The organism is Quadrisphaera sp. DSM 44207 (genome assembly GCF_900101335.1).
In the GTDB taxonomy this organism is placed as follows: Bacteria; Actinomycetota; Actinomycetes; order Actinomycetales; family Quadrisphaeraceae; genus DSM-44207.
The window spans coordinates 113474-572402 of record NZ_FNKA01000001.1 but is presented as its reverse complement, the minus strand read 5'-3'; the positions used below and the strand labels follow the sequence as shown (position 1 = coordinate 572402).

The window sequence follows — 458929 nt, the reverse complement described above, 5'->3', positions numbered from 1 at the left end:
CGTCGATCGTCGTCACCTCGCCGGTCCCGGCGTCGTAGTGGACGAAGAACCCGCCGCCGCCGATGCCGGCCGAGTACGGCTCGGTGACGCCGAGCGCGGCGGCGGTGGCCACGGCGGCGTCCGCGGCGTTGCCGCCGGCCTCCAGGACGTCGATGCCCACCTGGGTGGCGTACGGGTCGATGCTGCTGACGGCGCCCCCGCCGCCCGTCATCACCGGCACCTTCGGCGGCTCGGGCAGGCCGGCGCCGGAGCCGGCGCCGGAGCCAGCGGCGCCGCCGGAGCTGGCGCCGGAGCCGGGCGAGGGGGCGCCCGGTGCGGTGCCGCCAGCTGCTGCAGGGCCGGCGGAGCCCACGGCCAGGGCGCCGGCCAGGGACGTGGCGCACAGGGCCACGAGCGGGCGGGAGCGTCGGGTCATCGCGCACCTCCACCGGCGCACCCGCAGCGCCCGCCCCGCGCGGGCGAGGGTGCGCCGCGTCGCCCGGACGACGCTACGCCCGCGCCCGGGCCGCGTCGAGGTCCCGGCGGACTCGTCCGGGCACCTTGACGCGCCACCGCTGTTACGGACAGCGAGTGCAGGGAACCGGGACGTCATGACCCAGACGACCCAGGAGCCCGCGGCGGCCCTCGCGCAGGACGGCAGCTGGTACGCCGACCTGCACGTGCACTCCCGCTACGCCTACGCGACGTCCCGCAACCTCACGCTGCCGGTGCTCGACGCCACCGCGCGGGAGAAGGGCGTGCGCCTGATGGGCACCGGCGACGTCACCCACCCGCGGTGGCGGGAGGAGCTTCGCGAGCAGCTCGTGCCCGCCGAGCCGGGCCTCTACGCCCGCCGCGGCGCCGGGGACGGCGCGACGCGGTTCCTGCCCAGCGTGGAGGTCTCCTGCGTCTACCGGCAGGGCGGGCGCTCGCGGCGCGTCCACGTGCTCGTGATGCTGCCGTCCCTGGAGGCCGCCGAGGCCTTCGCGCAGGCGCTGGCCGAGCGCGGCGCGGACCTCGGCGTCGACGGCCGTCCGACGCTGGCCCTCAGCGCGCGGGCGGTGCTCGAGGTCGCCCTGGGCGTCGAGCCGACCGCCCTCGTGGTCCCCGCCCACGTGTGGACCCCGTGGTTCGGCGTCCTGGGGTCGAGGTCGGGGTTCGACTCCCTGCAGGAGTGCTTCGGGGACCTCACCCCGCACGTGCTCGCCGCCGAGACCGGCCTGTCGGCCGACCCGGCGATGTGCTGGCGCGTCAGCTCCCTGGACGGCGTGGCGCTGCTGTCCAGCTCCGACGCGCACGGGCCCCGCACGCTGGCCCGGGAGGCGACGCGGCTGCGCGGGGAGCTGTCCTACGACGGCCTCCGCGAGGCGCTGCGCACCGGCAGCCCGGCCCGCGCCGCCGAGCGGGCCGGCTCGCCGACGCAGCTGGTGGACACCGTCGAGTTCTTCCCGCAGGAGGGCAAGTACCACCTGGACGGGCACCGCGAGCACGGCGTGCGGATGACGCCGGCCGAGACGGCGCGCGCCGGCGGGCTGTGCCCGGTGTGCGGCAAGCGGGTCACCGTCGGGGTGCTCTCGCGGGTGGAGGACCTCGCCGACCGGCCCGCCGGCTCCCGGCCGCAGGGCGCGCCGGGCTTCGCCTCGCTGGTGCCGCTGGACGAGGTCGTCGCGGACGCGCTCGGCGTCCGGCCGGTCGCCAAGCGGGTGGCCGCGGTGCGGCAGCGGCTGCTCGCCGCGTGCGGCAGCGAGCTGGCGGTGCTGGTCGAGGCGCCGCTGGACGCCGTCGCCGCGCACGCCGGCCCGCTGGTGGCGGAGGCGCTGCGCCGGGTGCGCGCCGGCGAGGTGGACGTCGAGCCCGGCTACGACGGCGAGTTCGGCACGGTGCACGTGGTGCGGGCCGAGGAGCGCGCGGCCTGAGGGGGCGCCGCGGCCGGCCCGTGCTGTCCGGCCCCGCGCTGTCACGCTCGGCTGCTGTGTCGGTGCGGCGTGTTACACAGCGGGCGTGCCGGACCTCGTCGTCGTCGGGCCGCTCGGGAGCGACGGCCTGCTGAGCTGCCTGAGGCCCCGGGCGTGCCCGGAGCGCACCCTGATCGACCTGACCCGGATGGCGCACTGCGAGCCGCTGGGCCTCGTGGCCGTCGCCGCGCTGGCCGACGCGGCCGCGGCCGAGGGCCCCGTGGTGCTGCGCGCGCCGGTGGACCCCTCCGTCGCGCGCTACCTGGCGCGCATGCGGCTGGGGCGCGTGCTCGACGACGCGGGCGTCGAGCACGACCTGCCGGTGGTGCGCGAGCACCCGCTCGACGACGTCCTCGTCGAGCTGCGCCGCTTCGAGGGGCCGCGCGGCGCGGAGGAGGTGGCCGCGATGGTGCACCGGGCGGTCGAGGCCGTCGACCCGGTGGCCGCCGCCGCCCTGCACGACGGCGTCGTGGAGGCCGCCGACAACGTGCCGCGCCACGCCCGCCGCTGCCACGGGTACGTGGCGGCGCAGAAGCGCGACCAGGGGCGCTCGCTGCTGTTCGCGGTCGGCGACTCCGGCGTCGGGGTGCTGCAGACGCTGCGCCGCTGGGGGGCGCTCGACGCCGCGCAGGCCCTGGAGATGGCCGTGCGCGAGGGGGTCAGCGAGACGCCGGAGGAGACCGGGGGCACGGGGCTGTCGAGCGTCGTCAAGCACCTGTCGTCGCTCGGGGGGCACCTGCACCTGGTCTCCGGGGACGCCGCGCTGAGCGTGGCGAGCGGGCAGCGGCGCAGCGCGCGCGGGCCGGTGCCGTTCCCCGGCACGCTGCTGCAGGGGCTCGTGCGCCGCGCGGGGGACCTTCCTTGCCGTCGTCCGAGCGGGGTGGAAGACTCTTCCGCTGCGCGTCCTTGACAGCCCGGGGAGCGCACTGCTAACGGACGGAGCGACATGACGGAGATCGTCCTCCCGCGGCTGGCGGGGACCCGGGACGCTCTGCGCCAGCTGCTGCACGACCAGCGCGTGGGCGACGACCTCGGCGGCCGCCCGGCCGTCGTCTTCTGCCGCGACCTGGTGTCCGGCTCGCCGTCCTTCGCCGACGAGCTGGTGCGCGAGGTGCTCGAGGTGCGCGGGGCGCGCGAGCTGGTGCTCGTCGGCGCCCCCGACCTGTTCTGGGACCGCGTGGCCCAGGCGGCCACCCGGCGGGGCCGGGCGGGCGCGGTGCGGCGGATGTCGGCCGCGGAGGTCGTCGTCTAGCGCGCAGCGCCTCGGCGCGCTCACCCGTCAGGCGGCCTGCGCCGTGCGCAGCGCCCGTCACGGGGCCTGCGCCTCGCGCACGAGCCGGCGCATCAGCGCGGCCAGCTCGTCGCGGGCGGCCTCCTCGACCAGCGTGCCGGTGTCCTGGTCGCCGCTGGCGTAGGCGCGCCCGACGTGCAGGTACGCGCGCGCGGCCCGGGCCAGCTCCTCGTCGGCCGAGCGGTCGCAGGCGCCGACGAACTCGTTCTCCGCGGCGGCGAGGTCGCGGTCGGAGGGCCCGCGGCCCCAGGTGGCGATCGCGGCGTCCTGGTAGAGGCTGCGCAGCCGCGCCGCGGCGCCCATGGCCGCCCGGATCGCCTCCGCCGCGTCGTCCCCGCTGCGGGCGCGCCGAGCGCGGCGGAAGGACAGCAGCGCGCCGACCCAGCCGCAGACGCCGCCCGCCACGGCTCCGACCACGATCGTGATCAGGTCGCCCACGGCGGCACCGTAGCTCCGGGAACCGACAGCTCCGGGACCCGACAGCTCCGGGACGCGGCAGCGGGGGCGGCTCAGCCGGGGGGCCAGCAGAGCAGGACGTCCTCCGCGTCGACGACCACCTCGCCGCAGAGCGCGGCCCGCTGGGCGCCGGCCGCCTCGCGGCCCTGCGGCGTGCTGAGGTCCTGCTCGAGGTAGCGCGGGACGGCGGGGTCGGCCGGCTGCTCGTCGAGGGGGACCATGCGCACGCCGGCCAGCACGGCGATCTCGGTGGTCGGGCCCCAGTACCCCTGCAGCCGGTCGGCGCCGGTGGCCCGCACGGCGTCCGCGACGGCGCGCTGCGCCGCCAGCCCGCCCCGCTCGTCCTCGGGCAGGCCGGCCCGCGCGGCGACGTGCGCGAACGGGGCCACCACCAGGACCCCGGCCGCGAGGACGCCGACGACCCCGGACGCTCCCGCCACCGGCCGCTGCGGGGCCCCGGCGAGGTCGCGGAGGGCGACGAGGGCGAAGCCGACGAGGACGGGCACGAGCGCGACGAGCACGAGGTAGGTGTGGCGGATCCACAGCGGGTTCGTGGTGCTCGACAGCCACCACGCCAGCCAGGTGGCCGACGTGAGCGCGGCGGCGAGCAGCTCGGCCTGGCGCGCCGGCGACGCCGCCCACCCCGGCGCCGGCCGGCGGGCGCGCCAGAGCAGCACGGCGGCGGGCGCGGCCAGCAGGAGCAGCAGCGCGGCCACCACCGCGCCGGGGGGCAGGGACCACACGTCGAGGAGCAGGTCGAGCTTGTCGGACGCCGGCACGGGCTCGTAGTCCTCGCCGAGGAAGGCGAGCAGGTCCCGCGTCCTGCGCGCGTAGCCGCCCGGGCCGAGGGAGGCCAGCTGCACCAGCTCGACGAGGACCGTCGGGGCGGCCGCGGCGGCGAAGAGGCGCCCGGCAGCGGCGAGCCGGGCGCGCGGCGGACCGCTGACGGCCCAGGCGGCCGCGAGCAGGAAGGCGGGCCCGGCGAGCAGGACGACCAGCTTGCACTGGATCGCCAGCCCGAGGCAGAGGCCGGCGAGCGCCGGGCCCCGGTGCAGCGCCAGGAGCGCGAGGACGGTCCAGGCCGCCGCGGGCACCTCGCCCACCACCTCGACGGGGCTGAGCACCGGGTCCTCGACGTCGGCGGTGCGCAGCAGCAGGGGCGCCGTGACGACGCCGAGCGCCACCCACCGCCCCGCCAGGCGGCGGCCGAGGGCGAGCAGGGCGGCGAGCAGGAGGGCGTAGTGCGCGGCGACCACGCCGCGGCCCGCGAGCACCGGGTCGACGCCCGCGGCCACCAGCGCCGCGATCGGCAGCAGCACCACCGGCCCCGTGGAGATCCGCACGTCGAAGGGGTCGAGGGCCCCGGTCGTGAACGCCGTCGTGAGGTTGCCGTCGCTGGCGTAGCCCCGGCCCGCCGCGAGGTTGACGGGCACCGTGAGGTTGTACGCCTCGTCGAACCAGAGGCGGGCGGTGAGCAGGTCGTGCACCGCGGGGGCGGCGTGAGCCGCCAGGACGACCGACAGCGCCGTCCACCACAGCGCGCCGCCGCGGGTGCGGCGCGCGTGCCGCTCCGGCACGTGGCGCCCGTCCCGCCCGTCCCTCGCGTGCCGGGCGGCGGCGTCCGTCAGCGCCCCGGTCCCGGTCACGTCACGGGTGCGAGGAGGTCGGGGGAGTCGTTGCGCACGCTGTTGACCGCGGGAGAGACCTCGTGGGTGACCAGGTGCGGCTCCGGGACGGCGTCGAGCAGCTGGCGCACGAGGTCCAGGTCGGTCAGCTGCGGGTCGAGCCAGTCGTCGAGCATCTCCGCCGGGACGACGAGCGGGGAGCGGTCGTGGATGCGCCCGGCGGCGTCCGTGGCCCGCGTCGTGATGATCGTCAGGGTCCACAGCCAGCGGTCGGGGTCGTCCTCCGCCTTGGTCGGGTCGGGCCACAGCTCGTAGAGGCCGCCGAAGGCCAGCAGGCCGTCGTCGGCGGCGTGCAGGAAGTGCGGCACCTTCGCGCCGTCCTCCCTCTTCTCCCACTCGTAGTAGCCGTCGGCCGGGACGACGAGGCGGCGCCGGGCCGCGGCCCGCTTGAACGCCGGCTTCTCCGTGATCGTCTCGACGCGGGCGTTGATCATGCGGTTGCCGATCCTCGGGTCCTTCGCCCACGCCGGCACGAGCCCCCAGCGCAGCGTGCGCAGCTGCCGGGACGGCGCGCCGCCGTCCTCCTCGCGCGGCGGGCGGGTCACGACGGCGCGCACCGGCTGGGTCGGCGCCTTGTTGTAGGAGGGGGGCAGCTCCTCGCCGACCGCGTCGTCGACCTCGAAGGCCTCGACGAGGTCGGCGTCCCGGCGCGAGCTGGCGTAGCGACCGCACATGCGAGCAGTCTGCGGCGCGGCGCGGCTCGCGCGCACGGCCGACCCGGCGCCCTGCCCGACGGGCTCGCTCGACGGCACCGGCCGCCCACAGGGCGCGCGCGCGTCCCGTCGTCCACAGCCGCGCGACGACGGGTGCGCGGCAGGGGCGGAGGGCTCGAGGATCCAGCGGGTGCACGTGCTGGACCACCTGCTCGCCCGGGCCGCGCGCCAGGACGCGGTGCTGACGTGGCGCGACGTGGCGGCGGCGGGCGCCTCGCGGGCGCTCGTGCGGCGCCACCTCCGCGCCGGTGCTTGGGAGCCGCTGCTGCGCGGGACCCACCTGGTGGACCCGACGCGCACCGGGCACCTCCTGCAGCGCTCCTGGGCGCGCTCGGCGGTGGCGGCCGTGCCCGGCGCGGTCGTCGGCCTGGGCAGCGCCGCCGCGCTGCACGACATCGCGGGTGTGCCCCGCACGGGGCTCGTCGACGTCGTCGTCGGCGGTTCCGTGGTGGCTGGCAGCAGGCGGCTGGCGGTGCACCGCCTGCAGCTGGCGGCGCAGGACGTCGTCGACGCGGGCGGCATCCCGGTCACCAGCGCGGTGCGCACGCTGGCCGACCTGGTGCCCCGGCTCCCGCGTCCGGACGCCCTCGCCGTCCTGGACTCCGCGCTGCGGTCCGGGTGCGTGGACGTGGGCGGCCTCGCCGAGGCCGCCCACCGAGCGGCCGGTCGACGGGGCTGCCGCGCCGTGCAGGACCTCTGGGGGCTGGCTGACGCGCGCGCCGAGTCGCCGCTGGAGAGCCGCGCGCGGCTGCGCTGCGTGGACGCGGGCCTGCCGCCGGACGAGCTGCAGCTCCCGGTGCGCGACGAGCACGGCCACCTGTCCTGCGCGCCGACATGCCGTTCCGCGCCCGGCGGCGCGGACGGACCGGGCTGCTGCTGCTGGAGGCCGACGGCCGCACCGTCCACGACGCTCCCGAGGCCCTCCACCGGGACCGGTGGCGCACCAACACGCTGGTCGCCCTCGGGCACGCCGTGGTGCGGTGCACGTGGCGGGACACCCTGAACGCCTGCGCGGTACCGCTGCTGGTGGAGCGGGCGCTGTGACGCCGCGGATCGGCCGGGGCGCTCGTCGAGCGTCGACCCGTAGACGCGACACGCCGCGCCGACGGTCCACAGGTCAGCGCTCGGCGAGCGGGTGACGGGCGGCTGGGGGCGTGCGAGGGGCGGGGGGCGCGGGGGAGCCGCGTAGGGTCGCGGCCGTGGGGCGGCCGGCGTGAGCGCGCTGGTCCTGCTCACCACCGCCGCCGTGCTGTGGGCGCCCGGAGCGCTGCTGGCCCGCGCGCACGGCGTGCCGGCCGGGTGGGCGCTCGTGCTCGGTCCCGTCCTCACCCTCGGGGTCGTGGGGGCCGGCTCGGTCGCCGTCCCGCGCCTGGGGGCCGCGTGGGGCCCGGGCGCCCTGCTCGCCACCACCGCCGTCCTGGCCGCGCCCGCGGTGGTCGCCGCGCTGGTGCGCCGCCGCCGCGCCTCCCCGGTGCCCGCACCAGCGTGGCGCGCCCGCCTGCACGCCCGCCTGCACGCCCGCCTGCACGCCCGCCCGGACCGGCAGGTGCTCGTCGCGGCGGCGGGGGTGCTGGCGGCGGCGGGGTACGTGGCCGTGCTCGCCGGGCGCGCCGGCGTCGACCTCGGCGCGGTGGACCAGCTGTGGGACGCCGTCTGGCACGCGAACCTGACCACCTGGGTCGCCGCCACGGGCAGCAGCGACCCCACCCGGGCGCCCGCGGAGCTGCTCGGCGCGGGGTGGCGCGAGGTGGGCAGCGCCTACCCGACCGGGCTGCACGCGCTGGCCGCCGTGGGAGTGGACCTGACGGGGGCCGGCGCGGTGCCCGTGCTGAACGCGCTGCTGCTCGTGGCGTACGGCGCGGTGCTGCCGCTGGCCGCCGCGGCCCTGGCCTGGACGGCGACGCGCGGCAGGGGCGCGGGCGCGGCGGTCGCCGCCGCGGTCTCGGTGCTGCCGACGGTCTTCCCCGTCGACCACTGGTGGCGCCCGGCGTGGGCGTACGGGGTGGCGCTCGCAACCGCCCTGCTCGCCGGTGCGCTCGCCGTGCGGGCGTTCGAGGGGCGCCTGCTGGGCGGCGAGGGCTGGGCCAGCGGCGGTGGCAGCGGCGGTGGTGGCGCGGGGCTGGGGGACGCCCGCAGCTGGGTGCTCGTCGTGCTCGCCCTGGTCGGGGTGGCCGCCGTCCAGCCGGCCGGGGTGGCCGTGGTCGCGCTGCTGGCGGGGGCCTGGGGCGCGGGGCGGGTGGTGCGGCCGCCGTGGCGGCAGGCGGTCCTGGGCGCCTGGCCGGTCGCGCTGGTCGCCGTGTTCGTGCTGGCGGCCCTCGACCGGGCGCGGCAGCGCTTCCCCGCGCTCCAGGCCATGGCCGCCTACGACTTCCGCACCGAGGACGGCGCGCTGCCCGCGCTCGGGCAGGTGCTGGGCCTGGTGCTGCAGGTCAGTCCCGGGCTGGGCTACGGCGTGCCGGTGCAGGCCCCGCAGGTCGGCCTGGCCGCGCTGCTCCTCGGGGCGCTCGTGCTGACCGCCGCGCACCGGGCCACCGCGTGGCTCGCGCTGGCGTGGCTGGTCGCGGTGCTGCTGGCGGTGGTCGCGGTCGCGCCCGTCGCGCTCCCGCTGCGGTCGGTGACGATGCTTTTCTACAACGAGCCGCACCGGCTCGTCGCGCTCGTCGCCGTCCTCGGCGCGGTGATGACGGGCGCCGCCGCGGCGCGCGTCGCCTCCCGGCTCGACTCCCGGGTCGCCTCCTGGGCCGCCGGGCGCCGCCGCGCCGTCCGGGCCGGGGCCGCCGGCCTCGCCGTGCTGGCCTGGGTCGCCCTGGCCGTCGGGGCGCAGGAGCGGGCCGTCGTCCGCCTCGCGGCCGGGTACGCCGACCGCACCGTGGGCCCCGACGAGCGCGCCGTGATGCAGCGCCTCGCCGGGCGCGGGCTGCCCGAGGGCGCCCGCGTGCTCAACGACCCCGTCGACGGCTCGCCGTGGATGTACGCCCTCGCCGGGGTGCGGCCCCTCTTCGTCCACCACAGCGCGGGGGACCCGACCCCCGAGGCCGCCGTCCTGCTCGAGCGCCTGGACGACGTCGACACCGACCCCGCCGTGCAGGAGGCGCTGCGCGCCCTGCGCGTGTGCTGGGTGTACGCGGGCACCACGCCGGTGCAGGCGTGGCGCGAGCGCGCGCCGGGCTTCGCCGACCTGGACGCCGCGCGCTCCCTGGAGCTCGTCGACCGCCAGGGCGGCGCCTCGGTGCACCGGGTGCTGGTGCCGGGGACCCCGTGCGCGCCCTGAGGCGCCGGCAGCCGGGAGGCCGGCGAGGGGGATCCCCGCGACAGCCCGCGGCGGCTGCCGGGCGCCGGTAGCGTCCCCGCCGGGGAGTGCACGGCGCCGCGTTCGGGCGACGCGGGGCTTCCGGAAGGGGCGGGGACGGCTGCGGTGACGGCGTGGACCGACGCGTTCGGCGTGTTCGCCGTCGCGCTCGCCGTCCTGCTGGGGCCCGGGCTGGCGCTCGGCGCGGCGCTGCGCCTGCGCGGCCTGCTGCTCCTCGGCAGCGCCGCCCCGCTGTCCGTCGCCGTGGTCGCCGTCAGCGCCGTCCTCGCCCCCGCGGTCGGCCTGCGCTGGAGCGCGACCGCGCCGCTGGCGCTCACGGCCCTGGTCGCGGCCGCAGTCGCGGCCGTGCTCGCGGTGGCCCGGCCCGCGCCGCCGCCGCGCCCGTCGCTGCCGCGGCACGCGCGGCCGACGGGCACGAGCACGGGCATCACGACCGGCATCACCACCGGCATCACCACCGGCATCACGACCGGCATCACGACGGGCCTCGCCGCGGTCGTCGCCGCACGAGGCAGCAGCAGCACCACGGGCAGCGTCACCGCGACCGGCAGCACGCCGGCGCTGCGGCGCGACTCCCGCCGGGCGGCCGCCCCCGCCCGGCGGGAGCGCTCGGCCCTGCTGGCGGGCCTGCTGGGAGCGGGCACGGGCGCGGTGCTGCTCGCGGTCGCGGTGCGCCGCGGCATCTGGTCCCCGGACCTGGTCTCGCAGGCCTACGACATCGTCTTCCACCTCAACGCGGTGCACCTGGCGCTGGAGACCGGGGACGCCTCCAGCCTGCACCTGGCCCGCCTCACCAGCCCCGACGCCCCCGCGCCCTACCCGGCCGCGTGGCACGGCGTGGTCACCCTCGTGGTGCAGCTGAGCGGCAGCGGCGTGGTGGTCGCCACCAACGTCGTCGCGCTCGCGGTCTCGGCGGTGGTCTGGCCGCTGTCGGTCGTCGCGCTCACCCGCTCGGTGCTCCCCGACGCGCCGGCCGCCGCCGCTGCCGCCGGCGTCCTGGCCGCCGCCTTCCCGTCCTTCCCCACGCTGCTGCTGGTCTGGGGCGTGGTCTACCCGGTGCTGCTGGCCACGGCGCTGCTGCCCGCCGTGCTCGCGGCGCTGCTGGCCGTGCTCGGGCGCGGACCGGCCGGGGAGCGCCCGCACCCGGGCGTCGCCGCCCTCGTCACCGGGGGCGGGCTGGTCGGCCTCGCGCTGGCGCACCCCAGCGCCCTGTTCGCGCTCGCGGCGCTGGCCGGCCCCCTGCTGGCGGCGGTGCTCGCGCGCGCGGTGCGGCGCGCCTGGCGGCGCCCGGCCGCCCGGCCCCGGCTGTGGGCGGCCGCGGCCGCGGCGTTGGTCGTCCTCGCCGCGGCGGGAGTGCTGGTCGCGCGCTCCTCCACCCTGGCGGCGGTCGGGGCGTACGTGTGGCCCGCGCGCGCCAGCGTGCCGCAGGCGGTGGGGGAGGCGCTGCTGGGCGCTCCGCCGGAGGGCCGCCCGGGCGGCGCGTGGGCGAGCCTGCTGGCGCTCGCGGGCGCGGTGCTGCTGCTGCGGGCGCGCCGCGAGCGGTGGCTGGTCGCGGCGTGGGCCGCGGCCGCGGGCCTGTACGTGCTCGCGCAGACCACGGACACCCACCTGCTCACCGGGCCCTGGTACAACGACGCCTACCGCCTGGCGCCCCTGGTCGCCGTCCCGGCGGTGGTCCTGGCCGCCGCCGGCCTGGCAGGGCTGCTGGAGCTGGCGGGCGCGCGGCTGGACGCGCTCGGACGGCGTCCGGGCCTGCGCTCGGCGGCGGCCTCGCCCGGGGTCGTCCTCCTGGTCGCCGTCGTGGCGCTGCTGGCGCCCGGCTCCGGGGCGGCCTCCACCCGCGAGGCGCTGACCGCCGGGTACGCCTCGGGCGACAGCAGCGTCAGCCCGCTGGTCAGCGCGCAGGAGCTCGCCCTGTACGCGCAGATGCGCGACGCCGTCCCGCCCGGCGCGGTCGTCGCCAACGACCCCTACGACGGCAGCGCCCTGATGATGGCGCTCGCGGACCGCCGGCCCCTGTTCACGCACTTCACGGGGACGTGGACCGACCAGCAGCGCCTCGTCGCGGCGCGCCTGCACGAGGTGGGCACCGACGCGGGCGTGTGCGCGGCCGTGCGCGAGCTCGGCGTCACGCACCTGGTGGTGGCGGGCCAGCGCTACTTCGAGTGGCTGCCGCGGGCCGCCTGGTTCGACGGCGTGCGCGCCGCGCCGGACTCCGGCGCCTTCGCGCCCGTGACGGCGGTCGGGGACGCGCGCCTGTACCGGCTCACCACCTGCGCCGGCCAGCCGGTCTAGGGCAGCGGCGGGTCAGCGGGCGCGCACGAGGCCCAGGCCCGTGCCGCCGGAGAAGCCGGGGAAGACGTCGCCCAGCGACCCGGCGCCGCAGCGCTTCTGCAGCACCTCCCCGACGATGCCGCGGAAGTCGGTGGTGCCGGCGAGCGCGCCGTCGTCCAGGGCCGTGGTCGACAGCCCGGGCCACCGGCCGTGCACGCGGCCGCCGACCACGCCGCCGCCCATCATGAGCACGAGGTTGCCGTGGCCGTGGTCCAGCCCGCCGGAGCCGTTCTCGCCCGCGCGGCGGCCGAACTCCGACAGCGTCAGCAGCGTCACCCCGCTCATGCGGGGGCCGAGGTCGGCGGCGAAGGCGGCCAGCGCCGACGCCAGCTCGGCCAGCTTGTCCCGCATCCACCCGCGGTCGTGGCGGCCGAGGTCGTTGTGCATGTCCCAGTCGCCGTAGTCGACCGCGGCGACCTGGACGCCGACGTCCGCCTTGACCAGGCGCGCCACGTCGCGCAGGCAGGTGCCCAGGTCGCCCGCGGGGTAGGCCGCCCCGGGCGCGGCGCTCGTCCCGGCGATGGTGCGCGCCGCCTCCAGCGCCCGGGCGCCCGCGGCGGCCACGGTGGGCGGACCCTCCCGGTGCAGCTCGGTCAGCGCCGTCGTCCAGCGCGCGTGCTCCGCGGCGCTCCAGGGCCCGGCGAGCGCGAAGCCGTCCAGCGACCCGACCGTCAGCTCCTGGGACGGCCCGACCAGGGACGCCGGCGTGGTGGGGCTGCCGAGCGAGACCGCGGCGAGGGGGGTCTCCGGGGCCCGGGTGCCCAGGGTGCGGTCGAGCCAGCCGGTGCGCAGGCCGCTGCCGGGCGCGGCCCGCTCCATCTCCTCCATCGCCTTGAAGTGGGAGCGGGTGGGGTCCGGCTGGCCCACCCCCTGCACGGCGCCGAGCGTGCCGGCGCGCCACAGCGGCAGCAGCGGCGCCAGCGCCGGGTGCAGGCCGAAGGTGGAGTCCAGGGGCAGCAGCGCGGACGCCGGGATCCCGATGGTGGGCCGCAGGCGGCGGTAGTCGGGGTCGCCGCCGGGCACGATCGCCGAGAGCCCGTCGAAGCCCCCGCGCAGGGAGAGCACCACGAGCACGTCGCCGGTGTAGCCGGGTGCGGCCAGGGCGACGCGGGTGTGCACCGCCTCGGTGGCCGCGAGCGTGAGGGCCGCGCCGCCGAGGGCCTTCAGGAGGGTGCGCCGGGTCAGGCCGCCGCCGGGGCCGCCGCCCGGGCCGCCGTCCGGGCAGGTGCAGGGCAGCGTGGTCGCAGGCACGGTCATCGCTCCATGTGTCCGGGGGCGTGCAGCACCGTCTGGACGACGGAGGGCAGGCGCCAGGTGATCCACTCGTCGTCCGCGCGCAGCGGGGTGACCGCCGAGCGCTCGCAGAAGGCCAGCAGCACCGAGCGCTCGCGCGCCGTGGCCGGGCGCCCCAGCAGGCGGGCGAGCAGGGCGTCGACGACCTCGCCGAACGTGTCGGGCAGCGGGCGGGGCAGCAGCACGGCCAGGTCACCGCGGCGCAGGTCCGCGGGCCACCAGCCGTTGACGACCTCGGTGGTCTTGTTCCAGCGGCGCATCGTGGCGCCGGCGGACTGCCAGGCGACGGCGACGTCGGGGTAGCCGTTGGGCGGGGCCCACGCCAGCGGCGCCATCCCGATGTCGCGGGCCTGCCAGTACAGGTAGTCCATGCCGCCGAGGCCGCTCGGGCCGGGGGTGGAGCCGATCGCGCGCACGGCGGCGACGAAGCCCTCCAGCGGGCGGCGGGTCTTGGTGCGCCGGGCCGCCCAGAACTCGGGGCTGGCGAAGAGCTGGCGCAGCACCGGGACGACGCGCGTGCCCTGCGCGAGGTAGGTGGCGGCCAGGCGCTCCACCAGCGCCGCCGGCGGGTCGTCGGCGACGAACCGCACGCACAGCTTGCGCGCGATGGTGGCGGCCGTGCGCGGGTGGTGCGCGAGGTGGCGCACCAGGTCGGCCTGCACGCGCTGGCCGTCCGCGGCGCTGTGCGCCCCGGTGCTCCACCCCATCACCGCGGCGGCGCCGGGGTCGTGGCGGCGCTCGTCGTAGCGGTACAGGCCCGTGGCGTCGTCGACCGCGGCGCCGGTGAGCACCCGGGCCGCCGCGCGCACCCCCTCCTCGCCGTAGCCGGCGTCGACGCCGACGGTGTGCAGCTCCAGCAGCTCGCGGGCGTAGTTCTCGTTGGGCGCGCCGCGGGTGTTCGTGGCGTTGTCCAGGTAGCGCAGCATCGCCGGGTGGCGGGCGGAGGCGAGCAGCATGGCGTCGAAGGAGCCGAGCGCGTGCGGGCGGATCACCGTCGCGTCGTAGTCGTGGCGGTTGTCCCACACGTCCGAGGCGGGGTTGGTGACGTTGAGGTGGTTGGACCAGAAGTCGCACACCACCTCCAGCAGCTGCCGGCGGCTCCAGGTGGCCCGCGCCAGGGTCGCCTGCCCCAGCTCCCACATCGAGTCGTAGTTGCCGAACGAGCCGCCGCCGCGCGTCTGCGGGATCGACCAGGACAGGCGGCCGAAGCGGCGCACCAGGGCGTCGCACGCGGCGTCGTCGATCGCGGCGGGCTCGAGCTGGGCGTCGAGCCATGCCTGCGGGTCGCGGCGCACCTCCTCGACCAGGGTCGGCGTCGCGCCCCAGGTCAGGCGCCGCACGAGGTGCTGGACGTCGTCCTGCGACAGCGGTGCGGGCAGCAGCGCACCGGGCACGTGCCGCCGCACGCGGTCGCGCAGGGCCAGCAGGGCCGGCGTCGGGCTCACGGTCGGTCCTCCCTCGCTCCGCGTGGCGCCATCGACGCTAGGTGATGACATGTGACGATCTGTGCATGTCAGCGGTGGACGGCGCGTCGCGAGCGCCTCGTGAGCTCCTCCTGAGCTCCTCGTGAGCCTCCTCGTGAGCGCCTCGTGAGCGGGCGGATCGGCGGCGGCGACCGCTACGCCACGGCGGCCCTCGTCGCGGAGGCGTTCGCCGCGGACCTGCCCGCCGGCGCCGTGCCCGGCGTCGTCGTGGCCAGCGGCGAGGACGCGGCCGGCGGCATCGACGCCCTGAGCGCGACGTTCCTCGCCGGCCACGTCGGCGCCCCGGTGCTGCTGACGGCGCGCGACCGCCTGCCCGCCCCGACCCGCGACGCCGCGGCGGCGCTGCTCGGCGGGAGCGGCGGCGGCTCGGGCGGCGGCTCGAGCGCCGGTGCGGGCGCCGGGGCGGGCGCGGGGCGCACGGTGCACGTCATGGGCGGGCCCGCCGTCGTCGCGGACGCCGTCCTGGACCACCTGCGCGAGCTGCTGCCCGGCGCGCAGGTGGTGCGCGTGCAGGGCGGTGACCGCTACGCCACCGCGGCCGCCGCGGCCCGCCTCGGCGCGGCCTCCATCGCTCCCCGCGCGCTGCTCGCGGGCTCGCCCGCCGCCCGCACCGCGCTCGTGGCCAGCGGCACCAACCCCGCCGACGGCCTGTCCGCGGGGCCGCTGGCCTACGCCGGGCGCGTGCCGCTGCTGCTGACCGCGCGCGACGCCCTGCCCGACGCCACCCGCTCGGCGCTGCGCGACCTCGGGATCGCCCAGGTGGTGGTGCTCGGCGGCAGCGCGGTGGTCTCCTCCCGCGTGCTCGACGCCCTGGCCGCCGACGGGCTCGAGGTCGTCGTCGCCGCGGGCGCCACCCGCTACGACACCGCCGCCGTGCTGCTGGCGCTGGCGAGCGCGCCGCAGGCCGGCGCCGGCGCCGCGACCGGGCCGGGCGGCGTCGCCGGCTTCGGGCTCGGCTTCGCCGACGCGGCGCAGGGCTACCTCGTCAACGGGGTGCGCTTCCCCGACGCCCTGGCCAGCGGGCCGCTCGCCGGCAGCCGGCAGCGCCCCCTGTACCTGACCGCGCCGAGCGGGCTGAGCGGTGAGACCGCCGGGGCGCTGGCCGCCACCGCGACGTCCTCGGTGACGGCCATCGGCCTCGCCGGCGCCGTGCCGGACGCCGTCCTCGAGGCCGCGGACGCCGCCGCGCGCGCCTGAGCCCGCCGCTGCCGCTCGCGCCGGCACGTGCGCGGCCGCGGGCGCGCCGCGGTGCTGACACCGCGGGCGAGCAGGCCGGGAGCCGAGCGGCGCCGGGGTCGCGGCGGGGGTCGCGGCGGAGCGCCCGCCGCGGCGCGGGCGGTCCCTCTACGGTGGGCGCCATGGGCGCGGCGTGCGAGCGGGTGGTGGCCGTGGTCGTCGCCTTCGACCGGCGCGAGCTGCTCGTGCGGGTCCTGCAGGCCCTCGCCGCGCAGACCCGCCCCCTCGACTGCGTCGTCGTCCTCGACAACGCCTCCTCCGACGGCTCCGCCGAGGCCGCGCGCCGGGCCGCGGCCGACCTCGCCGTGCCGGTCGACGTCGTCGCGCTGCCGCGCAACACCGGCGGCGCCGGCGGGTTCGCCGCCGGGCTGGCGCGCGCGATCACTGAGCACGCCGCCGACTGGGTGTGGCTGATGGACGACGACACCGTCCCCACCCCGACGGCGCTGGAGCAGCTGCTCGCCGCGCGCGACGCCCACCCCGGCGAGGTCGCCGTCCTGGCCAGCCGGGTGGTCTGGCACGACGGGCGCGAGCACCCGATGAACACCCCGCGCCGGCGCCCGCTGGCCCGCGCGGCGGCGAGGGCGGGCGCCGCGTCGGCCGGTGCCGTGCCCGTGCGCTCGGCGTCGTTCGTCTCCCTGCTCGTCGACGCCGAGGCCGTGCGCGCCGACGGCCTGCCGGTGGCCGACTACTTCATCTGGAACGACGACTTCGAGTTCACCACCCGGCTGCTGCGCGCCCGCACGGGCCTGCACTGCCCGGCCAGCGTCGTCGTCCACGAGACGCGGGTGTTCGGCGGCACCGACGTCGACCCCGGCCCCCGGTTCTACTTCGAGGTGCGCAACAAGGTCTGGCTCTTCACGCGCTCGGGGGGCCTGGCGCCGTGGGAGAAGGCGCTGTACGGCGGGTCGACGCTGCTGCGCTGGGCCCGCACCCTGGCCGGCTCCTCGCAGCCGCGGGTGCTGCTCGCCGGCCTGCGCCGCGGGCTGGCGGACGGCCTGCGCCGGCGCCCGCGCCCGACGTCGCAGGTGCTCGAGGGGCTCGGCGCCGTCAGCGCCGCCGTGGTCGCGGTCGAGGCGGGCGCCGGCCGGTGACGGAGTTCTCCCTGCTGCTGCCCGTGTACGCGGGAGATCGCGCGGCCTTCCTGGAGCGGGCCTTCACCTCCGCCGTCCGGGAGCAGACCCGGCGCCCCGCCGAGGTCGTCGTCGTGCGCGACGGGCCGGTGCCCGCGGAGCTCGCCGACCGCCTCGCCGACCTCGTGGCCGCCTCCCCGGTGCCGGTGACCGTGCTGCCGCTGGTGCGCAACCGGGGCCTCGCGCTGGCGCTGGAGGCCGGCCTCGCGGCGTGCCGGCACGACGTCGTGGCGCGCATGGACGCCGACGACGTCAGCGCCCCGCACCGCTTCGCGGTGCAGCTGCCGGTGGTCGAGGCCGGCGCGGACGTCGTCGGGTCGGCGCTGGTGGAGTTCGCGCACGACGAGACCGAGGTGCTCGCCGTGCGCACCCCGCCGCTGACCCACGAGGCGATCGCGGCCCGCGCCCGCTTCCACAGCCCCTTCAACCACCCGACGGTGGTCTACCGGCGCTCCGCGGTCGCGCGCGCCGGCGGCTACCGCGAGCTGCCGCTGCTCGAGGACTACTGGCTGTTCGCCCGCATGATCGCCAGCGGGGCCCGCACGGCGAACGTCGCCGAGCCGCTCGTGCGCTACCGCGTCGGGGCCGGCTCGTACGCGCGCCGCGGCGGGCTGCGCCTGCTGCGCTCGGAGGTGGCGCTGCAGCGGCACCTGCACGAGGAGGGCTTCACGACCGGGGCGCAGTTCGTGCGCAACCTCGTGGTGCGCGGCGGCTACCGGGCGGTGCCGGTGGGCCTGCGCCGCCTGGCCTACCGGGCGGTGTTCACCCGCGGGCCGCGACCCCGCCCGTAGGGCGGCCGGCGCGACCCCGCGGGTGCCGGCGCGACCCCGCGGGTGCCGGCGCGACCCCGCGGACGACGGCGACCCCGTCGACGACCGCGACCCCCTCGACGACGGCGGGGACGCCGCCGACGTCGGGGACGGCTGCCGCGGCGGCGTCGAGCCTGACAGCCCTCGGCAGGTTCGTGCCGCGTCCCCGCCGCGGCAGCTCCACGGGTCTTTTGTCCGGTTGACACCGAGTGTCCGTTTGATGACGGTGGGCTCTCCGACTCAGGACGCAGCCGCCGGGGGGACCGTGCTCGTGGACCAGTCGTCACTCTCACCCGCGCCACCGCGCCCTCTGACGCGAGGGACCGCGCCGCCCTCGGTGGTGCCGCAGCGCTCGGCGCCGCCGCAGCCGCCGCGCCCGTCGCAGCGCTCGCCGCTGCGCTCGCCGCCGCGTCCGGCGTCCCGCCCGGCGCGGCCGCAGCCCTCGGCTCAGCCGCTGCCCTCGGCACCGCCGCAGCCCTCGGCTCAGCCGCTGCCCTCGGCACCGCCGCAGCCGTCGCTCCCAGCGCCGGACGCCGCCGCGCCCCTCGTCCTCATCACGGGCGTGGCCCCGGTCTACGGCCACGGGCTGTGCTCGGCGCTGGCGCACAGCGGCATGCGCAGCGCCCTGGTTCCCGACCTGGAGGAGCTCGAGGCCGCCGCCGGCGACGGCGCGACGTGCCTGCTCGTCGTCCCCCAGGAGCTCGGGACCCGGGCGCTGGCGGCCCTCGACGGCCGGCGGCGCCGCGTCGAGCTGGTGCTGCTGCTGCGCGACGACCGGCCGAGCAGCTACCTGACGGGCCTGCGGGCGGGGGCCCGCAGCTTCGTGCACCCGAGGGCGCGCCTGCCCGAGGTCGTCGCCGTCCTGCGCGGCGCCGCCCGCGGGCTGACGCTGCTGCCGCCGGCCGTGGTGCGCTCCCTGTGCCGGCCGCTGCACACCCAGCCGGCCCCGCAGCTGTCCGAGCGCGAGCGCTCCTGGCTGCGCCAGATCGCCGCCGGCGTGACCGTCGCCGAGCTCGCCCAGCGCTCCTCCTACTCGGAGCGGGAGATGTACCGCCTCCTGGGCAGCGTCTACCGGCGCCTCGGCGCCAAGAACCGCACCGAGGCGCTGTTCACGGCCCAGCGCTCGGGCCTGCTCGCCGACCCCCGCTGAGCACCGCCGGCCGAGGCCCGCGCCGCCGCGGCGCGAGCGCCTCGGCCGCCGGGCTCTCGCACGCCGACGATGCGGTGTCACGCAGCGTTGATTCGACTTGACACCCCATGTGCCTGCGGTCACTGTCTCGAGAGGTGGTCATGGTTCAGGTGCTCGCGAGGCCGCGGCTGCCGTCAGACGTCGTCCAGCCCGAGGCGGTGCAGGTGGAGGTCCCCGAGGAGCGGTCCTCCTCACCGTCGCGGCGCGTCGTGCTGGCCGGGCTGCCCGAGCTGTACGGCCACGGCCTGCAGGAGGCCCTGAGCGCCGCCGGCGTCGGCCCCGTGCTCCTCCTGGACGGCCAGGACATGGCCGGCGCCCTGCCCGACGCCCTCGCCGACGCCCTGCCCGTGGACGGCGCCGCGCTCGTCGTCGTCCCGGACGAGCGCGCCGAGCCCGTCCTGGCCCTCGCCTCCCGGGACGGCGGCGCGCTCGCCGTCGTGGAGGTCACCGAGGAGGAGTCGCTGGAGACGTTCGTCACCGCGGTGCGCCGCGGCGCCGTGGGCGTGCTGCACACCGGCGCCGACCTCGACCTCGCGGTGGAGACCGTGCGCTCGGCCGCCGCGGGGCGCATCGTCCTGCCCGAGCACGTGGCCCGCGCCCTGTGCGAGCCGTCGCCGCTGGCCGCGGCCCCCCAGCTCGAGCCGCGCGAGCTGGGCTGGCTGCGCCAGCTGGGCCGGGGCGTCACCGTCGCGGTCCTCGCGCAGTACGCGGCGTACTCCGAGCGCGAGATGTACCGCCTGCTGTCCAAGACCTACGCCCGCCTCGGCGCCGCCAGCCGCACCGACGCCCTGCTGCGCGCGGAGCGGTGGGGCCTGCTCGATGAGTGAGCAACCCCCGGGCGGCGCGCCCGGGGCCCGCCTGCCGGACCCGCCCGACCTGCCGGACCTGTCGGACCTGCTGGACCCGCCGCAGCCGCCGGGGCCCTCGGGCGCGCCGTCCGGCCCGCGCTGCGGGCCCGACGGGGTGCCCCCGCTGGTGGACGCCGCGTGGCTGGCCGAGCACCACGACGAGGTGGTGCTGCTGCAGGTCGACGACGACTCGGCGTCCTACTACGACGTGCACCTGCCCGGCGCCCTGCCGGTGGCCACCTACGACGACCTGTACGAGCAGGTGCGGCGCGGTCCCATCACGCGCGAGCACTTCGAGGAGCTCATGCAGAGCCGGGGCGTCACGACGGACGACCACGTCGTCCTCTACTCGGCCACGGCCCACGAGGACCGCGACCACTCCACGTTCGCCTACTGGCTCATGCGCCTGTACCGCCACCCGCGCGTCAGCGTCCTGGACGGCGGCATGCTGGCGTGGGTGCGCGCCGGCCACCCGCTGCAGACGCGCGTGCCCACCGCCCGCCGCGTCGGCCGCTACACCAGCCCCGGCCGCGACCCGTGGGCGGCGGTGGGCCGCGACGAGCTGCTCGCCCGCTACGTCGGCTCCCGCGACGGCACCCTGCTCATCGACTGCCGCACCCCGGAGGAGTACCGCGGGCGCGCCCACCACCGCCTCGACGTCGCCGTCGAGCGGCACCGGGTCAGCGGCCGGATCCCCGGCGCCCGCAGCCTGCCGTCCGCGCTCCTGCTGCGCGACACCCGCTTCCGCAGCCGCGAGGAGCTGCACCAGCTCTTCGCCTCCCGCGGCGTCTCCGCCACGACGGACGTCGCGCTGTACTGCCGCACGCCCGAGCGCAGCGCGACGCTGTGGTTCGCCCTGGCCGGGCTGCTGGAGCACCCCCGCGTGCGCCACTACGTCGGCGGCTGGGCGGAGTACGGCGCCCTCCTCGACGTCCCCGTCACCCGCGACTGAGCCCGGCGCGCGCGGCAGGCCGCCGCGCGGGGTGCGGCGACGGGTCCTCGCTCCACGGCGGGTCCTCGCCCCACGCGCCCCCACGTCCTCGGCGCGCCCTCCTGCGCACCTCCGAGCACCCCGCGCACCTCTGCGAGCACCCCTGCGCGCACCCCTGCCAGCCACCTCGCCGACACCTCGCCGACACCCGCTGACCCGCCTCTGACCTGCCAGGACGCGTGTTCGCACGGTCAGGCCCCCGCCGCAGGCCCGGCAGCACCGCGACAGTGTCTGTGTCAGTCCTGTGACGCCCCGTCCGCAGGGCCGTGACGCACCCGTGCGAGGGGCCCTCCTCCCGGTTGACGGGCCCCCACGGCGCTGGCGAGCCTCGGGGTGCCGGACCCGGCAGGGGCCCGAACCCGGGGCCTGCGGCCGGCGACCACCCGGCTACGAGGAGGACCCCCCATGCGTCGAGGCAGCGCCGTCGGCAGCGCCGGCACCAGCGCCGGCACCAGCGGTGCCGGATCCCGCACCGGATCCCGCACCGTGATCGTCGCCCGGATCGCCCCGGGCGCCGAGCCCGACGTCGCCCGGGTCTTCGCCGAGTCGGACCGCACCGACCTGCCCCAGCAGCTCGGCGTCACCGAGCGCTCGCTGTACAGCCTCGGCGACGCCTACGTGCACCTGGTGGAGTTCGACCGCAGCGCCGAGGAGGCGATGGCGGTGGCGGTGGGCCTGCCCGGCTTCCGCGACGTCAGCGCCCAGCTCCAGCCGCACATCTCGCCGTACCTGGCGACGTGGCGCTCGCCGGCCGACGCGCAGGCGCGCTGCTTCTACACCTACCGTCCCGGCTCGGGGCCGGAGGTGCTCGCGTGAGCACGCTCTCGACGCGCACGACCACCGACAGCGAGTGGGTGCGCTGCACGGCCTGCGGCCGGCTGCTCTACGGCCGCCGCCTCTCGCGCGAGCTCGGCGTCTGCCACGAGTGCGGCCACCACGGCCGCCTCGGCGCGCGCGCCCGGATCGCGCAGCTCGCCGACCCGGGCAGCTTCGAGGAGCTGACCGTCGAGCCGCCCGCGGACGACCCGCTGGGCTTCACCGACTCCCAGGCCTACCCCGACCGGCTGCGCGCGGCGCGCGCCGCCACCGGCGAGGTCGAGGGCGCGGTCGTCGGGGCCGCGACGCTCGGCGGGCACCCGGCCGTCCTGGCCGTCATGGACTTCGACTTCCTCGGCGGCAGCATGGGCGCCGCCGTGGGCGAGGCGGTGGCCAGCGCCGTCGACCACGCGCTGGAGCGGCGCCTGCCCCTGGTCGTCGTCACCGCCTCCGGCGGCGCGCGCATGCAGGAGGGCGCGGTCTCCCTGCTGCAGATGGCCAAGACCAGCCAGGCGATGGCGGTGCTGCGCGAGGCCGGCCTGCTGTCGGTGTGCGTCCTGACGGACCCGACGTTCGGCGGCGTGACGGCGTCCTTCGCCACCCTCGGCGACGTCCTCGTCGCCGAGAGCGGGGCCCTCGTCGGCTTCGCCGGGCCCCGCGTCATCCGCCAGACCGTGCCGCAGCCGCTGCCCGAGCGGTTCCAGGTCGCCGAGTCCCTCCTCTCGCACGGGCTGGTCGACCGGGTGGAGACGCGCGACCAGCTGCGCCCCGTGCTCGTGCGCCTGCTGGCCCTGTCCGCGGCCGCCGCGGACCCCGCCGCCCGCGCCAAGGCCCAGGCCGCCGCGGCGGAGACCGGGCCGGAGACCGGGCCGGCGCCGCGCCGCGAGCCGGGCCCCGACGGGCGCGACCCGTGGGACGTCGTGCGCGAGGCCCGCCACCCGGGCCGGCCGACGGCGACGGACTACCTCGCGACGGCGTTCGACGACGTCGTGGAGCTGCACGGGGACCGCGCCCTCGCCGACGACCCGGCGATCGTGGGCGGCCTCGCCTCCATCGGGGGGCGCACGGTCGTCGTCGTGGGCCACCAGAAGGGCCACGACACCCGCGAGCTGGTCGCCCGCAACTTCGGGATGCCGCACCCGGAGGGCTACCGCAAGGCGCTGCGACTGTTCGCCCTGGCCGAGCGGCTCGGCGTGCCCGTCGTCACGCTCGTCGACACCCCCGGCGCCTACCCGGGCGTGGCGGCGGAGGAGCGCGGCCAGGCCGGCGCGATCGCGGAGCTCATCGCCCGCTCCGCGCGCCTGCGGGTGCCGGTCGTCAGCGTCGTCACGGGCGAGGGCGGCAGCGGCGGGGCCCTGGCCCTCGCCACCGCCGACCGCCTGCTGCTGCTGGAGAACGCGTTCTTCTCCGTCATCAGCCCCGAGGGGTGCGCGGCGATCCTGTGGCGCACCGCGGGCGCCGCCGCGGAGGCGGCGCGGGCGCTGCGCCTGACGGCGGGCGACCTCGTGCGCCTCGGCGTCGCGGACGGCGTCCTGGCCGAGCCCCCCGGCGGTGCCCACGCCGACCCGGTCACGGCGGCCGCGATCGTGCGCGCCGCCGTCCTGGAGGAGCTCGCGGCCCTGGAGGAGCTGGACCCGGACGAGCTCGTGCGCCGCCGCAGCGCCCGCCTGCGCGCCGTCGGCGCCGGCCCGGCGAGGTGGTCCGCGTGAGCGCCTCGCCCCAGCCCTCGCGCCTGCCGGCCGCCCGCACGGCCGACCCGCAGCCGGACGACCTCGCCGAGCTGTGCGAGCAGGCCGTCTCGCTCGCCCGCAGCCTGCGCGGCCCGCTGCGCCGCATCGCCGTCCGCCGCGGCGAGGCGGCCGTCGAGGTCGACTGGCACGAGCCGGCCGGCCCGCCCGCGGGCACCGCGCCGGCCGGTGCGCCGGCCGCGCCCGGCGCGGCGAGCGCGCCCGCCCTGGTGGCCGAGGACGCCGTGGCGGTCGACGAGGACGCGGACGGGCACGTGGTGCGCGCCCCGCTCGTCGGCACCTTCTACCGCTCGCCCTCGCCGGGGGCCGAGCCGTTCGTCTCCGTCGGCGACGTCGTCGCCGTCGGCCAGGCGCTCGGGATCGTCGAGGCCATGAAGCTGATGAACCCGATCCTCTCCGACGTCGAGGGCGAGGTCGTCGAGCTGCTCGTCGGCGACGCCCAGGCGGTGGAGTTCGAGCAGCCGCTGGTGCGGGTGCGTCCCGGGCCGCAGGTGCCTGGCGCCGCGACCCCGGCCGTCGGGGTGGGGTGAGGACGTGTTCTCCAAGGTGCTCATCGCCAACCGCGGCGAGATCGCGGTGCGGATCGCGCGCGCGTGCCGCGAGCTCGGGATCGAGGTCGTGGCCGTGCACTCCACGGCCGACCGCGACGCGCCGTTCGTGCGGCTCGCCGACGAGGCCGTGCAGATCGGCCCCGGCCCCTCGCGGCACAGCTACCTGAACATCCCCAACATCATCGAGGCGGCGCGCCAGACCGGCGCGGAGGCGATCCACCCCGGCTACGGGTTCCTCTCCGAGGACCCGGACTTCGCCGAGGTGTGCGCCGACGCGGGCATCGTCTTCATCGGCCCGCGCCCGGAGGTGATGAGCCGCCTGGGCAACAAGGCCACCGCCCGCTCCCTCATGGCGGCCGCGGGCCTGCCGCTGCTGCCCGGCGCGGTCGACCCCGTCCCCACCGTGGAGGAGGGCGCCGCGCTGGCCGACGAGATCGGCTACCCCGTGGTCGTCAAGGCGGTCGCGGGCGGCGGGGGGCGCGGCATCACCGTCGTGCGCGACGCCGCGTCGTTCGCGGAGGCCTACACGAGCACCCGCCGCACCGCGCACGCCGTCTTCCGCGACAGCAGCGTCTACGTCGAGCGCTACCTGGAGCGGGCCCGGCACGTGGAGGTCCAGGTGCTCGTGGACAACTACGGCAACGGCGTGCACCTGGGGGAGCGGGACTGCTCGGTGCAGCGGCGCCACCAGAAGCTCATCGAGGAGGCCCCCGCCACCTCGCTCGACCCCGACCAGCGGGCCGCGCTCGGCGCCGTCGCCCTCGAGGGCGCCCTGGCCGTGGACTACACGGGCGCGGGGACGTTCGAGTTCATCGTCGACCCCCAGGGGCGGGCCGCCTTCATGGAGGTCAACACCCGGATCCAGGTCGAGCACCCCGTCACGGAGGTCGTCACCGGCGTGGACCTCGTGCGCGAGCAGATCCGCATCGCCGCCGGCGAGCCCCTCGGGGTCAAGCAGGAGGACGTCGTGGTCACCGGCGCGGCCATCGAGTGCCGCATCAACGCCGAGGACCCGCGCCGGGCCTTCGCGCCCACGGCGGGCCTGCTCGACGTCGTCGAGCTGCCCGGCGGGCCCGGGGTGCGCGTGGACGCCGGGTACACGGCCGGCTCGCGCGTGACCCCCCACTACGACTCCCTGCTCGCCAAGGTGGTCGTCTGGGCGCCCGACCGCGAGCAGGCGCTGACCCGCATGCAGCGCGCCCTGGCGGAGCTGCGGATCGAGGGCCGCGGCGTGGCCACCACCCGCGAGCTGCACCAGGCGCTGCTGCGCTCGGAGGTCTTCCGCGCCGGGGAGCACCACACCGGCTTCCTCGACCAGCACCTGCCGGAGCTGACCGCGTGAGCCTCCCGACCCACCCCGCGAACCAGCACGACCCCACCGCAGACCAGCACGACCCCACCACCGAGGAGCACCCCATGGCCACCGCCCCGTTCACCGCGTCCGACCTGATGGACCTGCTGGTCCGCTCGGTCGGCCTGCCCTCCAGCGCCCGCACCGACGACACCTCCGCCACCCTCAGCGACCTCGGCCTGGACTCCCTCGCCGTGCTGCAGCTGCAGACCGAGCTGCAGCAGCGCTACGGCGTGGAGCCGGGGGAGTCCACCCGCGCCGAGGACGCCGTCGTCGGCGAGCTCGTCGCCTCCGTCAACGAGGCCGCCGCCAGCGGGGCGTCCGCGTGAGCGGCGCGGGGCACGTCGACAACACCGTCCTCATCGACGCCCCCCTGGACGTCGTGTGGGACATGACGAACGACGTGGAGTCCTGGCCGCAGCTGTTCACCGAGTACGCCACCGCCGAGGTGCTCGAGCGCTCCGGCAACACGGTGCGCTTCCGGCTGACCATGCACCCGGACGAGCAGGGCCGCGTGTGGTCCTGGGTCTCCGAGCGCACCGCGGACCCCGCCACCCGCGAGGTCGTCGCCCGCCGCGTGGAGACCGGCCCGTTCGACCACATGGACATCCGCTGGACCTACGAGGACACCGGGCGGGGCGTGGCCATGCGCTGGGTGCAGGACTTCGCGATGAAGCCCGACGCGCCCATCGACACGGAGGGCATGACGGCGCGCATCGACGCCAACACCGCCGTCCAGATGGCCGTGATCCGCGAGAAGGTCGAGGCCGCAGCGCGCGCCTCGGCCAGCCCCGCCGGCAGCCTCGCCGGCGGCACCGCCGAGAGCAGGAGCAGTTCGTGACCACGCACGTCGACCAGCCGAAGAGCACCACCGACCTGCCCGACGTGGGCTCGCCGCCGGACGTGGTGCAGCGCCACCAGGCGCAGGCGCCCGCCCCCGCCAGCATCCCCACCGTGGACGCGACGCAGGTGCCGGCCAACCGCCGGCGCGGCGGCGACGTGCGCACCGTGCTCGCGCCGTCGACCTGCGGGTCCACGACCGGGTTCATGGGCACCCTCACCCTGCAGCCGGGCGAGGCCGTCACGGAGCACTGGCACCCGTACTCGGAGGAGTTCCTCCTCTGCGTCAGCGGCGAGATCACCGTGCGCCTCGACGGCGAGCCGAGGACGCTGGCCGCCCAGCAGGGCGTGTGCATCCCGATCGGGGTGCGCCACCGCCTCGTCAACGACACCGAGCTGCCGGCGTTCGCCGTCTTCTCCCTCTCGCCGCTGGCCCCCCAGCCGCGGCTGGGCCACGTCGACACCGAGGCACTGCCGGGGGCCGCCTCGTGATCGGTGGTCGCCGCGCCGTCGTCACCGGCATCGGGGTCGTCGCCCCCGGGGGCCCCACCCGCGACGCGTTCTGGCAGATGCTCCTCGACGGGCGCACCGCGACCCGGCGGATCTCCTTCTTCGACGCCTCGGGCTTCCGCTCGCAGATCGCGGCCGAGGTCGACTTCGACCCCCGCGCCCGGGGGCTGACCCCCCAGGAGGTCGCGCGCACCGACCGCTTCGTGCAGTTCGCGATGGTGGCCGCGGACGAGGCCGTGGCCGACAGCGGCCTCGACCTGGACTCGGGCACCGGCGTGGACCACGACCGGCTGTCGATCAGCCTCGGCAGCGCGGTCGGCGCCACCATGCGCCTGGAGGACGAGTACGTGCGGGTCACCGACGGCGGCCGCAACTGGGTCGTGGACCCGGCCTACGGCAGCCGGTTCCTCTCCCAGGCGCTCGTGCCCAGCAGCGGCGCCGCCGAGCTCGCCGTCCGCTACAGGGCCCACGGCCCCGCCTCGGTGATGTCCACGGGCTGCACCTCGGGCATCGACGCGATCGGGTACGCCCTGCAGCTGATCGAGGACGGGGACGCCGACGTCGTCATCGCCGGCGCCAGCGACGCCCCGATCTCGCCGATCTCGGTGGCGTGCTTCGACGCCATCCGGGCCACGTCGGCGCGCAACGACAGCCCCGAGTCCGCCTCCCGGCCCTTCGACGCCACCCGCGACGGGTTCGTCATGGGCGAGGGCGGGGCCGTGATGGTGGTCGAGGAGTACGAGCACGCCCGCGCCCGGGGCGCGCACGTCTACGCCGAGGTCGCCGGCTTCGCGAACCGCTGCAACGCCTTCCACATGACGGGCCTGCGCCCCGACGGGGTGGAGATGAGCGCCGCCATCGACGAGGTCCTGCGCCAGGGCCGGCTGGACCCGGACGCCGTGGACTACGTCAACGCGCACGGCTCGGGCACCAAGCAGAACGACCGGCACGAGACCGCGGCGGTCAAGCGCAGCCTCGGCCAGCACGCGTACGAGACACCGATGAGCTCGATCAAGTCGATGGTCGGGCACTCGCTCGGCGCCATCGGCTCCATCGAGGTCGCCGCCTGCGCCCTCGCCGTCGAGCACGACGCCGTCCCGCCGACGGCGAACCTGGAGAACCGCGACCCGGAGTGCGACCTGGACTACGTGCCGAAGACCGCGCGGGACCACCGCACCGACGTCGCGCTGTCCGTCGGCAGCGGGTTCGGGGGCTTCCAGTCCGCGATCCTGCTCGTCGACCCCGAGCGGGGCTCCCGGTGAGCCGGGCCGGCGGCCGCGCGGTCGTCACCGGGCTCGGCGTCATCGCCCCCAGCGGGATCGGCACCCAGGAGCACTGGGCCACCGTGCGCGCCGGGCAGGTGCGCGTGCGGCCCGTGGAGGGGTGGGACACCACCACCTGCGGCGTCACCCTCGGCGGGCAGGTCGACGGCTTCAAGCCCGAGGACCACGTCGACGAGCGCCTGCTCGTGCAGACCGACCGCTGGACGTGGATGTCGCTGGCCGCCAGCCGGATGGCGCTCGCCGACGCGGCGTACGACCCGGCCGAGCACGACCCGTACGCGACGTCCGTGGCCCTGGCCGCGGGCTCGGGCGGCAACGAGTTCGGCCAGCGGGAGATGACGGGCCTGTACGGGCGCGGCCCGAAGGCCGTCACCACCTACCAGTCGATCGCGTGGTTCTACGCCGCCAGCACCGGCCAGGCGTCGATCTGGCACGGCACCAAGGGCCCGGCCAGCGTGCTGGTCAGCGAGGGCGCCGGCGGCCTGGACAGCATCGGCCACGCCCGGCGGGTGGTGCGCCGCGGCACGCCGACCGTGCTCGCCGGGGGCACCGAGGCCGGCCTGTCCCCGTACGCGCTCGCCTGCCAGGCGGTCGGGGGCCGGCTGACGCCCGGCACCACGGCGGCGGAGGGCTACCGGCCCTTCGACGTGCGCGCCGACGGCTACGCGCCCGGCGAGGGCGGCGCGGTGCTCGTGGTCGAGGACGCCGCCGCCGCGCTCGAGCGCGGCGCCCCGCAGGTGTACGGGGAGGTCGCCGGCTACGCGGCCACCCACGACGCGGAGTCGGTGACCGCGCCGGCCACGGACTCGCGCCAGCTCGCGCGGGCGATGGGCCGGGCCCTGGCCGACGCGGGGGTCACCCCCGACGACGTCGACCTGGTGATCGCGGACGCCGCGGGCGTGCCCGCGCTCGACGCCGTGGAGGTGCGGGCGCTGCAGGAGGTCTTCGGCGCCCGCACGACCCCGGTGCCCGTGGCCGCGCCCCAGGGCCTGGTCGGCCGGCTCAGCGTCGGCGGCTCGGCGCTGTCCGCGGCCACCGCGCTGCTGAGCATCCGCGACGGCGTGCTGCCCGCCGTCGGCAACCTGCACGAGCCGGTCCCGGCCGCCGGGCTCGAGCTCGTGCGCGAGGCCCGGGAGGGCCGCGTCGAGGTGGTGCTCGTCAACGCCCGCGGCCTGGGCGGCTTCAACAGCTCGATGGTGCTGCGCCGCTGGGTGCCCGAGGGGACCGCGTGAGCGGTGCCGGGGTGCGCACCGTCCTGAGGATGCGCGCGAAGGAGGGCTGCGAGCAGGCGTTCGAGGACGCCTGGCGCGGTGCCGCCGCGCAGATCAGCCGCGTGCGCGGCCAGGTGCGCCAGGAGCTGATGCGCGACGCGGCGGACCCGCGGTGGTTCGCGATCGTCAGCGACTGGACCGACCGGGCCAGCGTCGACGCGTTCGGGAGGTCCTCCGCCCGGGAGACCCTGACCGAGGCGCTGCGCGACCTGCGCGAGGACGCCGCCCGCTCGACGTTCACCGTGCTGGCCGCGGTGGACGCCGAGCGGCCCCCGCCGGTGCGCATCGACTTCTCCATGAGCGTGAAGCCGGGCGAGCAGGTGGCCTACGAGCGCGCGTACACCACGGTCGCCGAGCGGATCGGCGACGCGGCCGGGTACGTGCGCGAGGAGCTGCTGCGCGACGAGTCAGGCCTGCGCTACCACATCTTCGCGGAGTGGGAGTCCGAGGAGGACTTCCTGCAGTGGGTCGAGGACCCCGCGCACATGGCGGCGGGCGCGCCGCTGGTGCGGTGGCACTCGGTGGAGTTCCGCCGCGAGGTGCTCGAGATCCGCCGGCGCCCGGACGCCGACGAGGAGTTCCCGCCGCTGGCCTCGCCCGGCGGCGACGTCGAGGTGGACCGGGTGCGCGTCGACACCGCGGTGACCGTGCAGCCGGAGGAGCAGGACGCCTTCGAGCACGCCTACCTCGCCGCGGCGGCGCTGGCGCGCAGCGCCCCGGGCCACGGGTGCGAGGAGCTGCTGCGCGAGGCCGACGGGCTGCGCTACCACGTCGTCGCGGAGTGGGACTCCCTGCAGCGCTTCACCCACTGGGCGGCCGAGCCGGCGAACTGGGCCGCCGGGCCGCTGGGCCGGTGGCTGGCGCGCGGGGAGGAGCGGCGGGTCTTCGCGCTGCGCGCGCGCCCGCTGCCGCCCTCGGCGCAGCCGGCGCCCGAGGCGGCGTCGCAGGCGGCGTCGCAGCAGGCGCCGCAGCAGGCGCCGCAGCAGGCGCCCGATCCGGCGTCCGCCTCGCAGGAGCCGGCCGACGCCGTCCCGGAGGTGCTGGTCGCGGCGCCCGAGCCGGACCTGGAGGCGGTGGCGGGCGAGCCGGTCGTCGTCGATCCCGCGGCGATCGAGCCGGGGCTCGCCCCGGCGCCCCTAGAGCCGGTCGCGCCCGCGCGGCGCCCGGGAGGAGCCGGCGACCCGGAGGTGCTCGTCATCGGCGCCGGGCCGGCGGGCATGACCGCCGCCATCGAGCTGGCCCGCCGCGGCGTGCGCGTGCGCGTGGTCGACAAGCGCCCCGAGGCCTCCACCCAGGCCGACAAGGCGATCGGCATCCACTGCCGCACCATGGAGATCTGGGAGCAGCAGGGCATCGTCGCCGAGGCCATGGACGCCGGGGTGTGGCTGCACGGGCAGACCGTGTTCGTCAACGGGAAGCAGACCCACCAGGTCGACTGGGCGGGCCTGGACGAGCTGCCCTACGCCCACCTCGGCCTGCCGCAGTACGAGACCGAGCGGATCCTCGGCGCCAAGCTGGAGTCCCTCGGCGTGCGCGTCGAGCGCGGCGTCGAGCTCGTCGGCTTCACCCAGGACGACGAGGCCGTCACCAGCGTCCTGCGCTCCGCCGACGGGGAGGAGACGGTCCGCTCCCCGTACCTGCTCGGGTGCGACGGCGCGCACAGCGCGGTCCGCTCGGGCCTGGGCCTGCAGTTCGAGGGCGGGCTGTCGATGTTCCCGCAGCTGTTCATGCTCGGCGACGTCGACCTGGACTGGCAGATGCCGGCCGGGCACCTGCTGCGCTTCGTGCGCATCGAGGGCGACGACTTCACGGGCATGCTCGTCTGCGTCCCCCTCAAGGGCCGGGGCCGCTACCGGGTGGCGACCCTCGCCCCCGAGCGGCTGCAGAGGACCGTCGGCGCGGGCGTGGTCTCCGCCGGGTTCTGGAAGGAGTACGAGCCGCCGGGCCTGGCCGACATCCAGGAGGTCGTCACCGAGCTCGCGCCGCCCGGCACCACGGCGAGCAACCTGCGCTGGTCCTCGGTGTTCCGCATCAAGCACGGCATCGTCGACCGCTACCGCGTCGGGCGCGCCTTCGTCGCCGGGGACGCCGCGCACCTGCACCCCCCGGCCGGCGGGCAGGGCATGAACACCGGCATCCAGGACGCGTGGAACCTGGGCTGGAAGCTGGCCCTCGCCGTGCGGGGGCGCGCCGCCCCGGGCCTGCTGGACAGCTACGACGCCGAGCGCCGGCCCGCGGGCAGGGCGATCGTCGACCGCGCCGTCAACCTCGCCTTCACGGACGAGATGGACATGGAGGACGAGAAGGCGCAGTTCCTCCTCGAGATGCAGATGACGATGAACTACGCCGGCAGCCCGCTCGTCGGCGAGCGCCTCGAGGCGCCCCTGGGGGGCCCGGAGCCGGGCCACCGCGCCCCGGACGCCCTCGGCCTGCGCAGGTTCGGGGTGGCGCACCCGGTGCGGCTGTTCGAGGTGCTGGCCGGCCCGCGCACGGCCGTGCTGCTCTACGCCGACGCCACCGTCGGCGAGGAGGAGCTGCTGGGGTTCGAGAAGATCGCCGACGCGGTCCGCTCGCAGGCCCCCGGCCTGGTCGACGTGCACCTGGTCCTCAGCCCCGACGCCGCGGTGCCGCCGCTGCTGGACCTGCCCTCCCACCGGGACGCCGCGGAGGAGTACCGGGCCGCCTACGGCGTGCGCGGCGCCGCGGCGCACGTGGTGCGCCCCGACGGGCACGTGGGCTTCCGGTGCTCCCCGCCGTCCCCGGCGGCGCTGCGAGACCACCTCGCGGGCGTGCTCGCCTGACGCCGGTGCCGGCTGCAGCAGCGGCGGCGGCCGCCCCTCGCCGGGCGGCCGCCGCCGCTGCCCGCCCGGTCCTGACCACGGTCCGCGACCGGACGTATCGCCGCGGCCGCCGCGCGCGCCCCGCTAGGGTGGGCCGACCGCAACCGCAGGAGTGTCGTGAACGCTGATCTCATCGTCGTCGGTTCCGGGTTCTTCGGGCTCACCGTGGCACAGCGCTGCGCCGAGGAGCTGGGCCTGGACGTCCTCGTCATCGACCGGCGCCAGCACATCGGCGGCAACGCCTACAGCGAGGCCGAGCCGCAGACGGGCATCGAGGTGCACCGCTACGGCGCGCACCTGTTCCACACCAGCAACGAGCGGGTGTGGCAGTACGTGAACCGCTTCACGACGTTCACGGGCTACCAGCACAAGGTCTACTCGACCTACCGCGGCGAGGTGTTCCCGCTGCCGATCAACCTCGGCACGATCAACCAGTTCTTCCGCGCCGCGCACGGCCCCGCGGCCGCCAGGGCCCTGGTGGCGCAGCAGGCGGGGGAGATCGACACCGCCAGCGCGCGCAACCTCGAGGAGAAGGCGATCTCCCTGATCGGGCGCCCGCTGTACGAGGCGTTCATCAAGGACTACACCGCCAAGCAGTGGCAGACCGACCCGGAGGACCTGCCCGCCGAGGTCATCACCCGCCTGCCGGTGCGGTACACGTACGACAACCGCTACTTCAACGACGCCTACGAGGGCCTGCCCACCGACGGCTACACGGCCTGGCTGCAGCGCCTCGCCGACCACCCGCGGATCACCGTGCGCCTCGGCACCGACTTCTTCGACACCACCCAGCCGGTGAACAAGGGAGCCGTCGTCGGGCAGGTGCCGGTGGTCTACACCGGCCCCGTCGACCAGTACTTCGAGAACGTCGAGGGGCGGCTGACGTGGCGCACCCTGGACTTCGAGGAGGAGGTCCTCCCCGTCGGGGACTTCCAGGGCACGTCGGTGATGAACTACGCCGGGGACGAGCCGTACACCCGCATCCACGAGTTCCGGCACTTCCACCCCGAGCGCACCTGGTACCCGAGCGACAAGACCGTGATCATGCGCGAGTACTCGCGCTTCGCCGGGCCGGGCGACGAGCCCTACTACCCGGTGAACACGCCGGCGGACCGCGAGCGGCTGCTGGCCTACCGCGACCTGGCCAGGGGCGAGTCCGGCGTCCTGTTCGGCGGCCGCCTGGGCACCTACAAGTACCTGGACATGCACATGGCCATCGGCGCGGCGCTGTCGGTGGTGGACAACAAGCTGGCCCCGCACTTCGGCGCGGGCGAGCGGCTGGTCAGCGGAGGGGTGGACGCATGAGCGCGGTGGCCGCGCAGCAGCGCTCGGAAACGGCCGCGGCGTCGGTGCCGGTGCGCGAGCTGGCGCGGGTGGTGCTGCCCGTCGGCGGCGACGACGACGTCCTGCCCCTGTACGTCGAGGGCGAGCTGAGCGCGGGGGCGGCGGCCCCCGCGGCGCCCCCCGGCAGCGCCACGGCCGCCGCCCAGGCGGTGGACCAGGTCCTCGGGCGGCGCCGCTACCGGGTGCCGGCCGGCACCCGCTCCTCCTTCGGCACCTACTTCAACGCCTTCCCCGCCGGCTACTGGCGCCGGTGGACGGAGGTGGGCGCCGTGACGCTGCGGGTGCGCACCTCCGGCCCGGGCACGGTGGTGGTCTACCGCTCCAACGCCAAGGGCAACATCCAGCGCACGGCGGCGCTGCCCGTCACCGGCGAGGCCTCCAGCACCTTCGAGCTGACCCTGAAGCCCTTCAACGACGGCGGCTGGTACTGGTTCGACCTGGTCGCCGGCAACGACCACCTCGTGCTCGAGGAGGCGTCCTGGTCGGCCCCGAGCGAGCGGCCCCGCGGCACCGCCACGGTGGCGGTCACCACGTTCGACCGCCCGGACTACTGCGCGCGGCTGCTGGCGACCCTCGGGGAGGCCGAGGAGCTCGCCGGCGTCCTCGACGAGGTCGTCGTCGTCGACCAGGGGCGCAGGCTCGTCACGGAGGACGAGGGGTACCCGGCCGCCGCGGCCGCGCTGGGGCAGCGGCTGCGCGTGGTGCGCCAGGCCAACCTCGGCGGCTCCGGCGGCTTCTCGCGCGGCATGGTCGAGGCGGCCGCCGGCGGGCGCAGCCGGTACGTGCAGCTCCTGGACGACGACGTCATGGTCGAGCCCGAGGGCATCGCGCGGGCGGTGGCCTTCGCCGACCTGGCCCGCACGCCCACCATCGTGGGCGGCCACATGTTCAGCCTGTACCAGCGCACGCTGCTGCACGCCCTGGGCGAGCGGGTGCAGAAGTGGCGCTTCTGGTGGGGGCCGGTGGCCGCCACCGCGGAGGACCACGACCTCGCGCACGCCAACCTGCGCGGCACCCCGTGGCTGCACCGGCGCGTGGACGTCGACTACAACGGCTGGTGGATGTGCCTGATCCCCGTCGACGTCGTCCGGCGCATCGGGGCCTCGCTGCCGGTCTTCATCAAGTGGGACGACGCCGAGTACGGCCTGCGCGCCGCGCAGGTCGACGTGCCCACCGTCTCCCTGCCCGGCGTCGCCGTCTGGCACGTGCCGTGGACGGACAAGGACGACGCCGTGGACTGGCAGGCGTACTTCCACGCCCGCAACCGCGTCGTCGCGGCGCTGCTGCACTCGCCCTACCCGCGGGGCGGCAACGTGGTGCGCGAGAGCCTCAGCACCCAGGTCAAGCACCTGCTGTCGATGCAGTACTCGACCGCGGAGCTGCGCCTGCTGGCGCTGGAGGACGCGATGGCCGGCTGGGAGCGGCTGCACGAGGACCTGCCCACCAAGCTGGCGCAGGTGCGGGCCCTGCGCGCGCGGTTCCCCGACGCCACCACGGCCCCGGACGCCGCCAGCTACCCGCGCCCCAAGCGCCGCAGGCCCCCGCGCAAGGGCCGCGACATCGAGGTGCCCGAGGGCCGGGCCGGCATCCTCGCCTCGGCCGTCACGGGCGCGGTCAAGCAGCTGCGCCCGCTCGACGACCTGGCGCGGACGAACCCGCAGGCGGCGGTGCCGCACATGGACGCGCGGTGGTGGCTGCTGTCCCAGCTGGACAGCGCCCTGGTCTCCACCGCCGACGGCACCGGCGTCGCGTGGTACCGCCGCGACCCGCGCCGCTACGCCGACCTGATGCGCCGCAGCATCGCCGTGCACCAGCGGCTCCTGCGCGAGTGGCCGCACCTGGCGGCCGCCTACCGCGAGGGCGCCGGCGAGCTGACCTCGCTCGAGCGCTGGCGGGCCACGCTGGGCCTGGACGGGCGCGGCGACGGGCGCAGCGGCGGCGACGGGCGCAGCGGGGGCGGCGGGCCGCAGCAGGGGGTCGGCAGCCCATGACCGCGGTGGCCAGCGCCCCCGCGGTGGTCCCCGGCCACGGCGCGGGGCTGCTCGACGTCGTGCGCCGGCGCTACCTGCTGCAGCTGCTGGTGCGCAAGGAGCTGCGGGTGCGCTACCACGGCTCCGTCCTCGGCCTGGCGTGGTCCTACGTCAAGCCGGGCGTGCAGTACGTCGTCTACTTCCTCGCCCTGGGCGTGTTCCTGCGGCTGCGGGAGGTCATCCCCGACTTCGCGGTGTACCTGTTCTCCGGGATGATCGTCGTCAACCTCTTCTCCGAGGCCCTGGGCAACGCCACCCGCTCGGTGCTCAACAACGCCGACCTCGTCAAGAAGATCTACCTGCCGCGCGAGCTGTTCCCGGTCGCCAGCGTGTGGGTGGCGATCGTGCACTTCGTGCCCCAGCTGGTGGTGCTGCTCGTGGGGGCGGTCGTCGCCGGCTGGCGCCCGCAGGTGGTGCCGCTGCTCGCCGCGGTGGCCGGGTTCCTCGTCGTGCTGCTGCTGGCCACCGGCCTGGGGCTGCTGTGCGGGGCGGTCAACACCGTCTTCCGCGACCTGGAGAACCTCGTCGACCTGCTGCTCATGGTCGCCGTGTGGATCTCGCCGGTGCTCTACTCCTGGCAGCAGGTCGCCGCGACCCCCCTGGTGGCCGACAACCCGGTGCTGCTGACCATCTACCAGCTGAACCCCGTGACCGTGGCGGTGGAGCTGTTCCACTGGGCGTTCTGGCTGCCCGGCTCCGGGCTCGGCCCCGAGGTGCTGCCGCCGCACCTGCTGTGGCACACCGCCTGGGCGCTGGGCGTCGCGGTGCTCGTCCTCGCCCTCGGTCAGGCCGTCTTCCGGCGCCTCGAGGGCCGGTTCGCCCAGGAGCTGTGATGGGCGCGGGGGAGCGGCCGTGAGCGTCGCCATCGAGGTCGACGACGTGCGCATGCGCTTCCTGCTGCGCCACACCCGCTCCCTCAAGGAGCTCGCCGTCTACGCCGTGCGCGGGCGCGACCTGTCCAACAGCTTCATGGCCCTGGACGGCGTCTCCCTGCGCGTGGACGCCGGCGAGACCGTCGCCCTGCTGGGGTTCAACGGGTCGGGCAAGTCGACCCTGCTCAAGCTCATCTCCGGGGTGATGCGCCCCACGAGCGGCCAGGTGCGCGTGCGCGGGCGCATCGCCGGGCTGATCGAGGTGGGCGCGGGATTCCACCCCGACCTGACCGGGCGCGAGAACGTCTTCCTCAACGGCGCGATCCTCGGCATGGACGAGGCGACGATCCGGCGCCGCTTCGACGACATCGTCGCCTTCAGCGAGATCGAGCGCTTCATCGACACCGAGGTCAAGCACTACTCCTCGGGCATGTTCCTGCGCCTGGCCTTCGCCGTCGCCGCCCACACCGACCCCGAGATCTTCCTCATCGACGAGATCCTCGCGGTCGGCGACGAGCCGTTCCAGCGCAAGTGCCTGGAGCGGATCCGGGTGCTGCGCGACGAGGGGCGCACCCTCGTCATCGTCAGCCACGACCTCGACATGGTGCAGGCCCTCGTGGACCGCGGGGTCGTCCTGCAGTCCGGCCGGGCCGTCTTCGACGGCCCGGCGCACGCCGCCGTCGACCACCTGCGGCAGTCGGCATGACCGTCCCCAGCACGCACGCACCGGGAGCAGCAGTGGAGACCCAGCGGGAGCGCAAGCTCGTCAGCTACATCTTCCCCATCTACAACGAGGCCGGGAACATCCCGCTGCTGCACCGCACGCTCAGCGACCTGCTCGCCGCCCACCCCGAGTACGACTACGAGCTGATCTTCGTCAACGACGGCAGCCGCGACCGCTCCCTGGAGCTGCTGCACGAGCTGGCCGCCGCCGACGAGCGCGTGGTCGTCCTCGACCTCTCCCGCAACTTCGGGCACCAGCTCGCGGTCACCGCGGGCCTGGACGCCGCCCGCGGCGACGCGGTGATCATCATGGACAGCGACCTGCAGGACCCGCCGAGCGTCAGCTTCGAGCTGCTCGCCGCCTGGGAGGCCGGCAACGACGTCGTGTACGCGCAGCGGCGCAGCCGCAAGGACACCCTGTTCAAGCGGCTGACGGCCGACGTGTACTACCGCCTGCTGCACTCGGTCGCCGACATCGACATCCCCCGCAACACCGGGGACTTCCGGCTCATGGACCGCGCGGTCGTGGACCAGCTGGTCTCCATGCGCGAGCACAACCGGTTCCTGCGCGGCATGGTCAGCTTCGCCGGCTTCCGCCAGGTCGCCGTGCCCTTCGACCGCGACGAGCGGCACTCCGGCGTCACGGGCTACCCGCTCAAGAAGATGATCAAGTTCGCGGCGGACGGCATCATGAGCTTCTCCGCGGCCCCGCTGCAGCTCATCGCCCGCATCGGCTACCTGTTCGCGGCGCTGGCGTTCCTCGGCATCGTCTACGCGATCGTCATGAAGTTCTTCTTCCCCGAGGTGACGATCCCGGGGTGGACGTTCATCGTCATCAGCATCCTGCTCATCGGCGGGGTGCAGACGATCATGCTGGGGATCCTCGGGTCCTACATCGGCCGCATCTACACCGACGTGCAGGGCCGGCCCCTGTACATCGTGCGCGAGGTCGTCGGCCGCGGCGCGGGGCAGTGGCCGCGCACCGGCTCGGCGCCGGCCCGGCTGCAGGCCGGCGCCGAGCGCCCGGTCCAGCCGGGGGTCCAGCCAGGGGTCCAGCCGGGTATCCAGCAGGGAGTGCAGCAGGGGGCGCAGCCGGCGGGCCTGCGCCGATGACCGCCGTCCCCGCGCAGCTGGGAGGGCTGCTCCGCCAGCACCGGGAGCTCGTGCTCTACGGCCTCATCGGGGGCACCAGCGCCCTGCTCGACCTGGTCGTCTTCCTGGTGCTGGTCGGCACCACCTCGATCTCCGAGGTGCTGGCCACGTGCCTGTCCGTCAGCGTCGGCATCGTCACGAGCTTCACGCTGAACGCGCGCTTCAACTACCGCACGAGCTCGCACCTGGTGCAGCGCTTCGCCGCGTTCTACGCGGTGGGCTTCCTCGGCGTGGTGATGAGCGCCGCCATCCTCTTCCTGCTGCACGACAAGGCCGGCATGGCGCCCTGGGGCGCCAAGGTGATCTCCATCCCCGCCGTCGTCGTCACGCAGTTCCTCGTCAACCGCAAGGTCGCCTTCGGCGACGTCCTGCGCCACACCGGCCGCTTCTCCGGGGCCGAGGTGGCCGTGCTCGCCGTCGCGGGCGCCGGGATGCTCGCCAACAGCCTCATCGGGCTGACCTTCGCCGACGAGCACGACAACTTCATGGGCGGCGTCCTGCTCACCCGCGGCGAGCTGCCCTACCAGGACTACCACTCCCACCACATGCCGCTGGCGTACTACGCGGCCGGGGTGATCGCGTTCTTCACCGGCTCCGACTTCGTGCTCTTCCGGGCCGGCCTGGCGGTCGTGCTGTTCGGATGGCTGCTGGCGGTCCACGGCAACCTCAAGAAGGCGTTCGGGCGCTGGCCGTCCCTGCTGGCCGTGCTCCTCCTGGCCGGGCTGCAGCCGGTGTTCTGGACCCAGCACATGACGGCGGACACCCTGACCGCGTTCGCCGTGGCGCACTTCCTCGCCTGGCTCGCGGCCCTGCTGTGGCAGCGGGAGGACCCCCTGCCGCCCTTGGGCTGGGGGCAGCTGCTGCTGCGCGCGTCCCTGACGATGGTCCCGGTGCTCGGCACCCTGCCGACCGCGCCGCTGTCCGCGGCGATGATCGCCGTGCTCGTGGTCGTGGTGTGGGGCGGCACCTCCGGCGGGCGGCTGCGCCGCGCGGTCACGGCGCTCGTGCGCACCGGGCTGGCCTGCCTGCCGATCGCCGTCCTGACCATGGCGCCGACCGCGCTGACCGGCGGGCTGGGCGCCTTCTACGCCTCGGCGTTCACCTTCAACACCGAGTACTACGCCGACCACGTCGCCGACCTGCAGCCGACCCTGCGCGGCACGCTCGTGGCCGCGGCGCTGCAGCCGCTGCGGGGCCTGCTGACGTTCGAGTACGGCTTCGCGCAGCAGGACCGGCTCGGCTCCTTCGTCGACCTGGCCACCGTCCTGGTCGTCGTGCTGCTCGTGCTCGCGGCGTGGCGGGCGCGCGCGGCCGGCACCCGCTGGTTCGCCCTCGCGCTGGCCCTCGTGACCTACGCGGCGGCCAGCCGCAGCGGCTTCCGCGCCTTCACCTACTACCACGAGGCCGCGGTCGGCACCGCGTTCGTCATCGCCCTCGTGGCGCTGCTGTGGCTGTGCGCGCACCCGGCGGCGGTGGACGTCCAGCGCGGGCTGGTGCAGGCCCTCGCCGTGGTCGGAGTGCTCGTCACCGTGGTCGTCGCGGCCTTCGGGGTGCGGGTGGGCTTCCCGTCGTGGACGAGCATCGCCAACGCCCCCCGCGAGCACGTGCGGGCGCAGCTGGGGGCCGAGGACGAGCGCGTGGAGCTGTTCCGGGAGGTCACCGACGAGGTCGGCGGCACGTTCTGGGACGGGCCCTACGGCTTCTACAGCGCCGCGCAGCTGCCCGAGCGCCGGGCCTCCTACTACACGTTCTTCCTGCCCTGGCAGGCCGACTGCGGCCCCTGCTCGGCGAAGCTGGAGCGGGACCTGCAGCGCGCCGACCCGGTCGTCGTCCACTGGACCGGGGAGTTCCTCTCCGCCACCGACTACGCGCCCGCGGTCTCCGAGGTGCTCGCGCAGGGCTACTACCAGGTGGGCGACCCGCGCCTGGCCGACATCTACTTCTCGACCGACCATCGAGCGCGCATCGACGCGCTCCTGCAGAGGAACGGCTATGACGTCTGAGATGACACCCCCCCGGACCGAGTCCGCGCAGACCCCGCAGACCGCCGAGACCGCCCAGACCGCCCAGAGCGCACAGACCCCTCAGGCCGCGGTGCCCCGCAGCGCCGTCGTGGTCGGCGCCGGCTACACCGGGCTGGTGGCCGCGCTGCGCCTGGCCCAGGCCGGCTCGTCCGTGACGGTGCTCGAGCGCGGCGACGTCGTGGGCGGGCTCGCCAGCGACTTCACCGTCGAGGGCGCGTCCCTGGAGCGGGCGTACCACCACCTGTTCAAGACCGACGAGGACATCATCGCCCTGGCGGGCGAGCTGGGCGTCGGCGAGCAGCTGCGCTGGCACGACAGCTCGGTCGCGATCTACTACGAGGGGCGGCTGCACCCCTTCGCCACCCCGCTGGACCTGCTGCGCTTCTCCCCGCTCAAGCCGTGGAACCGGCTGCGGGCGGGCCTGGTGGTGCTGTATCTGCAGAAGACCCGCGCGTGGACGCGGTTCCAGCGGGTGACCGCCTACGCGTGGATGCGCCGCGCCGGCGGCGCGGAGGTCCTGAAGGTGATCTGGGAGCCGCTGCTGCGCGGGAAGTTCGACCAGTACTACGACGAGGTGGCGATGGCGTGGCTGTGGGCGCGCATCCACATCCGCGCCAACTCCAAGGCGCCCGGTGACTCGGGGGAGAAGCTCGGGTACTTCGACGGCGGCTTCCAGACGTTCACCGACGCGCTCGTGGACGCCGCGCAGGCGGCGGGCGTGAAGATCCGCACCGGGGTCGACATCGCCGCGATCACCGCCGCCCCCGGCGGCGGGGCGAGCGTGCGGATGGCCGACGGCACGGCCGAGCAGGCCGACGCCGTCGTCGCCACGGTGCCGTCGTCCGTCTTCGCCCGCCTCGCCGGGGAGGACCTGCGCGCGCTGCCCGGCGGCGCGGACTACGCCCGCCGGCTGGAGGCCATCGACTACCTCGGCGCGCGGCTGATGATCTTCTCCTCCGACCAGGACCTCAGCCCGTACTACTGGCACAACGTCAACGACGTGGACCTGCCCTTCCTGGTGTTCATCAACCACACCAAGCTCGTGGGCACCGCGCCCTACGGCGGCCGGCACGTGTACTACCTGGCGACGTACGTGCCGCACGAGCACGAGCTGTTCACCTGCACCGAGGACGAGCTCGCGGACCGCTGGTTCGAGGCGCTGCGCCAGGTGGTGCCGTCCTTCGACCGGGAGCGGGTGCGCGAGCGCCACACCTTCGCCTTCGCCAACGCCCAGCACATCGTCGACACCGAGTACGCGGAGAAGCGCCCGGAGCACCGCACGCCGCTGCCCGGCGTGCACCTGTGCAACTTCTCGCAGATCTACCCCGAGGACCGCGGCACCAACTACGCCGTGCGCGACGGGCAGCGGATCGCGGACGTCGTCCTGGGGCGCACCGCCGAGCGCTGAGGTCGGGCCCACAGGACGGAGGGCCGGTTCCCCGCGGGGGACCGGCCCTCCTGCGTCCGGCGGCGGGCGGGTGCTCAGGTGAGGAGGGTGCGCCCGTCGCGGGTGACGGTGATCCGCCCGGTCTGGAAGGCCTGGGTCCACCCCACCGCGGTGAGGAGCTCCTCGCCGGTGGGGTAGCCGAGCGCGCCGTCCTGGGCGCCGCCGGCGCGCCACGCGGCGTCGATCTGGCCCTTGACGCGGGAGGCGCCCGTGGCGGGGGACCAGGCGATCGTGCCGCGCTCGAACGCCTGGGTGCAGCCCCCGCCGGCCAGGCCGCACCGCTCGGGCGCGGTGGGGTACCCGAGGTAGCCCGCCTGCGCCCCGTCGGCCCTCCAGGAGGCGTCGATGCTGCCCTTGACGGAGCGGGCGCCGGTGGCGGGGGACCACGCGACGGTGCCGCGCTCGAAGCGCTGCGTGCACCCGCCGCCGGCCAGGCCGCACCGCTCGTTCGCGGTGGGGTGGCCGAGGTAGCCGGCGTGCGCGCCCTCACCGGTCCAGACGTCCTCGATGCTGCCCTTGACCCGGACGGCGCCGGTGGCCGGGGACCAGCTGGTGGCGCCGCGCTCGAACGCCTGGGAGCACCCGCCCCCGGGCAGGCCGCACCGCTCAGCGGCGGTCGGGTAGCCCAGGTAGCCGGCCTGCGCCCCGTCGCCCGTCCAGGAGGCGTTCATCTCGCCCTTGACGGAGCGGGCGCCGATGGCCGGCGTCCAGGCGATGGTGCCGCGCTGGAAGGCCTGGGTGCAGCCGCCGCCGGCCAGGCCGCACCGCTCCTCGGCGACGGGGTAGCCGAGGAAGCTCGTGGACTCGCCCTCCTGCGCCCACAGCGCGTCGATCTGGCCCTTGACGGCGTGCGCGCCCGTGGCGGGGGACCAGGCGATGGTGCCGCGGTCGAAGTCCTGCGCCCAGCCGCCCGCGGCGGTGGCCCGCCCGTACCCGGTGGGGTGGCCCAGGTAGCCCCCGGCGCCGCCCGAGGCCATCCACACCGCGCGGGCCTCGCCGCTGACCTCGACGTACCCGCTGGTGCGCACCAGCTCCGCGGCCCGGTCCCGCACCTGGCCGAGCTTGGCGTACCCGGCGTTCCCCGGGCACTCGGTGAGGCCGACGTCGCGGTGGCCGAGGACCGCGGGCACCGTGACCACCTGGCCCGCCGGGTAGCGGGCCGTGGTGGCGCTGCTGGCCGCCGCGGTCAGCCGCGCCGTGCCGCGCGGGTCGAAGTCGTTGAGGTAGGCCTTCCAGGCGACCACCTGGCTGACGGCCTCGAGCATCGCGGCCGGCGGCGCCTCGGTGGAGTAGTTCCCGATCATCGACACGCCGAAGGTGCCGGTGTTGAAGCCGCCGGCGTGCGCGCCGACCACGCCGCGCTCGATGCCGCCGGCGCGCCCCTCCCAGATCCGCCCGAAGCGGTCGACCAGGGCGTTGTAGCCCACGTCGCACCAGCCGCGGGCGGAGACGTGGTAGGCGTAGATGCTGCGCAGCATCGCCGGCACCTGCTCGCGGCTGTAGGCGTTGTTCGCGTCCGCGGTGTGGTGCACCACCGCCGCCTGCAGCTGCGAGGAGTAGCTGGGGGTGCAGGTGCGCAGGGACTCGTCGGCGCCCCACTGCGCCCGCGAGTGGACCACCGGCGCGCCGGCCGGGGCGGCCTCGGCCCGCGCCAGCGGGCCGGTGGTGCCGACCCCGTCCGCGGCGGAGGTCGCGGTGTCGACGACGGCCAGCGCCGCGCCGTCCGCGGCCCGCTCGGCCAGGCGCACCTGCACCTCGTCGGCGCCGCCGACCCACAGCGGCTCGGTGCCCGGCCGGGCCTGCGCGGCCTCCGGGGTGCCCGCGTCCGGGCCTCCCTCGTCGTCCACGGGCAGCGCCGTCCACGCCCCCCACGCGCCGTCCTCGTGCACGCGCACCCACGCCGTGGACGCCGCGGCGCCCTCCTCCCACGTCACGCCGAGCAGGTCCGCCCCCTCCTCGGGCACGACGGTGAACGTCGACGTGCCGCGTGCGGCGTCGCGGTCCTCGGTGACCTCCTGGCCCGGGTCGTCCGCCAGCGGGACGACGTCCACCCCGGTGGGCACCGGGTGCGGCTGCACGGCCACCGCCGGCAGGTCCACCACCGGCAGCGCGGTCAGGGCCAGCACGAGGCTGGCGACGGTCAGGGGACGGCGCACGGACATGCGACCTCCTGGGCTCGGCACCGGGGACCAGTGGGCATCGGCCCGGCCGGCGGGCGACTTGACCGGCGGCGCCGCTCGCGGGTCGGGCGGGGGTTAGGGGAGGGTGGTGCGGCCGTCGCGGGTGACGGTGATCCGCCCGCGCTGGAAGGCCTGGGTCCACCCGACGGCGGTGAGGGCCTCGTTCGCGGTGGGGTAGCCCAGCGTCCCGCCCTGGGCGCCTGCGCCGCGCCAGGCGGCGTCGATCTGGCCCTTGACGCGGGCGGCGCCGGTGGCGGGGGACCAGGCGATGGTGCCGCGGGAGAACGCCTGGGTGCAGCCCCCGCCGGCCAGCCCGCACCGCTCGTTCGCGGTGGGGTGGCCGAGGTAGCCGGCCTGCGCGCCGTCGGCGGTCCAGGAGGCGTTGATCTCGCCCTTGACCCGGGAGGCGCCGGTGGCGGGGGACCAGGCGATCGTGCCGCGGGAGAACGCCTGGGTGCAGCCTCCGCCGGCCAGGCCGCACCGCTCGTTCGCGGTGGGGTGGCCGAGGTAGCCGGCCTGCGCGCCGTCGCCGGTCCAGGAGGCGCTGATCTCGCCCTTGACCCGCGAGACGCCGGTGGTCGGGCTCCACGCGATCGTGCCGCGCGAGAAGGCCTGCGTGCAGCCGCTCCCCGCCGCGCCGCACCGCTCGTTCGCGGTGGGGTGGCCCAGGTATCCGGTCTCGGCGCCGTCCGCGGTCCAGGAGGCGTCGATCTCGCCCTTGACCGCCCGCGCCCCGGTGCCCGGGGTCCAGGCGATGGTGCCGCGGGTGAAGCGCTGCGTGCAGCCCCCGCCGGCCAGGCCGCACCGCTCGTTCGCGGTCGGGTACCCCAGGAACCCGGTCTCGGCGCCGTCGCCGGTCCACGTGGCGGCGATGTCGCCCTTGACGGGGCGCGCGCCGGTGGCCGGCGACCACGCGATCGTCCCGCGGGTGAAGCGCTGCGTGCAGCCCCCAGCGGCCAGGCCGCACCGCTCGTTCGCCACCGGGTGTCCGAGGAAGCCGTCCTGCGCGCCGTCGGCGCGCCAGGCGGCGTCGATCTCGCCCTTGACCACGCGCGTGCCGGTGGCGGGGGAGGAGACGACCGTGCCGCGCTCGAACGCCTGGCTGCACCCGCCGCCCGCCAGGCCGCAGCGCTCGGCCCCGGTGGGCAGGCCGAGGAAGCCGCCCGCGCCGCCGTCCGCCGTCCAGGCCGCGCGGACCTGCCCGGTGACGACCCGCGCGTCCGCGCCGGCGAGCCACGCGACGGTGCCGCCGGTGAACTCCTGCACGCAGCGCTGCGCGCTGGTGCACCGCTGGTCGGCCAGGGGCTCGCCGAGGTCGCCGGTCGCGCCGCCGGCGGCCCGCCACGCGGCGTGGACCGCGCCCTCGACGACGCGCGCCCCGGCGGCCGGGGACCACAGGACGGCGCCCGCGGCGAAGTCCTGGCGGCACCCGCCGCCCGCCGGGCCGCACTGCTCGGGGCCGGTCGGGACGCCGAGCGCGCCGGTCGCGCCGCCGCGGGCCCGCCAGGCCGCCTCGATGTCGCCCTTGACCAGGTGCGCGCCCGTGGCCGGGGACCACGCGGTCGACCCGCGCGCGAAGCGCTGGGAGCAGCCGGCCGCCGTGCACTCCTCCGCCGCGGTGGGCGCGCCGACGAACCCGTCGGGGCCGCCGTCGGCCATCCACGCCGCGAACATCTCGCCCAGCACCGAGTGCTGGGTGCTGCCGAACCAGTCGGTCATGATGCGCCAGAAGTTGCGGTTGCCGTAGGCCGAGCACGCGTCGCCGGTGCCGTACACGTTCGCCAGCGCCGCCGCGTTCGGCTGGTACGGGGTGTACCGGTACAGGCCGGCCGTGGCCTGGTTCTCGATGTGCACGGGCGCGCTGCCGCAGGCGCGGTCGGGGTGGAAGAGGATCTCGTTGCTGCGCCCCGGCCGGTAGGGGCTGGTGGCGGCGTGGGCGGCGTAGTTCTTGAACGCCCAGGCCGCGCGGTAGACCTGGTTGGAGAAGCCGTAGTACTCGGCGTTGCAGGGCTTGCCGTCCGGGCAGCCGTAGCCGGTGGCGCTGCGGTAGCTGATGGCGCTGGGGGCCGTCTTCGACACCAGCCCCGACTCCTTCTGCAGGAGCACCAGCAGCGCGCGGGGGTTGACGCCGCAGCTGCGCGCGACCGCGACGACCACCTGCGCGGCGCTCTGCTGCGCCGCGCCGGTGTAGCCGGCGCAGTTGGCGTCGGCGGCGCGGGAGGGGGTGTCCTCGCGGTAGTCCTTCAGGCAGGGCATCTCCCCGGCCCGGCAGGCGGACCCGCGGGCGTCGAGGAACGCCTGCACCTGGCGCTCGTCCATCGTCGAGGCGTCGAAGAACACGGCGTCGCTGACGATGTCGCCGGCGCGGAAGGCCCCGCCCGACACGGCGGCCTGCGCCGTGCCGGCGCCCGGCGCCACGACCGGGGCCAGCACGGGGGCGAGGGCCGCGACGACGGCGACGACGACGGCGACCACGACGGCCGGCAGGCTCCGTCGCGTCCGGGGCGCGGGGTGCGGACGGGGCATCAGGTCACCTCGAGGTTCGTGGACGTCGACACCGCGGGGCTGCCGGGGGAGGAGTAGGTCACCGTCAGCGCCCACGTGCCGCTCGCCCGTCCGGTCACCGGGAGGAGCAGCTGGCCGCAGACGGTCGTCGAGGCGTCCGGCACCGCCGCCGCCGACGCGGACAGCCGCGAGGAGCCGCGGAGGGCGCTCAGGGCGCAGCTGCCGCCGCTCTCCACGACGCCGGGGACGTACGCCGAGACCTCCAGCGCGCGCCGGTCGGGGTCCCAGCCGGAGTAGGTGACCACCGGGGCCGAGCCGGCGGGCGCGGACGGCTCCGGCGGGGGCGGCGCGTCGGCGGAGGCCCGCGGTGCCCGCGAGGCCGCGCTTGGTGCGGGGGGAGCCGCGGTGCTCCTCGGAGCGCGAGGGGTGCTGCGAGCGGTGCTGGGGCCGGCGGTGCTGGGGCTGGCGGTGCTCGCGCTGGTGGCGCTGGGGCTGGTGGCGCTGGGGCTGGTGGTCGGGCTGCCGGCCGGGTCCGCCGTGTCGGCGGTCGCGCCGGCGGTGCCGGTGGCCTCGCCGGCGGTCGGCGCGCCGCTCGCGCCCGCCGTGGCCCGGGAGGCGGCGTCCGAGGCGGCGTCTGCGGCGTCGTCGGAGCAGCCGCCCAGCGCGCCGGCGCCGGCGAGCACCGCCGCGGCGGCCCACCACGCGGCGCGGCGCGCAGCGGCGCCCCGGGCCGGGGTCTGAGCGGGCATGTCACCGAGAGTAGGCATCCGACTGCGCGAATCAGCGCAGTTCGGGAGATCCTCGCGTGTCGCGCGGCGGCCGCGCCCGGTGCGCGGGGCCGGCCGCGAGAGCGTCAGCCGCGGGCGGTGACCTGCTCCTGGGCGGCCACCCGCTCGGCGTCCGGAGCGCCCGCCCCGAGCACGACGACGGAGCCGTCCACCGCCAGCGGCGCGAGCAGGGCCCGCACGGGCTCGAAGCGCTCGGCGGGCACCAGCAGGCGCACGCGCGGCGGCCACGGCCCGGCGGCACCGGGCGCGCCGGCGAGGTGCTCGCGCAGGTCCGCCGGCTGCGCCAGGGGCGGCAGGGAGTCGGCGAAGGCCCCGACCTCGGCGTTGTAGTCCAGGACGCCGGGGGCGAGGGGGCCCTGCGCGGCGACCGAGCGCGCGAGCGCGGGCAGCGCGACGGCCACCTGCAGCGGGCCCGGCCCGTGCACGGACGCCGCAGCACCCGTGCTGACGAGCACGTCGGCGTCGTCCGGCGCGGCGGGCACGGGCCCGGCGCCGCTCGCGCCGGGGGCGGCCAGTACCGGCTCGGCGCCGACCGCCCACGCCGAGAGCACCCACACCGCGGTGCGCCAGTGCGGCGGCAGGGCCAGGTGCACCCGGGTGCCCGGGCCGGCGTCCAGCTCCTCCACGAGCAGGTTCGCCGTCTTGGCGACCCAGTTCTCCAGCACGCGGGCCGACAGCTCCACGCGCTCGCCGTCCGCGCCGTACCACGTCAGGCGGGGCCGCCCGAGGTCGCTGGCCCTCAGGGCGGCCAGCAGCTGAGGAACGGTGCGCGGCGCCTGCGGCGCGGACGGCGGGGTGCTCACGCGGCGTTCGGCTCGGGGGAGTCGGAGTACGGGTGGGCGGTGACGAAGTCGGTGATCGCCTCTCCGGAGACCGCGCCGCACAGCTGCAGCGAGCCCTCCTCGGCGCCCCAGTGGGCGAGCCCGATCGTCTTGCCCTCGGGCAGCTCGCCGCGCGAGGCGTCCCACGGGGCGGCGATGAACTTGCCGTTCGTCTCCCCCAGCGCGCGCGCCTCCTGCGCGATCTCCTGCAGCTGGGCGCGCTGGTCCTCCGGCAGGTCCTCGGTGTACCAGGCGATCGTGTAGCCGTGCTCGAGGTTGTGCACGAGCTGCTCGACCGGCGGGCGGTCCTCGGCCGTGTAGAACGGCGAGGCCGGGTAGGCCGGGGAGGCGTAGTGCTGTCCGAAGACGGCCGGCACGGTGCCGTAGTCGACGGTGGTCACGTCGGGGGACGACGTGCCCGGCCCCACGTGCTCGCTCACGCCCGTCGCCGGCTGGGTCTGCACCGGGTCGCACGCCGCCGCGGACGCCGGGAGCCCGACGAGCGCCGGGTCCTCCGCCCGCTGCTCGCGGACGATCACGACCGCGACGACGGCGACGAGGACGGCGACCAGCGCGGCCGCGCCACCGATGATCAGCGCGGTGCGGCGGCGCTCGCCGGCGCGCTGGGAGCGGCGCACCTGCTCCAGCCGCGCGGACCGGTCGTCCCCGGACGGCCTCGCGCCGGCCGGTCGCGCGCCGCCTCCGCCCGAGCCCTTCGCCGAGCCCTTCGCTGCGTTCCTCGTCGTGCTGCCCTTCGCCACGCTCCCACTGTACGGAGGCACCTGGGCGGACCCTGGGAGTCCCGTCCCGGGACGTCCTGTCCCGGGGAGTCCTGTGCCGCCGCGGCCCGGGCGTGGAGGATGGGCCCGTGCTGCCGGTCCCCCTTCCCCGGGACGGCGCCGGTGCCGGGGCGTGTCTCGAGCGGCGCTGGCGCCCCTCGCGCGACCTCGACCTCGACGCCACCTTCTCGATCCTGCGCCGCGGCGCGGGCGACCCGGCCGTGCGCCGCTGCCCGGACGGCTCGTGGTGGTGGGCCACGCGCACCCCGTGCGGGACGGCGCTGCTGCAGCTGCGCGCCTGCTCTGGCGCCGTGCTCGCCCGGGCGTGGGGCGAGGGGGCCGCGTGGCTGCTGGACGGCGTCCCTGAGCTGCTGGGGGAGGACCAGGACGACGACGGGTTCCGCCCCCGCCCCGAGCACCCGCGCCTCGTGGCGGCGTGGCGGGCGCGGCCGGGGGTGCGGGTGCTGCGCACGCGCGCGGTCTTCGAGGCGCTCGCGGGGGCGGCGGTCGAGCAGGTCGTCACCCTGCGGGAGGCCCGCTGCGCCTGGCGCGACCTGCTGCTGCGCTTCGGCGAGCCCGCTCCCGGCCTGCCCGCCCGCCCCGGCGGGCCCGCGGCCGGGATGCGCGTGCCGCCGTCCCCGCGCGACTGGGCCGCCATCCCGAGCTGGGAGTGGCTGCGCGCCGGCGTGGAGGAGCGGCGGCGCTCGGTGGTGCAGCTGGCCGCCCGGTCGGCGTCCGGGCTGGAGCGCACGGTGGCGATGGAGGCCGGGTGCGTCGAGCCCGCGCTGCGCACCCTGCCGGGGGTGGGGGTGTGGACGGCCGCGGAGGTGCGCCACCGCGCGCACGGGGACCCGGACGCGTTCAGCTTCGCCGACCTCCACGTCCCGAAGAACGTCTCCTGGGCGCTGACGGGCGAGGTGCTCGACGACGCTGGGTGCGCCGAGGTGATCGAGTGCTACCGCGGGCACCGCTACCGGGTGCAGCGGCTGCTCGAGCTGGCCGGCACCTCGCGGCCCCGCCGCGGCCCCCGGGCGCCGCTGCCCCGCCACACCCCGCGGGCGACGGGCATGCGCACCTGACGAGCCGCCGGCCACCCCCGCACCCGCTCCTGCACCCTCCCCCGCAGCAGCCGCACCCCCCAGCCGCTTTCGTGCGCCCACCTGCGCTCCGAGGGCCCCTCACACCGCAGTTGGGCGCACGAAAGCGCTCCGGAGGGGGATGGGGCGAGGTGCGTGGCCCCACCCGTCCGCCCCATCCCCCTCGTGATCTTGCACCTCTGGGTCGCCGTGGTCCTGGCATGCACGATCACCGCGGGGGCGGGGGAGAGGGCCTCTCGCTCGCCGTGACGGTGGCCGACGCGGCGCTGGGCGCGACGACGACGTCGGCGTCCAGGGCCTCGGCCCACAGGGCGGCGCGCACGCGCTCCACGAGCACGCCCACGCCGAACGGCTCCCCGCGCACGAGCACGCGCTCGCCGTCCGCCTCGGCGACGACGCCGGACGGCGCCCGGCCGGCGCGGGCGACGAGCAGCGCGCGCGCCACCCGCTCGGCCACCGGCCCGCCGGGCGCGATCGGCGCCGGGTCAACCCCGCCGGACGCCGCGGGCACCCCGACCGGCACCCCCAGCGCCGCCCGCACCGCCTCCACGTGCCCGTGCGCGAACCAGTCCGCGGGCCCGACCCGCACCAGCGCCGCTGCCCCGGGCCCGTCCTCGGGCGCCACCGCGGCCCCCAGGCCGCGCACGAGCGCCACCGGCAGCCCCGCGGCCTTGCCCTTGACGAGGTCGGCCAGGGCCGCGACCTCGTCCCCGACCGCGCGCACGGTCACCTCCAGGGGCCGGCCGGTGCGGTCGAGGCGCCCGCGCACGTCGTCCAGCAGCTCCAGCCCGGCGGCGCCGAGCGCGAAGTCGGTGACGCCGTCGCGCCACGGCCGCCCGCCGGTGTCGGAGACGACCACGGCGGGCCGGACGCCGGCCAGCTGCGCCACCCGCGCGCGCAGCGCCCGCGCCGAGGCGTCGGGGTCGGCGGGCAGCAGGAGCACCGTGCCCGGCTCGACGTCCGAGGCGTCGACGCCCGCGGCCGCCATCACGGGCCCGGAGCGCGACTGCACCACCTGCGTGGTGCGCCCGTCGGGCAGGCGCCGCTCGGCGACGACGCGCACGGTCTGCGACCGGACGGCGTCGCCGCGGTCGGACGCCGCGACCGAGCGCCCCTCGGCCTTGGCGACGACCTTGCTGGCGACGACGAGGACGTCGTCGTCGCGCAGGGCCAGGCCGGCGGCGGCGCAGGCGCGCACCACCAGGCCCGCCAGGTCGTCGCCGGCGCGCACCTCCGGCAGCCCGGGGACGGCGACCGCGGTCACCTCGTGCGGCGCCGTCACCGCCCCGCCCTCCGGTACCCGCCGTCCTCCAGGCCCGCGGCCGTCTCGAACCGGTTGCGCAGCGGGTCGGCGCCGGCGAGCGCGTACAGCAGGGGGAAGAGCAGCCCGAACCGGCGCCACTGCTCCTGGTGCACCCGCTCGTGGCGCAGGCGCTCGGGGGAGACGGCAGCGGGGGAGGAGCCGGTGACGTAGGTGTCGCCGTAGCAGGTGCCGCCGCGCGCGAAGGAGCGCCCGCGCGCCCCGGCGCACACCCGCAGCCCGTCGACGTCGGTGCACGTCGCGCCGTCCCAGCGGGCCACCCGCGCGGCGAGCAGGCCGACGAGGGCGCTGGTGGCGCGGTTGGCCCGCAGCACCAGGGCCAGCAGGGGCCTCACGCGCGCACCCGGCCGGCGTCCAGGGCGGTCGCGAGCGCCGCGCCGGCGAGGTCGGCCGCGGCGGCGACGTCGCGCATGAGCAGCGGGCGCGCCAGCACCGGCGCGCGCCCGCCCGGCACGGTCGTGCCGTGCAGCGCGCCGTCCGCGGCGTCGTCGACGAGCCAGGCGTCGAGCAGGTCCGCGTACAGGCCGCCGACGGCCGCGGCGGAGGTCTCCACGCCGATCGCCCGCAGGCACGCGTCGGCCATGCCCCGCACCACCGCGCCGCCGAGCACGGGCGAGACGCCCACCACGGGCGCGGAGCAGGAGCGCACCGCCTCGCGCACCCCCGGCACGCCGAGGACGGTGCCGATCGAGACCACGGGGTTGGACGGCGGCAGCAGCACGGCGTCCGCGCCGGCGAGCGCCTCGAGCACGCCGGGCGCGGGCGCGGCGGCCTGCGAGCCGACGGCCTCGAAGCGCACGGCCGGCACGCCCGCGCGCAGGCGCACCCACCACTCCTGGAAGTGCACCGTGCGCCCGTCGGCGAGGACGACGTGGGTCTCCACCGGGTCGTCGCTCATCGGCAGCAGCCGCACGCCGGGGCGCCACCGCTCGCACAGGCGCGCCGTGACCGCGCTGAGCGGCACCCCCTCGCGCAGCAGGCGCGTGCGCACCAGGTGGGTGGCGAGGTCGCGGTCGCCGAGGGTGAACCACTCCGGGCCCTCGCCGTAGCGCACGAGCTCCTCCGCGACCGTGGACCGCTCGTCGCGCTGCCCCCAGCCCCGCTCCTCGTCGACGCCGCTGCCGAGGGTGTACATCACCGTGTCGAGGTCGGGGCAGATCCGCAGCCCGTGCATCGTGACGTCGTCCGCGGTGTTGACGACGGCCACCACCTCGGCGGAGCGCAGCGCGGGGTCCTCCGCCGCCGCCAGGTGAGCCCTCAGGCCCCGCAGGAACCGGGCCCCGCCGACCCCGCCGGCCAGCACCACGACCCTCACGCGCGCATCACGGCGACCATCCTCGCCCATGCCCTCCGGACCTGCGCGGACCCGGCGGCGGGGGCGGCTCGCCCGGCCTGTCCGATTCTGCTCCGCGTGTCGCGGAAGGGGCCCGGAAAGAAGTCCGGGCAGTGTCTCCATTCCGGTTGACGGTGGGTAGTCGCACCCCTGTAATTCGGTGACGGCCCGAGGGTGATCAGTACCCCGTCGAGGCGCGTTCGAACCACCGGAAGGGGTACGCGACATGAGCACGGACACCGGTCAGCTCTCGGCCATCTCCCTGGGCATCCCGCGCCCCCGCACCGAGCCCGCCGAGCGCGGGACCGAGCAGGTCAGCTGGCAGGAGCGCGCGCTGTGCGCCCAGACGGACCCCGAGGCGTTCTTCCCCGAGAAGGGCGGTTCCACGCGCGAGGCCAAGCGCGTGTGCCTGTCCTGCGAAGTGCGCGTGGAGTGCCTGGAGTTCGCCCTCGAGAACGACGAGCGCTTCGGCATCTGGGGCGGTCTGAGCGAGCGCGAGCGCCGCCGCGTCAAGCGCCGGGCGGTCTGAGCTGGGGCCCCTGGACGTCGCGGGGCGGGCGCTCACCGGCGCCCCCGCGACCGCTCCGGCGCCGGCGCCCGGCGGCGGGCACCAGCAGGTCCCCCCGCTGCCGCGGCCCCGGCCGCCGCTGGGCGGCGCAGGACCGGCCCGCCGCCCCTCCCGGGTGCTGGCGGTGCTGGTCTCCTGCGAGGGCCAGCGGTGGCTGCCCGAGGTGCTGGCGGCCGTGGCGGCGCAGACCCGGCGCCCGGACGACGTCCGGGCCGTCGACGCCGCCTCCCGCGACGACACCGCGCTGCTGCTGCAGGAGCTGCTGCCCTCGGCGCCGCTGGCCGTGCAGCGGCGGGCGGGCTTCCTCGACGCCGTGCGCGCCGCGCTGGCCGCCGCGGACGCCGACCGCCTCGCGCACGACGCCGCCCGCGCCGAGGCCGCCGCCGCAGCCGCCGAGCCCTCCGAGGCGGCCCCGGCCCCGACCCCGACCCCGGCCCCGGACTGGGTGTGGCTGCTGCACGACGACGGCGCTCCCGCCCCCGACGCCCTGGAGCGCCTGCTCGCCGCGGTCGAGGTCGCGCCGTCCGTCGGGATCGCCGGCTGCAAGCTGCGCGAGTGGGACGACCCGGCCCTGCTGCAGGAGGCGGGCTTCAGCACCAGCCCCCTCGGGCGCCGCCTGACCGGCGTCGAGGCCGGGGACGCCGACCAGGGCCAGCGCGACGACCGCGACGACGTCCTGGCCGTCTCCACCGCCGGCATGCTCGTGCGCGCCGACCTGCTCGAGGCCCTCGGCGGCGACCCGGCCCTGCCGGTGCTGGGGGAGGACCTGGACCTGTGCCGGCGCGCCCGCCTCGCCGGGGCCCGCGTGATCGTCGTGCCCGGTGCCGTGGTGCGCCACGCCGACGCCACCCGCCGAGGCCAGCGGCCCACGCCCGCCTCCCGCGCCCCGCGCTGGACCGACCGGCGCCACCGCACCCACGGCCTCCTCGCGGGCGCGGCCCTGCCGCTGCTGCCCCTCGTCGCCCTGGCCGCCCTCGCCGGCGGCGTCCTGCGCGCCCTGGGCCGCATGGCCACCAAGCAGCCCGACCGCGCACCCGCGGAGCTGACCGCGGTGCTCGCCGCCCTGCTGCGCCCCGGGCGGCTGTGGACGGCGCGCCGCGCCGCCGCCCGCACCCGCCGCCTGCCGCGCCGCGCCCTGCGCCCCCTGCTCGCCGGGCGGCGCGAGGTGCTCGGGTGGCACCGCGACCGCGTCGCGCGCCGCACGTGGCTGCCCGGCGCGGGGGAGGCCCCGGACGCCGAGCCGCCGCCGGTGACCGAGGCCGCCGCGGCCGAGCGCCGCCGCGGGCAGCGCACGGCCCTGGCGGCGCTGCTCGCCGTGCTGACCGCCGCGAGCGCGCTCGGCCAGCACCGCCTGGTCGGCCGCGGGGACCTCGTCGGCGGCGCGCTCGCGCCCGCGCCGTCCCTGGGCGAGCTGTGGCGCGCGGCGCGCACGCCGTGGCAGCCGGCCGGGCTCGGCTCCTCCGCGGCCGCCGACCCGTGGCTGTCGGTGCTGTGGGCGCTGTCGGTGCCGGCCGGCGCCTCGCCCGGCCTCGCGGTGACCGCGCTCGTGCTGCTGGCCCCGCCCCTGGCCGGGCTCGGCGGCTGGGTCGCGGCCGGCGCCCTGACCCGCTCGGTGCCGCTGCGCGCGGCCGCGGGCCTGGCGTGGGCGGCCGCGCCGCCGCTGACCGCCGCCGTCGCCACCGGCCGGATCGCGGCCCTGGTCGCGCACCTGGCCCTGCCCTGGGCCGCCCTGGGCCTGGCGCGCGCGGCGACGTCCCGCTCCCGCCGCCGCGCCCTGCCGGCGGCCGCTGGCGCCGGGCTCGCCGCCTGCGCCGCCGTCGCCGGGGCGCCCGCGCTGCTGCTGGTCCTGCTCGCGCTGCCGCCCGCGCTCGTGCTCCTGCGCCGCTGGAGCAGCCCGCTGGCCTGGGCCCTGCTGGCCCCCGTGGCCGTTCTCGGCCCGCTGCTCGCACCGGCGCTGGCCGATCCGCGGGTGCTGCTGGCCGACCCCTCCTGGCCGGTGCCGACGGCGCCCGCGCCGTCCTGGCAGCTGCTGCTCGGGGCCCCGCAGGCGGTGGCCTCCCCCCTCGTGCTGCTGCCCGGCGCGCTGCTCGCCGCCGCCGCGCTCGCGGCCCTCGGCGCCCGCTCGCGGCCCTCGGCGCGCGCCGGCGCCGGCCGGGCCCCGGCGCCGGCGTCGCGGCTGGGCTGGGCGCTGGCCGCCGCGGGCCTGGCCGTCGCGCTGGTGGCCGGCCGCACGGCGGTGACGACCCTGGACCTGCCCGCCGGCACCGGCCAGGTGCCCGCCGTGACCGGCTGGGCCGGCGCCGGCACCAGCCTGCTGCTGCTCGGCCTCGGCGTCGTCGCGCTGGACGGCGCCGCGCGCCTCGCCGCGGCGCTCGCCGGCCCGGCGCCCGCGCTCGTGCGGGCCAGGGCCGCGCGCGGGCCGCGCACCGCCCTGGCCACCGGCACGGCCCTGGCGCTGCTGGCCCCGGCCCTCGCGCTCGGCGCGGCCGCGGCCGCGCAGCTGGCGGGCGAGCAGGACCTGCGCCGGGTGCAGCCGGCCGCCCCGACCGTCGCCCGCGACGCCGCGGCCTCCCCGGACGCCGTGCGCACCCTCGTGCTCGACCTCGCCGACGACGGCTCCGCCGCGGCGTCCCTGCAGCGCGGCGGCGCGTCGCTGGCCGACGCCTCGGCGGTGCGGGCGGCCTCCCGCGTCGAGGGGCCGCTGGCCCGGCCGTCGACCGGCGCCCCGGACGCCGCCGAGCAGGCGCTGCGCTCGGCCGCCGCCGTGCTCGTGGCCGGGCGCACCGACCCGCGCCCCCTGCTGGCCGACCTCGGCGTCGGGTTCGTCCTCGCCCGCACCTCCGCCACCGCTGCATCCACCTCGTCCGGGGCCCCGGCCGACGGCTCCAGCCCCCTGGACGCCGTGCCCGGCCTCGCGCGGGCCGGCGCGGCTCCGGCGGGCGTGCTGCACCGCGTCGTCCCGGCCAGCGGCGGCGGCGCCGACGCGCCCGACCGGCCGGCCCGCGCGCGCCTGCTCGCCGCCGACGGCACCGTCGTCACGGCCCTGCCGTCCTCCGGCGCGGACGTCGTCGCGCAGCTGCCGCCGGCCCCCGAGGGCGCCGGCGGGCGCACGGTCGTGCTCGCCGAGCGCGCGGACCCGGGCTGGCGCGCCACCCTCGACGGGCGCCCCCTGCGCTCGGTGCAGCACGCCGGCTGGGCGGCGGCCTTCGAGGTCCCCGCGCAGGGCGGCTCCCTGGAGGTCGTGCGCTCCGACCCCGAGGCGTCGGCGTGGACCGTCCTGCAGGGCCTCGTGCTCCTGCTGACCGGACTGCTGGCCGTGCCCGTGCCCGGCGCCCGACGGAGACCGACCCTATGACCGACCCCGTGACCGACCCGACTCCCGACCCCGGGCCGCAGGCCGTCCGGCGCCGTGCCCGCTGGGCCGGGCAGCTGCGCCGGCCCGGCGGGTGGCCCGGCGGCTGGCCCGGGCTGCGCCCGGCGCTGGCCGCGGCCGCGCCGCCGGCCGCCGTCCTGGCCGTGGTGGTGGCCGTCTGCGCCACCGGCACTCCCGCGCCGGCCGTGGCCGCCGGCACCGCCGGCGCGGGAGTGCGCGTGCCCGCGGCGGCGGGCTCCCTCGTGTGCCCGGGGCCGCCGACCGCGCTGTCCCCGCAGGCGCCCGGCGCCGTGGCCGGCCTGCCCGGCGCGCAGCCGGCGGTGCCCGCCGCGACCGTCGCGCGCGTGCTGCGCCTCGGCGCCGAGCAGCCGGACGACGGCCCGGCCTTAGCGCTCGAGCCGGCCGTCGAGCAGCAGGACGGGCAGCAGGACGGGCAGCAGGACGGGCGGGCCCCGGCCGCGGCGCCCGTGCTCGGGCAGGTGCGCGGTCAGCTGGTCGGCGCGGACGTGCGCGGCGCCGGCACGCTGCTGGCCACCGCCGCACCCGTGGCGGAGGGCACGGCCCTGGCCGCCGGGGTCACCGCCGCCGTGGCGCCGTCCGGGGACCTGCGCGGCCTCGCCGCCGCGCCCTGCGTCCCGCCCGCGTCCGAGCAGTGGCTGGTCGGGGGCAGCACCGAGGTCGGCTCCTCCGTGCGCCTGGTGCTCGCCAACCCCGGGCGCACCGCCGCCAGCGTCGACGTCACGGTGCTCACGCCCGACGGGGCGCAGCAGCCGGCGGGCCTGCAGGCGCTGGCGCTGGCCGCGGGGGAGCAGCGCTCGGTGCTGCTCGAGGGCGTCGTGCCCGGCGCCGGCCGCCTGGCCGTGCAGGTGCGCTCCAGCGGCGCGGGCGTGGCGGCGTGGGCGGTGCAGCAGGTGCTGCGGGGCCTGACCCCGGGCGGCACCGAGGTGCTCCTGCCCGCGGCGCCCGCCGCTCTGCGCGCCGTGGTGCCCGGCGTCGCGGTCGTCGCCGGCGGCGCGCCGCCGGCGCTGCGCCTGGCCAACCCCGGCACCGGGCCCGTGGTCGCCGAGTGGTCCCTGCGCGGCCCGGACGGCACCTCCACGCCCGCCGGCACCACCCCGGCCGTCACCGTCCCGCCCGGCTCGGTCGTCGACGTGCGCCTGGACGGCGCGCCCCCCGGCGACCACGCGCTGCTCGTCGACGCCGACGGGCCCGTGGTGGCCTCGGCGCTGCTGCGCTCGGCCCCGGGCGCGGACGGCGCGAGCGACCTGGCGTGGGCCTCCTCCGCCACCGCCGTCGACGCCCCCACGGCCCTGGCCGCGCCGCCCGGCGCGGGGGACGGCGACCCGCCATCGGGCGCGCTCGTCCTCGCCGCCGCATCGGACGACGCCGCGGACGACGCCGCGGACGGGTCGCAGGGCGGCGCCGCCGTGGACGTCCGGGTGCTCGACGCGGCCGGCACGGCGCTGGCGCCCCAGCGCCTGCAGGTGCCGGCCGGGCGGGCGGTGCGCGTGGACGTCGTGGACCTCCGGGGCGCCGGTGACCGGCTGCCCGTGGGGCTGCTGCTCACCCCGGTCGACGGGGCGCCCGCGGTGGTGGCCGCGCTGCGGCTGGACCTGCCCGGCCCCGGCGGCGGCGGGCTGCTCTCGGTGCTGCCGGTCACCGCGCCCGCGCCGGGCGCCGACCAGGTGGCGGTGCGGGTCTCCGGCACGCCCTGACGGGCCCGGTCCCGGTGCGCGCTCCAGGGGCGTCCCGGCGGTGCGCCTCAGCGGTCGTCGCCGGGGTAGCGGGGGTCGACCTGCTCCGGCTCCACGCCGAGCGCGGAGGCGACCTGCTCGACGACGACCTCGTGCACGAGGGCGGCCAGGTCCGGCTCGTCGGCGCCGCGCGTCTCCAGCGGCCGCCGGTAGACCACCACGCGCGGGCCCGCGCCGTCCGCGGCCGGCTCGAACCGGCCCAGGGGCACCTCGTCGCGCTCGGGGCGGACGGCGTCCGGCGGCGGCACGTCCTCGACGGCGAACTCGATCTGCGACAGCTGCTCGGCCCAGCGCCGCTCCAGCCGCTCGACGGAGCCGAGCACGACGTCGTCGAAGCGCTCGGCGCGCGTGCGGGCGCCCGGCACCCCGACCGGCAGCAGCGGACCCCGCAGGCCCCGGCCGTGGCGGTCGCGCCGGCGGGTGCGGGAGGCGCGCGGCGCCGAGGGTGCGGCCATGGCGGCCAGGCTAGTGGCGGGCCGGTCGCGGGCCGCGGCGCGCGCGGCGGATGCGCGGATCAGCGGACGGACCGCGCGGCGGAGGAGTAGCGTCTGGCCGTGGCTTCGAGGCGGTGCAGCAGAAGCGGGTGCGGGGCCCCGGCCATCGCGACCCTGACGTACGTCTACGCCGATTCCACGGCGGTCCTGGGTCCGCTGGCGACGGTGGCGGAGCCGCACAACTACGACCTGTGCCCCGCGCACGCCGAGCGGCTGACCGCGCCCCGCGGCTGGGAGGTCGTGCGGCTGCAGCAGGACGCCTACGAGCACCGGCACAGCCACGACGACCTGCTCGCGCTGGCGGACGCCGTGCGCGAGGCGGCGCGGCCCGCGCCGGAGCCCGTCGTCGCGCCGGCCGCCGCCGTGGGCGCCGAGGTCGGCCGCCGCGGCCACCTGCGGGTGCTGCGCGATCCCGGCCCGGACTGACCCGGCCCGGACTGACCCGGCCCGGACTGACCCGGCCCGGAGGGCGCCTCAGCCCTGCTTGCGGGAGTGGTCGAGCACGCTGTCGATGCTCAGCTCGTCGCCCGCGGCCTCCCAGCGGCGGTGCTCGCACCGGCGGCAGGAGGTGAAGCGCACCGGCGTCCCGTCGGTCAGGGTCATCGACAGCCGCACCAGCCGCTGCCCGCCGCACGCGGGGCACGCGTCCTCGCGGCGGTGCTCGCGCTGCGTGAGGGAGCCCAGCGGCTGCGCGGGGTCGGCCGCGCGCGGGCGGCGCGATCGCTGCGCCGGGACGGCGGCTGCGGCCGGCACCACGGCGGTGTCGGGCACGACGGTGGTGCCCGGCACGACGGCGGTGTCGGGCACGACGGTGGTGTCGGGCACGACGGTGGTGGCAGGAGCGGTGGGACCAGGAGCGGTGCGGGGAGCGGGACGGGGAGCGGCGGTGCGGGGCATGCGTGCCTCCAGGCGAGCGGCGGCGAGGGCGCCGCGGACGCCGTCCCATCGGCAGGGCCCCGCGCGGCGTTGAGGATGCGGCGCGTCGCGACATCCCGGACCGACCGGACGCACCGGACGCACCGGGCACGACCGGGTGTCAGCACCAGCACGGGCCCGGGCGCGCGCCGGTGCTGACACCGGCGGGTGAGCGGCTGGCTACGCTCGCGGCCATGCCGGAGGCGCCGCTGGACCTGTCGAGGATCGTCAAGGCCTACGACGTGCGCGGCCTGTCCCCGGAGCAGCTGGACCCCGTGGTGGCCCGCGCCCTCGGCGCCGCCGCCGCGGACGTCCTCGGCGTCGCCGGCGGCGGGGGCGCGATGGTGGTCGGCCACGACATGCGCCCGACCTCCCCGGGCCTCGTCGACGCCTTCGCGCGGGGCGTGACCGACCGCGGCGGCGACGTCCTCGTCATCGGCCTGTGCTCCACCGACGGGCTGTACTTCGCCAGCGGCTCCCTGGACGCGCCGGGCGCGATGTTCACCGCCAGCCACAACCCGGCCGCCTACAACGGCATCAAGCTGTGCCGCGAGGGCGCGAGGCCGGTGGGCCAGGAGTCCGGCCTGGCGCAGGTGCGCGACCTCGCGCAGGCCTACCTCGACCCCGCCGGGGACGGCGTGCCGCCGGCCCCGCGGCCGGGCGCGCGCACCGAGCGCGACCTGCTCGGGGAGTACGCCGCCCACCTGCGCTCCCTGGTCCCCCTCGGCGGGATCCGGCCGCTGCGCGTCGTCGTGGACGCCGGCAACGGCATGGCGGGCCTGACCGCGCCGGCCGTGCTCGGCACCGCGGCGGGGCTGCCCGCGCTGCCGCTGGACGTCGTCCCGCTGTACTTCGAGCTCGACGGCAGCTTCCCCAACCACGAGGCCAACCCGCTGGAGCCGGAGAACCTGCGCGACCTGCAGGCCGCCGTGCGCGAGCACGGCGCCGACCTCGGCCTCGCCTTCGACGGGGACGCCGACCGCTGCTTCGTCGTCGACGAGCGCGGGCAGGCGGTCAGCCCCAGCGCCGTCACCGCCCTCGTCGCGCTGCGCGAGCTGGCCCGCGAGGGCGGGCGGGGCACGGTGCTGCACAACCTCATCACCTCCCGCGCGGTGCCCGAGCTCGTCGAGCGCGCCGGCGGCACCCCGGTGCGCACCCGGGTCGGGCACTCCTTCATCAAGGCCGAGATGGCCCGCACGGGCGCCGTCTTCGGCGGGGAGCACTCCGCGCACTACTACTTCCGCGACTTCTGGGGCGCCGACACCGGCATGCTCGCGGCCCTGCACGTGCTCGCCGCGCTCGGCGAGCAGGAGCGCCCGCTCTCCCAGCTCCTGGCCGAGCACGACCCGTACGCCGCCAGCGGCGAGATCAACTCCCGCGTGGACGACGTCGCCGCGATCACGCGGTCGGTGGAGGAGGCGTGGACGGCGCGCGGCGGGCGGGTGGACGACCTCGACGGGCTCACGGTCTCCTCCCCGCCGGGGGAGGAGCCGTCGTGGTGGTTCAACCTGCGCCCGAGCAACACCGAGCCGCTGCTGCGCCTGAACGTCGAGGGCGCGGACGAGGCCACCATGGCCTCCGTGCGCGACGCCGTGCTCGCCCAGGTGCGCGGCGGCGCCGCGTGAGCGCGCAGGAGGCCGGCGCGGGGCTGCCCTGGCAGCAGCCGTGGCTGCGCGAGCTGCTGCGCTGCCCCGCCGACCGCGCGCGGCTGCTGGACGCGACGGGGCCCGAGGGGGGCCTGGAGCTGCGGTGCACCGACCCCGGCCACGCCGTCGCCTACCCGGTGCTGGACGGCGTGCCGGTGCTGCTCGCCGACGAGGCCCGGCCCGCGGCGGGGACGGGGGAGGACCGGTGATCGACGAGCAGCTCCTCGACGACCCCGACGCGCTGGCGGAGGCCGACCCCTCCGGCGTCCTGCGCGCCCTGGCCGGCGCGGGCGCGCAGGTGCGCCGCGCCGCCGACCTGGCCGCCGAGGCGGGGCTGCACCGCCTGGACGCCGGGGACCGCCCGCGCGCGGTGCTCGTCGCCGCCCGCGGCGGCGCCTCGGTGGTCGGCGACGCGGTCGCCGCCCTGACCGGCGCCGCCTCGCCGGTGCCGGTGCACGTGCGCACCGGCGACGTCCTGCCCGGCTGGATCGGGCCCCTCGACCTCGTCGTCGCCGTCTCGCTGTCGGGCTCCTCCTCACCGGCGACGACGCTGGTCGCCGAGGCGGGACGCCGCGGGGCGCGGGTGGTCACGGTCGGCGGCGCCGACTCCTCCCTCAGCCGGGTCAGCGCCCAGGTGCGCGGCGCGCACGTGCCGACCCCCGCGCCGGGCCGGGACGCCGTGGCGGTGCCCACCACGCGCACCGCGCTGTGGTCCCTGCTGACCCCGGTGCTCGTCGCGTGCGACCGCCTCGGGCTGCTCACCGCGCAGCCGGCCGACCTCGAGCGCCTCGCCGACGCCCTCGACGCCGAGGCCGCGACGGCGCGCCCGTCGTCGGAGACGTTCGTCAACCCCGCCAAGTCCCTCGCGGTCGAGCTGGCCGGCTCGGTGCCCGTGGTGCTCGGGGACGGCCCCGTCTCGGCGGTCGCCGCCGCGCGCGCGGCCACCGTGCTGGCCCGCACCGCCCGCGTGCCCGCGATGGCGGGGACGCTGCCGGACGACGCCGGTGACGTCGTGGCCACCTTCGGGGGCCCCTTCGCCTCCAGCCCGGACGACGTCTTCGCCGACCCCTTCCTCGACGAGGCCCCGGCGGGGCCGCGGCTGCGCCTGCTGCTGCTGCGCGAGCGCGCCGAGGCGGCCTCGCACGCGGTGCTGGCGCTGGCCGAGCGCTCCGGGGTGCGCGTCAGCGAGGTCGTCGCCGAGGAGGCGTCGGAGCTGGAGCGGCTGGGCCTGCTGGTGGCGCGCACCGACTTCGCCGCGACCTACCTGGCGCTGGGCTCCGGGATGGACCCGGCGATCAGCCCCCACGTGGCCGACCTGCGCGACGCCCTGGCCTGAGCCGCTGCGCCACCCGAGCGGCTCTGGAGGTGCTGAGTCCGCTCGGGAGGAGGAACCTCGTCGGACGGCGGTCCTCCTCGGACCGCCGTCGTGCCCCGACCCCCCGGAAGGACTGCTGTGAGCGGACTCGTCGCCCTCCTCGACGACGTGGCGGCGCTGACGCGCGCGGCCGCTGCCTCCGTCGACGACATCGGGGCCGCTGCCGCACGGGCGAGCGCGAAGGCCACCGGCGTCGTCGTCGACGACACCGCGGTGACCCCGCAGTACGTGCACGGCCTGGCCGCCCAGCGCGAGCTGCCGATCATCAAGCGCATCGCCAGGGGGTCGCTGCGCAACAAGCTGCTGGTCATCCTGCCCGTGGTGCTGCTGCTGAGCCAGTTCCTCCCGGTCCTGCTCACCCCGCTCCTCATGATCGGCGGCACGTACCTGTGCTACGAGGGCGCCCACAAGGTCTGGGCCCGCCTCAGCGGGCACCACGGCGCCTCCCACGCCGACGCGGCGACCCTGCTGGACGAGGACACCATCGTGCGCGGCGCCGTGCGCACCGACTTCATCCTCTCCGCGGAGATCATGGTCATCGCCCTCAACGAGGTGGTCGACCAGCCGTTCGCCTCCCGGGCGGTGATCCTCGCGATCGTGGCGGTCGGCATCACCGTCCTGGTCTACGGGGTGGTCGGGCTGATCGTGAAGATGGACGACGTCGGGCTGCACCTGGCGGCGAAGCCGAGCCCGGGCGTCGCCCGGGTCGGTCGCGGGCTGGTCAAGGGGATGCCGCGGCTGCTGACCGCGCTGACCGTGGTCGGGACCGCGGCGATGCTGTGGGTCGGCGGGCACATCCTCCTCGTGGGCAGCCACGACCTGGGCCTGGACGCCCTCTACGACGGCGTGCACCACCTGGAGGAGGCCGCGGCGGCGGCCACCGGGGCGCTCGGCGGCGTCGTCGGCTGGCTGGTGAACACCGCCGCGAGCGCCCTGCTCGGGCTCGTCGTCGGCGCGGTGGTCGTCCTGGTGATGACCCTCACCGTCCACCGCCGCGCCTCCCGCACCGCGGACGGGACCACCTCCCTGCGCGGCGGCGCGGGAACCGGCGGGTCCGCGGGGGCGGGCGCGCGGCCGGGCTCGGGCGCCCACCCCGCCGGCCGCGCGGACCGCCAGGTCCCCTGACCCGCGGCCCCGCCCTCGACACAGGTGGCGTGCAGCCGTGCGGGACGCTCCGGTGACCGCGTGCGGACTCCGTCCGGCGGCTACGCTGGGAGGTGTTCGGCGCCGGTGGTGACCACTGGCCCAGAGGGGCCGCGCCGGGCCGCAGCGCTCAGCCGCGCACCCGGGCCGGGTGCGCGCGCGGCGCTGCGCCCCCGTCAGCCCCGAGGAAGGCACTGCTGTGGACTACCAGGTCCGAGACCTGTCGCTGGCCGACGCCGGCCGCCACCAGATCCGCCTGGCCGAGCACGAGATGCCCGGCCTGATGGCGCTGCGCGAGGAGTACGGCGAGTCGAAGCCGCTCGCCGGCGCGCGCATCGCCGGCTCCCTGCACATGACGGTGCAGACCGCCGTGCTCATCGAGACCCTGGTCGCCCTCGGCGCGCAGGTGCGCTGGGCCAGCTGCAACATCTTCTCCACCCAGGACGAGGCCGCGGCCGCCGTCGTCGTCGGGCCGGAGGGCAGCGGCGGCACCCCCGAGGCGCCCGCCGGCGTGCCCGTCTTCGCCTGGAAGGGCGAGACCCTGGAGGAGTACTGGGAGTGCGCGGACCGGATCTTCCGCTGGCCGGGCGGCCCGGACGGCGCGACCGGGCCGAACATGATCCTCGACGACGGCGGCGACGCCACGCTGCTGGTGCACCAGGGCGCGGAGCACGAGGCCGCCGGCGGCGTCCCGGCCGCGTCCGAGGAGGACTCCGAGGAGCGCCGCGCCGTCCTGGACCTGCTGCGCCGCAGCCTCGAGCAGGACCCGCAGCGGTTCACGCGCCTGGCCGCCGGCATCCGCGGCGTGACCGAGGAGACCACCACCGGCGTGCACCGCCTGTACGAGATGCACCGCCACGGCGTGCTGCGGTTCCCGGCGATGAACGTCAACGACGCGGTGACGAAGTCGAAGTTCGACAACACCTACGGCGTGCGCCACTCCCTCATCGACGGCATCAACCGCGCCACCGACGTCCTCGTCGGCGGCAAGGTGGCCGTGGTCTGCGGCTTCGGGGACGTCGGCAAGGGCAGCGCGGACTCCCTGCGCGGCCAGGGCGCGCGCGTCGTCGTCACCGAGATCGACCCGATCAACGCCCTGCAGGCGGCGATGGAGGGCTACCAGGTCGCGCGCGTGGAGGACGTCGTGGCCACCGCCGACCTGTTCATCACCGCCACCGGCAACCGCGACATCATCACCGCCGAGCACATGGCCGCCATGAAGGACAAGGCCGTCGTCGGCAACGTCGGGCACTTCGACAACGAGATCGACATGGCCGGCCTGGCGAGGATCCCCGGCATCCGGCGCGTGGAGATCAAGCCGCAGGTGCACGAGTGGGTCTTCCCCGACGGGCACAGCATCATCGTGCTGTCCGAGGGCCGGCTGCTGAACCTCGGCAACGCCACCGGGCACCCCTCGTTCGTGATGTCCAACTCCTTCTCCGACCAGGTGCTGGCGCAGATCGAGCTGTTCACGAAGGCCGACGACTACCCGGTCGGCGTGCACGTGCTGCCCAAGGCCCTCGACGAGAAGGTCGCGCGGCTGCACCTGGACGCCCTCGGCGTGCGCCTGACCGACCTGACCAAGGAGCAGGCCGAGTACCTCGGCGTGGACGTCGCCGGCCCGTACAAGCCGGACCACTACCGCTACTGAGCCCCGACGGGCCCCGAGCGGGTCACAGGCCCTGCAGGCGCCGCAGGTCTTCGGCGACGGCGTCGCGCTGCTCGCGCTGGCGGCGCAGGCGCACCAGCTCGCGGTCGCGGCGCTCGGCCAGGACGGCGGCGAGCACCGCCTCCGGCGCGCTGCCCGCGGGCGGCGGCGGCGCCACGCGCGCGAGCACCGCGGCGGCCGCCTGCTCCAGCAGCCGGGCGCGCGACGCCGGGTGCAGGCCGTCGGCGCGCGCGAGCAGCTGGCGGGCGGAGACCGCGAGCGCGTCCGGCAGCCGCCCGATGTCGGCGGACGCCGCCCAGGCGGCCAGCTGCGGCGGCGCGAGCAGCGGCGCCTGCGCCTGCCGGGCCGCGCGCGTGCGCACGACGCGGGTGCCGGCGAGCAGGTCCCCGATCCGCTTGCCCTGCGGGTGCACGAGCGAGCAGATCACCGCGGCGCTGCCCCCGGCCAGCCAGATCTCCCCGAAGCCGACGAGGGCGCGCACGGCGGCGTGGCGCGCCCGCACCGGCCCGCCGTCGTCGCGCACCACGCGCAGCCCGAGCGCGGCCTTGCCGGGGGAGCGGCCGCGGCTGAGCGCCTCCCACGCGGCGGGCAGCACGACGAGGACGCCGACGGTCGCGGCGAGCGCCAGCGCCGAGAGCGCGGCCACGTCGAGCCCGGGCGCGGCGAGGCCGACGAGGAGCGCGAGCGCGGCGCCGACGGCCGCCAGCACCAGCACGTCGACCGCCAGCGCCAGCGCGCGCGGCAGGAAGGACGCCGGGCGCAGGTCGAGCAGCACGGCCTCGCCGGTGACGACCTCGCCCGGCAGCACCAGCGCGTCGTCCCCGCTCCTCACCGCGCCAGGCTAGTGTCCGGCGAGGGCGGCGACCGGGAGGACCGCGGTGGACGTGGAGGCCTTCGTCGCCGTGCACGGCGACGAGTGGGACGAGCTGGCGGCGCTGCTGCGCCGGCGCCGGCTGAGCAGCACCGAGGCCGACCGCCTGGTGCTGCTGTACCAGCGCGCCGCCACGCACCTGTCGCAGGTGCGCTCGGCCGCGCCCGACCCGGTGCTGCTCAGCCGCCTGAGCACCCTGGTCGCGGGCGCGCGCAACCGGCTCACCGGCGCCCGCGAGCCCCTGTGGCGCGACCTGGCCCGGTTCGCGGTCGTCTCCTTCCCGGCGGCGCTGTGGCGCCTCCGCTGGTGGACGGCGGCCGTCACCGCCTCCTTCCTGCTGGTCTCCTCGGCGACGGCCGCGTGGGTGGCGGGCGACCCGGCGGTCGTGGCGGCCATGGGCGCCCCGGAGGAGCTGCGCCGGTACGTCGACGAGGACTTCGCCGCCTACTACTCTGAGGACCCCGCCGGCTCCTTCGCCGCCCGGGTGTGGACCAACAACGCCTGGATCGCCGCCCAGTGCGTGGCCCTGGGCATCACGGGCGGATGGGTGGTGCTCGTCCTCGTCAACAACGCGCTCGCGGTGGGCACCGCGGCCGGGCTGATGCTCGCCTTCGACCGCGGGGGCGTCTTCTTCGGGCTCATCCTCCCGCACGGCCTGCTGGAGCTGACCGCCGTGTTCGTGGCCGCGGCCGCGGGGCTGAAGCTGTTCTGGGCCTGGGTCGAGCCGGGCCCGCGGCCGCGCTCGCGGGCCATCGCCGAGGAGGGCCGGGCCCTGGTCACCGTCGCCCTCGGGCTCGTCGTGGTCCTCGCCGTCTCGGGGGTGCTGGAGGGGTTCGTCACCCCCAGCCCCCTGCCCACCTGGGCGCGGGTCGGCATCGGCGCCGCGGCGCTGGGCGCCTTCCTCGCCTACGGCGGCGTGCTCGGGCGGCGCGCGGTCGCGGCCGGGGAGACCGGGGACCTGCGCCCGGAGCAGGCGGGCGACGTCCGGCCCGTGGCCGGCTGAGCGCCCGGCCCCCAGTTCCCGGCCCCCAGTTCCCGGCCCTCGACGTCCCGGCCCTCAAGGTCGCGGCCGTCCGTGACGAAGGACCCGTCAGGACGCACCGCTCATCTCGAGGAGTTGCCTGACATGTCGACCACCGCTGCCCGCGCCGCCACCGCGGCGGACGACACGACCGTGCGCGAGCACCAGGGGATCGCCGCCGCGATCGACCGGGCGCAGGCGGTGATCGAGTTCGACGTGACGGGCAAGATCCTGACCGCGAACAAGAACTTCTGCGACACGATGGGCTACTCCCTGGCCGAGGTCGTCGGCAAGCACCACCGCATGTTCTGCACCCCGGAGCTGGCCGCCTCGGCGGAGTACCGGCAGTTCTGGGAGGAGCTGGCGGCGGGGGAGTTCGTCACCGGCGAGTTCAAGCGCCTGGCCAAGGGCGGCAAGGAGGTGTGGCTGCAGGCCACGTACAACCCGATCCTGGACGTGGACGGGCGGCCGGTGAAGGTGGTGAAGTTCGCCTCCGACGTCACCGCCGCGAAGCTGGCCAACGCCGAGTTCGAGGGCAAGGTCGCCGCGATCGACCGGGCGCAGGCGGTGATCGAGTTCGACGTGACGGGCAAGATCCTGACCGCGAACAAGAACTTCTGCGACACGATGGGCTACTCCCTGGCCGAGGTCGTCGGCAAGCACCACCGCATGTTCTGCACCCCGGAGCTGGCCGCCTCGGCGGAGTACCGGCAGTTCTGGGAGGAGCTGGCGGCGGGGGAGTTCGTCACCGGCGAGTTCAAGCGCCTGGCCAAGGGCGGCAAGGAGGTGTGGCTGCAGGCCACGTACAACCCGATCCTGGACGTGGACGGGCGGCCGGTGAAGGTGGTGAAGTTCGCCTCCGACGTCACCGCCGCGAAGCTGGCCAACGCCGAGTTCGAGGGCAAGGTCGCCGCGATCGACCGGGCGCAGGCGGTGATCGAGTTCGACGTGACGGGCAAGATCCTGACCGCGAACAAGAACTTCTGCGACGCGATGGGCTACTCCCTGGCCGAGGTCGTCGGCAAGCACCACCGCATGTTCTGCACCCCGGAGCTGGTGGCCAGCTTCGAGTACAAGCACTTCTGGGAGCGCCTCGCCGAGGGGAACTTCGAGTCGGGCGAGTACAAGCGCTTGGCCAAGGGCGGTCGGGAGGTGTGGCTGCAGGCCACCTACAACCCGATCCTCGACCTCGAGGGGCGGCCGGTGAAGGTGGTGAAGTTCGCCTCCGACGTCACCGCCGCGAAGCTGGCCAACGCCGAGTTCCTCGGCAAGGTCGCCGCGATGGACCGCGCGCAGGCCGTCATCGAGTTCGACCTGACCGGCAAGATCCTCACCGCCAACGCCAACTTCCTCGCCGTCCTGGGCTACTCCCTGGCGGAGGTCGAGGGCAAGCACCACCGCATGTTCTGCGACCCCGCCTACACCCAGACCGACGCCTACACCGACTTCTGGGAGCGCCTCGGCGCCGGCGAGTTCGAGTCGGGCGAGTTCAAGCGGTTCGGCAAGGGCGGCAAGGAGGTCTGGATCCAGGCCACCTACAACCCGATCCTCGACGACTCGGGCAAGCCGTTCAAGATCGTCAAGTTCGCCTCCGACGTCACCGGCGAGAAGCTGCGCAACGCCGAGATCGAGGCGCGCGTGACCGCGGTCAGCCGCGCCCAGGCCGTCATCGAGTTCGACCTCGAGGGCGTCGTCCTCAGCGCCAACGAGAACTTCCTGCGCACCATGGGCTACTCGCTGCGGGAGATCGTCGGCCAGCACCACAGCCAGTTCTGCACCGAGGACTACACCCGCTCCGAGGAGTACCGGGACTTCTGGCTGCGCCTGTCCAAGGGCGAGCTGATCTCCGGCCGCTTCCACCGCAAGGGCAAGTTCGACCGCGACGTGCACATCCAGGCCACCTACAACCCGATCCTCGACCTGTCGGGGCGGCCCTTCAAGGTCGTCAAGTACGCCTACGACGTCACCGCGCAGGTGGACCGCGAGCGCCGCATCAACGAGGGCACGCGCGACATGACCGCCTCGGTGCGCAACCTCGCCGGCTCCATCGAGGACATCGCCGCCAACTCCACCCTGGCCACCGGCCTGGCGGAGGAGACCCAGGGCAACGCCGAGCAGGGCGTGGAGGCGCTGCGCGCCTCCCTCGAGGCCATCGCCCTGATCCAGCGCTCGTCGGTGTCCATCAGCGAGATCGTGCGCGTGATGGGGGAGATCGCGAACCAGACGAACCTGCTCGCCTTCAACGCCTCCATCGAGGCCGCCCGCGCCGGCGAGCACGGCGTCGGCTTCTCCATCGTCGCCGGCGAGGTGCGCAAGCTCGCCGAGCGCTCCTTCGAGGCGGCCCAGCAGATCGGCAAGCTGATCGAGGAGTCCGCCGAGCGCGTCAACCAGGGCTCCGAGGTCTCCAAGCGCGCCGAGAGTGCCTTCGAGCGCATCGTGGCCAGCGTCGAGCGCACCAGCGACGCGATCCGCACCATCTCCGAGTCCACCCGGGTGCAGCAGGACGCCTCGCGCGAGGTCGACCGCCTGATCGCCCAGCTGTCGGACGTCGGGACCCTCTGAGCGGCGCGGACGAGGAGCTGCTGCCGTGTCCGAGGACCTGCCCGAGGCCCTGCCCGGGGCCCTGTCCGGGGCCCTGCCCGGGGTGCTGCCCGACGCCGGTGAGGAGACCGTCTACGGCCTGCTGAGGCTGGCCGGCATGGACGTCGCGCTGCCGCTGGCGGCGCTGCGCGAGGTCGTGCCGTGCCCGGCCGTCCTCGCCGGCCTGCCGGTGGCCGCGCCGGGCCTGCTGGGGGCGATGGAGCTGCGCGACCTGGTGCTGCCCGTGGTCGACCTGCGCTCCCTCATCGACCTGCCCGCAGCGCGCGACGCCGACCAGGTCGTCGTCGTGGTCGCCTCCGGCGGCCAGCTGCTCGGTCTGCTCGTCGACGAGGTGGTCGAGGTGACCCGGCTGCGGGCCTCCGCGCTGCTGGCCATGACGACGGCGAGCGCGAGGGGCGCGGGCACGGTGCTCTCCCACACCTTCCGCGAGCCGGGAGCCGGCGGCGTGGTCAGCGTCCTGGACGCGGCCGTGCTGCTCTCCCTGCCCGGCGTGCCGACCGTGGAGGACGTCACCAGCGGAGCGACCGCCATCAGCGGGGCCGCCGACGGCGTCTCGCGGCGGGGGGCGGGCCGCACGGTCACGCTCGTGCAGTGCGGCCCCCACCGGCTCGCCCTCGACGTCGCCCGCGTGCACACCACGCTGCCCTCCTCGGCGGCGCGCCCGTCGGTGCTGGACGGCGCGCTGTGCCGCGGGGTGCTCGACTTCGCCGACCGGGAGGTGCCGGTCGTCGACCCGCTGGCCCTCCTGGGCTTCGAGCCCCTGGCGGCGGAGGACACCGGGGCCGGGCTCGTGCTCGACCTCGGGCACGGCTACGTCGTGCTCGCGCTGTCGGAGCTGCTGCAGCTCGTCGAGCTGCCGGTCGAGGACGTCCTGCCCGTGCCGGCGTTCGCCGTCCCGCGCGCCGAGCTGCTCGTGGGCATGGCCGACCTCGAGGGCACCGGCCCGTGCCTGGTCCTCGACGAGGACGCGCTGCTCTCGGCTCCCGAGCTCGTCGCGCTGGCGTCGGTGAACACCGCGGTGGGCGCCGAGCCGGTGGTGGCCACGACCGCCGCGACCGAGGTGGGCGGGGGCGCCGTCGTCAGCGGCGAGTCGTACCTGACGTACGCCGCCGGGGTGGACCTCGCCACGCCGCTGCAGCACGTCGCCGAGATCCTCCCGGTGCCCACGACGATCACCGACACGGGCGTCGGCGGCGCCGTGCGGGGCGTGGTCGTGCACCGGCGCGCCTCCGTGCCGGTGCTGTGCCTGGCGCAGATCCTCGGGCGCACCCCGGCGCCGGTCACGGCGGCGTCCTGCCTGCTGCTGGTCGCGGTGGACGGCGGCTCGGTCGCCTTCGCCGTCGACGGCCTGCGCGGCATCGACCCGCTGACGTGGTGCGACCCCGAGCAGGTGCCCGGCCCGACGCCGGCGGATCTGACCCGGGTGCTGCACACCTCGCGCCTGGTGCAGGTCGGCGAGCAGACCCGGCTGCTGCCCGACCTGGACCTGCGGGCCCTCGCCCGCGCCGTCCAGGGGCCGGTGCCCGGTGCGCATCCGGCGCCCGAGGGCACGGCGCCCGAGGGCACGGCGCCCGAGGAGCCGGTGCCGGCAGGCGCCCTCGTCTGAGTCCTCCGGCAGCGACGCGCGCCCCGGCCGGCGGCACCCGCCGCCGGCCGGGGCGCGCTCACGCGTGGTCGAGGTCCACGAGGGGGCCCTCGCCGGAGACCGGGTCGAGGGCGCACCACCGCGCGGTGCGGTCCTCCTCGCGGGGCCGCAGGTGCAGCAGCGCGCTCCAGAACCGCACCGCGCGGTCCAGGTCGGCGACGCCGAGGACGACGGACTGCACCACCACCACCCACCCACCCACCCCGGCACCGGCCACCGACAGCCCCGCCCGGCCCCTCGGGCACGTCGACGTCCCGCGCGAGGAGGTTGACGGCAGCACGGGCGAGGAGCCGGGTGCGTGACGCCCCGCATCGAGCGGCGGGTCGGGCTGGACGCCGTCCGCCGCAGGGGCGAGGGTGGGCGGGTGCTGCTGCGCCGGGTGATCGGGGAGTGCCTGCGCCGGGTCCGGCGCGAGCAGGGCAGGTCGCTGCGGGACGTCGCCGAGCAGGCCGGGGTGTCCATCGCCCACCTGTCGGAGGTCGAGCGCGGCCGCAAGGAGGCGTCGTCCGAGGTGCTGGCGGCGATCTGCCGCGCCCTCGGCGTGGACCTGCTCGACCTGCTGCGCTTGGCGCACCGGGAGCTGGCGCGCTCGCGCGGCCTGCGCCCGGTCGCTCCTGGCGCCGGCGGGCAGCTGGCGTCGCGGCGCAGCGCCGGCACCGCCGCGGTGCCCCGCGGGGACGTCGTCGCCCTCGCCGCCTGACGACCCCGCCGGCCCTGCCGGGCGTCTGCCGGGGGCAGAACCGGGCTGGCGCGGCCCCGCCGGGCACCACCGCCTTCCGCCCGCAGGTGGAGCAGGCGCTGCCGCAGCTGCTCGCCGCGCTGCCCACCTGAGCCGGCCCTGACCCGCTCAGAGCCGGCCGGCGGCCTTCAGGGCGAGGTAGGCGTCCGCCAGCCGCGGCGGCAGCAGCTCCGGCGGCGCGTCGACGACCTCCGCGCCGGAGCGCTCCATCCGCGCCACCAGCGCCGCCCGCTCCAGGCGCGCCCGCTCCGCGGCCGCGGCGGTCAGCACGGACGGCGCGTCCCCGCGCGAGGCCACCATCGCGTCCACGGCCGGGTCGGCGACGGAGCTGACGAGCACGGTGTGCGCGGCGAGCAGGGTCGGCAGCACCGGCAGGAGGCTCTCCTCCACCGCGGCCGCCTCCAGCGGGGTCAGCAGCACCAGCAGCCCGCGGTGCGGCATGCGCCGGCGCACCTCGGCGACCACCGCCGACCAGTCGGCCTCCACGAGCGAGGCCTCCAGGGGCGCCATCGCCTGCACCAGCGCGGCCAGCAGCCCCGGCGGTCGCACACCGGTCACCGACGCGCGCACCCGGCGGTCGGCGGCGAGCAGGTCCACGCGGTCACCGGCGGCCGAGGCCAGCGCCGCGAGCAGCAGCGCGGCGTCCATCGCGGCGTCCAGGCGGGGCGCGTCGCCGACCCTGCCCGCGGACGTGCGCGAGGTGTCGAGGACGACGAGCACCCGCCGGTCGCGCTCGGGCCGCCACGTGCGCACCACCACCGAGGAGGCGCGGGCGGTGGCGCGCCAGTCGATGGAGCGGACGTCGTCGCCGGGCACGTACTCGCGCAGGGAGTCGAACTCCGTGCCCTGCCCGCGCACCGACGCGCTCGCCGAGCCGTCGAGGGTGCGCAGGCGCGCCAGCCGGCCGGGCAGGTGGCGGCGGGAGGCGAACGGCGGCAGCACGCGCAGCGCCCCCGGCGCGGGCAGGCTCGCCTGGCGCGCGGCGACGCCCAGCGGGCCTCGTGAGCGCACGACCACGACCTCCACGCGCCGGTCCCCCCGGCGGGTGGGGCGCAGCGCCGTGCGCAGCCGGCGCCGCTCCCCGGGCGGCACGTCGAGGGCGGAGCGGGCGCCGTCCGCCCCGGCCGACGGCGGCCAGGCGTCGCGCAGCACCCCGCGCAGGCGCCGGGAGCCGGTGTTGGTGACGACGAGGACCCCCTCGACGGGCTCGCCCAGGCGCACGGACGCCGGCAGGTCGCGCTCGACCTCCAGGGCGCGCGGGGAGGCGGCCAGGGCGACGTCCAGCGCCACGACCGCGACGACGCCGAGCAGCCACAGCGCCGCGCTGCGCCACCCGGGCGCCAGCGCTACCACCGGCACCCCGAGCAGCACGAGCAGCACCGCCCGGCCCGTCAGCGCCACGAGGGCCCCCTCAGCGCGGCACGGGCACGGAGGCCAGCACGCCGTCCAGGACGGCGTCCACGCTCGTGCCGTCCAGCTCCGCCTCCGCGCGCAGCGCCACCCGGTGGCGCAGCACGGGGCGGGTGAAGGCCTTGACGTCGTCCGGGGTGGCGTAGTCGCGCCCCGACAGCCACGCCCACGCCCGGGCGGCCGCCAGCAGGGCGGTGGCGCCGCGCGGGGAGGCCCCCAGCTGCAGGGACGGCGCGGCCCGCGTCGCCCGGCAGACGTCGACGACGTAGCCGAGCACCTCCGGCGCCACAGCGACCGCGCTGACCGCCGCGGCGGCCGTGGCCAGCTCGCGCGCGCCGGCCACCGGCCGCACCCCGGCCGCCCGCAGGTCGCGCGGGTCGAAGCCGCTCGCGTGCCGGCGCAGCACCTCCACCTCGTCCTCGCGCCCGGGCAGCGGCAGGGCCAGCTTGAGCAGGAAGCGGTCCAGCTGCGCCTCGGGCAGCGGGTAGGTGCCCTCGTGCTCGACGGGGTTCTGGGTGGCGGCGACGAGGAACGGGGAGGGCAGCGGGCGCGGGGTGCCGTCCACGGTCACCTGGCGCTCCTCCATGGCCTCCAGCAGCGACGCCTGCGTCTTCGGCGGCGTGCGGTTGACCTCGTCGGCGAGGAGGAGGTTCGTGAACACCGGGCCCTCGCGGAAGGAGAACTGCGCCGTGCGCGCGTCGTAGACGAGCGAGCCGGTCACGTCGCCGGGCATGAGGTCGGGCGTGAACTGCACGCGCGTCGTGCGCAGGTCCAGCGCCGCCGACAGCGCCCGCACCAGCAGCGTCTTCGCCACGCCGGGCACGCCCTCGAGCAGCACGTGCCCCCCGCACAGCAGCGCCACGACGAGGCCGGTGACCACGCCGTCCTGACCGACGACGGCCTTGGCCACCTCGGCGCGCACGGCTGTCAGGGCCTCGCGCGCGGACTCCGCCTCGGTGGGCGGGGGCCCCGGCGCGGGGGCCAGGGCGGTGGGCGGGGGAGTGGTCATCGCAGCAGCCTCCCAGCGGAGCGGACGTCGTTCTCGAGGTCGTCGAGGTCGCCGGCGAGGGCGACCAGGGCGCGGTCCTCCCGCGGCGGCGGGCCGGCCAGCAGCGCCGCCACGGCCCTCGGGTCGCGTCCGCACGCCGCGGCCGCGGCGTGCGCCACCCGGTCGGCGGGGGTGCCCGCCGGCAGGCCCAGGCGCGCGCCGAGGCGGGCGGCGGCGGCCGCGCGCAGGGCGGTGCTCGCCGCCGCGCGGTCGCGCGCGGCGCGGTAGAGGGCGGCCCGGCCCTCGACGGCCTCCACGGAGCGCACGACGACGGGCAGCGGCTCGGCGACGAGCCGGCCCAGCCGGCGGGCGCGCCAGAGCACGGCCACGACGGCGGCGAGCAGCAGCTGCACGGCCACGGCGTCCACCCACGGCGGCAGCAGCGCCAGCGGGCCGGCCGCCGGATCCCCGGGCCGGGTGTCGAGGGGGTTGGCGACCAGCCACACCACGCGCGCGGAGGACCCGAGCGCGCGCAGCGCCAGGGCCGCGTGGCCGGCCTCGTCCAGGTGCTCGTTGGTCACGACCGCCGGCTGGCCGAGCACCCGCACCGCGCGCCCGCCCTCGTCGACCACCGCGTAGGAGCCGCCGAAGCACGTGGTGACGGCCGGGTCGCCCGCGACGGCGGCGCGCAGCGGCAGCCCTCCGGCCAGCGCCTCGCCCGCGGCGGCGGCGTCCGGGTCGGAGCAGCCCGCGGCCACGACCTCCTCCGCCAGCGGCTCCGCGGGCGGGTCGTCGTCCGCGCCGGCCAGCACCAGGTCGGGCGCGAGCACCTCCAGCGCCGGCTCGCCCGGGGCGAGCAGCACCAGGTCGGCCCCGGTGTCCTCCCCGAGCGCGGCGAGCTCCTCCCACCGCTCGGCGGACAGCACGTCGACGCCGCTGACGACGAGGGTCGCGCCACCCTCCGCGCCGCCCCCCGCGCCGCCCTCGTCGTCGGCTGCGGAGAGGGCCTGCGCGGCGGTGGCGACCCGCTCGACGCGCTGCACCGGCACGCCCTGCTCCCGGAGCACCTCGGCGACCGCGCGGGCGCCGCCGGGCGCGGCGCTGTCGGGGTCCAGCCCCCGCGAGGGGCGCTGCCCGGCCAGGACGACGCCGAGGGTGGGCAGGGCGAGGAGCAGCACGGCGAGCAGCACGGGCAGGCGCGCCCGGCGCCAGCGGCTCACGCCCGCTCCGAGCGCCCGGCCGGCGTCGCGCCCGGGAGCACCGGGCGCGCGACCGCGACCGCGTCGTCCAGGGCGCGCAGGCGCGCGTCGTCCTCGGCGCTGGCGGGCCGGCCGCCGTAGCTGACCGCCTCGAAGGCCCGCGCCCCCTGCGCCAGGGCGGCGGCGAGGTCCGGCAGCGCCCGCCCGGCCGCCGCCGCCGCCTCGGCGGCCGTGGTGCCGGGCGCGGCGTCGACGAGGTCCCGCTCGGCGAGCGCGGTCACCACCGCCCGGAAGCGCGCCCGCACCGCCTCCTGCCAGTCCCCGGCGCGCGCGGCGCGGTCGGCGGCGGCGCGGTGCTCGGCGGCGCTCAGGGCGCTCCCGCCGAGCACCCCCTCGAGGCGGCGGGGAGCTCGCCGGGAGACCCGCCCGGTCGCGCGCAGCGCGACGAGCACGAGCACCGCGAGCAGGAGCAGCAGGAGGACGACGGCCACGCGCTGGCCGACCCCGCTGCCCGCCGGGAGCTGCAGCTGCCCCAGCCGCTCCAGGACGGCCTCCACGAGGCGGGTCAGCAGCCCCGGCTGCGCCTCGCGGTAGGCGGCCTCGGCGAGCTCCTGGCGCGCCCACTCCCGGGCCTGCTCGGCGCTGGGCTGCACACCTGCGCTCACGCGCTGGTGGCGGCCCGTGCCAGCTCGACGTCCAGGCCCTCCAGCCGCATGCGCTGGTCGATGTAGAGCAGGGCCGTGATGGCGGCGGTCAGCGGGTACAGCACGGTCGAGGCCAGGACGGCGCCCACCGCCGGGGGGACGAGCGCGGCGAGGGCGGAGGCGGTGCTGCTCGGGTCCGCCACGGCACCGGCGAGCACGAGGCCGAGGACGCTGAAGGGCGCGACGATGAGCGTGGTGGTGATCATCATCACGACGTTGGCGAGCACCAGGACGCCGAGCACCCGCCAGAACCCGCGTCGCGTCAGCGCCCAGGAGCGGCGCATCCCGCCGAGGACGGGCTGGCCCTCCAGCACGACGGCGGGGGTCGTCAGGGCCAGGCGGGTGCCCGCGAACAGCGCCGCGGCCAGGGCGGCGAGGCCGCCGAGCACGAGGAGGACCACCCCGGTCGCCAGCAGGCCGTCGTCGGCGCCGGTGAACGCGGGCACCAGCAGCAGGATGCCGGGCAGCAGGCACACGAGCGCGACCGCGACGACCAGGAGCACGGTCAGCACCGCGGCGCCCAGCAGGGCGGGCAGGCGGGGGCGCACGCGCTGCCACAGCTCCCCGAACGGGATGCGCCGGCCCAGCACGGCCGTGCTGACCGCCACGGTGGCGACCCCGGCGAGCAGCGTGGTCGCGAGCAGCTCGGTCACGGCGGTGACCAGGGTGCTCACGGTCGTGGTCGTCAGCGCCCCGGACAGCTCCGCGACGGACTCCACGGACTCCGGGTCGACCGCCAGCGGCGCCAGCGACTGCGCGGAGAGGACCTCGAAGGCCGTCTGGATCGCGTACAGGACCGTGACGACGACCGCGGCCGCGCCGAGCATCGCGCCGGGGGCGGTGCGCACGGCCTGGAACGCGCCGTCGTAGACCTCCAGCGCGCTCAGCGGCCGCAGCGGCACGATGCCCGGCTTCAGCGGCAGGCCGACGTCGGTCCACCCCGGCGGCGCGCCCCACCCGGCGGCCTGCGCGCCGCCCGGGGTGCCCGGGGCTCCGGGGGTGCCGAGGGCGCCGGGGGGCTGCAGCGGCGGCCCGGCCGGGGGCTGGGCCGGGGGCGGCGGGGTGCCGGCCGGCTCGCCCGACGGGGCGGCCCAGCCGTGCGCGTCGCTCATCCCGGTGCCTCCAGGTCGCCCTCGGTCTCGCGGCCATCCTGCCACGCGGGCAGCGCTGCGCAGAGGAGTCACGGCGGGCGCGCCGGGGTGGGACGATGGCGGCCATGAGAGGACGCGTGCTCGTCGTGGACGACGACACCGCGCTGGCCGAGATGATCGGCATCGTCCTGCGCGGGGAGGGCCTGGACGTCGACTTCTGCGCCGACGGGTCCGCCGCCCTCGCCGCGTTCCGCGAGACCCGCCCGGACGTCGTCCTGCTCGACCTCATGCTGCCCGGCACCGACGGGATCGAGGTGTGCCGGCAGATCCGGGCCGAGTCCGGCGTGCCCGTGGTCATGCTCACCGCGCGCGCCGACACCGGCGACGTGGTGCTGGGCTTGGAGTCCGGCGCGGACGACTACGTGCCCAAGCCCTTCAAGCCCAAGGAGCTCGTCGCGCGGGTGCGGGCCCGGCTGCGGCGCACCGAGGCGCCCGAGCCCGAGGTGCTGCGCATCGGGCCGGTGACCATCGACGCCGCCGGGCACGAGGTGCGCCGCGGCGACGAGGTGGTGCAGCTGACGCCCCTGGAGTTCGACCTGCTCCTCGCCCTCGCCCGCCGCCCGTGGCAGGTGTTCACGCGCGAGGTGCTGCTGGAGCAGGTGTGGGGCTACCGGCACGCGGCCGACACGCGCCTGGTCAACGTGCACGTGCAGCGGCTGCGCTCGAAGGTCGAGCGCGACCCCGAGCACCCGGAGGTCGTGCTGACCGTGCGCGGGGTGGGCTACCGGGCCGGCGGGTCCGGCGCCGCGGCCGCGGGTCCCGGCGCCCGCGCTGAGGGCGTGCCGGCCGAGAGCGCTGCAGCCGGGAGCCCTGCAGCCGGGGGCGCTGCAGCCGGGGGCGCCGTGGCCGGGGGCGCCGCGGCCGACGGCGCCTGAGGGGCCGGCCCCGGTGGAGGCCGTGCGGGCCCTGCAGCGGCTGTGGCGCCGCTCCCTGCAGCTGCGCGTGGTGGCCGCGACCGTCGTCCTGGGCCTGCTGACGGTCACCACGGCGGGCGTCGTCCTGGCCGAGGAGATCGGCGACCGGCTCTTCGACAGCCGCCGCGCGCAGGTGCTGCAGGAGGCCGCCCGCGACGCCGCGGACGCCCAGGACCGCCTGGACGTCGCCGACGTGGACACCGCGGCGGAGGTGCGCGAGCGGGCGCTGCTGCTGATCAGCCAGCTCGAGGGCGTCGGGCCCGAGCGCGACCGCGTGGTGCTGCTGCTGCGCCCTCCGGACAACGACGACCCCGCGGCGATCGGGGACGTCTTCCGCGGCGGGCTCGTGCCGCCGTCGGCCGTGCCCGAGGACCTGCGCGCCGCGGTGCGCGCCTCCGCGGGACAGCAGTACCGGCCCGTGGACATCCCGGACGGCGCGGGCGGCACGGCCCCGGCGCTGGCCGTCGGGCAGATGATCGACGTGCCGATCGCCGGGCCCTACGAGCTGTACTTCGTCGTCGACCTCTCCCGCGAGCAGGCGACGCTGGAGGCCGTCCAGCGGGTCCTGCTCGCCGGCGCGGCGGTCCTCGTCCTCCTCGTCGGCGCGGTCGCCGCCGTGGTCGCCCGCCAGGTGGTCCAGCCCGTGCGCCAGGCCGCGGACGTCGCCGAGCGCCTGGCCTCGGGGGACCTCGACGAGCGGATGGCGCAGCGCGGGGAGGACGAGCTGGCGCGCCTGTCGCGCTCCTTCAACGCGATGGCCGACAGCCTGCAGCAGCAGATCCGCGACCTCGAGCAGCTCGGCACGCTGCAGCAGCGGTTCGTCTCCGACGTCTCGCACGAGCTGCGCACGCCGCTGACGACGATCCGGATGGCGGGGGAGGTGATCCACGAGGCCCGCGGCTCTTTCGACCCGGCGGTGGCGCGCTCGGCGGAGCTGCTCGCCACCCAGCTGGACCGCTTCGAGGCGCTGCTGGCTGACCTGCTGGAGATCAGCCGCTTCGACGCCGGCGCCGCGGCGCTGCACCTGGAGGTCGTCGACGTGCGCGCCGTCGTCGAGCGGGCCGCGGAGCTGGCCGCGCCGCTGGCCGAGCGCCGCGGCAGCCGCCTGCAGGTGCGCGGCCCGCTGGAGCCGTGCACCGCCGAGGTCGACCGCCGCCGCGTCGAGCGGATCCTGCGCAACCTCGTCGTCAACGCCGTCGAGCACGGCGAGGGCCGGCCCGTGCACGTGGAGACCGCGGTCAGCGCGGACGCCGTCGCGGTGCGGGTGCGCGACCACGGCGTCGGCCTCTCGCCCGCGGACGCCGCCCGCGTCTTCGACCGCTTCTGGCGCGCCGACCCCGCCCGGGCCCGCAGCACGGGCGGCACGGGCCTGGGCCTGGCGATCTCCCTGGAGGACGCGCACCTGCACGGGGGCCAGCTGCTGGCCTGCGGGGTCCCCGACGGCGGCGCGTCCTTCCTGCTCGTGCTGCCCCGGCGCGCGGGCGAGCCGGCGGGCGCCTCCCCGCTGGGGCTGCGCGAGCGGGCGGCGATCGAGCGTGCCTAGGCGGGCGCGCGCGCCGCGGGCCGCGCTGGCCGCGTTGGCCGCGCTGCTGGTCCTCGCGCTCGCCGGCTGCGCCTCGATGCCGACGTCCGGGCCGGTGCGCGCCGGCGCGGCGCCGGAGAGCGGGGAGGAGCGACGCTTCCGCGTCGAGCCGGTCGGCCCCGCGCCCGGCTCGGCGCCGCTGGACCTCGTGCGCGGCTTCCTGCTCGCCGGGGTGGGGGTCGAGGACGACTTCGCCACCGCCCGCCAGTACCTGTCCGCGGACCGCCGCGGCACCTGGCGCCCCGGGGCCCGCACCGTCGTGCACGCCGACGGGGGCCCGGAGCTGCGGGCGGAGCAGGCCGGCCAGCAGCTGGTCGAGGACGTCGCCCGCGCGCGGGGGGCCGCCGAGGGCGCCCCCGCCGGCGGCGCGCGGGCGGACGCCGGGCCGGTGACGGTGACGATCACCGTGCGGGTGAGCGGGACGGTCGACGACCGGGGCCGCTACGCCGCCGCGCCCCCGGGGGCCGTGGAGGAGGTGCGGATGCTCCTCGTGCGCGAGGAGGGGCAGTGGCGCATCGCCGAGGTCCCGGACCTGCTGCTGCTCGACGACGCCGCCTTCACGCTCTCCTTCCGCTCCTACCAGCTGTACTTCGCCGACCCCGCGCGCCGCTTCCTCGTGCCCGAGGTGCGCTGGCTGCCCGACCGGCAGGCGGCGGCCACCACGCTGGTCACCGAGCTGCTGCGCGGGCCCTCCCCGTGGCTGGCGCCGGGTGTCGTCACGGGCTTCCCGGCGGACCTGCCGACGGGCACCGGCACGGCCCGCAGCAGCGTCGTCGTCGCGGACGGCGAGGCCCGGGTGGACCTGCCCCAGCGCCTGCTGGACGCCGACCCCGACGACCGCGGGCTGCTGCAGCAGCAGCTGGCGGCCACGCTGGGGCAGCTGCCCGCCGTCAGCGCCGTGCGGGTCACCGTCGCGGGCGGCGAGCTGGGCGGCAGCAGGGGCCCGGTGCTGCACCGGGACCCGGCCGTGGACCCGGCGCCGGTGCTGCTGGCGCAGGGGGCGCTCGTGCGCCTGCGCGGCGGCGCGCTCGTGCCCGTCGCGGGCGTGCCGGCCCTGGGGGAGCTGGGCGCCAGCGACCCGGCCGTGCTCGACGACCGCTACGCGGTGCTCGCCGCCGGGCGCTCGCAGCTGCTGCTGCTCACCCAGGGCGCCGCAGGAGCGGTGCCCGAGCCCGTCGTGGCGCTCGCGGGCGCGGAGCTTACCGCGCCGTCCTTCGGGCCCGACGGCTGGGTGTGGTCCACCGCCGCGCAGTCCGGCGGCGCCGTGACCGCCGTCGGCCCCGACGGGCGGGTCGCGCAGGTGGGGGCGCCCTGGCTGGCCGGGCGGCGCGTGCTCTCCCTGCGCTCCTCCCGCGACGGCGCGCGCGTGCTCGTGGCGTCCGCGGGCGCGGAGGGGCCCGAGCGCGTGCGCGTCGACGTCGCCGCCGTGCAGCGGGACGCCGACGGCGCGCCGGCGCTGCTGTCGGTCGAGGCGGCCCCGCCCACGCCGTGGCTGACCACCGCGCTCGAGGCGGTGTGGGTCGACGAGGCGAGCGTCGCCGTCCTCGGCGCCCCGGCCCCCGCCGCGGTGGTCGCTGACGGCGCGCTCGCGGTGCAGGTGCTCACCGGCGGGCGGGCGGCCTCCCTCGGCGCGCCGGAGCAGGCGGGGGAGCCGGTCTCCCTGGCGGCCGGGTCCGGGCGGGCGAGCATCCTGCTCGCCGGCGCGGACGGCGCGCTGTGGCACCGGGCGGGCAGCCGGTGGGTGCCGGTGCCGGGTGCGGCCGGCGCGGACCCGGCCCACGCCGGCTGAGAGCGCCCGCCGTCGTCCGCCCCGTCGTCCGCCCCGTCGTCTGCCCCGTCGTCCGCGCCGTCGTCCGCCCACAGGGCGCGCCGTCGTCCCGCCGTCCACAGGCGCGGCGGGGGTCGGGGCGGGCGCGGGACGCGACGGCGAGGCTGGCGCGGTGATGCGACCCGACGCGCCGCCGAGCGCCTGGTCGGCCCTGCTGGCCGTGGTGCTGCCGGTGGCGTGCGCGGGGTGCGGTGCGCCGGACGTCGTCCTGTGCCGCGCCTGCCGGCGCCCGCTGCGCGCCGGGCCGGGAGAGGTGGCCCCGCGCGCCCGCCCACCGGCGCCGGGCTGCCCGCCGACGTGGGCGGCGGCGGCGTACGAGGGCCCGGTGCGCGAGGCGGTCGTGGCGTTCAAGGACGGCGGGCGCTCCGACGTGCTGCGCTGGCTCGGCCCGGCCCTGGCCCGCGCGGCGACGGCGGCGCTGGAGGCGGGTCCCGCGGGGGCGCCGTGGGTGCTCGTGCCCGTCCCCTCCGCCCGGGCGTCGGTGCGCCGGCGCGGGCGGGACGTCGTCGCGGACCTCGCCGGTGCCGCCGCCGCCCGGATGCGCGCCGACGGGCAGGACGTGCGCGTCGCGCCGCTGCTGCGCCCGGCGCGCGCCCTGCACGACCAGGCGGGCCTGGACGCCGCCGCGCGGGCGCTCAACCTCGCCGGGGCGCACGCGCTGCGACGGGGCCGCAGCGCGGCCGGGCTGCGCTGCGTGCTCGTCGACGACGTCGTGACCACCGGCGCGACGCTCGCGGAGGGCGCTCGCGCGCTGCGGGCCGCGGGGGCGGCGCAGGTGCACGCGGCGGTCGTGGCGGCCACGCCGCGGCGTGTTCCGCAGACCCGCCGGTGCAGCGGCGCGGACGGGTGGCCGCAGGTGGCTGCGCCCCTGGCGCGGGACTAGCGTCCCACCATGGCAGACCAGCGCGAGCGCCTGCCAGACCGAGGCCTCCTGCGGCCCGTGCGGCGGCGGGTCTGCGGACTCCGTCGCGGCCCTCGCCCGCTGCCCCGCGCACCCCGCCCCTCGCCGGCGAGGGGGTGGTCGCTCCCCACCTGACCGCTCTTCCGCGCCCCGGCCCGGGCGCGCGGACCGTCGTTGGAGCTGCACGGAGGTCGATCGTGGAGATCGTGGTCACTGCCCGTCACACCGAAGTCACGGGGCGATTCCGCCGTCATCTGGAGGAGAAGCTCACCAAGGTGGGGCAGCTCGCGCCGAAGGCGCACCGTCTGGAGGTCGGGATCACCCACGAGCTGAACCGGCGGCAGGCCCACAGCTGCGAGCGCATCGAGCTGACGCTGCGGGGCAAGGGTCCCGTCGTTCGCGCCGAGGCCTGCGCCGCTGACGCGTACAGCGCCCTGGACGAGGCCACGACGAAGCTGCTCGAGCGCCTGCGCCGCGCCGGGGACCGGCGCAAGGTCCACCACGGCCGCCGCACCCCGGACTCCGTGCACCAGGCCACCAGCGCCCTGGCCGCCGCCACGGCCGCCGACGGCACGGGAGCGGCGCAGGGCGTCGCCGCAGGGCCGGACGCCGCCGCCCGCGACGCCGCGACGGGCGACGCCGGCGACGCCGGCGACGCCGGCGACGCCGGCGACGAGACGGTGGCGGAGTACCCGCTCGGGGAGTCCCCGGTGGTCATCCGCGAGAAGGTGCACGTCGCGCGGCCCATGAGCCTCGACGACGCGCTCGCCGAGATGGAGCTCGTGGGGCACGACTTCTACCTGTTCACCGACGCGACCACGGGCTGCCCCAGCGTCGTCTACCGGCGCCGCGGCTGGAGCTACGGCGTCCTGCGCCTGGCCGGGGACGCCGACGAGGCGAGCGCGATCGCCCGGGCCACCGGGCAGCAGGACGCCGGCGAGCAGCCCGACGCGGGCGGGCAGCAGGACGCCGGCGAGCAGCCCGACGCGGGCGGGCAGCAGGACGCCGGCGGGCAGCAGGACGTCGGCGAGCGGCAGGACGTCGGCGAGCAGAGGCAGCCCGCGGCCGTCAGCTGAGGGCGCGGGCCCCCCGTCGCCCGGCCGGATCCGCGCTGCCGTGCGCCGCGGATCCGGCCGCAGCGCCGCCGCAGCGTCCGGGTGCTGGCAGCATGTTCCTGTGCGGTGGCGCTGCGTGACCACCGCGGGGCGTGGACGAGGCGTGGACGGGCGGTGCGCGTGAGCGGTGCGGAGTCGGGCCGGCTCGGTCCGGACCTCAGGTCGTCGGTCGGGGCCGCGGAGGCGACGGAGGTCGACCTGACCTCCGCGTACGAGCCCGGGGACCCGGTGCGCGTGCTCATCGCCGACGACCACCACCTGTGGCGCCGCGGGCTGGAGATGGTGCTCGGCACCGAGGACGACATGGAGGTCGTCGGCGAGGCCAGCGACGGGCTCGAGGCGGTGACGAAGGCCGCGGCGCTGCTGCCCGACGTCGTGCTGCTCGACGTGCGCATGCCCCGGCGCAGCGGCATCGAGGCGTGCCGGGAGATCAAGGCGGCCGCGCCGGCCACGAAGATCGTGCTGCTCACCTCCAGCGACGAGGAGAGCGACCTGTTCGACGCGGTGCGGGCGGGCGCCAACGGCTACCTGCTCAAGGACATCCCCACCGAGGAGATCGCGGACGGGCTGCGCGCCGTCATGGGCGGGCAGTCGCTGATCAGCCCGGCGATGGCCGGGGCCCTGCTGACCGAGTTCGCCTCGCTGTCCCGGCGCGCCGAGCAGCCCCGGCAGGCGCCCGCGCCGAAGCTGACCGAGCGCGAGGTGGAGGTGCTGCGCCTCGTCGCGCGCGGCAAGGGCAACCGCGAGATCGCCTCGGAGCTGTTCATCTCGGAGAACACCGTGAAGAACCACGTGCGCAACATCCTCGAGAAGCTGCAGCTGCACTCGCGCACGGAGGCCGCCCTGTACGCGGTCAAGGAGCGCATCCTCGACCTCTCCTGACCGGGGGCCGCACCCCGTGCCCCGTCGGTGTCAGCACCAGGGAGCGCCCGGGTGCGCGCTCGTGCTGACAGTCGCGCGGCACCCGGTCGGTGTCAGCACCAGGGCGCGCTCCGGTGCGCCGTGGTGCTGACAGCTGCGCGGCGCCCACCTGCCGCCCACAGGTGGTGCGGACCGCACCGCCGTCCCCAGGCCGTTCGCGTCGTGCCGACGCCGGGCCCTGGCGGCGCCCAGGCTGGCCGCGTGTCCGGTGCCGCCGACGTCCTCACCACCGTGCCAGGCCTGGCTCGGCTCGCGCAGCAGCAGGCCGGGGCGCTGCACCGGGCGCAGCTGCGCGCCCTGGGCGTGACGGGCGGCCACGTGCAGCACCAGGTCCGGGCGCAGCGGTGGCAGCTCGTCGGCCCCCTCGTCGTCGTCCTGCACACGGGTCCTCTCGACGCCGCGGCGCGCCGGTGGTCCGTGCTGCTGTCAGCCGGCGGCGGGGCGGCGCTGTGCGCGTGGACGGCGCTGCACGCCTGGGGTCTGACGGGCTGGGAGCGGCCGGGGGAGCATGTCGTGGTCGCGCGGGGCGCCTCGCCGCGCCGCCTGCCGTGGACGGTCGTGCACGAGTCGCGGCGGCACGCGCCGGGCGACGTCCGTTCCCGCGACGGTCTGGCCCTGCACGGCGTCGAGCGGGCCGCCCTGGACGCCGGCGCGTGGTCGCCGTCCGCGCGGACCGCGGGTGGGCTGCTCGCCGCCGTGGTCCAGCAGGGGCTGAGCACACCGGACCGGCTGCTCGAGGCGAGCGCCGGCGTGGGGCGCGTGCGGCACCTGCCGGTGATGCGCGCCGTCCTGCTCGACGTGCGCGGTGGCGCCCGGTCGATGGCCGAGGTGGACCTGGGCCGGCTGTGCCGGGACCACGACCTCCCCGAGCCCGCGCGCCAGTCGCGGCGTCGCGACGCCACCGGTCGCAACCGGTACCTGGACGCCGAGTGGCTGCTGCCCGGTCGACGGCGCGTGCTGCTCGAGGTGGACGGCCTCGGGCACGTCGACTCCGAGCGCTGGTACGACGACCTGCTGCGCGCCGCGGAGGTCTCGCGCCCCGGTGAGACCGTGCTGCGCCTGCCGGCCCTGGCGCTGCGCACGGACGTGCGGCGCGTGGCCGCTCTCCTGCGGGCCCACCTGTCGTCCCGTCCCTGACGCGTCAGCACCAGAGCGCGCTCGGGTGCGTGCTCGTGCTGACAGCCGCGCGGCGTCCCGCCCCTGTCAGCACCACGGCGCGCTCGGGTGCGCCGTGGTGCTGACACGCGCGCGGGGTGCGTGTGCTGTCGGCGGGGCGTGCCAGGGTGCATCGTCGTGGTGACAGGGGTGGTGCCGGGAGCGGACCCGGCCCGGGTGCGGCGCCCGGAGCGGATGACGGCCGCTCAGGCGCGGCGCACCGCGCTGGCGGCGCAGGGGTTCACCGACCCGCGCCCGAGCGGGCCGGTGACGATGCGGCACCTGCAGCGGGTGCTCGACCGGATCGGGCTGGTGCAGATCGACAGCGTCAACGTGCTCACCCGAAGCCACCACCTGCCGCTGTTCAGCCGCCTCGGCGCCTACGACCTGGGCCTGCTGCACCGGGCGGCCTCCCGGCACCCGCGGCGCCTGGTGGAGTACTGGGCGCACGAGGCCAGCTACGTGCCGCCGTCCACGCACCGGTTGCTGCGCTGGCGCATGCAGCGCTCCGCCACCGACGCCTGGGGCAGCATGCAGCGCGTCGCCCGCGAGCACCCGGGCGTGGTGGACGCGGTGCTGGCCGAGGTCGCCGCCCGCGGGGCGATGACCGCCCGGGAGGTCGAGCTGGCGCTCGCGCACGACGTGCCGCGCAGCCGCGAGGGCTGGGGGTGGAACTGGTCGGTGGTCAAGAGCGCCTGCGAGCACCTGTTCTGGTCCGGGCGCCTGAGCGCGGCCGGGCGGACGCCGCAGTTCGAGCGCCGCTACGACCTGCCCGAGCGGGTGCTGCCGCCCGAGGTGGCCGCCGCTCCCGACCCCGACCCGGCGGACGCCGTGCGCGAGCTCGTGCGGATCGCGGCGCGGGCGCACGGGGTGGCCACCGAGCGGGCCCTGCGCGACTACTTCCGGCTGCGCCCGGCCGACGCGCGCGCCGCCGTGGCCGACCTCGTCGACGCCGGCGAGCTGGTGCCCGTGCAGGTGCAGGGCTGGGCGCGGCCGGCCTACCTGCACGCGCAGGCGCCGTGGCCGCGCCGGGTGCACGCCCGCGCGCTGCTCTCCCCGTTCGACTCCCTGGTCTTCGAGCGCGCCCGCACCGAGGAGCTGTTCGGCTTCCGCTACCGGCTGGAGATCTACGTGCCCGAGCCGCAGCGCGTGCACGGCTACTACGTGCTGCCGTTCCTGCTCGGCGACGCGCTCGTCGCGCGCGTGGACCTCAAGGCCGACCGCGCCCGCGGCGTCCTCGTGGTGCGGGCCGCGCACGCCGAGCCGGGCGCGCCCGCCGGCACGGCCGAGGAGCTGCGCGCCGAGCTGGCGGCCGCGGCGGCGTGGCTGGGGCTGGAGCGGGTCGGGATCGGCGCCGCACCGCGCGGCGACCTCGTGCCGGCGCTCGCCGCGCGGTGCTCACCCCCGAGAGGGTGATCCCGCCGCGGCCGACCGGCCGGTCGCACGCTCGGCCGACCGCTCGGCCGACCGCTCGGCCGACCGCACGGCCGCCTGCGCGCCCACCTCCGACGCCAGCAGGTCGTAGCGCAGGAAGTCCACGCGGGTGCCGTCGCGCAGGAGCTCCGCCGCGCGGTCCACGCCGACCCGCGTGAAGGCGGCCTTCTCCGCGACCCGGCGGCTTGCGTCGTTGCCCCGCGCCACCCGCAGCACCAGCCGCTGCAGGCCCAGGCCGCCGTCCGCGATCGTCGTCAGCGCGTGCGCGCTCGCCAGCCGGGTCGCGGCCGTCATCACCCCGCGCCCGCGGGCGTCCGGGTGGCACCAGTACCCCACCTCCCCGGACGGCGAGCCCTCCTCGAGCCGGAAGATCCCGATCTCGGCCAGCAGCGGCCCGCCCGGCTCCGCGCGCACGGCCCAGTACACGCCCGCGCCCGTGGCGTGCTGCTCCTCGCGGCTGCTGACGTAGCCGGCGGCGTCGAGCACGGTGTACGGGGACGGCAGGCTCGGCAGCCACGCCTGCGTGGACGGCGCCGCGCACGCCTCGGCGATGCGCTCGACGTCCTCGGGCGCGTGCGGGCCCAGGTGCACGCCGCCGCCGGCGAGCGCGACGGGCTCCAGCCACCGCCGGCGCGGCCGCACCGGGTCGTCCCAGCGCAGGGAGCCGACCCATGCGTCGCGGCGCTCGCCGCGGCGGACCAGCAGGTCGCGCACGGTGCCCTCCACCGCCGACCCGCACGCCCACGCCACGCGCCGCCCCGCCCAGTTGCCGACCTCGGTGCGCCAGTGCACCGCCTGCAGGCCCAGCTCGACGAAGCACCACTCCAGCAGCAGGCGGACGGCGGAGGACGCCGCGCCGCGACCGCGCGCCTGCGGCAGCAGCGCCACCTCCAGCTCACCGCCCGCGGCGCCGTCGGCGAGCAGCTGCAGGGTGCCGGCGCAGCGCCCGGCCACCTCCACCGCCAGCACCAGCGGACCCCGGCCGGCCCAGCTCGCCCACTGCGCCGCGGCGGCGCGCACGTGCGCGGCGGCGTCCTCGGCCCGGGAGGGCTCCGGCGCGCCGGGCAGCCACCGCTGCACCAGCGGGTCGCGCCCGAGGTGCACCAGCGCAGCGGCGTCCGAGGAGCGCAGGGCGCGCACCAGCACGCCCTCGCCCTGGAGCTCCGGAGGCTGCACGCTCGCACCCTGCTCGACCCCTCCGCCGGGCGCCAGCCGGCGGCCGCAGCGGTCGCGGGAGCCGGCCGGGCGGCGCCTGCCGCCCTCGGCGAACGCCCCGGGAGGCCGTCGGGGCGCGTCTACCATGGACGGGCCGGCGCCGCGCGCACCCCGCGCGCCGCGCGCCGGCGCAAGCGCCCTGGTCGGCGTCGGAGCCGACGGGGATGGGCCACAGCGAGGGAGACGGACGTGCCTAGCGTGCTGGAGCGGCTGCTGCGCGCCGGTGAGGGCCGGGTGCTGCGCCGCCTGCAGGGCCTCAGCGACCAGGTCAACGCGCTGGAGGACGACTTCCTGCGCCTGTCCGACGCCGAGCTGCGCGAGGAGACCGACCGGTTCCGGGCCCGCCTGGCCGACGGGGAGTCCCTCGACGACCTGCTGCCGGAGGCCTTCGCCGCGGTGCGCGAGGCCGCGCGGCGCACCCTGGGCCAGCGCCACTTCGACGTCCAGCTCATGGGCGGCGCGGCGCTGCACCTGGGCAACATCGCCGAGATGAGGACCGGCGAGGGCAAGACCCTCGTCGCCACCGCCCCGGCCTACCTCAACGCCCTGACCGGCCGGGGCGTGCACGTGGTCACGGTCAACGACTTCCTCGCCACCTACCAGAGCGACCTGATGGGCCGCGTCTACCGCCACCTGGGCATGACCAGCGGCACCGTCACCGACGGGATGAGCCCGGACGAGCGCCGCCGCCAGTACGCCGCGGACATCACCTACGGCACCAACACGCAGTTCGGCTTCGACTACCTGCGCGACAACATGGCGTGGAGCTCCGCGGAGCTGGTCCAGCGCGGCCACCACTTCGCGATCGTCGACGAGGTCGACTCCATCCTCGTCGACGAGGCCCGCACCCCCCTGATCATCTCCGGGCCGGCCAGCGGCGACGCCTCGAAGTGGTACGGCGAGTTCGCGCGGATCGCCCGCAGGCTCGTGCGCGACGTCGACTACGAGGTCGACGAGAAGAAGCGCACCGTCGGCGTCCTGGAGTCGGGGATCGAGAAGGTCGAGGACCAGCTCGGCATCGACAACCTCTACGACTCGGTCAACACCCCGTACGTGGGCTACCTCAACAACGCCGTCAAGGCCAAGGAGCTGTTCCGCCGCGACAAGGACTACGTCGTGATGGACGGCGAGGTGCTCATCGTCGACGAGCACACCGGCCGCATCCTCGCCGGCCGCCGCTACAACGAGGGCATGCACCAGGCCATCGAGGCCAAGGAGGGCGTGCCGATCAAGGCGGAGAACCAGACGCTGGCCACGATCACGCTGCAGAACTACTTCCGCCTCTACGACAAGCTGTCCGGGATGACGGGCACCGCCTCCACCGAGGCGGCCGAGTTCCAGCAGATCTACTCCCTGGGCGTCGTGCCGATCCCGACGAACCGGCCGATGGCGCGCACCGACCAGCCGGACCTCGTCTACAAGACCGAGGCGGCCAAGTTCGACGCCGTCGTCGAGGACATCGCCGCCCGCCACGCCGCCGGCCAGCCGGTGCTCGTGGGCACCACCAGCGTGGCCAAGAGCGAGTACCTGTCCCAGCAGCTGCGCGCCCGCCGGGTGGGCCACGAGGTGCTCAACGCCAAGCAGCACGCCCGCGAGGCCGCCATCGTGGCCATGGCGGGGCGCAGGGGCGCCGTGACGGTGGCCACGAACATGGCCGGCCGCGGCACCGACATCATGCTCGGCGGCAACGCCGAGTTCATGGCCGTCGCCGAGCTGGCCGAGCGCGGGCTGGACCCGCAGGAGAACGCCGACGAGTACGACGCCGCGTGGCCCGAGGCGCTGCAGCGCGCGCAGGACGCCGTGGCCTCCGGGCACGACGAGGTCAAGGACCTCGGGGGCCTGTACGTGCTGGGCACCGAGCGGCACGAGTCGCGGCGCATCGACAACCAGCTGCGCGGCCGCTCCGGGCGCCAGGGCGACCCGGGGGAGTCGCGGTTCTACCTGTCGCTGACCGACGACCTGATGCGCCTGTTCAACTCCGGCATGGCCGAGTCCCTGCTCACCCGCGCGGGCATCCCGGACGACGTGCCGCTGGAGTCGAAGATGGTCTCGCGCGCCATCCAGAGCGCCCAGTCGCAGGTGGAGGCCCGCAACTTCGAGATCCGCAAGAACGTCCTGAAGTACGACGACGTCCTCAACCGCCAGCGCGAGGTCATCTACGCCAACCGGCGCCGCGTGCTGGAGGGGGAGGACCTGCACGAGCAGGTCGAGCACTTCATCGACGACGTGATCAGCGGCTACGTCACCGCGGCGACGTCCGAGGGGTTCGCCGAGGACTGGGACCTCGAGCAGCTGTGGACGGCCCTGAAGACCCTCTACCCGGTGCAGCTGACCGTCGAGGAGGTCCGCGAGGAGGCCGAGGCCCGCGGCGGCCTGACCGCGGCCATGCTCACCGAGGAGCTCGTCTCCGACGCCCACCAGCAGTTCCTCGCCCGCGAGCGGCAGCTGGGCGAGCGCGCGCTGCGCGAGCTCGAGCGCCGCGTGGTGCTCTCCGTGCTCGACCGCAAGTGGCGCGAGCACCTGTACGAGATGGACTACCTGCAGGAGGGGATCTCCCTGCGGGCCATGGCCCAGCGCGACCCGCTGGTGGAGTACCAGCGCGAGGGCTACCAGCTGTTCCAGGCCATGCTCGACGCCATCAAGGAGGAGTCGGTCGGCTACCTGTTCAACCTCGAGGTTCAGGTGGCCGCACCGGGTGCGCGCGCCGCGGCCGCGGCGCCCGGTGCGGGTGCCGCCGTCGGCGGCGCGAGCGGCGCGGACGGCGCGCAGCGCCCCGGCGCGGACGGCGCCCACGCCCGGGACGGGGCCGACGGCGCGGGCCGGGCGGCCGGGAGCGGTGCAGCCGGCGACGGCGCGCCCGAGGCCGCACCCGAGCCGGTGCTCGTCGCACCGGGCCTGGAGCAGGCCGCCGGGCGGCCGAGCCGCCTGCAGTACACCGCCCCGTCCGCGGACGGGGACGTGGAGGTGCGCGCCGAGGGCGGCCCGGCGCCCGTGCAGGGCGGCAACCGCCGCGAGCGGCGGGCGCAGGAGCGGCGGCAGCGGTAGGGCGCCGGGCCGCCCGCGCGGCGCCGCTCACGTGCTCACCCGACCTCCAGCGCCGTCACGCGCCAGCGCCCGTCCAGGCCCTCCAGCCGCAGGGCGACCGCCCGCACGCGCTCGCCGTCGCGCACGACGGCCGCGCCCTCGACGACCCCGTCGCGGGGCGAGCTCAGGTGCACGCGGCGCACGTGGGCCCGCGGGGCGGTGGTGCGCGCACCGCGCACGCGCGCGGTCAGGGCCGCGCGCCGCTGCAGCCCGGCGTAGACGTCCGCGGACAGCCACCGCAGCAGCTGCGCGGCCGGTCGCGCCCCCGAGAGCACCTCGACGGTCGCCTGCACCAGCCCGGGGACCAGCCCGCCCGGGTCCGGCAGCGCGGACGCCGGGGTGGGCTGCGGGCTGAAGAAGGGGTCCGGCCCCGAGGAGGGGCGCCCGGGCGGCGGTGCGGGCGCGCCGACGGTCGAGGGTCCGCCGCCGAGGGCGAGCACGCCCTGGCCGGCGGGCAGCTGCGCTCGGGGACGGCGGGGCGCGCCGAGCGGGTGCGGCTCCGCGACCGGGACGGGCAGCACGCGCAGCGGGCGGGGCGCGGGTGCCGGCGCGCTCATCGCGGTGCTCCCGGTGCGACGAGGCGCTGGCCCGGCAGGAGCAGGTCCGGGTCGTCCCCGATGACGTCCCGGTTGGCCGCCCACCACCGGGGCCACTCCGCGGCCACCTGGGCGTCCGGAGCGTCCGCGGGCAGCGACCGGCGGGCGACGTCCCACAGCGTGTCCCCGCGGCGGACGACGACCTCCGCCGGTGCCACGGACGCCTGCTCCGCCGCGCTGCGCGAGGGCCCGGCAAGACCCAGCGCCGGCGCTTGGGTGGCCTGTGCCGGGGTGGCCTGTGCTGGGGTGGCCGGTGCCGGCGGCTCCCAGGCGCGCCCCTCGGCGGGCCAGCCGACGGCCGGGGCGGCGGGGGCCGCCGTCGCGCCGGGCGCCGAGGCGACCGGAGCCGTGGTCGCGGTGCTGGTCGTCGCCAGGGCCGGGGCCGCCACACCGCCCAGCGCACCGGCGCCCACGGCGACGGCGGCGAGGCGCTGCACCAGCGCGGGCGCGCACCGGGCGGCCACGGCGTCCAGCACCGCCGAGGGCCGGCCGCGCAGGCGCCGGCGGGTGGCGAGCGCGGTGGCGACCGCGCCCGCGGACCACCACAGCAGCACGGCGGCGGTGGCGCCGGCGCTGGCGAGCACCAGCAGGTGCTCCAGGGACGCCGGCCCGGGAGCGGCGACGGCTGCGCCGGCGCGCACGGCGGCGGCGCCCGCCAGCGCGAGGGCTGCGGCGGCCCCGGTGGTCAGCGCCGCGCCGAGCAGGGCGCGGCGAGCGGGCCCCGGTGGGGGTCCGGTTCCAGGCATGCGGGCTCCTCCAGCACGATGGCGGCCACAGGTTTGATGCTGTTTGACCGTGTTTGATGTGCCTGAGTAGAGCAGAGCCAGCCCGGACGCCCGGGTCCTCCTGTGGACGACGCGGACCCGGCCACCCGGTCGGCGGACGGCGCCTACGGTGGGCGAGTGCGCTGGGACGCCCTGTTCGCCGACCTGGAGGCGCAGCTGGCCGCCGCCTCCGGCAGCCGCGCCGAGGACGCGGAGCTCGTGCGCGCCGAGGTCGCGCGCACGAGCCTGAGCGACCGCTGGCGCGCGCACGTGGGGTCGCACCTCAGGCTCGGGCTGCGCGACGGCACGGCCGTCGCCGGGGAGCTGCTCGACGCCGCCCCGACCTGGGTCCTGCTCCGGGACGGTGCCCGCCAGGTGCTGGTGCCGGCGGCGGCGCTGGGATGGGTCGAGGGCCTGTCCCCGGCCGTCGCGGCCCCGGCCGGTCAGGTGGAGCGGCGCCTCGGCCTGACGGCGGCCCTGCGCGCCCTGGCGCGCGACCGGGCTCCGGTGCAGCTGCGCCTCGACGGCACGTGCGTGACGGGCACCATCGACCGCGTCGGCGCGGACCACCTCGACCTCGCCGAGCACGCCCCCGACCAGGTGCGCCGGGCGGGGGCCGTCCGCCGGGTCGTGGCGATCCCCTCCGCCGCCGTGCTCGCGGTCACGTCCACGACGGGCGCCGGGCCGGTCCCGCTCTGACGCGGCCGGCGCCGTCCTCGACGCCGCCGCTCAGCCGCCGCTGCTCAGCCGCTGCCCCTGAGCCGTCGCCCCTCAGTCGAGGAGGCCGGTGGCTCCCTGGTCCTGCGAGCGCGGGCCGGCGTCCGGGCCCGTGCGGGCGTCGAGCATGGCGCGGGTCTCGGCGTACTTGCGCTGGATGTACTCCTCCAGCACCGCGGCCTCCACCCGCCACTGACCGCGACCGCCCACCTGGATCGCCGGCAGCTCCCCGCGCTTGACCAGCGCCATGGCCTGCACGGCGGAGACGTTGAGCACCTCGGCCACGTCGGCGAGGGTCAGGAAGCGCGGCGGCACGGGCGCAGTGTGGCACGCACGCGAGTGCCGGTGCCGCGCCGTCCACAGGGCCTGGTGAGGTCCTCGACACCTGCGGTGACCGCCCTGGCCCGACCGGCGGGCGCTCGTGCACCGAGGGCCCCGACGGCACCCGCCCGGTGCCAGCATGTCCGCGACCGGCGCCGGGCGGCTCCCGCGCGCCGCACCGCACCCCGCACCCGCAGCGAGGAGATCCGTGGACCCCAGCACGACCGTGGCGCCCCGCTTGGCGCTGCCCTCCTGGCGGGACCCGCGGCTGGTCGTCGGCGTCCTGCTGGTGCTCACCTCGGTGCTGCTCGGCAGCTGGGTGGTCTCCTCCGCCGACCGCACGCGCCCCGTGTGGGCGGCCGCCGGCACGCTCGCGCCCGGGGAGGCCGTCGAGCGCGGCGCCCTGACGGTCGTGCAGGCCCGCGTGGACGCCGGGATGGACGGTTACCTGACGGCGGACGAGGACCTGGCGCCGGACCTGGTGGCGCTGCGCACGGTGGCCGCGGGCGAGCTCGTGCCGCGCAGCGCCGTCGGCGCCGCCGCGGACCTGCGGCGCCGGCCGGTGGGCCTGCCCACCGACGAGGCCCTGCCGGTCGGGCTGGTCGCGGGCTCGCAGGTCGACGTGTGGGTGAGCATGCCGGTCGAGGTCGGCTCGCCCGAGCGCGAGGCGCCCCGGCAGCTGGCCTCCGCGGCCGAGGTCGCCGAGGTCACCACGGACGCCGGGGCCTTCGGCCCGTCGTCCGGGGCCACCGTGCAGGTGCTCCTGGCGGAGGACGAGCTGCGGGCGGCGCTGGAGGCCCTGGCCGCCGACGCCGACGTCGCCCTGGTGCTCGTGCCCGGCTCCACGCCGGTCGGCGGCTGAGCGCCGTGGCGGTCCCGCTCCTCGCGGCGGTCACCGGCGCCTGGGAGGCGCCGCTGGTCAGCGGGCTGGAGCGCTCCGCGGAGGTGGTCGTGGTGCGCCGGTGCGCCGACCTGGCCGAGCTGCTGGCCGCGGCCGGCGCCGGTCACGGCCGCGCGGCGCTGGTCTCCGCGGACCTCCCCCGCCTCGACCGGGAGGCGCTGCGGCGCCTGGGCGCCGCGGGCGTCGCCGTGGTCGGCGTCACCGCGGCGGCGGGCAGCGCGGAGGCCGCCGAGCGCTCGCGGGCGCTGCACGCCCTCGGCGTCCTCGCGCACGTCGCGGCCGACGCCCCTGCCGGGGAGGTCGCCGCCGCCGTCACCGCGGCCGTCGCCGCGCTCGGCGACCCCTCCGACCTCGAGGGCCAGGGGACGGGCGCCTCGCCCGCTCCCCGCGGCGCGGGGTGGCACGCCGGTGGCGCCGCGGGCCCGGGCGCCGCAGGTGCGGGCGCCGCGGGTCCGGACGCCGCGGGTCCGGGCGCCGCGGGTGCGGGTCCCGAGGCCCTCGACGCGGACGCGAGCGCCGAGGGCTCCAGCGCTGCGGGGCGCGTGGTCGTCGTCTGGGGCGCTCCGGGGGCGCCCGGGCGCACCACGGTCGCCACCGCGCTGGCCGCCGAGCTCGCCGAGCGCACCGGATCGGTGCTGCTCGTGGACGCCGACACCTGGTCCGCCAGCGTGGCGCAGGTCCTCGGCCTGCTCGACGAGTCCGCCGCGGTGGCCGCGGCCTGCCGCGCGGCGGCAGCCGGCGCGCTGACGCCGCAGGTGCTGCGCCGCCTGGCGCCGCAGGCGCTGCCGGGCCTGCGCGTCGTGACCGGCCTGCCCCGGTCCTCCCGCTGGCCCGAGCTGGGACCGGCCTCCCTCGAGGCCCTGTGGGACACCGGCCGTCGGGTCGCCGCCTGGACGGTCGTGGACGTCGGCGCTCCTCTGGAGCAGGACGAGGAGCTCTCCTTCGACACGTCGGCCCCGCGGCGCAACGCCGCCGCCCTCACCGCGCTCGAGGCGGCCGACACCGTCCTCGCCGTGGGGTCGGCCGACCCGGTGGGGCTGCAGCGGCTCGTGCGCTCCCTGCAGGACCTCGCCGAGGCCGTTCCGACGGCCCGCCCCCTCGTCGTCGTCACGCGCGTGAGGGCCTCCGCCGTGGGGCCCTCGCCGCGCCGTCGCGTGCTCGAGGCGCTCGCCCGCTACGCCGGCGTGCACGACCCGGTGCTCGTCCCCGACGACCGGCCCGCCTGCGACGCGGCCCTGCTCGCCGGCCGCACCCTGGCGGAGGCGGCGCCGTCCTCACCGGCCCGGGCCGCGATCGCCGCGCTCGCGGCCTCCCTGCTCGCCGACCGCGCCGCCGAGGAGGGCGGACCCGCCGGTGGGAACGCCGCCGGCGACGGCGCCGGGCGTGCTGGTGGGCGCGCTGGTGGGCGCGGTGGTGGGGACGGCGGGTCCGCGGACGGCTCGGCGCGGCGCCGCACCCCGCCGCGCCCCCGGGTCCGGCGCGGTGTCCGCCGGTGGGCCAGGATGCAGCGGTGACCGGCGGCGGCGAGCGGCCGCACCGGCGCGAGCACCGCTGAGGAGGGCGCATGCGGGTCTACCTGCCGGCGACGCTGAGGAGCCTCGCGCGGGCCGTGTCCAGCGGGAGCGTGGTCCCCGCCGACGACGCCGCCGGGGTTCCGCACGCGCACGCGGTGACCCCGGCGCTGCGCGAGTGGTACACCGAGGGCGACCTGGAGGAGCTGGAGCTGGCGGCCCTGCTGGAGGCGGCCGCGTCGTCGCTGCGGCTGCTGGCCCTGGAGCCCTCCGCGCCGCCGCGGCGCTTGGTGCTGGCCGCGGACGTCCCGGACCGCGGTGCCCGGCCCGCCGGTGACCCGCTGGAGCCGTCGCGCTCCGCCGTCCTGCTGGACGCGCCCGTGCCGCTGGCCGCGGTCGTCAGCGCCCACGTCGACGAGGAGGCGGCGGAGCCCGACGTGCGCGCCGCGGTCGACGCCCTGCCCGCGGCCGACGCCGGCGACGAGGACGCCGCCTTCCTCGTCGACAGCGCCGACGGGCACGACCTGCTCTGGTACGACGCCACCGAGCTGGCCGACCTCGTCGCGCAGCTGCTCCCGCCCGGAGGGCGCTGAGACGGCGCGACCGGGGGACGCTCCCGATGCGGCTATTGACACTAGCTTTTGAGCTATGCACCATAGCCGCATGGGAACGACCACGGACGCCACCACCACCCGCCACCTCGACCGGCCCGACGGCCGGATCGCCTACGAGGTCCACCCGGCGCGCGGGGCCGAGCGCGGCCTGGTGCTCGCCGTGCCCGGCATGGGCGACCTGCGCAGCACCTACCGGTTCCTCGCCCCGGCGCTGGCCGCCGCCGGGTACCGCGTCGTCGCCGCGGACCTGCGCGGCCACGGCGACAGCGACGCCACCTTCAGCGAGTACGGCGACGAGGCGACGGCGGGTGACGTCGTCGCGCTCCTGGAGGCCCTGCGCGAGGAGGGGCAGCCGGTGGCCGTGGTGGGCAGCAGCATGGCCGCCGGGTCCGCCGTCCTCGCCGCCGCGCAGCGCCCCGACCTGGTCGACGACCTCGTCCTGCTCGGCCCCTTCGTGCGGGATCCCCAGGCCTCGGCGCTCGCGCGGTGGGCCACCGCGTCGCTGGTGCGGGTCCTGATGGTCCCGGCCTGGGCGGCGGTGACCTGGCGGTCCTTCCTGCCGCGCCTGTACGCCGGAGCCCGGCCGGGAGACTTCGACGCCCACCGCGCCGCGATCGTCGCCTCGCTGCGCCGTCCCGGTCACGCCGCCGCCTTCTCCCGCACGACGCGGACCTCGCACGCACCCGCCGAGGCCGCCCTGCCCGCCGTGGGCGCCCGCGTCCTGGTGGTCGTGGGCGCTGCGGACCCGGACTTCCCCGACCCGCGGGCCGAGGCCTCCTGGATCGCCGGGCGCGTGTCCGGCCGGGTCGTGCTCGTCGACGACGCCGGGCACTACCCGCACGCCCAGCGGCCCGACGTGGTCGTGCCCGCGGTGCGGGACTTCCTCGCCGCCGGTCAGGAGGCTCGCCGTGCCTAGGGCGGGCCTCAGCCACGGCGCGGTGGTCGACGCCGCGGAGCGCCTGGCCGACGAGGTCGGCCTGAGCAACCTGACCCTCACCGCGCTGGCGCAGGACCTCGGGGTGCGCCAGCCCTCCCTGTACAAGCACGTCGAGGGCGTGGCCCACCTGCGCCGCAGCCTGGCCGTGCGGGCCAAGGCCGAGCTGGCCGGCGTCCTGGCCTCGGCGGCGACCGGCGTCGCGGGCGCCGAGGCGGTGCACGCGCTGGCCGCTGCCTACCGGGACTGGGGCCGCGCGCACCCCGGCCGCTACGCGGCGGCGCAGCGGGCACCGGCCCCGGACGACGAGGAGGACGCCGCGGCCAGCGCCGCGGTGGTCGCCGTGGTCGTGCGGGTGCTGGCCTCCCTGGGCGTGCCGGACGCCGACGCGGTGCACGCGACGCGCGCCCTGCGCGCGGCCCTGCACGGGTTCCTCGTGCTCGAGACCGAGGGCGCCTTCCGCCTGCCCGACGACGTCGACGTCAGCTTCCGCCGCACGGTCGACTGCCTGGTCCTCGGCCTGCGCCCGCACCCGGCCCCGTCGTGACCCCCGCGGCAGCGGTGACCCACGGCGAGGCGGCGGCGCTCGGGCTCCCCGGGCTCCTCCTGCGCGCCGAGGGCGCGGTGCTGGCGGCCTCTGCGCTGTGGGCCTTCGCGCACAGCGGCCTGCCGTGGTGGGTGGCGGCCGCGCTGCTCCTCGTGCCCGACCTCGCTGCGCTCGCCCTGCTGGCCGGGCCGCGGGCGGGCGCCGTGGCCTACGACGCCACCCACACCACCGTCCTGCCCGGCGTCCTGGTGCTGGCCTGGTCGGTCACCGGCTCCGGCGTCGTCCTCGGGCTGGGCGCGGTGTGGCTCCTGCACATCGGGACCGACCGCGCCCTCGGGTTCGGCTTGCGGTACCCGCACGACCCGGACCTGACCCACCTGGGCCGCGTCGGGCGCGCTGGACGCCGGGCGCCCGCCCGCGGGTGACCGCCGCAGCGCACCTGCACCGTCGTGGCGGTCGGCGGGGCGCCGGCTGCTCGCCGCCGGGCTCAGGCGCGCAGGCGGCGCGCCGCCAGCTGCTCCTGCTCGCGCAGCGCGGCGAGCAGCACCGGCTCGGCGGCCCTCTCGACCCGGCCGCCCAGGAGGGGGACCGACGCGCGCACCTCGCCGCGCACCTCCTCGCGGCTGCCCGCGCCGTCCGGTGCCAGGGCCAGCGCCGCCGCGGCCGTCACCGGCGCGCCGCGCACCGCCAGCCGCGTGCTGCCGGTGCGCCGCCCGGCGGCGTCCGGGGCCTGCCAGGAGTCCACCTGCTCGATCACCAGGTGCTCGCCGAGCAGGCGGCGCGCGGCGTCCGGCAGCTGCGCGGTCGGCACCGTGCGCTCGGTGGCGACCGTGAACGCCGCCCCGGCGGACCCGCTCACGTCCACCCGCCACGCCGTCGCGGCGCCGGAGCGGCACAGGTCCTCGACGAAGGAGCGGTCGGCGAGCAGGGCCGCCACGGCGGCCGGGGAGGCGGGGTAGCGCAGGACGGCCTCGAGGTGCACCCCGGGAGGCTACGTGGGGAGGCTACGTGCCGCCCCCGCGCACCGCTCCTCGCTGCCGCCGCGGCCGGCTCACCGAGGCCGCCCGGGGTGGTTAACCTGGCGAGCGTGCCGACGCTGAGCTCCCTGGTGCGCACCCTGGGAGCGCTCGCCCCGACGGACGAGGAGTGGCTGCACCTGCTGGTCGGTGACTGGCAGATGCTCTCGGACCTCTCCTTCGCCGACCTCGTGCTGTGGCTGCCCGAGCGCACCGGCGACGGCTTCGTGGCCATCGCCCACTGCCGGCCCAGCACGGGGGCGACCGTGCACGACGAGGACGTCGTCGGCACCCGCATCGCCCGCGGCCAGCGCGAGCACGTCGACCGCGCCCACGCCGAGGGCCGGATCTGCCGCGAGATGGACCCGGAGTGGCTCGACGGCGGCCCGGTGCGCGAGGAGACGGTGCCCGTGGTGCACGACGGCCGGGTGATCGCCGTGATGAGCCGCGACACCAACCTGTCCGCGCCGCGCACCCCGAGCGGCCTGGAGATGACGTACCTGCGCTGCGCCGACGCGCTGGCCCGGATGATCTCCGAGGGGGCGTTCCCGACCGTGGGCGCCCCCACCGGCATGCGCCGCGGCGCCCCGCGGGTCGGCGACGGGCTGATCCGCCTCGACGTCGAGGGCGTCGTCACCTACGCCAGCCCCAACGCGCGCTCGGACTACCGCCGGCTCGGCTTCGTCGGCGACCTCATCGGCCGCTCCCTCGCCGAGGTCACCGCCGGCGTCGTCGACACCTCGCACTCCGTGGACGAGTCCCTGCCCCTCGTCGTCACCGGCCGGGCGCCCTGGCGCACCGACGTGGAGTCGCGCGGTGCGTCCCTGTCGCTGCGCGCCGTGCCGCTCACGGAGGGCGGCGTGCGCGTGGGGGCGCTGATCCTGTGCCGCGACGTCACCGAGCTGCGCCGGCGCGAGCAGGAGCTGCTCACCAAGGACGCGACCATCCGGGAGATCCACCACCGGGTGAAGAACAACCTGCAGACCGTCTCGGCGCTGCTGCGCCTGCAGGCGCGCCGCATCGAGTCCGCGGAGGGCCGCGAGGCGCTGGAGGAGGCCATGCGGCGGGTGAGCACGATCGCCCTGGTGCACGAGACCCTCACCCGCGGCTTCGACGAGACCGTCGACTTCGACGACGTGCTCGACCGCGGCATGCTCCTCATCGCGAGCCTGGCCTCCAGCCAGGACGCCGCCACCACCCGACGGGAGGGCCGGTTCGGCACGGTCGGCGCGGACGACGCCACCGCCCTCGCCCTCGTGCTCACCGAGCTGATCACCAACGCGGTCGAGCACGGGCTGCGCGGCGGTGCCGGCACCGTCACGGTGCGCGCCGACCGGGACGGCTCGAAGCTGCGCGCCACGGTCGCGGACGACGGCGCCGGGCTGCCCCCGGACTTCAGCCCCGGCCGGGGCGGGCTCGGCACGCAGATCGTGCAGGCGCTCGTGCAGGGGGAGCTGCGCGGCACCATCACGTGGCGCTCCGGCGACGGCGGGGGGACGGAGGTCGTCGTCGAGGCGGACCTGCAGGAGCAGCGCGCCTGACCCTCCCGGACGCCCTCCCGGACGCCTCGCGAACACCCCGGGGGCCCGCTGCGCCGCGGGCACAGCGAAGGGCGGGGACGCCGGGTGGTCCCGGCGCCCCCGCCCTTCGGGTGCGGAGCAGGTGCTCTGCTGGGGTGCTGCGGTGCGCGCTCAGCTCGCGCGGCGGGCGCGGGCCGTGCGGCGCTTGAGGGCGCGGCGCTCGTCCTCGGACAGGCCGCCCCAGACGCCGGAGTCCTGGCCGTTCTCCAGGGCCCACTTCAGGCAGGTCTCGGTCACCGGGCACCGGCGACACACGGCCTTGGCCTCCTCGATCTGCAGGAGGGCGGGGCCGGTGTTGCCGATGGGGAAGAAGAGCTCGGGGTCCTCATCGAGACACGCTGCCTCGTGCCGCCAGTCCATCGGTGTCTCTCCTCAACGAATGCGGGGTCTCGTCCCGTTCGGCAGCTTTGTGAAGCCGTTCACGAGCCAGGACACGTCGAAGGGGCGCTAGTCCTAGCGCCCCCGCCGCGCACAAGGATCACAGATCCCGCTGCCCTGCACAAGGGTCTGCTGCGGGGGGTCGCCCTGCGCGGACCAGCTCGTGCGGCGCAGAGCTGCGCACGGGTGGTGCACCAGTCCAACGGTGGTGGGCGTCCCGGTGTTCCGCAATCCGACGGGTACGGTCCCCGGGTGAGCGGGATCACCCACCGGCGCGGTGCGAGCGGTCGCAGCGGCCGCGCGCTGCTCGCGGTGGTGGCCGCGGTGGCGCTCGAGGCGCTCCTGCTCCTGGGCGTGGTCGTCCTCTACGCCGTCGAGCTGCTGGGCGCCGGCGCCGTCGACGCGGCCGGCGCCACCGCGACCGCCGCGCTGGCGGGAGCGGCCGGGCTGGGCCTGGGCGCGTGCGCGCGCGGCCTGCTCGCCGGCCGGCGCTGGGCGCGCGCACCGGTGCTGACCTGGCAGCTGCTGCAGGCGGCCGTCGCCGTCCCGCTGCTCGCCGGCCCCTGGTGGTGGGCCGGCGCCGGGCTGCTGGTGCTCGCCGTCGTCGCCGGCGTCGGCCTGTTCGCGCCCTCGGTCGTGGCCGCCACCACCGCGCCGCAGCCCCCGCCGGTGCTCTGACCCGCCGGTGCTCTGACCCGCCGGGGCACCCGACCTCCCGCGCCGCCTCCGCGCGGCGGCGCCTCAGGTGGAGCCGGAGTCCTCGCCCAGCTCGGCGCGCAGCGCCGCCAGCGTGCGCGCGAGCAGGCGGGAGACGTGCATCTGCGAGATGCCGACCTCCTCGGCGATCTGCGACTGCGACATCCCGCGCACGAAGCGCAGCGCGATGATGCGCCGCTCCCGCGGGGGCAGGCGGGCCAGCAGGGGCCGCAGCGCGGCGCGGTCCTCCACGCCCCGCAGCGCCTCGTCGTCCGAGGCCAGCCACGGGCCCGCGCCCTCGGTCTCGGTGGGCTCCAGGGGCACGGTGGTGTACGCGCCGGCGGACTCCATGCCCTCCAGCACGGCGTCCTCGTCGACGCCGGCCCGCTCGGCCAGCTCGGAGACCGTCGGCGCCCGGCCCAGCTCCTGCGTCAGCTCCGCGCGCGCGTCGGCGAGCGTGCGCGAGAGCTCCTGCAGCCGCCGGGGCACGCGCACGGCCCAGCCGCGGTCGCGGAAGTGGCGGCGGATCTCCCCGAGCACCGTGGGCACGGCGAAGGCGGCGAACGGCGTGCCGCGCTCGGGGTCGTAGCGGTCGACGGCCTTGAGCAGGCCGATGGTGCCCACCTGCACGAGGTCGTCCAGGGGCTCCCCGCGGTCGGCGTAGCGGCGCGCGAGGTGGCGCACCAGCGGCAGGTGCGACTCCACGACCTCGCCCCGCAGCGCCGGACGGCGCGGGTCGTCCGGCGCCATCGCGGCCAGCTCCCGCAGCGCGTCGGTGCTGTCGGAGCGCGACTCCTCCGGGACCTCGCTCACCGCGGAGCCCCCCTCATGGCGTCCGCCGCGACCCGCCGTGCTCGAGCCGGATGGAGCGGCGCCCCTCGTCGTCCACCCCCGTGTGCAGGGAGCCGACGAGCGCCTCCAGCACGGCCCAGGCGAAGCTGGAGCGGCTCGGGAGGTCCTGCGCGGGCCCGCTGACCTGCACGCTGAGCCCGTCCGGGCCCAGGTCGAAGGTCGCCAGCAGGGTGTCGCCGGGCCGCGCGCGGGTGGCGCCGTCCTCACCGGCCTCCCCGAGGACCAGGGCGCACGCCTCGTCGACGGCGATCCGCAGGTCCTCGATCTCGTCGAGGGTCAGGTCCAGCCGGGCGGCCAGGCCGGCCGTCGCGGTGCGCAGGACGGCGAGGTAGGCGGGGTCGGCGGGCACCCGCAGCTCCACCCGGTCCGCCGGGGTGCTGGACCCGTCCGCTGCCGCCACGTCGCCGTCTCCTCCCGTTCCCGCCGAGGGCGTCGCCGCGCTCGCCCCGAGACCGCCGTCGTGCCCCGCCGTCATCGTGCCCCGTCCCGTGCGCCGGGGCGAGAGCGGCCCAGGTCCTCCAGCTCGCGCCCGTCCAGCCGCCACACCGTCCACGCGTCCTCCGGGCGCGCCCCGATCGCCCGGTACACCGCCTGGGCGGGGGCGTTCCAGTCCAGCACCCACCACTCCAGGCGGCGGTGGCCGCGCTCGAGGCACTCCGCCGCCAGGGCCGCCAGCAGCGCCCGGCCCAGCCCCGCCCCGCGGGCGGCGGGCCGCACGTAGAGGTCCTCCAGCCAGATGCCGTGCCGGCCCGTCCACGTCGAGTAGGTGACGTACCACACCGCCATGCCCACGACGGTCGGCGCGCCGTCCGGGCCGTCCACCTCGGCGACGTGGGCGTGCACCCGCGGGTCGGGACCGAACAGGGCCGCGCGCAGGTCCTGCGGGCTGGCCTGCACCGCGTCCGGCTCGCGCTCGAAGGCCGCCAGCTCCCGCACCATCGCGTCCACCGCCGCGACGTCGGCCTCCGTCGCCGGCCGCACCCGCCCTCCGCCTGCGCCGCTCATGCTCCTCCTCCGCCGGACACCTGCCGGGCACGGTAGGCGCCGTCCGCCGGGCGGCGGGCGGGGGTGTCCCGATCCCGCGGTGGAGCGGTCAGCCGCGGCACTGGTGCCCCTCCTCGCCCTGGCGGTGGTCCTGCTCGGACCACCGGCCGGCGCCGCCACCCCCTCCTGCGAGACCGCGTGGGGCTCCCTGCCCGAGCGCACCGCCCCCGTCGCCGCCGGCGAGCTGCACCGGGCCGTCGGGGAGCTGCACCGGGTGCGCACGGGCCGGCTCGCGTGCTTCGAACGCCTGGTGCTCGCCCTCCGGGGCGACGCGGGCGGCCACGTCGTCGAGCACGTCGTCGAGCACGTCGACCAGGTCCGCCAGGACGGCTCGGGGCTCCCCGTGCCGGTGCGCGTCCTCGTCCTCGACGGGCCCGGGGACGGCGCGCGGATCGTGGTGGCCGTCGTCCGCAGCTGGTGAGGTCCGCCGCGGGTGCGGCACCGCGGCACCGCCGTCCGGCAGTGCGAGCTGGACGGCGGTGACCGCTCCCCGGTGCACCGCCGTGGCCCGCCCCGGTGGCCCCGGCGGGGTGCGCGGCAGCCGCACCCCGAGCAGGTCGCCGTCCGCGAGACCGAGCGGGTGCAGCAGCAGCCCCGTGCGCCAGCGCCGTGCCTCCGGCACGACGCCCCGGAACTGCGCGGCCAGGTCCGCCGTCGTGCCGGCGAGCACGAGCGCGGCCCGGGCGGCCTCTCGCGAGGAGGCCAGCAGCTCCAGCAGCACCGGCTCCACCGCCGTGCCCGCCACCAGCTCCGCGTCGTCGACGAGCACGAGCACCCCGCCGACCACCCCGCCGACCACCCCGCCGGTCCCCGCGCTGGGTGCGACCGCGTCGCGCAGCGCGCGCTCCAGCCCCGCGGCGTCGGCGGCGCCCAGGACGACGCAGCCCGGCCGGCGCGCGAGCGCGCTCAGGGGCGAGGACCGCGGCGCGAGCGCCACCACGCGCCCGCCGCGCGCGGCCACCCGCTCGGCGAGCGCGCACAGCACGGACGAGCGCCCCGAGCCCGCAGGCCCCGCCACGACCGCCACGGGAGCGTTCCGCAGGTCCAGGCCCACCGGCCGCACCCGCTCGCCGCCCAGCCCGACCGGGACCGCGCCCGGCGCGAGCGCTCCCGGGTCCGCGCGCACCGCCTCCGCGAGCGCCGACGCCGTCAGCCGCGCCGGCACCACCGGCACGGCGGGCGGCAGGCAGGGGGCCGGCACGTGCGCCCAGCGGGTGCGCGCGCGGGCGACCACGTCGTGCAGCGCCCGGCGCTGCGCGGACGGCGAGGGGTCCGGGACCAGCAGCGCCACCTGCGCCTCGCGGGCGCCGTCAGCGCCCAGGCGCAGCGCGCGTCCCGGCGGCATCCGCTCCGGCACCTCCCGGGAGGCCGCGCCGGCCACGACGTAGTCGGCGGGGTCCGGCATGGCGAGCACGAGCCGCTGGGAGACCGCCGCCGCGAGCCGGCCCGTCAGCAGCGCCCGGTCCCCGGCGAGCACCGGCACCACCCCCACCGACGGCCCCTCGACCACGAGGCGGCGCAGTCCCTCCAGGATCGCCTCGGCGTCGGCGTCCAGCAGCGCCGCCTCGGCGGCCAGCCGGTCGGTGCCATCCACCAGCAGCACCACCCAGGGCGCCGCGGCGCTCCCCGGGCCGCACGCCTGACGGCGCGCCACCTCGGCGGCCAGCACCCGCACCAGCCGCGCGCAGCGCTCGCCGTCGTCGAGGCCGACCACCGCTCCGGCGTGGGGCAGGCCGGCCAGCTCCTCCAGCCCCGAGCCGGGTGCGGCCAGCGCGTGCAGGTGCACCCGCTCGGGAGAGTGCTGCGCCGCGCCGGCGGCCAGGGCGCGCAGCGTGCTCGTGCGCCCCGTGCGCGGACCGCCGGCGACCAGCAGCGGGCCCGCGGCCGGGCTCCAGACCAGCACCGGCTGCGCCTGCGCCGCGGGGTCGTCCAGGCGCCCCAGCGCGATCCGCGGCGACGCACCGGGCACCTCCGCACCGGGCACCTCGGTGCCGGGCACCTCGGTGCCGGGCACCTCCGCGCCGGGCACCTCCGCGCCGGGCACCTCGGTGCTGGCCGCGGTGTCCGGTGCCCGCTCGGGCAGCGGCGGCAGGTCGGCCAGGGCCAGCACGTCGGGCAGCGGCGGCAGCCACGGCGGCGCCGCGCGCGGCAGGTCCCGCCCGGCCGCGCTCACGGCCTCGACGATCCTCAGCAGGTCGCTCGGCCCCGCCGCGGCGCGCGGCGGCGCCGGCGCTGGGGCGCGCTGCGAGGCCGGCGCGCTGCGCACCGCCGTGACCGCGACGGTCTCGTCCTCCACCGGCGCGGTGCCGGACACGCGGGCGGTCTGGACCTCCACCAGCGGGCCGCCCCCGGTGCGCGCCACCGCGCGGCCGGGGTGCCGCGCGCTGATCCGCGCGGCGGCGCGGCTCTCCACGACGTCGACGGAGTCCGCCTCCTCGCGCACCCGCAGCGCGATGCGCAGGTTGGTGTTGGCGCGGATCTCCGCGCTGACCACCCCGGCCGGCCGCTGCGTCGCCAGCACCAGGTGCACGCCCAGCGAGCGGCCCACGGCCGCCAGGCGCACCAGCCCGCCCAGGAAGTCCGGCAGCTCCTCGGCGAGCACGCGGAACTCGTCGACCACCAGCACCAGGCGCGGCAGCGGCTCGTGCACCGCTCCGGCGTCGCGCAGGGCGCTGTACTGCTCGTGGTCGCGGCACCCGTGCTGCCGCAGCAGCCGCTCGCGGCGGCCGACCTCCGCCTCCAGGGACGCCAGGGCGCGGCGGGTCAGGTGCCGGTCGAGGTCCGTCACCAGGCCGACGGCGTGCGGCAGGTCGGCGACCTCGGCGAAGGCCGCCCCGCCCTTGTAGTCGACCAGCACCAGGGCCAGCTCCTCGGGCCGGTTGGCCGCGGCGAGGGAGGCGACGAGGCACTGCAGCAGCTCCGACTTGCCCGCTCCCGTCGTGCCGGCGACGAGCAGGTGGGGCCCGTCGCGGCGCAGGTCCACCACCCACGGCCCGCCGGCGCGGGCGCCGAGCACCACGCTCGTGCTGCGGGGCCCGCGCTGCCACCCGCGGCGCACGCCGGCGGCGTCGGTCGCGCCGGTGCCCAGGAGGTCGAGCAGGCGCACCTGGTCGGGCACGCCCGAGCCCTCCTGCTCCGGGGTCGCGTCGCGCAGCGGCGCCAGCGACCGCGCCACCCGCTCCGCCCACGCCGCCCCCACGAGGTCCGCGACCGCGCCGGTGCGCTCGCCCGCGCGCGAGCTCAGGACCAGGTCGTGCCCGTCCGGGCCCCTCAGCTCCACCGTGGCCGAGCACTCCAGCGGCAGGCGCGCGGCGTCGTCCTCCCAGCACACGACGACGATCCCCAGCGCCGGGCCCTCGGACAGCAGCCGGGCGACGCCGGGCACGGCGCGCAGGGACCGCGCACCGTCGAGCACGACCACCACGTTCGGCCCGAGCGCACCGGCGGCGCCCGGCGCTCGCGCAGCGGCGCGGGCGTCCAGCTCCCGCAGGAGCGCCGCCACGCGCCCGCGCACCTCCTCGGCCCCCGCGGCCACCGGCCCCTGCGCGTGCGGCAGCCACCGCAGCCAGCCCCACACCGGCTCCGGCGCCGCGCACAGCACCACCAGCCGCACCTCGCGCGGGGAGTGCAGCACCGCCACCTGCCCGAGCAGCCCGCGCAGCAGGCCCAGCCCGGCCCGGCGGGGCCCGCAGGCGCCCAGCACGCCCGTGCGCGCCAGTGGCACCACCACGGGCGCCCGGGCGTGCACGAGGCGCTCGCGCTCGTCGTCCTCGCCGTGCGCCGCCGGCGCGACGACCTCGACGCCCGAGGCGAGGGCACCCGTGCCCAGGCGCAGCGCCAGGTGGTCCCGGTCGCCCGGGGTCCGCTCCCACAGCCGCTCGCCCGGCCCGGTGGCCGTCGCCAGCAGGGCAGCGGGATCGGGGTGCCCGTGCTCCAGGTCGGCCAGCTCCTGCGCCACCAGGTCCGCCGCCCGAGCGCGCACCTGCCCGCTGCGCCGCTCGTGCTCGGCGCGCTCGCGGGCGTGCTCGCGGCGCGCGGTCCGCCGCTCCCCGAGCGCGGTGCCCAGGGTGAGCACCGGCCCTCCCAGCGCGAACAGCAGCGCGAACGGCGACCACAGCACCGCGACGGGCACCGCCACGACCAGCGGCAGCAGCATCGCCAGCAGGGACAGCCGCAGCGGCCCCGGCGGTCGCGGCGGCCGCGGCAGCCGCAGCACCACCGGCGCGGGGGAGGAGGTGCTGCGCGGCCGCCGGTTGACCGCGACGCCGCCGTCACCGGTCAGAGCGGTGGCCGCCCGCCGCACCGGTGCCCGCAGCACCAGCGCGCTGGAGCCCAGACCGATCCGCGCGCCCGCGCGCAGGACCCGCCCCGCACCGTCCGGCGTCCCGACCTCGTCGTCGACCGCAGCGCCGTCGACCGCGGTGCCGTTGGCCGACCCGGCGTCCCGCACCCGCACTCCGCCGTCGGTGACGTCGAGCTCCAGGTGCACCCGCGACACGCCGGGGTCCTGCACGCGCACGTGCGCCGCGCGCCCGCGCCCGACGCTCACCCGCCCCGGCACCAGGGGCACCACGGCTCCGGCGTCCGGGCCGCCGACCACGTGCAGCTGCAGCCGGTGCACCCGGTCCGCCGCAGGCCGTGCCGCGGCCCGCACCGCGCCGCGCGCGACGGCCGAGACCACCGCACCGCGCACCAGCGGGGGCCGGCCCACCACCGCGGCGCCGTCCACCACCTCCCCGCCCGCGAGCAGCACGGCGTCCGACGGCGCTCCCACCGCGGCCAGCAGCTGCTCGCGCACCCGGGCCAGCGGCGTTCCGGACGGCGCGCGCACCGCCACGTCGACCGCCGCACCGCCACGGGTGGCGCCCACGACGGTCAGCTCCACGACCACGCCCGCTCCTCTGCTCCAGCCGGAGCGGCAGCGTGGCACCGGCGCGCGTCCTCGCGCCGGGCGCCCACCCGCACCTGTGGACGACGCGCGCCACGCCCCGCGCCGGACGCGCTCCTGCGGGGGAGCGGCGCAGCCGTGCCGTAGGCTCCCGCGCAGCGCCGCACCGGTCCACGACCCCGGGCCTCACCCTCGCCGCTTCGAGCGGCCACTCGCCGAGAGGCGTCTGCCGGGGCGGCGCCCGCGTCCACGAGCGGCGCAGGCTGGGGCCTGCGCCGCTCGTGCCGTGAGCAGGCCGACCGGCCCTCAGCGCCCGCGGCCCGCCGCCTCGCGCACCCGCGCCCGCTTGGCCTCCAGCACCGCGCGGTGCTCCGGGCGCGCGGCGTCCAGCACGTCGTCGAGCATCGCCAGCAGGCGCGGCGGCACCTGCACCGAGTCGGCGCCGTGGTGCAGGACCTCGTCGACCGCCAGGTCCAGGTGGTCCGCGAAGCCCGCCCGCTCCACCACCACCCGCGCCGTCCCCTCCTCGTCGCGCACCACGGGTGAGGGGTCCGGTGCGCCCGCGAGGCGCCGCAGCAGGTCGTGCACCTCGTCCAGCGCCTGCACCGCCGTCGTCGGGTCGTTCACCCCCGGGGACAGCGCCCGCTCGGCGATGTCGACCAGCTGCCGCAGGCCGAACGCGACGTCCTGCTCCATGCTCCGCTCGCGGCCCAGGCCCACCGCGCCGCGCACGGCGTCCTCGTCCACTCCCTCCACCCCGGTGCCCGCGCTGGTGCTCCCGTGCACGGCGACCAGCGGCGCCCCGGTCGCGACGAACTCCCCGACGCGCGGCAGCACGTGCAGCACGCACCCCGCGCGCCGCGCGAGCCGGGCCAGCGCCGCCGCGTCGACCGCCGTCACCACCCCGTGCCCCGCGCTGCGGACCACGGCGTCCGCGGGCCCCAGCGGAGGAGCGGGCGCCGGCTCGCCGTCCTGCTCCTGCACCGCCGCGATCGTGGACCGGGTCTCGTCCCCGACGCTGCGCACGATCGTCGAGGCGCGGATCGACTGCGTGATGTGGTGGATGTACGCGATGAACAGCGCCACGCTGGCCAGCACGAGCAGGAACGCGCCCGTGACCGCCAGCCGCGGGACGAAGGCGCCGGCGCCCGCGTCGCCGCGCACCGAGCGCAGCACCACCAGCGCGTAGAGGAAGGTGGCGGTGAAGACCCCCAGCGTCAGCTGCGTGAGGCGGCTGCGCAGGTACGTGCGCAGCACCCGCGGGGAGAACTGGCTGCTCGCCAGCTGCAGCGCGACCACCGTGATCGAGAAGACCAGGCCCGTCACCGAGATCATCGCCGTGACGATCGAGGACAGCAGGCTCCGCGCTCCCGCGGGCCCGCCCTCGAAGAGGAAGAACAGGTCGTCGCCGACCAGCTCGTCGAGCTCCGGCAGCACCAGCGCCGCCGCGAGGGCGGTGGCGCAGCACGCCGCCGGCAGCAGCCAGAACCGCGACCGCACCCGCTCGCCGACGCGCCCGGGGGACGTCATGGCGGCAGTCTGGCGCGGCCCGACGGCGTGACGCACCGCCACCTGCGGCGACCTGTCGTCGCCACCTGACGCCGTACCGGTGGCGTCGTCCTCCGGTCGGTGCAGCGCCGTCCACAGTCCCGCAGCGGCGAGCGCCCGGAACCCCCTACCGTCCACCGCCGGTGGCCCGACCGCGGCGTCGAGGGCCGTGCTCGCGGAAGAGGGGGTGGCGTGGACGCGGTCGCGCTCGTCGAGGACGAGGTCCGTGAGCTGGTGCGCCGGCGCGCGCTCGACCCCGCCTCCGACGCGGACGCCGTGCGCCGCCTGGTCGAGGAGGTCGTCGCCGAGTACGACGACCGCTCCCTGGACGGGCTGCTGCCGCCGCTGGTGGACGCCCGGGCGGTGGTCAAGGAGGTCCTCGACGCCGTGGCCGGCTTCGGCCCGCTGCAGCGCTACCTGGACGACCCGGAGGTCGAGGAGCTGTGGGTCAACGAGCCGGGCAAGGTGTTCGTGGCCCGGGGCGGTCGGGCGGAGCTGACGACGACGATCCTGGGCGAGTCCCAGGTGCGCGACCTGGTGGAGCGGATGCTGAAGGCCTCCGGGCGCCGGGTGGACCTGTCCAGCCCGTTCGTGGACGCCACGCTGCCGGACGGCTCGCGCCTGCACGTGGTGATCCCGGACATCACCCGCCGGCACTGGGCGGTGAACGTGCGCAAGTTCGTCGTGCGCGCCACCCGCCTGGAGGACCTGGTCGCCCTGGGCACCCTGACGGGCGCGTGCGCGGCCTTCCTGGACGCCGCGGTGGCGGCGGGCCTGAACGTCGTGGTCTCCGGAGGCACCCAGGCGGGCAAGACGACCATGCTCAACTGCCTGGCCGCCTCCGTGCCCGCGAGGGAGCGGGTGATCACGTGCGAGGAGGTCTTCGAGCTCAAGCTGCCGCTGCGGGACGTGGTCGCGATGCAGTGCCGCCAGCCGAGCCTGGAGGGCACCGGGGAGATCCCGCTGCGCCGGTTGGTCAAGGAGGCGCTGCGGATGCGCCCGGACCGGATCGTGGTGGGCGAGGTGCGCCAGGAGGAGAGCCTGGACCTGCTGATCGCCCTGAACTCCGGGCTGCCGGGCATGGCGAGCGTGCACGCGAACAGCGCGCGCGAGGCGATCACGAAGCTGTGCACGCTGCCGCTGCTGGCCGGGCAGAACGTCGGCGCCCGCTTCGTCGTGCCCACGGTGGCCGCCTCTATCGACCTGGTGGTGCACGTGGCGCTGGACGGCGACGGGCGGCGGCGGGTGCGCGAGGTCCTCGCGGTGCCCGGGCGCGTGGAGGGCGACGTGGTGGAGGCCGCGGAGGTGTTCACCACGTCCGACGGCCAGCTCGTGCGCGCCGACGGCTTCCCTCCGCACGAGGACCGCTTCACCCGCGCGGGCATCGACGTGCGGGCGCTGCTGGTCGGGGCCACCCGCTGATGGGGCTGGTCGTCGGCCTGCTGCTGGGCGCGGGCCTGTTCTGCTGCTGGTGGGCGTGCTGGCCCTCGCCGGCGCGCTCCCCGCGACGGCGCAGCCGCTGGCGGGTCGAGCTCGAGGACGCGCTCGTGCAGGCGGAGGTGCCCGGCCTGACGCTCCGCACGCTCCTCGTCCTCAGCGCGGCGTCCGCGCTCGTCGTCGGGCTGCTCGTGCTGGCCCTCGCCGGCTCGCCCGCCATCGCCGGCTGCTTCGCCGTGATGGCGGCGTGGGCCCCGACGGCCCTCGTGCGCGGCCGCGCGCGGCGTCGGCGCACGCAGGTGAGGGACCTGTGGCCGGAGGCGGTGGACCACCTGGCCTCCGGGGTGCGGGCCGGGCTGTCGCTGCCCGAGGCGCTGGGCTCGCTGTCGGAGCGCGGTCCGGAGCAGCTGCGTCCGGCGTTCCGCTCCTTCGCCGAGGACTACCGGGCCACGGGACGCTTCGCCGCGTCCCTGGAGGCCCTCAAGGAGCGGCTCGCCGACCCGATCGGGGACCGGGTCGTGGAGGCCCTGCGCATCACGCGCGAGGTCGGTGGCAGCGACCTCGGCCGCCTCCTGCGGACCCTGTCGACGTTCCTGCGCGAGGACGCGCGCCTGCGCTCGGAGCTCGAGGCGCGGCAGAGCTGGACGGTCAACGCCGCCCGCCTGGCGGTCTCGGCGCCGTGGATCGTGCTGGCGCTGCTGGCCACGCGCCGCGAGGCGGTGCAGGCCTACGACGAGCCCGCCGGGGCCCTCGTCCTGGCCGTCGGGGGAGCGGTCTCGGTCGTGGCCTACCGCGTCATGGTGCGCATCGGGCGCCTGCCCGAGGACGAGCGGGTGCTGCGGTGACCGCGCCGGTGTCCGCCGTCGGCGCCCTGCTCGGCCTCGCGCTCGGTGCGGGGCTGTGGTGCGTGCTGGCCGGCCTGCCCCCGCTGCGCCGGGTCGAGCTGGACGCGCGTCTGGCGCCCCACCTGCGCGACGCCCCGCGCGGCTCGCGCCTGCTCGCCAACCCGGCCACCGCCGCGGGGCCGCTGCGCGGCGTCGCCGCCCTGCTGACGCCGGTGTCCCTGCGGCTGGGGCAGCGCCTGGGCCGGCTGACCGGCGGCGCGGCGCTGGTGCGCCGGCGGCTGCAGCAGGCGGGCAGCGACCTGTCCGTGGAGCAGTTCCACGCGCAGCAGGTCGTCTGGGGACTGGCCGGCCTGGCCTGCGGGCTCGTGGCGGCCCTGGCGCTGGCCGCGCGCTCGGGCGCCTCGGCGCTGCCGCTGGCCGGCCTGGTGGTCGTCGGAGGGCTGCTCGGGGTGCTGGCGCGCGACCACGCCCTCGGCAGGGCGGTGCGCCGCCGCGAGGAGCGGATCCTCGCGGAGTTCCCCACGGTGGCGGAGCTGCTGGCGCTGTCCGTCGGTGCGGGCGAGGGCGCCGTCGGGGCGCTGGAGCGGGTCGCGCGCAGCAGCTCGGGGGAGCTGGCCTCGGAGCTGCGGCGCACCCTCGCCGACGCGCGCTCCGGAGCCACGCTCGTGCAGGCGCTCGAAGGGCTGGCCGCGCGCACGAGCGTGCCCAGCCTGGCCCGCTTCGTCGACGGCGTCGTCATCGCCGTCGAGCGCGGCACGCCGCTGGCGGAGGTGCTGCGCGCCCAGGCCCAGGACGTCCGCCAGCTCGGCCGGCGGCGGCTCGTGGAGTCGGGCGGCAAGAAGGAGATCGCGATGATGGTCCCGGTCGTCTTCCTCGTGCTGCCCGTCACCGTCCTGTTCGCCGTCTACCCGGGCCTGGCCGTCCTGCGGCTCGGCCCGTGAGCCGGCCCCGTCCACGACCACCGGACGAGGAGCACCGGACGAGTCGCACCGGACGAGCAGCACCAGGCAGCAGCACGAGGAGGAGGAGCACGGTGGGAGCACGAGCAGCAGTGGTGGTCGCGGCACTGGCGGCGCGCGCGAGCGCGCTGGTGGTGGCTGCGGTGAGCACCAGGACCGCGGAGGTCAGGACGGCGCCCGAGCGCGGTGACGTGCCGGGGTGGGTGCTGGTCACGGTGATGACGGCGGGGCTGGTGATCGGGCTGTGGGCCATCGCCGGCCCGGCGCTGGAGAACATGTTCACCGAGGCCATGGGGTCCGTGACGGGCCCCTGAGCCGGTGCTGCGCCGCGTCCGGGCGGCCGCTGGCGGTCCCGAGGGCGACCGGGGCGCGGCCGTGCCCGAGTTCGTGATGGTCGCCGCCCTCGTGACGCTGCTGTTCGCCGGGCTGCTGCAGCTGGCGTTCGCCCTGCACGTGCGCAACACGCTCACGGACTCCGTCGCCGAGGGCGCGCGGTTCGGCGCTCTGGCCGACCGCGGCCCCGCCGACGGCGCCGAGCGCGCACGGGAGCTGATCCGCGCGTCGCTGGCGGACGGGTACGCCGCGCAGGTGAGCGCCGGGTACGCGCAGGTCGGCGGGCTGTCGACCGTGGAGGTCACGGCGACCACGGCGCTGCCCGTGCTGGGGCTGCTCGGGCCGGCGGGGTCGCTGACGGTCTCCGGGCACGGAGCGCTGGAGGTGCTGCCGTGACGCGCGCCCGCTCGCGGGCGGTGGCGGCGCTGGTGCGCCTGAGGGGCGACGACACCGGCGGCGCGGTCGTGGAGTTCGTCGGCCTCGCGGTGGTCCTGCTCCTGCCCCTGGTCTACCTCGTCGTCGTCCTCGGCGAGGTGCAGGCCGGCGCGTACGCGGTCGAGGCCGCGGCCCGCTCGGCGGCGCGCGCCTACACCGGGGCCGCCTCGCCGGAGCAGTCGGCCGGGGCCGCGCGCGCCGCGGTCTCGCTGGCGCTGTCCGACCACGGCTTCGCCGTCGACCCGGACGCCGTCACGCAGGTCAGCTGCGAGGCGTCGCCGTGCCTGTCCCCGGAGGCGCGGGTGAGCGTGCGGGTGCACCTCGACGTCGACCTGCCGGGCGTGCCGGCCCTGCTGGCCGGGGTCGCGCCGGTGCAGGTGCCGGTCGAGGCCGAGTCGGTCGCGGTGGTCGACCGCTTCGTGCCGGGAGCGTCGTGAGGCTCCCCGGCCGTCGCGCCCGCGCCCCGCGCCCGGCGGGTGACGACGGGCAGATCACGCTGCTGGTGCTGGTGTACTGCCTGATCGCCGCCTCCCTCGCGCTCGTCGTCGCGAGCGCCTCGGCGGTGCACCTGGAGCGCAAGCAGCTGCTCTCCCTCGCGGACGCCGCGGCGCTGGACGCCGCCGACGCCCTGGAGGAGGCGAGGTACTACACCGCCGGCACCAGCCCGGAGGTCGGGGTTCCGCTCAGCGACGCCTCGGTGCGGCGGAGCGCGAGCAGCTACGCGGCCCTGAGCGGAGCGGCGGGGCGCTTCGACGGCTTCGCGGTGGCCGCGCCCACGGGCTCCCCGGACGGGCGGACGGCGGAGGTCACCTTCGTGGCCACCGCCCGCCCGGCGCTGCTGCCCGCGGTGGTGACCAGCTGGACGGGCGGGGTGCCGCTGCGGGTCACCACCCGGGCTCGGGCGGGCCTGCTCCAGCCCTGACCCACCGGCGGAGCATCGGCTCCCGCGGTCAGGCCGCGCCAGGGCCAGCGGCCGTAGATGCCGTCGGAGGCGAAGATCTGCGGGATCGCGTAGCGCCCGTGCCGCACCAGGTAGAAGTCGATGAGGTTGACGGCGGTCCACGGCACGAGCAGGTAGAGCATCAGCAGCACGAAGCCGTTGAAGGAGCCGAGGTAGTCCTCGGGCAGCACCAGGGCGATCGCCACCGCCAGCGCCGCGACGACGGTGATGCCGACCACGCGGGTGCGCACCCCGGTGTGCACCGGCCGGAACCCGTCGACGGCGCTGGCGCCGGTGAGCATGGCGCCGTAGGCGTTGACCGCCATGATGCTGACCAGCGCCGGCACGGAGACGAGCACGATCGCCGTGCCGAATCCCGGGAGCAGGGCGTCGCCCACCTGCACGAGGCTGCCGACGGCGTCGGGGGCGGGCAGCCGGGAGGCCAGCAGCGCGCCGAGGCCCATCAGCCAGATCGCCGAGGCGGCGGCGCCCGCGTAGGTCCAGGCGATCACGCGGCCGGCGGGGGCGTCTGAGGGGAGGTAGCGGGAGTAGTCGGAGACGTAGACGGCGTAGCTGATCTGGTAGCCGGCGGCGACGGCGAACATCCCCAGGACGCCGGACAGCGACCACCCGGGGGGTGCGGCGCCCGCGCCGGGGGCCGGCTCCAGCCAGACGGCGGCGAAGACGGTGAACACCGCGAAGAACGCGATCAGCACCCAGGTCAGGTACCGCTGCACCAGGTGCAGCAGGTCGTGGCCGACCACGGCCAGCGCGACGGAGACCAGCGCGAGCAGCGGGTACCACAGCCCCGGCCCGCCGGGCAGGACGGTCCGCAGCGCCTGGGTGGCCAGCACGAGGTCGAAGACGATGAAGCCGACGTAGACGACGGTGGCGGCGAACGGGACGACGGCCCCGCGGGAGCCGAACTGGGCCCGGGACTGGATCATCTGCGGCAGGCCCAGGCGCGGGCCCTGGTTGGCGTGGAAGGCCATGAAGGAGGTGCCGAACAGCACGCCGAGGGTGATCGCCAGCAGCGCCCACCCCAGGGACAGGCCGAGTGCTGGCGCGAGGAAGCCGGTGACCACGGTGACGAGGACGAAGTTGCCGGTGAACCAGAACGGTCCCTGGTGCCAGGTGCGCCCGTGCCGCTCGGCCAGGGGGACGTAGTCGATGGACCGGGTCTCGATCACGCCGGAACCCCTGGTGCTCCTGCCCGCCACGGCACCTCCCGGACCTCGCCGCCCGCGCCGGTGCGGGCCTCGCCGGGCCACCCTGCCGCAGCTGCGCCGCCGCGTCCACGAGGGTCCACCGGTGCTGCAGCGCGCGGGCGGGCGGCGCCCCGCGGCTCGGCCGCGGGCTTCAGGGCGCGAGGCGCACCCGCTCTCCCTGCAGCGCGGCGCGGAAGCCGTCGTCGCGGACGTCGACGTCCTGGAGCACCAGCCCCTCGGGCAGGCCCTCGACGGGGGAGGAGGTGGTGACCAGCCGGCGGGCCACGGCGGCGATCGCCTCGGAGAGGACGTCCGGGCCGCCGACGTCGATCGAGTCCGGCTCGAAGGCGATCTCCCCGGCGACCACCTCCACCGTGCCGGTGGCCGCGACGGTCAGCCCCCGCCCCGCGAACTCCAGGGTGCGCACGACCGTGGCGCTGGAGTTCCCGGCGGGCCGGACGGTGGCGTCGTCCCCCAGCGAGGCGGCGACGACCTCGAACGGCACCGTGGCGTCCACGGCCAGCGTCCCGGCGACCACGCCCGCCGGCCCGGTGCGCACGTCCCGGCCGACCGCGCGCACGTCCCGCAGTCGCGAGCCGGGCGTCGCGAGGGTGCCCGCGTCCAGGACGACGTCGTCCAGCCAGGTCTCCCCGTCGGCCAGGTCCGTCGGCGGCGAAGCGTCCTGTCCAGCGGCCTGCCCGGGGTCGGTGCCGGCTGCTGCTCGCGGCTGCGGGACGCGCGCGCCGCCGGTGACCGGCTCGCTGACCCACCACAGCACGACGGTGACGGCGAGCAGCAGCACCAGCACGGCGGCCCCGGCGCCGACCAGGTGGTCCTTGACGCGCTGGCGCTCCATGCGCACAGCCTCTCCCAGCCGCGGCGCTCAGGCGCTGACGTCCTCGTGGGTGTTGACGCCGGGGATGCGGCGCACCGAGCCCCATCCGAAGCGGGCCCAGGCCACGAGCAGCGCGGCGCCGACGAGGGAGCCGGCGGTGTCGCGCACCAGGTCGCCGACCGTGTCGCTGTTGCTCTCCGACAGCTGCGTGCCGAGCCAGGCGTCGGAGTGGAACTCGTAGACCTCCCACAGCGCGCCGATCGCGATGCCGAGGGCGAGGGTGACGGTGAAGATGCCGGCGTAGTGCTTCCGGTGCGTCTCGTCGCGCGGGTCGGGGACGACGTCCAGGCGGGCGAGGGCGATGTAGACCACCGGCGCGGTCAGCAGCGGCAGCGTGAAGTGGACGACGTCGTCGAAGTGCTCGAAGCGGTCGTAGACGCCGAACGCCTCGCCGAAGCCCTGCAGCGCCATGCCGGCGGTCAGGCACAGGTCGTACACGCGCGGCAGCTGGAGGAAGCGGGCGAAGACCGTGATCGCCCCGAGGACCCCCAGGACGACCGCCCCGCCGAGGTCGCCGGCGACGGCGAAGCCGACCGCGCCGCCGAGGAGGACCAGGCGCAGGACGTCGATGCCGTCGCGCACCACGGGGTTCCAGTCGCCGAGCACCAGGGTCCGCGCGTCCACGCCACCATCCTGCTCCTGCGCCCGTGTCCCGGGCTCCGCGCCGGGTAGGAGCGGCGCGACCGCCGCACGACCACTCGAGGAGGAACCGCCGTGCAGATCGGGTACAAGATCGCCACCGAGGCCTTCGGGCCGGCAGAGGTCGTCGAGCAGGCCGTGCTGGCCGAGCGCGCCGGCTTCGACTTCGTCGAGCTGAGCGACCACTACCACCCGTGGCTGGAGGAGCAGGGCCACTCGGGCTTCACGTGGTCGATGCTCGGCGCCATGGCCGCCCGCACCGAGCGGATCGGGCTGGCCACCGGGGTGACCTGCCCCTCGTTCCGCTACCACCCGGCGGTCATCGCGCAGGCCGCGGCGACCGTGGCGATCCTGGCCGAGGGCCGCTTCACCCTCGGCGTCGGCTCGGGCGAGCGCCTCAACGAGCACGTCACCGGGCAGGAGTTCCCGGGCGTCCACCGGCGCCAGGAGCGCTTCCGCGAGTCGCTGGAGATCATCCGGCTGCTGTGGCAGGGCGGCTACCAGAACTACGAGGGCAAGCACCTGAGCATCGAGGACGCCCGCGTCTTCGACCTGCCCGACACCCTGCCGGTCATCGCGGTCGCCGCGGGCGGCAAGCTCGCGGCGCGGATCGCCGCCGAGCTCGGCGACGGGCTGTTCGTCACCGAGCCCCGCCCGGACCTCACGCAGGCCTACGCCGCCGCCGGCGGCAGCGGCCCGAAGTACGCGGAGGTGCCGATGGCGTGGGCGCCGGACGAGGACTCCGCCGTCCAGGCCGTGCTGGAGAAGAGCCCGTGGGCCGTGCTCGGGTGGAAGGTGATGAGCGAGCTGCCCAACCCGGTGAACTTCAAGGCCGCCAGCGCCAGCGTGACCGCCGAGGACGTCAAGGAGCAGTTCTCCGTCGGCCCGGACCTCGACGCGCACGTGCAGCAGGTGCAGAGCTACGTCGACGCGGGCTACGACCACCTGGTGATGCAGAACGCCGGGCCGGACCCGCAGGGCTTCCTGGACGTCTTCACCCGCGAGCTGGGCGACCGGCTGCGCGGCCTGAGCCCGCAGCAGGCCGCCGCCTGACCAGCGGCTGAGCCCGCCCGGGCCCGACCCCGTGCTGCCCCGCCTCCGGTCAGGAGCGGGGCAGCACGCCGCAGAGGGCGTCGGCGGCCGCGCGCAGGCGCGCCCGGTGGTCGCCGGCGTCGTCGCGCGCGGCGGCGTCCACGTCGTCGGCCGCCCGCTCCAGCACGGCCGGCACGGCCGGGTCGGCGCGAGAGCCGGCGTCCAGCGACCGGCCGAGGTCGCTCACGGCCAGCACGGTGGCGGCCGCGACCTCCTCCACGCCGTCCAGTCGCTCCTCGTGGGCTCGCACGGCGTCGGCGCGGCGCCGGCCGCGCAGCGTGCGGGCGCTCACGTCGCGCGCGGTGCCGCGGGCGGTCGCGACCTGGCCGAGGCCGGCGCACGCCCGGTGCGCCAGCCCGACCGCGGCGGCGGCCCGCGCGCCGTCCTGCTCCCGCGCCGCCCGCGCGCCGGCGCGCAGCGCCGCCGCGACGTCGCCCAGCACCGCGTGCGCGGGGGCGGTGAGCAGCCGCACCGGGTCCGGGGTGAACAGGACCTGGCTGCACAGCAGGCCCAGCACCCCGCCGACCGCGGCGTCGCTCAGGCGCGTGACCGGAGTGCCGGCGGCCGGCAGCGCCAGCACGAACAGGGCCGAGGAGCCGGCCTGGATCAGGGCCAGCGGCCGGGTGTCGACGAGGCTGACGGCCAGCAGGGCCAGCACGACCGCGACCAGGGACTGCCCCGCGCCGGGGTCGAGCCCGAGCGCCCGCACGAGCTGGCCGGCCAGGACGCCGACGAAGACCCCGGCCAGCAGGTCCACCGCCTGCCGCGCGCGTCCGCCGGCGCCCGCGGCCAGGCACACCACGGCGGCCGTGCCGGCGAAGACCGGGTCGGGGTGGCCGAGCGGGCCGCCCGCGACCCACCACGAGGCGCCCGTGGCCAGGCCGCACTGCAGCGCGGTCGGCAGGGTCGCGCGCACGCGGTGCGCCACGGGCGCGGGCCGCGCCTGGAGCGCCGTGCGGCGCACCAGCGGGGGAGCGGTCGCCCTCACGCGTCGTCCGCCGGGCCCGGGTGCTCGCGCAGGAACGCGGTGACGACGTCGTCGAAGCGCTCGGTCTCGTCGAGGAGGAGGGCGTGGCCGCTGTCCTCGAAGAAGTCGGTGCGGGCGCCGGGCACGTGCTCGCCGACCCAGGCCGGGCCGCGCCAGTCGAAGACGGCGTCCTGGCGGGCGACGCACACCAGGGTCGGCAGGTCGATCGCGGGCAGCAGGTCGCGCCAGTCGGCCCGGGTGTGGTCGCTCATCACCGCGACCCGCGCGGAGGGAGGGCACTCGGCCATCTCGGCGAGGAACAGCTCCCGCTCGCCGTGACGACGCGGGCGTGCTCGGCCAGGGCGGGCGCTGCGGTCAAGGAACCGGCCGCTGGACGTCCAGCCGTGGAGCACCACCAGCGGCCGACCGGCGCCGGCCTCCTCGTGGTGCAGCTGGATCCCGTCGCTGGTCCGGACCTGGCCCACGGGCCCTCCTCCGCGTGCGTGCGCGTGCGTCGTCGGGACGAGCGGGGTCGGTGTGCGGTGCCACCGGTGGGGCGGCCGGGGACGGCGGTGCGGACCTCGCCGTCCCCGGCCGGGTCGGAGCCGCCGAGCAGCGGGTGCTACGGGGTGGGAACGCCGCCGGTCACGGCGAGGGTCTCCCCGGCCACGTAGCTGGCCTCCTGGCTGGCGAGGAAGACGAAAGCCGGTGCCAGCTCCGCCGGCTGCGCCGGACGGCCCATCGGGCTCTGCGTGCCGAACTCCGGCAGCATCTCCTCCGGCTGCCCGCCGGCGACCTGCAGCGGCGTCCACACCGGGCCGGGGGCGACGGCGTTGACCCGCACGCCCTTGCCGATCACCTGCTGGGCCAGGCCCTTGGTGAACCCGTTGATCGCCCACTTGGTGGAGGCGTAGTCGAGGAGGATCGGCTCCGGCTGGTACGCCTCCTGGGAGGTCACGTTGATGATCGCGCTGCCGGGCGGCATGTGGGCGAGCGCGAACTTCGACAGCCAGAACGTCGCGTAGACGTTCGTCTTGAAGGTCTCGTCGAACTGCTCGGTGGTCAGGTCGGCGATGTCGGGGCAGTTCTGCTGCTTGGCGGCGTTGTTGACGAGGATGTCGATGCCGCCGAGCTGGTCGACCGCCGTCTGGACGAGCTGCCGGCAGTAGGACTCGTCCGTGACGTCGCCGGGGGCGGCGACCGCCTTGCGACCGGCGGCCTCCACGAGCTGGACGACCTCCTGCGCGTCGGCCTCCTCCTCGGGCAGGTACGACAGGACGACGTCCGCGCCCTCGCGGGCGAAGGCGATGGCCACGGCGCGGCCGATGCCGGAGTCGCCACCGGTGATCACCGCCCTGCGGCCGCTCAGGCGGCCGGTGCCGCGGTAGGTCTCCTCCCCGGCGTCGGGCTTGATGCTCATCTGCTGCTCGAGCCCGGGCCCGTCCTGCTGCTCGGCCATCCGGTCGCTGGGGCCGGGGTACTGCTTGGTCGGGTCCTGCATCGTGTACTGGTCGGCCACGGGGGTCTCCTCGGGGTCAGGGGGTCGGGTCGGAACGGATCGGAACGGGTCGGTCAGGTCGGTCAGGTGCTAGTCGTGGTGGTCGCGGCGGCCTCCTCGAGGCCCTCGCCGAGGGTGGCGATGACGCGGGGGGCGTAGCCGGCGGCGACGAGGGGCTCGACGACGTCGCGGGTCAGGTCGGGCAGGTAGCCGAACAGGACGTCGGCGGGGCCGGTGATCTCCACCTCGCCGAGGACCGCGGGCAGGAGGAGGGTCTCGGCGCGCCCGAGCTCCTCGGTGCAGGCGCCGGCGCGCACCTGCACGGGCGCGCCCGTGTTGGAGAGGACCTGGGCGGTGGCGAAGGAGCGCCGCAGCGGCTCCGCCGTCCCCGCGCGCCAGCGCTCGAGGGCGAAGTACGGGCTCGCGGTGAGGACCACGCGCTCCACGCCGTCGCCGATCCGGACCGCCAGGCCGGGGACGAAGTCCGGCTTCGGGTCGAGCTTCGCCTCCTGCACGAACGCGTCGATGTTCGCGGCGAACTCCTCGTCGGGAACGGGGGAACCGTCCTCCATCTGCCAGCGCATGGCGTGCTGCTGGATGTTCGAGGTCTGCTCGATCTCGTAGACCAGGGTGTCCGGGCCGAAGCTGTGCGGGGTGCCGCCGGGCACGTAGATCGTCTCCCCGGCCCGCACCGGTAGGCGGCGCAGGACGGCGTCGAAGTCCTGCGCCTGCAGCGCGGCGCGCAGCTGCTCGGTCGTGACGCCGGCTCTCACCCCGCACAGGGCGGTGGCGCCGGGCGCGGCCTCCAGGACGTGCCAGGCCTCGGTCTTGCCGTTGCGCTGCCCCTCCAGCCGCTGCGCGGTGGCGTCGTCGGCGTGCACGTGCACCGGCAGGGTGCCGGAGGCGTCGATGAACTTGGTGAGGACGGGGAAGGAGTCGCCCGACCACCCCGGGCCCATCAGCTCCTCCGGGTGCCGGTGCACCAGGTCGCGCAGGGACGTGCCGGCCAGGGAGCCGTTCGTCACGTCGCCGTTGTCGCCGTCGACGTCGGTGCACTCCCACGTCTCCCCGATCCCCCAGTCGGGGATGCCCCGCTTGCCGAGGCGGCGGGCGATCACGTGGTCGCCGAAGACGAGGGGCTTGGCCGGGGTGGTCAGGCGCAGCGGGTACCAGTTCACGTCGCTCTCCTGCAGCGGCCGGGTCAGAGGATCGGCTGGCCGCCGGTGACCGCGGTGCGGGCCCCGCAGACGCAGCTGCCCTCGTCGGAGGCGAGCAGGACGTGCACGTGGTCCGGCGTCGGGTCCATCCGCGCAGTCGTGCCAGGAGGGATCCGGGACCGCGGGGGCTGGGACACGATGTCCTCCGGAGGGGTCGTCGTCGAGGATGCGCGGAGCCCGCAGGCGATGCGGTGGGCCCGCGGTCGGCCGGGGAGACTGTCGAGGAGGCGGTCGGGGATGGAGCTGGCCTGCTGCTGGACCAGGACCGACGCCTGCACGGGCGAGGCTGGCGCACCCGGTCGAGCGCCCAGGTACCCCGCACGAGGGGAGCCACACCGATGAGTTCGGATGATCTCGACGGAACCTCGGGCCGTGCGGCGGACCGTGCACCGGACCGCGCCGGCGGAGGACCGGAGCGCAGCGAGGGGCGGGACCGGGTGGTGCGCGCCCTGGCCCGGCTCGGGACCGCCTCGCGGGCCGAGCTGCCGTCCTGGGCGTCGACGTGGGCCAGCGCCACGTGCGCGTCGCGGCCGTCGACCTGGGGCACACCGTGCTGGCCGAGCAGGAGCAGGTGCTCCCGCAGGAGACCGCGCCGGCCGAGGTCGTGCGCGGTGCGGCGGAGCTGGTGGCTCGGGTCCTCGCCGACGCGCGGCTGGAGCCCGGGCAGCCGCCCGGCGGCGCCCTGGGGCCGGCAGCGCTGCGCCAGGTGCTCGGCCTGCCCGAGCAGGTGGCGCTGCACGTCGACGACGACGCCGACCTCGGCGCCCTCGGCGAGTGGACCTGGGGCGCGGCCCGCGACCGCGCCGACGTCGTCTACCTCGAGGTCGCCGCCGGCGTCGGGGCCGGGCTGGTCCTCGGCGGGCGACTGCACCGCGGCGCCGGGGGCACCGCCGGCGAGGTCGGCCACCTCGTCGTCGACCCCGCGGGCCCGCCCTGCGGCTGCGGGAGCCGCGGCTGCCTCGAAGCCCTCGTCGGCGCTCCCGCGCTGGTGGCGGCCGCCGCGGCCGCCGGCGCTGCCCGGCCCACCGCGGCGGACGTCGTCACCGCCGCCCGGGGCGGCGACCCGCGGTGCCGCGACGTGCTGGCCGCCGCCAGCACGGCTCTCGGCGCGGCCGTCGGCGGCCTGTGCAACGTGCTCGACCCCGAGCTGGTGATCCTCGGCGGCGAGCTCGCCGCGGCCGAGGAGCTCGTGCTGGGTCCTCTGCGCGCGGCCCTCGAGCGCGGCGCCGTCCGGGCCGCCGCCGACGACGCGGACGTGGTCCTGGGGACGCTCGGGCCACGGGCCACCGTGCTCGGTGCGGTCACCCTGGCCCTGCACAACGTCCTCGCGGTGGAGCGCCGCGTGCCCTGACCCGCGCCGTCCGCGCCGGCAGCGCGGGTCGGGGAGCGGGTCGGGCAGCGCGGGTCAGGGAGCGCGCACCAGGCCCACCCCGCGGTCGGCCACGTCGACGTCCGGGGCGAACGGGGCGTACGACGCGCTGCCGACCAGCTGCGCCAGCACGGTCGCGGCGGTCGCGGGCAGCGGCGAGGCGAGCACCTGCTCCCACCACAGAGCGGCGACGCCGGCCACGTGCGGGGTGGCCATGCTCGTGCCGCTCAGGCTGACCAGCCCGCCGCCCAGGGCGGCCGACAGCACGTCGACGCCGGGTGCGCTGACCTGCGGGAAGGTGTTGGAGAAGGGCGCCACGACGAGCCCCTCGGGAGAGCGCGCCAGGGCCCCGACCGAGACCACGCCCTCGGCCGCGGCCGGCAGCGCGGCGGCGATCTCGTAGGAGGGGTCGACGTCCCGCTGGCTCTCGTTGCCGGCCGCCGCGACGACGATCGCGCCGGTGCCGAAGGCGCTGCGGGCGCGCACGACCGCCATGAGCGCGTCGAACATGCGCAGGTTCCCGCGGTAGGCCTCCAGGGCCGCGGACGTCGCGAGGTCGGTGGGCCAGCCGTCGGCCACCAGCTGCGCGACCAGGCCGGGGAAGTCGAAGCCGATGGACATCGAGACCACCTGCGCGCCCTCGGAGACGGCCCACTGGATGCCGCGGAAGACCATGTCGGACTCGCCGCTGCCATCGTCGCCGAGGATCTTGCCGATCAGGGCGCGCTGCACGCCGGGGGCCACCCCGATGCGCGTGCCCTCGACGTCGCGCCCGAACACGGTGCCGGCCACGTGGGTGCCGTGCCCCTCGCGGTCGCCGGTGCCGGCGCCGGAGAAGTCCTCCTCGACCAGCTCCACGCCCGCGAAGGCCGGGTGCGAGGCCTCGACGCCCGTGTCCAGGACGGCGACCAGCACGCCCGCGCCGGTGCGGGCGGAGGTGTCGGCGCCGACCTCCTGCACCCCCCACGTGGCGCCGCCGGCCTCCTGCGGGGCCTCGCCGGCGCGGGGGCGCACGAGCGTCGTCGGCATCACGGGGGCCACGGCGCGCACCTGCGGGTCGCGGGCGACGTCGGCCAGCTCCGCCTTGCCGAGCTCGGCGACGTCGACCAGGGCGAGGTCGACGCCCTCGGCGGCGAGGGCGCGCGGGGCTGCGAGGTCGAACGGGCTGGCGGTCCGCGGGCGGCCCGCCTCCCGCAGGATGGTGTAGGTCCTGGCCACGGGCCGGGTCTACACCCCCCGCACCTGCTCGTCAACGCTGCGTGGTGGAAGGGGCGAGCGGGAGCGGAGGGCGGCGGCTCGGGGCGCCGACGCGGGCGAAGGCGCCGCGCCAGCGCGGGCCGAGCGATCGCGGGGGATCTCGCTCGCCACCCGATCCTCACCCGGGCCCCGGCGGCGGGCCGTCACCGGGCCACGTGCACCCGCAGCGCGGGTGGGCCGACCAGGGGCGCACCAGCACCGCGCCCTCGGGCAGGGACGCCTCGAGGGTGGCGTCGAGAGCGGCCGGGTCCGCGACGCCGTCCACCTGGGCGAGCGCCTGCACCGTCGCCAGCGCCGCGGTCAGGGCCGCCAGGGAGGACTCCTCCGGGCGGGCGGGCCCGCCGGGGGCCGCGGTGGCCAGCTGGGCGACCAGCCGCGGCCACTGCGGGTCGCGGTCGGTGCGGTGCAGCTCCACGCAGCGCGCGCACGCGGAGGCGCCGGGCCGCACCAGCGGGCCGACGCTCGTGGTGTCCTCGCGCCAGAGCACCGGCAGGTGCGGCACGCCCTCGCGCACCAGGGCCTCGGTGCGGCGGGCGTCCAGGGCGCCGCCCGCGACCAGCACCACCACGTCGGGGCGCAGGGACCCCGCGCCGGGCTCGGGCGCGGTGCGCACGCCCGGGGCGCACGCCGCGACCAGCGCCGCCGCCCGCTGCCCGCGAGGGCGGCCGACGTCGTCGTCCTCGAAGCCGCCCCCGCCGACGTCGGCGGCGGTGACGGCGCTGTCGTCCTCGACCAGGACGGTGCCGACGCCGGCCAGCGCCAGGCCCCGCGCCACGCCGAGGCCGGTGCGGCTGGCGCCCGCGACCACGGCGGTGGCCCGGCGCCGGCGGGCCAGCACGTGCCAGCCGTCGCCGTCGGGATGGGCCAGGCAGAGCACTCGGGCGTCCGGCGCGCTGCGGCGGCGCAGCGGCGCGGGCAGCTCCAGCAGGCGGTGGCGGGGGGTGCGGCGCGGCACCAGCGCCCCGGCGCGGCCCAGCACGTGCAGCAGGTGGCGCGCCCGGGCGACGGGCAGGCCCTCCTGCGCGGCCAGTGCCTCCAGGCCCCGCGCGTCGAGGGAGCCGTCGAGCGCGGCCAGCAGGCGCTCCTCCGCGGGGTCGAGGCCGTCGAGGACGACGCCCCGCCGGCCCGTGCCCAGCTGCAGGCGCCCTGGCCCGCGCCAGGCGGTCAGCAGGCCCGGTCGCAGCTCCAGCAGCACCCGGCCAGCCTGGCAGCCGGGGCCTGTCGGCCGCCGGCACCGTCCACAGCCCCGCGCGCCGGCCCCGGGGGCGGGGACGACGACGGCGGGCGACCCCGGGGGATCGCCCGCCGTCGCGCAGCGGAGGCGGCGTCAGGCCTTGCCGAGGATCCGGTTCAGGTTCGTGCCGCACACCGGGCACTTGCCCTTGGCCATGCGGCGGCCGTTGGTCTCGACGACGTCGCCCTCGGCCTCGCGCTTCTCCTTGCACTTGACGCAGTAGAACTCGCCCTTGTACGTCTCGGCCACGGCGGCCTCCTCTGGTCGGGGTGTGACCCTCAGGGCGCGCGGCGGTCGCGGCAGGCGCCTCCTGGGGCGTGGACCGCGCCACCCTAGCCGAGCCGGGCGTCGTCGCCCGGCGTCCACCGGTGGCCGGTGCGGGCGGAGGAGAGGAGGACCCTCCGGGTGCCGGGCTCGACCCGCCTTCCCCTGCGGGGGAACGTCGGCACCCGGAGGACCTCGGGTTCAACGCTAGGCACCCGCGGCGGCCGCGTCAACGGGGGAGCCGCCCCGGGGCCGGGCCGTGACCCGGACGGCGGCGCCCCCGCCGCACTCCTCCACGCAGCGTCACAAGGCTCTGACGTGCAGTGATGCCGCTGCGCCGGGGCACCGGAGCGGGCGTTCCGGCCGCTACCGTGCGCGTCATGGCGGCGCGGACGGCGCGGACGGCGCGGACGGCGCACGCGGACCCGGGGGGTGCGCCCGGCCCTGGTGCGGGGGCGCGCGTGGATGTGCGGCGCAGCCAGCGCCGCACCCGCACGGTCACCGCCTACCGCGACGGCGGCACCCTCGTCGTGTGCATCCCGGCGAGCTTCACCGGGGCCGAGGAGCGGGCGTGGGTCGACCGCATGGTCACCCGCCTCGCCGCGCAGGACCAGCGGCGCCGGCCCAGCGACGAGGCCCTGGGGCGGCGGGCCGACGAGCTGTCCGCGCGCTACCTGGGCGGGCGGGCGCGCCCGACGGCGGTGCGCTGGGTGGCCAACCAGACCGCGCGGTGGGGCTCCACGACCAGCGGGGAGGGCACCATCCGGCTCTCCGACCGGCTCCAGGGCCTGCCGCCGTGGGTCGTGGACTACGTCCTCGTGCACGAGCTGGCCCACCTGATCGAGCCCGGACACGGGGACCGGTTCTGGGAGCTCGTCAGCGCCTACCCGCGGGCCGAGCGCGCCCGCGGCTACCTGGAGGGCTTCGCCGCGGCGCGCGACCTGCCCCTGGCCGACGTGGACGACGAGGTGCACGAGGACGCCGGCCCCCGTCCCCAGGACGACCCGCCGCGCGCGCGGTGACGCCGACCGCTCTCGCCCCGCCCTCGCCCCGCCCTCGCCCGGACAACGGCCGAGCCTGCTGCTGGTGATCCCCTCCTCGTGATCTTGCACTTCCGGGCCGCAGGCCGGTCCGGAAGTGCAAGATCACCACGGAGGGGGCTCTCCCGGGGAAGGGGCGTCAGGAGCCGGCGGCCCGCTCCGGGCTGGGCGGCTCCGGGCTGGGCGGCTCCGGGCTGGGCAGCTCCGGGCTGGGCGGCTCCGGGCCCAGCAGCGCCGCCGCGCGGCGCAGGCGGGGCGGCAGGTCCGGCACGACGCCCGGCGGCAGGTCGGCCAGGGGCCACCAGGCCGCCTCCTCGCTCTCGTCGCTGACGGCGGGGCGCACCGCGCGCGGCGCCGTCGCCAGGAACGCGACGTCGAGGTGCTCCCGGCAGCGCCCGAAGGCGCCGGGCAGGACGTGCCGGTCCAGGTCGGCCGGTGCCCCGCGCAGGCGCAACCGCAGCCCGCCGGGCGCGGGCAGGCCCGTCTCCTCCGCGGCCTCGCGCAGCGCGGCCGCCGCGAGCCCGGGGTCGTCGGCCTCGACGTGGCCGCCGGGCTGCACCCAGAACCGGCCCTTGCGGTGCAGCACGAGCAGCGCGTGCTCGCCGTCCTCGTCGAGCACGAGGCACGACGCCGTCAGGTGCGCCGGGGGCCCGCCGCGGTCGAGGGCGTCGGGGTGGGCGGCCAGGTGGTCCAGGTACGCCCGGCGCAGGCGCTCCTGCGCGGCGTCCGGCGCGCGCCAGGCCGCGAGCAGCGCTCCGGCGTCGGCGTGCGCGGCGGAGCCCGGCGCCGCCCCCGCGGGCTCCGCCGGCCCCGCGGCGCCGGTCACCGCTGCTCGCCGGGGCCGCCGTCCTCCTCGAGCAGCCGCTCCAGGGCGGCGTCGACGTCGGCGGAGGACGCCTCGGCGTCGGTGCGGCGGCGGGCGAAGCCCTCCGGGTCGTCCAGGTCCGCCGCGGTGGGCAGCAGGTCCGGGTGCGCCCACACGGCGTCCCGGCCGGCCGCGCCGCGCCCCTGCTCGAGCACCGCCCACAGCCGGGCCGCGTCGCGCAGCCGCCGGGGTCGCAGCTCCAGGCCGACGAGGCTGGCGAGCACGTGCTCGGCCGGGCCGCCCGCGGCGCGGCGGCGGCGCACCGCCTCGCGCAGCGCGCCCGCCTGCGGCAGCTGCCGGCGCACCGCGGCGTCGACCAGCTCGTCCACCCAGCCCTCGACGAGGGCGAGCGCCGTCTCCAGCCGGTCCAGCGCCGCCTGCTGGGCCGGGGTGCGCTGCAGGTCGAACAGCCCCGACGACAGGGCCGACTGCAGCGCCTGCGGGTCGGTGGGGTCCACCGAGCGCACGGCCTCCTCGATGCGGCCGGTGTCGATCGTGATGCCGCGCGCGTACGCCTCGACGGCGCCGAGCAGGTGGGCGCGCAGCCACGGCACGTGAGCGAACAGGCGCGCGTGGGCGGCCTCGCGCGCGGCGAGGAAGAGGCGCACCTCGGCGAGCGGCACCTCCAGGCCCTCCGCGAAGGCGGCGGTGCTGGCGGGCACGAGCGCGAGGACCGAGCCGTCGGTCAGGGGCAGCCCGACGTCGGTGGCCGAGACCACCTCGCGCGCGAGCCCGCCGACCGCCTGGCCGAGCTGCATGCCGAAGACCGCGCCGCCGACCGAGCGCATCACCGCGCCGGCGCCGGCGATGAACGCCCGCATCTCCTCCGGCGCCTGGTCGGCCATGGCGGCGGCCACAGCGTCCGCCACGGCCACCGCCACGGGCTCGGCCAGGCGGCGCCAGGTGGGCAGCGTCGCCTCCACCCACTCCGAGCGGGACCACGCCTCGTCGCCCGCCGCCCCGGAGGGCAGGTCGGTGACGGCGTCGAGCCACAGGTCGGCCAGGCGCAGCGCCTCCGTCACCTCGCGCCGGGCGGCCTCCCCGGGGCTCGGGTCGCCGCCGGCGACGGCGGTCTGGCGGGCCAGGTCGCGCGCGAGGTCCCAGTTGACCGGGCCCTCGCCGGAGCTCGACAGCAGCCGCTGCACCGAGGCCAGCACCTGCTGCAGCGCCGCCGGGTCGGAGGACAGCTGCTGGAAGAGCTGCGCGGGGTCGATCCCCCCGGGCCCGCCCAGCGCGCCCAGGTCGCCCAGCCCACCCAGCCCACCCAGGCCGCCCAGCGCGCCGAACCCGGCTGCGCCGCCCGCGCCGCCCGGCCCTCCACCGGACCCGGACAGGTCGCTGCCGAAGCCCGCGGGGAAGCCGCGCGGCACGCCGCCCGGCACGCCACCGGTGAGCTGGGAGAACAGCTGCGCCAGCGGGTCCTGCGGGACCGCGGGACCCCGCCCGCCGCCCGGGCCGCCGGCGCCCTCCTCGGGGCTCCCGCCGCCGGGCCGGCCGGCGGGCTCGCCGCCCTCCTCGCCGCTCGCGCCGTCGGCGCGCTCGCCGCCCGGGTCGTCGGCGGGCCGGCCGGTGGGCTCGTCCGCGGGCTCGCTCGCGGGCTCGTCAGCAGGGTCGCGCGGGTCGGGGTGCTCGGACACCGGGACCTCCTCGGGTCTCGACGGTCTCGACGGGCGGGGGGCACCGCTCGTGCGGGGCGCTGCGCGGGACGGGTGAGAATGGGCACCCACGACCGGTGACGCGACAGCCGCACCTCGCTCCACCGTACCCAGCAGCGCCCAGCCCAGGAGGTCCCGTGGTCGGTCGCCGGCCCGGCGACGACGCCCCGCCCGCCGGACCGGCCGCGCCGGGGGCGCGCGACGCGGCGGACGCGGCGGTCGTCGCCGTCACGGGCACCGGCCCGGGGGCCGAGGCGGTCGTGCGGGCCCTCGCGGCCGCCGAGGACGTCGGGCGCGTCGTGGCGGTGCGACCCCAGGACGCCGGCCCCGGTGGCGGCCCCGACGGCAGCCCCGGTGACCAGCCCGGCGCCGGCCCCGGCGTGACCGCGGCGTCCGGGGACGTGCGCCGGGTCGCCGCCGACCTGACGTCCCCGGCGGTGGTCGAGGCGCTGCGCGGCGCCGACGTCGTGGTGCACGTCGCCGCGGACACCGACCTGGCCGCCGTCCTCGGGCTCGGCCACGCCGAGCGGCGGCGCCGCGTGGTGGCGACCGCGCAGGCCGTGGTCACGGCGGCCGCCGCCGCGGGCGCGCGCCGGCTGGTCGCGGTCACGAGCGCGATGGTCCACGGCGCCTCCCCGGACGCGCCCATCCCGCTGCCCGAGGACGCGCCCCTGCTGGCGGCGCCGGACGACGGCACGGTCGGGGACCTGCTGGCCGTCGAGGAGGTCCTCGAGCGCGCCCGGGGCGCGCACCCGGGCCTGCGGGTCGCGGTGCTGCGCCCGGCGGCGCTCGCCGGGCCCGGCGTGGACACCGTCATCACGCGCCACTTCGAGGCGCCGCGGCTGCTGACGCTGCGCGACAGCCCCTCGGTGTGGCAGTTCTGCCACGTGCAGGACCTGGCGAGCGCCGTCGTCACCGCCGTCCGCGCGGACCTGTCGGGGCCGCTGACGGTGGGCAGCACCGGCGTGATGACGCAGGCGGTGCTCGAGCGCTCCTCCGGCATGCGGCGCGTGGAACTGCCGAGCCGCCTGGCGCTGGCCACGGCCGAGAGGCTGCAGCGCGCGGGCGTGCTGCCCATGCCCGCGGGCGACCTCGCCTACGTCGTGCACCCGTGGGTGGTCTCCTCCCGGCGGCTGCTGGAGGCGGGGTGGCGCCCCGAGCACGACAACGAGGACTGCCTGCGCGAGGTCCTCGAGTCCGCCCGGGCCCGCCGAGCCGCGGCCGCCGGCGGCCACGGCGCCCGCGACGCCGCGCTCGGCGCCGCCGGGGCCGCGGTGGCGCTGGTCGGCACGGCGGCCCTGGTGCGCCAGACCCGCGCGCGGCGGGCGCGCCCGTGAGCGCGCCGCCGCCGGCGGGCACCGCTGCGCCGCAGGCCCCCGGCGCGGGCGAGGAGGCGCGCGAGCGCTCCGGGCGGCTCGCGGACGCCGTCCAGCCGCGCACCCTCGCCGCCGTGGTGTGCGGCGGCCTGCTCGTCGTCCTGCTCTCGGCGCTGTCCTTCCTGCCGGTGCCCTACGCCGTCGAGAGCCCGGGGCCGGTGCACGACACCCTCGGGGCGATCGACGGCGTGCCGCTGATCGAGGTCTCCGGCGCGCCGACCTACCCGACGCAGGGGTCGCTGGCGCTGACGACCGTGCGCGTGGCCGGCGGCCCGGGACGGCGCGTGGACCTGGCGCAGGTGGTGCGCGGCTGGCTCGACCCGGCCCGCGCGGTGCTGCCGGAGCAGGTGGTCTTCCCGGCGGGCACCACCGAGGAGGGCGTGGAGCAGCGCAACGCCGAGGAGATGACGACCTCCCAGGAGAACGCGACCGCCGCCGCGCTCGCCGCCCTCGGCACCCCGGTGCCGACGACCCTGGAGGTCGCGGGCTTCTCCGAGGGCGCCCCGGCGGCCGCGCAGCTGCGGCGCGGGGACGTCCTCACGGCCGTCGACGGGCGCCCCGTGGCCGACCTGGGGGCGCTGCGCGACGCCCTGCAGGCGGGCCCGGCCGGGCGCACCGCGGCGGTCGGGGTGGTGCGCGACGGCCAGCCGCTGCAGGTGCCGGTGACCACCCTGGCCGGGGCGGACGGCGCGGTGCTGCTCGGCGTCCTCGTCGACCCGGCGTTCGACTTCCCCGTCGACGTGACGATCCAGGCCGACCGGATCGGCGGGCCGAGCGCGGGCATGGTCTTCGCGCTGGGGATCGTCGACCTGCTCACGCCGGGGGCCATGACCGGCGGGGCCGCGATCGCGGGCACGGGCACGATCGACTCCACCGGCGCGGTCGGCCGCATCGGCGGGATCCAGCAGAAGATGGTCGGCGCCGAGCGCGCGGGCGCCGCCGCCTTCCTCGCCCCGCGCGCCAACTGCCCGGACGTCGTCGGCAGCGCGCCCGAGGGCCTGCAGGTCGTGGCCGTCAGCACGCTGGAGGAGGCCCGCGCGGCGGTCGAGGCGATCGGTCGCGGTGAGGGGCAGGACCTGCCCGGCTGCACGGCGGACGCCGCCGCTGTCTCGTGAGTCACAGGCGGGCCTGCGAGGGCCCCCGGAGTTTGACGGTCTCTTGACTCTTGGCGGATGCTGCCAGCACGCCCACGCCGACGGTCCCCGCCGCGTGCGACGATCCCGGGGCCAGCGCCCTTCCGCTCGAACCGCAGGTGAGATCCGGTGACGTTCCAGCCCCCGCCCCGCCCCAGCCGGCCGGCGTCGGCCCCCGCCCGCGGGGGGCGGCGGATCCTGCTGCCGACCCTGCTCGTGGTCGGCGCGATCGTCATCGGGGTCAGCCTGCTCTCGCAGGTCGGCACCGAGGTCCTCTGGTACCGCCAGCTGGGCTTCGACGAGGTCTACACCACGCGCCTGCTCACGCAGGCGCTGCTCTTCCTCGGCGCGGGCCTGCTCATGGCCGGCGGCGTGGCCGCGAGCCTGTCGATCGCCTACCGGACCCGGCCCGTCTACGCCCCCGTCACCCAGGCCGCGCAGAACCTCGACCGCTACCGCGAGAGCCTGGAGCCGCTGCGGCGCGTCGTGCTCGTCGTCCTGCCCGCCGTCCTGGGCCTGTTCGCCGGCTCCGCGGCCGCGAGCGCCTGGCAGACGGTCCTGCTGTGGCTCAACGCCACGCCCTTCGGCACCGCCGACCCGGAGTTCGGCCTGGACGTCGGCTTCTTCGTCTTCACGCTGCCGTTCCTGCGCTTCCTGCTCGGCCTGCTCACGGCCGTCGTGCTGCTCTCGGGCCTGGCCGGCGCGGCGACGCACTACCTGTACGGCGGCCTGCGCCTGCAGGGCCCCGGCCCGCGCACGACGAGGGCGGCGCGGGTGCACCTGTCCGTGCTCGGCGGCGCGCTCGTGCTGCTGCAGGCGGGCTCGTACTGGCTGGACCGGTACTCGACGCTGACCAACAGCGGCACGCGCTTCGACGGCGCGACGTACACGGACGTCCACGTCGTCATCCCCGCCCGCGCCGTGCTGGCCATCATCGCGCTGCTGTGCGCGGTGCTGTTCTTCCTCACCGCGGCCACGGGCAACTGGCGCTTCCCGGTCGGCGGCATCGCGCTGCTCGTCGTCTCCGCGATCGTCGGGGCGGGCGTGCTGCCGGCGCTGGTGCAGCGCTTCCAGGTGCGCCCGAGCGAGCCCACGTTCGAGGCGCCGTACATCGAGCGCAACATCGAGGCGACGCGCGCGGCGTTCGACGTGGGGGACGTGCAGACCACCCCCTACACCCCGGAGGCCACGGCCGAGGCCGGGGCGCTGGCCGAGGACGCGCAGACCGCCGCGAGCATCCGCCTGCTCGACCCGGCGATCGTCAGCCCGACCTTCCGCCAGCTGCAGCAGATCCGGCAGTACTACGGCTTCCCGGACGCCCTGGACGTCGACCGCTACGACCTCGGCGGCGAGACCCAGGACACGGTGATCGCGGTGCGCGAGCTGGACCTGGCCGGGCTGTCGGACCAGAACAGCTGGAACAACCGGCACGCGATCTACACCCACGGGTACGGCGTCGTCGCCGCCTACGGCAACCAGCGCAGCCCCAACGGCGAGCCTGCCTTCTTCCAGCAGGGGATCCCGTCGACCGGGGAGCTGGGCGAGTACGAGCCGCGGATCTACTTCGGCGAGCGCTCCCCGGAGTTCTCGATCGTCGGGGCGCCGTCCGAGGCCGCGCCGCGCGAGCTGGACTACCCGGACGACGAGGCGCCGAGCGGCCAGCGCAACTACACCTACCAGGGCGAGGGCGGGCCGTCGGTGGGCAACCTGCTCACCCAGCTGATGTACGCGGTGAAGTTCCGCGACCAGAACATCCTGCTCTCCGACGCCGTGAACCCGCAGTCGCAGATCCTCTACGACCGCAGCCCGCGCGAGCGCGTGGAGAAGGTCGCGCCGTTCCTGACCCTGGACGGCGACCCGTACCCGGCCGTCGTCGACGGGCGCGTGCTGTGGATCGTCGACGGCTACACGACCTCCAGCGCCTACCCGTACTCCCAGGACCAGGTGCTCGGCAACGTCACCGCCGACACCGTGACGCAGAACGCCAGCTCCGTGGCGGCGCTGCAGCAGCGCGAGGTCAACTACATCCGCAACTCGGTCAAGGCGACGGTGGACGCCTACAGCGGAGAGGTCACCCTCTACGCCTGGGACGAGCAGGACCCGGTGCTCGCCTCGTGGCGCAAGGTCTTCCCCGACGCCTTCGCGCCGGTCGAGGAGGTCGACGACGCGCTCATGGCGCACCTGCGCTACCCCGAGGACCTGTTCAAGGTGCAGCGGGCGGTGCTGTCCTCCTACCACGTCACCGAGCCGGGGGCGTTCTACTCCCGCTCCGACTTCTGGCAGGTCCCGGACGACCCGACGGCCGGCAACGAGGTCGCCCAGCCGCCGTACTACCTGACCCTGCAGATGCCCGAGCAGGAGGCGCCGTCGTTCTCCCTGAGCTCGACGTTCATCCCCGAGGCGACCCAGGGCAACGAGCGCAACGTGCTCACCGGGTTCCTCGCCGTCGACGCCGACGCCGGCTCCACGGGCGGGGACCCGCGGGACGGCTACGGCCAGCTGCGCCTGCTCACGCTGCCCCGCAACACCACGGTCAGCGGCCCTGGCCAGGTGCAGAACGAGTTCAACGCCAACCCGACCGTCTCCCAGGAGCTGAACCTGCTGCGCCAGGGCGCGGCCGAGGTCGCCAACGGCAACCTGCTCACCCTGCCCGTCGGCGGCGGCCTGCTGTACGTGCAGCCGGTGTACGTCGAGAGCTCCGGCGACACGCAGGTGCCGCTGCTGCAGCGGGTGCTGGTCAGCTTCGGCGGGCAGATCGGCTTCGCCGAGACCCTCGACGAGGCCCTCGACCAGGTCTTCGGCGGCGACTCCGGAGCGGAGGCCGGTGACGCCGGTGCGAGCGGCCAGGACGGCGCCGCGCCGGCGCCGGAGCCCGCCGCGCCCCCGGCCGAGGAGGCGGCGCCGAGCCCGGACGCCACCACCCCGGCGCCCTCGCCGACCACGCCGGCCCCGGCCGGCAGCGACCTGGCCACCGCGCTGCAGGAGGCCGACCAGGCCCTGCGCGACGGGCAGGACGCGCTCTCGCGCGGCGACTTCGCCGCCTACGGCGAGGCGCAGGACCGCCTGCAGGCCGCGCTGCAGCGGGCGCTGGAGGCGGAGGCCGCGGCCGCGCAGGGCTGAGCGGGCGGCACCAGCGAGCGGGACGAGCGGGCGGGGGCCGGGCTGATTTGCCCGGACCACGCCCGCTGGCGTATTCTCAGTATCACCGACGCGGGGTGGAGCAGCTCGGTAGCTCGCTGGGCTCATAACCCAGAGGCCGCAGGTTCAAATCCTGCCCCCGCTACTGATCGAGGAAGGCCCGGACCACCAGGTCCGGGCCTTCCTCGTCCCTGTGCCCGGGCGCCCTCCGGGCACCACCGGGTCGTGGCGTCCTCCTCGGGACCTTGGTCCCCCTCCGAGGGGCCCTCCGGCCCGTCCTGCCCGCCGGGTGGGCCCGGGAGGCTGCTGGCATGACGCCGCACCGCCTCCGCCGGCGCCGGGCCCTCGCGCACCAGTGCCCGGCGTGCCGGCGCCCGTGGGCGCTGCGCGCCGACGTCGACGCCGCGGGGCCGGTCATCGCCTGCGTCCACTGCGGGCTCGTGCGCTGGCGGCCCGCGACGGCCCTGGAGGGCGGGGGCGTCGGCGTGCCCGCGCAGGCCCGGCGGGGCTGACCGACCCTCAGGCGGGCAGGGGCACCTGCCAGACGATGCGGGTGCCCGCGCCGGGCGGGCTCTCGGCGCGCCAGGCGCCGCCGAGCTGCTGCGCCCGGGCCTCCATGTTGGCCAGCCCGCTCGTGCGCGTGCGCCGCGAGAGCCCCACGCCGTCGTCGGAGACCTCCAGGCGCAGCAGCCCGCGGCCGGCGGAGACCTCCACGGTCACGCGGTGCGCCCGCGCGTGGCGCGCCGCGTTGGACAGCGCCTCGGTGAGCACGGCCAGCAGGTGCGCGCTGACCGCGTCGGGCACGACGGTGTCCAGGGGGCCGTCCATGCGCACCTGCGGGTCGAAGCCGAGGGAGGGCGCCACCGCCGAGGCCGCCCGCAGCACGCGCACGCGCAGGCCCGCCGGGTCCGTCGGCTGCTGCAGGGAGAAGATCGCCGTGCGCAGGTCGCGGATCGCCTCGTCCAGGTCCCCGACCAGCGCCTCGCCGCGGGCCTGCGCCTCCGGCGGCAGGTGCCGGCGCAGGCCCTGCAGCGACAGCCCGGCCGCGAACAGCCGCTGGATGACGACGTCGTGCAGGTCCCGGGCGATGCGGTCGCGGTCCTCGTAGACGGCGAGCAGCGTGCGGTCCGACTGCGCCCGCGAGAGCTCCAGCGCCAGGGCGGCGTGGCGCGCGAACGCGGAGGCGAGCCCGAGGTCGACCTCCCCGAACCGCGCGCCGCCCGGCACACGGGCGACGACGAGCACGCCGAGCACCTGCTCGCCGGCCGCGAGCGGGACCGCCAGGCCCGGACCGAGCTCGGGGGTGCCCGGCGGGGTGCGCAGCTGCGGGTCGGAGCGCATGTCCGCGATGATCTGCGGCTGGCCCTGCCCGAGCACCGCCCGGCTGAGCGCGGCGTGCCGCGGCCCGCGCTTCCCGCGCAGCCGGGCCGCCTGCCCGCTCTCGTCCAGGCCCACGCCGGAGACCGCGGCGAGCACGAAGTCCTCCTCGCCGTCGGGCAGGAGCACCGCGACGACGTCGGCGCCGGCCAGCTGCCGGGCGCGGTCGGTGATCAGCTGGAGGCCGTCGTCGCGGCCCACGCCGGCCAGCAGCTGCCGCATGATCTCCAGCGACGCCTCGAGCCAGTCCTGGCGGTGGCGCGCCTGCGTGACGAGCCGGGCGTTGGTGATCGCCGCGCCGGCTGCGGCCGCGAGCGCCGAGACCAGCTCCTGGTCGTCGGCCGTGAAGGGCAGGCCGCCCTCCTTCTCGGTCAGGTAGATGTTGCCGAAGGCCTCCCCGCGCACCCGGATCGGCACGCCGAGGAACGTGGGCATCACCAGGTGCCCCGGCGGGGAGCCGTGCGCCTCGGGGTGCTCCCCGACCTCCCGCAGCCGCACGGCCCGCGGGTCCGCGGCCAGCGCCCCGAGCACGCCCAGGCCCTGCCGCGAGCGCCCCGTGCGCCCCTCCTGCTCGGGGCTGGTCCCGTGGGTGACGACCTCGCCCAGGGTGCCGTCGGGGGCGATCACCCCCAGCGCGCCGTAGCGGGCGCCGGACAGGTCGCACGCGGCGCGGGTGATCTGCTCGAGCATCGTCGAGAGGCTGCGGTCCTGCGTGACCGCCACGACGGCGTCGAGCAGCCCTCGCACGCGGCGTGCGGCGTCGTCCCGGCTCCTCGCTGCTCCCACGGCCCGTCCCTCCCGCTCGGTGGAGTACCCGCTGCGCCGGCGGCGCACGCCCGCCGGCTGCGGGTGACCGCCCCGCGCCGCACCCGGTAGAAAGCATCCATGGACGCGGGGGAGGACGACCTGGTGGGTGGTGCGCAGGCGGCGCCGGCGGCGGAGGTGGGCGCGGGGGAGGTGGGCGCGGAGGCCGGGCAGGGCGTGGCGACGCAGCCGCTGCAGGGGCGCACCGTGCGGGTCTTCCTCCTCGACGACCACGAGGTGGTGCGCCGCGGGCTGCGCGAGCTGCTCGAGGCGGAGCCGGACCTGGAGGTCGTCGGGGAGGCCGGCACGGCCGCGGACGCGGTGCACCGGATCCCCGCCATGCGCCCGGACGTCGCGATCCTCGACGCGCGGCTGCCCGACGGCAGCGGCATCGACGTGTGCCGGCAGGTGCTCTCGGCCGGGTCCGGGACGGCGGCGCTGGTGCTCACCAGCTACGACGACGACGAGGCGCTGTTCGCGGCGATCCTCGCGGGGGCGTCGGGCTACGTGCTCAAGCAGGTGCGCGGCACCGACCTCGTCGACGCCGTGCGGCGGGTCGCGCAGGGGCAGTCCCTGCTCGACCCGACCGTGACCGAGCGGGTGCTCGAGCGCCTGCGCGAGGGGTCCTCGGAGCCGGAGGAGCTGCGGGAGCTCACGGAGCAGGAGCGCAGGATCCTCGCCTGCATCGCCGAGGGCATGACCAACCGGCAGATCGGCGAGCGCCTGTTCCTCGCGGAGAAGACCGTGAAGAACTACGTCTCCAGCGTGCTGGCCAAGCTCGGCGTGGAGCGGCGCACGCAGGCCGCGGTGCTGGCGAGCAGGCTGCTGGCCCGCTGAGCACGTGGCGTCGGGCCGTGAGCCAGGACGCCGGGCGGTCCGGCGCCGCTGCGCCGACCTGGGCACCGACCACGGCGCCATCACCCGCAGCGCCGACGACGACGTCCACGTCGGCCGCGACGAGGCCGAGGTCGCCGACCGCATCGCGGCCCACCGAGCTGTTCGAGCCGGAGGTGATCCCGGCGCTGCGCGGCCGAGCCGGTGCGCGGGCCCGTACGCCCTCACGGGCCAGACGCCCTCCTGAGCGCCGGCGCCGTGTCCGTGCTGGTGGGGCTGGCCGCCTCGGTGGTCGCTGTCCTCCGTGGTCGCCCTCGTCGCCGTCGCCGACGGCGCGCTCCCGACGACGATCATGGCGAACCGCCTGGCGTTCGTGCACGCCCTCAGCCGCCTGTGCGGCTCCGACCGCCAGGACGCCGTCCGCGCCGGAGCCGGCGGGCTCGACGCGGCCCGGGTGGGCCGCGCGCTGGCCCCCCGGGGCCAGCGCGCGCGGGCAGGGGAGGGACCGGTCGCTGCGGACGGCGGCGATGGCACGACGACGTTGGAGGACCCCGGTGGTGTTCACCCACATCCACGAGCTGCAGTTCGAGGCCAAGCCCGACAAGCCGGATCCGGCGTTCGCCCGCCGGATGCAGGAGATCCTCGGCGGGCAGTGGGGCGAGATGACGGTCGCCACCCAGTACCTGCTGCAGGGCTGGAACTGCCGCCTGCCCGGCAAGTACAAGGACATGCTCCTCGCGATCGGCACCGAGGAGCTCGCGCACGTCGAGATGATCGTCACGATGATCGACCGGCTGCTCGACGCCCCGACCAACGAGACGGACTCCCTCTCCGCGGAGCAGGCCCACCAGAACCCGCAGCACCTCATCGTCAACGGCGGCGGCGCGTCCTACATGGACGCCATGGGCAACCCGTGGACCGGCGCGTACGTGACGGCCAGCGGCAACCTCATGGCCGACTTCCACTACAACGCCGCCGCCGAGATGCAGGGGCGCCTGCAGGTGGCCCGCATCTACAACATGACCGACGACCACGGCGTGAGGGACATGCTGCGGTTCCTCATCACGCGCGACCACATGCACCAGATGCAGTGGCTGCGAGCGTCCGAGGAGCTCGTCGCCGACGGCCTGGAGGGCCTGCCGGTGCCGGAGGCGTTCCCCCTGGACCAGGAGTACGACGAGTACGCGCGCGTGTTCATCGACGCCTCCAACGGCCCGGCCGCGACCGAGGGCTCCTGGGCGCACGGCCCGGCCCCGGACGGGCGCGGGAACTTCACCAGCGCGCGGATCAGCGCCCAGGGCGAGGCCCCGGTGCTGCCCCCGGGCGACCCGCGCCTGTACGGCACGCCGCCGGCGACGCCGAGCAGCACCGCCCACGCGCTGCTGGACAAGGCCAAGGACATGCTCAAGTAGCACCCCTCGAGCAGCTCACGCGGCTGCGGCCCCGCTCGCCCTGGCGACCGGGAGCCGCAGCCGCAGCTGCCAGTAGGCCGACCCTGGAGTGGTCGGCGGGGTGGTCGGCGGGGCGGTCGCTGGTGTCGTGCGCGAGCGCACGCGCACGTCCCCGCCCATCCCGGTGGTCAGGTGGCGCACCAGCCACAGCCCCAGGCCCGCGGTGCCCGCCGGTGGTGCCGGTGCGTGCAGGCACGCCCGGACGGCGGTCGGGCACCGACCCTCCTGGTCGAGCACGACCAGCACCGCACCGCCGCGCACCCGCGCGGTCAGCCCCACGGGCCCCTCGCCCTCCCGGTGCTCCGCGGCGTTGCGGAGCACGTTGGACAGCACCGCCCGGGTCGGGGCAGCGCGCACGGGCGCGCGTGCGGCGGCGGCGGAGACGCGCGTGCTCAGCCACGGCGGCGCGGGCCCCTCGCCCGGGACGGCGCCGGCCAGGACCTCGACGAGGGGCGCCGTGCCGGCGTCCCCGGGCCGGTCCAGGGCCGCCAGCAGCTCGAGCGCCGACGCCAGCTGCTGCCTCGCCGCCAGGGCCTCCTGCACCAGCCGGCGCGCCGCCCGGCCCCCGGGCTCACCGACATCACCCGGCTCGGCCGGCTGGTCCGGCAGGTGCGCGAGGGCGGCGGTCAGCAGGTGCGCCTGGGCCCCCAGCAGCCCCACCATCTCGTGGCGGGCGACGCGGGCCAGCAGGTGCGCACCCGCGGCGGCGGGGTCGTCGGGGGGCACGGGCACACCGACGCCCTTCCCCGTCGCGCGCGACCTACGCTGGTGCCGGCGGGCGCAGCGGGGGACGGAGGTCGCCATCCACGAGGGGCAGGAGGTCACGGTCGTCCTCGTCGACGACCACGAGCTGTTCGCCCGCGGGCTCGAGGCGGTGCTGCCGGAGCTCAGCGGCGGGCGGCTGAAGGTGGTGGGGACCACCGCCGACGCGAGCGCCGCCGCCCAGCTGGTGCGCCGCGAGCAGCCGCACCTGGCCCTGGTGGACCTGCTGATGCCCGAGCCCGGCGGCCTGCGCGCGATCGCCGCCGTCCGGCGCGCCGCCCCCGCCACGCGCGTCGTGGCGCTGTCGGGCAGCGACGACGAGGACCTCGCGGCCGCCGCCCTCGAGCGCGGTGCGCACGCCTACGTGCCCAAGTCCCTGCCCCCGGACGCCCTGGCGGCGCCGCTGCTCGCCGTGGCGGCAGGGTGGTCCCTCGTCCCGGACCCCCTGCTGGGCCGCCTGCAGGGGGACCGCGGCGCCCACGACCTGGTGCGGCGCCTGAGCGCCGAGGACCGCCGCCTGTGGCGCCTGGTCGCCGAGGGCCGCACGACGGTGGAGGTGGCGGCCGAGCTGCACGTCTCCGAGCGCACGGTCAAGCGGATGGTCTCGGCGCTGCTGCGCACCCTGCGCGTGAGCACGCGCGCGGAGGCCGCGACCCTCGCCGGCCAGGCGGACCTGCTCAGCCGCGACTGAGCCCCGGCGGCAGGTCGCCGAGCCCCGGCGGCAGGTCGGCCGCCTCGACGACGGCGTCGAAGCCCTCCGCGACCAGCAGCTCGGCGCTGAGCAGCCCGCGGCGGTGCGCGCAGCGAGCGAGCACCTGCGCGGGCACCCGCCGCTCCGGCGGGCGGGCGGCGTCCCGGCGCGCCAGCGCCGCCGGGTCCAGGTGCGGCATCAGGACGGCGACGGCGCGCAGGCCCGCCGCGTGCGCGGCGCGCACGTGCGCCACGCGGTCGCGGCGGCGCAGGTGCGTGGCGTCGGCCAGGTAGGGCAGCCCCGCGGCCAGCGAGGCGGCGACCGCGGCCTCGCAGCGGCGCACGGCCGTCGCCGAGTACTCCTGCAGCGGGCGCGGCTCGCGGCCCGCGGCGACGTCGCGCTCGCGCGCCACCGCCCGCTCCTCGTCCAGGCTGACCGTGCGGGCGGGCGCGGCGCCGGCCGCCTGCAGGCGCCCGCGCAGGGTGGTCTTGCCGGACGCCGGCGCCCCGACCAGCACGACGACGTCGCGCTGCGTCGGCAGCGCCGGTGCGGCAGCGGGGGCGCCCGCCGGGGGCGCTCCCGCCGCGGTGGTGCCGCTCAGGCGGCCGAGCGGCGCAGCGGGACGACTTCGTCGCCCTCGTCCTGCTCCGCGGGGTGCTCGACCAGCGCGATGACGCGGTTGGCCATGAACCGGGCCGTGCGCACCGGGGTGCCGTTGCGCGTGACCTCCAGCACCTCGACCAGGCCGCGGCCGTGGCTCACCTCCAGCCGGCGGCCCGCCCGGCTGGCCTCGATCTCGTACGTGCGGGTGGCGCCGCCAGCATCGACGACGACCTCGACCCGGTCACCTCTCACAGTGCCTCCTCGGTGGTGTCACCGGCTACAACGCCGCAGGTCAGACCGGCATTCCACCTCCGGACAGCCCTCCCGGGCGGTGCTGCGGGCTGTGCTGCGGGCGGTGCGGGGGGCGGTGCGGCGGGCGGTGCTGCGGGCGGGCTCAGGCGCGCGGCTCGGCGCGCGCCGCGAGGGCCTCCAGGACCTCCTCGTGCAGCAGCCCGTTGGTGGCCAGCGCGCTGCCCCCGAAGGGGCCGTCCTGCCCGTCGAGGGAGCTGAAGCGCCCGCCCGCCTCCGTCACCAGCGGGGCCAGGGCGGCCATGTCGTGCACGGCGAGCTCCGGCTCGCAGGCGATGTCGACCGACCCCTCGGCGACGAGGGCGTAGGACCAGAAGTCGCCGTAGCCGCGGGTGCGCCACACCCGGCGCGTGAGGTCGAGGAACCCGCCGATGCGCCCGGCGTCCTCCCACTCCCACAGCTCCGAGTGCGACAGGGAGGCGTCCTCGACGCGGCTGATCCCGGAGACCCGCAGGCGCGTCGCCGAGGACAGGCGCGGCCCGCTCCACGCCCCCGTCCCCAGCGCCGCCCACCACCGCCGGTTCAGCGCCGGGGCGGAGACCACGCCGAGCACCGGCACGCCGTCGTCGAGCAGGGCCAGCAGCGTCGCCCACACCGGCACGCCGCGCACGAAGTTCTTCGTCCCGTCGATGGGGTCGACCACCCACTGGCGGCGGCCGGCGCCGAGGCTGCCGCCGAACTCCTCCCCGAGGACGGCGTCGCGCGGGCGGGTGCGGCCCAGCTGGGCCCGCACGAGCTTCTCGGCGGTCACGTCGGCGTCCGTGACCGGCGTCAGGTCCGGCTTGGCCTCGACGACCAGGTCGCGGGCGCGGAAGCGGGTGGTGGTCAGCCCGTCGACGGCGTCGGCGACCACGTGCGCGAGTCTCAGGTCGTCCTCGAAGCCGGGCACCAGGGCACCGTACCGGGCAGCGCACCGCCGTCGTCCGGGCCGGACGGCGGCCCTGCGACCGGGCGGGGGAGCGGCTGCGCTGCGCAGCGAGCCGCTGCTCAGGGTGCTCGTCGTGGCCCCTGCCTACAGTGCTGCGCGTGGACCCCGGCACCGGCAGGCTGTCCCTGCAGCAGGCGCTCGCCGACCGCGAGCGCGTCCTGCGCGCCTTCCTCGACGCCGACGGGCGCCTGGTGTCGATGCCGGCCAAGCACCGCAAGCGCCTCGTCGTCCTCGACCACGTCGCTCGCGTCTTCGAGCCGGGGGTGCGCTACCCGGAGACGGAGGTCAACGCCCTCGTGCGCGCCTTCCACGACGACGTGGCGATGCTGCGCCGCTACCTCGTCGACGAGGGCTTCCTCGAGCGCGACCATGGCGTGTACTGGCGCAGCGGTGGCACCGTGGTGCTGTGATCACCCTCCTGCCGGGCGCCGCCGGCCTCGGCGACCGCCTCGAGCAGATGGTCGACACGGTCGCGGGCCTGCCGGGCCACCCGCTCCTGGTGCACTCCGTGGTCGGCGGGGTGCCGCTGATGTCGCTGGTCACCCTCGCGGTGGCGGTCGCCGTCGCCCGCCCCGGCGGGCGCTCGCGCGCCGCGGCGGCGTGGCTCGTCGTCCTCGCCAACGCCGGCCTGCTCGTGGCGGCGCAGCTGACGGTGCTCGCCGGCCGCTCCCTGCAGGCCCGCCTCGGCGGGCCGCAGGTGGCCGCGGAGCACGCCGAGCTCGGCGCGCGGGTGCCGCTGTTCGTCGCCGGCGTGCTGCTGGCCTCGCTCGTGACCGCGGTGGGGGCGCGCCGGCCCGGGCTGGCCCGGCTCGGCGTCGTGCTCTCGGTCCTCGCGGGCGTCCTCGCCGTCTGGTGGGTCGTGCGCACCGGGCACAGCGGCGCGAGCTCGGTGTGGAGCGGGCGGGTGCCGCCCTCGTGAGCCTGCGCCCCTACGCGGTGGCGCCGGGCCGCCGCGCCGCGCAGGTGCTGGCCGACGTCCTCGTGCTGGCGTGGGCCTGCGCGTGCGTCCTGATCGGGCGCGCGGTGCACGACGCGATCAGCCAGCTCTCCCGGCCCGGGCTGCAGCTGCAGTCCGGTGCCGGCGGGCTCGCCGAGCAGCTGCGCAGCGCCGGGCGCGCCGCGCAGGAGGTGCCCGTGGTGGGCGACGAGCTGGGCGGGCCGCTGGACGACGCGGGCGGGTCGGTGGACCAGCTGGCCGACGCCGGCGGCTCGCTGGCCGCCAGCCTCCAGGACCTCGCGGACGTGGTCAGCGTCGTGGTCGCGCTGCTGCTGCTGCTGCTCGTGGTGGCGATGTGGCTGCCGATGCGGCTGCGCTTCGCGCTGCGCGCGGGCCGGGTGCACCGCCTGGCCACCGGTCCCGGCGGCACCGACCTGCTCGCCCTGCGGGCGCTGGCCTTCCAGCCCCCGGCGGCGCTGGCGAGGATCAGCCCGGACCCGGTGGGGGACTGGCGCCGCGGCGACCCCGGGGCCGTGCGCCGCCTGGCCGCGCTGGAGCTGCGCGCGGCGGGAGTGGCCGCACCGCTCACGCAGCCGCCGGTGCCCGCTCCTCCGGTGCCCGGACGCGCGCAGGGCTGACCGGGCGGGTCAGTCCCCGCCCTCGCCGCCGCGGCTGCGCAGCAGGCGCCGCAGCGACTCCAGCCGCGCCGGTCCCGCCGGCCCGGCGGCGACGTACGCGTCCAGGGCGCAGTCCGGCTCGTCGTGGCTGCACCCGCGCGGGCAGCCCGCGGTGCCGGGCTCGAGGTCGGTGAAGGCGCCGACGAGGCGCTGCGGGTCCACGTGCGCGAGGCCGAAGCTGCGTACGCCCGGAGTGTCGACGACCCACCCGAGCACCCGCCCGCCGTCGTCGCGCAGCCGCAGCGCCACCGCCGAGGAGGACGTGTGCCGCCCGCGGCCGGTGGCCGTGTTGACCGCGCCGGTGGCCCGCTCGGCCGAGGGCACGAGGGCGTTGACGAGGGTGGACTTGCCGACCCCGGAGGGCCCGACGAGCACGCTCTCGCGCCCGCCCAGCGCCTCGCGGACCGCGTCCAGCCCGTCCAGGGCGCCGTCCGGGCGCCGCCGCAGCACCAGCGCGGGCACCGCCAGCGCCCGGTAGGAGGACAGCAGGTCCTCGGGGTCGGCGAGGTCGGCCTTGGTCACGCACAGCAGGGGGTCGATGCCGGCGTCCCAGGCGGCGGCCAGGCAGCGGTCGACCAGGCGCAGCCGCGGCGCGGGGTCGGCGAGGGCCGTGACGACGAGCATCTGGTCGGCGTTGGCGACGACGACCCGCTCGACCGGGTCGGTGTCGTCGGCGGTGCGCCGCAGCACGGTGCGCCGCGCCTCCACGCGCACCACCCGCGCCAGGGCGTCCTCGGCGCCGCTGACGTCGCCGACGAGCGCGACCCGGTCCCCGACCGCGAGCCCGCTGCGGCCGAGCTCGCGGGCCCGCACCGCCACGACCGCGCGCTCGTCCCGGGCGCCCTCGTCCACCAGGGCGGTGCAGCGGCCGCGGTCGATGGTCAGCACGCGCCCGGGCACGGCGTCCCGGTGCTCGGGGCGGTCCTTGGTGCGCGGGCGCGAGCCGCGCGGGTTCGGGCGCACCCGCACGTCCCGCTCGTCGGGGTGGCGCCGGCGGTCCGCCACGGCGCCTCAGCCCCGCCTCACGAGCCGGACGGCGGCCCGGACGGCGGCCCGGACGGCGGCCCGCTCCGCACCGGGTGGCCGAGCATGCCCAGCCACAGGCCGGGGAAGTCCGGCAGCGTCTTGCCGGTCGTGGCGACGTCCTGCACGCCGACGCCGGGCACGCGCAGCCCCAGGACGGCGGCCGCGGTGGCGAGGCGGTGGTCGGCGTAGGTGCGGAAGACGCCGCCGCGCAGCGGCCGGGGCCGGACCACCAGCCCGTCGTCGGTCTCGGTGACGTCCCCCCCGAGCCCGTTCACCTCCGTGGCGAGGGCGTGCAGGCGGTCGGTCTCGTGGCCGCGCAGGTGCGCGATGCCGTGCAGGTGGGAGGGGCTGTCGGCGAGGGCGGCCAGGGCGGCGACGACGGGCGTCAGCTCCCCGACGTCGTGCAGGTCGGCGTCCAGCCCGTACAGCTCCCCGGTGCCCCGCACGGTCAGCCCCTCGCGGGTGAGCTCGACCTCGGCGCCCATGGAGTCGAGCAGGTCGCGCAGCCCGTCGCCCGCCTGCGTGGTGCGCTGGGGCCAGCCGGGCACCGTGACCCGCCCACCGGTGACCGCGGCGGCCGCGAGGAAGGGCGCGGCGTTGGACAGGTCCGGCTCCACGTGCACGTCGAGGGCGGCCACCGGCCCGGGCCGCACCCGCCACGCGGCGGGTGCGGGCTCCTCGACGTCCACGCCGGCGTCGCGCAGGACCTCCACGGTCATGGCGACGTGCGGCGCGCTGGGCAGGGCGGCGCCGACGTGGTGCAGCTCCAGGCCGTTGCGGAACCGGGCGCCCGCGAGCAGCAGCGCCGAGACGAACTGGCTCGAGGCGCTCGCGTCGACCTCCACGCGCCCGCCGGGCAGGGAGCCGGTGCCGGCGACGGTGAACGGCAGCCGGCCCCGGCCGCCGTCGTCCACCCGCGCGCCGAGCGCGCGCAGCGCCGCCAGGACGGGCGCCATGGGCCGCTGGCGGGCGTGCTCGTCGCCGTCGAAGGTGGTGACGCCGTCCGCCAGGGCCGCCACGGGGGGCACGAAGCGCATCACCGTGCCGGCGAGGCCGCAGTCGACGCGCCCGCCGCCCGCGAGCGCCCCCGGGGTGACCACCCAGTCCTCCCCGCGGTCGGCGACGCCGGTGCCGAGCTCGCCCAGCGCCCGCGCCATGAGCAGGGTGTCGCGCGAGCGCAGCGGGGAGCGCAGCACGGACGGCGCGTCCGCGAGCGCGGCGAGCACGAGGTAGCGGTTGGTCAGCGACTTCGAGCCGGGCAGCGCGACGGTGGCGTCGACGGGGGAGTCGGCGTGCGGGGCGGGCCAGACGTCGGGGCTCACCCGCACGACCCTAGGGCCCGCGGCGCACGAGCCGCCGCGCGCGACGGCCCGCGACCACCGGTGCGGTGGTCGCGGGCCGTCGGTGCCGCGGGGCGGTCAGCGCAGGGCGGACTTCGCCTTCCGGCTCGCGACCTTGCTCGCGGCGCGGGTGGACTTGCCGGCGGTGTGGGTGACGGCCTTGGTGGCCAGGCGGGCGTTGCGGGCGGCGCGCTTGGCCCGCCAGGACAGCCCCGGCTTGCCCTCGGTGTCGACGGCGGCGATGAGCAGGCCCCCGACGAGCCCGGCGTTCTTGAGCACCTCGGCGATGTCGTCGCCGCGCTGCACCGGGTCCTTCTGCTCCCAGAAGCGGTGGCCCGTCAGCGTCGTCGGGACCGTGAGCCCCGCGAGGAGCAGGGAGGACAGGCGGGGCAGCTTGTTCAGCGCCAGCAGAGAGCCCGCACCCGTCATCACCGCGCCGTTGAGCTTGACCAGCTGCTGGCGGTCGGTGGGCAGGGTCAGCGGGCCGATGCTCCTGCCGGCCAGGGCGGGGAAGACCGGGCCCCCGCGCGCGGCGTCCACCTGCGGGTTGCGCAGCTGGCCGAGGCCCCCGTTGATGAACTGGGCCGCCAGGAGGGGTCGGGCGATGCGACGCACGATGGTCATGGGGGACTGCCTACCGCACCGGGTCCCCCGCCGCACCCCGGGCGTCGCCCGGGTGGAGCACGGCCGGGGCGGACCCGGGGCGGACCCGGGGCGGACCCGGGACGAGGTGGGGACGGGACCGGAACAAGCCCGGCCGGGGGCGGCGTTCTGCCTGCCAGGACGGCACCCGCACCCGTCCTGGTGAGGAGGTCGGAGGTGCTCGTCGTGCTCGGCGCCGTCACGGGGGAGCCCGGGGCGCTGCGGTTCGCCGGGGGTCGCATCCGGCGACTACCCTCGTCGGTGATGACAGAGGACGTGACCAGAGCCCCCGAGGAGGAGTCCGCCGCGGAGCGGACCTCCCGGTTCGAGGCTGAGGCGCTCCAGCACCTGGACCAGCTCTACTCGGCGGCGCTGCGGATGACGCGCAACCCCGCCGACGCCGAGGACCTGGTGCAGGAGGCGTTCACGAAGGCCTTCGCCTCCTTCCACCAGTACCGCCCGGGCACGAACCTCAAGGCCTGGCTGTACCGGATCCTCACCAACACCTACATCAACTCGTACCGCAAGAAGCAGCGCCAGCCCCAGCAGGCGCAGAGCGACGAGATCGAGGACTGGCAGCTCGCCCGCGCGGAGTCGCACAGCTCCGTGGGCCTGCGCTCGGCCGAGACGGAGGCGCTCGACCACCTGCCCGACTCCGACGTCAAGGCGGCGCTGCAGTCGATCCCCGAGGACTTCCGGATGGCGGTGTACTACGCCGACGTCGAGGGGTTCGCCTACAAGGAGATCGCCGACATCATGGGCACGCCGATCGGCACCGTGATGTCCCGCCTGCACCGCGGGCGCCGCCAGCTGCGCGCGCTGCTGGAGGACTACGCCCGCGAGCGGGGCCTGGTGCCCGCCGGCGAGCCCGGAGCGGAGGAGCGATGAGCGGCGGCAGGCCTCACCCGAGCGACTGCCGCGAGGTCCTCGACCGGGTCTACGAGTACGTCGACGGCGAGCTGGGCCCGCACGACCTCGACCTGATCCGCGTGCACCTGGCCGAGTGCGCCCCGTGCCTGCGCCAGTACGACCTCGAGGCGCTGGTCAAGCAGCTGGTGCGCCGCTCCTGCCAGGAGGACCGCGCGCCCGAGGCGCTGCGGCTGCGGATCGTCGCCCGCATCAGCGAGGTGCGGCTCACCGCCGAGAGCTGAGGAGCGCGGCGGTGAGCCGCCCGCGGCGGCGCCTCAGGTGTTGGGGCGCTTGCCGTGGTTGGCGCCGCTGGACTTGCGGCTGCGGCGCTTGCGGGCGCGCTTGCTCATGCGGTCCTCCACTTCGCCAGGGGTGCCCTCCATGCTCCCACAGGACGCCCCGGTCCCTCCCGGCGGCGAGGTCGTGCGGGCCGAGCTCGTGGCCCGCGTGCTCGAGGTGGCCGTGGCCGCTGGCGAGCGCGTGCGCGCCGGCCAGGAGCTGGTGCTGCTGGAGTCCATGAAGATGGAGATCCCCGTCCTGCCCGAGCGGGGCGGCACCGTCCTCGCCGTCGCCGTGGCGCCGGGGGACGTCGTCCAGGCCGGTGACGTCCTCGTCGTCCTGGACGACGCCGCTCCGGCACGGGACGGCGGTCCTCAAGGAGGGCGCCGCGGCGCCCGATGAGCCCGGGGTGAGCCACATCGCCCCCGAGGCGGCCGCGGGGTTCCCCGCCGCGGCCGGTGCGCCCGTCTCCGTCGTGCCGTACCTGCTCGCGCTGGTCGACCTGCACGGCTCGGACCTGCACTGCAAGGTCGGCTCCCCGCCGCGGGTGCGCATCGACGGGCGGCTGCGCCGCCTGGACGCCCCGGAGCTGACGCCCGAGGACGTCGAGCAGATGGCCCGCGAGGTGCTGCGCGAGGACCTGCTCGAGGAGTTCGCCCGCACCAGCGAGGCCGACTTCGCCTACTCCCTGCCCGGCGTGGGCCGCTTCCGCGTCAACGCCTTCCGCCAGCGCGGCTCGGCCGGCCTGGTCTTCCGCCGCGTCGCGGTCGGGGCGATCGCGCTCGCCGAGCTCGGCCTGCCGGCCGTCATCGGCTCCCTCGCGCTGGAGCCGCGCGGGCTCGTCCTCGTCACGGGCCCGACCGGCTCGGGCAAGACGACGACGCTGGCCGGGATGGTCGACCACGTCAACAGCTCGCGCGAGGTGCACATCATCACGCTCGAGGACCCGATCGAGGTGCTGCACTCCGACAAGCTCGCGATGGTCAACCAGCGCGAGGTGCGCGTGGACACCGCCGACTTCGCCACGGCGCTGCGCGGTGCGATGCGCCAGGACCCCGACGTCGTCCTGGTCGGCGAGATGCGCGACGCCGAGACGGTCCGCGCGGCGCTGTCGGCGGCCGAGACCGGCCACTTCGTGATGTCCACGCTGCACACCACGGACGCGCAGGAGACCGTCGCGCGGATCGTGGACTTCTTCCCCCCGCACGAGCAGCACCAGGTGCGCCAGGCGCTCGCCGGCGCCCTGCGCGGCATCGTCTGCCAGCGCCTGGTGCCCCGGGCGGACGGCCAGGGCCGCTGCGTGGTGATGGAGGTCTGCGTGGGCACCGGGCGGGTCGCCGACGCCATCGCCGACCCCGCGAAGACGTCCTCGCTGACCGACCTCGTCGCCGACGGCGGCTTCTACGGCATGCAGACCTTCGACCAGCACCTCGTCGCCCTGGTGCGCGACGGCGTCGTGCTGCTCGAGGACGCCCTGGCCGCGGCGAGCACCCCCCACGACCTGACCGTCGAGCTGCGCCGCCTCGGCATCGTCGGCTGACCGGCGCCGCGCGCCCCCGGCGCAGCGGGCATGATCGGGCGGTGACCGCCGCCGCCCGCGCCCTGCCGTGGCGGGCGGTCATGAGGGTGCTGCCCACGGCCGTGCGCCGCGAGCTGGGCCGCCGGGACCTGCTGCTGCACGGCGCGGCCGTCACCTTCTACGCGGCGATCGCCGTCGTGCCCGGGTTCCTGCTGGCCGGGCGGACGGCGACCGTCCTCGTCGGCGCAGAGCGGATGGGGCACCTGGCGGCGGCGGTGGAGCAGTCCCTGCCGCCGGCGATGGGTGCGGGCCCCGTCGCCCGGGACCTGGTGCTGCAGTCCACCACCGTCAGCTGGTGGGTGGTCCTCTTCGCCGTCCTGCCCGCGAGCCTGTACGGGGAGGGGCTGCGGCGCGCGTACGCCTCCCTGGCCGACGTGGACGACCGGTTCGTCGGGTGGCGGGGTCGGGTGGCCGTGCTGCCGGTGCTGGCGGTGGCGCCGCTGCTGCTGCTCGCCGTCCTCGGCGTGGCCCCGGTGCTGGCGGCCCTGTTCCAGGAGGGCCTCGCGCGCGGCGTCCTGGGCGTGTACCTGGCGCTCAACGTCGACTGGGTCGCGGTCTCCCTGCCGCTGGCGTGGTCCTTCCGCGTCGTCGACCCGGACCCCCTGCCGTGGCGGGTGGCGCTGGTCGGCGGCTTCGCCACCGGCGCGTTCGTCTCCGGGTTCCTGCAGGGGTTCGTCGTCTTCCTGGCGCTGCCGGTCGACCTCGGCGCGCCCTTCGGCGGGCTCACCGAGGTCGGCGTCGCCACCGCCCTGCTGCTGTGGATCTGGCTGCTGCACCTGGTGGTGCTCCTCGGGCACGTGGCCACCCACCAGGCGCAGCGCCTGCGCGTCGTGGGCCCCCGCCGCCCGCTCGCCGCCGCCGGCAGCGGCGAGCGGCGCCCCTGACCCGGGCTGCGGGGCCGGGCTAGAGGGCCGGGCCGGGGTTGGACGACCCCTTCGGCGGGGGGGCCTCGTCCGCGTCGCCCGCGGGGTTCTGCGACCCCTGCGGCGGCGGCGCGGTCTCGCTGCCCGCCTCGGAGACACCGGGGTTCTGGCTGCCCTGCGGCGGCGGGGCGGTGGTCGGGTCGGGTCCTGGGTCCTCGCTCACGGCGACCTCCTCGGGGCGGACGGCGCCCTCGCCCCCCGCTGCGCTGAACACTAGCCTCGAGCGGTGCTCGCCGCCCGCGCTGTCCGCGCCGACCCGCACGACCCCCTCGCCGCCCTGGAGGTGGGCGACGCGCCCGCCCCGGAGCCCGGCGCGCCCGGGGGCCCGCCGCCGGGGTGGGTGCGGGTGCGCCTGCGCGCGGCGAGCCTGAACCACCACGACCTGTGGAGCCTGCGCGGCGTCGGCCTGCCCGCCGAGCGGCTGCCGATGGTCCTCGGCTGCGACGGGGCGGGCGTGGACGAGCAGGGCCGCGAGGTGCTCGTGCACGCCGTCGTCTCCGACCCGGCCTGGGCGGGGGAGGAGACGGAGGACCCGCGCCGCTCGCTGCTCTCCGAGCGCCACCCCGGCACCCTCGCCGAGCAGGTGTGGGTGCCCGCGCGCAACCTCGTGCCCAAGCCGGCGGAGCTGACCTTCGAGGAGGCCGCCTGCCTGCCCACCGCGTGGCTGACGGCCTACCGGATGCTGTTCACCCGCGCCGGCGTGCACCCCGGCGACACGGTGCTGGTGCAGGGGGCGGGCGGCGGCGTCGCGACGGCCGCCGTGGTGCTCGGCGCCGCGGCCGGGCTGCGCGTGTGGGTGACGAGCCGCGACGAGGCCAAGCGCGAGCGCGCCCTCGCCCTGGGCGCGTCGGCCGCCTTCGCGGCCGGTGAGCGGCTGCCCGAGCGCGTCGACGCCGTGCTCGAGAGCGTCGGGCACGCCACGTGGGCCCACTCCCTGCGCGCCCTGCGCCCGGGCGGCACCGTCGTCGTCTGCGGCGCGACGTCCGGGGACGCCCCGCCGGCGGAGCTGACCCGGGTCTTCTTCGCGCAGCTGCGCGTGGTCGGGTCGACCATGGGCAGCCGGGTCGAGCTCGACCGGCTCGTGCGCCTGTGCGCCGCCACCGGGGTGCGCCCGGTGATCGACTCCGTGCTGCCGCTGGCGCAGGCCGCCGAGGGCCTGCGGCGCCTGCAGCGCGGCGACGTCTTCGGCAAGGTCGTGCTGACCGTCTGAGCCCCGAGCGGCTCGGGCCGGCGGCTCACACCGGCGGCTGCAGGCCCAGCCAGGGGTGCCAGCCGCCGTGCAGCACGAGCCAGGCCAGCAGCCCGTAGCCCGCCTGGCCCGGGTGCACGCCGTCGCCGACCGCGAGGTCCGCGTGCCAGGCCTCGTGGTCGAGCAGCGGCGCGAAGCAGTCCACGTAGGGCACGCCGCGGCGCGCGGCGACGTCCGCCCACCCGCCGTCCAGCTCGCCCACCGCGGCCTGCAGGGACGGGTCCGCCGGCGGCGGGGGCCCGACGACGAACGCCGGCAGCGCGGCACGCGCCGCGTCGTCCAGGACGTCGGCGAGGTTCAGGCGGCTGCGCGCCAGGGACGTGCCCTGGACGGCGTCGACGCAGCCGAGGCCGACGACGAGGCGGTCGTCCCCGCCGGAGCGGCGGCGCGCGACCTCGGGCTGCCAGCGCTCGCGCAGCGCGGCCGTGCCCTCGCCCGGCACCCCGAGCGGCAGCACGGACGCCGCCGGTGCGCCCTGCTCGGTGCGGGTGCGGGCGGCGACCCGGCCCACCCAGCCGAGCGAGCGCGGGTCGCCGACCCCTGCGACCAGGTCGTCGCCGACGACGCAGACCCTCAGGGGAGAGCGGTTCACCTCACCGGGCCAGCGCCTGGAGGACCAGCCGCTCCTGCTCCGCCTGGTGGGCCTTGGCGGAGCCGGCCGCCGGCGAGGCCGACGCCGGCCGGCTGATCCGGCGCACGCGGCGCTCGCCGAGGACCTCGGGCAGCGCGTAGCCGAGGAACGGCCACGCGCCCTGGTTGGCGGGCTCCTCCTGGACCCACACCAGCTCGGCGTCCTCGGGGTAGGCGGACAGCGCCTCGCGCAGGCCCGCGCCGTCCACCGGGTACAGCTGCTCCAGGCGCACCACGGCGGTGCGCCGGTCCCCGGCCGCCTCGCGCGCGGCCAGCAGGTCGTAGGAGACCTTGCCCGAGCAGACCAGGACGCGGTCCACCGACCCGGCGTCGAGGCCGCCCGCGGCCAGCGCCGGGTCGGGCAGCACGGGCCGGAAGCCGCCGCTGGTGAACTCCTCCAGGCCCGAGGACGCGGCCTTCAGGCGCAGCATCGACTTGGGCGTGAACACCACCAGCGGACGGCGCGGCCGCGCGTGCGCCTGGCGGCGCAGCAGGTGGAAGTACGACGCCGGCGTCGACGGCATGGCGACCGTCATGTTCTGCTCCGCGCACAGCTGCAGGAACCGCTCGATGCGGGCGGAGGAGTGGTCCGGGCCCTGCCCCTCGTAGCCGTGCGGCAGCAGCAGGACGACGGAGGAGCGCTGCGCCCACTTCTGCTCGGAGGAGGCGATGAACTCGTCGATGATCGTCTGCGCGCCGGGCGCGAAGTCCCCGAACTGCGCCTCCCACAGCACCAGCGCGTCCGGGCGCTCGACGCTGTAGCCGTACTCGAAGCCCATCGCCGCGAACTCGGACAGCAGCGAGTCGTAGACCCAGAACCGCGCCTGGTCGGGGGCCAGGTACAGCAGCGGGGTCCACTCCTCGCCGGTGACCCGGTCGGTGAGCACCGCGTGCCGCTGCACGAAGGTGCCGCGGCGGCTGTCCTGCCCGGCCAGGCGCACCGGGCGGCCCTCCAGGAGCAGCGAGCCCATGGCCAGCAGCTCCCCGTACGCCCAGTCGATGCCGCCCTCGCGGGACATCTGCGCCCGCCGCTCCAGCAGCGGCCGCAGCTTCGGGTGCACCGTGAAGCCGTCCGGCGGGGAGGTGTGGGCCTGGCCGATGCGGGCGACGACGTCGGCGCCGACCGCGGTGTCCACCGGGTCGGCGACCGAGTCGTCCTGCTGGGACGCCGGCCGGTCCAGGCCCGCGGTGGTGCCCCGCGGGGCACCGGAGCCGGTGTCGCGGGTCTCGGCGAAGACGCGCTCGAGCTGCTGGCGGTAGTCCTCGACGACCGCCTCGGCCTCCTCCGCCGTGATGTCCCCGCGGCCGATGAGGGCCTCCGCGTACAGCTTGCGCACGCTGCGCTTGGCCTCGATGAGGTTGTACATCAGCGGCTGCGTCATCGACGGGTCGTCGCCCTCGTTGTGGCCGCGGCGCCGGTAGCAGACCATGTCGACGACGACGTCCTTGGCGAACTCCTGGCGGAACTCGAACGCCAGCCGGGCGACCCGCACGCAGGCCTCCGGGTCGTCGCCGTTGACGTGGAAGATCGGCGCCTGGACCATCCGCGCCACGTCCGTGGAGTAGAACGACGAGCGCGAGGACGCCGGGGCGGTGGTGAACCCGACCTGGTTGTTGATCACCACGTGGACGGTGCCGCCGGTGCGGTACCCGCGCAGCTGGGACAGGTTCAGCGTCTCCGCGACCACGCCCTGCCCGGCGAACGCCGCGTCCCCGTGCAGCAGCACGGGCAGCACGGGGTAGCTGGACCCGCCCAGGTTGATGCGGTCCTGCTTGGCGCGCACGACGCCCTCGAGCACCGGGTCGACCGCCTCTAGGTGGGAGGGGTTGGCGGCCAGGTACACCTTGGTCGTGGCGCCGTCCTCGGCGGTGAAGGTGCCCTCGGTGCCGAGGTGGTACTTCACGTCGCCGGAGCCCTGCACGCTGCGCGGGTCCTGGGTGCCCTCGAACTCGCGGAAGATCTGCCCGTAGCTCTTGCCGGCGATGTTGGCCAGGACGTTCAGCCGCCCGCGGTGGGGCATGCCGATGGCGACCTCGTCGAGGCCGGCGTGCGCGGCGTCGGAGAGCACCGCGTCCAGCAGCGGGATGACGCTCTCCCCGCCCTCGAGGCTGAACCGCTTCTGCCCGACGAACTTGGTCTGCAGGAAGGTCTCGAACGCCTCGGCGGCGTTCAGGCGCCGCAGCACCCGCAGGTGCTCCTCGCGCGAGAGCGGGCTGTAGCGCCGCTCGACCCGCTCCTGGATCCAGCGCCGCTGCACCGGGTCCTGGATGTGCATGTACTCGATGCCGACGGTGCGGCAGTAGGAGTCGCGCAGCACGCCGAGGATGTCGCGCAGCAGCATCATCGGCCGCCCGCCGAAGCCGCCGGTGGGGAACTCGCGGTCCAGGTCCCACAGGGTCAGCCCGTGGGTCTGGACGTCGAGGTCCGGGTGGCGCCGCTGGCGGTACTCCAGCGGGTCGGTGTCGGCCATCAGGTGCCCGCGCACCCGGTAGGCGTGGATGAGCTCCACCACGCGCGCGGTCTTGCCGATCTCGTCGTCGTGGGAGACGGAGATGTCCTGCACCCACCGCACCGGCTCGTACGGGATGCGCAGCGCCGCGAAGACGCGGTCGTAGAAGCCGTCCTGGCCGAGCAGCTTGGTGTGCACCAGCCGCAGGAACTCACCGGACTGCGCGCCCTGGATGATGCGGTGGTCGTAGGTGGACGTCAGCGTCATGACCTTGCTGACCGCCAGGCGCGCGAGGGTCTCCGCCGAGGCGCCCTGGTACTCCGCCGGGTACTCCATGGCCCCGACGCCGATGATCGTGCCCTGGCCGGCCACCAGGCGCGGCACCGAGTGCACCGTGCCGATCGTGCCGGGGTTGGTCAGGCTGATGGTGGTGCCGGCGAAGTCCGGCACGCCGAGCCTGCCGGAGCGCGCGCGGCGCACGAGGTCCTCGTAGGCGGCCCAGAAGTGGGCGAAGTCCATCTCCTCGGCGGCCTTGATGCTCGGCACGAGCAGCTGGCGGGTGCCGTCCTTGCCGGGCAGGTCGATCGCCAGGCCGAAGTTGACGTGCTGGGGCCTGACGACGCCGGGCCTGCCGTCGACCTCGGTGTACGCCCAGTTCATCTCCGGCATGTCGCGCAGCGCCTCGACGACCGCGAAGCCGATGAGGTGGGTGAAGGAGACCTTGCCGCCGCGGGCGCGCTTGAGGTGGTTGTTGATGACGATGCGGTTGTCGACGAGCAGCTTCGCCGGCACCGCGCGCACGCTGGTGGCGGTGGGCACCGCGAGGCTGGCCTCCATGTTGGCCACCACGCGCGCCGCCGGGCCGCGCAGGCGCTCGACCTGCGCGGCGTCCGCGGCCTCGGCGTCCTCGGCGGGGCCCCGCCCGCCGCGGGCCGGGGCGCTCGGCGCGGCCGGTGCGGCGGGCGCGGGCGGCGCGGTCCGGGCCGAGGGCGCGGCCGCCGCGGGCTTCCCGGTGGTCGAGGACGTGCCCGCGCGGGCGGCGGGGGAGGTGGCCGGCAGGTCGCGCGGCTGGGGGCGGCGCTCGGCCGGCACCGGGACGCCCTCGGCGCCGGAGGAGGCCGCGGGGGAGCCGGCCGGGGCCGTCGGCGCCGCGGCCCGGGGAGCCGGCGCGGGAGCGGGGGCCGGGCGCGGGGCGGCCTGTGGGGAGGGCTGGGCCGAGCTCCGCTGGGCCGGGGGCTGCTGGGCCCGGGGCTGCTGGGCCCGGGGCTGTGCGCCGTCGCCGGAGCCTGAGCCGCCGTCGTCCCCGCGGCTGCCGGGGGAGTGCTTGGCGAAGTAGTCCCACCAGGCGGGGTCCACCGACTCCCTGTCCTTGAGGTACTGCTGGTACAGGTCCTCGACCAGCCAGTCGTTCGCCCCGAACTCAGCGGCCGGGTCGGTGCCCGGGCCCTGCTGCGAGCTGCCGGTGGTGGGGGTCTGGGTCATGGCGGGTGTTCGCCTTCTTCCACTTCCACGGTCCCGCGACGCTGCTCCGCGACGCTCGTTCGCCGCCCAGAACCCTATCTCGCCCACGGGCGCCCGACGGGCTTCCCGAGCGTCCCGCACCCCCGCACCGGTGTGACGCGGCTCACCCGCCCGGTCCGTGGGAGGATGGATTCCCGTGCGGTTCCTCGACGGCCAGCGGCCCACCACGGACCTGACGTACAACGACGTCTTCCTCGTCCCCTCGCGCTCGGCGGTGACCTCCCGCCTGGACGTGGACCTGTCCAGCGACGACGGCACGGGCACGACCGTCCCGCTCGTCGTGGCGAACATGACGGCGGTCTCCGGGCGGCGGATGGCGGAGACCGCCGCCCGCCGCGGCGCCCTGGCCGTGCTGCCCCAGGACGTGCCCGCGGACGTCGTCGCCGACGTCGTCGCGTCCGTGAAGTCGCGCCACCCCGTGCTCGAGACCCCGGTCGTCGTGCGCCCGGACTCCACGGTCACCGACGTCCTGCACCTGCTGCCCAAGCGGGCCCACGGCGCGGCCGTCGTCGTGGACGACGCCGGCGCGCCGGTCGGGGTGGTCGCCGAGGCGGACTGCCAGGGCGTGGACCGGTTCACCCAGGTGCGCGAGGTGATGTCGCCCGACCCGTTCGTCCTCGAGGCCGCGGACGTGACGGGCGCGGGCGGCCTGGAGAAGGCCTTCGCGGCGCTCGACGGCGCCCGGCGCTCCTTCGCGCCGGTGGTCGAGCGGCTCGAGGGCGGCCGCCTGGCCGGCGTGCTCACCCGCACCGGGTGCTTGCGCTCGCGCGTGTACGCGCCGGCCCTGGACGAGCGCGGGCGCCTGCGCGTCGGCGTCGCCGTCGGCATCGGGGGCGACGTCGCCGCGGCGGCGTCCGCGGCGCTGGAGGCCGGGGCGGACGTGCTCGTCGTCGACACCGCCCACGGCCACCAGGAGCGCATGCTCTCCGCCCTGCGCGCCGTGCGGTCCCTGGGCCCGCGGGTGCCGGTGGTGGCGGGCAACGTCGTCACCGCCGACGGCGTGCGCGACCTCGTCGAGGCCGGCGCCGACGTCGTCAAGGTCGGCGTCGGCCCGGGCGCCATGTGCACCACGCGGATGATGACCGGCGTCGGCCGCCCGCAGTTCTCCGCGGTGCTCGAGTGCGCCGAGGCCGCCCGGCAGCTGGGGGCGAGGGTGTGGGCGGACGGCGGCGTGCGCCACCCGCGCGACGTCGCCCTCGCCCTCGCCGCCGGCGCCAGCCAGGTCATGGTCGGCTCGTGGTTCGCGGGCACCTACGAGAGCCCGGGCGACCTCATGCACGACGAGTCCGGCCGCCCCTACAAGGAGAGCTTCGGCATGGCCTCCGCCCGCGCGGTGGCCGCGCGCACCCGGGCGGACTCGCCCTTCGACCGCGCCCGCAAGGCGCTGTTCGAGGAGGGCATCTCCAGCTCCCGGATGCTCCTGGACCCGGCGCGGCCCGGCGTGGAGGACCTGCTCGACCACATCACCTCCGGCGTGCGCAGCACCTGCACCTACGCCGGGGCGGCGGACCTCGCGCAGCTGCGCGAGCGGGCCGTCGTGGGGCTGCAGTCGGACGCCGGCTACCAGGAGGGCCGCCCCCTCCCGGCGGGGTGGTGAACGCGCCGGGCGGGAGGGAACGGACACCGCCGGACATTCTCCCGACCAGGAATGACATTCGTGGAACTCGCCGTCCACAAAAGCGCGGAAGTCCCGGACCCGGCACCTTCGCGTCCCTATGGTGGGAACTCCTCGGCGCCGGGAGAACGGCGGCGCGGGGCCGCCCGCAGGGCGGAGACCGACCCCGTTCGACCCCTATTAGACCCGCTCCGGGAGGGTGCCTCGTGCCGTCGCATCGCGCAGCTGGGACCGTCGACGAACCGCTCGTCGGGGAGCCGGCCGGGAGTGCGCGGCTGCAGCCCCTGACCACCTGGGAGGAGGGGCTGCGCGCCCGCGCCGGCTGGGCCGCGGCGCCGGCCCGCTCCTCGGCCGGCGACCACACCACGGGTCCCGTTCTCCCCGTGCTGGGCGTTCCCGTCGTCCCGGTGGTCCCCGCCGCGGCCGGCCCGGCCGCGCCTGCTGCCCCGGCCGCGGCTGCCGCTCCGGCGGCGCCTGCTGCCCCGGCCGTGCGCTCCGGGCGCCGTCGCGCCGACCGTCCCGTCGACGCGACCTCGCTGCTGGCGGCGGCGTCCGCCGCGGCGCCCCCGCCGGCCGGTGCGCCTGCGCCGTCCGCGCCCCCGGCGCCGGAGCAGGCCCCTGCCCGGGCCCGCCGCCGCGCTGCCGGGCCGGTCGACGCGACGGCGCCCACCGCCAGCGTCGGGCCCCGGCCCGGCGGCCGCCGCGCCCTGCGCGCCCAGGCCGCGGCGGCCGCGCCGGAGCCCGCACCCGACCCCGCACCCGCCGTCGTCGCGGCCGCGCCCGCGACCGCGCCGGTCCCCGCTCCCGCGAGCGCGACGGCAGCCGCCCCCGGAACGACGGCGCCGCTGCCCGCGGTCCCCGCGGCCGCTGCGACCGCCGCCGTCCCGAGCGCGCGCCCGGCCACGGCGGTCCGCACGGCATCCCGCACGGCCCTCCGCCCGGCCCCCCGCACGGCCCCCCGCACGGCCCCCCGGGCGGCGGTGCCTGCGCCGGTGGTCCCCAGCTCCCGGCCGGTGCCGGCGGGGTCCGTCGACGGCGTCGCGATCTCGACCGTCACGCTGCCGCCGGTCTACGAGGCCGCGCCCACCGAGCGCGTGCCCGAGCGCGCGCCCGAGGCGGCCGGGCGCGGCGGGCTGCTGCGCCGGCGCCACAGCGGCGCCGCGTTCTCCCCGGCCCGCGGCCGCGGGCACCACCGCACCCCCACCCGCACGGGCCTGCCTGCCATCCCGCAGGTCGGCGTGGCCGGCGTCCTGGGCCTGGCCACCCTCGTCGCGCCGCTCGTCGCCGACGTCGGCGCCGGCAGCGCCGAGGCCGACACCACGAGCACGACCCGCACCGCCGTCGCTCCCCGGACCCCGGTGGCGACCACCGTGGCGCTGGAGGAGGTCAGCGACGTCCCGGCGGTGGAGGTCGCGGCCACCGCGCCGCTGTCGGCCGACCTCGAGCTGCCCGACGCCGCCGCGATGGCCCGCGCCCGCGCCGAGGCCGACCAGGCCAGCCGCGCCGCCGAGCGCAAGCTGCTGGAGGAGCGCCAGGCCGCGGAGGCGGCCGCCGCCGCGGCCGCCGAGGCCGAGCGCCAGGCCGTCGCGGAGCTGACGCAGGGGTGCACCGGCGTGGTGCCGGAGGGCTCCGAGGACGCCGCCAACGGGCGCCTCGACACCGAGGAGCTGTGCTCGCTGTGGGAGTCCGGGCACATGCTGCGCGCCGACGCCGCCGTCAGCCTGGCCCGGCTCAACCTGGCCTTCCGCGCCCAGTTCGGCGAGGACCTGTCGCTGACCGACTCCTACCGCTCCTACGCCGCGCAGGTGGCGGTCAAGCGGAGCAAGCCGAACCTGGCCGCGCGCCCGGGCACCAGCGAGCACGGCTGGGGCCTGGCGGTCGACCTCGGCGGCGGCGTCGAGGACTCCGACGAGCACTACGACTGGCTGCGCGAGCACGCGCCCGCCTACGGCTGGGACAACCCCGAGTGGGCGCGCAAGAGCGGCTCCGGCCCCTACGAGCCGTGGCACTGGGAGTTCGCCGAGGCCGACTGAGCCCGACCGGGCCCGGTCGGGGGCGGGCGAGCGGGTCACGGCCGCCGCCGGGGCGCTGCTAGAGTCGCGACCGCGCCCGTGCCGCGCGTCGGCGCGGTCGGCCCCCGTAGCTCAGGGGATAGAGCACCGCCCTCCGGAGGCGGGTGCGCAGGTTCGAATCCTGCCGGGGGCACGCGCAGGGCCGGTCGCGACACAGCCGCGACCGGCCCGTCGTCGTCCGGGCCCCCACCTCCGTCCGGGCCCTACGCTGGCCCCGTGGTCGACCCCGTCCGCGTCCTCGTCGTCGACGACACCGAGCAGATCCGCATGCTCATCCGCCTCAACCTCGAGCTGGAGGGGCACGTCGTCGAGGAGGCCGCCGACGGCGACGCGTGCCTGCAGCGGCTGCGCGACCCCTCCCTGCCGCGACCCGACGTCGTGACCATGGACGCCGTGATGGAGCCGCGCGACGGCTGGACGACGCTCGCGGACATCCGGCGCGACCCCGCGCTGGCGACCCTGCCGGTGGTGATGGTCACGGCGTCCGTGCAGGCCCACCAGCGCGCCCGCGCCCGCGACGCCGGGATCGACGCCCTCGTGTCCAAGCCCTTCGACCCCAGCGCCCTGGTCGAGGTGGTCGAGGACCTCGCGGCCTCCGGGCGCCCGGCGCAGGGCGCGCGCTGACGGCCGGGCGCGGGAGCCGCGCCATTACCCTGGGGGGGTGACCCCCGCCGAGCTGTCTGCAGCCGTCCGCGCCTGCCTGACCGACGCCGTCGACGCCGGCGAGCTCGCGGTCGCCGTTCCGGACGAGGTGCGGATCGAGCGCCCCCGCAACCGCGAGCACGGGGACTGGGCCACCAACGTCGCGCTGCAGCTGGCCAAGGGCGCGGGCGTGCCGCCGCGCCGGCTCGCCGACGCGCTCGCGGCCCGCCTGTCCGCCGTCCCCGGCGTCAAGAGCGTGGACGTCGCGGGCCCGGGCTTCCTGAACATCGTCCTCGACGCCGCCGCGGCGGGGGAGCTGGCGCGCACCGTCGTCGAGGCGGGCCCCGCCTACGGGCGCGGCGAGGCCGCCGCCGGCCGCTCCGTGAACCTCGAGTTCGTCTCGGCGAACCCCACGGGCCCGATCCACCTGGGCGGCACGCGCTGGGCGGCGGTGGGGGACTCCCTGGCGCGCGTCCTGGAGGCCTGCGGCGCGCGGGTGGCGCGCGAGTACTACTTCAACGACCACGGCGCGCAGATCGACCGGTTCGCGCGCTCCCTGCTCGCGCGCGCCCGCGGCCAGGAGGCGCCCGAGGACGGCTACGGCGGCGCCTACGTCGAGGAGATCGCCGCCCGGGTGCTGGCCGACGTGCGGGCGGCGGGGGAGGCGGACCCGCTGTCGCTGCCCGAGGACGAGGCGCTGGAGGTCTTCCGCGCCCGCGGCGTGGCGCTGATGTTCGACCAGATCAAGGCCGACCTGCACGCCTTCGGCGTCGACTTCGACGTCTACTTCCACGAGGACTCCCTGCACGCCTCCGGCGCCGTCGAGCGCGTCGTCGAGGAGCTGAAGGCCTCGGGGCGGCTGTACGCCGCGGAGGGCGCGTGGTGGCTGCGCTCGACCGAGTTCGGCGACGACAAGGACCGGGTGGTCATCAAGTCCGACGGGTCCCCGGCGTACATCGCCGGCGACCTGGCGTACCTGCGCGACAAGCGCGCCCGCGGGTTCGACCTGTGCGTCTACCTCCTCGGCGCCGACCACCACGGGTACGTCGCGCGGCTGAAGGCGGCGGCCGCCGCGTTCGGCGACGACCCGGCCGTGGTGGAGGTGCTCATCGGCCAGATGGTCAACCTCGTGCGCGGCGGCGCGCCGGTGCGGATGAGCAAGCGGGCCGGCACGGTCGTGAGGATGGAGGACCTCGTCGACGCCGTCGGGGCGGACGCCGCCCGCTACGAGCTCACGCGCTACTCGGCCGACTCGGCCATCGACGTCGACCTCGACCTGCTCGTCAAGCGCACCAACGACAACCCCGTCTTCTACGTGCAGTACGCGCACGCGCGCACCGCCGGGGTCGGCCGCACCGCCCGCGACCTCGGCGTGCGCACCGAGGACGGCTTCGACCCCTCGGTGCTGGACCACCCCACCGAGACGGCGCTGCTCGCGGCGCTCGGCGAGTTCCCGCGCGTCGTCGCGCAGGCCGGGGAGCTGCGCGAGCCGCACCGGGTGGCCCGCCACCTGGAGGCCCTCGCGGGCAGCTACCACAAGTGGTACGACGAGCGCCGCGTCAGCCCCCAGGGCGAGGAGCCGGTCACCGACGTGCACCGCACCCGGCTGTGGCTGAACGAGGCCACCCGCACGGTGCTGGCCAACGGGCTGGCGCTGCTCGGCGTCAGCGCCCCGGACCGGATGTAGGAGGGATCGTGCGAGCACACCCCGCCGGAGCCCTGCACGCCGAGGGCTACGGCGCTCCGGCGTGGCTGTCCGTGCCGGCCGACGTCAACGCGCTCGTGCCCGGGCTGTGGTCCGCGACCGCCTCCCGCGGCGAGGACGGCGCCCTGCGCGTGGGCGGCCTGGACGTCGCCGCCATCGCCGCCGAGCACGGCACCGCGGCGTACGTGCTCGACGAGGTCGACTTCCGCGCCCGGGCCCGGGCGTTCCGCGACGCCTTCGACGCGGCCTTCGCCGACGCCTGCGGCGGCGCGGACGTCTACTACGCCGCCAAGGCCTTCACGTGCACCGCGGTGGCGCGCTGGCTGGCCGAGGAGGGCCTGTCCTACGACGCCTGCACGGGCGGGGAGCTGGCGGTGGGCCTGCGCGGCGGGATGCCGCCGGAGCGGATGCTGCTGCACGGCAACAACAAGTCGGACGCCGAGATCGCCCGTGCCGTGCGGGCCGGGCTCGGACGCGTCGTCGTCGACAACCTCGGCGACGTGGACCGCATCGCCGACGCCGCCGCCGCGCACGGGGTGCGCCAGGGCGTGCTGGTCCGCGTCACGGTCGGCGTCGAGGCGCACACCCACTCCTACATCGCCACCGCGCACGAGGACCAGAAGTTCGGCCTCTCGCTCGCCGGCGGGGACGCCGCGGCTGCGGTGGCCGCCGTCCTCGCCCGCCCCGAGCTCGACCTGCGCGGGCTGCACAGCCACATCGGCTCCCAGATCTTCGACGTCGCGGGCTTCGAGGTCGCCGCCCGCCGCGTGCTCGGGCTGCACGCGGCCGTCGCGCGCGAGCACGGGCACGCGATGCCCGAGCTGGACCTCGGCGGCGGCTTCGGCGTCGCGTACACCACCCAGCACGACCCGCTGACCCCCGAGCAGCTGGCGAAGGGGATGGCGGAGGTCGTCGTCGAGGCGTGCGCCGCGCTGCGGGTGCCGGTGCCGCGGATCTCGGTCGAGCCCGGGCGGGCGATCGCCGGGCCGAGCACCTTCACCCTCTACCGCGTCGGCACGGTCAAGGACGTCGAGCTGGACGGCGGGGCCCGGCGCCGCTACGTGGCCGTGGACGGCGGGATGAGCGACAACATCCGCACGGCCCTGTACGACGCGGACTACTCGGCCACCCTCGCCGGGCGCGCGTCCTCGGCGCCGCCGGTGCTCAGCCGCGTCGTCGGCAAGCACTGCGAGAGCGGCGACGTCGTCGTCAAGGACGAGTTCCTGCCCGGGGACGTCGGCCCCGGGGACCTGCTGGCGGTGCCCGGCACGGGCGCGTACTGCCGCAGCATGGCCAACCAGTACAACCACGTGCCGCGCCCGCCCGTGGTGGCCGTGCGCGACGGCGTCGCCCGCGCGGTGGTGCGGCGGGAGACCGAGGAGGACCTGCTCGCCCTCGACGTCGGCTGACGCGCCCGGGGCGGACGGGGGTGGACGGGGGTGGACGACGGCAGGGGTGATCACGACGCGCTGGGTGGCCCGCCAGGTCGCCCTCGCCTGCGGCTGACACCGTCCGCCCTCACGGGCGCGCCGGCGTCCTCGTGCGTCATCCCGCAGGAGGAGGCCGGGGAGGCCGGTGGGCACCTGGGGTGGACGTGCCGGGCGCGCGAGGGGAGCAGGCTCGGCCCCCTCGCCGGCGCGGTGCCGGGCGAGCGACTCGAGCAGGAGCCGCGCCGTGCCTCAGGACCCTCCCTCCTCGACCCTCCTGGCCGCGGGGGAGCCGATCACCGGCGCACCGGCGCCGGTGGGGGCCAGGAGCGCGCGCATCGACGCGCTGGACGTGCTGCGCGGGTTCGCCCTGTGCGGGATCCTGCTGGTCAACGCCGGGCCGGTGACCCGCTTCCAGCACGCGCTGGAGCCCTCCCCGGTCACGCTGGAGGATCCGAGCGGCTGGCTGCAGCTCCTCGTCCAGCAGCGGTTCTTCCCGATCTTCTCGCTGCTGTTCGGCGTGGGCTCCTCCCTCTTCCTGGCCTCCGCCGCACGCCGCGCCACCCGCCCGCGGGTGCTGCTGGCGCGGCGCCTGCTGGTCCTGCTGCCCCTGGGCGGAACCCACCAGCTGCTGCACCCGGGGGAGGCGCTGACCCCCTACGCCGTCGTCGGGCTGCTGGTGCTGCTGCCCTCCTCCTGGCTGCCGCGGTGGGCGGTGGCAGCGGGCGCTGCGGTGCTGGTCCCCGCAGCACTGGCCACCGGGGGAGGCATCGCCCTGGTGCCGGGGCTGTTCCTGCTCGGCTCCGCCCTGGTGCGCTACGGCGTCGTCGACCGCCTGGAGACCTCCACCCGGGGACCGCTGCTGCTCCTCCTCGGCTTCGCAGCCGCCGCGGCGCCCGCTGCGGCCTGGCAGCTGGAGGACCTGGAGCGCTCCGGTTTCACCGCCTCCTCCGCGGTGGCCGGGCTGCTCACGGCCGGCGTCTACGTCACCGGGCTGCTGGTGCTGCTGCGCACCCCGGTGCGCTCGCTGCTCCAGACCGCCTTCGTGCCGCTGGGACGCACGGCGCTGACCACCTACGTGAGCGCCACCGTGGTGCTGGTCCTCGCCGGGCACCTGCTCGACCTGCCGTCCAGCCGCTCCTGGACGGTGCTCCTCCTCGTGGCCGGTGTGCTCCTCGTCGCCCAGTGGGCCTTCTCCACCTGGTGGCTGCGGCACTTCACCCAGGGACCGCTGGAGTGGCTGTGGCGCTGGGCGACGTGGGGTCGGCGCTCGCCGCTGCGGCGGTCGCGGGCTGCGACCGGGGGACGGTGACGGCCGCCTGCGCGGGGTCGTCGGCGCGCGCCCGCAGCTGCGGGTACTGCGGCAGGGCGAGCGAGCTCGACGCCGAGGACGGCAGGACGCGCTCCGCGATCCCGCGCAGCGCGCGGGTGGCGACGAGGCGGTGGACGCCGTGCAGCACCTCCAGGCCCCAGCGGGTCTTCGGCAGGGCCAGCGCGGGCACTCCCGGGGGCAGCCGCTGGACCTCCTCCACGTGCGGACGCAGCAGCTGCTCGTAGGCCCGGTGGGCGCGGCCGGGGTCGAACGGTGAGCCGGAGCGACGCGCGCGCTCCTGCTCGGCGGCGAGCTCGCCGGCGAGGACGTGCGCTCCCAGCAGCGCCAGCGTGGTGCCCATCCCGGTGGGGCCGCCCCAGGCGGTGTCGCCGAGGACGGCGACCCGCCCGCACGACCACCGCGGCACGGACACCTGCTCGGCGCGCTCGAGGTAGAACTCCTCCGGCTGGGCGGCGAAGCCGTCCAGGACGCGCTGGGTCTGCCACCCCGCACCGGCGAACCGCTCGCGCAGCACCCTGATCTGGATCTGCGCGTCGAGGCGGTCCAGCCCCAGCGGCGGGGCTCGGAAGGCCAGGGCCGCCCGCGTCGAACCGACGTCGTCCGGGCGCAGCGAGACGACGCGGCCGTCGGTGGCGGTCAGCCACCGCCACCACCGGTCGTCGGCGTCGGTGCGCTCGATGGTGCCGTAGGCGACGTACTGGCCCCGGTCGCGGTAGGCGGCTCCGGTGCCGGCGTCCGTGCCGAAGGCGAGGTCACGGGTCCTGGACCGGCGGCCCTCGGCGACCACCAGCAGGTCTTAGCGCTCGCGGTGGCCGGCGGCGGTGACCACGTCGACGCCGTGCTCGTCCTGGGAGACCTCGACCAGGTGGTCGCCGTAGCGGTGCTCCACCTCGCCGACGGTGGCCTGCAGCAGCAGCGCCGAGAGCCGTCCGCGCAGGATCTCCAGCTCGGCGGTGGGTCCGTCGTGGCCCTGCTCGGCGGGGATGGTGGCGTAGGCGGTGCCGTCCGGGCGCAGGAACCGCGTCCCGGTCTCACCGGTGCCCGCGGCGGCCACGCTCCCGTGCAGTCCCATCCGGCGCAGGACCTCGTGGCCGGCGCCGCGGACGTCGACGTTCTGGCCGGCGCTGCGCACCCGCGGGGCGCGTTCGAGCAGGGTCGGGGAGAGACCGGCCCGCCACAGCTCGTGCGCCACGGCCGGACCGGCGATGCTGCCGCCGGTGACCAGGACCCGCGGTGCTCCCTCGAGCATCGTGCTCATGCTGCCTCCGATCAGATGGCTCCTCGGCGAAGAACCTTCATCATCAAGGTACTCCGCGATCGAGTAGAGTGCACGCGTGGCGGTCCAGGGCGAGCAGGACGAGCAGATCGACGAGGGCGACTCCCTCTTCAGGCCCGGCCAGCGGGCCAGGGTGCTGCAGCTGCTGCGCTCCTACACCGACACCCACGTCGAGCTGACCCGTCACCTGGCCCGGACGCTGGGGGTGCACGTCAGCGACGCCGTCGCCGTGGCCGAGGTCCTGTGGGCCGAGAGCACCGCGGAGCCCCTGACACCGGCGCGGCTGTCCGAGCGCACGGGCCTGACCTCGGGGGCCACGGCGACCCTGCTGAACCGCCTGGAGACGTCCGGTCTCGTCGTCCGCAGCCGCGAGGACGCCGATCGCCGCGTCGTACGGGTGCGCCTGACGCCGCGGGCCCGCGCGCGGACCGAGGAGTTCTTCACCCCCACCGGCGAGCAGCTCGACCGCGTCCTGGACGGCTACGGCGACGCCGTCCTGGAGCAGGTGGAACACCTGCTCACCAACGTCGTCGCCGCGATGACGGCCCACAACGCGCACCTGCGGACGACCTCTCCGGCGAACGCGGTGCCTCCCGAGGACCGGTCCGTGGCGAGCGGTCCCGGGGCGGGTCGCGGCCCGGGCACCGGGGCGCTCGGCCACCTGGCGCGCCGCTCGACGCAGACCGGGGCACGAGCATCGCCGTCGACGGCTTCGCCCACGTGCGGCTGACCGTCACCGACATCGCCCGCTCCCGGGCCTTCTACGACCGGGTGTTCGCCCTGCCCGTGGCCTTCGAGGTGCCACCGGACGCCGACGAGCGCACCCGCGAGCAGCTGGGGTTCCTGTACGGCGGAGTGGTCTGCCGGCTCGGGTCGGGTCTGCTCGGCCTGCGCCCGGTCGCGCCCGCCGCCGACCGCTTCGACCAGGACCGGGTCGGCCTGGACCACCTCGGCCTCGCCGTCGCCGACCGCGCCGCCCTGCACGCCGCCGCGGCCCGATCCACCTGGGGCGCCCTGGACCGGCCGCGACCCCGGGGACGGGCGGGGGCGGCGTGGTCGAGACGGCGCCGGTCCACGTCCTTGCAGCTCAGGTCCCTCCTGCGGCGCCGCGGGCGGTCGCCTGCTGCTCCTCGTACCTGCGGTCGGCGGCGTCGATGCTGGCGCGGCTGCGCAGGTCCACCCCGGCCCTCGCCGCGGCCGCCCTCGCCTCGGGGCTGGTGAGGTCGGGGGCGCGCACCACGGCGGGTTCGATCGTGCGGTCCTGCGCCGCGTGCGGCCGCTGCCGCGCCGCGAGGTCCTCCGCGGACGCCTCCGCCAGCGCGAGGGTGGCCGCGCTCACCGGCACGGCGCTGCCGGTGAGCGCGGTGCCGACCAGCGGCGCGTAGCCGGAGGCGTGCCCGGAGCGGTTCGGGTGGTACGAGTCGGCGGTGGGGCTCGACAGGCCGTTGACCCACGCGGAGGGGTCGCACACCGCGTGACCGGTGAACGACGCCGTCGGGTTCGCGTACGAGACGCCCGCCGTCCTCGCCGCCGCGGCGGCCGTGGCGTTGAGCAGGTCGGCGGTGGCGTTCAGCCGCGACATCTCCGCGGCCGAGAACCACGTCGCGGAGTTGCAGTCGGTGCCGTTGAACACCCGCGGGTACCCGGCGACGACCACGCGCGCCTGCGGGGCGCGCGAGCGCACCGCGGCGTACAGGGAGGCCAGGCGGCCCGGCAGCGAGGAGGTGATGACGCCCTGCGCCCGGTCGACCGCGGCGGTGCAGTCGCTCATCCACGCGGGCCTGGCGCACTCGGTGAGCACGTCGACGAAGCCGGCGTCGTTGCCGCCGACCGTGAGCGTCACGTGCGCCGTCGCGCCGCTGAGGGCGCCCAGCTGCAGCGCGGCGACGTCGGCGGTGGTCGCTCCGGCGCAGGCGCGCAGGTCGAGCGCGTAGCCCCGGCCGCTGGCCAGCAGCGAGGGGAAGGAGTACACCGACCGCGAGCACGACGTCCCGTCGGTGAGGTACGCGCGCGTGCCGGTGCCGGAGGAGTAGGAGTCCCCGAGCGCCGCGTACGAGGCGCCCGCGGCCGTCGCCGGCGCGAGGGCGAGGGCCGCGACGACGGCCCCCGCCGCCGCGGCACCGGCCCTGGCGCCCGTCCGCCACGCCTGCTCCCTCGCCACCGCCGCCTCCCCACGCCGAACCCTCCGTGTCAAAGTATTGACGCAGAGTCACATGAAGTGGGTGGTCGGGGAGCGGTCCGCGCGCGGTCGGTGGCCGGCCGCGCCCGGTCAGCCGTGGGCGAGCACGGGCGGGCGGCTCAGCGTCGCGGGTCCAGCCCGGCGTCGTAGGCCGCGACGATGGCCGCGGCCCGGTCGCGGGCCCCCAGCTTGGCCAGGATCGCCGAGACGTGGGACTTCACCGTCCGCTCCGCCATCCGCAGCGCCTGCGCGATCTCGCCGTTGCTCGCGCCGCGGCACACCAGCCGCAGCACGTCCGCCTCCCGGGGCGTCAACCGCTCCAGCACGCGCGAGCCCGCGGCTCGGTCCGGGCGCCCGCGGGCGCGCTCCAGGACCCGGGGCAGCACGCGCGGGTCCAGCCAGGCCCCGCTCGCGGCGACGGCGCGCACGGCGTCCACGAGCAGCTCGGCGGGGCTGTCCTTGAGGACGAAGCCCGCCGCGCCGGCGTCCAGCGCCGCCCACAGGACCTCGTCGTCGTCGAAGGTCGTCAGCGCCAGCACGGGCGGCGCCTGGGGGTCCGCGCGCAGCCGGCGCGTGGCCTCCGGGCCGTCGACGCGGGGCATCCGCACGTCCAGGAGCACGAGGTCGGGCCGGTGCGCCCGCACCGCCGGCAGGACCGCGGACCCGTCCTCGCACTGGGCGACGACGCAGAAGCCCGGTTCGGAGCCGAGGACCATCGCCAGGCCCGAGCGGACCATCGCCTGGTCGTCCGCGAGCACGATCCGCACGCCCGCGCCGCTCACGCCGTCCTCCCCGTCCCCGCCGTCCCCGCCGCGGACGCCGCGGACGCCGCGCGCGAGGGCCGCGTCGACGCCCCGGGCAGCGGCAGGCGGCAGCGCACGACCCACGCGCCGCCGTCCGGGCCGCCCGCCAGGTCACCGCCGACCGAGGCCACGCGCTCGGCCAGCCCCACCAGCCCGTAGCCGCCCGAGGACGCCGCCGCCCCGGCTCCCTCGCGCACCGGGTTGCTGACGCGCACGAGCACACCGCTGCCCTCGACGGCGACGTCCACCGCCGCGGACGGCGGGTCGGCGTGGCGGGCGGCGTTGGCGAGGGCCTCCTGGACCACGCGGTGCAGCGTCACGCGGGTCACCAGGGGGAGCGCCTCGAGCGCACCGCTCGTGCGCAGCGCCACCGGCAGCCCCGCGGCGCGGTAGCCGTCGGCGAGCTCCTGCAGGTCCAGGGAGAGCACCGGGCGCTCCTCGCGCTCGTCGCGCAGGAGGCCCACGACGCCGCGGATGCCGTCCAGGCTCTCCCGGCACACCCGCTCGGCGTCCGCGAGGGCGCCCTCGGCGGCGGCCGGGTCGGTGCGCAGCACCCGCCGGGCGCCGCCGACGTGCAGCACCACGACGGTGAGGGAGTGCGCGACCAGGTCGTGGACGTCGCGGGCGATGCGGTGCCGCTCCTCGCGGGCCGCCGCCTCGGCGAGGCGGGCGTCGGCCGCCCGCAGGTCCTCGGCCAGCGCCGTGGCGCGGTGCACGAGGAGGCCGACGAGCACGCCGAGGAGGTCGCCGAACGCGAAGTACACCGAGCCCGCGTCCCGCGCACCGGCGGGCAGGAGGAACGGCAGGAAGGGCAGCGCCACCACGGCCGCCGTGGTCGCCCCGACGAGGGCGCCGGGGCCCGCGCGGCTGGCCACGCGGCTGGCGGCGACCGTGGCGAGGAAGACGGCGCCACCGACGCCGTGGACCGCCACCAGGAGCACCACCGGGGCGATCGACAGCAGCGCGAACGCCCCCAGCGGCAGGTCGCGGCCGGCGGCCACGAGCGCCGACGGCACGAGGGAGAGCAGCACGCAGCCGAGGACCAGCGGCGTCCGCGGGCCCTCGAGCAGGCCGAGGACGGCGGCCGCGAGCGCGACGCCCGCGTAGATGCGCTCGGGCACCGGGGACTGCCGCTCGGTGTCGCGTTCCACGCTCGTGCGCTCCTCGGTGCCGGGCCGCGCGGTGCGCGCCAGCGGGGCCGGGGCAGCCCCGGTGGCGGGGATGCTAGCCGCGCCGCCGTCCCCGCGGACCGTCCCGAGCGGCCGCCTCCTCCTCGTCCCCGGGGACGAGGAGGAGGCGGCCGCGGGGCCGACGACGCCGCGGACCGCACGCCCCCACGCTGACCGCATGACCACCACCGCCGCAGTCCCCGCGGTCCCCGCGGTCCCCGCGGTCCCCGCGACCCCCGCCGAGCGCGCCCGCCGCCTCGCCGGCGGAGGCCGGCGCCGGCTCGACCCGGGCACCGTCCTGGCGGTCGGCGCCGCGGCCTCGGCCGCGCTCCTCGCCGTCTCCGCCGCCGGCCTGGTGCTCGACGACCGGACGATCACGGGTGCGCCCGCGTGGCTGAAGCCGGCGAAGTTCGCCGTGTCCGTCACCGCCTACCTGCTCTCGCTGCGCTGGGTGCTCTCGCACGTGCGCGGGCACCGCCGCGCCACCGGGGCGGTCAGCGCCGCGGTGGCCGTGGCCCTCGTGCTGGAGCTGGGCGCCATCACCACCCAGGTGCTGCGCGACACGAGCAGCCACTTCAACGCGACCACGCCGTTCGACGGCGCCCTCTTCCAGGCGATGGGAGCGGTGATCTCGCTCGTCTTCCTGGCGACCGTCGCGGCCGGCGTGCTGGCGCTGCGGAACCGCGACCTGGACGCGGGGGTCGCCGCCGGCATCGGGTGGGGCGTCGCGGTGAGCCTGCTCGGCATGGCCGAGGCGGTGCTGATGATCACCAACGGCGCCTGGAACCCCACCGGCGGGCACACCGTCGGCGCGCCGGACGGCGGCCCGGGGCTGCCGCTGACCGGGTGGAGCACCGCCCACGGGGACCTGCGCGTGGCCCACTTCGCCGGCCTGCACGCCCTGCAGGTCCTGCCGCTGCTGGCGTGGGCGCTGGCGCGCGGAACGGGCCTCGACCCGCGCACGCGGGCCCGCCTGGTCGCCGTCGCCGGCACCGCCCAGGCCGCCCTCGTGGTGCTGCTGGCGTGGCAGGCGCTGCGCGGCCAGGCCCTCCTGCGCCCGGACGCGCCCACGCTGCTCGCCCTCGCCGTCCTGGCCGCGGCGACCGCGGCGGGGGTGCTCCTGGTGCTGCGGCGACCCCCGCGCGGCGCCCGGCTGGCAGCATCGCGGCGTGGACCTCTCGACCGCGCGGGCGCAGTTCCCGCACGTGCCCGGCTACTGCAACGCCGCGACGCTCGGCCTGCCGCCGGCCGGGGTGCGCGACGCCCTGGGCGCCGCCGTGCAGGAGTGGGCGGACGGGCGCGCTGACGCCCGCGCCTACGACCGGTCCGTGGCCCGCGCCCGGGAGCTGTACGCGCGGCTGGTGGGCGTGCCGACCGAGTGGGTCAGCGTCGGTGCGCAGGCGTCCGTCACGGCGGGCACCGTGGCGGCGTCCCTGCCGGACGGCGCCCGCGTGGTCTGCGTGGCGGAGGACTTCACCTCCGTGGTCTTCCCCTTCCTCGTCCAGCAGGAGCGGCGGGACGTCGCGGTGCGCCAGGTGCCGCTCGCGGGCCTGGCGGACGCCGTCGCGCAGGGCTGCGACCTGGTCGCCTTCTCCCTCGTGCAGTCCGCGGACGGTGCCCTCGCCGACGCCGCGGCCGTGCGCGAGGCCGCCGACCGCGTCGGGGCGACCACCTTCTGCGACCTCACCCAGGCCGTGGGGTGGCTGCCGGTGCGGGCGGGGGACTTCGACGTCACGGTGACCTCGGCGTACAAGTGGCTGTGCGCCCCGCGCGGCGTCGCCCTCGGCACCGTGGCGCCGCGGCGCTGGGACGAGCTGGTGCCCGTGGACGCCGGCTGGTACGCGGGCGAGGACGTGTGGGCCTCGGTGTACGGGCCGCACATGGCGCTGGCCCGCGACGCGCGCCGCTTCGACGTCTCCCCGGCCTGGCTGCCGTGGGTGGGGGCCGTCCCGGCGCTGGAGCTGTTCGCCGCCCTCGACCCGCACGAGGTGCACCGGCACGACGCCGGGCTGGCCGATGCCGTCCTGGAGGGCCTGGGGCTGCCTCCGGCGCGGCGGGCGGTGGTCGCCGTCCCGGACCCCGACGGCCGCGCCCTGGCGCGCCTGAGCGCGGCCGGGGTCACGGCGGTGCCCCGCGCCGGGGCGGTGCGGCTGTCCTTCCACCTGTGGAACGACGAGGAGGACGTGGCCCGGGTGCTGGCGGCCCTGCGCTGAGCGCTCCCGGGCGACGGCAGCGCCGGCCCGGGGCGGCGCGGGTGTCAGCACGTGCGCGGACTCCGGGTCGCCGTGGTGCTGGCACGGGCGCGGACGGTGCGCTCAGCGCGGCGGCAGCTGGCGGGTCGGGATCGCCGGCTCCCCGCGCGAGAGCGCCAGGCCCTCCCACGGCAGCGTGACCATCACCTCGCGCAGGTGCCGGCGCGAGTCCTCCAGCGCCGCCAGGCCGGGCACCGGCTCGCCGCCGCGCACCAGCGGCACCTGCAGCGCGCGGTCGCCCGGCTCCGCGGGGGGCGCGCCGTCCGCGCTGACGACCTCCTCCGTCGCCGTCCCGCTGGCGCGGTGCCGGCGCACGGCGACCTTGCGCCCGCCGTGGGTGGTCTTGGACTCCGAGCGCTTGGCGACGTGGCGCCCCTCGACGTCCACGAGCTTGTAGACCATGCCGGCGGTCGGGGCCCCGGAGCCGAGCACGACCGACGTCCCGACGCCGTAGGCGTCCACGGGCGCCGCGACGAGCGCGGCGAGGGCGTGCTCGTCGAGGTCCCCGGAGAGCACGATCCGCGTCGACGTCGCGCCGAGGGAGTCCAGCTGCTCGCGCGCCTGGTGGGCCAGGACGGCGAGGTCCCCGGAGTCGATGCGCACCGCGCCGAGGCCGGTGCCGGCGACCTGCACGGCGGTGGTGATGCCCCGGCGGATGTCGTAGGTGTCCACCAGCAGCGTCGTGCCCGTGCCGAGCGCGGCGACCTGGGCGGCGAACGCCTCCTCCTCGGTCTCGTGCAGCAGCGTGAACGCGTGCGCGCTCGTGCCGGTCGTCGGCAGCCCGTGGCGGCGTCCGGCCTCCAGGTTCGAGGTCGCGGAGAAGCCGGCGAGGAAGGCGGCGCGCGCCGCCGCCACGGCGGCCTCCTCGTGGGTGCGCCGGGTGCCCATCTCGATCAGCGGCCGGCCCGAGGAGGCGCTGACCATGCGGGCCGCCGCGGCGGCGACCGCGCTGTCGTGGTTGAGCACCGAGAGCACGAGCGTCTCCAGCAGCACGGCCTCGCCGAAGGGGGCCGTCACCGTCAGCACCGGGGAGCCGGGGAAGAACACCTCGCCCTCGGCGTAGCCGTCCACGTCTCCGGTGAAGCGCCAGGACGCCAGGTGCTCGAGGGTGGCCTCGTCGACCGTGCCGGCCTCCCGCAGCCGGGCGAGGACGGGCTCGTCGAAGCGGAACCGCGCGATCGCCTCCAGCAGCCGGCCGGTGCCGGCGACGACGCCGTAGCGGCGCCCGTGCGGCAGCCGCCGCGCGAAGACCTCGAAGGTGCACCGGCGGGCGGCCGCGCCGCTTCGCAGCGCCGACCGCAGCATCGTCAGCTCGTAGTGGTCCGTCAGCAGCGCCGTCGAGGGGAGCGGTGAGGTCTGCACCCGCTCACCGTAGAGTGGGTGCGTGGGGACCGTGATCGCGACGGCTTCTCCCGCCGAGGCCGAGCAGCTGGACGCCGAGGAGCTCGCGCGCCCGGACGCGCCGTGGGTGACCATCGTCTGGAACGACCCCGTCAACCTGATGTCGTACGTCAGCTACGTCTTCCAGAGCTACTTCGGCTACCCGCGGGCCAAGGCGGAGAAGCTCATGCGGCAGGTGCACGAGGCCGGCCGGGCGGTGGTCTCCTCCGGCACGCGCGAGGAGATGGAGCGGGACACCGAGGCGATGCACGGCTTCGGGCTGTGGGCGACGTTCAGCAAGTCGTAGAGCAGCGGGCCGGCAGGCGCGCGAGCGGAGGAGGCAGGCGGTGGCACGCCGGTTCGAGCGGACCCGGCGCGGGGTCGGCGCCCGGCTGGACGAGGACGAGCGCACCCTGCTCGCGGGGCTGCTCCTGGAGGTCGAGGACCTCCTGGACGACGGCCGCTTGCACCTGGTGGACCCGCTCGAGGCCCTCGTCGAGCTGAGCCCGGAGGCGACCACGCCGACGGACCCGGCGCTGGCCCGGCTGCTGCCGGAGGCCGCCCGGGACGACGCGGAGGCCGCCGCGGAGTTCCGCCGCCTCACCGAGGGCACCCTGCGGCGGCGCAAGCGCGAGGCGCTGTCGACCGCCCGGCACACCCTGGACCGGCCCGGGCCCCTGCAGCTGGACGACGTCGAGGCCCAGGCGTGGCTGACGGCGCTCAACGACGTCCGGCTGGTGCTCGCCACCCGCCTGGAGCTGCGCAGCGACGAGGACGCCGAGCAGCTGCTGGGGCGCACCGCGCAGCTGGCCCCCGAGGACCCCCGGGCCTGGATGGCGGCGGTCTACGACTTCCTCACCTGGCTGCAGGAGACCCTCGTCACGGCCCTGACCGCCCAGCTGCAGGCGCGCCCGCCCGCGCGCGGGGCCGGCACGTAGTCTTCGCGCTCGTGGCGGACGCACCGATCGGCATCTTCGACTCGGGGGTCGGGGGCCTGACCGTCGCCCGCGCCGTGCTCGACCAGCTCCCGCACGAGCCCGTGGTCTACCTCGGCGACACCGCCCGCGCCCCCTACGGGCCCCGCCCCCTGGCGCAGGTGCGCGCCTTCGCGCTCGAGTGCCTCGACGAGCTCGTCGCCCAGGGCGTGAAGCTGCTCGTCATCGCGTGCAACTCCGCGAGCGCCGCGGTGCTCCACGACGCCCGCGAGCGCTACGACGTCCCGGTCGTCGAAGTGATCCGCCCCGCGGTGCGGCGGGCGGTGGCGACCACGCGCAACGGCCGGGTGGGGGTGGTGTGCACGACGGCGACGGCGACGTCCGGCGCCTACGCCGACGCCTTCGCCGCCGCCCCGCACGTGCGGGTGACGACGCAGGCGTGCCCGCGCTTCGTGGAGTTCGTCGAGGCCGGGGTCACCTCCGGCCCCGAGCTGCTGGCCGCGGCCCGCGAGTACCTCGCGCCGGTCGTCGCCGCGGACGTCGACACGCTCGTGCTCGGCTGCACCCACTACCCGCTGCTGACCGGGGCGCTGTCGTACGTGGTGGGGGAGGGCGTCAGCCTGGTCAGCAGCGCCGAGGAGACGGCGCAGGCGGTCTACCGCGAGCTGGTGCAGCGCGACGCCGCGCGCCCCGACGGCCTGCCGCAGCCCCGCCACCGCTTCCTCACCACCGGGGACCCGGCCACGTTCACCGACCTCGCCCGCCGCTTCCTCGGCACCGCGGCTCCCGCGGCGCTGAGCGCCGAGCGGCACACCACGGCGCTGACGACCGCGTCGATCCCCGTCGTGCCGCGCAGGAGCGCCCGGTGAGGCTCACCGTCGTCGGCTGCTCGGGCTCGGTGCCCGGGCCGGGCTCCCCGGCGTCGTGCTACCTGGTGGAGGCCGAGGACGACGCCGGCCGCACGTGGCGCGTCGTGCTCGACCTCGGCAGCGGCGCCTACGGCCCGCTGCAGCGGCACGTGGAGCCGACGGGGCTGGACGCCGTCCTGCTCAGCCACCTGCACGCCGACCACTGCCTGGACGCCACCGCCCTGTACGTGGCTCTGAAGTACGGCCCCGCCGGACGGCGCGACACCCCGCCGGTGGCGGTGTGGGCGCCGTCGGGGGCCCCGCGCCGCCTGGCCCGCGCCTACGACCTGACCGACGAGCGGCCCCTGGCGCGGGTGCTGGCCTTCAGCGCCTGGCGCCAGCACGACCCGGTGCGGATCGGGCCGCTGACGGTGGTGCCGCACCGGATGAACCACCCGGTGGAGACCTACGGCCTGCGGGTCACCGGACCCGCCGAGCAGGGCCAGGGCGGCGGCGAGCGCGTGCTGGCCTACACCGGCGACACCGACACCTGCCCGGCGCTGCTGGAGCTGGGGCGCGACGCCGACCTGCTGCTGTCCGAGGCCTCGCTGCTGGAGGAGTGGGACGAGCCGCGCGACCTGCACCTGACCGGCCGGCGGGCCGGGCGGGCGGGCGCCGAGGCCGGCGCCCGCCGGCTCGTGCTCACGCACCTGCCGCCGTGGACCCCGCCCGGCGCCGTGCAGGCCGAGGCCCGCGCCGAGTACCCCGGCCCGCTGGAGCTGGCCGCCCCGGGCGCCGTCCTCGTGGTCTGAGCCACCGGCCGGCCCAGCCACCGGCCGGCCCAGCCGCGGGTCGCCCGGGCCGCGGGGTCGCCTCAGACGAGGGCCGGGCGCGGGCCGCCCAGCGACCCGACGACCTCGGCCAGCACCCGCTCGGCGTCCTCGTGCGGCACCTGGCAGGTGCCGGCCGCCACGTGCCCGCCCCCGCCGTGGCGCAGCGCGACGGCGCCGACGTCCGCGCTCGAGGTGCGGTCGAGGATCGACCTGCCCATCGCGAGCACGGTGTTCAGGCCCGCGCGGCCGGGGATCACGTGCACGGACACGCGCGCGGCCGGGAACAGCGCGTAGACGAGGAACCGGTTGCCGGCGTGGATGACGTCCTCGCCGCGCAGGTCCACCACGACGACGTCGCCGTGCAGGCGGCTGACGCGGCGCAGCTGCGCGGCGAACGGGTCGGCCTGCTGCTGGTAGAGCGCGACGCGCTCGGCGACGTCCGGCAGGGCGAGGATCGCCTCGACGTCGTCGTGCTCGATGCACGCGTCGATCAGCTGCATCATCAGGTCGTAGTTGGAGATCCGGAAGTCGCGGAAGCGCCCGAGCCCGGTGCGGCTGTCCATGAGGAAGTTCAGCAGCGTCCAGCCGGCCGGCTCCAGCACGTCCTGCAGGGAGTACGCGGCGGAGTCGGCCTGGTCCACCGCGCGCATGAGCTCCGAGGAGACCTGCGGGAAGCGCGTCGCGCCGCCGAAGTGCTCGAAGACGACCCGGGCCGCCGACGGCGCGGCGGCGTCGATCACGTGGTTGGCGGCCGCGGCGTTGCGCAGCACCTCGCTGGAGTGGTGGTCGAAGACCAGGTGCGCGGCGGGCGCGTAGGGCAGGTTCGTCAGGATGTCGCCTCCGGTGACCTCCACGACGCCGTCCTGGACGTCCTTGGGGTGGACGAAGGCGATCTCGTCCACGAGGTCGAGGGAGCGCAGCAGGACGGCGCACACGAGGCCGTCGAAGTCGCTGCGGGTCACGAGGCGGTAGCGCACGAGGTCCTCCTGGGCCGGGCCGGTCGTCGGCGTCCGCTGCCCATCGGCAGGCGCGCGCCGGCGCTGGAGCCGGCGCGCCTAGGCTCGCCCGCATGGCCGAAGCCCTCCCGACCGTCCCGACCCGCGCCGACGGGCGCGCCCCGGACCAGCTGCGCCAGGTGCGGATCACCCGGCGCTACCTGGAGGCCGGCGAGGGCAGCGTGCTCGTGGAGTTCGGCCGCACCACGGTGCTGTGCGTCGCCTCGTTCACCGAGGGTGTGCCGCGCTGGCGCAAGGGCAGCGGCGAGGGCTGGCTGACGGCCGAGTACGCGATGCTGCCGCGCGCGACGAGCACCCGCTCGGACCGCGAGTCGGTCAAGGGGAAGGTCGGCGGGCGCACCCAGGAGATCTCCCGCCTCGTCGGCCGCTCGCTGCGCGCGGCCGTGGACCTGAAGGCCCTCGGCGAGAACACCGTCGTCCTCGACTGCGACGTCCTGCAGGCGGACGGCGGCACCCGCACGGCCGCGATCACCGGCGCCTACGTGGCGCTCGCCGACGCCGTGGCGTGGGCCCGCTCGAAGGGCGTCGTGCGCAGGGACCCGCTGCGCGAGTCGGTGGCCGCCGTCAGCGTGGGCGTGGTCGGGCTCGGCGGCCGCGGCGTGCCGGTGCTCGACCTCGACTACACCGAGGACGTGCGGGCCGGCACCGACATGAACGTCGTCGTCAGCGGCTCGGGCCGGTTCGTGGAGGTGCAGGGCACCGCCGAGGGCGCGCCGTTCGACCGCGGCGAGCTCGACGCCATGCTCGACCTGGCCCTCGCCGGCTGCGCCGAGCTCACCCGCGTGCAGGCGCAGGCGCTGACGTCGTGACCGCCCGCCTGGTGCTGGCCACGCGCAACGCGCACAAGGTCGGCGAGCTGCGCTCGATCCTCACCGGCTCCCTGGGCGGTGCGGACGTCGTGGAGGTCCTCGCCGCCGGGGACCTGGGCCTGCCCGACGTGCCCGAGACCGGCGTCACCTTCGCCGAGAACGCCCTGCTGAAGGCGCGGGCTGTCGTCGCCGCGACCGGCCTGCCCGCGGTCGCGGACGACTCCGGCATCGCCGTCGACGTCCTCGGCGGCTCGCCCGGCATCTTCTCCGCGCGCTGGTGCGGGCGCCACGGGGACGACGCGGCGAACCTGGCCCTGCTGCTCGCCCAGGTCGCCGACGTCCCCGACGAGCACCGGGGCGCCGAGTTCGTCTGCGCGGCGGCCCTGGTCACCCCCGACGGCGCCGAGCGCGTCGAGCTCGGCCGGCTGCGCGGCGCCCTGGTGCGCGAGCCGCGCGGCAGCGGCGGCTTCGGCTACGACCCGGCGCTCGTGCCGCAGGGCCTGGACGTCACGTGCGCGGAGCTGTCAGCGGCGCAGAAGGAGGCGATCAGCCACCGCGGACGCGCCTTCCGCGCCCTCGCGCCGCAGGTGGCGTCGGCCCTCGGCCTCGGCGGCGCACCGGAGCAGGGGCCGCGCGGCGCGAGCGCCTGAGGCGCTGGTAGAGGCGGTAGGCGGTCGAGGCCGCGCTGGCGACGTAGAAGAACCTCATCGCCGGAACGCTAGGGGCGCGCGCTGCGCCCCGCCCGCCGGCGGGCGGGGCGCAGCGCGCGCCCCTAGCGTTCCGGGCGGTCGGTCAGCTCCAGCTCGACCTCCCGCGGCTCCCCGCCAGGGCTGCGCACCGTCAGCGTGACGGCGTCCCCCGGGTCGCGGGAGCGCAGCGCGGCGAGGAAGTCCTCCGGCGTGGCGATCGGCTCGTCGTCCACCGCCGTGATGACGTCACCGGCCCGCAGACCGGCCTGCTCGGCCGGGCCGTCCGGGACGACGCCGCGCACCAGGGAGCCCTCGGTGGCCTCGAGGCCGAACTGCTGCGCGATCTCGGGGGTCAGCGCCGCGGGGGCGATGCCCGCGAAGGCGTGCTCGGCGCGCCCGTCCTCCAGCAGCTGCTCCACGACGTCCACCGCGGTGGCCGCCGGGATGGCGAAGCCGAGGGCGACCGCTCCGGCCTGCGGCGGGATGTACGCCTCGGAGATGCCGATGACCTCGCCCTCGGCGTTCGACACGGCGCCGCCGCTGTTGCCGGGGCTGATGGCGGCGTCGGTCTGCACCAGGTCCACCAGCGACTGCTGGCCCTGCGTGGCCGAGCCGGGGATCTCGCGGTGCAGCCCCGAGACCACGCCGGCGGTGACGCTGTTCTGGAAGCCCAGGGGGCTGCCGATCACGACGGCCAGCGTGCCGATCCCGGGCAGCTCCTCCTGGAACGTCGCGGCCGGCAGGTCGGTGCGGTCGGTCTGCACGAGGGCCAGGTCGGTGATCGCGTCGGTGGCCGTCACCCGGCCCGGTGCGCGCTGCCCGTCCGCGAAGGCCACCTCGACGTCGGTGGAGCCGCGCACGACGTGCTCGTTCGTGACGACCAGGCCGTCCTCGGCGTAGATGACGCCGCTGCCGGTGCCCCCGCCGGTGAGGATCGTCACCACGCTGGGCGCGAGCTCCTGCGCGACCCCCGGCACGTCCTCCAGGCCGCCGGTGCCCGTCCCGCCCGAGCCGCTCCCCGAGCTGCCGGTCGTGCCGCCGGCCGCGCTGCCGGTCGTGCCGCCGGTCGTGCCGCCGCCGGGAGTCGCGTCGTCCGCGGACGCCGCCGCCTCGGACGCCGCCTCGTCGCCGGAGTCGGTGCCCGGGATGCCGGTGCCGGTGCACCCCGTGACCAGGGCGGCGGTGAGGAGCCCGGCGGCCAGCGCGGCCGCCGGGGTGCGGGGGAGCGTCGTGGGCATGCCCGGCCTCCTACCCGGCCGGGCCGTCCTCACGCAGCGCGCTCGCCGCTCGGGCGCCCCAGCGGCGTCTCGTCCAGGTGCTCGCGCAGCTGCCCGAGGGAGTCGAAGACGCGGACGGCGCCGGCGTCGGTCAGCTCCTCGACCGAGAAGCCCCCGGTGCGCACGGCGAGGGTGGGCACGTCCAGCTTGCCCGCCGCGATGCAGTCCCAGGTGGAGTCGCCGACCATCACGCCCTGCGCGCCCTCGACGCGCTGCAGCGCGGTCCGCACGAGGTCGGGCTCGGGCTTGCTCTTCTCCGCGTCCTCGGAGGTGGTCCAGGCGTCGGCGAGGTCCTTGCCGTCGACGAGGTCCAGGAAGTGCTCGACGTGCTGGGACTTCCCCGAGCTGGCCAGGACCAGCCGGAAGCCGCGGTCCTTGACCTCCTGCAGCAGGTCCCGGGCGCCCTCGAAGGGCTGGACCTCGTCGATGAGGCGGTCGAACTCCTCGACCCACGCGTCGCGCAGCTCGTCGCCGTGCTGCGCCTCGACGTCCTCGCCGCCGATGCTCGGCACGAACATGTCGCCGCCCATGCCGACGCCGCGGTGGATGCGCCACAGGGGGCGGGTGATGTCGTAGCGGCGGAACGCCCGGTACCAGGCCAGGGCGTGCTGGTAGTTGGTGTCGACGAGGGTGCCGTCGACGTCGAAGATCGCGGTGTCGGCCATGGCCCCCTGTTACCCCCGAGGGCGCGGGCCACCCACCCGGTCGGTGCGCGAGGCGGGACTCGAACCCGCACGCCCGGAGGCACAGGGACCTAAACCCTGCGTGGCTGCCAGTTTCACCACTCGCGCGACGGAGCCCCGGCACGCGCGTCAGCCGAGGCCGAGCTCCTCGCGCAGGCGCGCGACGTGGCCGCTGGCCCTCACGCCGTAGCGCGCCAGCGCCACCCGGCCCTCGGGGTCGACGACCACCGTGGAGCGGATCACCCCCGTGCTCGCGCGCCCGTACGCGGTCTTCTCGCCCCACGCGCCCCACGCCTGGAGGACGGCGTGATCGGGGTCGCTGGCGAGCGGGTAGGTCAGGTGCTCGTCGGCGGCGAACCGCTGCAGGGCGTCCAGGTCGTCGGGGGAGACTCCCACGACGTCGTAGCCCGCGCCCTGCAGCGAGGCCAGGGAGTCGCGGAAGTCGCACGCCTGCGTGGTGCAGCCCGGCGTGCTGGCGGCCGGGTAGAAGTAGACGACCACCGAGCGCCCGCGGTGCCCGGACAGCGAGAAGGTGCCGCCCGGGACCGCCGGGAGGGTGAAGTCCGGGGCCGGGTCGCCGACCTCGAGTCGCTGGCTCACGCGCCGCAGCCTACGCGGCGGCCCGTGCGGCGGCCGTCCTCGCGGACGGGCGCCGACCCGTGCGCACGCACGGGCCCCGGCACCGCCGGGACGCTGGTTGCGACGCTGTCGCAGGTAGCAGGAGACTCGCGGCCATGCACGTGCCCGACGGCTTCCTCGACGCGACGACCTCCGCAGCGACCGCGGCGGTCGCCGCCGGCGCGGTGGGCGCGGCGCTGCAGCGCTCCGGGCAGGAGGTGCGGGAGGCGGGCGCCCCCCTCGCGGGCCTGACCGCGGCGTTCGTCTTCGCCGCCCAGACGGTCAACTTCCCCGTCGGGGCCGGCACCAGCGGCCACCTGGTCGGCGGCGCGCTGGCCGTGGCGCTGGTGGGCCCGTGGACGGCGGTGCTGTGCATGACGGTCGTCCTCGCCGTCCAGGCGCTGCTGTTCGCCGACGGCGGCCTGACGGCGCTGGGCACCAACGTGCTGCTCCTGGCGGTCGTCGCCGTCGTGGCCGCGGCGCTGGTGCAGCGCGCGGTGCTCTCGGTGCTGCCGCGGCGCCCGCGCAGCGCCGTGCCGGCCGCCGCCGCGGCCGGCCTGGTCTCCGTGCCCGCCGCCGCGCTCGCCTTCACGGGCCTGTACGCGATCGGCGGCGCCGTGCCCGTGCCCGTCGGCGCCCTGGCGCTGGCGATGGGCGGCTGGCACCTCGTCATCGGCCTGGGGGAGGCGGTGATCACCGCCTCCGTGGTCGCGGCGGTGGTGGCGACCCGCCCGGACCTCGTGCACGCCGCGCGGCACCTGCGCCCGGACCTCGTGCTCGTGGACGCCGCCGGCGTCCGCAGCACGGTGACGGCGAGCGCGGCGGCGCACCCGGCGGCGCACCCGGCGGCGCCCGCCCGGGCGGCGCTGCCGCTGGCCACCGGGCTGGCGGTCACCGCGGTGGTCGCCGGGCTGGCGGGCCTGGTGGCCAGCACCTCCCCGGACGGCCTGGAGCGCGTGAGCGCGGTGCTCGGCTTCGACGCCGCGGCCGCCTCGCCGCTGACGGCCGCCTCGCCGCTGGCGGACTACGCGCTGCGCGGCGTGACGAGCCCGGCGGTGGCGACCGGGCTCGCCGGCGTCGCCGGCGTCCTCGTCACCGTGCTCCTCGCGCTGGCGGCCGCGAGCGCGTCCCGCTCCCTGCGGGCGCGCCGCGGCGCCCGGGGGTGAGCGCCGGCGTCGACGGGCTGCTCGTGGTGCGCGACAGCCCCGTGCACCGGCTGCCCGCGCACGTGAAGACCCTCGCCCTCGTGCTGTTCGCCCTCGCCGTCGTCGCCACCCCGGCGGGCGCCTGGGCCGCGTTCGCCGCCCAGGCCGCCCTGCTGCTGCTCGCCGTCCTCCTGGCCCGGGTGCCGCTGCCCGTGCTCGGCCGGCGCCTCGTCGTGGAGGCCCCGTTCGCCGTCTCCGCCCTCCTGCTGCCCCTCGTGGCGACCGGCCCGCGCACGCAGGTCGCCGGCGTGGCGCTCTCGCAGCCGGGCCTGCTGGGTGCCGGCACGCTGCTCGCCAAGGCGACGCTCGGGACGGGCGCGGCGGTGCTGCTGGCCAGCACGACCGCACCGCGCGACCTGCTGGCAGGTCTGGAGCGGCTGCGCCTGCCCGCGCCGCTGCTGTCGGTGATGGCGTTCATGCTGCGCTACGCCGCGGTGGTCGCCGACGACCTGCGCCGGGTGCGGATCGCGCGGGAGGTGCGCGGCGCCCCCGCCAGCCGCGCCCGGCACCTGGCGGCGGTGGCCGCGGGCGTCGGCGCGGTGTTCGTGCGCACCTACGAGCGGGGGGAGCGCGTGCAGCAGGCGATGCTCGCGCGCGGCTGGCGCGGCGGGGCGGTGGCGCCGGAGGGGGTGCGCGCCCGCGCGCCGCAGTGGCTGGCGGCGGCGGCGCTGCCGGCGGCGGCTGCCGTCGTCGCGGCCCTCGCCGCCGGCGCGGGCCCCCTCGCAGGGAGCGCGGCGTGAGCGCCGCGCCGTCGTCCGGAACGCCGTCGTCCGGAGCGCCGCCGTCCCTGCAGGTGCGGCGCCTGGCGTTCGCCCACCCCGACGGGCGCCAGGTGCTCTTCGGCGTGGACCTGGTGGTCGAGCGCGGCGAGCGCGTCGCCGTGCTGGGCCCCAACGGCGCCGGCAAGACGACGCTCGTGCTGCACCTGGCCGGCGTGCTCGGCGCGGTCGCCGGCGGCACCGGCAGCGGCGAGGTCGTCGTGGGCGGCCTGCCGCTGACCCGCGCGAGCCTGGCGGAGGTGCGCCGGCGCGTGGGCCTGGTCTTCCAGGACCCGGACGACCAGCTGTTCATGCCCACCGTGCGCGACGACGTCGCGTTCGGGCCGCGCAACGCCGGCCTGCGCGGCGAGGAGCTGGAGCGGCGGGTGGGGCGGGCGCTGGAGCAGGTGGGCATGGCGGACGCCGCCGACCGCCCTCCGCACCACCTGTCCTTCGGGCAGCGGCGGCGCGTGGCGGTGGCCACGGTGCTCGCGATGCGGCCGGAGGTGCTCGTGCTCGACGAGCCGACGAGCAACCTCGACCCGGCCAGCCGCCGGGAGCTCGCGGAGGTGCTCGAGCGCCTGGACGTCACGGTCGTCGTCGTCACCCACGACCTGCCGTACGCGCTGCAGACCTGCCCGCGCTCGGTGGTGCTGGACGGCGGCCGCATCGTCGCCGACGGCCCGACGCGGCGGCTGCTCGCCGACGCCGAGCTGCTGGCCGCGCACCGCCTGGAGCTGCCGTTCGGGTTCGACCCGGCCTCCCGGACTGCCGACGGATCGGGCGCGCGCTAGGTTGCCCGGCATGTCCAGCCCGAGCAACGACCACGCCGACGCGCCGAACTCCCCGGGCCGGCCCGTGAACCGGCAGGGGTCCTCGGACCTGCCCACCGACCCGGCGCGGCTGCAGCGGGAGATCGACGCCCGCCAGGACCACCTGGCCCGCACCGTCGACGAACTCACCGCGCGCGTGGCGCCCAAGGAGCTGGCGCGCCGCACGGCGGCCGACGCGCAGGCGAGGGCCCGCGAGCTGGTCCTCGACGAGGACGGCGCGCTGCGGGTGGAGCGCGTCGCCGCCGCGGGCGCCGTGGTGCTCGGGCTGCTGGGCGCGTCGATCTGGCGCCGCCGCCGCTCCTGACCCGCCGCCCGCGGCGGGTACGGTCGGCGGCGTGAGCCAGACGAGCGCCGGCGCGGGGGAGCGGCTGCCGATCCGCATGCTGCACGACCGCGTGCTGGTCTCCCTGGACCGCGAGGCGGGCGAGCGCCGCTCGGGCAGCGGCATCGTCATCCCGGCCACCGCGGCCGTCGGGAGGCGCCTGTCGTGGGGGTCCGTGGCCGCCGTCGGGCAGCACGTGCGCCAGGTGCAGCTGGGCGACCGCGTGCTGTTCGACCCCGAGGACCGCGCCGAGGTCGAGCTGCAGGGCAGCGAGTACGTGCTGCTGCGCGAGCGCGACCTGCACGCCGTGGCCGCCCCGCGCGTCGAGGGCGGCCAGACGGGCCTGTACCTCTGAGCGCCGCGCGACCCCCGGGCGCGGCGCGGCCCAACGCCCGCTACACCGTCCTCGACGCGCCCGGCCCGCTGCCGCGGGACATGCTGCGCGACCTCCTCGCGATCCGCCGCGACCCCCTCGCCTACCTGGCCCGCACGGCGGCGCGCCACGGCGACCTCGTCGCCTTCCCGCTGCCGCGCACGCCGGTGCTGCTCGTGAACACGGTCGCCGGCGCCCGGCGGGTGCTCGTGGAGAACGCGGGCGCGTGGTCCAAGCGCACCGTGCAGTACGGCGCGCTCTCCCTCGTCACGGGCAGCGGCCTGCTCACCAGCGACGGCACCGCGTGGCGCAGCGCGCGCCGCGCCGTCCAGCCCGCCTTCCACCCCGCGGGCCTCGGCGCCGTCGCCGAGCAGTCGGTCGCCGCCGCCGAGCGGATGCGCACCCGCTGGTCGGCCGCCGGCGGGGACGGCGGCGGGGACGGGGGCGTGGTCGACGTCGACGCGGCCGCGCTGCAGGCGACCCTGGAGGTCGTCGGGCGCACGCTGTTCGGCAGCGACGTCGCCGACGACGGCGAGCGCGTCGTCTCCGCCGTCCTGCAGGCCCTCGACGTCGTCATCGCCCGCGCCCGCACGCCGCTGCCCGTGCCGCAGCGGGCGCCCACGCGGGCCAACCGGCGCCTGGCCCGCGCGCGCCGGGTGCTCGACGAGGTCGTCGAGCGCGTCGTCTCCCGCCGCCGGGCCGCGGGCGTCGCGGCAGGCGACACCGACCTGCTCGCCCTCCTGCTGCGCGCGGTGGACGCCGGAGCGCTCCCGCCGCAGGCCGTGCGCGCCGAGCTGGTCACCATGGTCATCGCCGGCCACGAGACCGTCGCCTCGGCGCTGACGTGGACGCTGCACCAGCTCGCGCAGCACCCGGAGGCCCAGGCGCGGCTGCACGCGGAGCTGGACGCCGTCCTCGGCGGGCGGGCGCCGACCTGGGAGGACCTGCCGTCGCTGCGCTGGACCCGCGCGGTCGTCGACGAGGCGCTGCGCCTGCAGCCGCCCGCGTGGGTGGTCACCCGGCGGGCGGAGGCGGACGACGTTGTGGACGGCGTCGCCGTCCCGGCCGGTGCGCTCGCGATCGTCAGCCCCTGGCTGCTGCACCGGCGCGCCGACGCCTTCGCCGACCCCGCGCGCTTCGACCCCGAGCGGTTCCTCGAGGGCTCCGGCGCGCCGGCGGTGCCGCGCGGGGCGTACCTGCCGTTCGGAGCGGGCAGCCGCCTGTGCATCGGCCGCGACTTCGCGCTCGTGGAGACCGTCCTCGTGCTGGCGGCCCTGCTGCGCGACCGGCGCGTGGAACCGGTCGGCGACCGCCCGCCGGTCGTGCAGGCGCTGGTGACGCTGCGCCCGCGCGGTGGACTTCCGCTTCGACTGCGCACCCGTCGGGTTGGTACACTGAAGGCGGACGCGCGCTGCTAGCTCAATTGGCAGAGCAGCTGACTCTTAATCAGCGGGTTCTGGGTTCGAGTCCCAGGCGGCGCACCACGAGGAGCCCCACCGGCGGCGAGCGCGGGTGGGGCTCCTGCGCGTCCGGGCCGCGGTCCCCGGCGCGCGGGGCTCAACGCCGGCCCGGCTCCTGCCGATGGGACGGGACCGCCTGCGAGGAGGACCCCCCGATGCGCACGACCCGGAACGCGCCCCGCGAGGAGACCAGCGCTCCCGTCGCACCCGGTGCGCCCGGTGCGCCCGCCGCAGCCGCCGCGCCCGGCGGCGCCGAGGACGTGCACGACCGGCTGCTGGTCGCCATCGCCGAGGTCGAGCGGCGGGTGCACCTGGCGCGCGCCGAGGTCGCCCGCACGGGCGCCTGGACGGCGTCCGACCTGGGCCCGCACCTGCCGGCGCTCATGCGCGACCGCTCCGCCGTCCAGCAGCACCGCCTCTTCGCGCGCCTGCCGCACCCGCGCGCGCCGCGCGCGCCCGCCGGCGCGTGCCCCGCGTGCGGCGGCCCCTCGCCGTGCACGGCCGTGGCCGTGCTGCTCGCCCGGTACGGCCTGTCCGACCCCCGCTGAGGCCCGGCGCCGGGCCCAGCGCTCAGCGGCGGGCGGCGTCGTCCACGTGCAGGACGGCCGAGGGGCAGAACGGGTCGGGGATGGTCCGGGCCTGCGGCCCGGACCAGATGCACGTGCACCGGCGCTGGTGCATCGGCGTGCGAGGACGCGGCACCTCGGCGGACCTCGTCAGCAGCTCGTCGTCACCAGGCGCGTCACCAGCCGTGCCACCAGCCATGTCACCAGCCATGCCGTCCAGTGTCGGCACGCGCGCGCCCGTCCCGCTGGCGAACACGCCGAGCCGGCGCCGCCGGAACGCCGCCGGAACCCAGCCGGAACACCGCCGGAACACCGCCGGAACACGCAGGACGCACGGGGCGCCTACCGCGCCTGCACCCACCACGGCCGCTCGGGCCGGCCCTCGGCGGCCAGGATGCCCGCCGAGTCCGGGCCGCCTCGGGTGCCGAGGTCGCACAGGAGCGAGAGCGGCACGCGCTCGGCCAGCAGCCCCATCACCGCGTCGTCCTCCGGGTGCGGGTGCGTCGGCGAGATCATCCCGGTGCCTCCTCCAGGGCCGCGCCGCCCGGTGCGGCGCGCTGGAGGGAGGATCGACCCCGGGATCGGGCGCTTGAGGTGCGGCTGACCCGTCCGGGGCGGGTGTGGAAGCGCCGCCGCGGGGAAGTTCGTGCGCGTGTTCCTCTTCTTCAGCAACCGCAGCGGCTGCCTGGGCTCGCTGCTCATCTCCCTGGTCGGGACGGCGATCCTCCTGCTGGTGCTCCTCGCCCTGTGAGCCGCTACGCGGTGATGCTGCTCATGACGTGCTCGGTGCGGGTGTAGTCCTCGAAGCCGTACGCGGACAGGTCCTTGCCGCACCCGGAGCGGCCGAAGCCGCCGTGCGGCACCTCCGCCACGAGCGGGATGCGCGTGTTGATCCAAACGCATCCGAAGTCCAGGGCCTTCGCCATGCGCATCACCCGCCCGTGGTCGCGCGTCCACGCGCTCGAGGCGAGGCCGTACTGGCTGTCGTCGGCCCAGCGCACCGCCTGCGCCTCGTCCTCGACGCGCTGCACCGTGATGACGGGGCCGAAGACCTCCTCGCGGGCGATCTCGTCGTCCTGGCGCAGGCCCGTCACGCAGCAGGTCCTCGGATCGGACGCCGGTGCTCATCACAGCCAGGTCCTCTTGCGATCTTTACAGGACTTTGCGTACTGTACGCAAAGTCCTGTAAAGAGCGCAAAGAAGTAGCGTGCCTCTTGACGCGGTGCTGAACCCCTACACGCCCGGGGCTGGGCAGCCACCGGCCTTCCTCATCGGCCGCGCAAGGGAGCTGTCGGATTTCCAAGCGCGTCTCCAGCGGCTCGAGAACGGCCGAGGGGCTCAGTGCACCCTCATCGTCGGCCTACGCGGTGTGGGCAAGACGGTGCTCCTCAACGAGTTCGCCCGCGCTGCCCTGACGCGACAGTGGGTCGTCGTCGAGTACGAACTCACGGCCGGGTCCAACGTGATCGAGACCGTGTCCAGGCTGGTTCGTGAGGCTCTTCTCGAGATCGCTCCGCCCTCTCGATGGAGCGCGGCCGCCAAGAAGGTCTCGCGGATCCTGGGCGGCATGGAGGCTACCTAGTCGATCGGCGGCCTCACCATCGGACTGGCGGCCCCTGATGAGCAGCAGGCGGCTAGCGGTGACCCCGTGCGGGACGTCACGGACCTCTTCGTCGCCTTGGGCGAAGCCGCACGGGACCACAGGCGTGGAGTGGCCTTCATGTTCGACGAACTGCAGTTCGCCGCTTCGGAGGCGCTCGGCGCCGTGGTGTCGGCACTGCACAAGGTCGCCCAACGGACCCTGCCGCTCACCATGGTCGCCGCAGGACTGCCTCAGACGCGAGGAGTGTTAGCAGAAGCTGCCTCGTACTCCGAGCGCATGTTCGAGACCAGGACCGTGGAGCGGCTGGTCAGCGCCGATGCCATGGCGGCTCTAGCCGAGCCGGCAAGGGCTGAGGGAGTCGAGATGCTCAGCTCCGCGCTTGACGAGGCAGTGCGGTTCACGGACGGTCACCCGTTCTTCCTGCAGGTGTTCGGTGACCACCTCTGGCGCACGTCCGAGGCGTCTCCGATCACCCTGGAGGACGCGATCCGAGTCGGCCCTCTCGTGAGGGACTGGCTCGATCGAGGCTTCTTCACCTTCCGCACAGACAGGCTGCCCGACGCACAGCGCCGCTACCTCCGCGCCATGGCTCAACTCGGCCCAGGTGAGCACTCCAGCGGAGACATCGCCGCAGTTCTCGGCCTGAAGTCTTCAGCTCCGGTCGGGCAGACCCGAGATGCACTGATCAGGCGAGGTCTCGTCTACAGTCCGCGTCTCGGCTATGCCGCGTTCACCGTCCCGCAGTTCGACGACTACATGCGGCGTCACTTCGAACTCGAGCTGCACACTCCGCGCCCGCGCCGAGGACCGGATTAGGCTCGCGTCAGCCGCGCGGAGCCAGCAGTCAGCAGTCGCTCGACGACGGCGGTGGTCCGCGCCCGGTCTTGGAGGACGCGCAGAGGCGGCTGTGTTATCAGGCAGCGGCGGCCATCGGGGCTGAGGACCTGGGGCCGTCGCTGGGTCGCTGTACCGGCGTTGATCCAGTCGTGGATGACCTGGGAGCTCAGGGTGTCTGGCCCGTGGCGGTGGAAGACCGTGGACCCTGCAGCCATCGGAGGATGGGCCGGACGGACCGAGCCCCACCGAGCACGCCCCAGGTGCCTTCCTGCGCGCTGCGGTGGCCCGTGCGTGGCTCGTCGACGAGAGCCGCCGATGGCCAGTTCGCCACCCGACCACTCTCCCGCGCCACCGCTGGTCGGAGGGCCACCTGCGTGGGGTGAGTGACGGGACTTGAACCCGCGACATCCTGGACCACAACCAGGTGCTCTACCAGCTGAGCTACACCCACCACGGCCGGGCCCTCGGCCCGGCAGCGGAACGATCCTAGAGCACTCCGGGCGCGGACGACGTCCCCGCCGGAGGGGAGACCGCGGGGGCGGTCGAGGACGCGGTGGAGGACGGGGCGGGGGAGGTGGCGGAGCGCGGGGCGAGCGCCCGCTCGGCGGCCGCCTTCGACGCTGCGGAGTCCGGGCCCGGCGGCGGCACGAACACCGCCTCCCGGTAGTAGCGCAGCTCGAGGACGCTCTCGTGGATGTCCGCCAGGGCCCGGTGCCCCCCGGCCTTGGTGGGGGCGGCGAAGTACGCCCGCGGGTACCAGCGCCGGGCCAGCTCCTTGACGGAGGAGACGTCGACGATCCGGTAGTGCAGGTGGGCGTCGAGCGCCGGCATGTCGCGGGCGAGGAACCCGCGGTCGGTGCCGACGGAGTTGCCCGCCAGCGGGGCCTTGCGCGGCTCCGGGACCAGCCGGCGCACGTGCTCGAGCACGGCCTGCTCGGCCTCCGCCAGGCTCATGCCGTCGGCCAGCTGCGAGAGCAGCCCCGAGGTGGTGTGCATGTGCCGGACGACGTCGCGCATCTGGTCCAGCGCCGCCTGCGGGGGCCGGATGACGACGTCGAGGCCGTCGTCCAGCACCGTCAGCGCGGAGTCGGTGACGAGGACGGCGACCTCGACGAGGGCGTCGGCGGCGAGGTCCAGGCCGGTCATCTCGCAGTCGATCCACACGATGCGGTCGGCGGAGGCGCTGGGCACCGGCTCACTGTACGGGCGCGTGCCGGCAGCGCCCGCCAACTACTCTCCCGCCATGGACCTGGGCACCGCGCGTCCGGTGGGCGAGCCACCCGTCCCCCACCCCCCGCGCGAGCCCGGGCGCTCGCGCCTGGCGCGCGTCCTGCTGCGCGTGGTCGCCGTGCTGCTGCTGGTCAGCTGCGGGCTGCTGACGCTCGTCGCGATCCTCGGCGACACCGGCCCCACCGGCCTCGTCGTGGGGCTGCTGCTGGCCGTCGTCCCGGTCTTCCCCGTCGTGGCGGTGTTCCTGTGGCTGGACCGCTACGAGGCCGAGCCGCGGGGGCTGCTGCTCTTCGCCTTCGGCTGGGGCGCGTTCGTGGCGACCTTCGCGGCGCTCGTGCTCAACACCGCCTCCGTCGAGGCGATCCGCGCGGCGGGCGGCGACGAGGGCCTCGTGCCCGTCTTCGTCGCCCCCGTGGTCGAGGAGGGCGCCAAGGGCCTCGCGGTCCTCCTGGTGCTGCTGACGCGGCGGCGCGAGTTCGACGGCGTCGTCGACGGCATCGTCTACGCCGGCCTGGCCGGCATCGGCTTCGCCTTCGTCGAGAACGTCCTCTACCTCGGGCGCAGCCTCCTCGAGGAGGGCAGCGCGGCCACCGCCGTCGTCTTCGTGGTGCGCTGCCTGTTCTCTCCCTTCGCCCACCCGCTGTTCACGATGGCCACCGGGGTCGGCCTCGGCCTGGCGGCCAGCCGCCGCTCCCCGGCGGTGAGGGTGCTCGCGCCCCTGGCCGGGTTCGTCGCCGCCGTGCTGCTGCACGGCCTGTGGAACTTCTCCGCCGTCCAGGGCCTGCAGGGCTTCGTCGGGGCCTACGTGGCGCTGCAGGTGCCGGTCTTCCTCCTCGCCGTCGCGGTCGCCGTCGCCGCGCGCGCCCGCGAGGGGCGCCTGCTGCGCCGCCACCTCGGCGCCTACGCCGCCAGCGGCTGGATCACCGGCGCGGAGGCGGCGATGCTCGGCTCCCTGGAGGAGCGCCGGCGCGCCCGCGACTGGGCCGGGCGCACCTTGGGGCCGGGCGCCGAGCGGGCCATGCGCGACTTCCAGGACCTCGCCACCGAGCTGGCGTTCCTGCGCGAGCGCGTGGTGCGCGGCACGGCGCCGCACGACGCGCCGGAGGCCGAGCTGCGCACGCTGCAGGCCATGTGGCACCTGCGGCGGGGCTTCCTGCCGCGACCGGTCGAGGTGCGCTGAGGCCGGCGGTCCGGGCCCGGGGCCCGGGGCGCCACCGCGTGCCCTCGCGCGGTCTCAGGGCACGCGGGCGAGCAGGGACGCCGCGCAGCGCACCACGAGGTCGCGGTCGAAGGTCAGCACCGCGTGCCACTCGTCCGCCGGCTCCGGGGTCGAGGACGCCGGGCGGGCCACCAGCGCCGCGGCGAACCCCGGCCCGAGCACCACGGCGTCCCAGTCGTGCAGCAGGGGGTCCGCGGGCGGGTCCGCGCGCCGCTCGAGGCCGCTCCACTGCACCACGGGCCGCACGGCGGCGCTGAGCACGGTCGTGCCGCGCGAGGTCGAGGTCGTCACCAGCGCGGTGCCGCCAGCGGTGCCATCAGCAGTGCCACCAGCGGTGCCACCAGCGGCGTCGGCGGGTCCGCCGGCGGTGAGCACGAGGGCGGCCGGGTCCACGCGCGGCGCCTGGTCGAGCAGCTGCTCGACCACCGCGCGCACGGCGCCCCCGGGCAGTCGGCGGGTGCCCGTCGAGCTCGAGACGATGGCGAAGGGCGTCAGCGGCACGGCCCGGTCGACCAGGCGCGGCAGCATCGGCAGCGCCCGGGTGGGGAAGTCGAGGGTGCCGGGCAGCTCCGCGGGCGCGCCCAGCAGGTGGCCCTGCCCCAGCCCGACGCCCAGGGCGCGGACGAGGTCGTGCTGCTCGGCGGTCTCGATGCCCTCGGCCACGACGACGGCGCCCGTGCGCTCCGCCTGCGCCAGCACCGCGTGCAGCACCTGCGCCGCGCCCGCGCCGGCGCCGGGCGCCAGCAGGGCGGCGTCCAGCTTGAGCACGTCCGGCTCGAGCACGGGCATCAGCGCCAGCGACGCCGGGTCGGCGCCGATGTCGTCCAGGGCGATCCCCCAGTCCTGCTCGCGCACGCGGTCCGCCGCCCGCAGCACGGCGGCCGGGTGCTCGCCCAGGGCGCGCTCGGTGATCTCGGCGTAGCAGCGCAGGTCGCTCATGTCGCGCCAGGCCAGCGCGTCCTCGCCCGGCGGGCCGGCCAGCCCCGCCGGCTCGGCGTTGACGAACAGCGACAGCGGGTGGCGGAAGGCGACCGAGCGCGCCGCGTCGACGGCGCGGCGCCGGCACAGCCAGTCCAGCTCGCGCACCAGGCCCGCCCGGCGGGCGGCGGTGAACAGCGCGTCGGGCAGCTCCAGGCGGCTGCCTCGCGGCCCGCGCGCGAGCGCCTCGTACCCGACGACGTCACCGGAGGTGAGGTCGACCAGCGGCTGGAACACCGGCGTGACGGCGGCGCCCTCGAGGACGTCCTCGAGAGCGCCGGTGCTCGCTGCAGGACCCACGGCACCATCCTGCCGCTGCTGCCCGCCCGCCCGCACGGTGCTGCTCCTCCCGTCCGTCGTCCGACCGACAGCCGCTCCCAGCCGCTCGTCAGCCGGCCCTGCGGGCCGGGTGGCGGTCGGGTAGGGCCCGCGGCAGCTCCTCGGCCGCCCGCTCCAGCGGCGCCGCGGCGGCGACGAAGCCGTCGGGCCGCACGAGGAGCGCCGTGCCGGCGTCCAGGCCCCTCGCCGGGCAGGGCGCGAAGGCGTGCACCGGGGTGCCCAGCCGCTGGGCGAGCGCCCGCGCGGCCGCGTCGTCCCCCGGGCCGTAGCAGTGCACCTGCCAGGTGGCCGAGCGCAGGACGGCGTGGTTCTCGCCCGTCCACGGCAGCCGGCGCCCCACCACGCGCCCCCGCCGCGCGCCCGAAGCCGTGCGGGCCTCCTCGCTCATCCAGTAGTGGATCCGCACCTGGGCGACGTACTCGAACACCCGGGAGGCGCCCCGCACGCGCGGCACGGCCCGGACCGCGAGCGGCACGACGCGCGGCACCACGCGCGTGCGCACCAGGCGCGCCAGCGGCCGCTGGGAGGTGATCACCCCGAAGGCGCGGTCGGTGGTGGAGACCAGGTGCCGCGCCACGGGCCGGCGCTCGGCGTCGTAGCGGTCGAGGGAGGCGTCGGAGGCCGTGCCGGCGAGGACGTCGACCAGCTTGAGGGCGAGGCCGTGCGCGTCCTGCAGGCCGGTGTTCATGCCCTGCGCGCCCACGGGGGAGTGCACGTGCGCGGCGTCCCCGGCCAGCAGCACGGGCCCGTCGCGGAAGGTCGCCGCCACGCGGTGGTGCACCCGGTAGGTGGAGGACCAGGTCGTCGGCCCCCACACGACCCCGTAGACGCGCTGCAGCAGCGCGCGCACGTCGCCCTCGTCGACGGCGCCGTCCCCGTCGGCGTCCTGGACCAGCCCGACGAGGCGGTGGCGCTCGCCGGCGCCCATCGGGAAGGTGAGCAGGAAGCTGGTGGCGCCGGGACGGGCGTTGACCGCTCCCGGCACCAGGCCGCGCACGCCGGCGGCGTCCGCGACGAAGAAGGTGCCCGCGTTCGTCACGCCCTCGAAGGGGATGCCGCGCAGGGAGCGCACGGTGGAGGAGGCGCCGTCGGCGCCGATGCAGTACCGGGCGCGCACGCGGACGGCGCCGTGCGGGCCCTGCAGCTCGGCCACGACGCCGGGCCCCTCGCCGCTCGCGCCGCCGCTCGTCCCGCCCGCCCCGCTGGCACCGCCGTCGCCGTCGCGCAGCGCGGTGAGCCGGTGACCCCAGCGCACGCGCCCGCCCAGGCGCTGCAGGTGCTCGACGAGCAGGCGCTCGTTCTCGCTCTGCTCCAGCACGTGGATGCGCGGGTACGGCGTGACGCCGCCGCCCAGCTCGCCCAGCTCGACCCGCCCGAAGCTGCGGCGCTCGTACCCGGGGGCGACGGCGTCGGCGACCCGCGCCCGCTCCAGCACGCGGTCGACGACGCCCAGCTGGTCGTAGACCTCCAGGGTGCGCGCCTGCAGCGCCAGGGCCCGCGACTCGCGCGTGGGCCCGGCCTTGCCGTCCACGACCACCGCGTCGACCCCGCAGCGCGCCAGCCAGCACGCGGCCATCACCCCCGTTGGCCCGGCCCCGACGACGAGGACGTCGCACGCGCTCGTCGGGACGTCGGGGGTCGGCACGTCGGGGGTCGGCACGTCGGGAGCGGGCACGGCGACCTCCTCGGACGGGGCTGCGCGGCGCGAGGATCGCCCCCAGCGTAGGCGCCGGTGCCCTTGTGCGGGCCCGGCGGGCGCGAGGAGCATGGTGCGCGGACGGCGGCGCCGTGCCGCCGCCCGTCGCAGCGAGGGGGCGACGGCGTGAGCGAGCAGGAGCTGCTGCAGCAGGTGGCCGACGTGGGCGCGAGGACGGTGTTCGGGGAGCCCGTCCAGGTGGACGGCGTCACGGTGATCCCCGTGGCCCGGGTCCGGGGCGGTACGGGCGGCGCTGCCGGCGGCGGCACGTCGCAGGAGCCGGCGCCCGAGGGCCCGAGGCAGGAGGGCTCGGGCTTCGGGTACGGGTTCGGGGCGCGCCAGGCCGGGGTCTACGCCGTCCGGGACGGGCAGGTCACGTGGCACCCGGCCCTGGACGTCACCCGGATCGTGCAGGGCGGGCAGGCCGTGGGCGCCCTGGCCCTGCTCGTGGTCGGGCTCGTGGTGGTCGCGCGCTCCCGTCGTCCGCGCCGCTGAGGCCGAGGGCCGGGGTCAGGGCCGGTGCGGCTCGTCGCGGGCGGCGTCCTCGGCGAGGGCCCGCACCGTCTCCAGCGTGACCCACAGGTCGCCCTGCACGAGCTGCTCCAGCGCCATGAGGTCCTCGCTCGGAACGGCGCCGAAGCACTGCTCGTGCAGCAGGAAGTCGGCGTCCAGCCACAGGCGCCCCAGCACGGTGCGGCGGCCCGCGGCGTCCGCGGCCTGGTGGACGAGGAAGGGCTCCGGGCGGCTGCCCGGCGGGCCGGCCAGCGCGGCGTAGCGGCGCAGCGGGACGTCGTCGACCTCGAGCCCGGGCAGGACCCGCGCCAGCAGCGCCGACTGCTCCGGGCTGCTGCGGAAGAGCAGCGACACGTCCGGCGCGAGCGGGTCCGCGGCGGTGGCGCGGCGGCCGAGGAGCTCCTCGTGGACGGCGCGCAGCTCGGCGAGGGTGAGGTCCTGCACGACGTCGCGCTCGACGGTGGCCCGGGTGATCGCCTCCGTCTCCCGCACGACGCGCAGCGCCGTCTCGGCGATGCGGCCGTGCGGGCCGATCTCGTGGCGGCGCAGGCGCTCGCGGTCCTGCTCGTCCGGCGCCTGTCCCGTCAGCCGCAGGAGCAGGCGCCGGCGCCGCGGCGACGCCTCGTAGGCGAGCATCGCCGCCCGCAGCCGCGCCAGCTCCTCGTCGTGCCCGTCGTCCGCCACCACCCCTCCCGCGCCGGCGTCACCGCTCGTCGGCACCCGCCATGCTCGCGCCGCGCCGTGCCGGGGGCAACGGGCGGGCCGCGCCGCGGGGGCGTCGGCGCCCGGTGGCGCGGGCGAGCCCGATGACCGCCGCGGTGGTGGCGGCGAGCGCGGCCGCCGCGGCGAGGGCGCCGAGCGGTTCGGTGACGACGAAGACGGGGATGGCGCGGTCGGGCACGGCGACGGCCCCGATGGCGGAGCCCAGGAGCCCGAGGTAGCAGCCGCGCATGTTCCCGCGGTGCCCGCGGACGTCGTGACGGCGGGCGGCGCGCACGCCGAGGACGAGGCTGACCAGGGTCACCACGGACAGCACGTGCAGCAGGCTGAGCCGGCCGTCGCGCAGGTCGCGGAGGGCGAAGGAGCTCGTCGCGACGAACGCCATGCCCGCGACCCAGGCCCAGCCCGCCGCGCGGTGGGCGGCGTCGCCCCTGCGGCGGCGCAGCAGCACCCAGGCGCCCAGGCCCACGCACACCAGGGCGGTGCTCGCGTGGGCGACCAGCAGGAGGACCTCTCCGGTCGTGCTCACGGGACCAGCCTGGGCGCACCGGGCAGCGGCGTCATCGGCCCCGCGAACGCGCCGGCCCCGTCCTCCGGGACGAGACCCGAGCGTTCTGGCAGGCGGAGGAGGACGCGGCCCAGAACGCGTCCGCGCCCTGGGCCTGCGGCGTCTGCCCTCAGCGGACGCTCCTTGCGCTCCCGGGGCGCGCCGGACGGCGCGGAGCTCGTGCGCGCCGACCGCGAGCGCCCGGAGGCGCACCAGGCGGTGACCGGCACCGACTGGGACCTCGTCGTCGACGTCGCCCGCCAGCCCGGGCACGTGCGCACCGCGGTGGCCGCGCTCGCCGACCGCACGAGGACGTACGTCTTCGTCTCCTCGGGCAACGCCTACGCCGACCACCGCAGACCCGGCCAGACCGAGGACGGCGCGCTGCTGCCCCCGCTGGCCGGGGACGCGACGGAGAGCGTGGAGTCGTACGGATCCGCCGAGGTCGCGTGCGAGCAGCACGTGCTGGGCGCGTTCGGCCCCGACCGGGCGCTGGTGGTGCGGGTGGGCCTGATCGGCGGCCCGGGTGACCCCTCCGACCGCACCGGCTACTGGCCCTGGCGCTTCGCCCACCCGGCGGCCGCGGACGGCGCGGTGCTCGTCCCCGACGACCCGGACCTGCCCACGCAGGTCCTCGACGTCCGCGACCTGGCCGCGTGGCTGGTCGAGGCGGGCGCGCGGGGGCTCAGCGGCGTCCTCAACGCCACCGGCGAGACCCTGCCGCTGGCCGGCGACCTCGCGCTCGCGCGCGAGGTCGCCGGGCACACCGGCCCCGTCGTGCGCGCCGACCCGCGGTGGCTGCTCGACCACGGGGTGGGGGAGTGGATGGGGGAGCGGTCGCTGCCGCTGTGGCTCGCCGACCCCGACTGGCGCGGCTTCAGCGCCGCCGACAGCAGCCGGGCCCGCCGTGCCGGGCTGCTCCCCCGCCCCCTGGAGCAGACGCTGGCGGACGTCCTGGCGGAGGAGGAGTCGCGCCCGCCCGCCGCGGCGCGCCGCGGGGCTGTCCGACGCCGACGAGCGCGCGCTGCTGCGCGCGTTCGGGCACGGCTCGCCGGCGAGCGTCCCGCTGCTGTCCTGACCGACCCACCTCGCCGACAGCTCCTCCTGCCGGGCGGGGCGGGGGTCGGCCGCAAGACCGACGCGCCCCGCGGGATGATGTCCGGGACCGCACGCACCACCGGAGCACTCCCGACGAGAGGATGCACCGCCCGTGGGCACCACGGCCGCGCCCTCGCAGACGCGGACGCCGTCCCGGCAGGCGTCCGCCCGCCCGAGCGGGCTCGCTCCCGTGCACCGCCGCGCCCTCAAGCACCCGCGCCTGGCGCAGTACCACCGGCTGACCCTCGCGGTCCTCCTGGCCAACCTCGCCGTGCTCGCGCACTCCCTGCACCGCGGGAGCTGGCGGCTCGAGGACGGCAGCGCGCTGTCGGGAACCTCGGCCCTCGTCCTCGTCAACTTCGCGGCGGCGGTCCTCATCCGCTCCCAGCACGTGGTCAACGCGCTGTTCCGCCTCGCGGGGAGGGGACCGCGCTCGTGGCCGCTGTGGCTGCGGTGGGCGATCTCGAAGATCTACCACGTCGGCGGCATCCACGTGGGGGCCGCGATCGCCGGCACGGCCTGGCTCGCCGGCTTCGCCGCCACCGCCACCGCGGCGCACCGGCGCGGTCTGCACGTCTCCGCTCCCGTCCTGGCCACCGCGCACGTCCTGGTGGCCCTGACGGTGCTGATCGTCGTCTGCGCCCTGCCGCCCACCAGGAGGCGGGCGCACGACCTGTTCGAGGCCTCGCACCGCTTCGGCGGCTGGGCCGCGGTCGCGCTGTTCTGGGTGCTGGCGGTGGCCCTGGAGCTGGACCACCGGGGCGCCGAGCCGCCGCTGGAGGCCCTCGCCTCCAGCTGGCGGATCTGGCTCCTGGTGCTCGTGACGGCGAGCGTCGTGCTGCCGTGGGTGCGGCTGCGCCGCGTCCCGGTCAGCGTGCAGCGGCTGTCCTCGCACGCGGCGGTGGCGACGTTCGACCACACGACGCCGCCGCTGGGCGCCAACCTCGGCATCAGCCGCTCCCCCCTGTGGCAGTGGCACTCCTTCGCGACCGTGCGCACCCCCGGGCGGTCCGGGTTCCGGCTGCTGATCTCGCGGGCGGGCGACTGGACCGGCAGGTTCATCGACGACCCGCCTCGCCACGTGTGGGTGCGGGGCACCCCGGTGGCCTCCCTGGCGCGGGTGGAGCCGTTGTACGAGCGCATCGTCTACGTCGTCACCGGCAGCGGGCTGGGACCCTGCTTCGGCCAGATCCTGGGCTCCCCGGTCCCCATCCGGCTCGTGTGGTCGGTCAGGAGCCCGCGGGCCACCTACGGCGACGCCCTGGTCGACGAGGTCGAGGCGGCGCAGCCGGACGCCGTCATCTGGGACACCACCACGCGCGGCAAGCCGAACCTGCTGAGGCTGACCGTGGGGGCGTGCCGGGACTTCGGCGCGGACGCCGTCTTCGTCGTCAGCAACGAGCCGACCACCCGGCGGCTCGTGCACGGCCTGGAGCGCCTCGGCATCCCGGCCTTCGGCCCCATCTTCGACTCCTGATCCCGACCACCGGTCCCCGACCGCCGGTCCCCAGCGCATCCACGGAGGGATGACATGCCCCACCCCATCGACGTCCCGGCGCGCGAGCACGCGCGGGAGGTCCCCGCGGAGGTCTTCAACGCGGCCGGCTACCTGGTCGACCGGCACGTGGCGGCCGGGGACGGCGCCCGGGTCGCGGTGCGCTGCGGCGCGGAGCGCGTGACGTACCAGGAGCTGCAGGAGCGCTCGGCGCGGTTCGCCGCCGGCCTGGCCACCCTGTCGGTGCGCGAGGGCGACCGCGTGGTGCTCGTCGTCGCGGATCGCACGGAGCTGCTCGTGGGGCTCCTGGGCGCGTGGCGGCACGGCGCCGTCGCCGTTCCGGTCTCCACGATGCTCACCGGCGACGACCTGGCCGCCGTGCTGGTCGACTGCGGCGCGCGGGTCGTGGTCGTCTCACCGGAGTGCGCCGACGTCGTCTCGCGGGCGGCCCCGCAGGCGGCGGAGCTGGAGCACGCGGTGACCGTCGGGGGAGCCGGCCCGACCCTGCCCGACGCCGTCGGGACGATCACGTGGGAGGAGCTGCTGGACGCCGGGCGCCGCAGCGGCGGGCCGGCGGAGCCGGCGCCCACGCCCGGGGACGCCCAGGCGCTGTGGCTGTACACCTCCGGCACGACGGGCAGGCCGAAGGCGGCGATGCACCGGCACGCGAGCATCCGCACCGTGTGCGAGGGCTACGCGCACCAGGTGCTGGGCATCGGGCCGGACGACGTGTGCTACTCGGTGGCGAAGGTCTTCTTCGCCTACGGCCTGGGCAACAGCGTGCTGTTCCCCCTGTCGGTGGCGGCCACGACGGTCCTGGAGCCGCGGCGCCCCACCCCGCAGGTCGTCCGCGAGGTCGTCGCCGAGCACGCCCCGACGCTGTTCTTCTCCGTCCCGACCTCCTACGCCGCGATGCTGGCCGAGGGGCTCCCGCGCCAGGCGCTGGCGGGCGTGCGCCTGGCGGTGTCCGCGGGCGAGGTCCTCCCGGCCGCGCTGGGACGCCGCGTCAGCGAGCACTTCGGGGTCGAGGTGCTGGACGGGATCGGCTCCACCGAGGCCCTGCACATCTTCTCGTCCAACCGCGCCGGCGCGGTGCGGCCGGGGACCGCGGGCACCCCCGTCCCCGGGTACGACCTGCAGCTGCGCGACGAGCGGGGCGACGTCGTGCCCGACGGGGTCCCCGGAGCCCTGTTCGTGCGGGGCAGCTCCATCGCGAGCGGCTACTGGCGCCGTCCCGAGGCGACCCGGTCGGTGTTCCGGGGCGAGTGGCTGGCCACGGGCGACACCTGCGTGCGGTCCGCGGACGGCGCGTACACCTGGCTGGGGCGCTCGGACGACATGATCAAGGCCGGGGGCATCTGGGTCTCGCCCACGGAGGTCGAGGGGCACCTGCTCCAGCACCCCGACGTGGCGCAGGCCGCCGTCGTCGCGATGGTCGACGAGGACGGCCTGGACAAGCCGGTGGCCTGCGTCGTCCCGGCGCCGGGCTCGCGCCCGGACCCGGACGCGCTGGTCGACTGGTGCCGCGAGGGCCTGGCGGGCTTCAAGCGACCCCGGGCGGTGTTCCTGGTGGAGGACCTGCCGAAGACGACGACCGGGAAGGTGCAGCGCTTCCGCCTGCGCCAGGACGTCGACTCCCGCCTCGGCCGGCCGCGTTCCGGACGGGCCTGAGCGCAGGCGTCGCTCGACCGCGCCGACGACGGGAGGCCCGCACGTCCACCGGCGCCGCCCGGGGACGCGTCCGCCGCGCGGGTTTGCCCTGCGGGAGGCCGGGTAGCGCAGGGCATGAGCACGCCAGCGGTCCGTCCCCTCGCCCTCGTCACCGGCGCCTCCAGCGGCATCGGCCTCGAGCTGGCCCGGCAGTTCGCCACGCACGGCTTCGACCTCGTGGTCGCCGCCGAGGACGCCGGGCTGGAGGCGGCGGCGCAGGACCTGCGCGGCACCGGCGCCGCGGTGGAGGCGGTGCGGGTCGACCTCGCGACGGCCGACGGGGTCGAGGAGCTGCACCGGCGCGCCACCGCGGGCGGGCGCCCGGTCGCGGCCGCCGCGCTCAACGCGGGCATCGGCTCCGGCGGCCCGTTCGCCGAGACCCCGCTGGAGCGCGAGCTGCGCCTCGTCGACCTCAACGTCCGCGGCACCGTGCACCTGGCGAAGCTGGTCGTGCGCGACATGGTGCCCCGCCGCGAGGGCCGCATCCTCATCACGTCCTCGATCGCGTCGACGATGGCCGGCCCGTTCGCGGCCGTCTACAACGCCTCGAAGTCCTTCGACCAGTCCTTCGCGCTCGGGCTGCGCGCCGAGCTGGAGGACTCCGGCATCACCGTCACCTCGCTCATGCCCGGCCCGACGGACACGGACTTCTTCGAGCGCGGCGACCTCACCGACACGAAGCTCGGCACCACCGGCCTGAAGGACAGCCCGGCGGACGTCGCCCGGCAGGGCTTCGAGGCCCTCATGGCGGGCCGCGAGCGCGTCGTCGCGGCGTCCCTGACGACGAAGCTGCAGGCCTACAGCAGCCGGTTCCTCCCCGACAGCGCGAAGGCGGCCCTGCACAAGGTCATGGCCCGCCCCGGCTCGGCGCGCTAGGAGCAGGCGCCGGAGCGGGCGGACCCGCGCTCACCCGGGTCGGTCACCGGGCCGCCGGGGCGGGCGCGGGGGCCGGTGCCGGCCCGCGGTCCAGTGTGCGCTCCGGGACGTCGTGCACCTGCAGGCCGAGGCGGCCGCGGGTGGCCACCAGCAGCACCACGGCCACCGCGGTGGCGGCGATCAGCATCACGTGCAGCGTGTCGCGCGAGGGGTCCAGGCCGGGGAAGGCCTGCAGCCAGATCAGCGAGCAGAAGGTGTTGATGCTCGCGTGCAGCACCATCACGATCGGCAGGCTCTGCTGGGTGCGGTTGAACACCCAGGTCATCACGATGCTGACCGGCACGGCGGCGGCGACGAACTCCGCCGGCTCCACCCAGCTCACGTCCGGGTACCCGCCCCAGTCGGCGGTGAGGAACATCGGCAGGTGCCAGGCGCCCCACAGCACGCCCAGGACGGTGGTGCCGAGCACCGGGCCGAAGGAGCGCTGCAGGCGGGGCAGGGCGAAGTCGCGCCAGCCCGGCTCCTCGGCGGCCGCGGTGGTCACCAGCTGCATCACCAGCACCGGCAGGTAGGCCACCAGCGCCACCGCGGGCACCGGAGCAGCGCCCTCCCACGCCCCGGGCAGGACGATCGTGGCCAGCAGGATCGCCGCCGGCACGCCCGTGAGCACCGCCGCGTACCAGCGCCACCCCACCCGCCAGTGCGTCAGGCGGCGCGCCCAGGCGCGCAGCCCGGCCCGGCCCTCGACGACGGCGGTGACGGTGAACGCGGCGCCCAGCGGGCCCACGTAGGCGCCGGGCAGCATGCCGGCCAGCTGCGTGTTGCCCAGCAGCTCGGGGTAGCGCAGGTCCAGCACCCCGAGGCCGTGGACGGACAGGACGTAGGGCAGCCAGGCGGCCCAGCTGAGCCCGAACGCCAGGGCGAAGAAGGTCACCGTCGGGTGGCGGCGGACCAGGCCGAGCAGCCCGGTGCCGCTGCGGCCGGTGCCGCCGCGGCCGGCGTGCGGGTCGGTGCGGGAGCTGGTGGACGTGCTCACGGGGTCCTCCTGGGGAACGGGTCCGGCTGGACGGGAGTGCGCACCGGCCCGGTGCCGGTGGGTGCGTGCCTCGAGCACACCAGCGGCGCCGCTGCCGGGTCACTCCCGCAGGCCGCCGGACTCGCGGTAGCGCCAGCACCACCGGGGTCGGCGCGACGGGCTGGTGGGCGGGCACCGGCAGCGGGCCTGCGGCACGATGCCGGAGGGTCCCGACCACCCGTCGGAGGAGACGACATGGCCACCCGGAACGTCCTGTGCTTCGGTGACTCGCTGACGTGGGGCTGGGTGCCGAAGGACCCCCCGGTCCCCAGCGAGCGCTTCGGCCCCGACGTGCGCTGGACCGGCGTGGTGGCCCGGCTGCTGGGGGACGGGTACCGGGTCCTGGAGGAGGGCCTCAGCGGCCGCACCACGACCGCCGACGACCCGACCGACCCCCGCCTGAACGGCTCGCGGCACCTGCCGGGCGCGCTGGCGACGCACCTGCCGCTGGACCTGGTGGTCCTGATGCTGGGGACCAACGACACCAAGGCGCTGCTGCGGCGCTCCCCGTTCGAGATCGCCACGGGCGTCTCGGTGCTGCTGGACCAGGTCGCGGCCTCCGCCGGGGGGGTCGGGACGGCCTACCCGGCCCCTCGGGTCCTGGTCGTCTGCCCGCCGCCGCTGGGCGACGTCGCGGACCCGTGGTTCCGGGAGGTCTTCGCCGGCGCCCGGGAGAAGACGCTGGCGCTGCCCGCGCTGTACCGGGCCGTCGCCGGCTTCAGCGGAGCCTCGTTCTTCGACGCGGGCTCCGTCATCAGCACCGACGGGGTGGACGGCGTCCACCTCACCGAGCAGAACAACCGCGACCTGGGCGAGGCGCTCGCGCCGGTGGTGAGGGACGCCCTGTCCTGAGGGCGTCAGCGCGCCTGCGGCGACCCGGCGGGTGGCGCGTCGTCCTCGGCGCGGCTGCGCTTGGGCCTGGCCCGCACGTGCGCCCGCTCGCCCTGGGGCCCGACGAGCAGGAGCAGCTCGGCGGGCTCGGAGCCCGGGTTGGCCATGGCGTGCGGGGTGCGGGTGTCGAACTCGGCGACCTCGCCGGCGGTCAGCTCCAGGTCGTGCCCGCTCAGGTGCAGGCGCACCCGCCCGTCGAGGACGTAGAGCCACTCGTAGCCCTCGTGCACCTGCGGCTCGTGCGGGCGCCGCGGCCACCCGGCGGGCACGACGAACTTGTAGGCGCGGATGCCGCCCGGGCGGCGCGTCAGCGGGATGACGGTCAGGCCGTTGCGGACCACCGGCCGGGCATGCACGCGCGGATCACCCGTGGCGGGTGCGTCGACCAGCTCGTCCAGCTGCACCTGGTGGGCCCGCGCCAGGAGCAGCAGGAGCTCCAGGGTGGGGCGGCGTCCGCCCGACTCCAGGCGCGAGAGGGTGCTGACCGAGATGCCGGTGGCCTCCGACAGGTCCGACAGCGTCATGTCCCGCTGCTGGCGCAGGGTGCGAAGCCGCGGCCCCACCGCCGACAGCACCGGTTCCAGCGAGCCCTCGTCGTCCATCCGCTCATCGTGCCGTTGTGGCAAAGACGTTCGTCAAGCGCGCCCGGGCTGTCGGACAGTCCTCCCCGTGCTCCCGCGATCGAGCGGGAGGCGCGAGCGAGGAGGGGCGATGGGCGCGGGCGGTGGTGCGGACGGGCAGGCCGAGGGCTTCTGGGAGGCCCACTACCGCCGCTCCCCGCGGGTCTGGACCGGTCGGGCGAACGCCGTCCTGGCCGACGTCGCCGCGCCGCTGGCGCCCGGCACGGCGCTGGACCTCGGGTGCGGCGAGGGCGGGGACGCCGTCTGGCTGGCCCGGCGCGGCTGGCGGGTGACGGCCGTCGACGTCTCGGCCACCGCCCTGGCGCGCGTTCGCGAGCACGCCGCCGCCGCGGGCGTCGGCGACCGCGTGGTCGCGCGGCAGCACGACCTCGCGAGGACCTTCCCCGCGGGCGCCTACGACCTGGTGGCCGCCTCCTACCTGCAGTCGCCCGTGCACCTCCCGCGCACCGCGGTGCTGCGGGCGGCCGCCGGCGCCGTGGCGCCCGGAGGGCTGCTGCTGGTCGTCGAGCACGCGTCGGTGCCGCCGTGGTCCTGGGCCGACCCCGGCACGCGGTTCCCGGCCCCCGAGGAGGTGCTGGCCTCCCTGGACCTGCCGCCCGCGACGTGGCACCCCGAGCGCGTCGGGGCCTTCCAGCGCGAGGCCACCGGCCCCGGCGGGCAGCGCGCTGCGGTCACCGACACCGTCCTCGCCGTCCGGCGCGCGGGCGCCGCCTGACCCGGCGCTCCCGGTCGGCCGGCGGCGGTGTGGTCCCGCCCCGCGCGGGTACGACGGGGGGCACTGCTGCCTCGGTTGAGCCCCCAGCCGAGGAGCCGGTGAGCCGTGCGGGTCGATGACCGCTCGCCACGGCGAGGAGGGGAAGGCGGCCTGATGAGCAGAGTGGGAACCGCGACGGTGATCGCGGTGGGTGCCGGTGGCGTCGTGGCGGTCCGCGCCGCGCGGCGGGCAGCCGCGGCGGACGGCGGCGCGGGCAGGGCCGGTGGCACCCGCTGGCAGGCGGTGACCGTCTACGCGGACCCGGACGAGGTGGCGCCCGGCGGCAGGCTGCCGGAGCCGCTGGCCGCCCTGGGCGAGCGGGTCGAGACCCGGATCAGCCCCGCCCCCGGCGGCAGGGGCACCGAGGTCGCGGCCCGGCTGCGCCGCCCGGCGCCGACCGGCCTCGCCGGCGCGCTGGCGCGGGTGCTGGACGAGGACCCCCGCCAGGACCTGCGCTCGGCGCTGCGCCGGGCGAAGCAGCTGGTGGAGGTGGGCGAGGTCCTCGTCGTCGACCCCGTCCCCCACGGGGAGCGGTCCGCGATCGGCACCGCGGTGATCGGCACGGCCACCCGGCGCGCCGGGCGGGAGGGCGTGCTGTGAGGGCCCTGACCTGGCGCGGCGTGAACGAGGTCGGCGTCGAGGACGTCGACGAGCCACGGATCCTCAACACCCACGACGTCATCCTCAGGGTCGACCTGACCACCACGTGCGGCTCCGACCTGCACCTGCTCGGCGGGTACATCCCCGCGATGCGGGCCGGCGACGTCCTCGGCCACGAGTTCATGGGCACCGTCGTCGAGGTCGGGACGTCGGTGACGAAGCACCGGGTCGGCGACCGGGTCGTCGTCACCTCCTTCATCAGCTGCGGGAGGTGCTGGTACTGCGCGCACGAGATGTTCTCGCTGTGCGACAACGGCAACCCCAACCCGGCGCTGACCGAGGGGCTGTGGGGGTACGCCGTCGGCGGGTGCTTCGCGTACTCCCACGCCCTGGGCGGGTTCGCGGGCAGCCACGCCGAGTACGTGCGGGTGCCCTACGCCGACGTCGGCGCGTTCGCCGTTCCCGACGGGGTCTCCGACCTGACCGCCCTGTTCGCCTCCGACGCGGTGGTGACGGGGTGGACGGGCGCCGACCAGGCGGGGGTGGCGCCGGGTGACGTCGTCGCCGTCTGGGGCGCCGGCGGGGTCGGGCAGATGGCCGCCCGCAAGGCGATGCTCATGGGCGCCGAGAAGGTGGTGGTCATCGACCGGCTCGAGAACCGCCTCGCGCAGGTCGCCGAGCACATCGGCGCCGAGGTCCTGAACTACGAGAGGACCACGGTCGCCGCCGAGCTGCGGGAGATGACCGCCGGGCGCGGGCCCGACGTGTGCATCGAGGCGGTGGGGATGGAGGCGCACTCCAACGGGCCCCAGTTCCTGTACGACCAGCTCAAGCAGCAGCTGCGGCTGCAGACCGACCGGCCCACCGCCGTGCGCGAGGCGGTCCACGCCTGCCGCAAGGGCGGCACGGTCTTCACCCTGGGGGTCTTCGCCGGCCTGGTCGACAAGTTCCCCCTCGGGGCCGTGATGAACAAGGCCCTCACCCTGCGCGGGGCGCAGCAGTTCGGACCCCGCTACGTGCCCGAGATCCTCGAGCTGATGAGCAGCGGGCAGGTGAGGACCGAGCACCTGGCCACCCACGTGATGCCCCTCGAGGAGGGCCCGCGCGGCTACGAGATGTTCAAGAACAAGGACGACGGCTGCGTGCGCGCCGTCTTCACCCCGGGGAGCTGATCCGTGCCGAAGACCGCGCGCGCCGCTGACGACGGGCTGCGGCTGCCGGTGAGGGCCCTGTTCCTGGGCCTCGCCGGCGGCCTGCGGTCCTGGCCCCCGCTGGGGATCCTGGCGCTGAACCACGACGAGCCCTCGGTCGCGGGCCGGTGGACCCGCTGGCCGGTGCTCTCCAGCCCGTGGGGCCGAGGCGTGCTCATCGCCCTGGCGGCCGGCGAGTTCGTCGCCGACAAGCTCCCGCGCACCCAGTCCCGCCTCTCCGCGACGCCGCAGCTGTCCCGCATCGACGGGGGGATCTTCGGGCGGACCGCCGCGGACGCCCTCGCCGGGGCGGCGCTCGGGAGCACGCGACCCGGCGCGCGCTCCGTGGCCGAGGGAGCCGCCTTCGCGGCGGCGGGAGCCCTGGTCGGGAACTACCTCGGGTACCACGCCCGCAGGGCGGTGGTGGAGTCGACGGGCCTGCCCGACCCCGTCGTCGCCGTCGTCGAGGACGCCGTCGCGGTCGTGGTGCTCAGCGCCGTGGTCCGCACCGGCCGACCGGCCGGCTGACCGGCTGACCGGCTGACCGGTCCGGTCAGCCGACGAGGACGACGTCCAGGCGGCGGGGGCCGTGCACGCCCTCGACCCGGTCGAGCTCGATGTCGCTCGTCGCGCTCGGGCCGCTGACGAACGTCAGCGGGTGCTGCGGGTCGAGCCGGGCCAGGGCCTCCGGCACGGTGCCCACCACGTCGGCCGCGGCCACCACGCACACGTGGTGGTCGGGCACGAGGGAGAGCAGCCGCCGGCCCTGGCGCGGGTCGGTGGCGTCCAGGACGATCGTGCCGGTCTCGGCGATCGCGACGGCGCTGGCGGTCACGACGGCGTCCACGGCGTCCAGGCGCTGGGCGTCCAGCGGCGCCGGGTCGCCGTCGACCAGCAGCGCCGCGGCGCACCCGGCGGTCCAGCCGGCGTCCAGGCCCGGCGGGACGGCGACCGAGGCGGCGTCCGCGAGCAGGTCGGCGACGAGCGCGGCGACGCCGCCGGGGCCGGTGCGGTGCACCGCGGCGCGGTAGTCCTCCACGCGCTCGACCAGCAGCTCGACCACCGCGGCGCTGCCGGGCGCGTGCTCGCCGCGGGCCCGGTAGCGCCGCGGGACGGCCGCGACGCCGCCCGCGGGCGCCCCGGCGTCGCGGGCGGCGCGCAGCCGCGCGAGCACCTCCTCGCGCGCGCTCACGCGCCGGCCCCCTCGCCGTCGTGCCCGCGGTCCGCCGCGCCGTCGCCGCGCGTGCGCGCCCACCACTGCCGGAACGTCTCCTCCGGAGGGGCGGGGACGTCGCGGCTGGCGGTCCACCGCGACGCCGGCCACGGCAGCGCCGTGATCCGGCCCGTGCGGCCGGCCACCAGGCGCCCGGCGCCGAGCACCCTCTCCGCCGCGGCGAAGCGGCCGGGGGAGGTCATCGCCGCGGCGGCCGCCCGCATCGCCAGGTCCTGCCCGGTGGGGCGGGTGTGCGCCGCGACGGACGCCGCCCGCTGCTGCATGAGCAGGCCCGGGATGTCGATGCGCACCGGGCACGCGTCGAAGCACGCCCCGCACAGGGAGGAGGCGTAGGGCAGCGAGGCGTTCGGGTCGTGCGCGCCGTCGATGCCGGTCAGCTGCGGGGTGAGCACCGCCCCGATCGGCCCGGGGTAGACCGACCCGTACGCGTGGCCGCCCGCGCGCTCGTAGACCGGGCAGACGTTCAGGCACGCCGAGCAGCGGATGCAGTGCAGCGCCGAGCGGCCCTGCTCGTCGGCCAGCACGGCGGAGCGGCCGTTGTCGAGCAGCACGAGGTGGAACTCGGCCGGCCCGTCACCGGGCGTGACGCCCGTCCAGGTGGAGGTGTAGGGGTTCATCCGCTCGCCCGTGGACGAGCGCGGCAGCAGCTGCAGGAACACCTCCAGGTCGCGCCAGGTCGGCACGACCTTCTCCACGCCCATGAGGGTGATCAGGGTGCGCGGCAGCGTCAGGCACATGCGCCCGTTGCCCTCGGACTCCACGACCGCGAGCGTGCCGGTCTGCGCGACCGCGAAGTTGGCGCCGCTGACCGCCACCCCCGCGGACAGGAACGTGCGGCGCAGGTGCTCTCGGGCGGCCATGGCCAGGCGGCGCGGCTCGTCGGTCAGGGAGGGGTCGACGTCCGGCATCTCGCGCAGGAAGATCTCGCGGATCTCCGCGCGGTTGCGGTGGATCGCCGGCACGAGGATGTGGCTGGGCGCGTCGTGGCCGAGCTGGACGATGAGCTCGGCCAGGTCGGTCTCCACCGGGGCGACGCCCGCGGCCTCGAGGGCCTCGTTCAGGCCCGTCTCCTGCGTGGCCATGGACTTGACCTTCACGACCCGGTCGGCGCCGGTGGCGCGCACGAGGTCGGTGACGACCGCGTTGGCCTCCGCGGCGTCCCGGGCCCAGTGCACGACGCCACCGCGGGCCGTGACGGCCTCCTCCAGCTGCTCCAGCAGCTCCGGCAGCCGCGCCATCACGTCCGCCTTGATCGCGGACCCGGCGGCGCGCAGCTCCTCCCAGTCGGGCACCTCGGCGACCACCCGGGCCCGCTTGCCGCGGATGACGGAGGTGGCCCTGCCGAGGTTGCGGCGCAGCTGGGTGTCCGCGAGCGCCGCGCGCGCCGCCTGCGGGAACGGCGCCTGCCCGCGCAGGTGCCCCACGCCGGCCGGCGCGTGCACCGGGGGGTCGGGAGCGGTCATCGCTGGGCTCCCGTCGTCCGGTCCGCGGGCGGCGCGGGCGCCGCGGCGGACGCCGGGCCGCCGCCACCGCCCTCCACGCCCGCCTCGGTGCTGTTGAGGATCTCCGCCAGGTGCACGGTGCGCACCCCGGTGCGCAGGCGCGCCAGGCCGCCGCCGATGTGCATCAGGCACGAGGAGTCCCCGGCGGTGCACACCTCGGCGCGGGTGGCGAGCACGTTGGCCATCTTGTCGGCCAGCAGAGCGGTGGAGGTCTCCGCGTTCTTGATCGCGAAGGTGCCGCCGAAGCCGCAGCAGACCTCCGCGTCGGGCAGCTCGACCAGCTCGAGGCCGCGCACGGCGCGCAGCAGCCGCAGCGGCTTCTCGCCGACGCGCAGCATCCGCAGGGAGTGGCAGGTGGGGTGGTGGGTCACCCGGTGCGGGTAGTAGGCGCCGACGTCCGTGACGCCGAGGACGTCGACGAGCAGCTCGGACAGCTCGTAGGTGCGCTGCCCGATCGCGTGCGCGGTGCGCGCCAGCCCCTCGTCCCCGGCGCGGCGGGCGACCATCGCGTGCTGGTGGCGCACGCACCCCACGCACGAGCCGGACGGCGCCACCGCGGCGTCCCAGCCGGACCCGCCCGACGGACCGGACCCGCCCGACGAACCGGAGCCGTCGAGCACGGGCTCGAAGACCGCCACGTGGTGGCGCACGACCGGCAGCGCCTGGTCCAGGTAGCCGGTGTTCACGTGCATCTGCCCGCAGCAGGTCTGGTCGGCGGGGAAGACGACCTCGTGGCCGAGCCGCTCGAGCAGCTCGACGGTGGCGCGCACGGCCCCGGGGAACATCGCGTCCCCCAGGCAGGTGGCCATCACAGCGATCCGCACGACGCCTCCTGGCTGCTCCCGCTCGTCATCGAGACGCCTCGCAGCGGGCACGACGCTAGCGGTGGGGCGTCTGCCGGTGCAACGGGACGCCGCCGCCGCTGCGCCGACCACGGCCGGTGAACCGCTGCGCCCCGGCCCGCGTCAGGCAGGATGTGGGACCCGTGCGGGAGGTCGACGACGCGGCGCTGCTGCGCCGCGCCGCGCGCGGGGACGAGGGGGCGTTCGCGGAGCTGTACGACCGGCTGGCCCCGATGGTGGTGCTGCGCCTGCGACGCCGGTGCGCCGACGACGACGTCGTCGCCGACGTGGTGCAGGAGGCGTTCGCCGCGGCCTGGCGAGGCGCCGGGTCCTGGGACGGGCGGGGGGACGTCGCGGCCTGGGTGTGGACGATCGCCGCGCGGCGGCTGGTCGACGCCTTCCGCCGCCGGGCCGCGCGGGTGCCCACCACGACCTGGGTCGTCCCCGAGAGCGGTGGCGCGGACGGCGGCGCGGACGGCGGCGCGCCCGCGGACGACCTGCTGGACCGGAGCGCTCCCGCCTCCGCCTCCGCCGAGGACCAGGTGATGGACGGCCTGCTGGCCGGTCCGCTGGAGGCGGCGGTCGCCGGCCTGTCACCGGAGCTGCGCGCGGTGCTGCAGGCGACGGTGCTGGACGGGTTGAGCGTGCGGGAGGCGGCGGTGGTGCTGGGCGTTCCGGAGGGCACGGTCAAGACGCGGGCGATGCGGGCGCGCGCGGCGCTGCGGACGGCCCTGGCATGAGCGCGCCGCGCAGGAGCGCAGGGTCGACCCCGACCGGCGTCGGCGGCGCCTGGCACGCCGGCCCGGCGCTGCTCGCCGCCTACGCCGCGGGCCGGGCCGGCGAGGTCGATGCATGGAGCCTGGAGGCCCACCTGACCTCCTGCGCCCTGTGCCGGGCGGAGCTGGCCGCGGCCCTGCACGCGGCGCCCGCCGGGCGGGCCCGCGCGCTGGTCGAGCACGGGCGCCAGCGCCTGCTGGCCGACCTGACCCCACCGCGAGGCGCCCGACCCGGGCTCTTCCGGACGGTGCCGTCCGCGCGCCCCGCGCCCGGGCTGCCGCGCCGCCCGTGGACGCGGCGCCTGCGGGGCCGCGCCGCCTGGCTGGTGCGCCCGGCCGCGCTCGTCGCGGTCGCCGTCGCGCTCGTCGTCGCGGTGGGCGTGGCCACCGCCGTCCGCCTCGCAGCTCCGGCGGGTCCTCCCGGTGCCGCGCTGCTGTGGCTGCTGGCCCCGGCGCTGCCGCTGGCCGGGGTGGCGCTGTGCTCGGCCGGGGAGGACGACCCGTGGCGCGAGGTGGTGCTCTCGACGCCGTCGGCGGGGCTGCGGCTGGTGCTGTGGCGCACCGCGGCGGTGCTGGCCGTCACCGTTCCGCTGGCCCTGCTCGCCGGCGCCGCGCTCGGCGGGGCCGGTGCCACCGCGGACGGGAGGTCCGAGCCGGTGGTGTGGCTGCTGCCGTGCCTGGCGCTGACCGCGACGACCCTGGCCGCCGGCACGCTCGTCGCCCTGGAGCGGGCTGCCGCAGGGGTCGCGGCGCTGTGGGGCCTGGCCGTCCTCGCACCCGCGGTGGCGACCGCCGGTGCCGACGCCAGAGGCGTCGTGGGTGAGCTGGCCCGGGCCGCCGCGTCGCCGGGCGGGGTGCCGCTGGTGGCCGGCGCGGGCGCCCAGGCGTCGTGGGCCCTCGTCGCGGTCGCGGCGACGGCGGTGGTGGTGGTGCGAGGTGCGTCGTACGAGCGGCTGCCGCGAGCAGCCAGGAGGAGGAACCCGTGAGCACTGCGGCGAGCACGATGAGCACCCCGGGCGGTCCCCCCGCCGGGGACGCGCCCGACCGGGGGAGCGGGGCGGTGGTCCGCGGCCTGTCCGTGGTGGTGGGGCGCCGCGGGTCGGCGCGGCGGGCCGTCGACGGCCTGCACCTGCAGCTGGGAGTCGGCGTGCACGGCCTGCTGGGGCCGAACGGGGCGGGGAAGACGACCCTGATGCGGGTCCTGGCCACCGTGGTCCCGCCCACCGAGGGGGACGTGGTCCTGCTGGGGCACGACGTGCGCGTCGCCTCCCAGCGCCGGGCGCTGCGCCGGCGCCTCGGGTACCTCCCGCAGTCCTTCGGCTACTACCCGCGGTTCACGGTGCGCGAGTTCGTGGAGTACTTCGCCTGGCTGAAGGAGGTCCCGTCCGCCCGCGCACCGCTGGCGGTGGACCGGGCGATCGAGCGGGTCGGCCTGAGCGACCGCGCCGGCAGCCGGATGAAGTCCCTCTCGGGGGGCATGCTGCGCCGCGCCGGCCTGGCGCAGGCGCTGGTCAACGACCCCGACCTGCTGCTGCTGGACGAGCCGACCGCCGGGCTGGACCCCGAGCAGCGCCTCGACCTCCGCGCCCTGCTGCGCGAGGCGGGCGTGCACGCGACCGTGCTGGTCTGCACGCACCTGGTCGAGGACGTCGCCTCCGCCTGCACCCGCGTGGCGGTGGTGGACGCCGGCCGGCTGGTCGCCACCGGCACGCCCGCGGCGCTGGCGGACGTCGGGCGCCAGGAGGAGGACGGGGACCACGAGGGCGCCTCGCCGATCGAGCGCGGCTACACGGCGCTGCTGCGCGCCCACCGCGTCGCCGGGCCGGGCGCCCCCGTCCTCGCCCTGGGCGGTGGTGCCCGGTGAGCGCGACCGCCGCCCCGACCGCGCCGTCCGCGCTGCGGGCCGGCCGTCCGCGAGGCGCCGCCGTCCGGGGCGGGCCGCTGTGGGGCCGGGTCCTGGGCACCGACCTGCGCCGCAGCGGGGCGCGGGCGGTCGGGCTGGTCGTCGCGGTCGCTGGGTCCGCGCTGGTGCTCGCGGAGGCGCTGCCGGCCACCTCCGTCGGCATCTGGTCCTCGTCCTGGGCCGGGGCCCTGTGGTGGATCGACAGCTGGGACTTCCTCTGGACCCTCCTCGCAGCGACCTCCGCCGCCTGGGTGGCGGGCCGGGAGCGGCGGCGCCGCACGGAGGAGCTGCTCGCGGTCACCCCGCGACCCGCCTGGCAGCGGGTGAGCACCACCTGGGCGGCCGTGGTCGTCGGGGTGCTGGCCGGGTGGCTGGTCCAGGCGGGCATCACCCTGGCGGCCGTCTTCCCGGAGGTCTCCTACTCCGGCGGTCGCTGGCCCGTCGTGCTCGCGCTCCTGGCCCTGGGGGTCCTGGTGGGCACCACCGTCGGCTTCGCCGCCGGGCGGATGCTCCCCGGACGGCTGGTCGCGCCCGGGGTCGCGGTGGTCGGCTTCGTGCTCCTCGCCTGGCTGCCGGCCGTGGCTCCGCAGGGACTCGCGCGGCTGCTGCCGGTGGGGTTCGCGCCCCTGTGGGAGGGCGTTCAGGTGCGCGCGGGCACGGCTGCGGGGCTGGCCGTCTGGTCCTCGGCCCTGACCGCGACGGCGCTGGTCCTGGCCGTCGCGCGGCGCCGCTGGCTGGCGCTCGTGCCCGCCGCGGCCGCCGTGGTCGCCGTCCCCGTGGTCCTGGCCGGCTCCGCCACCGAGCCGGACCCCGCCGCCCAGGCGCTGGTCTGCGCGCAGGACGCCGGGCTGCCGGTGTGCGTGCAGCAGGTGCACGCCGGGCTGCTCGACGACGCCGCACCCCTGGTGCGCGAGCAGGCGGCCGCCGTGCGGTCCCTGGTGTCGTGGTCCTCGGCGCAGGAGGCCGTGCCCGGACCCGACCAGGTCCCGCCGCCCGACGTGCTCGTGCTGCCCGGCCTCGAGAGCGAGGCCCGGCCCTTCCGCTCCGGGCTGAGCGACCCCGAGGAGTACCGCGGCGCGGTGCTCGACTCCATGGCGATCAGCACCTGCGGCCCGAACTCCGCGGCGGGGAGCGGGCGGCAGCTGCCGCCGGCCGTGCTGGTCACCGACCCCGTGGCCGCCGCCCTGCTGCGGCGGTCCGAGGTCGCGCCGGACGCCGCTCGTGCAGCGGCGGCGCTGCACGAGCGGCTGGCCGCCGACCCGGCAGCGGCGCGGGCCTGGATGCAGGAGTACCAGGTCGCCTCGCGCTCCTGCGACCTGCCGGTGCTGCAGCGGCTGGCCGGCTCGTGAGCGGTCACCGCGGTGCCCTCCTCCACGCGCGCTCACGGCACCTGGGTGCGGCCGTGGTCCTGCTGGTTCTCCTCGCCGCGGCCGTCCGGACGGCGGCGGGCGCGGGAGCGCCCGCCACGGCGGAGACCGTCCGCCTGCTCGTCGTGGTCGCCGCGCCGATGATCGCCGCGGTGGTGCTCTCGAGCACGCTGCAGGGCCCCGACGCCGCGCTCGAGCGCTGCGCGCCGCGCCTGTCCTCCCGGTGGCGCGCCGGCCACGGGTGCGTCGCCGTGGCGGTGGCCAGCGGTGCCCTCGCCTGGGCCGCCGCGCCCTCCCCGGCAGCCCTGGACGGCGCGGCGATGGCGCGCAACACCACCGGTCTGCTCGGCGCGGTGCTCCTCACCGCCGCGCTGCTGCCGTCGGTCCTCTCCTGGGTGCCGGCCGTCTCCTGGGCCGCCGTCACCTACCTCGCCGGCCCCCGCAGCGGTCGTGAGGGGTCGGAGTGGTACGCCTGGCTCCTGCAGCCCGGTGGGCTCGACGGCTCCTGGGTCGTCGCCGTCCTGCTGCTGGTCACCGGGGTGCTCGAGTACGCCGTGCGAGGACCCCAGCTCACCGCTGCACCGACCGGATGATCCCCGCTCCCCGGCGTCGAGGAGCATGCGGGAGCGGCCGATGACCTGCGGGTCTGCGGCGCCGAGCGGCGCGCGGGGGAGGAGGGGTGCGGTGAGCGGGGAGCCCTCGCCGGGTGCGCTCCGGCCGCCGCGCGCGCCGCTGCTGCGGCCACCGGACGGCCTGCTGGCCCGGCTGCGCTGGCTCTTCCTCGCCGTCGCGCTGTTCTTCACCGCCGGCGCGCTGCTGCAGACGGTCCTCGCGAGCGGGCGCCCCCCGGGGCTGCGCGCCGCCACGGTCGTGCTGCTCCTGGCCGTCGCCGGGTGGTGGGTGCGGTGCTACCGCCGCTCGCGCTTCCCCCCGGCCGGGCTGGTCCTCGAGCTCGCGGCGATCGGGCTGCACGTGTGCAGCCCCGACGACACCGTCCGCAGCGTCGGCCTGCTCTACGGCGCCGTCACCTTCCGCTCCCTCTACGGCTCCTCGCGGCAGGTGGCCGCGTACATCGCCCTGGCGATCGGCGCGTACCTGGCGGGGCTGGTGCTCGCCGTGCACCTGGGCCTCGAGCCGGACGCGGCGCTGGTGCTGCAGGGCCCCCTGCCGGGGGTCCCGGTCCTCGGCGTGGTCGTCCACCTGGTGGCGGTGGTCGGCGGGCAGGTGGAGCGGGCCGTGGGCCGTGAGCGCGTGCTCAGCCGCGCCGGCCTGGCCATCGCCCTCGCGGAGGACCCCGAGCGGGCCCGGCACGAGGGCCTGGCCGCCGTGGCCGCGCTCCTGCGGGGCGTGGACGGCGCGCGGGCGCAGGTGGTGCTCGACGGCGACCAGCACCCGCCGCCGGGAGGCTCGCGGCTGGTCCTGCCGCTGCGCACCTCCGAGGGGACGCTCGGGGACCTGGTCGTCGACAGCACCGCACCGCTGCCCGGAGAGGTCCGCGGAGCCCTGGAGGTGCTCGGCGCGCAGGTGGCCATGGGGATGCACAGGGCCGCGCTCACCGCGGACCTGCGCCACCGCGCCACCCACGACCCCCTGACCGGCCTGGCGAACCGGGCCCCCGTCGAGGAGGCGCTGCGTCGCGCGCTGTCCGACCCCGCGCGGGAGGCGGCCCTGCTGCTGCTCGACCTCGACGGGTTCAAGGGCGTCAACGACGTGCACGGGCACGCGGCCGGTGACGCGCTCCTGATCGCCGTCGCGGGGAGGCTGCGCTCCGCCGTGCGCTCGGGGGACCTGGTGGCGCGGCTGGGAGGTGACGAGTTCGTGGTGCTCCTGGCCGGGGAGGGCGCGGCACCGCAGGCGCCGATGGTGGCCGAGCGCCTGCGGCGCCGGATCAGCGCGCCGGTGCGCGTCGGCGACGTGGAGGTGACCGTGGGCGTCAGCATCGGCGTGGCCACGGCGCACCCGGGCACCACGCCGGGCGCGCTGCTGCGCGAGGCGGACGAGGCGATGTACCGCGCGAAGGCGGCCCGCGGCGAGCGGCGCCGCCGCGAGGCGTCCTCCGGTCCCCAGGACCGGAGGACGCCTCGGGCGGACACGGCGTCGCTGAGCTGACGGCGCGCCGGGAGGCGCCGCCGCGCAGTGGTCAGCGCGGTGTCAGCGCGGTGTCAGCGGGGTGCTGCGAGCTGCTCGCGGATCCAGGGGGCGAGCACGTCGGCGCGGTAGGCGGTGTCCTCGTCGGTGTGCGGGCACGGGGGTCCGCCGCTCTCGACGGCGACGAGCACCAGCTGTCCCCGGCTGACCCGGAAGTAGGGGGCGCCGGAGTCGTAGGGGCAGGCGCTGGTGTCCGGGGCGGGCGCGTAGCCGCTGACGCCGATGGTCTGGTCGGCCACGGTGCCCACCTCCACCAGCCCGGTCATCAGCTGGGAGCTGGGGGTCGGGTCCACGGAGGTGGTGGCGCCCCAGCCGGCCAGCCCGAGCACCTGGCCGGCGCGCGGTGCCCTGCTGGGCAGCGCCAGCGGGCGCACGGTCTGCACGGGCTCCGACAGCCGCGCCAGGGCGACGTCGGCGCCGTTCGGGGCCTGGCGCACGTCCACCACGGTGCGCACCTGCGCGGCGGGGTCGGTGTCGGTGGTGGCCCCGACGATCACGGTGCTGCTGGCGTACGGCGGGGGGCCGCTGACCGGGGTGCGCGCGGCGTCGTGGAAGCAGTGCCCCGCCGTCACCACCCACTCCGGCGCGACCAGGGCGCCGGAGCAGGCGCTGTCGTAGGTGCTGCCGTCGGTGCGCGGGATGCCGGTGAAGACGAACTTGGCGGCGAACCCCAGCGTTCCCGCGGGAGCCGGCACCCCGTTGGCCACCGCACGGGCCGGCGGCGCCAGGAGGACCGGCGCCAGGGCCAGGAGCACCGCGGCCAGGGCCAGGACGGCGGCGAGCGGGGGGCTGCCGGGTCGGCGTCGGTCGGGTGCCGACCCTGGTGTCGACAGGGGTGCCGGCTGCGAGGCGGAGGCGGGTGCGGCCATGGAGGTGGCCATGGAGGGGTCCTTCCCGTCGGGGCGGTGGTCACTGCGGTGTGCCACCGGAGGCGAGGGCGCGCAGCTGCTGAGCAGCCCGCCGCGGATCCATCGGGTCGTCGACGACCCGGGTGCGGGGCAGGGGCAGGGGTCGGGGCTGCTGGCAGCGGTCCAGCAGCGCTTCGAGCAGCGCTGCGCGAGCAGTGATGTCGGAGGGTCGGAGGGCCCCGGGCAGGATCCGCACCTCCACCGTGTCGCGCCCGGGCGTGTCGGTCAAGAGGGCGGTGAGGTTGACGTCGTAGTACTTCGTGATCCCGGTGGCGGCTGCGGCCGCCTGCAGCCGGGCCCAGCCGCCGGCGCCGCCCGGGCGCTCCTGCTCGACCAGGTCCAGCAGCGGCGCGGGCAGCGCCCGCAGGCGCGTGCAGGCGGGGTTGGTGCCCAGGGCCGCGCGCAGGTGGGCGCGCCAGTGGCCGAACAGGCGCACCAGGTTCGCGAACGCCCCGGCGCTGCGGAAGGGCGCGCCGTCGACGTGCAGGTGGACGGCCGCCTCGGAGGGCACGGTGAAGCCGAGCTCGCGGGCGGGGGCCAGCAGGGCCTCCAGGGCGGCCTCGTGGCCGTGCACCAGGGGAGGGGTGATCACCTCGCAGGGGCGCTCGCGGCCCGCGGCCAGGGGCGCGGCGAGCGCGATGGTGGCCCCGGCCGCGTCGCGGAGGCGCCGTGCGGGCCCGATGGTCTCCACCGGGGTGCCGAACAGGGCCGCCACGGGCTCCAGCGCCCGCGCCAGGGGAGCGGCGGGGTCGCTGTGGTCGGCGACCAGGCGCAGCAGGCGCGGGTCGTCGCTCAGCAGGCGGTACCAGTCCTGGTGCCCGCCCGCGCTGGCGGGGTCACCGGCCGGGCGCGGAGCGCGCCCGGCGGGCCCGAGCACCCGCTCGGAGGCGAGGTCGGCGACCAGGGTGATGTCGTCGACGAAGGTGGCCACTGGTGCACCGGTGGCGTCGCGGACCTCGAAGCCGGGGGTCAGGTGCCAGAAGCAGCCCATGCCGGGCACCAGGGACGGCTCGGAATCGCTGTGGAAGACCCGGCGCACCCGTCCTCCGCAGCGCGCCGCGACGGCGTCGGCGAGCGCCCGGCGGTCGCCGCCGGGCGGTGCCAGCAGCTCGACCTCGAACCCCGTCCTGCGCGTCAACCCCGTCACGACAGCCTCCTGTCCTCCGTGCTCGTGGACGCCGGTGCGCCCGTCGGCCGAGCGCTCCCGGGCGCCCGCCGGTGGTCGGCGGGCGCCCGGGAGCGCGTCGGTGCCTCAGGGCTGGATCGGCAGGCCGTGCCCGGCCAGGAGCTTGGACCCGGCGAACGCCTTGGCGTCGTAGACGCTGGGTGAGCCCCAGATCGCGGCCAGCTGCACCCCGTCCTCGTAGTCCAGGCCGGAGGCGAGGTAGGCGTTGACCTGCTGCTCGGTGGTGAAGACCTCCGGGATGCCCGGCAGGCCGTACCCGGCGAGGAGCTTGGACCCGGCGAACGCCTTGGCGTCGTAGACGCTGGGTGAGCCCCAGACGGCGGCCAGCTTCAGCGCCTGGGCGTGGTCGCCGCCGACCGCGGAGAAGGCCGCGACCTCCTGGGCGGTGGTCCAGGTAGGAGGGAAGTCCCCGGGGCCGTAGGGCAGCGGCTGCCCGGCCAGCACCTCGGTGCCGGCGGCCACCTTGGCGTCGTAGACGCTGGGCGCGCCCCACAGGACGGCGAGGTTCACCGCGTCGGTGAAGGTGTACCCGACGTCGAAGAAGGCGGCCACGGCCTCCTCGACGGTCGGGGTCGCGGCGGCGGTCGCCGCAGCCGGTGCGGTGGCTGCGGCGCTGCCCGTGGCGGCGAAGGCGCTCTGGGCGCCCAGGGTCAGGCAGCTGGCGAGGGCTCCGACGGCCACCACCCCGCCGGCCAGGCGCCGCGGTAGCCGCGTGCCCGGCCCGCTCCTGCGGCGACCCGCGAGCCGGTCGGCGTCGGTCGTGGCGGTGCTGGTGCCGGTGGTGCCGGTGGTGCCGGTGGTGTCCTGGTTCACGGTCGACTCCTTCGATCGGTCCGGTCGGACGAGGGTTCAGACGAAGATCAGGGCGACGGCGGCGGTGAAGAGGAGGGAGAGGAGCATGCCGGCGATCGCCAGGCCGCGGCCGCCGGTGCCGTCGCGGCCGGTGTTGCGCAGGCCCAGGGCGCTGAAGACGATCCCCAGCGGCGGGAGGACGAAGGCGAACACCAGGCCGAGGACGGCCATCACGTCGGTGCTCCGGACGACCTCGGTGCGCTGCCCGGCGCTGGGCGCCGCGACGGGTCCGGGTGCGGGGGAGGCGTAGGGGGAGGCGGGCATCTGGGACACGGCGATCTCCTGCTCTCGGGTGGTGGGGGCATCGCGTCGGAGCAGGAGGGGGACGTCCTCGACGGCGGTGGCCACGGCGCGCCCCCGGCTCGGTTCCCACCTCGTGCTCACGGAACGAGCCTGTCCGGGGCGGGCGCGGCAGCCATCGGCTGTGGGTGTCGACCTGGTTCCGTCGGAAGTCGCAGCTGCGGGTCGGCTCCGTCAGACGCTGGGCGGAGGGGCAGCGGGCAGGTGGCGCTGCCCTCCTCCCGTGCAGGATCGGCAACGTCCTCGCGGTCCTGGCAAGGATCCTGGACGCCGCCGGCCACCTGCCCGTCGCCGTGTTCGCCGACGTCGTCGGTGCGCTGTCCGATCCCGACGCCGCGCTGCCCCTGACCCGTCCGGGCGCGGACCGGCTCGCCGGCGCCTTCGGGAGGCTCGGCATCGGCGACCGCACGACGGTCGTCCTCTACGACGCGACCACCGGGTCGTGGGCGGCGCGGGTGTGGTGGCTGCTGCGCGGTCTGGAGCACGACCGCGCCGCCGTGCTCGACGGCGGCCTGCGCGCGTGGACGGCGCAGGGCCGACCCCTCGAAGCCGGGTGCGCGGCCCCAGCGCCGGCCGCCTTCGTCGCCCCTGAGAGTCCGCGGGTGTGGGCCGACAGGGACGACGTGCTCGCCGTCGTGCGCGGGGAGCAGCCCGCCACCCTGCTCGACGCCATCTCCCGTCCGCCGCGGCGCTGGCGCTGGTCGCTCCGGGCCGCACGGACGTCGCCGTCTACGACGGGTCGCTGACCGAGTGGCTGAGCGACCCGCACGCACCGCTCGAGCCCCGACCTCCGGAGGCGCTCACGCCTCCGGAGGCCGGGGCTCGAGCGCGGGCGAGGACGCCGGGCCGGTGCGCCGAGGTCAGGGGACGGTCAGCGCCAGCACCACGACCAGGACGTACACGGCGGTGAAGAGGAGGGAGAAGACCATGCCGGCGATCGCGAGCCCGCGGCCGCCGGTGCCGTAGCGCCGGGTGTTGCGCAGGCCCAGGGCGCTGAAGACGATCCCCAGGGGCGAGAAGACGAAGGCGAACACCAGGCCGAGGACGGCCATCACGTCGGTGCTCGGGGGAACGGCGGGTGCGGTCACCGTGTGCAGGGGCTGCTGGGACATCGGGGTCTCCTGTGCTCGAGCGCGGGTGCGGAGCGGAACGGGGACGAGCCTGTCCGGCACCGGCGCGGCAGCCATCGGCGGAGCGTGTCGAGGTGGCTGCGACGAAAGTGGCAGCACCGCGGCGCGCATCTCGGGCGATCGACGGCAGCGCGATGCGCCCCGCGGTCCCTACGCTGACCCTCGTGGTCGCAGGTGCCCAACCGTCAGCCGGTGCGTCCGGTGCGCTGCCCGAGGCGGCGAGGCGGCGCTGGTGGCGCGACTGGGCGCGAGGGCGCGACTGGGCGCGGGTGCGCGACGTGGTCGTCATGGTCTGGTTCTTCCTCTGGGCGGCCTTCGACCTCCTGGGCTACGCCGTCGACGGCGACCCGGGTCCCAGCGCCTGGACCTGGGTCGAGGTCGCGCTGACGGTGGTGCTGGCCGCCGGGCTGTGGTGGCGCCGGCGCCACCCGTTCCTCCTGACGCTGCTGGCCTGCGTCGTCATGGCCCTGGGCGGCTCGTCGCTGCTGCTGTGCGTCACCCTGTTCACCCTGGCCATCCGGCACCGCGACCGGCTCCTGCTGCTGGCGGTCGCTGCGGCCCTGGCGGTCGTGGCGGTCGGCATCGTGACCGACCTGGCGACCGGCGGAGACCAGGGCATGACCATCCTCCAGCTCGTCTTCGGGGCCCTGGCCTTCATGGTTCTCGTGGTCGTCCTGCCGGTGGCCCTGGGGGCCTTCGTCGGCGCCCGCCGCGACCTGGTGCAGTCCCTGCGCGAGCGCGCCCAGAAGGCCGAGACCGAGCAGCGCCTGCGCGCCGAGCAGACGCGCCTGGCCGAGCGCACCCGCATCGCCCGCGAGATGCACGACGTGGTGGGCCACCGGATCTCGCTGGTGGCCCTGCACGCGGGCGGCCTGGAGGTCAACCCCGCCGCCGGCGCGCAGGACGTCGAGCGCTCCGCGGCGCTGATCCGCACCACCGCGCGCCAGGCCCTGGAGGACCTGCGCGCGGTCCTGGGCGTCCTGCGCACCGATCCCGTGGGCGCTGCGGAGACCGGCCTCGGCGCCGCGGGCGCGGACCTGCTGCCCTCGCCCGCCCTGGGCGACGTCGACCGGCTGGTGCGCGCCAGCGCCGACGCCGGCGTCCGGGTGCGCCTGGAGACGGACCTGCCGGACGGGCGCACCCCGCCGCTGCTGATCGGGCGCACCGCCTACCGGGTGGTGCAGGAGGGGCTGACGAACGTGCACAAGCACGCCGCCGGCGCCGCGGCCGTGGTGCGCCTGACGGGGGCTCCCGAGCACGGTCTGGTGGCCGAGGTGTGCAACGCCCGGCCGGTCGGGGCCCTCGGGAAGCCGCTGGTCCCCGGGTCCGGCCTGGGGCTGGTGGGCCTGCGGGAGCGGGTGGAGCTGGTCGGAGGGCACCTGCGGGCGGGGCGCCAGCCCGACGGCGGGTTCGCCGTCCGCGCCGAGCTGCCCTGGGCCCGGGAGCAGGAGGGGACGAGCGCGTGAGCGAGCAGGTGGAGGCGAGCGTGGAGGCGCAGGTGGCTGAGCAGCAGCCCGGTCAGCAGCCGGGTCAGGAGGGCGCCGCGCCCGTGCGGCTGCTGCTGGTGGACGACGACGCCCTGGTGCGCGCGGGCCTGCGGATGATCCTGGGCAGCGCCGCGGACCTGCACGTCGTCGGCGAGGCCGGCGACGGCGCCGACGCCGTCGACGCCGTCCTGCGCCACCGCCCCGACGTGGTCCTCATGGACGTGCGGATGCCGAGGATGGACGGCCTGGCGGCCACCGCGGCGCTGATGGCCCGCCCCGCCGCGCCCCGGGTGCTGGTCCTGACGACATTCGACCTCGACGAGCTCGTCTTCGGCGCCCTGCAGGCCGGCGCCAGCGGGTTCCTGCTCAAGGACACGCCCCCGCGGGACCTGGTGCAGGCGGTGCGCGTGGTGGCCGCGGGGGAGGCGATGCTCTCGCCCGCGGTGACCCGGCGCCTGATCAGCCGCTTCACGGCCTCCGAGGCCGACCCACGCCGCCAGGAGGCGCTGGAGCGGATCGCCGCGCTCACCGACCGGGAGCACGAGGTGCTCCTGGCCGTGGGGCGGGGCCTGTCCAACGCCGAGGCCGGTCGCGCGCTGCACATGAGCGAGGCCACGGTCAAGACGCACGTCTCCCACCTGCTGACCAAGCTGCAGGCCACCAACCGGGTCCAGGTGGCGATCTGCGCCCACGACGCCGGCCTGCTGTGAGCCGCGGCAGCGGGCGGTGAGGCCGCGGTCGGTGAGGCCGCGGTCGGTGAGGCCGCGGTCAGTGAGCGGGTCGGGCGCCCCGCGCCATGGCCTCGAGGACGACGCGACGGGGCAGGAGGCAGGAGGCGCCGGTCGCCAGGCGGTTGACCCGCCCTGAGACGACGGTGGTCGGTCGGCGGCGGGCGTCCAGGGCGCGCAGGGCGGTGGCCACGACCTGCTCGGGGGTCTGGAAGCGCAGTCCGGCCTCGCTGGTGCGCGAGGTGGCGAAGAACTCGCTGCGGGTGGCCCCCAGTGACAGCGCCAGGACCCGCACGGGCGCGTCGCGCAGCTCGTGGGCGAGCGCCTCGGTGAAGGAGAGGACGAAGGCCTTCGTGGCCGCGTGGACGGCCATCCCGGGCGCGGGCTGGTGGGCGGCCGCGCTGGCGACGCTGACCAGCGCGCCGTCGCCGCGGGCGAGCAGGTCGGGCAGGAACGCGTGGGTCAGGCTGGTCGGCGCAGGGAGGAGGGGACCAGCTGCGCGGTGAGCTGCTGGCCGCGGCCGTCGCCCTGGCCTCCAGCCCTCGACCGGTGGCCGTCCCCTCCCTGCGCGCGGTCGCGCGGGCCTGCGGGGTCTCCCCGACCGCGGTGTACCGCCACTTCCCGTCCCAGAGCGCCCTGACGCGGGCGGTGCTGGTCACCGAGCACGAGCGCTTCGAGCGGGCCGTCCTCGCCGGCGACGACCCCGACCAGCCGCCTGCGGCGCGGCTGCGCCGCCTGGCCTCCGCGTACGTGCAGTGGGGCCTGGCCAACCCCGGGCTGTACCAGCTGCTGTTCGAGAGCGCCGAGCAGCTGGCCCGGCCCGCTCCTGGGTCAGCGACCCCGCGGTCGAGGTCGACCACCTCCTGGCCAGCACCCGCTGACCGGCACCTGCTGACCGGCACCTGCCGAGCCCGGCGCGGCGGCGTGGTGGCGCAGCGGCGCTCACCGGGGGCGGCGGGCGTCCTCGAGGTGGCGCAGGACGGCGGCCACCCGCCGGTCCACGTCGTCGGTGGGGGGCAGGTCGAGCTTGGCGAAGATGCTGCGGATGTGCTTGTGCACGGCGCCGTCGGTGACGAACAGCCGCTCGGCGATCGCGGCGTTGCCCAACCCCTCGGCCATCAGGGCCAGCACCTCGCGCTCCCGGGGGCTCAGCCGGTCCAGCCCGGCGTCGGGGCGGGTGCGGGCGAACAGCTGCGCGACGACCTCGGGGTCGACGGCGGTGCCCCCCGCCACCACGCGGTGCAGCGCGTCGAGGAACTCCTGCACCCGCCCCACCCGCTCCTTGAGCAGGTAGCCCAGGCCGGCGGCGCCCGCGCCGAGCAGGTCGGTGGCGAACGCCTGCTCGACGTACGCGGAGAGCACGAGCACGGCCAGGCCCGGGTGGCGGCGGCGGGCCCCCACGGCGGCGCGGATGCCCTCGTCGGTGTGGGTCGGGGGCATCCGCACGTCGACGATCGCGACGTCGGGGGTGTGGGCGTCGACGGCGTCCAGCAGGCCGGAGGGGTCGCCGGCGGTGGCCACCACGTCCAGGCCCTCGGCGCGCAGCAGCAGGGCGAGGCCCTCGCGCAGCAGCGCGTCGTCCTCGGCGATCACGATCCGCACGGCAGCTCCACGGCCACGGTGGTGGGGCCCCCGGGCGGGGAGGTCACGGTCAGGACGCCGTCGAGCGCCTCGGCCCGGCGGCGCACGCCGGCCAGCCCGGACCCGCCGGCCGGGTCGGCGCCACCGCGCCCGTCGTCGACGACCTGCACCAGCAGGCGCTCACCGCGGCGGCGGACGGTGACGTCGACGCGCTGGGCCTGGGCGTGCTTGGCGGTGTTGGTCAGGGCCTCGGCCACCACGAAGTAGGCGGTCGCCTCCACCGAGGCCGCGCACCGCCCCTCGCCCACCCCGGCGTCGACCTCCAGGCGGCAGGGCACCGGGCACGTGGCGGCCAGGCCGTCGAGGGCACCGGCCAGGCCGCGGTCGGCCAGCACCGGAGGCAGGATGCTGCGCACGACCGCGCGCAGCTCGCCGAGCGCGTGCTCGGCGGCGCTCTGCGCGCGCTCGAGGAGCTCCTCGGCGGCGGCGGGATCGCGGGCCACCGCGCGGCGGGCGGCGCCGAGCAGCACGGTGGCGGCGACGAGGCGGTTCTGGGTGCCGTCGTGCAGCGACCGCTCGATGCGCCGCAGCTCGACGGCGTGGGCGTTCAGGGCCGCGGCCCGCGTGGCGGTCAGCTGCGCCACCCGCAGGGACAGGTCGGTCTCGCCGTCGGGCCCCAGCAGCCGCCGTCCGGGCCGCTCCTGCAGGCGCGCCAGGCCCGGTGCCAGCCCCACCATGGCGGCCACCCAACCCAGGCCCACCAGGAAGGACACGAGCGCGTCGACCCAGCTGTCGGCCATGCCCCCCAGCCCGATGGAGGTGGTGCTCGTCGTGTTCGGGGGCACCAGCCAGTACCACAGGGGGAAGCTGAGGTCGCGCACGGCGAAGAGCGGGAGCACCACCCCGGCCGCGCCGAGCAGCAGCCCCGCGGTGGCGTGGGTGCTCAGCCAGGCCAGCTCCCGGCGGGTGGTGCTGTCGGCGGCGGCCGCCCGCAGCGTCAGCGGCCTCCCGGTCGGGTCCGGGTCGAGCAGCTCCGGACCCCACCGGCTGAGCCGCTCCCGCTCCAGGTCGGCGACCCCGCGCACCGCGCCCAGCGCGCGCGGCACCGCGAGCAGCCCGACCCCGACCAGGCAGAGCGCAGCGGTGAGCACCACCCCGAGCAGGACGAGGAGCGCCACCAGCGCGGTGCCCATGCCGCCGGTGAGCTGGCGCACCGCGGCCGACGTGCCCTCGGCCACGCGCACCACGGTGCGCGTGGCCCCCGCCGCGCCGACGTGGCGGGTCGCGGGCGCCCGGCTCTGCTGGACCGACATCGCCACCTCCTCGCCGGCGACCCTAGGCCGCCGCGCCCGGCGGGTGCCAGCAGCCGCGCGCGCGAGCGCGGAGCGGCGCAGCCCGCTGCAGCGGGACGGACCAGCAGGACGGAGCAGGTCCTCAGGGCAGGGACCTGACCCGCTCGGCGGCGATGGTGACCACGGTGCGCACCTGGTCCCGGCCGCCGTACCAGGGGTAGGGCCCGCCGGTGTACTTGTGGGCGAGGGCCTCGATGTGCTCGGCGCCGCCGTCGGTGGTGGTGGCCACCACGCGCCCGCGCACGGAGTAGTAGCGCACGGGGGCGGCGGGGTCGAACACGGCCACGGCCACCCGCGGGTCGCGCTCGACGTTGCGCAGCTTCTGGAAGCCCGCGACGGTGTTGATCACGATGTGCTGCCCGTCGGTGTCGACCCAGGTCTGCGTCAGGTGGGGTGAGCCGTCCGGCATCAGCGTGCTCAAGTAGCAGGTGCTGGGGCGGCGCAGCAGCGCCAGGAGGTCCTCGGGCAGGTTCACGGTCGTCCTCGTCTCGGGGTCGGGCTGCACGGTGGCGCGCCGCACGCGTCGCGCCGCCCTGCGGGGTGGTCGGGGGTCGGCCTCAGGCGCGGTCGCGCCGCCGAAGCGCCGCGGAGAGCGCAGCGGCGGCGGCGCTCGTCCGGGTCGGTGTCCGCGCTCGCACGCCGCCCATGCTGGCCCGGCGCGCAGGAGGCGGCACCTCGGCCTCGGGACGCTCCGAGGGCTCCCGCAGCAGGACCGGCCGGACGCCGGTCCCGTCACGGGATCCTGACGACCGGCTCGTGGCCGAAGAGCTGCCGCAGGGTCATCCCGAGCGGCCGTTCGACGTGGACGTGCAGCAGGTGCCGCAGTCCGCTGGTGAGCGCGCTCTCGACCTCCGACTCGAGGACTCGCAGGCCCAGCGGCTCGACCACGAGCGACTCGTGGTGCTGCAGGCCTCCCGCCAGGAACCTCGACAGCGCGTCCGCCGCGCCAGCACCCCGCCCGGCCGCCCCGGACGCTCGAACCCCGTCCAGGAAGGCGAGCAGGGAGACGAACGCGCCGACGAGCGACCCGAGGGTGCGGTCCATCGCGATGAGGTCCACCCCTCCGATCGTCATCGCCGCCGAGAGCAGCTGCTCACCCCTCGCGGTGAGGTCCCACCTCACGACCTCGACGGCTCCGTCCGCAGTGATCCCGACGTCGCGCAGGGTGGCGACGGCCTCTCCCCCGTAGACGACCTGCACCGCTCCGCTGAGGTCGACGCCCTGGAAGCCCAGCCGCGGGGCCACCGCGCTCACGGTCGCGGCCGTCCCCGGCGTCGTGCCCACCGGTCCCAGCAGCGATGACAGGGTGAGCAGGTCGACGTCGAACCGCCCGGCCACCTGCAAGGACGTTCCCGCCTCCACGCGCAGGGCGCGGGCTGCTCCCTCCGGTCTGCGCACCGCGCGCAGCAGCGAGAAGGACAGCGACACCCGGCGGAGGCGGACCTGGCTGAGCAGGAGGCCGGACGACACCTCGGGAGCCGCCCAGCTGCTCAGCGCTGCTGCTGCCACCTCCGCGGCCGCCTGGCGCAGCACGTCCACGGCACCGCTCAGCTCCTGCAGCTTCGCCAGGGTCACCAGCGCGCTCGTGCGGGAGCGACCGGGATCTCGGACGAAGTGCTCCAGGACTGCTCGAGCGGTGGCCAGTGGATCCTGGTCCGTGAGGATCGAGTAGTCCCTGCGCCCCATCCGAGTGGCCTGCACGGCCGCCCTGAGCCTGTCAGCCATCTTCTCCACGACGGTGTCCGCGATCTCCTGCGCTCCCCGAGCCGCTGGTCCACCGGGCGACGTGTCGTCCCCCGCGGCGAGGAGCTGGACCGGGCAGCTGACCTGCTGCGTCGAGAAGTCGTACGACAGGACGTGGAAGCCGTACGTCGCCTGCAGGCGCCCACCGAGCCCGGCGGCGACCTTCAGCTGCGGTGAGAACCGCAGGCGGACCTCCCGCTGCCGGACCGAGAGCACGACGGAACCGCCAGGCGGATCCACGTAGGCGAAAGCGGCCACACGGACCTGGGTGACCAGACCAGCCAGCGGCCACCCTCCTGGCAGGCCGACGTCGACCGCCATCTCGACGAGGTCGAGGTCGCGCTGGCGGGCCGCCTGCGCGATGGGCAGCAGCGGGTGAGCCGCCCTCGCGTCCTGCGGGGGCCGCGCAGCGGCGACCGTCTGGGCGGTGGCGGCTGCGATGGAGGGTGGGCGGGTCATGAGTCGTCGGCGGGTGAGGAGGCCGGGCGCCCGAGGAGCTCGACGCCGATGGGGGTGGCGGGTCTGGACACCGGGTCCGAGGTGTCGCCGGTGTCGAGCCTGACCTGCCGGCGCTCCGCCTCCAGGCGGGTGGTGCTCGCCTCCTGCTCGGCCCTCTCCGCCTCCGCGGCCCGCACGCGCAGGTCGAGCGCACGGTGCTCCTGGACGAAGGCGTCTCCGCCCTCGCACGCACCGAGGAGGGGCTCGACCACGACGCCGGGCGTCGGTACGGCGATGGTCCGGGAGTACCGGGGATCGGCCGCGCTGGCACGGGTCAGGAGGTCCGCGCGAAGCGCTCCCACATCGATCTGGTCCCGCTCCTCGGCGACAGCAGGCAGGACGCGGCAGGCCGCGTACGACCCGCGGAACCCGGAGAAGCGGTGCTCGACGAGGTCGGAGACACCGGCGTCTCGCAGGTGCTCCTCGACGGTGGCGTGGGGCCAGCTGGACCAGATCGCCTGGTAGTAGAACATCAGGTGGTCACGGACGTGGTTGCGCAGCCGTCGCGCCTCGACCTCGGCCTCCACCGCCTCCGCCTGCGCGGCGTCGGCGAGCAGCTGCTGCTGGGCGAGCTCGGCGTAGGTGGGTGCGGCACCGGCGCTCCCCTGCGCGCCGGCGCCGGGCGCCGGGGGAGCTGCAGGAGGCAGCGCTTCCACCACGGGGGCGAGGAACGCCTCGTACTTGTTCTGCAGCGCGAGGATGCGCCTGCGCAGGCCCTCGTCGTCCGGAGCGGCGTCGATGCCCGCCAGCTCGAGCGAGAGGAGGATCGTCGCGACCACGGGGGAGGTGATGAAGGCGCCTGCGGTGATGGCCGCCACGACGGAGTCGACGGGAAGGAAGGCGTCGTCCGGTGGACCCAGCGCGGTGAAGAACTGGTCCAGCAGGGCGCCGAGCTCCGCCGGGTCCTCCTCGTCCTCGGCGCTGGCTGCCCCCCACTGCTCGTCGAGGACGCCCAGGGCGTCGCGCACGTCGTGGGCGAGTGCGTCCACGAGCGCCCAGTAGAGCCAGCTCCCGGGTCCGCCTCCACTCTCGGGTGACGCTCCGGTCAGCTTCGCGTACGTCTCCAGGACGCGGTCGACGGTCTTCTCGATGGGCTTCGGGTCAGGACCGGTGGGCTGCTCGCCGACCGTCGCTGCACCGTCGGAGTCCCGTCGCGCCGCGCGCCGGCGCCTGGACACCGCCTCGTGGACGGTCTCCTGCTTCACCGCGTCGAAGCCTGCACGCAGCGACTCGCACTCGACGAGCGGCTTCAGGACGCACTCGTGCTCGAGCAGCCACCTGTTGGTGACCTCCTCGACGGGCAGCGGGACGAACAGGTAGAGGTCCACCGAGCTGAGCCGCGTCGATATCTCGAGCTCCTCGAGGACCTCGTAGTACAGGTAGTTCAGCGTGTTGACCCTGTTGGGGTTCGCCGTGGTCTCTCTGGTCGTGGTCTCGGTGCCCTCCTCCACCTGCTCCGTGACGGTGCTGTTCCGCGCCATCTTGAGGGCTTCCGTCGTCTTGTACGTCGTGGAGTGCACGTACTCCCGCGCCGACTCCGAGGAGCGGTTGGCGCCGCTGCTGATGTCCCCCGATATGCCGAGGTTCCCGCCCACGCCGACGGGGATGGACCCGGTGACCGGTACGGACACCTGGTTGATCGTCGCGCTGGGGTTGAAGGACGCGCCGCTCTGGCGCGTGATGGCCTTCTTCGTCGAGAGCGACCACTTCTCCTCGTCGCTGAGCTCGCTCGTCGACGCCCGCTCCAGCGACTGGGTCACGGTCGAGGTCGCGGTGCGGCGGACCCACGACCGGACCGAGACCTCCTTGGCGCCGGGGTGGAGCGTCAGGGGCACGCTGCCGATGAGGCGGCCGCGCCTGCACCCGAGGGACGTCCAGGTCTGCGAGAACTCCAGCCCCACGGCCCAGTAGGGGTTGTCCATCGGGCACCCGTTCACGAACCACGGCGTGCCCAGCACCGAGCGGCCGGCTCGGAGCAGGTCGCGGAACTCGTCCGCCGTACCGGCGGGCCGTCCGCGCAGCTTCTCCCTGGCGCCCGCCACGTGCCCGGCGACGGCCTCCTGGCCCAGCTTCGACCCCTTCATCCGCCTGCCCGGGTGGATGGCGTAGCGACGCGGGTCCCAGTCGTACACCAGAGGGGTGTACTGGATGAAGTACGTGGTGTCGTAGTCGCGAGCCACCGGCAGCAGCTCGCACTCAGCGGTTCCGGGGGCGTGGTCGTCCACGGCTGTGACCTCCTTTCCCGTTCCAGTCCTCTCCACGAGCCGGTGTGCCGCTCTGCTGGGGGCGGCCCTGCCTCGAAGGGAACCGCTGGGGCTGGGGGGAGGTCAACGCCGGGTGCGGCACGCGTCGCAGGTGTGACACCCCCGAGGGGGGGTCAGATCTGCAGCCTCCGCTCCTCCCCGGTGGCCCACTCCAGCAGGATGATGCTGGCGTCGTCCTGGAGCTGGTCGCCCTGGTGGGCCAGGATCCGGCGCATCAGCTGGCGGATGGTCTCCGGCGCGCGGTCCCCCGCGGCGGCGGCGCGCAGGACGAACGCGGCGAGCCGCTCCTCGCCGAAGAACAGCCCGTCGGGGGAGCGGGCCTCGACGATCCCGTCGGTGTGCAGCAGCACGCGGTCGCCCGGCTCCAGCCGGGCCTCGCAGCAGCTCGCCTTGGCCTCCTGCAGGCCCAGGGGCAGCTCGGGCGAGCACTCGGACAGCGCCGTCAGGGCACCGGCGCGCAGCAGCAGCGGCGGGGGGTGGCCGGCGTTGATCCACCGCAGCCGACCCGTGGCCAGGTCCAGGCGGGCGATCACGGCGGTGGCGAAGCGCTCGGGACCGAACTGCTCGGCGATCACCCGGTCCATCGCCGCGGCGATGTCGGGCAGATCCAGCACCTGGCGCCGGGCGTGGCGGTAGGCGCTGACCGCGACGCTGGCCAGCACCGCGGCGGGCAGGCCGTGGCCGATGGCGTCCAGCACGAGCAGGTCGGCGGTGTCCCCGCTGACGGCGTAGTCGAAGGTGTCCCCGCCGATGTCGTAGGCCGGCTCCAGCGCCCCGGTGATCACGACCCGGTCGGTGGCGAAGCTCAACGGGGGCAGCAGCTCCCACTGCATCTCCGCGGCCAGGCTCATCGTCCGGCGTCGCCGCACCCGGGAGAAGGCGTCGCTGTAGGCGTCGTTGACCACGACCAGCTCGGCGACCAGGGTGGCGTAGGCGCGGGCCTCCTCCTCCAGCTCGGCGGTGACCTGGTCGAGGACGACCTCGAGCACGCCGAGGCGCTCGACGCCGTCCAGCAGCGGCAGCCACAGCCGCTGCCCGCCCCGGCGGCCCGCGCTCGTGCGGGCCTGGACCCGCCGGTAGACCAGCCCGGCGATGGTGCCGCCGATGGACAGCTCCTGGCGGGGCGGCACCCCCTCGCCCTGCAGCGGCACCAGCACCGACTGCTCGTAGTCCACGAGGTAGACCACCACCTCCCGGGCGCCGAAGCCCGCGGCCTGCTCGGCCACCGCGCGGGGCAGCTGGTCGGCGGACAGCAGGTGGGAGGCCTGCAGCAGGGAGCGCAGGGGGTCTGGGCGTGCCGCGGGGGCAGGGCCGTCGATCACGGTCACACCCTGCCGCACGCGCTCGGCGCGCGAGGACCCGCACGCCTTCCGAACCGGCCCGCGGCGTGGTCCCGCGGCGGTGGTGAGCTCACCGTCACGCCCGTGCAGGGCGTCGGGGAAGGGGACGCCTTCAGCGCCGTCGTCACCTACGACGGCGTTCCGCGCCAGGTCGAGGACGCCGTCGACGACGTGCCCTTCGCCATCGACGACGGGGCCCTTGGTCGGTGACCGTCGGGAACCCCGGCCCTGATCGCCTGTTCGACGAGGCCGTGCACGACCGCGGGTGGCCACCCTGCACGGGCTGCGCCTCGAGATCGGCGACGAGCCCGCGGGGCTGCCCGAGGCCGCCGTCGAGGGGTGAGGGCAGCGGGGAGGTCGTCCGCCGGCGGCTCCCTACCGCCGGCGCGGCCTGCCTCTGCGCTGCCCGTCCGCTCCAGCATCGTCGGCGCCCGGGTCCGCAGCCGGCCGGGCCTTCGGGCGCGCCACCAGGTAGGCGCGCCCGTCCGGACCGCGGTGCATCTCGTAGTCGCCCCCGGCGCCCTCCAGGCGGTCCGTCGAGCGTCGTCGCGGGCCCTCGGCCCCGCCGAGCTGCGACGGGCCGTAGAACGCCTTCAGCTCGTCCTCCAGCCGGGCCAACCAGGACCGCTTGCCGGGCTTCGCCATCTGCCGACCCTCGTCTCCGTGATCCTCGACGTCCCCGGGGCCACCCCGCCCGAGCGGTGCGGTGGCCGACGCACCAGTGACGCGGTCCGGGAGCCGCTCCTGCCCCGGGTGCCGCCGCGCCTGGGCCCCTCGCCGGAGCTCCAGGCGCGGCGGTGGACGTCCGACCGGTCCGCTACTGGCCGATCTTCTGGTCGGCGGCCTGCTCGGCCTTGTCGATCTGCGCAGCGCCCTTGCCGCCCGACTTCTGCTCGGCGGCGTCACCGGCCTTCTGGATGCCCGCGTCGCTGGCCTTCTCCTTCATGTCGTCCAGACCCATGTCGCTCCTCCTGTGTCGGTGGGGCAGGGGATCCCGCCCCACCGCCAGTGTTCAACCGCCGCGCCGCGGTCGCGATCCGGCGGACCGGACCCGTGCTCGAGCCGACGGCCACTCGGACGCGGTCGAGTGGGTCGAAGCGTGCTCGCGGACGTGGCCGCGCGGCGGTGCTCGAGTCCGGGACCAGGCGGCGCGCGAGGTCGAGGGGTTCGACGTCACGTGGTCGAGCGGGAGGCACGAACCGTCGTACGGCTCCAGCAGGGGAGCGTCTCCGAGCCGTCCGCTGACGGAGGACGAGATGAGGGCGGCGATCAGCGCTCCCCTCGCCGACATCGACCCCGACACCGGGTACCTGGACCGAGAGCGTCCCTCGAGCTCCTCAGAGCCGCGGCGACAGCCGGCTCGATGAGCGCGGCGGGGACACCTCGGCTGAGCGCGTCGGTCGGTCCCGTCGTCAGCTCCTCGCCGTTCGCGTCAGGGTCCCGGTGGCCGCGAAGCGGTCCAGGACCGAGGGCGGAAGGACCGAGGGCAGAAGAGCTGACCGCCGAGTCTCCAGCGGTTCCGGTTCCGCGCTTCAGTCGACGGAGGCGAGGATCCGCCTGCCGCTGAGACGGCGGTGTGCGAGGGCTGCGACGGCGAGGCCGGCGGGGGCGAGCAGGTACCAGCCGCTGAGGGCGGCCAGGAGCAGGATCGGGGGCAGGGACACCGCTGCGGCCCACCAGCCGGCCGTCCTGCCGGGCAGCAGGCGTAGGGCGGCGATGAGCCCGGCGCCGTAGACCGCGACCTGGGAGGCGGCGGTGAGCAGCACCAGGTGCTCGGTCGACCACCCGAGGACCGCGACGGCGGCCAGGCTGGCCAGCGCCTGCACCGCGACGACGGCGAGGCTGCGGCGGGGGACGGCGCCCGGTGTCGAGGCCAGCCAGCGGGGTGCCTGCCCGGTGCGCCCCATCTCCGCGCCGAGCTCGGCCAGGCCGGCCACGTAGGTGTTCGTGCTGCCCAGGGTGACGGCCACCGCCAGGACGGCCGCGGCGGTCCCGGCCGCCCCGCCGATGACCGTGCTGAGCAGCTGGGTCACCGGTGCGCCCCCGCCGGCGTCGATGCCGGGCACGGTGAGCAGCGCGAGGGTGGTGCCGCCGGACAGGACCGCGACGACGACCAGGGTCACCGCCGTGGCGCGGGGCACGTCGCGCCGGGCGTCGCAGAAGCGGCCCGTGAGGTGGGTGGCGGCCTCCCATCCGGTGAGCAACCAGACCAGGACCAGGGCAGCGGGCGCCACCGCGCCCCAGCCGTTCGGTGCGACCGGGGTCAGCCGCTCGAGCTGGAGGGCGGGGGCGACCAGCGTCAGGACCACCAGCAGCCCTCCGACCAGCAGCGCCGTGAGGGCCACCTGCATCCCGCCGGAGACCTGCACGCCCCGCGCGGTGGCCGCGGCTGCGACGGCGAGGACCAGCAGCGCGGTGCCCAGCCGGGTCGCAGTCCCGCCACCGACGGCGGCCTGGACGTAGTCCCCGGCGAAGAGCCCCATCGCGGGGACCCCGAGCGGCACGCCGAGGTAGAACCACCAGGCGGTGACGGTGCCGGCGGCCGGGCCCAGGGCGCGGACGACGAAGCTGGAGACCCCGCCGGCGGCGGGGAAGCGCGAGCCCAGCGCTGCGAACGTGACGGCCAGCGGCACCGAGAGGGCGACGAGCACTGCGACGGCGACCAGGGCGGCCGGGCCGGCGTCCTCGACCGCCAGGGCGGGCAGCACCAGGACCCCGGTGCCGACCACCCCGGCGATCGTCAGCGCCGTACCGGTCACCGGCCCCAGCCCCCGCTCGGCGGAGCGGGGGCTGTCGGTGTCCGGGGTCGTCGTCACCGGACAAGCGTTCCCGAGCCGGGTGCCGCCGAACAGCGGCCAGGCAGCCACCTCTCGGCAGGATCGAGCCACTAGCGTGGCGGGATGCGTCCCCACGTCGTCGCGGTGCCCGTCCTGGACGGGATGCCGCTGTTCGACATCGGGGTCGCCGGAGAGGTCTTCGGAATGCCGCGCCCGGACCTGCTGCCCCGGCCGTACGAGGTGCGGGTCTGCGGCACCGGCGAGGCGCCCGTGCGTCTGCAGGGTGCGCCGATGGTCCTGAGGGTCGACGCCCGCCTGGACGTGCTGCGCAGCGCGGACACCGTGGTGGTGCCGGCCCTGGCGTCCTTCGACGCGGAGGTGCCGGGCGAGCTCCTCGACGCCCTGCAGGAGGCGCACCGGCGGGGCGCCCGGATCGCCAGCGTCTGCACCGGCGCCTTCGCCCTGGCCGCGGCCGGGCTGCTCGACGGGCGCCGGGCCACCACGCACTGGATGCACGCAGCCGCCTTGGCCGGGCGGTTCCCCGCCGTCCACGTCGACCCGCACGTGCTCTACGAGGTGGACGGCCGGGTCGCGACGTCGGCTGGCACCGCGGCGGGGATCGACCTCTGCCTGGAGCTCGTGCGCCGGGACCACGGGACGGCGATCGCGGCCGAGGTGGCCCGGCGGCTCGTCGTGCCCCCGCACCGGCAGGGCGGCCAGGCCCAGTACGTCTCGACCCCGCTGCCGACGGTCCCCGACTCGGCGCTGGCGCCCCTGCTGGACTGGGCGCGGTCCCGCCTGGACCAGCAGCTCACCCTGGGGCTGCTCGCTCGCCGGGCCGACACCACCACCCGCACGCTCACCCGCCGGTTCACCGCCGAGCTGGGGCTCCCGCCGCTGCAGTGGCTCACCGCCGAGCGGGTCCGCCGGGCCCGCCAGCTCCTGGAGGACACCGGTCTGCCGATCGAGCAGGTCGCCCAGCAGAGCGGCCTGGGGACGGCGGCCAACCTGCGACTGCACTTCAGCCGCCAGACCGGGACGACGCCCACCGCCTACCGGGCGGCCTTCACCCGGCGGACGGCGACGGGCTGAACCCACTGCGTCACGCAGCTCGTCGCGGGCGAGGTGTCGAGCGGGAGGTCTCCCTCGCTTCCCGTCGATGACGACTCCGCCGGACGTGGCGCGCGCTTCGCTGTCGCGGCTCGCCCGGCGCACCGCTGCTGGAGGTGGTGGTCGAGGTCCATCCTCCCTGCGTGAGCCGCACGTCTTCCACGTCGTGCCCGCGCGCCGCGAGCACCGGCCACGGATGGAGGAGAGCGGCGACGGCCGCTGACCGCTCCGAGCAGGACCACCAGGACGCCGCGGACCGGGCGGAGCACCAGGTGCAGCTCGAGCCCCGCTGAGCCGGCCCGCGCCCCAGGAGCTGACCACGCCCATCCAGGACGCGCGTGCGGGCGAGCGCGAACCTCGTCCGAGGCACCCGGCCGAGCACCGTGACCGTTCTACGAGCGACGAGCCTCAGGCAGGTCAGTACGTGCTCACCACCGGTGTCGCCGAACAGCGTTCGTGCTGTCAGAACGTGATCACGGGCGCCCCCGGCAGGATTCGAACCTGCGACCGTCGGATTAGAAGTCCGGTGCTCTGTCCGCTGAGCTACGAGGGCGGTGCGGCGGCCGCGGCCGCCGCACCGGCAGCGTAGGGCGTGCGCGACGCGCCCCGACCCGGCGTTGGACGGGACCACCCCCGCCAGGCAGTCTGTGCCCGTGAGCTCACCGGCGCGCGAGGACGGACCGGCCTCCGCGGGGGGCCCGGTCTCGCTGCTCGACGCCCTCGAGACGCTGCGCGCGCGCGTCGACGCCCTGAGCCTGCCCCTGGAGACCGGCGGTGTCGAGGCCAGCCGCCGCGAGCGCACGCGCCTGCTCGGCCAGCTCGACGACTACCTGATCCCGCGCCTGCGCCGCCTCGACGCCCCGCTGCTCGCGGTGGTCGGCGGCTCGACGGGGGCCGGCAAGTCCACGCTCGTCAACTCCCTGGTGCGCCACCACGTCACGACGCCGGGCGTGCTGCGTCCCACGACGCGCCAGCCCGTGCTCGTGCACCACCCGGACGACACGGCGTGGTTCACCTCGCCGCAGGTGCTGCCGCACCTGCCGCGCCTGACCGGGGCCGTGCCCCCGGACGAGCGGGACGACGCGCGCTCCCAGGGCTGGCGCGACGGCGACGCGCGCGCGAACGGCAGCGCGAACGGCACGACGAGCACCACCGCCACCGCGACCGCCGCGGTCGCCGCGACGCCGATCGGCTCGGCGCGGGGCCTGCTGCTCGTGCCCGACTTCGCGCAGACACCGGGCCTGGCCCTGCTCGACGCCCCCGACGTCGACTCCGTCGTCGAGGCCAACCGCGACCTCGCCGTCCAGCTGCTCGGCGCCGCCGACCTGTGGCTGTTCGTCACCACCGCCGCCCGCTACGCCGACGCCGTGCCGTGGGAGGTGCTGCGCACGGCCACCGAGCGCGGCACGGCCGTGGCCGTCGTCCTCGACCGCGTGCCCCCCGACGCCGTGGAGGAGGTGCGCGAGGACCTCGCCCGCATGCTGCAGGAGGCCGGGCTCGAGCACGCCCCGCTGTTCACGCTCGTCGAGTCGGCCCTGGACGGCGGGATGCTGCCGGAGGAGCAGCTGGCGCCCCTGCGCGCGTGGCTGGCGCAGATCGCCGCCGACGCGCGCAGCCGCGACGTCGTCGTGCGCCGCACCCTGAGCGGGGCCCTGGCCTCCCTGCAGGTGCGCGTGCCGCGGCTCGCGGATTCCGCCGACGCGCAGGACGCGGAGGTCGAGGCGCTGCGCGCCGACCTCGAGGAGGCCTACGCCGGCGCCACCGACGGGCTCTCGGACCACCTCTCCGACGGCACGCTGCTGCGCGGGGAGGTCCTCGCCCGCTGGCAGGAGTTCGTCGGCACCGGGGAGCTGCTGCGCTCGCTGCAGGGCGCCGTCGGGCGGGTGCGCGACCGCGTGGTCGCCGCCGTGCGCCGCCGCCCGCCGCCCGCCGAGCGGCTGGGGGAGGCCCTGGCCGGGGGCGTGGCGGCCCTCGTGGTGGACGCCGCGGCGCGCGGCCGCGAGCAGGCGCTGCTGCGCTGGCGCGCCCGCCCCTCGGGCGCCGCGCTGCTGGCGCACCTGCCGCCGCAGCGCGCCGGCCTCGCCGACCCGCGCCTGCCCGCGCGCACGGGCGAGGACGTGGAGCGGCTGGTGCGCGACTGGCAGGGGCACGTCCTGGACCTCGTGCGCGCGGAGGGCCAGGGGCGGCGCAGCCAGGCGCTGCTGCTCTCCCTCGGGGTCTCCGGCGCGGGCGCCGTCCTCATGCTCGTCGTCTTCGCGGGCAGCGCGGGCCTGACGGGCGCGGAGGCGGGCATCGCCGCCGCCACCGCGGCCCTGGCGCAGCGGGTGCTGGAGGCCGTCTTCGGCGACCAGGCCGTGCGCGAGCTGGCCGAGGCCGCGCGCAAGGACCTCGTGCGCCGCGTGGAGGACCTGCTCGCGGGGCAGCGGGCCGAGCTGGCCGCCCTGCTGCCGCCGAGCACGGGCGACGGGCCGCGCCTGCGCGACGTCGCCCGCACCGTGGCCGGGGCCAGCGCCGCGGAGCAGGACGCCGCCGAGCAGGACGGCGCCGAGCAGGACGGCGCCGAGCAGGACGGCGCCGAGCAGGACGGTGCAGAACAGGACGGCGCCGCGGGGCAGGACGGAGCGGAGGCGTGAGCAGCGCGTCGACCGCGGCGCGCCGCGCCGACGCCGCCGCCGCGGGCCTGCCCCGTGCGCTGTCCGCGCTGCAGGAGGCGCTCGAGGTCGGCGGCGAGCGCCTCGACCCGGACGCCGTCGCGGCCGCCCGCGTGGTCCTCGCCCGCGCGCGCGAGCGCTTCCGGGACGGCGCGGCGGCCGACGCCTCGGTGGTCGCGCTCGCCGGCGCCACCGGCAGTGGCAAGTCGAGCCTGTTCAACGCCCTCGCGGGCCTGGAGGTCTCCCGCGTCGGGGTGCGCCGGCCGACGACGTCCGCGCCCACGGCGTGCACGTGGGGCGACGTGCCCGAGTCCCTCCTCGACTGGCTGGAGGTGCCGCGCCGGCACCGCACCGAGCGGGTGAGCGTGCTCGACGCCGACACCGAGGCCCCGCTGTCCGGGCTGGTGCTGCTGGACCTGCCCGACCACGACTCCACCGCCGTCTCCCACCGCCTGCAGGTGGACCGCCTCGTCGGCCTGGTGGACCTGCTGGTGTGGGTGGTCGACCCGCAGAAGTACGCCGACGCCGCGCTGCACGCCGGCTACCTGCGCCACCTCGTCGACCACCAGGGCGTCGTCCTCGTCGTGCTCAACCAGGTCGACACGCTGACCCCGGAGGAGGCCGACGCCTGCGAGGCCGACCTGCGCCGGCTGCTGGACGCCGACGGGCTGACGCGGGTGCGGCTGCTGCGCGCCTCCGCGCGCACCGGCGTCGGGGTGCCCGCCCTGCGCGACCTGCTGACCGGGATCGTGCAGGCCCGCACGGCAGCGACCCAGCGCACCGAGGCCGACCTCGCGCACGCGGTCTCGCGCCTGCGCGCCGGCGTCGCGCCCACCGAGCCGGACCCGGCGCGCGCGCCCGGCGCGGACCAGCTCGTCGACGCCCTGGCGCGCGCCGCCGGGGTGCCGACCGTGCTGGACGCCGTCCGCGCCTCCGAGGTGCGCCGGGGGCGGGCCAGCACAGGCTGGCCGTTCACCCGCTGGGCCCGGCGCCTGCGCCCGGACCCGCTGCGTCGCCTGCACCTGGCCGAGCGGCAGGAGGGCGGCCGGGCCGGGCGAGCTGCCCGGGACGAGGAGGTCGAGGAGGCGCTGCGCCGCCTGCAGCGCTCCTCGCTGCCCGACCCGACGCCCGCCCAGCGCGCCCAGGTCGCGACCGCGGCGCGGGCGGTGGCGGGGGCCGCGGCCGCCGAGCTGCCGCAGCGGTGGGCCGACGCGGTGCGCGCCGCCGCGGCGCCGGCCGTCGACGACCTCGCCGACGCCCTGGACCAGGCGGTGCAGTCGGTGGACCTGACGAGCCCGCCGCCGCGCTGGTACGCGCTCGTCTCGGCGCTGCAGCTGCTGCTGGCCGCGGCCGTCGTCGTCGGGGCCGTGTGGCTGGGCGCGATGGGCCTGCTGGCGTGGCTGCAGCTGCCGCAGCCGCCCGTGCCGCGCGTCGGCGCGGACCCGTTCGACGTGCCGGTGCCCACCCTGCTCCTCCTCGGGGGCGCGCTGGCCGGCATCGCACTGGCGGCGCTGTGCGCTCCGCTGGTGCGGCGCCGGGCCCGCCGCCGGCGGCGGCGGGTGGAGGCGCGGCTGCGCGAGGCGATCGGCGCCGTGGCCCGCGAGCGCCTCCTCGACGCCGTCGCCGCGGTCCTCGCCCAGCACCGGCGCACCCGCGAGCTGCTGGACGCCGCCGCACCCCGCTGAGGGCCCGTCCACCCCGGCGCCCCGCAGCCGCCCGCCAGAGCCTCAGCGCCGGGGTGGACCGGTCAGATCCTGCCGGCCGACGACGGCGAGCAGGTCGAGCTGGCCCGCGGCCGGGCTGCCCGCGGGAGCGGTGAAGAACAGCAGCCGCTGGCGCCCGTCCTCGCTGACCAGGCGCTGGCAGTCGAGCTCCAGGACGCCGAGGGTCGGGTGCACGATCCGCTTGCGCAGCGAGCGGCGGACGGCGACGTCGCCGCTGTCCCACAGCGCGGTGAACTCGGCGCTGCGCACCCGCAGCCGGTCGACCAGGTCGCGGGCCTCGGGGTCGCGGCCGCGGCGGGCGACGGCCGCACGCAGGTCGGCGACGAGGTCGCGCGAGTGACGGGGGTGGTCCTCGGCCGGGTACAGCGCCCGGCTGGCCGGGTCGGTGAACCACCGGTGCACGGAGCTGGCCGCCGGGCCGCTGCCCGGGCCGGGGTCGCCGAGCAGCGCGGCGCCCAGCCGGTTCTGCGCCAGGGTGACGTGCAGGTCGGTGGTGACCCGGGCCGGAGTGCCTTCCAGGTGGTCCAGCAGGGCGAGCATCGACGGCTGCACGTGCGCGGCGGCGCCCGTGGCGGGAGCGGCCCGCCCGGCCAGGTGGAACAGGTGGTCGCGCTCGTCGTCCGAGAGCCGCAGCGCGCGGGCCAGGGCGGCGAGCACCGACGCCGACGGGTGCGCGCCCCGGCCCTGCTCGAGCTCGGTGTAGTACTCCACCGACGCGCCGGCCAGCACGGCCACCTCGTCGCGGCGCAGCCCGGGCACGCGCCGCCGCGGACCGGTGGGCAGCCCCACCTCGGCCGGGCGGATGCGCGCCCGCCGGGAGGCGAGGAAGGCGCCGAGCTCCGCTGCGTCCACGCCGCCAGTGTCCGCGCCGCTGCGCGGCCTCAGCCAGGGGCCGCCGACCCCGGGGTGAGCAGCCCCTGGTCGTCGTCCCCGGCCGCGCCGACGGTGGTGCCGCCCGGCCGCTGCGGCCGGGCGGATCGGAGGAGGACGCATGAGGCAGAGCACCACCCGCGTCGCGGTGGTCACCGGCGGGTCCCGCGGCATCGGCCGGGCCGTCGCCGGCCGGTTGGCCGCGGACGGCTGCGCCGTCGTGGTCGGGTACGGGGGGAGCGAGGACGAGGCCCGGGCGGCCGTCGTGGAGGTCACCGGACGCGGTGGCCGGGCGGTGGCGGTGCAGGCCGACGTCGCCGACGAGCGCGCCGTCGCCGCGCTGTTCGACGCCGCCGAGTCGGCGTTCGGCGGGGTCGACGTCGTGACGCACGCCGCCGGGCGGATGGCGCTCGCGCCGCTGGCCGACCTCGACCTGGCCGAGCTCGACGCGCTGCACCGCACCAACGTGCGCGGCACCGTCGTCGTCGCTCAGCAGGCGGTGCGCCGGCTGCGCCGCGGCGGCGCGCTGGTCCTGTTCTCCTCCTCGGTGCTCGGCCGCCCGTTCCCCGGCTACGGGGCCTACGCCGCGAGCAAGGGCGCCGTCGAGGGGCTGGTGGTGGTGCTGGCGGAGGAGGTGCGCGGCCGCGACGTCACGGTCAACGCCGTGGCCCCCGGCCCGACCGCGACCGACCTGTTCCTGGAGGGCAAGAGCGCGGAGCTCGTGGCCCGCCTGGCCGCCGAGCCGCCGATGGAGCGCCTCGGCACCCCGGACGACGTCGCCGGCGTGGTGTCCTTCCTCGCGGGCCCGGACGGCCGCTGGGTGCACGGGCAGGTCGTGCGCGCCAACGGCGGCCTGGTCTGAGGCCCCTGCGGGGGTGCTGGCGGACCGGCGCCGGTCGCGGTCCACCGGCCCGGGCGTCACTCCCCGCCGCGGCGGGAGCGCTTGAGCTCGCTGCGCTGCCGCTTCGCCCGCAGCCGGCGCTCCGAGGACCCCCGCGTCGGCCGGGTGCGGCGCCGGGCCGGTGGTGGCGGGGCCAGCGCGGCGCGCAGCAGGTCGGCCATCCGCTCGCGGGCGGCCGTCCGGTTGCGCAGCTGGGAGCGGTGCTCGCTCGCGGTCACCGTGAGGACGCCGTCCACCAGCCGGCCGCCCAGGCGGGAGGCCAGCTGGTGCCGCTGGGCGTCGGTGAGCCCGGGCAGCTGCAGCGGGGCGAGGGAGAGCTCCACCCGCGAGTCCGCCGTGTTCACTCCCTGCCCGCCGGGGCCGGAGGAGCGCGAGAAGCGCCAGCGCAGCTCAGCCGCGGGCACGAGCAGGGAGGCGGTGACCGGCAGGTCACCGCCGGCGTCGTTCCCGGCGGGCACCCCTCCAGTGTGGCGCCGGCGCCGCTCACCTCCCGTCCACAGCCCCCTCCGGCGTCCCGGCGTCCACAGGAGGGCCACCGGCGCTGTCAGGAGGCCGGGGGCGCGGGCCAGGCTCGCGGCGTCCCGCAGGGCGCGGGAGGCAGGAGGAGCAACGTGCAGGCGAGCAGCGTCACCGTGGTCGGGCACCTGGCGGCCGACCCGGTCTTCCGGAGGACCGACACCGGGCTGGAGATCACGCGGTTCCGGATCGGCTCCACCCCGAGCCGCTTCGACCGGGCCACCCGGCAGTGGGTGGACCAGCCGACCAGCTGGTGGAACGTCAGCTGCTTCCGGGCGCTGGCGGCCAACGCGGCGGCGTCCCTGCGCAGGGGCGACCGCGTGCTCGTCGTCGGGCGCCCCAGCGTGCGCGACTGGACCCGCGAGGACGGGCGCACCGGCACCTCCGCGGACATCGAGGCCGAGAGCATCGGCCACGACCTGGCGTGGGGGACGACGTCCTTCAGCCGGGTGGTGCGCAGCGAGCGGGTGGACCTGCCCGTGCAGGGCGAGGTCGACGCCATGGACGACCGGATCGCCGCCGAGATCGCCGCCGAGCGGGAGCGGGAGCTGGCCGACCTGGAGGCGCAGGACGCCGGGGAGGTGGTCGCGCGGGCGTGAAGGGCCGGCGGAGGGGCGCTCGCGGCGGACCGGGCCGTGCGGGCGCCCCTCTACCCTGGAGGCATGCCGGAGTTCATCTACACCATGCACAAGGCGCGCAAGGCGCACGGCGACAAGGTCATCCTCGACGACGTCACCATGTCCTTCTACCCCGGCGCGAAGATCGGCGTCGTGGGCCCCAACGGCGCCGGCAAGTCGACGATCCTGAAGATCATGGCGGGCCTGGACCAGCCGTCCAACGGCGAGGCCCGCCTGACCCCCGGCTACAGCGTCGGCATGCTGCAGCAGGAGCCGCCGCTGGACGAGGACAGGACGGTGCTGGAGAACGTCCAGCAGGGGCTCGGCGACCTGAAGGTCAAGATGGACCGGTTCACCGAGATCGGGAACCTCATGGCCGAGCCGGACGCCGACTTCGACGCCCTGATGGCGGAGATGGGCGAGCTGCAGGAGGAGCTGGACCACGCGAACGCGTGGGACATGGACGCCCAGCTCGAGCAGGCGATGGACGCGCTGCGCTGCCCGCCGCCGGACGCCGACGTGAAGGTCCTCTCCGGCGGCGAGCGCCGCCGCGTGGCGCTGTGCCGGCTGCTGCTGTCCAAGCCCGACCTGCTGCTGCTCGACGAGCCGACCAACCACCTCGACGCCGAGTCCGTCACCTGGCTGGAGCAGCACCTGGCCTCCTACGCCGGCGCCGTCCTGGCGGTCACCCACGACCGGTACTTCCTCGACAACGTCGCGCAGTGGATCGCCGAGGTCGACCGCGGCCGGCTCTACCCCTACGAGGGCAACTACTCCACCTACCTGGAGAAGAAGGCCGAGCGCCTGCAGGTGCAGGGCAAGAAGGACGCCAAGCTCGCCAAGCGCCTCAGGGACGAGCTGGACTGGGTGCGCTCGAACGCCAAGGGCCGCCAGAGCAAGTCCAAGGCGCGCCTGGCCCGCTACGAGGAGATGGCGGCGGAGGCCGAGCGCACCCGCCGGCTCGACTTCGAGTCCATCCAGATCCCGCCGGGCCCGCGCCTGGGCGCCCAGGTCATCGAGGTCGACGACCTGCAGAAGGGCTACGGCGAGCGCGTCCTCATCGACGACCTGTCCTTCACGCTGCCGCGCAACGGGATCGTCGGCGTCATCGGTCCCAACGGCGTCGGCAAGACGACGCTGTTCAAGACCATCGTCGGGCTGGAGGAGCCGGACGGCGGCAAGGTGCGCATCGGGGAGACCGTGAAGATCTCCTACGTCGACCAGGACCGCGGCGGCATCGACGCGACGGAGACGCTGTGGGAGGTCGTCTCCGACGGGCTCGACCACATCCAGGTCGGCAACGTCGAGATGCCCTCGCGCGCCTACGTCTCCGCGTTCGGGTTCAAGGGCCCGGACCAGCAGAAGCCGGCCGGGGTGCTCTCCGGTGGCGAGCGCAACCGCCTGAACCTGGCGCTGACCCTCAAGCAGGGCGGCAACCTGCTGCTGCTCGACGAGCCGACGAACGACCTGGACGTCGAGACGCTGTCCTCCCTGGAGGACGCGCTGCTGGAGTTCCCCGGCTGCGCCGTGGTGATCTCCCACGACCGCTGGTTCCTCGACCGCGTGGCCACGCACATCCTCGCCTACGAGGGCACGGAGGAGGAACCGACGCGCTGGTACTGGTTCGAGGGCAACTTCGAGGGCTACCAGCAGAACAAGGTCGCCCGCCTCGGTCCGGAGGCCGCCCGCCCGCACCGGGTGACCCACCGGCGCCTCACGCGCGACTGACGGCGCCTCGCGCGCGACCGGCAGCGCCCGCGCGCCGGCCGGCGGCTCAGCCGCCGCGCCCGTCGACCAGCTCGGCGAGCGCGGCGGCGGCCATCGCGTCACCGGCCGCGGCGCCGAGCCGGAACTGCTCGGCCGCCTCCTCGCGGCGGCCGGTCTCCCACAGCAGCAGGCCCAGGTTGTGGTGGCCGAAGTCGTCGCCGGCGGCCACGGCCCGCCGGTAGGCGGCCTCGGCGCCGGCGAGGTCGCCGTGCTCGTCCCACAGCAGGTTGCCCAGCGGCAGGCAGCTCTGGCGCTCCCCGGCGCCCACCCCGGCCTCGAGCACCTGCTGGGCCTCGGCCAGGCGCCCGGTGCGCCGCAGCAGCGTGCCCAGCGCGGCGCGGGCCTCCGGGTCGTGCGGCGCGGCGGCGCGCAGCAGCGGCTCCGCCTGGCCGTCGCGCCCGCGCTCGGCCAGGAGCACGCCGAGGGCTCCGGCGCCGGCGGGGTCGCCCGCCTGCAGGCCGGCGCGGTAGTGCAGCTCGGCGCCCTCGTCGTCGCCGTCGTCGTGGTCGAGGTCGCCCAGCGGCACGTGCGCGGCCGGCTCCCCGGCGGCCACGGCGGTCTCCAGCACCGCGCGGGCCTGCTCGACCCGGCCCTCGTCGCGGTGCAGCAGGCCGAGGTTGAGCAGCGCGTCGTCCTCGCCGGCGGCGACCGCGCGCTCGTAGGCGCCGCGGGCCTCCTCGGTGCGCCCGAGGTCGCGCAGGGTGTTGCCGAGGTTGAACTCCACCCAGGAGGCGCCCAGGGCGACGGCGCGGCGGAAGCACGCCTCGGCCTCCCCGAGGCGGCCGGCGTCGGAGAGGTCGCAGCCCAGCTCGTTCCAGTCCCGCGGGTCCTGCGAGCCCTCCACGGCGGCCAGCCGGGCGTCGAGCGCGCCGCCGCCGGACGGCGCACCGGGCCCGGTGCCGTGCTCAGCCACGGGTGGTGCGCACCATGCCCTCCTGCAGCACCGTGGCGACCAGGGCGCCGTCCCGCGAGTACAGCAGCCCCTGCCCCAGGCCGCGGCCGCCGGAGGCCGAGGGGCTGGTCTGCACGTACAGCAGCCACTCGTCGGCGCGCGCGGGCCGGTGCCACCACATCGCGTGGTCGATGCTGGCCGCCCGCAGCCCCGGGTGCGCCCACGCCAGCCCGTGCCGGCGCAGCACCGGCTCGAGCACCGTGTAGTCGCTGGCGTACGCCGTCACCGCCCGGTGCAGCCCGTCGTCGTCCGGCAGCGCGCCGACCGCGCGCATCCACACCGCCTGCGCGTCGGTGCGCTCGGCGGGCCCGTCGAGGAACAGGGGCCCGTCCACGTGCCGCAGGTCCACGGGCCGCTCGTGCGACCAGTGCTGCGCCACCGGGTCGTCCAGGTGGCCGATGAGGTCCGCCGTGGTCGGCAGCTCCTCCGGGCCGGGCACCTGCGGCATCGGCCGCCCGTGGTCCAGGCCCTCGTCCGGGCTCTGGAAGGAGGCGATCGCCGACAGGATCGGCGCGCCCTGCTGGGACGCCTGCACCCGGCGGGCCGAGAACGAGCGCCCGTCGCGCAGCCGCTCGACCGTGAAGGTGATCGGGGTGTCGGGGTCGCCGGGGCGCAGGAAGTACGCGTGCATCGAGTGCGCCGGCCGCTCCGGCGGCGCGGTGCGCGTCGCCGCGACGAGCGCCTGCGCGAGCACCTGGCCCCCGAACACCCGCCCCCACGGGCGCGGGGTGTTCAGTCCGGTGAACACGTCCACCCCGCCGACGCCGCGCGGCCTCTCCTGCAGGTCGAGGACGGCGAGGAGCCCGGCGAGCGGACCGGGGACGTTCTCAGCGGGTGGCTGGGCCATGCGCGCACCCTAGGCCGCGGCGGCCGGGGCGGCGATCACAGACCGCGACGGGTGCGCCAGCATGGCGCCATGGGTCGTCTGCGGGTGCCGGTGGCGGTGCGGTGGTCGGACATGGACGCGTTCGGGCACGTGAACAACGTCCAGTTCCTCCGGCTGATGGAGGAGGTCCGCATCCGCGCCTTCGAGGAGCTGCGCGGCGGTGGGCCGAGCCTGCTGGAGACCGGCGTGCTCGTGGCGCGGCACGAGGTGGAGTACCTGCAGCCGATGCGGTGGCGCCCCGAGCCGGTGCTGGTGGACCTGTGGGTCACCCGCGTCGGCGGCGCCAGCTTCGACCTCGGCTACGAGGTCGCGGACGACGCGGGCCGGGACGGCGCGCGGGCGGTCTACCTGCGGGCGGCGTCGACCATGGTGACCTTCGACGTCGCGACGGGCAGCACCCGGCGGGTCAGCGAGGCCGAGCGGGCGGTGCTGCAGGGCTGGCTCGGGGACCCGGTGCCCTTCCGCCGCCGACGGGCGTGAGCGCGCCCGGGAGCCCGTCCGGGAGCGCGGCGGGAGAGCTGGTGCCCGCGGACCCGCGGGCGCTGGCCGACCTCGCCGTGCTCGTCGCGCGGGCGCGCCGCGCCGACCCCGAGGGCGCCGCGCGCCTGGTCGCCGTCCCGGCGCCCGACGGCGGTGGGGTGCTGGCCGTGTCGGTCTCGCCGCTGCACGGGCCGGGGCTGCCGACGGTGCTCGGCATGCGCGCCCTCGCGCTGCGCGGGCCGGCGCGCCTGGACGTCACCGTGGCGCTCGCGGCCCTGGCCGAGCGCCTGGCGCGCACGATGCACGTGCTGCCCGTGCCGCCGGTGCAGGTGCTGACCGCCTCCTGGCCCGGGCTCGCGCCTCCGCGCGGCGGGTGGCAGGCGCTGGAGCCGGTGGCTGCGCACCAGCTGCGGGCCGCGGCCGCAGAGGGAGCGGCGCAGGTGGCGGCCGGGGCGCCGCGCACCTCGGTGTGGACCCGGCCGCTGGCGGGGCAGGCCGGCGCGGCCGGTGGGACGACGGCGCTCGCGCTCGCGGCCGACGTCCTGGGGTTCCTGCCCGGGGAGGGGGCGCCGTCCGGGAGCGGTGGGGCGGCGGCGCCCGGTGGTGAGGTGGCGGCGGCGCGCAGCGGCCCGTGGGTGCGCCTGAGCACCGCCCGCGGGCACGTGCTGGCCCGCCCGCCGATGCTCCTGTGACGCTCAGGCGCCGGGGTGGAGCCGTGCATCGCACTCTCCCGGAAAGGTGCTGCCAGCCAGGCCCCGTGAACCGCACCCTTCCGGAAGAGTGCGGTCGAGTGGGTTCCCCGGCCGCACTCTTCCGAGAAGGTGCGGGAACGGGGCGGGTCAGCGGCGCAGGGAGGCCCGGGCGCGGCGCGCCGCCGCCCACGCCGGGGCCCGCACGGCCGCGATCGCCGCGGGGGCGGCCAGCCCCGGTGGCGGGTTCAGCACCGGGTCGAGGTCGACCGGCGCGTCCGGGCCGTCGAGGGGCCCGTGCAGGTGCAGGCGCCCGAACGCCCGCCACGGCCCCCGCGGGGAGGCGGCGAGCAGCTGCAGCTGCAGGCCGCCGCCGCTGCGCACGGGCTCCGGTCGGGCGGCCAGCAGCACCAGGCGCCCGGTGGTGGTGCGGTAGGGCAGCAGCGACCCGTACGCGCCGCGCCCGGGGCGCCACCGGGGCACGAGCACGAACCGGGTCAGCCGGCCCAGACCCGTCGTGGCCAGCGGGACGTCGAGCACGCCGGCACCACCACCAGCACCGCCGGGAGCAGCGCCGGCACCACCAGGGCCAGCAGCGGCGGCACCGGGGACGTCGGCGCGCAGCGCCAGGCCGAGCACGTCCGGCAGGGGAGCGGGCAGGCCCGCGGCCCGCGACAGGCGCACCAGGCCGGGATCGGTGCCGGGCTCGTCGAGCCACGCCGCACCCCACGGCTGCGCCCCGGGCGGCGTGCCCTCGCGCACCGCGGTGGCCCGCACCACCGAGCCGCGCGGGTGCAGCGGCTTGCCGCGGCGCAGCCGCGCGGCGGCGCCGAACACCACGCCCAGCGCCGCGCCCGCCGCGCGGGGCAGCGGCCCGGCGCCGGCGCCGGGACGAGCGGGGGCCCCTGGTGATCGCTCACGAGCGGGCCCTACCCCGCGGGGCCGGGGTCAGGCGCGCAGCCAGGCGGTCGTGCCGGGCGGGAGCACGCGCGCGCCGTCCGGGCGGGTGCCGAGCTCGCCGCTGGCGAGGAGCACCTCGGCGTCCGCGGGCAGCGCCAGCTCGGCGTCGGCGAACGCGGTCACCACGAGCACCTCGCCGCGCGAGCCGGTGGTGAACGCCAGCACGTCCGGTCCGGCGCCCGGCAGCTCCACCCACCGCAGGTCGCCGCGGCCGAGGTCGTGCTCGCGGCGCAGGCGCAGCGCCTCGCGGTACACCTCGTACGTCGAGCTGGGCACCCCGACCTGCAGGTCCGCGGCGTAGCGGGCGTACGCGGCCGGCTGCGGCAGCCACGTGCGCCCGCTGGGCCCGAAGCCGAGGCCGGGCGCGTCGTGCCGCCACGGCATCGGCACCCGGCACCCGTCGCGGCCGATCTCCTCCCCGCCCGTGCGCCGGAACGCCGGGTCCTGGCGGGCCTCGTGCGGCATCGCCGTGTGGTCGGGCAGGCCGAGCTCCTCGCCCTGGTACAGGTACGCCGAGCCCGGCAGCGCCAGCATCAGCAGGCTCGCCGAGCGCCCGAGCCGCAGGCCGAGCTCCTCGTCGGGCTGCGGGTCCTCGGCGGTGATGCCGTTGGGCCGCGCCGTGCCCACGGGCAGGCCCATGCGCGAGACGTGCCGGACGACGTCGTGGTTGCTCAGCACCCACGTCGTCGGCGCCCCCACGGCCCTGTCGGCGGCCAGGGAGGCGTCGACGACCGTGCGCAGGTCCGCCGCCGTCCACGGGCTGTCGAGGAAGGGGAAGTTGAACGCCTGGTGCATCTCGTCCGGGCGCACGTACCGGGCCAGCCGCTCGGCCGGGGCCACCCAGGCCTCGGCGACCATCATCCGGTCGCCGTCGTAGGAGTCGAGCACCCGCCGCCAGGAGCGGTAGATCTCGTGCACGTCGTCCTGGTCCCACATCGGGGCGCGCTCGCCGTCGGGGTCGGCGTGCACCAGGCCGTGGGCCCGGGACCAGTCCGGCAGGCCGTCGGCCTTGACCAGGCCGTGCGCGACGTCGACGCGGAAGCCGTCGACGCCGCGGTCGAGCCAGAACCGCAGCACGTCCTCCAGGTGCTCGCGCACCTCGGGGTTGCTCCAGTCCAGGTCGGGCTGCTTGGAGTCGAACAGGTGCAGGTACCACTGGCCGGGGGTGCCGTCGGGCTCGCTCACGCGCGTCCACGCCCGGCCGCCGAAGACGCTGCGCCAGTCGTTCGGCGGCTGCTCGCCGCCCGGGCCGCGGCCGTCGCGGAAGATGTAGCGGGCCCGCGCGCGGCTGCCCGGCCCGGCGGCCAGCGCCTCCTGGAACCACGCGTGCTCGTCCGAGGTGTGGTTGGGCACGAGGTCGACGACCACGCGCAGGCCGAGGTCGTGGGCGCGCGCGATGAGGGCGTCGGCGTCGGCGAGGGTGCCGAAGATCGGGTCGACGTCGGTGTAGTCGGCGACGTCGTAGCCGGCGTCGGCCTGCGGCGAGCGGTAGAAGGGGCTCAGCCAGACGGCGTCCACCCCCAGCGCCGTCAGGTGCTCCAGGCGGGCGGTGATGCCGGGCAGGTCGCCGATGCCGTCGCCGTCCGCGTCGGCGAACGAGCGCGGGTAGACCTGGTAGATCACCGCGCTGCGCCACCACTCGCGGCCGGCGCCGGCGGGCGGCGTCGGGGAGGACGGGGCCGGTGCGGAGGGGCTCGCGGTCACGGGCGAGCAGCCTAGGTCAGCCGTCGACGGTGTTCAGCATGCTGTGGGCCGCCCGCTCGAGGTAGTCCCACAGCAGGTCGTGCTGCTGCGGGGGCAGGTCGAGGGAGTCGACGGCGTCGCGCATGTGCGACAGCCAGCGGTCGCGCGCCACCGGCCCGATCCGGAAGCCGGCGTGGCGCATCCGCAGCCGCGGGTGCCCGCGGGTGGCCGAGTACGTCCCCGGCCCGCCCCAGTACTGCTCGAGGAACATCCGCAGGCGCTCGCGGGCCGGGGCGAGGTCCTCCTCCGGGTACAGCGGGCGCAGCACGTCGTCGGCGGCCACGCCCTCGTAGAACCGGTCGACGAGGCGCACGAAGGTCTCGTGGCCGCCGACGGCCTCGTAGAAGCTCTGCTGCTCGGCGGGGACGGCGCGGCGCAGGGACAGGCCGGGACGGGCGGGCTCGCTCACCCTCCCAGTGTCGCGCGCGGCGCTCGCGCGCTCGGCGCCGCTCCCGCTCCCACTGCCGTCAGCGGCGCCGCCCGCGGTCCTGGCGCAGGCGCTCCAGCTCCGGGCGGGGGGCGTGGACGTTGCCCGTCGTCGGCCCCGTGCGGCGCGGGGTGAAGCTCGCCACCCGCATCAGGGGGGTGACCAGGGCGTCGTAGACGGCGGGGAGGAGGACGAACCCGGCGACCACGAACGGGTTCGCCCAGCCGACGTCGAGCTCGCGGTGCGGCCGCTCGACGGCGTGCAGCACCTTCGCCGCGACGTCCTGCGGCGAGGCGACCGGGAAGGGCGGGCGCGGGCGGCGCCCGACGAAGTTGGCGGCCTGGTCGTAGATGGGCGTGTCCACCCCGCCGGGGGAGACGAGGGTGACGTGCACGTCGCGCAGGTCGCGGTTCTCGACCTGCATCACCCGGGTCAGGCCCCGCAGCGCCCACTTGCTCGTCACGTACGCGCCCATCCACGGCGCGGCGGTCTTGCCGAGCACCGAGCCGACGACGACGAGGGTGCCGCTGCGCTGGCGCCGGAACGTGCGCAGCGCCGCCTGGCACACGCGCACCGCGCCGAGGACGTCGACCTGCACCACCCGGTCGAAGACGTCGAGGGGCTGCTCGTCGACGCGGGCGTAGGAGACGACGCCCGAGGCCTGCACGACGACGTCGAGGCGGCCGAAGGCCTGCACCGCGTCGTCCGCGGCGGCGTGGACGGCGTGCTCGTCGGTGACGTCGAGGGGGCGCACCAGCACCCCGGCGGCCCCGGCGGCCTCGCACTCGGCGCGCACCTGCTCCAGCACGCCCGCGGCGCGGCTGGAGAGCACGAGCCGGTCCCCGCGCGCGGCGCAGGCGAGCGCGACGGCCCGGCCGATGCCGCTGCTGGCCCCGGTGACCCACACGACCCGGCCGGCGGCGACGCCGTGCGGGTCAGGGCCGGGCGCGGTGCCCCGCAGCAGCCTCGCGAGGGGGGTCAGCAGGGGCAGCGGCACGGGTGGGCCTCCATCGGGGTCGGGCGTCGGGACCGGCGCCGGGAGCGTCGGGACCGCCCGCGGCTGGCGTCGACGGGACCGGCGCGGTCGTCGACGAAGGGCGCGCTGGCCCCCTCGTCCGACACGCTGTGATCATGCGGGCGGCGCCTGCCGCGCGCACGCCGGGCCCCGCTACGGCGTGCGCGCGGGCGTCGGCGCGGGCGCGGGCGCCGGTGCGGGCTGCTCGCCGCGCAGCCAGACCGTCTGCTGCGGGAAGGGGATCTCCACGCCCTCGGCGTCGAAGCGGGCCTTGATGCGCTGGCGCATCTCCCGCGCGACGTTCCACTGCTCCAGCGGCACGGTCTTGACCACGAGCCGGACGACGACCGCGCCGGGCGCGAGCGCCTCGACGCCCCACACCTCCGGCTCCTCGAGCACCAGGTGGCGCCACTCCTCGTCCTCGGTGAACTCGTGCGCGACCTCGCGCAGCAGCTCCCGGACGCGGGCGACGTCCTCGCCGTAGGCGACGTTGACGTCGAGGACGGCGCGCGCCCACCCCTGCGACTGGTTGCCGACCCGCAGGATCTCCCCGTTGCGCACGTACCAGACCGTGCCGTCGACCGAGCGCACGCGCGTGACGCGCAGGCCCACGGCCTCCACCGAGCCGACGGCGTCGCCGAGGTCGACGACGTCCCCGACGCCGTACTGGTCCTCGAGGATGAGGAAGAGGCCGGAGAGGAAGTCCTTGACGAGGGTCTGGGAGCCGAAGCCGAGGGCGACGCCGAGCACGCCGGCGCCCGCGATGAGCGGGCCGAGGTCCACCCCGAAGACCCCGAGGACGAGCAGCACCGCCGTGATGGTCACCCCCGCGGTGGTGGTGCTGCGCAGCACCGAGCCGACGGTGCGGGCGCGCTGGGCGCGCCGCTCGCCGGCGAAGGCGCCCGCGTCGAGCACCGCCGGGGCGGCGGCTCCCGCCGAGCGCCGGCTCCAGCGGCCGATGCCCGCCTCGCCCGTGGCGATCTGCTCGGTGAGGCGGCTGATGGCCCGGTGCAGCAGCCAGCGGGCGAGCAGGCCGCCCGCGACGATGACGACGATCTGCAGCAGGCCCACGCCGTAGCCGGTCAGGTCGCGCGCGACGGTCTCGTCGACGCCCCAGGCGCGCAGGCGCCCGCAGAAGCTGCCGTCGCCGGGGAAGCAGGGGTTGAGGATCCGGTCCTGGGCCTCGTCCAGGGCGCTGGCCTGCTCCTCGACGGTGGGCTCGCCCGCCGCGGTCGCCGACGGCGTGGACGGCGTGGACGGCGCGGACGGCGCGGACGGCGACGGCGTCGCCGTCGGCACCAGGGGGTTCACGGCTCCAGCTCCAGGCCGGTGCAGGCGGCGGCGAAGGCGAGCGCGTCGGCGGTGAGCTCGACCGTGCGCGAGACGGCGCGGGCGCCGTGGCCGACGTCCGCCTCGCGCCGCAGCAGCACGGGCGCGCGCCCGGGGTCGGCGGTGGTGGCGTGCTGCAGCGCCGCGCAGGTCTTGCGGGCGTGGAGGGGGTCCACGCGGGTGTCGCCGTCGAAGACCGTGAACAGCACCGCCGGGTAGGCCGTGCCCTCGCGCACCGCGTGGTACGGGGAGTAGGCGTGCAGCCAGGCCAGGTGCTCGGGGTCGGTGGCGTCGCCGTACTCCGGCGCCCACGTCGCCCCGAGCCCGTGCAGCTGGTAGCGCACCATGTCCAGCAGCGGCGCCGAGCACAGCACGGCGGCCACCGACTCCGGCCGCTGGGTCAGGGCCGCTCCGACGAGCAGGCCGCCGTTGGAGCCGCCGGAGACGGCGAGGCGGCGCGGCGTCGTCCACCCGGCGGCGACGAGGGCGTCGGCGCAGGCGGCGAAGTCGTCGAAGACGTTCTGCTTGGCCCCGAGCATCCCGGCCCGGTGCCACTCCTCGCCCTCCTCGGCCCCGCCGCGCAGCCCTGCGCTCACCCAGGCGCCGCCGGCCTCGACCCACGCGAGGGCGGAGGCGGAGAAGCCCGGGGTCAGGGAGAGCCCGAAGCCGCCGTAGCCGTAGAGCACCGTCGGCAGCGGCTCGCGGGGCCGGCCCTGCTCGTCCGCCGCGGACGCGGGGGCGATCAGCAGCATCCGCACGGTCGTCCCGTCGGCGCTGGTGGCCTCCAGCTGGCGGGTGAGCACCGGGGGCACGCGCACGCCGCCCGGCGGCACGGCCTCGACGTCCACCGCGCCGGTGCGCGCGTCGTAGCGCAGCACCCGCGGCAGGGTCGTGGGGTCGGTGTAGGTGAACCACGCCTCGTGCCCGCCCTCGGGGCGGGCGTGCAGGCCGCCCACCGAGCCCGGGCCCGGCAGGCGCACCCGGCCGCGCTCCCCGGGCAGCTGCTCCCCGCCGGCCAGGTCGTGCACGGTGACCTCCGAGAGGGCGTGCCGGCTCCACGCGGCGAGCAGCAGCGGCCGCTCCAGCTCGGCGCCGTCGAGCACGGCGGCCCCCTCGAGGACGGCGTCGGGGCGCTCGGGCAGCAGGTCGCGCCAGCGCTCGGCGCCGGGGTCGGTCGGGTCGGCCACCGCCAGGCGCCCGCGCGGGGCGCCGAGGTCGGTGTGCACGTACAGCCGCCCGTCGCGGCCGACGCCGGCGCTGGTCGCGGCGTCCAGCCCCACGGCGACCGGCACGAGGTCGGGCGCGCCGGAGGCGGCCCCGGCGCCCGGGCCGGCCAGGTCGCCGAGCCAGACGTCGGTGCGCGGCGCCGTGCCGACGGAGGCCGAGACCGACAGCCAGCGCCCGTCGCGCGAGACCGCGACGCCGTAGTAGCTGGTGACCGGCCGGCCGGCGCCGAAGACCTCCACGTCGCCCGCGGGGTCGGTGCCGACGCGGTGCAGCCACACCCGGCGGTGGTACTGGCGCTCGGCCTCGGGCACCAGCGCGGGGTCGAGGCGGCGCACCAGGTAGAACCGCTCGCCGCCGGGCAGCCAGGCGATCGGGGAGTAGCGCACGCGGTCGACCGGGCCGTCGACGACCTCGCCCGTGGCGACGTCGAGGACCCGCAGGGCGCTCTCCTCCCGGCCGCCCTCGGACAGCTGGTAGGCGAGCAGGTCCCCCTCCAGGGACGGCGACCAGGAGTCGAGCGTGGTCAGGCCGGCGGGGTCGAGGGCGAGGGGGTCGACGAGGACGCGCTCGCGGGTGCCGCCCGCGCCGTCCGGCTCGGCGACGAGCAGCACGGGGTGGTCGCGGCCGGGGTCGCGGCGGGTGGAGAAGCGGCGCTGCCCGCGCCGCACCGGCGGGCCGACGGAGCCGGCGGCCAGCAGCTCCCCGACGCGGCGGGCGAGCCGGTCGCGGCCGGGCCAGGTGGCGCGGGCGGCGGCGAACAGCTCGTCCTGCGCGGCCGACCACGCCCGCGTGCGCGGGTCGTCCGGGTCCTCGAGCCACCGGTAGGGGTCGGCGACGCGGAGGCGGGGGTCGGCCGCCGGCAGGTCCTCGACGAGGTCCAGCCGCTCGGCCCCGGGGTAGCGCAGAGGCAGGTCCAGCACGGACGGCCACCCTACGGCGGCCGGACGGCGCGGGTGCGGCGTTCGTCGCTCGGGACCGTCCTCGCGCGCCCCGGCCCTGGAGGACGGGATCGGGTTGCACCGCCGGGGCGCCGATGAGTTCGCCGGACGGCGGCGGTCCCCTCCTCGACCGACCCCGACCCACCCCCGGAGGACCCGATGGCACGCGCGCTCCCGCGGGCGCTCAGCCCCGTGCGGCACGTCGGCTACCGCTGGCTGGCCGCGTCGCTGACCCTCTCGCTGCTCGGGCAGGGGCTGTGGGTGGTCGCCCTCGTCTGGCAGGTCGTCGCCCTCCGCGGCGGGCCGCGGGAGCTGTCGGTCGTCGTCGCGGCCGGCTCGATCGGCATGCTCGCCACGGCGCTGCTGGGCGGCGTGCTGGCCGACCGGCTCCCGCAGCGCCGCATCCTGCTCGGCGTTCAGCTGCTGCAGGCCGCCGGCGTCGGCGCTCTCGCCGCGCTGTCCCTGAGCGGCGCGCTGCAGGTCTGGCACCTGGTGGCGGTGTCGGGCCTCGGGGGCGTGGCGGCCGGCCTGTACTACCCGGCCTACTCGGCGCTGCTGCCGACGATCGTGCCGGCCGAGGACCTGCTGGCCGCCAACGGCGTCGAGGGCGTGCTGCGCCCGGTGCTGGTGCAGGCCGCGGGCCCGGCGGCCGCCGGGGCCCTGGTCGCCGCCGCGTCGCCCGGCGCGGCCCTGGCGGTCTCGGCGGCGGCCGCGCTGGCCTCGGCGGCGGCCCTGCTGCCCCTGGCGGACGCGCCCGGACCTGCCCTCGAGCCGGGCCGGCACCCGGTGCGCGCGCTCGCCGCGGACGTCGCCGAGGGCTTCGCGTACATGGTCCGCACGCCCTGGCTGCTGGCCACGCTGGTCTTCGCGTCGCTGATGATCCTGCTGATGATGGGCCCGTTCGAGGTGCTCAGCCCGTTCGTGATCAAGGACCGCGCCGCCGGGGGCCCCGCCGAGCACGCCCTCGTCCTCGCCGCGTTCGGCGTCGGCGGCGCGGTCGGGTCGCTGGTGGTGGCCTCGCTGCCCCTGCCCCGGCGGTACCTGACGGTCATGAACCTGCTGTGGGGCCTCGGGTGCGCGCCGCTCGTCGTCTTCGGCGTGGCGACGCGGGTGTGGCCGATGGTCGCCGCGGCGTTCGCCTGCGGCGCCCTGTTCAGCGGCGGCATGGTGATCTGGGGGACGCTGCTGCAGCGGCGCGTGCCGCCGCACCTGCTCGGGCGGGTCTCGAGCCTGGACTTCTTCGTCTCCCTGCTGTTCATGCCCGTCTCCATGGCGCTGGCCGGGCCGGTCGCCGCAGCCGTCGGGCTGTCGACGACCTTCCTGATCGCCGGCACCGCGCCCGCCGTGATCGCCGTGGTCGCGATCCTCGCCGCGCGCATGCCGGCCGACGAGCTCGCGCACCCGCTCGCCGCAGCGCCCGCCCCGGCGGGGGACGACGGGGGCGCCGCAGGCGCCGCGTCGAAGCCGGCGGGGGACGTCGGGGACGGCGCGCCCGCACGGGCGTGAGCGCCGGTGGCCGCCGTAGGGTCGCGGGCGTGGACGTCGGGGTGCGGCTGGTGACCGAGGACGACGCCCCCGCCCTGGCCGACCTGCTGCGGGCCAGCCGGGAGCACCTCGCCCCGTGGGAGCCCGAGCGGGACGAGGCGCACTCCACCGAGGCCGAGCAGCGCCGGCTGGTCGCCGCCGCCCTGGCGCAGCACCGGGAGGGCAGGACGGTCCCCCTGGTGATCGTCGAGGACGGCGACGTGGTCGGACGGGTCACCGTGGCCGACGTCGTCCGCGGCGCCTTCCAGTCGGCGCACCTGGGCTACTGGGTCGCGCAGGCCCGCACCGGACGCGGCGTGGCCACCGCCGCGGTCGCCCGGGCGGTGCGCGTGGCCTTCGACGACCTGGGCCTGCACCGCCTGCAGGCGGACACGCTCGTGCACAACACCGCCTCCCAGCGGGTCCTGGCGCGCAACGGCTTCACGCGCATCGGGATGGCGCCGCGCTACCTGCGCATCGCCGGCCGGTGGCAGGACTGCCTGCTGCACCAGCTCCTGCACGAGCCCCGGTCCTGACCGGCGGCGCGGGTGGGGGCCGTCGGCGGCGTCTGCGAGGATCCCGCGCGGAGCACCCCGAGGACAGGAGCCCTCAGCCGTGAGCGACACCGCCCAGACCGCCCCGAGCGCCGAGCGGGCGCCGTCCGGGGCCCTGACCGAGCTGGCCGCCGCCCACGGGGTCGCCACCGAGTACTGGGACTGGCAGGGCCGCCACGTCGTCGTCCCCGAGGCCACGATCGTCGCCGTCCTCGCCGCGCTCGGCGTGCGGGCCGCGGACGAGGCGCAGGCGCGCGCGGCGCTCGCCGAGCACCAGCTCGCCCCGTGGCGCCGCGTGCTCCCGCCGGTCGTCGTCCTGCGCTCCGGGGAGGCCGAGCGCACCGTGCCGGTGCACGTCCGGCACGGGCAGCAGCTGCGCGTGTGGGTGGAGCTCGAGGACGGCGGGCGCCGCGACCTGGAGCAGGTGCAGCGGTGGGTGGAGCCGCAGCGGGTCGACGGCGTCGAGGTCGGGGAGGCGACGTACGCGCTGCCCGCCGGGCTGCCGCTGGGCTGGCACGTCGTCCGCGCGGCGGCGGGCGACGGCTCGATGGCGACCGCATCCCTCGTCGTCACACCCGACCGGCTGGAGCTGCCCGCCTCCCTCGGCCCCGGCGGGCACCGCTGGGGCTTCATGGCGCAGCTGTACTCCGTGCGCAGCACCCGCTCGTGGGGCCTGGGCGACCTGGCCGACCTCGCCGAGCTGCTCGACTGGAGCGGGCGCGACCTGGGCGCCGACTTCCTGCTCGTCAACCCGCTGCTCGCGGCCGAGCCCGCCGGGCGCATGCAGCCCTCCCCGTACCTGCCGACCACGCGGCGCTTCACCAACCCGGTCTACCTGCGCGTGGAGGACGTGCGCGAGGTCGCCTACCTGCCCTCCGCGCAGCGCGCGGAGCTCGAGCGCCTCTCGCAGGTGCCGCGGGCGGCGAACACCGACCCCGACTCCCTCGACCGGGACGTCGTGTGGGCCGCCAAGCGCGCCGCGCTGGAGGTCGTCTTCGCCGCGGGGCGCAGCCCCGCGCGCCAGGCGTCCTTCGAGGCCTACCGCGCCCGCGAGGGCAGCGGCCTGGAGGACTTCGCGCTGTGGTGCGCCCTCGCCGAGCGCTCCGGCGGCGAGGAGTGGCCGACCGAGCTGCAGGACCCGCGCTCGGCGGCCGTCGCCCGGGCCCGCGAGGAGCTGGCCGAGCGCGTGACCTTCCACGCGTGGCTGCAGTGGCTGTGCGACGAGCAGCTGGCCGCCGCCCAGCGGACGGCGGCGCAGGCCGGCATGGCCCTGGGCGTCGTGCACGACCTGGCCGTCGGCGTGCACCCCTCCGGGGCGGACTCGTGGGCGCTGCGCGACGTCCTCGCCCGCGGCGTCAACGTCGGCGCCCCGCCGGACGCCTTCAACCAGCAGGGGCAGGACTGGTCGCAGCCGCCGTGGCGCCCCGACGCGCTCGCCGAGGCCGGCTACCTGCCCTTCCGCGACGTCGTCCGCACGATCCTGCGCCACGCCGGGGGACTGCGCGTCGACCACGTCATCGGCCTGTTCCGCCTGTGGTGGGTGCCGCAGGGGCTCGGCCCGGCCCTGGGCACCTACGTGCGCTACGACCACGACGCCCTGGTCGGCATCCTGTGCCTGGAGGCCGCCCGCGCCGGCGCGGTGGTCGTGGGGGAGGACCTCGGCGTCGTCGAGCCGTGGGTGCGCGTCTACCTGCGCGAGCGCGGCGTGCTCGGCACCTCGGTGCTGTGGTGGGAGCGCGACGAGCAGGGCAGGCCGCTGCCACCGCAGGCGTGGCGGGAGCTGTGCCTGGCCACCGTCACCACGCACGACCTTCCGCCCACGGCCGGCTACCTCGCGCACGAGCACGTCGCGCTGCGCGACCGCCTGGGGCTGCTGACCCGCCCGGTGGAGGAGGAGCGCGCCGCCGACGCCGACGAGCAGGGCGCCGTGCTGCAGCAGCTGCGCGACCTCGGCCTGCTGCACGAGGGCGCGAGCGAGCAGGACGTCGTCGAGGCGCTGCACGCCTTCCTCCCGCTCACCCCCAGCCGGCTGCTGGGCGTGGCGCTGACGGACGCCGTGGGGGAGCACCGCACGCAGAACCAGCCCGGCACCTCCGACGAGCACCCGAACTGGCGGGTGCCCCTGGCCGACGGCGAGGGCCGCCCGGTGCTCGTCGAGGACCTGCGCACGTCGCCGCGCGCGGCCTCCCTCGCTGCCGTGGTCGCCCGGTGAGCGCCTCCGGGTCCACCCCCGCCCGCAGCGCCGGCAGCGGCCCCGGGACGGGGGCGGAGGACCGCGGCGGGCTGGCGGAGTTCGGCTACGCCCAGCGCCTGGACCGCACCCTCGGCCGCTTCGCGTCCTTCGCGGCCGGGGTCAGCTACATCTCGATCCTCACCGGCACCTTCCAGCTGTTCTACGTCGGCTACGGCACGGCCGGCCCGGCGTACGTGCTGTCCTGGCCCCTCGTCTTCGCCGGGCAGCTGATGGTGGCCCTGTGCTTCGCGGAGCTGGCCGCGCGCTACCCGGTGGCCGGCTCGGTCTACAACTGGGCCAAGAAGCTCGGCGGGCCCACGACGTCGTGGATGGCGGGCTGGATGATGCTCAGCGCGTCCGTCGTCACGCTCGCGGCCGTCGTCCTGGCGTACCAGATCACGCTGCCGCAGCTGTGGTCCGGCTTCCAGGTCGTCGGCGACGGCACCGGGCCGTACGACTACGCCGTCAACGCCGTCGTCCTCGGCAGCGCGCTCGTGGTGTTCGTGACCGTGGTCAACGCCTGCGGCGTGAGGCTGATGTCGCGCATCAACAGCGCGGGCGTGTTCGTCGAGCTCGTGGCCGCGGTGCTGCTGATCGTGCTCCTGGCCGCCAGCGCGGTGCGCGGTCCCGGCGTCGTGACCGAGACGAACGGCTTCGGCGGCGACCGCTCGCTCGGCTACCTCGGCGCCTTCCTCGTCGCCTCCCTCGCCTCCGGCTACGTCATGTACGGCTTCGACACCGCCAGCTCGCTGGGGGAGGAGACCGTCGACCCCCGCCGCACCGCCCCGGCCGCGATCCTGCGGGCGCTGGTCGCTTCGTTCGTCCTGGGCGGGCTGATCCTGCTCTTCGGGGTCATGGCGGTGCGCGACCCGGGCGACCCCTTGCTGAGCTCCAGCTCCGGGGGCCTGCAGCACGTCGTCCTCGGCGCGCTCGGCGGCACCGTGGGCAAGGTCTTCCTCGCCTGCATCGCCGTCGCCATCACCGTGTGCGCGCTCGCGGTGCACACGGCGACCATCCGCACGGTGTTCGCGATGGCCCGCGACGACAACCTGCCCGCCAGCGCCCGCCTGGCGCGCCTGCACCCGCGCTTCCGCACGCCGGTGACGGCGTCCGTGCTCGTCGGGGTGGTGGCGGTGGCGATCCTGCTGGTCAACGTGCGCCAGCCGCAGATCTTCACGGTGGTCACGAGCATCGCCGTGGTCATGATCTACGCGTCCTACCTGCTGGTGACCGTCCCGATGCTCCTCGCGCGCCTGCGCGGCACGTGGCCGCCGCGCGAGGCGGGCGGCTTCACGCTGGGCCGGTGGGGGCTGCCGGTCAACGCGGCTGCGGTCCTGTGGGGCGCCGCGATGGCGCTGAACCTGGCCTGGCCGCGCCGGGAGGTCTACAACGCGGTCGGGCCGCAGCACTGGTACCTGCAGTGGGGCGCGTTCGTCTTCGTCGGGGCGATCGCCCTGGTCGGCCTGACCTGGTACGCCGTCCGGCGGCGCTCGCCGGCCCGCGTGCTGCCCGAGCACGCCGCGGTGGTGCCGCCGTCGGCCGCGGCCGACGGCGCGGTCTGAGCCGCAGCCGGCTCGGGCGGCTCAGTCCGGAACCCGGTCGGCGTCCCGGTCGGCGGCCTCGTCGGGGGCCTCGTCGGGGGAGCGGCGCGCGGCCGCGATGACCGCGGGGTCGAAGCGCGCGAGGGCGGCGGCCCCCGTGGCGGCCAGGACCAGGCCGGCCAGCGCGAGCGGCGCGGTGCCCGCGCGCGTCTGGTCGCCCAGCAGGAGGACGCCGACGGCGGCCGGGGCGACGGTCTGGGCGAGGACCATGGTCGAGGTCGCCGTCAGCACCGAGCCGCGCTGCAGCGCCGTCGAGTAGAGCAGGAACGCCACGGCGCCCCCCGCCACCAGCGCCCACGTCACCGGGTCCGCGACGAGCGCGGCCGGGTGCAGGTCCGGCAGCACGCGCCCCGCGACGGCCACGACGGCGAAGCCGAGGCCCGCGACGAGGCCCAGCAGCGACGCGCCGCCCGCCCCGCGCAGGCGCCCGGCCAGCACCCCGCCGGCGCCCACGGCCGCGACGGCGACCAGCAGCGCGGCCCGCAGACCGGCATCGGCCTGCACCGTGCCGGTCTCCGCCGCGGTCGCGGTCAGCAGCACCAGCCCGCCGCAGACCCCGAGCACCGCCAGCAGCTCCGAGGCCGCCAGCCGGTGCCCGAGCACGCGGGTGCTCAGCAGGGCCGTGACGACGACGCTGGCGGCCACCGCCGTCTGGGCGAGGAAGAGCGGCAGCGTGCGCAGCGCCGCCAGGTGCAGCCCGAAGCCGGCGAGGTTGAGGGCCAGCGCCGCCAGGAAGGCCGGGTGGCGCAGCAGCCGCAGCAGCAGCCGCGGGTCCACCCTGCGCGCGGTCGCCTCCCGCCGCGCGGCGAGGGCCTGCAGCAGGGCCGCCACGCCGAAGGCCACCGCCGCGGCGAGGCCGAGGAGCACCCCGAGGACCACGCGGGTCAGTCCTCGCGCCCTCGGGAGCCGGCCGGCGCCGCCCCAGCCGCTCGCGCAGCCCGCCGCCGCGCCGCGGTCAGGTGCAGGCTCAGGGCGACGTAGTAGACCAGGTACCCCAGCGAGACGGCGACGACGGCCGGGTGCGGGTCCGGCACCTGCGCCAGCAGCACGGCGTACGCGAGCAGCCACAGCGCCGTCAGGGCCAGGCTGGTGCGCCGCAGGGTGCTCGTGCGCGAGGGGTAGACGTAGCCGACCGGCACGAACACCAGGGCGGAGCAGACCAGCAGGACGGTGGCGACCGCGGCGGGGCCGAGGTCGAGGACGACGGCGTAGAACGCGACGACGTTCCAGTAGCTGGGGAAGCCGAGGAAGAGGTGGTCGTCGGTCTTGGCGTCGACGCGGCAGAACTGGAAGCTGGAGGCGAGCAGCGGCACGGCGGCGAGCGCGGTGCCGGCCGGCCCCGCCGGCAGCCGCTCGTCCGTCAGCAGCAGCAGGACGGGCGCGAACGCGTACGTCAGGTAATCGACGATGTCGTCCAGGCGCGCGCCGTCGAACCACGGCAGCCGCTCCTTCACGCGCAGGCGCCGGGCGAGCATGCCGTCGGTGCCGTCGATCACGAGCGCGACCAGGCCGAGCCACAGCGCCAGCACGGCGTCGCCGCCGATGGCGGCCAGGACGATGAGCAGCGCGAGCGCGGAGCCGCTGGCGGTGTACAGGTGCACGGCGCCCGCGGCGAGCCGCAGCCGCGCCGAGCCGTCCACCGGGCTGTCCCGGACGCCGTCCGCTGCGCCGTCCTGCAGACGGGTCTGTGCCGTGATGTCGATCCCCCCGACCGGCCCGCGGCCCGGACCGGTCGTCGCGCGCCATCGACGTGCCGCAGGGTACCCGCCTGCACCGACAGCGCTGCCGGCCGTGCTCCCGTCCTTGCGGGAGCGCGGCCGGCGGCGCGGCCGCGGTCGGTCAGTCGTCCGAGTCGTCGCCGTCCTCGTCGGACTCGGCGCCCTGCTTCCCCTCCGCCTTCGCCGCGGTCTTCGCTGCGGCCTCGGCGGCCTTCTCCTGCGCCTTGCGGGCCTCCTCCGCCGCCTTCTCCTGGGTCTTGCGGGCCTCCTCCGCGGCCTTCTCCTGGGTCTTGCGGGCCTTCTCCTCGGCCTTCGCCTCCGCCTCGGCGGTCTTCGCCGCGGCCTCGCGGGCCTCCTCCTGCGCCTCGCGGGCCTCCTCCGCGGCCTCCTCGGCGGCCTCGCGGGCCTCCTCCGCGGCCTCCTCCTGGGCCTTGCGGGCGTCGTGCTCGGCCTTGCGCGCCTCGTTGCGGGCGTGCGCCTGCGCGCTCACCTGCTGGCCGTGGTCCGCCGCGGGGCCGTCGTCGTCGGTCTCCTCCGCCTCGTCGTCCGAGCCGCCGGTCGCGTCGTCGCCGGGCCCACCGGTCGTGCCGGTCGGGTCGGTGGCCGGGTCGGTGGCCGGGTCCGTGGCCGGGTCCGTGGCGGGCTCGCCGGTCGGGTCGGTGGCCGGGTCGGTGGCCGGGTCGCCGGTCGGGTCGGTGGCCGGGTCCGTGGTGGGGTCGGTCGTCGGCTCACCGGCGGGGTCGGTCGCCGGGCCGGCCGTGGGGTCGGTGGCGGGGTCCGCCGTCGGGTCGGTGCTCGGGTCGGTGCTCGGGTCGGTGCTCGGGTCGGTGCTCGGGACGGTCGCGGGGTCCGCAGTGCCGTCGGCCGCGGCCGCCTCCCCGGCGTCCGGGACCTCGAAGGGGGTGACGGCCTCGACCGCGGCGGCGAAGGTGTCCTGGGCCGCGGCCGGCAGGGCTCCGGCGATGCCGACGCCGGTGACGCCGGCGGCGGCGAGGGTGACGCCCGCGGCGGCGTGGGCGACGGTGCCGGCGGCGGCGAACTTGGCCACGGCGGCGCTGATGGTGTTGGTGATGAGCATGGGACGGCGTCTCTCCTTCGGTGGCCCGGACGCCTGCGCAGCAGGCCCGGTGGCTTTGCTGACCGCCCTCGCGGACGGGTCGCCCTTGTCGGTGAGCAGGTCGCTCGTGAGCAGCTCGCTCGTGACGCGGCCGGTGGTGAGCAGCTCGGCGAGGCGGTCGCTGGCGCGACCCGGCACGGCGCTGGCCCGCACCGCGCGGGTCAGCGCCGCCAGCGGCGCAGCCTCCGCCGGTCCGGGACGCCGTGCGAGCAGCGCCTCGAACGCGTCGTCGAGAGATCGGTCTCCGGTCATGTCACCTCCGTCATCGCGGCGGGGTCGCGCAGGGGTACGCCCGCCCGCTCGGCGTTCACCCGGACGGCCCTCAGGGCGCGGCGCTGCAGCTGCTTGACGGCGCCCGGGCTGCGCCCGAGCACCTGCGCCACCTGCTCGACGGTCAGGTCGCCGAGGATGCGCAGCAGCAGCACCGAGCGCTGGTCGGGCGCCAGGCCCTCGCACAGGGCGCGCACCCGCTGCGCGCTCAGGGCGAGCAGCGCCTCGGCCTCCACGTCGCCGCCGGCGCGCTGCGCGAGGACGGCGTCGTCGACGTCCGCCAGCTGCGGGCGGCGGCCGGCTCGGCGCCACTCGTCCACGAGGCGGCGGTGCGCGACCGTGAACACCCAGGCGCGGAAGGCGCGCTCGTCGCCGGAGAACGACCCGATGCCGGTCAGGACGCCGAGGAAGGCCTCGCTGGCCGTGTCGTCGGGGTCGGCGGCGTCGTGCAGGCGCAGGTAGCCGGTGACCGGGCCGCACAGGTCGCGGTAGATCCGCTCCAGCGCCCACGGCGCCCGCACCCGGGCAGCGGCCAGCACCTCGGGGAAGGCGGGCCCGATCACCGGGCGCCGCGCCGGAGGCGGGCCACGCGAGCCGCATCGGCCGGCGCGGCGCGGCCCTTGACGCCCCGGCGGCGCGCGTCACCCCGACGGCGGCCCCGGGAGCGCCGCGGGGCTGACGCGCCCCGCCCGCCGCGCGGGCGTCAGCGCAGGCGGTCGCGCTCCTGCGCGCGCAGGGCGCGGGCGAGGCCGTCGCGGTCCTCGGAGACCAGCCGCCGCAGGGCCGGGAGGTCCTCCGGGGCGGAGGCCAGCCACGCGTCGGTGCGCTCCAGCAGGGCCTGCGAGGCCAGCGCCACCGGGTACAGGCCGCTGACGACCTGCTGGGCGATCTCGTTGGTGCGCGTGCGCCACACGCGCTCGAGCGCCGCGAAGTACGGCTCGACGAACGGGGTGAGCAGCTCCTCCACCCGCGCGTCGTGCACGCGCGCGAACCCGGCGATCACCGCGGCCTGGACGGCGTTGGGCAGCTCGTCCTCCGGGCGCGGCCCCGGGTCGACGACGGCGTCGAAGGCGGCCTGCTTGGCCTCCAGCGTCGGGATCGCGGCCCGGGCGGCGGCGGCCGCGCGCCGTCCGGTGGCGGTGTCGTCGCGGGCCACCTCCGCGGAGATCTCCGCGTGCGCGGCGCGCCCGCCCGCCACGAGGGAGGTCAGCAGCTCCCACCGCAGGTCGGTGTCGACGACGAGGCCCTCCAGCGGCGCGGAGCCGTCCAGGAGCCCGGCGACGACGTCCAGCTGCGCTGGCGTGACGGCCCGCCCGGCGAAGGCCTTGACCGCCTGCAGCTGCAGGTCGCTGCCCGGGGCCGCGTCGCGGGCCAGGCCCAGCAGCCGGTCGGCGACGTCCACGCCGACCGGCTCGCGCAGCGCGGGCGCGACGTACAGGCGCGAGGCCGTGCTGAGCTGGCGCAGCAGGGTGAGCACCACGGAGGAGTCCGTCTCCGCCGCCAGGTCGTCCAGCAGCAGGTCCACGAAGTCGCGCGCGGCCATCTCCGCGTCGCGGGTCATGTCCCACGCGGCGGCCCACACCAGCGTGCGCGGCAGCGAGTCCTCGAAGGAGCCCAGGTGCGCGGTCGCCGTCGCCAGCGACTGCTCGTCGAGCCGCACCTTGGCGTAGGCGAGGTCGTCGTCGTTGAGCAGCAGCAGGTCGGGGCGCTCGGTGCCGGCCAGCTCGGGCACCTCGGTGCGCTCGCCGTCGAGGTCGACCTCCACGCGCTGCGTGCGGCGCAGGTGCGGGATCTCCGCGCCGTCCGCCCCGACGTGCACCTCGACGTCGTAGCAGCCGATCGCGAGCCGGTGCGGGCGCTGCACGGGGTGGGTCCCGGGCACCTCCTGCAGCACGGCGAGGGAGGTGATCGTGCCGTCCTCGGCCAGGTGCAGCTCCGGGCGCAGCGTCGTGACGCCCGCCTGCTCCAGCCACACCGCCGACCACGCGCGCAGGTCGCGCCCGGAGGTCGCCTCGAGCTCGGTGAGCAGGTCGCTCAGCTGCGTGCTGCCCCACGCGTGGGCGCGGAAGTAGCGGCGCACGCCCTCGAAGAACGCGTCGCGGCCCACCCAGGCGACGAGCTGCTTGAGCACGCTGGCGCCCTTGGCGTACGTGATGCCGTCGAAGTTGACCTCGACGTCCTCGAGGTCGCGGATGTCGGCGACGATCGGGTGCGTGGACGGCAGCTGGTCCTGCCGGTACGCCCACGCCTTCTCCAGGCTCGCGAACGTCGTCCACGCGCCCGTCCACCGCGTCGCCTCGGCGCAGGCGAGCGTCGAGGCGTACTCGGCGAACGACTCGTTCAGCCACAGGTCGTCCCACCAGCGCATGGTCACGAGGTCCCCGAACCACATGTGCGCCAGCTCGTGCAGGATCGTCACGGCCCGCCGCTCGACCACCGCCTCGGTGGGGCGGGAGCGGAAGACGTAGCTCTCCAGGAACGTCACCGCGCCCGCGTTCTCCATCGCCCCGGCGTTGAACTCGGGCACGAACAGCTGGTCGTACTTCGCGAACGGGTAGGGCAGGTCGAACAGCTCCTCGTAGAACGCGAAGCCGGCGCGGGTGACGTCCATCACCTCCTCCGCGTCCAGGTGCTCGGCGAGGGAGGCGCGGCAGAAGACCCCCAGCGGCACCGTGCGGCCGTCGCGGCTGGTCAGCTCCCCGCGCACCGCGGTGTAGGGCCCGGCGACGACCGCGGTCACGTAGGAGGAGAGCACCGGCGTCGGCGCGAAGCGCCACGTCGCGGCGCCCTCGCGCACCGGCTCCGGGGTCGGGGTCGGGGAGTTGGAGACCACCTGCCAGTGGGCGGGCGCGGTGACGGTGAAGGCGAACGTCGCCTTCAGGTCCGGCTGCTCGAAGACGGCGAAGACGCGCCGGGAGTCGGCGACCTCGAACTGCGAGTACAGGTACGTCTCGCCGTCCACGGGGTCGACGAAGCGGTGCAACCCCTCGCCGGTCGTCATGTAGGCGGCGTCGGCGACGACGCGCAGCTCGTTGTCGGCGGCGAGGTCCGGCAGCTGCACGCGCACGCCGTCCGCGACCTGCGCCGGGTCCAGGACCCGCCCGTTGAGCACCACCTCGTGCACGGCCGGGGCGACCAGGTCGATGAACGTCGAGGCGCCGGGGTCGGCGGCGAAGCGGACCACCGTCTGCGAGCGGAAGGTCGCTCCGTCCCCGGTGAGGTCGAGCTCGACCTCGTAGGCGTCGACGCGCAGCAGCTCGGCGCGCTCGCGCGCCTCGGAGCGGGTGAGGTTCATGCCAGGCACCCGGGAATGCTCCCACGCCCCCCGCGCGCTGCCCCAGCCATGACCACCACCGCAGAGCAGACCCCCGAGCAGACCCCCGAGCAGACCACCGGCGTCGACGTCGTCGACTTCTGGTTCGACCCCGTCTGCCCGTGGGCGTGGATGACGTCCCGCTGGGTGCTGGAGGTCGAGCAGGTGCGTCCCGTCACGGTCGTCTGGCACGTGATGAGCCTGGCCGTGCTCAACGAGGGGCGGGACCTGCCGGAGGAGTACCGGGAGCTGATGGCCAGGGCCTGGGGCCCGGTCCGCGTCGTCACCGCCGCCCGCGAGCTGCACGGCCCCGAGGTGGTCGGGCCGCTGTACACCGCGATCGGCACCCGCATCCACCCCGGCGGCGAGGAGGACTTCGCGGCTGCGGTGCGCGGCGCGCTGGAGGAGGTCGGCCTGCCGACCGACCTCGCGCGCTTCGCCGACTCCGACGAGTACGACCAGCAGCTGCGCGCCAGCCACGCCGAGGGCATCGAGAAGGTCGGCCAGGACGTCGGCACGCCCGTCATCGCCGTCAACGGCGTCGCCTTCTTCGGTCCCGTCGTCACCCCGGCCCCCAAGGGCGAGGCGGCCGCGACGCTGTGGGACGGCGTCCTCGCCGTCGCCGGCACCCCTGGCTTCTACGAGCTCAAGCGCAGCCGCGACGCCGGCCCGATCTTCGACTGAGCGCTCGCGCGGGCGGGCGCGGCCGCCGGCTGGGAGGATGCCGCGCATGCGCGTGCACCTGGCCGGCGACCACGCCGCCTACGACCTGAAGACCCACCTCGCCCAGCACCTGGCGCAGGGCGGGCACGAGGTCGTCGACCACGGGCCGACCGGCTACGACGCGGAGGACGACTACCCCGTCTTCGTGCTGCGCGCCGCGGAAGCCGTGGCCGCCGACCCCGGCGCCCTGGCCCTGGTGCTCGGCGGGTCCGGCAACGGCGAGCAGATCGCCGCCAACCGCGTGCCCGGCGTGCGCGCGGCGCTGGGGTGGAGCCTGGAGACCGCCCGCCTGGCGCGCCAGCACAACGACGCCAACGCCCTCGGGGTGGGCGCGCGCATGCACACCCTGCAGGAGGCGACCGCGATCGTCGACGCCTTCCTCGCCGAGCCGTTCTCCGGTGAGGAGCGGCACGCGCGGCGGATCGCGATGCTCACCCGCTACGAGCAGGACCACGAGCTGCCGCCGCTGCCGGGCCGGCTGGCCTGAGCGCGGGAGCGAGCGCTCGTGCCCGAGGGACACACGCTGCACCGGATGGCCGCGACCTTCCGGCGCGCGATGGGCGGCGCCGTCGTCGCCGCCAGCAGCCCCCAGGGGCGCTTCGCGGACGGCGCGGCCCTGCTGGACGGCACCCGCATGGTCGTCGCGGACGCCCACGGCAAGCACCTCCTGCTCGGCTTCGCCGACCCGGGCGCCGCGCACGACGGGGGCGACGCGGCCGGAGCCGTCGCGCCCCTCGAGCCCGCTGCCGTGCCGCGCTGGCTGCACGTGCACCTGGGCCTGTACGGCAGGTTCCCGGTGGAGCAGGGCGAGGCGCCGCCGCCCCAGGGCGCCGGACGGCTGCTGCTGACGGCGCACGGGCCGCGCGGCCCCGCCTGGGCGCTGCTGCGCGGCCCGACGGCGTGCGAGGTGCTCGACCCCGACGGCGCGGCCCGCCTGCGCTCGCGGCTGGGCCCGGACCCGCTGCGCGAGGACGCCGACCCGCAGACCTTCTACGCCCGCGTCGCGGCGTCCAGAGCGCCCGTCGGCGCGCTGCTGATGCACCAGGACGTGATCGCGGGGCTGGGCAACATCTACCGCGCCGAGGTGCTGTACCGCGCCGGCCTGGACCCGTACGCGCCGGGGCGCACCGTCGACCCCGACCGGCTGCCGCTGGTGTGGGAGGACTCGCGCCGCCTGCTGCGCGAGGGCGTGCGCCTGGGCAGGATCGTCACCACCGAGCCGGAGCACCGCACCGGCCCGGGGCCCGAGGGGCGCCCGCTCGACCACTACGTCTACGGCCGCGCCGGCCTGCCGTGCCGGCTGTGCGGCACGCCCGTCGCCACCGCCGTGGTGGAGGGGCGCAACCTGTTCTGGTGCCCGCAGTGCCAGGCCCCGGGCGCCGCGCCGCCGTTCCAGCTGCCCTGGCTCAGCAGCCCGCGAACCAGGTGAACGAGCGCTCGACGAGCTCCCCGCTCATCACGTGCGCGCCCTCGAACTCGACGCAGGTGACGTCGAGGCCCTCGGCGCGCAGCCGGGGGACGACGGTGCGGCTGGTGCGGTCGATCGGCAGCACGGCGTCGGCCGTGCCGTGGCAGACGAACACCCGCGGGCTGCCGGAGCGCACCAGCGGGGCGGCGAAGCCGGGGGACCACGCCAGGACGTGCGTGAAGACGTCGCCGTTGGCGACGCCGAGGGAGAGCGCGTACGAGGCGCCGTCGGAGAAGCCGGTGACCGCCACCCGGTCCGGGTCGACCGGGCAGTGCCGCACGGTGTGGGCGAGCGCGGCGTCCAGCGCCCGCACGTCCGGCCCGTAGCCGCCGCGGATGACGTCCCAGGTGCGGTCCCCGGACTGCGGCAGCAGGAGGACCGCGCCGCAGCGCTCGGCCACGGGCGCGAGCGTGCGCAGCATCCCCTCCGCCGTGCCGCCGGCGCCGTGCAGGACGACCGCGAGCGGCGCCGGGCCGGCGCCCAGCCCTCGCGGGACCAGCTGCAGCGCCCTGGCCCCGCCGCCGAGGTCGAGCTCGCGGGTCCCCGCGGCCGGCGGGGGCGAGGACGGGTCCGCGCCCGCCGGCGGCCGCGGCACGCGCACGGAGAGGCGGCCGCTGCGGTGGCCGCTGCGGTGGCCGTCGGCCATGGCTGTCCCCCGTCCTGCCGTGCGCCGCGCTCCGGCGCGCTCGTGCCGCGCGTTCGTGCAGCACGAGCGCGTTGCGCGCTCGTGCTGCGCGCCGTCCAGCGGATGCTACCCAGGCCCGTGTCGGGTCCCCGGCGGCGCGCGGGCAGGACGCTAGGGTCCGAGCATGCGCCCGGAGCCGAGCGCCGTCCGTCGATGGCTGTCCCGACGCCTGCGACGGGCGAGGCTGCGGCTCCGACCCCGCACCATGCCGCGCCAGGCCCTGCTGCTGCTGTGGCTGACCGCGCTGGCGCTCGTGGTCGCCGCCCTCGGGCTGCTCACCCCGCGGTGGCTGCCCGTCTCCTCGATGGTCGTGGTGCTGCTGCTCGGCGGGTTCCTGCTGCGCATGCGCACGATGGTGCTGCTGTACCTCGTCGTCGCCGCCGCGCTGGCGTTCTCGGCGGTGTGGCGGCCGCCGGACGCCCCGCCGTCCCCGCCCGGCGGGTACCTCGTCGTGGCGCTGACCGCCCTGATGCTCATGGCGTTCGTGCGCACCCGCGAGCGCCTCGGCCTGCAGGGCACCCTCGGCGACGCGATGCTCGTGGACCTGCGCGACCGCCTGCGGGCGCAGGGCCGGGTGCCGCAGCTGCCGGCGTCCTGGCACGTGGAGACCGTGCTGCGTCCGGCCTTCGGGGACTCCTTCTCCGGCGACTTCCTCGTCGCCGCGCGCTCGGCGTCCGGGCACGGCCTGGAGCTGGCGCTGGTCGACGTCTCCGGCAAGGGGCAGAGCGCCGGCACGCGGGCGCTGGCGCTGTCCGGGGCGTTCGGCGGGCTGCTCGGGGCGATGCCGGTGGAGGAGTTCCTGCCGGCCGCCAACGCCTACCTGCTCCGGCAGGACTGGCCGGAGGGGTTCGCCACCGCCGTCCACGTGGCGCTGGACCTGTCCAGCGGGGAGTACCGGCTCAGCTACGCCGGGCACCCGCCGGCCGCGCGGGGGGAGCGCGGGCGGCCCTGGGCGCTCGTGCAGGGCGGGGCCGGGCCGGCGCTGGGCCTCGTCGCGGACGCCGAGTACCCCGCGGTGCGCGGCCGCCTCGACGACGGCGCGGCGCTGTTCGTCTACACCGACGGCATGGTCGAGACCCCGGGCGTGGACCTGTCGGTGGGCACGCAGGCCCTGCTCGAGCTCGCCGCCCGGGTGTGCGACGACGGGTGCCAGGACGGTGACGCCGAGCGGCTCGTGGACGCCGCCGAGGTGGCCGAGGACGACGACCGGGCGCTCGTGCTGGTCTGGCGCACCGCCTGCGGGGCCCACCCGGCCCGGTGAGCGGGGCGCCTCAGGGCAGCGGGGTGGGGCGCGCGGAGCGCCACGCCTCCAGGGCCGCGGCCGCGCTGACCGGGCGGCTGATGGAGAACCCCTGCAGGTGGTCGCAGCCGAGGTCGCGCAGGCGGTCGGTGGTGCCGGGGCTCTCGACGCCCTCGGCGACCACGCGCAGCCCCAGGCGGTGCCCGAGGTCGATGATGCTGGCCGTGATCGCGGCGTCGTCCGGGGCCTCGAGCATGCACGTGACGAACTGCCGGTCGATCTTCAGCTGGCGCACCGGCAGGCCCCGCAGCTGCCCGAGGCTGGTGTAGCCGGCGCCGAAGTCGTCGATCGAGACGGGCAGGCCGCGGGCGCTGAGGGCGAGGATGACCTCGCGGGCCTCCTGGGCGTCGGCGGCCAGCGCCGACTCGGTGACCTCCAGCACCAGCTGCTCCGCCGGCCAGCTGTTGAGCGCCAGCGCCTCCTCGACGATGCCGAGCAGGCCCGGCTCGAGCACCGAGGCGCTGACGTTGACGGCGATGCTCGTGTCGAGGCCGGCGCGGCGCCAGTCCGCGGCCTGGCGCACCGCCGTCAGCAGCACCCAGCGGGTCAGCGGTCGGATCAGGCTCGTCCGCTCGGCCAGCGGCAGGAACTCCGCCGGCAGCAGCACGCCGCGCGTGGGGTGCTGCCAGCGCAGCAGCGCCTCGAAGCCGACGAGCTGACCGGTGCCGGCCTCGACGACCGGCTGGTAGACCAGGGACAGCTGCCCGTGCTCCATGGCCCCGCGCAGCAGCGCCAGGGTGGTCAGGCCGTCGGCGGTCTCGGGGACGAGCGCGGCCGTGGCGGCGCACACGCCGGCGCGCGAGCGCTTCGCCTCGTACATCGCCTGGTCCGCGCGCCGCAGCAGGTCGCCGACGGTGCGCCCGGCGCCGGGGGCCACGGCGACGCCGATGCTGCCCGCGATGTCCAGGTCGATGTCCCGGGCGGTGAAGCCGCCGGCGCCCAGGGCCGCCAGCAGGCGCTTGGCGTGCAGGACGGCCTGCGAGGTGGTCACGGGCGCCGTCAGCAGGACGGCGAACTCGTCGCCGCCGAGGCGGGTGACGACCGCGTCGGCGCCGGCCACGGCCTCCAGGCGGCGCGCGACCTGCGTGAGCAGCTCATCGCCCGCGTGGTGGCCGAGGGTGTCGTTGACGTCCTTGAACCCGTCGAGGTCGAGCAGGAGGACGGCCGGGCCGCGGGTGCCGTCGCCGTGCGGGTCGGCGGGGGAGCCGGGGCCGGCGAGGCCGCCGAGGACCCGCTCGGCGGCCTGCGCGAGCAGCGTGCGGTTGCCCAGCCCCGTCAGGGGGTCGGTGCGGGCGGCGCGGGCGTGGCGCCGGTGCTGGCGCACCATCACGGCGAGCAGCGGGGCGACCAGCACCAGCGCGGCGGCGGCGGCCGTCGCCACGGTGATCCAGTCGATGCCCACGGTGCGCTCCTGATGCTCGTCCGCTCCCGCCCAGGTGGCCGGCACCGGAGCATCGGCGGCGCCCGAGAGCCCCTGGATGAGCGGTCACCCGGTCAGCGCATCTCGCGCTCCGGGCCCGCTCCGTCCGCGCACGGGGTGGGCACGGGGCGCCCCTGTGCTCGTCCTACGGGCACTGGGCGCCCCTGTGCCCACCGCCGATGGGTGTCGTGCCGCCCACGGGAGGCCGCAGGTCGCTGACCGGCGTCCGGCTGGCCCTCGCGTGCGTGCCGGCGGGTCCGGCCGCGGCCGGAGGCCTCAGGAAGCTGGTCCTTGCGGCATCCCAGCCGCGATGCAGCACCGCGGCCGCAGGGCCAGCGCCGACACGGGCCGGACGACGGGCACCGATCAGCCCCATGGGGCGCCCCGTGCCCGTGCGATGAGCACAGGGGCGCCCCGTGCTCATCCGCAGCGCCCGGGTGCCCGCGGGGCCCAGGGACGACAGCGGCCCGCCCGCTCGCGAGGAGCAGGCGGGCCGCTGTCGGCGCGCGGTCGCGCGCGGGTGCGGGGCCGGGTCGAGCCGCTCAGGCGCGGATCTGGCGCCGCGAGGAGATCACGCCCGTGTCGAAGCCCGCCAGGTGCAGGCCGCCGTGGAAGCGCGCGTGCTCGATCTTCACGCAGCGGTCCATGACGACGTCCAGGCCGGCCTCCTGCGCGCGGCGCGCGACGTCCTCGTGCCAGGAGCCGAGCTGCAGCCACAGCGTCGAGGGCTTCTCGCCGCCACCGCGGGTGCGGCGCAGCTCGAGGACCTCGTCGAGCACGCTCGGCAGGTCCTCGTGGCGGCGGAAGACGTCCACGACGTCCGGCACCTCGGGCAGGTCGGCCAGGGAGGGGTACACCGGCCGGCCGAGGATCTGCGACGCCTTCGGGTTGACGAAGTAGACCTCGAACGGGGAGGAGGAGAGCAGGTAGGTCGCGACGAAGTAGCTCGCGCGCGCCTGGTTCTCCGAGGCCCCGACGATGGCGATGGACTGCGCGCGCCGCAGCATCGCCAGCCGCTCCTGGGCGGTCGGCCCCACCCAGGTGCGCGTCGGGTCGGTGGTCAGCGTGGTCATCTCAGGCCTCCTTCGTCGCGGTGGTCAGCGCCTGGTCGAGGTCCCAGAGGATGTCGTCGAGGTCCTCCAGGCCGACGCTGATGCGCACCAGGTCCTCCGCGACCCCGGCCACCTCCAGCTGCTCGTCGGAGAGCTGCTGGTGCGTGGTGGAGCCGGGGTGGATGACGAGCGTGCGGGTGTCCCCGACGTTGGCCAGGTGGCTGGCCAGCTGCACCGACTCGATGAACCTCCGGCCCGCCGCGCGCCCGCCGACGACGCCGAAGGAGAACACCGACCCGGGCCCGAGGGGCAGGTAGCGCTTGGCGCGCTCGTGGTGCGGGTGCGAGGGCAGGCCCGCCCAGCTGACGTACGACACGCGCGGGTCGCGCGCCAGCCACTCGGCGACGCCGCGCGCGTTGGCCAGGTGCGCCTCCATGCGGAAGGGCAGCGTCTCCACGCCCTGCAGCAGCTGGAACGCCGACTGCGCGGAGAGCGTAGGGCCGGTGTCGCGCAGCTGCTCGGAGCGCAGCTTGGTGAGGAACCCGTACTCCCCGAAGTTCTGCCACCACCGGATGCCGTTGTAGGAGGGCACCGGCTCGGTCATCTGCGGGAAGCGGCCGCTGCCCCAGTCGAAGGTGCCGGCCTCCACGACCACGCCGCCCAGCGTCGTCCCGTGCCCGCCGAGGAACTTCGTCGCCGAGTGGATGACGATGTCGGCGCCGTGCTCGATCGGGCGCACCAGGTACGGCGTCGACAGCGTCGCGTCGAGCACCAGCGGCAGCCCGTTGCGGTGCGCGACCTCGGCCAGCCCGGCGATGTCGGCGACCTCCCCGGAGGGGTTGGCCACGACCTCGCTGTAGATCGCCTTCGTGGTCGGGCGGATCGCGGCCTCGAAGTCCTTCGGGTCGGTGCCGGGCACGAACGTGGTGTCGACGCCGAACCGGCGCATCGTGACGTCGAGCAGCGTGACGGTGCCGCCGTAGAGCTGGCTGCCGGCCACGACGTGGTCACCGGCCCCGGCCAGGGCGGCGAAGGTGACGAACTCCGCCGACATGCCGGACGCCGTGGCCACCGCGCCGATTCCGCCCTCGAGGGAGGCGATGCGCTCCTCGAAGGCCGCGACCGTCGGGTTGGCCAGGCGGCTGTAGATGTTGCCGTACTTCTGCAGGCTGAACAGGTTGGCCGCGTCGTCGGTGTCCTCGAAGACGAAGCTCGTGCTCTGGTAGATCGGCACCGCCCGCGCACCGGTGGCGGAGTCGGGGGTGCCGCCCGCGTGCAGGGCGCGGGTGCGGAAGCCGAAGGTCCGGTCGCTGGGCCGCTCGGGGCGCCCGTCGCTGGTCTGGTCGCTCACGGGAGGAAGAACGTCGTCGGTCACGGGAGTCATCCTCCGCTCCGGGTCGGTCTGCGGCGCAGGGCGTCCTCGACGGCGCTCAGCGCCGCCTCGTCCTGCAGGGAGGTGGTGTCGCCGACGTCGCGGCCGACGAGCAGGTCGCCCAGCAGCCGGCGCACGATCTTCCCCGACCGGGTCTTGGGCAGGTCGGCGACGAGGACGACGTCGCGCGGCTTCGCGACCGGTCCGATCACCGAGGCGACCTGGGCGCGCAGCTCGGCCTCCAGCGCCGCCCGCTCGGCCGGGTCCGCCTCCAGCGCCTCGCGCCGGGTGGGGACGACGAAGGCCGCGATCGCCTGCCCGGTGCGCTCGTCGGGCACGCCGACGACGCCGGCCTCGGCGACCTGCGGGTGCGCCACGAGCGCGGACTCCACCTCCGAGGTCGACATCCGGTGCCCGGAGACGTTGACCACGTCGTCCAGGCGCCCCAGCAGCCACAGGTAGCGGTCGGCGTCGTAGCGGGCGCCGTCCCCGGCGGTGTACCAGCCCTGCGCGGCGAACCGGCGCCAGTAGGAGTCGCGGTAGCGCTCCGGGTCCCCCCACACCGTGCGGGCCATGCCGGGCCAGGGGCGGCGGATGACGAGGTACCCGCCCTCGCCGGGGGAGACCTCGCGCCCGGAGCCGTCGACGACCGCGGCGTCCAGGCCCGGCAGCGGGCGGGTCGCCGAGCCGGGCTTGAGCACGGTCGAGCCCGGCAGCGGCGCGACCACGGTCGCGCCGGTCTCGGACTGCCACCACGTGTCGACCACCGGTGCGCGCCCGCCGCCGACGTGCTCGCGGAACCACACCCACGCCTCGGGGTTGATCGGCTCCCCGACGCTGCCCAGCAGCCGCACGCTGGACAGGTCGTGGCCCGCGGGCACCTCGGGGCCCCACGCCATGAACGTCCGCACCAGCGTCGGCGCCGTGTAGTACGTCGTCACCCCGTACCGCTCGATCACCTCGAAGTGCCGCCCGCGGTGCGGGGTGTCCGGGGTGCCCTCGTACATCACCTGCGTCACGCCGTTGGTCAGCGGCCCGTAGACCGCGAAGGTGTGCGCGGTGACCCACGCGAGGTCGGCGGTGCACCAGTGGACGTCGGTGGCGGGCTTGGCGTCGAAGTGCGCCCAGTGCGCGTAGGACGCGTGGGTCAGGTACCCGCCGGTGGTGTGCAGCAGCCCCTTGGGCCTGCCCGTGGAGCCGGAGGTGTAGATGACGAACAGCGGGTGCTCGGCGTCGAACGCCGCCGCCTCGTGGACGGCGTCCGCCCGGCCCACGCTCTCGTGCCACCACGCGTCCCGGCCCGGCGTCCACGGCGGTGGCGCGTCCAGGGCGTCGCCGGTGCGCCGCACCACGAGGACGTGCTCGAGGTCCGGCAGGCCCGCCACCGCCTCGTCGACGGTGGCCTTGACCCCGACCGCGCGACCGCGGCGGAACTGCCCGTCGGTGGTGACGACGACCTTCGCGCCGGTGTCGGCGACGCGGAAGCGCAGCGCCTCGGCGGAGAACCCGCCGAAGACGAGGGAGTGCACGGCCCCGATCCGCGCCACCGCGAGGATCGCCACCAGCGTCTCGGGGATGACGGGCATGTACAGGACGACGCGGTCGCCGGGACGCACACCGAGGTCGGTCAGAGCGTTGGCGGCGCGGCAGACCTCGGCGAGCAGGTCCGCGTACGTGATCGTGCGCCGGTCGCCCGGCTCGCCCTCGAAGTGCACCGCGACGCGGTCCCCGTGCCCGGCGGCCACGTGCCGGTCCACGCAGTTCACGGCCGCGTTCAGGCGCCCGCCGAGGAACCACCGCGCGGACGGCACGGTCAGGTCGCCGTCCTCGCAGCCGTTCTCGCAGGCGTCGTCGACGGGCACGGCCGGGCGCCAGTCGAGCACCGTGTGCCAGGGCGCCTCCCAGCTCAGGCGCTGCGCCTGCTCGGCCCAGAACGCCTCCGGGTCCGCGGCGGCGCGCTCGTGCGCCTCCGGGCCGAGGTTCGCCGCGGCCGCCAGCTCCGGCGGCGGGGCGAAGGTGCGCTGCTCGTCGAGCAGGGTGGTCAGCGCGTCGCTGCCGAGGGTGCTCACGCCCACCTCCGCAGCGCCCAGCGCTCGAAGAGGCCGATGACCGCGTCGCTGAGCTTGCCCAGCACCGCCAGCAGGATGATCGCCAGCAGGATCCGGTCGGTGCGCCCGTTGTTCTGGCTGTCCTGCAGCAGGAAGCCCAGGCCCATCGAGGACGCGATGAGCTCGGCCGCCACGAGGAAGAGCCAGCCCTGGGCCAGGGCCAGGCGCAGGCCGGCGAGGACGCCGGGCACGGCGGCGGGCAGCTGGACGGCGCCCAGCAGCCGCAGGCCGCGCAGCCCGAACGCGCGGCCGGCCTCGACGAGCTGGCGGTCGACGTGGCGCAGCGCGGAGGCCGCGGTGGTGTAGACGGGGAAGAAGGCGCCGATGGCGATGAGCGTCGTCTTCGAGTCCTCCCCGATGCCCTGCCACAGGATGAGCAGCGGCACCCACGCCAGCGAGGGCACGGCGCGCACCCCGCCGATCGTCGGCCCGAGCAGGACGTCGGCCGGCCTGGACAGGCCGACGAGCGCGCCGACCGCCAGGCCCAGGGCCGCGCCGACGGCGAAGCCGACCAACACCCGCTGCACGGAGATGCCGACGTAGGGCAGCAGCAGGCCCCGCGTGACCAGGTCCACGCCGGCGCGCACCACGGCCGCCGGGCCCGGCAGCTGCACGGGGGAGAAGACCCCGGCGCGGGTGACCAGCTCCCAGGCCAGCAGGAGCAGCAGCGGCAGGACGGCGCCGAGGGCGGCCCTGCGCGCACCCCGGCGGCGCGCGCCCTCGCTCGGCGGGGGCGGGATCGTGCCCGGCACGTCCGATCCGGGCAGCGGGATGCTGCGCCGGACCAGACCCGCCCACCGCGCGGTGTCGACCCGGTCGGTGTCGGCGCTCGTCCGGCCGGTGCTCACGAGGAGTGGCCCGCGTGCTCGGCGGCGAAGGCCTCCGGGTCGGCGGCCTCGACGTAGGTGGTCTCGAACAGGGTGTCCAGCGCCTCGTCGATCTGCTCCTGGCTCGGCACGTCGCCGTTGGTGACGAAGATCGGGCCGACGCGCTCCAGGACGGCGCGTTGGGCCTCGCCCGGCACCGGGTCGACGTCCAGCGTCGTGCGCTCCAGCGTCGCCGTCGCCACGGCCGGGTCGATGCCGGCCACCTCGGCGAGGACGCTCGCGGTCTCCTGCGGGTTCTCCTGCGCCCACGCCCGCGCGTGCTCGTAGGCGTCGACGACGGTCTGCGCCTGCTCGGGGCACGTGGAGAGGAACTCCTCGGTGGCGTTGAGGAACCCGTAGGTGTTGAAGTCGACGTTGCGGTAGACCAGCCGGTCGCCGCTCTCCGCCTCGGCCGCGGCCATGATCGGGTCCAGGCCCGCCCAGGCGTCGACCTGCCCGGTGTCCAGCGCGGTGCGCCCGTCGGCGTGCTGGAGGTTCTGCAGCGTCACGTCCGACGGCGACAGGCCCGCGGTCTCCAGCGCCTGCAGGAGGAAGAAGTACGGGTCGGTGCCGGTGGTCGCGGCCACCGAGCGTCCGCGCAGGTCCTCCACGCCGTCGATGTCGGAGTCCCCGCGCACCACGAGCGCGGACCACTCGGGCTGGCTGAAGACGTCGACCGTCCTGATCGGCGAGCCGTTGGAGCGGGCCAGCAGCGCGGCCGAGCCCGCGGTGGAGCCGACGTCGATCGCGCCGGCCCGCAGCGCCTCGTTGGCCTTGTTGCTGCCCGCGGACTGCACCCACTCCACGGTCCCTCCGTCCTCGGCGAGGGCGGCCTCGAGCCAGCCCTGGTCGCGGACGACCAGGGAGAGGGGGTTGTAGGTGGCGAAGTCGACGGTGAGGGTCGAGCACGCCGGGTCCACGCCCCCGCCGCTGCTGCTGGCGCCGTCCGCGGCGGGGGCCGGGGCGGCGTCCTCGCCGGCGGCGCAGCCGGTCAGCAGCAGGGAGGAGGCGGCCAGGGCGGCCAGGGCGGTCGAGGAGGTGAGGGCGGTGCGCAGGCTCATGGTGTTCCTGTCGGAGAGGGGGGAGGGGGATCGGGGCCGGCTCAGGCGCGCGGGACGCCGAGCTGGGCGAGCAGGTCCGCGCGCAGGGCGGCCAGGCGCGCGTCGCCGCGGTCGCGGGGGCGCTGCCCGGGCACGCGGACGGTCGTGCGCACGCCCGCGCCGGGCCCGCGCCCGTCGTCCGGGGCGCCGAGGACGACGACGCGGTCGGCCAGGTGCAGGGCCTCCTCGACGTCGTGCGTGACCAGCAGCACCGTCGTGGGCGCGGCCGCCAGCACGTCGAGCAGGAGGTCCTGCATCTTCAGGCGGGTCAGGGCGTCGAGGGCGGCGAAGGGCTCGTCGAGCACGAGCACCCCGGGGCGGCGCGCCAGGGCCCGCGCGAGCGCGACCCGCTGCGCCATGCCGCCGGAGACGCTGCGCGGGCGGTGGCCGGCGAAGTCGGCCAGGCCCACGAGGCCGAGCAGCTCGGCGACGCGCTCGCGCCCGGCGGCCCGGGAGGTGCCGCGCGGCAGGCCGAGCGCGACGTTGCCGGCCAGGCTGCGCCAGGGCAGCAGCCGCGGCTCCTGGAAGGCGACGGCGGCGCGGGGCTCGATCCCGCGCACCGGGGCGCCGTCCACGAGCACCTCGCCGCGGCTGGGGGCGTCGAGGCCGGCCACCGCGCGCAGCAGCGTGGACTTGCCGCACCCGGACGGGCCGAGGACGGCGACGATCTCGCCCGGCGCGACGTCGAGGTCGACGTCGCGCAGCACGACGTGCCCGTCGCCTCGCGCGGCGCTGCGGGCGCCGAAGGTGCGCCCGACCCCGCGCAGCCGCACGCCGGCGGCGGAGCTGGTGCGGGGCGGGGCCAGGGTGGTGGACACGGATGCTCTCCTGCGGGCGCGCACGGGACCGCGGGCCGCGCTCGGGCCCGCGGAGGGGAGGGTCTGGCGGCGGGCGCGCAGCGGTCGGCGCCCGGGCGTCAGGGGGAGGTCAGCCGCGACAGAGGTCGCTGGCGGTGCGCAGCAGGTCGACGCGGACGCGTCGGGTCAGCGGGACGGTCACGCAGCAGCGCACAGGAGCCTCCATCGGTCCTGGCGGTAGCACCGGCCCGCCCCGGTCGGGGCGGGTGGTTGCTGCGGCGTCGTCGAGCCAGGTCTCTCGGCCGCTCGGGATGGTCGAGGCTGAGTGAAGCCGAGCGCGTCGCCCTCGTCAAACCGCCACGGCGCGCGTCACGCCCGCGGCGGGCGCCGTCCTCCCGGCGGGCGCCGGACGGCGGCGCACACGGCGGCGTGCGCGGCGGTCGCGGCGAGCGGGGCACCCGCCGCCGCGACGCTCCAGCGCTGCGAGCCCAGCACCAGCGCGGACTCGCGCAGCAGCGCCCGCGGCAGGGAGCGCGCCGGCGTCGGCGCGCCGAGCACCTGCGCGCGCAGGCCCGCGCGGCGGGCGAGGGCGGCGGTGCGCCAGACGTGGAAGTCGCTCGTGACCACCACGGCGCGCGGCGCCCCGGCGCGCCGGGCCAGCAGCGCCGCGCTCTCGGCGAGGTTCTCCCGGGTGGTGGTCGAGACCTCCTCCAGCACCAGGCGCTCGACCGGGACCCCGAGGCCCACGAGGGCGGCGGCCATGGCGGAGGCCTCCGAGGTCGCGCCGTCGCCGCCCCCGGAGGCGACCACGAGCGGCGGTCGTCCGGCCGCGGCCGCCTCCCGGTAGACGGCGGCGGCGCGCTGCAGGCGGCTGGCGAGCACCGGGGGGACGGCGCCGTCCTGCAGGGTGGAACCGAGGACGACGACGGCGCCGGTGCCGGGTCGCGCCCGCTGCCGCGGGCTGAGCGCCGTGCGCGCCAGGATCCCGCCCAGCGGCCACCCGACCACGGCGACCGCCCCGGCGGCGACGGCGGCTGCCAGGACGCGGCTGCTCACGGCGTCCGCGGCGGCGCGCCGCGCCCGCCCCTCGCGGCCTCAGCGCCCGGCGGCCCGCAGCAGCCGGCGGGCCGGGCGCAGACCCGCGAGGGCGGCGCCCGCCCCGACGACGGCCGTGGTGACGGCCCGCGGGTGCTCCTCGAGCTTGAGGTAGTAGCTGCGGGAGCGGTACAGGCGGCCCTGGTGGGTGCCGCGCTCGTGCAGGCCGTAGCCCGGCTGGTGCAGGGCGCTGTCGCCGGTGCGCCGCGAGGGCCGGTCCGCCAGCTGCGAGGTGTGCATGTAGCGCCGCATCACCCGGTCCACCAGGCGCGGCGCCAGGCGCGTCGCCACGACCGCGGCCTTGACCTGGCCGCCGATGTACAGGTCGCGCACGGGGTGCTCGGCGGCGTGCAGGATCGCCTCGGCGACCGCCTCCGGGGCGTAGATCATGCCGCGGTGGGCCGGCTGCCGGTCCGTGTAGCTCTGCGCGTGCTCGTTGTACGGCGTGTCGATGCGGCCGGGGTGCAGCAGCGTCACCGAGATCGGCAGGCCCTCGGCCGCCAGCTCCACCCGCATCGCCTCGGTGAGGCCGTGGACGGCGAACTCGGCGCTGGCGCAGGTCGACTGCAGCGGGGTGGCGCGGTCGCCGAACATGCTGCCGACGTTGACGATCGCCCCGCCGGGCGCGGTGCGCCCGCGGTAGTGCTCGATCGCCGCCCGTGACCCGTGCACCACGCCCCAGTAGGTGGTGTCGAACATCCGGCGCATGTCCTCGGTGGACACCCGGTCCATGTGGCCGAAGATCGAGACCCCGGCGACGTTCGCCCACGTGTCGAAGCGGCCGAACTCCGCCACCGCGGTGGCGGCGATGCGCGCCACGTCCTCCTCGCGCCCGACGTCGGCGGCCACGTGCACGGCCCTGCCGCCGGCGGAGCGGATCTCCTGCGCGACCTGGGCCAGGGCCTCCTCGTTGCGGGCGGCGAGGACGACGACCTGCTCGTGCGGGGGACGCAGCGGGACGGGCACGGTTCCTCCAGGGGCCGGCCGGGACCCTCGAGGGCGGCTCCCGGGCTCGTCCTCGACTACCCAGCGGCCCGTGGTGGATGCGCTGCGTCGAGGAGGGTGAAGGCCCGCACGAGGTCGGCCAGCTCGGCGGGGCGGCTGCAGGTGAGCCCGTGCGCCGCTGCGGGGACGGCGCGCGGCGCCGGCTCCCGCGAGGCTGGTGCCCCGGGTCGCCGTCGAGGAGCCGGAGGGACCGGAGTGGCTGGCCGTTCCGCGGCCCTGCGCAGCGGCGCGTCCCCCGCCGGCGTCCGGGCGCCCCTTTTGGCCCCGGCCGGGCGAGGCGCGCGCCGACCGGCCGTGCACCCGGTGGGCCTGGCCGTCGGGACGCTGTTCGCGGTGCTCGCCATGACGCCGTCCCTGGTGCCCCGCGACTGGCTGTTCCAGGGCGTCGCCTCGGGCCTGTCCGCGGCCGCCGGCTACGGCATCGGGGTCGCCGCGGCCTGGCTGGTGCGGCGCTCGCAGCGCTGGCGCCGCCTGGAGGAGCGTGTGCGCCGCCGGCTGCCGCCAGGAGCGGGCCGGGTGGGCTGGGCGGTGCTCGCCGGCGCCGCGCTGGCGCTGGCGGTGGGCGGGCTGGTGGCCTCGGCGCGGTGGCAGCGGCAGGTCGCGGCGCTGATGGACGTGGACCAGACGACCACGGGATGGGTCAACGAGGCCGCCTCCGACAGCGTGGAGCTGCTCCACGGCGGGGACACCGCGCTCGTGGCGACCCAGTACTCCTACCTGCCCAGCTGGCTCTTGTTCGTCGTCGACCGCTCGCGCGCGGAGGAGGCGGGCCGCCTGGTCTTCGACGCCGTCTCCGCCCGCGTGCAGGAGCTGCCGGAGGACCAGCGCCCCCGGGTCCTGGTGTACGGCGAGAGCCTCGGCTCGCACGGCTCGGAGTTCGCGTTCAGCTCCCTCGCCGACCTGCGCGCCCAGGCCGACGGGGTGCTGTGGGTCGGGCCGCCGAACGCCAACCGGGTGTGGTCGGCGCTGGTGCAGCGGCGCGACCCCGGCAGCCGCGAGGTGCAGCCGGTGTACGCCAGCGGTCTCGTCGTCCGCTTCGACGGGGACGGCGACGACGTCGCGGCGCAGCCGCCCACCCCGTGGCTGGAGCCGCGGGTGCTGTACCTGCAGCACCCCTCCGACCCGATCGTGTGGTGGTCCCCGGAGCTGCTGCTCACCAGGCCCGACTGGCTGGCCGAGCCGCGCGGCAGCGACGTGCCGCCCGCCATGGCCTGGTACCCGGTCGTGACCTTCTGGCAGGTCTCGACGGACCTCGCGCACGCCCAGGACGTCCCCGACGGGCACGGGCACCGGTACGACGACGCGATCCTCGACGGCTGGGTCGCGGTGGCGGCCCCGCCCGGGTGGGGCGAGGACGACACCGCCCGGGTCCGGCAGGTCCTCACCGCCTCCGGCGTCCTGTGAGGCGGCGTCCTGTGAGGCGGCGCGGGCCCGGCGCCGCCTCGGAGGCGGGCGGCGCGCGGCGCTGGGCGCCCCTGGCCGCCCTGTCCCTCGGCCTGCTGGGGTGGAGCAACGTCGTCGTCCCGCACCTGCCGCCGGGCGCCGGACGGCGGACGCTGAGCGCCGTCGCGGCCACCGCGGTGCTGCTGCTGGCCGCGCGCTGCGCGGGGCTGACCCGCGCCGAGCTCGGGCTGCACCCGTCGACGTGGGGCAGGGGCGCGCGCTGGGGAGCCGGCGCCCTGGGCGTCGTCGTCCTCGGCTACGGCCTCGTGCTGGCCGTGCCCGCCCTGCGCGCCGGGCTGGCGGACCCGCGCGTGGACGCGCTGTCGCCCGGGGAGGTCGCCGTGCGGGCCCTGGTCCTGATCCCGCTGGGGACCGTGCTGTGGGAGGAGGTCGCCTTCCGCGGGGTGCTGCTCGCCACGGCGCAGCGGGTGCTGCCGCCCGGGCGCGCGCTGGCGGTGACCTCCGCGGTCTTCGGTCTGTGGCACCTCAGCTCGGCCGCGGGGGTGCCCGTCCCGGCCGCGTTCCCGCTCCCGCGCGTCCTGTCGGTGGTGGGGGTGGTGCTCGTCACCGCGGCCGGCGGCCTGGCCCTCGGCTGGCTGCGGCAGCGCAGCAGCAGCCTCCTGGCGCCGGTGGGGCTGCACCTGGGCACCAACAGCGTCGGGCTCGCGGCGGCGGCCGCGGCCGCCGCCCTGCGCTGATCCCGGTCAGGACGGCGCCGCCACCGGCGGCAGCGCCGCGGTCATCACCTCCGCGCCGTCGGCGCCCAGCACGGACACCGCCCGCACGTCCGGGCGCATCACCGCGCTCGTCATCCGGCACTCCACCACCCCGGCGACGGCCTCGAAGGAGCCCGTCGGCACCTGCGTGCCGTCCTCGGCGACGAGCACGACCCGGTAGGTCTCGCCGGGCGTCAGGCCGGAGACGGCGTCGAAGGCCGTCTCGGTGCCCCAGGTGTGCGCGACGACGGCGGCGGAGACGCTGACCCCCTCGGGCTCGCCGGCGAAGGCGATCGGCTCGGAGGCGCCCAGGACCCCCGGCGCACCCTGCTCGGGCCGCTCCAGCCAGCGCGCCAGGCCGAACCCGCCGCCGGCGCCCAGCAGCAGCGCCACGACGCACGCGGCCAGGGCCGGGGCCAGCGCCCGCCGCTGGCGCGGCAGCACCGGTGCCGAGGACGGCGCCGGTGCCGAGGACGGCACCGGTGCGGAGGACGGCACCGGTGCCGAGGACGGCGCCGGTGCGGGGGGTGGCGCCCCGGTCCGGGCGGCGTCCACCACGCGCTGGCGCAGGGAGTCGGGCGGGGCGGCGTCGGACCACGGGCTCCCGTGGCGTCCGTGCGCCGTCCTCGCGGCGCCGAGCTCGCGCACGAGCGCGCGGGAGCGCTCCAGCTCCTCGCGGGCGGAGGGGTCCGCGCTCAGGAGGGCGTCCAGCTCGGCGCGCTCCGAGGGGTCGAGGTCACCGCCCAGGGCCGCGCCGAGCAGCTCCTCGCGCCGGTCCTCACCCATCAGCCTCCCCTCCCGCCTCGTCGAGCACCGAGCGCATCGCGCGCAGCCCGTAGTACATCCGCGTGCGCAGCGTCGCCACGGCCACACCGGTCTGCTGCGCCAGCTCGGCGTACGTGCGGCCCTCCAGGTGCACCGCGACCACCACCTGGCGGTGCTCCGGGGACAGGCGCGCCAGGGCCTCGACCACCTGCAGGCGCCCCACCACGTCCTCCTCGGGCCCGGCCGCCGCCGGGCCGGCGTCCTCGGGCGCCTCGCCGGCCCGCTGCGGCCGGCGGCCGCGGGCGCGGTGGACGTCGAGCGCCAGGTTGCGGGCGATGGCGAAGAGCCACGTGCGCAGCGACGCGCGCGCCGGGTCGAACTGCGCCGCGGAGCGCCAGGCGCGGGTGAAGACCTCCTGCACCAGCTCCTCGGCGTCGGCCCGGTCGCTCAGGGCGTTCGCCGCGAACCGGAACAGCTCCGCGCCGTGGTCCCGGTACGCCTCCTCGATGCTGAACGACACGAGGCCCTCCCGGCTGCCGGCGGACCCCGGCGTCCGCCGAGCACGGTACCGGCCCCGGATCCCGCCGCCCGCGGTGGTCCTGGTGCGCTCGGCCACGGGCCTCCCGCCTCGGTGACGGGTCGCGCCTCGGGGGTACGCCGCGCGGGCGGCCGCTATTCATCGGGATGAACCACCACGAAGGGTGAACACCGGCCGCCCGATCGGCGTAGTCCTGCGTGTCGCACCCGTGCGGCACGCAGCCACCGGTTGCGAACACCCCTGTGGAGGAACCATGCGCCGCACCGCCCGCACCACGACCGCCGTCACCACGGCCCTGCTCGCCGTCGCCGTCCTCGCTCCCGCGACCGCCTCCGCCGACGGCCAGCGCACCAGCAGCTACAGCACCGGCAGCTACAGCACCGGCAGCTACGGCGGCGGGGGGTACGGCGACAGCAGCGGGTACGGGCTCGCCGCCGTCGGCCTCAGCGACGGGGGCAAGGGCCTCGTCGCCTTCACGACCACCGACCCCGGCAGCGCCCAGCGGATCGGCGACGTCAAGGGCCTGCAGGGCGACACCCGCCTGGTGGGCATCGACTACCGGGTGCAGAACGGCAAGCTGTACGGCGTCGGGGAGCGGGGCGGCATCTACCTGCTCGGGGACCGGGACGCCGCCGCGAGGAAGGTCGGCCAGCTCAGCGTCGCCCTGGAGGGCAGGAACTTCGGCGTGGACTTCAACCCCGCCGCCAACGCCCTGCGCATCACCAGCGACACGGGGCAGAACCTGCGCCAGCCCTTCGCCGGCGGCACCGCCGACGCCCCGAGCCCGACCGCCGCCACCGTCGTGGACGGCCGGCTGACCTACGACGGCGCGCCGGCCACGGGCATCAGCGGCTCGGCCTACACCAACAACGACCTCAGCGCCGACACGGCGACCACCCTGTACGACCTCGACACGGCGATGGACCAGGTCGCCCTCCAGGTCCCGGCCAACGCCGGCACGCTGTCGGCGACCGGCAGGCTGCGCGTCGACGCCGGGCCGGACGCCGGGTTCGACATCTACAGCACCGTGCGGGACGGGCGCACCACCGCCGTCGAGGGCTGGGCGACCCTGACCGTCGGCGGCTCCAGCCGCCTGTACGCGGTGGACCTGCCCACCGGGCGGGCCACCGACCGCGGCGGCTTCCGCACCCCGGTCACCGACCTGGCGATCGGGCTCGCCCAGCGCTGAGCGCCCCCAGCCGCCCGGCCACCGGTTCCCGGGGGAGCCGGTGGCCGGGCACCCGCGCGCCCGGCCGCGCGCCCGGCGCGCCCGGTCAGGTCCCCGGCGCCAGGGCCCGGGTCAGCTCGCCGTCGTCGGGGGAGTGCAGCACCCGGCCCGACCGCGTGAGGACGACGGGCAGGTCGGCCTCGCAGACGCCGAGCTCGGCCAGGACCTGGTCGCCGTCCACGTCGCCGTCCACGTCGCCGTCCGCGTCGCCGTCCGCGTCGCCGTCCGCGTCGACGACCGAGGCCGTCAGGCCGTGCGCGTCGGCCCACGCGTGCAGCCGGTGCACCTCCGGGCTGCCGGAGCGCCCGATGACGCGCAGGTCGGCGGCCAGCTCCACCCCGGTGGCGTGGCGCACGAGGAAGGCCCGCTGCACCAGCTCCCGCAGCTCGGCGTCCTGGGCGAAGACCGCGCGCAGCTGCTCGACGGTCAGGCGCAGCACCTCACCGGCGCGGACGACCACCGCGGTACGCACCACGCGTCGGTCGCCGAACAGGTCGAGGGACCCGAGGAAGCGGCGCGCCCCGTGCACCCGGACGACCGGCTCGCCCCCTCCGCCTCCGGGGCGGCCGACGACCGCGACGGCGCCGGACAGGACGACGTGGAAGTCGTAGCCGGGGTCGCCGGGCCGGTACAGCACGTCGCCGCGGGCGACCCGCCGGCGGGCGCCGGCGCGCGCCGGCCGGGCCAGCTGGTCGTCGGTCAGCCGCGGGTGGTCACCGCCGCGGTCCGGGGTCTCCGGCAGGTCCTCGGGCAGGTCCGGCAGCGCCCCGAGCTGGCCCCAGGCCAGCTCGTCCCGGGCCGGCGCGGGGCTCGCGGCCGCGCCTGCGGACGGTTCCGGGCCGCTGCCCTCCTGCGCGCCGGCGAGCAGCGCGGCCGTGAGGGTGTCCGCGTCGTGCGGGCCGGTGTGCCGGCGCCCGTCGACGAAGAAGGTCGAGGTGCTGGTGACCCCGCTGGCCCGGGCGGACTCCGCGTCGTGCCGCACGCGCCGGGCGTACCGGCCGGAGCCGAGGTCGCGGGAGAAGCGGGCGACGTCCAGACCGATCGCCGCGGCGTGCTCGAGCAGGTCGGTGGTCGCCAGCCTCGCCGGCCCCGCCCGCGCGGTGGGCGTCCAGGCGCAGGACCGCCGCGCCGAGCACCGTGGCGAGCACCGTGGCGGCCAGGATGCCGACCCGCGCCTGGTCGGCCAGGGCCTGCTGGGTCGAGGAGCCGGAGGGGGCGAGGTCGACGATGAACAACGAGATGGTGGACCCGATGCCCGACAGCGCCGCGCCACCGGCCAGGTCCAGCCGGGTCAGACCCGGGGCGAGGTCCCCCAGGCGCAGGCGCACCGCCAGGCCGGTGCCGAGCAGGACGCCGACGAGCTCGCCCAGGACCAGGCCGGCGATCACACCGAGGGTGACCGGTGGGGTCGCCGCCGCGCGCAGGGTCTCCCCGGTCAGCGGCACCCCGGCGTTGGCCAGGGCGAACAGCGGCACGATGACCGTGTTCGTCCACGGCTGCCACAGCCGCTGCGTCCGCTCGCTGGCGGGCACCGAGCGGGCGATGGACAGCTGCGCGGCGACGGCGTACTCCGGGTCGGGGGACTGCAGGTAGGCCCGGGCCCGCCGGGCGGCGTCCTCGACCTCCTCGCGCCGCGGGTGGTACGCCGGGGTGGCCAGCGCGACGGCGACCCCCAGCAGGGTCGGGTGCACCCCGGACGGGTGCAGCGCCACCCACGCGACGACGGCGAGCACCAGGTAGGCCGGTCCTCGCCAGACCCGCAGCCAGCGCAGGGCGAACATGAGCGCGAACCCCAGCCCGGCCACGGCCAGGGCGCCCAGGCGCAGGTCCTCGGTGTAGAAGAGCGCGATCACGGTCGGCGCGCCGACGTCGTCGGCGATCGCCAGGGCGAGCAGGAACACCCGCAGCTGCGGCGGGCACGCCGACCCGAGCAGGGCGAGGACGCCGAGCAGGAACGCGGTGCCGGTGGAGATCACCACGCCCCAGGCGCCCACCGCGGTCTGCGACGGTCATCGGGGTCCTGTCCTTCTCGGTCGTGCCCGGCACGGTCCGCGCCCGCGGGAGGCGCTCGCGGCACGACTGCGGGGAGCGTGGCGCCGCGGCGCCGGGAGAGCCAGGTACTGCCAGGGCACCCCTCGCGCGGCGCCCGCCCGCCCGGGCCCGCTGCCCGCCGTGCTGGAGGCGTGACGCGCCTGAGCGAGTGCGCGGCCGCCGTCGGCAGGTCGCCCGCCGGCCTGTCGCTGCACACCGGGCAGAGCTGCGACGTGCTCGTCGACGCCGCTGCCGGCCTGGTGTGGCGCTTTCCCAGGACCGCGGCCGCCCGCACCCGGCTGGCGCAGGACCGGGAACGCCTGGAGCGGGCCCGCGCTCGGGGCCTGCCGGCTCCGGAGGTCCTCGGCGCGGACGTGGACGGGCGCGGCGGGCGAGCGCACCTGCTGCTGCGGTTCGTGCCCGGCGTCGGCGTGCACGCCGCGGCGCGGCTGGGCGAGCCGGCGGTGCACCGCCTGGTCGAGGACCTCGCGCAGCTGCTCGAGCGCCTCCGGCAGGAACCGCTGCTGATCGGCTCCGCGCTCGAGGACGGGTGGGTGCAGCACTGGCAGGACCTGGCCGCGAGGATCGAGCACCGCGTGCTGCCGCGGCTGGCGGAGCCGGACGCGCAGCGGGCGCGATCGGCGCCCTCCGGGCCGCGGCCGCGGCCCGGAGGGCGCCGATCGCGCTGGTGCACGGGGACCTGGGCGGGGAGGACGTGCGCGTCGACGCCACCGACGGCCACCTGTGCGGGGTGCTGGACTGGGACGGCTGCGGGCCCGGTGACCCCGCCGTCGACTTGGCCGCGCTCAGGACGAGCCTGCCCGCGCCGGTCTTCGCCCGGCTCGCGCGCCGGCTCGGGGCACGGGCGCGCGACCTGGCCCGGGCCGGCGCCTACGCCGCCACCTTCGCCCTCCAGGAGGCGCTGCTCGACGCCGAGCGGGACGACCCCGCACCCGCCTGAGGAATACCCCCGGCGGGTACCCTGTTGGACGGCGTGACGCGCGGACCCGCGGCGGGGGAGGACGGCATGGCGGCCAGCGACGGGGCCAGCGATGGGGCCAGTGACGAGGCCGATGACGTGGCCGGTGACGTGGCCGGTGACGTGGCCGGTGCGCACGGCTACCTCCACCGCAAGGACGACCACCTCAAGCGGCTGCGCCGCATCGAGGGCCAGGCGCGCGGGCTGCAGCGGATGGTGGAGCAGGAGGAGTACTGCATCGACATCCTCACCCAGGTCTCGGCGATGACGAAGGCCCTGCAGTCCGTCGCCCTGGGCCTGCTCGAGGAGCACCTGGGCCACTGCGTGGTCCAGGCGGCCGCCACCGGCGGCCCGGAGGCCGAGGAGAAGGTCAAGGAGGCCTCCGCGGCCATCGCCCGCCTCGTGCGCTCCTGACCCCGACCGGCACCACCGGCAAGACCCCTGGCACGACCCCTGGCACGACCGAGAGGAAGCACGACCGAGATGAGCACCAGCACCTACACCGTCGTCGGCATGACCTGCGGCCACTGCGCGAGCTCGGTGACCGAGGAGGTCAGCGCCGTCCCCGGCGTCACCGGCGTCGACGTCGACCTGGCCACCGGTGGGCTGACCGTCACCGGCGACGCCCCCGTCGACGCCGCCGCCGTGCGGGCCGCGGTGGAGGAGGCCGGCTACGAGGTGGCCGGCGCGTAGCACCCGGTCCCGGCGCTCGAGGCGCCCGATCCGCCCCACCTGCGCCCACCGACCCGCTGCGAGCCAGTCCGAGGAGGACCCGTGAGCTCCGCGACGAACAGCACCCCCCCTGCGGCGTCCGCCGGCGGGGACGAGGTCGAGCTCGCGATCACCGGCATGACGTGCGCCTCCTGCGCCGCGCGCGTCGAGAAGCGGCTGAACCGTCTCGACGGGGTCAGCGCGACCGTCAACTACGCCACCGAGAAGGCGAAGGTCACCTGCGCCGACGGAGTGTCCCGCGAGGACCTGGTGGCGGCGGTGGAGAGGGCCGGTTACACCGCTTCCCTGCTCCAGCCGCCTCGGGCGGAGGACGCGGCGGCCGGCGCGCAGGCCGCCGAGGACGCGCCGGTGCGCAGCCTGCGCCGGCGCGTGCTCGTCTGCACGGCGCTGGGCGTGCCGGTGATCGCTCTGGCGATGGTCCCGGCGCTGCGGTCCGCCTCCTGGCAGTGGCTCTCGCTGGTCCTGGCCGCTCCCGTGGTGGTCTGGGGCGCCTGGCCCTTCCACAGGGCGGCGTGGACCAACCTGCGCCACGGCACCGCGACCATGGACACCCTGGTCAGCCTCGGGGTGACCGCCGCCTTCGGCTGGTCCCTGTACGCCCTCCTCCTCGGCGGCGCGGGGGTGCCGGGCGTGCGGACGCCCTCCTCCCCCAGCGGCTCCGGAGGCCACGGAGCGGAGGTCTACCTCGAGGTCGCCGCCGCGGTCACCGTCTTCGTCCTCGCCGGCCGGTACGTCGAGGCCCGCTCCAGGCGGCGCGCCGGCGCCGCGCTGCGCGCCCTGCTGGAGATGGGCGCCAAGGAGGTCTCCGTCCTGCGCGAGGGCCGCGAGCAGCGCGTCCCCGTCGGCTCCCTCGCCGCAGGCGACCTGTTCGTCGTCCGACCGGGGGAGAAGGTCGCCACCGACGGCGTCGTCACGGAGGGCTCCTCGGCCGTGGACGCCTCGATGCTGACCGGGGAGTCGGTGCCGGTCGAGGTCGCTCCCGGCGACGCCGTGGTCGGCGCCACCGTCAACGCCGGTGGCCGGATCGTCGTCCGGGCCACCCGGATCGGCTCGGACACCCAGCTGGCCCGGACGGCGCGGCTGGTCGAGGACGCCCAGAACGGCAAGGCGGAGGTCCAGCGCCTCGCCGACCGGGTCTCGGGCGTCTTCGTCCCGGTCGTCATCGCCCTGGCGGTGGCCGCGCTCGGGTTCTGGATCCTCGCCGGCGCGGGGGTGGAGGCCGCCTTCACCGCCGCGGTCGCCGTGCTGATCATCGCCTGCCCGTGCGCCCTGGGCCTGGCCACCCCGACCGCCCTTCTGGTCGGCACCGGGCGAGGCGCCCAGCTCGGCATCCTCCTCAAGGGCCCGGAGGTGCTGGAGACCACCCGGCGCATCGACACCGTGGTCCTGGACAAGACCGGCACCGTCACCACCGGGCGGATGACTCTGCTCGACGTCGTCCCCGCCGAGGGCGAGGACGCCGAGGAGGTGCTGCGCCTGGCGGGTGCGCTGGAGGACGCCTCCGAGCACCCGATCGCGCAGGCGGTCGCCCGGGCCGCGACCGAGCGGGTCGGCGCGCTGCCGCGGGTCGAGGGCTTCGGCAACGTCGAGGGCCGGGGCGTGCGGGGCGTCGTCGCGGTGGACGGCGGGCGCCGCGCCGTGGTCGTCGGCCGCGCCGCGCTGCTGGCCGACCGGTCCCAGCACCTGACCCCCGAGCTGGCCGCGGCCGCGGCCGCCGCCGAGGCCGAGGGCAGGACCGCGGTCGCGGTCGGCTGGGACGGGCGGGCGCGCGGGGTGCTCGTGGTCGCCGACGCGGTCAAGGACACCTCCGCCGAGGCGGTCCGGCAGCTGCGCGACCTGGGTCTGACCCCGGTGCTCCTGACGGGCGACAACGAGACCGTCGCCCGGTCGGTGGCCGCGCAGGTGGGCATCGACGAGGTGATCGCCGGGGTCCTGCCGCAGGGCAAGGTCGACGTCGTCGAGCGCCTGCAGGCGCAGGGCAGGACGGTGGCCGTCGTCGGCGACGGGGTCAACGACGCCGCGGCGCTGGCGCAGGCCGACCTCGGCCTGGCGATGGGCACCGGCACCGACGTCGCCATCGAGGCCAGCGACCTGACGCTCGTGCGCGGTGACCTGCGGGCCGCGGCGGACGCCATCCGCCTGGCGCGCCGCACCCTGGGCACCATCAAGGGCAACCTGTTCTGGGCGTTCGCCTACAACGTCGCGGCCCTGCCGCTGGCGGCCGCGGGGCTGCTCGACCCGATGATCGCCGGTGCCGCGATGGCGTTCTCGTCGGTCTTCGTGGTCTCCAACAGCCTGCGGCTGCGCCGCTTCGAGCCGCTGGCGTCGGACCGGGCCGCCGGCGCCGCCCCGGGCACCCCGAGCCGCTCCGTCGCCGCTGCAGGTTCCTGACCGGTCCCCGCCCCCCGTCGTCCTGTGTACGCCAGCGTACGCAGTTGAGCGTACGCTGGCGCGCACAGCAGCAGGAGCCGGCGCCGACCGGTGGCCTCGGGCGGCTGGGTGCTGATCGCGGAGAGCGGAGTGGACGTGGACGATCGCGGCGCGGACGGGCGCCGCAACCGGCTCCTGGCCGCCCTGCCCGAGCCGGTGTACCAGCGGTGCACCGAGCGGCTGGAGCCGGTCGAGCTCGGCGTGCGCCAGCTGCTCTTCGAGGCCGAGGAGCCGATCCAGGACGTGTACTTCCCGCTCACCGCGGTCGCGTCGCTGGTGATCGCCATGAGCGACGGGGCCACGGTCGAGGTCGCCACGGTGGGCAGCGAGGGCGTGGTCGGGCTGCCGGTCTTCCTCGGCGCGCAGAGCCTGCCGATGAGGTCCTTCGCCCAGGTGCCCGGACGGGCGCTGCGCATGGACGCCGAGACCTTCCGCGACGTGCTGGCCGACACCGACGGACCCTTCACCGTCGTCCTGCAGCGCTACACCCAGACGATCGTCAGCCAGATGGCGCAGAACGTGGCGTGCAACCGGCTGCACTCGATCGAGCAGCGGGCCTGCCGCTGGCTGCTGATGACCGCCGACCGGGTCGACGGCCCCCGGTTCGCCCTCACGCAGGAGTTCCTGGCCCACATGCTCGGGGTCCGCCGGGCCAGCGTCACCGAGGTCGCCGGGCGCCTGGCGCACAGCGGGTCCATCACCTACTCCCGCGGCGTGGTGACCGTGCTGGACCGGGACCAGCTGGCTGCTGGCAGCTGCGAGTGCTACGGCGTCATCCGCGACGTCCTGGAGCGGATGCTCGGCGACCCCGGGTCCGCCGCGGACGGGCACGAGCGGGGCCCCGTGCCCACCCCGCGGTAGCCGTCGCCCGTCCCGCCCCACCGGCCCCCACCGGCCCCGGCCGGACCGGCCCCGACCAGACCAGCCGAGAACACGGCACAGCGCAGACGACGGCACGACCCGAGCAGGAGAGCCGAGGATGAGTCAGGACCGCACCAGCGCCCGGCAGGACGACGCCGGGGTGGCGAGCGCCGGAGCGAGCGGGGCCGACCCGGTCAGCCCCGAGCTGGCCGAGGCGCTGGCGCGCATGTCGGGGCTCCTGCTCGCCCACGAGACGGTGCAGACCGCCGTCGGCCTGGTGACCGCCCTGATCGCCCGGACCCTCCCGAGGACCGCAGGGGCCGGCGTGACGCTCGTCGACGACAGGGGCAAGCGGACCGCGGCGGCCACCGACCCGGTGGTCGAAGCCGCCGACGCCCTGCAGTACGAGCTGGACCAGGGGCCGTGCCTGAGCGCCTGGCGGTACGGGCAGCTGGTCCGCATCGACGACGTCGAGCACGACGGGCGCTGGCCCGCCTGGGCCGCCGCGGTCTCACCGGCGGGAGTGCGCTCGGTGCTCAGCGCCCCGCTGGTCGCGGGCGGTCAGCGCCTCGGCGCGCTCAAGGCCTACTCCACCGCGACGGGGGCCTACACCGAGGCCGACGAGGCGGTCCTGCGGCTGTTCGCCGAGCAGGCGTCGGTGCTGCTGGCCAACGTCGCCTCCCACGAGAGCGTCCAGCGCACCGCCGAGCAGCTGAAGGAGGCGCTGAGTTCCCGGGACGTCATCGGGCAGGCCAAGGGGGTGCTCATCGCCCAGGGAGCACCCGATGAGGACGCCGCGTTCACGATGCTGTCCAGCGCCTCCCAGCGCTCGAACACCAAGCTGGTCGAGGTGGCCCGCGAGCTGGTGGCCTCGGTGATCGGCCGGCGCCGGAACACCCACGACCTGTGAGGGCGGGTCCGCCGCCATGCAGACCCCGCCGCGCCACCGCTCGCTGGAGGCAGCCCGCCGCCGCGCCGGGCTGACCCTCGAGCAGCTCTGGCTCGACTACCTGGCCCTGGGCGGACAGGCCGGCGTGCTGGAGCTGGAGGCCTACCTGCTGGGGCTGGTGCCGTTCGACGGGTCCCAGGAGGACGTCCTCGACCACGCCCTGGTCGAGCGCCTCGACGACCTGCAGCGGGCGCAGCGCCCGTCCTCCCCGGACGGGGCCGCGGGCTCCGCGCCGGCGGAGGACCCCCTGGCGGTGCTGCACCAGCTGCTGGCGGCCCACCGGCGCGAGGGCGGCGGGAGCCGGGCCGGCGGGCCGGACGGCTGAGGCGCCCCACCGGGCGCGGTGTCCCGCCAGCCGCTCTGCTGGACGGGCGGGACCGGATCATGCTCGCACCCGGGGGCGGTCCGGTGTGCCGGAACCGGTGGATCCGCCGGAACGGGTCGCCGGAGCCGATGACGCGCGAGCGCAAGGGGAGCGGGTGACGGAGATCGGACCCGCGTGGCCGGTGTGGAAGACGGGCAGGTCGGCGACCGCTCCGCGGCCGCGTCGGCCTCGGACGGCGAGCCCGGTCAGCTCGTGCGGGCGATCTCGTGCTCGACGGCTCGCCGGATCCACTGCGACAGGGAGCGGTCGTCGGCGGCGGCCCGCTCACGCACCTGCCGCAGGAGGGCCTCGGGAAGACGGACCGGCACGGGCGTGGACAGCCTGTCCGGCCGAGTTCCTCGGCGCACCGGGTCTCTTCGCGGGACCTGGGTGCCGGGGTCGTCGGACGTGCCGCCGCTCGGGCGTCGATCTGCGGCATCCTCGTCGAAAGCAGCGCCCCGCGTGGCCGGTCGCACGCTGTATCGGCGTGACTCCCGTCGGCGCCTGACGAATCATGGAGGGCGTGGCTGCTGCGCCGAACCGGCTGGAACTCGTAGAGAGCGGGCGACCCCGTCCAGGCAGCCCGGGGCTCACGGCGCGCGCGCGGTACGACGAGCGGCTCGCGGAGCCGTTGGGGCAGTTGCACTTCGAGGTCGACGGCGTCTCGGTCCTGCAGCGGGTCCTCGCCCTGGACCTGCCGATGCCGTACGGCTTCGCCGCGTTCGAGTTCGTCAGCGTTGCGGACCTCGCGTGGCCAGCAGAAGCAGCGTCCTCCTTGCGCCAGCCGGCGGGGCGGGCCGACCGTGACCCCGCCTGGGACGTGCTGGAGCCGGGGGGCTGCCGCTGTACATCTGTCCCGAGTGCGCCGACGTGTACTGCGGTGCTCTCACGGTCGCTGTCGGCCGAGAGGCCGATCCTGCGTCCGGACGTGAGGTGGTGAGCTGGACGGACCTGCGGTGCGAGGACGCGCACACAGCTGGCGAGCAGATGCCTGACCTCTCCCAGGTCGGGGCTTTCACCTTCGACGCCGAGCAGTACAGAGCGGCCATGGATGAGGCGATACGACGCCTCGAGGAACTAGCGGCGGCCGAGCGGCGCGCTGAGGAGCTCCGGAGAGCGCAGCGCACACTCCGCGCGCGGCTGCGACGCCTGACCCGCCCCTAGGCGGGCAGCGCGCGCCGGCTGACGGAGTGTTGAGCGCGCCGAGCGACGACAGCATGGCCAGGGCGGTATCAAAGTTGATACCGTGCTCTGGTGCCCATGACTTTGCGCCTCAGTGACGACGAGACCGAGGCCCTGCGCCGCCGCGCGGAACTGGAGTCCAGGTCCATGCAGGACGTCGTGCGCCATGCGGTGCGCGAGTACATCGAGAGCCACAGTCGCGCTGAGCTCCTCGACCAGGTGTTGGACTCCGAGTTGCCGCGGTACGCCGAGGCGCTGGAGCGGCTCGGTCGGTGATCTACTTGACCGCCGCGGAGCTGCTTCACGTGGCAGAGCGGGCCACGGGCGCTTCGGTGCAGGTCCGTGACCACGGGCTGCTGGCCGCCGCGGCCGCTCGGCCGCAAGTCACGGTCCAGGGCGAGGACGCCTATCACGACCTCTCCCAGAAGGCCGCTGCACTGATGCACTCCCTCGCCCGCAACCACCCCCTGGTCGACGGCGACAAGCGGCTCGCCCTTGGGGGTTGCATCGCGTTCCTCGGCATCAACGGCTACCGGCTCACCCTCAGCAACGACGAGGCGTACGACCTCACGATGGCCATCGCGGCCGGTGAACTCGACGAGGTCCACGACATCGCCCGGCGGATCCGCGGCGCCATCGTCGAGCGGTGAGCGGTCAGGCGGACGTCACCTCGGATTCCGGCGGGTTCGGCTCGACCCGTCGAGCAGTGCGTCGAGCGCGCTGGCGATCTCGGCGTCGCGGTGGCTGGCGGCGTGCTGGTACAGCAGCGCCGCAGCGGAGGAGGCGTGACCCAGGCGCGCCATGAGCTCTTCGGTGGTCGCCCCCGTGGCGGCCGCCAGCGTGGCGCCGGTGTGCCGCAGCTCGTGCGAGCGCACCGGCGGCAGTCCGCAAGCCGAGACGGCGCGCTGGAACATCACCGTCCAGCCGCTCCGCGCCAGGTAGCCACCGGTCCCGGTGCTGAAGACCAAGGCGTCCGGCCCCTGACCGACGTGCTCCTCGAGGTGTCGGGCAAGCGTCCGGGCGAGGGTCGGCGGGAGGGCGACGGCGCGCCGGCCGGCGTCCGTCTTCGGCGGACCGACGATCTGCCGGCCGCCGACCGAGCGGACGGAGCGCTCCACGGTGACGAGGCTGCCGTCCGCGCTGACGTCGCACCGTCGCAGCGCCGTCGCTTCGCCGAACCGGAGGGCCCCGTACGCCATCACGAGCACGAGCGCCCGGTAGCGCGGCGGGACGGCGTCCGCGAGGGCACTCACTTCCTCGGCGGTCAAGGATCGCGACGCCCGCGCCGACCGGGCCGTCCCTGCACCGCGCAGCCGCGCGGGGTTGACGGCGATCGCCTCGTCGTCGACGGCGACGGCGAGAAGCGCCCGCAGCAGCCGGTAGGCGTGCACCAGCGCCGTGGGGCGGATGCTGCGGGCGGCCTCCTCGTGCCAGGTGCGCACCAGGTGCGGCGTCACTTGCCCGACGGGGACGTCGGCCCACCGCTCGGACAAGTGCAGCCGCCACGTCGCGGCGTACAGCGCCTGCGTGGACTCCCGCAGGTCCGCTCGTCGCAGGTAGTCGTGCGCGTAGGCACCCACCGTCCGGTGGCCGGCCTCGGGCGCCCGCCACGCCCGTCGAGCGAGGTCCGCCTGCGCCGCGGCCAGTCAGACCCGCGCGTCGGACTTCGTCGCGAACGTCCTGCTGCGCCGCCGTCCGTCCGGCGCGGCGTACCGGGCACGCCACCGACCTGAGGGCAGCTTGTCCACGGTCCCGAAGGCGGACGGCCGGGCCTTCGGCGCGCCGCGTGAGCCCTCAGGACTGGACATCGCCGCAGTGTGGGCGCGCCCGCCCACGACTGGACACCCTGCCTGTGGACGACGGGCGCCTGGTCATCGTTCAACGGGTTCGCGGACGCCGGCGGCCAGGAACGCGTCGAGGTCCTGGCGGTCGAAGCGGATGTACCGCCCGACCTTGGCGTGGCGGATGCGGCGCTCGGCGACGAGCCGACGGACGAAGCGCACCTGTCCGGAACCGACCCGTGACCTGCCGTTTTGCGACGCCTCGCGTGACCTCGGCGTGACCTTGGCGTTGGCGAACAGGGGTCGTTCCGGGTCTCTGGCGGTCACTCGCCGGACTGGCTCGTCCGGCCCGATCAGGCCTCTGACCTGCGAAGATGCTGGTCAGACAGGGAGCGGGTGACGGGAATCGAACCCGCGTAGCCAGTTTGGAAGACTGGGGCTCTGCCACTGAGCTACACCCGCGAGGACGCCCGAGGACGCCGGCCCCGGCAGCGTAGCGGAGAGCGCCGTCCGTCCCGCCGCGGCCGCGGGGACGGCGGCGGACGCCCCCGCCGCGGGCGCCGAGCGCGTAGCCTTCGGGGCGGACCAGCAGCACCGCCGCCGGTCCGCGGGGTGTGGCGCAGCTTGGTAGCGCGTCCGCTTTGGGAGCGGAAGGCCCCCGGTTCGAATCCGGGTACCCCGACCCAGCGAGGGCCGGGCTCCCGGGCCCGCGGCGATAGCATCGGCGCCGGCGATGGTGCCCGTCCGCTCGCCCGACCGCGGGGAGTGCCCCGCGAGCACCGCCCCGACCCGACCCCTGACCTGGAGACGACCTGCTGTGAAGAGCGACGTCGAGACCATCAACCCGACGCGCGTGAAGCTCACCGTCGAGGTGCCCTTCGCCGAGCTGAAGCCGAGCCTGGACGCCGCCTACCGCACGATCGCCGGGCAGGTGCAGGTGCCGGGCTTCCGCAAGGGCAAGGTCCCCCCGCGCATCATCGACCAGCGCTTCGGGCGCGGCGTGGTGCTGCAGGAGGCCATCAACGACGCGCTGCCCAAGCTGTACCAGCAGGCCGTGCAGGAGACCGCCGTCCGGCCCCTGGGCCAGCCGCAGGTCGACGTCACCGAGATCCCGGCCGAGGCGGACGGCGGCGAGCTGCGCTTCACCGCCGAGGTCGACGTCCGCCCGACGCTGCAGCTGCCCGACTACTCCAGCATCGCCGTGAGCGTCGACGACGTGTCGGTCTCCGACGAGGACGTCGACGCGCAGCTGCAGCAGCTGCGCCAGCGCTTCGGCACCCTCGTCGGCGTCGACCGCCCCGTCGCGGCCGGCGACTTCGTCTCCCTCGACCTGACCGCCACCATCGGCGACGAGGAGATCGACACCGCGAGCGGCGTCTCCTACGAGGTCGGCTCCGGCACCATGCTCCCCGGCATGGACGAGGCGATCACGGGCGCCGCCGCCGGCGAGGAGCGCACCTTCACCGCTCCGCTGGCCGGCGGCGAGCACGCGGGCGAGGACGCCACCGTGCGCGTGACCGTGCAGTCGGTCAAGGAGCGCGAGCTGCCCGAGGCCGACGACGACTTCGCGCAGCTGGCCAGCGAGTTCGACACGCTCGAGGAGCTGCGCGCGGACCTGCGCGCCAAGGCCGAGCAGGAGAAGGAGTTCGAGCAGGGCGTGCAGGCGCGCGACAAGGTGCTCGAGGCCCTCCTCGAGGCCGTCGAGGTGCCCGTGCCCGAGAGCGTCGTCGAGGAGGAGGTGCACCGCCACCTCGAGGCCGAGTCGCGCCTGGAGGACGACGAGCACCGCGCCGAGGTCACCGAGGAGGCCCGCAAGGCGCTGCGCACGCAGCTGCTGCTCGACACCATCGCCGAGGAGGAGCAGGTCTCGGTGAACCAGGCCGAGCTCGTCGAGTACATCGTCGCGCAGGCCCCGCGCTACGGCATGGACGCGAACGCCTTCGCGCAGGCGATGGACCAGGCCGGCCAGGTGCCCGCGCTCGTGGCGGAGGTCGCCCGCCGCAAGGCGCTGTCCGTCGTCCTCGAGCGCGCTCGCGTCACCGACGCCTCCGGCGCGCCGGTGGACCTCGGCGCCGTGATCGGCGACGAGGAGGAGGACGCCGCCGCGACGGCCGAGGGCTCCGCGGACGCCGCCGAGGCCGAGGGCGGTGCAGTCGACGCCCCGGTCGACGCCCCGGTCGACGCGTCCGTGGACGCTCCGGTCGAGGCCGGCGTCCCGGCCGTCGAGGCGGACGTCGAGGCCGCCGCTCCTGCCGAGGAGGCGCCCGCGCCCGCCCGGCGCGCGTCGCGCGCCAAGGCCGCTCCCGCCGCCGACGACGCGGACGCCGAGGCCAGGCCGGCTCCGGCGAAGCGGGCCTCCCGCGCGAAGGCCGCTCCCGCCGCGGACGCGGCGGCTCCGGACGCCGAGGCCGGGGACGCGCCGGCTGCCGACGCGCCGGCTGCCGACGCCGAGGCGACGCCGGCCCCCGCCAAGCGCGCCTCGCGCGCGAAGGCCGCCGCCGCGGACGCCTCCGCCGCGGACGCCTCCGCCGCGGACGCCTCCGCCGCGGACGCCCCGGCTGCCGACGCCGACCAGGTCCCCGCCGCTCCCGAGGCCTGACCCGGCCCCGCCGGTCCGTTGACGGCGCGCGGGTGACCGTGCGCCGTCAGCGAACACCGGCGGTGACCCGGAACGCACCGTCGCCCCCCGACGCTAGGGTCGTCGAGGCCGTCGTCCCCCGGGGGCGCCGGCGCAGGATCGGCCGGGTGCACCCGGCCAGAGCGGATGGAGCGATGAGCGTGAGCGAGCACCGGCCCGGCGCTACGGACCCGACGGCACGCGGCAACGGCGGTTCGCCGATGGGCCTCGACGACCAGATCTACCAGCGCCTCCTGCGCGAGCGGATCATCTGGCTGGGCGCCGAGGTCCGCGACGAGAACGCCAACGCCATCTGCGCGCAGCTGATGCTGCTGGCGGCCGAGGACCCCGAGCGCGACATCTGGCTCTACATCAACTCGCCCGGCGGCTCGGTGACGGCCGGCATGGCGATCTACGACACGATGCAGTACGTCCAGCCGGACGTCGCGACCGTGGCGATGGGCCTGGCCGCCTCGATGGGGCAGTTCCTGCTCGCCTCGGGCGCCAAGGGCAAGCGGTACGCCACCCCGCACGCGCGGATCATGATGCACCAGCCCTCCGGCGGCATCGGCGGCACGGCGAGCGACATCGCCATCCAGGCCGAGCTGATCCTCAACATGAAGCGCACGCTGACCCAGCTGACGGCCGACCAGACCGGCCAGACGGTCGAGCAGATCAACAAGGACAACGACCGCGACCGCTGGTTCACCGCGGCCGAGGCCCTGGAGTACGGCTTCATCGACCACGTCGTCACCAACGCCCGCGACGTCACCGACGGCGGCGGCACCGACGCCGGCAGCACCGGCGCCTGACCGCCCGCGCACCAGACTCCGAGGAGATCCCATGAGCAACCTCCACCTCCCGGGCGGTGCGGCCGCGCCTGCCCCGTCCAGCCGCTACATCCTCCCGCAGTTCGAGGAGCGCACGGCCTACGGCTTCAAGCGCCAGGACCCGTACACGCGCCTGTTCGAGGACCGCGTGATCTTCCTGGGCGTCCAGGTCGACGACGCGTCGGCGGACGACGTGATGGCGCAGCTGCTGGTGCTCGAGGCCCAGGACCCGGACCGCGACATCACGCTGTACATCAACTCGCCCGGCGGTTCCATCACGGCGCTGACGGCGATCTACGACACGATGCAGTACATCCGCCCCGACATCCAGACCGTCTGCCTCGGGCAGGCGGCCTCCGCGGCGGCCGTGCTGCTCGCGGCGGGCTCGCCGGGCAAGCGCCTGGCGCTGCCGAACGCCCGCGTGCTGATCCACCAGCCGGCCACCGGCGGTGACTACGGGCAGGCGTCCGACATCGAGATCCAGGCCAACGAGGTGCTGCGCATGCGCACCTGGCTGGAGCAGACCCTGTCGAGGCACACCGGCCGCAGCCCGGAGCAGATCCGGCTCGACACCGAGCGCGACAAGATCCTGACCGCCCAGGAGGCGCTCGAGTACGGGATGGTCGACCAGGTCCTGGAGAGCAGGAAGGCCAGCGCCCTCGCGGCCAGCTGAGGCACCGCCGAGGAGGAGGGCGGCGTGTCGTCGCCCTCCTCCTCGGAGCCGCTGACAGACGACTGCCAGTGGTGTTCCATGGGGGAGCAGTGGCCCGCGCCGGCGGGTCCCACGAGGAGGGACTGTCCTGGTGGCACGCATCGGAGACGGCGCGGACCTGTTGAAGTGCTCGTTCTGCGGCAAGAGCCAGAAGCAGGTCAAGAAGCTCATCGCTGGACCGGGCGTCTACATCTGCGACGAGTGCATCGACCTCTGCAACGAGATCATCGAGGAGGAGCTGGCGGAGGCCAGCGAGCTCGGTCTCGTGGAGCTGCCGAAGCCCAAGGAGATCTACTCCTTCCTCGAGCAGTACATCATCGGCCAGGACGCCGCCAAGCGGGCGCTGTCGGTGGCCGTCTACAACCACTACAAGCGCATCCAGGCGTCCGACCCGGCCAAGAAGGTCGAGGAGCCGGTCGACATCGCGAAGTCGAACATCCTGCTGATCGGCCCCACCGGCTGCGGCAAGACGTACCTGGCGCAGACCCTCGCGAAGATGCTCAACGTGCCGTTCGCCATCGCGGACGCGACGGCGCTGACGGAGGCCGGCTACGTCGGCGAGGACGTCGAGAACATCCTCCTCAAGCTCATCCAGGCCGCTGACTACGACGTCAAGAAGGCCGAGACGGGCATCATCTACATCGACGAGGTCGACAAGATCGCCCGCAAGTCCGAGAACCCGTCGATCACGCGCGACGTCTCGGGCGAGGGCGTGCAGCAGGCGCTGCTGAAGATCCTCGAGGGGACGACGGCCAGCGTGCCCCCGCAGGGCGGGCGCAAGCACCCGCACCAGGAGTTCATCCAGATCGACACGACGAACGTGCTGTTCATCGTGGGCGGCGCGTTCGCCGGCCTCGACGAGATGATCTCCGGCCGCATGGGCAAGAAGGGCATCGGCTTCGGCGCCCCGCTGCACGGCTCCTCGAACCTGCCGGACGTCTTCGGCAAGGTGATGCCGGAGGACCTGCTGAAGTTCGGGCTGATCCCCGAGTTCATCGGGCGCCTCCCGGTCATCACGACGGTGGAGAACCTCGACGCCGAGGCGCTCGTGCGCATCCTCACCGAGCCGCGCAACGCCCTCGTCAAGCAGTACCAGCGCATGTTCGAGATCGACGGCGTGGAGCTGGAGTTCTCCGACGACGCCCTCCAGGCGGTGGCCGAGCAGGCGATCCTGCGCGGCACCGGCGCCCGCGGCCTTCGGGCGATCATGGAGGAGGTGCTCCTGCCGGTGATGTTCGACCTGCCCAGCCGCGACGACGTGGCCCGCGTGGTCGTCACCCGCGACGTGGTGCTGAAGAACGTCAACCCGACGCTGGTGCCGAAGGACAAGGCCGCGGAGGGCACGCGCAAGCGCGAGCGCCGCGAGAAGTCCGCCTGAGGCACACCGCAGACCCCTGGCCCCAGCACAGGGCCCCCGGCCGCCCAGCGCGCCGGGGGCCCTGTGCTGTCCCCGTCCCCGCGGCGGCCCCACCTTCCGCGCGGGGCAGCGGACCGGACGCGCGAGATCACCCTCCTCCCGTGGTGATCTTGCACGTCCGGTCCGGGGAGCGACGAGCGGCTCACCAGGTGCGCCGCCGGATGGTCGGAGCGATGCCGAGCAGGTGACCCACCCCGAGCTCGAGGGCCAGGCTGTGGCCGAGCACCTCGCCGCGGCCGACGCCCACGACCGTCCAGCCGTGCTCCCGGGCGAGGCGGTCACGGCGCCTCAGGTCGGCGGCGCGGGCGGCGGGGGACCCGTGGAACTCCACGCCGTCGTACTCGGTGGCCACCTTCCGCTCGCGCCAGCCCAAGTCGAGGCGGTACAGGCCTCGTCCGGCCCGGTCGTGGATCCAGATCTGCGGCTCGGGCCGGGGGAACCCGGCGTCGACCAGGCGCAACCGCAGCCACGACTCGCCGTACGACTCGCTCGCCGGCTCGCACAGCTCCACCAAGCGCCGGGCCCGTGCCACGGACCGCTGCCCCGGCATGCCCGCGAGCCGTTCCAGCAGGGCGTCCGGAGCCGCGGCTGACGCCGCGGTCATGGCGTCCAGCACGGCGAGCCCCATGTGCGGGCGCAGGTGGCGCAGGAGGTCGAGCGCCGTCCGGTCCGGAGAGGTGACGGGCACGCCGTCCACGTCCACGACGTCGCCGGGCAGCAGGAGCGACTGCCGCGCCACGACGCCCGGTCGGCGCGGTGGGGTAGCGCCGACCGGGACGACGCACTCCAGCGGCAGGGGCGCGTCCGCCTGGTCGGGGGCCCGGGGGTCGAAGCCTTGGAGCCACGCGGCGGTGGAGCGGGCCACCGCCGCACCCGGCGGCAGGCGCCGCGCCAGCGCCGCGGCGCGCGCGCCGGTGTCGCCGGCGCAGCGCTCCGCCAGGTACACCCCGCGCACGGGATGCACGACCGCGCCCAGCGCCAGCCACTCGGCCAGCTGCTGGCGCGGGATGCGCAGGCGGTCGAGGTCCGAGCGCTCGAACGGCCCGTCAGGTGGCTGGTCCCAGGTGCGCACGGCGAAGCGTGGCGCGCGCCGGGACCCGGGCGCTGTCGTCGTCCACAGGCGCGGTCCGGACGTGCAAGATCACCGGGGGGACGGGACGTGCCAGATCACCGGGGGGACGGGACGTGCGAGATCACCGGGGGGACGGGACGTGCAAGACCACCGGAGGGGGCGGGACGTGCGAGATCGACGCGGTGTCCTGGTCGTGATCATGCACGTCTGGTGCCTCGACGGACCGGAGCTGCAAGATCACGGCGGGGGAGGGGTCACGCCGGGGCCGGGGCCAGGGCGACCTCGCGCACCGCCACCTCCTCGCCCTCCGCCACCAGCTCCAGCTCCTCCACCCGGCCCGCGGCGCGCAGGTCGCCCGCCGCGGCCCGCAGGTGCACCAGCGCGGCGGCCGGGGCGGTGACCACGACGCGCTCGACCGGCGTGCGCATCGAGACCTTCGCCTCCGACTTCGCCTTGCGCACGCCCGCCAGCGCCTCCGCGACGACGGCGAGGCCGCCCGCGTCGGCGCCGGCCGCGGCGTCGGCCAGCTCGGACGCCGCGGGCCACGCGGCGCGGTGCACCGAGCCGGAGCGCCACCACGACCACACCTCCTCCGTGGCGAACGGCAGGAACGGCGCGAGCAGGCGCAGCTGGACGTCGAGGGCCAGGGCCAGCGTCGCGTGCGCCGAGGCCGCCTCGGCGGCGCCCAGCCCGCCGTAGGCGCGGTCCTTGACCAGCTCGACGTAGTCGTCGCAGAAGGTCCAGAAGAACCGCTCGACCACCTCCAGGGCGCGCGTGTAGTCGTAGGCGTCGAACGCTGCCGTCGCCTCCGCGACCGCCGCCGCGAGCCCGGCGAGCAGGCCGCGGTCGAGGTCGACGCCCACGGCCTGCGCGCCCGGCGCCTGCGCGCCCGCGGGCAGCGCGCCGAGGACGAACTTGCTCGCGTTGAGCACCTTGATGGCCAGGCGGCGCCCGACCTTCATCTGCGCCTCGTCGAACGGGGTGTCCGTGCCGGGGCGGGCCGAGGCGGCGCGCCAGCGCACGGCGTCCGCGCCGTACCTGTCCAGGATGTCGGTGGGCACCACGACGTTGCCCTTGGACTTCGACATCTTCTTGCGGTCCGGGTCCACGACGAAGCCGGAGATCGTCGCCGTGCTCCACGGCAGCGCCCCGTGCTCCAGGTGGCTGCGGACCACCGTGGAGAACAGCCAGGTCCGGATGATGTCGTGGGCCTGCGGGCGCACGTCCATCGGGAAGGTGCGGGCGAACAGGTCGGGGTCGCGCTCCCAGCCGGTGACGATCTGCGGGGTCAGCGAGGACGTCGCCCAGGTGTCCATGACGTCGGGGTCGCCGGTGAAGCCGCCCGGGACACCGCGCGAGGACTCGGTGTACCCGGGCGCGGGCTGCGACCCCGGGTCGACGGGCAGCGACGCCTCGTCGGCGAGGATCGGGGCGTCGTAGCGCGGGGCGCCGTCCTCGTCGAGGGGGTACCAGACGGGGAAGGGGACGCCGAAGAAGCGCTGCCGGCTGACGAGCCAGTCGCCGTTGAGGCCCTCGACCCAGTCCGCGTAGCGGTGGCGCATGTGCTCGGGCACCCAGCGCAGCTCCTTGCCGCGCTGCAGCAGCGCCTCGCGCAGCTGCGGGTCGCGCCCGCCGTTGCGCAGGTACCACTGGCGGCTCGCGACGATCTCGAGCGGCTTGTCGCCCCGCTCGTAGAAGTTCGCCGCGCGCAGCGTCGGCGCCGGCTTGCCCAGCAGCGCGCCCGACTCCCGCAGCGCCGCGACGACGCGCTCGCGGGCGGTGTGGGTGGTGGCGCCGGCGAGCTGCCCGGCGTAGAGGGCGGCGCCCTCGGCGGACGCCGCGGCCAGCCACTCCGGCACCTCGCGCGCCAGTCGCCCGTCGCGGCCGACGACCGAGCGCGTCGGCAGGTCCAGCTCGCGCCACCACGTGACGTCGGTCAGGTCGCCGAAGGTGCAGCACATCGCGATGCCCGCGCCCTTGTCGGGTTCGGCGAGCGGGTGCGCGAGCACGGGGACCTCCACGCCGAACAGCGGCGAGCGCACGGTCGAGCCGAACAGCGGGGAGTAGCGCTCGTCGTCCGGGTGCGCGACCAGCGCGACGACGGAGGGCAGCAGCTCCGGGCGCGTGGTCTCGATGACGACGTCGCCGGACGACCCGGACGACCCGGACGACCCGGACGACCCGGACGACCCGGACGCCCCGGACGCCCCGGACGACCCGGCGCGCGGGAACGCGACCCGGTGGTGGTGGCCGGGGTGCTCGCGGGCCTCGAGCTCGGCCTGGGCGACGGCGGTCTGGTAGGTGACGTCCCACAGGCCGGGGGCCTCGGCGGAGTAGGCCTCCCCGCGGGCGAGGTTGCGCAGGAACGCGCGCTGGGCGACGGCGCGCGCGTCGTCGCTGATCGTCGTGTACATCCGCGACCAGTCCACGCTCAGCCCGACCCGGCGCCACACGGACTCGAAGACCGCCTCGTCCTGCGCGGTCAGCTGCTCGCACAGCCGGATGAACGTCGGGCGGCTGACCGGCACCGGCCGCTTGGGGTCGGGGCTGGACGGCGGCGCGAACCCCTCGCCCTCCTCCGGCAGCGACGGATCGCAGCGCACGCCGAAGTAGTTCTGCACCCGGCGCTCGGTGGGCAGGCCGTTGTCGTCCCACCCCATGGGGTAGAACACCTCGCGCCCGCGCATGCGCTGGTAGCGGGCGACGCAGTCGGTGTGCGTGTAGCTGAACACGTGCCCGACGTGCAGCGAGCCGGAGACGGTCGGCGGCGGGGTGTCGATGGAGAACACCCGCTCGCGGGTCGCCGTGCGGTCGAACGCGTAGGTGCCCTGCTCGCTCCAGACGGCGTCCCACTTGGCCTCGAGGCCCTCGAGGCTGGGCCGCTCGGGCACGCGAGGGCCGGCGGGGGCGGTCGCGGCGGCGTCGGGGGCGGGGCTGTGCTCGGGCATGCGCCCAGTCTCCCAGAGCACCCCGCTCGCTCCGTCAGGGCACGAGCGAGCCGACCGCCCCGCTGAGCAGGTCCTTGCGGTAGACGTCGCGGGCGCCGTTGGCGTCCTCGGCGACCAGCGGCTGCAGCGTCGTGACCAGGACGACGTCCGCGCTGAGCGCCACCAGCGCGCCGTACTCGGCCGGTGTCGTCGCCCCGCCGGCGCCCGGCGCGGGCGAACCGTCCGCGCGGGCCGTGACGAGCACGAGGCCGCCGGTGGCCAGGTCGCGCCGGTAGTGGTCGGTGCGGCCGTTGGCGTCCGCGGGCAGCGCGGCCGCGCTGGTGGAGAAGAACGCGTACCGGCCGGTCGGGTCGAGCGCGAGCTGGTGCTCCCACGCGGTGGTCTGGCCGCTGCCCAGCGCCACCACGGCGCCCGTGGCGACGTCCTGGCGGTGCGCGAGCGCCGCTGCGCCCAGCGCCCCGGGGCTCGTCGTGGTCACCTTCGCGGCGGTGCTGTAGAGCACGTACCGGCCGTCGTCGCTGACCGCGACGTCGCCGGCGTCGCGGGAGACGGCGACCTCGACCACGGCCCCCGCGGCGGTGCGCCCGGTGGAGACCGGCAGCACCTCCCCGGTGAGCAGGTCCTTGCGCAGCAGGGTCGCGGGCCCGTTCGGGCGGCTCGCCGGGAAGAGCGCGTACCGGCCGTCGGGGGTCAGCGCCAGCGCCGGGCCGGCCGCCGCGCGCCCGAGCTCACCGCCCGCGGCGCTGGAGGACACCCGCCGCACCGCGCCCGTGCCCACGTCCTTGGCGAACAGGTCCACGGCGCCGTTGGTGTCGCCCGGCACGAGGTCGGCGCGCGCGGAGTAGAACAGCACCCGGTCGCCGTCGGCGCTGATCGCCACGGACGGGCCGGTCGCGAAGATCGAGGAGCCGGTCTGCAGGACCGTGCCCGCGCTCGCCGAGACCGCGCCCGAGGCCGGGACGCTGACCAGCTGCCAGGCGCCGCTGGCCAGGTCCAGCCGGTAGGCGTCGAGCTGCCCGTTGGTGTCGGACGCCACCAGCGCCGCGCGGCTGGCGAGGGCGAGGTAGCGCCCGTCCTCGCTGAGCGCGACCGCGCTGGTGTTCGTGGAGTCGCTCGCCGTGGCGCCGGCCGGCAGCGCGGCGATGCGGCGCGCGGTGCCCGCGCGGCGGTCGAGCACGTGCAGCTCGTACTGGCCGTTGGTGTCGCCGGCCTCCAGGGCCGCCCGCGTGCCGAGCACGACCCAGCGTCCGTCGCGGGTGGCGGCCAGGCCCGACAGCCCTCCCGCCCCCTGCGCCGGCACGGACGGCGACGGCGGCGGGGACGGCGGGGACGGCGGCGCGGGTGGCGGGGACGGCGGCGCGGGTGGCGGGGACGGCGCGGGCGGGGGCGGCGCGGTGGGCGTGACGGACACCGCGGCCGAGGCGGCGGAGGCGTTGCCGGAGGAGTCCACGGCGACGACGCTCACGGCGTGGGCGGTGCCGTTGACCAGGCCGGTGAGGGAGGCGCTCGTGGTGCCGGCCGGCACCGTCGCCGCGGTCGCGCCGTCGAGCAGCACCCGGTACGCGGCCAGGTCGGCGTCGGCGACGGCCGTCCACTCCACCCGCGCCGACCCGTCGCCAGCGGTCGCGGTGACCCCGTCGGGCACGGCCGGGGCGGTGGCGTCCGCGGGCGTGGCGGCCACGGCGCCCGAGGGCGCGGAGGCGTTGCCCGCGGCGTCCACCGCGACCACCGCCACCGCGTGCGCCCTGCCGTTGACCAGGCCCGTCAGCGTCGCGGTGAGCTGCCCGGCCGGCACGGTCACCGCCACGGCGTCGTCGACGAGGACGCGGTAGCCGGCGACGTCGCCCTCGGGGACGGCGCTCCAGCGCACGACCGCCGAGGCGTCGCCCGCCTGCGCGGTGACGCCGGTCGGTGCGGACGGCGGGGTCCGGTCCGCGGGCGTGACGCGCACCGCCGCGCTCGCGGCGGAGGTGTTGCCGGTGGCGTCGGTGGCCCGCACGGCCACCGCGTACGTCGTGCCGTTGACCAGCCCGGCCAGGGTCGCGCTCGTGGTGCCGGCGGGCGCGGTGCGCACCACGGCGCCGTCGAGCAGGACGTCGTAGCCCGCCAGGTCGGCGTCCGGCACCGCGCCCCAGCTGAGGGAGAGCGAGCCGTCGCCGCCGGAGGCGCCGAGCACCTCCGGCACCGCGGGAGCGGTCGTGTCCACCGGGGTGGCGCGCACGGGCGCCGAGGGCGCGGAGGCGTTGCCCGCGCCGTCCAGCGCCACCACGGTCACCGCGTACTCGCGGCCGTTCTCCAGCCCGGTCAGCGCGGTCGACGTCGTCCCCGCGCCCACCTGCGCGGCCACGGCCCCGTCGAGGAGCACCCGGTACCCGACCAGGTCGGGATCGGTCACCGCGGTCCACGTCACCGTCAGCGAGCGGTCGCCGGCCGTGGCGGCCGCCCCCACGCCCGTGGGCGTGCCCGGCGGCGTCGTGTCGACCGGCGTCACCTCGACCGCGGCGCTGGCCGCCGAGGTGTTGCCGTGCCCGTCGACGGCCACGACGCGCAGCCGGTAGGTGCTGCCGTTGGTCAGGCCCGTCACCGTCGCGGACGTCGCGGGCGCGTCGACGCCGGCGGCGACGGCGCCGTCCTCGCGCAGCACCGAGTACCGGACGACGTCGAGGTCCGGCACCGCCCGCCAGCGCACCACCGCGCGGGCGTCGCCGGCCTGGGCGCTCACCTCCGCCGGGGCCGCCGGGGCGGTCAGGTCGGTGGGGGTGGCGCGCACGGCCGGCGAGGCGGTGGAGGCGTTGCCGGCGGCGTCCACGGCCACGAGGGCGAAGGCGTGCTCGCGGTCGTTGACCAGGCCGGTGGCGGTGTGGCTGCCGGCGGTGCCCGCCAGCTCGGCGACCCGGACGCCGTCCTGCAGCACCCGCACCCGCGCGGTGTCGGCGTCGGTGGCCGGCGTCCACGTCAGGTGCACGCGCGCGTCGCCGCGCGCCGCGGCCAGCCCGGTGGGCACGGGCGGGGCGACGTCGTCCACGGGCGCGGCGAGGACGGCGGCCGAGCGGGCGGACTCGTTGGGGTGGACGTCGCTGGCGCTGACGGCGACGCCGTAGGAGCGGCCGTTGACCAGCCCGGTCAGCGTCGTGCTCGTCGCCGGGGCGGCCACGCTGCGGGCCAGGACGCCGTCCAGGTACACGTGGTACGTGACGGGGTCGGGGTCGACGACCGCGGACCAGCTGACCGCCAGCGACCGGTCGTGCCCCGCGGCGCTCACCCCGGACGGCACCGGGGGCGGCGTGAAGTCGAGGAGGCCGTGAACGGGGGCCGCGTCGTCCAGGCGCACGACGCCGGACGGCGCGCCCTGCGGACCCGGCGCGCCCGGCAGCGCGACGGCGGCGACGACGGCCACGGCGAGCAGCGGCGCGAGGGCGCGCGCGAGGACGGAGCCGGCGGCGGTCGGGCGCGGGACGGGCATGCGGCTGCATCGGTCGCGCGCGACCCGCCGGTGAGGGCGCCCGCTGCCGCTCGCGGGAGCGACCGCCCGATCGGCCCAGCACGGTCGGCCCGGCGCAGTCGGCCCGGCGCGGTCGGTCCGGCGCGGTCGGTCCGGCGCGGTCGGTCCGGCGCGGGCGGCCGTGGTGGGATGGCGGCGTGGACGGCGCGCTGAGGGCAGTGGTCACCGGGGCGAGCTCGGGCATCGGGGCGGCGACGGTGCGCCGGCTGCGCGCCGAGGGTTGGTCGGTCCTGGCCGTGGCCCGCCGCGAGGAGCGCCTGCGGGCGCTGGCCGCCGAGACCGGGTGCGAGCCGTGCCCGGCCGACCTCACCGACCCGGACGACGTCGCCCGCGTCGCGCAGGCGGCCGGTGCCTGCTCCGCCCTGGTCAACAACGCCGGCGGCGCGGTCGGCACCGACCCCGTGGCCACCGGCGACCCCGCCGACTGGCAGCGGATGTTCGACGTCAACGTCCTCGCGACGCTGCGCGTGACGCAGGCGCTGCTGCCGGCGCTGCGCGCCAGCGGCCGCGGCGACGTCCTCGTGATGAGCTCGACCGCCGCGCACGTCGTCTACGAGGGCGGCGGCGGGTACGCGGCCGCCAAGCACGCGGAGGGCGCGCTGGCGCGCACGCTGCGCCTGGAGCTGGCCGGCGACCCCGTGCGCGTCATCGAGATCGCGCCGGGCATGGTGCGCACCGAGGAGTTCTCCCTCAACCGCTTCGGCGGCGACCGCGAGAAGGCCGACGCGGTCTACGCGGGCGTGAGGGAGCCCCTGACCGCCGAGGACGTCGCCGACTGCGTGGCGTGGACGCTCACGCGCCCGCACCACGTCAACGTCGACCTGCTCGTGGTGCGCCCGCTGGCGCAGGCGGCCCAGCACAAGGTCGTGCGCGAGCCGTAGGCGCCCCGGGCCCGGCGCGTCGGCGGCCTCGGCGTCAGGCGGGCTCGGTCCCGGCGACGACGTCCCCGCGCGTGCCGGCGAGGGCCTGACCGACGCGGCCGATCACGTCGTCCGGCGCGCCGGCGCCCTGCAGGGTGAGGACCAGGTGCTCGACGACGCGGTCGAAGTCCCCGTCCGTGACGCGCAGGCCGGCGTGCGCGGTGCGCAGGTCCCGGCCGTCGTACTCGACCGGCCCGCCCATGACCTGGGAGACGAGCAGCGCCTGGTGGCGCTCGAGGCGGGCGAGGTCGACGCCCGCGAAGTAGGGCGCGAGCGCGTCGTCGGCGAGCACCCGCTGGTAGAAGGCGTCGACCACCTCCGCGACCGCCGGGCCGCCGCCCACCCGCTCGTAGTCGCTGGGGGCGCTGCGCGGGTCCTCGACGCCGTTCGTCATCAGGGCAGGAGCGTCGCGGGGACCCGCGCCGGGTGTCAAGGCACCGAGGTCACGGGCCCGGTCAGCCCGGGGCGGCGTCCAGCTCGGCCGGTCGGGGTGTTCGGGTAGCCTGGACCCCACAGGCGTCGACCCGGCCATCACCGGCGAGCCTCCGGAAGAACAGCGGCCCGCTCGGGCAGCTCACTAGACCCGGACGGGTGCGGCCCGTGACAGCCGTCGACGAGCGGTCGCCGACCGCGCGCGAGCGCCCAGCACGCGCGCGGCCGGCGGCAAGCGGGGTGGTACCGCGGCGCGCCCGGCCTCCTGGGCGCCGTCGTCCTCGCACCAGACCGGAACTGCAAGATCACGGGCAGCGGTGGCGAGGAGCAGCACATGGCGTACCCCCTGGCGTCGGCGGCGGGCAGCACGAGCGTCCCGGCGTCCCCGCGCTTCCCCGAGCTCGAGGACGCCGTGCTGCGCTACTGGCAGGAGGACGGCACCTTCGAGGCCAGCATCGCCGCGCGCCCCGAGGGCGAGCGCGGCGCGAACGAGTTCGTCTTCTACGACGGCCCGCCCTTCGCCAACGGCCTGCCGCACTACGGGCACCTGCTGACCGGCTACGTCAAGGACGTCGTCCCGCGCTACCGCACCATGCGCGGCCGGCGCGTCGAGCGCCGCTTCGGCTGGGACTGCCACGGCCTGCCCGCCGAGGTCGAGGCCGAGCGGCAGCTGGGCATCACGCGCAAGTCCGAGATCGAGCAGATGGGCGTCGCCCGGTTCAACGAGGCGTGCCGCACCTCGGTGCTGCGCTACACCGCGGAGTGGGAGCAGTACGTCACCCGCCAGGCCCGCTGGGTGGACTTCGCGAACGACTACAAGACCCTCGATCTCGACTACATGGAGTCGGTGATGTGGGCCTTCAAGACCCTGTGGGACAGGGGGCTGGTCTACGAGGGCTTCCGCGTGCTCGCGTACTGCTGGCGCTGCGAGACGCCGCTGAGCAACACCGAGACGCGCATGGACGACGTCTACCGCCAGCGCCAGGACCCGGCGGTCACCGTCGGCCTGCGCCTGGCGGGCGCGGGCGGCGGCGAGGACGGGGGCCCGCTCGCCGGCGCCCACGCGCTCGTCTGGACGACGACCCCGTGGACGCTGCCGAGCAACCTGGCCGTCGCGGTCGGCCCGGACGTCGACTACGTCGTCGTCGAGCCCGCCGAGGGCGCCTTCGCGGGCCGGCGGTTCGTGCTCGCGCAGGCGCGCCTGGGCGCCTACGCGCGCGAGCTGGGCGCCGAGCCCGCCGTGCTCGCCCGCCTCAAGGGCGCCGACCTCGTCGGGCGCCGGTACACCCCGCCGTTCGGGTACCTGACCGGGCGGCGGAACGCCCACCAGGTGCTCGCCGCCGACTACGTCACCACCGAGGACGGCACCGGCCTGGTGCACCTCGCGCCCGCCTTCGGCGAGGAGGACAAGGCCGCGTGCGACGCCGTCGGCATCGAGACCGTGGTGCCCGTCGACGGGCGCGGGCGCTTCCTCGACCTCGTCGCCGACTACGCCGGCCAGCAGGTCTTCGACGCCAACCCGAGCATCATCCGCGACCTGAAGGCGGGCACCGACGGCGTCGTCGCCCCCGGCACGGTGCTGCTGCGCCAGGAGACCCACGACCACCCGTACCCGCACTGCTACCGCTGCGGCAACGCGCTGATCTACCGCGCCGTCTCCTCCTGGTTCGTGGAGGTCACGAAGGTCCGCGACCGGATGGTCGAGCTCAACCAGGACATCACCTGGGTGCCCGAGCACGTGCGCGATGGCTCCTTCGGCAAGTGGCTCGAGGGCGCCCGCGACTGGTCGATCAGCCGCAACCGGTACTGGGGCAGCCCGATCCCGGTGTGGGTCAGCGACGACCCGGCGCACCCGCGCGTGGACGTCTACGGCTCCCTCGACGAGCTCGAGCGCGACTTCGGGGTGCGCCCGGCCGACCTGCACCGCCCGTTCGTCGACGAGCTGACCCGCCCGAACCCGGACGACCCCAGCGGCCGCTCGACCATGCGCCGGGTGCCGGAGGTGCTCGACTGCTGGTTCGAGTCCGGGTCCATGCCGTTCGCGCAGGTGCACTACCCCTTCGAGAACCGCGAGTGGTTCGAGGAGCACCACCCCGGCGACTTCATCGTCGAGTACATCGGCCAGACCCGCGGCTGGTTCTACACCCTGCACGTGCTCGCCACCGCGCTCTTCGACCGGCCGGCGTTCCGCACCTGCGTCTCCCACGGCATCGTCCTGGGCGACGACGGGCGCAAGATGAGCAAGAGCCTGCGCAACTACCCCGACGTCGGCGAGGTCTTCGCCCGCGACGGCGCCGACGCCATGCGCTGGTTCCTCATGTCCAGCCCGATCCTGCGCGGCGGCAACCTCGTCACCACCGAGCAGGGCATCCGCGACGGCGTGCGCCAGGTGCTCATCCCGCTGTGGAACGCCTGGTACTTCCTCGCCCTGTACGCGGGCACGGCCCGCTCGAACGGGCAGGACGGGCAGGACGGCGCTCAGGGCGGCGGGGTGGTCGGGCGCTGGCGCACCGGCTCCCCGCACGAGCTGGACCGCTACGCGCTGGCCAAGACCCGCGACCTGGTGGCCGGCGTGCAGGCGCAGATGGACGCCTACGACGTCGCGGGGGCGTGCGAGAGCCTGCGCGTCTTCCTCGACGTGCTCACCAACTGGTACGTGCGCCGCTCGCGCGAGCGGTTCTGGGCCGAGGACGCCGACGCGATCGACACCCTGCACACGGTGCTCGAGGTGGTCTGCCGGGTCGCGGCCCCGCTGCTGCCGCTGACGACCGAGGAGGTCTGGCGCGGCCTGACCGGCGGGCGCAGCGTGCACCTGGCCGACTGGCCGGACGCCGCGGACCTGCCCGCCGACGACGCGCTCGTGTCCGCCATGGACGCCGCCCGCTCGGCGTGCTCGGTGGCGCTGGGCCTGCGCAAGGCCGCCGGCCTGCGGGTGCGCCAGCCGCTGGCCGAGCTGGTCGTCGTCGTCCCCGGCGCGCAGGCCCTCGCGCCGCTGACGGGCCTGGTCGGGGACGAGGTCAACGTCAGGGCGGTGCGCCTGCTCGACGTCGAGGACGCCGACGCGGAGGACTTCGGCGTGCGCCAGAGCCTGACCGTCAACGCCCGCGCGGCCGGCCCGCGCCTGGGCCGCCAGGTGCAGCTGGCCATCCAGGCCGCCCGGGCCGGCTCGTGGGAGGTGGACGAGACCGGCGCCGTCGTCGCGGGCGGCATCGACCTGCAGGAGGGCGAGTACGAGATCACCACGGTCGTCGACGAGGCGGCGCGCGGGGAGCGGGCGACCGCGACGCTGCCTGGCGGCGGGTTCGTCGTCCTGGACACCGCGGTCACCGAGGAGCTGGAGGCCGAGGGCTGGGCGCGCGACGTCGTGCGGGCCGTGCAGGACGCCCGCAAGGGCGCCGGCCTGCACGTGGCCGACCGCATCGCGCTGACCCTGACCGTGCCGGCCGCGCGCGAGGCGTGGGCGCGTCGCCACGCCGCCCTGGTGGCGCGCGAGACTCTCGCCGAGCGGGTCGACCTGCGCGTCGGCGCCGGCGACGACGTCGCGGTGCGGGTGGCGCGGGCATGAGCGGCGCCGACCCCGCCGCCGACCCCTCCGCCGACCCCTCCGCCGGCGCCGCTCGGCCGTCGCCGGAGGACGCCGGCGCCCGGCTGCGCGCGGTGCACGCCGAGCTGCTGGCGCGCACGCCCGAGAGCGCGGTGCAGCCGCGGCTGCAGCCGGTGCGCGAGGCCCTCTCCCTGCTCGGGGACCCGCACCTGGCCCACCCCGTGGTGCACGTGGCCGGCACGAACGGCAAGACGTCCACCGCGCGCTTCGCCGAGCGGCTGCTGCGCGAGCTCGGGCTGCGCACGGGCCGCTTCACGAGCCCGCACCTGACTCGCGTTCCCGAGCGCATCAGCGTCGACGGCGAGCCGCTGTCGGACGAGGCGTTCGCCGACCTGCACGAGGACGTCGCCCCCTACCTCGCCATGGTCGACGGCCGGTTGCGCGCCGCGGGGCAGGTGCCGCTGACCTACTTCGAGGCGCTGGCGGTGATGGCGTTCGCCGCGTTCGCGGACGCTCCCGTCGACGTCGCCGTCGTCGAGGTGGGCCTCGGCGGCCGGTGGGACGCGACGAACGTCGTCGACGCCGCGGTCGCCGTGATCACGCCGGTGTCCCTGGACCACACCGAGCTGCTCGGGGAGACGGTGGCGGAGATCGCCGCCGAGAAGGCCGGGATCATCGCCCGCGGCGCGGTCGCGGTGCTGGCCCGGCAGCCGGTCGAGGCGGCCGAGGTGCTGCTGCGCCGCGCCGCCGAGCAGGGCGCGACCGTGGCGCGCGAGGGCCTGGAGTTCGGCGTGCGCTCCCGCGAGGTCGCCGTCGGGGGCCAGGTGCTCGCGCTGCAGGGCCTGGCCGGCACGGTCTACGAGGACGTCCTGCTGCCGGTCTTCGGCGCGCACCAGGCGTCGAACGCGGCGGTCGCCGTCGCCGCGGTCGAGGCGCTGCTCGGCGGGCAGGGGCTGGACCCGGACGTCGTGCGCGCCGCGCTCGCGGACGCCTCGTCCCCGGGGCGCCTGGAGGTGGTGCGCCGCAGCCCCACGGTGCTCGTCGACGCCGCGCACAACCCCGCGGGCGCCGAGGCGCTCGTCGCGGCGCTGGAGGACAGCTTCGACTGCACGCGGCTGGTCGGCGTCGTCGCGGTGCTCGAGGGCAAGGACGCCGCGGGCATCCTCGACGTCCTCGAGCCGGCGCTGGAGGAGGTCGTCGTCACCCGCTCCGCGTCGCCGCGGGCGATGGACGTCGACGACCTCGCGGAGGTCGCGCGCGACGTCTTCGGGGAGGACCGCGTGCACGTGGCGCCCCGCCTGGACGACGCGCTGCAGGTCGCCGTCGACCGCGCGGAGTCCGAGGCGCCGGGCGGCCTGGGCGCGGGCGTGGTCGTGACCGGCTCGGTCACCCTCGTGGGCGAGGCCCGGGTGCTGCTGCGGGCCGACCGGTGAGCGAGCCGGCGGGAGGGTCCCCGGCGCCGGAGGAGCTCGAGGTGCCGCCGCCGGTGATGACGGCGCGGCTGGCGGCGACGGTGCTGCTCATGGAGGCCCTCCTGGCGTTCTTCGCCACGCTGGTGGCCTTCGCCCTCGTGGCCGGTCAGGGCGGCCTCGGGCGCGGGCAGGTGTGGGTCGTGGGCCTGGCCCTGGCCCTGGCCTTCTTGGTCGCGGCCGGCCTGGTGCGCCGTCCCGGCGGGCTGGTCGTCGGCACGGTGCTGCAGGGCGTGCTGATCGCCACGGGCGTGGTCGTGCCGGCGATGTTCCTCGTCGGCGCGCTCTTCGCCGGGCTGTGGCTGTGGATCGTCTCCGTGGGGCGCCGCATCGACGCCGACCGCCGCCGCTGGGCCCGCGACCTCGCGGCGCAGCAGGCCCGCTCCCGCCCACCGGACCCCGGCCCGCCCGCCTGACCCCCTCGTCCCACCCGCGGTGATCTCGCGTTCCGGCCCGTCCTCGTCCGCGCCACCACCAGGGCTGCCGGTCCGCTGCACCGGAACCGCATGATCACGACGAGGACGGCGGGAGCGTCACGCGCCGGGTCGGCGCCAGGCGGGGGAGCGGGCCCCCAGGTCGTCGAAGACCTCCCGGTTCAGGCGGTAGCCGCCGGCGACCTCGGCGATGACCAGCTCCTGCTCCGCCGGCGACCACGGGGCGGCGTCGAGCAGGCGGCGGTAGCGGTCCCGGTAGGGCTTGGGCGCCACGCCCGGGAAGTCGTAGGAGCGCAGCCCCTCCCCGGAGGCGCCGTACGCCCGCTCGAGCAGGCGCCGGATCACCTGGCCGCCGGAGAGGTCGCCGAGGTAGCGCAGGTAGTGGTGGGCCACGAAGCCCCCGGGCCAGTCGAAGGCGACCGCGCGCAGCCGCTCCACGTACCGGCGCGTCGCCGGGCTCGGCTGCAGCAGCGCCCGCCAGCCGGGCCCGGCGAGGGAGCGCAGGTCGGCCTCCAGCGACGGCAGGCGCCGCAGCGCGTCGTCGAGGAGGGGCGCGACCACGGGGTCGTCCCGGTGGGCCGCCCAGGCGTCCTCCAGGACGGCGTAGACCAGGTGGTTCTGCGCCAGCAGGGCCACGTGGGCGCCGCGCGCCAGGCGCCCGGCCAGCAGGTCGTCCACGAAGCCGGCGCCCTCGGCGTCCGCGTGGGCGGCCCGCGTCGCGGCGCGCAGCCGGGCGGCGAACCCGGACGCCGGCGGCGTCGGTGGGAACGCGCCCGGCGGCCCCGCCTGCGGTGAGTTCACGCGTCCTCCCCGGTCGGGCCGGTGCGCCGCCGAGGGGCACCGGCGGCGCCGCTATCGTGCAGCGCGCCTGGGGACCCGCGGTCCCCGTCCCCCACGACAGGAGCCGCCCGGTGCCCGACCCGCAGACCCCCGCGACCGAGCGGACCCTCGTGCTCGTCAAGCCGGACGGCGTCCGACGCGGCCTGGTCGGGCAGGTGCTGGGCCGCATCGAGGCCAAGGGCTACCGGCTGCTCGCCGTGCAGCTGAGCACTCCGGAGCGCTCGGTGCTGCAGGAGCACTACGCCGAGCACGAGGGCAAGCCGTTCTACGAGCCGCTGCTGGAGTTCATGTCCTCCGGGCCCGTGCTCGCCGCCGTCGTGGAGGGCCAGCGGTGCGTCGAGGGGTTCCGGTCCCTGGCCGGGGTCACGGACCCGACGACGGCCGCGCCCGGCACGATCCGCGGCGACCTCGGCCGCGACTGGGGCGGAGCGGTGCAGCAGAACCTCGTGCACGGCTCCGACTCCCCGGACTCCGCCGCCCGCGAGATCGGGATCTGGTTCCCCGGCTCCTGAGGAGCCCGGCCTCAGCGCCGCCCGGCGCGCGGCGGCGCTCAGGCCGGTGCCGGGGTCAGCGTCCGCGCGTAGACGACGAGGTTGTCCTCGTAGTGCCCGCTGGCGCGGTCGAAGGCGCCGCCGCAGGTGACCAGCCGCAGCTGCGGCCCGGGCGCGGCCCCGTAGACGACGTCGCTGGGGAAGGCCGTCTTCGCCACCTGCTCGGCGCCGGTGACGACGAAGTCCGCGGTGGTGCCGTCCGTGCGGCGCACCTGCACGGCGTCGCCGACCTCCAGCTCGTCGAGGTCGGCGAAGACGCCGGGGCCGCCGGTGGAGTCGACGTGGCCGGCGATGACGGCGGGGCCCCTGGCGCCCGGCGCGGGACCGCCGGTGAACCAGCCCGCCACGGCCGCGTCGGCCGGCACCTCCAGCGCACCCGAGGCCGTGGTGCCCAGCGGCACGAGCGGCGAGGCGATCCCGAGGTCCGGGATGACCAGCTCCGCCGGCGCTGCGACGTCCTGCGCCGCCGGCGCGGCCGCCAGGGCCGCGGCGAGAGCGGTGCCGAGGGCACCGGCCTCGCCGGCCGCGGGCGCCGGCGAGGTGGCCACGACCGGCGCGCTCGCCCCGCCTCGCGCGGGAGCGGCCGCCGTGAGCACGGCGGCGGTGACGGCCACCGCGCCCGCGGCGGTCGCCGCCGCCGCCACGGCGGTGCCCACCGCGCGCGGCAGCCGGGGCCGTGCCGCCGGCGCCCGGTGGCGGGCCGTGCGCGCCCGCCGGACCGGGAAGGGCATCAGCGCGAGGCGCTCGCGCGCCGCCGGTGCTGCAGCGCGAGCGCGCCCGTGCCGGCGAGGGCCAGCGCGCCGCCGCCGGCCGCCAGGGCCGCGGACGCCGCGCCGTCCTGTCCACCGTCCTGCCCGCCGGCGAGGCCGCCGAAGCCGGTGTCGGCGCCGCCGACCGGCTGCACCCCGGCACCGGTGGCGTCCTCGATCGCGCGCACCTCCAGGCCGCCCTGCGGGGCGTCGAGCACGAGGAGGGTGTACACGTCGCCGTCCCCGAGCTCCACGGGCGTGTCGGACGGCGGTCCGCCCTGCGCGCCGGCGCGCACGGTCACGTCCCCGGCGGGCACGTCGACGTAGCCGGTGGGCTGGGAGAACGCGGCGTCCTCGGCGAGGGCGGGGCCGCCGACGACGCCGACGTCCAGCTGCTGGGCGGCGCTGGCGGCCGGCACCACGCGCACGCGCGCCGTGCCCGGCGCGGCGGGGGTGATGTCGTCCTGGATGGCGCCCAGGCGCGGGGCCTCGGCGGTGCCGAGGCCCGCGACGGTGTACGCCTGCCCGGCCCGGGCCTCGAGGGTGCCGCTGAGCACGGGCGGGGAGTCGGGCGCGGCGCCGACGGGGCGCACGGAGACGGAGTAGTAGCCGACCGGCAGGGCCGCGTAGTCCGTCACGGCGCCGTAGGTCGCCTCGGGCACGAGCTCCAGCGGCTGGGTGCTGCCGTCGTAGTCCGTCAGGACGGCGCTCATCACCATCTCGCCCAGCTCGGGGACGAGGTGACCCACGCGGACGTACGCGGTCTCCTCCCCGCTCGTGCGCGCAGCGGCGGCGCTGGCCGCCGGGGCGAGCGCGAGCGCGGACGCTGCCAGCGCCCCCGCGGCAGCGGTCCGGGCGCGGCGTCGCTGGGTCATCGGTCCCTCTCCGTCAGGCCGCTGGACAGCAGCACTGTGCGCCACCGAGCGTGGTAGCTCGGTTGCTCAGAGTAGGACGAAGGGGGACGGAGCGCCTCCCCGGCCCCCGTCCCGGCCCCGTCTCCGCCGTCCGTCCCCGTCCCCGGGTCCGTCCTCGGGTCCGTCGTGGCGGCGGTCACGCCGGGGGCGGCAGCTCCACGACGAGCTGGCGCACCCCCGCCGGGGAGGTCTGCTCCGCCGTGGTCGGGCGCACGTCGGGCTGCTGCGCCGCCAGCTCCTCGACCAGGACGGCGAGGGCCTGCGGGTCCTCCCCGAGGGGCCGGCCGCCCAGCCCGTCGAGCACGGCCGCGCGCCGCGGCGCGGAGCAGTCCGGGACGGCGGGGGCCGGGACCTCGGCCACCGACAGCCGCCGGTCGGCGGCCAGCTGCGCCAGCAGCGCCACCAGGCGGGCGTCGACCGGCGCGGTCAGCAGCGCCTCCCGGGCCGCTGGCGACAGCTGCACGCGGGGGTTGGCCGCCAGGGCGGCCACCGCGGCGGACGGCGCGGGAGCGGGCGGCAGGGTGTCCAGCGGCACGCTCGTCGCCGTGGCGCCCGCGCCGCTGTCCGTGCCGCTGTCCGTGCTGCCGGTCGTCGCCGGGGCGGACGGCGCGCTGCTCGCCCCGGCCGCCGGGGGGCACGCCGCGGACGGCGCCGACCCCGCCGACGCCGCCGGCTCCGTCGCGGCGGGCGACCCCGTCGGCGTGGCGCCCGGGGTGGCGCCCGGGGTGGTGCTCGCGGCGGCCGAGGTCGCCGGCAGGGAGCGCAGGCTCGCCGTCCACACGGGCACCGCGACCGCTGCGGCCAGGGCCGCCGCCCCGAGGGCGAGCGGGGGCGCCGGGCGCCGCGCGGGCCGGGCGCGCTCCGCCCCGGCGCGGGCAGGAGTCGCCCGGGCGGGAGCGGCGCGGTGGGAGGGCGCCCGGTCCGGTGCCGGGCCCGGCACCGGACCGCCCAGGCGCTGCCGCACCGCCTCGACCGCCCCGGCGACGACGAGGGCCGCCAGCGGCAGCGCGGGCACGGTGCTCGCGACCGGCAGGTCGAGCGCCAGCACGAGCACCGGCACGAGCAGCAGCGCCAGCCCCGTCAGCCGCAGGCCCGGCACGACGAGGCCCACCACGGCGGTGACCAGCCCGAGCAGGGGCAGCAGGGGGTCCAGCTGCACGACGGCGGCGAGCGCGCCGGCTCCCGTGGCCCGGTGGCCGGCGACCGCCGCGCCGCGCGCTGCGGCCCCGCCCGCGAGGACGGCGGCGGTCCCCGCCAGCGCCAGCGCCGGGGCCGACAGGTCCTCGCGGCGCCTGGCCGCCCGCCGCGGCCCGCCCCGCCTCCCCGCGGCCGCGGCGACGGCCAGCGGGGCGGCGAGCACGGCGAGGGAGAGCAGCGCGGGCACGCCTTCCCGCGCGCCGTCCTGGGCCGCCGCCCGCGCGGCGACGCCGACCGGTGACAGCGCCGCCAGCGCGGCGGCCAGGGCCGCCGCCCCCGTGGACAGGCGGAGCACGACGGCGACGGCGAAGGCGGCGGCGACGCCCAGCACCTGCAGGGCGAGCGCCTCCCAGCCGCCGGCGAGCGGGCCGCCCTGGCCGAGCGCCTGGGCGGCCAGGGCCACGAGCGCGACGGCCGCCACGACCGCGAGGCGCCGCCCCGCGGCGCCGTCCAGCAGCCCGTGGGGCGGGAGAGCAGGCGGAGGACGCCGCCCGCGCGGCGAGGAGCCGCCCTCCGGAGGAACGACGGACATGCAGCGGGCCTCCCGGCGGCGGGTGAGGAGGCGATGGTCGCTCGCGCCCCCGCCCCGCCGCACACCGGGGCCGGGCGGGGCGGGAGCGGTAGGGTCGGTCGAGGTCGACGCCGGAGGAGGCACGCAGGTGACGCAGACCGCGGGCGCTGGCGAGGAGGTCGCCGGCGGGCGGCGCACCACCTACCTGCTGGTCGACGGCGAGAACATCGACGCCACCCTCGGCATGAGCGTGCTCGGCCGGCGGCCCCAGCCGGAGGAGCGGCCGCGCTGGGACCGGGTGCGCGACTTCGCCACCGAGGTCTGGCAGCAGCCGGTGCGCGCGCTGTTCTTCCTCAACGCCACCTCCGGCACGATGCCGATGAGCTTCGTGCAGGCCCTGCTGGCCATGGGCTACCGGCCGCTGCCGCTGGCCGGTGGGCCGGGAGAGAAGGTCGTCGACCTCGGCATCCAGCGCACCCTCGACGCCCTGCTCCCGCGCGACGGCGACATCCTGCTCGCCAGCCACGACGGCGACTTCCACGAGCACATGGCGCGCCTGCTGCAGGGCCCGGGCCGCCGGGTCGGACTGCTGGGCTTCCGCGAGTTCGTCAGCTCGACCTTCGGGGACCTGACCGCCGACGGCCTGTCGGTCTTCGACCTCGAGGACGACGTCCGCTGCTTCACCGGCGTGCTGCCGCGGGTGCGCGTCATCCCCCTCGCCGAGTTCGACCCCACCCGCTATCTCTGAGGACGGGGCGGACGCGCCGGACGCGGCCGTGCTCGCGCAGCGCGGGCACGGGGCCGGCTCAAGGTCGCGGTCGTGCCATGCGATACTGCGGGTGGTCGTCCGGTGCGCCACACCTGCCGGTCGACCCGACGACGTCCTCGCCGCCCTCCGAGGTGACCGACCTGGCGCCGCGGCCACCGACCCGGTGGTGCGACAGGCGCAGGGGTCCCCGTGCGGGTGGCCGGCACGGCGCCAGACCTCCTGGTGCCGCACCGGGCCGTGGTCGCGCCGTGGCGGCCCCGCTCCTGCGCCCGACGCGCAGCGCCGCGCCCGCCCGGCCACCAGACGACTTCCACCGCCCGCGGGTGGTGGCTGAGCTCTCGAGCGGTGCCGATGGTGTGGCCGGCCCGCCGGGACGGGGGTCCGTGTGACCACGAACGACGTTCCTGCCGACGGCGACGCGACGGCCGCAGCGGAGGGCCCTGCTGCGGAACGGCCCGAGCAGCAGCCCGAGCAGGCGCCGGCGCGCCGGACGCGGCGACGCGCCGCCAGCCGCCCCGCCGGCCCTCCGGCGGCCACCGAGGCCGCGGCGGCGAGCAGCCGGGAGACCGGCATCCCGCTGCCGGCGGACGAGGCCGCTGCCGAGGCGACCCAGCTGCCCCAGGAGCTGCCGATCGCGCTGGGAGGCGAGCAGCAGGCGCCGTCCGCGCCGCCCGTCGACCGGGGCGAGGAGCAGGACGGGCCGGGCGAGCCCGCCGAGGACGGCGCGCCGTCGCCGACCGCCTCGCCCACGACCCTCCTCTTCCAGGCCCCGGAGCCGGCCGCGCTGCCGCGCCGGCGCCGCGCGGCCAGCCGTCCGGCCGGCCCTCCGCAGCCCGCGGTCGCCGAGGTGGCCCCCACCACCCAGCCCGCGGTCCCGCCGGAGCCGCCGCACGACGCGCTGCCCGCCGCCGCGACCGGCCTGGCCGTCGCGCCGGTCGTCGCGCCCGGCGAGACCGCTCCGGAGGCCGCCGCCGACGACGACGTGCGCAGCACCGTGGAGGGCACGGCCGAGGACGACGCCCTCGGAGCCGATGCGGACACCGACGCGGAGGTCGGCACCGACGTGGACGCCGACGCGGACGCCGACCTGGATGCCGACACTGACACTGACGCGGACGCCGACGCGGACGCCGACGAGGAGGCCGCCGAGGGCGACGAGCCGAGCGGGCGCGGCCGCCGCTCTCGCCGCCGACGCGGGGGCCGGGGCCGGCGCCGCCGCTCCGAGGAGCCCGCGGACGCGGACGAGACCGACGTCGACGCCGAGCCGGACGCCGAGGCGGGTGTCGACGCGGACGCCGAGGACGGCGCCGCCCCGGCGCCGTCCGGTGCCGCGGACGTGGCCGAGGCGATCAGCGCGGACCTGCAGGCCCTGCAGGCCGCCCGCGGCGGTGAGGTCGCCGAGGGCGAGGCCGCGGACGAGCAGGACGCCGAGGCGCCGGACGCCGAGGAGGAGGCCGGCGGCAGCCGTCGCCGTCGCCGTCGCCGCCGCAGCCGCGGTGGGGGCGAGGCCGGCGAGACCGAGGTCGAGGACGCCGACGAGGAGGCCCCCAGCGGGCGCTCGCGCTCCCGCTCGCGGCGCGGCTCCGCGAGCGAGGACGTCACCGCCGTCAAGGGTTCGACGCGGCTGGAGGCCAAGCGCCAGCGCCGCCGCGACGGGCGCGACTCCGGCCGGCGCACGAAGGTCATCTCCGAGGCGGAGTTCCTCGCCCGGCGCGAGAGCGTCGAGCGCACGATGGTGGTGCGCTCCTCCGCCGGGCGCACGCAGGTCGCCGTCCTCGAGGACGGCGTGCTCGTGGAGCACTACGTCGCCCGCAAGCAGCACACGTCGATGATCGGCAACGTCTACCTCGGCAAGGTGCAGAACGTGCTGCCGAGCATGGAGGCGGCCTTCGTCGACATCGGCCGCGGCCGCAACGCCGTCCTGTACGCCGGCGAGGTCGACTGGGACGCCGCCGGCCTCTCGGGCCAGGCCAAGCGCATCGAGTCGGCCCTGAAGTCCGGCGACCCGGTGCTCGTGCAGGTCAGCAAGGACCCCGTGGGCCACAAGGGCGCCCGCCTGACCAGCCAGACCTCCCTGCCCGGCCGCTACCTGGTGTACGTGCCCAACGGGTCGATGACGGGCATCTCCCGCAAGCTGCCGGACACCGAGCGCGCGCGGCTGAAGAAGATCCTCAAGCAGGTCGTGCCCGAGGACGCCGGCGTCATCGTGCGCACGGCCGCCGAGGGCGCCAGCGAGGAGGAGCTGGCGCGCGACATCGCCCGCCTGGCCGCGCAGTGGCAGGAGATCTCCAAGCGCGCCAAGCAGGTCAACCCGCCGACCCTGCTGCACGGCGAGCCGGACCTGACGATCAAGGTGGTCCGCGACGTCTTCAACGAGGACTTCTCCACGCTCGTCGTCTCCGGGGACGACGCCTGGGGCGCCATCAAGCCCTACGTCGACGCCGTGGCCCCCGACCTCTCCGAGCGCGTCGTCCGCTGGGACGGCGACGGGGACGTCTTCGCCGCCCACCGCGTCGACGAGCAGATCGCCAAGGCCCTCGAGCGCAAGGTGTGGCTGCCCTCCGGCGGCTCCCTCGTCATCGACCGCACCGAGGCGATGACCGTCGTCGACGTCAACACCGGGCGGTTCACGGGCTCCGGCGGCAACCTCGAGGAGACCGTCACCAAGAACAACCTCGAGGCCGCCGAGGAGATCGTGCGGCAGCTGCGGCTGCGCGACATCGGCGGGATCATCGTCGTCGACTTCATCGACATGGTCCTCGAGTCCAACCGCGACCTCGTGCTGCGCCGCCTGCTCGAGTGCCTCGGCCGCGACCGCACCAAGCACCAGGTCGCGGAGGTGACGTCCCTCGGGCTCGTGCAGATGACCCGCAAGCGCGTCGGGCAGGGGCTCCTCGAGGCCTTCGGCGAGACGTGCGAGCACTGCGCGGGGCGCGGCGTGGTGCTGCGCGAGGAGCCGGTCGAGCACGCCCACCACCAGGACGCCGCCGCCGGCGAGCAGGGCGGGCGCGGCAACGGCGCCCGCTCGCGCGGAGACGCCGTGCGCGACGCCGTCCGGGAGGCGATCCACGAGGTCGCCCAGGCCTCCCGGCTGGCGCACCGCCAGGAGCAGCCCGCCGAGCAGCCCACCGAGCAGCTCACCGAGCAGCCCACCGAGCAGCTCACCGAGCAGCCCGCCGACGTCGTGCCCGAGCCCACCCCCGCCGCACCCGAGCCCGCTCCCACCCCACCCTCTCCGGAGAGTGCGGTCGAGCGGGCCGAGCCGGAGGTGGGCGGCACCGAGCAGGCCGCCGTCAGCGGCTCGGCCGCCGGCGACACCGAGCTCGACGCCACCCGGCCCGTCGAGCAGCGCTGACGCACCGGCCGCACCGGCCGCACCGGCCGCACCGGCCGCACCGGGCGGGCCGGCGCGCCGGCTGGTTCGACCCGGGCGGCCCGTGTCGGCTACCCTGGCGCGGTGCGCGTCCTCGGCGCGCCCAGCTGCCCGCGACCCGCTCCGGGTCCCGCACCGCGCAGCACCCGAACGACCTCAGGGAGTGAGCTCACGTGTACGCGATCGTCCGCGCCGGCGGCCGGCAGGAGAAGGTGTCCGTCGGCGACCTGCTGACCGTCGACCGCTTGCCCGGTCTCGCCGGCGGCACCACCGTGCAGCTGCAGCCGCTCCTGCTCGTCGACGGCCCCACCGTCACCAGCGACGCCGCGGCCCTGGCCGGCACCACCGTCACCGCCGAGGTGGTCGACGAGACCAAGGGCCCGAAGATCGTCATCCAGAAGTTCAAGAACAAGACCGGGTACAAGAAGCGCCAGGGTCACCGCCAGAAGCACACCCGCGTGCGCGTCACCGCGATCGGCTGAGAGAGGACCCTCCGATGGCACACAAGAAGGGCGCCAGCTCCACCCGCAACGGGCGTGACTCCAACGCCCAGCGCCTGGGCGTCAAGCGCTTCGGCGGCCAGGTCGTCAGCGCCGGCGAGATCATCGTGCGCCAGCGCGGCACTCACTTCCACCCCGGTGAGAACGTCGGCCGCGGCGGCGACGACACGCTGTTCGCGCTGACCCCCGGGGCGGTGCAGTTCGGCACCAGCCGCGGGCGCCGCGTCGTCGCGATCGTTCCGGCCGCCGACTGAGGCGAGCGCACCAGGAGCACCAGCGGAGGGGCGAGCCGGAAGCATCCGGCTCGCCCCTCCGCTGTTGCCAGGGACGACGACGGCCACCTCGACCTGGCACGACCCGGTCTGACCCGGCCTGACGCGACGATCATGGGCGACGTGTCCGTGATCATGGCCGAGGTGCAGGTGCGCCGCTCCGGCACCTGCACCTCGGCCATGATCACGCCGGAGGGAGCGGGCGCCGGCGGCACCGCCCTCGGCGGAGGCAGAACGACGAGCGCGGGCAGGACGACGAGCACGAGCACGAGGGGACGGTGAGGCGCGGTGGCGACGTTCGTGGACCGCGTGGTGCTGCACGTGGCCGGCGGCAACGGCGGCCACGGCGCCGCCTCCGTGCACCGCGAGAAGTTCAAGCCGCTCGGCGGCCCCGACGGCGGCAACGGCGGCCGCGGCGGGGACGTCGTCCTGGAGGTCGACCCCTCGACGACGACGCTGCTCGACTACCACCACGCCCCGCACCGGCGCGCCGGCAACGGGCGCCAGGGGCAGGGCAGCATGCGCCACGGCGCGGACGGCGAGGACCTGGTGCTGAGGGTGCCGAACGGCACCACGGTGCGCGACCCCGACGGCCACCTCGTCGCCGACCTGCTCGGGGCCGGCACGCGGGTGGTGCTCGCCGCCGGCGGGCGCGGGGGCCTCGGCAACGCCGCGCTCGCCTCGCCGCGGCGCAAGGCGCCCGGCTTCGCGCTGCTCGGAGAGCCAGGGGAGGCCCACGACGTCGTCCTGGAGCTGCGCAGCGTCGCGGACGTCGCGCTCGTCGGCTTCCCCAGCGCCGGCAAGTCCAGCCTCGTGGCGGCGCTGTCCGCCGCCCGGCCCAAGATCGCCGACTACCCGTTCACCACGCTCGTGCCGAACCTCGGCGTCGTCCAGGCCGGGGACGAGCGCTTCACCGTCGCCGACGTCCCGGGCCTGATCCCCGGCGCGAGCCAGGGCCGCGGGCTGGGCCTGGAGTTCCTGCGGCACGTCGAGCGGTGCGCGGCGATCGTGCACGTGCTCGACTGCGCCACCCTGGAGCCGGGCCGGGACCCGGTCACCGACCTCGACGTGATCGAGGCCGAGCTGGCCGCCTACGCCGACCTGCGCGCCGACGACGGCGCCGCGGGGCCGGGGTCGGTGCCGCTGCGCGACCGCCCGCGCCTGGCGGTGCTGAACAAGGTGGACGTGCCCGAGGCGCGCGAGCTCGCGGACCTCGTGCGCCCGGACCTGCAGGCCCGCGGCCTGGAGGTCTTCGAGGTCTCCGCCGCCTCCCACGAAGGCCTGCGCGAGCTCGCCTTCGCCATGGCCGCGCTCGTGCGCCGCGCGCGCGAGGAGGCGCCCGTCCTCGCGCCGGCCAGGATCGTGCTGCGCCCGTCCGCGGTCGACGACGCCGGCTTCACCGTCAGCCGCGAGCGCACGGGGGAGGGCGAGGTCTTCCGCATCCGCGGCGCCAAGCCCGAGCGGTGGGTCAAGCAGACCGACTTCGCCAACGACGAGGCCGTCGGCTACCTCGCCGACCGCCTCGCCCGCCTGGGCGTGGAGGAGGAGCTGCTGAAGGCCGGCGCGGTCGCGGGCTCGGAGGTCGTCATCGGCCCCGGCCTCGACGCCGTCGTCTTCGACTGGGAGCCCACGCTGGTCAGCGGCGCCGAGCTGCTCGCCGGCCCCCGCGGCACCGACGTGCGCGTGGAGCAGGCCGAGCACCGGCCGCGGCGCACGCGCGGGGAGAAGCGCGAGGCGTACGAGGATCGTCGCCAGGCCCGCCGCGCCGCGCGCGAGGAGCTGGAGGAGGAGCGGCTGGCGGGGCGCTGGACCGCGGACGACGCCGCCGGCGACCTCACCGGCGACGCCGACGGCGGTCCGGGCGAGCGGCGGTGACCCGCCCGTGACGGTCTCGCGCGCCGCCCGGCGCCTGGAGCACCGCGGCGAGCTGGCCACGGCGGGGCGGGTCGTCGTCAAGGTCGGCTCCTCCTCGCTGACCACGGCCGCCGGCGGCATCGACGAGCAGCGCCTGGGCGGCCTCGTCGACGTCCTCGCCGCGCGGGTGGCGGCCGGCGCGGAGGTCGTGCTGGTCTCCTCCGGCGCCATCGCCGCCGGCCTGGCCCCGCTCGGGCTGAGCACCCGCCCGCGCGACCTGGCCACCCAGCAGGCGGCCGCCAGCGTGGGCCAGGGCCTGCTGCTCGCCCGCTACGGCGCCGCCGCGGCCGAGCACGGCCTCACGGTCGGGCAGGTGCTGCTCACGGCGGACGACGTGGTGCGCCGCGCGCACTACCGCAACGCCCAGCGCACGCTGTTCCGGCTGCTGGCGCTGGGCGTCCTGCCCGTCGTCAACGAGAACGACACCGTCGCCACGAACGAGATCCGCTTCGGCGACAACGACCGGCTGGCGGCGCTCGTGGCGCACCTGGTGCAGGCCGACGCCCTGGTGCTGCTCTCCGACGTCGACGCCCTCTACGACGGCCCGCCCTCGCGCCCCGGCGCGCGCCGCCTCCCGCTGGTGCGCGGGCCGCAGGACCTGGACGGCGTCGAGGTCGGCGGGCGCGGCGCCGCCGGGGTCGGCACGGGCGGCATGGTCACCAAGCTGGACGCCGCGCGCATCGCCACCGGCTCCGGCGTCGCCACCCTCCTGACGTCGGCGCCGCTGGCGGCCCGGGCGCTGGCCGGCGAGGACGTCGGCACGTGGTTCGCGCCCACGGGGCGGCGGGGCAGCAGCCGCCTGCTGTGGCTGGCGCACGCGGCCGCGCCGGCGGGCCGGCTGGTGCTGGACGCCGGGGCGGTGGCCGCCATCACGCAGCGCGGCGCGTCGCTGCTGCCCGCGGGCACGACCGGCGTCGAGGGCGCCTTCGACGCCGGCGACCCCGTGGACCTGTGCGACCAGAGCGGCCGCGCGGTGGCCCGCGGGCTGGTCAACTACTCCTCGGTCGAGGTGCCGGACCTGCTCGGGCGGTCCACCGCGGACCTGGCTGCCGCGCTCGGACCGGGGTATGACAGGGAGCTGGTGCACCGGGACGACCTGGTGCTGACGGACGCGACCGCTGCGCGGCACGCACGAGCGCGGTGAGAGGAGGCGACGTGGAGGAGCCCCCCGGACCCGCCGACCGCCGGCACCTGCGCCCGGTGGCGCAGCCGGCGCTGTTCCCCCCGCCGCAGGACGACGGAGCGCACGAGGGCGCCGCGGACGGCTCCCCGGACGGCGGCGACCTGCCCCTGTGGCACGTGACCGTGACCTTCGCCGGCCCGGCGACCGACCGCGAGCACCTGCGGGAGTCGCTGCGCGAGCTCGTCGACGCCCAGCCGTTCCTGGCCTCGGTGCGCTACACCGACGACCGCGCCGAGGTGACCTACTGGGACGAGGCCGAGGACGTCGACGACGCCGCGGCCCTGGGGCTGCGGCTGTGGGCGGAGCACCGGCGCGTCGCGGACCTGCCCGACTGGCGGCCCGTCGGCATCGAGGTCGTCGACCGCGAGACGCTGCACGCGCGCGGCCAGGCGCTGCCGCCGCTGACCGGGCTGGGGGAGATCCGCCCCTGGTGAGAGGCCCTATCCTGCTGCGGTGAGCACCACGGTGGAGCCGGGCACGCACACCGACGTCGAGGCCGCCGTCCTCGACGCCTGCCGCCGCGCCGGCGTCGCCGGCCGCGCCCTCGCCCTCGCCCGGCGGGCGCAGAAGGACGCCGCGCTGCACGCCGTCGCCGACGCCCTGCTCGAGCACGCGGAGCGGATCCTCGAGGCCAACGAGGTCGACCTGAACCGGGGCCGCTTCGTCGAGCTGTCCGGTCACCTGCTCGACCGCCTCTCCCTCGACGAGGGCCGGCTGCGGGGGATCGCCGACGCGCTGCGCCAGGTCGCCGCGCTGCCCGACCCGGTGGGCGAGGTGGTGCGCGGGCGCACCCTGCCGAACGGCCTGCGGCTGCGCCAGGTGCGCGTGCCGATGGGCGTCGTCGGCGTCGTCTACGAGGCCCGCCCGAACGTGACGATCGACGCCGCGGCGCTCGCCCTGAAGTCGGGCAACGCGGCGGTGCTGCGCGGCGGCACCGCCGCCCGCGAGACCAACCTCGTCCTCGTCGACGTCGTCCGCTCGGCGCTGCAGGGCGCCGGCCTGCCCGCCGACGCGGTGCAGACGATCGACGCGCACGGGCGCGACGGCGTCGGCGTGCTGCTGCGCGCCCGCGGGCTCGTCGACCTCGTCATCCCCCGCGGCGGCGCGAGCCTGATCCAGCGCGTCGTCACCGAGGCGAGGGTGCCGACCATCGAGACCGGCGTCGGCAACGTGCACGTCTACGTCGACGCCTCCGCCGACCTCGACGACGCCCTGGCGATCTGCCTGAACGCGAAGGTGCAGCGGCCCAGCGTCTGCAACGCCGCCGAGACCCTCCTCGTGCACGCCGACCTCGCGCAGAGCTTCCTGCCGCGGCTGCTGCGCGCGCTCGCCGACGAGCGCGTCGTCCTGCACGGCGACGCGCGCGCCCGCGCCGCCGCCCCCGAGGGGGTCGGCGTCACCCCCGCCACGGACGACGACTGGGCCACCGAGTACACCGCGCTGGAGGTGGCCGTCGGCGTCGTCGACGACCTCGACGCCGCGCTGGAGCACATCCGCACCTGGTCCAGCGGCCACACCGAGGCCATCGTCACGAGCGACCTGCGCGCCGCCGACCGCTTCGTCGCCGAGACCGACTCGGCCGCCGTGATGGTCAACGCCTCCACGCGCTTCACGGACGGCGGGGAGCTGGGGCTGGGCGCCGAGGTCGGCATCTCCACGCAGAAGCTGCACGCGCGCGGCCCGATGGGCCTGGCCGAGCTGACCACCACGCGCTGGGTGGTCCACGGCGACGGCCACGTGCGCTCCTGACACACTGGCACGCGCCCGATCCCGTCCTCGTCGCCCCCGGAGGCCTCCGTGCTCGTCGCCGCCCTGCTCCTGGGCCCCAGCGCCTTCCAGATCGGCCAGGACTCCCCCCTGGTCGGCGATGGTGGCGAGCTGCCGCTGCCCTCGGTCGCGTTCGGCCTGATCGCCTTCGGCATCCTCATGGCGCTGCTGGCCATCACGTTCGCCTTCCGCAGCATCGGCAAGCGCCACTGAGCCGCGCCGTCGCCCGCCTGCGGCCACCGGGAGCGTGCTCGTGCGGCTGGGGGTGATGGGCGGCACGTTCGACCCCGTCCACCACGGGCACCTCGTGGCGGCCAGCGAGGTGGCCGCGCGCTACGGCCTCGACGAGGTCGTCTTCGTGCCGACCGGGGAGCCGTGGCAGAAGTCTGCGCGCGCCGTCTCCCCCGCCGAGCACCGCTACCTGATGACCGTGGTGGCGACGGCGTCGAACCCGCAGTTCACCGTCAGCCGCGTGGACGTCGACCGCCCCGGCCCGACGTACACCATCGACACCCTGCGCGACCTGCAGCGGCTGCGCCCGGGCGCCGAGCTGTTCTTCATCACCGGCGCCGACGCCCTCGCGCAGATCCTGTCGTGGAAGGACGCCGAGCGGCTCTTCGACCTCGCGCACCTGGTCGGCGTCACCCGCCCCGGCCACGACCTGAGCCTGAGCGGCCTGCCGCCGGAGCGCGTCAGCCAGCTGCAGGTCCCGGCCCTGGCGATCTCCTCCAGCGACTGCCGCGCGCGCGTGGCCGCCGGGCTGCCCGTGTGGTACCTCGTGCCGGACGGCGTCGTGCAGTACATCGCCAAGCACCGCCTCTACGCCTGAGCGCCCGCGCCCGGTCCTGCGTGCGATCCTGGGGGCTGCCGATCCGCCGTCCCCCTGGAGCACCGTGACCGCCACCCCCCGGGCCGTCGAGCTGGCCGTCGCCGCGGCGACGGCCGCCGCCGACAAGAACGCCACGGAGATCCTCGCGCTCGACGTCAGCGACCAGCTCGTCATCACCGACGTCTTCGTGCTGGCCGCCGCCGACAACCCGCGCCAGGTGCGCGCCGTCGTCGACGCGGTGGAGGAGAGGCTGCACCGGCTGGGGGCCGACGTCGTGCGGCGCGAGGGCCTCAGCGAGGCCCGGTGGGTGCTGCTGGACTTCGCGGACGTCGTCGTGCACGTGCAGCTGGCCGAGGACCGCCAGTACTACGCGCTGGAGCGGCTGTGGAAGGACGGGCCGCTGATCGAGCTGCCCGAGGAGGTCACGCGCCCGCGCGACGTGCTCTCCGACCCCGCGACCGACGGCCAGCGGTTCGGCGGGTGAGCGCCGCGCGCGTGGTGCTCTGGCGGCACGGGCGCACCGCGTCCAACGCCGCGGGGCGCTTCCAGGGCCAGCTGGACGTCCCGCTCGACGGCGTCGGCCGCGAGCAGGCCCGCCGGGCGGCGGCCGTGCTGGCGCGCCTGGAGCCCGCGCGCCTGGTCGCCTCCGACCTCTCGCGCGCCGCGGACACCGCCCAGGCGCTCGCGGACCTCGTCGACCTGCCCGTGCTCACCGACCCGGACCTGCGCGAGCTGCACGCCGGGGTCTGGCAGGGGCTGCTGGCGCGGGAGATCCGCGAGGGCTGGCCGCAGATGCACGCCGCCTGGCGCGGCGGCGAGGACGTCGCCGTCGGCGGCGGGGAGCGGCGCAGCGACGTCGGCCGCCGCGTGGCCGCCGCCGTGCGCCGGCACGCCGAGGCCACGGCGGACGGCGGCACGCTCGTGCTCGCCTCCCACGGCGGCGCGGTGCGGGCCGGGGTGCTGGAGCTGCTGGGCCTGCCCGCCGGCTCCTGGCCGCGCCTGGGCGGGCTGGCGAACTGCCGGTGGGCCGTGCTCGCCGCCCGCGAGGACGGCTGGTCCCTGACGGGCTACGACCTCGGTCCCGACCCGGAGCCGGACCCCGCGCCCTCCGGCGTGGCCGGTTTCGGACCTGAGGTGGCGACGGTCTAGAGTGGGCCGCGTCGCCCGGGCCCGCGCCCGGGTGCGGGGCTGTGGCGCAGCTGGTAGCGCACCTCCATGGCATGGAGGGGGTCAGGGGTTCAAGTCCCCTCAGCTCCACCGGACACCTCGAGCAGACCCCCGGTCGCAGCTGCGACCGGGGGTCTGCTCGTCGGCGAGGTGCCCGTCGAGGGAGCTGCACGCGAAGCGGATCGGTCGCGGCACGCCGTCGCTCCTTCGCCGCTCTGCTCAGCTCCCCGAGGCAGGCCCGACGCCGCTGGCCCGTCCCCGGTGCGCCCGTCGGATCGCGGAACCCCTGTGGGTGACGCGCGCCTCACAGGAGCACCTCGGTCGTGGTGTGGAGCCCCAGGCGCATCGTCGGGTGGCCGTGCTCGCGGAAGCCGAGAGCGGTGTAGAGCTGCGCGCCGTCAGGGGTCGCGGCGAGCTCGACGGCCTCGGCGGCGGTGTCGTCGTGGAACCAGCTGAGCAGCGCGGTGAGGCAGGCCCGGGCGTGCCCTCGCCTGCGGTGCTCCGGCTCGGTCGCGACGCTGAAGACGTGGCCGCGCACGCCGCTGAGCCCTCGCGGGCCGGGCGCCCGAGCGTCGCAGATGCCGCAGGCGGCGCTGACCGCGCCCGTGACCGGGTCCTCCACGACGAAGGCGGCGAAGTGATCCGGTCGCTGCAGGTTGCCTCGGAACCAGGCTTCGGCGGCGCCGCGCCACGGGGCGTCCGTGGTGCCCACCGGCACCCCCATGTCCTCGAACATCACCGCGCGCAGGCGCACCAGCGCGGCGGCGTCGTCGGCGCGGGCGCGTCGCACCAGCGGGCACCGCCCCGAGGAGGCATCGCTCGTCACGACCTCGATCGTGCCCAGCACCACGACGCGGGGGTCACGTGGTGCCCGCCGATCCCGACGGCAGCGCGTCGTGCGTGTCCGCGCCGGTGGCCTGGACAGGGAGAGGCGGCCGTGGATCACAGGCGGGCGAGGACGCCGTCCAGGGGCCGCGGCGCCCGGTCCAGGTCCAGGGCGTCGGTCAGCAGGCGCGCGTACCGGTGCTCGTCGCCGGACCGGCCGCCGATGAACCGGCGCAGCTGCTCCGGTGCGGAGCGGGCTCGCTGGGCGGGCTGGCGCTGCAGGATCCGCAGCGAGCCGAGCTCGCCCTGGGCCTCGATGACCCGCTCGACCGTCCCGACCCCGAGCGCTCGAACGAGCTCGTCCTCCAGGTCGACGGTGCACATGAAGAACCCGTGCGCCTCCAGGGCGGCGCGGGAGGCGTCAGCGCGGGAGGCGTCAGCGCAGGAGGCATCGGCGCAGGAGACCTCGACGCAGATCCCGGCCCGGCGCAGCGCGAGCGCACACGCTGCAGCGAGGTGGTCCCCTGCACGAGGACGCGCTGCTCCGTCACCCTGGCCGCCGCAGCGCTGCCCGCGGGGTGGTGCAGGCGGGCGGCCCTCGCGTCGACCCCGATGCCGATCGTCTTCACAGCGGCATGGGCCCGGCAGGCCAGCGGTCACGACAGCTCGGGCCTGTGGCCGATCGGTGCGATCCTGCTGGGGACCAGCATGGTGATCGGCGCGCCGCTCCTCACGCGGATCGGCGGCCTGGTCCGGACGAGGCACGACAGGAGCCGCTCGGCGGACGAGGCGGGTCCGGCGGCTCCCGCGACGTGATCCAGGGCCTCAGGGGGCGACGGCGCGGTGGACCCGCTCGGCGTGCCCGCGCACCCAGGCGTCGTTGACGGGGTCGCGCACCACGACCGCGCGCAGGAACAGCGGCCCGATGAGCAGGCCCGCGACGTCGTCGTCCGGGACGTCGTCGCGCAGCTGACCGGCGGCCCGCGCGTCGGCGAGCACCGCCCGCAGGGGAGCGTGCTGCTCGGCGGTGAAGGCGTCGCTGAACTCGGCCAGCTCCGGGTCGACGCGGGCGGCGTGCAGCAGCGTGACGATCGTCGGCGCCGCCTCCTGCTCGCGCATGTCGCGGGCCACCCCCAGGGCGATGGCGGCCAGCCGCTCGCGCAGCGGCCCCGGCGGCGGGGGCGGGGTGGGCGCGGGCACGAGGCGCCGCAGGACGTCCTCGAGCAGGTCCGCCCGCCCGCTCCAGTGCCGGTACAGGGTCGAGCGGGCCACCCCCGAGCGCGCCAGCACGGCGTCGACGGTGACGCCCTCGAGGCCGCGCTGCAGGAGCAGCTCGGTCGCGGCGTCCAGGACGGCGGCGCGGCTGCGGAGCACGCGCGGGTCGCCGGCGTGCTCGTCCCCGGCGTGCGCACCGGCGGTCATGGCGGCTCCTCCCTCCCGTCCGGGCCCGTCATGTCCCCGACGAGAACGAAACAGGACCGTCCCGTACCGTATCGGGTGGTCCGGTGCTCCTGCCGGGGTGTCGATCTCCGGGCGGGATGATGGTGGGTAGAGCGGACGCGGCGGTCCTCGTCGAGGACGTGGTGGTCAGCTTCGGTCGCACGCGCGCCCTGGACGGGGTGTCCTTCGCCGTCGCCCCGGGCACGGTGCTCGGGCTGCTGGGCCCGAACGGCGCGGGCAAGACCACGTCGGTGCGGGTGCTGACCACGCTGCTGCGCCCGGACTCCGGGCGCGCGCAGGTGCTCGGCACCGACGTCGTCGCCGACCCTCGCCGCGTGCGCCAGCGCATCGGCCTGGCCGGCCAGTACGCCGCGCTCGACGAGAACCTGACGGGGCGGGAGAACCTGCTCCTGTTCGGCCAGCTGTACCGGCTGCGCCGCAGGGCCGCGGCGCGCGCCGACGCGCTGCTGGAGCGCTTCGACCTCGTCGACGCGGCCGACCGCGTCGTGCGCGGGTACTCCGGCGGCATGCGCCGGCGCCTGGACCTGGCGGCCAGCCTCGTGCACGAGCCCGCGGTGCTCTTCCTCGACGAGCCGACGACGGGCCTGGACCCGCGCAGCCGCCTCGCGCTGTGGGACGTGATCGAGGACCTCGTGCGCGGCGGCACGACGCTGCTGCTGACCACGCAGTACCTGGAGGAGGCGGACCGCCTCGCCGACCGGATCGCCGTCGTCGACCACGGCCGGGTGATCGCCGAGGGCACCTCGGACGACCTGAAGACCCGCGTCGGCGGCCAGGTGCTGGAGGTCCGCGTCGCGCGCGAGGACGCCGCCCGGGCGCGGCGTGCGCTCGCGGCGCTCGTGCCGCCCGACGAGATCAGCACCGACGACGAGGGCTCCCTGACGCTGCCGGCCCCGGACGGCGGGCCCTTCGTCGTCCGGGCGGCCGCGGCGCTGAACGGCGCCGGCGTCGCCGTGGTCGAGGTCGGGCTGCGCCGTCCCACGCTGGACGACGTCTTCCTCTCCCTGACCGGCCGGGCGCAGGAGGAGGTGGCCGCGCGATGACCGCGACCACACCGCGGCACGAGCCCGCCAGCGCGTCGCTGCAGGCGCCGGCCGGGGAGGTCCGCGGCTCCGGGTCGCTCTGGGCGCTGCGCGACACCTGGGCCATGACGCGGCGCAACCTGCGCACGTCCGCGCGCCAGCCGCAGCTGCTGGTCTTCGCGCTCGTGCAGCCGGTGATCTTCATCCTGCTGTTCCGGTACGTCTTCGGCGGCGCGATCGCCGGGCCCGGCCCGGTGGACTACGTGGACTTCCTGCTCACCGGCATCTTCGTGCAGACGATCACCATCGGCGCCGTCCAGACGGGCGTCGGGCTGTCCGAGGACGCCTCCAAGGGCGTCATCGACCGCCTGAAGTCCATGCCGATCACGCGCGGTGCGGTGCTCGCCGGGCGGGTGTGCGCCGACCTCGTGCGCAACGCCGGCGTGGTCGCCGTGATGGTCGCCGTCGGGTACCTCGTCGGCTTCGAGTTCACCAACGGCGTCCTCGGCGCCGTCCTCGCGGTGCTCGTGCTGCTGCTGTGGGGGTTCGCCTTCTCCTGGGTCGGCGCCTTTCTGGGCCTGGCGCTGCGCACGCCGGAGGCGGTGCAGGCCGCGTCCTTCCCGCTCGTCTTCCCCCTCGTCTTCGCCTCCTCGATCTTCGTGCCGGTGGAGACCATGCCGGGGTGGCTGCAGGCGTTCGTGCAGGTCAACCCCATCAGCCTCGTCACCGGCGCGGTGCGCGCGCTCGCCCTCGGCGAGCCCTTCGAGCTCATGCCCGACCTCGCCTGGGCCGCGCTCGCCAGCGTCGTGGTGGTGGCCGTGTTCGCGCCCCTGGCGATCCGCCGCTACCAGCGCCTCTGACCGCTCCGCACGCCCGCCGGAAGGACCGCCCGTGCTCGCCGCCCGCCTGCACTCCCTCGGAGACCCCTCCGGCATCGTCGTCGAGGAGGTCCCCGACCCGCGCGAGCCGGTCGGCGACGAGCTGCTCGTGCAGGTCGCGGCGTCCAGCATCAACGGCACCGACCTGCTGCTGCGGCGCGGGGAGCCGCGCATCGCCACCGCGGGCCGCCTGCCCCTGGTCCTCGGCTTCGACGTCGCCGGGGAGGTGCTGCGGTGCGGGCCGGCCGTGACCGCCTTCGCGCCGGGGGATCGGGTGGTCTCGCTGCTCGGGCACGGCGGCGGCGCCCACGCCGAGCGGGTCCTGCTGCGCCAGGGCCGCGCCGCGCGGGCGCCGGCGTGGGTGTCCCTGGAGGTCGCCGGCGCGCTGCCGCTGGCCGGCCTGACCGCGCTGCAGGCCCTGCACGGGCGGGCGGCGCTGGACGCGCGCCCGGGCGCCCGCGTCCTCGTCGTCGGCGCCTCCGGAGGGATCGGGGCCTTCGCGGTGCTGCTCGCGAAGCTCGCCGGCGCGCACGTGACCGCTCTGACCAGCACCGCCGCCGTCCCCTTCGTCACCGGCCTGGGCGCCGACGAGGTGCTCGACCGGCACCGCGAGGACCCGTTCGCCGGTGGCGAGCGCTGGGACGTCGTCGTCGACACCCCCGCCGTGCTCCGCTTCGGCGCCGTACGCGGCTCGCTGCGGGACGGCGGCGTGCTGGTCTCCACCAAGCCGCTGTCGCTGGACGCCGCGCGCTCGGCGGGCCTGGACCTCCTGCGGCGCCCCGGGCGGCGCATCGCGCGGCGCGGCGGCGGCAGCGGCGCGCGCTTCGCGACGGTCAGGACGCAGGCGCGCTCGCAGGACCTCACCCGCCTGGTCGCGCTCGTCGACGGCGGGCGGCTGCGCGTGCCGGTGGACCGCGCCTTCCCCCTCGCGCAGGTCGCGGAGGCGCACCGGTGGGCGCAGACCCGCGCCACCGGCAAGGTCGTGCTGACCCTGCCGAGCGATCAGGACGGCCAGGACGGGCAGGGCGCGGAGACCGCGCAGGGCGGGCAGGACGCCCAGCAGGCGCGGGGCTGAGCACGCGAGGGCCGCCCCCTGGCGGGAGGACCCGCGCGGGCCCAGACTCCGCTGGACACCCCCGCCGGAAGGACGCCGCATGAGGACCCCCGCCGCCGTGGCCGCCGTCGCCGCCCTGGTCTGCCTGAGCACCGCGTGCGCCGGGGAAGAACCGGCCCCGACGAGCACCGCGTCGGCCGAGGCCCCCGCGCAGACCCCCGAGCAGACCGCTGCGCAGACCCCCGAGCAGACCCCCGAGCAGACCTCGGCGTCCTCCTCGGGGACGTCCTCGTCGCAGGCGCCGGCGGCCGGTGCGGGCGCCTCGGTGCTCACCGGCGTGGTCGGGGAGGAGGGGGACCCGGAGGCGTACACGATCACGCTGCTGGACGGCTCGGGCGAGCCCGTGACGTCCCTGCCGGCCGGCGACTACCAGGTCCGGGTCACCGACCCGTCGAGGACGCACAACTTCCACCTCACCGGCCCGGGCGTGGACGAGACGACCAGCGTGCGGGAGACCACTGAGGTCACGTGGGACGTGACGCTGCGGCCGGGGGAGTACACGTTCGTGTGCGACCCGCACCCGAGCATGGTGGGTTCCGTGACGGTCACCTGAGCGCTCACCCGACCGCCGGTCGCGACGGGACGCCGCGGGGCACCGCCAGGGCCGCGAGCAGGCCGAGCGCCAGCACGCCGGTGCTGGCGGCGAAGGCCGCCTGGTAGGAGACGGCGTCGGCGAGCCACCCGGCCACGAGCGGCCCGGCGATCGCCCCGGCGTCCGCGGCCATCTGGAACACCGCGACGGTGCGCCCGCCGCGGGCCGGGTCCACGTCCCCCACGATGGACGCCGGCGCGCTCGCGAGCAGGGACGCCGCCAGCCCGAACGCCGCCATCGAGCCGAGGAACGCCCACGTCGCCGGGGGCAGCACGAGGACGGCGAGGGAGGCGGTCGCGAGCGCGGCGCCGAGGACGAGCGAGGGGCGCCGTCCCCAGGTGTCGACGAGGCGGCCGGCGCGCAGCAGCCCGAGCGCCTGCGCCACCGACCCGGCGAGCAGGCCGGCCCCGGCCCAGGCGGCGGTGCGGCCGAGCTCCTCGACCGCGTACAGCGGCACCAGGGAGTTGCGCACCCCGAACAGCACCCAGCCGACGCCGAGGTTGGCCACCAGCGCCGCCAGGTACGCGCGGGAGCGCAGCGCGGCGGCCAGCCCCGTGGCGGCGGCGTCCGCGGCGGGGCCGGCCGCCGGGGAGCTGGCCGGGTCGGGGGAGCCGGGCGCGGCCGCCCCGGCGGGTGGCGGCACCGCGCGCAGCCGCACCAGCGCGACCGCGCCCGCGACCAGCAGCGTCACCGCGTAGACGAGGAAGGGCAGCCGCGGGGAGGCCTCCGTGAGGAAGCCGCCCGCGGCCGGGCCGGCGATGCCGCCGAGGATGAAGCCGCCCTGGTAGGTCGCGGAGGCGCGGCCGCGGTGCGTGGCCGGGGCGACCCGCAGCAGCAGCGACAGCGCCGAGACGGTGAACATCGCGCTGCCCAGGCCGCCCGCCGCGCGCAGCGCCAGGAACAGCGGGAAGGACGTCGCCAGCCCGGCCGCGCCGGTGGTGACCGCGACGACGAGCAGGCCCGCGGCGAGCACGGTGCGCTCGCCGAAGCGCTCGACCAGCGACCCGCCCGCGAACGCGGAGACGAACCGGAAGAAGGCGAAGGCGCTGACCGCCAGCCCGACCGCCGTCGTCCCCACGCCGTAGGAGCGGGCGAACAGCGGGATGGCGGGGGCGACGATGCCGAAGCCGAGGGCGACCACGAAGGCGACGACGGCGAGGACGCGCACCTCGCGGGGCATGGCCGGTGCGCCCGCGGCGGAGCGTGGTCGGCGGGGCACGGCCGTCGATCCTGGCACGCCCCGGCCGGCGGGCGGGGCTGGGCGTCACCTGGGCGTCACCTCGGCGCCGGCCGGCCGCGCACGAAGCGCTGCAGCGCGACCACCGCCGCGCCGCGCGCCCACTCCGCGAAGTCGAAGTCCTGCACGTCCAGCGCGACCGGCGCCGCCCGGGGGTCGCGGTCGGCGTCCAGGCCGGCGCGCACCTGCGGGGCGAGCTCCAGCGCCAGGCGCACGCCGTCGCCGGTGAGGACGATCTTCTCCGGCATGGTCAGGTTGGCGACGGCGGCCAGCAGGCGGCCCGTGCCGCGCGCGGCGTCCGCGACCACCCGCCCGGCCCCGGGGTCGCCGGCCAGCGCCAGGTCGACGACCTCGTCGAACGCCAGCGGCCGGCCCACCGCCGCGGACGCCGCCTCGGTGATCGCCGGGATGGTCAGCACGCTCGCGGCGCACCCGCGGTGCCCGCGCGGGCACGGCGAGGAGGGCACCTCCAGCGGCCAGTGGCCGACCAGGCCGAACCCGGCGTCGGGGGAGGAGACGAGCCGGTCGTGCACGACGTGGCCGTAGCCGACCCCCGCGCCGATCGTCACCAGCGCGAACCGGGTGCAGCCGCGCGCGGCGCCGAACCAGTGCTCGGCCTCCGTCAGGGCGAGGACGTCGTTCTCCACCGTCGTGGGCAGGCCCGTCCTGTCCTCGAGCAGCTCGGCGAGCGAGACGTCGGACCAGTGCAGGAACGGGGCGCTCGTCACGCGCCGGTGGTCCGCGGCGTGCCCGCCCACGCTGACGCCGAGCGCGGTCGGCCGGCGGCCGCCGCCGACCAGCTCGCCGACGAGGGCGGCCACCGCGTCGACGACCGCGGCCGGCTCGGTGCTGGGCAGGGGGGCGACGGCGCCGGCGAGCACGTCGGCGCCGAGGTCGGTCAGCACCGCGTGAGCGCTGGAGCCGGTCAGCTTCACGCCGACGAAGTGGTGGGCGTCCGCGGCGATGGCCAGCGGCTGCGCGGGACGGCCCAGCCGGGGCTCCTCGGGGCTCTCGGCCCCTGCGCGGGCGGCGTCCGGCGCCTCGACGAGCAGGCCCTCGTCGAGCAGCGGGCGCGTCAGGCGGGTCAGCGTGCCCTGCGAGAGCGCCAGCCGGCGCGCCAGCTCCACGCGCGAGAGCGGGCCGTGCCGCAGCACCTCCACGGCGACGGCGCGGGAGGACTGCGGGCGCTCCGCCCAGGCCGTGGTCACGGCCGGACCCTAGCCCCCGCCCGCGCATCCTTGCGCACGAGAACAAAGTAGGTCCTCGAGGGCCCGAGCACTAGCTCTCCATCGACGATGGGACCGTGCATCGGCGCCAGGACTCGAGCAGACCCGACCCCTTGACGCCACTTACTTGTACTGCAAAAGTTACGGCCCAGGACGAGGGCGTCCGGCGGATCGCGTCGACCCTCGCGGACGACGGAGAGGTCCCGACGTGACAGCGCTGCAACCCCTGACCGGCCCCGAGCGGGTGCCCGACGCGGACCCGTCCGAGCGCCTCGTGCACCTCTCGGCCGCCGGCGTCAGCCTGGTGCTGGACTGCCGGGGACCCGCCCTGCCCGCCGTCCTCCACTGGGGCGCCGCCCTCGGGCCGCTGGACGGCGAGGGCCTGCGGGCGCTGGCCGCGGCCGCGCTGCCCCCCTCGGTGCCGAGCGCGCCCGACGTCCCGGCCCTGGTGTCCCTGGTGCCCGCCGCCGCCTCGGGCTGGATGGGGCTGCCGGGCCTGCGCGGCTCGCGCGCCGACGGCAGCGACTGGTCCCCGGACCTCGCGGTGGAGGAGGTCGAGGTGGGCCGCGAGGACGGGCGCGGCGGGCTGGTCGTCGTCCGCGCCGCCGACCCGGCCGCCGGGCTGGCCCTGGAGCTGCGGGTGGAGCTGACCCCGAGCGGGCTGGTGCGGGCGCGCGCCGCGGTGCGCAACACCGCCCCGCAGGCGCCCTACCGCCTCGACGGGCTGGTGCTGGCGCTGCCGGTGCCGGCCGAGGCCGCGCAGCTGCTCGACCTCACCGGCCGCTGGGGGCGCGAGCGCTCCCCGCAGCGCACCGCCTTCACCATCGGCTCCCGCGTGCGCGACAACCGCCGCGGCCGCACCGGCGCCGACGCGACCCTCGTCCTGGCCGCCTGCGAGCCGGGCGCGGGCTTCCGCGCCGGCGAGGTGTGGGGCGTGCACGTGGGGTGGAGCGGGAACCACCGCACCTACGCCGAGCGGCTGCCCTCCGGCGAGGCCGTGCTCGGCGGCGGCGAGCTCCTCCTGCCCGGGGAGGTGCGCCTGCAGCCGGGAGAGGCCTACGAGACCCCATGGCTGTACGGCTCCTGCGGCCACGGTCTGGACGAGGTCTCCGCCCGCTTCCACGACTGGATGCGGGCCCGCCCGGGCCACCCGCGCAGCCCCCGGCCGGTCATCGCCAACACCTGGGAGGCGGTGTACTTCGACCACGACCTGGGCCGCCTGACCGCCCTCGCGGACGCCGCGGCGCAGGTCGGCGCCGAGCGGTTCGTGCTCGACGACGGCTGGTTCCGCCACCGCCGCGACGACCGCGCCGGCCTGGGCGACTGGTACGTGGACGAGGACGTCTGGCCGCAGGGCCTGCACCCGCTGGTGCAGCACGTGCGCGGCCTGGGCATGCAGTTCGGGCTGTGGATCGAGCCGGAGATGGTCAACCCCGACTCCGACCTGGCGCGCGCCCACCCCGAGTGGGTGATGGCCCCCGGGGAGCGCCAGCCGCTGCTCGTGCGCCACCAGCAGGTGCTCGACCTCGGCCACCCCGGCGCCTACGAGCACGTCCTGGAGCGGATCAGCGCCCTGGTCGCCGAGCACCGCATCGACTACCTCAAGTGGGACCACAACCGCGACCTCACCGAGGCCGGTCACTGGCCCACCGGGGCGCCCGGGGTGCACGCCCAGACCCTCGCCGTCTACCGGCTGGTGGACGAGCTGCGCGCCCGCCACCCGCACCTGGAGATCGAGTCGTGCTCCTCCGGTGGCGCCCGGGTGGACCTGGGCATCCTGCAGCGCACCGACCGGGTCTGGGCGTCCGACTGCATCGACGCTCTCGAGCGGCAGGGCATCCAGCGCTGGACCGGCCTGCTCCTTCCCCCGGAGCTCGTCGGCTCCCACGTCGGGGCGGGGCGCTCCCACACCACCTCCCGGGTGCACGACCTGTCCTTCCGCGCCGGCACGGCCCTGTTCGGCCACTTCGGCATCGAGTGGGACCTGCTGGCCGCCACCGAGGAGGAGCGCGCGGAGCTGGCCCGGTGGGTCGCGCTGTACAAGGAACTGCGCGGCCTGCTGCACAGCGGGCGCGTGGTGCGCGGGGACCACCCCGACCCCGCCCTGCTGGTGCACGGCGTCGTGGCCGCGGACGCCGCGCGCGCCGTGTTCGCGCTGGTGGCCACCGCCACGAGCGAGGTCTCCCCGCCCGGGCGCGTGCGCCTGCCCGGGCTGGACCCGCAGCGCCGCTACCGGGTGCGCCCCCTGCCGCCGGGGGACTCCCCGCCCGGCGTCCACGGCGCGCCGGTGCGGTGGCTGGACGGCGACGGCGTCGTGCTGCCCGGCGCGGCGCTGTCCCTGGCCGGGCTGCAGGCGCCCGCCCTGCACCCCGACCACCTGTTCCTGCTGGACGCCACCGCCGAGTGACCGAGGAGTCGAGATGGCTGTCCCCACCACCGCCGCCGGGCCCGCAGCGCGGGCCCGGGCCAGGCGCAGGCGACCCGACGACACCGGGCTCGCGCTGCTGTTCATCCTGCCCGCCACCGTCGGGCTGGTCGCGTTCTACTTCTGGCCGCTGGTGCGCGGCATCTGGCTCAGCTTCACCTCCTGGGACGTGCTCACGCCCAGCCGGTTCATCGGCCTGGAGAACTACCAGCGGATGGTCCAGGACCCGGTGTTCTGGAACGCCGTGAGGGTCACGCTGTCCTACGTCGTCCTCAACATCGGCGTCCAGACGGTCGCCGCCCTCGTCATCGCCGTCCTGATGCAGCGGCTCACCCGCTCGACGTGGGTGCGGGCGATGGTGCTGGCCCCCTACCTCGTCTCCAACGTCGTCGCCGCCTTGATCTTCCTGTGGATCCTCGACTTCCAGCTCGGCATCGGCAACCAGGTCCTCGAGCGGCTCGGGCTGGAGCGGATCGGCTTCTTCACCACCGACACCTGGGCGATCCCCACGATCGCGCTGGTCAACGTGTGGCGGCACATGGGCTACACGGCCCTGCTGATCTTCGCGGGGCTGCAGGCCATCTCGCCCACCGTCTACGAGGCCGCCCGGGTCGACGGCGCCTCGGAGCTGCGCCAGTTCTCCTCCATCACCCTGCCGCTGCTGCGCCCCGTCCTCGGCCTGGTGCTCATCATCTCGGTGATCGGCTCCTTCCAGGTCTTCGACACCGTGTCGGTCACGACCGGCGGCGGGCCGGTCGACGCGAGCCGGGTGCTGCAGGTCTACATCTACGACAACGCCTTCGCGCAGTTCGACTTCGGCTACGCCGCGGCCCTGAGCGTGGCGATGCTCGCCATCCTCATGGTCGTCACCGTCCTCCAGTACCGCGTCACCCGCGCCGGCCAGACCGACCTCGACTGAGGAGCCCGACATGACGCAGCTGCAGCCGGCCACGGGCCTCGGCGCCGGGCAGACGGCCCGGCGAGGAGCCGTCGACCCGCGCAGCGGGCCGCACCCCGGCCCGCGCCCGCGGTCCCGACCCACCGCCGGGCGCGTGCTCGCCTGGACCGTGATGGTCGCCCTCCTGGTCGTCACGATGTTCCCGTTCTACTGGATGCTGCGCACCGCGCTGTCGAGCAACAGCGCGCTGTACTCCGAGTCGACCTCGCTGCTGCCCGCCGCCCCCAGCTGGGGCGGGTTCGAGCGGGTGCTGGGGCTGCAGCCCACGGACGAGGCGATCGCCCAGGGCGGTTCGGGCGCGGACCTGGACTTCTGGCGCTACCTCGGCAACTCCGTGGTCGTCGCCACCGGGATCACCGTGTTCCAGGTGTTCTTCTCCGCCATGGCCGCCTACGCCTTCTCCCGGCTGCGGTGGCGGGGCAGGAACGTCGTCTTCGGCGCCTTCCTGCTCTCCCTCATGGTGCCGCTGATCTTCACGCTGCTGCCGAACTTCCTGCTCGTGCGGCAGCTGGGGCTCGTGGACACCCTGCTCGGCATCATGCTGCCGTCGCTGTTCATGGCGCCGTTCGCGATCTTCTTCCTGCGGCAGTTCTTCCTCAACGTGCCGGTGGAGGTCGAGGAGGCGGCCCTGGTCGACGGGGCGAGCAAGGTGCGGGTCTTCTTCAACCTCATCATCCCGATGACGGCCGCCCCGATCGCCACCATCGCGATCCTGACCTACATCACGGCGTGGAACGACTACTTCTGGCCGCTGATGGTCTCCTACACGGACGAGTCGCGGGTCCTGACCGTCGCCCTCGGCTCGTTCCGCGCCCAGACCCCCTCGACCGGGCCCGACTGGGCCGGCCTGATGGCGGCGACCCTGATCGCCGCCCTCCCGATGATCGTGCTCTTCGCGTGCTTCGCGAGGCGGATCGTCAACTCCATCGGCTTCAGCGGCATCAAGTGAGGTCCGCCATGAGCAACGGCACGCACGAGGACCCGACCACGCCGACCGCGCGCAGCTGCCGCAGCCGCCGCGGCCGGCGCGGGCTGCGGGCGAGCGGCTCGGCGCTGGCCGCCGCGGCGCTGGGGCTCACGGGCTGCGGCGGCCCGACCCCGGCCGGCACCGGCGCCACGCTGGACTACTGGCTGTGGGACTCGCTGCAGCTGCCCGCCTACGAGGAGTGCATCGACGTCTTCGAGGCCGAGCACCCCGACGTCGACGTCCGGATCACCCAGTACGGGTGGGGGGACTACTGGACGAAGCTGACGGCCGCCCTCGTCGCCGGCGCCGGGCCCGACGTGTTCACCAACCACCTGACGAGGTACCCCGGGTACGTCACCCGCGACGTCCTGCTGCCCTTCGGCTCCCTGGAGGCCACGAGCGACTTCGACGGGTCGGCGTTCCAGGAGGGGCTCGCCGAGCTGTGGACGGGGCAGGACGGCGAGCAGTACGGCATGCCGAAGGACTTCGACACCGTCGCCCTCTTCTACGACGCCGGCGCCCTGGCCGAGGCCGGCATGACGCCCGAGGACCTGCAGGGGCTGACCTGGAACCCCGAGGACGGCGGCACCTTCGAGGACGTGCTCGCGCACCTGTCCGTCGACGCCAGCGGCGTGCGCGGCGACGAGCCCGGCTTCGACCCGGGGAGCGTCGTCACCTACGGCCTGGCCTCCGCCGGGGCCGGCGGGGACAACCACGGCCAGACGCAGTGGTCCTGGCTCGCCGCCGCCACCGGGTGGCAGTACACCGACGCCGCCGTCTGGGGCGAGGAGTACCACTACGACGACCCGCGGGCGCAGGCCGCCATCGGCTGGTACTTCGGCCTCGTGGAGAAGGGCTTCATGCCCTCCTTCGAGCAGGTGGGCGACGCGCCGGTGCCGATCCAGCAGGTCGGCTCCGGCCAGGCGGCGCTCGCGGCCGACGGGTCCTGGAACATCAGCGCCTACGCCGCGCTGGAGGGGGTGGACCTCGGCGTCGCCAGCATCCCCGCCGGCCCGGTCGGCCACCCCGTGTCCATGTACAACGGCCTCGGCGACTCCATCAGCGCCCAGACCGAGCAGCCGCAGGCCGCGGCGGAGCTCGTCTCCTTCCTCGGCTCCGACACCTGCCAGGTCATCGTCGGCGAGCACGGCGTCGTCTTCCCCGCCCGCCCCGCCGGCACGCAGGCCGCCATCGCGGCGTTCCGGGAGGAGGGGGTCGACGTGGCGCCGTTCATCGACCTCGTCGAGGCCCAGCACGTGGTGCAGTTCCCGGTGACCGAGCACCCCGCCGACATCGCGGCGATCATGGAGCCCGCGCTGACCGGCATGTACATCGGCACCCGCGACGTCTCCGCGCTCACGGAGGTCAACGAGAGGATCAACGCCCTCTTCCAGTGAGCGCGGCGTCCCTCGCCTAGGGTGCCGGTGAGCGTCGAGGAGGGAGGCCGTCCGTGGGTGCCGGGCACGTCCACGACCACGGGACGGCGGCCTCCCGCCACCGCGGTCGCCTCGTCCTCGTCCTCGCGATCACCCTGGCGGTGGTCGGCGTCCAGGTCGTCGGCGGCCTGGTCTCCGGGTCGCTGGCGCTGCTGGCGGACGCCGGGCACATGCTCACCGACGCCGTCGGGGTCGGCGTCGCGCTGACCGCGTCCGCCGTCGCGGCGCGGCCCGCCACCGACGCCCGCACCTACGGGCTGCAGCGCGCCGAGATCCTCGCCGCGCTCGCCAACGCGCTGGTCCTCACCGGCGTCGCGGTGTGGGTGCTCGTCGAGGCCGCGCGGCGCTGGGGCGGGCAGCCCGAGGTCGCCACCGGCCTGATGATCGGCACCGCGCTGGTCGGGGCGGCGGCCAACGCGGCGTCCCTGCTCCTGCTGCGCCGCGGGCGCCGCGAGAGCCTCAACGTGCGCGGCGCCTACCTGGAGGTGCTCGGCGACCTCGTCGGGTCCCTCGCCGTCGTCGCCGCGGGCGCCGTGATCGCCCTGACCGGGTGGGTGCGCGCCGACGCGCTCGCCTCGGCGGTGATCGGCCTGATGATCCTCCCGCGGGCGTGGTCCCTGCTGCGCGACGTCGTCGACGTGCTGCTGGAGGCCACCCCGCGCGGGGTGGACCTCGAGCACGTGCGCGAGCACATCCGCGGGGTGCCAGGAGTGCTCGACGTGCACGACCTGCACGCCTGGACCATCACCAGCGGGGTGCCGGTGCTGTCGGCGCACGTCGTCGTCGACCCCGGGTGGATCGACACGGGCCGCTCCGGGGAGGTCCTCGACCGCCTCGCCGAGTGCCTGGCGGGGCACTTCGACGTCGAGCACTGCACGTTCCAGCTGGAGCCGGTGGGCCACCAGGCCCACGAGCTGGCCCACCACCCCTGAGGCCGGGTGCCGCCGGCGCCGGGCCTCGGACCCAGCTCGCGCGGCTCACTCCGAGGCGCTGCTGACGTCCCCTCCGGGGTGCTCGCTGCTGTCCGCGCCGATCCACACCGTCTTGACGTTGACGAACTCGTGCATGCCGAGGTCGGTCAGCTCCCGGCCGTACCCGCTGGCCTTCACGCCGCCGAACGGCAGCTGCGGGTAGCTGGTGGTCATGCCGTTCACGAACGCCATGCCCGCGGCGACGTCCCGCACGAACCGCTCGTGCTCGGCGGGGTCGTCGCTCCACAGGTTCGAGCCGAGCCCGTACTCGTGGTCGTTGGCGATCGCGACGGCCTCCTCCAGCGACTGCACCGTGTACAGCGCGGCGACGGGCCCGAAGACCTCCTCCGCGTGCATGCGCATCTGCGGCGTGACGCCGGTGACGAGGGTCGGCTGGTAGTACCAGCCCGCACCCTCGCCGCGCTGCCCGCCGACGACGACCGTGGCGCCCTTGTCGACGGCGTCGGTGACGTAGTCCTCGACGTCCTGGCGCCCCTGCTCGGTGGCCAGCGGGCCGACCTGGGTCTGCTCGGCCATCGGGTCGCCGACGACGAGGGCGCCCATCCGCTCCGCGAACAGGCGGGTGAACTCCTCCGCCACGTCGGCGTGCACGAGGAAGCGCTTGGCGGCGATGCAGCTCTGGCCGTTGTTCTGGCAGCGCGCCGTCGTCGCGACCGCGGCGGCCTTCTCCAGGTCGGCCGAGGGCATGACGACGAACGCGTCGCTGCCGCCGAGTTCGAGCACCGTCTTCTTCAGCGCGTCCCCGGCGACGGCGGCCACCGAGCGCCCGGCCGGCGCGCTGCCGGTCAGCGTCGCCGCCACGACGCGGTCGTCGCGCAGCACCCGCTCGACGGCGCCGGAGCCGATCAGCAGGGTCTGGAAGACGTCGTCGGGGAAGCCCGCCTTCCGGAAGAGCTCCTCCATGTACAGGGCGGTCTGCGGCACGTTGCTGGCGTGCTTGAGCAGCCCGACGTTGCCCGCCATCAGCGCCGGGGCGGCGAAGCGCATCGCCTGCCACAGCGGGAAGTTCCACGGCATGATCGCCAGGACGACGCCCAGCGGCTGGTAGGCGACGTAGGCCCGCCGGGCGCCGACGGCGTCCGCGTCGGCGGGGCGGGGCGCCAGGAACGCGGGGCCGTGCTCGGCGTAGTAGCGCAGCGCCGTCGCGCACTTGGCCACCTCCGCCTTCGACGCCGCGAGGGTCTTGCCCATCTCGGTCGTCATGAGCGCGGCCACGTCCGCGGCGTCCGCCTCGAGCACGTCGGCGGCCGAGCGCAGCCAGCCGGCGCGCTCCTCGACGCCGGTGAGGCGGTAGCGCGCGAACGCCGCGGCCGCGCGGGCCAGCCTGTCCTCCAGCGCCTCCTCACCCAGCGCGTCGAACGTCCTCAGCGTCTCCCCGGTGGCGGGGTTGGTGGTGGCGATGGCCATGTCCCCAGGCTTCCACAGGGGCCGTTCGCGGGCGAGGTCCCTGCGGGCAACCCCTGACGGGCGCCGGGTGGCCGGCCCTGCGGCAGGCCGCTACTGGCAGGCCTCGCAGTCCTCGCCGGCCTCGACCGAGCACGCGGTGGCGCTGGCGAGCCAGTCGTCCTCCTCGGCGGCAGCGGTGGCGGGCGGGGCCGGGGGAGTGGGCGTCTGCGTCATGATCGAGACGCTACATGCTGTGGTGCTCGCGCGCAGCACCCCCACATGTCGGGTCCAGGTGGGCCGGCGGGTACCGTCGCGTCCTCACCGGACAGGAGGAGCCGTGGCCGCGAGCCGCCCCCGCCGGGCCTCCGGCGCCGGCGCGCGGGTGCTGCTCGTCGACAACCAGGACTCCTACACCTGGACCCTGCGCCACCTGCTCGCCGCCGCCACCGGCGGCCTGCCCCGCGTCGTCGACCACCGGGAGGCGGCCGCCGGCGCCCTGCCGCTGCTGGCCGCCGGGGACGCGGACCTCGTCGTCATCTCCGCCGGGCCCGGCCACCCGGCGCGCGACCGGGACTTCGCCGGCTCCCGCGCCGTCCTGGAGGGCGCGCGCGAGCTCGGCGTCCCCGTGCTCGGCGTGTGCCTGGGGCACCAGGGCCTGGCCGCGATGGCCGGCGCGGACGTCGTCCCGGCGCCGCAGCCGCGCCACGGCCACCTCACCCGCGTCCACCACGGCGGCCGGGACGTCTTCGCCGGCGTGCCCGACGGGTTCACCGCCGTGCGCTACCACTCCCTGTGCGTCGCGGAGCCGCTGCCGGAGGAGCTCGAGGCGCTCGCGCGGGCCGAGGACGGCGTCGTCATGGCCCTGCGGGTGCGCGACCGGCCCGCGTGGGGCCTGCAGTTCCACCCCGAGTCCGTCGCGACCGAGCACGGCGCGGCCCTGCTGGCCGGCGTGCTGCGCGAGGCCGGCCTGCCCGGGCCCGGGGGCGGGCGGAGGAGCGGGCCGAGGGGCGGGCCCGGGGACGGGTCGCGGGTGCCGCGCGGGTCGGCGCGCCCGGGCGCCGGTGAGCCGCCGTCCGCGCCCGTGCGGCTGCGGGTGGCGCACCGCGCGCTCGGGCGCGCGGTGGACGCCGAGGCGGCCTTCGCGCGCCTGTTCGCGGCGTCGGGGACCGCCTTCTGGCTCGACAGCGCCCGCACCGACCCGGGTCGCGGCGCGGTGTCCGTGCTGGGCGACGCCGAGGGGGAGCTCGCCGAGGTGGTCCTGCTCGACGCCGCGAGCGGCACCACGCGGGTGCGCTGCGGGGGCGGGGCCGTGCTCGAGCGGCGCGTGCCCGTGCTCGAGCACCTGCGCGAGCGGCTGCGGGCCCGGCGCGTGGAGGGCCCGGCCCTGCCGCTGGGCGTCGCCGGCGGCTGGGTCGGCTGGCACGGGTACGAGGCCGGCAGCAGCACCATGCGGCCCACCCGGCACCGGGCGGCCACGCCCGACGCGGCGTGGGTCCTGCCGCAGCGGCTGGTGCTCGTCGACCACGCAGGCGACGAGACGCACCTGGTGCACCTGGAGCCCGCGGACGCCGCGGGCGACGCGCGCAGCGCCGCCGCGCTGGACGCGCTCGCGGAGGCGCTGCACGACCTGCAGCCCCTGCCGCCCCCGGCCGACGGAGCCGACGGAGCCGACGGAGCCGACGGAGCCGACGGAGCCGACGGAGCCGGTGCGGTGCGGCCGGTGTGGACGCGCGACCGCGCCGGCTACACCGCCGACGTCGAGGCCGTGCAGGAGCTGCTGCGCCAGGGCGAGGTGTACGAGGCCTGCCTGACCACGGGCGTGCGGGTGCCGGCCTCGGGCGCCCCGGGGGACGGCTTCGCCCGGTACCGGCGGCTGCGGCGCGCGAACCCCGCTCCCTACGCGGCCTACCTGCGCCTGCGGGACGTCGACGGCACCGACGGCACCGACGTGGAGGTGCTGTGCTCCTCCCCGGAGCGGTTCCTGCGCGTGGACGGCGACGGCTGGGCCGAGAGCGAGCCGATCAAGGGCACCGCGCCGCGGCTGGCGGACCCGGCGCAGGACGCCGCCGCCGCCCGCGCGCTGGCCGCCGACCCCAAGGCCCGCGCGGAGAACCTCATGGTCGTCGACCTCGTGCGCAACGACCTGGCGCGCGTGTGCGAGCCGGGCACGGTGGCGGTGCCGGCGCTGATGGCCGTGCGCTCCTACGCCACCGTGCACCAGCTCGTGACGACGGTGCGCGGCCGGCTCGCGGCGGGCGAGGACGCGCTCAGCTGCCTCGACAGCTGCTTCCCGCCCGGGTCGATGACCGGGGCGCCCAAGGTGCGCGCCGTCGAGGTGCTCGAGCAGCTGGAGCAGGAGGCGCGGGGCGTCTACTCCGGCGCCCTCGGCTGGATCGGCCCCGGCGGCGAGGCCGACCTCGCGGTGGTGATCCGCACCGCGGTGCGCGCCGGCGGCACCTGGCGCGTCGGCACGGGCGGTGCGGTCGTGCTCGGCTCCGACCCCGCCGCCGAGCACGACGAGGTCCTCCTCAAGGCGGCGCCGCTGCTCGCCGTCCTCAGCCCTGCAGCCGCTGCTGCAGGTCGGCCTCCAGGTCGGCGAGGATCCGCAGCTCGCGCTCCTGGCCGGTGACGACGGCCTCGGCGAGCCACGACAGCTGCGGCTCGTCGCTGCTGGCCAGGAACGCCTGCGCCATCTCCAGCGCGCCCTCGTGGTGCGGTGCCATCAGCTGCACGTACAGCAGGTCGGCCTCGGTGCCCGACGCGCGGCCGAGCGCGGCGAGCTCCTCGTCGCTGGCCATGCCCATCGCCTCGCGCGCCTCCTCCGCGGTCATCGCGCCGCCGGCCGCCGCACCGCCGTGGGCCGCGTGACCGCCGGCGGCGGCCTCGTGCTCCATCCACGCCATGGGCGGCAGCGAGCTGGTGGCCGGCACGTCCTGGCGGTGCAGCCAGCCGAGCATCACGCCCTGCTGCTCGGCCTGGCCCGTGATCACCTCCTCGGCGAACGCCGCGACCTGCGGGTCGCTGCCGCGCTCGCGCACGAGCAGGCTCATCGTCACCGCCTGGCCGTGGTGGCCGTGCATGTCGCGGGCGAAGCCGACCTCGACGGAGTCCTCGGGGTGGGTGCGGGTGCTCGAGACCCACACCGCCGCCAGGGCGGCCAGCGCGAGCACGAGCGCCACCGCCAGCGCGACGGCGGCCGCGCGCCAGCGCCCGGCCGGGTGCCGCCGCCCGCCCGCCGAGCCGGCCACCGCCGGGTCCTGCACCGCCGGGTCCTGCACCGCCGGGTCCTGCACCGCCGGGTCCTGCACCGCCGGGTCCTGCACCGCCGGGTCGCGCACGCCGTCCTGCACCGCCATGCCTCGAGGATCCCACGCGCCGGTGCCCGGCCGGGCGCGCCGGGCTCAAGGCCCGCGCCCGCCGTGCCGACGTCCCTGCCGTGAGGGTCCCTGGTCGCGTCCGGCGGCGCGGCGCGCACGTGGCGGCGTCCCGCGCCCGCACCGTCGCCCCCGTCGCCGGGCTGCTGCCGTCGGCGGGCCCGGTCGCCGCTGCCGCGGCGCTGTCCGGCGCCGTCGTGCTCGCCGCGCTCGTGACCGGCTCGGCGGAGCCCGTCGTCGTCCTGCCCGTGGCGGCCGCGGCCCTCGGCGGCCTGCGCGCGGGCGTGCCGTGGGCGGCGAGCGCCGCCGGCCTGCTCGTCGTGGGGGCCGGCACGGCCCTGGCGGTGGCGGGCACCGCGGTCGCGGCCGCCTGCGCGGCGCCCGCGCTCCTGCTCGGCCTGGCGGTGGCCGTGGCGTGGGCGTGGCAGCGGCGCCTGGCCGAGGAGGACCTGGCCTCGGCGCAGCTCGTCACCGAGGCCGTGTCCGTCGTCGACGACGTCACCGGCTGCTACAACGCCAACGGCCTGGACCTGCTCAGCCGGCACCTGCTCAGCTCCGTGCGCCGCGCCACCGGCGCCATGCACGCCGCCCTGGTCGAGGTCGGCGACCTGGCCGCCATCCAGGACGTCGCGGGGCCGGCGGCGGTCGACGAGGCGCTGTGCGCCGTCGCCGACGCGCTGCGCACCGTCACCCGCGGCGCGGACGTCGTCGGCCGCTGGACCCAGGACGTCTTCGCCGTGGTCGGCCCCGGCACCGGCACGAGCCCGGCGGAGCTGGAGCGCCGCGTGCGCGCCTGCCTGCAGCGGGCCGCGGCGGCCTCCTCGGGCGCGTGGCCGTCCACGGTCACCGTCGGCGCGGCGCTGCTCGAGCCGTGGGACGCCGGCGGCCTCGAGGTGCTCGTCGCGCGCGCGGGGGAGGACCTCGCGCTGCGCCGCGCCCTGCGCTCCCCCAGCGCCCGCGAGCCGCAGGCGCCCGAGCTCGGCGCCTGAGGCCCGCGCGCACCTAGAGTGCCGCGGGTGCGCCGGTCCGCGAGTCCCCTGACGCTGCTGCGGGCCGCGCACCCCGGGCCCGCCGTCGCCGTCACCGCCTTCTCCGCGGCCCTGACCCTGGCCGCCGGCGGGTCCGCCGGCACCGCCGTCCTCGTCGCGCTGGCCGTGGCCGCCGGCCAGCTGGCCATCGGCTGGGCCAACGACGCCGTGGACGCCGACCGGGACGTCGCGGCCGGGCGCACCGACAAGCCCGTCGCCACGGGCGCGCTCGCCCGGGGAGCCGTCGCCGCGGCGGCCACGGCCGCCGCCGCGGCCGCCGTCCCGCTCTCGCTGCTGCTGGGCCTGGTGCCGGCGTCCCTGCACCTGGCCGGGCTCGCCGCCGGCCTGGCGTACGACCTGCGCCTGAAGGCGACGCTCGCCAGCCCGCTGCCGTACTGCGTCTTCTTCGGGCTGCTGCCGGCCGTGGCCGCCACCGCCGCCGGCCGCTCGCCGTCCCTGCTCGTGTGCGCCGCCGGGGCCGCCGTCGGGCTCGCGGCGCACTTCGCCAACACCGTGCCGGACGCCGAGGCCGACGCCGCCACCGGCGTGCGGGGCCTGCCGCAGCGGCTGGGCCCCGCGGCCAGCCGGGTGGCGTCGGCGCTGCTGGTCCTCCTCGGCGCCGGGGTGCTGCTCGTCGGCGGCTGGGCCGACCTGCCCGTGCTCGCCCGCGCGCTGCTGGTGCTCGCGGCCGCCACCGGGGCGGTCGGCGCGGCCAGCCGCAGCCGCAACGGCTTCCGCGCGGTCGTGGCCGCCGCCGCCCTCTGCGTGACCGGCGTCGTGGCGTCGGGAACGTCGCTGCTGCCGGCCTGAGCGCCGTCCGCGCCGCCCTCCGACGCGCAGTTGCGCGCCCGAGTGCGCTCCAGGAGCTCGCTGACGCGCATCCGGGCGTGCAACTGCGGTTCCGGAGCGGCGGGGCGGCCTCCGGAGGGCGGGTGGGCAGCCCTCCGGAGGGCGGACCGATGGCGGATGGACGGTGCGTGGGCGGGACCCCGACGGCGCGCGGACGGCGCGGCGCACCCGCGTCGATACCCTGGACGCCGGCCGGCGGCAGCCGCCGGCAGCACCCCGAAGGACGGTCATGACGCAGGTGAGCGGGACGAGCGCGACAGGCACGAGCAGCGACGGGGCCGCTCCGGCGCACCGCTACGACGCGGAGCTCGCCGCGCGCATCGAGACCCGCTGGCAGGACCGCTGGGCCGCCGAGGGCACCTTCCACGCGCCGAACCCGGCGGGCCCGTGGGCCGACCCGCAGGCCGTGGCAGGGCGCGAGAAGCTGTTCGTGATGGACATGTTCCCCTACCCCTCGGGGGCGGGGCTGCACGTCGGGCACCCGCTGGGCTACATCGCCACCGACGTCTACGGGCGCTACCAGCGCATGTGCGGGCGCAACGTGCTGCACACCCTCGGCTACGACGCCTTCGGCCTGCCCGCCGAGCAGTACGCGGTGCAGACCGGTCAGCACCCGCGGGTGACCACCGAGGCGAACATCGCGACGATGCGCCGCCAGCTGCGCCGCCTGGGCCTGGCCCACGACGACCGGCGCTCGGTGTCCACGATCGACCCGCGGTACTACCGCTGGACCCAGTGGATCTTCCGGGAGGTCTTCAAGTCCTGGTACGACGCCGAGGCCGAGCGCCCGGACGGCGGCCGGGGCCGCGCCCGTCCGGTCGCCGAGCTGGTCGCCGAGTACGACAGCGGTCAGCGGCAGCTGGACGACGGGCGCGCGTGGGCCGACCTCGACGCCGTCGAGCGCCGCCGCGTCGTCGACGCGCAGCGCCTGGCGTACGTCTCCGAGGCGCCCGTCAACTGGTGCCCCGGCCTGGGCACCGTGCTCGCGAACGAGGAGGTCACGGCCGACGGGCGCAGCGAGCGCGGCAACTTCCCCGTCGTCGAGCGGCCGCTGCGGCAGTGGATGATGCGGATCACCGCCTACGCGGACCGCCTGGTCGCCGACCTGGACCGCCTCGACTGGCCCGAGCCCGTCAAGACGATGCAGCGGCACTGGATCGGGCGCTCCACCGGCGCGGTCGTCGCCTTCCCCGTGATGGACGGCGCGAGCGAGCCCGACCCGGACGGCGCGGGCCGCCCCGCCGCGCTGGAGGTCTTCACCACCCGCCCCGACACCCTGTTCGGCGCGACGTTCATGGTCGTCGCGCCCGAGCACCCCCTCCTGGACGCCGTCCCGGCCACCTGGCCGCAGGGCACCCCCGGGGCGTGGACGGGCGGGTCCCCGACGCCGTCGCAGGCCGGCGCCGCCTACCGCGCCGCGGCCGCGGCCCGCACGGACGCCGAGCGCACGGCCGAGGACCGCGTGAAGACGGGCGTCTTCACCGGCCTGGGCGCGACCAACCCCGTCACCGGGACGACGCTGCCCGTCTTCGCCGCCGACTACGTGCTCATGGGCTACGGCACCGGCGCGATCATGGCCGTGCCGGGCCAGGACCAGCGCGACTGGGACTTCGCCGCGCAGTTCGGCCTGCCCGTCGTGCGCACGGTCGCGCCGCCGCAGGGCTGGGAGGGCGAGGCGTACCCCGGCGAGGGCCCGGCGATCAACTCCTCCAACGCCTCGCTGAGCCTGGACGGCCTCGGCGTGGCCGAGGCGAAGGAGCGGATCCTGGCCTGGCTGGTCGAGCGCGGCGCCGGGCAGGCGCGCACCACGTACAAGCTGCGCGACTGGCTGTTCAGCCGCCAGCGGTACTGGGGTGAGCCGTTCCCGATCGTCTACGACGAGCACGGGCTGCCGCTGGCGGTGCCGGAGGCGATGCTGCCGGTGGAGCTGCCGGACGTGCCCGACTACTCCCCGCGCACCTTCGCCCCGGACGACGTCACGAGCGAGCCCGAACCGCCCCTGGCCCGCGTGCCGGAGTGGGTGGACGTGACCCTCGACCTCGGCGACGGGCCGAAGCGCTACCGCCGCGAGACCAACACGATGCCCAACTGGGCCGGGTCGTGCTGGTACGAGCTGCGCTACCTGGACCCGGACAACGACGAGCGCCTCGTCGACCCCGAGGTCGAGCGGTACTGGATGGGCCCGCGCGGACGGCGTCCCGACGGGCAGCCGGACACCGGCGGCGTGGACCTGTACGTCGGCGGCGTCGAGCACGCCGTCCTGCACCTGCTCTACGCCCGCTTCTGGCACAAGGTGCTCGCCGACCTCGGCCACGTCTCCTCCCAGGAGCCGTTCCGGCGCCTGTTCAACCAGGGCTACGTCCAGGCCGACGCCTTCACCGACGCGCGCGGGCAGTACGTGCCCGCCGCCGAGGTGGTCGAGGGCGCCGACGGCCTGACCTGGGACGGCGAGCCCGTCACCCGCGAGTACGGGAAGATGGGCAAGTCCCTGAAGAACGTCGTCACCCCCGACGAGATGTACGCCGCCTACGGCGCCGACACCTTCCGCCTGTACGAGATGTCGATGGGCCCGCTGGACGCCTCCCGGCCCTGGGAGACGCGCGCGGTCGTCGGCTCCCACCGGTTCCTGCAGCGGCTGTGGCGCAACGTCGTCGACGAGCGCACCGGCGCGGTGAGCGTGGTGGACGCCCCCGCCGACCTCGCCACCCGCCAGCTGCTGCACCGCACGATCGCCGGCGTGGCCTCCGACATGGCGGGGCTGCGCTTCAACACCGCGATCGCCAAGCTCATCGAGCTCAACAACGAGCTGACGCGCCTGTCCGCGGTGCCGCGCGAGGTCGTCGAGCCGCTCGTGCTCATGCTGGCGCCCCTCGCCCCGCACGTGGCGGAGGAGCTGTGGAGCCGCCTCGGCCACGAGCACCTCCTGGCGCTGGAGCCCTTCCCGCAGGCCGACCCGGCGCTGCTGGCGCAGGAGACCGTCACCTGCGTCGTGCAGGTCGCGGGCAAGGTGCGCGACCGCCTCGAGGTGCCCGCCGACGTCGGCGAGGACGACCTTCGCGAGCGCGCCCTGGCCGCGGCCGGGGTGCAGCGGGCGCTGGCCGGGCGCGGGGTGCGCACCGTCGTCGTGCGCGCACCCCGCCTCGTCAACGTCGTGCCCGCCTAGCCCGGCCGGCCCGGCCCGGCTCGACCCAGCCCGGCTGAGTCCGGCACCGGCGCCACCTGCCGCCCACAGGCGCCGCGTCCGGTCCCGCCGTCCACAGGCCGCCGCGGGCGACCGCCCGCGGCCGCCGGGGCCGAGCAGCCTGGGCGCATGCTCCCCAGCGCCCCGCGGCACGCGCCGCCGAGCGACCGCAGGTCCCGCCCTCGCGCGCTGTCGGGCGCCCGGTGGTCCCCGCCCCCGGCCGCCGGCGTCGCCGTCCTGGTCCTGCTGGCCGGGGTCGTGGCGCTGCTGGTGCTGCGCACGGCGGTCACGGCCCCGACGGGCAGCACGCCGGTGCCGCCGAGCCCCGTGCCCGCAGCGGCCACGCCGAGCCCGGGCCCGCCGGTCGGGGAGCCCGTCCCCGCACCTTCCGGTGCCGCGTCCGCCCCGAGCGCCCCCGCGACGGACGGCGGCGCCCCTGCGGCTGGCGGCAGCGCGCCGGTGGTGGTGCACGTCGTCGGGCAGGTCGTCGCGCCGGGGCTCGTGCGCCTGCCCGCCGGCGCGCGCGTCGCGGACGCCGTCGAGGCCGCCGGAGGCCTGACCGGGGACGCCGACACCAGCCGCACCAACCTCGCCCGCCCCCTCGTGGACGGCGAGCAGGTGCAGGTCCCGCGCCCGGGCGAGGAGCTGACCACCCCACCGGTCTCGGTGCCCGCGGCCGGCGCGACCGGCGGTGCGGGTGGCGGTGCCGCCGGCGCAGCTGCTCCCGGCGGCGTAGCGGCGTCCGGCCCGGTGAGCCTGACCAGCGCGACGGCGGCGGACCTGGACGCCCTGCCCGGCATCGGGCCGGTGCTCGCCGAGCGCATCCTGCAGTGGCGCGAGGAGCACGGCGGCTTCACGAGCGTGGACGAGCTGGCCGAGGTCGCCGGCATCGGGGACACGCTGCTCGAGCGGCTGCGCCCGCTGGTCACCGTGTGACGGCGCCCGCCGGGCCAGCGCCCACCGCGCCGGAACCGCCCGTCGCACCGGAACCGCCCGCCGCACCGGAACCGCCCGCCGCGCCCTCTGCGTCCCCTGCGCCCCCGGCCTCCGGCGGCGCGCAGGGGATGGACCTGCGCCTGCTGCCGGCGGCGCTGGCCGCGTGGGCGGCAGCCGCCTGGGCGGTGGCCGCCGGCGCGGCCGCGCTCGGTGCGGCGGCGCTCGCCGCGGGCGCCACCGCCGGTGCGGCCGCCGCGGTCGCGGCCCGCCGCACGGGCGGCGAGCCGCCGAGCCGCCGGGCGGGTGCCGTCGTCCTGGCCGCGGCGGCGGTCGCGGCGGTGTGCGCCTCGGCGCTCGCGGCGGGCGCGGTGCGCGACGCCGGCCTGCTCGCCCACCTCGCCGAGCGGGGGGCCACCGCCACGGTCACCGGCGCGGTCGCCGGGGAGCCGCGCCCCGTGCGCGCGCAGGCCGGGCGGGCCGAGCGCGGAGGACCGCGCTGGGTGGTGCGGGTGCGGGTCGAGGAGGTCACGGGCCGCGGCGCGCGGTCACCGGCCCGCGCCGCGGTCCTCGTGGTCGGCGGCGAGGCGTGGGCCGCGCTGGACCGCGGGGACAGGGTCACCGCCACGGGACAGCTGGAGGCGGCCGAGCCCGGGGACGACGTGCGGGCGCTGCTGCTGGCGGGGCGGCCCAGCGCCGCGACGGCGCCGCAGGGCGCTCCCGCGGTGCTCGCCGGCCTGCGCGCCGGCCTGCAGCGGGCGGCCGAGCCGCTGCCCCCGGACGCCGGCGGCCTGCTGCCGGGCCTCGTGGTCGGCGACACCTCGCGGCTGCCGCCGGACCTGGAGGAGGCCATGCGCACCACCGGGCTGACGCACCTGACGGCCGTCTCGGGCAGCAACATCGCGCTGGTCACCGGCACCGTGCTCGTGGTCGCCGCGGGCGCCGGGCTGCGGCGGCGCGCCCGGCTGCTGGCCGCGGGCGCCGCCCTGGCCGGCTTCGCCGCCCTCGCCGGCGGGGAGCCCAGCGTGCTGCGCGCGGCGGTCATGGGCGCGGTCGGGCTCCTCGGGCTGCTCTCCGCCCGCCGCGGCGCGGGGCTGCCGGCGCTGTGCGCGGCGGCGCTCGTGCTGCTCGTCGCCGACCCGTGGCTGGCGCGCTCCTACGGCTTCGCGCTGTCCGTGCTGGCCACCGGGGCGCTGGTGCTGCTCGCGCGCCCGTGGACGCGCGCCCTGTCCGGGCCGCTGCCGCGCTGGCTCGCAGCGGCGCTGGCCGTGCCCGCCGCCGCGCAGGCCGTGTGCGCCCCGGTCGTGCTGCTGCTCGACGACGGCGTGCCGCTCGCGGCCGTGCCCGCCAACCTGCTCGTCGCTCCCGCGGTCGCCCCGGCCACCGTCCTGGGCCTGGCCGCGACCGCGCTCGCGCCGGCGTGGGCGGGCGGCGCCGAGCTGCTCGCGCGGGTGGCCGGGGTCGGCACGGAGTGGGTCGCGCTCGTCGCCCGCACCGGCGCGGCGCTGCCGGGCGCGACCCTGCCGTGGCCGCAGGGCTGGCGCGGCGCCCTCGCGCTGGCGCTGGTCACCGCCGGGCTCCTCCTGGTGCCCCGCGCCGCCCGGCTCCTGCGCCCGGGCGCCGCGAGGAGCCGCGGCCGCGCGGTGCACGGGGCGGTCACCGCCGTGCTCGTGCTGGTGGTGCTGGTCGTGGCGGCCCGGTGCGCTCCGGTGCCCAGCGGCCTGCGGGCCTGGCCGCCGGCGGGGTGGGGCGTCGTGGCGTGCGACGTCGGGCAGGGCGACGCCCTGGTCGTCGCGTCCGGGCCCGGGGCCGCGGTCGTGGTCGACGCCGGTCCCGAGCCCGCCGCGGTGCGCCGCTGCCTCGACGGGCTCGGCGTGCGGCGGGTGGACCTGCTCGTGCTCACGCACTTCCACGCCGACCACGTCGACGGGCTGCAGGGCGTGCTGGCCGGCCGGAGCGTGGCCGCGGCCCTGGTCAGCCCGCTCGCCGAGCCGGCGGGCGCGGCGCGCGAGGTGGCCCGGCGGCTGGGCGCGGCCGGCGTGCCGGTCGCGGCGGGACGCGCGGGGGCGGCCGGGACGGCGGGGTCGGTGCGCTGGCACGTGCTGTGGCCCGACGCGACGGCGAGCGGTGCAGCCGGGAGCGCGACCGGGGGCGCGACCGGCGGTGCGACCGGGGGTGCGTCGAGCGGCGCCGGTGGCGGGAGCGGCGACGACGAGGGGTCGCGGGTCAACGACGCCAGCCTCGTCGTGGCCCTGCGCACGGCGTCCCCGGGCGGCCCTGCCGGCGCGGAGGGGCCCAGCGTCCTGGCGCTGGGGGACGTCGAGCCGACCGCGCAGGCGGACCTGCGCCGCGCACCGGCCCTGACCGACCCGGCGCTGGCGGTGCTCGGCGGGCGCGTCGACGTCCTGAAGGTCGCGCACCACGGCTCCTCGCGCCAGGACGCCGCGCTGCACCGGCTGCTCCGGCCGCGCGTGGCGGTCCTCAGCGCCGGGCGGGAGAACGACTACGGGCACCCGGCGCCGCGCACGCTGGCGATGCTCGACGGACTCGGCGCGGTCGTGCTGCGCACGGACACCGCCGGGGCCGTGGCGGTCGGCGGGCCGCGGGAGGCGCTGTGGACGGCGGCCCGGTGAGCGCACCGACCTGTCGGCCTCCCGTGGCAGGCTGGCGCGGTGGCAGGACGCAGGGCCCCGGCGCGGGGCGCGAGCAGCGCGGTCAGCTGGCAGGCCGCGACCCCCGCGCCCGTCGTCCTCGTCACCGGCGGCGAGGCCCTGCTGGCCGAGCGCGCGGTCGAGCGCGTGCGCCGCCTGGCCCGGGCCGAGCACCCCGACCTGGAGGTGGTGCAGATCGAGGCCGCCACCTGCTCGAGCGGGCAGCTGGCGCTGTGGACCAGCCCGTCGCTGTTCGGGGAGCCGCGCCTGGTCGTCGTCAGCGGCGTCGAGGCGGCCAGCGACGCGCTCGTCGCCGACGCCACGGCCGCCCTGGGCGACCTGCAGGACGACGTCGTCCTCGTGCTGCGCCACGGCGGCGGGCAGCGGGCCAAGGGGCTGCTGGACGCCGTGCGCGCCCTGCCCGGCGCCGTCGTCGTCGACTGCCCGCCGGTGAAGAGCGCCGCGGACCAGCGCTCCTTCGTCGAGGCCGAGTTCCGCGCGGCCGGGCGCTCGGTCACGCCCTCGGCGCTGGAGGCGCTGCTGCTGGCCGTGGGGCAGGACCTGCGCTCCCTCGCCGCCGCGTGCGCGCAGCTGGTCGCGGACGTCCCCGAGCACGACGAGCGCGGGCGGCGGGTGCCGGTCGACGAGGCCGACGTCGACCGCTACTACGGCGGGCGGGCGGAGGTCACCGGCTTCCGCGTCGCGGACGCCGCCGTCGCCGGGCAGCGGGAGGAGGCGCTGCGGCTGCTGCGCCAGGCCCTCGACGCGGGGCTCGACCCCGTGCCGCTCGTCGCCGCGATCGCCGCGAAGCTGCGCGCCATGGTCAAGGTCGGCGCCGCCGGCCGCGGCCCGGACCACGAGCTGGCCCGCCAGCTCGGCATGGCGCCGTGGCAGGTCGGCCGCGCCCGCAGCGACCTGCGCGGGTGGAGCCCGGACGGCCTGGCCACCGGCATCATCGCGCTCGCGGACGCCGACGCCGCCGTCAAGGGGGGCGGGCGCGACCCGGTCTACGCCGTCGAGCGCGCCGTCCTCGCCATCACCGCGGCGCGCGGCTGACGCGGCGGACCCCCGCAGCCGGGGAGGCTGCGGGGGTCCGCGAGGAGTGCGCTGCGCGGGCGCGGCCCGGGCCGCGCGCCGCGGCTCAGGCCGAGGCGCCGCGGGAGACGAGGCGGGCCAGGGCCGACTTGCGGTTGGCGGCCTGGTTCTTGTGGATGACGCCCTTGGAGACGGCCTTGTCCAGCTTGCGGTTGGCGGCGCGCAGCGCCTTCTGCGCCGCCTCCGCGTCGCCGCCGGCGGTGGCCGCGTGCACGCCGCGCACCAGGGTCCGCAGCTCCGACTTGACGGACTTGTTGCGCAGGCGCGCCTTCTCGTTGGTGGCGTTGCGCTTGATCTGGGACTTGATGTTGGCCACGAGGAACTCCCTGTCGCAGGGGCTGAGCGGTTCGGTGCAGGACTGGCTGGTGCGGGTCGTCGGGTGGGCGCCTCCCGGGAGCGGGCGCACGCGCGCAGCCGCCGATGCTACCAGCGGGGCCCTGCACGACCGACCCGCGAGGGATCACGCTGAGTGCCCTCGCGGTGACGCTCCAGTCGGTACCGTCCGGTCATGACCCAGCTCGCCGATCCCCGAGCGGGCGCCGTCGCCGCGGCCGGCGGCGGGGTCGAGCTGCCGGACGGCGGCGCGGCGCTCGGCGAGCAGGAGTGGGCGGCGCTGCGGGCGGGGGTCGTCCAGCACAAGCGGGCGCTCGAGCGCTTCCTCGCCGCCGTGCACCGCCCCCGCCCCGGCAGCGCGCTCGCGGGCGGCGGGCTGCCGCGGCGCCTGGTCGCCGGCTCCTCCCGGTTCTCCCCCGCGGCGGTGGGCGTCGAGCCGGTCGGCGGGGTGCGGCTGCCGGTGTGCGCCGTGGACCTCCTGCGCACCCCCGACGGCGCGCTGCTCCTGCTCGGGGTCGACGCGGCGGTGCCCGCTGGCGCCGAGGAGCACCCGCAGCCGGTGCTCGCCGCGCTGCGGGCGGCGGCGCCCTCGGGGGTCGAGGACCCGTTCGTCGTCGTGCTGACCGGGATCCGCCGGCAGCGCCCTCCCGACGCCCTCCTGGCCCGCAGCGCCGGCCTGCCCCTGGTCGAGGCCGCAGACCTGCACTGCCGCGGCGGTCAGGTCCAGCTGCGCACCACCGCGGGCTCGCGGCCGGTGCACGTCGTGCTGCGCCGCGTCGCCGACGACCTCCTCGACCCCCTGCACGCCCGCGACGGCGCCGCGCTCGGGTGCCCCGGGCTGGTCGGTGCCGCCCGGGCGGGCGCCGTCGCGCTCGTTCCCGCGCTCGGCGGCGACCTGGCCGCCGACCCGGCCGTCACCCGCGCCACCGCCGACCTGGTGCGCCACCACCTGGGCGAGGAGCCGCTGCTCGAGGCCGCGCCCCCGGGCCCGCGCGGCGCGCTCGCCGGGCCCGGCCAGCGCCTGCGCGTGCTCGTGGTGGACGACGGCGCGTGCATGCGCGTGCTGCCCACCGGAGCGGTGCGCGTGCTCCTGCCCGAGACCCGCCCGAGCGCCCCCGGCGACGCCCGTCCCGGCCCCGGCGCCCGCGTCGCCGACCGGCGCGCGGCGGCCGGCCGGGTGTCGCCCGCGGCGCCCGCGCCGGTCCTGGCCCGCACCGCCGGCGCACTCTTCCGCGCCGCCGCCCACCTCGAGCGCGCGGACGCCGCGGCGCGCCTGCTCGAGGCCGGGCTGGCGCCGGCGGTCGAGGCCGGCGAGCCCGGTGCGTCCGCCGGTGGGTCCGTCGGTGCGTCCGCCGGTGGGTCGGCCGGCGGGTCCGTCGGTGGGTCGGTGGCAGCGTCCGTCGTGGCGGCCCTCACCGACGCGCGCACCGAGGCGAGGCGCGCGGGGGAGCGGCTGCCGGCCGCCGCGCTGGAGGCGCTGGAGGCCACGTGCGCCGCCCTGCCCCCGGGACGGTGGCGGCCCCGCGACCCCCGGGCCGCGGCGGCGTGGGTGTGCCAGCGGACGGCGGCGGTCACCGGCACGGCGGCGGCGCGGATGCGGCGCGACGACGCGTGGCTGTTCTGGCAGCTCGGGCTGAGCACGGGGCGGGCCGCCGCGACCGCGCGCCTGCTGGCCGCCGCGGCCGCCGCGAGCTCGGGCGGCCGGACGCCGGACGCGTGGGCGGCGCTGCTCGGCGCCCGCGGGCCGGACACCGCCGCCGCGGCCGACGGCGCGGGCGCCGGGGCCGCCGCGGCGGTGCAGCAGCTGCTCCTGGACCGGCTGCACCCGCGCTCGGCCGTGCACGCCCTCGCGCGCGCGGAGCGGTGCCTGGCCGAGCTGGGCGCCGAGCAGGCGGGCGCGGGCGCCGTCGAGGAGGCCTCGCGCCGGCTCGGACGGGCGCGCGCGGAGCTGGAGTACCGCCCCCTCGCCGACCTGGCCGCCGACCCGGCGGCCGCGGCGCAGCGCCTCCAGCGCGCGTGCGCCGCCGCCGCGGAGGCCCTCACCCGCCGCTGCTTCCCCGCCGTTCCGGGCCGGCTGCGGGTCGAGGAGCTCGCGTGAGCGCCCGGCTGCGCATCGCCCACTCGGTCGTGCACCGCCACGCCGCGCCCGTGGGCCCCTCGTACCACGAGGCGCGGCTGACGCCGTCGACCGCGCCCGGGCAGGTGGCGCTGCGCACCCGCCTGGACGTGCGCCCCGGCGGGTGGCAGCAGGTGCACGGCGACTGCTGGGGCGCGCAGGTGACCGCCTTCGAGGTGCACGAGCCCTGCGCCGAGCTCGTCGTCACCGCCACCTCGACCGTGGAGGTGGACCGCGCCGCCGCGCCGCCGCCCGGCGGGAGCTGGGAGCTGCTGCGCGACCGCGGCGCCACCGACGCGGTGGCCGAGTTCCTCGACGCCGGCCCGCAGCCGCCCGCCGGCCTGGTGCGCCGCGCCTGGGACGCCGCCGCGGACGGCGGGAGCCCGGACGAGGTGGCCGTCGCGGTCTGCCGGCTCGCCCGCGCCGCGGCCGGGAGCGCAGCCCACCGTGCACCTGGGGACGCCGCCCGCGCCGTCGCCGAGCTGGCCCTGGGCTGCCTGCGGGCGCTGGGCCTGCCGGCCCGCTGGGTCTCCGGCTACCGCCACCCGCGGCCCGACGTCGCGGGGGAGGCGGTGGTGGTTCACCCGCACGCGTGGGTGGAGTGGTGGGCGGGGGGCTGGCGGGCCTGGGACCCGCTGCTCGACGCCGCCCCGGGCGACGGGCACGTCGTCCTGGCCCGGGCGCGCGGGCGCTCCGACGTCCCGGCGCTGCGCAGCGCTCACCCCGGGCCGCGCCCGCCGCAGGTGCTGGTGCGTGTGGAGATGACGCGCCTGCCCTGACCCGCGGGCGCGAGCAGCAGGCGGGAGGAGCCGGCGGTCAGTCCACGGCGACGAAGACCGCGCGGGCGCGCACCACCTCGCGCTCGCCGGTGCGCACCGAGCAGTCGGCGAAGGCCAGCGAGCCGCCCACGCGGTCCACGCGCGTGCGCGCCTCCAGCCAGTCCCCGACCTGCGCTGCCGCCAGGAAGTCGACCGTCAGGCTCACCGTGGCCCGCCCCCGGTCGTCCTCCGCCTCGTGCGCGATGCCGCGGCTGAGCGCGATGTCGGCCAGCGTGGAGAGCAGCCCGCCCTGCACGGTGCCCCGGGCGTTGAGGTGCCGCTCCTCGATCCGCAGCCCGAACACCGGCCGCCCGTCGTCGTCCGCGACGTGCAGCGGCCCCACGTGCTCGAGGAAGGACCCCTGGTCGGGCAGGACCGAGTAGCCGGCGGGAGCGTCCACGCGCCCATGCTGGCCGCCCGCAGCCCGCGCCGCACGTCACTGCTCCTCGCGGAGCACCTTGCCCGGCGCTGTTCGCGTCCCTGCGAGCGCCGTGATGACCGTGTATCCACCGGAACATCAGGAGGATGCAGCGGTCAGAGCCTCGACTGCCGCCTCTACATCTTGGAGCAGCGCCTGGAAGGAGGGCAGTCCGCTCACCGGGCCCGAGCGGTCCAGGCGTTCGAGTAGCTGTCGTCGGTGAGCCGGAAAGCGTTTGGCAACCTGGTCGCGTCGACGACCTGTAGCGTCCGCCGCGGCGAGAAGCGCTTGGCGCAGGAGTGCTTTGGGGTCGGGGACCCCTTCGAAATCCCGCGGCCTGGGCAGCTCCAACGGTGCCTTGCCGCGCGGATTGCCTGCCACCGTCCTGATCGCTGCGGGATCCAGGAGCAGCCACGCCTCGGTCATCCGGACTGGGATCACAGGGACGAGTGGACCGTCGACTTGCAGCGCGGCGCACGTCTCGGTCAACTCAGCCCTACGACGGTCGCCGCCCGTCGAGTCGGCGTCACGGTGGGCGATGAGGACGTCCGGAACGTCGTCGAACAACTCCAAGCCGGCACGGATCTTGCCCTCCACCGCCTGGCCCACGCGACTCTGCAAGAGAGATAGATCCGGAGCAGTGATCCTGAGAGAGACGCCGAGATCAAGGAACAGAGCGCTCACCAGGTCCGCCAGGGGAAGGTCGGACGAGCCCTCACAGACGAACAGAGCGGATCGGCTGGGGGACGCGTCCGTCATATCGCCAGTTCGAGGGGCAGCCTCAGTTGTGCATCCCGTGGCGGAGCCAGGTATGGAATCACGTCTGCCCTGCTGAAGGTGTGCGGAACATCCTCTGCGCGCCATGTCCCGCGGTAGGGCAGGAGTGTGAGCGCACGCGCAGACTGCCCGCCGTCCACCCGCACGTCAGCAACCTCCGCGAGGAGAAGATCGTCAGGTCGACATAGTTGGACGACTCCGGGCGAGTGCGTGTTGATGATGACCTGCCTGAAGGGGTTGCTCTCATCTGGGGACCGCTCGACGTCGACCGCTAGGTCACGCACCAACTCGAGCATGGCCTCCAGGTTGGCCGGATGAATGCCATTCTCCGGCTCTTCCATGCAGATAAGGCCTGTGGATTGAGGGTCCTCGTAGAGGACGCATAGCGCGAGGAAACGAAGTGTCCCCTCCGATAGTGCTCTGGCCGGCAGGCGGAGTCGACCCTTCTCGTCCAAGAAGAGCGTGAACACTTCACGCACTTGGTCGAGTTCGACCTCCAAGCTCTCGACGCCCACACCGGACAGGTCCGAGAGGCGCCCGGCCACGCGTGCGTACGCCGCGTCAGGGTCGATGTGGCCGTCGACGTCCGGCTGATGGGCGATGCGGTAGAGCGTGGCGGCGAGGTGTCGGCCGTCCTGCGCCATGGTGCGGGGGGCCGAGAAGCCGTCCGGCTCCCGGAGGGCCGAAGGTTCAAGTGCCAAACGGCGCCAGCTCTGCATTTCGCGTCGCGCCGCGAGAATGGTCGGGTAGTCGTTCGTCGTGATGGTCGAGAGGACCGTCCGACCCGCGCGCGCGGCGGCTCGTGGTTGTGGTCGACCGCGGCTGCCTCCGTCGCCGTGCATATTGATGATCAGCCCCTCCTCCCGCGTCTCGGTGGAGAGGAAGGGGCCGCCACGGCGCTCACCCATGATGACAGCGTCGCGGAAACGCCGCGCACTGTGGCGGAAGCGGAGGTGACGGAGCGCCTCGCCCTTGGTGATGTGTCGCAGTTCCTCGTGGAGGAGCACCAGTCGGCCGATGCTGCCCTGGCCGGTCGGCGCCTCGAACCCCAGCGACACCTCGTATCGCAGAAAGGTGGTCGTGGCGGTGGCCTCTGCTCCTAGGTCGTCCTCGACGATGCGAGGAACGAGCATCTCCGCCGCCAGCTCGATGGGCCTCGGCTGGCCGTCATACCCGTGCCAAAAGAGGTCACGAGGGTCGCTGCCGCGGATGCCCGATGCCCCCCTGATGCGCTGAGACGCTTCGACCAGCGTCTCGCTCGATAGGTGGGACATGAACTCGATGACGTCGAAGACGTTCGACTTGCCGATGCCGTTCGCTTCAGCGATGCACGTGAAGGGACCGAAGTCGGCGTGCACATCGAGGAGGTTCTTGAACCCCTTGACCTCCAAGCGCGTCAGCACCCCTTGAGCCTACTGCTCCGTCCCGACGCTGATCCGGTGTCGCCCTCGGTTGGACGGCAAGGTCAGGGGGACGGCTGGACTCCGTGGGACGATGGCCCGGTGCCAGCCCTGCCCCCGCGCTCCGACGCCGGTGTGACGCCCGCGGCCACGCCCCCGGAGCGGATCCGCAACTTCTGCATCATCGCCCACATCGACCACGGCAAGTCGACGCTGGCCGACCGGATGCTGCAGATCACCGGCGTGGTCGACGAGCGGGCCATGCGCGCGCAGTACCTGGACCGCATGGACATCGAGCGCGAGCGCGGCATCACGATCAAGTCCCAGGCCGTGCGCATGCCCTGGGCGCCGTCCGGCGGGGAGCGCGCGGGCACCGCGCACGCCCTCAACATGATCGACACCCCGGGGCACGTGGACTTCACCTACGAGGTCTCCCGCTCCCTGGCCGCGTGCGAGGGCGCCGTGCTGCTCGTGGACGCCGCGCAGGGCATCGAGGCGCAGACCCTCGCCAACCTCTACTTGGCGATGGAGGACGACCTCGTCATCGTCCCGGTCCTCAACAAGATCGACCTGCCGGCCGCGCAGCCGGACAAGCACGCCGAGGAGCTCGCCTCCCTCGTCGGCTGCGACCCGGACGACGTGCTGCGGGTCTCGGGCAAGACCGGCGTCGGCGTTCCGGAGCTGCTGGACCGCATCGTCGCCGCCGTGCCCGCCCCGGTCGGGGACCCGGACGCCCCCGCGCGGGCGATGATCTTCGACTCGGTCTACGACACCTACCGCGGCGTCGTCACGTACGTGCGCGTCGTCGACGGGCGCCTGAGCCCGCGCGAGCGGATCGCGATGATGTCCACGCGCGCCACCCACGAGCTGCTGGAGATCGGCGTGATCTCCCCCGAGCCCGTCCCGAGCGCGGGGCTGGGCGTCGGCGAGGTCGGCTACCTGATCACGGGCGTGAAGGACGTGCGGCAGTCCCGCGTCGGCGACACCGTGACCAACGCCGCGAGGCCCGCGGCCGAGCCGGTCGGCGCGTACGAGGACCCCAAGCCGATGGTGTTCTCGGGGCTGTACCCGATCGACGGCTCGGACTACCCGGTGCTGCGCGACGCCCTGGACCGCCTCAAGCTCAACGACGCCGCGCTCGCCTACGAGCCGGAGACCTCCGCCGCGCTCGGCTTCGGGTTCCGCTGCGGCTTCCTGGGGCTGCTGCACCTGGAGATCACCCGCGACCGGCTCGAGCGCGAGTTCGACCTCGACCTGATCTCCACGGCGCCCTCGGTCGTCTACGAGGTCACGCTGGACGACGGGCGCCGGGTCACCGTCACCAACCCGAGCGAGTACCCCACCGGCAAGGTCGCCGAGGTGCGCGAGCCCGTTGTGCGCGCCACCGTGCTGACCCCCTCGGAGTTCATCGGCACGGTCATGGAGCTGTGCCAGTCCCGGCGCGGGGAGCTGCTCGGGATGGACTACCTGTCCGAGGACCGCGTGGAGATGCGCTACCGGCTGCCCATGGCCGAGATCGTCTTCGACTTCTTCGACCAGCTGAAGTCCCGCACGCGCGGCTACGCGTCCTTCGACTACGACCTCGACGGCGACCAGGTCGCCGACCTGGTCAAGGTCGACATCCTGCTGCAGGGCGAGGCGGTGGACGCCTTCTCGGCCATCGTGCACCGGGACAAGGCCTACGCGTACGGCGTGATGATGGCCGGCAAGCTCAAGGAGCTGATCCCGCGCCAGCAGTTCGAGGTGCCCGTGCAGGCCGCGATCGGCGCCCGCGTCATCGCGCGCGAGACCGTGCGCGCGATCCGCAAGGACGTCCTCGCCAAGTGCTACGGCGGCGACATCACCCGCAAGCGCAAGCTGCTCGAGAAGCAGAAGGAGGGCAAGAAGCGGATGAAGATGGTCGGGCGGGTCGAGGTCCCGCAGGAGGCCTTCATCGCCGCCCTGTCCACCGACAGCGGGGCCGACCGGGGCGAGAAGGCCGGACGGCGCTGAGCGCCGCGCGCGGGAGGGAGGATGGGCGCATGCCCACCCTCGTGGCCGTCTGCCGCGTGCACCGGCTCCTGCCCGACCCCGGCAGCGTCGGCGTCACGGCGATCGACAAGCGACCCGTGGCCGGCCCGGTCGGGGTGCGCGCCCTGGGCCTGTACGGCGACGTGCAGGCCGACCGCAAGGACCACGGCGGCGCGGACAAGGCGCTGTACGCCTACGCCGAGGAGGCCGCCCGCGCCTGGGAGGACGAGCTGGGCCGGGAGGTCGTGCCGGGGCTGTTCGGGGAGAACCTGCGCACGGCCGGCCTGGACGTCGACGGCGCCGAGCTGGGGGAGCGCTGGCGCGTCGGCGGGCGGGTCCTGCTCGAGGTGACCATGCCGCGCACCCCGTGCGCCACCTTCGGCCGCCGCCTCGGCGAGCAGCACTGGGTGCGCCGCTTCACCGAGCGGGGGCTGCCCGGCGCCTACCTGCGGGTGCTGCAGCGCGGCAGCGTCACCGCCGGCGACGCGGTCGAGGTCGTGCACCGGCCCGGGCACGGGGTGAGCGTGGCCGGCTTCCTCGCCGACCCCGCCCGGCACGCCGCCCGGGTGCTGGCGCTGGCCGAGGAGGGCGCGGTGGACGTCGCGGCCGACGTCCTCGCCGTGGCGCGGCGGGCCGCCGCTCAGGGCAGCGGCGAGCCAGCTGCTCGCGGCGGCGGCGAGGCGGCCGCTCGGGGCAGCGGCGAGGCCGCCGCCACCATCACCCGCTGAGGCCCCGCGCCCCCGCCGAGGTAGCGGGTGCCGGTGTCGACGAACCCGGCCCGCGCGTAGGCGCGCTGCGCGGCGGGGTTGCGCTCGTTGACCGTCAGGACGACGAGGTCCGCGGTGGGCACGAGGGCGGCCGCCAGCGCCCGGGCCGCGCGCGCGGCCCGGGCGCCGTACCCGCGCCCCTGGTGCTCGGCGGCGATGTAGAAGGCGCGCAGCAGCACCGCCCGGTCCGGGTCGTCGACGAGGTCCTCCAGCCAGCCGCGGCGGTCGAGGACGCCGAACCCGACGGGCTCCTCGCCGGCGAGGACGGCGAAGGCCGTACGGTCGGGGTCGGCGGCCGCGGCGGGGAAGGTGTCCGCGGCGCGCGCGGAGAAGACCTCCTGCTCCGGGTGCGGGCGCAGGCGCAGCACCCGCGCGAGCAGGTGCGGGTCCTCGGCCGCGCTCAGGGGGCGCAGCCGCACGCCGTCCCCGCTCACGCCCCGCTCCCGCTCGGGGCTGCAGCAGCCGGCGGGAGGCGGTCGAAGAGGTCCTGCAGGACGGCGTCCGCGTCCACGTCGCGCACCTCGCGCACCAGGTGGCGGCGCGGGTCGTGGCCCCACTCCAGGTCCTCGTGCAGCACCGGGCTGGGCACCAGCGCCGACGGGCACCGCTGCGGGGTGGCCACCCAGGCCACCGGGCCGACGTCCCACAGCGGCTTGACGCGCCGCCGCGCGGACGGCGAGCCGGTGTACAGGTCGGCGAGCAGGTCGCCGGTGCGCCCGCGCCCGCGCACGCGGCGCTGCACCTCCTCCAGCGTGGTGGCGAGCTTCTCCGTCACCTGCCGGCACGGCACGTGCACGAGCGGGACGCCGCTGTCGAGCAGCACCCGGGAGGCGTGCGGGTCCTGCCGCAGGTTGTACTCGGCCGCGGGCGACCACCAGCTGCCGTTGCCGCCGAGCCAGACGACGACCACGTCGGCGGCGATGTCGGGAGCGGCCAGCAGCGCCGAGGCGACGTTCGTCGGCGCGCCCAGGGCGATCACGTGCAGGGGGCGCAGGCCCTGCGCGCGCCCGCGCCGGGCGCGCTCGACCAGGTCGTCGGCGGCCGGGCTGGGCACCGGCCGGTCCGGTGCCGGCAGCCAGGCGCGCGAGCCCTCGCGCACCCGGCCGGCCAGGTCCGGCGCCACCGCGCCGTCCTGCTCCAGGGCCGCCAGCACCCGCAGCACCTCGGCGCGGCTGCGCTCCACCCCGGCGGCCGGGGGCACACCGTCCTGCTCGAACGGGGCGGCGTGCACGGCCTCGAGCGTGATGTGCTCGGGCAGGCACGCGGCGTAGACCAGGGCGAACTGGTCGTCGACCTCGTTGGCGGCGTCGGTGTCCAGCACGACCCGCACGGGGCCGGTCGGCGGCTGCAGGCGCCGCACCCGCTCCGCCTCGTCCAGCACAGCCACGCCCGCCAGCCCCTTCCGGTCGCCGTCCGTGACCAGTGAACCCGCTCGTGACGCTGCCACCACCCGGGGTAGGTGCCCTGCGCGCGGGAGCGGGGCACGCTGCCGCGCGCTGCTGCCGCGGGGGAGGACCGGGGGAGGACGGGCGCGTGGGCCGGATCCGGGTGGGCACGTCGTCGTGGACGGACCGGGAGCTGCTGGAGTCCGGGTGGTACCCACAGGGCGCGCGCACGCCCGAGCAGCGCCTGCGGCACTACGCGACCCGCTTCCCGCTGGTGGAGGTGGACTCGACCTACTACACCCCGCCGAGCGAGCGGAACTCGGTGCTGTGGTCCCAGCGCACCCCCGACGGGTTCCGCTTCCACGTCAAGGCGTTCTCCCTGCTCACCGGGCACCCCACCCGGGTCGCCGCGATCCACCGCGACCTGCGCCCGGACACCCGCCGCAGCACCGTGACCGCCGGCGACCTGCCGCCCGCCGTCGTCGACGCGGTGTGGGAGCGGTTCCTGTCCGCGCTGGAGCCGCTGCACGCGAGCGGCCGGCTCGGCGCGGTGCTCCTGCAGTTCCCGCCGCGGTTCGTCGACACCGCCCGCAACCGGGAGCACCTGGTGCGGTGCGCGCAGCGCTGCCGGCCCTACCGGGCGTGCGTGGAGCTGCGCAGCGCCACGTGGATGCGCGAGGGCGCCCGCGACGACGTCCTCGCCCTCCTGCGCTCGCACGACGTGTCGTACGTCTGCGTCGACGCCCCCCGGGGCCACCCGTCCTCGGTGCCGCCGGTCGCCGCCGTGACCGCTGAGCCGGCCGTGGTCCGCTTCCACGGGCGCAGCCCGCACTGGTCCGGCGGCGACGCGCAGGAGCGCTTCCGCCACCGCTACGCGCGCGAGGAGCTCGCCGAGTGGGTCCCCCGCGTGCTGGCCCTCGCCGAGGAGGCCGACGTGCACCTGCTGTTCAACACCTGCTGCGGCGACAGCGCCCAGGTCGCCGCCCGGCAGATGGCCGACCTGCTGCCGGCCGGGCTCCTCGTCGCGCCCTCCGCGTGAGCGCAGCCGTGCGCTCGCCGTGCGGGGCGGCGCGGGGCAGGATCGAGCGGTCCGCACCGCCACCGCAGGAGGTCCCGATGGAGCAGCGTCCGCTCGGCCGCACCGGTCTGCAGGTCTCGGAGGTCGGCTACGGCGCCTGGGGCATCGGCGGGTCGATGTGGGTCGGCGCGCAGGAGGACGAGTCGGTGCGCGCCCTGCACCGGGCGATCGAGCTGGGCGTGAACTTTCTCGACACCGCCCGCGGGTACGGGGAGAGCGAGCGCATCGTCGGGCGGGTCGTGCGCGACCACGCCGACCAGTGGCTGTACGTGGCCACCAAGGTGCCGCCGAAGAACGGCACGTGGCCCGCCCCGCGCGGCATCCACCCCGACGAGGCCTTCCCCGGTGACCACATCCGCTCCAGCCTCGAGACCAGCTTGCGGATCTCGGGCCTCGAGCGCTTCGACGTCCTGCAGCTGCACGTCTGGAGCGACGACTGGGTCGGGCGCGGGTACTGGCTGGAGACCGTCGACGCCCTCAAGGAGGAGGGCAAGATCGGCGCGTTCGGCGTCTCGATCAACGACCACCAGCCCGAGAACGGGCTCGAGCTCGTGCGCAGCGGCGTCGTCGACACCGTCCAGGTGATCTACAACGTCTTCCACCAGCAGCCGGAGGAGCAGCTGCTGCCCGCCTGCGCGGAGCACGGCGTCGGCGTCATCGTCCGGGTCGCCCTCGACGAGGGCGGCCTGACGGGACGCGTCACCGCCGACACGACGTTCCCGGAGGGCGACTGGCGCGAGGCGTACTTCGGCGGGGACCGCAGGCGCCAGGTGCAGGAGCACGTGCAGGCCCTCGTCGCCGACCTCGGCGTCGAGCCTGAGGACCTGCCCGAGCTCGCCCTGCGCTACGTGCTCTCCGCGCCGCAGGTCTCCACCGTCATCGCCGGCATGCGCAGCGTGCGCAACGTCGAGCGCAACGCCGCCGTCAGCGACGGGCGGCCGCTGTCGCCGGAGCAGCGCGCGGTGCTGGCCCGCCACCGCTGGGAGCGGAACTTCTACCAGCCGGCCTGACGAGCCGCCGCCGCGGGCGCCGCCCGTCCTCCTCCCGCGGCGGTGGGACGATGGGGGCGATGCCCTCCGCCCTGCCCCTGGCCGGTCCCGCTCCCGCGGACGGCCTGCTGTCGGCGTCCGCGGCGGTCGGCGCCGGCGAGCGGGCGCTCGGCGTGTACGTGCACGTGCCGTTCTGCGCGGCGCGGTGCGGGTACTGCGACTTCAACACGTACACGGCCAGCGAGCTGGGCCCCGCCGACCTGCCCGGCGCCTCGCGCGACGGGTACGCGGCCGCGGCGGCCGCCGAGGTCGGGTACGCCGCGCGCGTGCTGGAGGCCTCCGGGCTGCCGGCGCGCCCGGCCGCCACGGTCTTCGTCGGCGGGGGCACGCCCACGCTGCTGCCCGCCCGCGACCTCGCCGCCGTCCTGGGCGCGGTGCGCTCCGAGCTCGGCCTGGCCGAGGGCGCCGAGGTGACCACCGAGGCGAACCCGGACTCGGTGACGCCGGGGTCGCTGCGGCAGCTGGCGCGCGCGGGCTTCACGCGGGTCTCCTTCGGCATGCAGTCCGCCGTCCCCCGCGTCCTCGGCGTCCTCGAGCGCACGCACGACCCGGCGCGGGTGCCGCAGGCCGTCGCGTGGGCCCGCGACGCCGGCCTGGCCGTCAGCCTGGACCTGATCTACGGCACCCCGGGGGAGTCGACGGCCGACTGGCGGGCCAGCCTGGACGCCGCCCTCGCCTGCGAGCCGGACCACGTCTCCGCCTACGCCCTGGTCGTCGAGGAGGGCACCGCGATGGCGGCGCGCGTGCGCCGCGGCCAGCTGCCCGAGCCGGACGAGGACGACCTGGCCGACAAGTACGAGCTCGCCGACGACGTGCTCGCGGCGGCCGGCATGGGCTGGTACGAGGTCAGCAACTGGGCCCGCTCGCCCGAGCACGCGTGCCGGCACAACCTCGGCTACTGGCGGGGGCAGGACTGGTGGGGCGCCGGCCCCGGCGCGCACAGCCACGTCGGCGGGGTGCGCTGGTGGAACGCCAAGCACCCGGCCGCCTACGCCGCCCGCGTCGCCGCCGGCGCGAGCCCGGCGGTGGGGCGCGAGGTGCTCGCGGACGACGACCGGCGGGTGGAGGCCGTGCTGCTCGGCGTCCGGCTGGCCGAGGGCCTGCCGCTGGCCGCGGTGCCCCCGGCCGGCCGGGCGGCGGTGCCCGCCCTCGCCGCCGCCGGCCTCGTCGAGGCCCTCGGAGGGCCCGGGTGCGGGCGGGTGGTGCTCACCCGCTCCGGGCGGCTGCTCGCGGACGCCGTGGTGCGGGTCCTGCTCGGCTGGGACGACGCGCCGGCGGCGCCGTCCGGCCCCGACGCCGCTGCCCCGTCGGGGTGACGGCGGTCAAGGTCGCCCCCGCTCCTGTCGAGACCGCCTCGTGCGCGCACTGGCGGAGGACGACGAGCAGGCGGCCTTCTGGCGCCGCCACACCGCGGCCGGGATCGGGCTGTGCGTGCTGCTGCCCGTCCTCGTCGTCTCGCACGTGCTGCTCGAGGCCGAGGCGGCGCACGCCGGGCTGCAGCTGGCGATGGCCGCCGCCGTGGCGGTGCCGGCACCGCTGCTGCTGCTCGTGCCCGTCGAGCGGCTGGTCCGCTCCCCGCGCGGACGCCTGTTCTTCGACGGCTGGGAGGCGGCCGGCATCGCGCTGGTGACCGTCTTCTGCCTCGTCGACGGCGGCGCGGACAGCCCCTACGCGGCCCTGTTCTACGTGCTGCTGGCCCACGCGGCCCTGGCGTACCCGCCGGTCGGGATGGCGATCGCGGGCGCCGGGAACGTCGCCGGCTACCTCGTCGTCGGCGTCGTGGGCGGGGGCTCCAGCCCGCAGCACCTGCTGATCGGGTCGCTCGGCCTGGCCCTGGCCACCGCGGTGTGCGCGTTCGCCTCGTACAACCACGTCCTCGCCTACCGGCGCACCGCCGCCTGCGCGCGGCAGATCGCCGCCCTCGCCGAGCGCGACGGCCTGACGGGCTGCCTCAACCACCGCGCGTTCCACGAGCGGCTGCAGGCCGAGGCGAGCATCGCCGACCGCGACCACCCGCTGTCCCTGCTCATCGTCGACGTCGACGACTTCAAGGGCGTCAACGACACCCACGGCCACCCCACCGGCGACGGCGTGCTGCAGGCCGTGGCGCGGGTCCTCGCCGAGGAGTGCGGCCCCGGGGACGCCGCGGGGCGCCTCGGCGGCGACGAGTTCGCCCTGCTCCTGCCCTCCACGGCGGCGGCGGAGGCCGCTGCCCGGGCCGAGCGGGTGTGCGCCCGGGTGCGGGAGCGGGCCCGCGCCCAGGCGGTGACGGCGAGCATCGGCGTCGCCGCGACGACGGCGCGCGCGGACGGCGTGGGGCTGCTCGCCGCCGCCGACCGCGCCGTCTACCGCGCCAAGCGCGCCGGGCGCGACCGCGTGGCCGGCGCCGACGGCGCCGCGGGTGCGGCGCCGGCCGCGCCGGAGCTGCGGGCTGCGGGTCCGCTGCTCGCTCCGCGCGCTACTTCACCAGCCGCCAGGTGAGCGGGTAGCGGTAGTCGACGCCCTGGTTGGCCCGCACCGCCGCGATGATCCCGAGGACGAGGGCGACGACGCCGCCGACGACGAGGACCGGGCCGGTGAGGAGGAAGCCGAGGCCCAGCGTGAGGGTGCCGATCCCCAGGCACACGACGAGGACGACCGTGACGAGGATCTGGAAGTTCAGCGCCTCCGCGGCCTGCCGGCGCACGAAGATCCCGCGCTCGCGCAGGACCAGGTAGATCACGAGCGGCCCGAGGAAGGGCAGGCCCACGAGCCAGGAGGCGAGGCCGCTGAGGTGGGCGAGCACGGCCCACTGGCGCTGGTCGGCCGGGCTCATCTCCTGGCGCACGGTGCCGTGGTCGGGGCCCCCGGCGTAGCCGGAGGAGTACGAGCCGTACGGCTGCCCGGGCGCGCCCGGCTGCCCGTGCGGGGGCGGCTGCGCGCCCGGCTGGTGAGCGGGCTGCTGGACGGGCTGCTGGCCGTACTGCGGGCCGTACTGCGGGCCGTACTGCGGGCCGTACTGCGGGGGCTGCTGCCCGGGGTCTCCGGGCCTGGGCTCCGACACGGTTCCTCCTCGATCCGCCGCGGGGTGCCGCGGTCGCGGCCAGTGTCCCGCGCGCGGACCGGGCTGGTCCAGCGCCTCACCGGTCCGGCGCCGCACCGGTCCGGCGCCTCACCGGTCCAGCGCGTCGCCCGTGACGAAGTCGATCAGCTGCTCGACGCGCCCGGACAGGGCCGGCTCGAGGTCCGCGATGGTGTCCACGCCGGCGAGGATGCGCCTCCACCCGCGCGCGACGTCCGCGGGCGTGGCGCGCGGCCACCTCAGCGCCTCGAGGACCCCCTCCTTCCAGGGGCGCCCGCGGGGGACGACGGGCCACTGCGCCAGCCCGAGCCGGTGCGGGCGCACCGCCTGCCACACGTCGACGTAGGGGTGCCCGACGACGAGCACGTGCGGGGCCGCCGCGGGCAGCGCCCGCAGCGCCTCCTGCACCAGCCGCGCCTCCTTGGTGCCGTCCAGGAGGTGGTCGACGAGCACCCCGACGCGGCGTCCCGGCCCCGGCTGGAACGCCGCGACCTCCCGCGCGAGGTGGTCCACGCCGTCCAGGCCCTCGACGACGACGCCCTCGACGCGCAGGTCGTCGCCCCAGATCTTCTCCACCAGCTCGGCGTCGTGGCGGCCCTCCACCCAGATCCGCGACTCCCGGGCCACGCGGGCGCGCTGCCCGGTCACCGCGACCGACCCGCTCGCGGTGCGCCCGGGCGCTCCCGCGGCCCGCCGCGCCGGGGGAGCGGGCGGCGCGGGCGGCACGAGGCGCACGGGGGCGCCGTCCAGGAGGAAGCCGGGGCCGAGGGGGAAGGTGCGGGTGCGCCCGCGGCGGTCCTCGAGCACGACGACGTGCACGCCGCCGGACTTCTCCACCCGCACCACGGCCCCGCACCAGCCGGTCTCGACGTCCTCGACGACCAGGCCCGCCTCGGCGGGGGCGTCGGTGCTCCTCGGGCGCGCCCGGCGGTGCGGGCTGGCGAGCACGTCGCCGCCCCAGCCGCTGCGGCCGGGCGCGCGCCGGGGCTCGCGCGGAGGGTCGGGGGAGGGGGTGCGCACCACCGGCCGGAGGCTACCCGCGCGAGCTGCGCACGGGGGGCGACCGCGCCGGCACGGCGTACCCTTGGCACTCCGAGGACCAGAGTGCCAGCTGCCGAGGAGGGCCGCGATGACCGACGACCGCCGCCTCGCGGTGCTGCGCGCGATCGTGGAGGACTACGTCGCCACGCGCGAGCCGGTCGGCTCCAAGGCGCTGGTCGACCGGCACGCCCTGGGCGTCTCGCCCGCCACGATCCGCAACGACATGGCGGCGCTGGAGGACGAGGGGCTTATCGTCCAGCCCCACACCAGCGCCGGGCGCGTGCCCACCGACAAGGGCTACCGCGTCTTCGTCGACCGGCTCACCGGCATCAAGCCGCTCTCGCCGGCCGAGCGCCGGGCCATCGAGCGCCTGCTCGTCGACGCGAACGACCTCGACGACGTGCTCGAGCGCACCGTGCGGCTGCTGGCGCAGCTGACCCAGCAGGTCGCCGTCGTGCAGTACCCGTCGCTGTCGCGCGCCGCGGTGCGCCACGTCGAGCTCGTGCCCCTCGGTCCGCGCCGCCTGGTCCTGGTGGTGATCACCGACACCGGCCGGGTGGAGCAGCGCACCGTCGACGTGCCCGCCGAGGTGGGCACCGAGCTCGTCACCGAGCTGCGCGGCCGGCTCAACACCGCCACCGCCGGGCGGCGGCTCGAGGACGTCGGCGCGGTGCTGCCGGGCGCGACCGCGGGCCTGCGCCCGGAGGACGCCGGAGCGGTGGCGGCCGTGCTGGAGGCGCTGCGCTCGGCGGTGCAGGCCAGCCGCGAGGACCGCATCGTCATGGCGGGGACGGCGAACCTCGCCCGCGAGAGCAGCTTCTCGGCGTCCCTGGGGGTGGTGCTGGAGGCCATCGAGGAGCAGGTGGTGCTCCTGCGCCTGCTCTCGGAGATGGCCGACGACCCGGCCAGCGGCGTCTCGGTGCGCATCGGCCGCGAGATCCTCCACTCCGGCCTGACCGACGCGTCCGTGGTCAGCAGCGGGTACGGCTCGGGCGGCGACGCGGTCGCCCGCCTCGGCATCCTGGGCCCGACCCGCATGGACTACCCGACCACCATCGCCGCGGTGCGCGCCGTGGCGCGGTACCTGAGCAGGGTCCTCGCCCAGTGACCGCCGCCCCGCCCCGCCCCGCACCCGCCCCAGCGACCCCGGCCCCCGTCAGGAGCGACTCGCGCCCGTGACCGACCACTACGCGGCGCTCGGCGTCCCCCGCGACGCCAGCACCGAGGACATCAAGAAGGCGTACCGCAAGCTGGCGCGCCAGCTGCACCCGGACGTCAACCCCAGCGCCGGCGAGCGGTTCAAGGAGGTCTCCGCCGCCTACGAGGTGCTCGCCAACCCCGACAAGCGCCGCGCCTACGACATGGGCGGCTCCGGGGGCCCCGGCGCCGGCTTCGGCCAGGGCTTCGGCTTCAGCGACATCTTCGAGACCTTCTTCGGCGGTGCGGGCGGCGGGCGCGGGCCGGTCTCCCGCGCCCAGCCGGGCCAGGACGCGCTGATCCGCCTCGAGGTCGACCTGCGCGAGGCCGTCTTCGGCAGCGAGCGGGAGCTGGCGGTCGACACGGCCGTCACCTGCCCCCGCTGCGACGGCAGCTGCGCCGAGCCGGGCACCTCCGAGCGCACCTGCGACGTCTGCGGCGGCCGCGGGCAGGTGCAGCGCACGGCCCGCTCGCTGCTGGGCCAGGTGCTCACGACGTCCCCGTGCCCCACGTGCGGCGGCTACGGCACCGTCATCCCGAGCCCGTGCGCGGAGTGCGCCGGGGAGGGCAGGGTGCGCAGCCGGCGCACCCTGACCATCCGCGTGCCCGCGGGCGTGGACACCGGCACCCGCATCCAGCTCGCCGGCCAGGGCGAGGTCGGCCCGGGCGGCGGGCCCGCGGGCGACCTGTACGTCGAGGTCGTCCAGCGCCCGCACGAGCTGTTCACCCGCCGCGGCGACGACCTGCACTGCAGCCTCGCCGTGCCCATGACGGCCGCCGCGCTGGGCGCCACGATCCCCCTGGAGACCCTCGACGGGACCCGGGACGTGGAGGTCCGCCCGGGCACCCAGCCCGGGGAGGTGCTCACCCTGCGGGGCCTCGGCGTCACGCACCTGCGCTCCGGCGGCCGCGGCGACCTGCACGTGCACGTCGACGTGAAGGTCCCCACCCGCCTGGACGACGAGCAGGAGCGGCTGCTGCGCGAGCTCGCCCGCCTGCGCGGCGACGAGCGGCCCGACGGGGGGTTCGCGCCCGCGCAGCAGGGCGTCTTCTCCCGCCTGAAGGACCGCTTCGCCGGCCGGTGACGCGGTCGTCGGCGGCCGGTCGACGTCGATCGCGGGCGCGGAGCCCGGAGGGCTGCGGTGCGGAGGCTGTGGGCCCGCTGTGAGATCAGCTCCGGGCATCCGGGCGTGCATGCTCCGGCGGCATCGGGGTAGGACGACCGTGCGCAGCGCTGACCAGGTTGAACAGACAGCCTGGGGGAGCCGTCCAGGCTCCCGTCCACCGGGTCCACGCGCCCGTCGGAACAGCGGCCTCCCACCCCGGTCGCGCCGAGGACCCGCTCGCGGGTCTCGTGCGGCCCGACCGGGCCCGGGCGGGCCGGCCCCGTCGATCCGGGGCAGCGCTGCACGACACGTCATCGAGAGAGGAACCACGACATGGCCAGGAACAACGCGCCCAGCGGCGCACGACCCGGGGCTCAGCCTCTGGCCGACTCCGGGGTCGGCCCCACGACCGGGACGAACGTGACGGTGGAGGCCGAGCGCCGCGACCGCGTGCGCTGGGGCCCGGTGTGGGCCGGCCTCATCGTCGTCCTGCCCACCTTCCTTGTGCTCGAGCTCATCGCCCTGGCGCTGGGCTGGCTGGACCTGGCGCCCGGCGAGGGCGGCGGCGGCGGCATCGTCACCGGCATCATCGGCCTGCTCGCCTTCTTCCTCGGCGGCCTGACCGCCGGGGCCACCGCGATGTGGCGCGGCGCGGACGACGGCCTGCTGCACGGGATCCTCGTGTGGGCCCTCGGCGTGGTCGCCATCCTGCTGCTGACCCTGCTCGGTGGCGGCGCCCTGTTCGGCTCCCTCGCCAGCGCGGCCACCGAGGTCGTCAACCTCCAGCAGGTGGGCCAGGCGGCCCAGGGCGTGGACGTCGACCCGGCGCAGGCGGCCGAGACCGCTCGCACGGCCGGCGGCGCGGCCGCGCTGGGCCTGGGTGCGACCATCGTCGCCTCGGCCCTGGGCGGTCTGCTCGGCGCCAAGATGTGGCCGCGCAAGAAGGACGTCGAGAACGACACGGTCACCGTCCACTGAGAGACCCCTCCGCACTCCCGCGCCCGCGCCGTCCTGCCAGGACGGCGCGGGCGCGCTCGCGTCGGGGCGTCACCCGATCCAGAACCGCTTCGTGTCCGCGAACGGGCGCGCGCCGAGGCCGCCCTCGCCGCCGGAGTCGTCCGGCGCCCACGCGGTCAGCGTGCACGGCGCGCACGCCCCCGCCGGCAGCTCCAGCTGCACGGAGAACTCCCCGTACGCGCCGTTCGCCCCGCCCGTGGCGTACCCGTCGCCCAGGACGGCGCCCGCGGCGTCGGAGACCTCCCACAGCACCGTGCCCTCGACCGCGGTGCTCACCCCGGTGATCGCGACGGGCCCGGCGGGCAGGTGGTCCCCCTCCTGCGGCGCCGTGACCCACACCGGGGCCTGCACCTGCGCCTGCGGAGCCCGCTGGACCGGCTCGCCGAGCCGGACGCCGCCCCAGGCGTCGGCGGGCGCACCGTCCACGACGACCGTCACGGGCACGTCCCGCCCGGCGGCGGCGGTCGCCGTCCACACGAGCTGCTGGACGGCGAGCTCGGCGGGCGCGGAGCCGGTGCCCTCGGCCAGGGCGTCGGCCGACAGGTCGACGACCAGGCCGCCGTCGCGCTCGGTGACATCGACGCGGGTGGCCGGGCTCCACGGGCTCGCGAGGTCCGGGTCGAGCGGCTCCCCGCGCGTCATGAGCGCCACGGCCGCGGCCGCGTCCGACCCGGTCGTCTCCACCTCGCGGAACTCCCGGTACAGGCGCGGGCCGAGGCCGGTCTCCCCGATCCAGTAGACGGGCACGGTCCTCGTGCCGCCGCTCCCGGCGCTGCTGGGGCTCGCGGTGCCGCCGGAGCTCGCGGTGTCGCCGGAGCTCGCGGCGCTGGCGGAGCTCTCGGCGCTGTCGGCGGCCGGACCGCTCGACGCGGCGGGCGTGCCGGCGGCCGGAGCCGTCGCGAGGTCCTGGCCCTGGCCGCACTCCGCCAGCCCCGCGGCCAGTCCCGCGGCCAGTCCCGCGGCCAGTCCCGCGGCCAGCCCCGCGGCCAGCCCCGTGGTGAGGACCGCGGCGCGCGCTGCGGCCGCACCTCCCGCGCGTCCGCTCGTCCTGGTCATGGTCCCTCCAGCTCCGCAGGCGGCCGGCGTCCTGCGGCTCCGTTCTACCCGCGCGCGGCCCCGCCGCGGGGGCGGCGCGCCCGGGCGGGGCGCACTAGCCTGCGGCGGGTGCCCAGCGACGCCGCTCCCGACCGCGCCCGGGACCCCGAGTGCCTCTTCTGCCGCCTCGTCGCGGGGGAGGTGCCGGTCGACGTCGTCTCGCGCACCGAGCGCGTCGTGGCCTTCCGCGACATCGACCCGCAGGCGCCCGTGCACGTCCTCGTCGTCCCCGTCGACCACCACCGGGACGCCGCGGCGCTCGCGGCCGCCGACCCCTCGCTGCTCGCCGAGGTCGTCGCGGCGGCCGACGCCGTCGGCGCGGCCGAGTGCGACCACCAGTACCGGCTGGTGTGGAACACCGGCCCGCAGGCGGGGCAGTCCGTCTTCCACGTGCACGCCCACGTGCTCGGCGGGCGGCCCCTGCGGTGGCCGCCGGGCTGACCTGTCCCCTCGCAGTACCATGGGGACCGAGCGGCTCCGCCCCCGGGGCCCGACCACCAGGAGCCCAGGGCGTCCGCCCGTCCCATGGCCGACCAGCCGTCGCAGTTCCCGTCCTCTCCTCCGACCTCCGCGCCCGACGGGCGGCTCGCCGCCCGCGCCGGCGAGGCCCGCGCCGGGGTCCATCACCGGATCGTCGTGCCCCCCGACGTCCCGATGGTCGCCGTCCTCGGCACCCGGGACGAGCTGCTGCGGGTCGTCGAGCGCTCCTTCCCCCGCGTCGACGTCCACGTGCGGGGCAACGAGATCACCCTGACCGGGCAGCCGGGCGACATCGCGCTCGTGGAGCGGCTCGTCGACGAGATGCTCGTCGTCCTCGGCGCCGGGCAGGCGCTGAGCCCCGACGCCGTCGAGCGCTCGATCGGCATGCTGCGCCAGCAGACCGTCGAGCGGCCCGCCGACGTGCTGACGATGAACGTGCTCTCCGGGCGCGGGCGCAGCATCCGCCCCAAGACCGTGGGGCAGAAGCGCTACGTCGAGGCCATCGACCAGCACACGATCGTCTTCGGCATCGGCCCGGCCGGCACCGGCAAGACCTACCTGGCGATGGCGAAGGCCGTGCAGGCCCTGCAGGCCAAGCAGGTCACCCGCATCATCCTCACCCGGCCCGCGGTGGAGGCGGGGGAGCGGCTGGGGTTCCTGCCCGGCAGCCTCACGGACAAGATCGACCCGTACCTGCGGCCGCTGTACGACGCGCTGCACGACATGGTCGACCCCGACTCCATCCCGCGGCTGATGGCCTCGGGCACCATCGAGGTCGCGCCGCTGGCGTACATGCGCGGGCGCACCCTCAACGACGCGTTCATCATCCTCGACGAGGCGCAGAACACCTCCGCCGAGCAGATGAAGATGTTCCTCACCCGCCTCGGCTTCGGCTCGAAGATGGTGGTCACGGGCGACGTCACCCAGGTGGACCTGCCCAGCGGCACCGCCTCGGGCCTGCGCGTCGTCCAGGACATCCTCGACGGCGTGGAGGACGTGAACTTCTCGACGCTGACCAGCACGGACGTCGTCCGGCACCGGCTGGTCAGCGACATCGTCGACGCCTACGGGCGGTGGGAGTCCGCCCGTCCCCCGGCCGAGGCGGCCGGGTCCGCGCGGGGCCGGCGGTGAGCGTCGAGGTCGTCAACGAGTCCGGGGCCGGCGTCGACGAGCGCGCCCTGGCCGACTGCGCCCGCTGGGTGCTCGACGAGATGCGCGTGCACCCGCAGGCCGAGCTGTCGCTGCTCGTCGTCGACCCCGCCGCCATGAGCGCGCTGCACGAGCAGTGGATGGACGAGCCGGGCCCCACCGACGTCCTCAGCTTCCCCATGGACGAGCTGCGCCCCGGCGGGGACGACGCGACCAGCCCGCCCGGGCTGCTCGGCGACGTCGTCCTGTGCCCCGAGGTCGCCGCCGAGCAGGCCGCCGAGGCCGGCCACCCGGTCGAGGAGGAGCTGCTGCTGCTGACGACCCACGGGATCCTGCACCTGCTGGGGTACGACCACGCCGATCCGGGGGAGGAGAGGGAGATGTTCGACCTGCAGCGCCGGCTGCTCGCCACCTTCCTCGCGCGCCGCTCGTGACCGACGTCTCGCCCGCCCTCGCCGTCTGGCTGCTCGTGGCGGCGGCCGTCCTCGTCGTCGTGGCCGCCACCCTGGCCGCCGCCGAGGCCGCCGTCGGCCGCCTCACCCGCGCCGAGGCCGCCCGCCTGGTCGCCGAGGGGCGCCGCGGCGCGAGCGCCGTCCAGGACCTCGTCACCGACCCCTCCCAGGCGCTGTCGGTCTCCACGCTGGCGCGCGTGACGGCGGAGACCGCCGCCGCGGTGTGCGTGGCCGTCGCCGCCGAGGCCCTCACCGACAGCTGGTGGGCCGGCCTGCTCATCGCCGTCGTCGTCATGGGCGTCGTCTCGTTCGTGCTGCTCGGGGTCAGCCCGCGCACGGTCGGGCGCCAGCACGCCGAGGGCGTCGCGCTGCGGGCCGCGCCGCGGCTGCGGCTGCTCGCCAGGCTGCTCGGGCCGATCGCCCGCCTGCTCGTGCTGGTCGGCAACGCCATCACCCCGGGCAAGGGCTACCGCGACGGGCCGTTCGCCAGCGAGGGCGAGCTGCGGGAGCTGGTCGACCGCGCGAGCGAGTCCTCGATCATCGAGGCCGGCGAGCGGCAGATGATCCACTCGGTGTTCGAGCTGGGGGACACCCTGGTGCGCGAGGTGATGTCCCCGCGCACCGACATGGTGACCCTGCCCGCACGGGCGAGCCTGCGCGAGGCCATGACGACGTTCCTGTCCTCGGGCCGCTCGCGCGTGCCCGTGGTGGGCGAGTCGGTCGACGACGTCGTGGGCGTCCTGTTCTTCAAGGACGTCGCCCGCGCGCTGCTGGACCGGCGCGGCGGCGCGACCCGGGCCGGCGACCTGGCCCGGCCGGCGGTGTTCGTGCCCGAGACCAAGCAGGTCGACACGCTGCTGCGCGAGATGCAGCACGACTCCCTGCACCTGGCCGTCGTCGTCGACGAGTACGGCGGCGTGGCGGGGCTGGTCACGCTCGAGGACCTGCTCGAGGAGATCGTCGGCGAGATCGCGGACGAGTACGACCGCGAGCCGCCGGAGGTCGTGCCGCTCGGTGACGGCGCCTTCCGCGTCAACGCCCGGCTGCCCATCGACGAGCTGGGCGAGCTGTTCGGCATCGACGTCGAGGACGACGAGGTGGACTCCGTCGGCGGGCTGCTCGCCAAGGTCCTCGGCACGGTGCCCGACGAGGGCGCCCGTGTGCGCGTCGCCGGCCTCGAGCTGACCGCGGAGGCGGTCGACGGCCACCGGATCACCACCGTGCTCGCCCGGCGCGCCGACGAGGAGGCGCACTCGGCCCCGGCGGAGGACGGCGCGATCGGCGCCGTGCCCGCGCGCGAGGCCGCCTCGTGACGACGGCGCCCCACCGCTCCGGCTTCGCGTGCCTCGTGGGGCGGCCCAACGCCGGCAAGTCGACCCTGACCAACGCGCTCGTCGGCGAGAAGGTGGCCATCACCTCCTCGCGCCCGCAGACCACGCGGCACACGGTGCGCGGCGTCGTCCACCGCCCCGACGCGCAGCTGGTGCTCGTCGACACCCCCGGCCTGCACCGCCCGCGCACGCTGCTGGGCCAGCGGCTGAACGACCTGGTGATGGCCACCCTCGCCGAGGTCGACGTCGTCGCGTTCTGCCTGCCCGCGGACGAGAGGGCCGGGCCCGGGGACCGCTTCATCGCCGACCAGCTGGCCGAGCTGCGCCGCACCCCGGTGGTGGCGGTGGTCACCAAGGCCGACGCCGTCGACCGGGCGCGCCTGGCCGAGCGGCTCGTGGAGGTCACCGGCCTGACCGGGCAGGGCCGCGAGTGGGCGGACGTCGTCCCGGTCTCCGCCCTCGACGGCTTCCAGGTCGACGTCGTCGCCGACGTCCTCGTCTCCCACCTGCCCGAGGGGCCGCCGCTGTACCCGGCGGGGGAGCTGACCGACGAGCCGGAGGCCGTCATGGTCGCCGAGCTGGTGCGCGAGGCCGCGCTGGAGGGCGTGCGCGACGAGCTGCCGCACTCCCTGGCGGTCGTCGTGGAGGAGATGGCCCCGCGCGAGGACCGCGGCCCGCACCAGGAGCCGCTGCTGGACGTGCACGTGGTGCTCTACGTCGAGCGCGACAGCCAGAAGGGCATCGTCATCGGCCGCGGCGGGTCCCGGCTGCGCGAGGTCGGCACGACCGCCCGCGCCAGCATCGAGCGGCTGCTCGGCACGCGCGTGCACCTGGACCTGCGCGTGAAGGTCGCCAAGGACTGGCAGCGCGACCCGCGCCAGCTGGCCCGCCTGGGCTTCTGAGCCGTCCCGGTGGCGTCAGGCCGCGGCGTCGTGCTGGTGCCGTTGGTGTCCAGCGCCTCCGTGCTGACGTCGCCCACGAGGCCGTCGAGCTGGCCGTGGACCGCCGCGTCCTCGCCCTGACCGGTCAGGCCCGGTGTCCGGCGGTCTGACCAGCCCGGTGGTGGTCCGTCCCCGTCCCTGCCGGCGCGCCCGCTGGTGCGACCCGGTGGGGTAGCGTGACGGCGTGCGCGCGGCGCTGCTCCTCGGTCGCCGCGGCGAGGTCCCGCAGCCCTAGGTCGGCTCCCTCGCCGCGGGGTCCGCCGCTGCCGGCCGCTCAACCGCTCCCCCGCGAGGTTCGTGACCATGCGCAGTCCCCAGCAGCCGTCCCCGATGCCGGTGCACAGGTACCGCCCCTACGCCGAGACCTTCTCCGTCGACCTGCCCGACCGCACGTGGCCCTCGCGGCGCACGACGTCCGCGCCCCGCTGGTGCGCCGTGGACCTGCGCGACGGCAACCAGGCCCTGATCGACCCCATGAGCCCGGACCGCAAGATGCGGATGTTCGACCTGCTCGTGCGCCTCGGCTACAAGGAGATCGAGGTCGGGTTCCCCTCGGCGAGCCAGACCGACTACGACTTCGTCCGCCAGCTCGTCGAGGGGGACCGCATCCCGGACGACGTCACGATCCAGGTCCTCACGCAGGCGCGCGAGCACCTGATCGAGCGCACCTACGAGTCCCTGCGCGGGGCCCGCTCGGCGATCGTCCACCTGTACAACTCGACGTCGGTGCTCCAGCGCGAGGTCGTCTTCGGCCTCGACGAGGACGGCGTGGTCGACCTGGCGCTGTCCGGGGCGCGCCTGTGCCGCAAGTTCGAGGAGTCCCTGCCCGGCACGGCGGTGTGCTACGAGTACTCCCCGGAGTCCTACACCGGCACCGAGCTGGAGTTCGCCGCCCGCATCTGCAACGAGGTGCTCGGCGTCTTCGAGCCCGCCCCGGACCGCAAGGCGATCATCAACCTGCCGGCGACGGTGGAGATGGCCACGCCCAACGTCTACGCCGACTCGATCGAGTGGATGGGCCGCCACCTGGCGCACCGGGACGACGTGATCCTCTCCCTGCACCCGCACAACGACCGCGGCACCGCCGTCGCGGCCGCCGAGCTGGGCCTGCTCGCCGGCGCCGACCGGGTCGAGGGGTGCCTGTTCGGCAACGGCGAGCGCACCGGCAACGTCGACCTCGTCACCCTGGCGCTGAACCTGCTGACCCAGGGCGTGGACCCGCAGGTGGACCTCTCGCGCCTGGACGAGGTGCGGCGCACCGTGGAGTACTGCAACCAGATCGGCGTGCACGAGCGGCACCCCTACGGCGGGGACCTCGTGTACACGGCGTTCTCCGGCTCCCACCAGGACGCGATCAAGAAGGGCTTCGAGGCGATGGAGCGCCGCGCCGCCGCGCGGGGCGCCGGCGTCGACGAGCTCGAGTGGGCGGTGCCCTACCTGCCGATCGACCCCAAGGACGTCGGGCGCAGCTACGAGGCCGTGATCCGCGTCAACAGCCAGTCCGGCAAGGGCGGCGTGGCGTACCTGATGCGCACCGAGCACTCCCTGGACCTGCCGCGGCGCCTGCAGGTGGAGTTCAGCCAGGTCGTGCAGGCGCGCACCGACGCCTCCGGCGGGGAGGTCTCCGCCGCCCAGCTGTGGGACGCGTTCGCCGACGAGTACCTGCCCGCGCCCGACCCGTCGCGCGCCTGGGGGCGCTTCTCCCTGCGCGGGCTGCGCTCGGCCAGCCAGGTCGAGGGCGCCGACGCGCTCTCGGTCGACCTCCTCGTGGACGGGCAGCCGCGCACCCTCGAGGGGCTCGGCAACGGCCCCATCGCCGCCTTCGTCTCCGCCCTCGGGCAGGTCGGCGTGGACGTGCGCGTGCTCGACTACGCCGAGCACGCCCTCGGCGCCGGCGGGGACGCGACGGCGGCCGCCTACGTCGAGTGCGAGGTCGGGGACCGCGTGCTGTGGGGCGTGGGCATCGACGCCAACATCGTCGTCGCCTCGCTGAAGGCCGTGGTCTCGGCGGTCAACCGCGCCACCCGCCCGAGGAGCTGACTGCCCGCCCCACCGCGGCGATCGTGCACCTGCGGGCTGGGGGCCGGGGTCAGCGCTCCTGGTCCGGGTCGGGCACGCGGGCGCCGGGCGCCACCCGGGCGCCGTCGGCCACGACCGCCGAGCGCCCGACCAGGGTGACGTCGCCGTCCTCGCCGCCGACCACGGCGCCGCGGCCCGCGCTCGCGCCGTCGTCGAGGACGGCGCGGGTGACGGTCGCCCCGGAGCGCACCCGCACGCCGGGCAGGAGCACCGAGCCGGTCACCACGGCGCCCTCCTCGACCACGACGCCGGGGGAGAGCACGGAGCCGACCACGGTGCCGGCCACCCGCGTGCCGCCGGCGAGCAGGCTCTGCTCCACCTGCGCGCCGCGCAGCACGCGCGCGGCGCTGTGCCCGCCGCCGCGGGTGCGCACCGGCCGGGCGGGGTCGTCGAGGTCCAGCGGCGGGTCGTCGGCCAGGAGCTCCTGGTGCGCCTGCCAGTACGCCTCGACGGTGCCGACGTCGCGCCAGTGACCGCCCAGGGCGCGGGCCCGGGCCCGCCCGTCGCGCACCTGGGCGGGCAGCAGCTGCGTGCCCAGGTCCTCCAGACCCTCCTCGCCGGCGTCGGCCGCCAGCTCCTCGAGGCGGTCCAGCGCGGGCTGCGGGTCGAAGACGAACACCTCGGTGGTCGCGGTCGTCGTCCGCGGCCGCTCGGGCTTGTACGCGTAGTCGCGCACGCGCCCGTCGTCCCCGACCTCGACGACGCCGTAGCGCGAGGCGTCGTCCGCGGCGACCTCGGTGGTCACCATCGTCACCTCGGCACCGGTGTCCAGGTGCTCCTCGACGACCTGGCGGTAGTCGCACCGGTAGACGGCGTCCGCGCTGAGGACGACGAGGGCGTCGGCGCCGTAGGAGCGCACGAGGTCCGCGTGGCGCCACAGCGAGTCCGCCGTGCCGGAGTTCCAGCCGCCGCGCTCGGTGCCCAGGTAGGGCGGCAGGGTCATCAGGCCGCCGGTGGTGCGGTCGAGGTCCCACGGGCGGCCGTTGGCCAGGTGCTCCGAGAGCGACGCGGGTTGGAACTGCACCGAGATCCACACGTCGGCGAGCTGGCTGTGCTGGCAGCTGCTGAGGGGGAAGTCGATCAGCCGGTAGACGCCGGCGAAGGGGACGGCGGGCTTGGCGCGGTGGTCGGTGAGCAGCTCCAGGCGGCCACCGGCGCCGCCGGCGAGGACGAGGACGAGGACCCGGGGGAGAGCCATGCCCGACGTCTACCCCGTGATCGTTCTCCCCACGCCCGCCTCGTGCGCGCTGCCCCATGATGACCGGTCGTCCGGCCGTGATCGGCCGCAGCCGGCGGGACCGCGGGCCGGCCAGGACTGTCCGACCGGTGCAGCACAATCGCCCTGTGCGCCTGTACCGCGACGAAGCCGTCGTCCTGCGCACCCAGAAGCTCGGCGAGGCCGACCGCATCGTCACGCTGCTCACGCGCCACCACGGGCGGGTGCGCGCCGTGGCCAAGGGCGTGCGCCGCACCAGGAGCAAGTTCGGCGCGCGGCTGGAGCCGTTCATGCTCGTCGACGTCCAGCTGCACGCCGGCCGCTCCCTCGACGTCGTCACGCAGGCGGAGGTGCTGGGCCCCTACGGCAGCGCGCTCGCGGCCGACTACCCGCGCTACACCGCCGCGGCCGCCATGGCCGAGACGGCGGAGCGGCTGACCGAGGTCGAGCGCGAGCCCGCGACGCAGCAGTTCCTGCTGCTCGTGGGCGCCCTGCGCACCCTGGCGGCCGGCGGCCACGAGGCGTCGCTGGTGCTCGACGCGTACCTGCTGCGCTCCATGGCGGTCGCCGGGTGGGCCGTGAGCCTGCGCGACTGCGCCCGCTGCGGCGCCCCGGGCCCGCACCGCGCGTTCGCCGTCGCGGCCGGCGGCGCCGTGTGCCCGCAGTGCCGCCCGCCGGGCTCCTCGGCGCCCGACCCGGCGACGTTCGTGCTGCTCTCGGCCCTGCTCTCGGGCGACTGGGAGCACGCCGACGCCGCCGACCCGCGCCACCACCGCGAGGGCAGCGGGCTGGTCGCCGCCTACCTGCAGTGGCACCTGGAGCGGGGCGTGCGCTCCCTGCGCATGGTCGAGCGCGCGTGAGGGGCCTGCGCCGCGGCGGCGACCGAGCGGGCGCCCCCGCTGCCCGCGAGGTGCTCGCGCCCCCGCCGCACCCCAGCGGCGCCCGCCCGCCGCAGCTGCCGCCCGAGCTCGTGCCGGGCCACGTCGCCATCGTCATGGACGGCAACGGCCGCTGGGCCAACGCCCGTGGCCTGCCGCGCACCGCCGGGCACGAGGCGGGGGAGGCGGCGCTGCTCGACGTCGTCGCCGGCGCCATCGAGGTCGGCGTGAGGCACGTGTCCGCCTACGCCTTCTCCACCGAGAACTGGAAGCGCTCGCCCGAGGAGGTGCGCTTCCTCATGGGCTTCAACCGCGACGTCATCCGCCGCCGCCGCGACCAGATGCACGCCTGGGGCGTGCGGGTGCGGTGGGCCGGGCGCCGTCCGCGGCTGTGGCGCAGCGTGGTCGCCGAGCTGGAGGAGGCCGAGCGGCTCACCGCGGCCAACACCACCTGCACCCTGACGATGTGCGTGAACTACGGCGGGCGCGCGGAGATCGCCGACGCCGTGCGCGCCATCGGCGCCGAGGTCGCCGCGGGCCGGCTGGACCCGGCCCGGATCGACGAGCGCACCATCGCGCGCCACCTCGACGAGCCCGACCTGCCGGACGTCGACCTGTTCCTGCGCACGTCCGGGGAGCAGCGGACCTCCAACTTCCTGCTCTGGCAGTCCGCCTACGCCGAGCTGGTCTTCCTCGACGACCTGTGGCCGGACGTCGACCGGCGCACCCTGTGGCGCGCGGTCGAGCTGTACGCCCGGCGCGACCGCCGGTACGGGGGAGCGGTCGACCGGGCGGCTCCCCCCACCCCGTCGTGATCATGCAGGTCCGGTCGACCGGACCTGCATGATCACGAGGAGGGTGCGGCGCACTGGGCGCAGGTGCCGAAGACCTCCACCTGGTGCGCGACGTCCGTGAACCCGTGCTCGTGCGCCACCGCGCCCGCCCAGCGCTCCACGGCCTGGTCCTCGACCTCCACCGTGCGCCCGCAGCGCCGGCACACCAGGTGGTGGTGGTGTCCCCGGCTGCACCGGCGGTAGACGGCCTCGGCGTCGTCGCTGCTGCGCAGCACGTCCACCTCGCCGTCCTCGACCATCGCCTGCAGCGCCCGGTAGACGGTCGCCAGGCCGATGGGGTTGCCGCGCTCGCGCAGGTCGGCGTAGATCTCCTGCGCGCTGCGGAAGGAGGAGCCGGCGCCCAGCAGCTCCTGGACGGCGGCGCGCTGGCGCCCCGCCCGGCGCCGTCCCGACGCCGGGCGCCCGTCCCGCTCCTCCACCTGCTCGCTCACGCTCCCGCTCCTCCCGTGCCCGCTGCCGTGCCCGCTGCCGTGCCCGCTGCCGTGCCCGCTGCCGTGCCCGCTGCCGTGCCCGCTGCCGTGACCGCCCGCGCCGCCGCCGAGCGCCGCCGCAGCGGGGGCGCCACCGCCGCGGCGAGCGCCACCGCGAGGAAGGCGGCGAGCGCCAGCAGCACGATCGTGCCGCCCGAGGGCGTGTCGGCGTAGTAGGACGCCGTCACCCCGGTCAGGCTGCACGCCAGGCCGATCGCGCACGCCGCGGCGAGGGTGGCGGTGAACCCGCGGCAGACCCGCTGCGCCGTGGCGACCGGGACGACCATGAGCGCGCTGACGAGCAGCAGGCCCACGGTGCGCATGGACAGCACGACCGTGACGGCCGTCATCACCGCCAGCGCCGTGTTGACGCCCAGGGCGGGCAGGCCCACGGCGCGGGCGTACTCCTCGTCGTTGCTGACGGCGAACAGCCACGGCCGCAGCACCAGCACGGCCGCGAGCAGGACCGCGGCGAGGACGCCGAAGGTGCGCACGTCCGCGGGGGAGGTCGTCGTGATGGCGCCGAAGAGGTAGTTGGACAGGACGGCGGGGCTGCCGGACGGCGCCTGGCTGACGAGCACCACCCCGCCGGCGATGCCGCCGTAGAAGATGATCGCCAGGGCGACGTCACCGCTCGTGCGCCCGCGGGCGCGCACGGCCTCCAGGACGACGGCCGCGCCCGCCGCGGCGACCAGCGCCGTCCACACCGGCGCCGCGCCCGTCAGCAGGCCCGCCGCCACGCCCGCGAGCGCCATGTGGCCCAGCCCGTCCCCGACCAGGGACAGGCCCCGCTGGACCAGGAACGCGCCGACCACCGGTGCGGCGAGGCCGACCATGGCCGCCGCGAGCAGCGCGCGGCGCATGAAGTCGTAGTCGAGGACCTCCACCTCAGCGCTCCATGGCCGGGCCGGTGAGGAAGGAGCGGCGGCGCCCGCGCGGGCCGCTGCCGTGGTCCTCGTGGTCGTGGTGGTCCGCCGGGTGGTCCTCGTCCGGGTGCGTCGGGTGCGCGCGCCGGCCCGCGGCCCCCGGCTCCGCGGGCAGGCGGCGGTCCTCGACGACCCTGCCGTCGACGAGGCGGACCGCCCGGTCGACGAGCCCGCGCACGGCCGCCAGCTCGTGCGTGACGATCACCATGGTCGTGCCGGCGGAGGACAGCTCGGCGAGCACCTCCACGAGGGCGTGCTGGTTCTCCTCGTCGACGCCCGCGGTGGGCTCGTCGAGCAGGAGCACCTCCGGCTCGGCCGCCAGCGCGCGGGCGATGAGGACGCGCCGCTGCTGCCCGCCCGACAGCTGCGCCACGCTGCTGCGCGCGCGGTCGGCCAGGCCCACCGCCTCCAGGGCCCCGGAGACCGCCAGGCGGTCCCGGCGCCGGGCGGCGGGGGTCAGGCGGCGCAGCGGGCCGGTGCGGGGCAGCCGCCCGACCGCCACCACCTCGGCGACGGTGACGGGCACGGACGCCGCGACGGTGTGCCGCTGCGGCACGTACCCGAGCGCCGCGCGCCGGCGCAGGTGCGCCACCCCCGTGCCGAGCACCTCCAGCTCCCCGGAGAGCACCTCGGCCAGGCCCAGGGCGCCGCGCACGAGCGTGGTCTTGCCGGAGCCGTTCGGGCCCAGCAGCGCCAGGCAGTCGCGCGGGCGCACCTGCAGGTCGACGTCGCGCACCACGGGGACGCCCCGGTAGCCGAGGCTGCAGCGCCGGTAGGACAGCACGGCGGCGTCCGCCGCGGCGGACGGCGGGCGCCGCAGGTGCGGGGCCGCGCTCACGCGCACGACTGCCCTGCGCGCAGCACCTCGAGGTTGGCGCGCATCACCGCCAGGTAGTCCTCCCCGGCGGCGTCCTCGGTCAGGCCCTCCAGCGGGTCCAGGACGGCGGTGCTCGCGCCGGTCTCCGCGGCGACGGTCTCGGCCAGCTCGGGCGCCACGAGGGTCTCGACGTAGATCGTGCTCACCCCGTGGACGCGCACGAAGTCGGTGACCTCGGCCATCTGGGCCGCGGTGGGCTCGTCCTCGGCGGACAGGCCGCTGATGCCCACCTGCTCCAGGTCGTAGCGGTCGGCGAGGTAGGCGAACGCCTCGTGGCTGGTGACGAGCGTGCGGTCGGTGCAGCTGCTCAGGCCCTGCTCGACCTCCGCGTCGAGCGCCTGCAGGTCCTGGCGCAGCTGCGCCGCGCCCTGCTCGTACGCGGCGGCGCCCTCGGGGTCGACCTGCGCCAGCCGCGCGGCGACGGCGTCCCCCACCGCGGCCAGGCGCAGCGGGTCCAGCCAGAAGTGCGGGTCGGGCGCCTCGGCTCCTGCGGCCTCCTCGGCGTGCTCCTCCTCGGCGTGCTCCTCCTCGGCGTGCTCCTCCGCGTGGGCGCCCTCGCCGCCGGCGAGGCTGAGGTCGGCGGCCTCCGCGACGTCCATGCTGTTGCCGGCGCCGGTCGTCTCCACCGCGTCGTCCACGGCGGGCTGGAACCCGCCCAGGTGCAGCACGAGGTCGGCCTCGCCGACCGCGGCGACGTCGGAGGGGGCGAGCTCGAGGTCGTGCGCCTCCGCCCCCGGCGGGGTCAGGTTCGTCACCGCCGCGCGATCGCCGCCGACGCGCTCGGCGACGAACTGCAGCGGGTAGAAGGACGCGAGCACCTGCACGCCGGCGTCCGCGCCGTCCCTGCCGTCGCCGCCGTCCGCGCCGTTGCTGCCGTTCCCGGTGGCCGCCGACGTCTGCGCGGACCCGCCGGTGCAGCCCGCGCACGCGGCGAGGACCAGGAAGGCGGTGGCGAGCACCGGGGCGCCGACGAGCCTGCAGTTCACGACAACCATTCTCGTGCTGGGCGGGCTCGTGTCAAAGCCGCCGGGCCCGCGGGTAGCCTTGCCCGTCCGCCGACACCCCAGCCGGAGAGGGAACCCGTGGCCACGTCGCCGTCCACCGCACCGTCCGCGAGCCGCATCGACACCGTCGTCAGCCTGTGCAAGCGCCGCGGCTTCGTCTTCCCCTCGGGGGAGATCTACGGGGGGACGCGCTCCGCGTGGGACTACGGCCCCCTCGGCGTGGAGCTGAAGGAGAACATCAAGCGCCAGTGGTGGCGCGCGGTGGTGCAGAGCCGCGACGACGTCGTCGGCCTCGACTCCTCGGTGATCCTGCCCCGCCAGACCTGGGTCGCCTCCGGGCACGTCGGCGTCTTCACCGACCCGCTCACGGAGTGCCAGAACTGCCACAAGCGCTTCCGGGCCGACCACCTCCAGGAGGAGTACGAGGCGAAGAAGGGCCGGGCCCCCGAGAACGGGCTGGCCGACATCGCCTGCCCGAACTGCGGGGAGCGCGGTCGGTGGACCGAGCCGCGCGACTTCAACATGATGCTCAAGACCCACCTCGGCCCCGTCGAGGACGAGTCCGGCCTGCACTACCTGCGCCCGGAGACCGCGCAGGGCATCTTCGTCAACTTCGCCAACGTCATGGGCTCGGCGCGCAGGAAGCCGCCCTTCGGCATCGGGCAGATCGGCAAGTCGTTCCGCAACGAGATCACCCCGGGCAACTTCATCTTCCGCACCCGCGAGTTCGAGCAGATGGAGATGGAGTACTTCGTCGAGCCCGGCACCGACGAGCAGTGGCACCAGTACTGGATCGACGAGCGGACGCGCTGGTACGTCGACCTCGGCATCTCCCGGGACAACCTGCGCCACTACGAGCACCCGGAGGAGAAGCTGTCGCACTACTCCAAGCGCACCGTCGACATCGAGTACCGCTTCGGCTTCCCCGGCTCCGAGTGGGGTGAGCTCGAGGGCATCGCCAACCGCACCGACTTCGACCTGTCCACGCACAGCGAGCACTCGGGCGTGGACCTGTCGTACTTCGACCAGGCCAAGGGCGAGCGCTGGACGCCGTACGTCATCGAGCCGGCGGCGGGCCTGACGCGCTCGCTCATGGCGTTCCTCGTCGAGGCCTACGCCGAGGACCAGGCGCCCAACGCCAAGGGCGGCGTCGACACGCGCGTGGTGCTGCGCCTCGACCACCGCCTCGCGCCCGTCAAGGCCGCCGTGCTGCCGCTCTCGCGCAGCGGCGACCTCTCGCCGAAGGCGCGCGACCTCGCCGCGCGGCTGCGGAAGAACTGGAACGTCGACTTCGACGACGCCGGCGCGATCGGACGCCGCTACCGGCGCCAGGACGAGGTCGGCACCCCGTTCTGCCTCACCGTCGACTTCGACACCCTCGAGGACCAGGCCGTCACGGTGCGCGAGCGCGACTCGATGGCGCAGACGCGCGTGTCCCTGGACCAGGTCGAGTCCTACCTGGCCGCCCGCCTCGTGGGCGCCTGAGCCGCACGCCGCCGCCTGCACTGATCGCCCCGCCCGCCCGGCTGATGAGCACGGGGGCGCCCAGTGCTCGTCCTACGGGCACTGGGCGCCCCCGTGCTCACCGGCGATGGGCACGATCGCGCCCAGTCCGGCGCTCGCGCCGGGTCAGCGCGCTCGTCGTGCCTCGACGCAGACGCGCAGGGAGGCCATGACCTCCCGGCAGACACCGGCCGGGTCGTCGTGGACGTCGCGGGGAGCCAGTGCCAGGACGCGCTCGCCGTGGGCCACGAGCGCCCTCTGCCGCCGCTGCGTCGACCGGTACGCCGCGGGGCTCGCGTGCCACTCCACGGAGTCCAGCTCGACGACGGCCCGCAGCTCGTGCCAGTAGGCGTCCGCGACGGCGATCACCTCACCGTCCGCAGACCGGATCGGGACGTTCCACCGCGGGGCCGGCACGCCGCCCGCCGCGAAGACCTCCCGCAGCCGCGCCTCGGCCCCGGACCGCACGCCCGCGGCCACCTCGGCCAGCGCCTCTCGGCTCAGCGCGCTGCGCTGCCGGGCGGCCAGCCGCACCTCCTCGGCCAGCTGGGCCACCGTGCACCGCCGCTGCTGGACGGCGGCCGCGACGAGCTCGCGCACGTCGGCGAGGTCCTCGGTGCGCCGGGCCGCGTCGATGACGGCTCGGGCGACCGGGACGCACGCCAGCCCCCGCACCAGCACGGCGTCCAGCGGACGCCGGCTGCGGGTGACGAGGGCGAACCCGTGGGACGAGCGCTGGCACGGGTGCGGCACGAGCACGTGCACCCGGTCGTCCGGGCGGTCGAGGCGGACGCGCACGCCGTGCACCTCCAGGGCGTCGCGTCCGGTGAGCGCGCCACCCCTCCCGGCGTACTGGATCGCCGCCAGCCGGCGTTCGGTGCGCGTCAGGACGCCCCGGTGACCGGCGACGACACCGGGGAGCACGCGCTGCCACGGCCCCTCGCGACGGATCCGGCGGGTGATCGTGGACGCCGGGACGCCGGCCTCCCGCAGCTGCCGGTGCGTGGCCACCGACCGGCCCGGAGCGAGCAGGACGGCGAGGGCGGCGAGGTCCACGGGGACGCGTCGGGGCACGACAGCACTCTGGAGCGACCGCGCGGTGCGGCGGGCGCCCCGCGGCCGGCCTGTGGACGGCGGGGGAGCGGGACCGGCCTGTGAGCGGCACGTGGTCGCCGACCAGCCGTGCGGGGGCCGCTGGGGCCCGCTCCAGCGGCACCGGGTGGAACCGTGCCCATCGCCGATGAGCACGGGGGCGCCCAGTGCTCGTCCTACGGGCACTGGGCGCCCCCGTGCTCACGCGGTGAGCGGCGCGCGGTGAGCGACGTGTGGTGAGCGGCGCGCGGTGAGCGGCGCGTGGTGCGCGACGTGTGGTGAGCGGCGCGCGGGGACGCAGGACGGCCGCGGGTGCAGGAGGCGCGGCCTGCGCGAAACGGGCACGCGGACGGACCCGGGCGGTTACGGTCGCCCGAGCCCGTCCGCACCCGACAGGAGCAGCAGCATGGTCACCACGCAGAGCGCGCCCGCGCCGGTCATCGGCAGCAGCGTGGTGCTGCTGCCCGTCCGCTCCGGGGCCGGCACCACCGGCACGCTGGCCATGTGGGACGCCGGACCGGCCGGCCTCGTCGTCACCGCCAGCGTCGCGCTCGCGCCCTCGGACGTCGCCGCGGTCTCCGGTCAGCGGGTGTGGGCCCGGCTGGAGTCCGAGGACGGCGCGGTCAGCGTCATCGAGGCCATCGCCGAGGCCGACGTGCGCGGCACTTCCGTCAGCCTGACCGGGGTGCTGGCCATCGCCCACGAGCACCGCCGCACGGCCCCGCGCGCCGAGACCGTCCGCTCGGCGTCCGTGCGCGCCGCCGGCACCGCCTACGCGGCGCTCACCGTCGACCTCTCGCGGGCCGGCGCCCGCCTGGAGCTGCCCGCGGAGGCCATCGGCGCCGCCGACCGGCTCGAGGTGGAGGTGGCGGTCTCCGACGCCGAGACCGTCTCCGCCCGCGCGGAGGTGGTGCGCGTGGACGCCGCCCGCGGGGAGGTCGCCATCCGCTTCGTCGACCTCACCGACGAGGACGCCGAGCGCATCGAGCGCGCGGTGTTCTCCGACCTGTCCGGCCGCCCCGGCCGCTGACGGGCCCGCCGAGCGCTCACCGCGGAGCGGCGGCCAGCGGAGCGGCGGCCAGCGGGGCCGGCGCGCACGGGGCGGGAGCCCCGGACCACGCGTCGAGCACCTGCTCGGCCCAGCGCCGCTCGACCGCGTCGAAGACCACCTGGGTGTCGTGCATGATGCCGCCGCGCGAGGAGCGCCTGGCGGTGCCGGCCGGCCCGAAGCAGCCGTCGGGGACGTAGTCGACGACGACCTGCTCGCGGTACCAGGCCTCCAGATCCGCGCCCAGGGGGATGCCGTGCTGCGCGTAGGCCGCCACCCACTCCTGGAAGAAGGGGTCCACGGTGCCGACCAGGTCGCCGAAGAACTCCTCGGCCTGCGCCTGGTCCGCCGCGCACACCGGGTAGTACGACCTCGTGGGCGGCCCGTCGTAGCCCCAGCGGTCGAAGCTGTACTTGTCCGGCAGGGCGAACAGCGCGTGGCCGAGCTCGTGCGCCAGCACCCCGTCGTCCCGCGCGGCGTCCATCGCCTCACCGCTCATCCCGAGGATCACCCCGTCGAAGACGTCCGCCCCGGCGGCGGGGGTCTGCGGCGGGGTGAACATCGGCACCTGCGCCGCTGCCTGCGTCGAGCCCGACCAGTTCCAGGCCAGGGTGACCTCGAGCCGGTGCGGCAGGTCCACCGGGAAGGCGCCGCCGACGGCGCCCCAGGGGCGGTCCCAGCCCTCGACGGCGGGCGGGGGCTCCTCGACGTACCAGACGTTGAACAGGTCCTTGCGCGAGCGCAGGGGCTCCAGCGCGAAGGGCCCCCACGTGAGGTCCCACACCTCCTCGCCCGGCCCGGCCGGCTGCCCGTCCGGCCCCAGCGGCACCGGGCCGTCCCAGGTGAGCAGCTGGCGGGCGTAGCCGGTCCAGTCCGCGCCCTCGGGTGCGCCGGAGGCGGCGAAGACGATGTCGATGCGCTGCGCGTCGAGGTAGTTGTGCCCCGGCACCAGCGGGTGCAGGCCCTCCGGCACCGCGGTCGCAGCGGCGGCCTGCGACGGCGCGGAGGAGGAGCGGTCGGACGCCGGTGCGGTGGGCGCCGCGCCGGCGGGGGCGAGCAGCCCGAGGACGAGCGTCGAGGCGGTGGCCAGCGCCGCCGCGGCGGTGCGGGCGGGTGCGTGCGGACGGCGGAGCACGGGGCCTCCCGGTGCAGCTGCTGGGCGCCCTCGCCCGGTGCGCGGGCGTCCCACCGCTCCAGACGCCGCCCGGCGCGCATCCGCTGCACCGCGGGCGCGCCGAGCCCGCACGCCGCGGACACGCGGGCTGTCGCCCCCGGGTGGGACACTGCAGGGGTGCCCGTCCTCGCCGCGCCCGTGCTCCCTCCGCTGCGGATCGGACCCCACGTCGTCGACACCCCGGTGGTCCTCGCCCCGATGGCGGGGGTGACGAACGCGCCCTTCCGCTCCCTGTGCCGCGAGCACGGCGCCGGGGTGTACGTCAGCGAGATGGTCACCTCCCGCGCCCTCGTCGAGCGCACCGCGGAGTCCCTGCGCCTGGTCCAGCACGAGCCGGGCGCCAGCCCGCGCAGCGTGCAGCTGTACGGCGTCGACCCCGCCACCGTCGGCGCCGCGGTGCGCATGCTCGTCGAGGAGGACCTCGCCGACCACGTCGACCTCAACTTCGGCTGTCCCGTGCCCAAGGTCACCCGTCGCGGCGGGGGAGCGGCGCTGCCGTGGAAGACGTCCCTGTTCGGTGCCGTCGTGCGCGCCGCCGTCACCGCCGCCGCCCCCGCCGGGGTGCCCGTGACCGTGAAGATGCGCAAGGGCGTGGACGCCGAGCACCTGACCTACCTCGACGCCGGCCGGGTCGCCGAGGCCGAGGGCGCCGCCGCGGTCGCCCTGCACGCGCGCACGGCCGCCGACTACTACGCGGGCACGGCCGACTGGAGCGCCATCGCGCGCCTGAAGGAGGCCGTGACCTCCATCCCGGTGCTCGGCAACGGCGACGTCTGGCGCGCCGAGGACGCCGTGGCGATGGTCGGGCAGACCGGGTGCGACGGCGTCGTCGTCGGCCGCGGCTGCCTCGGCCGCCCGTGGCTGTTCGCCGACCTCGCCGCCGCGCTGGCCGGGCGCCCCGAGCGCGTGCGCCCGGGGCTGCGCACGGTCGCCGCCACGCTGCGCCGCCACGCGGAGCTGCTCGTGGAGCACTTCGGCGACGAGCTGCGCGGCTGCCGCGAGATCCGCAAGCACGTCGCCTGGTACCTGAAGGGCTACGTCGTCGGCGGCAGCGTGCGCTCCCGGCTCGGCCTCGTCGACTCCCTGGCCGCGCTCGACGAGCTGCTCGCCGGCCTCGACCTCGACCAGCCGCACCCGGGGGACGCCGCCGAGGGTCCCCGGGGGCGCACCAGCGGCACCGCGCGGGTCACCCTGCCGGAGGGCTGGCTCGACGACCGGGAGCTGACCGGGACGGCGCTGGGCGTCGTCCGCGACGCGGAGCTGGCCACGGCGTCCACCAGCGGCGGCTGACGTGGCCCGCCACGCGCACCTGCTCGGGGGAGCGGACGGCTACGCGGCGCACGACCGCGCGCGCTGGGTGCCCGAGCCCCCCAAGAGCTCCGCGCGCGGGGACTTCGCGCGCGACCGCGCGCGCGTGCTGCACTCCTCGGCGCTGCGCCGCCTGGGCGCCAAGACCCAGGTCGTCGGGCCGGGCAGCGACGACTTCGCCCGCACCCGCCTCACGCACAGCCTCGAGGTCGCCCAGGTCGGCCGCGAGCTCGGCGGCGCGCTCGGCTGCGACCCCGACGTCGTCGACGCCGCCTGCCTCGCGCACGACCTCGGCCACCCGCCGTTCGGGCACAACGGGGAGTCCGCCCTCGCCGAGGTCACCGCGGCCGTCGGCGGGTTCGAGGGCAACGCGCAGACCCTGCGGCTGCTCACGCGCCTGGAGCCGAAGGTCGTCGACGCGGCCACCGGGCGCCCCGCCGGGCTGAACCTCACCCGCGCCAGCCTGGACGCCGCGACGAAGTACCCGTGGGGAGCGGGGGAGGACCCGCGCGGGCCCGCGAGCCCGAAGTTCGGCTTCTACGCCGAGGACGCCGAGGCCTTCGCCTGGCTGCGCTCCGGTGCGCCCGAGCGCCGGCGCTGCGTGGAGGCGCAGGCGATGGACCTCGCCGACGACATCGCCTACAGCGTCCACGACGTCGAGGACGCCGTCGTGGCCGAGCGCCTCGACCTCGCCGCGCTCGCCGCGGCCGAGCCGCGCGCCCTCGTCGCGCAGGCGGTGCACGGGCTGTACCTGCCGGACGCGCAGGAGGGGGAGGTCGAGGCCGCGCTCGACGCGCTGCTCGCCGCGCCCTACTGGGTGCCCGGCTTCGACGGCAGCCGCCCGGCGCTGGCGGCGCTGAAGGACATGACCAGCCAGCTCATCGGCCGCTTCTGCGGCGCCGTGCAGGCCGCCACCCGCGAGCGCACCGGCCCCGGGCCGCTGACCCGCTACGCCGCCGACCTCGTCCTCCCGCGCGCCACCGCCGTCGAGGTCGCGGCCCTCAAGGGCGTCGCCGCCGTCTTCGTGCTCACCGACCGCGACCGCGTGCCCGTCTACGCCGAGCAGCGCGCGGTGGTGCAGGACCTCGTGCACGCCCTGCTCGAGCGCCCCGAGCGCCTCGAGCCGCCGTTCGCGAGCGACTGGCGCGAGGCCGGCGACGACGGCGCCCGCCTGCGCGCGGTCGCCGACCAGGTCGCCTCGCTCACCGACGCCAGCGCGCTGGCGATGCACGCCGCCCTCCGGCAGCGGCCGCGAGCCGCGCGGGCCCCGCGGGCGGCGGGCGGCGCGGCGGGCGGCGCGGCGGTGCCGCCCTCGCGCGCCGTCCCCAGGAGCTCCACCGCGTCCGGCGCCGCCGGCGCGGCGACCTAGACTCCCGGCGTGGCGGGCAGGATCCGGCGCGAGGACGTCGACCTCGTCCGCGAGCGCACCCGGATCGACGAGGTCGTCGGCGAGCACGTCACCCTCAAGAGCGCCGGCGTCGGCTCCCTGAAGGGCCTGTGCCCCTTCCACGAGGAGCGCTCCCCGTCCTTCCACGTGCGCCCGGGCGTGGGCATGTACCACTGCTTCGGGTGCGGCGAGGGCGGGGACGTCATCGCCTTCGTGCAGAAGGTCGACGCCCTGACCTTCGTCGAGGCCGTCGAGCGGCTCGCGGCCCGCATCGGCCACCAGCTGCGCTACGAGGACGGCGCCCCCGGGCGCCCGCGCCAGGACGTCGGGCGCCGCCAGCGGCTGCTGGAGGCCCACCGCACCGCCGCGGACTTCTACGCCGAGCAGCTGTTCGCCCCCGAGGCGGAGGAGGGCCGGCGCTTCCTCGTCGAGCGCGGCTTCGACCGCGCCGCGGCGGCGACCTTCGGCGTCGGGTACGCGCCGTCCGGGTGGGACGCCCTCACCAAGCACCTGCGCGGGCGCGGCTTCACCGACGAGGAGATCCTCACCGGTGGCCTGGCCAGCACCGGCAGCAGCGGGCGGGGGCCCTACGACCGGTTCCGCGGGCGGCTGGTGTGGCCGATCCGCGACACCACCGGCGCCACCATCGGCTTCGGCGCGCGCAAGCTGACCGAGGACGACCAGGGCCCGAAGTACCTCAACACCCCCGAGACGCCGCTGTACCGCAAGTCCCAGGTGCTCTACGGCCTCGACCTGGCCAAGCGCGAGGTCGCCCGCCGCCGCCAGGTCGTCGTCGTCGAGGGCTACACCGACGTCATGGCCTGCCACCTGGCGGGCATCGGCACCGCCGTCGCCACCTGCGGCACCGCGTTCGGCTCCGAGCACATCGCCGTGGTCCGGCGCGTGATGGCGGACGACGACGCCCGGGCCGGGGAGGTGGTGTTCACCTTCGACGGCGACGAGGCCGGGCAGAAGGCCGCGCTGCGGGCGTTCGAGGAGGACCAGCGCTTCGTCGCGCAGACGTTCATCGCCGTCGGGCCCGACGGCCTGGACCCGTGCGAGCTGCGCCAGCGCCAGGGGGACGACGCCGTGCGCGCCCTCGTCACCTCCCGCCGCCCGCTGTTCGAGTTCGCCATCCGCTCCCGCCTGGCGCAGTTCGACCTCGGCACCGCCGAGGGGCGCGTGTCCGCGCTGCGGGCCGCCGCGCCCGTCGTCGCCGGCATCAAGGACCGCTCGCTGCGCCCGGAGTACGCCCGCCAGCTCGCCGGGTGGCTCGGCATGGACGTCGAGACCGTGCTGCGCGCCGTGGCGTCGTCCGGACGGCGTCCCGCCTCGGGCTCCACGCCCGGCCGCCCGGGCGCTGCGGCCGGTGGCCGAGGCCACGGCACCGGTCCGGCGAGCGGTGCGGCGGACGGTGGCGCCCGGGCGCCGCAGCGGTCCGCGCCGCAGGGGCCGCCGCGCGATCCGGTGCTCCTGGCGGAGTGGCAGCTGCTGCAGGTGGTGCTGCAGGCCCCCGGCGCCGTGCCGGGGGAGTTCGACGCCCTCGGCGCGGACGCCTTCGCCGCCCCGGTGCACCGCGCCGTCCACGACGCCGTGCGCGCCGCCGGAGGGGTCGCCGCCGGGGTCGCCGCCGGGGCGGGGTGGGCCGAGACCGTGCACGAGACCGCGGCGGAGGCCGTGCGCCCCCTCGTGGAGGCGCTCGCCGTCGCGCCGCTGCCGGTCGACGGCGCCGACGCGGTCGGGCGGCTGGCGGTCGACCTCCTGCGCGGGGCGATGGACCGCGACCTGCTGCGCCGGGAGGCCGAGCTGCGCGGCCGGGCCCAGCGCCTGGAGGGTGCGGGCGACGCCGAGGCCGCGCAGCGCGCCTACGCCGAGCTGTTCGCCCTCGCCGCCCGCCGCCAGCAGATGCGCATCGACTGGCACGGCGCCTGAGCCCCAGCTGTCAGGAACCCGGCCGTGATCATCGGAGGAGGGGGCTGAGCGGCCCGGCGCGTCGTGCGAGCGGGCCGCCGGTGGGTCAGCAGCAGCGGTTCATCGGCGCGGACTCCGCCGCGTCCGCCCGGCGGCGCTCGAACTCCCGCCGGCTGACCGGTGCGTGCCCGTGCGCGGCGCACTCGCGCACGTAGTCGTCCCACCGGGCCTCCCCGGTGAACTCGCGCAGGTACCAGCGCACCCCGCGCCAGGCCCGCCGCAGCGGGCCCGGCGCGGAGGAGCTGCCCGGCGTGAGCGCGGTCACCGTCGCTCCACGTCGTCGTCCGGGGTCCAGGTGCCGCGACCGCGGTCCGCGCCGTGCGGCCCGTGGCCGCCGGAGCCGGCCCCTGCCCCGACGAGCGCCGCGTGCTCGGCCATCGCCCGCCTCTCCTCGGGCGTGGGGAACAGGCCCGAGGGCTCGACGAGGCGCGACGGGGTGTGCGGCACCTCGGTGGTCGGCAGCGAGCCGCCGGAGCGCAGCGCCCTCAGGACGACCACCAGCGCGTTGGCGACGACCACGATCACCAGCAGCGCGAAGGTCGCCTGCAGGATCCCGTTGACCGTGGAGTTGCGGACGATCTGCTCCATCTGCGTGGCGTCCTGCGCGGGGGCGAGCACCTCCCCGGCGGCGAGGGCGTCCGCGTAGCGCGCGCGCTGCGCGAAGTAGCCGATCGCCGGGACGTCGCTGAAGACCTTCTGGTAGCTCGCGGTCAGCGTGGTGGTCAGGTCCCACAGCAGCGGGACGCCGGGCACCCACACCCAGCGCAGCTTCCCGTGCTTGACCATCAGCGTCGTCACCAGCGTCAGGGCGATGGCCGCGAGCAGCTGGTTCGCGATGCCGAAGAGCGGGAAGAGCTGGTTGATCCCGCCGAGCGGGTCGGTGACGCCGACGTAGAGGAAGTAGCCCCACAGGCCGACCACGACGGCGCTGGCGAGGAGGTTCGCCGGCCGCCACGACAGGTCGCCGAACCGCTTCCACACGTTGCCGACGGTGTCCTGGAGCATGAACCGGCCGACGCGGGTGCCGGCGTCCACCGCGGTGAGGATGAACAGCGCCTCGAACATGATCGCGAAGTGGTACCAGAAGGCCTGCAGGCCCCCGCCGAACGCGGAGGAGAAGATCTGCGAGATGCCCAGCGCCAGCGTCGGGGCGCCGCCCGTGCGCGAGATCAGGGTCGGTTCCTGGATGGCCGCGGCAGCGGCGGCGAGCGCCTCGGGCGGGGTGGCGAACCCGAGGCCGGTGACGAACGCGGACGCCGTCTCCGGCGTGCCGCCCGTCGCGCCGGCGGGGGAGTTGATCGCGAAGTACAGGCCCTGGTCGATCACCGAGGCGGCGATCAGGGCGCTGATGGCGACGAAGGACTCCATGAGCATGCCGCCGTAGCCGATGAGCCGGACCTGGCTCTCCTTGGCGATCATCTTCGGGGTGGTGCCGGAGGAGATCAGGGCGTGGAAGCCCGACAGGGCGCCGCAGGCGATGGTGATGAACAGGAACGGGAACAGCGACCCGGCGAAGACCGGCCCGTCGCCCTCCAGCGCGAAGGAGGTCACGGCCTGGTTCGCGAGCACCGGCTGGGCGATCAGCAGGGCGAGCGCGAGCAGGACGATGACGCCGATCTTCATGAACGTCGACAGGTAGTCGCGGGGGGTCAGCAACAGCCACACCGGCAGCACGGAGGCGACGAAGCCGTAGACGACGAGCGCGAGCACGAGCGCCTCGCGGGAGAGGGTCAGGGACTGCGCCAGCCCCAGCTGCTCGACGTAGCCGCCGCCGACGATGGCGAGCAGCAGCAGCACGACGCCGATGCCGGTGGCCTCCAGCACCCGCCCGGGGCGCAGGTAGCGCAGGTAGACGCCGAGGAAGAGGGCGATCGGGATGGTCAGCGCGATGGAGAAGACGCCCCACGGCGACTCTGCGAGCGCGTTGACGACGACCAGCGCGAGCACCGCCAGGATGATGATCATGATGGCGAAGACGGCGACGAGCGCGGCGACGCCGCCGACGACGCCGATCTCCTCGCGCACCATCTGGCCCAGGCTCTTGCCGTTGCGGCGCAGGGAGAAGAACATCACCGTCATGTCCTGGACGGCGCCGGCGAGGATCACGCCGACGACGATCCAGATCGTTCCGGGCAGGTAGCCCATCTGGGCGGCGAGCACCGGGCCGACCAGCGGGCCGGCGCCCGCGATCGCGGCGAAGTGGTGGCCGAAGAGCACCCGCCGGTCGGTCACCTCGTAGTCGGTGCCGTTCTGCAGCCGCTCCGCCGGGGTGGCGCGGGTGTCGTCCACGCGCAGCACCCGGGTGGCGATGAACCGCGCGTAGAAGCGGTAGGCGATCGCGTAGGAGGACAGCGCGGCGAACAGCATCCACAGCGCCGAGACGGTCTCGCCGCGGGCGATGGCGAGCACCGTCCAGGAGGCGGCGCCGAGCAGGGCGACGCCGACCCAGACCAGCACGGACAGCGGGGTGGCCCGTCGCCGCGCCGGACCCGGGGGCCGCGCGGGTCGCGAGCCGGGGTGTTCTGCGGTGGTCGACGCCACGGCGTGCCTCCCGAGCGCTCAGCGCAGCGCCCCAGCGGCGCCGCTTGGGCGCTGATCTTGCCACGACGCGCGGACGGCGCGCCCACGGTCGCCGCCCCGCTCCGCTCGGTCCAGGCGCCCGCCGAGCGGAGCAGCCGGCTGGCGCCGGCCCGGGCGCCTCGACAGACTCCACCCCGTGCTGGACCAGGAGCTGTCGACCCCGGGCGCCGACGCGCCGTGCGAGCACCCGCCGGAGCCGGCGGAGGAGCTCGCGCTGCGCGACCTCGAGGTCGTGCTCGGCGCCGCGGCCGGCGACCCGGCCCTGCTCGCGCCCGTCCGCGTCCCCCAGCCCGTCCCGCTCGAGGTGTGGGCGGCCCGCGCCTGAGCGGCGCCGGCGCGGGCCGGCGGTGCGGCGTCAGCCGGCGGTGCGGTAGAGCTGGAACCAGACGGTCTTGCCGTCCGGGGCGGGCTCGCTGCCCCACGCGGTGGCGAGGGTGTCGACGATCTGCAGCCCGCGCCCGCCGTCCTCGCGCGGCGGGCCGACCGCGGGGCGCGTGCGCGAGGCGTCCGAGACGCTGACCGTCACCTCCGACGCCGTCACGGCGATCCGCACGGACAGGGCGCCGGCGCCGCCGTAGCGCACGGCGTTCGTCACCAGCTCGGAGGTGAGCAGCTCGGCGGGGGGCACGAGGTCCTCCTGCACGCCGTGGCGCTCCAGCACCTCGCGCACCAGCACGCGGGCCAGGCGCACCGAGGAGGGAACAGCGGGGAAGCGGCCCCGCACCGGGGTGCCCGAGGCTCCGGTCCCGGCTCCCGGGTCCTCGCTGGATCGGACCTGCACGACGCCCTCCTGCGCTCGGCGCGCCCCGGCGGCCCGCACCGCAGGTGTACCCAGCCCGCGCGACCTCACGCCCCGCCCGCGCCCCCGCTCCCGACCGCGCCCCCGACCGCGCGCAGCGCCGCGGGCAGGTCGTCGTCGGCGAGCGCGTCCAGGCCCACCAGCTCCAGCACCCGCCGGCTCGGGGTGCGCGGCGGCGCCACGACGCGGAACGGCGCCCGGCTGCGGGTGCACTCGCGCGAGAGCTGGTCGACCAGGCGCACCCCGGCGCTGTCGAAGAAGCTCAGCGCGGACAGGTCCAGGACCACGGCCGCGGCGTCCGCGACCAGGTCCGGGACCCCGGGCAGCACGGCCGGGGCGGCGGTGACGTCCAGCTCGCCGTGCGCCCGCAGCACCCGGACGCCGTTCCGGCGCTCGGGGAGCGCCTCCAGCCTCATCACCCCTCCGAGCGCAGACGACGGCGCAGCACCACCGTCGTCCCCTCCTCCGCGCTCACGGAGAGATCGTCCACCACCGCGCGCATGATCGACAGACCCCTCCCGCGATCGGTGGGCGTCCTCGGCGGCCGCCACCGGCCCCGGTCCTCCACGACGACGACGACGTCGGCGCCGCCGGGCCCGCCCTCCTGCAGGTGGGCCCGCAGCAGCACCCGCTCCTCGCCGCGGCCGCCGCAGCCGTGCTCGGCGGCGTTGGCGACCGCCTCGGAGACGGCCAGGACCAGGTCGGCGCACGTGCCCGCGTCCGCGCCGCGCTCGCGCAGCCACGCGCCGAAGGAGCGGCGGAGCGCCGACAGGCCGGCCAGGTCGGCTGACAGGTGGCGCTCGAACGCCGTCCCCCGCCACGACACGAGCAGCACGCACACGTCGTCGCGGCCCGCGCCGTCGTGCAGCAGCGCCGCCGTCAGCGTCCGCGCGGCCCGCTCCAGCGGCTGCCCGCGCACCTGCCCCGCCGCGGCGCGCAGGGCCTCCAGGCCGTCGTCGAGCGGCCGGTCGCGGCGCTCGACGAGGCCGTCGGTGCACAGCAGCAGCAGGTCCCCGGGCCGCAGCCGGTCGTCGGCCTCCGGCCGCGCGCGCGGGCGCAGGTGCGCGCCGAGGGGGGTGGAGCGCCCGCCCCACAGGAACCGCGGCTCCCCGTGCGCGGGCACCACCAGCGGCGGCGGGTGCCCGGCGCAGGCGTAGCGCACGCGCCCGTCGGCGAGGTCCAGCTGGGCGTGCGCCAGCGTCGCCATGGCCGCACCCGGCACCTGCTCGACGAAGCGGTCCAGGGAGGAGATCAGCCGCGCCGGGCCGACGCTGGGGCCGGCGACGGCGCGCACGGCGCTGCGCAGGCGCCCCATGGCCACGGCGGCGCCGAGGCCGCGGCCGACGACGTCCCCGACCACCACCGAGAGCACCCCCTCGCCGGAGGTGAAGACGTCGTACCAGTCGCCGCCGACCTCGAGGACCTCCACGCCGGCCTGGTAGAAGGCGGCGAGCGCGACGCGGGGGTCGGACGGCGGGTCAACGGCCAGCAGGGAGCGCTGCAGCTGCGAGGCGATCGCCGCGCGCTCCTCGTACTGCCGCGCGCGGTCCCACGCCACGCCGCCCTGCTGGCCGACGGTGGTGAGCACGTCGAGGTCGGGCGGGTCCGCTCCCGCGTCCTCGCGGGCGGTGAGCACGAGCACCCCCTGCGGGCCCCGGTGGCCGTGTAGGGGGACGACGACGCCGTCCGGGCCCGCCTGCGCGCGCGCGCCGAGCAGGCCGCCGGCCGGGGCCGGCTGGGCGAGTGCGCCGGGCGCCGCCGGTCCCGCGGTGCCGGCCGGGCGCAGCCCCCCGTCCGGGCCGGGCAGCCACAGGGCCGCGCGGCGGGCCCCGAGCGGGCCGGTGGCGGCCGACAGCAGCGCGTCGGCGACCGCGGCGACCCCGACCGCGCCGGAGAGGGCGGCGGTGACCTCCTGCAGCGCGCGCACCCGGGCGGCGGCCCGCTCGGCGGCGGTGCGGGCGCCGAGCAGCTCGCGCTCGTAGCGCAGGCGCTCGCGGGCGCCGCTGACGGCCACGTGCACCGCGGCCGGGCCACCGCCCTCCACCGGCGCGACGAGGGCGCTGAGGAGCACGGGCCAGCGCCCGCGGCGGGTCCTCAGCTCCAGGGCGACCTCGTCCAGGCGGCCCTCGACGTGCAGCAGCGGCGCCAGGTGGGTCTCCCAGTAGATCCGCCCGCCCACCGACAGCAGCTCGCCCAGGCGCACGCGGCCCTCCACGTCGGCGCGCTCGCGCCCGGCCCACCCCAGCAGCGTGCGGTTGGCCCGCTCGACGGTGCCGTCCAGGCGCAGGCGCGCCAGGCCGACGGGCGCACCGTCCCACGCCCCGTCCCGCGCCCCGTCCCGCGCCCCGTCCCGCACGTCGTCCGGCGCGTCGTCCGGGACCACGGGCTCACCCGGCCCGGTGCGCCCGCTCGCCCAGGTACCGGCGGACGGTGGCGACGACCTGCTCGGGAGCGCTGAGGTTGGGGCAGTGCCCGGTGGCGTCGAGGACCACCAGCTCGCTGCCGGCCAGGTGCTCGTGGACGTAGCGCCCGACCTCCGGAGGAGCGATGACGTCCTCGCGGCACTGCAGCACCAGGGAGGGGGTGCGCACGCGCTCCAGGTCGGCGCGGTTGTCGGAGAGGAAGGTGGTGCGCGCGAAGCGCCGGGCGATCGCGGGGTCGGTGCGGCAGAAGCTGCTCGTCAGCTCCCCGGCCAGCTCGGGCCGCTCCGGATGGCCCATGATCACCGGGGCGATGTGCGCGGACCAGCCGAGGTAGGTGTCGTCCAGCGTCTGCAGCAGCTCGTCGATCTCGGCCTGCGCGAAGCCGCCGCGGTAGCCGTCGTCGTCGACGTAGCAGGGGCTGGGGCACAGCAGCACGAGCGAGGAGAACCGCTCCGGGCGGACGGCGGAGGCCAGCACCCCGATCATGGCGCTGACGGAGTGCCCGACGAAGACGACCGGGCCGAGGTCGAGGGCGTCGAGGACCTCCAGGACGTCCTCGGCGTACCCCTCCAGGCGGCCGTGGCGGCCGGGGTCGTACGCGGACAGGTCCGAGCCTCCCGCGCCGACGAGGTCGAGCAGGACGACGCGGTGCTCGTCCTCGAACGCCGGGGCGACCGCGCGCCACACGCCCTGGTCGCAGCCGAACCCGTGCGCGAAGACCACCGGCGCGCCGCCGCGGCGGCCGGTCAGCCGCACGTTGTTGCGCGCCAGGACGTCCACCCTGGAAGGCTGTGCCTCCGTCCGGGTGGTCCGGGGCGCCCGGACGGCGGGCACCGGCCCCGCGCCCGTAGCGGCGGCCGGCCGGAGGGTCCCATCCTGCCGCGGTGCCCGAGGACCAGCCCGACCCGACCGCGGCCCGCAGCGGCGGCCCGGTGCCCGCCGTCCGAGGTGCCGCGGGTGCCGCGGGCATCGCGCTCCCCGCGCGAGGGCACCGGCTGCGCTCGCGGGTGCAGGAGCACCGGCGGCACCCGCTGGGGCTCGTGCTGCTGCTGCTGGCGCTCCTCGCGGTGCTCGCCGTGGGCGTCGACCTCGCGCTGACCGACGGGGGCTGAGCCGCTGCCCGGGCGCACGCCGTCGCGGCCGCTCGACGTAGCATCGGCCGGGTGAGGCCGTTCCTGCTGCTGGCCTCGCGGGCCGAGGACGTCGCCGCGGACGAGGAGCACGCCGCGATCCTGAGGGCCACCGGCCTCGCCGAGCACGAGCTGCGCCGCATCCGCATGGAGGCGGCCCCGCTGCCCGACCTCGACCTCGACGACTACGCGGGCGTCATCGTCGGGGGCGGCCCGTTCAACTCCAGCGACCCGCCGGAGACGAAGTCCGCGGTGCAGCGCCGGGTCGAGGCCGAGCTGTCGCGGGTGCTCGACGAGGTCGTCGCCCGCGACCTGCCCTTCCTGGGGGCCTGCTACGGCATCGGGACCCTGGGCGTGCACCAGGGCGGCGTCATCGACACCACCTACGCCGAGCCGATCTCCTGCACCGCGATCCGGCTGACCCCCGAGGGGCGCGCCGACCCGCTGCTGGACGGCGTGCCGGAGGTCTTCGACGCCTTCGTCGGGCACAAGGAGGCGTGCCGGGTGCTGCCGCGCAGCGCCGTGCTGCTGGCGACGTCACCGGCCTGCCCGGTGCAGATGTTCCGGGTGGGCCGCAACGTGTACGCCACGCAGTTCCACCCCGAGCTCGACGTGCCCGGCATCCTCACGCGGGTGCGCGTCTACCAGCACGCCGGCTACTTCCCGCCGAGCCAGGTCGAGGAGCTCGTCGGGCGCCTGACGCCCGCGGTGGTCACCGAGCCGGGGCGGGTGCTGGCGAACTTCGTCGCCCGCTACGCCTGAGCCGCGAGGGCCTGCTCGGTCGGCTCAGCCAGCAGGAGCCTGCTCAGTCGGCCAGCCCGGTCAGGGTGGTGCCCGGGCTGGTCAGCCAGCGCACGTTGCCGCCGCGGTAGTCCACCAGCACCCTGGCCGGGACGTCGTCGTGCGCGGCCTCGACGCTGATCACCCGGCCCAGGCCGTGGCGGTCGCTGGTGACCCAGTCGCCGACGGCGTAGACCACCTGCTCCACCGCGGGAGCCTTGAACGGGCTCGTCGGGAGGACGCGTCGGCCGGGCACTGCGCGAGGGCTCACCCCTCGAGTGTGCCACGGAGCACAGCGAGCCGGGCCCGCTCTCAGTGGACGAGCTTGAGCCCGACCACACCGCCGACGATCATGACGAGGAAGAGGACCTTCAGCGCCGACACCGGCTCCTGCCCCGTGGCGATCGCGTACCCGATGGTGAGCACCGCGCCGATCCCCACCCACACCGCGTAGGCGGTGCCCACGGGCAGCTCGCGCATCGCGTACGCCAGCCCCGCCATGCTCAGGACCAGGGCGGAGAGGAACACCGCCGTCGCACCGAGGCGGCTGAACCCGGCGGACCTGTCCAGGGCGGTGGCCCACACCGCCTCCAGCACGCCGGAGACCACCAGGACGAACCAGGACACGACGACCTCTCCGGGCCGTCTCGTCGCGCACCGGGTACGGCACCCCTCGTCCGGGAGCCCTCCTCCCGGGCTCGTCCTCAACGTCCCACACCGGGTCTGCGGGGGCAACGCGTCCTCGACGGCACGGCCGGCGCCGACCGGGTGGCAGGAGCGGGTGGCAGGAGCGGGCGGACGGGGTACCGCACCGCTGGACCACGACACGCCCCGCTGGGGGCAGGGAAGGACGACATGTCGACCTGGCTCATCACCGGCTGCTCCACCGGCCTCGGCCGCTCCCTGGCCGAGGCCGTCCTCGCCCGCGGCGAGCGCGCGGTCGTCACCGCCCGCGACGCCGCGGCGGTGGCCGACCTCGCGCAGGCGCACCCCGACACGGCCCTGCCCGTGGCCCTCGACGTGACCGACCCGGCGCAGGTGAGCGCGGCGGTGCGCTCGGCGCAGGAGCGCTTCGGCGGCGTCGACGTCCTGGTCAACAACGCCGGGTACGGCTACCGCGCCGCCGTGGAGGAGGGCGAGGACGCCGACGTCCAGCGGCTGTTCGCGACGAACTTCTTCGGCGCGGTCGCGCTGACCAAGGCCGTGCTGCCGGGCATGCGGGAGCGGCGCAGCGGGGCGATCGTCAACATCTCCTCCATCGGCGCGCGGATCTGCCCGCCCGGCTCGGGCTACTACGCCGCGAGCAAGGCGGCGCTGGAGGGCCTGTCGGGCTCGCTGCGCGCGGAGCTGGCGCCGCTGGGGATCGCCGTCGTGGTGGTCGAGCCCGGCGGGTTCCGCACCGACTTCGCCGGCCGCTCCCTGCCCCGCTCGCCCCGGCCGATCGCCGACTACGCGCAGACCGCGGGCCCGCGGCGCAAGGAGAACGACACCGTCCACGGCACCCAGCCGGGGGACCCCGCCAAGGCGGCGCAGGCCATCATCACCGCGGTGGCCTCCCCGCAGCCGCCGTCGCTGCTCCTGCTGGGCACCGACGCGCTGACGGCGTTGACCGGCGTCCTCGACGCGCAGCGCGCCGAGCTGGAGGCGTGGCGCGAGCTCAGCGCCAGCACCGACTTCGACGCCAGCGCCGACACCGGCAGCTGACCCGTCGTCAGGTCGACCGGGGCGGCACCGCGATCTTGTACTGGGCGATCTTGCGGTACAGGGTCGCGCGCCCGATGCCGAGCTCCTCGGCGACGCGCGTGATCGTGGTGGAGGGCTCCGTCAGGCAGCGCACGATCTCGTCCCGCTCCAGCCGCTCCAGCCGGCTGAGGGGGCGGGTGCCGCCGTCGAGGACCTCGGGCGCCAGGTGCTGGACGTCGACGACGTCGGCGCGGGCGACGGCGTCGCGCACCACGCGGCGCAGCTGCGCGACGTTGCCCGGCCACGAGCACGCGGTCAGGGCGCGGGCGGCGCGCGGGGTCACCGGGATCGCGCGGTGGCGCTCCTGGCGGGCGAACCACCCCGCGAGCGGCAGGACGTCCTCGGTCCGGTGCCGCAGCGGCGGTGCCTCGACGACGGCGTCGACGAGGCGGGCGAGCGGCGCGGGCAGCGCCGCGTAGTCGGAGGCGGCGAGCACGAACGGCTGGGGCCGGCCGGTGCGGCGCACGCCGGTCAGCACCTGCGCCAGCTCCCCGGCCGCCCACGCCGGCAGGTGCTGCAGCCCGGAGACGACGACGCAGGTGCCGGCGTCGTGCAGCTCGGGGATCCACAGGTCCAGCCAGGCGGCGACGCCGCCGGTCGCGGGGGTGCGCGCGTGCAGGAGCCGCTGGCGCGGCGCGGCGCGCCGGGCGGCGGAGGCGGCGAGCGTGGACCTGCCCGCTCCCGGCTCGCCGACGACCGCGAGCACCTGCCCGGCGGCGGCGGCGGCGTCGGCCACCGCGGCGCGCCACCGAGGCGAGGTGCAGGGATCGCCGTCCTCGCCGGCCGGGCGCCCGGCGAGGACGCGCACGACCTCCCCGCGGGGCGCCGGGCGCAGCGTCCGCCCGCCGGAGCGGGCGAGCATGAGCGCGCTGGTGGCGCTCGCCGCCGTCTGCGCCAGGCCGAGGAGGAGCTCGGAGGAGGACTCCGACCACGTGGTGAGGTTGATGCTGCCCGCCAGGTCACCGCTGACCGGGTCCAGCACGGGGGCCGCCGCGCAGGTGTAGCCGCGCAGCGCGGTGCAGTAGTGCTCGGCCGCGCGCACCAGGGAGGGCGCTCGGTCGGCCAGGGACAGCCCGAGGCCGTTGGTGCCGGCGTTGCGCTCGGTGTAGTAGAAGCCGGGCGCGAGGTGCACCGAGTCCAGCGACCGCCGGATGCCGCGGTCCTCGCCCAGCCGGGCGAGGACCAGCCCGTCGGAGTCGGCCACCAGGAGGCTGACCGGCTCGCCGGCGATGGTCGACTGCAGGTCGGCCAGCACCCGGTGCGCGCACTCGTACAGCAGCGACCCGGTGTCCAGGGACCCGGTGAACGCGGGCGCCATCCCGTCCGGCGTCAGGCCGTAGTCCTGGCTGCGGTGCCACGACGCCCGCAGCCGCAGCGCCGCGGAGCGGCCGGCGCGCAGAGCCTGCCGCGGCGCGCCCGGGTCCTCGCGGCGCGGGTCCTCCCGGCGCGGGTCCACTCGACACCTCCTCGGCCGAGGCGCTGCCACGCGCCCGCCGTGGCGACGGCACGCACGTCTGCGGCGACGTGCGACCCGCCGAGCGTACGCGAGCGGCGTCTCAGAGTGAGACAGCGAGCGCCTGTGCCGCCGGCGAGGGCCTGGTTAGCGTTCCCGGCCAGGAGCGGAACCGCCACCCCACCAGCCGACGGAGGCCGGGATGTACACCAAGGACGGCGAGAGCTACTACGTCGTGGACGCCCACATCGCGCTGTGGGACGCGCGACCGGAGAACCAGCGCAGCATCCACGGGAAGCAGTTCATCGACTGCTTCTACGACTACCACCGCAACCTCAGCCCCGAGGCCGAGGTGTGGACGTACGAGGACTACCTCTACCAGGGCGGCGAGCGGCTGCTGCGCGACGTGTTCGCCGACGGCATCGTCGACCACGCGATCTTCCAGCCGGCCCGGCTCGCGGAGTTCTACCGCTCGGGCTTCGGCCAGACCGAGGAGGCGTTCGCGCTCGCCCAGGCCCACCCCGACGAGCTGACGTACAACCACTACTGGGACCCCCGCGACGGGGAGGAGGGTCTGGAGCGGCTGCGCCGCGACGCCGAGCGCTTCGGGCTGAAGGGCGTGAAGCTCTACACCGCCGACTGGCACGGGGACTCCCGCGGGTGGAAGCTCACCGACCCGATGGCCTACCGCTACTTCGAGGCCTGCCGCGAGCTCGGCATCAAGAACATCCACGTCCACAAGGGCCCGACGATCCGCCCGCTGGACCGCGACGCCTTCGACGTCGCCGACGTCGACCACGCGGCCACCGACTTCACGGACCTGACCTTCGTCGTCGAGCACTGCGGCCTGCCGCGGCTGGAGGACTTCTGCTGGATCGCCACGCAGGAGCCCAACGTGCACGCGGGCCTGGCCGTGGCGATGCCGTTCATCCACACCCGGCCGCGCTACTTCGCGCAGATCATCGGCGAGCTCGTCTACTGGCTGGGCGAGGACCGGATCCTCTTCTCCAGCGACTACGCGCTGTGGACGCCGAAGTGGCTGGTCGAGCGGTTCGTCGACTTCCAGATCCCCGAGGACATGGCCGAGTACGCCCCGCTGTCCACCGCGGTGAAGAAGAAGGTGCTGAGCCTGAACGCCGCGAAGCTGTACGACCTGCCGGTCCCGGCCGAGCTGCAGCTGCCCGACGCGGACGAGACCGCCACGGGCCCGCGCCAGCCCGGCGCCGCCGACCTCGCGACGGTCTGAGGCGCGCCGATGACCGCCGTCCTGACCGGGCGCGGCGCCGACGTCCGCGCCGACGTCCGCGAGCACCTGCACGCCGAGGTCCGCGCCGCGCTCGCCACCGTGGTCGACCCCGAGCTCGACGAGCCGATCACCGACGTGGGCTTCGTCCGCTCCGTCGCCGTGCTCGAGGCCGGCTCAGCGGCCGGCTCCGGAGCCGCCGTCGAGGTGCACCTGCGCCTGCCGACGTCCTTCTGCTCGCCCAACTTCGCCTGGCTGATGGCCTCCGACGCCCAGGAGGCGGTGGCCGCCGTCCCCGGCGTCGAGCGCGTGGTCGTCGAGCTCGACGACCACCACGACTCGGACCTGATCAACCGCGGGCTCGCCGCCGGGGTCGGCTACCGCGGCACCTTCGGGTCCGAGGCCGAGGACTCCCTCGACGAGCTGCGCGCGACCTTCCGCCGCAAGGCGCACCTCGCGGCGGTCGACCGGGCCGTCACGGCCCTGCTGCGCGCCGACCCGACGCTCGAGGACGTCCACGGGCTCACCCTCGGCGACCTGCCGGCCGCGGAGGCGACCACCGAGGGGCTGCTGCGTCGCCGCGCCGCCCTCGGCCTGCCCGTCGGCCCCGACGCCCCGGTGCTGGTCGAGCACGACGGACGGCGCCCCGACCGCGAGCACGCCGCCCTGTGGCTGCGCCGGGCCCGGTCGGTGCGCGTCTCCGTCGACGGCAACGCCCACTTCTGCCGCGGCCTGCTGACCACCCGCTACCCCGGCTCGAAGGCCGACCAGGTGCCCCGCACCGACGACGACGGCCGCGACCGCCCGCTCCTCCCGCTCGCCGTCTCGAAGGGACACCGATGAAGGCCGTCCGCGTCGTCGACTACCACTCCCCGCTGCAGATGGACGACGTGCCGGCCCCGCAGATCACCGGCCCGCACGACGTCGTCGTCAGGATCGGCGGCGCCGGCGTGTGCCGCACCGATCTGCACATCCTCGAGGGGCAGTGGGCGGAGAAGTCCGGCGTCGCCCTGCCGTACACGATCGGGCACGAGAACGCCGGCTGGGTCGAGGCGGTCGGCAGCGCGGTGACCAACGTCGCCGAGGGCGACAAGGTCATCCTGCACCCCCTGATCACCTGCGGGCTGTGCCGCGCGTGCCGCTCCGGGGACGACGTGCACTGCGAGAGCTCGAAGTTCCCGGGCATCGACACCGACGGCGGGTACGCCGAGCTGCTGAAGACCTCCGCGCGCAGCGTGGTGCGCATCGACGACTCCCTCGAGCCCGCGGACGTCGCCGCGCTGGCCGACGCCGGGCTGACGGCGTACCACGCGGTGGCGAAGGCGGCCCGCCGCCTGCACCCGGGCGACCGGGCGGTGCTCATCGGCGCCGGCGGGCTCGGGCACATCGGCATCCAGGTGATGGCCGCGCTCTCCCCGGCGGAGATCGTCGTCGTCGACCGCAACGCCGACGCGGTCAAGCTCGCGCTCGACATCGGCGCGCACCACGGCGTCGTCGCCGACGGCGACCACGTCGAGCAGGTCCTGCAGCTCACCGGCGGGGCCGGCGCCGAGCAGGTCATCGACTTCGTCGGCGAGGGCGGCTCGACCAGCGAGGGCCTGCGGATGACCCGGCGGGCCGGTGACTACCACGTCGTCGGCTACGGGGAGAACATCGACGTGCCGACCATCGACCTGATCTCCAGCGAGATCAACATCATCGGCAACCTCGTCGGCTCCTATCCGGACCTGGTCGCCCTCATGGCGCTCGCCGCGCAGCAGAAGGTCACCCTGCACACCGTGCAGTACCCCCTCGACGACTTCGCCCGGGCGATCGAGGACCTCGGGGCCGGCCGCGTGCGCGGCCGCGCCATCCTCGTCCCCTGACCCGGCTTCGCCTCGGCCCGAGGAGCCGTCACGGCTCCTCGGGCCGCGGTGAGCCGTCCCGGAGGCGGCGCCGGGCGACCTCGTGGTGGGGCCAGTACCGCAGGTGCGGCGGGACCAGGGGCAGGGCGAGCCTCGTGGCCAGGCGGACGGCGGCGAAGGCGCCCCGCTCCCGCCGGCCCCAGGCCAGGCCGTAGGCGGCCCGCAGCCGCGGCGGCAGCAGCCCGGCGGCGAGCACCCTGGCCGCGGCGCGCACCACGGCGTCCAGCGGCGGCCGGAGCCCCGCGCTGGCGCCGGTGAGGATCTCCTGCGCCAGCGCGCGGGCCTGCGGACCCACCGCCACCGTTCCGCCGTCGACCATGGCGCGCACGTAGGCGTCGAGGTCGTCCCAGGCGCGCAGCTGCACCTCCTCAGGCACGCCGAACAGCCGTCCGAACTGCGCCATCTCGCGCACGTACGCCGTGCGCTCCCCGGGCCGCAGGCGGGTGACGAAGCCGTCGACGAGCTCCAGGGCGGACCACAGCAGGGCGGCGTGCACCCACAGCGCCAGGGCGGGGTCGTTCGCGCGGTAGGGCGTGCCCTGCGGGAAGGTCCCGACCGCGGCCGTGGTGCGTCCGGTGACCGGCCGGTGCCGCCGCCCCACCCGGGCCGCCGCGGCCCGCGCCTGGTCGCGGTCGCCGAAGACCACCGTGACGGTGGCGTCCAGGGTCGCGCGCAACCGGTGCAGCGGATCGGCGGAGAAGGCGCTGTGCTCGGTGACGCCGGCGCTGACCAGGGGATGCGCCAGCTGCATCAGCAGCGCCGCCGGGCCCGCGGCCAGCAGCGCCCGCTCGCGGGCGATCCGCCAGGCCTGCGACCCCGGACCGAACAGGCCCGGGTCCCCGGGGGTGCCGGGCGCCGGTGAGGGAGGGAACAGCGAGGCCAGGTAGCGGAGCAGCCCTCCGCCGTCCTCGGACCGCGCCGACCCCATGGCTCCACTGTCGAGCGCGCATGGGAGACGCGCCATCGCGCCGCCCGCTCCCGCCGTCGGAGGTGACGACGGGAGCCGGCTGACGGGCGGCGTCACCAACCGGTTCGTCGCCGTCAGCGGACGATGACGGCCGATATCGTCTTGTTGGCGAAGGCGGGGAGCTCTGCCACGGACTGGCCCGGCCCCAACGCCCAGACGGCATCCGTGCAGTCGCCCCTCGCGAAGAAGGTGATGCTGCGTCCGCTGTTGTTGATGATCGACGACGTCTGGTCGTTCATCCGCCCAGGCAGCGCTCTGCAGCTGCTCCTAGCCCCTCCGATCTCGGTGAGCACGAGACCACCTCCGCTGAAACCGGTCCCCGTGTACAGGCACAGCCTGTCGAAGTAGAGGGTGCAGTCGGTCGCGCTCATAGCAGACGCCGGAGCGGCCGTGGCCAGGCCGGCCATGCCCAGGCCGAACCCCGCTAGCGCTGCTACGGCGACCCGACGAAAGCTGCTGTTCACTGCAGAGAACATGATCACCTTCCCGTTCCACATCGGTGTTCCCTCGACGGACGGACGGATCCGAGCGAGCCTGTCACACGACCCACCACGCAGCTCGGGGAGCCCGATCCGAGTTCGGGACATGTCGGACGTGGTGATCTTGCCGCAGCGGTAGCGGCGGTGTGAAGGGCTTGGATCTCGATCGGGCGAGGTCGCCGATGCCGGAGGGGTGCCGACGCGGGTCGTCGACGGCGTCGATCCGGCCTCAGAGGTCCGCGTGCAGGCGCAGCGCCTCGTCCACGGCGGCCATGGACCGGCTGCTCAAGCGCGCCAGGGGAGCTCCGACGCGCTCCACGGCCACCGAGCGCACCTGCTCGGCCTGAGCCTTGGAGTCCTGGTCCAGGCCGGTGTCCTCAGCGCTCAGGAGCACTTGGAAGGGCCACACGCGTGCGGTGCTGCTCGTCAGCGGCACGACGGTCACGACCCCTCTCCCGAAGCGGGCGGCCGCGGCGTTGGCGTCGTCGTTGCTGACCACCACCGCCGGTCGGCGCTCGTCGGCCTCGCTGCCGCGCGCGGGCTCGAGGTCGACCAGGCGCACGTCACCGCGCCGCATCGTCCAGCCCGTCTCCAGCAGCTGCCTCCCAGGCCGCGCGCTCTCCGGAAGCGCTCCACTCGGCGAAGGCCGCGGCGTAGTCCTGCTCCAGGTCGACGTGGCGGAGCCGGCGCACGGCCTGCTGCAGCGCCGCCGAGCGTGAAGGCAGGCCGGCGGTGCGGGCGTACTCGTCGAGGATGGCCACGTCCTCCTCGGACAGGCTCACGCTGAGCTTCACACCGGGATGCTGCCGCGGTGCCACCACGCGTCCGTCCCCAGAGCGAGCTCGAGCGGGCGACGATCGGCGATCAGACCGAGCCCGCGCTCGTCATGTGCTCCGGGTCGGATCTCCATCGGCGTCCGCGTCGACGATCGGAGGGCTCCTCACGGGTCTCGCCGCCCACGGGACCGAGCCAGCAGGGGTGCCCCGGGCAGGAAGGCCCGTCCCCAACCCGCTCCGCGGGGCGACCTGCTCGATCGACGGACAGATGTCCTCCAGGAGTTGGCGTGCCCGGCGGACCTGCTCGGCGGCGAGCCACTGCAGCGGCGACGGCCCCAGCTCTCCCGTGAACCGGCGGGTCCAGACTCCCGCTGCAGCCTGGATCACGATGAGCGTGAATAGCAGGAGGCTGCGCTCGTCCACAGCCAAGTCACCACCTCGGCGGCCATAAGCTTTTAGCCGACGAAGCGTTCGTGGCGGGCGGGCGCAGGGAGTGTCAGGCGCATCCGACTTCGCTCCTACGGCGCCAGTTGGCAGATCGCGTGAAGGGCCGCGGACACCATCGTGTTCCGGGCCGACAAGCCTGCTTGCCAACCCAAGACGTAGGCGAGGGCCGGCACGTTTGGCAGGGACTCGCCAGCGTAGGTCAGGACCGAGCGCAGGCGCTCTGGGCGGGGTGCCTGCGGGCGCCGCTGGGTCGTGATTTGGGTAGCTGCAGCAAATAGGAACGCTCGTCGTCCGATAGCCGCAGCGAACTTGCTGCATCAGTACCTCGCGCCAGTTATGGCTTGCGGATGGCCGCTGATCGGCCTGCAAGTCGAGCAGTATGCACGCCAACTCGGCTTGCTACTGCTGCACGGCTCCTCTTCCGGTCCTCCAACTGTACACATCGCTGAAAGCAGCAGGTGTAGTCCGTGTGGCAAGCCAATTTTTCAACTCAACAGGCGTTACGATGAGCGGTATCGACAAATGTTCGTCAGCTAATCGGGTGGCTAGCTCCCACTTCAGATGGGGAGCCTGAGGAACGCATACGACAGGCACCAAGTCGCCCCATCCAGAGAAGTCACAATTTTTAAAGCGGCGGGTGGCGGCGAGCTCCGCGACTTTGCCGGCCCAGACGTCTGCATTACGCGCGACCTTGCTAGCCACCTCGCGAACTGCCGCATGATCGTAGTGGGTGTACCGCGCGCTCCATCTATAACTTTTTGCATCTACGAGAAGTGCCCCGCCTTCGATAGGAGCCACGGCGTCGATATCCGTTACGAAGGAGTTATCTTGCCGCTTGATCTGAAGTCGCCGGCACCGCTTCATGCTGTCAGGAACCTCAGTAACACCTTCAATCGCCGTCTGAACTTCGTCTTCGAATGAACGCCCTCGCAAGGCTCCCGGATCTCCATTCGGCAAGACAGAAGACATGAGTTCAACCAGCCTATCGAAAGTGGCGCTCATGTTGATGGCGTAGTAATCCCCCATGGGTACAAGCGGCGCGGGGTGATCGCACCTGTTGGACCATCGCGCTACATCGAATAGGCGTCCAGTGTAGTCGGTGGCTGAATTCAGTCGGCGACCTAGTTGGCTATCAGTATCCGCTCTCTCGGACTCTTCAGCGGCACGAAAAGTGGTTTCCACCTCGCCTATCAGGCCATAGTGGTGTAAGAGGTTTAAAGTAAAAAAGGGATCAGGTGAAGAGGCGAGTCGAGAGTATGCAATATGCGCCACTCGTAACGCTAACATCAGCGCTAGGACATCCTCCATGTCATTGCTCTGCGCTGCTGTTATGCCTGCGAAGCTGCCTCCGGTAGATCTAAATTCCGGCATGGCGGGCCAGGCTTCTACGAGAAATGGGCAGGCGCGAAAAATAAAGCGGATCGCTGAGTATGCGTCTTCTGCGAACACTGGATTGCTAGGGTCTTCCCATTGTGATGTGAGCATCCCATGTTTCGGAACACTTACGTCAGGTGTACCGCCGTGAGCACTAAGGGTAAAGGTACGGATACCAGTGAAAGGACTGATCGAGAAATCCGCGCCAGCGGCCCGCCTGTCGAAGAGGAACAAAGCACTTTCTTCGTCAAGCGAACTCTCATCCTGAGGGATGCCGTCAACGATGCGCAGGCGTGTATGTACCGCGGTCCGTCCAGCGAGAACCATGATGTTTCGGTCATGGAGCCCCAGAGCTGCAGCGAGAAGGAGCGCTGGAGCAGTGGGTTCGCGAGAGGAATGCGGATCGGTCCAGCGTAAAACTGCTGCCTCGGCACGTGCGCGGGTGTGGTCCCAGGCTTGAGGAGCCACGGCGCCGCCAGCCCAAACCTCAGGAGGTATGCTACGAAGACGCAACAAAACTTGCCCACTATTGCAGCCGCCGATGGCTCGACAGATAGCTTGACCAATATGGTCCCGAGCAATTGAAAGGCGCTGGCCCGCCTCGACCGGATCAACGTACGCACCCTCAGCCTGCTCCCTAAACGCAGTTTTGAGCGCTTTCACAACAATGTTGCGTGCTCGCCGAATGGCGCCCGACCACTCGATGCAGGTCCATGCGCGGTAAGCATCAAGGTGGGGCGTTAAAGTGCGACTTCGCTCGGGCCCTACAAGAGGAAGGCCAAGCTTGTAGTCGAGATAACTGATGAGGCTGTTCGTCAATGCAAACTCCAGGTGTGACCTTCAAGCGGTCTTCGACGAAGCGGGATTTCGTGGCGGTGCTAATCACCGGAGCAGCCCTGGGCACGGAGCAAGCATTTACCGGATCAGGCCACTCCTGACAATCGGTCAGGCATATCCGTGGAACTTTGACTACCACCGTGAACTCTGGCGTACTGCAGTCCTCGTTCAGCGAGGTCACTGTGCCCCTATTAAACACCCGGCGACTAGCATCAATCCAAGTAGTATCACGCGCGGTGGGGCGGGTGGGGCTCGAACCCACGACCCGGGGATTATGAGTCCCCTGCTCTGACCGGCTGAGCTACCGCCCCGAAGCGTTCGGCCTGCGAGTGTGCCACCGCCGCGCCGGTCGGCCCGGCGTGGGGTGGGACGTGCCCGGGTCACTCGCGCGGCACTGCGCGTGGAGCCCAGTTGTGGTCCCATGACCAGTCGTGTCCCGACGCGGAGCAGCCCTCGTCCTGGTGCTGTACCTGGCCGCGTGGACGGGCCTGGCCTGGGTCGCCTCGCACCTGCAGGTCGCTCCCGGGGTGTCGCTGTGGTTCCCGCCGGCGGCGCTGGACGTCGTGCTGCTCCTCCTCCTGGGGTTGCGGTGGGCTCCGGCGCTCGTGCTGGCGACCGTCGTCCAGTGGGCGCTGGTCGTGCCGGCCGGGCTGTCCTGGTGGCAGGTCGCGACCCTGGCCGTGGTAACGGCGGGCGGCTACACGGCGGGCGCGGCGCTGCTGACCCGCCGGCTGTGGGTGGACCCCCGGCTGCCGACCCTGCGGGACGTCACGTGGTTCGTGGTGGTGATGTGCCTGGCGGCGCCCCTGCCGATGGCCGTGGTGCAGCTGTGGTTCCTCACCGGCGCCGGCGTGGTGGAGCCCACCGACGTCTTCACGGGGCTGGCGGGGTACTGGGCCGGGTCGGCGACCGGTGTGGGCATGCTCGCGCCGGTGCTGCTGGTCGCGGCCCGGCGCTGGCCGCGCGCCGCGGACGCCCGTCCGGACCTGTCGGCGAGGGCGTCGGGGCCGGTGAGCCACGTGGAGCAGGCCGCGCAGGTGCTCCTGCTGGCCGTGGCGGTGTGGATCGCGTTCGCGGGCAGCGGCGCCTCCCTGGACTACAGCTACCTCGTCTACGTGCCGCTGATCTGGATCGCGCTGCGCGGCGGGTTCGTGCCCGCGACGGTGGCGGTGCTCGTCACCAACGTCGGCGCCGTCGCCCTCACCGGCGGGGACGTGGCCGGCCAGGGCGGCTTCGTGCTGCAGTTCGGCCTGGTCACCCTCACCCTGCTCGGGGTGCTGCTGGGAGCCGCGGTCAGCCAGCGCCAGGCCGACGCCGAGGCGCACCGGCAGGCGGCGCTGGCCGACCCGCTGACCCGGCTGGCGAACCGGACCCTGCTCACCGACCGCCTGAGCCAGGCGCTGGCGCGGCGCTCACCGTCGCAGGGCGAGGACGGCGCGCGGTCGCGCGGCGGCGCGCTGCTGTTCGTGGACCTGGACCGGTTCAAGCAGATCAACGACAGCCTCGGGCACCGCGCCGGCGACGCCGTGCTCGTGGAGGTCGCGCAGCGGATGCGCTCTGCGACCCGCACGGGCGACACCGTCGCCCGGCTCGGGGGCGACGAGTTCGCGATCCTGCTCGACGACGCGCACGGCCCCGACGAGATCAGCGCCGCCGCCGCCCGCGTGCTGGCCGCCCTGGACGCACCCGTCGAGACCCCGGCCGGGGCGGTGCACGTGAGCGCGAGCATCGGCAGCACCTCCCTGGACGCCTCCGCGACGTCCGCGCTGGCGTCCGCGCTGACGTTCGTCCCGACGTCCACGCTGACGTCCTCGCCGACGGTCACGGTCGAGGAGGCGCTGCACCGCGCGGACGTCGCCCTGCACCGCGCGAAGGCCGGAGGGCGCGGCCGGCACGTGCCCTTCGACGCGCAGATGCACGCGGACGCGATCACCGTGCAGACCCGGGAGAGCGCCCTGCGCCGCTCCGTGGACCGCGACGAGGTCGCGGTGGTGTTCCAGCCGATCGTGGCGCTGCCGGACCGCCGCGTCGTCGCCGCCGAGGCACTGGCGCGGTGGACGCCGCCGGACGGGCGGCCGGCGGCCGCGGAGGACTTCATCGCGACCGCCGAGGACAGCGGCCTGATCACGCGCCTGGGCCGCTCCGTGCTGCACCAGGCCTGCCAGGCGGCGACGCGGTGGCCCGCCTCCGCCGCAAGCTCCCGGGTCGCGGTCAACGTCAGCGCCGTCGAGCTGCGCCACCCCGGCTACGCCAACGGCGTCCTGCACGTGCTGGAGGAGGTGGGGCTGCCGGCCGACCGCCTGGAGCTGGAGATCACCGAGACCCAGGTGCTGCACGCCGACGCGACCGCAGCCGCCCTGGGGGAGCTGACCGGAGCCGGGGTGCACCTGGTCCTCGACGACTTCGGCACCGGCTACTCCTCCTTCAGCTACCTGGCCGACATGCCCCTGGCCGGGGTGAAGATCGACCGCACGTTCATCACCGCCCTGCCCACCGACCCGCGGGCGGCCAGCATCGTCCGCGCGATCCTGAGCATGGCCGCCGAGCTCGACCTCGAGGTCACCGCCGAGGGCGTCGAGACGCAGGCGCAGTGGGACTTCCTGCGCGAGCACGGCTGCCCCCGCGCCCAGGGCTTCCTCCTCGGCCGCCCGCTGCCCGACGTCCCGCTGGCGCCGAGGTGACGCGCCCGCTCCGACGGGCTGCCGCCGCCTCCCGCCCCTAGGGTGCCGGGCGTGGGAGCGCTGACGGTCCTCTTCATCGGCGGCAGCGGCATCATCAGCTCGGCCTGCTCGGCCCTGGCGGTGGAGCGCGGCCTCGACCTGCACGTGCTCAACCGCGGGGAGTCGACCACCCGGCCGCTGCCGCAGGGCGCCACGCCGCACCGCGCCGACGTGCGCGACCCGGCGTCCGTGCGCGAGGCGCTGGGCGACGCCGAGTTCGACGCCGTCGTCGACTGGGTCGCCTTCACCCCCGACCACGTCCGGGCCGACCTCGACCTCTTCCGCGGCCGCACCGGCCAGTACGTCTTCATCAGCTCCGCCTCGGCGTACCAGACGCCGCCGTCGCGGATCCCGGTGACGGAGTCGACGCCGCTGCGCAACCCGTTCTGGCAGTACTCCCGCGACAAGATCGCCTGCGAGCAGCTGCTCGTCGACGCCTACCGCGACACCGGCTTCCCGGCCACGATCGTGCGGCCCTCGCACACCTACGACCGCACCCTGGTCCCCTTCGACGGCGGGTGGACGGTGCCGGCGCGCATGCGCGCCGGCAGGGAGGTCGTCGTCCACGGCGACGGCACCTCGCTGTGGACCCTCACGCACCACACCGACTTCGCGCGCGGCTTCGTGCCGCTGCTGGCCTCCCCCCGCACGCTGGGGGAGGCCTTCCACATCACCGGTGACGACGTGCTGACGTGGGACCAGATCGCGCACGCGCTCGCGGCGGCCCTGGGCGTGCAGCCGCGGATCGTGCACGTGCCCTCGGACGCCGTCGCCGCCGCGGACGCCGAGTGGGGCGCCGGCCTGCTCGGGGACAAGGCGCACTCGATGGTCTTCGACAACACCAAGGTGCGCAGCGTCGTCCCGGACTTCGTCGCCACGGTCCCCTTCGAGCGGGGAGCGCGGGAGATCGTCGACTGGTTCGACCAGGACCCGGCCCGCCAGCGTGTCGACGAGCACCTGGACGCCGTCATGGACCACCTCGTCGAGACCCACCGGGTGCGCTGACGCCCCCGCCGGGCCCGGACGCGGCGTCGCCCCGGCGGCGCCGACCCTGGCGGGCGGGCGCTGCCGGGGCGACGGACCTCGGGAACACTGCGGGCTGCGTCAGCCCGGCTGCCCGCCCTTGGCGCTCATGATCTCGCCGAGGTACTGGTGGCAGCGGTGCGCGCGCTCCGAGTCCTGCTGCATCACCTCGCGGAAGAAGCTGGCGATGTCGTCGCGGCCCGCGTTCTCGGCGTCGCGCACGTACTGGCCGTAGTCGTGCCCCGCCTTCAGGGAGTGGTACTGCACCGAGATCAGGTCGAACTCGACGTCGGTGAAGCCGGTCTCTCCCGTGGCCATGGTGCCTCCTGTGCTCGTGCAGATCGTCCGCAGCGCCGGCCCCGGTGGACCGGCTCGCGCGACCTACCCCGATCCGACGCGCCCACGCACGTGCGCGGAGCGTCGAGGGGCGGCTGCTAGTCTGGCGGCACCGCGTCGCCGCGCAGGCGCGCGATCCCGCATAGCTCAATTGGCAGAGCAGCCGGCTGTTAACCGGCAGGTTCTTGGTTCGAGTCCAAGTGCGGGAGCACCTCCCGGACGGGCGTCGAGCCGGCTCCACTGCCCCCGTTCCCGCGCTCACCGCCGACGCGGAGCCGCCCCTTGCCCTGGCGCTCGTCGCCCGCGTGCTCGTCCTCCAGGTGCTCGCCGGCTCCGGAGCGCGCCCGCTCGCCCTCCGGGGACGGCGCTGTCGGAGGAGCCTCGTAGCGTGTGCGCCCACGAGCCGGTCGCTGTCGCGGGGAGGGGAGCGGGTGAGCCAGGGAGCGCTGTTCGACCCCCGCACGCGCGGTAGCGCGCCGCCGGCCGAGGCACCGGCCGAGGCGCCGCCCGAGGCGACGCTCGAGCGCGTGGTCGTCGCCCTGGAGGACGGCGGCGTGCTGGTCAGCGCCCCCGCGTTCCACCCGCTGCGCGAGCGCCTGCGCGACCTGCCCGGGGCCGCGTGGACGAGCACCGGCGCCTGGCGCTTCCCGCTCACCCGCCGCTGCGCCCTGGCCCTGCGCGGCGCCCTGACGGGCCAGCGGCCCGAGATCGACGAGGCCGCCCGCGCGGCGCTGCGCGAGGCCGCCGACAGCGAGCCCGTGCCGGACGTCGTCCTCGCCGGCGAACGGGTGGAGGTGCGCTTCGAGCACACCGCCGCGCTGCAGGACGACGTCAAGCGGCGCACCGCGGCCACCTGGGACGGCGCCGCGCAGTGCTGGCGCGCGTCCCTGGACCGCGTCGAGGACGTGATCGCCTTCGCCGAGGCCCACGGCCTGCTCGTCCACCCCGACGTGCGCGCCGCCGCCGCGGCCCGCTACGCGCCCTTCGACTACGACGGCACCATCGACGGCCTGCGCGGGGTGCCCGTGCAGGAGCTGCACGCCGTGCGCGCCCAGCGCGCCCGCGGCAGGACGCCGTCCCTGGCCGCCCGCCTCGCCGAGACCGGCGTGCGCAGCGTCTACGACCTGCTGATGCTCGTCCCCCGCCGCTACCTCGACCGCTCCACCGCCACGCCGGTGCGGGGCCTGCGCGACCTCGTCGGCACGGACGCCGGCCTGATCGCCACCATCTCCCGGATCGGGCAGTACGACCGCACCCGCCGCCTGGTGCGGGTCGCCGTCGCGGACGGCACGGGCACCCTGGAGGTCACGTTCTTCCAGGCCCCGTGGATCCCGCACCGCTTCCGCGTCGGCGACGAGGTCTCCCTGTGGGGCAGGGTCGACCTGTGGACCGGCCGCGGCGGGCGCGGGCAGGTGCAGATGACCAACCCCGTCATGGACCGCCTCGGCGGCGACACCGCGCTCGTCGTGCCCGTCTACCCGCAGTCCGCCAAGGCGCAGGTGAGCACGTGGGACCTGCACGGGGCTGCCATGGAGGCCGCGCGCCGCCTCGGCGACCTCGCCGACCCCCTGCCCGGCGACGTCCGCGAGCGCCACGACCTGCTGGCGCGCCGGGAGGCCTACCAGCAGGTGCACCGGCCCGACAGCGTCGAGGCGGCCGGGCGCGCCCGCGAGCGCCTCGCCTTCGACGAGCTGCTGCGCATGCAGCTGGCCCTGGGCCTGCGCCGGCACGCGACCGCCGCCGAGACCGGCGTCGCCCACCGCCCCAGCGGCGCCCTGACCGGCCAGCTGCTCGCCCAGCTGCCCTTCGCCCTCACCGGCGCCCAGCAGCGCGCGCTCGCGCAGATCACCGCGGACCTGACCCGGCCCCACCCCATGCACCGCCTGCTGCAGGGCGACGTCGGCTCGGGCAAGACCCTCGTCGCCGCGACGGTGCTGCTCGCCGCGGTCGAGGGCGGCTACCAGGGCGCGCTCATGGCGCCCACGGAGATCCTCGCCACCCAGCTGCACCGGGAGCTGGCGAGCCGGCTGCTGGCCGTGCAGCACCCCGACGGGCGCCCCCTCGTCGTCGAGCTGCTAGCCAGCAAGACCAAGGCCGCGGACCGGCGACGCATCCTCGCCGGCCTGGCCGACGGCAGCACCGACCTCGTCGTCGGCACCCACGCGCTGCTGACGCAGGGCGTGGACTTCGCCGACCTCGGCGTCGTCGTCGTCGACGAGCAGCACCGCTTCGGCGTCGAGCAGCGCGCCACCCTGCGCGCCAAGGGCCGCTCCGGCGTGCCGGACACGCTCGTCATGACCGCCACGCCGATCCCGCGCACCGCCGCCCTGACCGTCTTCGGCGACCTCGACGTCTCCGTCCTCGACGAGCTGCCGCCCGGCCGCACTCCCATCGCCACCTCCTGGCTGCCCGAGACCCTCGACCTGGACGACGCCGACGCCGGGCCCTGGCGGCTCGTGCGCGAGCAGGTCGGGGCCGGGCGGCAGGCGTACGTCGTCGCCTCCCTGGTGGAGGACAACGAGAAGATCGCCGCGCAGTCGGCGACCGAGGCCCACGAGGCCCTGCAGCACGGCGCCCTGGCCGGCCTGCGCGTCGGCCTGGTGCACGGGCGCCAGGACCGCACCGAGCGCGAGGCCACCATGGCCGCCTTCGCCGTCGGCGAGCTGGACGTGCTCGTGGCGACCACCGTGATCGAGGTCGGCGTCGACGTGCCCAACGCCACCGTCATGGTCGTCCTCGACGCGCCCCGCTTCGGCATCGCGCAGCTGCACCAGATCCGCGGGCGCGTCGGCCGCGGCCGCCACGCCTCCACGTGCGTCCTGACCGGCCGCGCCGGCTCGGCCGACGCGGTCGCGCGCATGCACGCCCTCGTGGGGTCCACCGACGGCTTCCACCTCTCCGAGGTCGACCTGGACCTGCGCGGCGCCGGCTCCGTCTTCGGCGCCCGCCAGTCCGGCGAGAGCGACCTGCGCGTGGCCGACCTGCGCCGCGACCTCCCCCTCGTCCTCACCGCCCGGGAGGAGGCGACCGCCCTGCTGGACGCCGATCCGACCCTGGCGCGCCGGCCCGGGCTGCGCGCGGAGGTCCACACCGCCCTGGGCCCGGAGCTCGCCGCCTGGCTGGCGAAGTCGTGAGCGAGCTGCCGGTCGGGCCCCGCCCGCCCCTGACGGCCGCGATGCTGCAGGACCTCATCGCCCAGGCCGAGCCCCTCGCGCGCGAGGCGCACCGGCTGCTGGCGCCCGTGGCCAGCCGCCGCGCCCCCCTGCGCCAGCGGCTGCTGCAGGCCGGGGAGATCGAGCCCTTCCTCTCCCGCAGCGCCGCGGTGCTCCCCAGCGCGAGCATCGCCGCCGTCGACGGCGGCTCCGTGCGCGAGCACCTGTACGCCGCCGACCTCATGGTCGCCGTCGCCGCCTCCGCGGAGGGCATGACCTCCGCCGCCCACCTGCCGCTCGGGCAGCGGCACTGGGCGGCGGTGCGCACCCACGAGTCCGACAACGACAGGCTGCTCGCGGCGGCCATGGCCGGCCTCGAGCTGTGCCTGATCGCCTCCCTGCAGCACGACCTGCGCCTGCTCGACGGCTCCCACGGCACGCCGGTGATCGCGCTGTCCACCGCGCTGTCCGCCCGCTCGCCCGCCGTCGCGCAGGCCGCGGCCGACCTGGTCACCGACGAGGTCGTCGACGCGCTCGCGGCCCTCGCCGACCCCGACCGGCGCACCGCGCCCGGCGAGGTCGTCGCCCTGCCGAAGGCGGACTCCTCCACCGCCTTCTCCGAGCGCTACCTGCGCGCCCACGGCCTCGACCTGCCCGGCGGCGACCGGTTCGTCGCCGCCCAGGTCCTCGGGCCCGGGGAGATGCTGCGCCCCCGCCCCGCCGACGAGCTCGCCGACGTCCACGTCAGCGCCCGCGACGACGCCACGCCGCACGTGCGCGCCGTCGCCGACCGGCTCGACGAGGCCGTCGCGCCGCTGCGCCGGGCGGCGGCCGCCGACGAGGTCGTCGTCACCTACCTGCGGCCCACCACGGCGGAGACGATCCTCAAGGTCGAGGCCCGCGTCAGCGAGCCCCTCGCCGACGCGCGGGACGGCGACGACGGCGGCGCGCTCGCGGAGGTGCGGCGCATCGCCGCCCTGCTGTCGGCGGAGACGCCCGGGCCGCACCTGCAGGAGCCCTTCGCCCAGTACGCCGTCGACCTCGCCGCCAAGGCCGTCTCCACCGGCGCCGAGGCGCTCAACGAGGCCCTGCTGGCGAACCTGCCCGACGGGTCCGAGGACTATCTGATGTGGCTGGCCCGCTCGTACCGCACGCGCGTGACACCGAGCCCCGCCCGCACCTCCGCCCGCCCGCCCGCGAACCGGCCCGAGGCGCCACCGGGCTGACCGGGTCTGGAGCAGACTCTGGAGCGACGCCGACCCGACCCTCGACCCAGGCCCGGCCCGACGACCCCGAAGGAGCGCACCGCGCGTGGACCCGATCGAGAACGCCGAGCAGGTCGCCGTCGTCGGCTCCCCCTCCTCGAACTACGAGGTCACCCTCGACCTGCTCGACAGCGCCACCCACGAGCCGCTCGTCGGGTCGATGCTGTGCCTGGCCCAGCCGCTCGCCGAGGGCGAGGAGCTCGCGCTCGGGGTGGTCACCGAGGTCACCACGACCAACCAGTGGCACACCAACCCCCTGCTGCGCGGGGTGGTCAAGACCCGCGGGTCCATCCCCGGCATGTCCGGGGACCTCGGCGACGTGCGCGCCGCCGGGATCCGGTTGCAGGCCTGCTACCGGCGCGCGGACGCCGACGCGGGCGACGTCGGGAGCTGGCGCCAGTCCGGGCCGTCGCTGCGCATGTCCCCGCCCACCGGCACGGCCGTGCGCCGCGTGACCAACGAGGTCGTCGACGAGCTCATGGCCGGGGAGGAGGACCTGCACTTCCTCGGCCACCTGCACGGCACCGACGTACGGGCGCCCCTGTCCGTCCGGGACTTCTCCGGTCCTCGCGGGGCGTTCCACGCCGCGGTCTTCGGCAGCACGGGGAGCGGGAAGGCCATCGACGTCGACACGCCCGTCCCGACGCCCGACGGATGGACGCGGATGGGTGATCTGCGAGCCGGGGACGCGGTCTTCGACGAAGGCGGTCGGCCCACCACGGTGCTCGCGGCGCACGACGTGATGACTGGTCGCGACTGCTACGAGGTCGTCTTCTCCGACGGGTCCCGCATCGTCGCCGACGGCGAGCACCTGTGGTTCACCGAGGACACGCAGGTCCGGTTGTCAGCCAGCGCCGCCCGCCGCCTGGAGCACCGGCGCTCGCGGCGCCCCCTCCTCGCTCCGGCGATCCTGACGCACCTGCGCGCCCAGGCCTCGGCGAGCGCACCCGAGGAGACCATCACGCTGGCCGAGGTAGCCACCTTGACCGGGCTCGGCCCCTCGTCCTCGGCCGTGACCAGCTGCGCCCGAGCGGTCGGGGCCGTCGGGGTCCGCATCCAGGACCACGCCTTCTCCTACCGAGCGCAGTCCTTCCAGCGCACCCGGGAGCTGCCCGTCTTCGCGGGGCGGGAGCTGCTCCTGGCGCTGGCAGACGCCGCGCGAGCCGGAAAGACGTCCAACCCTGTCTTCAACCCCTCCCTCACCCCACGCCTGGTGCACGCCGCTGGGCAGGCGCCGGAGTGGATCACCATGCCGGACGTCGCCCGGCTCGTCGGCGTGCCGCCTCGCAACGGTGCTCTGCGCCGCAAGATCGTCGGGACCGGTGTGCGGATGGCGGTGCTGCGGGTCCCGCTCACCGTCGACCTGGAGGCGCGCACCGTCGTCCGGCGGCTCCCCGCCTCCGCCCAGCTCTACCCCAGGCGCATGCTGCTCGAGGTCCTCGCCGAGCACGCCGCCAACCCCGTCGGTGACCAGCGTCGCAGGCGCAGCGAGGGCCGGGTCGTCACCACGGAGGAGATCCGCGCGACGCTGCGCACCGCCGGCGGCGACGCCGAGCACGCCGTCCCGGTGGCGCAGCCCCTGGCCCTGCCCGACGCCGACCTGCCCCTCGACCCCTACGACCTCGGGATCTGGCTCGGCGACGGCAGGAGCTCGGGAGCCGGCATCACCACGGCGGACGTGGAGGTCGTGCAGCACCTGCGGGACGCCGAGTCCAGGGTCGAGGAGCAGCGCGGTGACCCGTACGGCTACAGCGTCACGTGGGACGACGCCTTGGCGCCCTCAGCACTGCCTGAGCGCACGTGTGCCGTGTGCGGCGCCTCCTACCGGCCCAGCGCCTACCGTCAGCAGTACTGCTCGAGGACCTGCAGCGCCAGGTGCCGGGGCCGCTCGTCGCGCGCGAGCAGCTCGTGCACGGTCTGCGGCGTCGTCCTGCAGGGCGCGCGGCCCCCCGCCAGGTGCGCGGCCTGCTACGCCGTCCGGACCACGACCGGGGTGCTCCGGCGCCTGGGGGTCCTGCGGAACAAGCACGTGCCCGCGGAGTACCTCCGCGCCTCGGAGGAGCAGCGGCGAGCGCTCCTCGCGGGCCTGCTCGACAGCGACGGCACGTCGGCAGCCTCCGGCGCAGTCCACTTCGACAACACCAACCGGGTGTTGATCGACGGCGTCCACGAGCTCGTGTGCTCCCTCGGGTACCGGCCGACCGTCACGGAGGAGCAGGACACGCTCGCCGGTCGTGACTGCGGGCCCACGTGGCGGATCAGCTTCACCACCGCCGACGAGGTGTTCCGGCTCACCCGCAAGAGATCGGCGCACCGGGAGCGCGCGCGCCGCCACAACCCGGCGAAGACCTCCCACCGGTACGTCGTCGACGTCCGCCCCGTGGCGTCGGTGCCCGTGCGGTGCATCACCGTGGACTCGCCCAGCCGGCTGTACCTCGCTGGCAGGTCCATGATCCCGACCCACAACACGCAGATGGCCGCCTACTACCTCGCCGGCCAGATGCGGCACCAGGACCACGGCATCATCGTCATCGACCCGCAGGGCCAGTTCGCCTCGGAGACGGGCATGGCCTTCTCCTTGCAGGAGTGGGCGCGGGAGATGGGCCGCGAGGTCGTCGTCCGGCGGGTCAGCGAGGACCTGCGGCTGGAGAAGGACGCCCCGCTGCTCGGGGAGCTGCTGGCCAAGACCCGCTTCTGCGCCGAGATCGCCAAGATGTCCTCGGAGACCGCCGGCTACCTCGTCGACGAGCTCGTGAAGCTCGTGCGCAAGCGCCCGGACTGGGAGACCGAGGACTCCGAGGCGCTGCTGCGGGCCCTGCTGCAGTCGCTGACGGCGTTCAGCGTGCTCGGGCGCGTGTACGCCGCGGAGGACCGCCAGCAGCGGCTGCGGGAGGCGATCGAGGAGGTCCTCACCGACGGCGACCGGTTCGCCGACGTCTTCCGCCAGTTCCAGCCCCTGCACAACCTCTTCGGGCCGACCAACCCCGGCGGCGGGGCGCGGCACTCGATGTGGGGCACGATCGCGCACGTCTTCGACAAGGCCTCGCGCGCGGGTGCCCCGGCGCCGCTGCTGGTGCTCGACATGAGCACCAGCGGGCAGGTGTCGTGGGTCTCCTCGCTGCTCGCGGGGGAGGAGCAGCGCGCCGTGCTGGAGGCGCTGCGCGTGCTCGACCAGGACAGCGTGAAGGCGGCGATCCTGCGCAAGGCGTGCCGCACCCTCAAGGAGGCCTCGGAGGCCGCCTTCCGCGAGGGGGAGACCCTGAACACCGTGGTGGTCTTCGACGAGGCGTGGCGCTACGCCCCGCCCGTGCACACCACCGCCGAGGAGGAGGTGCGCGCCCTCTCCAGCGACCTGGCCGGCTACGCGCGCGACACCCGCAAGTTCGGCATCGGCTGGCTGTACGTGACGCAGACCCCGCGCAGCCTCAACCCCGACATCTGGGACCAGCTGGCCGTGCGCGTGATGGGCTACGGGCTCGGCGGCGCGGACCTCGCCAAGGTCGCCGAGCACCTGGACGACCCCGACCACCTGAAGCTCTACCGCGGGTTCGCCCCGCCGGACTCCACGAAGCCGAAGGTGTACCCGTTCATGGTCACCGGGCCCGTCAGCCCGCTGTCCTTCACCAAGGCGCCGCTGTTCCTGTCCGCCTACACCGACTTCGAGGCCTTCCGCGAGGACAACGCGTCCTGGATCACGGCCACGCGCATGAGCCTGGGCCTGCCAGTGCTCTCCGGCACGCCCGCCCGCCGGGGCGCGGGCTCGGGAGCGCGGGCGCCGGGGGTGGGTGCCGGGGTGCGGGGCGCGGCGCCGGTCGCCGCCCCCCGCCGGCCGCCGGTCGGGCTCGCCGACTTCCGCAAGGAGGTCGAGCGGGTGCGCGCCCACCGGGCCACCGGCGGGGTGGACCCGGGCGCGGGCGTGGGCCTGTCCGCCGACGCCGGCTTCACCGGCGGGCTGGACAGCATCGACGACGAGCCGCCCTTCTGAGCGGCCCGCTCCGACCCGCCCTCGGGCGGGTGCCGGCGGCGGGCGGGACTGTCCGCGCCCGCTCCTACGCTGCACTCGCCCGAGCACCCGTCCGCCAGCCAGCACGAGGGGCCCCTGCGTGAGCACTCCTTCCCTGCGGATCGCCGTCTTCGGGGACGACCACCTCGGCTACGCCGCGCGCTGCCGCGTGCACGTGGCCTCCGGGCGCAACCAGCGGGTCGTCGACGGCTACAAGGCCTTCCGCGACCGCGTCACCGGCGCCCTCGAGGCCGAGGTCGACCTGGTCCTGCAGACGGGTGACCTCTTCCACCGCTCTCACCCCGCCGTCGGCGACATCGTGTGGGCCCGCCAGCAGCTGGAGCGGTTCGCGCGCGCCGGCGTGCCGGTGGTGGGCAACACTGGCAACCACGACGCCTCCGCTGAGCGCGGCAAGTCACCGGCGACCGCCGCCGTGCACGACCCCGAGCGGGGCGTCGAGTTCGTCACCGACGCCTACCGCGTGGTGCACCCGGCCGACGGCCTGGCCGTGCACGTGCTCAGCCACTACGGCCTCGCGCAGGCCGAGCGGCTGCTGCCCGAGCCGGTCGACGGCGCCGTCAACGTGCTGTCCTCCCACGGCGCCGCGATGCTGCCCGGCCACGAGGTCTTCCGGTGCGTGGACTCCCCGGGCGAGCAGCCGATCGGCCTGGACCTGCTCGCCGACGACCGCTTCGCCCTGAAGGTCCTCGGCCACTACCACGGCATGGACGAGATCATGCCGGGCGTCTGGTACGCGGGCTCCGCGATCCGCCGCGGCTTCGCCGACCCGGCCGGGGGCCGCGGGTGGCTGCTCCTGGAGGTCGGCGCCGACGGGCGGATCAGCGTCGAGCGCCGCTACATCGGCCAGCGCGCCCAGCACGACCTGCCGGTGGTCGACGCGCACGGGCTCACGGGCGCGCAGGTGGAGGAGGCGATCCGCGCCCACCTGGCCTCGGTCGACCTCGACGACGCGATCGTGCGCCAGGTGGTGCTCAACTGCTCCACCAGCGTGCGCCGGGGCGTGGACCAGCCGGCCCTGGCGCGCCTGGCCGAGCGGGCGCTGGTGTGGATGCCGGACTTCCGCCGTCCCGAGACCCCCGCCGACGACGGCGAGCGCACCGTCTCGGGCCTGTCCGCGTCGCTGACGACGGCCGGGGCGGCCGACCTGCCGGCCGTCTACGGCGGCTGGGTCGGCGAGTACGCCGCGGCCGTGGGGCTGCCGGCCGAGCTGCGCCCCGTCGTCGTGGCCGAGGGCGAGCGGCACCTGCGGGCCGCCTCCCTGGACGTCGCGAGCGGGGAGTACGCGGCCCCCGCACCCGCCCCCGCGCCCACTGCCCGGGTCGAGCCCGCCGCGCCGTCCCCCCGCGCGGCCGAACCGGCCGATCTGGAGCCGCCCGAGCTGCTCGAGGTCGCCGACGCCCCGCTCGTGGACGCGCAGACCGGCCAGGAGGTGCCCTGGTGATCACCGTCGAGAGCATCGAGGTCGTCAACGTCCGCTCGATCGGCCACGCCGTCGTCGAGCCGCTGACCGACGGCGGGGTCACCGCCCTCAACGGCGGCAACGGCGTCGGCAAGACCTCGATCCTCGTGGCGGCGCTGTGGGCCCTGTACGGCGTCACCCCCGACGGCGTGCCGGTGCAGGCCATGCGCCGGCAGGGCTCCACGGGGGAGGTGCGGGCGGTCGTGCGCTTCCGCCACGACGGGCAGCTCGTGGAGGTCGAGCGGGGCCTGAAGGGCGCCAAGGACACCACGTACGCCGCGATCCGCGTCGAGGGCCGCGAGCAGGCCTTCGGGCGGGTCAAGGCCGCCGAGGCGTGGGTCGTCGACCGCCTCGGGGGCCTGGACGCCGAGGGGTTCCTCGCCGCCTTCGTCACCCGGCAGAAGGAGCTCGACTCCCTGGTGCGCGCCCGCCCGGCGGAGCGGCGGCGCCTGTTCGAGCGCCTCGCCGGCATCGACCGGATGAGCGCCGCGGTGCGCAGCGCCCGCGAGGAGGAGACGGCCGTCAAGCGCCGCCTGGACGTCCTGCCCGGCTCCGCGGAGGACGTCGCCGCCGCCCGGCGCGCCGTGGACGCCGCCCAGCAGGCCGCGGCCGGGGAGTGGGAGCGCCTGGACGCCGCCCGGGCGCGGGCGGGCGCCGACGAGGCCACCCTCGCCGCCGCGCGAGGGGAGGCCGACGCGCTCGCCCGCCGCCTGGAGGCCGCCCGCGCCGCCGCCGACACCGCCCGGGCCGCCGACCACCAGCGGGTCCTGGCCGCTGAGCGGGCCGCGACGTCCGCCCGCTCCGCCGAGCAGCTGGCGGAGGCGGCGCACGGCGGCAGCCCGCAGGAGGTCCAGGCCGCCCGCGCCGCCGCCGCAGCCGCCCAGCAGGCCGCCTCTCTCGACCGGGACGCCCGGGAGGGCGCGCGGCGGGCCGGCGCGGACGCCGAGCGCGACGCCGCCCGGGCCGCGCGCACCGCCGAGCGGGCGAGCAGGGCCCGCTCCGCGGCCGAGGCGGCCGTCGCCGCGGCGGAGCAGGCTCGGGCGCGGGCGGCGGCCTTTCCGAGCGACCTGGAGGAGCAGGCGGTCACCGCGCAGCGGGAGGCCGACGAGCGCACCGACGCCCTGGGCGCCCTGCGCGGGGAGCACCAGCGCCTGAGCGCGGCGCTGCGCACGCTCGAGGCGGCCACCAGCCCGGCGTGCCCCACGTGCTCCACGCCGCTGCCGGACCCGGGCGCCCTGCTGGAGACCCTGCGCCGCACCCGCGACCGCGTCGCGGAGGAGGGCCGGCGCGCCAAGGCCGCCCAGGAGGCCGCCGCGGGCGCCGCTGCCGCGCTGCGCCGTCGCGCCCAGGAGGGCCTGCAGGCGCACCAGGAGGCCCGCCACGCCGCGGACCGCGCCGAGCGGGCCCGGGCCGAGGACGCCGAGGCCGCCGCGGAGGCGCGCGCGGCGACCGAGGAGGCGCGAGCCAGCCGCGCCCGGGCCGAGGCCGCCCAGCGCGCCGCGCAGGAGGCGAGCGGGCGCGCCGCGCACGTCGAGCAGGAGGTGCAGCGCACCGCGGCGGAGCTGCGGCGGGCCGAGAACGCGGCCGAGGCCGCCGCCCGCCTGGCGCCCGCCCGCGAGCAGGCCGCGCGCGCCGCGAGCACCGCCGCCGAGGCCGAGCGCGCCGCCGCCGCGGCCACCGCCGCGCAGGCGGCGGCCGCGGTGCCGGACGAGGAGCGCCGGCGCGTCGAGACCGCCACCGCCACCGCCGTCGCCCAGGCGCAGGAGTCCTCGCGGGCCGTGCTGGCCGCCGAGGGTGCCTTCCGCCTCGCCGAGCAGCAGCTGGCGCACGTGGAGCAGGCGCTGGCCACCGAGCAGGCGAAGCTGCAGGCGCGCGTCCAGACCCTCGCCGAGCTCGAGCGCACCGCGAGCGTGCGGGAGGCGCTCGACGCGTTCCGCAAGGACCGCGTCGCCCGCCTGGCGCCCGAGGTCTCCGAGGTCGCCACCGACTTCGTCGCCCGCATGACCGGCGGCCGCTTCGTCGCCGTCGAGCTCGACGAGGACTTCACCGCCGTCGTCACCGACGAGCACGGCCACCAGCGCCCCGTCGCCTGGCTCTCCGGCGGGGAGGAGTCGGCCGTCGCCCTGGCGCTGCGGGTGGCCCTCGGGGAGCTCTACGCCGGCCAGCGCGGAGGCCTGCTGTGGCTGGACGAGCCGTTCACCGCGCAGGACCGCGGCCGCCGCACGGCGATGATGGCCGCGATCCGCGACCTGCCCGCCCGCCAGGTCGTCGTCATCAGCCACGCCTCGGACGCCGCCGACACGGTCGACCTCGTCCTCGACGTCGTCCCCGACCCCGAGCAGGGCTCCTCGGTCGTGCCGGCGTCGGCGTACGGCGCCGTCGCCGAGGCCGACCTGGACGCCGTGGTCCTCGACGACGACCCGGAGCACGACCCGGAGCGCCACCCAGGCCGCGACCGCCGGGAGCCCGACCTCGCCGTCCCCGCCTGACGGGCGGGCGCGCCCGCACGGGAACGGGCCCTGCTCCTCGAGGAGCAGGGCCCGTTCCGATCAGGTCGTCCGTTCCGGTCAGGCCGGGCCGCGGCGGCTCAGTACGGCGGCTGGTCGTCCGCGCCGGCCGGTGCAGAGGCGGAGGACCACAGGTCCTCGACCGCCGGGCCGCTGGAGCGGGAGACCGACCCGCGGCCGCCCGCGCGCTGCTCGGCCTGCTCCGGGCGCTGCTCGGAGCGGTCCTTCTTCGTGACGGCCGCGGTGGCGAACGAGAGGTCCGGCCCCACGGAGCGGGCGGTGATCTCGGGGCTGACGCCCTTCCTGCCGTCCTGCTTGTCGTACTGCCGGATCATCAGGTCGCCGACGACGATGACGCGCGTGCCGCGGCGCAGCGACTCGCTGACGTTCTCGGCCATGGAACGCCATCCGCTGACGCGGTAGAAGGAGGCTCCGGCGTCCTCCCACTCCTTCGTCTGCGGGTTCTGCCGGCGCTCGTTGACGGCGAGGCGGAACGTGGCCACGGGGGCGCCGCTGGGGGTGAAGCGGAGTTCTGGGTCGTCGACCAGGTTGCCGACCAGGGTGATCGCAGTGGACATCGGACTGTCGCTCTCTTCTCGGGATGCTCGCGTTTCGTGCGCGACATCCTCAGGATAGGCAGCGGGTCCGACAGTCCGAACGCTCGGAAACGGCTCCGGAAAGGCCCGCGCGAAGCGCCGGAAAGAGCTCGGAGAGGGCGTCGGGAAGGGCCCGGGAGAAGGTGTCCGGGAATGCGCGAGGGCCGCCCGGCGCACGCCGGGCGGCCCTCGCGGCGGGGTTCAGGCGCTGGCGCGCTCGGACCCGTCCGCGGCGGCGAGCGCCAGGACGTGGCGGCGGAAGGCGGCCACGCCGTCCTCGCGCTGCTCGTACCAGCTGACCAGCGCCTCGAGGGCCGGGCCGTGCACGTGCCGCGCGGAGTCCACGCCGAACTTGTCGGACAGGTACGCGGAGACCGGGCCGTGCGGCTTCGGGGTGAAGCCCGCCCGGCTGGCCAGCGCCGCGAAGCGCTTGACCAGCGGCGCCGCCGGCGCCTCGAAGCCCTCCTCGCCCTTCGCGGGAGGCCGCGGCGCGGTGCGCCGCTCGCCCGCGACGCGACCCGTGCCGCCGCCCGTGCCGCCGCCCGTGCCGCCGCCCGTGCCGCCGGTGCTCTCGCCCTCGGTGCTCCCCGGGGCGCCCGAGCCGGCCGGGCCGTTCCCCGCCGACGACGACCCGCCGTCCGCGGGCTCCACCACCTCCGCGTCGACGACGTCCGCGCCCTTCGCAGCGCCGTCCGCGCCCTCGGCGGCCGGGGGGACGGCGCCCCCGCGCTGGCGGGGCCGCTCCTGCGGCTGCGGGCGGCTCTCGCCCGGCTGCGGGATGTCGGCGACCTCCTGGGAGACCACGGCGAGCGTGCGGAAGCGCTGGACGCCCTCCGTCACCACGGCGTCCATCCACGCCTGGCGCGCCGCCGGGCCCTGCCCGAAGGGGACGGGGTTGCGCGAGCGCACCGCGTCGAAGACGAGGAAGCGCGCCCGGGTGTGGCTGTTGGCCATCCGGTCGGGCAGGCCGCCGCCGTAGGCGCCGACCTGCACGCGGTCGGAGAGGGCCAGCAGCACCCGGGCCAGGCCCGCGGCCTGGGAGAGGTCCACCGGCACGGGCGCCACCATGGGCTCGCCGGTCACCGCGCCGGAGCGCACCGCGGCGTTGTGCGCGTCGAAGACGCGCTGCTCGGCGGCGGCGAGGATCTCGGCGGCCACCTGCTCCGCGCTGAACGCCGCCTGCACGGCGTAGGAGCCCAGGTTGACCCGGTGGTCGCTGTTGAACCGGATGTGCGGGGCGGCCTCCTGGGCGTGCGCCCGCCGCGGCGGCGCCTGCTCGCTCGGCGACTGCGGCGTGAAGCCGGCCTCCTGCACCTGCTGGGCCGTCGCCCCGGCCGCGAGGGCCATCGCCGCCGCGGCGTCCGCGACGCCGCCCGGCAGGCCCGTGCGGCGCGCCGTGGCCAGGGCGGAGAGCATGCGGTCCACCGACATCGGCCAGGTCTGCGCCTGCGCGCCGGCCTCCACGGCCGCGCCCTCGCGAGGAGCGGGGATGCGCCCGCCGGCCTGCGGGTCCTCCGCGGGGTTCGTCACGGCCTCGCGCGTCAGGACGCCGTCGAGGCCCGCCAGGATCGAGATGGTCGTGGCGCCGGCGGTCTCGGTGTCCGCGCGCAGCTCCGTGATCGGCGTCGCGCGGTCGACGCCCTGCTTGCGCTGGGACTCGATCCGGTACTCGACCTCCCGGCCGGAGCCCGCGGCGGCCACGACCGCCTCGTAGACCGGGTCCTTCTTCGACACCCACCCCTTGATGGGGCGCTTGACCGCGCTGTGGTCGCTCCTGATCACGACCATGGCGTTCTGCTTCGCCTCGTCGTCCTGGTGCTCGACCGCGGTGATCGTGCCCGTGCCGACCTGGACCCACACCTGGGCCCGCACGCCGTTCTCGTCGGCGCCGTCGTGGGAGATGAACGGCTTGGCCATCGGACCCAGCTCCTCTCGCGCGTCGGTGGGCCGCCCCTCTCGGGCCGGTCGGCGCCACCGGGATCTCACGCGTCGTGCTTGCGGGAAGGACGAGAGCCGCCGAAACCCTCGTGACGACATCGTGCACGCTCCCACCGACAGTTCCGGGGGACCGACCGCGGCACCCCGCTCAGGCACCCGCGGAACCGTCTCCGACAGCGCCGCGCAGAACGCGCCGTGATCGTTCCGTGATCTCTGCGTGATCCCCCCGCGGTCGCCGCCTGACCATCGCGGCGGGCGCCCACGCCCCTCGGAGCCGGACCGTCGGAGCCGGACCGTCGGATCCGGACCGTCGGAGCCGGACCGTCGGTGCCGGACTGTCGGTGCCGGGTCCCACCATGGGCGTCGACCACTTCCCCGGCGGTGCGCACGGGGCGGCCGGGCCGCGCCCGCCGCTCCGGGCGGCCCCGCCGCGTCCTGCGGGAGGACAGCGCGTGAGCGCCAGCTGCACCGAGGCTCGGCCCCCCGGCGCCGCCGCGCCCGGGCGCCGCGGGCGCCCTCGCGGCGCCCGGGCGGACGCCGTGGCCCTGCTGCACCGCCTCGTCGCCGCCCGGCCCGACGGCCAGGTGCGCCCGGAGCAGGAGCGCATGGTCCGCGCGGTCGAGGAGGCGCTGCGCCGCTCGCGCCACCTGCTCGTGCAGGCGGGCACGGGCACGGGCAAGACGCTCGGCTACCTCGTGCCCGCCGTCGCGGCCGGCGGCCGGGTGGTGGTCTCCACGGCCACCAAGCAGCTCGGCGAGCGGATCGTGGGGGAGGACCTGCCGCTGCTGGCCGACCTGCTCTCCGCCACCGGCGGCCCGCAGCTGAGCTACGCCCTCCTCAAGGGCCGGCAGAACTACCTGTGCCGCCTGCGGGTCGCCGAGATCGCGGAGCTGGAGCGTGCCGAGGAGGCCGCGCCCGCCGCGCTGTTCGACGTCCCCGCGCCCGCGGCGTCCCGCCCGAGCGGTCAGGACGCCGCGGGCCTGGCGCGGCTGCTGGAGTGGGCGCGGCGCACGAGCACCGGGGACCGCTCGGAGGCCCCCGCAGCGACCGAGCGCGCCTGGGCGCAGGTGTCCACGGACGCCGCGGGGTGCGTCGGTGCCGCCGTGTGCCCCTTCGCGCGCGAGTGCTTCGCGGAGCGCGCCCGCGCCGCCGCGCGCAGCGCCGACGTCGTGGTGACCAACCACGCGCAGGTGGCGCAGGACCTGCGCAGCCCGGCCCCGCTGCTGGGCTCCTACGACGTGCTCGTCCTCGACGAGGCCCACGAGGTCGAGGCCTCCCTGTCGACCGCGTGGGGCTCCGCGGTCGAGCCCGCCGCGCTCGCGCGCGCCGCCGCGCTCGCGGCCCGGCGCCTGCCCCGCGGGCAGCGGGGGGCCGCCGGGCGCGAGGCCGCGCGCGCCGCCGGAGCCGACCTCGAGGCCCTCGCCCGCGCCCTCGGCGACGTCGAGCCGGGCCTGCTGCCGGCGCTGCCCGCACCCGTGGCGGACCTCCTCGGCGCCGCGGCGCGGCGCCTGGGCGCCCTGGCGAGCGCGCTGGAGGCCGAGGCCCCGGCCCCGGGCGGCGCGGCGCGGGCGGCGGTGGAGCGCCGGGGTGCGGCGGCGAGCGCGGCCGCGGCCGCGGCGGCCCTCGGCGCCGTCCTGGCGGTCGGGTGCGACGGCGTGCGCTGGCTCGAGACCGGCCCCGACGGGTCGCCGGTGCTGCGGGTCGCGCCGCTGGAGGTCGGCCCGCTGCTCGTGCAGGCCCTCGGCGAGCGCACGCTCGTGGCGACGTCCGCGACCCTGAGCGTCGCCGGCTCCTTCGACCCCGTGGTGCAGCGCCTCGGCCTGGCGGCACCGCTGACCGGTGAGGACGGCGAGCCGCGCCCGCCGCGCGGCGTGGACGCCGTCGACGTCGGCAGCCCCTTCGACCACGACCGCCAGGCGATGCTCTACGTGCCGCCGGCGCACTTCCCCGCGCCCGCGGGCGCGGAGCGCGGCCGGCACGGAGAGGCCGTCCTCGACGAGCTGGCCGCGCTGGTCGCGGCGGCCGGCGGGCGCACCCTGGCGCTGTTCACCAGCCGGCGCGCCGCCGTGGAGGCCGCGGCGCGCCTGCGCTCGCGCGTCGGCACGCCGGTGCTCGTGCAGGGGGAGGCGCCGGCGTCCGCGCTGGTGCGCGCCTTCGCCGAGGACGAGGCGTCGACGCTGTGCGCCACGATGGGCTTCTGGCACGGGGTCGACGTGCCCGGCCCGTCGCTGTCGTGCGTCGTGATGGACAAGATCCCGTTCCCGCCGGTGGACCACCCCCTCATGGCGGCTCGGCGCACGGCGGCCGACCGCGCGGGGCGCGACGGCTTCGCCGAGGTCTACGTCGCCAGCGCCAGCACGATGCTCGCCCAGGGCGCCGGCCGCCTGGTGCGCACCGCCGCCGACCGCGGCGTCGTCGCGGTGCTCGACCCCCGGCTGCGCACGAAGGCGTACGGCGCGACCGTGCGCGCGACGCTGCCGCCCATGCGGCAGTTCAGCGACCGCTCGGTCGTCGAGGCGGCGCTGGCGCGGCTGACCGGCGCCAGCAGCAGCCCGGCGGGCGGGGCGCACGGACCGGCACGGCGGCCGCTGCCCGCTGCAGCCGCCGGTGCCCCTGGTGCGGCGGGCGGCGACTCAGCCGGTGACGGCGCGTCGCGCGGGCCCGTGCGCCGGGCGGCGCCGCGCCGCTCGGCCGCTCGGGCGCTCGCCCGCAGCACCCGGGGCTGAGCGCTGCCGCGGGGGTGGCGCGGGCGGCGGCGCAGGGCGTCAGTGCAGCGCGTCAGCGCGGCGATCCTTCCGCGGCGCGAGAGGCGCTCGTAGACTCGGCCCGCCATGGGGGAGCAGCCGGTGCCGGACGTCGGAGGCGCCGCGGGCGGCGCCGGCCTCAGCGCGGCGCGGTGGCTGCTGCAGGTGCCGCACGAGGGCCCGGACCGCCTGGCGCGCCTGGCCGCCACGGCGCTCGGGGCCGAGGGCGGCCGCGTGACCGTGGTCGGTGACCGCGAGGTCCTCCTCGGCAGCCACGGCGCCGGCCCGGGCTCGCTCCCCTGCTCAGGGGGACAGCGCTCCCTGTGCGCCCTCGTCGTCGCGCGCGGCGAGCCCGTGGTCGTCCCCGACGCGCGCCCGGACCGCCTCGAGGCCGGCGCGGACGGCGCGGACGGCGCGGACGGCGCGGTCGGCGCGTACCTCGCGGTGCCCCTGGAGGCCCGCGGCGAGGTGGCCGGCTGCGTGTGGGTGTGCTCGGCGCGCCCGCGCGCCTGGAGCGCGCACGACGTCGAGCTGCTGCGGGAGCTCTCGGCGTCGATCTCCGCGGAGCTGCAGGCGCAGGTGCTCGCCGTCGAGCTCGCCGACGCGGGCGAGCGGATCCGCGTCGCCTTCGACGCCGCGGGCTTCGGCAGCTTCGAGTGGGACCTCGCCACCGACGAGGTGCGCTCCGACGTCCAGCACCGGCTGATGTTCGGCCTGCCGCCCGCTCCGGCTCCGGTGCGCTTCGAGCACCTCTACGAGCGCGTGCACCCGCAGGACCGCGCCGTCGTCGGGCGCGCCGTCAGCTCGGCGGTGCGCAGCGGGCTGTACGCCGTGGACCACCGCATCGTGCGTCCCGACGGCACGGTGCGGTGGGTCGCCGCGCGCGGGCGGGTGGGCGGCGACGACCCGCGGGGGCGCCAGCGCCTCGTGGGCGCCGTCCACGACACCACCGACGCCCGGGACGTCAACGCGCTCGTGGCCCGCGAGCTGCAGTCGAGCATGCTCACCGAGCTGCCGGACCTCGCCGGGCTGCAGCTGGCCGCCACCTACCTGCCGGCCGCGCGCGGGCACCAGATCGGCGGGGACTGGTACGACGCCTTCGGGCTGCCCGACGGCTCGTGCGCGCTGGTCATCGGGGACGTCAGCGGTCACGACACCCGCGCCGCGGCGACCATGGGCGCGGTGCGCAACCTCCTGCGGGGGCTGGCGTTCGACCACCGCGAACCGCCGTCCGTCGTCCTGCGCCGCCTCGACGAGGCCGTCGAGGGCCTCGGGATGGACACCCTCGTCACCCTGCTCATGGCCCGGCTGGACCCGGTCTCGGGCACCTCGCAGGGCCCGGACGGCGCCCGGGTGCTGCGCTGGTCCAGCGCCGGGCACCCGCCGCCCGTCCTCGTGCACCCGGACGGGCGGGCGCAGGTGCTGGCCACCGCCGCCGACCTGCTCGTGGGCGTGGACGCCCGCTCGCAGCGCACCGACCAGCAGTGCGCCCTCGCACCCGGCGCGACCCTGCTGCTGTACAGCGACGGCCTCGTCGAGCGGCGCGGGGAGGACATCGCCGACGGCACCGCCCGCCTCCTCGCGCTCGCGCAGGGCCTGGCGCCGGCGCCGCTGGAGCGGCTGCTCGCGGGCGTGGTGGAGGGCCTGGTGGCCCCCGGGGCGGAGGACGACACGGCGCTGCTGGCCGTCCGCCTGTCCTGACCCGCCGTCCTGACCCGCCGTCCTGACCCGCCCCGGGCGGGGCTCAGCTGGGGGAGGGGGGCACCTCGTCGGGCGGCGGGGCGTCCTCGGGCGTCGGCACCTGCTCCTCCTCGCCGTGCCCGGGGCCGTCGGCCCAGGGCGCCTCCACCGGTTCCTGCGGTTCGCTCATGCCCCCGCCCTACCCTGTGCGGCCGTGGCCGATCAGCGGGAGCGGGTCCTCGTCGTGGACGTCGCCAACGTCGTCGGCTCGCGCCCCGACGGGTGGTGGCGCGACCGGGCCGGCGCGGCGCAGCGGCTGCTGGCCGGCCTGCGGACCCTGCCGGGCGCGGGGGTGGCGGGACCGGACGGCGACCCCGGGGCGCTGGTTCTCGTCGAGGTCGTCGCCGTCCTCGAGGGCGCCGCCCGCTCGGCGGACCCGGCAGCGCACCCGGGCCTGCGGGTGGTGCGCGCGCAGCGGGACGGGGACGCGGCCGTCGTCGCGGAGGCGGGCCGGGTCGTGGACGCGGGGGCCGTGCCGCTCGTCGTCACGGCGGACCGGGGACTGCGCGAGCGGCTGCCGGCCGGGAGCCGCACCACCGGCCCCGGCTGGCTCAACGCGCTGCTGGGCCGCTGAGCCGGCGAGGGCGCCGTCGGGGCAGGCGGCACGACAGCCGGCGAGGGAGCCGCCGACGGGTCGTCGAGGGGGCAGGGTGTGCGCCGGGCCGGGAGCGCCTCTCGGCGCGTGGCCGCTCGCAGCGGCTCGAAGTGGAGCCCGGGGCTACCGCGGCCCGGCGCACGCCCCCACGTTAACCCCCCGGCGGCGGTGGCGTCCCGTCGGCGCCGCGGTCGTCCCCGGCGCCGTCTCCGGTGTGGCCTTCGGCATCGTCCGCAGCGTCGTCCGCGGCGTCGTCCGCGGCGGTCGCGGTCGCCCTCTCCTCCCGCGGCCGGACGAAGTCGCTGCCCAGCTCCAGGCGCAGCTGCCGCGCCGCGGCCTCCAGGTGCTCGGCGGTGCGCACCAGCCGCACCGCCGAGCGCGTGACGTCGTCGCCCTCGGCCCGGGCGTGCTCGGCCGGCGCGTCGGCCGCCAGGGCCGCGCGCCCGACGGCCACGACCCGCGCGAAGGCCGCGGCGCGCTCGAACGTGGTGGCCACGTCGCCGCGGGCCACGCCGTGCAGGACCGCGTCGACGAGCGCGCGCACCTCGTCGGGTCCGGGCGGGTCGGCGACGCCGGCCACGGCCTCGAGCACGGGCGCGCGCCGCCGTCCCTCGGCGAACTGGCGGGAGGCGCCGAGGGGGTCGGCGTGCACCCACTGGCGCAGGGCGTACAGGCGCCAGAGCGCGCCGGCGAGGCTGTCCGGCGGCGCGTCGGCCCACAGCTGGGCGAGCACCTCGAGGCCGTGCTCGTCCGCCAGCCGCACGAGGCGGGCGACCACCTCGGCGTCGCGGGCGGAGCGGGCGCCCTGCACGAGCAGGCGGGCGGTCGCCTGCGCGGACTCCTCGCGCTCGGCGGGGTCCCCGCCGCCGCGCAGGGCGTCGAGGGCTCCGGTCTCCAGGTACGCGGGTCGGCGCGGGCGCTCCACGTGCCCAGGCTAGAAGCGGAAGGGCTTCGGCGGCGCTGCGAGGGTGGCGCGCGGGCAGCTGGCGAGGGTGATGCCGCCGTAGCCGAGGGCCTCGTCGGTCAGGGACTCCACGTTCCAGCCGCTGTCGACGCCCAGGCGCGTGACGGTCACCCGGTAGACGGTGATCTCGTACTTCGTCGGGGTGCCGTAGGCCACCTGGATGGTGCCGATGAGGGCGGCGCCGGCGGGGTTGGCCAGCCCGTGCCAGGGCCGGTCGTACCGGCTCCACAGGTTCGGCTCCGACTGCCACACGCCGCCGTTCTGCACGTCCCGCAGGGCCAGCTCGACGAGCACCGCGCGCGCGGCCTCCTCGGGCACGATCGCCGCCGGACGGATCACCTCCGAGACCGCGCCCTCGTCGGGGGCCTCGGCGGGTCCTCGCTCCATGTCGTCCACGGCATCTCTTCGGCAACTCCTCCGCGCGCCTTCAGCGCGAAGGCCCCTCCTGCTGCCAACCTGCGCGAAGACCTGGTGCGCGTCGGGGCGCTCGTGCAGAATGACGCCGATCAGTAGCCGTCCGCTCACGCAGCACCGGGTCCTGTCGGTCGAGGTCGTTGGGGAAGACGCACCTCGCACACGGTAGGGAGGCCGGTATGTCCAGTGGGATGACGCGCGGTGTGCTGTTCGTGCACTCAGCGCCCCGTGCGGTGTGCCCCCACGTGGAGTGGGCGGCCTCCAACGTCCTCGGTGTGCCCGTGTCCCTGGACTGGACGGACCAGCCGGCGGCGCCCGGGCTGCTGCGCGGGGAGGTGCCCTGGCACGGCACCCCCGGCACCGGGGCGCGCCTGACGTCCGCCCTGCGCGGGTGGACGCACCTGCGCTTCGAGGTCACCGAGGAGCCGAGCCCCGGCGTCGACGGCGGCCGGTGGAGCCACACGCCCGAGCTCGGCATCTTCCACGCCGTCACCGACGCCCACGGCTCCGTCGTCGTGCCCGAGGACCGCCTCAAGGCCGCCCTGGAGATCGCCGGGGAGGACCTGATGCGGGTCCGGGACGCCCTCGACCTCGCGCTGGGCTCGGCGTGGGACGACGAGCTGGAGCCCTTCCGCTACGCCGGGGACGGCGCGCCCGTGCGCTGGCTGCACCGCGTCGGCTGAGCCGGCGCCGCCGTCCTGACACCCGCCGGCCGGCGCCCACCCCGCGCGGGGACGGCGCGGGGTCACAGCGGGATGTTGCCGTGCGCGCCGCGGCGCGCCGGGGCCGCGGCCAGGGCCCGCACGAGCGCCGAGCGCGTGCGCGCCGGGTCGACGACCTCGTCGACGACGCCGACCTCCAGCGCCCGCGCCAGCCCTCCGGAGGCGCGCTCGTGCTCGGCCGCCAGCTCCGCCTCCAGGGCCTCGCGCCGCTCGGGCGGCGCCTGCGCGAGCTCGCGCCGGCGCAGCACCCGCACGGCCGCGACCGGGCCCATGACCGCGACCTCGGCGCCCGGCCACGCGAGCACGCGGGTGGCGCCCAGCGCCCGGCTGTTCAGCGCGATCTGCGCGCCGCCGTAGGCCTTGCGCACCACCACCGTCACCCGGGGCACGACGGCCTCGGCGAAGGCGTGCAGCAGCTTGGCGCCGCGCCGCACCACCCCGTCCCACTCCTGGGCCACCCCCGGCAGGTAGCCGGGGGTGTCCACGAGCACCACGAGGGGGACGCCGAGGGCGTCGCACGTCCGCACGAACCGCGCGCACTTCTCGCCCGAGGCGGCGTCCAGGCAGCCGCCGAGCCGCAGCGGGTTGGTCGCGACGACGCCGACGGTGCGCCCGGCGAGCCGCCCCAGCGCCGTCACGGCGTTCGGCGCCCACGCGGGGTGCAGCTCCAGGGAGCCGCCGGCGCCGGGGGTGCCCAGCGGGGCGTCGAGGACGGCGTCGAGCAGCGGGTGCACGTCGTAGGCGCGCCGCGGCGAGGCCGGCAGCAGCGCGCCGAGGTCGCGCTCCTCCACGCGCCCGGCGCGGGCGGCGGCGTCCCAGGCGCCCTGCGCGCCGAGCAGCCCGACGAGCGCGCGGCCGTGCTGCAGCGCCTCCGCGTCGCTGCCGGCGGCCACGTGCGCGACGCCGGAGCGGCGAGCGTGCGCGTCGGGGCCGCCGAGGTGCTCCGCGTCGGTGTCCTCACCGGTCACCGAGCGGACGACGTCCGGGCCGGTGACGAAGACGCGCGCCGCGGGTCCGAGGACCACCGCGTCGGTCAGCGCCGGCCCGTACGCGGCGCCGCCGGCGGCCGGCCCGAGCACCACGGAGACCTGCGGCACGCGGCCCGAGGCGCGGGTCATGGCCGCGAAGACCCGGCCGACCGCCTCCAGCGCCCGCGGGCCCTCCTGCAGGCGCGCCCCGGCGGAGTGCCACAGGCCCACCACCGGGGCGCCGTCCGCCAGCGCCCGCTCGTAGGCGGCGAGGACCACCGCGCAGCCGCGCGCGTCCAGCGCCCCGCCCTGCGCACGTGGATCGCAGGCGAAGACGACGGTCGGTACGCCCGCCACCGAGCCCGTGACCGCGACGACCCCGGCACCAGGACCGGCACCGGGACCGTCGCCGGGACCGTCGCCGGGGCCGTCGTCCGGGAGCAGCGGACGGGTGCTGCCAGGGTCGCAGAGGGCCTCCAGCCGCGCCCGCGGGTCCCGGGGGTCCGGCGGGGGGCCGGCGCTCACCCGCGGGTCAGGAGGCCGGGCCGAAGGCGACGGCGACGTTGTGGCCGCCGAAGCCGAAGGAGTTGTTCAGCGCCACGCCCCCGGCGGGCAGGGGGCGGGGGTCCTTGCGGACGACGTCCAGGTCGACCCCGGGATCGAGGTCGTCGAGGTTGATCGTCGGGGGCGCGAGCCGGTGGTGCAGGGCGAGGACCGTGAAGATGCTCTCCACGGCGCCGGCCGCGCCCAGCAGGTGCCCCGTCATCGACTTCGTGGCCGAGACGGCCGCGCGGTCCAGGTCCGGCCCCAGCGCCCGCCGCAGGGCCTTGACCTCGGCGAGGTCGCCGACCGGCGTGGACGTGGCGTGGGCGTTGATGTGCACGACGTCGGCGGGGGTGGCGCCGGCGACGGCGAGCGCCTCCTGCACCGCGCGGGAGGCGCCCATGCCCTCGGGCTCGGGAGCGGCGATGTGGTGGGCGTCCGCGGACAGGCCGGCGCCGAGGACCTCGGCGTACACGCGGGCGCCGCGGGCGCGGGCGTGCTCCTCGGACTCCAGCACGAGGATCCCGGAGCCGTCGCCGAGGACGAACCCGTCGCGGGCGGTGTCGTAGGGCCGCGAGGCGGTCTCGGGGGACTCGTTGCGCGTGGACAGCGCCTGCATGGCGTGGAAGGAGGCCAGCGGCATGGGGTGGATCGTGGCCTCGGTGCCGCCGGCCACGACGATGTCGGCGCGCCCGGCGCGGATCATCTGCAGCCCGTAGGAGACCGCCTCGGCGCCCGAGGCGCAGGCGGAGACGGGCGAGTGCGCGCCGGCGGCCGCGCCGAGGGCGAGGCTGACCGCGCCCGCGGGGCCGTTGGGCATGAGCATCGGCACGGTCATGGGCGGCACGCGGCGCGCGCCGCGGTCGCGCAGGACGTCGTAGGCGGTGAACAGCGTCCACAGGCCGCCCATGCCGGTGGCGACGACGGCCGCCAGCCGCAGCGGGTCGACCTCGGGGGAGCCGGCGTCGGCCCACGCCTGGCGGGCGGCGGCGACGGCGTACTGGCCGGCCGGGTCGAGCCGACGGGCCTCGTGGCGGGGCAGCACGTCGGTGCCGGGCGTGGTGGTCTGCGCGGCGAACGTCACCGGCATGTCCCACCGGCTCGCCCACTCGGCGGTGATGGAACTGGCGCCGGGGCGGCCGGCCAGGGCGGCCTCCCAGGTGGCGGCCGCGGTGTCGCCGAGCGGGGTGAGGGCGCCGACGCCCGTCACGAGGACGCGGCGGTGCGGAGCGGCCGAGGCGGTCGGGACGGGTGCCGGCGAGGGCAGGGCCGCGGCGTCGGAACCGGGCATGCGGGTCTCCAGGTGGGCCGGGGTGGATCAGCGGTGCGGGGGTCCCCGTCGGGGTGCGCCCGTCAGGGGTGCGCCCGTCAGGGGAGGGCGCCCGTCCGGCGCGAGGCGGCCGGCAGGACCGGCCGCCTCGCGGGCGCGGGCTCAGGCCTGCTGCGCCTGCTGCACGTAGGTGACGACGTCGCGCACGGTGCGCAGGTTCTTGGTGTCCTCGTCGGGGATGGTCACGCCGAACTTGTCCTCGGCCTGCACCACGATGGAGGTCATCGACAGGGAGTCGATGTCGAGGTCGTCGGTGAAGGACTTGTCCATCTCCACGCTCTCGACCGGCAGGCCGGTCTCCTCGTTGACCAGCTCGGCGACGCCCGCCAGGATCTCCTGCTCGCTCTGCGCCATGGGGTGCTGCTCCTTCGCTCGGGAACTCGGGTGGGAACTCGGGTGGGGTGGGACGGGGTGGTGCGGTTCGCGGAGCGCGCCGCGCTCAGGGCAGGACGACGACCTGCGAGGCGTAGGCCAGGCCGGCGCCGTACCCGATGAGCAGCGCCAGGCCCCCCGAGGGCGCCTGGCCCTCGGCGAGCATGCGGTGCATCGCCAGCGGCACGGAGGCCGCCGAGGTGTTGCCGG

Annotated in this window: 419 protein-coding genes, 11 tRNA genes, 8 pseudogenes and 1 riboswitch (2 of these 439 cut by a window edge); of the genes and pseudogenes, 249 read left to right on the top strand and 189 right to left on the bottom strand. The window is 76.9% G+C overall.

Features of this window, described 5'->3' with window-relative positions:
- Positions 1 to 415: the 5' end (the start) of a gamma-glutamyltransferase gene (gene ggt, locus BLS82_RS02665; protein ID WP_143028722.1), read on the bottom strand. The gene continues 1499 nt to the left of window position 1, outside the view; the window shows 415 of its 1914 coding nt (coding positions 1-415); its start codon is at positions 413 to 415; the stop codon falls past the left edge of the window.
- Positions 416 to 590: 175 nt separating this feature from the next.
- On the opposite strand from ggt, the gene BLS82_RS02660 reads away from it, so the two are divergent.
- The 3 genes from BLS82_RS02660 (at position 591) to BLS82_RS02650 (ending at position 3186) form a co-directional block, all read left to right on the top strand.
- Positions 591 to 1895 (top strand): endonuclease Q family protein, encoded by a 1305-nt coding sequence (locus BLS82_RS02660; RefSeq protein ID WP_092861330.1) that lies wholly within the window; start codon positions 591 to 593, stop codon positions 1893 to 1895.
- Positions 1896 to 1980: 85 nt separating this feature from the next.
- Positions 1981 to 2844 carry an ATP-binding protein gene (locus tag BLS82_RS02655; protein ID WP_092861328.1) on the top strand — a complete coding sequence of 288 codons (864 nt, stop codon included), beginning with the start codon at positions 1981 to 1983 and terminating at the stop codon, positions 2842 to 2844.
- 36 nt (positions 2845 to 2880) lie between these two features.
- Positions 2881 to 3186, top strand: a complete 306-nt coding sequence (locus BLS82_RS02650; RefSeq protein ID WP_092861326.1) for a hypothetical protein — start codon at positions 2881 to 2883, stop codon at positions 3184 to 3186.
- A gap of 57 nt (positions 3187 to 3243) precedes the next feature.
- Here the strand turns inward: BLS82_RS02650 and BLS82_RS02645 are convergent, their stop codons facing one another.
- From BLS82_RS02645 to BLS82_RS02635, 3 genes are all read right to left on the bottom strand, one after another.
- Positions 3244 to 3663 carry a hypothetical protein gene (locus BLS82_RS02645; protein ID WP_092861323.1) on the bottom strand — a complete coding sequence of 140 codons (420 nt, stop codon included), beginning with the start codon at positions 3661 to 3663 and terminating at the stop codon, positions 3244 to 3246.
- A gap of 71 nt (positions 3664 to 3734) precedes the next feature.
- Entirely contained in the window at positions 3735 to 5327 is a 1593-nt protein-coding gene (locus BLS82_RS02640; protein WP_092861321.1) for a hypothetical protein, read from the bottom strand.
- Positions 5324 to 6040: an SOS response-associated peptidase gene (locus BLS82_RS02635; protein WP_092862644.1), complete on the bottom strand. Its 717-nt coding sequence runs from the start codon at positions 6038 to 6040 to the stop codon at positions 5324 to 5326. The genes BLS82_RS02640 and BLS82_RS02635 overlap by 4 nt, the downstream gene beginning before the upstream one ends.
- Positions 6041 to 6209: 169 nt before the next feature.
- Here BLS82_RS02635 and BLS82_RS02630 point away from each other — a divergent pair, with 169 nt between their 5' ends.
- The 3 genes from BLS82_RS02630 (at position 6210) to BLS82_RS02620 (ending at position 11684) form a co-directional block, all read left to right on the top strand.
- Positions 6210 to 7082 carry a type IV toxin-antitoxin system AbiEi family antitoxin domain-containing protein gene (locus BLS82_RS02630; RefSeq protein ID WP_092861319.1) on the top strand — a complete coding sequence of 291 codons (873 nt, stop codon included), beginning with the start codon at positions 6210 to 6212 and terminating at the stop codon, positions 7080 to 7082.
- A 210-nt stretch (positions 7083 to 7292) separates the two neighbouring features.
- The gene (locus tag BLS82_RS02625) at positions 7293 to 9350 is read left to right on the top strand and encodes a DUF6541 family protein (RefSeq protein WP_092861318.1); all 2058 of its coding nucleotides are present in this window, start codon (positions 7293 to 7295) and stop codon (positions 9348 to 9350) included.
- A 144-nt stretch (positions 9351 to 9494) separates the two neighbouring features.
- Positions 9495 to 11684: a DUF6541 family protein gene (locus BLS82_RS02620; protein WP_092861316.1), complete on the top strand. Its 2190-nt coding sequence runs from the start codon at positions 9495 to 9497 to the stop codon at positions 11682 to 11684.
- A 12-nt stretch (positions 11685 to 11696) separates the two neighbouring features.
- On the opposite strand, the gene BLS82_RS02615 is transcribed toward BLS82_RS02620, so the two are convergent.
- Together BLS82_RS02615 and BLS82_RS02610 are read right to left on the bottom strand one after the other, a co-directional pair.
- Positions 11697 to 12980 carry a DUF1501 domain-containing protein gene (locus tag BLS82_RS02615; RefSeq protein WP_092861314.1) on the bottom strand — a complete coding sequence of 428 codons (1284 nt, stop codon included), beginning with the start codon at positions 12978 to 12980 and terminating at the stop codon, positions 11697 to 11699.
- Positions 12977 to 14461 carry a DUF1800 domain-containing protein gene (locus BLS82_RS02610; protein WP_176818890.1) on the bottom strand — a complete coding sequence of 495 codons (1485 nt, stop codon included), beginning with the start codon at positions 14459 to 14461 and terminating at the stop codon, positions 12977 to 12979. The genes BLS82_RS02615 and BLS82_RS02610 overlap by 4 nt, the downstream gene beginning before the upstream one ends.
- Before the next feature lie 144 nt (positions 14462 to 14605).
- On the opposite strand from BLS82_RS02610, the gene BLS82_RS02605 reads away from it, so the two are divergent.
- The 23 genes from BLS82_RS02605 to BLS82_RS02490 all read left to right on the top strand — a co-directional run bounded on the left by BLS82_RS02605 (position 14606) and on the right by BLS82_RS02490 (position 41469).
- Positions 14606 to 15697: a cell wall-binding repeat-containing protein gene (locus tag BLS82_RS02605; protein ID WP_092861310.1), complete on the top strand. Its 1092-nt coding sequence runs from the start codon at positions 14606 to 14608 to the stop codon at positions 15695 to 15697.
- A gap of 161 nt (positions 15698 to 15858) precedes the next feature.
- Positions 15859 to 16830 carry a glycosyltransferase gene (locus BLS82_RS02600; RefSeq protein WP_092861308.1) on the top strand — a complete coding sequence of 324 codons (972 nt, stop codon included), beginning with the start codon at positions 15859 to 15861 and terminating at the stop codon, positions 16828 to 16830.
- On the top strand, positions 16827 to 17660 hold the full coding sequence (locus BLS82_RS02595; protein ID WP_092861306.1) for a glycosyltransferase: 834 nt from the start codon (positions 16827 to 16829) through the stop codon (positions 17658 to 17660). The genes BLS82_RS02600 and BLS82_RS02595 overlap by 4 nt, the downstream gene beginning before the upstream one ends.
- A gap of 580 nt (positions 17661 to 18240) precedes the next feature.
- On the top strand, positions 18241 to 18828 hold the full coding sequence (locus BLS82_RS15175) for a response regulator transcription factor (protein ID WP_143028721.1): 588 nt from the start codon (positions 18241 to 18243) through the stop codon (positions 18826 to 18828).
- Positions 18829 to 19031: 203 nt separating this feature from the next.
- Entirely contained in the window at positions 19032 to 19694 is a 663-nt protein-coding gene (locus tag BLS82_RS02580) for a response regulator transcription factor (RefSeq protein ID WP_143028720.1), read from the top strand.
- Positions 19687 to 20667 (top strand): sulfurtransferase, encoded by a 981-nt coding sequence (locus BLS82_RS02575; protein WP_092861299.1) that lies wholly within the window; start codon positions 19687 to 19689, stop codon positions 20665 to 20667. Before BLS82_RS02580 ends, BLS82_RS02575 begins: the two co-directional genes overlap by 8 nt.
- 444 nt (positions 20668 to 21111) lie before the next feature.
- A complete protein-coding gene (locus tag BLS82_RS02570) occupies positions 21112 to 21522 on the top strand; it encodes a TcmI family type II polyketide cyclase (protein WP_092861297.1) in 411 nt (136 codons plus the stop codon).
- On the top strand, positions 21519 to 23231 hold the full coding sequence (locus BLS82_RS02565) for an acetyl-CoA carboxylase carboxyltransferase subunit alpha (protein ID WP_092861295.1): 1713 nt from the start codon (positions 21519 to 21521) through the stop codon (positions 23229 to 23231). The genes BLS82_RS02570 and BLS82_RS02565 overlap by 4 nt, the downstream gene beginning before the upstream one ends.
- The gene (gene accB, locus BLS82_RS02560) at positions 23228 to 23800 is read left to right on the top strand and encodes an acetyl-CoA carboxylase biotin carboxyl carrier protein (RefSeq protein ID WP_218123468.1); all 573 of its coding nucleotides are present in this window, start codon (positions 23228 to 23230) and stop codon (positions 23798 to 23800) included. Before BLS82_RS02565 ends, accB begins: the two co-directional genes overlap by 4 nt.
- A 4-nt stretch (positions 23801 to 23804) precedes the next feature.
- Entirely contained in the window at positions 23805 to 25163 is a 1359-nt protein-coding gene (locus BLS82_RS02555; RefSeq protein ID WP_092861293.1) for an acetyl-CoA carboxylase biotin carboxylase subunit, read from the top strand.
- A complete protein-coding gene (locus tag BLS82_RS02550; protein ID WP_092861291.1) occupies positions 25160 to 25501 on the top strand; it encodes an acyl carrier protein in 342 nt (113 codons plus the stop codon). Before BLS82_RS02555 ends, BLS82_RS02550 begins: the two co-directional genes overlap by 4 nt.
- 62 nt (positions 25502 to 25563) lie before the next feature.
- On the top strand, positions 25564 to 26013 hold the full coding sequence (locus BLS82_RS02545; RefSeq protein ID WP_369811039.1) for an SRPBCC family protein: 450 nt from the start codon (positions 25564 to 25566) through the stop codon (positions 26011 to 26013).
- A 104-nt stretch (positions 26014 to 26117) separates the two neighbouring features.
- Entirely contained in the window at positions 26118 to 26504 is a 387-nt protein-coding gene (locus tag BLS82_RS15975; RefSeq protein WP_369811038.1) for a cupin domain-containing protein, read from the top strand.
- Positions 26501 to 27784, top strand: a complete 1284-nt coding sequence (locus BLS82_RS02535) for a beta-ketoacyl-[acyl-carrier-protein] synthase family protein (RefSeq protein WP_143028719.1) — start codon at positions 26501 to 26503, stop codon at positions 27782 to 27784. The genes BLS82_RS15975 and BLS82_RS02535 overlap by 4 nt, the downstream gene beginning before the upstream one ends.
- A complete protein-coding gene (locus BLS82_RS02530; RefSeq protein ID WP_092861287.1) occupies positions 27781 to 29037 on the top strand; it encodes a beta-ketoacyl synthase N-terminal-like domain-containing protein in 1257 nt (418 codons plus the stop codon). Before BLS82_RS02535 ends, BLS82_RS02530 begins: the two co-directional genes overlap by 4 nt.
- A gap of 29 nt (positions 29038 to 29066) precedes the next feature.
- Positions 29067 to 31877 carry an FAD-dependent oxidoreductase gene (locus BLS82_RS02525; protein ID WP_092862633.1) on the top strand — a complete coding sequence of 937 codons (2811 nt, stop codon included), beginning with the start codon at positions 29067 to 29069 and terminating at the stop codon, positions 31875 to 31877.
- Positions 31878 to 32033: 156 nt separating this feature from the next.
- Positions 32034 to 33221 (top strand): UDP-galactopyranose mutase, encoded by a 1188-nt coding sequence (glf, locus tag BLS82_RS02520; RefSeq protein ID WP_092861285.1) that lies wholly within the window; start codon positions 32034 to 32036, stop codon positions 33219 to 33221.
- Entirely contained in the window at positions 33218 to 35251 is a 2034-nt protein-coding gene (locus tag BLS82_RS02515) for a glycosyltransferase (protein WP_092861283.1), read from the top strand. Before glf ends, BLS82_RS02515 begins: the two co-directional genes overlap by 4 nt.
- Positions 35248 to 36123 (top strand): ABC transporter permease, encoded by an 876-nt coding sequence (locus BLS82_RS02510; RefSeq protein WP_092861281.1) that lies wholly within the window; start codon positions 35248 to 35250, stop codon positions 36121 to 36123. Before BLS82_RS02515 ends, BLS82_RS02510 begins: the two co-directional genes overlap by 4 nt.
- Before the next feature lie 52 nt (positions 36124 to 36175).
- Positions 36176 to 36868 (top strand): ABC transporter ATP-binding protein, encoded by a 693-nt coding sequence (locus tag BLS82_RS02505; protein ID WP_176818947.1) that lies wholly within the window; start codon positions 36176 to 36178, stop codon positions 36866 to 36868.
- Positions 36869 to 36900: 32 nt separating this feature from the next.
- Positions 36901 to 37998, top strand: a complete 1098-nt coding sequence (locus BLS82_RS02500; RefSeq protein ID WP_218123465.1) for a glycosyltransferase family 2 protein — start codon at positions 36901 to 36903, stop codon at positions 37996 to 37998.
- Complete coding sequence (locus tag BLS82_RS02495) at positions 37995 to 40040, top strand: GtrA family protein (RefSeq protein ID WP_092861275.1); 2046 nt, start codon at positions 37995 to 37997, stop codon at positions 40038 to 40040. Before BLS82_RS02500 ends, BLS82_RS02495 begins: the two co-directional genes overlap by 4 nt.
- A gap of 1 nt (position 40041) precedes the next feature.
- Entirely contained in the window at positions 40042 to 41469 is a 1428-nt protein-coding gene (locus tag BLS82_RS02490) for an NAD(P)/FAD-dependent oxidoreductase (protein ID WP_176818889.1), read from the top strand.
- 74 nt (positions 41470 to 41543) lie between these two features.
- On the opposite strand, the gene BLS82_RS02485 is transcribed toward BLS82_RS02490, so the two are convergent.
- The 5 genes from BLS82_RS02485 to BLS82_RS02460 all read right to left on the bottom strand — a co-directional run bounded on the left by BLS82_RS02485 (position 41544) and on the right by BLS82_RS02460 (position 48563).
- On the bottom strand, positions 41544 to 43670 hold the full coding sequence (locus BLS82_RS02485) for an N-acetylmuramoyl-L-alanine amidase (protein WP_092861271.1): 2127 nt from the start codon (positions 43668 to 43670) through the stop codon (positions 41544 to 41546).
- 93 nt (positions 43671 to 43763) lie between these two features.
- Positions 43764 to 46163: an LGFP repeat-containing protein gene (locus BLS82_RS02480; protein WP_176818888.1), complete on the bottom strand. Its 2400-nt coding sequence runs from the start codon at positions 46161 to 46163 to the stop codon at positions 43764 to 43766.
- 50 nt (positions 46164 to 46213) lie between these two features.
- The gene (locus BLS82_RS15170) at positions 46214 to 46942 is read right to left on the bottom strand and encodes a hypothetical protein (protein ID WP_143028717.1); all 729 of its coding nucleotides are present in this window, start codon (positions 46940 to 46942) and stop codon (positions 46214 to 46216) included.
- Positions 46943 to 47046: 104 nt separating this feature from the next.
- On the bottom strand, positions 47047 to 47784 hold the full coding sequence (locus tag BLS82_RS02465) for a TIGR03089 family protein (RefSeq protein ID WP_176818887.1): 738 nt from the start codon (positions 47782 to 47784) through the stop codon (positions 47047 to 47049).
- Entirely contained in the window at positions 47781 to 48563 is a 783-nt protein-coding gene (locus BLS82_RS02460) for a DUF3105 domain-containing protein (protein WP_176818886.1), read from the bottom strand. Before BLS82_RS02460 ends, BLS82_RS02465 begins: the two co-directional genes overlap by 4 nt.
- 107 nt (positions 48564 to 48670) lie before the next feature.
- Between BLS82_RS02460 and BLS82_RS02455 the strand changes: the two genes are divergently transcribed.
- Positions 48671 to 49660: a DNA-3-methyladenine glycosylase family protein gene (locus tag BLS82_RS02455; protein ID WP_218123464.1), complete on the top strand. Its 990-nt coding sequence runs from the start codon at positions 48671 to 48673 to the stop codon at positions 49658 to 49660.
- A 226-nt stretch (positions 49661 to 49886) separates the two neighbouring features.
- Here the strand turns inward: BLS82_RS02455 and cofE are convergent, their stop codons facing one another.
- The 3 genes from cofE to cofD are packed head-to-tail and all read right to left on the bottom strand — an operon-like array spanning position 49887 to position 52314.
- Positions 49887 to 50960, bottom strand: a complete 1074-nt coding sequence (gene cofE / locus BLS82_RS02450) for a coenzyme F420-0:L-glutamate ligase (RefSeq protein ID WP_092861261.1) — start codon at positions 50958 to 50960, stop codon at positions 49887 to 49889.
- Positions 50957 to 51334 carry a hypothetical protein gene (locus BLS82_RS02445; RefSeq protein ID WP_092861259.1) on the bottom strand — a complete coding sequence of 126 codons (378 nt, stop codon included), beginning with the start codon at positions 51332 to 51334 and terminating at the stop codon, positions 50957 to 50959. The genes cofE and BLS82_RS02445 overlap by 4 nt, the downstream gene beginning before the upstream one ends.
- Positions 51331 to 52314, bottom strand: a complete 984-nt coding sequence (gene cofD / locus BLS82_RS02440; protein ID WP_092861257.1) for a 2-phospho-L-lactate transferase — start codon at positions 52312 to 52314, stop codon at positions 51331 to 51333. The genes BLS82_RS02445 and cofD overlap by 4 nt, the downstream gene beginning before the upstream one ends.
- A gap of 244 nt (positions 52315 to 52558) precedes the next feature.
- Between cofD and BLS82_RS02435 the strand changes: the two genes are divergently transcribed.
- The 3 genes from BLS82_RS02435 to BLS82_RS02425 all read left to right on the top strand — a co-directional run bounded on the left by BLS82_RS02435 (position 52559) and on the right by BLS82_RS02425 (position 57988).
- Positions 52559 to 52861, top strand: coding sequence for a WhiB family transcriptional regulator (locus BLS82_RS02435; protein ID WP_092861255.1), 303 nt, complete (start codon positions 52559 to 52561; stop codon positions 52859 to 52861).
- A gap of 163 nt (positions 52862 to 53024) precedes the next feature.
- Positions 53025 to 56255, top strand: coding sequence for a glycosyltransferase (locus BLS82_RS02430; protein ID WP_143028716.1), 3231 nt, complete (start codon positions 53025 to 53027; stop codon positions 56253 to 56255).
- Between the two features lie 8 nt (positions 56256 to 56263).
- Positions 56264 to 57988, top strand: a complete 1725-nt coding sequence (locus BLS82_RS02425; protein WP_143028715.1) for a DUF5719 family protein — start codon at positions 56264 to 56266, stop codon at positions 57986 to 57988.
- Between the two features lie 47 nt (positions 57989 to 58035).
- Here the strand turns inward: BLS82_RS02425 and BLS82_RS02420 are convergent, their stop codons facing one another.
- On the bottom strand, positions 58036 to 58482 hold the full coding sequence (locus BLS82_RS02420) for a metallopeptidase family protein (RefSeq protein ID WP_092861249.1): 447 nt from the start codon (positions 58480 to 58482) through the stop codon (positions 58036 to 58038).
- A 99-nt stretch (positions 58483 to 58581) separates the two neighbouring features.
- Between BLS82_RS02420 and BLS82_RS02415 the strand changes: the two genes are divergently transcribed.
- On the top strand, positions 58582 to 58947 hold the full coding sequence (locus tag BLS82_RS02415; protein WP_092861247.1) for a DUF3499 domain-containing protein: 366 nt from the start codon (positions 58582 to 58584) through the stop codon (positions 58945 to 58947).
- A 48-nt stretch (positions 58948 to 58995) separates the two neighbouring features.
- Here BLS82_RS02415 and BLS82_RS02410 read toward each other — a convergent pair whose 3' ends face one another.
- Positions 58996 to 59418 (bottom strand): hypothetical protein, encoded by a 423-nt coding sequence (locus tag BLS82_RS02410; protein ID WP_143028714.1) that lies wholly within the window; start codon positions 59416 to 59418, stop codon positions 58996 to 58998.
- Between the two features lie 212 nt (positions 59419 to 59630).
- On the opposite strand from BLS82_RS02410, the gene BLS82_RS02405 reads away from it, so the two are divergent.
- From BLS82_RS02405 to ahcY, 5 genes are all read left to right on the top strand, one after another.
- Positions 59631 to 61061: a phosphomannomutase/phosphoglucomutase gene (locus tag BLS82_RS02405; protein ID WP_092861243.1), complete on the top strand. Its 1431-nt coding sequence runs from the start codon at positions 59631 to 59633 to the stop codon at positions 61059 to 61061.
- Positions 61058 to 61291, top strand: coding sequence for a Trm112 family protein (locus BLS82_RS02400; protein WP_092861241.1), 234 nt, complete (start codon positions 61058 to 61060; stop codon positions 61289 to 61291). The genes BLS82_RS02405 and BLS82_RS02400 overlap by 4 nt, the downstream gene beginning before the upstream one ends.
- Positions 61288 to 62418 carry an SIS domain-containing protein gene (locus tag BLS82_RS02395; RefSeq protein ID WP_092861239.1) on the top strand — a complete coding sequence of 377 codons (1131 nt, stop codon included), beginning with the start codon at positions 61288 to 61290 and terminating at the stop codon, positions 62416 to 62418. Before BLS82_RS02400 ends, BLS82_RS02395 begins: the two co-directional genes overlap by 4 nt.
- A 117-nt stretch (positions 62419 to 62535) precedes the next feature.
- On the top strand, positions 62536 to 63582 hold the full coding sequence (locus tag BLS82_RS02390; RefSeq protein ID WP_092861237.1) for a DUF808 domain-containing protein: 1047 nt from the start codon (positions 62536 to 62538) through the stop codon (positions 63580 to 63582).
- A 169-nt stretch (positions 63583 to 63751) separates the two neighbouring features.
- Positions 63752 to 65251, top strand: a complete 1500-nt coding sequence (gene ahcY, locus BLS82_RS02385) for an adenosylhomocysteinase (RefSeq protein ID WP_092861235.1) — start codon at positions 63752 to 63754, stop codon at positions 65249 to 65251.
- 22 nt (positions 65252 to 65273) lie between these two features.
- Here ahcY and BLS82_RS02380 read toward each other — a convergent pair whose 3' ends face one another.
- The gene (locus tag BLS82_RS02380) at positions 65274 to 66101 is read right to left on the bottom strand and encodes an RDD family protein (RefSeq protein WP_218123461.1); all 828 of its coding nucleotides are present in this window, start codon (positions 66099 to 66101) and stop codon (positions 65274 to 65276) included.
- A 46-nt stretch (positions 66102 to 66147) separates the two neighbouring features.
- On the opposite strand from BLS82_RS02380, the gene BLS82_RS02375 reads away from it, so the two are divergent.
- The 3 genes from BLS82_RS02375 (at position 66148) to BLS82_RS02365 (ending at position 71368) form a co-directional block, all read left to right on the top strand.
- Entirely contained in the window at positions 66148 to 67143 is a 996-nt protein-coding gene (locus tag BLS82_RS02375) for a stage II sporulation protein M (protein ID WP_092861233.1), read from the top strand.
- A gap of 123 nt (positions 67144 to 67266) precedes the next feature.
- The gene (locus BLS82_RS02370) at positions 67267 to 69723 is read left to right on the top strand and encodes a methyl-accepting chemotaxis protein (protein WP_092861231.1); all 2457 of its coding nucleotides are present in this window, start codon (positions 67267 to 67269) and stop codon (positions 69721 to 69723) included.
- Between the two features lie 25 nt (positions 69724 to 69748).
- Positions 69749 to 71368 carry a chemotaxis protein CheW gene (locus BLS82_RS02365; protein ID WP_218123460.1) on the top strand — a complete coding sequence of 540 codons (1620 nt, stop codon included), beginning with the start codon at positions 69749 to 69751 and terminating at the stop codon, positions 71366 to 71368.
- A gap of 58 nt (positions 71369 to 71426) precedes the next feature.
- Here BLS82_RS02365 and BLS82_RS15550 read toward each other — a convergent pair whose 3' ends face one another.
- Positions 71427 to 71594: a VOC family protein gene (locus tag BLS82_RS15550; protein WP_176818885.1), complete on the bottom strand. Its 168-nt coding sequence runs from the start codon at positions 71592 to 71594 to the stop codon at positions 71427 to 71429.
- A 111-nt stretch (positions 71595 to 71705) separates the two neighbouring features.
- Here BLS82_RS15550 and BLS82_RS02360 point away from each other — a divergent pair, with 111 nt between their 5' ends.
- Complete coding sequence (locus BLS82_RS02360; RefSeq protein ID WP_255378061.1) at positions 71706 to 72107, top strand: helix-turn-helix domain-containing protein; 402 nt, start codon at positions 71706 to 71708, stop codon at positions 72105 to 72107.
- Between the two features lie 147 nt (positions 72108 to 72254).
- Here BLS82_RS02360 and BLS82_RS02355 read toward each other — a convergent pair whose 3' ends face one another.
- From BLS82_RS02355 to BLS82_RS02335, 5 genes are read right to left on the bottom strand one after another with little or no spacing between them, the layout of a single operon-like run.
- Positions 72255 to 73547, bottom strand: a complete 1293-nt coding sequence (locus BLS82_RS02355) for a DUF58 domain-containing protein (protein ID WP_092861229.1) — start codon at positions 73545 to 73547, stop codon at positions 72255 to 72257.
- 10 nt (positions 73548 to 73557) lie between these two features.
- Positions 73558 to 74565, bottom strand: a complete 1008-nt coding sequence (locus BLS82_RS02350) for an AAA family ATPase (RefSeq protein WP_092861227.1) — start codon at positions 74563 to 74565, stop codon at positions 73558 to 73560.
- On the bottom strand, positions 74562 to 75764 hold the full coding sequence (locus BLS82_RS02345; RefSeq protein WP_092861225.1) for a DUF4350 domain-containing protein: 1203 nt from the start codon (positions 75762 to 75764) through the stop codon (positions 74562 to 74564). The genes BLS82_RS02350 and BLS82_RS02345 overlap by 4 nt, the downstream gene beginning before the upstream one ends.
- The gene (locus tag BLS82_RS02340; RefSeq protein ID WP_092861223.1) at positions 75761 to 76408 is read right to left on the bottom strand and encodes a DUF4129 domain-containing protein; all 648 of its coding nucleotides are present in this window, start codon (positions 76406 to 76408) and stop codon (positions 75761 to 75763) included. The genes BLS82_RS02345 and BLS82_RS02340 overlap by 4 nt, the downstream gene beginning before the upstream one ends.
- Entirely contained in the window at positions 76405 to 77559 is a 1155-nt protein-coding gene (locus tag BLS82_RS02335) for a DUF7847 domain-containing protein (protein ID WP_092861221.1), read from the bottom strand. Before BLS82_RS02335 ends, BLS82_RS02340 begins: the two co-directional genes overlap by 4 nt.
- 104 nt (positions 77560 to 77663) lie before the next feature.
- On the opposite strand from BLS82_RS02335, the pseudogene mtrA reads away from it, so the two are divergent.
- From mtrA to BLS82_RS02295, 8 genes and pseudogenes are all read left to right on the top strand, one after another.
- Positions 77664 to 78332: pseudogene (gene mtrA, locus BLS82_RS02330) on the top strand (MtrAB system response regulator MtrA); the annotation flags it as partial.
- A 154-nt stretch (positions 78333 to 78486) separates the two neighbouring features.
- Entirely contained in the window at positions 78487 to 80055 is a 1569-nt protein-coding gene (mtrB, locus tag BLS82_RS02325) for an MtrAB system histidine kinase MtrB (RefSeq protein WP_092861217.1), read from the top strand.
- Complete coding sequence (locus tag BLS82_RS02320) at positions 80048 to 81883, top strand: LpqB family beta-propeller domain-containing protein (protein WP_143028713.1); 1836 nt, start codon at positions 80048 to 80050, stop codon at positions 81881 to 81883. Before mtrB ends, BLS82_RS02320 begins: the two co-directional genes overlap by 8 nt.
- A gap of 154 nt (positions 81884 to 82037) precedes the next feature.
- Positions 82038 to 82805: a ComF family protein gene (locus BLS82_RS02315; RefSeq protein ID WP_092862620.1), complete on the top strand. Its 768-nt coding sequence runs from the start codon at positions 82038 to 82040 to the stop codon at positions 82803 to 82805.
- Between the two features lie 224 nt (positions 82806 to 83029).
- On the top strand, positions 83030 to 83899 hold the full coding sequence (gene hpf, locus BLS82_RS02310; RefSeq protein WP_255378060.1) for a ribosome hibernation-promoting factor, HPF/YfiA family: 870 nt from the start codon (positions 83030 to 83032) through the stop codon (positions 83897 to 83899).
- A 237-nt stretch (positions 83900 to 84136) separates the two neighbouring features.
- Positions 84137 to 84820 carry a response regulator gene (locus tag BLS82_RS02305; protein WP_369811037.1) on the top strand — a complete coding sequence of 228 codons (684 nt, stop codon included), beginning with the start codon at positions 84137 to 84139 and terminating at the stop codon, positions 84818 to 84820.
- A gap of 240 nt (positions 84821 to 85060) precedes the next feature.
- Positions 85061 to 85996: a hypothetical protein gene (locus tag BLS82_RS02300; protein WP_218123458.1), complete on the top strand. Its 936-nt coding sequence runs from the start codon at positions 85061 to 85063 to the stop codon at positions 85994 to 85996.
- A 213-nt stretch (positions 85997 to 86209) separates the two neighbouring features.
- Complete coding sequence (locus BLS82_RS02295; protein WP_092862614.1) at positions 86210 to 87430, top strand: winged helix-turn-helix domain-containing protein; 1221 nt, start codon at positions 86210 to 86212, stop codon at positions 87428 to 87430.
- Here the strand turns inward: BLS82_RS02295 and BLS82_RS02290 are convergent.
- Positions 87413 to 88624, bottom strand: coding sequence for a GNAT family N-acetyltransferase (locus BLS82_RS02290; protein ID WP_176818883.1), 1212 nt, complete (start codon positions 88622 to 88624; stop codon positions 87413 to 87415). The two genes, BLS82_RS02295 and BLS82_RS02290, sit on opposite strands and share 18 nt — an antisense overlap.
- 228 nt (positions 88625 to 88852) lie before the next feature.
- On the opposite strand from BLS82_RS02290, the gene secA reads away from it, so the two are divergent.
- On the top strand, positions 88853 to 91708 hold the full coding sequence (gene secA, locus BLS82_RS02285; protein ID WP_092861207.1) for a preprotein translocase subunit SecA: 2856 nt from the start codon (positions 88853 to 88855) through the stop codon (positions 91706 to 91708).
- A 35-nt stretch (positions 91709 to 91743) separates the two neighbouring features.
- Here secA and BLS82_RS15970 read toward each other — a convergent pair whose 3' ends face one another.
- Positions 91744 to 92304: an Rv3235 family protein gene (locus tag BLS82_RS15970; RefSeq protein ID WP_218123457.1), complete on the bottom strand. Its 561-nt coding sequence runs from the start codon at positions 92302 to 92304 to the stop codon at positions 91744 to 91746.
- The gene (locus tag BLS82_RS15965; protein WP_092861205.1) at positions 92301 to 93089 is read right to left on the bottom strand and encodes a LysM peptidoglycan-binding domain-containing protein; all 789 of its coding nucleotides are present in this window, start codon (positions 93087 to 93089) and stop codon (positions 92301 to 92303) included. Before BLS82_RS15965 ends, BLS82_RS15970 begins: the two co-directional genes overlap by 4 nt.
- A gap of 156 nt (positions 93090 to 93245) precedes the next feature.
- Here BLS82_RS15965 and BLS82_RS02270 point away from each other — a divergent pair, with 156 nt between their 5' ends.
- Entirely contained in the window at positions 93246 to 93806 is a 561-nt protein-coding gene (locus BLS82_RS02270) for a hypothetical protein (protein WP_092862608.1), read from the top strand.
- Positions 93807 to 93878: 72 nt separating this feature from the next.
- On the opposite strand, the gene BLS82_RS16240 is transcribed toward BLS82_RS02270, so the two are convergent.
- Positions 93879 to 94139: a helix-turn-helix domain-containing protein gene (locus BLS82_RS16240; protein ID WP_092861203.1), complete on the bottom strand. Its 261-nt coding sequence runs from the start codon at positions 94137 to 94139 to the stop codon at positions 93879 to 93881.
- Between the two features lie 214 nt (positions 94140 to 94353).
- Between BLS82_RS16240 and BLS82_RS02260 the strand changes: the two genes are divergently transcribed.
- From BLS82_RS02260 to BLS82_RS02235, 6 genes are all read left to right on the top strand, one after another.
- A complete protein-coding gene (locus tag BLS82_RS02260) occupies positions 94354 to 95007 on the top strand; it encodes a hypothetical protein (RefSeq protein ID WP_092861201.1) in 654 nt (217 codons plus the stop codon).
- Between the two features lie 5 nt (positions 95008 to 95012).
- On the top strand, positions 95013 to 96560 hold the full coding sequence (locus BLS82_RS02255; RefSeq protein WP_092861199.1) for a nucleotide-binding protein: 1548 nt from the start codon (positions 95013 to 95015) through the stop codon (positions 96558 to 96560).
- Between the two features lie 50 nt (positions 96561 to 96610).
- Positions 96611 to 97150, top strand: coding sequence for a DUF6912 family protein (locus BLS82_RS02250; protein ID WP_092861197.1), 540 nt, complete (start codon positions 96611 to 96613; stop codon positions 97148 to 97150).
- 70 nt (positions 97151 to 97220) lie between these two features.
- A complete protein-coding gene (locus BLS82_RS02245) occupies positions 97221 to 98087 on the top strand; it encodes an alpha/beta fold hydrolase (protein ID WP_092861195.1) in 867 nt (288 codons plus the stop codon).
- Positions 98080 to 98652: a TetR/AcrR family transcriptional regulator gene (locus tag BLS82_RS02240; RefSeq protein ID WP_092861193.1), complete on the top strand. Its 573-nt coding sequence runs from the start codon at positions 98080 to 98082 to the stop codon at positions 98650 to 98652. Before BLS82_RS02245 ends, BLS82_RS02240 begins: the two co-directional genes overlap by 8 nt.
- Positions 98649 to 99077, top strand: coding sequence for a DUF4260 family protein (locus tag BLS82_RS02235; protein ID WP_218123455.1), 429 nt, complete (start codon positions 98649 to 98651; stop codon positions 99075 to 99077). The genes BLS82_RS02240 and BLS82_RS02235 overlap by 4 nt, the downstream gene beginning before the upstream one ends.
- Positions 99078 to 99139: 62 nt before the next feature.
- Here BLS82_RS02235 and BLS82_RS02230 read toward each other — a convergent pair whose 3' ends face one another.
- Entirely contained in the window at positions 99140 to 99634 is a 495-nt protein-coding gene (locus BLS82_RS02230) for a DUF2505 domain-containing protein (RefSeq protein WP_092861191.1), read from the bottom strand.
- Between the two features lie 105 nt (positions 99635 to 99739).
- On the opposite strand from BLS82_RS02230, the gene BLS82_RS02225 reads away from it, so the two are divergent.
- Positions 99740 to 101209 carry a sensor histidine kinase gene (locus BLS82_RS02225; protein WP_092861189.1) on the top strand — a complete coding sequence of 490 codons (1470 nt, stop codon included), beginning with the start codon at positions 99740 to 99742 and terminating at the stop codon, positions 101207 to 101209.
- Between the two features lie 150 nt (positions 101210 to 101359).
- Here BLS82_RS02225 and BLS82_RS02220 read toward each other — a convergent pair whose 3' ends face one another.
- The gene (locus BLS82_RS02220; RefSeq protein WP_092861187.1) at positions 101360 to 101608 is read right to left on the bottom strand and encodes a WhiB family transcriptional regulator; all 249 of its coding nucleotides are present in this window, start codon (positions 101606 to 101608) and stop codon (positions 101360 to 101362) included.
- A 270-nt stretch (positions 101609 to 101878) separates the two neighbouring features.
- On the opposite strand from BLS82_RS02220, the gene BLS82_RS02215 reads away from it, so the two are divergent.
- Positions 101879 to 102304 (top strand): hypothetical protein, encoded by a 426-nt coding sequence (locus BLS82_RS02215; protein WP_092861185.1) that lies wholly within the window; start codon positions 101879 to 101881, stop codon positions 102302 to 102304.
- 63 nt (positions 102305 to 102367) lie between these two features.
- On the opposite strand, the gene BLS82_RS02210 is transcribed toward BLS82_RS02215, so the two are convergent.
- The 5 genes from BLS82_RS02210 to BLS82_RS02190 form a co-directional block, all read right to left on the bottom strand.
- Positions 102368 to 103135, bottom strand: coding sequence for a SigB/SigF/SigG family RNA polymerase sigma factor (locus BLS82_RS02210; RefSeq protein ID WP_255378057.1), 768 nt, complete (start codon positions 103133 to 103135; stop codon positions 102368 to 102370).
- A 13-nt stretch (positions 103136 to 103148) separates the two neighbouring features.
- The gene (locus BLS82_RS02205; RefSeq protein WP_092861183.1) at positions 103149 to 103574 is read right to left on the bottom strand and encodes an ATP-binding protein; all 426 of its coding nucleotides are present in this window, start codon (positions 103572 to 103574) and stop codon (positions 103149 to 103151) included.
- A 71-nt stretch (positions 103575 to 103645) separates the two neighbouring features.
- Complete coding sequence (locus BLS82_RS02200) at positions 103646 to 104179, bottom strand: GNAT family N-acetyltransferase (RefSeq protein WP_092861181.1); 534 nt, start codon at positions 104177 to 104179, stop codon at positions 103646 to 103648.
- A gap of 88 nt (positions 104180 to 104267) precedes the next feature.
- Positions 104268 to 109109: an FtsK/SpoIIIE domain-containing protein gene (locus BLS82_RS02195; protein WP_143028712.1), complete on the bottom strand. Its 4842-nt coding sequence runs from the start codon at positions 109107 to 109109 to the stop codon at positions 104268 to 104270.
- Between the two features lie 303 nt (positions 109110 to 109412).
- Positions 109413 to 110636, bottom strand: a complete 1224-nt coding sequence (locus BLS82_RS02190; protein ID WP_092862599.1) for a DUF2254 domain-containing protein — start codon at positions 110634 to 110636, stop codon at positions 109413 to 109415.
- A 210-nt stretch (positions 110637 to 110846) separates the two neighbouring features.
- Between BLS82_RS02190 and BLS82_RS02185 the strand changes: the two genes are divergently transcribed.
- The 7 genes and pseudogenes from BLS82_RS02185 to BLS82_RS16235 all read left to right on the top strand — a co-directional run.
- The gene (locus BLS82_RS02185) at positions 110847 to 112076 is read left to right on the top strand and encodes a CpaF family protein (protein WP_092861177.1); all 1230 of its coding nucleotides are present in this window, start codon (positions 110847 to 110849) and stop codon (positions 112074 to 112076) included.
- On the top strand, positions 112076 to 112936 hold the full coding sequence (locus BLS82_RS02180) for a type II secretion system F family protein (protein WP_092861175.1): 861 nt from the start codon (positions 112076 to 112078) through the stop codon (positions 112934 to 112936). Before BLS82_RS02185 ends, BLS82_RS02180 begins: the two co-directional genes overlap by 1 nt.
- Entirely contained in the window at positions 112933 to 113877 is a 945-nt protein-coding gene (locus BLS82_RS02175) for a type II secretion system F family protein (RefSeq protein WP_092861173.1), read from the top strand. The genes BLS82_RS02180 and BLS82_RS02175 overlap by 4 nt, the downstream gene beginning before the upstream one ends.
- A 149-nt stretch (positions 113878 to 114026) precedes the next feature.
- Positions 114027 to 114209 (top strand): hypothetical protein, encoded by a 183-nt coding sequence (locus BLS82_RS15540; RefSeq protein WP_176818943.1) that lies wholly within the window; start codon positions 114027 to 114029, stop codon positions 114207 to 114209.
- 4 nt (positions 114210 to 114213) lie between these two features.
- The gene (locus BLS82_RS02165; RefSeq protein WP_218123453.1) at positions 114214 to 114624 is read left to right on the top strand and encodes a TadE family protein; all 411 of its coding nucleotides are present in this window, start codon (positions 114214 to 114216) and stop codon (positions 114622 to 114624) included.
- The gene (locus tag BLS82_RS02160) at positions 114621 to 115100 is read left to right on the top strand and encodes a pilus assembly protein (protein WP_255378055.1); all 480 of its coding nucleotides are present in this window, start codon (positions 114621 to 114623) and stop codon (positions 115098 to 115100) included. The genes BLS82_RS02165 and BLS82_RS02160 overlap by 4 nt, the downstream gene beginning before the upstream one ends.
- Positions 115097 to 115276, top strand: a pseudogene (locus BLS82_RS16235) (pilus assembly protein TadG-related protein); the annotation flags it as partial. The gene BLS82_RS02160 and the pseudogene BLS82_RS16235, both read left to right, overlap by 4 nt.
- A gap of 104 nt (positions 115277 to 115380) precedes the next feature.
- Here BLS82_RS16235 and BLS82_RS02155 read toward each other — a convergent pair.
- The 3 genes from BLS82_RS02155 to BLS82_RS02145 form a co-directional block, all read right to left on the bottom strand.
- Complete coding sequence (locus BLS82_RS02155; protein ID WP_092861169.1) at positions 115381 to 116793, bottom strand: purine-cytosine permease family protein; 1413 nt, start codon at positions 116791 to 116793, stop codon at positions 115381 to 115383.
- A gap of 169 nt (positions 116794 to 116962) precedes the next feature.
- Entirely contained in the window at positions 116963 to 117667 is a 705-nt protein-coding gene (locus BLS82_RS02150) for an LmeA family phospholipid-binding protein (protein ID WP_092862589.1), read from the bottom strand.
- Between the two features lie 27 nt (positions 117668 to 117694).
- Complete coding sequence (locus BLS82_RS02145) at positions 117695 to 118330, bottom strand: DUF2238 domain-containing protein (protein WP_092861167.1); 636 nt, start codon at positions 118328 to 118330, stop codon at positions 117695 to 117697.
- Between the two features lie 90 nt (positions 118331 to 118420).
- On the opposite strand from BLS82_RS02145, the gene BLS82_RS02140 reads away from it, so the two are divergent.
- A complete protein-coding gene (locus BLS82_RS02140) occupies positions 118421 to 119398 on the top strand; it encodes a TIGR03557 family F420-dependent LLM class oxidoreductase (RefSeq protein WP_092861165.1) in 978 nt (325 codons plus the stop codon).
- A gap of 49 nt (positions 119399 to 119447) precedes the next feature.
- Here BLS82_RS02140 and BLS82_RS02135 read toward each other — a convergent pair whose 3' ends face one another.
- The 4 genes from BLS82_RS02135 to BLS82_RS02120 all read right to left on the bottom strand — a co-directional run bounded on the left by BLS82_RS02135 (position 119448) and on the right by BLS82_RS02120 (position 123080).
- On the bottom strand, positions 119448 to 120425 hold the full coding sequence (locus BLS82_RS02135) for an FUSC family protein (protein WP_092861163.1): 978 nt from the start codon (positions 120423 to 120425) through the stop codon (positions 119448 to 119450).
- On the bottom strand, positions 120422 to 120889 hold the full coding sequence (locus tag BLS82_RS02130) for an alpha/beta fold hydrolase (RefSeq protein WP_092861161.1): 468 nt from the start codon (positions 120887 to 120889) through the stop codon (positions 120422 to 120424). Before BLS82_RS02130 ends, BLS82_RS02135 begins: the two co-directional genes overlap by 4 nt.
- A 137-nt stretch (positions 120890 to 121026) precedes the next feature.
- The gene (locus BLS82_RS02125) at positions 121027 to 121923 is read right to left on the bottom strand and encodes an SDR family oxidoreductase (RefSeq protein ID WP_255378054.1); all 897 of its coding nucleotides are present in this window, start codon (positions 121921 to 121923) and stop codon (positions 121027 to 121029) included.
- Between the two features lie 62 nt (positions 121924 to 121985).
- The gene (locus BLS82_RS02120) at positions 121986 to 123080 is read right to left on the bottom strand and encodes a class I mannose-6-phosphate isomerase (RefSeq protein ID WP_092861159.1); all 1095 of its coding nucleotides are present in this window, start codon (positions 123078 to 123080) and stop codon (positions 121986 to 121988) included.
- Between the two features lie 541 nt (positions 123081 to 123621).
- Between BLS82_RS02120 and BLS82_RS02110 the strand changes: the two genes are divergently transcribed.
- Entirely contained in the window at positions 123622 to 124470 is an 849-nt protein-coding gene (locus BLS82_RS02110; protein WP_176818882.1) for an ROK family protein, read from the top strand.
- Positions 124471 to 124524: 54 nt separating this feature from the next.
- Here BLS82_RS02110 and BLS82_RS02105 read toward each other — a convergent pair whose 3' ends face one another.
- The 3 genes from BLS82_RS02105 to BLS82_RS02095 all read right to left on the bottom strand — a co-directional run bounded on the left by BLS82_RS02105 (position 124525) and on the right by BLS82_RS02095 (position 127228).
- Complete coding sequence (locus BLS82_RS02105) at positions 124525 to 125706, bottom strand: S8 family peptidase (protein ID WP_218123452.1); 1182 nt, start codon at positions 125704 to 125706, stop codon at positions 124525 to 124527.
- Between the two features lie 157 nt (positions 125707 to 125863).
- Positions 125864 to 126940, bottom strand: coding sequence for a hypothetical protein (locus BLS82_RS16565; RefSeq protein ID WP_092861153.1), 1077 nt, complete (start codon positions 126938 to 126940; stop codon positions 125864 to 125866).
- Between the two features lie 132 nt (positions 126941 to 127072).
- Positions 127073 to 127228, bottom strand: coding sequence for a DUF5679 domain-containing protein (locus tag BLS82_RS02095; protein ID WP_092861151.1), 156 nt, complete (start codon positions 127226 to 127228; stop codon positions 127073 to 127075).
- A 395-nt stretch (positions 127229 to 127623) separates the two neighbouring features.
- Here BLS82_RS02095 and BLS82_RS02090 point away from each other — a divergent pair, with 395 nt between their 5' ends.
- Complete coding sequence (locus BLS82_RS02090; protein WP_255378053.1) at positions 127624 to 128265, top strand: M48 metallopeptidase family protein; 642 nt, start codon at positions 127624 to 127626, stop codon at positions 128263 to 128265.
- 157 nt (positions 128266 to 128422) lie between these two features.
- On the opposite strand, the gene BLS82_RS02080 is transcribed toward BLS82_RS02090, so the two are convergent.
- Together BLS82_RS02080 and BLS82_RS02075 are read right to left on the bottom strand one after the other, a co-directional pair.
- Entirely contained in the window at positions 128423 to 129109 is a 687-nt protein-coding gene (locus BLS82_RS02080) for an NUDIX domain-containing protein (protein ID WP_218123451.1), read from the bottom strand.
- A complete protein-coding gene (locus tag BLS82_RS02075; RefSeq protein WP_369811035.1) occupies positions 129106 to 130407 on the bottom strand; it encodes a zinc-dependent metalloprotease in 1302 nt (433 codons plus the stop codon). Before BLS82_RS02075 ends, BLS82_RS02080 begins: the two co-directional genes overlap by 4 nt.
- A 533-nt stretch (positions 130408 to 130940) precedes the next feature.
- Here BLS82_RS02075 and BLS82_RS02070 point away from each other — a divergent pair.
- From BLS82_RS02070 to BLS82_RS02050, 5 genes are all read left to right on the top strand, one after another.
- Positions 130941 to 132140: an NAD-dependent epimerase/dehydratase family protein gene (locus BLS82_RS02070; protein WP_092861145.1), complete on the top strand. Its 1200-nt coding sequence runs from the start codon at positions 130941 to 130943 to the stop codon at positions 132138 to 132140.
- Positions 132137 to 133294 (top strand): YlbL family protein, encoded by a 1158-nt coding sequence (locus BLS82_RS02065; protein WP_092861143.1) that lies wholly within the window; start codon positions 132137 to 132139, stop codon positions 133292 to 133294. The genes BLS82_RS02070 and BLS82_RS02065 overlap by 4 nt, the downstream gene beginning before the upstream one ends.
- A 147-nt stretch (positions 133295 to 133441) precedes the next feature.
- Entirely contained in the window at positions 133442 to 136432 is a 2991-nt protein-coding gene (locus BLS82_RS02060; protein WP_092861141.1) for a UPF0182 family membrane protein, read from the top strand.
- Positions 136433 to 136521: 89 nt separating this feature from the next.
- Positions 136522 to 136595, top strand: a tRNA-Met gene (locus BLS82_RS02055).
- Between the two features lie 166 nt (positions 136596 to 136761).
- Positions 136762 to 136962, top strand: coding sequence for a hypothetical protein (locus BLS82_RS02050; RefSeq protein ID WP_092861139.1), 201 nt, complete (start codon positions 136762 to 136764; stop codon positions 136960 to 136962).
- Positions 136963 to 136969: 7 nt separating this feature from the next.
- On the opposite strand, the gene BLS82_RS02045 is transcribed toward BLS82_RS02050, so the two are convergent.
- Positions 136970 to 138613: a sensor histidine kinase gene (locus BLS82_RS02045; protein ID WP_143028710.1), complete on the bottom strand. Its 1644-nt coding sequence runs from the start codon at positions 138611 to 138613 to the stop codon at positions 136970 to 136972.
- A gap of 99 nt (positions 138614 to 138712) precedes the next feature.
- On the opposite strand from BLS82_RS02045, the gene BLS82_RS02040 reads away from it, so the two are divergent.
- Positions 138713 to 139468: a response regulator gene (locus BLS82_RS02040; RefSeq protein WP_092861135.1), complete on the top strand. Its 756-nt coding sequence runs from the start codon at positions 138713 to 138715 to the stop codon at positions 139466 to 139468.
- Between the two features lie 554 nt (positions 139469 to 140022).
- A complete protein-coding gene (locus tag BLS82_RS02030) occupies positions 140023 to 140877 on the top strand; it encodes a manganese catalase (RefSeq protein ID WP_092862577.1) in 855 nt (284 codons plus the stop codon).
- A 15-nt stretch (positions 140878 to 140892) separates the two neighbouring features.
- Here BLS82_RS02030 and BLS82_RS16225 read toward each other — a convergent pair whose 3' ends face one another.
- Positions 140893 to 141648: an ATP-binding protein gene (locus BLS82_RS16225; RefSeq protein ID WP_176818845.1), complete on the bottom strand. Its 756-nt coding sequence runs from the start codon at positions 141646 to 141648 to the stop codon at positions 140893 to 140895.
- A gap of 70 nt (positions 141649 to 141718) precedes the next feature.
- On the opposite strand from BLS82_RS16225, the gene BLS82_RS02020 reads away from it, so the two are divergent.
- Positions 141719 to 142369 (top strand): response regulator transcription factor, encoded by a 651-nt coding sequence (locus BLS82_RS02020; protein ID WP_092862575.1) that lies wholly within the window; start codon positions 141719 to 141721, stop codon positions 142367 to 142369.
- Here the strand turns inward: BLS82_RS02020 and BLS82_RS02015 are convergent.
- From BLS82_RS02015 to hisN, 3 genes are all read right to left on the bottom strand, one after another.
- A complete protein-coding gene (locus BLS82_RS02015; protein WP_176818880.1) occupies positions 142356 to 142886 on the bottom strand; it encodes an AAA family ATPase in 531 nt (176 codons plus the stop codon). The two genes, BLS82_RS02020 and BLS82_RS02015, sit on opposite strands and share 14 nt — an antisense overlap.
- 80 nt (positions 142887 to 142966) lie before the next feature.
- A complete protein-coding gene (locus BLS82_RS02010; protein WP_092861128.1) occupies positions 142967 to 143224 on the bottom strand; it encodes a hypothetical protein in 258 nt (85 codons plus the stop codon).
- Between the two features lie 142 nt (positions 143225 to 143366).
- A complete protein-coding gene (gene hisN / locus BLS82_RS02005; RefSeq protein ID WP_092861126.1) occupies positions 143367 to 144170 on the bottom strand; it encodes a histidinol-phosphatase in 804 nt (267 codons plus the stop codon).
- A 137-nt stretch (positions 144171 to 144307) separates the two neighbouring features.
- Here hisN and BLS82_RS02000 point away from each other — a divergent pair, with 137 nt between their 5' ends.
- Genes BLS82_RS02000 through BLS82_RS01990 form a run of 3 tightly spaced genes read left to right on the top strand, consistent with a single transcriptional unit; the run spans position 144308 to position 145784 of the window.
- Positions 144308 to 144619: a DUF2087 domain-containing protein gene (locus tag BLS82_RS02000; protein ID WP_218123448.1), complete on the top strand. Its 312-nt coding sequence runs from the start codon at positions 144308 to 144310 to the stop codon at positions 144617 to 144619.
- Positions 144616 to 145128, top strand: a complete 513-nt coding sequence (locus tag BLS82_RS01995; RefSeq protein ID WP_092861124.1) for a DUF2231 domain-containing protein — start codon at positions 144616 to 144618, stop codon at positions 145126 to 145128. The genes BLS82_RS02000 and BLS82_RS01995 overlap by 4 nt, the downstream gene beginning before the upstream one ends.
- Complete coding sequence (locus tag BLS82_RS01990; protein ID WP_143028708.1) at positions 145125 to 145784, top strand: hypothetical protein; 660 nt, start codon at positions 145125 to 145127, stop codon at positions 145782 to 145784. Before BLS82_RS01995 ends, BLS82_RS01990 begins: the two co-directional genes overlap by 4 nt.
- 9 nt (positions 145785 to 145793) lie before the next feature.
- On the opposite strand, the gene rsgA is transcribed toward BLS82_RS01990, so the two are convergent.
- The 3 genes from rsgA to BLS82_RS01975 all read right to left on the bottom strand — a co-directional run bounded on the left by rsgA (position 145794) and on the right by BLS82_RS01975 (position 148813).
- Entirely contained in the window at positions 145794 to 146828 is a 1035-nt protein-coding gene (rsgA, locus tag BLS82_RS01985) for a ribosome small subunit-dependent GTPase A (RefSeq protein WP_092861120.1), read from the bottom strand.
- Positions 146829 to 146845: 17 nt separating this feature from the next.
- Positions 146846 to 148171 carry a 3-phosphoshikimate 1-carboxyvinyltransferase gene (gene aroA, locus BLS82_RS01980; protein WP_255378052.1) on the bottom strand — a complete coding sequence of 442 codons (1326 nt, stop codon included), beginning with the start codon at positions 148169 to 148171 and terminating at the stop codon, positions 146846 to 146848.
- 96 nt (positions 148172 to 148267) lie between these two features.
- Entirely contained in the window at positions 148268 to 148813 is a 546-nt protein-coding gene (locus BLS82_RS01975) for a DoxX family protein (RefSeq protein ID WP_092861116.1), read from the bottom strand.
- A gap of 282 nt (positions 148814 to 149095) precedes the next feature.
- Between BLS82_RS01975 and BLS82_RS01970 the strand changes: the two genes are divergently transcribed.
- Together BLS82_RS01970 and rsrA are read left to right on the top strand one after the other, a co-directional pair.
- Positions 149096 to 149719, top strand: a complete 624-nt coding sequence (locus BLS82_RS01970) for a sigma-70 family RNA polymerase sigma factor (protein ID WP_092862570.1) — start codon at positions 149096 to 149098, stop codon at positions 149717 to 149719.
- Positions 149716 to 149982: a mycothiol system anti-sigma-R factor gene (rsrA, locus tag BLS82_RS01965; protein WP_092861114.1), complete on the top strand. Its 267-nt coding sequence runs from the start codon at positions 149716 to 149718 to the stop codon at positions 149980 to 149982. The genes BLS82_RS01970 and rsrA overlap by 4 nt, the downstream gene beginning before the upstream one ends.
- A 33-nt stretch (positions 149983 to 150015) precedes the next feature.
- Here the strand turns inward: rsrA and BLS82_RS16680 are convergent, their stop codons facing one another.
- The gene (locus tag BLS82_RS16680; protein ID WP_369811034.1) at positions 150016 to 150090 is read right to left on the bottom strand and encodes a 50S ribosomal protein bL37; all 75 of its coding nucleotides are present in this window, start codon (positions 150088 to 150090) and stop codon (positions 150016 to 150018) included.
- A 31-nt stretch (positions 150091 to 150121) separates the two neighbouring features.
- On the opposite strand from BLS82_RS16680, the gene BLS82_RS01960 reads away from it, so the two are divergent.
- The 3 genes from BLS82_RS01960 to BLS82_RS01950 are packed head-to-tail and all read left to right on the top strand — an operon-like array spanning position 150122 to position 152482.
- Positions 150122 to 150421 (top strand): biotin/lipoyl-binding carrier protein, encoded by a 300-nt coding sequence (locus tag BLS82_RS01960; protein ID WP_092861112.1) that lies wholly within the window; start codon positions 150122 to 150124, stop codon positions 150419 to 150421.
- A 16-nt stretch (positions 150422 to 150437) separates the two neighbouring features.
- Entirely contained in the window at positions 150438 to 151559 is a 1122-nt protein-coding gene (locus tag BLS82_RS01955; RefSeq protein WP_092862567.1) for a type IV pilus twitching motility protein PilT, read from the top strand.
- Positions 151560 to 151600: 41 nt separating this feature from the next.
- On the top strand, positions 151601 to 152482 hold the full coding sequence (locus tag BLS82_RS01950; protein ID WP_218123446.1) for a YhjD/YihY/BrkB family envelope integrity protein: 882 nt from the start codon (positions 151601 to 151603) through the stop codon (positions 152480 to 152482).
- Between the two features lie 19 nt (positions 152483 to 152501).
- On the opposite strand, the gene BLS82_RS01945 is transcribed toward BLS82_RS01950, so the two are convergent.
- The gene (locus BLS82_RS01945) at positions 152502 to 152684 is read right to left on the bottom strand and encodes a hypothetical protein (RefSeq protein WP_143028707.1); all 183 of its coding nucleotides are present in this window, start codon (positions 152682 to 152684) and stop codon (positions 152502 to 152504) included.
- 63 nt (positions 152685 to 152747) lie between these two features.
- Here BLS82_RS01945 and BLS82_RS01940 point away from each other — a divergent pair, with 63 nt between their 5' ends.
- The gene (locus BLS82_RS01940) at positions 152748 to 153731 is read left to right on the top strand and encodes a zinc-binding dehydrogenase (protein WP_092861108.1); all 984 of its coding nucleotides are present in this window, start codon (positions 152748 to 152750) and stop codon (positions 153729 to 153731) included.
- Positions 153732 to 153756: 25 nt separating this feature from the next.
- On the opposite strand, the gene BLS82_RS01935 is transcribed toward BLS82_RS01940, so the two are convergent.
- Together BLS82_RS01935 and BLS82_RS01930 are read right to left on the bottom strand one after the other, a co-directional pair.
- A complete protein-coding gene (locus BLS82_RS01935) occupies positions 153757 to 154362 on the bottom strand; it encodes a GDSL-type esterase/lipase family protein (protein ID WP_092861106.1) in 606 nt (201 codons plus the stop codon).
- Position 154363: 1 nt separating this feature from the next.
- On the bottom strand, positions 154364 to 158332 hold the full coding sequence (locus tag BLS82_RS01930; protein WP_092861104.1) for a multifunctional oxoglutarate decarboxylase/oxoglutarate dehydrogenase thiamine pyrophosphate-binding subunit/dihydrolipoyllysine-residue succinyltransferase subunit: 3969 nt from the start codon (positions 158330 to 158332) through the stop codon (positions 154364 to 154366).
- A gap of 175 nt (positions 158333 to 158507) precedes the next feature.
- On the opposite strand from BLS82_RS01930, the gene BLS82_RS01925 reads away from it, so the two are divergent.
- From BLS82_RS01925 to BLS82_RS01895, 7 genes are all read left to right on the top strand, one after another.
- A complete protein-coding gene (locus BLS82_RS01925) occupies positions 158508 to 159968 on the top strand; it encodes a GuaB1 family IMP dehydrogenase-related protein (RefSeq protein WP_092861102.1) in 1461 nt (486 codons plus the stop codon).
- A 224-nt stretch (positions 159969 to 160192) separates the two neighbouring features.
- Entirely contained in the window at positions 160193 to 162019 is a 1827-nt protein-coding gene (locus BLS82_RS01920; RefSeq protein ID WP_092861100.1) for a M15 family metallopeptidase, read from the top strand.
- Between the two features lie 100 nt (positions 162020 to 162119).
- Positions 162120 to 162191 (top strand) — tRNA-Arg (locus tag BLS82_RS01915).
- A gap of 83 nt (positions 162192 to 162274) precedes the next feature.
- Positions 162275 to 162682 carry a response regulator gene (locus BLS82_RS01910; RefSeq protein WP_218123445.1) on the top strand — a complete coding sequence of 136 codons (408 nt, stop codon included), beginning with the start codon at positions 162275 to 162277 and terminating at the stop codon, positions 162680 to 162682.
- 37 nt (positions 162683 to 162719) lie between these two features.
- Positions 162720 to 164387, top strand: coding sequence for an arginine--tRNA ligase (gene argS / locus BLS82_RS01905; protein ID WP_092861098.1), 1668 nt, complete (start codon positions 162720 to 162722; stop codon positions 164385 to 164387).
- An 8-nt stretch (positions 164388 to 164395) separates the two neighbouring features.
- Complete coding sequence (gene lysA, locus BLS82_RS01900; RefSeq protein WP_092861096.1) at positions 164396 to 165814, top strand: diaminopimelate decarboxylase; 1419 nt, start codon at positions 164396 to 164398, stop codon at positions 165812 to 165814.
- A 265-nt stretch (positions 165815 to 166079) separates the two neighbouring features.
- Positions 166080 to 167144 (top strand): DUF418 domain-containing protein, encoded by a 1065-nt coding sequence (locus BLS82_RS01895; RefSeq protein WP_255378051.1) that lies wholly within the window; start codon positions 166080 to 166082, stop codon positions 167142 to 167144.
- Here the strand turns inward: BLS82_RS01895 and BLS82_RS15525 are convergent.
- Together BLS82_RS15525 and BLS82_RS15520 are read right to left on the bottom strand one after the other, a co-directional pair.
- The gene (locus tag BLS82_RS15525; RefSeq protein ID WP_176818879.1) at positions 167050 to 167952 is read right to left on the bottom strand and encodes a Rossmann-fold NAD(P)-binding domain-containing protein; all 903 of its coding nucleotides are present in this window, start codon (positions 167950 to 167952) and stop codon (positions 167050 to 167052) included. The two genes, BLS82_RS01895 and BLS82_RS15525, sit on opposite strands and share 95 nt — an antisense overlap.
- A gap of 9 nt (positions 167953 to 167961) precedes the next feature.
- Positions 167962 to 168423, bottom strand: a complete 462-nt coding sequence (locus BLS82_RS15520) for an FAD-dependent monooxygenase (RefSeq protein WP_176818878.1) — start codon at positions 168421 to 168423, stop codon at positions 167962 to 167964.
- A gap of 76 nt (positions 168424 to 168499) precedes the next feature.
- Between BLS82_RS15520 and BLS82_RS01885 the strand changes: the two genes are divergently transcribed.
- Both BLS82_RS01885 and BLS82_RS16675 read left to right on the top strand, forming a co-directional pair.
- Positions 168500 to 169171, top strand: coding sequence for a MarR family winged helix-turn-helix transcriptional regulator (locus BLS82_RS01885; protein WP_092861094.1), 672 nt, complete (start codon positions 168500 to 168502; stop codon positions 169169 to 169171).
- Positions 169138 to 169437: pseudogene (locus BLS82_RS16675) on the top strand (VOC family protein); the annotation flags it as partial. The gene BLS82_RS01885 and the pseudogene BLS82_RS16675, both read left to right, overlap by 34 nt.
- A 91-nt stretch (positions 169438 to 169528) precedes the next feature.
- Here the strand turns inward: BLS82_RS16675 and BLS82_RS01880 are convergent.
- The 3 genes from BLS82_RS01880 to BLS82_RS01870 form a co-directional block, all read right to left on the bottom strand.
- Entirely contained in the window at positions 169529 to 170602 is a 1074-nt protein-coding gene (locus BLS82_RS01880; RefSeq protein WP_092861092.1) for an SGNH/GDSL hydrolase family protein, read from the bottom strand.
- A 137-nt stretch (positions 170603 to 170739) separates the two neighbouring features.
- The gene (locus tag BLS82_RS01875) at positions 170740 to 171402 is read right to left on the bottom strand and encodes a response regulator transcription factor (RefSeq protein ID WP_092862555.1); all 663 of its coding nucleotides are present in this window, start codon (positions 171400 to 171402) and stop codon (positions 170740 to 170742) included.
- Positions 171399 to 172574, bottom strand: coding sequence for a sensor histidine kinase (locus tag BLS82_RS01870; RefSeq protein ID WP_143028706.1), 1176 nt, complete (start codon positions 172572 to 172574; stop codon positions 171399 to 171401). Before BLS82_RS01870 ends, BLS82_RS01875 begins: the two co-directional genes overlap by 4 nt.
- A 196-nt stretch (positions 172575 to 172770) precedes the next feature.
- Here BLS82_RS01870 and BLS82_RS16220 point away from each other — a divergent pair, with 196 nt between their 5' ends.
- Together BLS82_RS16220 and BLS82_RS01860 are read left to right on the top strand one after the other, a co-directional pair.
- Entirely contained in the window at positions 172771 to 173898 is a 1128-nt protein-coding gene (locus tag BLS82_RS16220) for a hypothetical protein (protein WP_255378050.1), read from the top strand.
- Positions 173798 to 174805 (top strand): aminotransferase class V-fold PLP-dependent enzyme, encoded by a 1008-nt coding sequence (locus BLS82_RS01860; RefSeq protein ID WP_369811033.1) that lies wholly within the window; start codon positions 173798 to 173800, stop codon positions 174803 to 174805. The genes BLS82_RS16220 and BLS82_RS01860 overlap by 101 nt, the downstream gene beginning before the upstream one ends.
- Positions 174806 to 174907: 102 nt before the next feature.
- Here the strand turns inward: BLS82_RS01860 and BLS82_RS01855 are convergent, their stop codons facing one another.
- A complete protein-coding gene (locus BLS82_RS01855; protein ID WP_255378049.1) occupies positions 174908 to 176206 on the bottom strand; it encodes a nicotinate phosphoribosyltransferase in 1299 nt (432 codons plus the stop codon).
- A gap of 34 nt (positions 176207 to 176240) precedes the next feature.
- Here BLS82_RS01855 and clpS point away from each other — a divergent pair, with 34 nt between their 5' ends.
- The 4 genes from clpS to BLS82_RS01835 are packed head-to-tail and all read left to right on the top strand — an operon-like array spanning position 176241 to position 178819.
- Positions 176241 to 176531 (top strand): ATP-dependent Clp protease adapter ClpS, encoded by a 291-nt coding sequence (clpS, locus tag BLS82_RS16215; RefSeq protein WP_369811032.1) that lies wholly within the window; start codon positions 176241 to 176243, stop codon positions 176529 to 176531.
- Between the two features lie 40 nt (positions 176532 to 176571).
- Positions 176572 to 177162, top strand: a complete 591-nt coding sequence (locus BLS82_RS01845; protein WP_092861084.1) for a DUF2017 domain-containing protein — start codon at positions 176572 to 176574, stop codon at positions 177160 to 177162.
- A gap of 11 nt (positions 177163 to 177173) precedes the next feature.
- The gene (gene murI, locus BLS82_RS01840; RefSeq protein WP_092861082.1) at positions 177174 to 178028 is read left to right on the top strand and encodes a glutamate racemase; all 855 of its coding nucleotides are present in this window, start codon (positions 177174 to 177176) and stop codon (positions 178026 to 178028) included.
- Positions 178025 to 178819 carry an MBL fold metallo-hydrolase gene (locus BLS82_RS01835; protein WP_092861080.1) on the top strand — a complete coding sequence of 265 codons (795 nt, stop codon included), beginning with the start codon at positions 178025 to 178027 and terminating at the stop codon, positions 178817 to 178819. Before murI ends, BLS82_RS01835 begins: the two co-directional genes overlap by 4 nt.
- A 62-nt stretch (positions 178820 to 178881) precedes the next feature.
- Here the strand turns inward: BLS82_RS01835 and BLS82_RS01830 are convergent, their stop codons facing one another.
- Complete coding sequence (locus BLS82_RS01830; protein ID WP_092861078.1) at positions 178882 to 179817, bottom strand: cupredoxin domain-containing protein; 936 nt, start codon at positions 179815 to 179817, stop codon at positions 178882 to 178884.
- A gap of 92 nt (positions 179818 to 179909) precedes the next feature.
- On the opposite strand from BLS82_RS01830, the gene rph reads away from it, so the two are divergent.
- Together rph and rdgB are read left to right on the top strand one after the other, a co-directional pair.
- Positions 179910 to 180665 carry a ribonuclease PH gene (rph, locus tag BLS82_RS01825; RefSeq protein ID WP_092861076.1) on the top strand — a complete coding sequence of 252 codons (756 nt, stop codon included), beginning with the start codon at positions 179910 to 179912 and terminating at the stop codon, positions 180663 to 180665.
- A complete protein-coding gene (gene rdgB, locus BLS82_RS01820; RefSeq protein ID WP_092861074.1) occupies positions 180662 to 181315 on the top strand; it encodes an RdgB/HAM1 family non-canonical purine NTP pyrophosphatase in 654 nt (217 codons plus the stop codon). Before rph ends, rdgB begins: the two co-directional genes overlap by 4 nt.
- Before the next feature lie 122 nt (positions 181316 to 181437).
- Here the strand turns inward: rdgB and BLS82_RS01815 are convergent, their stop codons facing one another.
- The 4 genes from BLS82_RS01815 to BLS82_RS01800 all read right to left on the bottom strand — a co-directional run bounded on the left by BLS82_RS01815 (position 181438) and on the right by BLS82_RS01800 (position 183914).
- Entirely contained in the window at positions 181438 to 182592 is a 1155-nt protein-coding gene (locus BLS82_RS01815; RefSeq protein ID WP_092861072.1) for a S1C family serine protease, read from the bottom strand.
- Positions 182593 to 182621: 29 nt separating this feature from the next.
- Positions 182622 to 183296, bottom strand: coding sequence for an HAD family hydrolase (locus BLS82_RS01810; RefSeq protein WP_092861070.1), 675 nt, complete (start codon positions 183294 to 183296; stop codon positions 182622 to 182624).
- A gap of 44 nt (positions 183297 to 183340) precedes the next feature.
- Positions 183341 to 183422: transfer RNA gene (locus BLS82_RS01805), tRNA-Leu, on the bottom strand.
- Positions 183423 to 183443: 21 nt separating this feature from the next.
- Positions 183444 to 183914 (bottom strand): peroxiredoxin, encoded by a 471-nt coding sequence (locus tag BLS82_RS01800; RefSeq protein WP_092861068.1) that lies wholly within the window; start codon positions 183912 to 183914, stop codon positions 183444 to 183446.
- A 134-nt stretch (positions 183915 to 184048) separates the two neighbouring features.
- Here BLS82_RS01800 and BLS82_RS01795 point away from each other — a divergent pair, with 134 nt between their 5' ends.
- From BLS82_RS01795 to BLS82_RS01760, 8 genes are all read left to right on the top strand, one after another.
- Entirely contained in the window at positions 184049 to 185098 is a 1050-nt protein-coding gene (locus BLS82_RS01795) for an energy-coupling factor ABC transporter permease (protein WP_092861066.1), read from the top strand.
- Positions 185095 to 185877: a cobalt ECF transporter T component CbiQ gene (gene cbiQ / locus BLS82_RS01790; RefSeq protein ID WP_092861064.1), complete on the top strand. Its 783-nt coding sequence runs from the start codon at positions 185095 to 185097 to the stop codon at positions 185875 to 185877. Before BLS82_RS01795 ends, cbiQ begins: the two co-directional genes overlap by 4 nt.
- Entirely contained in the window at positions 185874 to 186689 is an 816-nt protein-coding gene (locus tag BLS82_RS01785) for an energy-coupling factor ABC transporter ATP-binding protein (protein WP_092861062.1), read from the top strand. Before cbiQ ends, BLS82_RS01785 begins: the two co-directional genes overlap by 4 nt.
- Positions 186690 to 186699: 10 nt before the next feature.
- Positions 186700 to 187032: a DUF3618 domain-containing protein gene (locus BLS82_RS01780; RefSeq protein ID WP_092861060.1), complete on the top strand. Its 333-nt coding sequence runs from the start codon at positions 186700 to 186702 to the stop codon at positions 187030 to 187032.
- 76 nt (positions 187033 to 187108) lie between these two features.
- The gene (locus tag BLS82_RS01775; protein ID WP_092862549.1) at positions 187109 to 187405 is read left to right on the top strand and encodes a GroES family chaperonin; all 297 of its coding nucleotides are present in this window, start codon (positions 187109 to 187111) and stop codon (positions 187403 to 187405) included.
- Between the two features lie 80 nt (positions 187406 to 187485).
- Positions 187486 to 188841 (top strand): cytochrome P450, encoded by a 1356-nt coding sequence (locus BLS82_RS01770; protein WP_092861058.1) that lies wholly within the window; start codon positions 187486 to 187488, stop codon positions 188839 to 188841.
- Positions 188832 to 188907 (top strand) — tRNA-Lys (locus tag BLS82_RS01765). The genes BLS82_RS01770 and BLS82_RS01765 overlap by 10 nt, the downstream gene beginning before the upstream one ends.
- A gap of 131 nt (positions 188908 to 189038) precedes the next feature.
- Positions 189039 to 189431 (top strand): hypothetical protein, encoded by a 393-nt coding sequence (locus BLS82_RS01760; RefSeq protein ID WP_092861056.1) that lies wholly within the window; start codon positions 189039 to 189041, stop codon positions 189429 to 189431.
- A gap of 22 nt (positions 189432 to 189453) precedes the next feature.
- Here BLS82_RS01760 and BLS82_RS01755 read toward each other — a convergent pair whose 3' ends face one another.
- The 3 genes and pseudogenes from BLS82_RS01755 to BLS82_RS01750 all read right to left on the bottom strand — a co-directional run.
- Positions 189454 to 189660, bottom strand: coding sequence for a hypothetical protein (locus tag BLS82_RS01755; protein WP_143028705.1), 207 nt, complete (start codon positions 189658 to 189660; stop codon positions 189454 to 189456).
- A 131-nt stretch (positions 189661 to 189791) separates the two neighbouring features.
- Positions 189792 to 189965 carry a hypothetical protein gene (locus BLS82_RS15515; RefSeq protein ID WP_176818877.1) on the bottom strand — a complete coding sequence of 58 codons (174 nt, stop codon included), beginning with the start codon at positions 189963 to 189965 and terminating at the stop codon, positions 189792 to 189794.
- A gap of 239 nt (positions 189966 to 190204) precedes the next feature.
- A pseudogene (locus tag BLS82_RS01750) lies at positions 190205 to 190543 on the bottom strand (aldehyde dehydrogenase family protein); the annotation flags it as partial.
- Positions 190544 to 190671: 128 nt separating this feature from the next.
- Between BLS82_RS01750 and BLS82_RS01745 the strand changes: the two are divergent.
- Positions 190672 to 191031, top strand: coding sequence for an ATP-binding protein (locus BLS82_RS01745; protein WP_176818876.1), 360 nt, complete (start codon positions 190672 to 190674; stop codon positions 191029 to 191031).
- 138 nt (positions 191032 to 191169) lie between these two features.
- Entirely contained in the window at positions 191170 to 191868 is a 699-nt protein-coding gene (locus BLS82_RS01740) for an ATP-binding protein (RefSeq protein ID WP_143028704.1), read from the top strand.
- Between the two features lie 396 nt (positions 191869 to 192264).
- Here the strand turns inward: BLS82_RS01740 and BLS82_RS01735 are convergent.
- Positions 192265 to 192340 (bottom strand) — tRNA-His (locus BLS82_RS01735).
- Between the two features lie 35 nt (positions 192341 to 192375).
- Positions 192376 to 193035 carry an oligoribonuclease gene (gene orn, locus BLS82_RS01730; RefSeq protein ID WP_092862546.1) on the bottom strand — a complete coding sequence of 220 codons (660 nt, stop codon included), beginning with the start codon at positions 193033 to 193035 and terminating at the stop codon, positions 192376 to 192378.
- 64 nt (positions 193036 to 193099) lie between these two features.
- On the opposite strand from orn, the gene BLS82_RS01725 reads away from it, so the two are divergent.
- Positions 193100 to 194299 (top strand): PrsW family intramembrane metalloprotease, encoded by a 1200-nt coding sequence (locus tag BLS82_RS01725; RefSeq protein WP_218123444.1) that lies wholly within the window; start codon positions 193100 to 193102, stop codon positions 194297 to 194299.
- 54 nt (positions 194300 to 194353) lie between these two features.
- Here BLS82_RS01725 and BLS82_RS01720 read toward each other — a convergent pair whose 3' ends face one another.
- Positions 194354 to 195616 (bottom strand): sensor domain-containing phosphodiesterase, encoded by a 1263-nt coding sequence (locus tag BLS82_RS01720; RefSeq protein WP_176818875.1) that lies wholly within the window; start codon positions 195614 to 195616, stop codon positions 194354 to 194356.
- An 88-nt stretch (positions 195617 to 195704) separates the two neighbouring features.
- Positions 195705 to 197330, bottom strand: coding sequence for an FAD-dependent monooxygenase (locus BLS82_RS01715; protein ID WP_218123443.1), 1626 nt, complete (start codon positions 197328 to 197330; stop codon positions 195705 to 195707).
- A 147-nt stretch (positions 197331 to 197477) separates the two neighbouring features.
- Here BLS82_RS01715 and BLS82_RS01710 point away from each other — a divergent pair, with 147 nt between their 5' ends.
- Entirely contained in the window at positions 197478 to 197846 is a 369-nt protein-coding gene (locus tag BLS82_RS01710) for a hypothetical protein (protein WP_092861042.1), read from the top strand.
- A gap of 15 nt (positions 197847 to 197861) precedes the next feature.
- Here the strand turns inward: BLS82_RS01710 and BLS82_RS01705 are convergent, their stop codons facing one another.
- A complete protein-coding gene (locus BLS82_RS01705; protein WP_092861040.1) occupies positions 197862 to 198584 on the bottom strand; it encodes a hypothetical protein in 723 nt (240 codons plus the stop codon).
- Positions 198568 to 199113 (bottom strand): DUF2306 domain-containing protein, encoded by a 546-nt coding sequence (locus BLS82_RS15510; RefSeq protein ID WP_176818874.1) that lies wholly within the window; start codon positions 199111 to 199113, stop codon positions 198568 to 198570. Before BLS82_RS15510 ends, BLS82_RS01705 begins: the two co-directional genes overlap by 17 nt.
- A 1228-nt stretch (positions 199114 to 200341) precedes the next feature.
- Between BLS82_RS15510 and BLS82_RS01695 the strand changes: the two genes are divergently transcribed.
- The 3 genes from BLS82_RS01695 to BLS82_RS01685 all read left to right on the top strand — a co-directional run bounded on the left by BLS82_RS01695 (position 200342) and on the right by BLS82_RS01685 (position 204310).
- Complete coding sequence (locus tag BLS82_RS01695) at positions 200342 to 201706, top strand: ferredoxin reductase domain-containing protein (protein WP_218123442.1); 1365 nt, start codon at positions 200342 to 200344, stop codon at positions 201704 to 201706.
- A 54-nt stretch (positions 201707 to 201760) separates the two neighbouring features.
- Positions 201761 to 203395 (top strand): benzoate-CoA ligase family protein, encoded by a 1635-nt coding sequence (locus BLS82_RS01690; RefSeq protein ID WP_092861036.1) that lies wholly within the window; start codon positions 201761 to 201763, stop codon positions 203393 to 203395.
- Positions 203396 to 203509: 114 nt separating this feature from the next.
- Complete coding sequence (locus BLS82_RS01685; RefSeq protein ID WP_092861034.1) at positions 203510 to 204310, top strand: SDR family NAD(P)-dependent oxidoreductase; 801 nt, start codon at positions 203510 to 203512, stop codon at positions 204308 to 204310.
- A 43-nt stretch (positions 204311 to 204353) separates the two neighbouring features.
- Here the strand turns inward: BLS82_RS01685 and BLS82_RS01680 are convergent, their stop codons facing one another.
- On the bottom strand, positions 204354 to 205346 hold the full coding sequence (locus tag BLS82_RS01680) for a CPBP family intramembrane glutamic endopeptidase (RefSeq protein ID WP_176818873.1): 993 nt from the start codon (positions 205344 to 205346) through the stop codon (positions 204354 to 204356).
- Between the two features lie 234 nt (positions 205347 to 205580).
- Between BLS82_RS01680 and BLS82_RS01675 the strand changes: the two genes are divergently transcribed.
- Entirely contained in the window at positions 205581 to 206237 is a 657-nt protein-coding gene (locus BLS82_RS01675; protein ID WP_092861033.1) for an SGNH/GDSL hydrolase family protein, read from the top strand.
- Positions 206238 to 206242: 5 nt separating this feature from the next.
- Here BLS82_RS01675 and BLS82_RS01670 read toward each other — a convergent pair whose 3' ends face one another.
- A complete protein-coding gene (locus BLS82_RS01670) occupies positions 206243 to 206878 on the bottom strand; it encodes a helix-turn-helix domain-containing protein (protein ID WP_092861031.1) in 636 nt (211 codons plus the stop codon).
- Positions 206879 to 206987: 109 nt separating this feature from the next.
- Between BLS82_RS01670 and BLS82_RS01665 the strand changes: the two genes are divergently transcribed.
- The 4 genes from BLS82_RS01665 to BLS82_RS01650 all read left to right on the top strand — a co-directional run bounded on the left by BLS82_RS01665 (position 206988) and on the right by BLS82_RS01650 (position 209989).
- Positions 206988 to 207632: an SAM-dependent methyltransferase gene (locus BLS82_RS01665; RefSeq protein ID WP_092861029.1), complete on the top strand. Its 645-nt coding sequence runs from the start codon at positions 206988 to 206990 to the stop codon at positions 207630 to 207632.
- Positions 207633 to 207785: 153 nt separating this feature from the next.
- On the top strand, positions 207786 to 208271 hold the full coding sequence (locus BLS82_RS01660; RefSeq protein WP_218123441.1) for a hypothetical protein: 486 nt from the start codon (positions 207786 to 207788) through the stop codon (positions 208269 to 208271).
- Positions 208268 to 209443 (top strand): zinc-dependent alcohol dehydrogenase, encoded by a 1176-nt coding sequence (locus BLS82_RS01655; protein ID WP_092861027.1) that lies wholly within the window; start codon positions 208268 to 208270, stop codon positions 209441 to 209443. The genes BLS82_RS01660 and BLS82_RS01655 overlap by 4 nt, the downstream gene beginning before the upstream one ends.
- A gap of 3 nt (positions 209444 to 209446) precedes the next feature.
- Positions 209447 to 209989 (top strand): DUF4126 family protein, encoded by a 543-nt coding sequence (locus BLS82_RS01650; protein ID WP_092861025.1) that lies wholly within the window; start codon positions 209447 to 209449, stop codon positions 209987 to 209989.
- 25 nt (positions 209990 to 210014) lie between these two features.
- Here BLS82_RS01650 and BLS82_RS01645 read toward each other — a convergent pair whose 3' ends face one another.
- Genes BLS82_RS01645 through BLS82_RS01635 form a run of 3 tightly spaced genes read right to left on the bottom strand, consistent with a single transcriptional unit; the run spans position 210015 to position 213021 of the window.
- Entirely contained in the window at positions 210015 to 210653 is a 639-nt protein-coding gene (locus tag BLS82_RS01645; protein ID WP_092861023.1) for a LutC/YkgG family protein, read from the bottom strand.
- Positions 210650 to 212158, bottom strand: coding sequence for a lactate utilization protein B (locus BLS82_RS01640; protein WP_092861021.1), 1509 nt, complete (start codon positions 212156 to 212158; stop codon positions 210650 to 210652). Before BLS82_RS01640 ends, BLS82_RS01645 begins: the two co-directional genes overlap by 4 nt.
- A complete protein-coding gene (locus tag BLS82_RS01635; RefSeq protein WP_092861019.1) occupies positions 212155 to 213021 on the bottom strand; it encodes a (Fe-S)-binding protein in 867 nt (288 codons plus the stop codon). Before BLS82_RS01635 ends, BLS82_RS01640 begins: the two co-directional genes overlap by 4 nt.
- A gap of 161 nt (positions 213022 to 213182) precedes the next feature.
- Here BLS82_RS01635 and BLS82_RS01630 point away from each other — a divergent pair, with 161 nt between their 5' ends.
- From BLS82_RS01630 to BLS82_RS01605, 6 genes are all read left to right on the top strand, one after another.
- Positions 213183 to 213779: an RNA polymerase sigma factor gene (locus tag BLS82_RS01630; protein WP_092861017.1), complete on the top strand. Its 597-nt coding sequence runs from the start codon at positions 213183 to 213185 to the stop codon at positions 213777 to 213779.
- On the top strand, positions 213776 to 214801 hold the full coding sequence (locus BLS82_RS01625; protein WP_092861015.1) for a hypothetical protein: 1026 nt from the start codon (positions 213776 to 213778) through the stop codon (positions 214799 to 214801). Before BLS82_RS01630 ends, BLS82_RS01625 begins: the two co-directional genes overlap by 4 nt.
- Before the next feature lie 17 nt (positions 214802 to 214818).
- Positions 214819 to 215679 carry an ABC transporter ATP-binding protein gene (locus BLS82_RS01620; RefSeq protein ID WP_092862532.1) on the top strand — a complete coding sequence of 287 codons (861 nt, stop codon included), beginning with the start codon at positions 214819 to 214821 and terminating at the stop codon, positions 215677 to 215679.
- Positions 215676 to 217067, top strand: a complete 1392-nt coding sequence (locus tag BLS82_RS01615; protein WP_092861013.1) for a hypothetical protein — start codon at positions 215676 to 215678, stop codon at positions 217065 to 217067. The genes BLS82_RS01620 and BLS82_RS01615 overlap by 4 nt, the downstream gene beginning before the upstream one ends.
- A gap of 53 nt (positions 217068 to 217120) precedes the next feature.
- Positions 217121 to 217678 carry a hypothetical protein gene (locus BLS82_RS01610; protein WP_092861011.1) on the top strand — a complete coding sequence of 186 codons (558 nt, stop codon included), beginning with the start codon at positions 217121 to 217123 and terminating at the stop codon, positions 217676 to 217678.
- A 91-nt stretch (positions 217679 to 217769) separates the two neighbouring features.
- A complete protein-coding gene (locus BLS82_RS01605; protein WP_176818872.1) occupies positions 217770 to 219194 on the top strand; it encodes a GGDEF domain-containing protein in 1425 nt (474 codons plus the stop codon).
- A 53-nt stretch (positions 219195 to 219247) separates the two neighbouring features.
- Here the strand turns inward: BLS82_RS01605 and BLS82_RS01600 are convergent, their stop codons facing one another.
- The 4 genes from BLS82_RS01600 to BLS82_RS15945 form a co-directional block, all read right to left on the bottom strand.
- Positions 219248 to 220114 carry a S1 family peptidase gene (locus BLS82_RS01600; protein ID WP_218123439.1) on the bottom strand — a complete coding sequence of 289 codons (867 nt, stop codon included), beginning with the start codon at positions 220112 to 220114 and terminating at the stop codon, positions 219248 to 219250.
- 28 nt (positions 220115 to 220142) lie between these two features.
- Positions 220143 to 221288, bottom strand: coding sequence for an amidoligase family protein (locus BLS82_RS01595; RefSeq protein ID WP_092861007.1), 1146 nt, complete (start codon positions 221286 to 221288; stop codon positions 220143 to 220145).
- Between the two features lie 105 nt (positions 221289 to 221393).
- Positions 221394 to 222140: a hypothetical protein gene (locus tag BLS82_RS01590; protein ID WP_092861005.1), complete on the bottom strand. Its 747-nt coding sequence runs from the start codon at positions 222138 to 222140 to the stop codon at positions 221394 to 221396.
- A 36-nt stretch (positions 222141 to 222176) separates the two neighbouring features.
- Positions 222177 to 222452, bottom strand: coding sequence for a DUF4190 domain-containing protein (locus BLS82_RS15945; protein WP_218123438.1), 276 nt, complete (start codon positions 222450 to 222452; stop codon positions 222177 to 222179).
- Here BLS82_RS15945 and BLS82_RS15940 point away from each other — a divergent pair.
- Complete coding sequence (locus tag BLS82_RS15940; RefSeq protein WP_369811010.1) at positions 222413 to 223225, top strand: sulfurtransferase; 813 nt, start codon at positions 222413 to 222415, stop codon at positions 223223 to 223225. The genes BLS82_RS15945 and BLS82_RS15940 overlap by 40 nt on opposite strands.
- A 114-nt stretch (positions 223226 to 223339) precedes the next feature.
- Here the strand turns inward: BLS82_RS15940 and BLS82_RS01575 are convergent, their stop codons facing one another.
- Entirely contained in the window at positions 223340 to 223591 is a 252-nt protein-coding gene (locus BLS82_RS01575; protein WP_176818871.1) for a DUF4190 domain-containing protein, read from the bottom strand.
- Between the two features lie 182 nt (positions 223592 to 223773).
- Here BLS82_RS01575 and BLS82_RS01570 point away from each other — a divergent pair, with 182 nt between their 5' ends.
- Together BLS82_RS01570 and BLS82_RS01565 are read left to right on the top strand one after the other, a co-directional pair.
- A complete protein-coding gene (locus BLS82_RS01570; protein ID WP_176818870.1) occupies positions 223774 to 225075 on the top strand; it encodes a sensor histidine kinase in 1302 nt (433 codons plus the stop codon).
- An 83-nt stretch (positions 225076 to 225158) separates the two neighbouring features.
- On the top strand, positions 225159 to 225806 hold the full coding sequence (locus BLS82_RS01565) for a response regulator (protein ID WP_304442001.1): 648 nt from the start codon (positions 225159 to 225161) through the stop codon (positions 225804 to 225806).
- A gap of 58 nt (positions 225807 to 225864) precedes the next feature.
- Here the strand turns inward: BLS82_RS01565 and BLS82_RS01560 are convergent, their stop codons facing one another.
- Entirely contained in the window at positions 225865 to 226290 is a 426-nt protein-coding gene (locus BLS82_RS01560; protein WP_092860995.1) for an SDR family NAD(P)-dependent oxidoreductase, read from the bottom strand.
- Between the two features lie 83 nt (positions 226291 to 226373).
- Here BLS82_RS01560 and BLS82_RS16670 point away from each other — a divergent pair.
- Positions 226374 to 226463 (top strand): annotated as a pseudogene (locus tag BLS82_RS16670) (TetR family transcriptional regulator); the annotation flags it as partial.
- 303 nt (positions 226464 to 226766) lie between these two features.
- Here BLS82_RS16670 and BLS82_RS01550 read toward each other — a convergent pair.
- The 6 genes from BLS82_RS01550 to BLS82_RS01525 all read right to left on the bottom strand — a co-directional run bounded on the left by BLS82_RS01550 (position 226767) and on the right by BLS82_RS01525 (position 234584).
- A complete protein-coding gene (locus BLS82_RS01550; RefSeq protein WP_092860993.1) occupies positions 226767 to 227426 on the bottom strand; it encodes a response regulator transcription factor in 660 nt (219 codons plus the stop codon).
- Positions 227414 to 228718: a sensor histidine kinase gene (locus tag BLS82_RS01545; RefSeq protein ID WP_092860991.1), complete on the bottom strand. Its 1305-nt coding sequence runs from the start codon at positions 228716 to 228718 to the stop codon at positions 227414 to 227416. The genes BLS82_RS01550 and BLS82_RS01545 overlap by 13 nt, the downstream gene beginning before the upstream one ends.
- Positions 228719 to 228839: 121 nt before the next feature.
- On the bottom strand, positions 228840 to 229232 hold the full coding sequence (locus BLS82_RS01540; protein WP_092862524.1) for a PPOX class F420-dependent oxidoreductase: 393 nt from the start codon (positions 229230 to 229232) through the stop codon (positions 228840 to 228842).
- Positions 229233 to 229489: 257 nt separating this feature from the next.
- Positions 229490 to 230959: a hypothetical protein gene (locus BLS82_RS01535; RefSeq protein ID WP_092860989.1), complete on the bottom strand. Its 1470-nt coding sequence runs from the start codon at positions 230957 to 230959 to the stop codon at positions 229490 to 229492.
- Entirely contained in the window at positions 230956 to 233223 is a 2268-nt protein-coding gene (locus tag BLS82_RS01530) for a hypothetical protein (RefSeq protein ID WP_092860987.1), read from the bottom strand. Before BLS82_RS01530 ends, BLS82_RS01535 begins: the two co-directional genes overlap by 4 nt.
- 152 nt (positions 233224 to 233375) lie before the next feature.
- Positions 233376 to 234584 carry a PP2C family protein-serine/threonine phosphatase gene (locus BLS82_RS01525; protein ID WP_218123436.1) on the bottom strand — a complete coding sequence of 403 codons (1209 nt, stop codon included), beginning with the start codon at positions 234582 to 234584 and terminating at the stop codon, positions 233376 to 233378.
- Between the two features lie 102 nt (positions 234585 to 234686).
- Between BLS82_RS01525 and BLS82_RS16210 the strand changes: the two genes are divergently transcribed.
- On the top strand, positions 234687 to 234812 hold the full coding sequence (locus BLS82_RS16210) for a hypothetical protein (protein WP_255378045.1): 126 nt from the start codon (positions 234687 to 234689) through the stop codon (positions 234810 to 234812).
- A gap of 165 nt (positions 234813 to 234977) precedes the next feature.
- Here the strand turns inward: BLS82_RS16210 and BLS82_RS01520 are convergent, their stop codons facing one another.
- The 3 genes from BLS82_RS01520 to BLS82_RS01515 form a co-directional block, all read right to left on the bottom strand.
- Positions 234978 to 235247: a hypothetical protein gene (locus BLS82_RS01520; RefSeq protein WP_092860985.1), complete on the bottom strand. Its 270-nt coding sequence runs from the start codon at positions 235245 to 235247 to the stop codon at positions 234978 to 234980.
- Between the two features lie 172 nt (positions 235248 to 235419).
- Positions 235420 to 235563 carry an Rv0909 family putative TA system antitoxin gene (locus BLS82_RS15145; protein ID WP_143028702.1) on the bottom strand — a complete coding sequence of 48 codons (144 nt, stop codon included), beginning with the start codon at positions 235561 to 235563 and terminating at the stop codon, positions 235420 to 235422.
- 571 nt (positions 235564 to 236134) lie between these two features.
- On the bottom strand, positions 236135 to 237418 hold the full coding sequence (locus BLS82_RS01515; RefSeq protein ID WP_092860983.1) for an APC family permease: 1284 nt from the start codon (positions 237416 to 237418) through the stop codon (positions 236135 to 236137).
- An 84-nt stretch (positions 237419 to 237502) separates the two neighbouring features.
- On the opposite strand from BLS82_RS01515, the gene BLS82_RS01510 reads away from it, so the two are divergent.
- Both BLS82_RS01510 and BLS82_RS15505 read left to right on the top strand, forming a co-directional pair.
- Positions 237503 to 238471 (top strand): helix-turn-helix domain-containing protein, encoded by a 969-nt coding sequence (locus tag BLS82_RS01510; protein WP_092860981.1) that lies wholly within the window; start codon positions 237503 to 237505, stop codon positions 238469 to 238471.
- A 161-nt stretch (positions 238472 to 238632) separates the two neighbouring features.
- The gene (locus BLS82_RS15505) at positions 238633 to 238782 is read left to right on the top strand and encodes a hypothetical protein (RefSeq protein ID WP_176818869.1); all 150 of its coding nucleotides are present in this window, start codon (positions 238633 to 238635) and stop codon (positions 238780 to 238782) included.
- Positions 238783 to 238969: 187 nt separating this feature from the next.
- Here BLS82_RS15505 and BLS82_RS01505 read toward each other — a convergent pair.
- Positions 238970 to 239042 (bottom strand) — tRNA-Arg (locus BLS82_RS01505).
- Between the two features lie 100 nt (positions 239043 to 239142).
- On the opposite strand from BLS82_RS01505, the gene BLS82_RS15935 reads away from it, so the two are divergent.
- Positions 239143 to 241122: a GTPase domain-containing protein gene (locus tag BLS82_RS15935; protein WP_218123435.1), complete on the top strand. Its 1980-nt coding sequence runs from the start codon at positions 239143 to 239145 to the stop codon at positions 241120 to 241122.
- Positions 241119 to 242825 (top strand): GTPase, encoded by a 1707-nt coding sequence (locus tag BLS82_RS01495; RefSeq protein WP_218123434.1) that lies wholly within the window; start codon positions 241119 to 241121, stop codon positions 242823 to 242825. The genes BLS82_RS15935 and BLS82_RS01495 overlap by 4 nt, the downstream gene beginning before the upstream one ends.
- Positions 242826 to 242867: 42 nt before the next feature.
- Here BLS82_RS01495 and BLS82_RS01490 read toward each other — a convergent pair whose 3' ends face one another.
- Positions 242868 to 243716 (bottom strand): helix-turn-helix transcriptional regulator, encoded by an 849-nt coding sequence (locus tag BLS82_RS01490; RefSeq protein ID WP_092860979.1) that lies wholly within the window; start codon positions 243714 to 243716, stop codon positions 242868 to 242870.
- A 139-nt stretch (positions 243717 to 243855) separates the two neighbouring features.
- On the opposite strand from BLS82_RS01490, the gene BLS82_RS01485 reads away from it, so the two are divergent.
- A complete protein-coding gene (locus BLS82_RS01485) occupies positions 243856 to 244596 on the top strand; it encodes an SDR family oxidoreductase (RefSeq protein WP_092860977.1) in 741 nt (246 codons plus the stop codon).
- Positions 244597 to 244652: 56 nt separating this feature from the next.
- On the opposite strand, the gene arfB is transcribed toward BLS82_RS01485, so the two are convergent.
- Positions 244653 to 245093 carry an alternative ribosome rescue aminoacyl-tRNA hydrolase ArfB gene (arfB, locus tag BLS82_RS01480; RefSeq protein WP_092860975.1) on the bottom strand — a complete coding sequence of 147 codons (441 nt, stop codon included), beginning with the start codon at positions 245091 to 245093 and terminating at the stop codon, positions 244653 to 244655.
- A gap of 153 nt (positions 245094 to 245246) precedes the next feature.
- Between arfB and BLS82_RS15500 the strand changes: the two genes are divergently transcribed.
- Positions 245247 to 245750 (top strand): single-stranded DNA-binding protein, encoded by a 504-nt coding sequence (locus BLS82_RS15500; protein WP_176818868.1) that lies wholly within the window; start codon positions 245247 to 245249, stop codon positions 245748 to 245750.
- Positions 245751 to 245813: 63 nt separating this feature from the next.
- A complete protein-coding gene (ettA, locus tag BLS82_RS01470; protein ID WP_092860973.1) occupies positions 245814 to 247496 on the top strand; it encodes an energy-dependent translational throttle protein EttA in 1683 nt (560 codons plus the stop codon).
- A gap of 46 nt (positions 247497 to 247542) precedes the next feature.
- On the opposite strand, the gene BLS82_RS01465 is transcribed toward ettA, so the two are convergent.
- Both BLS82_RS01465 and BLS82_RS01460 read right to left on the bottom strand, forming a co-directional pair.
- Positions 247543 to 248448, bottom strand: coding sequence for a tetratricopeptide repeat protein (locus BLS82_RS01465; RefSeq protein ID WP_092860971.1), 906 nt, complete (start codon positions 248446 to 248448; stop codon positions 247543 to 247545).
- Positions 248441 to 249334: an acyl-CoA thioesterase gene (locus BLS82_RS01460; RefSeq protein ID WP_092860969.1), complete on the bottom strand. Its 894-nt coding sequence runs from the start codon at positions 249332 to 249334 to the stop codon at positions 248441 to 248443. The genes BLS82_RS01465 and BLS82_RS01460 overlap by 8 nt, the downstream gene beginning before the upstream one ends.
- A 69-nt stretch (positions 249335 to 249403) precedes the next feature.
- Here BLS82_RS01460 and BLS82_RS01455 point away from each other — a divergent pair, with 69 nt between their 5' ends.
- On the top strand, positions 249404 to 249853 hold the full coding sequence (locus BLS82_RS01455) for an acyl-CoA thioesterase (protein WP_092860967.1): 450 nt from the start codon (positions 249404 to 249406) through the stop codon (positions 249851 to 249853).
- Positions 249850 to 250545, top strand: a complete 696-nt coding sequence (locus tag BLS82_RS01450) for a DUF8010 domain-containing protein (protein WP_218123432.1) — start codon at positions 249850 to 249852, stop codon at positions 250543 to 250545. The genes BLS82_RS01455 and BLS82_RS01450 overlap by 4 nt, the downstream gene beginning before the upstream one ends.
- 147 nt (positions 250546 to 250692) lie before the next feature.
- Here BLS82_RS01450 and BLS82_RS01445 read toward each other — a convergent pair whose 3' ends face one another.
- From BLS82_RS01445 to BLS82_RS01420, 6 genes are all read right to left on the bottom strand, one after another.
- Entirely contained in the window at positions 250693 to 251382 is a 690-nt protein-coding gene (locus BLS82_RS01445; RefSeq protein ID WP_218123431.1) for a hypothetical protein, read from the bottom strand.
- Positions 251383 to 251490: 108 nt separating this feature from the next.
- Positions 251491 to 253206: a glycoside hydrolase family 13 protein gene (locus tag BLS82_RS01440; protein WP_092860963.1), complete on the bottom strand. Its 1716-nt coding sequence runs from the start codon at positions 253204 to 253206 to the stop codon at positions 251491 to 251493.
- Between the two features lie 16 nt (positions 253207 to 253222).
- Positions 253223 to 253654 (bottom strand): globin, encoded by a 432-nt coding sequence (locus tag BLS82_RS01435; RefSeq protein WP_092860961.1) that lies wholly within the window; start codon positions 253652 to 253654, stop codon positions 253223 to 253225.
- Positions 253655 to 253712: 58 nt separating this feature from the next.
- Positions 253713 to 254669 (bottom strand): SDR family NAD(P)-dependent oxidoreductase, encoded by a 957-nt coding sequence (locus BLS82_RS01430; protein ID WP_218123430.1) that lies wholly within the window; start codon positions 254667 to 254669, stop codon positions 253713 to 253715.
- Positions 254670 to 254840: 171 nt separating this feature from the next.
- On the bottom strand, positions 254841 to 255998 hold the full coding sequence (locus BLS82_RS01425; protein ID WP_218123429.1) for a mechanosensitive ion channel family protein: 1158 nt from the start codon (positions 255996 to 255998) through the stop codon (positions 254841 to 254843).
- On the bottom strand, positions 255995 to 258163 hold the full coding sequence (locus tag BLS82_RS01420) for a prolyl oligopeptidase family serine peptidase (RefSeq protein WP_218123428.1): 2169 nt from the start codon (positions 258161 to 258163) through the stop codon (positions 255995 to 255997). Before BLS82_RS01420 ends, BLS82_RS01425 begins: the two co-directional genes overlap by 4 nt.
- 177 nt (positions 258164 to 258340) lie before the next feature.
- On the opposite strand from BLS82_RS01420, the gene BLS82_RS01415 reads away from it, so the two are divergent.
- From BLS82_RS01415 to BLS82_RS01405, 4 genes are all read left to right on the top strand, one after another.
- On the top strand, positions 258341 to 259687 hold the full coding sequence (locus BLS82_RS01415; protein ID WP_092860959.1) for an MFS transporter: 1347 nt from the start codon (positions 258341 to 258343) through the stop codon (positions 259685 to 259687).
- Positions 259688 to 259716: 29 nt separating this feature from the next.
- Positions 259717 to 260241 (top strand): GNAT family N-acetyltransferase, encoded by a 525-nt coding sequence (locus tag BLS82_RS01410; protein ID WP_092860957.1) that lies wholly within the window; start codon positions 259717 to 259719, stop codon positions 260239 to 260241.
- Between the two features lie 79 nt (positions 260242 to 260320).
- Positions 260321 to 262471 (top strand): 4-alpha-glucanotransferase, encoded by a 2151-nt coding sequence (malQ, locus tag BLS82_RS15930; protein WP_255378044.1) that lies wholly within the window; start codon positions 260321 to 260323, stop codon positions 262469 to 262471.
- Positions 262468 to 264054 carry an APC family permease gene (locus tag BLS82_RS01405; protein ID WP_218123427.1) on the top strand — a complete coding sequence of 529 codons (1587 nt, stop codon included), beginning with the start codon at positions 262468 to 262470 and terminating at the stop codon, positions 264052 to 264054. Before malQ ends, BLS82_RS01405 begins: the two co-directional genes overlap by 4 nt.
- Positions 264055 to 264075: 21 nt before the next feature.
- Here the strand turns inward: BLS82_RS01405 and BLS82_RS01400 are convergent, their stop codons facing one another.
- The 5 genes from BLS82_RS01400 to pepN form a co-directional block, all read right to left on the bottom strand.
- Positions 264076 to 264972 carry a hypothetical protein gene (locus BLS82_RS01400; protein ID WP_092860953.1) on the bottom strand — a complete coding sequence of 299 codons (897 nt, stop codon included), beginning with the start codon at positions 264970 to 264972 and terminating at the stop codon, positions 264076 to 264078.
- A gap of 5 nt (positions 264973 to 264977) precedes the next feature.
- Positions 264978 to 265733, bottom strand: coding sequence for a CDP-alcohol phosphatidyltransferase family protein (locus tag BLS82_RS01395; RefSeq protein ID WP_092860951.1), 756 nt, complete (start codon positions 265731 to 265733; stop codon positions 264978 to 264980).
- A 199-nt stretch (positions 265734 to 265932) separates the two neighbouring features.
- A complete protein-coding gene (locus tag BLS82_RS15135) occupies positions 265933 to 267180 on the bottom strand; it encodes a hypothetical protein (protein ID WP_143028700.1) in 1248 nt (415 codons plus the stop codon).
- Positions 267177 to 267761 (bottom strand): RNA polymerase sigma factor, encoded by a 585-nt coding sequence (locus BLS82_RS01385; protein WP_092860949.1) that lies wholly within the window; start codon positions 267759 to 267761, stop codon positions 267177 to 267179. Before BLS82_RS01385 ends, BLS82_RS15135 begins: the two co-directional genes overlap by 4 nt.
- A gap of 140 nt (positions 267762 to 267901) precedes the next feature.
- Complete coding sequence (gene pepN / locus BLS82_RS01380) at positions 267902 to 270502, bottom strand: aminopeptidase N (protein ID WP_092860947.1); 2601 nt, start codon at positions 270500 to 270502, stop codon at positions 267902 to 267904.
- A 39-nt stretch (positions 270503 to 270541) separates the two neighbouring features.
- On the opposite strand from pepN, the gene BLS82_RS01375 reads away from it, so the two are divergent.
- From BLS82_RS01375 to BLS82_RS01365, 3 genes are read left to right on the top strand one after another with little or no spacing between them, the layout of a single operon-like run.
- A complete protein-coding gene (locus tag BLS82_RS01375; RefSeq protein WP_092860945.1) occupies positions 270542 to 271195 on the top strand; it encodes a mycothiol-dependent nitroreductase Rv2466c family protein in 654 nt (217 codons plus the stop codon).
- Positions 271196 to 271241: 46 nt separating this feature from the next.
- Positions 271242 to 271721 carry a ribose-5-phosphate isomerase gene (locus BLS82_RS01370; protein ID WP_092860943.1) on the top strand — a complete coding sequence of 160 codons (480 nt, stop codon included), beginning with the start codon at positions 271242 to 271244 and terminating at the stop codon, positions 271719 to 271721.
- Between the two features lie 18 nt (positions 271722 to 271739).
- The gene (locus BLS82_RS01365; protein ID WP_092860941.1) at positions 271740 to 272663 is read left to right on the top strand and encodes an Fpg/Nei family DNA glycosylase; all 924 of its coding nucleotides are present in this window, start codon (positions 271740 to 271742) and stop codon (positions 272661 to 272663) included.
- Here the strand turns inward: BLS82_RS01365 and BLS82_RS01360 are convergent.
- The gene (locus BLS82_RS01360; RefSeq protein WP_092860939.1) at positions 272641 to 273348 is read right to left on the bottom strand and encodes an alpha/beta hydrolase; all 708 of its coding nucleotides are present in this window, start codon (positions 273346 to 273348) and stop codon (positions 272641 to 272643) included. The two genes, BLS82_RS01365 and BLS82_RS01360, sit on opposite strands and share 23 nt — an antisense overlap.
- Before the next feature lie 244 nt (positions 273349 to 273592).
- Here BLS82_RS01360 and BLS82_RS01355 point away from each other — a divergent pair, with 244 nt between their 5' ends.
- Entirely contained in the window at positions 273593 to 274648 is a 1056-nt protein-coding gene (locus BLS82_RS01355; RefSeq protein WP_143028699.1) for a PP2C family protein-serine/threonine phosphatase, read from the top strand.
- Between the two features lie 10 nt (positions 274649 to 274658).
- Here the strand turns inward: BLS82_RS01355 and BLS82_RS01350 are convergent, their stop codons facing one another.
- The 9 genes from BLS82_RS01350 to BLS82_RS01310 form a co-directional block, all read right to left on the bottom strand.
- On the bottom strand, positions 274659 to 276089 hold the full coding sequence (locus tag BLS82_RS01350) for a putative bifunctional diguanylate cyclase/phosphodiesterase (protein WP_092860935.1): 1431 nt from the start codon (positions 276087 to 276089) through the stop codon (positions 274659 to 274661).
- 560 nt (positions 276090 to 276649) lie between these two features.
- On the bottom strand, positions 276650 to 277180 hold the full coding sequence (locus BLS82_RS01345; RefSeq protein WP_092860933.1) for a CoA-binding protein: 531 nt from the start codon (positions 277178 to 277180) through the stop codon (positions 276650 to 276652).
- A gap of 1 nt (position 277181) precedes the next feature.
- Positions 277182 to 278510, bottom strand: a complete 1329-nt coding sequence (locus tag BLS82_RS01340) for an O-acetylhomoserine aminocarboxypropyltransferase/cysteine synthase family protein (protein WP_369811031.1) — start codon at positions 278508 to 278510, stop codon at positions 277182 to 277184.
- Positions 278511 to 278539: 29 nt separating this feature from the next.
- The gene (gene acs / locus BLS82_RS01335) at positions 278540 to 280600 is read right to left on the bottom strand and encodes an acetate--CoA ligase (RefSeq protein WP_255378042.1); all 2061 of its coding nucleotides are present in this window, start codon (positions 280598 to 280600) and stop codon (positions 278540 to 278542) included.
- On the bottom strand, positions 280597 to 281391 hold the full coding sequence (locus BLS82_RS01330) for an ABC transporter permease (protein ID WP_369811030.1): 795 nt from the start codon (positions 281389 to 281391) through the stop codon (positions 280597 to 280599). The genes acs and BLS82_RS01330 overlap by 4 nt, the downstream gene beginning before the upstream one ends.
- A gap of 92 nt (positions 281392 to 281483) precedes the next feature.
- A complete protein-coding gene (locus BLS82_RS01325; RefSeq protein WP_092860929.1) occupies positions 281484 to 282566 on the bottom strand; it encodes an aliphatic sulfonate ABC transporter substrate-binding protein in 1083 nt (360 codons plus the stop codon).
- 41 nt (positions 282567 to 282607) lie between these two features.
- Positions 282608 to 283423: an ABC transporter ATP-binding protein gene (locus BLS82_RS01320; protein WP_176818867.1), complete on the bottom strand. Its 816-nt coding sequence runs from the start codon at positions 283421 to 283423 to the stop codon at positions 282608 to 282610.
- A 348-nt stretch (positions 283424 to 283771) separates the two neighbouring features.
- Entirely contained in the window at positions 283772 to 284458 is a 687-nt protein-coding gene (locus BLS82_RS01315) for a YdcF family protein (RefSeq protein ID WP_092860927.1), read from the bottom strand.
- 39 nt (positions 284459 to 284497) lie between these two features.
- Positions 284498 to 285463 carry an SDR family oxidoreductase gene (locus BLS82_RS01310; RefSeq protein WP_092860925.1) on the bottom strand — a complete coding sequence of 322 codons (966 nt, stop codon included), beginning with the start codon at positions 285461 to 285463 and terminating at the stop codon, positions 284498 to 284500.
- Positions 285464 to 285796: 333 nt separating this feature from the next.
- Here BLS82_RS01310 and BLS82_RS01305 point away from each other — a divergent pair, with 333 nt between their 5' ends.
- Together BLS82_RS01305 and BLS82_RS01300 are read left to right on the top strand one after the other, a co-directional pair.
- Positions 285797 to 286906 carry an alpha/beta-hydrolase family protein gene (locus BLS82_RS01305; RefSeq protein ID WP_218123426.1) on the top strand — a complete coding sequence of 370 codons (1110 nt, stop codon included), beginning with the start codon at positions 285797 to 285799 and terminating at the stop codon, positions 286904 to 286906.
- A gap of 11 nt (positions 286907 to 286917) precedes the next feature.
- Positions 286918 to 287643, top strand: a complete 726-nt coding sequence (locus tag BLS82_RS01300) for a CPBP family intramembrane glutamic endopeptidase (protein WP_218123425.1) — start codon at positions 286918 to 286920, stop codon at positions 287641 to 287643.
- 6 nt (positions 287644 to 287649) lie between these two features.
- On the opposite strand, the gene BLS82_RS01295 is transcribed toward BLS82_RS01300, so the two are convergent.
- Entirely contained in the window at positions 287650 to 288447 is a 798-nt protein-coding gene (locus BLS82_RS01295) for an anti-sigma factor family protein (protein ID WP_092860923.1), read from the bottom strand.
- Positions 288440 to 288946: an RNA polymerase sigma factor gene (locus tag BLS82_RS01290; RefSeq protein ID WP_092862483.1), complete on the bottom strand. Its 507-nt coding sequence runs from the start codon at positions 288944 to 288946 to the stop codon at positions 288440 to 288442. Before BLS82_RS01290 ends, BLS82_RS01295 begins: the two co-directional genes overlap by 8 nt.
- A 271-nt stretch (positions 288947 to 289217) precedes the next feature.
- Between BLS82_RS01290 and BLS82_RS01285 the strand changes: the two genes are divergently transcribed.
- Positions 289218 to 290153, top strand: coding sequence for a DUF4394 domain-containing protein (locus BLS82_RS01285; protein WP_092860921.1), 936 nt, complete (start codon positions 289218 to 289220; stop codon positions 290151 to 290153).
- An 85-nt stretch (positions 290154 to 290238) separates the two neighbouring features.
- Here the strand turns inward: BLS82_RS01285 and BLS82_RS16665 are convergent, their stop codons facing one another.
- Together BLS82_RS16665 and BLS82_RS16660 are read right to left on the bottom strand one after the other, a co-directional pair.
- On the bottom strand, positions 290239 to 291465 hold the full coding sequence (locus BLS82_RS16665; protein WP_218123424.1) for a DsbA family protein: 1227 nt from the start codon (positions 291463 to 291465) through the stop codon (positions 290239 to 290241).
- Positions 291368 to 292168: pseudogene (locus BLS82_RS16660) on the bottom strand (Na+/H+ antiporter NhaA); the annotation flags it as partial. The gene BLS82_RS16665 and the pseudogene BLS82_RS16660, both read right to left, overlap by 98 nt.
- Positions 292169 to 292227: 59 nt before the next feature.
- Between BLS82_RS16660 and BLS82_RS01270 the strand changes: the two are divergent.
- From BLS82_RS01270 to BLS82_RS01240, 7 genes are all read left to right on the top strand, one after another.
- Complete coding sequence (locus BLS82_RS01270; protein WP_369811009.1) at positions 292228 to 293184, top strand: phosphotransferase; 957 nt, start codon at positions 292228 to 292230, stop codon at positions 293182 to 293184.
- A gap of 66 nt (positions 293185 to 293250) precedes the next feature.
- The gene (locus tag BLS82_RS01265; RefSeq protein ID WP_092862480.1) at positions 293251 to 293616 is read left to right on the top strand and encodes a metal-sensitive transcriptional regulator; all 366 of its coding nucleotides are present in this window, start codon (positions 293251 to 293253) and stop codon (positions 293614 to 293616) included.
- Between the two features lie 69 nt (positions 293617 to 293685).
- Complete coding sequence (locus BLS82_RS01260; protein ID WP_092860913.1) at positions 293686 to 293895, top strand: heavy-metal-associated domain-containing protein; 210 nt, start codon at positions 293686 to 293688, stop codon at positions 293893 to 293895.
- Between the two features lie 81 nt (positions 293896 to 293976).
- A complete protein-coding gene (locus tag BLS82_RS01255; protein ID WP_255378040.1) occupies positions 293977 to 296325 on the top strand; it encodes a heavy metal translocating P-type ATPase in 2349 nt (782 codons plus the stop codon).
- Between the two features lie 135 nt (positions 296326 to 296460).
- Positions 296461 to 297225: a Crp/Fnr family transcriptional regulator gene (locus BLS82_RS01250; protein ID WP_218123422.1), complete on the top strand. Its 765-nt coding sequence runs from the start codon at positions 296461 to 296463 to the stop codon at positions 297223 to 297225.
- A 118-nt stretch (positions 297226 to 297343) separates the two neighbouring features.
- Positions 297344 to 298135: a GAF and ANTAR domain-containing protein gene (locus tag BLS82_RS01245; protein WP_092860911.1), complete on the top strand. Its 792-nt coding sequence runs from the start codon at positions 297344 to 297346 to the stop codon at positions 298133 to 298135.
- A 16-nt stretch (positions 298136 to 298151) separates the two neighbouring features.
- Complete coding sequence (locus BLS82_RS01240) at positions 298152 to 298499, top strand: hypothetical protein (protein WP_092860909.1); 348 nt, start codon at positions 298152 to 298154, stop codon at positions 298497 to 298499.
- Positions 298500 to 298744: 245 nt separating this feature from the next.
- Here BLS82_RS01240 and BLS82_RS01235 read toward each other — a convergent pair whose 3' ends face one another.
- Positions 298745 to 298867 carry a YlcI/YnfO family protein gene (locus tag BLS82_RS01235; protein ID WP_218123421.1) on the bottom strand — a complete coding sequence of 41 codons (123 nt, stop codon included), beginning with the start codon at positions 298865 to 298867 and terminating at the stop codon, positions 298745 to 298747.
- Positions 298868 to 299798: 931 nt separating this feature from the next.
- Between BLS82_RS01235 and BLS82_RS01220 the strand changes: the two genes are divergently transcribed.
- Together BLS82_RS01220 and BLS82_RS01215 are read left to right on the top strand one after the other, a co-directional pair.
- The gene (locus BLS82_RS01220; RefSeq protein WP_092862472.1) at positions 299799 to 299996 is read left to right on the top strand and encodes a ribbon-helix-helix protein, CopG family; all 198 of its coding nucleotides are present in this window, start codon (positions 299799 to 299801) and stop codon (positions 299994 to 299996) included.
- The gene (locus BLS82_RS01215) at positions 299993 to 300370 is read left to right on the top strand and encodes a type II toxin-antitoxin system death-on-curing family toxin (protein ID WP_092860901.1); all 378 of its coding nucleotides are present in this window, start codon (positions 299993 to 299995) and stop codon (positions 300368 to 300370) included. Before BLS82_RS01220 ends, BLS82_RS01215 begins: the two co-directional genes overlap by 4 nt.
- A gap of 15 nt (positions 300371 to 300385) precedes the next feature.
- Here BLS82_RS01215 and BLS82_RS01210 read toward each other — a convergent pair whose 3' ends face one another.
- The 3 genes from BLS82_RS01210 to BLS82_RS01200 all read right to left on the bottom strand — a co-directional run bounded on the left by BLS82_RS01210 (position 300386) and on the right by BLS82_RS01200 (position 301963).
- Positions 300386 to 301300, bottom strand: coding sequence for a tyrosine-type recombinase/integrase (locus BLS82_RS01210; RefSeq protein WP_176818865.1), 915 nt, complete (start codon positions 301298 to 301300; stop codon positions 300386 to 300388).
- A 291-nt stretch (positions 301301 to 301591) separates the two neighbouring features.
- The gene (locus BLS82_RS15130; RefSeq protein ID WP_218123419.1) at positions 301592 to 301828 is read right to left on the bottom strand and encodes a helix-turn-helix domain-containing protein; all 237 of its coding nucleotides are present in this window, start codon (positions 301826 to 301828) and stop codon (positions 301592 to 301594) included.
- A 64-nt stretch (positions 301829 to 301892) separates the two neighbouring features.
- Positions 301893 to 301963, bottom strand: a tRNA-Gly gene (locus BLS82_RS01200).
- Positions 301964 to 302109: 146 nt separating this feature from the next.
- Between BLS82_RS01200 and BLS82_RS01195 the strand changes: the two genes are divergently transcribed.
- From BLS82_RS01195 to clpX, 5 genes and pseudogenes are all read left to right on the top strand, one after another.
- Positions 302110 to 302183: transfer RNA gene (locus BLS82_RS01195), tRNA-Pro, on the top strand.
- A 135-nt stretch (positions 302184 to 302318) separates the two neighbouring features.
- Positions 302319 to 303803: pseudogene (gene tig / locus BLS82_RS01190) on the top strand (trigger factor); the annotation flags it as partial.
- 470 nt (positions 303804 to 304273) lie between these two features.
- The gene (locus BLS82_RS01185) at positions 304274 to 304930 is read left to right on the top strand and encodes an ATP-dependent Clp protease proteolytic subunit (RefSeq protein ID WP_092860893.1); all 657 of its coding nucleotides are present in this window, start codon (positions 304274 to 304276) and stop codon (positions 304928 to 304930) included.
- Between the two features lie 31 nt (positions 304931 to 304961).
- Positions 304962 to 305621, top strand: a complete 660-nt coding sequence (locus BLS82_RS01180; RefSeq protein ID WP_092860891.1) for an ATP-dependent Clp protease proteolytic subunit — start codon at positions 304962 to 304964, stop codon at positions 305619 to 305621.
- A gap of 130 nt (positions 305622 to 305751) precedes the next feature.
- A complete protein-coding gene (gene clpX, locus BLS82_RS01175; protein WP_092860889.1) occupies positions 305752 to 307038 on the top strand; it encodes an ATP-dependent Clp protease ATP-binding subunit ClpX in 1287 nt (428 codons plus the stop codon).
- A 181-nt stretch (positions 307039 to 307219) separates the two neighbouring features.
- Here clpX and BLS82_RS01170 read toward each other — a convergent pair whose 3' ends face one another.
- The 3 genes from BLS82_RS01170 to BLS82_RS01160 form a co-directional block, all read right to left on the bottom strand.
- Positions 307220 to 308149, bottom strand: a complete 930-nt coding sequence (locus BLS82_RS01170; protein ID WP_143028698.1) for a type IV toxin-antitoxin system AbiEi family antitoxin — start codon at positions 308147 to 308149, stop codon at positions 307220 to 307222.
- A 254-nt stretch (positions 308150 to 308403) separates the two neighbouring features.
- Entirely contained in the window at positions 308404 to 311097 is a 2694-nt protein-coding gene (gene valS, locus BLS82_RS01165; protein ID WP_092860885.1) for a valine--tRNA ligase, read from the bottom strand.
- Positions 311098 to 311131: 34 nt separating this feature from the next.
- The gene (locus BLS82_RS01160) at positions 311132 to 314560 is read right to left on the bottom strand and encodes a fibronectin type III domain-containing protein (protein WP_092860883.1); all 3429 of its coding nucleotides are present in this window, start codon (positions 314558 to 314560) and stop codon (positions 311132 to 311134) included.
- A gap of 176 nt (positions 314561 to 314736) precedes the next feature.
- On the opposite strand from BLS82_RS01160, the gene BLS82_RS01155 reads away from it, so the two are divergent.
- Positions 314737 to 315480 (top strand): SDR family oxidoreductase, encoded by a 744-nt coding sequence (locus BLS82_RS01155; RefSeq protein WP_176818864.1) that lies wholly within the window; start codon positions 314737 to 314739, stop codon positions 315478 to 315480.
- Between the two features lie 34 nt (positions 315481 to 315514).
- On the opposite strand, the gene BLS82_RS01150 is transcribed toward BLS82_RS01155, so the two are convergent.
- Positions 315515 to 315913, bottom strand: coding sequence for a group I truncated hemoglobin (locus BLS82_RS01150; protein WP_092860881.1), 399 nt, complete (start codon positions 315911 to 315913; stop codon positions 315515 to 315517).
- A 372-nt stretch (positions 315914 to 316285) separates the two neighbouring features.
- Here BLS82_RS01150 and ileS point away from each other — a divergent pair, with 372 nt between their 5' ends.
- The 3 genes from ileS to BLS82_RS01135 are packed head-to-tail and all read left to right on the top strand — an operon-like array spanning position 316286 to position 321380.
- Positions 316286 to 319516, top strand: coding sequence for an isoleucine--tRNA ligase (gene ileS, locus BLS82_RS01145; RefSeq protein WP_092860879.1), 3231 nt, complete (start codon positions 316286 to 316288; stop codon positions 319514 to 319516).
- Positions 319513 to 320928, top strand: a complete 1416-nt coding sequence (locus tag BLS82_RS01140) for a bifunctional folylpolyglutamate synthase/dihydrofolate synthase (RefSeq protein WP_092860877.1) — start codon at positions 319513 to 319515, stop codon at positions 320926 to 320928. Before ileS ends, BLS82_RS01140 begins: the two co-directional genes overlap by 4 nt.
- Before the next feature lie 41 nt (positions 320929 to 320969).
- Positions 320970 to 321380, top strand: coding sequence for a DUF4233 domain-containing protein (locus tag BLS82_RS01135; RefSeq protein WP_092860875.1), 411 nt, complete (start codon positions 320970 to 320972; stop codon positions 321378 to 321380).
- Between the two features lie 117 nt (positions 321381 to 321497).
- Here BLS82_RS01135 and BLS82_RS01130 read toward each other — a convergent pair whose 3' ends face one another.
- A complete protein-coding gene (locus tag BLS82_RS01130) occupies positions 321498 to 322199 on the bottom strand; it encodes a biliverdin-producing heme oxygenase (RefSeq protein WP_092860873.1) in 702 nt (233 codons plus the stop codon).
- A gap of 110 nt (positions 322200 to 322309) precedes the next feature.
- Here BLS82_RS01130 and ndk point away from each other — a divergent pair, with 110 nt between their 5' ends.
- A complete protein-coding gene (gene ndk / locus BLS82_RS01125) occupies positions 322310 to 322750 on the top strand; it encodes a nucleoside-diphosphate kinase (RefSeq protein ID WP_092860871.1) in 441 nt (146 codons plus the stop codon).
- 38 nt (positions 322751 to 322788) lie between these two features.
- Here ndk and BLS82_RS01120 read toward each other — a convergent pair whose 3' ends face one another.
- The 3 genes from BLS82_RS01120 to BLS82_RS01105 all read right to left on the bottom strand — a co-directional run bounded on the left by BLS82_RS01120 (position 322789) and on the right by BLS82_RS01105 (position 326181).
- Positions 322789 to 323520 (bottom strand): class F sortase, encoded by a 732-nt coding sequence (locus BLS82_RS01120; RefSeq protein WP_092860870.1) that lies wholly within the window; start codon positions 323518 to 323520, stop codon positions 322789 to 322791.
- Positions 323520 to 324413, bottom strand: coding sequence for a DUF4397 domain-containing protein (locus BLS82_RS01115; RefSeq protein WP_092860869.1), 894 nt, complete (start codon positions 324411 to 324413; stop codon positions 323520 to 323522). The genes BLS82_RS01120 and BLS82_RS01115 overlap by 1 nt, the downstream gene beginning before the upstream one ends.
- Positions 324414 to 324588: 175 nt before the next feature.
- On the bottom strand, positions 324589 to 326181 hold the full coding sequence (locus tag BLS82_RS01105) for a hypothetical protein (protein WP_143028696.1): 1593 nt from the start codon (positions 326179 to 326181) through the stop codon (positions 324589 to 324591).
- A gap of 127 nt (positions 326182 to 326308) precedes the next feature.
- Between BLS82_RS01105 and BLS82_RS01100 the strand changes: the two genes are divergently transcribed.
- The 14 genes and pseudogenes from BLS82_RS01100 (at position 326309) to BLS82_RS01040 (ending at position 338024) form a co-directional block, all read left to right on the top strand.
- Positions 326309 to 326908 (top strand): NYN domain-containing protein, encoded by a 600-nt coding sequence (locus BLS82_RS01100; protein ID WP_092860864.1) that lies wholly within the window; start codon positions 326309 to 326311, stop codon positions 326906 to 326908.
- 406 nt (positions 326909 to 327314) lie between these two features.
- Complete coding sequence (locus tag BLS82_RS01095; RefSeq protein ID WP_092860862.1) at positions 327315 to 330284, top strand: Rne/Rng family ribonuclease; 2970 nt, start codon at positions 327315 to 327317, stop codon at positions 330282 to 330284.
- Positions 330285 to 330475: 191 nt separating this feature from the next.
- Positions 330476 to 330784, top strand: a complete 309-nt coding sequence (gene rplU / locus BLS82_RS01090) for a 50S ribosomal protein L21 (RefSeq protein ID WP_092860860.1) — start codon at positions 330476 to 330478, stop codon at positions 330782 to 330784.
- Between the two features lie 14 nt (positions 330785 to 330798).
- On the top strand, positions 330799 to 331056 hold the full coding sequence (gene rpmA, locus BLS82_RS01085; protein ID WP_092860858.1) for a 50S ribosomal protein L27: 258 nt from the start codon (positions 330799 to 330801) through the stop codon (positions 331054 to 331056).
- 132 nt (positions 331057 to 331188) lie between these two features.
- Positions 331189 to 331356: a hypothetical protein gene (locus tag BLS82_RS15490; protein WP_176818863.1), complete on the top strand. Its 168-nt coding sequence runs from the start codon at positions 331189 to 331191 to the stop codon at positions 331354 to 331356.
- A gap of 6 nt (positions 331357 to 331362) precedes the next feature.
- Positions 331363 to 332949 carry a GTPase ObgE gene (gene obgE, locus BLS82_RS01080; RefSeq protein ID WP_092860856.1) on the top strand — a complete coding sequence of 529 codons (1587 nt, stop codon included), beginning with the start codon at positions 331363 to 331365 and terminating at the stop codon, positions 332947 to 332949.
- A gap of 7 nt (positions 332950 to 332956) precedes the next feature.
- Complete coding sequence (gene proB, locus BLS82_RS01075; RefSeq protein WP_092860854.1) at positions 332957 to 334132, top strand: glutamate 5-kinase; 1176 nt, start codon at positions 332957 to 332959, stop codon at positions 334130 to 334132.
- An 11-nt stretch (positions 334133 to 334143) separates the two neighbouring features.
- The gene (locus BLS82_RS01070) at positions 334144 to 334605 is read left to right on the top strand and encodes a hypothetical protein (protein ID WP_218123418.1); all 462 of its coding nucleotides are present in this window, start codon (positions 334144 to 334146) and stop codon (positions 334603 to 334605) included.
- Positions 334595 to 335920: pseudogene (locus BLS82_RS01065) on the top strand (glutamate-5-semialdehyde dehydrogenase); the annotation flags it as partial. The gene BLS82_RS01070 and the pseudogene BLS82_RS01065, both read left to right, overlap by 11 nt.
- Positions 335921 to 335968: 48 nt before the next feature.
- A complete protein-coding gene (locus tag BLS82_RS01060) occupies positions 335969 to 336151 on the top strand; it encodes a hypothetical protein (RefSeq protein ID WP_092860850.1) in 183 nt (60 codons plus the stop codon).
- A gap of 55 nt (positions 336152 to 336206) precedes the next feature.
- Positions 336207 to 336767, top strand: a complete 561-nt coding sequence (nadD, locus tag BLS82_RS01055; RefSeq protein WP_092862464.1) for a nicotinate-nucleotide adenylyltransferase — start codon at positions 336207 to 336209, stop codon at positions 336765 to 336767.
- Positions 336768 to 336831: 64 nt separating this feature from the next.
- Entirely contained in the window at positions 336832 to 337251 is a 420-nt protein-coding gene (rsfS, locus tag BLS82_RS01050) for a ribosome silencing factor (protein WP_092860848.1), read from the top strand.
- On the top strand, positions 337248 to 337916 hold the full coding sequence (locus BLS82_RS01045; RefSeq protein WP_092860846.1) for a histidine phosphatase family protein: 669 nt from the start codon (positions 337248 to 337250) through the stop codon (positions 337914 to 337916). The genes rsfS and BLS82_RS01045 overlap by 4 nt, the downstream gene beginning before the upstream one ends.
- Positions 337917 to 337951: 35 nt before the next feature.
- Positions 337952 to 338024: transfer RNA gene (locus BLS82_RS01040), tRNA-Ala, on the top strand.
- Between the two features lie 214 nt (positions 338025 to 338238).
- Here BLS82_RS01040 and BLS82_RS01035 read toward each other — a convergent pair.
- Together BLS82_RS01035 and BLS82_RS01030 are read right to left on the bottom strand one after the other, a co-directional pair.
- The gene (locus BLS82_RS01035; RefSeq protein ID WP_218123417.1) at positions 338239 to 338784 is read right to left on the bottom strand and encodes a GNAT family N-acetyltransferase; all 546 of its coding nucleotides are present in this window, start codon (positions 338782 to 338784) and stop codon (positions 338239 to 338241) included.
- A 92-nt stretch (positions 338785 to 338876) separates the two neighbouring features.
- The gene (locus BLS82_RS01030; RefSeq protein WP_092860844.1) at positions 338877 to 339143 is read right to left on the bottom strand and encodes a hypothetical protein; all 267 of its coding nucleotides are present in this window, start codon (positions 339141 to 339143) and stop codon (positions 338877 to 338879) included.
- A gap of 228 nt (positions 339144 to 339371) precedes the next feature.
- On the opposite strand from BLS82_RS01030, the gene BLS82_RS01025 reads away from it, so the two are divergent.
- On the top strand, positions 339372 to 339575 hold the full coding sequence (locus BLS82_RS01025; RefSeq protein WP_143028695.1) for a hypothetical protein: 204 nt from the start codon (positions 339372 to 339374) through the stop codon (positions 339573 to 339575).
- Positions 339576 to 339584: 9 nt separating this feature from the next.
- Here BLS82_RS01025 and BLS82_RS01020 read toward each other — a convergent pair whose 3' ends face one another.
- Positions 339585 to 340181, bottom strand: coding sequence for a TetR/AcrR family transcriptional regulator (locus tag BLS82_RS01020; protein WP_092860840.1), 597 nt, complete (start codon positions 340179 to 340181; stop codon positions 339585 to 339587).
- A gap of 122 nt (positions 340182 to 340303) precedes the next feature.
- Between BLS82_RS01020 and BLS82_RS01015 the strand changes: the two genes are divergently transcribed.
- The 4 genes from BLS82_RS01015 (at position 340304) to BLS82_RS01000 (ending at position 343787) form a co-directional block, all read left to right on the top strand.
- Positions 340304 to 341263, top strand: a complete 960-nt coding sequence (locus BLS82_RS01015; RefSeq protein ID WP_176818862.1) for an ATP-binding cassette domain-containing protein — start codon at positions 340304 to 340306, stop codon at positions 341261 to 341263.
- A complete protein-coding gene (locus BLS82_RS01010; protein ID WP_092860838.1) occupies positions 341260 to 342102 on the top strand; it encodes an ABC transporter permease in 843 nt (280 codons plus the stop codon). The genes BLS82_RS01015 and BLS82_RS01010 overlap by 4 nt, the downstream gene beginning before the upstream one ends.
- Positions 342103 to 342133: 31 nt before the next feature.
- Entirely contained in the window at positions 342134 to 343195 is a 1062-nt protein-coding gene (locus BLS82_RS01005) for an NAD(P)-dependent alcohol dehydrogenase (protein ID WP_092860836.1), read from the top strand.
- Positions 343196 to 343274: 79 nt separating this feature from the next.
- Positions 343275 to 343787: a cupredoxin domain-containing protein gene (locus BLS82_RS01000; protein ID WP_092860834.1), complete on the top strand. Its 513-nt coding sequence runs from the start codon at positions 343275 to 343277 to the stop codon at positions 343785 to 343787.
- A gap of 4 nt (positions 343788 to 343791) precedes the next feature.
- Here the strand turns inward: BLS82_RS01000 and BLS82_RS00995 are convergent, their stop codons facing one another.
- Together BLS82_RS00995 and BLS82_RS00990 are read right to left on the bottom strand one after the other, a co-directional pair.
- Entirely contained in the window at positions 343792 to 345045 is a 1254-nt protein-coding gene (locus tag BLS82_RS00995) for an MFS transporter (RefSeq protein WP_218123416.1), read from the bottom strand.
- Between the two features lie 56 nt (positions 345046 to 345101).
- The gene (locus BLS82_RS00990) at positions 345102 to 346271 is read right to left on the bottom strand and encodes an ROK family transcriptional regulator (protein ID WP_092860832.1); all 1170 of its coding nucleotides are present in this window, start codon (positions 346269 to 346271) and stop codon (positions 345102 to 345104) included.
- Positions 346272 to 346497: 226 nt separating this feature from the next.
- On the opposite strand from BLS82_RS00990, the gene BLS82_RS00985 reads away from it, so the two are divergent.
- Genes BLS82_RS00985 through BLS82_RS00965 form a run of 5 tightly spaced genes read left to right on the top strand, consistent with a single transcriptional unit; the run spans position 346498 to position 353007 of the window.
- Positions 346498 to 348696, top strand: coding sequence for an alpha-galactosidase (locus tag BLS82_RS00985; RefSeq protein ID WP_218123415.1), 2199 nt, complete (start codon positions 346498 to 346500; stop codon positions 348694 to 348696).
- 13 nt (positions 348697 to 348709) lie between these two features.
- The gene (locus BLS82_RS00980; RefSeq protein ID WP_092860830.1) at positions 348710 to 349633 is read left to right on the top strand and encodes a carbohydrate ABC transporter permease; all 924 of its coding nucleotides are present in this window, start codon (positions 348710 to 348712) and stop codon (positions 349631 to 349633) included.
- 10 nt (positions 349634 to 349643) lie between these two features.
- Positions 349644 to 350621, top strand: coding sequence for a carbohydrate ABC transporter permease (locus BLS82_RS00975; protein WP_092860828.1), 978 nt, complete (start codon positions 349644 to 349646; stop codon positions 350619 to 350621).
- A gap of 8 nt (positions 350622 to 350629) precedes the next feature.
- On the top strand, positions 350630 to 352036 hold the full coding sequence (locus tag BLS82_RS00970) for an ABC transporter substrate-binding protein (protein WP_092860826.1): 1407 nt from the start codon (positions 350630 to 350632) through the stop codon (positions 352034 to 352036).
- A 53-nt stretch (positions 352037 to 352089) separates the two neighbouring features.
- On the top strand, positions 352090 to 353007 hold the full coding sequence (locus tag BLS82_RS00965; protein WP_092860824.1) for a cation diffusion facilitator family transporter: 918 nt from the start codon (positions 352090 to 352092) through the stop codon (positions 353005 to 353007).
- 45 nt (positions 353008 to 353052) lie between these two features.
- Here BLS82_RS00965 and BLS82_RS00960 read toward each other — a convergent pair whose 3' ends face one another.
- Both BLS82_RS00960 and BLS82_RS16195 read right to left on the bottom strand, forming a co-directional pair.
- Entirely contained in the window at positions 353053 to 354474 is a 1422-nt protein-coding gene (locus tag BLS82_RS00960) for an NADP-dependent succinic semialdehyde dehydrogenase (RefSeq protein WP_092860822.1), read from the bottom strand.
- Positions 354475 to 354564: 90 nt separating this feature from the next.
- Positions 354565 to 354687: a hypothetical protein gene (locus BLS82_RS16195; protein ID WP_255378030.1), complete on the bottom strand. Its 123-nt coding sequence runs from the start codon at positions 354685 to 354687 to the stop codon at positions 354565 to 354567.
- Positions 354688 to 354790: 103 nt separating this feature from the next.
- On the opposite strand from BLS82_RS16195, the gene BLS82_RS00955 reads away from it, so the two are divergent.
- Positions 354791 to 357082 (top strand): chorismate-binding protein, encoded by a 2292-nt coding sequence (locus BLS82_RS00955; RefSeq protein WP_255378029.1) that lies wholly within the window; start codon positions 354791 to 354793, stop codon positions 357080 to 357082.
- Here the strand turns inward: BLS82_RS00955 and BLS82_RS00950 are convergent.
- Positions 357009 to 357809, bottom strand: coding sequence for a DUF305 domain-containing protein (locus tag BLS82_RS00950; RefSeq protein ID WP_092860820.1), 801 nt, complete (start codon positions 357807 to 357809; stop codon positions 357009 to 357011). The two genes, BLS82_RS00955 and BLS82_RS00950, sit on opposite strands and share 74 nt — an antisense overlap.
- A gap of 80 nt (positions 357810 to 357889) precedes the next feature.
- Between BLS82_RS00950 and BLS82_RS00945 the strand changes: the two genes are divergently transcribed.
- The 6 genes from BLS82_RS00945 (at position 357890) to holA (ending at position 367525) form a co-directional block, all read left to right on the top strand.
- The gene (locus tag BLS82_RS00945) at positions 357890 to 358816 is read left to right on the top strand and encodes a diguanylate cyclase domain-containing protein (RefSeq protein ID WP_092860818.1); all 927 of its coding nucleotides are present in this window, start codon (positions 357890 to 357892) and stop codon (positions 358814 to 358816) included.
- Positions 358817 to 358843: 27 nt separating this feature from the next.
- Positions 358844 to 359665 carry a UbiA family prenyltransferase gene (locus tag BLS82_RS00940; RefSeq protein WP_218123414.1) on the top strand — a complete coding sequence of 274 codons (822 nt, stop codon included), beginning with the start codon at positions 358844 to 358846 and terminating at the stop codon, positions 359663 to 359665.
- Between the two features lie 268 nt (positions 359666 to 359933).
- Positions 359934 to 362867, top strand: a complete 2934-nt coding sequence (gene leuS, locus BLS82_RS00935; protein ID WP_143028694.1) for a leucine--tRNA ligase — start codon at positions 359934 to 359936, stop codon at positions 362865 to 362867.
- Between the two features lie 147 nt (positions 362868 to 363014).
- A complete protein-coding gene (locus BLS82_RS00930) occupies positions 363015 to 363821 on the top strand; it encodes a ComEA family DNA-binding protein (protein ID WP_092860816.1) in 807 nt (268 codons plus the stop codon).
- 128 nt (positions 363822 to 363949) lie between these two features.
- Positions 363950 to 366451, top strand: coding sequence for a ComEC/Rec2 family competence protein (locus tag BLS82_RS00925; protein WP_092860814.1), 2502 nt, complete (start codon positions 363950 to 363952; stop codon positions 366449 to 366451).
- Positions 366452 to 366490: 39 nt separating this feature from the next.
- Entirely contained in the window at positions 366491 to 367525 is a 1035-nt protein-coding gene (holA, locus tag BLS82_RS00920) for a DNA polymerase III subunit delta (RefSeq protein WP_092860812.1), read from the top strand.
- An 85-nt stretch (positions 367526 to 367610) separates the two neighbouring features.
- Here holA and rpsT read toward each other — a convergent pair whose 3' ends face one another.
- Positions 367611 to 367880: a 30S ribosomal protein S20 gene (gene rpsT, locus BLS82_RS00915; protein WP_092862441.1), complete on the bottom strand. Its 270-nt coding sequence runs from the start codon at positions 367878 to 367880 to the stop codon at positions 367611 to 367613.
- 192 nt (positions 367881 to 368072) lie between these two features.
- Between rpsT and BLS82_RS00910 the strand changes: the two genes are divergently transcribed.
- Together BLS82_RS00910 and BLS82_RS00905 are read left to right on the top strand one after the other, a co-directional pair.
- Entirely contained in the window at positions 368073 to 369995 is a 1923-nt protein-coding gene (locus BLS82_RS00910) for a circularly permuted type 2 ATP-grasp protein (RefSeq protein WP_092860810.1), read from the top strand.
- On the top strand, positions 369992 to 370792 hold the full coding sequence (locus BLS82_RS00905; RefSeq protein ID WP_176818861.1) for a transglutaminase-like domain-containing protein: 801 nt from the start codon (positions 369992 to 369994) through the stop codon (positions 370790 to 370792). Before BLS82_RS00910 ends, BLS82_RS00905 begins: the two co-directional genes overlap by 4 nt.
- Positions 370793 to 370829: 37 nt before the next feature.
- Here the strand turns inward: BLS82_RS00905 and BLS82_RS00900 are convergent, their stop codons facing one another.
- The 3 genes from BLS82_RS00900 to BLS82_RS00890 all read right to left on the bottom strand — a co-directional run bounded on the left by BLS82_RS00900 (position 370830) and on the right by BLS82_RS00890 (position 373429).
- Entirely contained in the window at positions 370830 to 371231 is a 402-nt protein-coding gene (locus tag BLS82_RS00900) for a PaaI family thioesterase (RefSeq protein WP_092860807.1), read from the bottom strand.
- Between the two features lie 117 nt (positions 371232 to 371348).
- A complete protein-coding gene (locus BLS82_RS00895; protein WP_218123413.1) occupies positions 371349 to 371933 on the bottom strand; it encodes a DUF4276 family protein in 585 nt (194 codons plus the stop codon).
- A 71-nt stretch (positions 371934 to 372004) separates the two neighbouring features.
- Positions 372005 to 373429, bottom strand: a complete 1425-nt coding sequence (locus tag BLS82_RS00890; protein ID WP_092860805.1) for an AAA family ATPase — start codon at positions 373427 to 373429, stop codon at positions 372005 to 372007.
- A gap of 99 nt (positions 373430 to 373528) precedes the next feature.
- On the opposite strand from BLS82_RS00890, the gene lepA reads away from it, so the two are divergent.
- Together lepA and BLS82_RS00880 are read left to right on the top strand one after the other, a co-directional pair.
- Positions 373529 to 375418 (top strand): translation elongation factor 4, encoded by a 1890-nt coding sequence (gene lepA, locus BLS82_RS00885; protein ID WP_369811007.1) that lies wholly within the window; start codon positions 373529 to 373531, stop codon positions 375416 to 375418.
- Positions 375419 to 375447: 29 nt separating this feature from the next.
- Positions 375448 to 376164, top strand: a complete 717-nt coding sequence (locus BLS82_RS00880; RefSeq protein ID WP_092860803.1) for an MOSC domain-containing protein — start codon at positions 375448 to 375450, stop codon at positions 376162 to 376164.
- On the opposite strand, the gene BLS82_RS00875 is transcribed toward BLS82_RS00880, so the two are convergent.
- Positions 376077 to 376637 carry a GNAT family N-acetyltransferase gene (locus tag BLS82_RS00875; protein WP_218123412.1) on the bottom strand — a complete coding sequence of 187 codons (561 nt, stop codon included), beginning with the start codon at positions 376635 to 376637 and terminating at the stop codon, positions 376077 to 376079. The two genes, BLS82_RS00880 and BLS82_RS00875, sit on opposite strands and share 88 nt — an antisense overlap.
- Entirely contained in the window at positions 376634 to 377590 is a 957-nt protein-coding gene (locus BLS82_RS15915; protein ID WP_218123411.1) for a nucleoside hydrolase, read from the bottom strand. Before BLS82_RS15915 ends, BLS82_RS00875 begins: the two co-directional genes overlap by 4 nt.
- Before the next feature lie 146 nt (positions 377591 to 377736).
- Between BLS82_RS15915 and BLS82_RS00865 the strand changes: the two genes are divergently transcribed.
- The 4 genes from BLS82_RS00865 (at position 377737) to BLS82_RS00850 (ending at position 382196) form a co-directional block, all read left to right on the top strand.
- Complete coding sequence (locus tag BLS82_RS00865; protein ID WP_092860799.1) at positions 377737 to 378627, top strand: DUF72 domain-containing protein; 891 nt, start codon at positions 377737 to 377739, stop codon at positions 378625 to 378627.
- A gap of 77 nt (positions 378628 to 378704) precedes the next feature.
- Positions 378705 to 379676, top strand: a complete 972-nt coding sequence (locus BLS82_RS00860; protein ID WP_092860797.1) for an aldo/keto reductase — start codon at positions 378705 to 378707, stop codon at positions 379674 to 379676.
- 59 nt (positions 379677 to 379735) lie between these two features.
- Positions 379736 to 381031: a radical SAM family heme chaperone HemW gene (gene hemW / locus BLS82_RS00855; protein ID WP_092860795.1), complete on the top strand. Its 1296-nt coding sequence runs from the start codon at positions 379736 to 379738 to the stop codon at positions 381029 to 381031.
- Positions 381032 to 381071: 40 nt separating this feature from the next.
- On the top strand, positions 381072 to 382196 hold the full coding sequence (locus tag BLS82_RS00850; protein WP_092860793.1) for a GGDEF domain-containing protein: 1125 nt from the start codon (positions 381072 to 381074) through the stop codon (positions 382194 to 382196).
- Here the strand turns inward: BLS82_RS00850 and BLS82_RS00845 are convergent.
- Complete coding sequence (locus tag BLS82_RS00845) at positions 382174 to 382758, bottom strand: DUF4870 domain-containing protein (RefSeq protein WP_092860791.1); 585 nt, start codon at positions 382756 to 382758, stop codon at positions 382174 to 382176. The two genes, BLS82_RS00850 and BLS82_RS00845, sit on opposite strands and share 23 nt — an antisense overlap.
- 108 nt (positions 382759 to 382866) lie before the next feature.
- Positions 382867 to 383796 (bottom strand): DUF3097 family protein, encoded by a 930-nt coding sequence (locus BLS82_RS00840; protein ID WP_218123607.1) that lies wholly within the window; start codon positions 383794 to 383796, stop codon positions 382867 to 382869.
- Between the two features lie 109 nt (positions 383797 to 383905).
- Here BLS82_RS00840 and hrcA point away from each other — a divergent pair, with 109 nt between their 5' ends.
- From hrcA to BLS82_RS00825, 3 genes are all read left to right on the top strand, one after another.
- Positions 383906 to 384925 carry a heat-inducible transcriptional repressor HrcA gene (gene hrcA, locus BLS82_RS00835; protein ID WP_092860789.1) on the top strand — a complete coding sequence of 340 codons (1020 nt, stop codon included), beginning with the start codon at positions 383906 to 383908 and terminating at the stop codon, positions 384923 to 384925.
- 67 nt (positions 384926 to 384992) lie between these two features.
- Positions 384993 to 386099: a molecular chaperone DnaJ gene (gene dnaJ, locus BLS82_RS00830; protein WP_092860787.1), complete on the top strand. Its 1107-nt coding sequence runs from the start codon at positions 384993 to 384995 to the stop codon at positions 386097 to 386099.
- Positions 386100 to 386453: 354 nt separating this feature from the next.
- Positions 386454 to 387098, top strand: coding sequence for a permease (locus BLS82_RS00825; RefSeq protein ID WP_143028692.1), 645 nt, complete (start codon positions 386454 to 386456; stop codon positions 387096 to 387098).
- A gap of 69 nt (positions 387099 to 387167) precedes the next feature.
- On the opposite strand, the gene BLS82_RS00820 is transcribed toward BLS82_RS00825, so the two are convergent.
- Positions 387168 to 388193 carry a Gmad2 immunoglobulin-like domain-containing protein gene (locus BLS82_RS00820; RefSeq protein ID WP_092860783.1) on the bottom strand — a complete coding sequence of 342 codons (1026 nt, stop codon included), beginning with the start codon at positions 388191 to 388193 and terminating at the stop codon, positions 387168 to 387170.
- A gap of 108 nt (positions 388194 to 388301) precedes the next feature.
- On the opposite strand from BLS82_RS00820, the gene BLS82_RS00815 reads away from it, so the two are divergent.
- From BLS82_RS00815 to leuA, 6 genes are all read left to right on the top strand, one after another.
- Positions 388302 to 388673 (top strand): HIT domain-containing protein, encoded by a 372-nt coding sequence (locus tag BLS82_RS00815; protein WP_092860781.1) that lies wholly within the window; start codon positions 388302 to 388304, stop codon positions 388671 to 388673.
- 84 nt (positions 388674 to 388757) lie between these two features.
- Entirely contained in the window at positions 388758 to 389843 is a 1086-nt protein-coding gene (locus tag BLS82_RS00810; RefSeq protein WP_092860779.1) for a PhoH family protein, read from the top strand.
- Positions 389840 to 390295 carry an rRNA maturation RNase YbeY gene (gene ybeY, locus BLS82_RS00805; protein ID WP_092862430.1) on the top strand — a complete coding sequence of 152 codons (456 nt, stop codon included), beginning with the start codon at positions 389840 to 389842 and terminating at the stop codon, positions 390293 to 390295. Before BLS82_RS00810 ends, ybeY begins: the two co-directional genes overlap by 4 nt.
- On the top strand, positions 390292 to 391626 hold the full coding sequence (locus BLS82_RS00800; RefSeq protein ID WP_092860777.1) for a hemolysin family protein: 1335 nt from the start codon (positions 390292 to 390294) through the stop codon (positions 391624 to 391626). The genes ybeY and BLS82_RS00800 overlap by 4 nt, the downstream gene beginning before the upstream one ends.
- The gene (era, locus tag BLS82_RS00795) at positions 391623 to 392546 is read left to right on the top strand and encodes a GTPase Era (RefSeq protein WP_092860775.1); all 924 of its coding nucleotides are present in this window, start codon (positions 391623 to 391625) and stop codon (positions 392544 to 392546) included. The genes BLS82_RS00800 and era overlap by 4 nt, the downstream gene beginning before the upstream one ends.
- A gap of 342 nt (positions 392547 to 392888) precedes the next feature.
- Positions 392889 to 394625, top strand: a complete 1737-nt coding sequence (leuA, locus tag BLS82_RS00790) for a 2-isopropylmalate synthase (protein ID WP_092860773.1) — start codon at positions 392889 to 392891, stop codon at positions 394623 to 394625.
- Positions 394626 to 394674: 49 nt separating this feature from the next.
- Here the strand turns inward: leuA and BLS82_RS00785 are convergent, their stop codons facing one another.
- Positions 394675 to 395862 (bottom strand): glucose-1-phosphate adenylyltransferase family protein, encoded by a 1188-nt coding sequence (locus BLS82_RS00785; protein WP_092860771.1) that lies wholly within the window; start codon positions 395860 to 395862, stop codon positions 394675 to 394677.
- A gap of 146 nt (positions 395863 to 396008) precedes the next feature.
- On the opposite strand from BLS82_RS00785, the gene recO reads away from it, so the two are divergent.
- Complete coding sequence (recO, locus tag BLS82_RS00780) at positions 396009 to 396740, top strand: DNA repair protein RecO (RefSeq protein ID WP_092860769.1); 732 nt, start codon at positions 396009 to 396011, stop codon at positions 396738 to 396740.
- A gap of 5 nt (positions 396741 to 396745) precedes the next feature.
- Entirely contained in the window at positions 396746 to 397573 is an 828-nt protein-coding gene (locus tag BLS82_RS00775) for an isoprenyl transferase (RefSeq protein ID WP_369811029.1), read from the top strand.
- A gap of 32 nt (positions 397574 to 397605) precedes the next feature.
- Here the strand turns inward: BLS82_RS00775 and BLS82_RS00770 are convergent, their stop codons facing one another.
- The 4 genes from BLS82_RS00770 to BLS82_RS00755 are packed head-to-tail and all read right to left on the bottom strand — an operon-like array spanning position 397606 to position 400880.
- Positions 397606 to 398043 carry a Fur family transcriptional regulator gene (locus BLS82_RS00770; protein ID WP_255378023.1) on the bottom strand — a complete coding sequence of 146 codons (438 nt, stop codon included), beginning with the start codon at positions 398041 to 398043 and terminating at the stop codon, positions 397606 to 397608.
- A complete protein-coding gene (locus BLS82_RS00765; protein ID WP_218123409.1) occupies positions 398040 to 398969 on the bottom strand; it encodes a metal ABC transporter permease in 930 nt (309 codons plus the stop codon). Before BLS82_RS00765 ends, BLS82_RS00770 begins: the two co-directional genes overlap by 4 nt.
- Before the next feature lies 1 nt (position 398970).
- Positions 398971 to 399846 carry a metal ABC transporter ATP-binding protein gene (locus BLS82_RS00760; RefSeq protein ID WP_218123408.1) on the bottom strand — a complete coding sequence of 292 codons (876 nt, stop codon included), beginning with the start codon at positions 399844 to 399846 and terminating at the stop codon, positions 398971 to 398973.
- A complete protein-coding gene (locus tag BLS82_RS00755; RefSeq protein ID WP_092860767.1) occupies positions 399843 to 400880 on the bottom strand; it encodes a metal ABC transporter substrate-binding protein in 1038 nt (345 codons plus the stop codon). The genes BLS82_RS00760 and BLS82_RS00755 overlap by 4 nt, the downstream gene beginning before the upstream one ends.
- An 87-nt stretch (positions 400881 to 400967) precedes the next feature.
- On the opposite strand from BLS82_RS00755, the gene BLS82_RS00750 reads away from it, so the two are divergent.
- Positions 400968 to 402374: a glycine--tRNA ligase gene (locus BLS82_RS00750; RefSeq protein ID WP_092860765.1), complete on the top strand. Its 1407-nt coding sequence runs from the start codon at positions 400968 to 400970 to the stop codon at positions 402372 to 402374.
- A 144-nt stretch (positions 402375 to 402518) separates the two neighbouring features.
- Here the strand turns inward: BLS82_RS00750 and BLS82_RS00745 are convergent, their stop codons facing one another.
- Complete coding sequence (locus tag BLS82_RS00745) at positions 402519 to 403466, bottom strand: PDDEXK family nuclease (protein ID WP_143028691.1); 948 nt, start codon at positions 403464 to 403466, stop codon at positions 402519 to 402521.
- Positions 403467 to 403890: 424 nt separating this feature from the next.
- Here BLS82_RS00745 and BLS82_RS00740 point away from each other — a divergent pair, with 424 nt between their 5' ends.
- The gene (locus BLS82_RS00740; RefSeq protein WP_092860761.1) at positions 403891 to 404514 is read left to right on the top strand and encodes a PilZ domain-containing protein; all 624 of its coding nucleotides are present in this window, start codon (positions 403891 to 403893) and stop codon (positions 404512 to 404514) included.
- A 16-nt stretch (positions 404515 to 404530) separates the two neighbouring features.
- Here BLS82_RS00740 and BLS82_RS00735 read toward each other — a convergent pair whose 3' ends face one another.
- Positions 404531 to 405667 carry a M64 family metallopeptidase gene (locus BLS82_RS00735; protein WP_092860759.1) on the bottom strand — a complete coding sequence of 379 codons (1137 nt, stop codon included), beginning with the start codon at positions 405665 to 405667 and terminating at the stop codon, positions 404531 to 404533.
- 156 nt (positions 405668 to 405823) lie between these two features.
- Here BLS82_RS00735 and dusB point away from each other — a divergent pair, with 156 nt between their 5' ends.
- The 3 genes from dusB to dnaG are packed head-to-tail and all read left to right on the top strand — an operon-like array spanning position 405824 to position 410333.
- Positions 405824 to 406996 (top strand): tRNA dihydrouridine synthase DusB, encoded by a 1173-nt coding sequence (dusB, locus tag BLS82_RS00730; protein WP_255378022.1) that lies wholly within the window; start codon positions 405824 to 405826, stop codon positions 406994 to 406996.
- A gap of 1 nt (position 406997) precedes the next feature.
- Positions 406998 to 408383 carry a deoxyguanosinetriphosphate triphosphohydrolase gene (locus BLS82_RS00725; RefSeq protein ID WP_092860757.1) on the top strand — a complete coding sequence of 462 codons (1386 nt, stop codon included), beginning with the start codon at positions 406998 to 407000 and terminating at the stop codon, positions 408381 to 408383.
- 9 nt (positions 408384 to 408392) lie between these two features.
- Positions 408393 to 410333, top strand: a complete 1941-nt coding sequence (gene dnaG / locus BLS82_RS00720; RefSeq protein WP_092860755.1) for a DNA primase — start codon at positions 408393 to 408395, stop codon at positions 410331 to 410333.
- Positions 410334 to 410418: 85 nt separating this feature from the next.
- On the opposite strand, the gene BLS82_RS00715 is transcribed toward dnaG, so the two are convergent.
- Complete coding sequence (locus BLS82_RS00715; RefSeq protein ID WP_092860753.1) at positions 410419 to 410637, bottom strand: YbdD/YjiX family protein; 219 nt, start codon at positions 410635 to 410637, stop codon at positions 410419 to 410421.
- Positions 410634 to 412829: a carbon starvation CstA family protein gene (locus tag BLS82_RS00710; RefSeq protein ID WP_255378021.1), complete on the bottom strand. Its 2196-nt coding sequence runs from the start codon at positions 412827 to 412829 to the stop codon at positions 410634 to 410636. The genes BLS82_RS00715 and BLS82_RS00710 overlap by 4 nt, the downstream gene beginning before the upstream one ends.
- Before the next feature lie 259 nt (positions 412830 to 413088).
- Between BLS82_RS00710 and BLS82_RS00705 the strand changes: the two genes are divergently transcribed.
- Entirely contained in the window at positions 413089 to 413277 is a 189-nt protein-coding gene (locus tag BLS82_RS00705) for a hypothetical protein (protein ID WP_092860749.1), read from the top strand.
- 30 nt (positions 413278 to 413307) lie between these two features.
- Here BLS82_RS00705 and BLS82_RS15485 read toward each other — a convergent pair whose 3' ends face one another.
- The 4 genes from BLS82_RS15485 to BLS82_RS00685 form a co-directional block, all read right to left on the bottom strand.
- The gene (locus tag BLS82_RS15485) at positions 413308 to 413733 is read right to left on the bottom strand and encodes an ATP-binding protein (protein ID WP_176818860.1); all 426 of its coding nucleotides are present in this window, start codon (positions 413731 to 413733) and stop codon (positions 413308 to 413310) included.
- Between the two features lie 65 nt (positions 413734 to 413798).
- Positions 413799 to 414167 carry an STAS domain-containing protein gene (locus BLS82_RS00695; protein ID WP_143028690.1) on the bottom strand — a complete coding sequence of 123 codons (369 nt, stop codon included), beginning with the start codon at positions 414165 to 414167 and terminating at the stop codon, positions 413799 to 413801.
- Positions 414167 to 416134, bottom strand: coding sequence for an ATP-binding SpoIIE family protein phosphatase (locus BLS82_RS00690; RefSeq protein WP_092860744.1), 1968 nt, complete (start codon positions 416132 to 416134; stop codon positions 414167 to 414169). Before BLS82_RS00690 ends, BLS82_RS00695 begins: the two co-directional genes overlap by 1 nt.
- Positions 416135 to 416138: 4 nt before the next feature.
- The gene (locus tag BLS82_RS00685) at positions 416139 to 416954 is read right to left on the bottom strand and encodes an alpha/beta fold hydrolase (RefSeq protein ID WP_092860742.1); all 816 of its coding nucleotides are present in this window, start codon (positions 416952 to 416954) and stop codon (positions 416139 to 416141) included.
- A 104-nt stretch (positions 416955 to 417058) separates the two neighbouring features.
- Here BLS82_RS00685 and BLS82_RS00680 point away from each other — a divergent pair, with 104 nt between their 5' ends.
- Both BLS82_RS00680 and BLS82_RS00675 read left to right on the top strand, forming a co-directional pair.
- Positions 417059 to 417286, top strand: coding sequence for a hypothetical protein (locus BLS82_RS00680; protein ID WP_092860740.1), 228 nt, complete (start codon positions 417059 to 417061; stop codon positions 417284 to 417286).
- A 51-nt stretch (positions 417287 to 417337) separates the two neighbouring features.
- Complete coding sequence (locus BLS82_RS00675; RefSeq protein WP_092860738.1) at positions 417338 to 418066, top strand: glutamine amidotransferase; 729 nt, start codon at positions 417338 to 417340, stop codon at positions 418064 to 418066.
- A gap of 43 nt (positions 418067 to 418109) precedes the next feature.
- Here BLS82_RS00675 and BLS82_RS00670 read toward each other — a convergent pair whose 3' ends face one another.
- Positions 418110 to 418355 (bottom strand): hypothetical protein, encoded by a 246-nt coding sequence (locus BLS82_RS00670; protein ID WP_218123406.1) that lies wholly within the window; start codon positions 418353 to 418355, stop codon positions 418110 to 418112.
- Between the two features lie 41 nt (positions 418356 to 418396).
- Positions 418397 to 418711, bottom strand: coding sequence for a DMT family transporter (locus BLS82_RS00665; RefSeq protein ID WP_092860734.1), 315 nt, complete (start codon positions 418709 to 418711; stop codon positions 418397 to 418399).
- Between the two features lie 9 nt (positions 418712 to 418720).
- A riboswitch (guanidine-III (ykkC-III) riboswitch) is annotated at positions 418721 to 418787 on the bottom strand.
- Between the two features lie 152 nt (positions 418788 to 418939).
- Here BLS82_RS00665 and BLS82_RS00660 point away from each other — a divergent pair.
- Entirely contained in the window at positions 418940 to 419788 is an 849-nt protein-coding gene (locus tag BLS82_RS00660; protein WP_092860732.1) for an oxidoreductase, read from the top strand.
- A 7-nt stretch (positions 419789 to 419795) separates the two neighbouring features.
- On the opposite strand, the gene BLS82_RS00655 is transcribed toward BLS82_RS00660, so the two are convergent.
- Entirely contained in the window at positions 419796 to 421226 is a 1431-nt protein-coding gene (locus BLS82_RS00655) for an AAA-type ATPase lid domain-containing protein (RefSeq protein WP_369811028.1), read from the bottom strand.
- A gap of 256 nt (positions 421227 to 421482) precedes the next feature.
- Between BLS82_RS00655 and BLS82_RS00650 the strand changes: the two genes are divergently transcribed.
- Genes BLS82_RS00650 through BLS82_RS00640 form a run of 3 tightly spaced genes read left to right on the top strand, consistent with a single transcriptional unit; the run spans position 421483 to position 424388 of the window.
- Positions 421483 to 422526 (top strand): amidohydrolase family protein, encoded by a 1044-nt coding sequence (locus BLS82_RS00650; protein ID WP_092860730.1) that lies wholly within the window; start codon positions 421483 to 421485, stop codon positions 422524 to 422526.
- A 9-nt stretch (positions 422527 to 422535) separates the two neighbouring features.
- A complete protein-coding gene (locus tag BLS82_RS00645; protein WP_092860728.1) occupies positions 422536 to 423366 on the top strand; it encodes an iron-sulfur cluster assembly protein in 831 nt (276 codons plus the stop codon).
- Positions 423363 to 424388, top strand: a complete 1026-nt coding sequence (locus tag BLS82_RS00640; RefSeq protein ID WP_092860726.1) for an NAD(P)-dependent alcohol dehydrogenase — start codon at positions 423363 to 423365, stop codon at positions 424386 to 424388. The genes BLS82_RS00645 and BLS82_RS00640 overlap by 4 nt, the downstream gene beginning before the upstream one ends.
- 28 nt (positions 424389 to 424416) lie before the next feature.
- On the opposite strand, the gene BLS82_RS00635 is transcribed toward BLS82_RS00640, so the two are convergent.
- The 6 genes from BLS82_RS00635 to BLS82_RS00610 form a co-directional block, all read right to left on the bottom strand.
- The gene (locus BLS82_RS00635) at positions 424417 to 425355 is read right to left on the bottom strand and encodes an oxygenase MpaB family protein (protein WP_176818859.1); all 939 of its coding nucleotides are present in this window, start codon (positions 425353 to 425355) and stop codon (positions 424417 to 424419) included.
- A gap of 113 nt (positions 425356 to 425468) precedes the next feature.
- Positions 425469 to 425765: a peptidase inhibitor family I36 protein gene (locus tag BLS82_RS00630; protein ID WP_255378144.1), complete on the bottom strand. Its 297-nt coding sequence runs from the start codon at positions 425763 to 425765 to the stop codon at positions 425469 to 425471.
- Positions 425766 to 426102: 337 nt separating this feature from the next.
- Positions 426103 to 426450: a type II toxin-antitoxin system PemK/MazF family toxin gene (locus BLS82_RS00625; RefSeq protein ID WP_092860720.1), complete on the bottom strand. Its 348-nt coding sequence runs from the start codon at positions 426448 to 426450 to the stop codon at positions 426103 to 426105.
- The gene (locus BLS82_RS00620; RefSeq protein WP_092860719.1) at positions 426437 to 426667 is read right to left on the bottom strand and encodes a ribbon-helix-helix domain-containing protein; all 231 of its coding nucleotides are present in this window, start codon (positions 426665 to 426667) and stop codon (positions 426437 to 426439) included. The genes BLS82_RS00625 and BLS82_RS00620 overlap by 14 nt, the downstream gene beginning before the upstream one ends.
- An 828-nt stretch (positions 426668 to 427495) precedes the next feature.
- Positions 427496 to 429289: a hypothetical protein gene (locus BLS82_RS15120; protein WP_143028689.1), complete on the bottom strand. Its 1794-nt coding sequence runs from the start codon at positions 429287 to 429289 to the stop codon at positions 427496 to 427498.
- Positions 429290 to 429544: 255 nt separating this feature from the next.
- Positions 429545 to 429618, bottom strand: a tRNA-Ile gene (locus tag BLS82_RS00610).
- Between the two features lie 120 nt (positions 429619 to 429738).
- Between BLS82_RS00610 and BLS82_RS00605 the strand changes: the two genes are divergently transcribed.
- Entirely contained in the window at positions 429739 to 431988 is a 2250-nt protein-coding gene (locus BLS82_RS00605) for a putative bifunctional diguanylate cyclase/phosphodiesterase (RefSeq protein WP_092860716.1), read from the top strand.
- 51 nt (positions 431989 to 432039) lie between these two features.
- Entirely contained in the window at positions 432040 to 433032 is a 993-nt protein-coding gene (locus BLS82_RS00600) for an SDR family oxidoreductase (protein ID WP_092860714.1), read from the top strand.
- A 99-nt stretch (positions 433033 to 433131) separates the two neighbouring features.
- On the opposite strand, the gene BLS82_RS00595 is transcribed toward BLS82_RS00600, so the two are convergent.
- Positions 433132 to 433368: an acyl carrier protein gene (locus tag BLS82_RS00595; protein WP_092860712.1), complete on the bottom strand. Its 237-nt coding sequence runs from the start codon at positions 433366 to 433368 to the stop codon at positions 433132 to 433134.
- Between the two features lie 154 nt (positions 433369 to 433522).
- Between BLS82_RS00595 and BLS82_RS00590 the strand changes: the two genes are divergently transcribed.
- The 6 genes from BLS82_RS00590 to BLS82_RS15475 all read left to right on the top strand — a co-directional run bounded on the left by BLS82_RS00590 (position 433523) and on the right by BLS82_RS15475 (position 445775).
- Positions 433523 to 433595: transfer RNA gene (locus tag BLS82_RS00590), tRNA-Asn, on the top strand.
- Positions 433596 to 433817: 222 nt separating this feature from the next.
- Positions 433818 to 436520, top strand: coding sequence for an ATP-dependent DNA helicase RecG (gene recG / locus BLS82_RS00585; RefSeq protein ID WP_218123403.1), 2703 nt, complete (start codon positions 433818 to 433820; stop codon positions 436518 to 436520).
- The gene (locus tag BLS82_RS00580; protein WP_092860710.1) at positions 436517 to 437764 is read left to right on the top strand and encodes a hypothetical protein; all 1248 of its coding nucleotides are present in this window, start codon (positions 436517 to 436519) and stop codon (positions 437762 to 437764) included. Before recG ends, BLS82_RS00580 begins: the two co-directional genes overlap by 4 nt.
- Positions 437765 to 437849: 85 nt before the next feature.
- Positions 437850 to 441788, top strand: a complete 3939-nt coding sequence (locus BLS82_RS15480; RefSeq protein WP_176818857.1) for an LAGLIDADG family homing endonuclease — start codon at positions 437850 to 437852, stop codon at positions 441786 to 441788.
- A gap of 118 nt (positions 441789 to 441906) precedes the next feature.
- Positions 441907 to 443268, top strand: a complete 1362-nt coding sequence (locus BLS82_RS00575; protein ID WP_176818856.1) for a metallophosphoesterase family protein — start codon at positions 441907 to 441909, stop codon at positions 443266 to 443268.
- Positions 443265 to 445775, top strand: a complete 2511-nt coding sequence (locus tag BLS82_RS15475) for an AAA family ATPase (RefSeq protein WP_176818855.1) — start codon at positions 443265 to 443267, stop codon at positions 445773 to 445775. The genes BLS82_RS00575 and BLS82_RS15475 overlap by 4 nt, the downstream gene beginning before the upstream one ends.
- Positions 445776 to 445873: 98 nt before the next feature.
- Here the strand turns inward: BLS82_RS15475 and ssb are convergent, their stop codons facing one another.
- A complete protein-coding gene (gene ssb / locus BLS82_RS00565; RefSeq protein ID WP_092860706.1) occupies positions 445874 to 446371 on the bottom strand; it encodes a single-stranded DNA-binding protein in 498 nt (165 codons plus the stop codon).
- A 219-nt stretch (positions 446372 to 446590) separates the two neighbouring features.
- Positions 446591 to 448306, bottom strand: coding sequence for a hypothetical protein (locus BLS82_RS00560; RefSeq protein ID WP_092860704.1), 1716 nt, complete (start codon positions 448304 to 448306; stop codon positions 446591 to 446593).
- Between the two features lie 473 nt (positions 448307 to 448779).
- Here BLS82_RS00560 and BLS82_RS00555 point away from each other — a divergent pair, with 473 nt between their 5' ends.
- Positions 448780 to 451053: an ATP-dependent DNA helicase gene (locus BLS82_RS00555; protein ID WP_092860702.1), complete on the top strand. Its 2274-nt coding sequence runs from the start codon at positions 448780 to 448782 to the stop codon at positions 451051 to 451053.
- A 105-nt stretch (positions 451054 to 451158) separates the two neighbouring features.
- Positions 451159 to 452772 (top strand): SpoIIE family protein phosphatase, encoded by a 1614-nt coding sequence (locus BLS82_RS00550; RefSeq protein ID WP_092860700.1) that lies wholly within the window; start codon positions 451159 to 451161, stop codon positions 452770 to 452772.
- A 43-nt stretch (positions 452773 to 452815) separates the two neighbouring features.
- Here the strand turns inward: BLS82_RS00550 and BLS82_RS16185 are convergent, their stop codons facing one another.
- Entirely contained in the window at positions 452816 to 452941 is a 126-nt protein-coding gene (locus tag BLS82_RS16185; protein ID WP_255378018.1) for a hypothetical protein, read from the bottom strand.
- A gap of 24 nt (positions 452942 to 452965) precedes the next feature.
- On the opposite strand from BLS82_RS16185, the gene BLS82_RS00545 reads away from it, so the two are divergent.
- Entirely contained in the window at positions 452966 to 453385 is a 420-nt protein-coding gene (locus tag BLS82_RS00545) for a hypothetical protein (protein WP_092860698.1), read from the top strand.
- A gap of 172 nt (positions 453386 to 453557) precedes the next feature.
- Here the strand turns inward: BLS82_RS00545 and BLS82_RS00540 are convergent, their stop codons facing one another.
- Together BLS82_RS00540 and BLS82_RS00535 are read right to left on the bottom strand one after the other, a co-directional pair.
- Complete coding sequence (locus BLS82_RS00540) at positions 453558 to 454331, bottom strand: hypothetical protein (RefSeq protein WP_218123402.1); 774 nt, start codon at positions 454329 to 454331, stop codon at positions 453558 to 453560.
- 9 nt (positions 454332 to 454340) lie between these two features.
- Positions 454341 to 454757, bottom strand: coding sequence for a hypothetical protein (locus tag BLS82_RS00535; protein ID WP_143028688.1), 417 nt, complete (start codon positions 454755 to 454757; stop codon positions 454341 to 454343).
- Between the two features lie 206 nt (positions 454758 to 454963).
- Here BLS82_RS00535 and BLS82_RS00530 point away from each other — a divergent pair, with 206 nt between their 5' ends.
- A complete protein-coding gene (locus BLS82_RS00530; RefSeq protein ID WP_092860694.1) occupies positions 454964 to 455467 on the top strand; it encodes a DUF3145 domain-containing protein in 504 nt (167 codons plus the stop codon).
- Positions 455468 to 455529: 62 nt separating this feature from the next.
- Here the strand turns inward: BLS82_RS00530 and BLS82_RS00525 are convergent, their stop codons facing one another.
- From BLS82_RS00525 to BLS82_RS00510, 4 genes are all read right to left on the bottom strand, one after another.
- Positions 455530 to 456999 (bottom strand): carboxyl transferase domain-containing protein, encoded by a 1470-nt coding sequence (locus BLS82_RS00525; protein WP_092860692.1) that lies wholly within the window; start codon positions 456997 to 456999, stop codon positions 455530 to 455532.
- Positions 457000 to 457006: 7 nt separating this feature from the next.
- Complete coding sequence (locus BLS82_RS00520; protein WP_092860690.1) at positions 457007 to 458308, bottom strand: beta-ketoacyl-[acyl-carrier-protein] synthase family protein; 1302 nt, start codon at positions 458306 to 458308, stop codon at positions 457007 to 457009.
- Positions 458309 to 458449: 141 nt separating this feature from the next.
- A complete protein-coding gene (locus BLS82_RS00515) occupies positions 458450 to 458701 on the bottom strand; it encodes an acyl carrier protein (protein ID WP_092860688.1) in 252 nt (83 codons plus the stop codon).
- Positions 458702 to 458786: 85 nt separating this feature from the next.
- A protein-coding gene (locus tag BLS82_RS00510) for a beta-ketoacyl-ACP synthase III (RefSeq protein ID WP_092860686.1) crosses the window boundary here: on the bottom strand, positions 458787 to 458929 show its final stretch. The gene runs 883 nt beyond the window's last position; 143 of the gene's 1026 nt are visible here — the last part of the coding sequence; its start codon lies off the right edge, out of view; the stop codon is at positions 458787 to 458789.

Coding starts and splice junctions, on each gene's coding strand:
- BLS82_RS02220 (WP_092861187.1), bottom strand. CDS start 101,608: ATGGACTGGCGGCACGAGGCAGCGTGTCTCGATGAGGACCCCGAGCTC.
- BLS82_RS01760 (WP_092861056.1), top strand. CDS start 189,039: ATGCGCACGACCCGGAACGCGCCCCGCGAGGAGACCAGCGCTCCCGTC.
- leuA (WP_092860773.1), top strand. CDS start 392,889: ATGCGCAGTCCCCAGCAGCCGTCCCCGATGCCGGTGCACAGGTACCGC.
- BLS82_RS00930 (WP_092860816.1), top strand. CDS start 363,015: ATGCTCCCCAGCGCCCCGCGGCACGCGCCGCCGAGCGACCGCAGGTCC.
- BLS82_RS00755 (WP_092860767.1), bottom strand. CDS start 400,880: ATGGTTGTCGTGAACTGCAGGCTCGTCGGCGCCCCGGTGCTCGCCACC.
- BLS82_RS00880 (WP_092860803.1), top strand. CDS start 375,448: ATGCCCACCCTCGTGGCCGTCTGCCGCGTGCACCGGCTCCTGCCCGAC.
- BLS82_RS01025 (WP_143028695.1), top strand. CDS start 339,372: ATGCCGATCGTCTTCACAGCGGCATGGGCCCGGCAGGCCAGCGGTCAC.
- BLS82_RS02635 (WP_092862644.1), bottom strand. CDS start 6,040: ATGTGCGGTCGCTACGCCAGCTCGCGCCGGGACGCCGACCTCGTCGAG.
- BLS82_RS01665 (WP_092861029.1), top strand. CDS start 206,988: ATGGGCGCGGGCGGTGGTGCGGACGGGCAGGCCGAGGGCTTCTGGGAG.
- BLS82_RS02615 (WP_092861314.1), bottom strand. CDS start 12,980: ATGACCGTGCCTGCGACCACGCTGCCCTGCACCTGCCCGGACGGCGGC.
- BLS82_RS00975 (WP_092860828.1), top strand. CDS start 349,644: ATGACGCAGCTGCAGCCGGCCACGGGCCTCGGCGCCGGGCAGACGGCC.
- BLS82_RS02315 (WP_092862620.1), top strand. CDS start 82,038: ATGCGACCCGACGCGCCGCCGAGCGCCTGGTCGGCCCTGCTGGCCGTG.
- BLS82_RS01345 (WP_092860933.1), bottom strand. CDS start 277,180: ATGACCACGCTGACCACCGACCCGACGCGCACCTGGGTGGGGCCGACC.
- BLS82_RS00695 (WP_143028690.1), bottom strand. CDS start 414,167: ATGAGGCTGGAGGCGCTCCCCGAGCGCCGGAACGGCGTCCGGGTGCTG.
- BLS82_RS01970 (WP_092862570.1), top strand. CDS start 149,096: ATGACAGAGGACGTGACCAGAGCCCCCGAGGAGGAGTCCGCCGCGGAG.
- BLS82_RS15965 (WP_092861205.1), bottom strand. CDS start 93,089: ATGCCTGGAACCGGACCCCCACCGGGGCCCGCTCGCCGCGCCCTGCTC.
- BLS82_RS01260 (WP_092860913.1), top strand. CDS start 293,686: ATGAGCACCAGCACCTACACCGTCGTCGGCATGACCTGCGGCCACTGC.
- BLS82_RS02190 (WP_092862599.1), bottom strand. CDS start 110,636: ATGACGTCCCCCGGGCGCGTCGGCGAGCGGGTGCGGTCGCGGTTCTGG.
- BLS82_RS01930 (WP_092861104.1), bottom strand. CDS start 158,332: ATGACCCAGACCCCCACCACCGGCAGCTCGCAGCAGGGCCCGGGCACC.
- BLS82_RS01575 (WP_176818871.1), bottom strand. CDS start 223,591: ATGTCCCAGCAGCCCCTGCACACGGTGACCGCACCCGCCGTTCCCCCG.
- BLS82_RS02515 (WP_092861283.1), top strand. CDS start 33,218: ATGAGCGCGGTGGCCGCGCAGCAGCGCTCGGAAACGGCCGCGGCGTCG.
- BLS82_RS01535 (WP_092860989.1), bottom strand. CDS start 230,959: ATGACCCGCCCACCCTCCATCGCAGCCGCCACCGCCCAGACGGTCGCC.
- BLS82_RS02420 (WP_092861249.1), bottom strand. CDS start 58,482: ATGGCCGCACCCTCGGCGCCGCGCGCCTCCCGCACCCGCCGGCGCGAC.
- ettA (WP_092860973.1), top strand. CDS start 245,814: ATGCCGGAGTTCATCTACACCATGCACAAGGCGCGCAAGGCGCACGGC.
- leuS (WP_143028694.1), top strand. CDS start 359,934: ATGACGCAGGTGAGCGGGACGAGCGCGACAGGCACGAGCAGCGACGGG.
- rsrA (WP_092861114.1), top strand. CDS start 149,716: ATGAGCGGCGGCAGGCCTCACCCGAGCGACTGCCGCGAGGTCCTCGAC.
- BLS82_RS00520 (WP_092860690.1), bottom strand. CDS start 458,308: ATGCCCGGTTCCGACGCCGCGGCCCTGCCCTCGCCGGCACCCGTCCCG.
- BLS82_RS01375 (WP_092860945.1), top strand. CDS start 270,542: ATGACCACCACCGCAGAGCAGACCCCCGAGCAGACCCCCGAGCAGACC.
- BLS82_RS01295 (WP_092860923.1), bottom strand. CDS start 288,447: ATGGGTGAGGACCGGCGCGAGGAGCTGCTCGGCGCGGCCCTGGGCGGT.
- BLS82_RS00960 (WP_092860822.1), bottom strand. CDS start 354,474: ATGGCCATCGCCACCACCAACCCCGCCACCGGGGAGACGCTGAGGACG.
- BLS82_RS01355 (WP_143028699.1), top strand. CDS start 273,593: ATGCCGCGCCAGGCCCTGCTGCTGCTGTGGCTGACCGCGCTGGCGCTC.
- BLS82_RS00640 (WP_092860726.1), top strand. CDS start 423,363: ATGAAGGCCGTCCGCGTCGTCGACTACCACTCCCCGCTGCAGATGGAC.
- BLS82_RS01020 (WP_092860840.1), bottom strand. CDS start 340,181: ATGACCGCCGGTGCGCACGCCGGGGACGAGCACGCCGGCGACCCGCGC.
- BLS82_RS01755 (WP_143028705.1), bottom strand. CDS start 189,660: ATGGCTGGTGACATGGCTGGTGGCACGGCTGGTGACGCGCCTGGTGAC.
- BLS82_RS15515 (WP_176818877.1), bottom strand. CDS start 189,965: ATGATCTCGCCGACGCACCCGCACCCGGAGGACGACGCGGTGATGGGG.
- BLS82_RS00740 (WP_092860761.1), top strand. CDS start 403,891: ATGGTCACCACGCAGAGCGCGCCCGCGCCGGTCATCGGCAGCAGCGTG.
- BLS82_RS02200 (WP_092861181.1), bottom strand. CDS start 104,179: ATGAGCGGCGCAGGCGGAGGGCGGGTGCGGCCGGCGACGGAGGCCGAC.
- BLS82_RS02335 (WP_092861221.1), bottom strand. CDS start 77,559: ATGAGCGACGCGCACGGCTGGGCCGCCCCGTCGGGCGAGCCGGCCGGC.
- BLS82_RS02150 (WP_092862589.1), bottom strand. CDS start 117,667: ATGGAGCGCCAGCGCGTCAAGGACCACCTGGTCGGCGCCGGGGCCGCC.
- BLS82_RS00860 (WP_092860797.1), top strand. CDS start 378,705: ATGGAGCAGCGTCCGCTCGGCCGCACCGGTCTGCAGGTCTCGGAGGTC.
- hrcA (WP_092860789.1), top strand. CDS start 383,906: ATGACCGACGACCGCCGCCTCGCGGTGCTGCGCGCGATCGTGGAGGAC.
- BLS82_RS02575 (WP_092861299.1), top strand. CDS start 19,687: ATGAGTGAGCAACCCCCGGGCGGCGCGCCCGGGGCCCGCCTGCCGGAC.
- BLS82_RS02485 (WP_092861271.1), bottom strand. CDS start 43,670: ATGTCCGTGCGCCGTCCCCTGACCGTCGCCAGCCTCGTGCTGGCCCTG.
- BLS82_RS02350 (WP_092861227.1), bottom strand. CDS start 74,565: ATGACCACTCCCCCGCCCACCGCCCTGGCCCCCGCGCCGGGGCCCCCG.
- BLS82_RS00810 (WP_092860779.1), top strand. CDS start 388,758: ATGGCCGACCAGCCGTCGCAGTTCCCGTCCTCTCCTCCGACCTCCGCG.
- BLS82_RS01240 (WP_092860909.1), top strand. CDS start 298,152: ATGCAGACCCCGCCGCGCCACCGCTCGCTGGAGGCAGCCCGCCGCCGC.
- BLS82_RS02250 (WP_092861197.1), top strand. CDS start 96,611: ATGCGGGTCTACCTGCCGGCGACGCTGAGGAGCCTCGCGCGGGCCGTG.
- BLS82_RS01030 (WP_092860844.1), bottom strand. CDS start 339,143: ATGTGCACCGTCGACCTGGAGGACGAGCTCGTTCGAGCGCTCGGGGTC.
- rph (WP_092861076.1), top strand. CDS start 179,910: ATGGCCGAAGCCCTCCCGACCGTCCCGACCCGCGCCGACGGGCGCGCC.
- BLS82_RS02410 (WP_143028714.1), bottom strand. CDS start 59,418: ATGCCCCGCACCGCCGCTCCCCGTCCCGCTCCCCGCACCGCTCCTGGT.
- BLS82_RS02090 (WP_255378053.1), top strand. CDS start 127,624: ATGGCGGCGCGGACGGCGCGGACGGCGCGGACGGCGCACGCGGACCCG.
- BLS82_RS01415 (WP_092860959.1), top strand. CDS start 258,341: ATGGCACGCGCGCTCCCGCGGGCGCTCAGCCCCGTGCGGCACGTCGGC.
- BLS82_RS01010 (WP_092860838.1), top strand. CDS start 341,260: ATGACCGCGACCACACCGCGGCACGAGCCCGCCAGCGCGTCGCTGCAG.
- BLS82_RS01245 (WP_092860911.1), top strand. CDS start 297,344: ATGAGTCAGGACCGCACCAGCGCCCGGCAGGACGACGCCGGGGTGGCG.
- BLS82_RS02490 (WP_176818889.1), top strand. CDS start 40,042: ATGACACCCCCCCGGACCGAGTCCGCGCAGACCCCGCAGACCGCCGAG.
- BLS82_RS02600 (WP_092861308.1), top strand. CDS start 15,859: ATGGGCGCGGCGTGCGAGCGGGTGGTGGCCGTGGTCGTCGCCTTCGAC.
- BLS82_RS00535 (WP_143028688.1), bottom strand. CDS start 454,757: ATGGAGCGAGGACCCGCCGAGGCCCCCGACGAGGGCGCGGTCTCGGAG.
- BLS82_RS01150 (WP_092860881.1), bottom strand. CDS start 315,913: ATGACGAACGGCGTCGAGGACCCGCGCAGCGCCCCCAGCGACTACGAG.
- BLS82_RS01815 (WP_092861072.1), bottom strand. CDS start 182,592: ATGCCCACGACGCTCCCCCGCACCCCGGCGGCCGCGCTGGCCGCCGGG.
- BLS82_RS01115 (WP_092860869.1), bottom strand. CDS start 324,413: ATGACCCAGCGACGCCGCGCCCGGACCGCTGCCGCGGGGGCGCTGGCA.
- BLS82_RS02650 (WP_092861326.1), top strand. CDS start 2,881: ATGACGGAGATCGTCCTCCCGCGGCTGGCGGGGACCCGGGACGCTCTG.
- BLS82_RS00825 (WP_143028692.1), top strand. CDS start 386,454: ATGGCCAGGAACAACGCGCCCAGCGGCGCACGACCCGGGGCTCAGCCT.
- BLS82_RS01690 (WP_092861036.1), top strand. CDS start 201,761: ATGCCCCACCCCATCGACGTCCCGGCGCGCGAGCACGCGCGGGAGGTC.
- BLS82_RS15145 (WP_143028702.1), bottom strand. CDS start 235,563: ATGGGTCTGGACGACATGAAGGAGAAGGCCAGCGACGCGGGCATCCAG.
- BLS82_RS01265 (WP_092862480.1), top strand. CDS start 293,251: ATGGCGGCCAGCGACGGGGCCAGCGATGGGGCCAGTGACGAGGCCGAT.
- BLS82_RS01455 (WP_092860967.1), top strand. CDS start 249,404: ATGGGTCGTCTGCGGGTGCCGGTGGCGGTGCGGTGGTCGGACATGGAC.
- BLS82_RS01670 (WP_092861031.1), bottom strand. CDS start 206,878: ATGGACGACGAGGGCTCGCTGGAACCGGTGCTGTCGGCGGTGGGGCCG.
- BLS82_RS02495 (WP_092861275.1), top strand. CDS start 37,995: ATGACCGCCGTCCCCGCGCAGCTGGGAGGGCTGCTCCGCCAGCACCGG.
- BLS82_RS00950 (WP_092860820.1), bottom strand. CDS start 357,809: ATGGCGGTGCAGGACGGCGTGCGCGACCCGGCGGTGCAGGACCCGGCG.
- BLS82_RS01600 (WP_218123439.1), bottom strand. CDS start 220,114: ATGGCCACCTCCATGGCCGCACCCGCCTCCGCCTCGCAGCCGGCACCC.
- BLS82_RS01770 (WP_092861058.1), top strand. CDS start 187,486: ATGCTGCGCGACCTCCTCGCGATCCGCCGCGACCCCCTCGCCTACCTG.
- BLS82_RS02435 (WP_092861255.1), top strand. CDS start 52,559: ATGAGCACGGACACCGGTCAGCTCTCGGCCATCTCCCTGGGCATCCCG.
- BLS82_RS01520 (WP_092860985.1), bottom strand. CDS start 235,247: ATGGCGAAGCCCGGCAAGCGGTCCTGGTTGGCCCGGCTGGAGGACGAG.
- BLS82_RS00785 (WP_092860771.1), bottom strand. CDS start 395,862: ATGGCTCTCCCCCGGGTCCTCGTCCTCGTCCTCGCCGGCGGCGCCGGT.
- BLS82_RS02510 (WP_092861281.1), top strand. CDS start 35,248: ATGACCGCGGTGGCCAGCGCCCCCGCGGTGGTCCCCGGCCACGGCGCG.
- BLS82_RS00635 (WP_176818859.1), bottom strand. CDS start 425,355: ATGGGGTCGGCGCGGTCCGAGGACGGCGGAGGGCTGCTCCGCTACCTG.
- BLS82_RS16185 (WP_255378018.1), bottom strand. CDS start 452,941: ATGAGCGAACCGCAGGAACCGGTGGAGGCGCCCTGGGCCGACGGCCCC.
- BLS82_RS00530 (WP_092860694.1), top strand. CDS start 454,964: ATGTCCAGTGGGATGACGCGCGGTGTGCTGTTCGTGCACTCAGCGCCC.
- BLS82_RS15490 (WP_176818863.1), top strand. CDS start 331,189: ATGGGCGACGTGTCCGTGATCATGGCCGAGGTGCAGGTGCGCCGCTCC.
- BLS82_RS01140 (WP_092860877.1), top strand. CDS start 319,513: ATGAGCGGCGCCGACCCCGCCGCCGACCCCTCCGCCGACCCCTCCGCC.
- BLS82_RS02295 (WP_092862614.1), top strand. CDS start 86,210: ATGACGGCCGCTCAGGCGCGGCGCACCGCGCTGGCGGCGCAGGGGTTC.
- BLS82_RS01620 (WP_092862532.1), top strand. CDS start 214,819: ATGAGCACCCCGGGCGGTCCCCCCGCCGGGGACGCGCCCGACCGGGGG.
- BLS82_RS00820 (WP_092860783.1), bottom strand. CDS start 388,193: ATGACCAGGACGAGCGGACGCGCGGGAGGTGCGGCCGCAGCGCGCGCC.
- BLS82_RS01625 (WP_092861015.1), top strand. CDS start 213,776: ATGAGCGCGCCGCGCAGGAGCGCAGGGTCGACCCCGACCGGCGTCGGC.
- BLS82_RS00925 (WP_092860814.1), top strand. CDS start 363,950: ATGGACCTGCGCCTGCTGCCGGCGGCGCTGGCCGCGTGGGCGGCAGCC.
- BLS82_RS01975 (WP_092861116.1), bottom strand. CDS start 148,813: ATGACCATCGTGCGTCGCATCGCCCGACCCCTCCTGGCGGCCCAGTTC.
- rpmA (WP_092860858.1), top strand. CDS start 330,799: ATGGCACACAAGAAGGGCGCCAGCTCCACCCGCAACGGGCGTGACTCC.
- BLS82_RS00660 (WP_092860732.1), top strand. CDS start 418,940: ATGTCGACCTGGCTCATCACCGGCTGCTCCACCGGCCTCGGCCGCTCC.
- BLS82_RS00645 (WP_092860728.1), top strand. CDS start 422,536: ATGACCGCCGTCCTGACCGGGCGCGGCGCCGACGTCCGCGCCGACGTC.
- BLS82_RS15170 (WP_143028717.1), bottom strand. CDS start 46,942: ATGCCCGCTCAGACCCCGGCCCGGGGCGCCGCTGCGCGCCGCGCCGCG.
- BLS82_RS01185 (WP_092860893.1), top strand. CDS start 304,274: ATGAGCGTGAGCGAGCACCGGCCCGGCGCTACGGACCCGACGGCACGC.
- BLS82_RS01285 (WP_092860921.1), top strand. CDS start 289,218: ATGCGCCGCACCGCCCGCACCACGACCGCCGTCACCACGGCCCTGCTC.
- BLS82_RS01485 (WP_092860977.1), top strand. CDS start 243,856: ATGAGGCAGAGCACCACCCGCGTCGCGGTGGTCACCGGCGGGTCCCGC.
- BLS82_RS01460 (WP_092860969.1), bottom strand. CDS start 249,334: ATGGCCCAGCCACCCGCTGAGAACGTCCCCGGTCCGCTCGCCGGGCTC.
- BLS82_RS15520 (WP_176818878.1), bottom strand. CDS start 168,423: ATGAGCACGATGCTCGAGGGAGCACCGCGGGTCCTGGTCACCGGCGGC.
- BLS82_RS01960 (WP_092861112.1), top strand. CDS start 150,122: ATGCTCCCACAGGACGCCCCGGTCCCTCCCGGCGGCGAGGTCGTGCGG.
- BLS82_RS02050 (WP_092861139.1), top strand. CDS start 136,762: ATGACGCCGCACCGCCTCCGCCGGCGCCGGGCCCTCGCGCACCAGTGC.
- BLS82_RS15970 (WP_218123457.1), bottom strand. CDS start 92,304: ATGAGCGCGCCGGCACCCGCGCCCCGCCCGCTGCGCGTGCTGCCCGTC.
- BLS82_RS01795 (WP_092861066.1), top strand. CDS start 184,049: ATGCACGTGCCCGACGGCTTCCTCGACGCGACGACCTCCGCAGCGACC.
- BLS82_RS01545 (WP_092860991.1), bottom strand. CDS start 228,718: ATGTCGGTCCAGCAGAGCCGGGCGCCCGCGACCCGCCACGTCGGCGCG.
- BLS82_RS02505 (WP_176818947.1), top strand. CDS start 36,176: ATGCGCTTCCTGCTGCGCCACACCCGCTCCCTCAAGGAGCTCGCCGTC.
- BLS82_RS00910 (WP_092860810.1), top strand. CDS start 368,073: ATGACCCAGCTCGCCGATCCCCGAGCGGGCGCCGTCGCCGCGGCCGGC.
- BLS82_RS01775 (WP_092862549.1), top strand. CDS start 187,109: ATGCTGCACGACCGCGTGCTGGTCTCCCTGGACCGCGAGGCGGGCGAG.
- BLS82_RS16220 (WP_255378050.1), top strand. CDS start 172,771: ATGACCACCACCGCCGCAGTCCCCGCGGTCCCCGCGGTCCCCGCGGTC.
- BLS82_RS00595 (WP_092860712.1), bottom strand. CDS start 433,368: ATGGCCACGGGAGAGACCGGCTTCACCGACGTCGAGTTCGACCTGATC.
- BLS82_RS01360 (WP_092860939.1), bottom strand. CDS start 273,348: ATGGCCGACGGCCACCGCAGCGGCCACCGCAGCGGCCGCCTCTCCGTG.
- BLS82_RS16195 (WP_255378030.1), bottom strand. CDS start 354,687: ATGACGCAGACGCCCACTCCCCCGGCCCCGCCCGCCACCGCTGCCGCC.
- BLS82_RS01510 (WP_092860981.1), top strand. CDS start 237,503: ATGCGTCCCCACGTCGTCGCGGTGCCCGTCCTGGACGGGATGCCGCTG.
- BLS82_RS01160 (WP_092860883.1), bottom strand. CDS start 314,560: ATGCCCGTCCCGCGCCCGACCGCCGCCGGCTCCGTCCTCGCGCGCGCC.
- BLS82_RS00515 (WP_092860688.1), bottom strand. CDS start 458,701: ATGGCGCAGAGCGAGCAGGAGATCCTGGCGGGCGTCGCCGAGCTGGTC.
- orn (WP_092862546.1), bottom strand. CDS start 193,035: ATGACCGGCCTGGACCTCGCCGCCGACGCCCTCGTCGAGGTCGCCGTC.
- BLS82_RS01120 (WP_092860870.1), bottom strand. CDS start 323,520: ATGCCCTTCCCGGTCCGGCGGGCGCGCACGGCCCGCCACCGGGCGCCG.
- BLS82_RS01180 (WP_092860891.1), top strand. CDS start 304,962: ATGAGCAACCTCCACCTCCCGGGCGGTGCGGCCGCGCCTGCCCCGTCC.
- BLS82_RS00550 (WP_092860700.1), top strand. CDS start 451,159: ATGGGGGAGCAGCCGGTGCCGGACGTCGGAGGCGCCGCGGGCGGCGCC.
- BLS82_RS01685 (WP_092861034.1), top strand. CDS start 203,510: ATGAGCACGCCAGCGGTCCGTCCCCTCGCCCTCGTCACCGGCGCCTCC.
- BLS82_RS01220 (WP_092862472.1), top strand. CDS start 299,799: ATGACTTTGCGCCTCAGTGACGACGAGACCGAGGCCCTGCGCCGCCGC.
- ileS (WP_092860879.1), top strand. CDS start 316,286: ATGGCGTACCCCCTGGCGTCGGCGGCGGGCAGCACGAGCGTCCCGGCG.
- BLS82_RS01660 (WP_218123441.1), top strand. CDS start 207,786: ATGAGCAGAGTGGGAACCGCGACGGTGATCGCGGTGGGTGCCGGTGGC.
- BLS82_RS01675 (WP_092861033.1), top strand. CDS start 205,581: ATGGCCACCCGGAACGTCCTGTGCTTCGGTGACTCGCTGACGTGGGGC.
- BLS82_RS02405 (WP_092861243.1), top strand. CDS start 59,631: ATGCCGGAGGCGCCGCTGGACCTGTCGAGGATCGTCAAGGCCTACGAC.
- nadD (WP_092862464.1), top strand. CDS start 336,207: ATGGGCGGCACGTTCGACCCCGTCCACCACGGGCACCTCGTGGCGGCC.
- BLS82_RS15135 (WP_143028700.1), bottom strand. CDS start 267,180: ATGACCGGAGACCGATCTCTCGACGACGCGTTCGAGGCGCTGCTCGCA.
- valS (WP_092860885.1), bottom strand. CDS start 311,097: ATGCCCGAGCACAGCCCCGCCCCCGACGCCGCCGCGACCGCCCCCGCC.
- BLS82_RS02245 (WP_092861195.1), top strand. CDS start 97,221: ATGGGAACGACCACGGACGCCACCACCACCCGCCACCTCGACCGGCCC.
- BLS82_RS01000 (WP_092860834.1), top strand. CDS start 343,275: ATGAGGACCCCCGCCGCCGTGGCCGCCGTCGCCGCCCTGGTCTGCCTG.
- BLS82_RS01105 (WP_143028696.1), bottom strand. CDS start 326,181: ATGTCCGTCGTTCCTCCGGAGGGCGGCTCCTCGCCGCGCGGGCGGCGT.
- BLS82_RS02040 (WP_092861135.1), top strand. CDS start 138,713: ATGGACGCGGGGGAGGACGACCTGGTGGGTGGTGCGCAGGCGGCGCCG.
- hemW (WP_092860795.1), top strand. CDS start 379,736: ATGCCCTCCGCCCTGCCCCTGGCCGGTCCCGCTCCCGCGGACGGCCTG.
- ssb (WP_092860706.1), bottom strand. CDS start 446,371: ATGTCCACTGCGATCACCCTGGTCGGCAACCTGGTCGACGACCCAGAA.
- BLS82_RS01640 (WP_092861021.1), bottom strand. CDS start 212,158: ATGACCGCTCCCGACCCCCCGGTGCACGCGCCGGCCGGCGTGGGGCAC.
- BLS82_RS02570 (WP_092861297.1), top strand. CDS start 21,112: ATGCGTCGAGGCAGCGCCGTCGGCAGCGCCGGCACCAGCGCCGGCACC.
- BLS82_RS01780 (WP_092861060.1), top strand. CDS start 186,700: ATGTCCAGCCCGAGCAACGACCACGCCGACGCGCCGAACTCCCCGGGC.
- BLS82_RS01370 (WP_092860943.1), top strand. CDS start 271,242: ATGCGCGTGCACCTGGCCGGCGACCACGCCGCCTACGACCTGAAGACC.
- BLS82_RS01740 (WP_143028704.1), top strand. CDS start 191,170: ATGTTCGACGAACTGCAGTTCGCCGCTTCGGAGGCGCTCGGCGCCGTG.
- BLS82_RS01325 (WP_092860929.1), bottom strand. CDS start 282,566: ATGAGCCTGCGCACCGCCCTCACCTCCTCGACCGCCCTGGCCGCCCTG.
- BLS82_RS00560 (WP_092860704.1), bottom strand. CDS start 448,306: ATGGCCAAGCCGTTCATCTCCCACGACGGCGCCGACGAGAACGGCGTG.
- BLS82_RS00970 (WP_092860826.1), top strand. CDS start 350,630: ATGAGCAACGGCACGCACGAGGACCCGACCACGCCGACCGCGCGCAGC.
- BLS82_RS00625 (WP_092860720.1), bottom strand. CDS start 426,450: ATGCGGCGCGGTGACGTGCGCCTGGTCGACCTCGAGCCCGCGCGCGGC.
- BLS82_RS01810 (WP_092861070.1), bottom strand. CDS start 183,296: ATGGCCGACACCGCGATCTTCGACGTCGACGGCACCCTCGTCGACACC.
- BLS82_RS00630 (WP_255378144.1), bottom strand. CDS start 425,765: ATGAGCGCGACCGACTGCACCCTCTACTTCGACAGGCTGTGCCTGTAC.
- BLS82_RS02180 (WP_092861175.1), top strand. CDS start 112,076: ATGGGGCTGGTCGTCGGCCTGCTGCTGGGCGCGGGCCTGTTCTGCTGC.
- BLS82_RS00650 (WP_092860730.1), top strand. CDS start 421,483: ATGTACACCAAGGACGGCGAGAGCTACTACGTCGTGGACGCCCACATC.
- BLS82_RS00980 (WP_092860830.1), top strand. CDS start 348,710: ATGGCTGTCCCCACCACCGCCGCCGGGCCCGCAGCGCGGGCCCGGGCC.
- BLS82_RS02660 (WP_092861330.1), top strand. CDS start 591: ATGACCCAGACGACCCAGGAGCCCGCGGCGGCCCTCGCGCAGGACGGC.
- BLS82_RS02370 (WP_092861231.1), top strand. CDS start 67,267: ATGTCGACCACCGCTGCCCGCGCCGCCACCGCGGCGGACGACACGACC.
- BLS82_RS02545 (WP_369811039.1), top strand. CDS start 25,564: ATGACGAACGACGTGGAGTCCTGGCCGCAGCTGTTCACCGAGTACGCC.
- BLS82_RS02525 (WP_092862633.1), top strand. CDS start 29,067: ATGCGCGCGAAGGAGGGCTGCGAGCAGGCGTTCGAGGACGCCTGGCGC.